Source organism: Streptomyces sp. cg35 (assembly GCF_050410835.1).
GTDB lineage: Bacteria > Actinomycetota > Actinomycetes > Streptomycetales > Streptomycetaceae > Streptomyces.
In genome coordinates this window covers 4,027,485-4,481,157 of the sequence record NZ_CP191268.1, presented here as the reverse complement: position 1 = coordinate 4,481,157, position 453,673 = coordinate 4,027,485, and the positions used below count along the sequence as shown (strand labels likewise).

The 453,673-nt window shown below is 71.9% G+C and carries 403 protein-coding genes, 4 tRNA genes, 4 pseudogenes and 1 riboswitch (2 of these 412 only partly in view); of the genes and pseudogenes, 236 read left to right on the top strand and 175 right to left on the bottom strand.

What is annotated here, in order from left to right; all coding sequences use genetic code 11:
• The 5 genes from ACQUQD_RS20295 to ACQUQD_RS20275 all read right to left on the bottom strand — a co-directional run.
• A protein-coding gene (locus ACQUQD_RS20295; RefSeq protein ID WP_428953544.1) for a peptidoglycan D,D-transpeptidase FtsI family protein crosses the window boundary here: on the bottom strand, positions 1-58 show its 5' portion. It extends 1,403 nt beyond the left edge of the window; the window shows 58 of its 1,461 coding nt (coding positions 1-58); the start codon lies at positions 56-58; its stop codon lies beyond the left edge, outside the window.
• Entirely contained in the window at positions 55-1,482 is a 1,428-nt protein-coding gene (locus tag ACQUQD_RS20290; RefSeq protein ID WP_428953543.1) for an FtsW/RodA/SpoVE family cell cycle protein, read from the bottom strand. The genes ACQUQD_RS20295 and ACQUQD_RS20290 overlap by 4 nt, the downstream gene beginning before the upstream one ends.
• Positions 1,483-1,507: 25 nt before the next feature.
• Positions 1,508-3,058 carry a Stp1/IreP family PP2C-type Ser/Thr phosphatase gene (locus tag ACQUQD_RS20285; RefSeq protein ID WP_428953542.1) on the bottom strand — a complete coding sequence of 517 codons (1,551 nt, stop codon included), beginning with the start codon at positions 3,056-3,058 and terminating at the stop codon, positions 1,508-1,510.
• Positions 3,059-3,181: 123 nt separating this feature from the next.
• Entirely contained in the window at positions 3,182-3,703 is a 522-nt protein-coding gene (locus tag ACQUQD_RS20280; RefSeq protein ID WP_428953541.1) for an FHA domain-containing protein FhaB/FipA, read from the bottom strand.
• A gap of 10 nt (positions 3,704-3,713) precedes the next feature.
• A complete protein-coding gene (locus ACQUQD_RS20275) occupies positions 3,714-4,556 on the bottom strand; it encodes an FhaA domain-containing protein (RefSeq protein ID WP_428953540.1) in 843 nt (280 codons plus the stop codon).
• Between the two features lie 393 nt (positions 4,557-4,949).
• Between ACQUQD_RS20275 and ACQUQD_RS20270 the strand changes: the two genes are divergently transcribed.
• A tRNA-Leu gene (locus tag ACQUQD_RS20270) sits at positions 4,950-5,033 on the top strand.
• 141 nt (positions 5,034-5,174) lie between these two features.
• On the opposite strand, the gene ACQUQD_RS20265 is transcribed toward ACQUQD_RS20270, so the two are convergent.
• Complete coding sequence (locus tag ACQUQD_RS20265) at positions 5,175-5,828, bottom strand: FMN-dependent NADH-azoreductase (RefSeq protein ID WP_428953539.1); 654 nt, start codon at positions 5,826-5,828, stop codon at positions 5,175-5,177.
• A gap of 196 nt (positions 5,829-6,024) precedes the next feature.
• Here ACQUQD_RS20265 and ACQUQD_RS20260 point away from each other — a divergent pair, with 196 nt between their 5' ends.
• The 4 genes from ACQUQD_RS20260 (at position 6,025) to ACQUQD_RS20245 (ending at position 9,336) form a co-directional block, all read left to right on the top strand.
• Positions 6,025-6,345 (top strand): winged helix-turn-helix transcriptional regulator, encoded by a 321-nt coding sequence (locus tag ACQUQD_RS20260; protein WP_428957607.1) that lies wholly within the window; start codon positions 6,025-6,027, stop codon positions 6,343-6,345.
• A 186-nt stretch (positions 6,346-6,531) separates the two neighbouring features.
• The gene (locus ACQUQD_RS20255; protein ID WP_428953538.1) at positions 6,532-7,992 is read left to right on the top strand and encodes a DUF2252 domain-containing protein; all 1,461 of its coding nucleotides are present in this window, start codon (positions 6,532-6,534) and stop codon (positions 7,990-7,992) included.
• A gap of 53 nt (positions 7,993-8,045) precedes the next feature.
• Positions 8,046-8,873, top strand: a complete 828-nt coding sequence (locus ACQUQD_RS20250; RefSeq protein ID WP_428953537.1) for a hypothetical protein — start codon at positions 8,046-8,048, stop codon at positions 8,871-8,873.
• Positions 8,874-8,988: 115 nt separating this feature from the next.
• The gene (locus tag ACQUQD_RS20245; protein WP_428953536.1) at positions 8,989-9,336 is read left to right on the top strand and encodes a rhodanese-like domain-containing protein; all 348 of its coding nucleotides are present in this window, start codon (positions 8,989-8,991) and stop codon (positions 9,334-9,336) included.
• Positions 9,337-9,502: 166 nt separating this feature from the next.
• Here the strand turns inward: ACQUQD_RS20245 and ACQUQD_RS20240 are convergent, their stop codons facing one another.
• The 6 genes from ACQUQD_RS20240 to paaA all read right to left on the bottom strand — a co-directional run bounded on the left by ACQUQD_RS20240 (position 9,503) and on the right by paaA (position 14,555).
• Entirely contained in the window at positions 9,503-10,657 is a 1,155-nt protein-coding gene (locus tag ACQUQD_RS20240) for an acyl-CoA dehydrogenase family protein (RefSeq protein ID WP_428953535.1), read from the bottom strand.
• Positions 10,658-10,821: 164 nt separating this feature from the next.
• Positions 10,822-11,940, bottom strand: a complete 1,119-nt coding sequence (gene paaE / locus ACQUQD_RS20235; protein ID WP_428953534.1) for a 1,2-phenylacetyl-CoA epoxidase subunit PaaE — start codon at positions 11,938-11,940, stop codon at positions 10,822-10,824.
• Entirely contained in the window at positions 11,940-12,497 is a 558-nt protein-coding gene (gene paaD, locus ACQUQD_RS20230; protein ID WP_428953533.1) for a 1,2-phenylacetyl-CoA epoxidase subunit PaaD, read from the bottom strand. Before paaD ends, paaE begins: the two co-directional genes overlap by 1 nt.
• Positions 12,491-13,246, bottom strand: coding sequence for a 1,2-phenylacetyl-CoA epoxidase subunit PaaC (gene paaC / locus ACQUQD_RS20225; protein ID WP_428953532.1), 756 nt, complete (start codon positions 13,244-13,246; stop codon positions 12,491-12,493). Before paaC ends, paaD begins: the two co-directional genes overlap by 7 nt.
• Complete coding sequence (gene paaB / locus ACQUQD_RS20220; RefSeq protein ID WP_428953531.1) at positions 13,243-13,560, bottom strand: 1,2-phenylacetyl-CoA epoxidase subunit PaaB; 318 nt, start codon at positions 13,558-13,560, stop codon at positions 13,243-13,245. The genes paaC and paaB overlap by 4 nt, the downstream gene beginning before the upstream one ends.
• A complete protein-coding gene (paaA, locus tag ACQUQD_RS20215) occupies positions 13,557-14,555 on the bottom strand; it encodes a 1,2-phenylacetyl-CoA epoxidase subunit PaaA (protein ID WP_428953530.1) in 999 nt (332 codons plus the stop codon). The genes paaB and paaA overlap by 4 nt, the downstream gene beginning before the upstream one ends.
• Before the next feature lie 287 nt (positions 14,556-14,842).
• Here paaA and ACQUQD_RS20210 point away from each other — a divergent pair, with 287 nt between their 5' ends.
• Genes ACQUQD_RS20210 through ACQUQD_RS20200 form a run of 3 tightly spaced genes read left to right on the top strand, consistent with a single transcriptional unit; the run spans position 14,843 to position 17,713 of the window.
• The gene (locus ACQUQD_RS20210; RefSeq protein ID WP_428953529.1) at positions 14,843-15,664 is read left to right on the top strand and encodes a DUF5819 family protein; all 822 of its coding nucleotides are present in this window, start codon (positions 14,843-14,845) and stop codon (positions 15,662-15,664) included.
• Positions 15,661-16,902, top strand: coding sequence for an HTTM domain-containing protein (locus ACQUQD_RS20205; RefSeq protein ID WP_428953528.1), 1,242 nt, complete (start codon positions 15,661-15,663; stop codon positions 16,900-16,902). The genes ACQUQD_RS20210 and ACQUQD_RS20205 overlap by 4 nt, the downstream gene beginning before the upstream one ends.
• A gap of 10 nt (positions 16,903-16,912) precedes the next feature.
• On the top strand, positions 16,913-17,713 hold the full coding sequence (locus ACQUQD_RS20200; protein ID WP_428953527.1) for a TrmH family RNA methyltransferase: 801 nt from the start codon (positions 16,913-16,915) through the stop codon (positions 17,711-17,713).
• A 9-nt stretch (positions 17,714-17,722) separates the two neighbouring features.
• On the opposite strand, the gene paaN is transcribed toward ACQUQD_RS20200, so the two are convergent.
• Positions 17,723-19,420, bottom strand: a complete 1,698-nt coding sequence (gene paaN, locus ACQUQD_RS20195; protein WP_428953526.1) for a phenylacetic acid degradation protein PaaN — start codon at positions 19,418-19,420, stop codon at positions 17,723-17,725.
• Positions 19,421-19,648: 228 nt separating this feature from the next.
• Between paaN and ACQUQD_RS20190 the strand changes: the two genes are divergently transcribed.
• Positions 19,649-21,157: a 3-hydroxyacyl-CoA dehydrogenase gene (locus ACQUQD_RS20190; RefSeq protein ID WP_428953525.1), complete on the top strand. Its 1,509-nt coding sequence runs from the start codon at positions 19,649-19,651 to the stop codon at positions 21,155-21,157.
• Positions 21,154-21,762, top strand: coding sequence for a TetR/AcrR family transcriptional regulator (locus ACQUQD_RS20185; RefSeq protein WP_428953524.1), 609 nt, complete (start codon positions 21,154-21,156; stop codon positions 21,760-21,762). The genes ACQUQD_RS20190 and ACQUQD_RS20185 overlap by 4 nt, the downstream gene beginning before the upstream one ends.
• Before the next feature lie 59 nt (positions 21,763-21,821).
• Here the strand turns inward: ACQUQD_RS20185 and ACQUQD_RS20180 are convergent, their stop codons facing one another.
• Entirely contained in the window at positions 21,822-22,334 is a 513-nt protein-coding gene (locus ACQUQD_RS20180; protein ID WP_428953523.1) for an Lrp/AsnC family transcriptional regulator, read from the bottom strand.
• 174 nt (positions 22,335-22,508) lie between these two features.
• Between ACQUQD_RS20180 and pdhA (ACQUQD_RS20175) the strand changes: the two genes are divergently transcribed.
• The 7 genes from pdhA (ACQUQD_RS20175) to ACQUQD_RS20145 all read left to right on the top strand — a co-directional run bounded on the left by pdhA (ACQUQD_RS20175) (position 22,509) and on the right by ACQUQD_RS20145 (position 31,299).
• Positions 22,509-23,672: a pyruvate dehydrogenase (acetyl-transferring) E1 component subunit alpha gene (gene pdhA / locus ACQUQD_RS20175; protein ID WP_428953522.1), complete on the top strand. Its 1,164-nt coding sequence runs from the start codon at positions 22,509-22,511 to the stop codon at positions 23,670-23,672.
• Complete coding sequence (locus tag ACQUQD_RS20170) at positions 23,669-24,679, top strand: alpha-ketoacid dehydrogenase subunit beta (protein ID WP_428953521.1); 1,011 nt, start codon at positions 23,669-23,671, stop codon at positions 24,677-24,679. Before pdhA (ACQUQD_RS20175) ends, ACQUQD_RS20170 begins: the two co-directional genes overlap by 4 nt.
• Before the next feature lie 14 nt (positions 24,680-24,693).
• Positions 24,694-26,283, top strand: a complete 1,590-nt coding sequence (locus ACQUQD_RS20165) for a dihydrolipoamide acetyltransferase family protein (protein WP_428953520.1) — start codon at positions 24,694-24,696, stop codon at positions 26,281-26,283.
• A 168-nt stretch (positions 26,284-26,451) separates the two neighbouring features.
• Entirely contained in the window at positions 26,452-27,396 is a 945-nt protein-coding gene (locus ACQUQD_RS20160; protein WP_428953519.1) for an NTP transferase domain-containing protein, read from the top strand.
• The gene (locus ACQUQD_RS20155; RefSeq protein ID WP_428953518.1) at positions 27,393-29,165 is read left to right on the top strand and encodes a molybdopterin molybdotransferase MoeA; all 1,773 of its coding nucleotides are present in this window, start codon (positions 27,393-27,395) and stop codon (positions 29,163-29,165) included. The genes ACQUQD_RS20160 and ACQUQD_RS20155 overlap by 4 nt, the downstream gene beginning before the upstream one ends.
• Positions 29,162-30,259, top strand: coding sequence for a potassium channel family protein (locus ACQUQD_RS20150; protein WP_428953517.1), 1,098 nt, complete (start codon positions 29,162-29,164; stop codon positions 30,257-30,259). Before ACQUQD_RS20155 ends, ACQUQD_RS20150 begins: the two co-directional genes overlap by 4 nt.
• A 59-nt stretch (positions 30,260-30,318) precedes the next feature.
• Positions 30,319-31,299, top strand: coding sequence for an NAD(P)H-quinone oxidoreductase (locus tag ACQUQD_RS20145; protein WP_428953516.1), 981 nt, complete (start codon positions 30,319-30,321; stop codon positions 31,297-31,299).
• 3 nt (positions 31,300-31,302) lie between these two features.
• On the opposite strand, the gene ACQUQD_RS20140 is transcribed toward ACQUQD_RS20145, so the two are convergent.
• The gene (locus ACQUQD_RS20140; RefSeq protein ID WP_428953515.1) at positions 31,303-31,686 is read right to left on the bottom strand and encodes a hypothetical protein; all 384 of its coding nucleotides are present in this window, start codon (positions 31,684-31,686) and stop codon (positions 31,303-31,305) included.
• A 164-nt stretch (positions 31,687-31,850) separates the two neighbouring features.
• On the opposite strand from ACQUQD_RS20140, the gene ACQUQD_RS20135 reads away from it, so the two are divergent.
• Positions 31,851-32,390: a bacterial proteasome activator family protein gene (locus tag ACQUQD_RS20135; protein ID WP_428953514.1), complete on the top strand. Its 540-nt coding sequence runs from the start codon at positions 31,851-31,853 to the stop codon at positions 32,388-32,390.
• Positions 32,391-32,467: 77 nt separating this feature from the next.
• Here ACQUQD_RS20135 and ACQUQD_RS20130 read toward each other — a convergent pair whose 3' ends face one another.
• Positions 32,468-34,117 carry a protein kinase domain-containing protein gene (locus ACQUQD_RS20130; protein ID WP_428953513.1) on the bottom strand — a complete coding sequence of 550 codons (1,650 nt, stop codon included), beginning with the start codon at positions 34,115-34,117 and terminating at the stop codon, positions 32,468-32,470.
• Between the two features lie 348 nt (positions 34,118-34,465).
• On the opposite strand from ACQUQD_RS20130, the gene ACQUQD_RS20125 reads away from it, so the two are divergent.
• The gene (locus ACQUQD_RS20125; RefSeq protein WP_428953512.1) at positions 34,466-36,040 is read left to right on the top strand and encodes a protein kinase domain-containing protein; all 1,575 of its coding nucleotides are present in this window, start codon (positions 34,466-34,468) and stop codon (positions 36,038-36,040) included.
• 12 nt (positions 36,041-36,052) lie between these two features.
• On the opposite strand, the gene ACQUQD_RS20120 is transcribed toward ACQUQD_RS20125, so the two are convergent.
• Both ACQUQD_RS20120 and ACQUQD_RS20115 read right to left on the bottom strand, forming a co-directional pair.
• Complete coding sequence (locus ACQUQD_RS20120) at positions 36,053-36,517, bottom strand: pyridoxamine 5'-phosphate oxidase family protein (protein ID WP_428953511.1); 465 nt, start codon at positions 36,515-36,517, stop codon at positions 36,053-36,055.
• Between the two features lie 98 nt (positions 36,518-36,615).
• Positions 36,616-37,278 carry a response regulator gene (locus ACQUQD_RS20115; protein ID WP_428953510.1) on the bottom strand — a complete coding sequence of 221 codons (663 nt, stop codon included), beginning with the start codon at positions 37,276-37,278 and terminating at the stop codon, positions 36,616-36,618.
• A 388-nt stretch (positions 37,279-37,666) separates the two neighbouring features.
• Here ACQUQD_RS20115 and pdhA (ACQUQD_RS20110) point away from each other — a divergent pair, with 388 nt between their 5' ends.
• Genes pdhA (ACQUQD_RS20110) through ACQUQD_RS20100 form a run of 3 tightly spaced genes read left to right on the top strand, consistent with a single transcriptional unit; the run spans position 37,667 to position 41,216 of the window.
• Entirely contained in the window at positions 37,667-38,869 is a 1,203-nt protein-coding gene (pdhA, locus tag ACQUQD_RS20110) for a pyruvate dehydrogenase (acetyl-transferring) E1 component subunit alpha (RefSeq protein WP_428953509.1), read from the top strand.
• Between the two features lie 5 nt (positions 38,870-38,874).
• Complete coding sequence (locus ACQUQD_RS20105) at positions 38,875-39,855, top strand: alpha-ketoacid dehydrogenase subunit beta (protein ID WP_428953508.1); 981 nt, start codon at positions 38,875-38,877, stop codon at positions 39,853-39,855.
• A 14-nt stretch (positions 39,856-39,869) separates the two neighbouring features.
• Positions 39,870-41,216 (top strand): dihydrolipoamide acetyltransferase family protein, encoded by a 1,347-nt coding sequence (locus ACQUQD_RS20100; protein ID WP_428953507.1) that lies wholly within the window; start codon positions 39,870-39,872, stop codon positions 41,214-41,216.
• A 93-nt stretch (positions 41,217-41,309) separates the two neighbouring features.
• Here ACQUQD_RS20100 and ACQUQD_RS20095 read toward each other — a convergent pair whose 3' ends face one another.
• Complete coding sequence (locus ACQUQD_RS20095) at positions 41,310-42,167, bottom strand: D-alanyl-D-alanine carboxypeptidase family protein (protein WP_428957606.1); 858 nt, start codon at positions 42,165-42,167, stop codon at positions 41,310-41,312.
• A 201-nt stretch (positions 42,168-42,368) separates the two neighbouring features.
• Here ACQUQD_RS20095 and ACQUQD_RS20090 point away from each other — a divergent pair, with 201 nt between their 5' ends.
• Together ACQUQD_RS20090 and ACQUQD_RS20085 are read left to right on the top strand one after the other, a co-directional pair.
• On the top strand, positions 42,369-43,025 hold the full coding sequence (locus ACQUQD_RS20090; RefSeq protein WP_428953506.1) for a GntR family transcriptional regulator: 657 nt from the start codon (positions 42,369-42,371) through the stop codon (positions 43,023-43,025).
• On the top strand, positions 43,022-44,350 hold the full coding sequence (locus ACQUQD_RS20085) for an MFS transporter (protein WP_428953505.1): 1,329 nt from the start codon (positions 43,022-43,024) through the stop codon (positions 44,348-44,350). Before ACQUQD_RS20090 ends, ACQUQD_RS20085 begins: the two co-directional genes overlap by 4 nt.
• A gap of 316 nt (positions 44,351-44,666) precedes the next feature.
• On the opposite strand, the gene ACQUQD_RS20080 is transcribed toward ACQUQD_RS20085, so the two are convergent.
• The gene (locus ACQUQD_RS20080) at positions 44,667-45,491 is read right to left on the bottom strand and encodes a maleylpyruvate isomerase family mycothiol-dependent enzyme (protein ID WP_428953504.1); all 825 of its coding nucleotides are present in this window, start codon (positions 45,489-45,491) and stop codon (positions 44,667-44,669) included.
• Between the two features lie 168 nt (positions 45,492-45,659).
• On the opposite strand from ACQUQD_RS20080, the gene ACQUQD_RS20075 reads away from it, so the two are divergent.
• Positions 45,660-46,460: a carbon-nitrogen family hydrolase gene (locus ACQUQD_RS20075; RefSeq protein ID WP_428953503.1), complete on the top strand. Its 801-nt coding sequence runs from the start codon at positions 45,660-45,662 to the stop codon at positions 46,458-46,460.
• 48 nt (positions 46,461-46,508) lie between these two features.
• Here ACQUQD_RS20075 and ACQUQD_RS20070 read toward each other — a convergent pair whose 3' ends face one another.
• Positions 46,509-47,006, bottom strand: a complete 498-nt coding sequence (locus ACQUQD_RS20070) for an LURP-one-related/scramblase family protein (protein ID WP_428953502.1) — start codon at positions 47,004-47,006, stop codon at positions 46,509-46,511.
• 143 nt (positions 47,007-47,149) lie between these two features.
• Here ACQUQD_RS20070 and ACQUQD_RS20065 point away from each other — a divergent pair, with 143 nt between their 5' ends.
• The 3 genes from ACQUQD_RS20065 (at position 47,150) to ACQUQD_RS20055 (ending at position 51,071) form a co-directional block, all read left to right on the top strand.
• Positions 47,150-48,097, top strand: coding sequence for an SGNH/GDSL hydrolase family protein (locus tag ACQUQD_RS20065; RefSeq protein ID WP_428953501.1), 948 nt, complete (start codon positions 47,150-47,152; stop codon positions 48,095-48,097).
• Positions 48,098-48,184: 87 nt separating this feature from the next.
• Entirely contained in the window at positions 48,185-49,696 is a 1,512-nt protein-coding gene (locus tag ACQUQD_RS20060; RefSeq protein WP_428953500.1) for an FG-GAP-like repeat-containing protein, read from the top strand.
• Between the two features lie 73 nt (positions 49,697-49,769).
• On the top strand, positions 49,770-51,071 hold the full coding sequence (locus tag ACQUQD_RS20055) for a hypothetical protein (protein ID WP_428953499.1): 1,302 nt from the start codon (positions 49,770-49,772) through the stop codon (positions 51,069-51,071).
• Here ACQUQD_RS20055 and ACQUQD_RS20050 read toward each other — a convergent pair.
• Complete coding sequence (locus tag ACQUQD_RS20050; RefSeq protein WP_428953498.1) at positions 50,986-51,870, bottom strand: YhjD/YihY/BrkB family envelope integrity protein; 885 nt, start codon at positions 51,868-51,870, stop codon at positions 50,986-50,988. The genes ACQUQD_RS20055 and ACQUQD_RS20050 overlap by 86 nt on opposite strands.
• A gap of 91 nt (positions 51,871-51,961) precedes the next feature.
• Complete coding sequence (locus ACQUQD_RS20045; RefSeq protein WP_428953497.1) at positions 51,962-52,975, bottom strand: helix-turn-helix domain-containing protein; 1,014 nt, start codon at positions 52,973-52,975, stop codon at positions 51,962-51,964.
• A gap of 51 nt (positions 52,976-53,026) precedes the next feature.
• Here ACQUQD_RS20045 and ACQUQD_RS20040 point away from each other — a divergent pair, with 51 nt between their 5' ends.
• Positions 53,027-53,416, top strand: coding sequence for a cupin domain-containing protein (locus tag ACQUQD_RS20040; RefSeq protein WP_428953496.1), 390 nt, complete (start codon positions 53,027-53,029; stop codon positions 53,414-53,416).
• A gap of 3 nt (positions 53,417-53,419) precedes the next feature.
• A complete protein-coding gene (locus ACQUQD_RS20035; RefSeq protein WP_428953495.1) occupies positions 53,420-55,237 on the top strand; it encodes an NHL domain-containing thioredoxin family protein in 1,818 nt (605 codons plus the stop codon).
• A 17-nt stretch (positions 55,238-55,254) separates the two neighbouring features.
• On the opposite strand, the gene ACQUQD_RS20030 is transcribed toward ACQUQD_RS20035, so the two are convergent.
• From ACQUQD_RS20030 to ACQUQD_RS20005, 6 genes are all read right to left on the bottom strand, one after another.
• Entirely contained in the window at positions 55,255-55,950 is a 696-nt protein-coding gene (locus ACQUQD_RS20030) for a DUF4232 domain-containing protein (protein ID WP_428953494.1), read from the bottom strand.
• Positions 55,951-56,045: 95 nt separating this feature from the next.
• On the bottom strand, positions 56,046-58,760 hold the full coding sequence (locus ACQUQD_RS20025) for a BTAD domain-containing putative transcriptional regulator (RefSeq protein ID WP_428953493.1): 2,715 nt from the start codon (positions 58,758-58,760) through the stop codon (positions 56,046-56,048).
• A 110-nt stretch (positions 58,761-58,870) separates the two neighbouring features.
• Positions 58,871-59,092 carry a DUF6458 family protein gene (locus ACQUQD_RS20020; protein WP_428953492.1) on the bottom strand — a complete coding sequence of 74 codons (222 nt, stop codon included), beginning with the start codon at positions 59,090-59,092 and terminating at the stop codon, positions 58,871-58,873.
• A 99-nt stretch (positions 59,093-59,191) separates the two neighbouring features.
• A complete protein-coding gene (locus ACQUQD_RS20015; protein WP_428953491.1) occupies positions 59,192-60,499 on the bottom strand; it encodes a M18 family aminopeptidase in 1,308 nt (435 codons plus the stop codon).
• A 225-nt stretch (positions 60,500-60,724) separates the two neighbouring features.
• Positions 60,725-62,563 (bottom strand): acyl-CoA dehydrogenase, encoded by a 1,839-nt coding sequence (locus ACQUQD_RS20010; RefSeq protein WP_428953490.1) that lies wholly within the window; start codon positions 62,561-62,563, stop codon positions 60,725-60,727.
• Positions 62,564-62,761: 198 nt separating this feature from the next.
• Positions 62,762-63,559 carry an alpha/beta fold hydrolase gene (locus tag ACQUQD_RS20005; RefSeq protein WP_428953489.1) on the bottom strand — a complete coding sequence of 266 codons (798 nt, stop codon included), beginning with the start codon at positions 63,557-63,559 and terminating at the stop codon, positions 62,762-62,764.
• Positions 63,560-63,716: 157 nt separating this feature from the next.
• On the opposite strand from ACQUQD_RS20005, the gene ACQUQD_RS20000 reads away from it, so the two are divergent.
• From ACQUQD_RS20000 to ACQUQD_RS19990, 3 genes are all read left to right on the top strand, one after another.
• Positions 63,717-64,184, top strand: coding sequence for an SseB family protein (locus ACQUQD_RS20000; RefSeq protein WP_428953488.1), 468 nt, complete (start codon positions 63,717-63,719; stop codon positions 64,182-64,184).
• A gap of 128 nt (positions 64,185-64,312) precedes the next feature.
• The gene (locus ACQUQD_RS19995) at positions 64,313-65,278 is read left to right on the top strand and encodes a pirin family protein (protein WP_428953487.1); all 966 of its coding nucleotides are present in this window, start codon (positions 64,313-64,315) and stop codon (positions 65,276-65,278) included.
• A gap of 176 nt (positions 65,279-65,454) precedes the next feature.
• Positions 65,455-66,543: an AI-2E family transporter gene (locus ACQUQD_RS19990; RefSeq protein ID WP_428953486.1), complete on the top strand. Its 1,089-nt coding sequence runs from the start codon at positions 65,455-65,457 to the stop codon at positions 66,541-66,543.
• On the opposite strand, the gene ACQUQD_RS19985 is transcribed toward ACQUQD_RS19990, so the two are convergent.
• Complete coding sequence (locus ACQUQD_RS19985; RefSeq protein ID WP_428953485.1) at positions 66,483-68,666, bottom strand: ATP-binding SpoIIE family protein phosphatase; 2,184 nt, start codon at positions 68,664-68,666, stop codon at positions 66,483-66,485. The two genes, ACQUQD_RS19990 and ACQUQD_RS19985, sit on opposite strands and share 61 nt — an antisense overlap.
• Before the next feature lie 136 nt (positions 68,667-68,802).
• Between ACQUQD_RS19985 and aspS the strand changes: the two genes are divergently transcribed.
• Positions 68,803-70,569, top strand: a complete 1,767-nt coding sequence (gene aspS, locus ACQUQD_RS19980; RefSeq protein WP_428953484.1) for an aspartate--tRNA ligase — start codon at positions 68,803-68,805, stop codon at positions 70,567-70,569.
• A 161-nt stretch (positions 70,570-70,730) separates the two neighbouring features.
• Positions 70,731-71,324, top strand: a complete 594-nt coding sequence (locus ACQUQD_RS19975) for a Uma2 family endonuclease (RefSeq protein WP_428953483.1) — start codon at positions 70,731-70,733, stop codon at positions 71,322-71,324.
• A gap of 61 nt (positions 71,325-71,385) precedes the next feature.
• Here the strand turns inward: ACQUQD_RS19975 and metG are convergent, their stop codons facing one another.
• Positions 71,386-73,110, bottom strand: coding sequence for a methionine--tRNA ligase (metG, locus tag ACQUQD_RS19970; protein ID WP_428953482.1), 1,725 nt, complete (start codon positions 73,108-73,110; stop codon positions 71,386-71,388).
• A gap of 141 nt (positions 73,111-73,251) precedes the next feature.
• On the bottom strand, positions 73,252-75,039 hold the full coding sequence (locus ACQUQD_RS19965) for a VWA domain-containing protein (RefSeq protein ID WP_428953481.1): 1,788 nt from the start codon (positions 75,037-75,039) through the stop codon (positions 73,252-73,254).
• A 236-nt stretch (positions 75,040-75,275) separates the two neighbouring features.
• Between ACQUQD_RS19965 and ACQUQD_RS19960 the strand changes: the two genes are divergently transcribed.
• Positions 75,276-77,378, top strand: coding sequence for a PhoX family protein (locus ACQUQD_RS19960; protein WP_428953480.1), 2,103 nt, complete (start codon positions 75,276-75,278; stop codon positions 77,376-77,378).
• Positions 77,379-77,456: 78 nt separating this feature from the next.
• Here ACQUQD_RS19960 and ACQUQD_RS19955 read toward each other — a convergent pair whose 3' ends face one another.
• A complete protein-coding gene (locus tag ACQUQD_RS19955) occupies positions 77,457-78,911 on the bottom strand; it encodes a hypothetical protein (RefSeq protein ID WP_428953479.1) in 1,455 nt (484 codons plus the stop codon).
• Between the two features lie 187 nt (positions 78,912-79,098).
• Positions 79,099-80,085, bottom strand: coding sequence for a LysR family transcriptional regulator (locus ACQUQD_RS19950; RefSeq protein ID WP_428953478.1), 987 nt, complete (start codon positions 80,083-80,085; stop codon positions 79,099-79,101).
• A 160-nt stretch (positions 80,086-80,245) separates the two neighbouring features.
• Between ACQUQD_RS19950 and snpA the strand changes: the two genes are divergently transcribed.
• Positions 80,246-80,908 carry a snapalysin gene (gene snpA, locus ACQUQD_RS19945; RefSeq protein ID WP_428957605.1) on the top strand — a complete coding sequence of 221 codons (663 nt, stop codon included), beginning with the start codon at positions 80,246-80,248 and terminating at the stop codon, positions 80,906-80,908.
• Between the two features lie 133 nt (positions 80,909-81,041).
• On the opposite strand, the gene ACQUQD_RS19940 is transcribed toward snpA, so the two are convergent.
• The 6 genes from ACQUQD_RS19940 to ACQUQD_RS19915 form a co-directional block, all read right to left on the bottom strand.
• Positions 81,042-83,018, bottom strand: a complete 1,977-nt coding sequence (locus ACQUQD_RS19940) for an FUSC family protein (RefSeq protein ID WP_428953477.1) — start codon at positions 83,016-83,018, stop codon at positions 81,042-81,044.
• Between the two features lie 94 nt (positions 83,019-83,112).
• Positions 83,113-84,132 (bottom strand): endonuclease/exonuclease/phosphatase family protein, encoded by a 1,020-nt coding sequence (locus ACQUQD_RS19935; protein ID WP_428957604.1) that lies wholly within the window; start codon positions 84,130-84,132, stop codon positions 83,113-83,115.
• A 103-nt stretch (positions 84,133-84,235) separates the two neighbouring features.
• Positions 84,236-84,751, bottom strand: coding sequence for a DUF7144 family membrane protein (locus ACQUQD_RS19930; protein WP_428953476.1), 516 nt, complete (start codon positions 84,749-84,751; stop codon positions 84,236-84,238).
• A 16-nt stretch (positions 84,752-84,767) separates the two neighbouring features.
• Positions 84,768-85,712: a hypothetical protein gene (locus ACQUQD_RS19925; RefSeq protein WP_428953475.1), complete on the bottom strand. Its 945-nt coding sequence runs from the start codon at positions 85,710-85,712 to the stop codon at positions 84,768-84,770.
• Between the two features lie 78 nt (positions 85,713-85,790).
• Entirely contained in the window at positions 85,791-86,639 is an 849-nt protein-coding gene (locus ACQUQD_RS19920) for an ABC transporter permease (RefSeq protein ID WP_428953474.1), read from the bottom strand.
• Positions 86,636-87,649 (bottom strand): ATP-binding cassette domain-containing protein, encoded by a 1,014-nt coding sequence (locus tag ACQUQD_RS19915; RefSeq protein WP_428953473.1) that lies wholly within the window; start codon positions 87,647-87,649, stop codon positions 86,636-86,638. The genes ACQUQD_RS19920 and ACQUQD_RS19915 overlap by 4 nt, the downstream gene beginning before the upstream one ends.
• Positions 87,650-87,781: 132 nt before the next feature.
• On the opposite strand from ACQUQD_RS19915, the gene ACQUQD_RS19910 reads away from it, so the two are divergent.
• Positions 87,782-88,219 carry an SH3 domain-containing protein gene (locus ACQUQD_RS19910; protein ID WP_428953472.1) on the top strand — a complete coding sequence of 146 codons (438 nt, stop codon included), beginning with the start codon at positions 87,782-87,784 and terminating at the stop codon, positions 88,217-88,219.
• Between the two features lie 101 nt (positions 88,220-88,320).
• Complete coding sequence (locus ACQUQD_RS19905; protein ID WP_428953471.1) at positions 88,321-88,761, top strand: hypothetical protein; 441 nt, start codon at positions 88,321-88,323, stop codon at positions 88,759-88,761.
• On the opposite strand, the gene ACQUQD_RS19900 is transcribed toward ACQUQD_RS19905, so the two are convergent.
• From ACQUQD_RS19900 to ACQUQD_RS19880, 5 genes are all read right to left on the bottom strand, one after another.
• Entirely contained in the window at positions 88,751-89,992 is a 1,242-nt protein-coding gene (locus ACQUQD_RS19900) for a PP2C family protein-serine/threonine phosphatase (protein WP_428953470.1), read from the bottom strand. The genes ACQUQD_RS19905 and ACQUQD_RS19900 overlap by 11 nt on opposite strands.
• A gap of 90 nt (positions 89,993-90,082) precedes the next feature.
• Entirely contained in the window at positions 90,083-91,480 is a 1,398-nt protein-coding gene (locus ACQUQD_RS19895; RefSeq protein ID WP_428953469.1) for an IclR family transcriptional regulator domain-containing protein, read from the bottom strand.
• A gap of 17 nt (positions 91,481-91,497) precedes the next feature.
• On the bottom strand, positions 91,498-92,310 hold the full coding sequence (locus ACQUQD_RS19890) for a ParB/RepB/Spo0J family partition protein (RefSeq protein WP_428953468.1): 813 nt from the start codon (positions 92,308-92,310) through the stop codon (positions 91,498-91,500).
• Positions 92,310-93,083, bottom strand: a complete 774-nt coding sequence (locus ACQUQD_RS19885) for a ParA family protein (protein WP_428953467.1) — start codon at positions 93,081-93,083, stop codon at positions 92,310-92,312. The genes ACQUQD_RS19890 and ACQUQD_RS19885 overlap by 1 nt, the downstream gene beginning before the upstream one ends.
• Positions 93,084-93,168: 85 nt before the next feature.
• On the bottom strand, positions 93,169-94,215 hold the full coding sequence (locus tag ACQUQD_RS19880) for an Lrp/AsnC family transcriptional regulator (RefSeq protein ID WP_428953466.1): 1,047 nt from the start codon (positions 94,213-94,215) through the stop codon (positions 93,169-93,171).
• Between the two features lie 162 nt (positions 94,216-94,377).
• Here ACQUQD_RS19880 and ACQUQD_RS19875 point away from each other — a divergent pair, with 162 nt between their 5' ends.
• Positions 94,378-96,318: a hypothetical protein gene (locus ACQUQD_RS19875; RefSeq protein WP_428953465.1), complete on the top strand. Its 1,941-nt coding sequence runs from the start codon at positions 94,378-94,380 to the stop codon at positions 96,316-96,318.
• A gap of 181 nt (positions 96,319-96,499) precedes the next feature.
• On the opposite strand, the gene ACQUQD_RS19870 is transcribed toward ACQUQD_RS19875, so the two are convergent.
• A complete protein-coding gene (locus ACQUQD_RS19870; RefSeq protein WP_428953464.1) occupies positions 96,500-97,306 on the bottom strand; it encodes a DUF4389 domain-containing protein in 807 nt (268 codons plus the stop codon).
• 69 nt (positions 97,307-97,375) lie between these two features.
• On the bottom strand, positions 97,376-98,599 hold the full coding sequence (locus tag ACQUQD_RS19865) for an MFS transporter (RefSeq protein ID WP_428953463.1): 1,224 nt from the start codon (positions 98,597-98,599) through the stop codon (positions 97,376-97,378).
• An 83-nt stretch (positions 98,600-98,682) separates the two neighbouring features.
• Between ACQUQD_RS19865 and ACQUQD_RS19860 the strand changes: the two genes are divergently transcribed.
• From ACQUQD_RS19860 to ACQUQD_RS19850, 3 genes are all read left to right on the top strand, one after another.
• Positions 98,683-99,612 (top strand): LysR family transcriptional regulator, encoded by a 930-nt coding sequence (locus tag ACQUQD_RS19860; protein ID WP_428953462.1) that lies wholly within the window; start codon positions 98,683-98,685, stop codon positions 99,610-99,612.
• Between the two features lie 103 nt (positions 99,613-99,715).
• Positions 99,716-100,678, top strand: a complete 963-nt coding sequence (locus ACQUQD_RS19855; RefSeq protein ID WP_428953461.1) for a S8 family peptidase — start codon at positions 99,716-99,718, stop codon at positions 100,676-100,678.
• A gap of 131 nt (positions 100,679-100,809) precedes the next feature.
• Positions 100,810-101,250, top strand: a complete 441-nt coding sequence (locus ACQUQD_RS19850) for a hypothetical protein (protein WP_428953460.1) — start codon at positions 100,810-100,812, stop codon at positions 101,248-101,250.
• Positions 101,251-101,277: 27 nt separating this feature from the next.
• Here ACQUQD_RS19850 and ACQUQD_RS19845 read toward each other — a convergent pair whose 3' ends face one another.
• Together ACQUQD_RS19845 and ACQUQD_RS19840 are read right to left on the bottom strand one after the other, a co-directional pair.
• The gene (locus ACQUQD_RS19845) at positions 101,278-103,128 is read right to left on the bottom strand and encodes a DUF6049 family protein (protein WP_428953459.1); all 1,851 of its coding nucleotides are present in this window, start codon (positions 103,126-103,128) and stop codon (positions 101,278-101,280) included.
• Positions 103,129-103,224: 96 nt separating this feature from the next.
• Positions 103,225-103,635, bottom strand: coding sequence for a bleomycin resistance protein (locus ACQUQD_RS19840; RefSeq protein WP_428953458.1), 411 nt, complete (start codon positions 103,633-103,635; stop codon positions 103,225-103,227).
• Between the two features lie 96 nt (positions 103,636-103,731).
• On the opposite strand from ACQUQD_RS19840, the gene cbiE reads away from it, so the two are divergent.
• Together cbiE and cobM are read left to right on the top strand one after the other, a co-directional pair.
• The gene (cbiE, locus tag ACQUQD_RS19835) at positions 103,732-104,991 is read left to right on the top strand and encodes a precorrin-6y C5,15-methyltransferase (decarboxylating) subunit CbiE (protein ID WP_428953457.1); all 1,260 of its coding nucleotides are present in this window, start codon (positions 103,732-103,734) and stop codon (positions 104,989-104,991) included.
• The gene (gene cobM, locus ACQUQD_RS19830; RefSeq protein ID WP_428953456.1) at positions 104,988-105,737 is read left to right on the top strand and encodes a precorrin-4 C(11)-methyltransferase; all 750 of its coding nucleotides are present in this window, start codon (positions 104,988-104,990) and stop codon (positions 105,735-105,737) included. Before cbiE ends, cobM begins: the two co-directional genes overlap by 4 nt.
• A gap of 31 nt (positions 105,738-105,768) precedes the next feature.
• Here the strand turns inward: cobM and ACQUQD_RS19825 are convergent, their stop codons facing one another.
• Positions 105,769-106,908, bottom strand: coding sequence for a cobalt-precorrin-5B (C(1))-methyltransferase (locus ACQUQD_RS19825; RefSeq protein ID WP_428953455.1), 1,140 nt, complete (start codon positions 106,906-106,908; stop codon positions 105,769-105,771).
• Positions 106,909-106,919: 11 nt separating this feature from the next.
• Between ACQUQD_RS19825 and ACQUQD_RS19820 the strand changes: the two genes are divergently transcribed.
• Complete coding sequence (locus tag ACQUQD_RS19820) at positions 106,920-107,663, top strand: cobalt-precorrin-6A reductase (RefSeq protein WP_428953454.1); 744 nt, start codon at positions 106,920-106,922, stop codon at positions 107,661-107,663.
• Positions 107,664-107,666: 3 nt separating this feature from the next.
• On the opposite strand, the gene ACQUQD_RS19815 is transcribed toward ACQUQD_RS19820, so the two are convergent.
• Genes ACQUQD_RS19815 through ACQUQD_RS19805 form a run of 3 tightly spaced genes read right to left on the bottom strand, consistent with a single transcriptional unit; the run spans position 107,667 to position 111,077 of the window.
• The gene (locus ACQUQD_RS19815; RefSeq protein WP_428953453.1) at positions 107,667-109,181 is read right to left on the bottom strand and encodes a precorrin-2 C(20)-methyltransferase; all 1,515 of its coding nucleotides are present in this window, start codon (positions 109,179-109,181) and stop codon (positions 107,667-107,669) included.
• Positions 109,178-109,819 carry a precorrin-8X methylmutase gene (locus ACQUQD_RS19810; protein ID WP_428953452.1) on the bottom strand — a complete coding sequence of 214 codons (642 nt, stop codon included), beginning with the start codon at positions 109,817-109,819 and terminating at the stop codon, positions 109,178-109,180. The genes ACQUQD_RS19815 and ACQUQD_RS19810 overlap by 4 nt, the downstream gene beginning before the upstream one ends.
• A 13-nt stretch (positions 109,820-109,832) precedes the next feature.
• On the bottom strand, positions 109,833-111,077 hold the full coding sequence (locus tag ACQUQD_RS19805; protein ID WP_428953451.1) for a cobalamin biosynthesis protein CobG: 1,245 nt from the start codon (positions 111,075-111,077) through the stop codon (positions 109,833-109,835).
• A gap of 99 nt (positions 111,078-111,176) precedes the next feature.
• Positions 111,177-111,267, top strand: a riboswitch (cobalamin riboswitch).
• Between the two features lie 53 nt (positions 111,268-111,320).
• Between ACQUQD_RS19805 and cobN the strand changes: the two genes are divergently transcribed.
• The 3 genes from cobN to ACQUQD_RS19790 all read left to right on the top strand — a co-directional run bounded on the left by cobN (position 111,321) and on the right by ACQUQD_RS19790 (position 117,866).
• Positions 111,321-114,944, top strand: coding sequence for a cobaltochelatase subunit CobN (gene cobN, locus ACQUQD_RS19800; RefSeq protein ID WP_428953450.1), 3,624 nt, complete (start codon positions 111,321-111,323; stop codon positions 114,942-114,944).
• 221 nt (positions 114,945-115,165) lie between these two features.
• Positions 115,166-117,148 (top strand): WD40 repeat domain-containing protein, encoded by a 1,983-nt coding sequence (locus ACQUQD_RS19795; protein WP_428953448.1) that lies wholly within the window; start codon positions 115,166-115,168, stop codon positions 117,146-117,148.
• 127 nt (positions 117,149-117,275) lie between these two features.
• The gene (locus ACQUQD_RS19790) at positions 117,276-117,866 is read left to right on the top strand and encodes a Uma2 family endonuclease (RefSeq protein ID WP_428953447.1); all 591 of its coding nucleotides are present in this window, start codon (positions 117,276-117,278) and stop codon (positions 117,864-117,866) included.
• Positions 117,867-117,881: 15 nt separating this feature from the next.
• Here ACQUQD_RS19790 and ACQUQD_RS19785 read toward each other — a convergent pair whose 3' ends face one another.
• Complete coding sequence (locus ACQUQD_RS19785) at positions 117,882-120,368, bottom strand: polysaccharide lyase family 8 super-sandwich domain-containing protein (RefSeq protein WP_428953446.1); 2,487 nt, start codon at positions 120,366-120,368, stop codon at positions 117,882-117,884.
• A gap of 202 nt (positions 120,369-120,570) precedes the next feature.
• Here ACQUQD_RS19785 and ACQUQD_RS19780 point away from each other — a divergent pair, with 202 nt between their 5' ends.
• Both ACQUQD_RS19780 and ACQUQD_RS19775 read left to right on the top strand, forming a co-directional pair.
• Complete coding sequence (locus ACQUQD_RS19780) at positions 120,571-121,698, top strand: ThiF family adenylyltransferase (protein WP_428953445.1); 1,128 nt, start codon at positions 120,571-120,573, stop codon at positions 121,696-121,698.
• A complete protein-coding gene (locus ACQUQD_RS19775; RefSeq protein WP_428953444.1) occupies positions 121,695-122,300 on the top strand; it encodes a GNAT family N-acetyltransferase in 606 nt (201 codons plus the stop codon). The genes ACQUQD_RS19780 and ACQUQD_RS19775 overlap by 4 nt, the downstream gene beginning before the upstream one ends.
• Before the next feature lie 53 nt (positions 122,301-122,353).
• Here the strand turns inward: ACQUQD_RS19775 and ACQUQD_RS19770 are convergent, their stop codons facing one another.
• Both ACQUQD_RS19770 and ACQUQD_RS19765 read right to left on the bottom strand, forming a co-directional pair.
• Positions 122,354-123,925 (bottom strand): PTS ascorbate transporter subunit IIC, encoded by a 1,572-nt coding sequence (locus ACQUQD_RS19770; RefSeq protein WP_428953443.1) that lies wholly within the window; start codon positions 123,923-123,925, stop codon positions 122,354-122,356.
• Between the two features lie 33 nt (positions 123,926-123,958).
• Complete coding sequence (locus tag ACQUQD_RS19765; protein ID WP_428953442.1) at positions 123,959-124,783, bottom strand: PTS sugar transporter subunit IIA; 825 nt, start codon at positions 124,781-124,783, stop codon at positions 123,959-123,961.
• 195 nt (positions 124,784-124,978) lie between these two features.
• On the opposite strand from ACQUQD_RS19765, the gene ACQUQD_RS19760 reads away from it, so the two are divergent.
• Positions 124,979-126,079 carry a PP2C family protein-serine/threonine phosphatase gene (locus ACQUQD_RS19760; RefSeq protein ID WP_428953441.1) on the top strand — a complete coding sequence of 367 codons (1,101 nt, stop codon included), beginning with the start codon at positions 124,979-124,981 and terminating at the stop codon, positions 126,077-126,079.
• A 21-nt stretch (positions 126,080-126,100) separates the two neighbouring features.
• Here the strand turns inward: ACQUQD_RS19760 and ACQUQD_RS19755 are convergent, their stop codons facing one another.
• The 5 genes from ACQUQD_RS19755 to ACQUQD_RS19735 form a co-directional block, all read right to left on the bottom strand.
• Positions 126,101-126,604, bottom strand: coding sequence for a DUF6069 family protein (locus ACQUQD_RS19755; protein WP_428953440.1), 504 nt, complete (start codon positions 126,602-126,604; stop codon positions 126,101-126,103).
• An 89-nt stretch (positions 126,605-126,693) separates the two neighbouring features.
• Positions 126,694-127,104, bottom strand: coding sequence for an SHOCT domain-containing protein (locus ACQUQD_RS19750; protein ID WP_428957603.1), 411 nt, complete (start codon positions 127,102-127,104; stop codon positions 126,694-126,696).
• 173 nt (positions 127,105-127,277) lie between these two features.
• Positions 127,278-128,939, bottom strand: a complete 1,662-nt coding sequence (locus ACQUQD_RS19745; protein WP_428953439.1) for an acyl-CoA dehydrogenase family protein — start codon at positions 128,937-128,939, stop codon at positions 127,278-127,280.
• Positions 128,940-128,967: 28 nt separating this feature from the next.
• Positions 128,968-129,576: a TetR/AcrR family transcriptional regulator gene (locus tag ACQUQD_RS19740; protein WP_428953438.1), complete on the bottom strand. Its 609-nt coding sequence runs from the start codon at positions 129,574-129,576 to the stop codon at positions 128,968-128,970.
• Positions 129,577-129,677: 101 nt separating this feature from the next.
• The gene (locus ACQUQD_RS19735; RefSeq protein WP_428953437.1) at positions 129,678-130,154 is read right to left on the bottom strand and encodes an ArsI/CadI family heavy metal resistance metalloenzyme; all 477 of its coding nucleotides are present in this window, start codon (positions 130,152-130,154) and stop codon (positions 129,678-129,680) included.
• A gap of 78 nt (positions 130,155-130,232) precedes the next feature.
• Here ACQUQD_RS19735 and ACQUQD_RS19730 point away from each other — a divergent pair, with 78 nt between their 5' ends.
• The 8 genes from ACQUQD_RS19730 (at position 130,233) to ACQUQD_RS19695 (ending at position 139,917) form a co-directional block, all read left to right on the top strand.
• A complete protein-coding gene (locus ACQUQD_RS19730) occupies positions 130,233-130,622 on the top strand; it encodes an ArsR/SmtB family transcription factor (RefSeq protein ID WP_428953436.1) in 390 nt (129 codons plus the stop codon).
• Entirely contained in the window at positions 130,619-131,716 is a 1,098-nt protein-coding gene (gene arsB, locus ACQUQD_RS19725) for an ACR3 family arsenite efflux transporter (RefSeq protein ID WP_428953435.1), read from the top strand. The genes ACQUQD_RS19730 and arsB overlap by 4 nt, the downstream gene beginning before the upstream one ends.
• Positions 131,709-132,125: an arsenate reductase ArsC gene (locus tag ACQUQD_RS19720; RefSeq protein WP_428953434.1), complete on the top strand. Its 417-nt coding sequence runs from the start codon at positions 131,709-131,711 to the stop codon at positions 132,123-132,125. The genes arsB and ACQUQD_RS19720 overlap by 8 nt, the downstream gene beginning before the upstream one ends.
• 68 nt (positions 132,126-132,193) lie before the next feature.
• Entirely contained in the window at positions 132,194-132,871 is a 678-nt protein-coding gene (locus tag ACQUQD_RS19715; RefSeq protein WP_428953433.1) for a hypothetical protein, read from the top strand.
• 515 nt (positions 132,872-133,386) lie between these two features.
• The gene (locus ACQUQD_RS19710; RefSeq protein WP_428953432.1) at positions 133,387-138,459 is read left to right on the top strand and encodes a DUF5979 domain-containing protein; all 5,073 of its coding nucleotides are present in this window, start codon (positions 133,387-133,389) and stop codon (positions 138,457-138,459) included.
• Between the two features lie 293 nt (positions 138,460-138,752).
• Entirely contained in the window at positions 138,753-138,890 is a 138-nt protein-coding gene (locus ACQUQD_RS19705) for a hypothetical protein (RefSeq protein ID WP_428953431.1), read from the top strand.
• Between the two features lie 17 nt (positions 138,891-138,907).
• On the top strand, positions 138,908-139,015 hold the full coding sequence (locus tag ACQUQD_RS19700; protein WP_428953429.1) for a hypothetical protein: 108 nt from the start codon (positions 138,908-138,910) through the stop codon (positions 139,013-139,015).
• Positions 139,016-139,056: 41 nt separating this feature from the next.
• Entirely contained in the window at positions 139,057-139,917 is an 861-nt protein-coding gene (locus tag ACQUQD_RS19695) for an MFS transporter (RefSeq protein WP_428953428.1), read from the top strand.
• Between the two features lie 156 nt (positions 139,918-140,073).
• On the opposite strand, the gene ACQUQD_RS19690 is transcribed toward ACQUQD_RS19695, so the two are convergent.
• The 5 genes from ACQUQD_RS19690 to ACQUQD_RS19670 form a co-directional block, all read right to left on the bottom strand.
• Positions 140,074-140,520, bottom strand: a complete 447-nt coding sequence (locus ACQUQD_RS19690; RefSeq protein ID WP_428953427.1) for a hypothetical protein — start codon at positions 140,518-140,520, stop codon at positions 140,074-140,076.
• Positions 140,521-140,905: 385 nt separating this feature from the next.
• A complete protein-coding gene (locus ACQUQD_RS19685) occupies positions 140,906-141,190 on the bottom strand; it encodes a hypothetical protein (protein WP_428953426.1) in 285 nt (94 codons plus the stop codon).
• A gap of 193 nt (positions 141,191-141,383) precedes the next feature.
• Entirely contained in the window at positions 141,384-141,854 is a 471-nt protein-coding gene (locus tag ACQUQD_RS19680) for a hypothetical protein (protein ID WP_428953425.1), read from the bottom strand.
• 433 nt (positions 141,855-142,287) lie between these two features.
• Positions 142,288-142,554: a hypothetical protein gene (locus tag ACQUQD_RS19675; RefSeq protein ID WP_428953424.1), complete on the bottom strand. Its 267-nt coding sequence runs from the start codon at positions 142,552-142,554 to the stop codon at positions 142,288-142,290.
• A gap of 288 nt (positions 142,555-142,842) precedes the next feature.
• Positions 142,843-142,916 (bottom strand) — tRNA-Gly (locus ACQUQD_RS19670).
• Positions 142,917-143,428: 512 nt separating this feature from the next.
• Here ACQUQD_RS19670 and dcd point away from each other — a divergent pair.
• Both dcd and ACQUQD_RS19660 read left to right on the top strand, forming a co-directional pair.
• Complete coding sequence (gene dcd, locus ACQUQD_RS19665; RefSeq protein ID WP_428953423.1) at positions 143,429-144,004, top strand: dCTP deaminase; 576 nt, start codon at positions 143,429-143,431, stop codon at positions 144,002-144,004.
• An 11-nt stretch (positions 144,005-144,015) separates the two neighbouring features.
• A complete protein-coding gene (locus ACQUQD_RS19660) occupies positions 144,016-144,513 on the top strand; it encodes a phosphoribosyltransferase (RefSeq protein ID WP_428953422.1) in 498 nt (165 codons plus the stop codon).
• A 73-nt stretch (positions 144,514-144,586) separates the two neighbouring features.
• Here ACQUQD_RS19660 and ACQUQD_RS19655 read toward each other — a convergent pair whose 3' ends face one another.
• The 8 genes from ACQUQD_RS19655 to ACQUQD_RS19620 form a co-directional block, all read right to left on the bottom strand.
• A complete protein-coding gene (locus tag ACQUQD_RS19655) occupies positions 144,587-145,411 on the bottom strand; it encodes a Yip1 family protein (protein ID WP_428953421.1) in 825 nt (274 codons plus the stop codon).
• 117 nt (positions 145,412-145,528) lie between these two features.
• On the bottom strand, positions 145,529-147,004 hold the full coding sequence (locus tag ACQUQD_RS19650; RefSeq protein ID WP_428953420.1) for an FG-GAP repeat domain-containing protein: 1,476 nt from the start codon (positions 147,002-147,004) through the stop codon (positions 145,529-145,531).
• 46 nt (positions 147,005-147,050) lie between these two features.
• Entirely contained in the window at positions 147,051-148,415 is a 1,365-nt protein-coding gene (locus tag ACQUQD_RS19645) for an FG-GAP and VCBS repeat-containing protein (protein WP_428953419.1), read from the bottom strand.
• An 82-nt stretch (positions 148,416-148,497) separates the two neighbouring features.
• Entirely contained in the window at positions 148,498-150,012 is a 1,515-nt protein-coding gene (locus ACQUQD_RS19640) for an FG-GAP and VCBS repeat-containing protein (protein WP_428953418.1), read from the bottom strand.
• Positions 150,013-150,250: 238 nt separating this feature from the next.
• Complete coding sequence (locus tag ACQUQD_RS19635; RefSeq protein WP_428953417.1) at positions 150,251-151,543, bottom strand: FG-GAP repeat domain-containing protein; 1,293 nt, start codon at positions 151,541-151,543, stop codon at positions 150,251-150,253.
• 114 nt (positions 151,544-151,657) lie between these two features.
• Positions 151,658-153,052, bottom strand: coding sequence for an FG-GAP repeat protein (locus ACQUQD_RS19630; RefSeq protein ID WP_428953416.1), 1,395 nt, complete (start codon positions 153,050-153,052; stop codon positions 151,658-151,660).
• Between the two features lie 185 nt (positions 153,053-153,237).
• Complete coding sequence (locus tag ACQUQD_RS19625) at positions 153,238-154,761, bottom strand: esterase (RefSeq protein WP_428953415.1); 1,524 nt, start codon at positions 154,759-154,761, stop codon at positions 153,238-153,240.
• A gap of 186 nt (positions 154,762-154,947) precedes the next feature.
• The gene (locus ACQUQD_RS19620) at positions 154,948-157,230 is read right to left on the bottom strand and encodes a (Fe-S)-binding protein (protein WP_428953414.1); all 2,283 of its coding nucleotides are present in this window, start codon (positions 157,228-157,230) and stop codon (positions 154,948-154,950) included.
• A 302-nt stretch (positions 157,231-157,532) separates the two neighbouring features.
• Between ACQUQD_RS19620 and ACQUQD_RS19615 the strand changes: the two genes are divergently transcribed.
• From ACQUQD_RS19615 to ACQUQD_RS19590, 6 genes are read left to right on the top strand one after another with little or no spacing between them, the layout of a single operon-like run.
• Entirely contained in the window at positions 157,533-158,567 is a 1,035-nt protein-coding gene (locus tag ACQUQD_RS19615; protein ID WP_428953413.1) for an NAD-dependent epimerase/dehydratase family protein, read from the top strand.
• Positions 158,568-158,569: 2 nt separating this feature from the next.
• Entirely contained in the window at positions 158,570-159,616 is a 1,047-nt protein-coding gene (locus ACQUQD_RS19610; RefSeq protein WP_428953412.1) for an MraY family glycosyltransferase, read from the top strand.
• 60 nt (positions 159,617-159,676) lie between these two features.
• Positions 159,677-160,093 (top strand): hypothetical protein, encoded by a 417-nt coding sequence (locus ACQUQD_RS19605; protein ID WP_428953411.1) that lies wholly within the window; start codon positions 159,677-159,679, stop codon positions 160,091-160,093.
• Positions 160,090-161,229, top strand: coding sequence for a glycosyltransferase family 4 protein (locus ACQUQD_RS19600; RefSeq protein WP_428953410.1), 1,140 nt, complete (start codon positions 160,090-160,092; stop codon positions 161,227-161,229). The genes ACQUQD_RS19605 and ACQUQD_RS19600 overlap by 4 nt, the downstream gene beginning before the upstream one ends.
• Positions 161,226-161,885 carry a glycosyltransferase gene (locus tag ACQUQD_RS19595; RefSeq protein ID WP_428953409.1) on the top strand — a complete coding sequence of 220 codons (660 nt, stop codon included), beginning with the start codon at positions 161,226-161,228 and terminating at the stop codon, positions 161,883-161,885. The genes ACQUQD_RS19600 and ACQUQD_RS19595 overlap by 4 nt, the downstream gene beginning before the upstream one ends.
• Entirely contained in the window at positions 161,872-162,915 is a 1,044-nt protein-coding gene (locus ACQUQD_RS19590) for an LCP family protein (RefSeq protein ID WP_428953408.1), read from the top strand. Before ACQUQD_RS19595 ends, ACQUQD_RS19590 begins: the two co-directional genes overlap by 14 nt.
• A 16-nt stretch (positions 162,916-162,931) precedes the next feature.
• On the opposite strand, the gene ACQUQD_RS19585 is transcribed toward ACQUQD_RS19590, so the two are convergent.
• Positions 162,932-163,756, bottom strand: coding sequence for a glycosyltransferase family 2 protein (locus ACQUQD_RS19585; protein ID WP_428957602.1), 825 nt, complete (start codon positions 163,754-163,756; stop codon positions 162,932-162,934).
• 329 nt (positions 163,757-164,085) lie between these two features.
• Between ACQUQD_RS19585 and dnaK the strand changes: the two genes are divergently transcribed.
• The 4 genes from dnaK to ACQUQD_RS19565 are packed head-to-tail and all read left to right on the top strand — an operon-like array spanning position 164,086 to position 168,340.
• Positions 164,086-165,951 (top strand): molecular chaperone DnaK, encoded by a 1,866-nt coding sequence (dnaK, locus tag ACQUQD_RS19580; RefSeq protein WP_428953407.1) that lies wholly within the window; start codon positions 164,086-164,088, stop codon positions 165,949-165,951.
• Positions 165,951-166,637: a nucleotide exchange factor GrpE gene (gene grpE, locus ACQUQD_RS19575; RefSeq protein WP_428953406.1), complete on the top strand. Its 687-nt coding sequence runs from the start codon at positions 165,951-165,953 to the stop codon at positions 166,635-166,637. The genes dnaK and grpE overlap by 1 nt, the downstream gene beginning before the upstream one ends.
• Before the next feature lie 48 nt (positions 166,638-166,685).
• Complete coding sequence (gene dnaJ / locus ACQUQD_RS19570) at positions 166,686-167,882, top strand: molecular chaperone DnaJ (RefSeq protein ID WP_428953405.1); 1,197 nt, start codon at positions 166,686-166,688, stop codon at positions 167,880-167,882.
• A 5-nt stretch (positions 167,883-167,887) separates the two neighbouring features.
• Complete coding sequence (locus tag ACQUQD_RS19565; protein WP_428953404.1) at positions 167,888-168,340, top strand: heat shock protein transcriptional repressor HspR; 453 nt, start codon at positions 167,888-167,890, stop codon at positions 168,338-168,340.
• A gap of 85 nt (positions 168,341-168,425) precedes the next feature.
• On the opposite strand, the gene ACQUQD_RS19560 is transcribed toward ACQUQD_RS19565, so the two are convergent.
• Positions 168,426-170,372: a PA14 domain-containing protein gene (locus tag ACQUQD_RS19560; RefSeq protein ID WP_428953403.1), complete on the bottom strand. Its 1,947-nt coding sequence runs from the start codon at positions 170,370-170,372 to the stop codon at positions 168,426-168,428.
• 134 nt (positions 170,373-170,506) lie between these two features.
• Positions 170,507-171,286: an NAD(P)H-dependent oxidoreductase gene (locus tag ACQUQD_RS19555; RefSeq protein WP_428953402.1), complete on the bottom strand. Its 780-nt coding sequence runs from the start codon at positions 171,284-171,286 to the stop codon at positions 170,507-170,509.
• 152 nt (positions 171,287-171,438) lie between these two features.
• On the opposite strand from ACQUQD_RS19555, the gene ACQUQD_RS19550 reads away from it, so the two are divergent.
• Positions 171,439-172,287 carry a helix-turn-helix transcriptional regulator gene (locus ACQUQD_RS19550; protein ID WP_428953401.1) on the top strand — a complete coding sequence of 283 codons (849 nt, stop codon included), beginning with the start codon at positions 171,439-171,441 and terminating at the stop codon, positions 172,285-172,287.
• A gap of 33 nt (positions 172,288-172,320) precedes the next feature.
• Positions 172,321-172,839 carry a GNAT family N-acetyltransferase gene (locus ACQUQD_RS19545; RefSeq protein WP_428953400.1) on the top strand — a complete coding sequence of 173 codons (519 nt, stop codon included), beginning with the start codon at positions 172,321-172,323 and terminating at the stop codon, positions 172,837-172,839.
• Here the strand turns inward: ACQUQD_RS19545 and ACQUQD_RS19540 are convergent.
• Complete coding sequence (locus ACQUQD_RS19540; protein ID WP_428953399.1) at positions 172,806-173,033, bottom strand: DUF397 domain-containing protein; 228 nt, start codon at positions 173,031-173,033, stop codon at positions 172,806-172,808. The genes ACQUQD_RS19545 and ACQUQD_RS19540 overlap by 34 nt on opposite strands.
• Entirely contained in the window at positions 173,030-173,878 is an 849-nt protein-coding gene (locus tag ACQUQD_RS19535) for a helix-turn-helix domain-containing protein (RefSeq protein WP_428953398.1), read from the bottom strand. The genes ACQUQD_RS19540 and ACQUQD_RS19535 overlap by 4 nt, the downstream gene beginning before the upstream one ends.
• 167 nt (positions 173,879-174,045) lie before the next feature.
• Between ACQUQD_RS19535 and ACQUQD_RS19530 the strand changes: the two genes are divergently transcribed.
• The 4 genes from ACQUQD_RS19530 (at position 174,046) to ACQUQD_RS19515 (ending at position 177,533) form a co-directional block, all read left to right on the top strand.
• On the top strand, positions 174,046-174,591 hold the full coding sequence (locus ACQUQD_RS19530; RefSeq protein WP_428953397.1) for an ATP-binding protein: 546 nt from the start codon (positions 174,046-174,048) through the stop codon (positions 174,589-174,591).
• 161 nt (positions 174,592-174,752) lie between these two features.
• Positions 174,753-175,553, top strand: a complete 801-nt coding sequence (locus tag ACQUQD_RS19525) for a helix-turn-helix domain-containing protein (protein WP_428953396.1) — start codon at positions 174,753-174,755, stop codon at positions 175,551-175,553.
• A gap of 295 nt (positions 175,554-175,848) precedes the next feature.
• Positions 175,849-176,229: a nuclear transport factor 2 family protein gene (locus ACQUQD_RS19520; RefSeq protein ID WP_428953395.1), complete on the top strand. Its 381-nt coding sequence runs from the start codon at positions 175,849-175,851 to the stop codon at positions 176,227-176,229.
• A 182-nt stretch (positions 176,230-176,411) separates the two neighbouring features.
• Positions 176,412-177,533, top strand: a complete 1,122-nt coding sequence (locus ACQUQD_RS19515; protein ID WP_428953394.1) for a substrate-binding domain-containing protein — start codon at positions 176,412-176,414, stop codon at positions 177,531-177,533.
• A 272-nt stretch (positions 177,534-177,805) separates the two neighbouring features.
• Here ACQUQD_RS19515 and ACQUQD_RS19510 read toward each other — a convergent pair whose 3' ends face one another.
• Both ACQUQD_RS19510 and ACQUQD_RS19505 read right to left on the bottom strand, forming a co-directional pair.
• A complete protein-coding gene (locus ACQUQD_RS19510) occupies positions 177,806-178,780 on the bottom strand; it encodes a LuxR C-terminal-related transcriptional regulator (RefSeq protein WP_428957601.1) in 975 nt (324 codons plus the stop codon).
• A gap of 48 nt (positions 178,781-178,828) precedes the next feature.
• Positions 178,829-179,812 carry a helix-turn-helix transcriptional regulator gene (locus ACQUQD_RS19505; protein WP_428953393.1) on the bottom strand — a complete coding sequence of 328 codons (984 nt, stop codon included), beginning with the start codon at positions 179,810-179,812 and terminating at the stop codon, positions 178,829-178,831.
• A gap of 131 nt (positions 179,813-179,943) precedes the next feature.
• On the opposite strand from ACQUQD_RS19505, the gene ACQUQD_RS19500 reads away from it, so the two are divergent.
• Positions 179,944-180,333, top strand: coding sequence for a hypothetical protein (locus tag ACQUQD_RS19500; RefSeq protein WP_428953392.1), 390 nt, complete (start codon positions 179,944-179,946; stop codon positions 180,331-180,333).
• Complete coding sequence (locus ACQUQD_RS19495) at positions 180,330-180,674, top strand: hypothetical protein (RefSeq protein ID WP_428953391.1); 345 nt, start codon at positions 180,330-180,332, stop codon at positions 180,672-180,674. The genes ACQUQD_RS19500 and ACQUQD_RS19495 overlap by 4 nt, the downstream gene beginning before the upstream one ends.
• 134 nt (positions 180,675-180,808) lie before the next feature.
• Here ACQUQD_RS19495 and ACQUQD_RS19490 read toward each other — a convergent pair whose 3' ends face one another.
• A complete protein-coding gene (locus tag ACQUQD_RS19490; RefSeq protein WP_428953390.1) occupies positions 180,809-181,228 on the bottom strand; it encodes a PPOX class F420-dependent oxidoreductase in 420 nt (139 codons plus the stop codon).
• A 103-nt stretch (positions 181,229-181,331) separates the two neighbouring features.
• On the opposite strand from ACQUQD_RS19490, the gene clpB reads away from it, so the two are divergent.
• Both clpB and ACQUQD_RS19480 read left to right on the top strand, forming a co-directional pair.
• Positions 181,332-183,929 carry an ATP-dependent chaperone ClpB gene (clpB, locus tag ACQUQD_RS19485; protein WP_428953389.1) on the top strand — a complete coding sequence of 866 codons (2,598 nt, stop codon included), beginning with the start codon at positions 181,332-181,334 and terminating at the stop codon, positions 183,927-183,929.
• Positions 183,930-184,043: 114 nt separating this feature from the next.
• Complete coding sequence (locus tag ACQUQD_RS19480) at positions 184,044-184,580, top strand: YbjN domain-containing protein (RefSeq protein WP_428953388.1); 537 nt, start codon at positions 184,044-184,046, stop codon at positions 184,578-184,580.
• Between the two features lie 22 nt (positions 184,581-184,602).
• On the opposite strand, the gene ACQUQD_RS19475 is transcribed toward ACQUQD_RS19480, so the two are convergent.
• Both ACQUQD_RS19475 and ACQUQD_RS19470 read right to left on the bottom strand, forming a co-directional pair.
• Positions 184,603-185,793 carry a hypothetical protein gene (locus ACQUQD_RS19475; protein ID WP_428953387.1) on the bottom strand — a complete coding sequence of 397 codons (1,191 nt, stop codon included), beginning with the start codon at positions 185,791-185,793 and terminating at the stop codon, positions 184,603-184,605.
• Positions 185,794-185,863: 70 nt separating this feature from the next.
• Positions 185,864-187,057 carry a pyridoxal phosphate-dependent aminotransferase gene (locus ACQUQD_RS19470; RefSeq protein ID WP_428953386.1) on the bottom strand — a complete coding sequence of 398 codons (1,194 nt, stop codon included), beginning with the start codon at positions 187,055-187,057 and terminating at the stop codon, positions 185,864-185,866.
• Between the two features lie 333 nt (positions 187,058-187,390).
• On the opposite strand from ACQUQD_RS19470, the gene ACQUQD_RS19465 reads away from it, so the two are divergent.
• The 13 genes from ACQUQD_RS19465 (at position 187,391) to ACQUQD_RS19405 (ending at position 199,389) form a co-directional block, all read left to right on the top strand.
• Positions 187,391-188,125 (top strand): ANTAR domain-containing protein, encoded by a 735-nt coding sequence (locus ACQUQD_RS19465; protein ID WP_428953385.1) that lies wholly within the window; start codon positions 187,391-187,393, stop codon positions 188,123-188,125.
• Between the two features lie 65 nt (positions 188,126-188,190).
• The gene (locus tag ACQUQD_RS19460; protein WP_428953384.1) at positions 188,191-188,901 is read left to right on the top strand and encodes a GAF and ANTAR domain-containing protein; all 711 of its coding nucleotides are present in this window, start codon (positions 188,191-188,193) and stop codon (positions 188,899-188,901) included.
• 187 nt (positions 188,902-189,088) lie between these two features.
• Positions 189,089-189,400, top strand: a complete 312-nt coding sequence (locus ACQUQD_RS19455) for a hypothetical protein (RefSeq protein WP_428953383.1) — start codon at positions 189,089-189,091, stop codon at positions 189,398-189,400.
• A 335-nt stretch (positions 189,401-189,735) separates the two neighbouring features.
• Entirely contained in the window at positions 189,736-190,260 is a 525-nt protein-coding gene (locus ACQUQD_RS19450) for a DUF2617 family protein (protein WP_428953382.1), read from the top strand.
• 98 nt (positions 190,261-190,358) lie between these two features.
• Positions 190,359-191,891 carry a polyamine aminopropyltransferase gene (locus ACQUQD_RS19445; RefSeq protein WP_428953381.1) on the top strand — a complete coding sequence of 511 codons (1,533 nt, stop codon included), beginning with the start codon at positions 190,359-190,361 and terminating at the stop codon, positions 191,889-191,891.
• A gap of 178 nt (positions 191,892-192,069) precedes the next feature.
• Entirely contained in the window at positions 192,070-192,894 is an 825-nt protein-coding gene (locus ACQUQD_RS19440) for an SRPBCC family protein (RefSeq protein WP_428953380.1), read from the top strand.
• A 35-nt stretch (positions 192,895-192,929) separates the two neighbouring features.
• Positions 192,930-193,718, top strand: a complete 789-nt coding sequence (locus tag ACQUQD_RS19435) for an aldose 1-epimerase (protein ID WP_428953379.1) — start codon at positions 192,930-192,932, stop codon at positions 193,716-193,718.
• Between the two features lie 24 nt (positions 193,719-193,742).
• On the top strand, positions 193,743-194,297 hold the full coding sequence (pyrE, locus tag ACQUQD_RS19430; RefSeq protein ID WP_428953378.1) for an orotate phosphoribosyltransferase: 555 nt from the start codon (positions 193,743-193,745) through the stop codon (positions 194,295-194,297).
• Positions 194,298-194,486: 189 nt separating this feature from the next.
• Positions 194,487-195,518, top strand: coding sequence for a class II fructose-bisphosphate aldolase (fbaA, locus tag ACQUQD_RS19425; RefSeq protein ID WP_428953377.1), 1,032 nt, complete (start codon positions 194,487-194,489; stop codon positions 195,516-195,518).
• A gap of 72 nt (positions 195,519-195,590) precedes the next feature.
• On the top strand, positions 195,591-196,757 hold the full coding sequence (locus ACQUQD_RS19420; RefSeq protein ID WP_428953376.1) for a MalY/PatB family protein: 1,167 nt from the start codon (positions 195,591-195,593) through the stop codon (positions 196,755-196,757).
• 46 nt (positions 196,758-196,803) lie between these two features.
• Positions 196,804-197,217 carry a DUF3151 domain-containing protein gene (locus ACQUQD_RS19415; RefSeq protein WP_428953375.1) on the top strand — a complete coding sequence of 138 codons (414 nt, stop codon included), beginning with the start codon at positions 196,804-196,806 and terminating at the stop codon, positions 197,215-197,217.
• Between the two features lie 146 nt (positions 197,218-197,363).
• A complete protein-coding gene (locus ACQUQD_RS19410) occupies positions 197,364-198,188 on the top strand; it encodes a tryptophan 2,3-dioxygenase family protein (protein ID WP_428953374.1) in 825 nt (274 codons plus the stop codon).
• A complete protein-coding gene (locus ACQUQD_RS19405) occupies positions 198,181-199,389 on the top strand; it encodes a kynureninase (protein ID WP_428953373.1) in 1,209 nt (402 codons plus the stop codon). Before ACQUQD_RS19410 ends, ACQUQD_RS19405 begins: the two co-directional genes overlap by 8 nt.
• A 6-nt stretch (positions 199,390-199,395) precedes the next feature.
• On the opposite strand, the gene ACQUQD_RS19400 is transcribed toward ACQUQD_RS19405, so the two are convergent.
• A complete protein-coding gene (locus tag ACQUQD_RS19400; protein WP_428953372.1) occupies positions 199,396-200,004 on the bottom strand; it encodes a TetR/AcrR family transcriptional regulator in 609 nt (202 codons plus the stop codon).
• 171 nt (positions 200,005-200,175) lie between these two features.
• Here ACQUQD_RS19400 and ACQUQD_RS19395 point away from each other — a divergent pair, with 171 nt between their 5' ends.
• From ACQUQD_RS19395 to ACQUQD_RS19360, 8 genes are all read left to right on the top strand, one after another.
• On the top strand, positions 200,176-201,051 hold the full coding sequence (locus ACQUQD_RS19395; RefSeq protein WP_428953371.1) for an alpha/beta hydrolase: 876 nt from the start codon (positions 200,176-200,178) through the stop codon (positions 201,049-201,051).
• A gap of 173 nt (positions 201,052-201,224) precedes the next feature.
• Positions 201,225-202,199 carry an alpha/beta hydrolase gene (locus tag ACQUQD_RS19390; protein ID WP_428953370.1) on the top strand — a complete coding sequence of 325 codons (975 nt, stop codon included), beginning with the start codon at positions 201,225-201,227 and terminating at the stop codon, positions 202,197-202,199.
• Positions 202,192-203,535 carry an acyltransferase family protein gene (locus ACQUQD_RS19385; RefSeq protein ID WP_428953369.1) on the top strand — a complete coding sequence of 448 codons (1,344 nt, stop codon included), beginning with the start codon at positions 202,192-202,194 and terminating at the stop codon, positions 203,533-203,535. Before ACQUQD_RS19390 ends, ACQUQD_RS19385 begins: the two co-directional genes overlap by 8 nt.
• Before the next feature lie 47 nt (positions 203,536-203,582).
• Positions 203,583-204,920, top strand: a complete 1,338-nt coding sequence (locus ACQUQD_RS19380; protein ID WP_428953368.1) for a sensor histidine kinase — start codon at positions 203,583-203,585, stop codon at positions 204,918-204,920.
• Positions 204,920-205,609, top strand: a complete 690-nt coding sequence (locus ACQUQD_RS19375; protein WP_428953367.1) for a response regulator — start codon at positions 204,920-204,922, stop codon at positions 205,607-205,609. The genes ACQUQD_RS19380 and ACQUQD_RS19375 overlap by 1 nt, the downstream gene beginning before the upstream one ends.
• Before the next feature lie 86 nt (positions 205,610-205,695).
• Positions 205,696-207,012 (top strand): sensor histidine kinase, encoded by a 1,317-nt coding sequence (locus ACQUQD_RS19370; protein ID WP_428953366.1) that lies wholly within the window; start codon positions 205,696-205,698, stop codon positions 207,010-207,012.
• Positions 207,009-207,674 carry a response regulator gene (locus tag ACQUQD_RS19365; protein ID WP_428953365.1) on the top strand — a complete coding sequence of 222 codons (666 nt, stop codon included), beginning with the start codon at positions 207,009-207,011 and terminating at the stop codon, positions 207,672-207,674. The genes ACQUQD_RS19370 and ACQUQD_RS19365 overlap by 4 nt, the downstream gene beginning before the upstream one ends.
• Before the next feature lie 19 nt (positions 207,675-207,693).
• Entirely contained in the window at positions 207,694-208,905 is a 1,212-nt protein-coding gene (locus tag ACQUQD_RS19360; RefSeq protein WP_428953364.1) for a cytochrome P450, read from the top strand.
• Here the strand turns inward: ACQUQD_RS19360 and ACQUQD_RS19355 are convergent.
• The 3 genes from ACQUQD_RS19355 to ACQUQD_RS19345 form a co-directional block, all read right to left on the bottom strand.
• The gene (locus tag ACQUQD_RS19355; RefSeq protein ID WP_428953363.1) at positions 208,868-209,116 is read right to left on the bottom strand and encodes a hypothetical protein; all 249 of its coding nucleotides are present in this window, start codon (positions 209,114-209,116) and stop codon (positions 208,868-208,870) included. The genes ACQUQD_RS19360 and ACQUQD_RS19355 overlap by 38 nt on opposite strands.
• A gap of 67 nt (positions 209,117-209,183) precedes the next feature.
• Positions 209,184-210,803, bottom strand: a complete 1,620-nt coding sequence (locus ACQUQD_RS19350; RefSeq protein ID WP_428953362.1) for an ABC transporter permease — start codon at positions 210,801-210,803, stop codon at positions 209,184-209,186.
• Positions 210,800-211,723, bottom strand: a complete 924-nt coding sequence (locus tag ACQUQD_RS19345) for an ATP-binding cassette domain-containing protein (protein WP_428953361.1) — start codon at positions 211,721-211,723, stop codon at positions 210,800-210,802. Before ACQUQD_RS19345 ends, ACQUQD_RS19350 begins: the two co-directional genes overlap by 4 nt.
• 91 nt (positions 211,724-211,814) lie before the next feature.
• Here ACQUQD_RS19345 and ACQUQD_RS19340 point away from each other — a divergent pair, with 91 nt between their 5' ends.
• Entirely contained in the window at positions 211,815-212,291 is a 477-nt protein-coding gene (locus ACQUQD_RS19340) for a GbsR/MarR family transcriptional regulator (protein WP_428953360.1), read from the top strand.
• Positions 212,292-212,489: 198 nt separating this feature from the next.
• Positions 212,490-212,909, top strand: coding sequence for a MarR family winged helix-turn-helix transcriptional regulator (locus ACQUQD_RS19335; protein WP_428957600.1), 420 nt, complete (start codon positions 212,490-212,492; stop codon positions 212,907-212,909).
• Between the two features lie 44 nt (positions 212,910-212,953).
• On the opposite strand, the gene ACQUQD_RS19330 is transcribed toward ACQUQD_RS19335, so the two are convergent.
• Positions 212,954-213,793: a diacylglycerol kinase gene (locus ACQUQD_RS19330; RefSeq protein WP_428953359.1), complete on the bottom strand. Its 840-nt coding sequence runs from the start codon at positions 213,791-213,793 to the stop codon at positions 212,954-212,956.
• Between the two features lie 172 nt (positions 213,794-213,965).
• On the opposite strand from ACQUQD_RS19330, the gene ACQUQD_RS19325 reads away from it, so the two are divergent.
• Positions 213,966-215,249 carry an adenylosuccinate synthase gene (locus ACQUQD_RS19325; RefSeq protein ID WP_428953358.1) on the top strand — a complete coding sequence of 428 codons (1,284 nt, stop codon included), beginning with the start codon at positions 213,966-213,968 and terminating at the stop codon, positions 215,247-215,249.
• A 91-nt stretch (positions 215,250-215,340) separates the two neighbouring features.
• On the opposite strand, the gene ACQUQD_RS19320 is transcribed toward ACQUQD_RS19325, so the two are convergent.
• Positions 215,341-217,209: a serine/threonine-protein kinase gene (locus ACQUQD_RS19320; RefSeq protein ID WP_428953357.1), complete on the bottom strand. Its 1,869-nt coding sequence runs from the start codon at positions 217,207-217,209 to the stop codon at positions 215,341-215,343.
• Positions 217,210-217,403: 194 nt separating this feature from the next.
• On the opposite strand from ACQUQD_RS19320, the gene ACQUQD_RS19315 reads away from it, so the two are divergent.
• Both ACQUQD_RS19315 and ACQUQD_RS19310 read left to right on the top strand, forming a co-directional pair.
• Positions 217,404-217,955, top strand: coding sequence for a DUF4956 domain-containing protein (locus ACQUQD_RS19315; RefSeq protein ID WP_428953356.1), 552 nt, complete (start codon positions 217,404-217,406; stop codon positions 217,953-217,955).
• Positions 217,952-218,749 carry a polyphosphate polymerase domain-containing protein gene (locus tag ACQUQD_RS19310; RefSeq protein WP_428953355.1) on the top strand — a complete coding sequence of 266 codons (798 nt, stop codon included), beginning with the start codon at positions 217,952-217,954 and terminating at the stop codon, positions 218,747-218,749. The genes ACQUQD_RS19315 and ACQUQD_RS19310 overlap by 4 nt, the downstream gene beginning before the upstream one ends.
• A gap of 125 nt (positions 218,750-218,874) precedes the next feature.
• On the opposite strand, the gene ACQUQD_RS19305 is transcribed toward ACQUQD_RS19310, so the two are convergent.
• Positions 218,875-219,024 carry a hypothetical protein gene (locus ACQUQD_RS19305; protein WP_428953354.1) on the bottom strand — a complete coding sequence of 50 codons (150 nt, stop codon included), beginning with the start codon at positions 219,022-219,024 and terminating at the stop codon, positions 218,875-218,877.
• Between the two features lie 328 nt (positions 219,025-219,352).
• Here ACQUQD_RS19305 and ACQUQD_RS19300 point away from each other — a divergent pair, with 328 nt between their 5' ends.
• Positions 219,353-220,708 (top strand): aspartate aminotransferase family protein, encoded by a 1,356-nt coding sequence (locus ACQUQD_RS19300; protein WP_428953353.1) that lies wholly within the window; start codon positions 219,353-219,355, stop codon positions 220,706-220,708.
• A 55-nt stretch (positions 220,709-220,763) separates the two neighbouring features.
• Here the strand turns inward: ACQUQD_RS19300 and ACQUQD_RS19295 are convergent, their stop codons facing one another.
• The 3 genes from ACQUQD_RS19295 to ACQUQD_RS19285 form a co-directional block, all read right to left on the bottom strand.
• On the bottom strand, positions 220,764-221,414 hold the full coding sequence (locus tag ACQUQD_RS19295; RefSeq protein WP_428953352.1) for a hypothetical protein: 651 nt from the start codon (positions 221,412-221,414) through the stop codon (positions 220,764-220,766).
• 98 nt (positions 221,415-221,512) lie between these two features.
• On the bottom strand, positions 221,513-222,205 hold the full coding sequence (locus ACQUQD_RS19290) for a GntR family transcriptional regulator (RefSeq protein ID WP_428953351.1): 693 nt from the start codon (positions 222,203-222,205) through the stop codon (positions 221,513-221,515).
• A 97-nt stretch (positions 222,206-222,302) separates the two neighbouring features.
• Positions 222,303-223,058, bottom strand: a complete 756-nt coding sequence (locus tag ACQUQD_RS19285; RefSeq protein ID WP_428953350.1) for an SLATT domain-containing protein — start codon at positions 223,056-223,058, stop codon at positions 222,303-222,305.
• 278 nt (positions 223,059-223,336) lie between these two features.
• Between ACQUQD_RS19285 and ACQUQD_RS19280 the strand changes: the two genes are divergently transcribed.
• The 7 genes from ACQUQD_RS19280 to ACQUQD_RS19250 all read left to right on the top strand — a co-directional run bounded on the left by ACQUQD_RS19280 (position 223,337) and on the right by ACQUQD_RS19250 (position 229,756).
• Positions 223,337-223,681, top strand: a complete 345-nt coding sequence (locus tag ACQUQD_RS19280) for a YbaB/EbfC family nucleoid-associated protein (protein ID WP_428953349.1) — start codon at positions 223,337-223,339, stop codon at positions 223,679-223,681.
• A gap of 61 nt (positions 223,682-223,742) precedes the next feature.
• Positions 223,743-224,342: a recombination mediator RecR gene (gene recR / locus ACQUQD_RS19275; protein ID WP_428953348.1), complete on the top strand. Its 600-nt coding sequence runs from the start codon at positions 223,743-223,745 to the stop codon at positions 224,340-224,342.
• Positions 224,335-225,000 carry a DUF5063 domain-containing protein gene (locus ACQUQD_RS19270; protein ID WP_428953347.1) on the top strand — a complete coding sequence of 222 codons (666 nt, stop codon included), beginning with the start codon at positions 224,335-224,337 and terminating at the stop codon, positions 224,998-225,000. Before recR ends, ACQUQD_RS19270 begins: the two co-directional genes overlap by 8 nt.
• Positions 225,001-225,232: 232 nt before the next feature.
• Positions 225,233-226,507, top strand: coding sequence for an aspartate kinase (locus tag ACQUQD_RS19265; RefSeq protein WP_428953346.1), 1,275 nt, complete (start codon positions 225,233-225,235; stop codon positions 226,505-226,507).
• Complete coding sequence (locus ACQUQD_RS19260) at positions 226,507-227,586, top strand: aspartate-semialdehyde dehydrogenase (protein WP_428953345.1); 1,080 nt, start codon at positions 226,507-226,509, stop codon at positions 227,584-227,586. Before ACQUQD_RS19265 ends, ACQUQD_RS19260 begins: the two co-directional genes overlap by 1 nt.
• A 371-nt stretch (positions 227,587-227,957) precedes the next feature.
• Entirely contained in the window at positions 227,958-228,635 is a 678-nt protein-coding gene (locus tag ACQUQD_RS19255) for a SigE family RNA polymerase sigma factor (protein ID WP_428953344.1), read from the top strand.
• Entirely contained in the window at positions 228,632-229,756 is a 1,125-nt protein-coding gene (locus tag ACQUQD_RS19250) for a hypothetical protein (protein ID WP_428953343.1), read from the top strand. Before ACQUQD_RS19255 ends, ACQUQD_RS19250 begins: the two co-directional genes overlap by 4 nt.
• 6 nt (positions 229,757-229,762) lie before the next feature.
• Here ACQUQD_RS19250 and ACQUQD_RS19245 read toward each other — a convergent pair whose 3' ends face one another.
• From ACQUQD_RS19245 to ACQUQD_RS19235, 3 genes are all read right to left on the bottom strand, one after another.
• Positions 229,763-230,533, bottom strand: a complete 771-nt coding sequence (locus tag ACQUQD_RS19245) for an SURF1 family protein (protein ID WP_428953342.1) — start codon at positions 230,531-230,533, stop codon at positions 229,763-229,765.
• 59 nt (positions 230,534-230,592) lie between these two features.
• A complete protein-coding gene (locus ACQUQD_RS19240) occupies positions 230,593-232,407 on the bottom strand; it encodes a prolyl oligopeptidase family serine peptidase (RefSeq protein WP_428953341.1) in 1,815 nt (604 codons plus the stop codon).
• Between the two features lie 452 nt (positions 232,408-232,859).
• Positions 232,860-234,230: a tetratricopeptide repeat protein gene (locus tag ACQUQD_RS19235; protein WP_428953340.1), complete on the bottom strand. Its 1,371-nt coding sequence runs from the start codon at positions 234,228-234,230 to the stop codon at positions 232,860-232,862.
• Between the two features lie 153 nt (positions 234,231-234,383).
• Between ACQUQD_RS19235 and ACQUQD_RS19230 the strand changes: the two genes are divergently transcribed.
• A complete protein-coding gene (locus tag ACQUQD_RS19230; protein ID WP_428953339.1) occupies positions 234,384-235,706 on the top strand; it encodes a M64 family metallopeptidase in 1,323 nt (440 codons plus the stop codon).
• 138 nt (positions 235,707-235,844) lie between these two features.
• Entirely contained in the window at positions 235,845-237,944 is a 2,100-nt protein-coding gene (locus tag ACQUQD_RS19225) for an MMPL family transporter (RefSeq protein WP_428953338.1), read from the top strand.
• Positions 237,945-238,266: 322 nt separating this feature from the next.
• Here the strand turns inward: ACQUQD_RS19225 and ACQUQD_RS19220 are convergent, their stop codons facing one another.
• Entirely contained in the window at positions 238,267-238,572 is a 306-nt protein-coding gene (locus ACQUQD_RS19220; RefSeq protein WP_428953337.1) for a hypothetical protein, read from the bottom strand.
• The gene (ctaD, locus tag ACQUQD_RS19215; RefSeq protein WP_428953336.1) at positions 238,569-240,194 is read right to left on the bottom strand and encodes an aa3-type cytochrome oxidase subunit I; all 1,626 of its coding nucleotides are present in this window, start codon (positions 240,192-240,194) and stop codon (positions 238,569-238,571) included. Before ctaD ends, ACQUQD_RS19220 begins: the two co-directional genes overlap by 4 nt.
• Before the next feature lie 106 nt (positions 240,195-240,300).
• Here ctaD and ACQUQD_RS19210 point away from each other — a divergent pair, with 106 nt between their 5' ends.
• Positions 240,301-240,855: an RNA polymerase sigma factor gene (locus tag ACQUQD_RS19210; protein ID WP_428953335.1), complete on the top strand. Its 555-nt coding sequence runs from the start codon at positions 240,301-240,303 to the stop codon at positions 240,853-240,855.
• The gene (locus ACQUQD_RS19205; RefSeq protein ID WP_428953334.1) at positions 240,848-241,756 is read left to right on the top strand and encodes a CU044_5270 family protein; all 909 of its coding nucleotides are present in this window, start codon (positions 240,848-240,850) and stop codon (positions 241,754-241,756) included. Before ACQUQD_RS19210 ends, ACQUQD_RS19205 begins: the two co-directional genes overlap by 8 nt.
• A 7-nt stretch (positions 241,757-241,763) precedes the next feature.
• Here ACQUQD_RS19205 and ACQUQD_RS19200 read toward each other — a convergent pair whose 3' ends face one another.
• From ACQUQD_RS19200 to ACQUQD_RS19185, 4 genes are all read right to left on the bottom strand, one after another.
• Positions 241,764-242,564 (bottom strand): SDR family oxidoreductase, encoded by an 801-nt coding sequence (locus ACQUQD_RS19200; protein WP_428953333.1) that lies wholly within the window; start codon positions 242,562-242,564, stop codon positions 241,764-241,766.
• Positions 242,561-244,225: an FAD-binding dehydrogenase gene (locus ACQUQD_RS19195; RefSeq protein WP_428953332.1), complete on the bottom strand. Its 1,665-nt coding sequence runs from the start codon at positions 244,223-244,225 to the stop codon at positions 242,561-242,563. Before ACQUQD_RS19195 ends, ACQUQD_RS19200 begins: the two co-directional genes overlap by 4 nt.
• Positions 244,222-244,830, bottom strand: a complete 609-nt coding sequence (locus ACQUQD_RS19190; RefSeq protein WP_428953331.1) for a TetR/AcrR family transcriptional regulator — start codon at positions 244,828-244,830, stop codon at positions 244,222-244,224. Before ACQUQD_RS19190 ends, ACQUQD_RS19195 begins: the two co-directional genes overlap by 4 nt.
• A gap of 91 nt (positions 244,831-244,921) precedes the next feature.
• Positions 244,922-245,503 (bottom strand): TMEM165/GDT1 family protein, encoded by a 582-nt coding sequence (locus ACQUQD_RS19185; RefSeq protein ID WP_428953330.1) that lies wholly within the window; start codon positions 245,501-245,503, stop codon positions 244,922-244,924.
• A 371-nt stretch (positions 245,504-245,874) separates the two neighbouring features.
• On the opposite strand from ACQUQD_RS19185, the gene ACQUQD_RS19180 reads away from it, so the two are divergent.
• The 3 genes from ACQUQD_RS19180 (at position 245,875) to ACQUQD_RS19170 (ending at position 248,555) form a co-directional block, all read left to right on the top strand.
• Positions 245,875-246,678, top strand: coding sequence for a thioesterase family protein (locus tag ACQUQD_RS19180; protein WP_428953329.1), 804 nt, complete (start codon positions 245,875-245,877; stop codon positions 246,676-246,678).
• 151 nt (positions 246,679-246,829) lie between these two features.
• Positions 246,830-247,525 carry a hypothetical protein gene (locus ACQUQD_RS19175; RefSeq protein WP_428953328.1) on the top strand — a complete coding sequence of 232 codons (696 nt, stop codon included), beginning with the start codon at positions 246,830-246,832 and terminating at the stop codon, positions 247,523-247,525.
• 397 nt (positions 247,526-247,922) lie between these two features.
• Complete coding sequence (locus ACQUQD_RS19170; protein ID WP_428953327.1) at positions 247,923-248,555, top strand: C1 family peptidase; 633 nt, start codon at positions 247,923-247,925, stop codon at positions 248,553-248,555.
• 453 nt (positions 248,556-249,008) lie between these two features.
• Here the strand turns inward: ACQUQD_RS19170 and ACQUQD_RS19165 are convergent, their stop codons facing one another.
• Together ACQUQD_RS19165 and ACQUQD_RS19160 are read right to left on the bottom strand one after the other, a co-directional pair.
• Positions 249,009-249,431 (bottom strand): tetratricopeptide repeat protein, encoded by a 423-nt coding sequence (locus ACQUQD_RS19165; RefSeq protein ID WP_428953326.1) that lies wholly within the window; start codon positions 249,429-249,431, stop codon positions 249,009-249,011.
• 21 nt (positions 249,432-249,452) lie between these two features.
• Positions 249,453-250,018 (bottom strand): annotated as a pseudogene (locus tag ACQUQD_RS19160) (YdcF family protein).
• An 84-nt stretch (positions 250,019-250,102) separates the two neighbouring features.
• On the opposite strand from ACQUQD_RS19160, the pseudogene ACQUQD_RS19155 reads away from it, so the two are divergent.
• The 3 genes and pseudogenes from ACQUQD_RS19155 to ACQUQD_RS19145 form a co-directional block, all read left to right on the top strand.
• Positions 250,103-250,360, top strand: a pseudogene (locus tag ACQUQD_RS19155) (site-specific integrase); the annotation flags it as partial.
• 619 nt (positions 250,361-250,979) lie between these two features.
• Complete coding sequence (locus ACQUQD_RS19150; protein ID WP_428953325.1) at positions 250,980-252,161, top strand: hypothetical protein; 1,182 nt, start codon at positions 250,980-250,982, stop codon at positions 252,159-252,161.
• A 32-nt stretch (positions 252,162-252,193) separates the two neighbouring features.
• Complete coding sequence (locus tag ACQUQD_RS19145) at positions 252,194-253,198, top strand: hypothetical protein (protein ID WP_428953324.1); 1,005 nt, start codon at positions 252,194-252,196, stop codon at positions 253,196-253,198.
• Positions 253,199-253,316: 118 nt separating this feature from the next.
• Here ACQUQD_RS19145 and ACQUQD_RS19140 read toward each other — a convergent pair whose 3' ends face one another.
• The 3 genes from ACQUQD_RS19140 to ACQUQD_RS19130 form a co-directional block, all read right to left on the bottom strand.
• Positions 253,317-254,186: an SUMF1/EgtB/PvdO family nonheme iron enzyme gene (locus tag ACQUQD_RS19140; RefSeq protein ID WP_428953323.1), complete on the bottom strand. Its 870-nt coding sequence runs from the start codon at positions 254,184-254,186 to the stop codon at positions 253,317-253,319.
• A 120-nt stretch (positions 254,187-254,306) separates the two neighbouring features.
• The gene (locus tag ACQUQD_RS19135; protein ID WP_428953322.1) at positions 254,307-255,092 is read right to left on the bottom strand and encodes an aminotransferase class IV family protein; all 786 of its coding nucleotides are present in this window, start codon (positions 255,090-255,092) and stop codon (positions 254,307-254,309) included.
• 153 nt (positions 255,093-255,245) lie between these two features.
• Positions 255,246-255,629: a GntR family transcriptional regulator gene (locus tag ACQUQD_RS19130; RefSeq protein WP_428953321.1), complete on the bottom strand. Its 384-nt coding sequence runs from the start codon at positions 255,627-255,629 to the stop codon at positions 255,246-255,248.
• A 566-nt stretch (positions 255,630-256,195) separates the two neighbouring features.
• On the opposite strand from ACQUQD_RS19130, the gene ACQUQD_RS19125 reads away from it, so the two are divergent.
• The 18 genes from ACQUQD_RS19125 to ACQUQD_RS19040 all read left to right on the top strand — a co-directional run bounded on the left by ACQUQD_RS19125 (position 256,196) and on the right by ACQUQD_RS19040 (position 269,680).
• Entirely contained in the window at positions 256,196-256,462 is a 267-nt protein-coding gene (locus ACQUQD_RS19125; RefSeq protein WP_428953320.1) for a DUF6284 family protein, read from the top strand.
• Positions 256,459-256,992, top strand: a complete 534-nt coding sequence (locus ACQUQD_RS19120; RefSeq protein WP_428953319.1) for a hypothetical protein — start codon at positions 256,459-256,461, stop codon at positions 256,990-256,992. The genes ACQUQD_RS19125 and ACQUQD_RS19120 overlap by 4 nt, the downstream gene beginning before the upstream one ends.
• Entirely contained in the window at positions 256,989-257,990 is a 1,002-nt protein-coding gene (locus tag ACQUQD_RS19115) for a DUF2637 domain-containing protein (RefSeq protein ID WP_428953318.1), read from the top strand. The genes ACQUQD_RS19120 and ACQUQD_RS19115 overlap by 4 nt, the downstream gene beginning before the upstream one ends.
• Positions 257,990-258,382, top strand: a complete 393-nt coding sequence (locus ACQUQD_RS19110; protein ID WP_428953317.1) for an RRQRL motif-containing zinc-binding protein — start codon at positions 257,990-257,992, stop codon at positions 258,380-258,382. Before ACQUQD_RS19115 ends, ACQUQD_RS19110 begins: the two co-directional genes overlap by 1 nt.
• A 27-nt stretch (positions 258,383-258,409) precedes the next feature.
• The gene (locus ACQUQD_RS19105) at positions 258,410-258,724 is read left to right on the top strand and encodes a hypothetical protein (RefSeq protein WP_428953316.1); all 315 of its coding nucleotides are present in this window, start codon (positions 258,410-258,412) and stop codon (positions 258,722-258,724) included.
• A gap of 93 nt (positions 258,725-258,817) precedes the next feature.
• Complete coding sequence (locus ACQUQD_RS19100; protein WP_428953315.1) at positions 258,818-260,443, top strand: hypothetical protein; 1,626 nt, start codon at positions 258,818-258,820, stop codon at positions 260,441-260,443.
• A gap of 1 nt (position 260,444) precedes the next feature.
• A complete protein-coding gene (locus ACQUQD_RS19095) occupies positions 260,445-262,559 on the top strand; it encodes a hypothetical protein (RefSeq protein ID WP_428953314.1) in 2,115 nt (704 codons plus the stop codon).
• Between the two features lie 213 nt (positions 262,560-262,772).
• A complete protein-coding gene (locus tag ACQUQD_RS19090) occupies positions 262,773-262,964 on the top strand; it encodes a hypothetical protein (protein WP_428953313.1) in 192 nt (63 codons plus the stop codon).
• A 17-nt stretch (positions 262,965-262,981) separates the two neighbouring features.
• Positions 262,982-263,488: a hypothetical protein gene (locus ACQUQD_RS19085; RefSeq protein ID WP_428953312.1), complete on the top strand. Its 507-nt coding sequence runs from the start codon at positions 262,982-262,984 to the stop codon at positions 263,486-263,488.
• Between the two features lie 14 nt (positions 263,489-263,502).
• Positions 263,503-263,892, top strand: coding sequence for a hypothetical protein (locus ACQUQD_RS19080; RefSeq protein WP_428953311.1), 390 nt, complete (start codon positions 263,503-263,505; stop codon positions 263,890-263,892).
• A gap of 9 nt (positions 263,893-263,901) precedes the next feature.
• A complete protein-coding gene (locus ACQUQD_RS19075; RefSeq protein WP_428953310.1) occupies positions 263,902-264,183 on the top strand; it encodes a hypothetical protein in 282 nt (93 codons plus the stop codon).
• 21 nt (positions 264,184-264,204) lie between these two features.
• Positions 264,205-264,657: a single-stranded DNA-binding protein gene (gene ssb, locus ACQUQD_RS19070; RefSeq protein ID WP_428953309.1), complete on the top strand. Its 453-nt coding sequence runs from the start codon at positions 264,205-264,207 to the stop codon at positions 264,655-264,657.
• 88 nt (positions 264,658-264,745) lie between these two features.
• Positions 264,746-265,480, top strand: a complete 735-nt coding sequence (locus ACQUQD_RS19065) for a DNA methylase (RefSeq protein WP_428953308.1) — start codon at positions 264,746-264,748, stop codon at positions 265,478-265,480.
• Positions 265,477-266,382: a bifunctional DNA primase/polymerase gene (locus ACQUQD_RS19060; protein ID WP_428953307.1), complete on the top strand. Its 906-nt coding sequence runs from the start codon at positions 265,477-265,479 to the stop codon at positions 266,380-266,382. The genes ACQUQD_RS19065 and ACQUQD_RS19060 overlap by 4 nt, the downstream gene beginning before the upstream one ends.
• The gene (locus ACQUQD_RS19055; protein WP_428953306.1) at positions 266,379-266,744 is read left to right on the top strand and encodes a hypothetical protein; all 366 of its coding nucleotides are present in this window, start codon (positions 266,379-266,381) and stop codon (positions 266,742-266,744) included. Before ACQUQD_RS19060 ends, ACQUQD_RS19055 begins: the two co-directional genes overlap by 4 nt.
• Positions 266,741-268,009, top strand: coding sequence for a DUF3631 domain-containing protein (locus ACQUQD_RS19050; protein WP_428953305.1), 1,269 nt, complete (start codon positions 266,741-266,743; stop codon positions 268,007-268,009). The genes ACQUQD_RS19055 and ACQUQD_RS19050 overlap by 4 nt, the downstream gene beginning before the upstream one ends.
• Positions 268,010-268,178: 169 nt before the next feature.
• Positions 268,179-268,388 carry a helix-turn-helix domain-containing protein gene (locus ACQUQD_RS19045; RefSeq protein WP_428953304.1) on the top strand — a complete coding sequence of 70 codons (210 nt, stop codon included), beginning with the start codon at positions 268,179-268,181 and terminating at the stop codon, positions 268,386-268,388.
• Positions 268,389-268,468: 80 nt separating this feature from the next.
• Positions 268,469-269,680 (top strand): site-specific integrase, encoded by a 1,212-nt coding sequence (locus tag ACQUQD_RS19040; protein WP_428953303.1) that lies wholly within the window; start codon positions 268,469-268,471, stop codon positions 269,678-269,680.
• A gap of 83 nt (positions 269,681-269,763) precedes the next feature.
• Here the strand turns inward: ACQUQD_RS19040 and ACQUQD_RS19035 are convergent.
• The 3 genes from ACQUQD_RS19035 to ACQUQD_RS19025 form a co-directional block, all read right to left on the bottom strand.
• Positions 269,764-269,837: transfer RNA gene (locus tag ACQUQD_RS19035), tRNA-Pro, on the bottom strand.
• A 48-nt stretch (positions 269,838-269,885) separates the two neighbouring features.
• A complete protein-coding gene (locus ACQUQD_RS19030; RefSeq protein WP_428953302.1) occupies positions 269,886-270,626 on the bottom strand; it encodes a Pr6Pr family membrane protein in 741 nt (246 codons plus the stop codon).
• 45 nt (positions 270,627-270,671) lie between these two features.
• Positions 270,672-271,643, bottom strand: coding sequence for a metallophosphoesterase (locus tag ACQUQD_RS19025; RefSeq protein ID WP_428953301.1), 972 nt, complete (start codon positions 271,641-271,643; stop codon positions 270,672-270,674).
• A 77-nt stretch (positions 271,644-271,720) separates the two neighbouring features.
• On the opposite strand from ACQUQD_RS19025, the gene ACQUQD_RS19020 reads away from it, so the two are divergent.
• Complete coding sequence (locus ACQUQD_RS19020; protein ID WP_404220116.1) at positions 271,721-272,185, top strand: GatB/YqeY domain-containing protein; 465 nt, start codon at positions 271,721-271,723, stop codon at positions 272,183-272,185.
• Positions 272,186-272,263: 78 nt separating this feature from the next.
• Here ACQUQD_RS19020 and ACQUQD_RS19015 read toward each other — a convergent pair whose 3' ends face one another.
• On the bottom strand, positions 272,264-274,519 hold the full coding sequence (locus ACQUQD_RS19015) for a transglycosylase domain-containing protein (RefSeq protein ID WP_428953300.1): 2,256 nt from the start codon (positions 274,517-274,519) through the stop codon (positions 272,264-272,266).
• Between the two features lie 440 nt (positions 274,520-274,959).
• Here ACQUQD_RS19015 and ACQUQD_RS19010 point away from each other — a divergent pair, with 440 nt between their 5' ends.
• Entirely contained in the window at positions 274,960-275,304 is a 345-nt protein-coding gene (locus ACQUQD_RS19010; RefSeq protein ID WP_365564675.1) for a WhiB family transcriptional regulator, read from the top strand.
• Between the two features lie 39 nt (positions 275,305-275,343).
• Here the strand turns inward: ACQUQD_RS19010 and ACQUQD_RS19005 are convergent, their stop codons facing one another.
• Both ACQUQD_RS19005 and ACQUQD_RS19000 read right to left on the bottom strand, forming a co-directional pair.
• A complete protein-coding gene (locus tag ACQUQD_RS19005) occupies positions 275,344-276,615 on the bottom strand; it encodes an ArsA family ATPase (protein WP_428953299.1) in 1,272 nt (423 codons plus the stop codon).
• 12 nt (positions 276,616-276,627) lie between these two features.
• A complete protein-coding gene (locus ACQUQD_RS19000) occupies positions 276,628-277,587 on the bottom strand; it encodes an ArsA family ATPase (protein WP_428953298.1) in 960 nt (319 codons plus the stop codon).
• Positions 277,588-277,672: 85 nt separating this feature from the next.
• Between ACQUQD_RS19000 and ACQUQD_RS18995 the strand changes: the two genes are divergently transcribed.
• The 4 genes from ACQUQD_RS18995 (at position 277,673) to ACQUQD_RS18980 (ending at position 280,090) form a co-directional block, all read left to right on the top strand.
• Positions 277,673-277,837 (top strand): DUF4177 domain-containing protein, encoded by a 165-nt coding sequence (locus tag ACQUQD_RS18995; protein ID WP_073494871.1) that lies wholly within the window; start codon positions 277,673-277,675, stop codon positions 277,835-277,837.
• Positions 277,834-278,304: a RidA family protein gene (locus ACQUQD_RS18990; protein ID WP_428953297.1), complete on the top strand. Its 471-nt coding sequence runs from the start codon at positions 277,834-277,836 to the stop codon at positions 278,302-278,304. The genes ACQUQD_RS18995 and ACQUQD_RS18990 overlap by 4 nt, the downstream gene beginning before the upstream one ends.
• A gap of 83 nt (positions 278,305-278,387) precedes the next feature.
• A complete protein-coding gene (locus ACQUQD_RS18985; protein WP_428953296.1) occupies positions 278,388-279,260 on the top strand; it encodes an NUDIX hydrolase in 873 nt (290 codons plus the stop codon).
• A complete protein-coding gene (locus ACQUQD_RS18980) occupies positions 279,260-280,090 on the top strand; it encodes an MBL fold metallo-hydrolase (RefSeq protein ID WP_428953295.1) in 831 nt (276 codons plus the stop codon). The genes ACQUQD_RS18985 and ACQUQD_RS18980 overlap by 1 nt, the downstream gene beginning before the upstream one ends.
• Positions 280,091-280,103: 13 nt before the next feature.
• Here the strand turns inward: ACQUQD_RS18980 and ACQUQD_RS18975 are convergent, their stop codons facing one another.
• The 3 genes from ACQUQD_RS18975 to ACQUQD_RS18965 form a co-directional block, all read right to left on the bottom strand.
• On the bottom strand, positions 280,104-281,003 hold the full coding sequence (locus ACQUQD_RS18975; RefSeq protein WP_428953294.1) for a sigma-70 family RNA polymerase sigma factor: 900 nt from the start codon (positions 281,001-281,003) through the stop codon (positions 280,104-280,106).
• A gap of 37 nt (positions 281,004-281,040) precedes the next feature.
• Entirely contained in the window at positions 281,041-281,847 is an 807-nt protein-coding gene (locus tag ACQUQD_RS18970) for a nucleotidyltransferase domain-containing protein (RefSeq protein WP_428953293.1), read from the bottom strand.
• A gap of 111 nt (positions 281,848-281,958) precedes the next feature.
• Entirely contained in the window at positions 281,959-282,633 is a 675-nt protein-coding gene (locus tag ACQUQD_RS18965) for a Crp/Fnr family transcriptional regulator (protein ID WP_016642758.1), read from the bottom strand.
• 357 nt (positions 282,634-282,990) lie between these two features.
• Between ACQUQD_RS18965 and nth the strand changes: the two genes are divergently transcribed.
• The 3 genes from nth (at position 282,991) to ACQUQD_RS18950 (ending at position 285,955) form a co-directional block, all read left to right on the top strand.
• Positions 282,991-283,812 carry an endonuclease III gene (nth, locus tag ACQUQD_RS18960; protein WP_428953292.1) on the top strand — a complete coding sequence of 274 codons (822 nt, stop codon included), beginning with the start codon at positions 282,991-282,993 and terminating at the stop codon, positions 283,810-283,812.
• 73 nt (positions 283,813-283,885) lie between these two features.
• Positions 283,886-284,662 (top strand): NUDIX hydrolase, encoded by a 777-nt coding sequence (locus ACQUQD_RS18955; RefSeq protein WP_428953291.1) that lies wholly within the window; start codon positions 283,886-283,888, stop codon positions 284,660-284,662.
• A gap of 93 nt (positions 284,663-284,755) precedes the next feature.
• The gene (locus ACQUQD_RS18950; protein ID WP_428953290.1) at positions 284,756-285,955 is read left to right on the top strand and encodes a MarP family serine protease; all 1,200 of its coding nucleotides are present in this window, start codon (positions 284,756-284,758) and stop codon (positions 285,953-285,955) included.
• 25 nt (positions 285,956-285,980) lie between these two features.
• Here the strand turns inward: ACQUQD_RS18950 and ACQUQD_RS18945 are convergent, their stop codons facing one another.
• The 6 genes from ACQUQD_RS18945 to ACQUQD_RS18920 form a co-directional block, all read right to left on the bottom strand.
• The gene (locus ACQUQD_RS18945; protein WP_428953289.1) at positions 285,981-286,166 is read right to left on the bottom strand and encodes a hypothetical protein; all 186 of its coding nucleotides are present in this window, start codon (positions 286,164-286,166) and stop codon (positions 285,981-285,983) included.
• A gap of 256 nt (positions 286,167-286,422) precedes the next feature.
• Positions 286,423-287,364 carry an alpha/beta fold hydrolase gene (locus ACQUQD_RS18940; RefSeq protein WP_428953288.1) on the bottom strand — a complete coding sequence of 314 codons (942 nt, stop codon included), beginning with the start codon at positions 287,362-287,364 and terminating at the stop codon, positions 286,423-286,425.
• On the bottom strand, positions 287,361-287,870 hold the full coding sequence (locus tag ACQUQD_RS18935; RefSeq protein ID WP_428953287.1) for a phage holin family protein: 510 nt from the start codon (positions 287,868-287,870) through the stop codon (positions 287,361-287,363). The genes ACQUQD_RS18940 and ACQUQD_RS18935 overlap by 4 nt, the downstream gene beginning before the upstream one ends.
• A gap of 64 nt (positions 287,871-287,934) precedes the next feature.
• Entirely contained in the window at positions 287,935-289,335 is a 1,401-nt protein-coding gene (gene nhaA, locus ACQUQD_RS18930) for a Na+/H+ antiporter NhaA (protein WP_428953286.1), read from the bottom strand.
• A 199-nt stretch (positions 289,336-289,534) separates the two neighbouring features.
• Complete coding sequence (gene acs, locus ACQUQD_RS18925; protein WP_428953285.1) at positions 289,535-291,493, bottom strand: acetate--CoA ligase; 1,959 nt, start codon at positions 291,491-291,493, stop codon at positions 289,535-289,537.
• A 183-nt stretch (positions 291,494-291,676) separates the two neighbouring features.
• Positions 291,677-294,064 (bottom strand): bifunctional SulP family inorganic anion transporter/carbonic anhydrase, encoded by a 2,388-nt coding sequence (locus ACQUQD_RS18920; RefSeq protein WP_428953284.1) that lies wholly within the window; start codon positions 294,062-294,064, stop codon positions 291,677-291,679.
• Between the two features lie 334 nt (positions 294,065-294,398).
• Between ACQUQD_RS18920 and ACQUQD_RS18915 the strand changes: the two genes are divergently transcribed.
• Positions 294,399-295,688 (top strand): hypothetical protein, encoded by a 1,290-nt coding sequence (locus ACQUQD_RS18915; RefSeq protein WP_428953283.1) that lies wholly within the window; start codon positions 294,399-294,401, stop codon positions 295,686-295,688.
• Between the two features lie 6 nt (positions 295,689-295,694).
• Here ACQUQD_RS18915 and ACQUQD_RS18910 read toward each other — a convergent pair whose 3' ends face one another.
• A complete protein-coding gene (locus ACQUQD_RS18910) occupies positions 295,695-296,675 on the bottom strand; it encodes an ATP-binding protein (RefSeq protein WP_428953282.1) in 981 nt (326 codons plus the stop codon).
• Between the two features lie 101 nt (positions 296,676-296,776).
• On the opposite strand from ACQUQD_RS18910, the gene ACQUQD_RS18905 reads away from it, so the two are divergent.
• Positions 296,777-297,601 (top strand): oxidoreductase, encoded by an 825-nt coding sequence (locus tag ACQUQD_RS18905; protein WP_428953281.1) that lies wholly within the window; start codon positions 296,777-296,779, stop codon positions 297,599-297,601.
• Positions 297,602-297,963: 362 nt separating this feature from the next.
• Here ACQUQD_RS18905 and ACQUQD_RS18900 read toward each other — a convergent pair whose 3' ends face one another.
• Positions 297,964-298,815 carry an HAD family hydrolase gene (locus tag ACQUQD_RS18900; RefSeq protein WP_428953280.1) on the bottom strand — a complete coding sequence of 284 codons (852 nt, stop codon included), beginning with the start codon at positions 298,813-298,815 and terminating at the stop codon, positions 297,964-297,966.
• 563 nt (positions 298,816-299,378) lie between these two features.
• Between ACQUQD_RS18900 and ssd the strand changes: the two genes are divergently transcribed.
• The 7 genes and pseudogenes from ssd (at position 299,379) to ACQUQD_RS18865 (ending at position 305,046) form a co-directional block, all read left to right on the top strand.
• Positions 299,379-300,488 (top strand): septum site-determining protein Ssd, encoded by a 1,110-nt coding sequence (gene ssd / locus ACQUQD_RS18895; RefSeq protein ID WP_428953279.1) that lies wholly within the window; start codon positions 299,379-299,381, stop codon positions 300,486-300,488.
• Between the two features lie 175 nt (positions 300,489-300,663).
• Positions 300,664-301,803, top strand: a complete 1,140-nt coding sequence (locus tag ACQUQD_RS18890; RefSeq protein WP_428957599.1) for a TadA family conjugal transfer-associated ATPase — start codon at positions 300,664-300,666, stop codon at positions 301,801-301,803.
• 41 nt (positions 301,804-301,844) lie between these two features.
• The gene (locus tag ACQUQD_RS18885; protein ID WP_428957598.1) at positions 301,845-302,669 is read left to right on the top strand and encodes a type II secretion system F family protein; all 825 of its coding nucleotides are present in this window, start codon (positions 301,845-301,847) and stop codon (positions 302,667-302,669) included.
• 184 nt (positions 302,670-302,853) lie between these two features.
• Positions 302,854-303,641: pseudogene (locus tag ACQUQD_RS18880) on the top strand (type II secretion system F family protein).
• A 205-nt stretch (positions 303,642-303,846) separates the two neighbouring features.
• Positions 303,847-304,083, top strand: a complete 237-nt coding sequence (locus ACQUQD_RS18875; RefSeq protein WP_428953278.1) for a DUF4244 domain-containing protein — start codon at positions 303,847-303,849, stop codon at positions 304,081-304,083.
• Positions 304,070-304,444 carry a TadE family type IV pilus minor pilin gene (locus ACQUQD_RS18870; protein ID WP_428953277.1) on the top strand — a complete coding sequence of 125 codons (375 nt, stop codon included), beginning with the start codon at positions 304,070-304,072 and terminating at the stop codon, positions 304,442-304,444. Before ACQUQD_RS18875 ends, ACQUQD_RS18870 begins: the two co-directional genes overlap by 14 nt.
• Complete coding sequence (locus ACQUQD_RS18865) at positions 304,441-305,046, top strand: Rv3654c family TadE-like protein (protein WP_428953276.1); 606 nt, start codon at positions 304,441-304,443, stop codon at positions 305,044-305,046. Before ACQUQD_RS18870 ends, ACQUQD_RS18865 begins: the two co-directional genes overlap by 4 nt.
• A 159-nt stretch (positions 305,047-305,205) precedes the next feature.
• On the opposite strand, the gene ACQUQD_RS18860 is transcribed toward ACQUQD_RS18865, so the two are convergent.
• On the bottom strand, positions 305,206-307,728 hold the full coding sequence (locus ACQUQD_RS18860; protein WP_428953275.1) for a DEAD/DEAH box helicase: 2,523 nt from the start codon (positions 307,726-307,728) through the stop codon (positions 305,206-305,208).
• Positions 307,729-307,810: 82 nt separating this feature from the next.
• Between ACQUQD_RS18860 and bldG the strand changes: the two genes are divergently transcribed.
• From bldG to ACQUQD_RS18830, 6 genes are all read left to right on the top strand, one after another.
• A complete protein-coding gene (gene bldG / locus ACQUQD_RS18855) occupies positions 307,811-308,152 on the top strand; it encodes an anti-sigma factor antagonist BldG (RefSeq protein ID WP_003975386.1) in 342 nt (113 codons plus the stop codon).
• A 101-nt stretch (positions 308,153-308,253) separates the two neighbouring features.
• The gene (locus ACQUQD_RS18850) at positions 308,254-308,688 is read left to right on the top strand and encodes an ATP-binding protein (RefSeq protein ID WP_428953274.1); all 435 of its coding nucleotides are present in this window, start codon (positions 308,254-308,256) and stop codon (positions 308,686-308,688) included.
• Positions 308,689-309,019: 331 nt separating this feature from the next.
• Positions 309,020-311,437 (top strand): sodium-translocating pyrophosphatase, encoded by a 2,418-nt coding sequence (locus ACQUQD_RS18845; protein WP_428953273.1) that lies wholly within the window; start codon positions 309,020-309,022, stop codon positions 311,435-311,437.
• A 232-nt stretch (positions 311,438-311,669) separates the two neighbouring features.
• Complete coding sequence (locus ACQUQD_RS18840; protein WP_428953272.1) at positions 311,670-312,251, top strand: small secreted protein; 582 nt, start codon at positions 311,670-311,672, stop codon at positions 312,249-312,251.
• A gap of 108 nt (positions 312,252-312,359) precedes the next feature.
• Positions 312,360-313,883 carry a DUF7059 domain-containing protein gene (locus ACQUQD_RS18835; protein ID WP_428953271.1) on the top strand — a complete coding sequence of 508 codons (1,524 nt, stop codon included), beginning with the start codon at positions 312,360-312,362 and terminating at the stop codon, positions 313,881-313,883.
• Positions 313,884-313,991: 108 nt separating this feature from the next.
• Entirely contained in the window at positions 313,992-314,189 is a 198-nt protein-coding gene (locus tag ACQUQD_RS18830; RefSeq protein WP_428953270.1) for a hypothetical protein, read from the top strand.
• A gap of 106 nt (positions 314,190-314,295) precedes the next feature.
• On the opposite strand, the gene ACQUQD_RS18825 is transcribed toward ACQUQD_RS18830, so the two are convergent.
• The 3 genes from ACQUQD_RS18825 to ACQUQD_RS18815 form a co-directional block, all read right to left on the bottom strand.
• Positions 314,296-314,580 (bottom strand): TM2 domain-containing protein, encoded by a 285-nt coding sequence (locus ACQUQD_RS18825; protein WP_428953269.1) that lies wholly within the window; start codon positions 314,578-314,580, stop codon positions 314,296-314,298.
• A 198-nt stretch (positions 314,581-314,778) separates the two neighbouring features.
• Entirely contained in the window at positions 314,779-315,174 is a 396-nt protein-coding gene (locus ACQUQD_RS18820; protein WP_428953268.1) for a DUF2752 domain-containing protein, read from the bottom strand.
• 2 nt (positions 315,175-315,176) lie between these two features.
• Positions 315,177-315,653 carry a TM2 domain-containing protein gene (locus ACQUQD_RS18815; RefSeq protein WP_428953267.1) on the bottom strand — a complete coding sequence of 159 codons (477 nt, stop codon included), beginning with the start codon at positions 315,651-315,653 and terminating at the stop codon, positions 315,177-315,179.
• A 374-nt stretch (positions 315,654-316,027) separates the two neighbouring features.
• Here ACQUQD_RS18815 and topA point away from each other — a divergent pair, with 374 nt between their 5' ends.
• Both topA and tmk read left to right on the top strand, forming a co-directional pair.
• On the top strand, positions 316,028-318,853 hold the full coding sequence (gene topA, locus ACQUQD_RS18810) for a type I DNA topoisomerase (protein ID WP_428953266.1): 2,826 nt from the start codon (positions 316,028-316,030) through the stop codon (positions 318,851-318,853).
• Between the two features lie 134 nt (positions 318,854-318,987).
• The gene (tmk, locus tag ACQUQD_RS18805) at positions 318,988-322,125 is read left to right on the top strand and encodes a dTMP kinase (protein WP_428953265.1); all 3,138 of its coding nucleotides are present in this window, start codon (positions 318,988-318,990) and stop codon (positions 322,123-322,125) included.
• A gap of 20 nt (positions 322,126-322,145) precedes the next feature.
• On the opposite strand, the gene ACQUQD_RS18800 is transcribed toward tmk, so the two are convergent.
• Entirely contained in the window at positions 322,146-322,604 is a 459-nt protein-coding gene (locus ACQUQD_RS18800) for an N-acetyltransferase family protein (RefSeq protein ID WP_428953264.1), read from the bottom strand.
• 81 nt (positions 322,605-322,685) lie between these two features.
• Between ACQUQD_RS18800 and ACQUQD_RS18795 the strand changes: the two genes are divergently transcribed.
• The 4 genes from ACQUQD_RS18795 (at position 322,686) to ACQUQD_RS18780 (ending at position 327,178) form a co-directional block, all read left to right on the top strand.
• Positions 322,686-323,891: a DNA polymerase III subunit delta' gene (locus ACQUQD_RS18795; RefSeq protein ID WP_428953263.1), complete on the top strand. Its 1,206-nt coding sequence runs from the start codon at positions 322,686-322,688 to the stop codon at positions 323,889-323,891.
• Between the two features lie 106 nt (positions 323,892-323,997).
• Positions 323,998-325,575, top strand: a complete 1,578-nt coding sequence (locus tag ACQUQD_RS18790; protein ID WP_428953262.1) for an alpha/beta hydrolase — start codon at positions 323,998-324,000, stop codon at positions 325,573-325,575.
• Between the two features lie 124 nt (positions 325,576-325,699).
• Positions 325,700-325,773, top strand: a tRNA-Thr gene (locus ACQUQD_RS18785).
• Between the two features lie 109 nt (positions 325,774-325,882).
• The gene (locus tag ACQUQD_RS18780; RefSeq protein ID WP_428953261.1) at positions 325,883-327,178 is read left to right on the top strand and encodes a DUF1015 family protein; all 1,296 of its coding nucleotides are present in this window, start codon (positions 325,883-325,885) and stop codon (positions 327,176-327,178) included.
• 53 nt (positions 327,179-327,231) lie between these two features.
• Here ACQUQD_RS18780 and ACQUQD_RS18775 read toward each other — a convergent pair whose 3' ends face one another.
• From ACQUQD_RS18775 to ACQUQD_RS18755, 5 genes are all read right to left on the bottom strand, one after another.
• Positions 327,232-328,995: a fatty acyl-AMP ligase gene (locus ACQUQD_RS18775; protein WP_428953260.1), complete on the bottom strand. Its 1,764-nt coding sequence runs from the start codon at positions 328,993-328,995 to the stop codon at positions 327,232-327,234.
• 47 nt (positions 328,996-329,042) lie between these two features.
• A complete protein-coding gene (locus tag ACQUQD_RS18770; RefSeq protein WP_428953259.1) occupies positions 329,043-330,431 on the bottom strand; it encodes a condensation domain-containing protein in 1,389 nt (462 codons plus the stop codon).
• Complete coding sequence (locus ACQUQD_RS18765) at positions 330,431-330,727, bottom strand: acyl carrier protein (protein WP_428953258.1); 297 nt, start codon at positions 330,725-330,727, stop codon at positions 330,431-330,433. Before ACQUQD_RS18765 ends, ACQUQD_RS18770 begins: the two co-directional genes overlap by 1 nt.
• Before the next feature lie 94 nt (positions 330,728-330,821).
• A complete protein-coding gene (locus ACQUQD_RS18760; protein WP_428953257.1) occupies positions 330,822-332,537 on the bottom strand; it encodes an acyl-CoA dehydrogenase in 1,716 nt (571 codons plus the stop codon).
• Complete coding sequence (locus ACQUQD_RS18755; RefSeq protein ID WP_428953256.1) at positions 332,534-334,369, bottom strand: acyl-CoA dehydrogenase family protein; 1,836 nt, start codon at positions 334,367-334,369, stop codon at positions 332,534-332,536. The genes ACQUQD_RS18760 and ACQUQD_RS18755 overlap by 4 nt, the downstream gene beginning before the upstream one ends.
• 197 nt (positions 334,370-334,566) lie before the next feature.
• Here ACQUQD_RS18755 and sbnA point away from each other — a divergent pair, with 197 nt between their 5' ends.
• The 10 genes from sbnA to ACQUQD_RS18705 all read left to right on the top strand — a co-directional run bounded on the left by sbnA (position 334,567) and on the right by ACQUQD_RS18705 (position 358,184).
• On the top strand, positions 334,567-335,550 hold the full coding sequence (gene sbnA / locus ACQUQD_RS18750) for a 2,3-diaminopropionate biosynthesis protein SbnA (RefSeq protein WP_428953255.1): 984 nt from the start codon (positions 334,567-334,569) through the stop codon (positions 335,548-335,550).
• A gap of 8 nt (positions 335,551-335,558) precedes the next feature.
• Positions 335,559-336,548: a 2,3-diaminopropionate biosynthesis protein SbnB gene (gene sbnB / locus ACQUQD_RS18745; protein ID WP_428953254.1), complete on the top strand. Its 990-nt coding sequence runs from the start codon at positions 335,559-335,561 to the stop codon at positions 336,546-336,548.
• 46 nt (positions 336,549-336,594) lie between these two features.
• Entirely contained in the window at positions 336,595-336,807 is a 213-nt protein-coding gene (locus ACQUQD_RS18740) for an MbtH family protein (RefSeq protein WP_428953253.1), read from the top strand.
• Positions 336,808-336,873: 66 nt separating this feature from the next.
• A complete protein-coding gene (locus ACQUQD_RS18735) occupies positions 336,874-342,093 on the top strand; it encodes an amino acid adenylation domain-containing protein (RefSeq protein WP_428953252.1) in 5,220 nt (1,739 codons plus the stop codon).
• Positions 342,090-353,030, top strand: a complete 10,941-nt coding sequence (locus ACQUQD_RS18730; RefSeq protein ID WP_428953251.1) for an amino acid adenylation domain-containing protein — start codon at positions 342,090-342,092, stop codon at positions 353,028-353,030. Before ACQUQD_RS18735 ends, ACQUQD_RS18730 begins: the two co-directional genes overlap by 4 nt.
• Positions 353,027-354,067 (top strand): ornithine carbamoyltransferase, encoded by a 1,041-nt coding sequence (locus tag ACQUQD_RS18725; protein ID WP_428953250.1) that lies wholly within the window; start codon positions 353,027-353,029, stop codon positions 354,065-354,067. The genes ACQUQD_RS18730 and ACQUQD_RS18725 overlap by 4 nt, the downstream gene beginning before the upstream one ends.
• Positions 354,064-355,455, top strand: coding sequence for an MFS transporter (locus ACQUQD_RS18720; RefSeq protein WP_428953249.1), 1,392 nt, complete (start codon positions 354,064-354,066; stop codon positions 355,453-355,455). The genes ACQUQD_RS18725 and ACQUQD_RS18720 overlap by 4 nt, the downstream gene beginning before the upstream one ends.
• On the top strand, positions 355,452-356,393 hold the full coding sequence (locus ACQUQD_RS18715; protein ID WP_428953248.1) for a TauD/TfdA family dioxygenase: 942 nt from the start codon (positions 355,452-355,454) through the stop codon (positions 356,391-356,393). Before ACQUQD_RS18720 ends, ACQUQD_RS18715 begins: the two co-directional genes overlap by 4 nt.
• A 6-nt stretch (positions 356,394-356,399) precedes the next feature.
• Positions 356,400-357,182, top strand: coding sequence for a 4'-phosphopantetheinyl transferase family protein (locus ACQUQD_RS18710; RefSeq protein ID WP_428953247.1), 783 nt, complete (start codon positions 356,400-356,402; stop codon positions 357,180-357,182).
• A gap of 9 nt (positions 357,183-357,191) precedes the next feature.
• Positions 357,192-358,184: a TauD/TfdA family dioxygenase gene (locus ACQUQD_RS18705; RefSeq protein ID WP_428953246.1), complete on the top strand. Its 993-nt coding sequence runs from the start codon at positions 357,192-357,194 to the stop codon at positions 358,182-358,184.
• A gap of 79 nt (positions 358,185-358,263) precedes the next feature.
• On the opposite strand, the gene ACQUQD_RS18700 is transcribed toward ACQUQD_RS18705, so the two are convergent.
• The 3 genes from ACQUQD_RS18700 to ACQUQD_RS18690 all read right to left on the bottom strand — a co-directional run bounded on the left by ACQUQD_RS18700 (position 358,264) and on the right by ACQUQD_RS18690 (position 362,268).
• The gene (locus ACQUQD_RS18700) at positions 358,264-358,911 is read right to left on the bottom strand and encodes a class I SAM-dependent methyltransferase (RefSeq protein WP_428953245.1); all 648 of its coding nucleotides are present in this window, start codon (positions 358,909-358,911) and stop codon (positions 358,264-358,266) included.
• A gap of 100 nt (positions 358,912-359,011) precedes the next feature.
• A complete protein-coding gene (locus tag ACQUQD_RS18695) occupies positions 359,012-361,513 on the bottom strand; it encodes an FtsX-like permease family protein (RefSeq protein WP_428953244.1) in 2,502 nt (833 codons plus the stop codon).
• A complete protein-coding gene (locus ACQUQD_RS18690) occupies positions 361,507-362,268 on the bottom strand; it encodes an ABC transporter ATP-binding protein (RefSeq protein ID WP_428953243.1) in 762 nt (253 codons plus the stop codon). The genes ACQUQD_RS18695 and ACQUQD_RS18690 overlap by 7 nt, the downstream gene beginning before the upstream one ends.
• Positions 362,269-362,519: 251 nt before the next feature.
• Between ACQUQD_RS18690 and ACQUQD_RS18685 the strand changes: the two genes are divergently transcribed.
• Positions 362,520-363,272, top strand: coding sequence for a thioesterase II family protein (locus ACQUQD_RS18685; protein WP_428953242.1), 753 nt, complete (start codon positions 362,520-362,522; stop codon positions 363,270-363,272).
• Here ACQUQD_RS18685 and ACQUQD_RS18680 read toward each other — a convergent pair.
• Positions 363,256-363,894 carry a DedA family protein gene (locus ACQUQD_RS18680; protein ID WP_428953241.1) on the bottom strand — a complete coding sequence of 213 codons (639 nt, stop codon included), beginning with the start codon at positions 363,892-363,894 and terminating at the stop codon, positions 363,256-363,258. The genes ACQUQD_RS18685 and ACQUQD_RS18680 overlap by 17 nt on opposite strands.
• A gap of 194 nt (positions 363,895-364,088) precedes the next feature.
• On the opposite strand from ACQUQD_RS18680, the gene ACQUQD_RS18675 reads away from it, so the two are divergent.
• Positions 364,089-365,360: a sensor histidine kinase gene (locus tag ACQUQD_RS18675; protein ID WP_428953240.1), complete on the top strand. Its 1,272-nt coding sequence runs from the start codon at positions 364,089-364,091 to the stop codon at positions 365,358-365,360.
• 11 nt (positions 365,361-365,371) lie between these two features.
• Entirely contained in the window at positions 365,372-366,016 is a 645-nt protein-coding gene (locus tag ACQUQD_RS18670) for a LuxR C-terminal-related transcriptional regulator (RefSeq protein WP_428953239.1), read from the top strand.
• Positions 366,017-366,037: 21 nt separating this feature from the next.
• Here the strand turns inward: ACQUQD_RS18670 and ACQUQD_RS18665 are convergent, their stop codons facing one another.
• Positions 366,038-367,030, bottom strand: coding sequence for a LuxR C-terminal-related transcriptional regulator (locus ACQUQD_RS18665; RefSeq protein WP_428953238.1), 993 nt, complete (start codon positions 367,028-367,030; stop codon positions 366,038-366,040).
• A 167-nt stretch (positions 367,031-367,197) separates the two neighbouring features.
• Between ACQUQD_RS18665 and ACQUQD_RS18660 the strand changes: the two genes are divergently transcribed.
• Entirely contained in the window at positions 367,198-367,407 is a 210-nt protein-coding gene (locus ACQUQD_RS18660) for a hypothetical protein (protein ID WP_428953237.1), read from the top strand.
• Between the two features lie 7 nt (positions 367,408-367,414).
• Here ACQUQD_RS18660 and ACQUQD_RS18655 read toward each other — a convergent pair whose 3' ends face one another.
• Complete coding sequence (locus ACQUQD_RS18655) at positions 367,415-370,516, bottom strand: AfsR/SARP family transcriptional regulator (protein WP_428953236.1); 3,102 nt, start codon at positions 370,514-370,516, stop codon at positions 367,415-367,417.
• 299 nt (positions 370,517-370,815) lie between these two features.
• On the opposite strand from ACQUQD_RS18655, the gene ACQUQD_RS18650 reads away from it, so the two are divergent.
• Both ACQUQD_RS18650 and ACQUQD_RS18645 read left to right on the top strand, forming a co-directional pair.
• Positions 370,816-371,328 (top strand): SigE family RNA polymerase sigma factor, encoded by a 513-nt coding sequence (locus ACQUQD_RS18650; RefSeq protein ID WP_428953235.1) that lies wholly within the window; start codon positions 370,816-370,818, stop codon positions 371,326-371,328.
• Positions 371,329-371,359: 31 nt separating this feature from the next.
• A complete protein-coding gene (locus ACQUQD_RS18645; protein ID WP_428953234.1) occupies positions 371,360-372,643 on the top strand; it encodes a hypothetical protein in 1,284 nt (427 codons plus the stop codon).
• 31 nt (positions 372,644-372,674) lie between these two features.
• Here the strand turns inward: ACQUQD_RS18645 and ACQUQD_RS18640 are convergent, their stop codons facing one another.
• On the bottom strand, positions 372,675-374,363 hold the full coding sequence (locus ACQUQD_RS18640) for a bifunctional 3'-5' exonuclease/DNA polymerase (RefSeq protein ID WP_428953233.1): 1,689 nt from the start codon (positions 374,361-374,363) through the stop codon (positions 372,675-372,677).
• Between the two features lie 208 nt (positions 374,364-374,571).
• Between ACQUQD_RS18640 and bla the strand changes: the two genes are divergently transcribed.
• Positions 374,572-375,453, top strand: coding sequence for a class A beta-lactamase (gene bla / locus ACQUQD_RS18635; protein WP_428953232.1), 882 nt, complete (start codon positions 374,572-374,574; stop codon positions 375,451-375,453).
• Here the strand turns inward: bla and ACQUQD_RS18630 are convergent.
• Positions 375,411-376,259, bottom strand: coding sequence for an NAD(P)H-binding protein (locus ACQUQD_RS18630; protein WP_428953231.1), 849 nt, complete (start codon positions 376,257-376,259; stop codon positions 375,411-375,413). The two genes, bla and ACQUQD_RS18630, sit on opposite strands and share 43 nt — an antisense overlap.
• A gap of 82 nt (positions 376,260-376,341) precedes the next feature.
• Here ACQUQD_RS18630 and ACQUQD_RS18625 point away from each other — a divergent pair, with 82 nt between their 5' ends.
• The 4 genes from ACQUQD_RS18625 to ACQUQD_RS18610 all read left to right on the top strand — a co-directional run bounded on the left by ACQUQD_RS18625 (position 376,342) and on the right by ACQUQD_RS18610 (position 380,471).
• Positions 376,342-376,740, top strand: a complete 399-nt coding sequence (locus ACQUQD_RS18625; RefSeq protein WP_428953230.1) for a winged helix-turn-helix transcriptional regulator — start codon at positions 376,342-376,344, stop codon at positions 376,738-376,740.
• Positions 376,730-377,830, top strand: coding sequence for a DUF2786 domain-containing protein (locus ACQUQD_RS18620; RefSeq protein WP_428953229.1), 1,101 nt, complete (start codon positions 376,730-376,732; stop codon positions 377,828-377,830). Before ACQUQD_RS18625 ends, ACQUQD_RS18620 begins: the two co-directional genes overlap by 11 nt.
• A 63-nt stretch (positions 377,831-377,893) precedes the next feature.
• Positions 377,894-378,241, top strand: coding sequence for an ArsR/SmtB family transcription factor (locus ACQUQD_RS18615; protein ID WP_428953228.1), 348 nt, complete (start codon positions 377,894-377,896; stop codon positions 378,239-378,241).
• Between the two features lie 34 nt (positions 378,242-378,275).
• Positions 378,276-380,471, top strand: a complete 2,196-nt coding sequence (locus tag ACQUQD_RS18610; protein WP_428953227.1) for an FUSC family protein — start codon at positions 378,276-378,278, stop codon at positions 380,469-380,471.
• A gap of 19 nt (positions 380,472-380,490) precedes the next feature.
• On the opposite strand, the gene ACQUQD_RS18605 is transcribed toward ACQUQD_RS18610, so the two are convergent.
• Positions 380,491-381,024, bottom strand: a complete 534-nt coding sequence (locus ACQUQD_RS18605; RefSeq protein WP_428953226.1) for a hypothetical protein — start codon at positions 381,022-381,024, stop codon at positions 380,491-380,493.
• A gap of 175 nt (positions 381,025-381,199) precedes the next feature.
• Between ACQUQD_RS18605 and rpmG the strand changes: the two genes are divergently transcribed.
• Genes rpmG through ACQUQD_RS18590 form a run of 3 tightly spaced genes read left to right on the top strand, consistent with a single transcriptional unit; the run spans position 381,200 to position 382,791 of the window.
• Complete coding sequence (gene rpmG, locus ACQUQD_RS18600; protein WP_428953225.1) at positions 381,200-381,364, top strand: 50S ribosomal protein L33; 165 nt, start codon at positions 381,200-381,202, stop codon at positions 381,362-381,364.
• 3 nt (positions 381,365-381,367) lie between these two features.
• Positions 381,368-381,646 carry a type B 50S ribosomal protein L31 gene (locus tag ACQUQD_RS18595; protein WP_428953224.1) on the top strand — a complete coding sequence of 93 codons (279 nt, stop codon included), beginning with the start codon at positions 381,368-381,370 and terminating at the stop codon, positions 381,644-381,646.
• A complete protein-coding gene (locus ACQUQD_RS18590) occupies positions 381,643-382,791 on the top strand; it encodes a CobW family GTP-binding protein (protein WP_428953223.1) in 1,149 nt (382 codons plus the stop codon). The genes ACQUQD_RS18595 and ACQUQD_RS18590 overlap by 4 nt, the downstream gene beginning before the upstream one ends.
• Before the next feature lie 22 nt (positions 382,792-382,813).
• Here the strand turns inward: ACQUQD_RS18590 and ACQUQD_RS18585 are convergent, their stop codons facing one another.
• Positions 382,814-384,298 (bottom strand): aldehyde dehydrogenase family protein, encoded by a 1,485-nt coding sequence (locus tag ACQUQD_RS18585; RefSeq protein WP_428953222.1) that lies wholly within the window; start codon positions 384,296-384,298, stop codon positions 382,814-382,816.
• A 99-nt stretch (positions 384,299-384,397) separates the two neighbouring features.
• A complete protein-coding gene (locus ACQUQD_RS18580; RefSeq protein WP_428953221.1) occupies positions 384,398-385,264 on the bottom strand; it encodes a helix-turn-helix domain-containing protein in 867 nt (288 codons plus the stop codon).
• Positions 385,265-385,520: 256 nt separating this feature from the next.
• Between ACQUQD_RS18580 and ACQUQD_RS18575 the strand changes: the two genes are divergently transcribed.
• The gene (locus tag ACQUQD_RS18575; protein ID WP_428953220.1) at positions 385,521-386,003 is read left to right on the top strand and encodes an ATP-binding protein; all 483 of its coding nucleotides are present in this window, start codon (positions 385,521-385,523) and stop codon (positions 386,001-386,003) included.
• A 74-nt stretch (positions 386,004-386,077) separates the two neighbouring features.
• Here the strand turns inward: ACQUQD_RS18575 and ACQUQD_RS18570 are convergent, their stop codons facing one another.
• Complete coding sequence (locus ACQUQD_RS18570; RefSeq protein ID WP_428953219.1) at positions 386,078-386,320, bottom strand: DUF397 domain-containing protein; 243 nt, start codon at positions 386,318-386,320, stop codon at positions 386,078-386,080.
• 374 nt (positions 386,321-386,694) lie between these two features.
• On the opposite strand from ACQUQD_RS18570, the gene ACQUQD_RS18565 reads away from it, so the two are divergent.
• The 4 genes from ACQUQD_RS18565 to ACQUQD_RS18550 all read left to right on the top strand — a co-directional run bounded on the left by ACQUQD_RS18565 (position 386,695) and on the right by ACQUQD_RS18550 (position 389,689).
• On the top strand, positions 386,695-387,231 hold the full coding sequence (locus tag ACQUQD_RS18565) for a DinB family protein (protein ID WP_428953218.1): 537 nt from the start codon (positions 386,695-386,697) through the stop codon (positions 387,229-387,231).
• A 17-nt stretch (positions 387,232-387,248) separates the two neighbouring features.
• Positions 387,249-387,890 carry a PadR family transcriptional regulator gene (locus ACQUQD_RS18560; RefSeq protein WP_428953217.1) on the top strand — a complete coding sequence of 214 codons (642 nt, stop codon included), beginning with the start codon at positions 387,249-387,251 and terminating at the stop codon, positions 387,888-387,890.
• Between the two features lie 93 nt (positions 387,891-387,983).
• The gene (locus ACQUQD_RS18555) at positions 387,984-388,925 is read left to right on the top strand and encodes an ATP-binding cassette domain-containing protein (RefSeq protein ID WP_428953216.1); all 942 of its coding nucleotides are present in this window, start codon (positions 387,984-387,986) and stop codon (positions 388,923-388,925) included.
• On the top strand, positions 388,922-389,689 hold the full coding sequence (locus ACQUQD_RS18550) for an ABC transporter permease (protein WP_428953215.1): 768 nt from the start codon (positions 388,922-388,924) through the stop codon (positions 389,687-389,689). Before ACQUQD_RS18555 ends, ACQUQD_RS18550 begins: the two co-directional genes overlap by 4 nt.
• A 230-nt stretch (positions 389,690-389,919) precedes the next feature.
• Here the strand turns inward: ACQUQD_RS18550 and ACQUQD_RS18545 are convergent, their stop codons facing one another.
• Both ACQUQD_RS18545 and ACQUQD_RS18540 read right to left on the bottom strand, forming a co-directional pair.
• Positions 389,920-391,338: a glutamate decarboxylase gene (locus tag ACQUQD_RS18545; RefSeq protein ID WP_428953214.1), complete on the bottom strand. Its 1,419-nt coding sequence runs from the start codon at positions 391,336-391,338 to the stop codon at positions 389,920-389,922.
• A gap of 40 nt (positions 391,339-391,378) precedes the next feature.
• Positions 391,379-392,683, bottom strand: coding sequence for an ion channel protein (locus tag ACQUQD_RS18540; RefSeq protein WP_428953213.1), 1,305 nt, complete (start codon positions 392,681-392,683; stop codon positions 391,379-391,381).
• A 135-nt stretch (positions 392,684-392,818) separates the two neighbouring features.
• Here ACQUQD_RS18540 and ACQUQD_RS18535 point away from each other — a divergent pair, with 135 nt between their 5' ends.
• Positions 392,819-393,583, top strand: coding sequence for a MerR family transcriptional regulator (locus ACQUQD_RS18535; protein ID WP_428953212.1), 765 nt, complete (start codon positions 392,819-392,821; stop codon positions 393,581-393,583).
• 1 nt (position 393,584) lies between these two features.
• Here ACQUQD_RS18535 and ACQUQD_RS18530 read toward each other — a convergent pair whose 3' ends face one another.
• The gene (locus ACQUQD_RS18530; RefSeq protein WP_428953211.1) at positions 393,585-393,959 is read right to left on the bottom strand and encodes a YbjQ family protein; all 375 of its coding nucleotides are present in this window, start codon (positions 393,957-393,959) and stop codon (positions 393,585-393,587) included.
• A 142-nt stretch (positions 393,960-394,101) separates the two neighbouring features.
• Between ACQUQD_RS18530 and ACQUQD_RS18525 the strand changes: the two are divergent.
• Positions 394,102-394,776, top strand: a pseudogene (locus tag ACQUQD_RS18525) (DedA family protein); the annotation flags it as partial.
• Positions 394,777-395,003: 227 nt separating this feature from the next.
• On the opposite strand, the gene ACQUQD_RS18520 reads toward ACQUQD_RS18525, so the two are convergent.
• Both ACQUQD_RS18520 and ACQUQD_RS18515 read right to left on the bottom strand, forming a co-directional pair.
• Positions 395,004-396,674, bottom strand: a complete 1,671-nt coding sequence (locus tag ACQUQD_RS18520) for a threonine/serine ThrE exporter family protein (RefSeq protein WP_428953210.1) — start codon at positions 396,672-396,674, stop codon at positions 395,004-395,006.
• A gap of 158 nt (positions 396,675-396,832) precedes the next feature.
• Positions 396,833-397,324 (bottom strand): inorganic diphosphatase, encoded by a 492-nt coding sequence (locus ACQUQD_RS18515; protein WP_111662754.1) that lies wholly within the window; start codon positions 397,322-397,324, stop codon positions 396,833-396,835.
• Positions 397,325-397,410: 86 nt separating this feature from the next.
• Here ACQUQD_RS18515 and dacB point away from each other — a divergent pair, with 86 nt between their 5' ends.
• The 6 genes from dacB (at position 397,411) to folE (ending at position 404,880) form a co-directional block, all read left to right on the top strand.
• Entirely contained in the window at positions 397,411-398,904 is a 1,494-nt protein-coding gene (gene dacB, locus ACQUQD_RS18510; protein WP_428953209.1) for a D-alanyl-D-alanine carboxypeptidase/D-alanyl-D-alanine endopeptidase, read from the top strand.
• Between the two features lie 97 nt (positions 398,905-399,001).
• Positions 399,002-400,138: a zinc-dependent metalloprotease gene (locus ACQUQD_RS18505; RefSeq protein ID WP_428953208.1), complete on the top strand. Its 1,137-nt coding sequence runs from the start codon at positions 399,002-399,004 to the stop codon at positions 400,136-400,138.
• A 200-nt stretch (positions 400,139-400,338) separates the two neighbouring features.
• Positions 400,339-401,349 (top strand): tRNA lysidine(34) synthetase TilS, encoded by a 1,011-nt coding sequence (tilS, locus tag ACQUQD_RS18500; RefSeq protein WP_428953207.1) that lies wholly within the window; start codon positions 400,339-400,341, stop codon positions 401,347-401,349.
• Between the two features lie 44 nt (positions 401,350-401,393).
• Complete coding sequence (gene hpt / locus ACQUQD_RS18495; protein ID WP_428957597.1) at positions 401,394-401,954, top strand: hypoxanthine phosphoribosyltransferase; 561 nt, start codon at positions 401,394-401,396, stop codon at positions 401,952-401,954.
• 205 nt (positions 401,955-402,159) lie between these two features.
• Positions 402,160-404,175 carry an ATP-dependent zinc metalloprotease FtsH gene (gene ftsH / locus ACQUQD_RS18490; RefSeq protein ID WP_428957596.1) on the top strand — a complete coding sequence of 672 codons (2,016 nt, stop codon included), beginning with the start codon at positions 402,160-402,162 and terminating at the stop codon, positions 404,173-404,175.
• Between the two features lie 99 nt (positions 404,176-404,274).
• On the top strand, positions 404,275-404,880 hold the full coding sequence (folE, locus tag ACQUQD_RS18485; protein WP_428953206.1) for a GTP cyclohydrolase I FolE: 606 nt from the start codon (positions 404,275-404,277) through the stop codon (positions 404,878-404,880).
• 121 nt (positions 404,881-405,001) lie between these two features.
• On the opposite strand, the gene ACQUQD_RS18480 is transcribed toward folE, so the two are convergent.
• The 6 genes from ACQUQD_RS18480 to ACQUQD_RS18455 all read right to left on the bottom strand — a co-directional run bounded on the left by ACQUQD_RS18480 (position 405,002) and on the right by ACQUQD_RS18455 (position 409,997).
• The gene (locus ACQUQD_RS18480) at positions 405,002-405,484 is read right to left on the bottom strand and encodes a DUF3180 domain-containing protein (protein WP_428953205.1); all 483 of its coding nucleotides are present in this window, start codon (positions 405,482-405,484) and stop codon (positions 405,002-405,004) included.
• Between the two features lie 55 nt (positions 405,485-405,539).
• Positions 405,540-406,139, bottom strand: coding sequence for a 2-amino-4-hydroxy-6-hydroxymethyldihydropteridine diphosphokinase (gene folK / locus ACQUQD_RS18475; RefSeq protein WP_428953204.1), 600 nt, complete (start codon positions 406,137-406,139; stop codon positions 405,540-405,542).
• Positions 406,136-406,495, bottom strand: a complete 360-nt coding sequence (gene folB / locus ACQUQD_RS18470) for a dihydroneopterin aldolase (protein ID WP_428953203.1) — start codon at positions 406,493-406,495, stop codon at positions 406,136-406,138. Before folB ends, folK begins: the two co-directional genes overlap by 4 nt.
• A 214-nt stretch (positions 406,496-406,709) precedes the next feature.
• A complete protein-coding gene (locus tag ACQUQD_RS18465) occupies positions 406,710-407,231 on the bottom strand; it encodes a nuclear transport factor 2 family protein (protein WP_428953202.1) in 522 nt (173 codons plus the stop codon).
• Positions 407,228-408,091 carry a dihydropteroate synthase gene (gene folP / locus ACQUQD_RS18460; RefSeq protein ID WP_428953201.1) on the bottom strand — a complete coding sequence of 288 codons (864 nt, stop codon included), beginning with the start codon at positions 408,089-408,091 and terminating at the stop codon, positions 407,228-407,230. The genes ACQUQD_RS18465 and folP overlap by 4 nt, the downstream gene beginning before the upstream one ends.
• Positions 408,092-408,230: 139 nt before the next feature.
• Positions 408,231-409,997 carry a phosphatidylglycerol lysyltransferase domain-containing protein gene (locus tag ACQUQD_RS18455; protein ID WP_428953200.1) on the bottom strand — a complete coding sequence of 589 codons (1,767 nt, stop codon included), beginning with the start codon at positions 409,995-409,997 and terminating at the stop codon, positions 408,231-408,233.
• Positions 409,998-410,253: 256 nt separating this feature from the next.
• Between ACQUQD_RS18455 and ACQUQD_RS18450 the strand changes: the two genes are divergently transcribed.
• Entirely contained in the window at positions 410,254-411,372 is a 1,119-nt protein-coding gene (locus tag ACQUQD_RS18450; protein ID WP_428953199.1) for an alpha/beta hydrolase, read from the top strand.
• A gap of 66 nt (positions 411,373-411,438) precedes the next feature.
• Here ACQUQD_RS18450 and ACQUQD_RS18445 read toward each other — a convergent pair whose 3' ends face one another.
• Positions 411,439-412,602, bottom strand: coding sequence for an ABC transporter ATP-binding protein (locus tag ACQUQD_RS18445; protein ID WP_428953198.1), 1,164 nt, complete (start codon positions 412,600-412,602; stop codon positions 411,439-411,441).
• A 195-nt stretch (positions 412,603-412,797) separates the two neighbouring features.
• Between ACQUQD_RS18445 and ACQUQD_RS18440 the strand changes: the two genes are divergently transcribed.
• The 4 genes from ACQUQD_RS18440 to ACQUQD_RS18425 all read left to right on the top strand — a co-directional run bounded on the left by ACQUQD_RS18440 (position 412,798) and on the right by ACQUQD_RS18425 (position 416,337).
• Positions 412,798-413,535, top strand: a complete 738-nt coding sequence (locus tag ACQUQD_RS18440) for an ABC transporter permease (RefSeq protein ID WP_428953197.1) — start codon at positions 412,798-412,800, stop codon at positions 413,533-413,535.
• The gene (locus tag ACQUQD_RS18435; protein WP_428953196.1) at positions 413,532-414,200 is read left to right on the top strand and encodes an ABC transporter permease; all 669 of its coding nucleotides are present in this window, start codon (positions 413,532-413,534) and stop codon (positions 414,198-414,200) included. Before ACQUQD_RS18440 ends, ACQUQD_RS18435 begins: the two co-directional genes overlap by 4 nt.
• Positions 414,201-414,345: 145 nt before the next feature.
• Positions 414,346-415,314, top strand: a complete 969-nt coding sequence (locus ACQUQD_RS18430) for an ABC transporter substrate-binding protein (RefSeq protein WP_428953195.1) — start codon at positions 414,346-414,348, stop codon at positions 415,312-415,314.
• A gap of 165 nt (positions 415,315-415,479) precedes the next feature.
• Complete coding sequence (locus ACQUQD_RS18425) at positions 415,480-416,337, top strand: hypothetical protein (RefSeq protein ID WP_428953194.1); 858 nt, start codon at positions 415,480-415,482, stop codon at positions 416,335-416,337.
• 147 nt (positions 416,338-416,484) lie between these two features.
• Here the strand turns inward: ACQUQD_RS18425 and ACQUQD_RS18420 are convergent, their stop codons facing one another.
• Positions 416,485-417,837 (bottom strand): PH domain-containing protein, encoded by a 1,353-nt coding sequence (locus ACQUQD_RS18420; protein WP_428953193.1) that lies wholly within the window; start codon positions 417,835-417,837, stop codon positions 416,485-416,487.
• On the bottom strand, positions 417,834-418,358 hold the full coding sequence (locus tag ACQUQD_RS18415) for a PH domain-containing protein (protein ID WP_428953192.1): 525 nt from the start codon (positions 418,356-418,358) through the stop codon (positions 417,834-417,836). The genes ACQUQD_RS18420 and ACQUQD_RS18415 overlap by 4 nt, the downstream gene beginning before the upstream one ends.
• A 31-nt stretch (positions 418,359-418,389) precedes the next feature.
• Between ACQUQD_RS18415 and ACQUQD_RS18410 the strand changes: the two genes are divergently transcribed.
• A complete protein-coding gene (locus ACQUQD_RS18410) occupies positions 418,390-419,541 on the top strand; it encodes an NADH-quinone oxidoreductase subunit D (protein WP_428953191.1) in 1,152 nt (383 codons plus the stop codon).
• Here ACQUQD_RS18410 and ACQUQD_RS18405 read toward each other — a convergent pair.
• Positions 419,506-420,531 (bottom strand): SAM-dependent methyltransferase, encoded by a 1,026-nt coding sequence (locus ACQUQD_RS18405; protein ID WP_428953190.1) that lies wholly within the window; start codon positions 420,529-420,531, stop codon positions 419,506-419,508. The genes ACQUQD_RS18410 and ACQUQD_RS18405 overlap by 36 nt on opposite strands.
• Before the next feature lie 118 nt (positions 420,532-420,649).
• On the opposite strand from ACQUQD_RS18405, the gene ACQUQD_RS18400 reads away from it, so the two are divergent.
• Entirely contained in the window at positions 420,650-421,852 is a 1,203-nt protein-coding gene (locus ACQUQD_RS18400) for a sensor histidine kinase (RefSeq protein WP_428953189.1), read from the top strand.
• Between the two features lie 55 nt (positions 421,853-421,907).
• A complete protein-coding gene (locus tag ACQUQD_RS18395) occupies positions 421,908-422,579 on the top strand; it encodes a response regulator transcription factor (RefSeq protein WP_428953188.1) in 672 nt (223 codons plus the stop codon).
• Between the two features lie 14 nt (positions 422,580-422,593).
• On the opposite strand, the gene ACQUQD_RS18390 is transcribed toward ACQUQD_RS18395, so the two are convergent.
• Complete coding sequence (locus ACQUQD_RS18390) at positions 422,594-423,700, bottom strand: DUF5937 family protein (RefSeq protein ID WP_428953187.1); 1,107 nt, start codon at positions 423,698-423,700, stop codon at positions 422,594-422,596.
• A 172-nt stretch (positions 423,701-423,872) separates the two neighbouring features.
• On the opposite strand from ACQUQD_RS18390, the gene ACQUQD_RS18385 reads away from it, so the two are divergent.
• Positions 423,873-424,094, top strand: a complete 222-nt coding sequence (locus ACQUQD_RS18385; RefSeq protein ID WP_428953186.1) for a hypothetical protein — start codon at positions 423,873-423,875, stop codon at positions 424,092-424,094.
• 7 nt (positions 424,095-424,101) lie between these two features.
• Here the strand turns inward: ACQUQD_RS18385 and ACQUQD_RS18380 are convergent, their stop codons facing one another.
• A complete protein-coding gene (locus ACQUQD_RS18380) occupies positions 424,102-425,262 on the bottom strand; it encodes a threonine aldolase family protein (protein ID WP_428953185.1) in 1,161 nt (386 codons plus the stop codon).
• 134 nt (positions 425,263-425,396) lie between these two features.
• On the opposite strand from ACQUQD_RS18380, the gene ACQUQD_RS18375 reads away from it, so the two are divergent.
• From ACQUQD_RS18375 to ACQUQD_RS18330, 10 genes are all read left to right on the top strand, one after another.
• Entirely contained in the window at positions 425,397-426,332 is a 936-nt protein-coding gene (locus ACQUQD_RS18375) for a Rossmann-like and DUF2520 domain-containing protein (protein ID WP_428953184.1), read from the top strand.
• Positions 426,329-427,315 (top strand): pantoate--beta-alanine ligase, encoded by a 987-nt coding sequence (gene panC, locus ACQUQD_RS18370; RefSeq protein ID WP_428953183.1) that lies wholly within the window; start codon positions 426,329-426,331, stop codon positions 427,313-427,315. The genes ACQUQD_RS18375 and panC overlap by 4 nt, the downstream gene beginning before the upstream one ends.
• A complete protein-coding gene (locus ACQUQD_RS18365; protein WP_428953182.1) occupies positions 427,312-429,045 on the top strand; it encodes an L-aspartate oxidase in 1,734 nt (577 codons plus the stop codon). Before panC ends, ACQUQD_RS18365 begins: the two co-directional genes overlap by 4 nt.
• Positions 429,042-430,037, top strand: a complete 996-nt coding sequence (gene nadC, locus ACQUQD_RS18360) for a carboxylating nicotinate-nucleotide diphosphorylase (protein ID WP_428953181.1) — start codon at positions 429,042-429,044, stop codon at positions 430,035-430,037. The genes ACQUQD_RS18365 and nadC overlap by 4 nt, the downstream gene beginning before the upstream one ends.
• A 10-nt stretch (positions 430,038-430,047) precedes the next feature.
• On the top strand, positions 430,048-430,845 hold the full coding sequence (locus ACQUQD_RS18355; protein ID WP_428953180.1) for a type III pantothenate kinase: 798 nt from the start codon (positions 430,048-430,050) through the stop codon (positions 430,843-430,845).
• 97 nt (positions 430,846-430,942) lie between these two features.
• A complete protein-coding gene (locus tag ACQUQD_RS18350) occupies positions 430,943-431,539 on the top strand; it encodes a hypothetical protein (RefSeq protein WP_428953179.1) in 597 nt (198 codons plus the stop codon).
• 13 nt (positions 431,540-431,552) lie between these two features.
• Positions 431,553-431,741: a hypothetical protein gene (locus ACQUQD_RS18345; RefSeq protein ID WP_428953178.1), complete on the top strand. Its 189-nt coding sequence runs from the start codon at positions 431,553-431,555 to the stop codon at positions 431,739-431,741.
• A gap of 74 nt (positions 431,742-431,815) precedes the next feature.
• Positions 431,816-432,340 carry a BlaI/MecI/CopY family transcriptional regulator gene (locus tag ACQUQD_RS18340; RefSeq protein WP_428953177.1) on the top strand — a complete coding sequence of 175 codons (525 nt, stop codon included), beginning with the start codon at positions 431,816-431,818 and terminating at the stop codon, positions 432,338-432,340.
• Between the two features lie 9 nt (positions 432,341-432,349).
• Complete coding sequence (locus ACQUQD_RS18335; RefSeq protein ID WP_428953176.1) at positions 432,350-432,910, top strand: amino-acid N-acetyltransferase; 561 nt, start codon at positions 432,350-432,352, stop codon at positions 432,908-432,910.
• 253 nt (positions 432,911-433,163) lie between these two features.
• Entirely contained in the window at positions 433,164-433,499 is a 336-nt protein-coding gene (locus ACQUQD_RS18330) for a histone-like nucleoid-structuring protein Lsr2 (RefSeq protein WP_428953175.1), read from the top strand.
• Here ACQUQD_RS18330 and ACQUQD_RS18325 read toward each other — a convergent pair.
• On the bottom strand, positions 433,478-434,098 hold the full coding sequence (locus ACQUQD_RS18325; protein ID WP_428953174.1) for an SCO3374 family protein: 621 nt from the start codon (positions 434,096-434,098) through the stop codon (positions 433,478-433,480). The genes ACQUQD_RS18330 and ACQUQD_RS18325 overlap by 22 nt on opposite strands.
• A 431-nt stretch (positions 434,099-434,529) precedes the next feature.
• Between ACQUQD_RS18325 and ACQUQD_RS18320 the strand changes: the two genes are divergently transcribed.
• Complete coding sequence (locus tag ACQUQD_RS18320; RefSeq protein ID WP_428953173.1) at positions 434,530-437,058, top strand: ATP-dependent Clp protease ATP-binding subunit; 2,529 nt, start codon at positions 434,530-434,532, stop codon at positions 437,056-437,058.
• A gap of 88 nt (positions 437,059-437,146) precedes the next feature.
• Here ACQUQD_RS18320 and ACQUQD_RS18315 read toward each other — a convergent pair whose 3' ends face one another.
• Positions 437,147-440,170 carry an NACHT domain-containing protein gene (locus tag ACQUQD_RS18315; RefSeq protein WP_428953172.1) on the bottom strand — a complete coding sequence of 1,008 codons (3,024 nt, stop codon included), beginning with the start codon at positions 440,168-440,170 and terminating at the stop codon, positions 437,147-437,149.
• A gap of 483 nt (positions 440,171-440,653) precedes the next feature.
• On the opposite strand from ACQUQD_RS18315, the gene ACQUQD_RS18310 reads away from it, so the two are divergent.
• Positions 440,654-441,310, top strand: a complete 657-nt coding sequence (locus ACQUQD_RS18310) for a M23 family metallopeptidase (RefSeq protein ID WP_428953171.1) — start codon at positions 440,654-440,656, stop codon at positions 441,308-441,310.
• Between the two features lie 10 nt (positions 441,311-441,320).
• On the opposite strand, the gene ACQUQD_RS18305 is transcribed toward ACQUQD_RS18310, so the two are convergent.
• Positions 441,321-441,902: a TetR/AcrR family transcriptional regulator gene (locus ACQUQD_RS18305; RefSeq protein WP_428953170.1), complete on the bottom strand. Its 582-nt coding sequence runs from the start codon at positions 441,900-441,902 to the stop codon at positions 441,321-441,323.
• Positions 441,903-442,053: 151 nt separating this feature from the next.
• Here ACQUQD_RS18305 and ACQUQD_RS18300 point away from each other — a divergent pair, with 151 nt between their 5' ends.
• A complete protein-coding gene (locus tag ACQUQD_RS18300) occupies positions 442,054-443,658 on the top strand; it encodes an MDR family MFS transporter (protein ID WP_428953169.1) in 1,605 nt (534 codons plus the stop codon).
• Between the two features lie 127 nt (positions 443,659-443,785).
• Here the strand turns inward: ACQUQD_RS18300 and ACQUQD_RS18295 are convergent, their stop codons facing one another.
• Positions 443,786-444,961 (bottom strand): low temperature requirement protein A, encoded by a 1,176-nt coding sequence (locus ACQUQD_RS18295; RefSeq protein ID WP_428953168.1) that lies wholly within the window; start codon positions 444,959-444,961, stop codon positions 443,786-443,788.
• Positions 444,962-444,991: 30 nt separating this feature from the next.
• Positions 444,992-445,765: an SDR family oxidoreductase gene (locus ACQUQD_RS18290; RefSeq protein ID WP_428953167.1), complete on the bottom strand. Its 774-nt coding sequence runs from the start codon at positions 445,763-445,765 to the stop codon at positions 444,992-444,994.
• Between the two features lie 166 nt (positions 445,766-445,931).
• On the opposite strand from ACQUQD_RS18290, the gene ACQUQD_RS18285 reads away from it, so the two are divergent.
• Entirely contained in the window at positions 445,932-446,513 is a 582-nt protein-coding gene (locus ACQUQD_RS18285; protein ID WP_428953166.1) for a TetR/AcrR family transcriptional regulator, read from the top strand.
• 30 nt (positions 446,514-446,543) lie between these two features.
• Here ACQUQD_RS18285 and cseC read toward each other — a convergent pair whose 3' ends face one another.
• The 5 genes from cseC to ACQUQD_RS18260 form a co-directional block, all read right to left on the bottom strand.
• On the bottom strand, positions 446,544-448,043 hold the full coding sequence (gene cseC, locus ACQUQD_RS18280) for a two-component system sensor histidine kinase CseC (RefSeq protein ID WP_428953165.1): 1,500 nt from the start codon (positions 448,041-448,043) through the stop codon (positions 446,544-446,546).
• Positions 448,044-448,065: 22 nt separating this feature from the next.
• A complete protein-coding gene (cseB, locus tag ACQUQD_RS18275; protein WP_428957595.1) occupies positions 448,066-448,794 on the bottom strand; it encodes a two-component system response regulator CseB in 729 nt (242 codons plus the stop codon).
• Positions 448,795-448,836: 42 nt separating this feature from the next.
• On the bottom strand, positions 448,837-449,520 hold the full coding sequence (locus tag ACQUQD_RS18270) for a hypothetical protein (RefSeq protein WP_428953164.1): 684 nt from the start codon (positions 449,518-449,520) through the stop codon (positions 448,837-448,839).
• Entirely contained in the window at positions 449,508-450,059 is a 552-nt protein-coding gene (locus ACQUQD_RS18265; protein ID WP_428953163.1) for a SigE family RNA polymerase sigma factor, read from the bottom strand. Before ACQUQD_RS18265 ends, ACQUQD_RS18270 begins: the two co-directional genes overlap by 13 nt.
• A gap of 177 nt (positions 450,060-450,236) precedes the next feature.
• Positions 450,237-451,148: an A/G-specific adenine glycosylase gene (locus tag ACQUQD_RS18260; RefSeq protein ID WP_428953162.1), complete on the bottom strand. Its 912-nt coding sequence runs from the start codon at positions 451,146-451,148 to the stop codon at positions 450,237-450,239.
• Between the two features lie 139 nt (positions 451,149-451,287).
• Here ACQUQD_RS18260 and ACQUQD_RS18255 point away from each other — a divergent pair, with 139 nt between their 5' ends.
• Positions 451,288-452,865: a sensor histidine kinase gene (locus tag ACQUQD_RS18255; protein WP_428953161.1), complete on the top strand. Its 1,578-nt coding sequence runs from the start codon at positions 451,288-451,290 to the stop codon at positions 452,863-452,865.
• A complete protein-coding gene (locus tag ACQUQD_RS18250; protein ID WP_428953160.1) occupies positions 452,853-453,533 on the top strand; it encodes a response regulator in 681 nt (226 codons plus the stop codon). Before ACQUQD_RS18255 ends, ACQUQD_RS18250 begins: the two co-directional genes overlap by 13 nt.
• Before the next feature lie 114 nt (positions 453,534-453,647).
• On the opposite strand, the gene ACQUQD_RS18245 is transcribed toward ACQUQD_RS18250, so the two are convergent.
• A protein-coding gene (locus ACQUQD_RS18245; protein ID WP_428953159.1) for a phosphatase PAP2 family protein crosses the window boundary here: on the bottom strand, positions 453,648-453,673 show its end. Its footprint extends 640 nt past the window's final position; only the last 26 of its 666 coding nucleotides appear in the window; its start codon lies beyond the right edge, outside the window; the stop codon is at positions 453,648-453,650.

Below are 453,673 nucleotides of genomic sequence, written 5' to 3'. Positions count from 1 at the left end.
GCAGGGTCAGGATCAGCAGCCCGCAGAAGATCGCGATTCGGCGCAGGGGCTTGTTCACGGGCGGACCACCTGGGTCATCTCGGCGTCGGGGCTGGGCGTGGGGCTGGGCGCGGGCCGGCGCGCGGTGTCGCTGATCCGGATCAGGATGCCGATCAGCGCCCAGTTGGCGATGACGGAGGAACCGCCGTACGCGAGGAACGGCATGGTCATACCGGTCAGCGGGATGAGCCCCATGACACCGCCCGAGACGACGAAGACCTGCAGCGCGAAGGCGCCGGACAGGCCGACGGCGAGCAGCTTGCCGAACGGGTCGCGGGCGGCGAGGGCGGTGCGCACACCGCGCTCCACGATCAGCGCGTAGATCAGCAGCAGCGCCATCAGACCGGCCAGGCCCAGCTCCTCGCCGAACGTGGCGAGGATGAAGTCGGAGTTGGCGGCGAACCGGATCAGGTCGGAGTGGCCCTGGCCGAGACCGGTGCCGAGCGTGCCGCCGGAACCGAACGCCCACAGCGCCTGCATGGCCTGCTCGGAGTGGCCCGCGACGCCCTGCCGGCTGAGCAGGTACTCCTTCATCGGGTCGAGCCAGGCGTCGACGCGCTGCTGGATGTGCGGCTCGAAGCTCGCCACACCGACGGCGCCGACCGCGGACATCAGCAGACCGAAGACGATCCAGCTGGTCCGCTCGGTGGCGACGTACAGCATGATGACGAACATTCCGAAGAACAGCAGCGACGTACCGAGGTCGGTCTCGAAGACCAGGATGAGGATCGAGATCGCCCAGACGACGAGGATCGGCCCGAGGTCGCGGCCGCGCGGCAGGTACAGGCCCATGAAGCGGCGGCTGGCCAGGGCGAGCGCGTCACGCTTGACCATCAGGTAGCCGGCGAAGAAGACCGCGAGGACGATCTTCGCGAACTCACCGGGCTGGATGGAGAAGGAACCGACGTGGATCCAGATCTTGGCGCCGTAGAGGTTCACGCCGAGGCCCGGCACCAGCGGCAGCAGCAGCAGGACGATCGCGCCGAGCATCGAGATGTACGTGTAGCGCTGCAGGACGCGGTGGTCCTTGAGGAAGATCAGGACGGCGATGAACAGCGCGATGCCGATCGCCGTGTACATCAGCTGCTTGGGCGCGGCACTGCCCGCCTGGCCGATCGACTGCAGCAGCTTCGACTGGTCGAGCCGCCAGATGACGACCAGGCCCAGCCCGTTGAGCAGCGTGGCCAGCGGCAGCAGCAGCGGGTCCGCGTACGCCGCGAACTTCCGTACGACGATGTGGGCGACGCCGGCCAGCAGGCCGAGGCCGAGGCCGTAGCCGAGGATTCCGGCCGGCAGCTCGCCGTCGATGGCCAGGCCCACATTGGCGTAGGCGAACACGGGGATGACCACGGCGAACGCGAGCAGCGCCAGCTCGGTGTTGCGCCTGCTGGGCGCGCCGATGGCGCCGATGGTCGACGTATGGGTCGTGGAACTACTACTCATGGCGTGCTGAGGCCCCCAACGGCTTCTACTGCTGTGCGCACGCCTTGGCCAGCTGCTGCTCTTCCTCGGAGAGAGTGGGGCCAGGAGTGGGCGTGGGTGACGGTGACTTCGCCTTGCCGGACGGCGAGTTCGACGGGTTCGGTGTGGGCGTCTCCGCGCGGTACGACGTCTTCGTCGCGGTGCCGCCGGTGGTCGTGCCGCCGGCTTCGCCCTCGCCGGTCTTCGCGTTCTTCTCGTTCTCGGCCTTCTGCCGCTCGGCCTGCTTCTCGCATGCGGAGGCCTGCGCGGACAGCTCGTCGATCTTGTCCTGGGCGGCCGCCAGATCACCTTCGGCGATGGTCGCCTCGACCTGCTTCTGCTGGTACGGAGGCAGGTACTTGAGCTCGATCTCCGGGTGGTCCTTCTCGACCTTGGACAGGCTCACCCAGGCGAGATCCTGGTTGATGCCACGGTAGAGCGCCACGTTCTCGTTGTTCGTGCCGACGAAGTACTGGGTCTGCGTCCAGCGGTAGCCGCCGTACAGACCGCCGCCGATGACGGCGAGCGCCAGCACGATGTAGACCGATCTCTTGAACCACTTGCGGCCGCGGCGCGGCTTGACGAAGTCCTCGTCCGAGTACGCGCCGAAGCTCCCCTCGGGTGCGTAGCTCTCGGTGTCGCCGCTGCCGGGCGGGCCGAACTCGCCGCCGCCGCCACCGCCGTTGCCCTGTCCCGGCACCGGCCGGCCGAGGCTGGAGGCGCGGCCCGCGGGGGTCTCCATGGCGCCGCCGTCGTGCAGCTGGTGCTGGTTCTCGGCGACCGCGCCGACGATGACCGGGGCGTCGGAGATCTGACCGGCGAGGGTGTCCCCGCTGTCGATGTCCAGGACGTCCGCGACGATCACCGTCACGTTGTCGGGGCCGCCGCCGCGCAGCGCCAGCTGGATCAGGTCCTGGACCGTCTCCTGCGGGCCCTGGTAGCTGGCGAGGGTCTCCTCCATCGTCTGGTGCGAGACGACGCCGGACAGACCGTCGGAGCAGATCAGGTACCGGTCGCCGGCCCGGACCTCACGGATGGAGAGGTCGGGCTCGACGTGGTCACCGCTGCCGAGCGCGCGCATCAGGAGCGAGCGCTGCGGGTGCGTGGTGGCCTCTTCCTCGGTGATGCGGCCCTCGTCGACGAGGCGCTGCACCCAGGTGTGGTCCTGCGTGATCTGCGTCAGCACCCCGTCGCGCAGCAGGTACGCGCGGGAGTCGCCGACGTGCACGAGGCCGAGGCGCTGACCGGTCCACAGGAGGGCGGTGAGGGTGGTCCCCATGCCTTCGAGCTGGGGGTCCTCCTCGACCATCATGCGGAGCTGGTCGTTGGCCCGCTGCACGGCGGTGCCCAGGGAGGTCAGGATGTCCGAGCCCGGCACGTCGTCGTCGAGCGCGACGATGGTGGAGATCACCTCGGACGAGGCCACCTCACCCGCGGCCTGGCCCCCCATGCCGTCGGCGATCGCGAGCAGCCGGGGACCGGCGTAGCCGGAGTCCTCGTTGCCCTCGCGGATCATGCCTTTGTGCGATCCGGCGGCGAAACGCAGTGACAGACTCATGCGCACCTCGCCCGTCGGCTCCGGGTACATCCGCACGGTGCCCACCCTCCGGTCGGGAGCGCGCCGGTGTCCTGGTGGTGGACTGCCGCGTCGGCTCGCTCGCTCCGCTCGCTCATTGTCGTACTACTTCCGCAGCTCGATGACGGTCTTGCCGATGCGGATCGGTGCCCCCAGCGGGACCGGCGTCGGGGTCGTGAGGCGGGTCCGGTCGAGGTACGTGCCGTTGGTCGACCCGAGATCCTCGACGATCCACTGACCGTCCCGGTCCGGATAGATCCTGGCGTGCCGGCTGGACGCGTAGTCGTCGTCCAGCACGATCGTGCTGTCGTGCGCGCGGCCGAGCGTGATCGTCTGCCCCTGCAGCGCCACGGTGGTGCCTGTGAGGGTCCCCTCGGAGACGACCAGCTTGGAGGGGGCGCCACGGCGCTGCCGGCCGCCGCCCTGCTGCTGGCGCTGGGGCGGCGGCGTGGCGGCCGCCGCCTGCCGTGCGGTCTGCTGCGGGCGCGCGTTCTCGCGGCGCGCGCCGCGCTGCGTGACGCGCGTTCCGAACAGGTCGCTACGGATGACCTGGACGGCCACGATCACGAACAGCCACAGAACGGCCAGGAAACCCAGCCGCATGACCGTCAGGGTCAGCTCTGACATTGCCCCCGCTTCACCCTTCGGCTTGCCGATAAACGATGGTGGTTTGGCCCACGACGATCCGCGAGCCGTCGCGGAGCGTAGCGCGGGTGGTGTGCTGCCCGTCCACCACGATGCCGTTGGTGGATCCGAGATCCTGGATCGTCGAGGGCGTTCCGGTCCGGATCTCGCAGTGCCGGCGCGAGACGCCGGGGTCGTCAATCCGTACGTCCGCCTCGGTCGACCGGCCCAGCACGAGGGTCGGCCGGGAGATCTGGTGGCGGGTGCCGTTGATCTCGATCCAGTGACGGACGCGGGCGCCGGGCATCGGCCCTGCGCCGGGACGCTGCGCCGACGCCGCCGGGCCCTGCGCCGGAGCCGGGCGGCCGGGCGGCGCGGACGGCATCGGCGGGGCTGCCGCGGGCTGCTGCGGGTAGCCGTAGCCACCCGGCGCCTGGTTCGGCCGGGCCGAAGTGGGCCGCTCGGGCTGGGCCTGGCTGGAGGACGACGCGAGGGTGCGGCTGCGTACGCGGTACAGACCCGTGTCCAGGTCCTCCGCCTTCTCCAGGTGGACCTTGATGGGGCCCATGAAGGTGTAGCGCTGCTGCTTCGCGTAGTCGCGCACCATGCCGGACAGCTCGTCGCCGAGCTGGCCCGAGTAGGGGCTCAGGCGCTCGTGGTCCGGCGCGCTCAGCTCCACGATGAAGTCATTGGGGACGACGGTCCGCTCGCGGTTCCAGATCGTCGCGTTGTTGTCGCACTCGCGCTGCAGCGCGCCCGCGATCTCGACGGGCTGCACCTCGGACTTGAAGACCTTGGCGAAGGTGCCGTTGACCAGACCCTCGAGCCGTTGCTCGAACTTCTTCAGGACTCCCATGGGGCACCTCCTCCTTCGTAGCCGCCCTGCTTGCCGTTGTAGCCGTGCTCGCTCGTGCTGCCTTCTTGGTACTGCTTACTGATCGTATCCACGCGTCGGGAAATCGGCTGGTTCCCCCTGTCCGCCCGGTCGATGAGTGTCGACGCTCACAGCCCCTCTTATGAGGGATCGTAGAGGTGGCCTCAGGACAGTGTCCCGTACGCGGCTGTGGAGTGGTCGGGGTCCGGCCGAGCCGGGCGGAAGTGGCCGGGGTCCGCCGAGGTCCGCCGTGTCAGGTGCCCGCCAGGGCCTCGTGGAAACGGATGTGAATCCACCCTCCGCAGCGTGCTAATCTTCTGGATGTCGGAAGGCGCCCGGCCCGAAAGGGCGAAGGAGCCGGAGGACACACCCAATGCGCGGGTGGCGGAATAGGCAGACGCGCTGGATTCAGGTTCCAGTGCCCGCAAGGGCGTGGGGGTTCAACTCCCCCCTCGCGCACAGCTGAAAGCCCGTAGGTCTTCGGACCTGCGGGGCTTTTGCGTTGCCCGGACCCTGCCGACCCGTCGTGGGCGGGCGGCCGGACCACGAGCAGGGCGCCGCGGCCGGATGGTCCGCGACGCCCTGTGGGTTATGTCACCTTCACGCGGTGAAGCGCGCGGCGACCTCCTTGCCCTTCGTCTGGGCGGACTCCAGAGCCTTCGCGTGGGAGGCCTCGTAGAGCGGGACCAGCTCGGACATGGCCGGGTTGGTCGGGGCCATGGTCAGCTCCGGGACGATGAAGTCGAGGTCCAGGCCGAGGGTGTCGCGCAGGACGGCCTCCAGGTAGTTCTGCACGTACTCCATGCCCTCGCGCGGGGTGCCCGGCGCGTAGGAGCCGCCGCGGCTCGCGACGACCGTGACCGGGGTGCCCTGGGCGGACGGGGCCTCCACGCCGGCGGTGCGGCCGAACAGGATCACGTTGTCCAGCCAGGCCTTCAGCGTCGACGGGATCGCGAAGTTGTACATGGGGGCGCCTATCAGGACGGCGTCCGCCTGCTCCAGCTCCTCGATGAGCTGCACGCGCGTGGCGAAGGCGGCGGCCTGCTCGGGCGCGTGCGTGGCCGGATCGGTGAAGCCGGCGAGGTGGGTGTCGGCGGTGATGTGGGGCACCGGCTCCGCGCTGAGATCGCGGTAGACGACCGTGCCCTCGGGGTGCTGCTCCTGCCAGGCCTTGCGGAACGCGTCCGTGACGGTGCGCGAGGAGGAGGCGGGGCCGGAGAAGACGGAGGAGTCGAGGTGCAGCAGCGTGGCCATGGTGGTTCTCCCGAGGGGGGTCCGGGTGTAATTGAGTACGCAACTAGTAATAGCACAGGGACTTACTTTTCTTCACCCCCGTACGAGAACGCAGTACTCTGGAGCCATGGCGGGCAACGGGGAAGACACGAACGGGACGGGCGCGGGCGCCGATGTCACCCACGACCCTCAGGCGTGCACCAGGGTCGACATCGGGATGACGCGCGTCTTCGGGCTGCTGGGCAAGCGCTGGACCGGGCTGATCGTGGCCGTCCTGATGCCGGGGCCGGTGCACTTCGCGGACCTGCGCCGGGCCATCCCCGGGATCAGCGAACGCATGCTCTCCGACCGGCTCACCGAGCTGGGCGCGGCCGGGCTCGTCGTGCGCCAGGTCGACGAAGGGCCGCCGCTGCGTGTCTCGTACCGGCTCACGACGGCGGGTGCGGCGTTGCAGCCCTCGCTGGCGGAGCTCGGGACCTGGGCCGAGAAGTACCTGGGGGCCGAGGGCGGGACGTGTCCGGAGGAGTTCCGGACGTGAGCGGGGACAGGGCGGTCCCGCTGGTCGCCGGGTGCCTTGCGCCGGGGCCTGTGGGTGTGGGGGTTGTGCACAGGCGGCGGGTTTTCCACAGGCTCTGACGGGGTTTTCCGCGCGGCGGTACGGTCGTGACCGATCACGGAGATGTGGGCGTACGCGGTCCCGTACGGGACGGGGGAGGCGGTCGGCATGGACGGTTTCGACGATGCGGTGGTGACGGTGCCGCGGCAGGGCGGGGTCCGGGCGGCGCGGCGGTTGCCGGGGGTGGCCGGGTTCGCCGGACGGGCCGGTTCCGGGGCCGACGGCGCGCGGATGTCGCCGAAGGCGGCCGGCAAGGCGCTGCGGCAGCGGGTGCCGAGGGCCTCGCACGCCGACATCCGCCCTGGGACGGACCGGCCGGACGCGGTACGGGCCGTCGAGGAGTCCAACACCGGCCGGCTTCCCGAACTGACCGCGATACGTGTCGGGCGCATGGCCGCGACCCCCTTCGCCTTCCTGCGCGGATCCGCGGGCCTGATGGCGCACGACCTGGTCAGCACACCGCTGACCGGTATCGGCGCCCAGATCTGCGGCGACGCCCACGCCGCCAACTTCGGGCTGTACGGCGACGCCCGCGGCGGCCTCGTCATCGACCTGAACGACTTCGACGAGACCGTGCACGGGCCCTGGGAGTGGGACGTGAAGCGGCTCGCCGCCTCGCTCGTGCTCGCCGGGCGGGAGGCTGGGGCCGACGAGGACACCTGCCGGGAGGCGGCGCACGACGCGGCCGGGGCCTATCGGCGCACCATGCGGCTGCTGGCCAAGCTGCCCGCGCTCGACGCGTGGAACGCGATAGCGGACGAGGAGCTCGTCTCGCACACCGACGCCCACGACCTGCTCGGCACCCTGGAGCGGGTCTCCGAGAAGGCGCGGCACAACACCAGCGGGCGGTTCGCCGCCAGGTCCACGGAGGCCGTGGCGGACGGCGGGCGGCGGTTCGTGGACGCGCCGCCGGTGCTGCGCGGGGTACCCGACGGGGAGGCCGCTGCCGTCGCCGCGTCGCTGGGCGCCTATCTGGAGACCTTGTCGCCGGACCGGCTGCCGCTGCTCGGGCGGTACGCGATCCACGACGTGGCGTTCCGCGTCGTCGGCACCGGCAGCGTGGGCACGCGGTCGTACGTGGTGCTGCTGCTCGACCACCGGGGCGAGCCGCTCGTGCTGCAGGTGAAGGAGGCGCGGCCGTCCGTGCTCCTGCCGCATCTGTCCGCCGCCGGGTTCGAGCCGCCCGCCGTCGAGCACGAGGGGCGGCGCGTGGTGCTCGGGCAGAAGCGGATGCAGGTGGTCAGCGACATCCTGCTCGGCTGGACCACGGTCGACGGACGGCCCTTCCAGGTGCGGCAGTTCAGGAATCGCAAGGGCAGCGTCGACCCGGCCGCGCTCGCCGCCGACCAGGTCGACGACTACGCGCGGATGACGGGCGCGCTGCTCGCCCGCGCCCACGCGCACAGCGCCGACCCGCGGGTGATCGCCGGGTACTGCGGCAAGAACGAGGAGCTGGACGAGGCCGTGGCGTCCTTCGCGGTGGCGTACGCGGACCGGACCGAGGCGGATCACGGGGAGCTGGTGCGGGCTGTGCGGGAGGGCAGGGTCGCGGCCGAGGCGGGCGTGTGAGCCGGCGCTCGGGGCCGCCGGTGGGGGCGGAGCGCGTGCCCTAGGCTGGACGGGTGACGACCCCGGAGACCGATGTGGCAGACCAGCCGGAGGAGCAGCCTCGGGAGCGGCCCGAGGAGCGCCTCGAGCGGGCCGTGCGCGCTGCCGAGCAGGCGCTGATCGAGTTCGAGATCGCGGTGGAGACGTTCCGGGTCGAGGTGGAGAACTTCTCGCGGCTCCACCACCAGAAGCTCGGGCCGATGTACACGCGGCTCGACGAGCTGGAGGCGCTGATCGCGGAGGCGACGGCGTCGCGGACCGGTGATCCGGAGGACCGGCGCAAGGCCGACGAGGCACGGGCGCGGGTGATGCCGATGCCGGGCGTCGAGGAGCTGTTCCACGGCTGGATGGACGGGGACGGGCTGTTCCCGGAGGCCGCCGCGATGCTGACCGAGCAGTCGGTGCGGCCGCCGCAGCGGGTGCGGCCCAGCGACGAGGCCCGCAAGCTCTACCGCGAGCTGGTCCGCAAGGCCCACCCGGATCTGGCCCAGGACGAGGGGGAGCGGGGCCGCCGTGACGAGTTCATCGCGCGGGTGAACGCGGCGTACGGGCGCGGCGACGAGGCCCTGCTGCGTGAGCTGGCCGAGGAGTGGGCGGCGGGTCCTGTGCCGCCCGAGCGGCAGCCGACGGCGAGCGACGAGCTGTACGCGCGTCTGGAGTGGCTCGCGCAGCGCAAGGAACTGCTGACGGCGGTGGCGCAGGAGCTGGAGGAGAGCGCGATCGGCTCGATGCTGCGGATGGCGCCGGAGGACCCGGACGGCCTGCTCGACGAGATCGCCGAGCAGCTGCTCGCGCAGGTCGCCGAGCGGGAGGCCGAACTGGAGCGCCTGACCGCGTCGTGACCCGCGTCCTGACCGGGCCCGGGCGAGCCCTTTTCGCGTGCTGACCGTGCCTGACCGCGGGCCGGTCGTCGACGGGCCGCCGGGGTGCGGCGTGCGGTCGGGTAGCGTCGGGGGCATGGTTTTCGGTTCTGGTGTGCCCACGGTCGGTGTCGACGAGCTCAAGGCGGACGACTTCCTCCTCGACGTCCGTGAGGACGACGAGTGGCAGGCGGGTCACGCCGCGGGTGCGCTGCACATCCCGATGAGCGAATTCGTCGCCCGCTACGGCGAGTTGACCGAGGCGGCGCCGCAGGACGGCCGGGTCAACGTGCTCTGCCGGGTCGGCGGGCGCTCCGCACAGGTGACGCAGTACCTCGTCCAGCAGGGCGTCGACGCGGTCAACGTCGACGGCGGTATGCAGGCGTGGGAAGCGGCCGGCCGTCCCGTCGTGGACGACAACGGGCAGCCGGGCGCCGTGCTCTGATCCGCCTACCGCCTCCTGAACCGTCCGGCCCGTCCGGCCGTCCGATGCGCCTGGCCCGTCCGATGCGCCTGGCCCGTCTGGTCCGCCTGAACCGTCTGTGACGTCCGATCCATCTGTGACGTCCGATTCGGCCGGGCCGTCCGGGCCGTTAGGGCCGTTCTTGCGGTCAGGCCAGCGGGTGGGCCGCCAGGAGGTCGCCGAGTATCTCCTCGTGGGCGGCGGCCGGGCCGAGCGAGAGCTCCAGGTGCTTGGCCCAGGCGTGATAGCGGTGCAGCGGATAGTCCGTGTCCGCGCCGAACCCGCCGTGCAGGTGCTGGGCGGTCTGCACGATGCGCCGGACGCCGTCGGATGCCCAGGTCTTGGCGACCGCCACGTCACCGGCGACCGGTAGCCCGCCGGTCGCGCCGCTGCTCAGCCGCCAGGCGGCCTGCCAGAGGGTGGCCTCCATCGCGCGCAGGTCGATGTAGCGGTCGGCGGCCTGCACGGCGACCGCCTGGAACGTGGCGATCGGATACCCGAACTGCTCGCGCTTGCTCGCGTAGTCACCGGTCATCTTCAGGACGCCCTCGCCGAGGCCCAGCGCGAGTGCGCAGGTGCCGGTGGCGAGCAGATCGTGCAGCAGGGGCCAGGCCGTGGGGTCCTCGACGAGGTCGCGCGGTGCGAGGCGGACGCCGTCCAGGCGGATCTCGGCCAGGCGCTCGCCGGTCGTCGAGATCTGCTCGGCGAAGGTGCGGCCCGTCAGCTCCGTGTCCGGTCCCGGCAACAGCGCGAGCACGGTGGTGCCCTCGGGGGTGTGGGCGGGCACGAGGACCCGGTCCGCGTTCAGCGCCCAGGGGATCGCTGTCTGGACGCCGTCCAGGACCCAGCCACCGCCGGCCGCGTCGGGCTCGCGCCGCGCGCTGACCGCGAGGTCGGCGGGGTCGTGTCCGGTGCGGCCGGCCGAGGCGGCGGTCAGGACGAGCTCGCCGCGCCCCGCGCGGGGCAGGATCTCCTGCCTCAACTCCTCGCTGCCACAGGCCTGTACGGTCGCGACGGCCGCGCTGTGCTCGAGCAGGGGAACCCGGGCCAGGACTTTCGCCGACTCGCGCAGCACGAGGCACAGCGCGATGGCGTCCAGGCCCGCGCCGCCGTGCTCCGGCGCGATCAGCAGGCTCAGCAGATCGGCGTCGGCGGCCTTGGCCCACAGGGCGCGGTCGAAGTCGTCGGCCACGGCTCCGGAGGTGAGCGCCGGGCTGGGCACACCGTCGGGGGCGACCGGTGCGAACACCGCCCGTGCCGCCTCGACGGCCGCCTGCTGCTCCTCGGAGAAGGTGAAGTCCACCGGGCTGTCCTCCCGTTCCTTCTGAGCCTGTTCCGGACGGCTCCGGGCCCTTGTCGGGGGTCCGGGCACGGCACCGGGATCTGACGGGCCGTCAAGATAGAACAGGTTCTACGAGAAGGGAACAGGCCCGGTGCCGACGCCGGGCGCGCGGCCGGTCGGTGCTCTCAGCGGTCGAAGTCCAACTCCACCTTCTCCGTGGACGGATGGGACTGACAGGCCAGGACGTACCCGGCCTCGGTCTCCTCCGGCTCCAGCGCGAAGTTCCGGTCCATCCGTACGGAGCCCGAGACGAGGAACGCACGGCAGGTACCGCACACGCCGCCCTTGCAGGCGTAGGGCGCGTCCGGCCGGTTGCGCAGCACCGTCTCCAGGAGGGACTCGCCGTCCCCGACCGGCCAGGTGCCCGAGCGGCCGTCGAGCTGCGCGGTGACCGTGCTGTGCGTGGGAGCCGCCGCAGCCGCGGTGCGGTCCGGAGCCGGTCCGTCATCCACGTGGAAGATCTCCTCGTGGATGCGCTCGCGCCGGACGCCCAGACCGCGCAGGGCCCGCTCGGCGCCCTGCACCAGCCCGTACGGCCCGCACAGGAACCACCCCGCGACCGCGTCCACCGGCAGCAGTGCGGGCAGCAGCGCCGCGAGCCGCTCCTGGTCGAGCCGGCCCGAGGCGAGACCCGCCTGCTGTTCCTCCCGGGAGAGGACGGTGACCAGCTGGAACCGGTCGGCGTAGCGGTCCTTCAGGTCGGCGACCTCCTCCAGGAACATCGTCGAGGCCGTGGTGCGGTCGCTGCGGATCAGGCAGAACCGGGCCTCGGGCGTGCGCTCCAGCAAGGACGTGACGATGGACAGGACCGGGGTGATGCCGCTGCCGCCGACCACCGCGGCGTAGTGCCCGGGCGCCGGGTCGAGGGTGAAGCGCCCGGCCGGGGTCATCACCTCCAGCTCGTCGCCGACGGCGATCTCCTTGTGCGCGTACGTCGAGAAGGCGCCGCCGTCGACGAGGCGCACCCCGACCCGCAGCGTGCGCGGAGCCTCGTCGGCCGGGGCCGCGGAGCAGATCGAGTACGTGCGGCGGATCTCCGTGCCGTCCGCGGTGCGGCGCAGGGCGAGGTGCTGGCCCGGCGCGTGACGGTACGCCTCGCGCAGCGGCGCGGGCACCGCGAAGGTGAGGGCCACGGAGTCGTCGGTGAGCCGGTCGACGGCCGTGACGCGCAGCCGGTGGAAGCGGGCTCTCGCCGTCGCGGGGGCGATCCCGCGTGCCGTCCCCGTGGCCTCTTCCCGAGCCATCACAACTCCTTGAAGTGGTCGAAGGGTTCACGGCAGGACAGGCAGCGGCGCAGTGCCTTGCAGGCGGTGGAGGAGAAGCGGCTGAGCAGTTCGGTGTCGGGCGAACCGCAGTGCGGGCAGGTCAGCGCGTCCGTGGCCGCCCGGGACGGGCCGGCGGTGTGCCGGGTCGGGCCGAGGGCGACGGTGACCGGACCGGCGGGCGCGCGCGTGCTCCTGGGGGGCGCTATGCCGAACTCCCGCAGCTTGCGGCGGCCTTCGGGGGTGATGTCGTCCGTCGACCAGGCGGGCGCGAGCACGGTGCGGACGGTGACCTCGGGGATGCCCTGCTCGTGCAGGACGCGCTCGATGTCGCTCGCCATGGCCTCGATCGCGGGGCATCCGGTGTACGTGGGACTCAGCTCGACCTCGACCCGGCCGGGGCCCCGCGTGTGCACGGCGCGCAGTACGCCCAGCTCCTCCAGGCTCAGCACGGGCAGCTCGGGGTCGGGCACGGAGCCGGCCAGCCTGCGCAGCTCGGCCTCGAGGGGCGTCTCCCGGTCGTGGGCGAGGGTCACCATGACGCCCCCGGGTGGCTGCGGTGCAGGTGCTGCATCTCGGCGAGCATCCGGCCGAACGGCTCGGTGTGCAGGCCCTGGCGCCCGGCCCCGGCGCGCCAGGCTCCGGTCTGCGGGCCGTCGGGGACGGTCAGCGTGGCCTGTCGCAGGGTGGTGGTCACCGTCGCCGTCCAGCCGGCCTGCAGTTCCTCCTGGTCGAGGTCCAGGCCGGGGACGGGCTGGAACATCTCGCCGGTGAAGCGCCACAGCGCGTCGACCGCGCGCTGCATGCGGGTGTGGCTCTCCTCGGTGCCGTCACCGAGGCGCAGCGTCCACTGCAGGGCGTGGTCCTGGTGGTAGGCGACCTCTTTGACGGCCTTGGCGGCGAGGGGTGCGAACTCGGTCTCGCCGTCGGCCAGTTGTGCGTAGAGGAGGTGCTGGTAGGCGGAGAAGTAGAGCTGGCGGACGATGGTGTGGGCGAAGTCGCCGTTCGGCTGCTCGACCAGCTGGAGATTGCGGAAGGCGCGCTCCTCGCGCAGATACGCCAGCTCGTCCTCGTCGCCGACCGTGCCCAGCAGGACGCGGGCCTGGCCGAGGAGGTCGAGGGCGATGTTCGCCAGGGCGACCTCTTCCTCCAGGACCGGGGCGTGCCCCGCCCACTCCCCCAGGCGGTGCGAGAGCACCAGGGCGTCGTCGCCGAGGGCGAGGGCCGCGGCCGCGGTGTCGGGGGAGGTGCGGGGCGCCTCGTCCGGCCGGTTCAGGGACTGCGTCACAGGTGCTTCACTCCTTCCGGGATCTCGTAGAACGTCGGGTGCCGGTACGGCTTGTCGGCGGCCGGCTCGAAGAACGGGTCCTTCTCGTCCGGGGACGAGGCGGTGATCGCCGCGGACGGGACGACCCACAGGGAGACGCCTTCACCGCGGCGGGTGTACAGATCCCGTGCGTTGCGCAGGGCCAGCTCCGCGTCCGGGGCGTGCAGGCTGCCGGCGTGCGTGTGGGACAGGCCGCGGCGGGAGCGCACGAAGACCTCCCACAGGGGCCAGTCCGGGACGCCGCCGGGCGTCTTCGGGGTCGGGGTCTCGCTCATGCCGCCCTGCCTTCCGGGGTCGCTGCCGTGGCGTGCTTGGCCGCGTGGGCCGCGGCGGCCTCGCGCACCCAGGCGCCCTCGTCGTGGGCGCGCCTGCGCTGGGTGATGCGCTGTTCGTTGCACGGGCCGTTGCCCTTGAGGACCTCGCGGAACTCCGCCCAGTCGATCGGGCCGAAGTCGTGCTGTCCCCGCTCCTCGTTCCACGTCAGCTCCGGGTCGGGGAGCGTCAGGCCGAGGGAGGCGGCCTGGGGGACGCAGATGTCGACGAAGCGCTGGCGCAGTTCGTCGTTCGAGTGGCGCTTGATCTTCCATTCCATGGACTGCGCCGAGTGCGCCGACTCGTCGTCCGGCGGGCCGAACATCATCAGGGACGGCCACCACCAGCGGTCCACCGCGTCCTGCGCCATCGCGTGCTGGGCCTCGGTGCCCCGGCTGAGCGCGAGCAGCAGCTCGTACCCCTGGCGCTGGTGGAAGGACTCCTCCTTGCAGACACGGACCATCGCGCGGGCGTAGGGGCCGTACGAGCAGCGGCACAGCGGCACCTGGTTCGTGATCGCCGCGCCGTCCACCAGCCAGCCGATCGCTCCCACGTCGGCCCAGGTCAGCGTCGGGTAGTTGAAGATCGAGGAGTACTTCTGGCGGCCGCTGTGCAGCTTGTCGAGCAGCTCGTCGCGGCCCGCGCCGAGGGTCTCCGCCGCGCTGTACAGGTACAGCCCGTGCCCCGCCTCGTCCTGCACCTTCGCCATCAGGATCGCCTTGCGGCGCAGGGAGGGCGCGCGCGTGATCCAGTTGGCCTCCGGCTGCATGCCGATGATCTCGGAGTGGGCGTGCTGGGCGATCTGGCGCACCAGCGTCGCCCGATAGGCGTCGGGCATCCAGTCGCGGGGCTCGATGCGCTCGTCCGCCGCCACGGCGGCGTCGAACGCGGCCTGGAAGGCGGCGGTGCGGTCCGCGTCCGTCCCGGCTGCCTGGTGGTGCGGGGCTGCTGTCGCCATTCCCGGTCCCCCTCGACCTTGGGTGCCCGATCCCGGCCGGGCCTTTCACATCTCCCGACCGATCGTTCGGTTCGTCGGATTCAATGGTGGGACGTGGCGCCGTAGGGTGTCAACCCTGAGCCGCCGAGCCTGTGGATAACCTCGGGCAGCTGTGCTGAGCGGCCGCTCCCCAGTACGGTTCCGGTGCGTCGCATCCGCCGGGCGGCACGCCGCGGAATCGGTTCGCCGCCGGGCGGCCGGACGGGACGGGCCAGGGGAACGACAGGAACGGGGAACGGGGAGCACCGATGGAGACGGAAGCAGGCGCCGCGGACGAGGGCGCCCGGCGCGCGCCGCAGGAGGCGACTCCCGCACCGCCGGACCCGTCGGACGCCCCGCCGTCCGACTCGGCCGAGCCGCCGTCCGCCCCGGCCGGACCCGGACCCCAGGGCATCGCGGCGCTCTCCCCCCGCTACCAGGTGGCCGCCGGGCTGGCCCTCGCGGGCGTCGCCGTCGTCGCCTGCGTGCACGTCCTCATGGTGTTCCTGCACGTCGCGCCGCCGAACACGGTGTCCAAGCAGCACAGCACCGTCATCAACGCCTGGGTCTACCCGGAGTTCGAGCAGAACTGGAAACTGTTCGCCCCGAACCCGCTCCAGCAGAACATCGCGGTCCAGGCCCGGGCCGAGATCCGCACGTCCGGCGGCGAGCTGCGCACCAGCCGCTGGTACGACCTGTCCGCGCAGGACGGCGCCGCCATCGACGGGAACCCGGTGCCCAGCCACACCCAGCAGAACGAACTGCGCCGCGCCTGGGACATCTACGTGTCCACGCACGACGCCCGGAACCGGCCGAACGGTCTGCGCGGGACGCTGTCCGAGCGGTACCTGCGCCGCGTCCTCGTCCTGCGCCTCGACCGGCTCGACGTGGCCGGCAAGGGGGACGTCGTCGAGCGCGTCCAGGTCCGCTCGCAGTCGACCGCGATCGCGTCCCCGAAATGGAGTGCCGAGAAGGTGAGCCAGAAGCCGGTCTACCGGCAGGTGCCCTGGTGGACGGTGACGTCACGGGACGTGTCGCTCGGCAGTGACGCGCACGTACGGGTGCAGTCCGCGACGGGCGGTGCCCGATGAGCCGGATCGAGGAACAGCCGGACCGCTTCGAGAAGAAGGTCGGCGCCGGCCTCCAGCGGATCACCGCGTCCGCGCTCGGCCGCTACCAGAGCGCCGTCATCCGCATCGGGTTCTCCCTGACGTGGCTGCTGTTTCTGCTGCGCGAGTTCCCGCACCGGCAGGAGCTCTACGGGCCGGACGGGCCCTGGAGCTGGGGCATGGCGCAGGAGCTCATCGCGGACAACCACGCCTTCAGCGCGCTGATGTGGTCCGACGGCCAGGCATGGTTCGAGCTCGTCTACGCGGTGGCCGTGCTGGCGTCCGTCCTGCTGATGCTGGGCTGGCACACCCGCGCCACGTCGGTGCTCTTCATGATCGGCGTGCTGTCGCTGCAGAACCGCAGCATTTTTGTGGGCGACGGCGGCGACAACGTCCTCCACCTGATGTCGATCTACCTGATCTTCACCCGCTGCGGACAGGTGTGGTCGCTGGACGCGCGACGCCGGGCACGCGCGCGTGCCCGGCAGAACTCCTCGCAGGGGCCGGCGCCCGAGGACCGGGGCGGGATCGTCCTGTGGTGGGTCGTGGGCCTCGCGCTCTCGGCGGTCACGTTCACCGGCGACGCGAGCGGCGGATGGCTGCTCCTCTTCTGGGGGCTGTGGGCCGCCCAGGGAGTGTGGTGGTACGTCGACCGCCGTGCCGAGCCGGGTGATTCGCGGCTGCTGTGCGACATCGTCGGCAACGTCGTGCACAACGCCGCCCTGCTGGTGATCATGATCGAGGCGTGCCTGATCTACGCGACCGCGGGCTGGTACAAGATCCAGGGCAGCCGCTGGCAGGACGGCACCGCGGTCTACTACCCGCTGCACCTGGACTACTTCTCGCCGTGGCCCTTCCTGGGCGATCTGCTGACCGCGTTCGGGCCGATGGTGATGCTCGTGACGTACGTGACGGTCGCCGTACAGGTCGCCTTCCCGTTCACGGTCTTCAACCGGCGCATGAAGAACGTCCTGTTGATGTTCATGATCCTCGAGCACGCGGTCATCGCCGTCGTGCTGGGACTGCCGTTCTTCTCGCTCGCGATGATCGCCGCCGACGCGGTGTTCCTGCCGACGTCGTTCCTGCGGCGCCTCGGTGGCTGGGCGGCACGCGCGCGTGGCCGCGTCCTCGCGGGTTCGCGCGAGGCGGAGGTGCCCGGTCCGCGCTCGGCGCAGGACGTCGAACCGGTCGCGGCGCAGACGCCCACGGCGCGCACGTAGGCTTCCTGCCATGAGCGGGACGAGCACGGACAGCGGCGCCGACAGCAGGCCGGACGAGGGCCCTGAGGGCGCCGTGCGCGCCTGGCGGCGCCAGGCCGACGCGGCGGTGCTGCTCGACGGGTTCCACGCCCTCAAGCACGCCGTGCGCTTCGGCGCCGACATCCCCGTCGCGCTCGCCGTGGACCGGGCGGCCGCGCTCGAACTGGCCGCCGACCTCGCCCCCGACGTCGTACGGGACCTGGACGCGCTCCTCGTGGAGGTCGACCAGGACGTGCTGCGGGCGCTCGTGCCGCGGCTGCACCCCACCGGCGTCGCCGCCCTCGCGGGACGTCCCGACCGCGCCGGCAACCGCGCCGCCCTCGCGCGCACCGGGCGCACCGCACCCGTCGTCGTCCTCGACAACCCGCGCAATCTCGGCAACGCGGGCGCCGTCATCCGCCTCGCCGCCGGATACGGCGCCACCGGCGTCGTCACGACGGGCGACCTCGACCCCTGGCACCCCACCGTCGTACGGGGCGGGGCCGGGCTGCACTTCGCGACCGCCGTGGAGCGGCTCGGCGTCGACGAGCTGCCCCAGGGGCCGCTGTACGCGCTCGATCCCGAGGGCGCCGACATCCGCGGCCTGAAGCTGCCCGACGACGCGCTGCTCGCCTTCGGGTCCGAGCGCAGCGGCCTGTCGCCCGAACTGCGTGCGCGCGCCGACCAGTTGGTGTCGCTGCCGATGCGGCCCCAGGTCTCCAGCTACAACCTGGCCACCAGCGTCGGCATGACGCTCTTCCACTGGAGCGCGCACAGCACGAACGCGCCGTAGTGCCGGGCCTCAGACGGCTTCCCGGCGCACCTCCACCACCCGGAAGCGGTTCGCCACGAAGGCGCCGTCGCACAGCGCCGCGTTGGCGGCGGGGTTGCCGCCCGAGCCGTGGAAGTCGGAGAACGCCGCCGTCTGGTTCACGTACACCCCGCCCGTGAGGTTGAGCGAGAGCTGGGCGCACTCCTCCAGGCAGACCTCCTCGACGGCCCCGGCGACCTCGTCGGAGGTGGTGTACGCGCCCACCGTCATCGCGCCCTTCTCGCGCACCGTGCGGCGCAGCAGGTCCACCGCGTCCTGCGCGGAGTCGACGGCGACGGCGAAGGAGACCGGGCCGAAGCACTCGCTCATGTAGGCGGCCTCGGCGTCCGGCTTGGTGCCGTCCAGCTTCACGATCACCGGGGTGCGCACCACGGCGTCCGGGAACTCCGGGTTGCTGATCTCCCTTGAGGCCAGGGCGACTTCACCGAGGCCGGCGGCCGCTTCCAGGCGGGCCTTCACGTCCGGGTTCACCAGGGCGCCCAGCAGCCCGTTCGCCCGGGCGTCGTCGCCGAGCAGGCCGCCGACCGACCGGGCGAGGTCCGCGACGACCTCGTCGTACGACTTGGGTCCTTCGTCGGTGGTGATGCCCTCGCGCGGCACCAGAAGGTTCTGCGGGGTCGTGCACATCTGGCCGCTGTACAGGGACAGCGAGAACGCCAGGTTGGCCAGCATGCCCTTGTAGTTGTCGGTTCCGTCGATCACGACGGTGTTCACGCCGGCCTTCTCCGTGTAGACCTGCGCCTGCCGGGCGTGGGCCTCCAGCCAGTCGCCGAAGGCGGTCGACCCCGTGTAGTCGATGATCCTGATCTCGGGGCGCACGGCCAGGGTCTTGGCGATGCCCTCGCCGTCCCGCTCGGCCGCGAGCGCCACCAGGTCGGGGGCGAAGCCCGCCTCGGCGAGGACCTCGCGGGCCACCTGCACCGTGAGCGCGAGCGGCAGCACCGCGCGCGGGTGGGGCTTCACCAGGACCGGGTTGCCCGTGGCCAGGGAGGCGAACAGGCCCGGATATCCGTTCCACGTCGGGAACGTGTTGCACCCGATCAGCAGCGCGATGCCGCGGGCGACCGGGGTGAACTCCTTGTCCAGGACCAGGGGATCGCGCTTGCCCTGGGGCTTGGACCACTGCGCGGCGTCCGGTGTGCGCACCTGCTCCGCGTACGCGTACGCCACCGCTTCGAGGCCGCGGTCCTGCGCGTGCGGGCCGCCCGCCTGGAACGCCATCATGAAGGCCTGGCCGCTGGTGTGCATGACCGCGTGCGCGAACTCGTGCGTGCGCGCGCTGATCCGGGCCAGGATCTCCAGGCACACCGCCGCGCGCACCTCGGCGCCCGCGTCGCGCCACGCGCGCATGCCCGCGCGCATCGCCGGCAGCAGCGCCTCGATGTCGGCGTGCGGATAGGTGATCCCCAACTCGATCCCGTACGGCGACACTTCACCGCCCACGAAATCGTCCGTGCCCGCCTGGCCGAGGTCGAGCCGGGTGCCGAGCAGCGCGTCGAAGGCGGCCTTGCCCTCGGCGAGGCTCAGGCTCCCGTTCTCCCCGTAGGCCTTGGGGTGCTCGGGGTGCGGGGACCAGTACGCGCGCGTGCGGATCGCTTCCAGCGCCTGGTCGAGGGTCGGCCGGTGCTTGGCGATCAGGTCGTGCGCGGTGGGTTCGGCGGCGGCCATGGCGGACCAACTCCTCCTGGGCTGCGGCTCCTCGTCGAGCCGGCGAGCCGGTCGGGACTGGACGGGACGGGTCGGGACGGGACAGGTCGGGACTGGGCAGGGACGAACAGTCAGAGTTAGAGTAACCGAACGATCGGTCGGGACAAGAGGGTGCGTGGAACCTGTGGAAAACCGACCCAATGGGCCCCGGGGCCCTGCCGCGCGGCCAAATGCGGAAGGATCGCGCGCATGACAGCACATGACCGCCTCGTGGGCGTGGTCGGCACCGGCACCATGGGCCAGGGCATCGCCCAGGTCGCGCTGGTCGCGGGGCACCCCGTCCGGCTCTACGACGCCGTGCCCGGGCGCGCGAAGACGGCCGCGGAGTCGATCGCCGCGCGGCTCGACCGGCTCGTCGAGAAGGGTCGGATGAGCCCGGACGAGCGCGCGGCCGCCGGTGCCCGTCTCGCGCCCGCGCAGGCGCTCGACGAGCTGGCGGACGCGGCCCTGGTCGTCGAGGCCGTTCTGGAGCAACTGGACGTCAAGCAGCAGCTGTTGCGCGAGCTGGAGGACATCGTCGCCGACGACTGTCTGCTCGCCACGAACACCTCGTCCCTGTCCGTGACGGCGATCGGCGGGGCGCTGCGGCTCCCCGGCCGCTTCGTGGGCCTGCACTTCTTCAACCCCGCGCCGCTGCTGCCCCTGGTGGAGGTCGTCTCCGGCTCCGCCACCGACGTCACCGCGGCCACGCGCGCGTACGAGACCGCCCGTGCCTGGGGCAAGACCCCGGTGGCCTGCGCCGACACCCCCGGCTTCCTGGTCAACCGCATCGCGCGGCCCTTCTACGCGGAGGCGTTCGCCGTCTACGAGGACCAGGGCGCCGACCCGGCCACCATCGACGCCGTGCTGCGCGAGAGCGGCGGCTTCAGGATGGGCGCCTTCGAACTGACCGACCTCATCGGCCAGGACGTCAACGAGGCCGTGACGCGCTCCGTGTGGGAGGGCTTCTTCCAGGACGTGAAGTTCCGGCCCTCGCTGGCCCAGCGCCGCCTGGTCGAGGCGGGGCACATCGGCCGCAAGGCGGGCCAGGGCTGGTACGCGTACGGGGAGGGCGAGGAGCGCCCCGAACCGCACACGGCCGCACCCGCCGACCGGCCCGCCCATGTGGTCGCGGAAGGCGATCTCGGCCCCGCGCGCGAGCTGCTCGCCCTCATCAGGGAGGCGGGCATCGAGGTGCGCGAGGAGGACGAGGACAACGGCACCCGCCTGGTGCTGCCCAGCGGCGGCCAGCTCGCCCTCGCGGACGGGCAGACGTCCGCCGAGTACCGGGACGTCGTCTACTTCGACCTCGCGCTCGACTACCGCAGCGCCACCCGCATCGCGCTCGCCACCGCCCAGGACGCGAACCAGCGCACCCTGAACGAGGCCGTCGGCCTCTTCCAGGCGCTCGGCAAGGACGTCAGCGTCATCGGCGACGTGCCGGGCATGATCGTCGCCCGTACGGTGGCCCGCATCATCGACCTGGCCCACGACGCCGTCGCCAAGGGCGTCGCCACCGAGGGGGACATCGACACCGCGATGCGCCTCGGGGTCAACTACCCCCTGGGGCCCATCGAATGGAGCCGCAGGCTCGGCAAGAACTGGGCGTACGCCCTCCTCGACGACCTGCATCTGCGCGACCCCTCGGGCCGCTACGCGCCGTCCCTGGCGCTCTACCGCCATTCGTACGCCCCCGAGAAGCGGGAGGGCTCCGCATGACCACCGCACGCCGTGACACCGCCGCACGACGCGACACCTACACCCCCGACACGCTGCTCGCGGTCGCGGTCACCGTCTTCAACGAGCGCGGCTACGACGGCACCTCCATGGAGCACCTCTCCAAGGCGGCCGGCATCTCCAAGTCGTCGATCTACCACCATGTGACGGGCAAGGAGGAACTGCTGCGCCGTGCCGTCAGCCGTGCGCTCGACGGCCTCTTCGGGATCCTGGAGGAGGAACCCGCGCGCGTGGGACGTGCGGTGGAGCGCCTGGAGTACGTCACCCGGCGCATGGTCGAGGTGCTGACCGGCGAACTTCCCTATGTGACGCTCCTGTTGCGGGTGCGGGGGAACACCGATACCGAGCGCTGGGCCATGGAGCGGCGCAGGGAGTTCGACCACCAGGTCGCCGAGCTCCTGAAAGCGGCCGCCGCCGACGGGGACGTACGCGGCGACATACCGGTGCGTCTCGCCACCCGGCTCGTCTTCGGGATGATCAACTCCGTCGTGGAGTGGTACCGGCCCGACGGGGGCGGCCTGCGCGACCGCGAAGTGGCCGACGCGGTCGTCGAGCTGGTCTTCGGAGGGCTGCGCAAGGAGGGCTGAGCGCCCCCGCGGGCCCTGCCCCGATGCCTGGACGTGTGGACGCCCGGACGCCCGGACGTCTACGGATTGTCCGGTCCCAGGTCCTCCTCCTCGAAGACCAGCAGTGTTCTGGTGCTGAGCACTTCGGGGATGGCCTGGAGCTTGGTGAGGACCAGCTCGCGCAGCGCTCTGTTGTCCTGGGTGTGCACCAGGATCAGGACGTCGAAATCGCCGCTGACCAGCGCGATGTGCGAGGCCTCCGGCATGCGCCGCAGCTGGTCGCGGACCGTGCGCCAGGAGTTCTGGACGATCTTCAGCGTGATGTACGCGGACGCGCCCTGCCCGGCCCGCTCGTGGTTGACGCGGGCCCCGAAACCGCGGATCACGCCGTCCTCGATGAGGCGGTTGATGCGGGCGTAGGCGTTCGCCCGTGACACATGGACGCGCTCGGCCACGGAGCGTATCGACGCCCGGCCGTCCTTCTGCAGCATCTGCAGGATGTCGCGGTCGATGGCGTCCAGCGGGCGGGCGGCGGGGTCGGGGCCGCCGGAATCGCGTCCGCCGGAGCCGTCGGCCATTTGTTCAGATGCCATGTCCCCCCGCCTCCCTACCATGGACGTACTGCATTCATCTCAGGCTGTGGAGAACCGATTGTCCACAGCCTGGAGGTGCCTGTAGCCAAAATGTGCCGACGACCGAACAATCGGTAGGTGAGGCGCATCACACCCGACGCGCCCTCGAAGCCGCTCCCACGAGGAGGTGTCGTCATGACGGTCACCGAGCAGCGGGACGCCCGCCGGGCCGGCGCACCCACGCCGCCGCCCGCCTGGCAGCCCCGGACGGACCCCGCGCCGCTGCTGCCCGACGCGCAGCCGTACCGGGTCCTGGGCACCGACGCCGCCGCGCGGGCCGACGCCGGGCTGCTGCGCCGCCTGTACGCCGAGGTGGTGCGCGGCCGCCGGTACAACGCGCAGGCGACCGCCCTGACCAAGCAGGGCCGTCTCGCCGTCTACCCCTCCACGACCGGCCAGGAGGCCGCCGAGGTGGCCGCGGCGCTCGTGCTCCAGGAGCGCGACTGGCTCTTCCCCAGCTACCGCGACACCCTCGCCGCCGTCGCCCGCGGCCTCGACCCCGTCCAGGCCCTGACCCTGCTGCGCGGCGACTGGCACACCGGGTACGACCCGCGCGAGCACCGCATCGCGCCCCTGTGCACGCCGCTCGCGACCCAGCTGCCGCACGCCGTGGGCCTCGCGCACGCCGCCCGCATCAAGGGCGACGACGTGGTGGCGCTCGCCATGGTCGGCGACGGCGGCACCAGCGAGGGCGACTTCCACGAGGCGCTGAACTTCGCGGCCGTGTGGCAGGCGCCGGTCGTCTTCCTCGTCCAGAACAACGGCTTCGCCATCTCCGTGCCGCTGGCCAAGCAGACCGCGGCGCCGTCCCTGGCCCACAAGGCCGTCGGGTACGGGATGCCGGGCCGCCTGGTCGACGGGAACGACGCGGTGGCGGTGCACGAGGTCCTCTCCGACGCCGTGACCCGCGCGCGTGGGGGTGGTGGTCCGACGCTGGTCGAGGCCATCACGTACCGGATGGACGCGCACACGAACGCCGACGACGCGACCCGCTACCGCAGTGACGCCGAGGTCGAGGCGTGGCGCGCGCACGACCCGGTCCTGCTCCTGGAGCGGGAGCTCACCGGGCGGGGCCTGATCGACGAGGCCGGTGTCCGGGCGGTGCGCGAGGACGCCGAGAAGATGGCGGCCGCGCTGCGCGAGCGCATGAACCAGGACCCGGCGCTCGACCCGATGGACCTGTTCACCGACGTGTACGCCGAGCGGACCCCGCAACTGCACGAACAAGCCGAGCAGTTGCGCGCCGAGCTCGATGCCGAGGCGGAGGCCGAAGGCTTCCCGGAAGGGGGCCGGGCATGACCACCGTCGCCGACCGGCGGGCCGCGAAGCCCGCCACCATGGCGCAGGCCCTCGGGCGAGCGCTGCGGGACTCCATGGCCGAGGACCCGACCGTGCACGTCATGGGCGAGGACGTGGGCACGCTCGGCGGTGTCTTCCGCATCACCGACGGGCTCGCCAAGGAGTTCGGCGAGGACCGCTGCACGGACACGCCGCTCGCGGAGGCCGGCATTCTCGGCACCGCCGTCGGCATGGCGATGTACGGGCTGCGGCCGGTCGTGGAGATGCAGTTCGACGCGTTCGCCTACCCCGCCTTCGAGCAGCTGATCTCGCACGTCGCACGGATGCGCAACCGCACGCGCGGTGCCGTGCCCATGCCCATCACCGTGCGCGTGCCCTACGGCGGCGGCATCGGCGGCGTCGAGCACCACAGCGACTCCTCCGAGGCGTACTACATGGCGACGCCGGGCCTGACCGTCGTCACGCCCGCCACCGTCGCGGACGCGTACGGGCTGCTGCGGCAGTCGATCGCCTCCGACGACCCGGTGGTGTTCCTGGAGCCCAAGCGGCTGTACTGGGCGAAGGATTCCTGGAACCCCGAGCAGCCGGCGCACGTTGAGCCCATAGGTACGGCAGTGGTGCGCCGCCCCGGGACCAGTGCCACGCTCATCACGTACGGACCGTCCGTGCCCGTCTGCCTGGAGGCGGCCGAGGCGGCCCGCGCGGAGGGCTGGGACCTCGAAGTGGTCGATCTGCGCTCGCTGGTGCCGTTCGACGACGCGACGGTCGCCGCGTCCGTGCGCCGCACCGGGCGCGCGGTCGTCGTGCACGAGTCGGGCGGCTTCAGCGGCCCGGGCGGGGAGATCGCCGCGCGCGTGACCGAGCGGTGCTTCCATCATCTGGAGGCGCCGGTGCTGCGGGTGGCCGGGTTCGACATTCCGTACCCGCCGCCGATGCTGGAGAGGCACCATCTCCCGGGTGTGGACCGGGTGCTGGACGCGGTCGCACGGCTCCAGTGGGACCAGTGAGGGGAGCGGGGCTGATGGCGCAGGTTCTGGAGTTCAAGCTGCCCGACCTCGGGGAGGGGCTCACCGAGGCGGAGATCGTGCGGTGGCTGGTGTCGGTCGGTGACGTGGTCGCCGTCGACCAGCCGGTCGTCGAGGTGGAGACCGCCAAGGCGATGGTCGAGGTGCCGTGTCCCTACGGTGGTGTGGTCACGGCCCGCTTCGGAGACGAGGGGTCGGAACTGCCGGTCGGCGCGCCCCTGTTGACCGTGGCGGTCGGGGCCACGGAGCCCCCGGCGGACGGCGCCGCGCCCAAGGAGTCCGGCACTGGGTCCGACACGGGGTCAGGCACGAGGTCCGACACGGGGGCAGGCACGGAGTCCGGCACGAAGCCCGTCACCGAGTCCGAGGGCTCGGGGAACGTGCTGGTGGGATACGGGACCGCGGCCCCGCCGGCTCGGCGCAGGCGCGTACGGACCGGCTCCGCCGGGGATTTTGGTGGCGCCGGGCAGGTGTCGCCCGCGCGTCCCGCACCTGTGGGTTCGGCGTCGACCGGCGCGCCGTCCCCGGCCTCGTCGCGCACGCAGCCGTCACCCCCAGCCTCGTCGCGCACGCAGCCGTCACCCGCGGACCGGTCCTCCCTGCGCCCCTCACCGTCCCGCCCGTCCCCCGCGCGTCCGGCGCCCGCGGCACCCGAGCCGGTGCGCCCCGACGGGCCCGTCGCCGTCATCTCCCCGCTCGTGCGCAAGCTGGCCCGTGAATCCGGTCTCGACCTGCGGGAGTTGACCGGGTCGGGCCCCGACGGGCTCATCCTGCGCTCGGACGTGGAGCGTGCCATGGAGGCCCGTGCCGAAGCGTCCGCCGCGACGGCCCTGCCCCCGGCCCCCGTCGCAGCCGCCCCGGCCGCGGCCCCCGCCTCCGCGCCGCAGGGGCACCGGACCCCTCTGCGCGGTATCCGCGGCGCCGTCGCCGACAAGCTCTCCCGCAGCCGTCGCGAGATTCCCGACGCGACCTGCTGGGTGGACGCCGACGCCACGGAACTCATGCACGCGCGCGTGGCGATGAATTCCGCCACCGGTCCGTCCGCCGGGCCGAAGATCTCCGTCCTGGCGCTGCTCGCCCGCATCTGCACGGCGGCCCTCGCCCGCTACCCGGAGCTCAACGCCACGGTGGACATGGAGCGCCGCGAGATCGTGCGGTTCGACGAGGTGCACCTGGGCTTCGCCGCGCAGACCGAGCGCGGCCTCGTCGTGCCGGTCGTCCGCGACGCCCACGCGCGCGGGGCCGAGTCGCTCAGCGCCGAGTTCGCGCGGCTCACCGAGGCGGCACGGACCGGCACGCTGACGCCCGGGGAACTCACGGGCGGCACCTTCACGTTGAACAACTACGGGGTGTTCGGGGTCGACGGATCCACGCCGATCATCAATCACCCCGAGGCGGCCATGCTCGGCGTCGGCCGGATCACTCCCAAGCCCTGGGTGCACGACGGGGAGCTGGCGGTCCGTCAGGTGGTCCAGCTGTCGCTCACCTTCGACCACCGGGTGTGCGACGGCGGCACGGCGGGCGGCTTCCTGCGTTACGTCGCGGACTGCGTGGAGCGGCCGGCGGTGCTGTTGCGCACGCTCTGACCGGCCACAGGGCGGGCCTTGACCGGCCACGGGGCGGGCCCGATCGTGCCACAGGGCGCGCCCTGACAGGCCGTCGCGTCGTCGTGCACGCTCTGCTCACAGGATCCGCCACCCCCGGCCCCGCGCCGCGGGGGTGGCAATGATCGCCCCTGCGCCCATACTCGGGGGATGACCGAAGCCCCCGGGCCCCACCCCGCCGACCCCGCGCGCGACGACCCGGTGCACGGCGACGCGTACGACGCCGTCGTCCTCGCCGGAGGCGCCGCGCGGCGGCTCGGCGGTGCGGACAAGCCCGGGGTGCGGATCGGTGGCCGCGCGCTGCTCGACCGGGTGCTCACGGCCTGTGCCGGGGCCCGCGCCACCGTCGTGGTCGCCGGCCCGCGCCCGACCGCGCGCCCGGTCTCCTGGGCGCGCGAGGAGCCGCCGGGCGGCGGACCGCTCGCCGCGCTGGACGCGGGAGTCGGGGCCCTCAGCCCGGGAGCGGAGAGCGTCGTCGTGCTCTCCGCCGATCTGCCGTTCCTGGGGGAGCGCACCGTCCACCTGCTGCGCGACGCGCTCGCCGCGCGGGACACCGACGGCGTGCTGCTCACGGACGCCGACGGACGCGACCAGCCGCTCGTCGCCATGTACCGGGCGGCCGCCCTGCGCCGGGTCCTGGCCGCCCTGCGCACCGAGCACGGGGCGCTCACCGGTCTGCCGCTGCGGCTGCTGGTCCGGAATCTGGAGCTCGCCCGCATCACCGACCCCGTCGCGTCCTTCGACTGCGACACCTGGGACGACATCGCCGCCGCCCGGTCACGTATCAGGGAGCATGGTCACGTGTTGGATGAATGGATCTCCGCAGCCAAGGACGAACTGGGCCTCGACCTGGACGTCGACACCGGCGTCCTGCTCGACCTCGCCCGCGACGCCGCGCACGGGGTCGCCCGCCCCGCGGCACCCCTGACGACGTTCCTCGTCGGCTACGCGGCGGCGCAGGCGGGCGGCGGCCCCGAAGCGGTCGCCGCCGCCGCCGCGAAGGCCGCCGCGCTGGCCGACAGGTGGGCGCAGGAGGCCGAGTCCGCGACGAAGCCGGGTGACGCCGCGCCGGACGCGGGACGAGACGCGCAATGAGCGGGCCCGACGGGCGGGCGGCCCCGGCCGACTCCATGGACGGCGACGTCGACGAGGCGCTCGCCCTGGCCAACGACAACCGGGGCGGCCCCCCGGCCGGCCGCGGCGGCGCCCCCGCCCCCGCCCCCGGCACGCAGCAGACCCCCGCGTCCCGGCCCGCGGCCCCGGCTGCTGAGCACCACCGGGCGACGGCCTGGCCCGAGGCCCGGCGCATCGCGCACGAGGCCGGCCGCCGCGCCGCGCGGCACCGGGCCCGCGGCGGCGAGGGCCCCGCGCCCGCCACGGATGCGCAACTTCCGTTTCCCGAAGGCCTGCTGACCGGTGTGACGCAGCCCGCCCCGCCGCCCGGCGGCGCCGCCCGCGTCCCGCTGGACCGGGCTCTCGGCCTCGTCCTCGCCGCGCCCCTGACCGCCCTGACCGACCTGCCCTCCTTCGACACGTCCGCGATGGACGGCTGGGTCGTGGCCGGACCGGGCCCCTGGGACGTACGGGACGAGGGGATCCTCGCGGGGCACGCGCTGTCCGCCCCGCTGGCCGACGGCGAGGCCGCGACGATCGCGACCGGCGCGCGCGTCCCCGCCGACGCCACCGCCGTGATCCGCAGTGAGCACGGGCACCTCGACGACAAGGGCCGCCTGCACCCGCTGCGCGACGTCGCGCACGGCCAGGACATCCGGCCGCGCGGTCAGGAGTGCCGCAGCGGCGACCTGCTGCTGCCCGCGGGCGGCCTGGTCACCCCGGCCGTCCTCGGTCTCGCGGCCGCCGCCGGCTACGACGAGCTGGTCGTCGTGCCCAGGCCGCGGGCCGAAGTGCTCGTCCTGGGCGACGAGTTGCTGACCTCGGGCCTTCCCCGCGACGGCCTCATCCGCGACGCGCTCGGCCCGATGCTGCCGCACTGGTTGCGCGCGCTGGGCGTCGAGGTGACCGCCGTACGCAGGATCGGTGACGACGCGAAGGCGCTGCTCAAGGCCGTCCGCGCGTCGAAGGCCGACCTCGTCGTGACCACCGGCGGCACCGCGTCGGGCCCCGTCGACCACGTCCATCCCACGCTGCGCGCCCTCGACGCCGAGCTGCTCGTGGACGGGGTCAAGGTGCGTCCCGGCCACCCGATGCTGCTCGCCCGTCTCCACGACGGACAGCACCTCGTCGGGCTGCCCGGCAATCCGCTGGCCGCCGTCTCCGGGCTGCTCACGCTCGCCGAGCCGCTGCTGCGGGCGCTCTCGGGCCGGGCCGGGGACGAGGAGCCGTACGGCGCCCCCCTGCACAGCCCCGTGCACGGCCACCCGCACGACACCCGGCTCGTCCCCGTCGTGCTGCGCGAGGACAGCGGCAGCGGGCACGACTGGGCGGTGCCGCTGCACTACAACGGCCCGGCCATGCTGCGCGGGATCGCCGCCGCCGACGGGCTCGCGGTCGTGCCGCCCGGTGGCGCCCGGGAGGGGCAGGAGGTCGAGATCCTCGATCTGCCCTGGTCCTGGGGCCCGGCGACCGGCGGATCGCTCGGCGTCCTCAACTCTCCGGCGAAGGCGGCGGGAAGCGCAGCCAGGAACCCCACCGCCGGCCAGGCACCCCCGGACCGCACGGCTCAGGACCCGCACGACACCATGGGGCACACGACGCAGCACGACGCGACGCAGCACGACATGACACAGAACGGCGTGGCGCATCACGGCACGACGCAGAACGACACGACGCGGAACGTCATGGCACAGAACCTCATGCGCAACGCACCGGGCAACTCCCCGGGCGACGAAGGGTGTTTCACGTGAAACTGGCCGGCCATGACGCCATGGCGCGCCACGCGGACGAGAAGACGACGACCTACCGGGTGAAGCTGCCCCGGCAGATCGTCGAGCGTCCGCTGCGCCAGGTCGCCCGCCGGGTCCTGATGGCCCTCGCCGTGCTCGTCGTGACCGCGCTCCTCGTGTGGTTCGACCGGGCCGGCTACAACGACAACTCCGACGGCAGCGTCGATCTCCTCGACGCCTTCTACTACGCGACCGTCACCCTCTCCACCACGGGATACGGCGACATCACGCCGGTCAGCGACGGGGCGCGGCTCACCAATATCTTCGTCATCACGCCGCTGCGTGTGCTCTTCCTGATCATCCTGGTCGGCACCACGCTCGAAGTCCTCACCGAACGGACCCGGGAGGAATGGCGCCTGAACCGCTGGAGGTCCAACTTGCGTGACCACACTGTCGTCATCGGCTTCGGGACCAAGGGCCGTAGCGCGGTGGAGACCGTCTGCGCGACCGGTCTGAAGCCCGAGCAGGTCGTGGTGGTCGACCCCAGCAACAAGGTCATCGAGGCGGCCAACAGCCTCGGCTACGCGGGCGTGATGGGCGACGCGACCCGTAGCGACGTCCTCTCGCGCGCCGAGGTGCAGCGCGCCCGCAAGATCATCATCGCCACCCAGCGGGACGACACGGCGGTCCTGGTGACGCTCACCGCACGGCAGTTGAACCGCAGCGCGAAGATCGTGGCCGCGGTGCGCGAGGAGGAGAACGCGCCGCTGCTGCGGCAGTCCGGCGCCGACGCCGTGATCACCAGCGCCAGCGCGGCGGGCCGCCTGCTCGGCCTGTCGGTGCTCAGCCCGCACGCGGGCATGGTGATGGAGGACCTCATCCAGAAGGGCAGCGGCCTCGACCTGGTCGAGCGGCCGGTGATAAAGGCCGAGGTCGGCCTGAAGCCGAAGGAGACGGAGGACCTGGTCGTCAGCGTCGTGCGCGGACACCGGGTGCTCGGCTACGACGACCGGGCCATCGGCACGCTCCAGCTGACGGACCGGCTCATCACCATCGTGCGGGTCACGTCGACGACGCGGGTCGCCCCGGACTCGAAGCCGCTGCCGATGGACTGAGCCCGCGGCCGGTGATCCGCACCCTGGTCCGCCGGGGCCGGCGGAGTAGCCTCGCGGCCATGTATGCGATCACGATCCCGGAACCCGGTGGACCCGAGGCGCTCGTCTGGACGGAGGTCCCCGACCCCGTACCCGGCGAGGGCGAGGTCCTGGTCGAGGTGGTCTCCAGCGCCGTCAACCGTGCCGATCTGCTCCAGCGCCAGGGCTTCTACAGCCCGCCGCCCGGCAGCTCCCCCTACCCCGGCCTGGAGTGCGCGGGCCGGATCGTCGAGCTGGGCCCCGGTGTGGCCGGCTGGTCCGTGGGCGACGAGGTGTGCGCGCTGCTCGTCGGCGGCGGGTACGCCGAGAAGGTGGCCGTCCCGGCCGGGCAGCTGCTGCCGGTCCCGCAGGGCATCGACCTGGCCCGGGCCGCCGCGCTGCCCGAGGTGACCTGCACCGTCTGGTCGAACGTCTTCATGATCGCCCATCTGCGTCCGGGCGAGACGTTCCTCGTGCACGGCGGCTCCAGCGGCATCGGCACCATGGCGATCCAGCTCGCGAAGGCCGTCGGCGCCAAGGTCGCCGTCACCGCGGGCACCAAGGAGAAGCTCGACTTCTGCGCCGAGCTGGGCGCGGACATCCTGATCAACTACCGCGAGCAGGACTTCGTCGAGGAGATCAGGTCGGCCACGGACGGGGCCGGCGCCGACGTCATCCTCGACAACATGGGCGCCAAGTACCTGAACCGCAACGTCGACGCCCTCGCCACGAACGGCCGCCTGGCCATCATCGGCATGCAGGGCGGCATCAAGGGCGAGCTGAACATCGCCACGCTGCTCGGCAAGCGCGGCGCCATCACCGCCACCACGCTGCGGGCCCGCCCGCTCGCGGAGAAGGCGGCGGTCGTCGCCGCGGTGCGCGAGCACGTGTGGCCGCTGATCGAGGGCGGGCACGTGCGGCCGATCGTGGACCAGGAGCTGCCGATGAGCGACGCCGCGCAGGGGCACCGGGTCCTGGAGGAGAGCGGCCACATCGGCAAGGTGCTGCTCACCCGTCCGTAGGAGTCAGCGGCGCAGCCGCAGCGCCAGGAAGCCGATGCCGAGCCCGGTCAGCAGCAGCCCCGCCCCCAGCGGCAGCACGTTCACGAAGGTCACCGTCCCGCGCGCGATCACGGTCTGCCGCGCGGTGGGGGGCCGCTCGGGGCGCGGCGGCGGAGCCGTGGAGGCGGACGGCTCGGCCTGCGGGGGCGGCAGGGGCGCCTCGCTGAAGGTCGGGACGGGCAGCGGCCGTCCCGGCGGTGTCCGGCCCACGCCCGCCCGGCTGCCGGCGAGCGAGCCGTGCGGCGAGGGCTCGGCGGCGTACCCCGGCGGGGCCGGGGCGAGCAGGACGAGCAGCACGAGCGGGAGCACGCTCACCAGAAGCCCGGCCGCCCACCGAAGCCGTCGCATGCCCGTCCCCTTCCCGCTGCTTCCGCTTCCACCCGATGCCTGCGATAAGCCTCACATAGGCCAATAAAACGGGCACGCCGGATTTCGGGCCCGCCAACACGGTGGATCAGCCCGCAACGGGGGCACCACCGAGGTGTGACAGCCCGGTACGAGAGAATGGCGGCATGGAGATGCCGAGGAACGAACGGTCGCCGGAGAACCCGCAGATCTTGGTCGTGGGCCAGGACGGAATGGCCCTGGGCGGCGGAGACGACGAATCCCGCGAGGTCCCGGTGACGGAGATGGTGGAACAGCCCGCCAAGGTGATGCGTATCGGCAGCATGATCAAGCAGCTGCTGGAAGAAGTGCGCGTGGCGCCCCTGGACGAGGCGAGCCGGCAGCGGCTCAAGGAGATCCACGCCAGCTCGGTCAAGGAGCTCGAGGACGGGCTCGCGCCCGAACTCGTCGAGGAACTGGAGCGGCTCTCCCTGCCCTTCACGGACGACGCGACGCCGACCGACGCCGAACTGCGCATCGCGCAGGCCCAGTTGGTGGGCTGGCTGGAGGGGCTCTTCCACGGGATCCAGACGACGCTGTTCGCCCAGCAGATGGCGGCGCGCGCCCAGCTGGAGCAGATGCGCCGCGCGCTGCCGCCGGGCGTCGGCGGCGGCGAGGACGAGGAGGACCCGCGGACCGTCGGCCGCTCGGGCGGCCCGTACCTGTAGGGACGGACGCACGAAAAGGGCCCGGCCCGCGCGAGCAGCGCGGGCCGGGCCCTTCTCGTGCGTGGCGGCGGGGCCGGTCAGCTGGCCGGATTGCCCGTGGACACCTGGAGCTGGATCTTCACGTTGTCCGGGTCGATCTCGGTGCCCGCGGCGGGACTCTGGTTCATCACCGAGCCCTCGCCGTACGTGTTCTCGTCGACGGAGACCTCCGTGGCGATCCACCCGGCGGCCCGGAAGCAGGCCTTCACCGAGTTGATGTTCTTCAGGTAGAAGTCCGGGACCTTGATCTTCTCCTCGTCGTCGGAGCCCTGGTACGGCTCCGTGCACTGGTCCGTCTCGATGGTCTTCGTCAGGTCGGGGCCCTTGTGCCCGGCGACCGCGGAGGTGGACGGCTTGTCCGTGCCGCCGCCCTTGTCATCGCCCTTGCCGTTCAGCGTCAGGGCCGTGACCAGGCCGCCGATGGCGACGAGCGCGACGACGATCGAGCCGATGATCACCGCCTTGTTGCGGTTGCCGCCGCCCGAGCCCTGCACGCTCGTGGTCTGCGGGGACAGGTTGTACGGCGGCGGGGTCTGCTGGGCCTGCTGTGCGTACGGGGACGCGGGCGGCGGCGTCTGGTAGCCGCCCTGCATGTTCTGCTGCGGGTAGCCGTATCCGGCCTGCGACTGCGGGGCCGGGGTCCCGTACGGGTTCGGCGGGGGAGTCGGCTGGTACGGCGTCTGGACCGGGCCCGGCGCCGGCGCCCCGCTCTGGTCGATCGGCGGGAAGACGGCGGAGCCCACGCCCGCGCCGCTCGACGTCTGCGCACCCGGCACGATGCTCGGCGCGACGGAGGCCGAACCGGCGAGCGACTGGGCCACCCGCAGGCACTCGTCGCGCATCGACTCCGCGCTCGGGAAGCGCTCGTTCGGGTTCTTCTTCAGCGCGCGGGCGACGAGTGCGTCGACGGCCGGCGGCAGCGAGCGGTTGATCGAGGACGGAGCCACCGGCTCCTCCTGGACGTGCGCATACGCTATGGCCAGCGGTGAGTCCGCTTCGAACGGCAGCCGCCCGGTGACCAGTTGGAAGAGCATGATGCCGACCGAGTAGAGGTCGGAGCGGGCGTCCACGCCGCGGCCGAGCGCCTGCTCGGGCGACAGGTACTGCGGGGTGCCGACGACCATGCCGGTCTGCGTCATCGACGTGACGCCGGACTGCATGGCGCGGGCGATGCCGAAGTCCATGACCTTGACGACGTTCCGCTTCGTCATCATCACGTTGCCCGGCTTGATGTCACGGTGCACCAGGCCCATCTCGTGGCTGATCTCCAGCGCCGCGAGCACATCGGCCGTGATCTTCAGGGCCTTGTCGACCGGCATGGCGCCGTGGGTCCGCACGTCCTCGTCGAGCACGGAGCCGAGCGGCTGGCCCTCCACGTACTCCATGACGATGTACGGGGTGATGGTCCCGTCGAGCTCGTCCTCACCGGAGTCGAAGACCGAGACGATGTTCGTGTGCGTGAGCTTGGCCACCGACATCGCCTCGCGCTGGAACCGCTGGCGGAAGGCGTCTTCCCGCCCGAGTTCCGTGTGCAAAGTCTTGATGGCGACGGCGCGGTCCAGCCGGGTGTCGTGCGCGAGGTGCACGGAGGCCATGCCGCCCTGACCGAGCAGGTCGCGCAGTTGATACCGTCCGCCCGCCACGGCACGTCCCGCGTACCGGCCCCCGGCGCCGCCGTCTTGGCTCATCTTCTACGTCCCCCATAGCGCCCCGCGTCGGCGCGGCCGGTGATCGAATTCAGCTATTCCCGGCCAAGTCTGCCCGAGGGCACCCGGACGTCAAGTTCGATGCCCGATCCGTGACCGTACGGGCAAGAAGCGTCGCGCAAGCGTTACAGGAAACGGTCATGAACCCGGTGCAGAAATTGCGCGCACGATTTGCAAGGCGTGCACGGCAACGGGTTTGATGTCCGGTCCATCTCGGAACGGAGCCGCCTCGGAAGCCTGTAGCGTGGCCCGACGGAGACCGTAATTCACAACCGCGCGTACTCCGATGCAGGAATCCGGCAGCACGGACAGAAACGACGGCGAGGACTGATGGCACAGCAGCAGCGCGCTCAGGGCCCGTCCGACCCCGAGGCGACTGGCGGCGGTATGTCAGATGCGCCGGAGATGTGGGGTAACGGCGGGCTCGTCGGAGACGGCCGGTACCGGCTGACGCACAGACTCGGCCGGGGCGGCATGGCCGAGGTGTTCGCGGCCGAGGACGTACGTCTCGGGCGCACCGTCGCCGTCAAGCTGCTCCGCTCCGACCTCGCAGAGGACCCGGTCTCCAAGGCCCGCTTCACACGCGAGGCACAGTCGGTCGCCGGCCTGAACCACCACGCGGTCGTCGCGGTCTACGACTCGGGCGAGGACTACGTGAACGGCTCCACCGTTCCGTACATCGTCATGGAGCTCGTCGAGGGCCGCACCATCCGCGACCTCCTCATCAACGCCGAGGCGCCGGGCCCCGAGCAGGCCCTGATCATCGTCTCCGGCGTCCTGGAAGCGCTCGCGTACTCGCACCAGCACGGCATCGTGCACCGTGACATCAAGCCCGCGAACGTCATCATCACCAACACCGGCGCGGTGAAGGTGATGGACTTCGGCATCGCCCGCGCCCTGCACGGCGCGCAGTCCACGATGACGCAGACCGGCATGGTCATGGGCACACCCCAGTACCTGTCGCCGGAGCAGGCCCTCGGCAAGGCCGTCGACCACCGCTCCGACCTGTACGCGACCGGCTGCCTGCTCTACGAACTCCTCGCGCTGCGGCCCCCGTTCACCGGTGAGACGCCGCTGTCCGTCGTGTACCAGCACGTCCAGGACGTTCCGGTGCCGCCGTCCGAGGTCTCGGACGCGACGCCGCCGGAGCTGGACGGCCTCGTCATGCGCTCGCTCGCCAAGGACCCGGACGACCGGTTCCAGACGGCCGAGGAGATGCGCGGCCTCGTCCAGTACGGCCTGCAGATGCTGTACGAGCAGGGCGGCCACACCGGCACGTGGAACACCGGCCCCGTCGACATGCACGAGGGCGGCAGCACCCCGGCGATGGGCATGGCCGGCACCACGGCGCTGCCGCACCCCGGGGACCACGGCACGGCCGCGCAGCCGATGCTGCGCCCGCCGGGCGGCGACGACGGCGGCTTCGACGGCCACGGCAACCGCGGCGGCGGCCGCGGCAAGATGTGGGTCTTCGCCGTGCTCGCGGTCATCGCGATCGCGGCGGGCGTCGCCCTGGCCCTCAACCTGAGCGACAACGGCGGCGGTGGCGGGGGCGGCACGAAGAAGTCGCCGTCCGCCAGCCAGTCCGAGAAGACGGACGAGCCGAGCGAGTCGTCGGAAGACACCGCGACCGAGGGCGAGACGCAGGATCCGGGCGAGGGCACGGGCGGGCAGAGCCAGTACACCCCGTCGTACACGCCCAGCACGGGCAACGAGACGCCGTCGCAGTCGGCGACGGACGAGCCCACGGACGACCCGACGGACGAGCCCACGGACGACCCGACGGACGAGCCGACCGACGACCCGACGGACGAGCCCACCGGGGACCCGACGGGCCCGACGGGGAGCCCCGTCGGCGGCAACACCGGTCAGCCCGCCACCGACGGCGGAGCCAACGGCGGCTGAGCCGGACAGGCCCTAGCCGCGCCGCACCCGGTCCCGCGGCGCCCGCTGCGCCGATCCGCCCCGCAGTTCGTGCACGGTCACGAACTGCGGGTCCACACGCAGGTACACCGGGTCGAAGAGCTCGTCGTCCGCGAAATGCGGGGTGGGCCCGAAAAGTTCCAGTTCGGCGGTGGTCGGCTCGACCTGCTCGCAGGTGCCGACGCACTGCACCGACCACTGGCCGTCGTCCCCGGTGGTGGGCCCGGCGGCCGGGTTGCCCAGGTTGTCCGCCCCGTACGCGACCACGCTGCCGACGCAGGCCAGGTGGTAGCCGTAGCCACGGTGCAGACGCAGCAGGAGCCGTCCGTTCGCCACGACGTGGCGGGCGGAGGCGAGGAAGGGCAGAGCGCGCATGCTCGTCGCGACCCGGCCGTAGTTCACACGGGCGAGCAGCTCGAAGCCGCGCTCTTGGTCCTGCGGCTGCATCTCGGAGGGCATGTCACCACTCTCCGATGCCGACAGGGTGCCGGGAAAGGGGATCCCGCCCCCAGCACGGGGGACGTAGGTCCCGTGTCGGCGGGCACCCGGGTGAACCGTCAGTGCTGCTTCTCGGCCTGCATGCGCGCCACGTAGGCGGCTGCCTGCGAGCGGCGCTCCATGCCGAGCTTGGACAGCAGGCTGGAGACATAGTTCTTGATCGTCTTCTCGGCGAGATGGAGGCGCTCGCCGATCACGCGGTTGGTCAGGCCCTCGCCGATCAGGTCGAGGATCTTGCGCTCCTGCTCGGTCAGGCCGGAGAGCCGGTCGTCCTCCTTGCTGCGGCCGCCGTCGCGCAGCCGCTCCAGGACCCGGGCGGTGGCCACGGGGTCCAGCAGCGACTTGCCCGCGGCCACGTCCCGTACGGCCGTGAGCAGCTCATTGCCGCGGATCGCCTTCAGTACATAGCCGGAGGCGCCGGCCATGATCGCGTCGAAGAGCGCCTCGTCGTCCGCGAACGAGGTCAGCATGAGGCACTTGATCGACTCGTCCTGGGAGCGGATCTCGCGGCAGACCTCGACGCCGCTGCCGTCCGGCAGGCGCACGTCGAGCACGGCGACATCGGGCCTGGTCGCGGGGATGCGGACCAGGGCGTCGGCCGCCGTACCGGCCTCGCCGACCACCTCGATGTCGTCCTCCATCGAGAGCAGCTCGTGGACCCCGCGGCGCACCACTTCATGGTCGTCGAGGAGAAATACCGTAATTTTTCCGTCTTCGCGCACGGATTCAGTCTCACACACCGGCTCTTCCCGCGCCCTAGGTGACCGGGATAACGTGCCGGTGTTCCGGCCCCCTGCCAGGCTGTGACCAGTGATCAGTCGCACGGCTGTGACCTGCGGCGCTCCGTCCTTCGTGCGACTACTAGGAAATCCAATCAACGAACTACTTGGAAATCCAAGCAAAATCGCAGGTCAGATGGGGTTTCGCAGATGTGTGACCCACTGGGTAACGTGCTGGGTGAAGGGTGCTTGCCGGAGCACAGGTTTTCGTTCTTTCTAGTCACGCCTGAACCCGGCTCCCCCGCACCCACCCCGTGCGTGGACGGGTCAGGCGAGCCGAGCCGACTGGCCATCCGGCAATCCCGGGGGCCGGACCGACGGAGGAGCACACGTGACCGTAGACAGTGCTGACAGCACTGCCGCCGCGCAGAAGGCACAGTCGCCGCGCAAGCGGGCCGCCACGAAGAAGTCTGCGAAGAAGTCCCCCGGCAGGCCCGCCGCGGCCGGCCGGCCCGAGCTGGTGCAGCTGCTGACGCCCGAGGGCAAGCGGGTCAGGTCCAAGGAGACCGCGGTCTACGACGCCTACGTCGACGCGATCACCGACGACGAGCTGCGCGGCCTGTACCGCGACATGGTCCTCACCCGCCGCTTCGACGCCGAGGCCACCGCCCTGCAGCGCCAGGGCGAGCTGGGCCTGTGGGCGTCGCTGCTCGGCCAGGAGGCGGCCCAGATCGGCTCCGGGCGGGCCACCCGCGAGGACGACTACGTCTTCCCGACCTACCGCGAGCACGGCGTCGCCTGGTGCCGCGGGGTCGACCCGACGAATCTGCTCGGCATGTTCCGCGGTGTGAACCACGGCGGCTGGGACCCGAACAGCAACAACTTCCACCTGTACACGATCGTCATCGGCTCGCAGACGCTGCACGCCACCGGTTACGCGATGGGCGTGGCCAAGGACGGCGCGGACAGCGCGGTGATCGCGTACTTCGGTGACGGTGCCTCCAGCCAGGGCGACGTCCTGGAGTCCTTCAACTTCGGGGCGGTCTACAACGCCCCGGTGGTGTTCTTCTGCCAGAACAACCAGTGGGCGATCTCCGAGCCCACCGAGCGCCAGATGCGGGTGCCGCTGTACCAGCGTGCGCAGGGCTTCGGCTTCCCGGGCGTGCGGGTGGACGGCAACGACGTGCTCGCCTGCCTCGCCGTGACCCGGTGGGCGCTGGACCGGGCGCGCAGTGGCGAGGGCCCGACCCTGGTCGAGGCGTTCACGTACCGGATGGGCGCCCACACCACCTCCGACGACCCGTCGAAGTACCGGGCCGACGAGGAGCGTGTCGCCTGGGAGGCGAAGGACCCGATCCTGCGCCTGCGCACGTACCTGGAGTCGCAGACCGACACCGGCGAGGCGTTCTTCGCGGAGCTCGACGCGGAGAGCGAGGCGCTCGGCAAGCGGGTGCGCGAGGTCGTGCGGGCCATGCCGGACCCGGGACACCTGGCGATCTTCGAGAACGTGTACGCGGACGGGCATGCGCTCGTCGACGAGGAGCGCGCGCAGTTCGTCGCCTACCAGGCGTCGTTCGCGGACGGGGAGGTCTGACGGTCATGGCGGTACAGAAGCTTCCGATCGCCAAGGCGATCAACGAGTCGTTGCGCACCGCGCTGGACAACGACCCGAAGGTCCTCGTCATGGGCGAGGACGTCGGCAAGCTCGGCGGCGTCTTCCGGGTCACCGACGGGCTGCAGAAGGACTTCGGCGAGGACCGGGTCGTCGACACCCCGCTCGCCGAGTCCGGCATCGTCGGCACCGCGATCGGCCTGGCGCTGCGCGGTTACCGGCCGGTCGTGGAGATCCAGTTCGACGGGTTCGTCTTCCCCGCGTACGACCAGATCGTCACGCAGCTCGCGAAGATGCACGCCCGTGCGCTGGGCAAGGTCAAGACGCCGGTCGTCATCCGGATCCCGTACGGCGGCGGCATCGGCGCGGTCGAGCACCACTCGGAGTCGCCGGAGGCGCTGTTCGCGCACGTGCCGGGTCTGAAGGTGGTCTCCCCGTCGAACTCCTCGGACGCGTACTGGATGCTCCAGCAGGCCATCCAGAGCGACGACCCGGTGATCTTCTTCGAGCCGAAGCGGCGCTACTGGGACAAGGGCGAGGTCGACACCGAGGCCGTCCCCGGCGACCTGCACAAGGCCGTCGTGGCGCGTGAGGGCACCGACCTGACGCTCGTCGCGTACGGGCCGATGGTGAAGGTCTGCCTGGAGGCGGCCGCGGCCGCGCAGGAGGAGGGCAAGTCGCTGGAGGTACTCGACCTGCGCTCGATCTCGCCGATCGACTTCGACGCGGTGCAGCGGTCGGTGGAGAAGACCCGGCACCTGGTCGTCGCGCACGAGGCCCCGGTCTTCCTCGGCTCCGGCGCGGAGATCGCGGCGCGGATCACCGAGCGGTGCTTCTACCACCTGGAGGCGCCCGTGCTGCGGGTCGGCGGCTATCACGCGCCGTATCCGCCGGCGCGTCTGGAAGAGGAGTACCTGCCGGGCCTGGACCGGGTGCTCGACGCCGTCGACCGCTCGCTGGCGTACTGAGAGGGCTGGGAGTCATGGCGCGCGAATTCAAGATGCCCGACGTGGGCGAGGGCCTGACCGAGGCCGAGATCCTCAAGTGGTACGTGCAGCCCGGCGACGCCGTCGAGGACGGGCAGGTCGTGTGCGAGGTGGAGACGGCGAAGGCGGCCGTCGAGCTGCCGATCCCGTACGACGGTGTGGTCAAGGAGCTGCTGTTCCCCGAGGGCACGACCGTCGACGTCGGCCAGGTGATCATCTCGGTGGAGGTGGCGGGGGACGCGCCCGCGCCCGAGCCGGAGCCCGTGGCCGAGGCCGCACCCGAGGCCGCACCCGAGACCGAGGCCGCCGAGCCGCAGGGGCGTCAGCCGGTGCTCGTCGGCTACGGCGTCGCCGAGTCGTCGACCAAGCGGCGGGCCCGCAAGGGCGCCGACACCCCGGCCAACGGCACGGCCGCGCCCGCGGTGGAGCGTCCGCTGGCCAAGCCGCCGGTGCGCAAGCTCGCCAAGGACCTCGGGGTCGACCTCGCCACCGTGATCCCGTCGAGCCCCGACGGGATCATCACGCGTGAGGACGTGCACGCGGCGGTGGCGCCCGCGCCGGCCCCCGAGGTCCCGGCACAGGCCCCGGCGCCGGTGCCCGCGGCCCCCGCGCCGGTGGCGGCCGCGGCGTCGTACGACGGCGTCCGCGAGACCCGGATCCCGGTGAAGGGCGTCCGCAAGGCGACGGCCCAGGCGATGATCGGCTCGGCGTTCACGGCGCCGCACGTCACCGAGTTCGTGACGGTCGACGTGACGCGGACGATGAAGCTCGTCGAGGAGCTCAAGGCCGACAAGGACATGCAGGGGCTGCGGGTCAATCCGCTGCTGCTCATCTCCAAGGCGCTGCTCGTCGCGATCAAGCGCAATCCGGAGATCAGCGCGTCCTGGGACGAAGCCAACCAGGAGATCGTCCAGAAGCACTACGTGAACCTGGGCATCGCCGCGGCCACGCCCCGCGGGCTGATCGTGCCGAACATCAAGGACGCGCACGCCAAGACGCTGCCCGAACTGGCGTCCGCGCTGGGCGAGTTGGTGTCCACGGCGCGCGAGGGCAGAACGTCCCCGGCCGCGATGCAGGGCGGCACGGTCACCATTACGAACGTCGGCGTCTTCGGCGTCGACACCGGTACGCCCATCCTGAACCCGGGTGAGTCGGCGATCCTCGCCGTCGGGGCCATCAAGCTCCAGCCCTGGGTCCACAAGGGCAAGGTGAAGCCGCGTCAGGTGACGACGCTGGCCCTGTCCTTCGACCACCGCCTGGTGGACGGGGAGCTGGGCTCCAAGGTGCTGGCGGACGTGGCGGCGGTGCTGGAGCGGCCGAAGCGGCTCATCACCTGGAGCTGATCGTCTCGTGGCCGACTGCGCGGCCGGCCGTGGCCGGCCGCGCAGCTCTCCGCGCCTCTGAGGGGGCGCCCCGTTCCGGGCGCCCCCCGAAGGTCACTTCTTGAAGCCGTAGTCCATGAGCTTCTTGGCGTCCGACGTGCGGGCGCTGACCGACGTCGACTTCAGGACCGTGCCGATGACGGTCTTGCCGCTGCGGGTCGCCGCGAAGACCAGGCAGTAGCCGGCCTCGGGGCCGGAGCCGGTCTTCACGCCGATGGCGCCGGAGTACGAGCCCAGCAGGGTGTTGGTGTTGGACCACGACATGTAGCGGTAGCCGCCGGACTTCGTCGTGACCTTCTGCTTCGTGGACTTCGTCTTCACGACCGAACGGAACGTGGAGTTCTTCATCGCCGACGACGCGATCTTGGTGAGGTCGCGCGGCGTCGAGTAGTTCTTGCCCTTGCCGATGCCGTCGAACGAGTCGAAGTGGGTGTTCTTCAGACCCAGGGACGTGGCGGCCTTGTTCATCTTGCCGATGAAGGACTTCACGCGGGCGTCGCGGGTCGAGCCCGAGCCGAACTTGTCCGCGAGCGCGTACGCGGCGTCGCAGCCCGACGGCAGCATCAGGCCGTACAGGAGCTGGCGGACGGTCACCTTGTCGCCGACGATCAGGCGGGCCGACGAGGCGTTGTTCTTGACGATGTAGTCGCTGTACGCCTTCTGGATCGTGACCTTCGAATCCAGGTTGAGGTTCGACTGGGCCAGCACCACCTTGGCGGTCATGATCTTGGTGGTGGATCCGGTGGATCTGCGGGTGTCCGCGGCTTTGGTGAACAGGCTCGTGCCGGTGCCGTTGTTCATCACATAGCCGCCGGCGGCGGCGATCGTGGGCTTGGCCGGCGCCGTGGCGGCCTGTGCGGAGGTGGTCAGGGCTCCGCTGGTGAGCACGGTTCCCGCGACGAGAACGGCGATGCCCGTTATGCGCTTATTCAAGTTGAACGCTCCAAGTGCCCCTAATGCGCCGCCCTTTGGGCGGGACGCGCACTACTGAGACACCTGAAACGGGCGGGGGGTTGCACGGTGGTGGCGCAAAAGTTGCGCACAGGTGGCAGCGCGCGTCCCGCATGGTGGACGCGGTCCGGCTTGCGTACGTGTTGTATCTATGATGTGCGCATGCCCGCGACCGTCACCGAAAAACGTCCTCCCGCCGCCGACCGTGTCTACGACCATGTGAAGCGCGGTGTGCTCGAACGCCGCTACGAGGGTGGGACGTTGCTCACCGAGGGCGAACTCGCCGAGGCCGTCGGGGTGTCCCGCACCCCGGTGCGCGAGGCGCTGCTCAAGCTGGAGGTCGAGGGGCTGCTGCGGCTCTACCCGAAGAAGGGCGCCCTGGTGCTGCCCGTCTCGGCGCAGGAGATCGCGGACGTCGTGGAGACCCGGCTGCTCGTCGAGGAGCACGCGGTGCGCAAGGCCGTCCCGGCGCAGCCGCGCCTCCTGGAGCGCCTGGAGGAACTGCTGGACCAGCAGCGCACCCAGGCCGCCGCCGGACTGTTCGTGGAGGCCGCCGCCACCGACCGCTGCTTCCACGCGGAGATCGTCCGCAGCGGCGGCAACGAGATCCTGTCCCGCCTCTACGACCAGCTGCGCGACCGGCAGTTGAGGATGGGCGTCGCCGTGATGCACTCCCACCCGGACCGCATCGCCAAGACCCTCGCCGAGCACGGCGAGCTCCTCGACGCGCTGCGCGCCGGGGACGAGACGGCCGCCGTCGCCGTCGTGCGGCGGCACGTGGGCTGGTTCCAGAACCTGGCGCGGGGTGACGTGCGATGAGCTCCGTGTCCTCCGGTGCCTCCGGGTCCGGTGCGATGTCTCTGCCCGGCGATCCGCCCGGCGGCCGTCGGGCGATCGCCGTGTGGGGCATCGGCGTCTCCGTCTACTTCGTCGCCGTCATCTTCCGTACGTCGCTGGGTGTGGCGGGGCTCGACGCCGTCGAGCGGTTCCACATCAACGCGTCCGCGCTGTCGACGTTCTCGATCCTCCAGCTGCTCGTGTACGCGGGCATGCAGATACCCGTCGGCCTGATGGTCGACCGGCTCGGCACGAAGAAGGTGCTGACGTTCGGCGTGGTCCTGTTCACCGTCGGACAGCTGGGCTTCGCGTTCTCGTCGTCGTACGGGATGGCGCTGGTCTCGCGCGCGCTGCTCGGCTGCGGTGACGCCATGACCTTCATCAGCGTGCTGCGGCTGGGCACCCGCTGGTTCCCGGCGCGGCGCGGGCCGCTGGTCGCGCAGCTCGCCGGGCTCGTCGGCATGGCGGGCAACCTCATCTCGACGCTGGTCATCGCGCGGCTGCTGCACGGGATCGGCTGGGAGGCCGCGTTCGCCGGCAGCGCGCTCGCGGGCGTCGTCGTCCTCGTCCTGATGCTGCTGTTCCTGAAGGACCACCCCGAGGGGTTCGAGCCGGCGCCGATGCCCGCCACGCACAAGGGTGCCGCCTATGTGCGCGGGCAGATCGCGGCGGCCTGGCGGGAGCCGGGGACGCGGCTCGGGCTGTGGGTGCACTTCACGACGCAGTTCCCGGCGATGGTGTTCCTGCTGCTGTGGGGGCTGCCGTTCCTCGTCGACGCGCAGGGCCTGTCGCGGGGGACCGCGGGTGAACTGCTGACCCTCGTGGTGCTGGCCAACATGGTGGTGGGCCTGGTGTACGGGCAGATCGTGGCCCGGCACCACGCGGCGCGGCTGCCGTTGGCGCTCGGCACGGTCGGGGTGACGGCCCTGCTGTGGGCGGCGCCGATCGTCTGGCCGGGGCGGGCGCCGATGTGGCTGCTCGTGGTGATGTGCGTGGTGCTCGGGGCGTGCGGGCCCGCGTCGATGATCGGGTTCGACTTCGCGCGGCCGGCGAATCCGCCGGAGCGGCAGGGGACCGGGTCGGGGATCGTGAACATGGGCGGGTTCGTCGCCTCGATGACGACGCTGCTGGCGGTGGGGGTGCTGCTCGATGCGACCGGGGACGACTACCGGGTGGCGTTCTCGGCGGTGTTCGTGCTGCAGGCGCTCGGGGTGAGTCAGATTCTGCGGTTGCGGAAGCGGGCGGCTCGGGCCGAGCGGGAGCGGCTGGTCGCTTCCCGGGTCACTTCCGTGCACGTGCCTGCTTGAGCCGTGCCGGGGTGGCCGCCTCTCTTGGTGCGCGTCCGGTGCCGGGGCGGCTTTGCCGGGCTGGGGTGGCTGCCCCTCTTTGATGCGTGCTCGGCGCCGGCGCTGCCTTGCCGGGTTCTGGTGACCGCCCCTCGTGATGCCTGACCGGCGCTGGGGGGCCGCCTTGCCCACCCTGCCGCCCCAGGCGGCAGATTGCCCAAGGCGGGGGCGGCGGTGGGGCGGGCTGGTTTGCCTGCGGCAGATTGCCGCGAGGCGGCGGTGGGTTTGCTGGGCGGCGGGGTGCCCGAGGCGGCGGCGGGGCGGGTGCTGGGAGGGGTTACGGGGTGATGGCGAGGGCCGCGATGATGGTCGTGGCCAGGTCGGTGTCGCCCTCCGTCTTGACGCGGTCCGCCGCCGATTCCGGGGTGATGCGGCCGCAGGACAGACGTACGTACGTCTCCCAGTCCATGGCCAGCGTCGCCGCCGGGCCGAGGGAGGGCGAGCCGTCGATCGTGCCCTTGCCGTCCGCGTCGACGCGGACCGTGCGCAGGAACTCGACGGGGCCGTGCACATCGATGACGACCGCCGAGTTCGCGGGAGCGCCCGCGTCCTTCGCGACGATCTTGGGCAGGGCCGCGAGCAGCAGGTCGCGTGTGACGAGGGCGCCCGGGGAGTCGAGGTTGCCCGGCCTGCCGAGGGACCAGCGCAGGTCCTGCTCGTGCACCCAGATGTCGAACGCCCGCCTGCGCATGGCGAATTCGAGGGTCTCCTCGACGGCGCGCGGGCCGCGCACCATGGTCGACGGCTCGCGGCTCTCGTTCCGCAGCTGACGCGAGCGCCGGATGATCGTGTACTCCAGCTCGGAGACCATCTCCGGCGCCGTGTGGTGGCGGCGGACGTCGACCTGGATCTCCTGGTAGCGCTGCGCCTCGGTCTGGACGTGGTAAAGGTCGCGCGGCAGCGTGTGGATGGGACGCGGGTCGCCGAGCATCTCGCAGTCCTGGCCGATGACATGGCTGACGATGTCGCGTACGGACCAGCCGGGGCAGGGCGTCGCGCGGTTCCACTCACCCTCCACGAGCGGCGTGACCAGCTCGGATATCGCTTCCACGGAGTGGGTCCAGGCGTCGGCGTAGGACTGAAGGCTGGGGTGGAGACTCACGGAAGGGGACCCCTCGAGCGGTTGTACGCGGGCGTTTAAGTAGACGGCGGGCGCGGGCGGTGGGTGTCTTGGGACGCTAAGTTACGCTGCCCGTAGGCACCCCGGCAGTGCTTTCGTGTGACGATCGTAGGCCCGTGTTGACGGCTCGAATGCCAGGACGGTGGTAGTGTGCGCGCCTCCCTCATCCAGATCGCTGTAAACGAGGACGAATCGGTCAACACGCGGCGTGAGCGCGTCAGTTCACTGGTACGTGATCAAGCCGGTTCCGCCGATCTCGTCGTGCTGCCCGAGCTGTGGACGACCGGCGCTTTCGCGTACGAACTGTTCGCCGACGAGGCCGAGCCGCTGGAGGGTCCGACCTTCGAGGCGATGGCCAAGGCGGCGAGCGACGCGGGTGTGTGGCTGCACGCCGGGTCGATCCCCGAGCGGGACCCGGACGGCCCCCTCTGCAACACCTCGCTCCTCTTCTCCCCCGACGGCGAACTCGCCGCCGCCTACCGCAAGATCCACCGCTTCGGCTTCGACAAGGGCGAGGCCGTGCTGATGAGCGCGGGCGAGGAACTGGTGACGCTGCGGCTGCCGGAGACGGTGCTCGGCGTCAGCACCTGCTACGACCTGCGCTTCCCCGAGCTGTACCGGGGCCTCGTCGACCGGGGCGCCGAGACCCTGGTCGTCTCGGCCGGCTGGCCCGAGCGGCGCCGCTCCCACTGGACGCTGCTCGCGCAGGCCCGGGCCGTGGAGAACCAGGCGTACGTGCTGGCCTGCGCGACCGCCGGGACGCACGCCGGAGTGCCGCAGGCGGGGCACAGCATCGTGGTCGACCCGTGGGGCGAGGTGCTCGCCGAGGCGGGGTCCGGGGAAGAGGTACTGCGGGTGGAGTTCGACCCGGCGAGGGTCGCCGCCACCCGGGAGCAGTTCCCGGCGCTGAAGGACCGGATGCTGGGAGTGGACGCACCGCCCCGGCGCTGAGCTGCCGGGGCGGTCACCAAGGGGCCTCGGGTCCGAGGCCCGCAGGGCCTAGTCCACGACCCCCCGTTCCTTCTCCGCGAGATGGATGACGCAGACCGCGACGGCGATCAGCAGGGCCGGATCGGCGTCCTCGCGGACCACGTTCACGCCGTACGTCTCGCGCACGCGCAGCCAGCGGCGGGAGATCTCGGCGAGGAGTTCGCCGTCGTACTCGACGGCGAACTCGCGGTCCAGGATCTTTCCGCTGACGTCCAGTTCGGTGCCGTCGACCAGCTCCACGCGGTAGTGGTTGCGCAGCAGCGACAGGCGCTTGCGCTTGATCTTGGCGAGCTGCTCGTCGCCGCGCTCGATCACCATCGTGTCGCGCAGCGCGAACATCTTCTCGTGGATGTCGATGAGGACGCGGCCGTCGGGCCCCTTCAGCTCGAAGGTGTCCCGCAGCCGCATCGCCTTGCCGTCGACGAGGAACGCCTTGTGGCCGTTCTCGTCCTCGATCCAGTAGTCCTCGCCCACGGCGAAGAGTCGTTCTCGAACTTCGTAGCGCATACGTCGAAGAGTGCCCCCGAGCCGCCGGGCGGACCCTCCTTCGCTCCAGCCGGGTGAAAACGGCCCGAAGTCGGTGCGCACACGTCCTGCCGGGTGAGTGGATGCGGTGAACCGTCACACACCGTGCCCGGAGGTCACATCCCGTGAAGCCACGCCGACTGCTCGCCGCAGCCCTCGCGGCCCTGCCCCTGCTGCTCGCCCACCCCGCGACCGCCGCGCCCCGCGACCCCGTCCCGCGCTACCACGAGTACGTCGCGCTCGGCGACTCGTGGAGCGCCGACGTCACCCCGGTCGGCATCCGCACCGACCAGGCACCCAGCGGCTGCGCCCAGTCGGCGTGGAACTATCCGCGCCAGGTCGCCGCCGCCCTGAAGGTGCGGGCCTTCAAGGACGCCACGTGCGGCGCCGCGACCTCGGACCACCTGCGGGCCGCGCAGGACGTGACGTACGTGCCCGGTCTGCTCGACGGGGTCAACCAGCCGCAGCTCGACCGGGTCTCGAAGACCACCGACCTGGTCACCTTCGGCTTCGGCGGCAACGACATCGGCCTCGCGAGCGCCGCCCTCGGCTGCTTCAGTCTGCTGCCGGACCTCACGCCGCTGTCCGGCCCGAAGCTGCCCGCGCCGCTCGGCGGGAACTGCCGGTCCGGCTGGGTGGGCCCCGACGGGCGCGATCTGATGACGCGGCGGATCGAGGACGCCGAGCCGAAGCTCGTCCGCGCCGTCGAGGCCGTGCGGGCGGCCGCCGCCCCGGGCGCGACCGTGCTCGTCGTCGACTACCTCGCGGGAGTCCCCGTCGACCGCGGCTGCTACCCCTACGTCCAGGCGCACGACGGCGACCTCATGTGGCTCGGCGCGAAGCTCAAGGAGCTGAACGCGATGCTGGAGCGGGCCGCCGCGCGGGCGGGCGCCCGCTTCGTCGACACCTACCGCGGCAGCGTCGGACACGACGTGTGCCAGGCGCCGGGAACCAAATGGGTCGAGGGCTTCGTGCCGCTGACCACCGACCCGCCGGGCCTCGCCGTGCCGCTGCACCCGAACCGGCTCGGCGCCGACCACCAGGCACGGAGCGTCCTCAACACGCTTGAGTGACAAGAGAGTTCAGTGATACGTGCAACCATCACTGATATGTGGGTGTCCTAAGAGGTGGACGTGACCTTACGACCGAAGGAACACCCCATGTCTCGCGCACGAAGCTCCGCCGCCCGCAGGAGCCGTCTCACCGCACCTCTGATCGCCGCGGCCCTGGTCGCCGCCGGCGCCACCGCCGTCTCGCTCGCCCCCGCGCAGGCGCAGGCCGCGACCAAGGGCAAGGCCGACGCGGCCGACGACTTCAACGGGGACGGTTACGCCGACCTCGTCGCCGGAGCGGCCGGGGGAACCGTCTCCGGCGCGTCGCAGGCCGGCTACGTCGCCGTCACGTACGGCTCGCCGACCGGCCTGAGCGCGACGAACAAGAAGCTCATCAGCCGCTCGACCAGCGGCGTGCCCGGCTCGGCCGCCGCCAAGGAGGGCTTCGGCACCTACGTCACCAAGGGGGACCTCGACGGTGACGGCTACAGCGACCTCGTCATAGGCAGCGCCAAGGCGACGACGGGCGCCGTCATCCTGTGGGGCTCGCCCTCCGGACTGACCGGCGGCACGAACATCGCCACGTACGGGAAGTCGCCCCAGATCGGCGACTTCGACGGCGACGGCAAGGCCGACCTGGCGCTGCTCGCCGCGATGGGCAGCTACGGCGACGACCCCGAGCACGAGGGCGCCGCCCTGTGGAAGGGACCGGTCTCCCGGGCCGGCGCCCCGGCCCAGAAGCTGAACTTCATGGACAAGTCCGAGTGGTGGGGCTACGGCCAGGACGGCGCGACCTGCGTCGACGACCAGTCCGGCTGCGTCGACGGCCCCGACTCGACCACCGGCCCCGTGGTGTTCAAGGCGGTCGGCGACCTCAACGGCGACGGCCGCGACGACCTCGCCCTGCGCTCCTACAACGGCGACGGCATGTGGAACAACACCGTCCTGTACGGCAGTGCCTCGGGCTTCAAGCGCGGCTGGGCCCCGGAGACCCAGGGCGAGCTGGCCACCGGTGACGTGAACGGCGACGGCATCGACGACCTGGTCGTCGGCTCCGACCCCGAGGACTCCGACATCGGCGACACGATGCAGAAGGTCACCCTCGCGTTCGGCACGAAGGACGGCCTGAAGGGCGACCGCACCCAGGAGTTCGACCAGAGCCTGCCCGGCTTCTACGGCGCGCAGGAGGACGGCGACCACCTCGGCTCCTGCGTCTCCGTCGCCGACGTCACGGGCGACGGCAAGGCCGAGGTCGCGCTCGGCATCTCGGGCGAGGACTTCAGCGGCACGACCGACGCCGGATCGTTCGCGCTGCTGCACGGCACCGACTCCGGGGTCACCGGGACCGGCTCGCAGGTCCTCAACCAGAACTCGGCGGACGTGCCCGGCGTCGCCGAGTCCGGTGACCTGTTCGGCTCCGGCTGCCGGCTGCTCGACGTGAACGGCGACGGTCACCGCGACCTGGCCGTCTCCGCCACCGGGGAGAACGCGTCCGAGGGCGCCGTGTGGGCCTTCCCCGGCACCGGGACCGGCATCACCGCGACCGGCTCGACCGCCTTCAACCCGACCGACCTGGCCGCCCCGGTCACCAAGGCGCTGCTGGGCAACCCGCTCCGCTAGCGCCCGACCGGGTTGCGACCCGTATGCAGTAACCCGGCGCGCAGTCCGGCCCGTGCGACCGTCTCCTAGGGGCATGACCAGGGACGACGAACTGGCCGCACTGCGCGCCCGGGTGGGCGAACTGGAGGCGGCCGCCGCGCGGCCGCCACGGCACCGCACCCGCAGCACGTTCGCCGTCGTCCTCATCGTGCTCGCCGCGCTCCTCACCCCGCTGAGCGCCGTCGCCGTATGGGCGGACGCACAGGTCAGGGACACCGACCGGTACGTCGCCACGATGGCGCCGCTCGCCTCCGACCCGGACGTGCAGGACGCCGTCGCGAACCGGGTCACCACCGCGGTCATGGACCGCATCGACGTCCAGGACCTGCTGACCGGCGTCGCCCCCGACGACCGGCCCCGCCTGGAGAAGGCGCTCGGCGCGGCCAGCGGCCCCATCAACAGCGGCCTCACCTCGTTCGTGCACGCCGCCGCCCAGCGGTTCGTGACGAGCCCCGCCTTCGCCACCGTCTGGAAACAGGCCAACCGGACCGCGCACGCGGCCGTCGACAAGGCGCTCACCGGCGACGGCGGCGGCACCGTCAAGGTCGAGGACGGCATGGTCACCCTCGACCTCGCGCCGGTCGTCGACAAGGTCAAAGAGGCGCTCGTCGACGACGGACTCACCGTCGCCGCGAAGATCCCCGAAGTGCACACCGACATCACGCTCATGCAGTCCACGGGCGCCCTCGCCAAGGCGAAGAAGGGCCTGCGCCTGCTCCAGCTGCTGTCCTGGGTGCTGCCGCTGCTCGTCGTGCTGCTCGTCGTCGGCGGGGTACTGCTCGCCACCCGCCGGCGCCGCGCCCTGGTCACCGCGGCCCTCGCGGTCGCCGCCGGAGCGCTGGTGCTCGGCCTCGCGCTGTGGCTCGGCCGCGCCTTCTACCTCGACGCACTGCCCCCGGCCGTCGACCGCGCCGCGGCCGGCTCCGTCTACGACGCCCTCGTCCGCTTCCTGCGCACCGGCGTACGCGTCGTCGCCGTCCTCGGCGTGGTCGTCGCCCTCGCGGCCTGGACCGGCGGCCCCGGCCGCTGGGCGAGCGCGGTGCGCGGCGCGTGGACCGGGGGCATCGGCTCGGTGCGCGAGGCCACCGGAGCGGGCACCTTCGGGCCCGTCGGCCCCTGGGTGCACCGGATGCGTACGTGGCTGAACTGGACGGTCGCCGCGGTCGCCGCGGCCGTGCTGCTCGCCTGGGACTACCCGACGGGCGCCGTCGTCGCCTGGATCGCGGTGTGCGCGGTGTGCGCGCTCGCCGTCATCGAGTTCCTGGACGCCCCGGCGCTGCCGGATCCGGCGCCGGAGTCCGCAGCCGACGGGCCACCGGCCGCTCGTGCGCGATGACGTACCCGGCGGCGATCCCCGCACACACGACCGTGAAGAGCACGATCAGCCACGACAGCGCGGTGAACACCATTCCCAGCGGCCCGAACTGGGCCAGCGACCGGTCCAGCGTGCGCGGGATGTAGACCCGGGACGCCACGCTCAGACCGACCACGCCGACAGCGGTGAGCAGCGCGCCCGGCAGCAGCGGCAGCCACCGCACCCGCCCGCCGAGCAGCAGGTGCTGGGTCCACCACCACAGCGCCGTGCAGGTGAGCAGCCACAACGGCAGCCCCAGCCACAGGCCGGTGCCGAACCCGTCGCGCAGCAGCCCCTGGGCGACCAGCGCCACCAGCCACCCGGCGAGCCAGGCGAGCCAGCGCCAGGCGACCAGCGAGAACTGGGCGGGCGGCAGATGCCAGGCCCGCTCGCACATCCGCTGCAACGCGCGGCTGCACGCCGTCGCCGAGACCAGCAGGACCAGGACGCCGACGACGCCGGTGGCGTTGCGGGTGGCCGCGTCCCCGGCCGCGTACACCTGTCTGACCTGGTCCAGGGACGCGCCGTCCAGGCCGAGCGTGCCGCGCAGCGAGGACAGGATCTGGTCGCGCACGGCGGAGGGGGCGAACGCGGCCGCGACGAACACCACCGGCAGCGCCGTCAGGAACGTCTGGGCGGCGAGCCGCGTCGCCGAGTCGAGCAGGTTCACGGCGACGATCTGCCGGGTCATCCGCGGGACGAACGGCATGTGCTCCTGTACGGCCCGGGCCCGGTCGGTGGCCCAGCGCGTCGCCCGGGCCAGAGTGCTGGTCTCGCTCATGGCGGCAACCCAAGCGCATCCGCCGCCCCGCCCGGCGGCGACCGGGCGGTGCGGTGGCCCGTACGGGGAGACCGGCGCGGCACGGCACGCTTTACGGCGTAATCACCGGCGGCTCGGCCGCGCGGGCCCCGAACCTCGCGCGGTACGCCGAAGGGCTCAGCCCCGTCGCCCGCTTCAGGTGCGCCCGCAGATTCGCCCCGCTGCCCAGACCGCTGAGCTCCGCCACCACGTCGAGCCGGGCCTCACCGCGCTCGATGAGCCGGCAGGCCAGCGCGATCCGCTCGCCCAGCAGCCACGCCAGCGGCGTCGTGCCCAGCTCGGCACGGAAGCGGCGGTGCAGCGTGGCCGGGCTGACGGCGGCGCGGGCGGCCAGATCGGACACCGCGATCGGCTCGTCGAGGCGCTCCTGCGCCCAGGCCAGGAGCGGCGCCAGCGAGGCGTCCGGCACGTCCGGCACGGGCCGCTCCACGAACTGCCTCTGCCCGCCGTCGCGATGGGCCGCGAAGACCAGACGCCGCGCGACGGAGCCCGCGACCTCGGCGCCGTGGTCCCGGCGGACCAGATGCAGGCTCAGATCGAGGGCGGCGGCGCTGCCCGCCGCGGTCAGCACATCGCCCTCGTCCACGAACAGCACGTCCGGTTCCAGCAGCACCTGCGGGTGCAGCGCCCGGAACTCCTCCGCCCAGCGCCAGTGCGTGGTGGCGCGCCGCCCGTCCAGCAGCCCGGCCTCGGCGAGCGCGAACGCCCCGGTGCAGAAGCCGGCGATCCGCGCCCCGCGCGCATGGCTCCGCCGGATCGCGGCGAGCACGGGTTCGGCCCGCGGCACGACGTTGTCCGGGCGCCCCGGCACGATCAGGGTGTCGGCGCTGTCGGCCGCGTCGAGCCCCGCGGCCGTGCCCAGCGTGAAGAAGCCGTGGTTCATCCGGATCTCTGGCACCGGGGCGCACAGCGTCAGCTCGTACAGCGGCGCGGCCCGGCCCAGCTCGGGCCGCGGCAGCCCGAACACCTCGGTGGCGACCCCCACCTCGAAGGGGTTCACGCCCTCGTCGACGAGGACGACGACGCGGTGCACCGGCTGCTGCGCTTGCGAGGATCCTTGCGGCATACGCGATTCCTAGCACTCGTACGGCGCGGCGGGCGCCCCGAGGATGACGGCATGGAACCCGTCGCGCTCACCGAGGCCCTGGCCACCTTCGACGCCGTGTGGAGCCCCCGCATCGTCACCACCGTCAACGACTACGACGTCCGCCTCGCCAAGGCGGAGGGCGAGCACGTGTGGCACGTCCACGAGGACACCGACGAGTTCTTCCTCGTCGTCACCGGCGAGCTGACGATCGCCCTGCGCGAGAAGGACGGCGAACGCGACGTGGTCCTGCCCCCAGGCTCCGTCCTCACGGTCCCCCGCGGCACCTGGCACAAGCCGTTCGCGGCCCCCGGCACCGCGATCCTCCTCCTGGAACCGGCCGGCACGCCCACGACGGGCGACGCCCACGACCCCGTACCGGACCACGTGGACTCGACGACCGGGCACGCGTGGCACCCTTGAATCATGAACGACTCCGCGCCCGCCCCAGCCCGCCGTGCCCGTGTCCGCGCCCCCGAACTGGTCGGGAAGGGCGGCTGGCTGAACACAGGCGGCAAGGAGTACACCCTCGCCGACCTGCGAGGACGCATCGTCATCCTCGACTTCTGGACCTTTTGCTGCATCAATTGCCTGCACGTCCTCGACGAGCTGCGCGAGCTGGAGGAGCAGCACCGGGACACCGTCGTGATCATCGGGGTGCACTCGCCGAAGTTCGTGCACGAGGCCGAGCACGCGGCGGTCGTCGATGCCGTCGAGCGGTACGGGGTGGAGCACCCGGTGCTCGACGACCCCGAGCTCGCGACGTGGAAGCAGTACGCGGTGCGGGCCTGGCCGACGCTCGTCGTGATCGACCCCGAGGGGTACGTCGTCGCGCAGCACGCCGGTGAGGGCCACGCGCACGCGATCGCGAAGCTGGTCGAGGAGCTGGAGGCCGAGCACGAGGCGAAGGGCACGCTGCATCGCGGCGAGGGTCCCTACGTCGCGCCCGAGCCGGTCGCCACCGATCTGCGGTTCCCCGGCAAGGCGCTGCTGCTGCCGTCCGGGAACTTCCTGGTCAGCGACACCACCCGGCATCAGCTCGTGGAGCTGGCGGCCGACGGGGAGAGCGTCGTGCGGCGGATCGGTGACGGGGAGCGCGGCTTCGGCCCGGACTCCTTCAACGAGCCGCAGGGCCTCGCGCTGCTCGACGAGCGCACCGTCGTCGTCGCCGACACCGTGAACCACGCGCTGCGCGCCGTGGACCTGGCGAGCGGCGCGGTCACCACGCTCGCGGGCACCGGCCGGCAGTGGTGGCAGGGCACGCCGACCAGCGGACCGGCCCGGGAGATCGACCTGTCGTCGCCGTGGGACGTGGCCGTCTTCGGCGGCAAGGTGTGGATCGCGATGGCCGGTGTGCACCAGCTGTGGACGTACGACCCCGAGGCGGGGACCGTCGAGGTCGCGGCCGGGACGACCAACGAGGGCCTGGTCGACGGGCCCGGCGCCGAAGCCTGGTTCGCGCAGCCCTCCGGGCTCGCCGCCACCGAGGACCGGCTGTGGGTCGCCGACTCGGAGACCAGCGCGCTGCGGTACGTCGACCTGGACGGGCACGTTCACACGGCCGTCGGCACCGGCCTGTTCGACTTCGGGCACCGGGACGGCGACGCCGGACAGGCGCTGTTCCAGCACCCGTTGGGTGTCACGGCCCTGCCGGACGGCTCGGTCGCGGTCTCGGACACGTACAACCACGCGCTGCGCCGCTTCGACCCGGCGACCGGCCAGGTGACCACCCTCGCCACCGATCTGCGGGAGCCGAGCGACGCCGTGCTGGCAGGCGGCTCCGGTGACATCGTCGTCGTCGAGTCCGCCCGGCACCGGCTGACGCGGCTGCGGCTGCCCGAGGAGGCCGTGCGCGTCGAGTCCGTCGCCCACCGCACGCAGCGCGCCGCCACCGAAGTGGCGGGCGGCAAGCTGCAGTTGGACGTCATCTTCCAGGCGCCGGCCGGGCAGAAGCTCGACACCCGCTACGGCCCCTCGACCCGGCTGCTGGTCTCCGCGACGCCGCCCGAGCTGCTCGCGGCCGGTGACGGCGCGGGCACCGACCTGGCCCGTGAGCTGGTCCTGAACCCGGATGTCACCGAGGGCGTCCTGCACGTCTCCGCGATGGCGGCCTCGTGCGACGACGACCCGGCCAACGAGTACCCGGCCTGCCATGTGCACCAGCAGGACTGGGGTGTCCCGGTCCGGGTCGCCGAGGGCGGGGCGGACCGGCTGCCGCTGGTGCTGGCCGGCCTGGACGGCTGACCGGGCCCGAGGGCCCGTCAGTTCGCGTACGGCATCCGGGTGTTCCAGGAGAGCACCTCGATGCCGTCGGCGCGCTTGCCCGCGTACTCGACCTCGCCGGGCGTCTTCAGCGTGACGAAGGCGCCGGAGGCGTCGGCGTCGTTCCGCACCAGGGACAGCCGGACCGACGTGAAGTAGTCGTCCTCGGCCTTGGTCTCCTGGTAGACGGGGAGCGCGGAGTAGACCGTGCCGCCGGCCGGGACGAGCAGGGGCTGCGCGGGCCGTACGTCGTCCTTGGCCACGGGGACGTCACCGTTGGCGTCGCCCGGGGTGACGACCGGGAACTTCTGCACGGTGCAGGCGCCGCCGGACGTGTTGACCGCGGTGATCAGCAGGTGGTCGCCCTGCTGCTCCGGGTTCTTGCGCTTGAGCGTGTAGGCGAGCGAGGTCACCGCGCACTCCGGCGCCGCCTTCGCGGCGGTCCCGCCCGCGGCGCCCTTGCCGGTGGAACTGCTCTTGGCGGCGTCCGCCTTGGACGCGCCGCCCGCCTGCTGCGTACCCGTGGACTTCTCGGCGGCCGAGCCGGTGTCCGCGCCGGCGCTCGTGTTCGTGGTCGCCGCGGCGCCCTCGTCCTTGGTCCCCGTGGCGTCGCCGCCGGAGCAGGCGGTCATCGTCAGGCCGAGGACCACGGCGGCGGTGGCGAGGACGGTCGTGCGGGTGATGGTGCGGGTCATGGTGGTGCTCCCCCGGTTCGGTGCGCCCGCCAGGTCCGGCGGGCCGCTGTGAGTCCTACGGTGCCCGCCGCGGTCGCCGTCCGGTCGCCCTCGCGTTAGCGCGCCGTCGCCGTTTGGCTGTCGGCCCGCTCCAGCTGCGCTTTCGCCTGCCGCGCGCCCTCCTCGAAACCCCGCCGCAGCGCGTCCTCGTGGGCCCGGCGCAGACAGCCGCGGGCCTCCTCGGCGCGGCCGAGGGCGAGCAGTGCGGCGCCGCGCGAGACCCGCAGCAGGATCTGGCGCAGCGGGGCGAGACCTTCCGTGGCGGCGCCGGGCAGCGACAGCCCCCGTTCCGTGCAGACGAGCACGGCCGGGTGGTCGTCGAGGGCGAGCAGCCGACGGGCCCGGTGTTCCAGGGCGAGCAGTTCGGTCAGTACGTCGCCGGCGGCGCGGGCCAGTTCGGCGGCGCGGGTCAGATGGGCGAGGGCCTCGGGGCCCGGCGCCCCGGCCCGGTCGAGGGCGGCGGCGAGGTTGACCAGGGCGGTGGCCTCGCTGGACGGGTCGCCCGCGCGGGCGGCGAGCGCCGGGGCGCGCTCCAGATGGTCCAGGGCCTGCGCGAGCCGCCCCTCCTCGGTGAGGACCCAGCCGTACAGGGCGCGCACCCGCGCCTCCGCGTCCGGGTCGCCGAGCCGTACGGCCGCGGCCAGGCCCTGGGCGAGCAGCGGCAGCCAGTCGTCGCGTACGTATCCGACGATGGACGGCCACTGCAGCACGACGAGCCGCCAGGCCCGGTCGTCGAGGCCCGCGGCGAGGGCGGCGCCGGCGGCGGCCGCGAGGTTCTCGCGCTGCGCCGCGAACCAGCCGAGCGCGCTCGCCCGGTCGGGCAGTGGTGGTCCGCCCAGGTCGGCGCGGGCGTCCGGCGGCGGTGCGCAGCAGGGCCGGTCGTCGGGTTCGGCGACGGCGGCGGCGCGCAGCGCGGTGCGGACGTAATGGTCGAGGAGGCGGACGAGGGGCTCGTCGGCGGGTTCGGCGGGTCCGGCCGGTTCGGGGCCGGTGTCACCGCGGGCGGGGCCGCGCGCGTACAGGCGGACCAGGTCGTGCATCCCGTACCGGCCGGGTGTCCGCTCGGTGACGAGGTGGGCGGCCGCGAGGCGGTCCAGGGCCGTGGCGGCGTCGGCGGGCGGTGTCGCGGTGAGGGCGGCGGCCGCGTACCGGTCGAGGTCGGGGCCGGGGAGGGTGCCGAGCCGGCCGAAGAGCTGTCGGGCGTCGGCGGGCAGGGCGCGCAGGGTGAGCCGGAGCGCGGCGGCGACTCCGGTGTCGTCGATGTCGAGGAGCGCCAGCCGGCGCTGTTCGTCGGCCAGTTCGCCGGCGAGGTCGCTCAGTGGCCGGTCCGGCCGGGCGTTGATGCGGGCGGCCACGACGCGCAGCGCCAGCGGGAGGCCCGCGCAGAGCTCGGCGAGCCGGGCCGCGGCGGCCGGTTCGGCGGCGAGCCGGTCCTCGGCGCCGGTGGCGGCGAGCAGCGCGGCCGACGCGGGGCCGTCGAGGACGCCGACCTCGACGGTCCGGGCGAGTTCGCTGACCGCGAGACCGTCCAGGCGCAGCCGTGAGGTGACCAGGGCGACGCTGCCGGGGCCGGCCGGGAGCAGCGGGCGGACCTGGGCGGCGGTGCGGGCGTTGTCGAGGACGACGAGGGGGCGGCGGTGTTCCGTCCGGGTCCGGTACGCGGCGGCCAACGCGCCTTGTGTGTCGGGCAGTTCGCGGCCCGGGACGCCGAGCGCGATCAGGAACTCGCGGAGCACGTCGGCGGTCTCGGGGCCGGTGTCGGCGGGGTCGTCGCCGAAGCCGCGCAGATCGGCGAAGAGGACTCCGTCGTAGTGCTCGCGCGCGGTGTGCGCCCAGTGCAGGGCCGCCGCGGTCTTGCCGACGCCGGCGGGCCCGGTGATGACGACGACGGCGTGCTCGCGGTGGGCGGCTTCGTCGATCGCGGCCAGCTCCATGTCGCGTCCGACGAACCCGCGCGGCGGCCGCGGCAGCAGGTCGGGGCCGGCCGCCTGCGGGGGCGTGGGGTCCGGCGCGGGCGCGGGCGGCGGGGCGCCGTCCCCGGCGAGGATCTCCGCGTACGCGGCGCGCAGTGCGGCCCCGGGGTCGACGCCCAGCTCGTCGGCGAGGAGCGTGCGGGTGCGGTGGTACTGGTCGATGGCGTCGGACTGGCGGCCCGCGCGGTACAGGGCCCGCATCAGGGCCGCGGCCAGCGACTCCCGCATGGGATGGGCGACGGCCTCCGCGTGCAGCAGCGACGCGGCCCGCGCGTGGTCGCCGAACTCCCCGTAGGTGCGGGCCAGTTGTTCGACCGCCGAGATCCGCGCCTCCTCCAGGCCGTCCGCCGCGACCCGCAGCGGACCGCCCGTGGCGACGCCGACGAGCGCGGGCCCGTGCCACAGCGCGAGCGCCTCCCGCAGCAGGGCCGCCGCGTCGTCGGGGGTGCGCTGGTCGCGGGCGAGCCGGACGAGTTCCTCGAAGCGGTGCGCGTCGAGCAGCGACTCGGGCATCTCCAGGACGTACGCGTCGCCGCGGGTCACGAGCCGGACGCCCCACTCGTCGGCGCCGCCCTGCGCGAGCAGCGCCCGCAGCCGCGACACATGGCCCTGCGCCACGGTCCTGGCCCGGGCCGGCGGGCCTTCCGGCCACAGCGCGTCGATCAGCTGGTCCAGGGGCACCGCCGTGTTGGGCCGCAGCAGCAGCGCCGCGAGGAGGCTGCGCCGCTTGGCGGGACCGAGGGGGAGCTCCCCGCTCTCCGTGGCCACGGCGACCGCGCCGAGCAGCCGGAACTCCACGACAGTGCTCCCCCCCATATGCCCCGAGAACGCGATGCGCTCAGGGTACGTGGAGGGAGCTACCGGCAAGTACGGGCCAGGGGCCGTGGCTCCTGGCCCGACCGGCGGACCTACAGGCGACGGTCCCGCTCGTCGACCACGGTCGTCTGGTTCGGCGGCACGACCATGCGCCTGCGCCGCCCGATGCTGCGGAACGCGAAGACACCGATCAGCCCGACGATCATCAGGATCCAGCCGACGACGTCGAGGTTGACCCCCTTCATGTGCCAGTCGGTCGCGAAGGTGAGGATCGCCCCGACGGCGACCAGGATGATGCAACCTCCCAAGCTCATGAGGTCTGCCTCCCCATCAGTTGTGTGACGCGCGAGTACGAGTACGAGAGCCCCGGGTACCCGGGGCTCTCGACGTCACACAGGGGCAGGGCCCGGGATTCAGCCCTCCAGGAACGCGGTGAGCGCGTTCGCCAGCAGGAACGGGTCGTCCGCGCCGCACAGTTCACGGGCGCTGTGCATGGACAGGATCGCCGCGCCGATGTCGACGGTCTTGATGCCGTGCCGGGCCGCGGTGATCGGGCCGATGGTCGTCCCGCAGGGCATCGCGTTGTTCGACACGAACGACTGGAACGGCACGCCCGCCTTCTCGCACGCCGCCGCGAACACGGCCCGGCCCGCGCCGTCCGTCGCGTAGCGGTTGTTGACGTTGACCTTGAGGATCGGGCCGCCGTTGGCCCGCGGGTGGTGCGTGGGGTCGTGGCGCTCGGAGTAGTTCGGGTGCACGGCGTGCCCGGTGTCCGAGGACAGGCACACGGTCCCGGCGAAGGCCCGGGCCCGGTCCTCGTACGAGCCGCCGCGCGCGAACACCGAACGCTCCAGGACGCTCCCGAGCAGCGGCCCGTCCGCGCCGGTGTCGGACTGCGACCCGTTCTCCTCGTGGTCGAAGGCGGCGAGCACCGGGATGTACGGGAGGCCTCCCTCCTCGTCGCGTCTGCTGACCTCGGCGAGCGCGGCCGTGCAGGCGTGCACGGACAGCAGGTTGTCCATCCGCGGGCCGGCCACGAGCTCCTTGTCACGGCCCAGGTAGGCCGGCGGCTCGACGGAGTACGTCATCAGGTCCCAGCCGGTGATCGAGCGGCGCTCGAGGCCGTACTCGTCCTCGACGAAGGCCAGCAGGTCGCCCTCGTGCACATCGCCGCCCAGGCCCCAGATCGGCTGCATGTGCCGCTGCTTGTCCAGCTTCAGGCCGTCCGCGGTGACGGAGCGGTCCAGGTGGATGGCGAGCTGCGGCACGCGCAGCAGGGGCCGGTCGATGTCGATGAGCCGGTCGCTGCCGTCGCGCAGCGAGATCCGTCCGGCCAGGCCCAGGTCCCGGTCGAGCCAGGAGTTGAGCAGCGGGCCGCCGTAGATCTCCACGGCGACCTGGCGCCAGCCGTTGCTGCCCATGTCGGGCTGCGGCTTCACGCGCAGGTTCGGGGAGTCGGTGTGCGCGCCGACGATGCGGAACGGGGTGTGCGGGTGCGCTCCGCGCGGCACGTACCAGGCGATGACGGCGCCGCCGCGCGTCACGAACTTCCCCCCGCTGGTGCCGTCCCAGGCGTCGGTCTCCGCGACCTGCTTGAACCCCGCCTCCTCGAGCCGCGCCGCCACGGTCGCCACGGCGTGGTACGGCGTCGGGCTCGCCGCCAGGAAGGTCATCAGGTCGTCGGTGTGCCCACGATCGAAGGGGCCGGAGGGAGTGCGCATGCGGCCAGAGTAGTGCGGCTTCCAAGGGGCCTGCCTGCGGCGGCCCGGCGCCTGATCGTCCGCCGTCTCCCGTCTCGTCGGCGGGTGCCGGCCGGTGGGGGCGAGAAGCCCCGCCGGGGCGCGGCCGCCGACGAAGCAGTCACCCGGCGGACGCGCACGCGCCAAGAGGCCCGTCGCCCCCGAGCGGGGACGACGGGCCTCGGGCACGATCCGGCTCGGCGGAGCCTAGAACGCCGCCTCGTCCAGCTCCATCACGTCCAGCCCCGACTCGCTCGTGGCCTGGGCGAGCTTGCGCGCACCGATGACACCCGGCAGGACATTCGCCGCGAAGAACTTCGCCGCCGCGATCTTGCCCTGGTAGAACGCCACGTCCTTGCCGGCCGCACCCGCGGCGAGCTTCTCCGCGGCGACGGCAGCGCCCTTGAGGAGCAGGTAGCCGACGACCACGTCACCGGACGCCATGAGCAGGCGCGTGGTGTTCAGGCCCACCTTGTAGATGGCCTTGACGTCCTGCTCCGTGGCGGCCAGGTCCGTCAGCATGACGCCGACGATGGCCTCCAGCTCGACGGCCGCCTTGGCGAGGGCGTCGCGGGCCGCGCCCAGCTCCTCGCCGCCGGTCTCGACCGCGAGGAACTTCTTGATCTCCTCGGCCAGACCGTTCAGCGCGGCGCCCTGGTTGCGGACGATCTTCCGGAAGAAGAAGTCCTGGCCCTGGATCGCCGTGGTGCCCTCGTAGAGCGTGTCGATCTTGGAGTCGCGGATGTACTGCTCGATCGGGTACTCCTGCAGGAAGCCGGAGCCGCCGAAGGTCTGCAGCGACTGCGCCAGCTGCTCGTAGCCCTTCTCCGAGCCGTAGCCCTTCACGATCGGGAGCAGCAGGTCGTTCAGCGCGTGCTCGGCCGAGGCGTCCTCGCCCGCGGCCTCCTTGACCTGGATCGCGTCCTGCACGGAGGCGGTGTAGAGCACCAGGGTGCGCATGCCCTCCGCGTACGCCTTCTGCGTGAGCAGCGAGCGGCGTACGTCCGGGTGGTGCGTGATGGTGACCTTGGGCGCCGTCTTGTCCATGAACTTGGCCAGGTCGGGACCCTGGACGCGCTCCTTGGCGTACTCCAGCGCGTTCAGGTACCCGGTGGACAGCGTGGAGATCGCCTTCGTGCCGACCATCATGCGGGCGAACTCGATGATGCGGAACATCTGGCGGATGCCGTCGTGCTTGTCGCCGATCAGCCAGCCCTTGGCGGGGTGCTGGTCGCCGAACGTCATCTCGCAGGTGTTGGACGCCTTGAGGCCCATCTTGTGCTCGACGTTGGTCGCGTACACGCCGTTGCGCTCGCCCAGCTCGCCGGTCTCCCAGTCGAACTCGAACTTCGGCACGAGGAAGAGCGAGAGGCCCTTGGTGCCGGGGCCGTGGCCCTCGGGGCGGGCCAGCACGTAGTGGAGGATGTTCTCCGACATGTCGTGCTCACCGGACGTGATGAACCGCTTCACGCCCTCGATGTGCCACGAGCCGTCGTCCTGCTGGACGGCCTTGGTGCGGCCGGCGCCCACGTCCGAACCGGCGTCCGGCTCGGTCAGCACCATCGTCGAGCCCCACTGCTTCTCGACGGCGATCTCGGCGGCCTTCTTCTGCTGCTCGTTGCCCTCCTCGAAGAGGATGCCGGCGAAGGCCGGGCCCGAGGAGTACATCCAGACCGCCGGGTTGGCGCCCAGGATCAGCTCGGCGTGGGCCCAGATCAGGGAGCGCGGCGCGGTGGTGCCGCCGATCTCCTCGGGCAGGCCCAGGCGCCAGTACTCGGCGTCCATGAAGGCCTTGTAGGACTTCTTGAAGGACTCCGGGACCGGCGCCGTGTTGGTCTCCGGGTCGAAGACCGGCGGGTTGCGGTCGGCGTCGGCGAAGGACTCGGCCAGATCGTTCTCGGAGAGGCGGGCGACCTCTTCGAGGATGCTCTTGGCGGTGTCGACATCCATGTCCCCGAACGGGCCCGTGCCGTACAGCTTGTCGCGGTCGAGCACCTCGAAGAGGTTGAACTCGATGTCGCGGAGATTCGACTTGTAGTGCCCCATGGCGACGGCTCCGTAAAGGCTTGGGAGGTAGACCCGCTGCGGGGGCCCTTTCGTGTCGGGCTCCGGGATCGTCCTCGTACGCGTACCAACTAGTAGCTAACAGGATGCTACCCGTCGGTAATAAGAATCAACCCCCAGTGGGCCAAGTGTGACGAAGGCACCCCCGCACCGCCCCCGCCGCTCTGCCCGAGGCTCCTCTCACGCCCCCGCGTCGCGCAAGAACCCCGTCAGCAACTTCCCCCATTCCTGCGGCCGTTCGGCGAACGGGAGGTGCCCCGTGGCGATCTCCGCCAGCCGGGAGCCGGGGATCGACGAGGCCAGCTCCCGGTGCAGGGCCGGGGGCACCAGGCGGTCGCCCGTCGTCGTGATCACCAGGGTCGGGGCCGTGATCCGGGCCAGGTCGGCGCGTACGTCCACCCGGGTGACCAGGTCCACGTGGTCCGCGGTGCCGGGCGGGACCGACGTGCCCACCTCCTTCAGGAGGGCCGCCAGCTGTCCGTCATCCAGGGAGCGCAGTGCCTCCTCGCTCAGGGCGCGCGGCACCACGAAGCGGGCCAGCGGTTCCGGGGCGCCGGACACGGCGAGGGCGTGCCACAGCTCGGCGCCGAGCCGCAGGTCGTGGTCGGGCCGGGCGAAGGCGGCGGTGAGCAGCAGGGCGGTCACCCGCTCGGGATGCCGGGCCGCGACGCGCACCGCCACCGCTCCGCCCAGCGAGTACCCGGACACGGCGAAGCGGTCGAGGCCCTCGGCGTCGGCCGCGGCCACCAGCTGGTCGGCCAGGTCGTCCAGCCGGAGCGGGGACGCGGAGCGCGGCGTCGCGCCCGTGCCCGGGTAGTCGACGCCGACCACCGTGTGCGCGGCGCTCAGCATCTCCAGGACCGGGCCGTAGTTCGCCTCCACCGAGCCGCCCGCGCCGTGCGCCACGAGCAGGCCGGGGCCCGACCCCCGCACCGTGCGCGCGTACGGGGCCGCTGCGTCGATCGCCTCGCCTGACATGGCCGTCCTCCCCCTGGAGCGCGCGAAACCCTCGCGCCCCATTTATGTATCGATGACTACAGAAAGACCGTAGCAGCCCCCGCCCTCATTTCTCTACTGTCCATTACAGAAATAATCCGGGCCCGCCGCCGCCCCGGCCCTCGGTACTCTTGCGCCCATGTACGGATACGAGCAGCACGCCGGAGGGGCCGCTGCCGGGCAGCAGTACGCGCCGCCGCAGCAGGGCGGGTACGGGCAGCAGGCGCCGCCGCTGTACCCGGAGCCGTCGCCGCCCTCGCTCCCCGACGCGGTCCGCGCGTTCACCACCGGCTCGATGTCCGCCGAGGACTTCCAGCAGATCTTCGCGTCGTCGAAGGTCTACTGCCCGCGCGGCGACAACCCGGGCTTCCTCGCCCTGCACAACACCCAGCAGCCGGTGATCCCCATGTTCACCACGCTCAAGGAGCTGCGCCGGTACGCGGGCAAGGAGTCCAAGTACTTCGTGATCACCGGCGCCGAGGTGATCGACCTGCTGCCCACCGGGTACGGCTTCGTCCTCGACATGGAGGGCGAGCACCGGATGGTCTTCGACGCGAAGGCGGTCGAGCAGATGGTCGACTTCGCGATGCGCCGCATGTACGGCTGACACCCCGATCGACGACGGCGCGAAGGACGCCCGGAGGGAATTCCCTCCGGGCGTTCGTCGTTCCAGGTGGCAGAAAGTTCTACGTTCAACTAAAGTCGAGGCACGAGGACGCCAAGGAGGTCCCCAAAATGCCCGCTGTGACCGTCGAGAACCCGCTGACCCTGCCCCGTGTGGCCGCGCCGGCGGACGCCGTGGCCCGCCCGGTGCTGGCCGTGACGACCGCGCCCAGCGGATTCGAAGGGGAGGGCTTCCCGGTACGCCGCGCGTTCGCCGGGATCAACTACAAGTACCTCGACCCGTTCATCATGATGGACCAGATGGGCGAGGTGGAGTACGCCCCCGGAGAGCCCAAGGGCACGCCCTGGCACCCACACCGCGGCTTCGAGACCGTGACGTACATCATCGACGGCACCTTCATCCACCAGGACTCGCACGGCGGTGGCGGCACCATCACCAACGGCGACACCCAGTGGATGACGGCGGGTTCCGGCCTGCTGCACATCGAGGCGCCGCCGGAGTCGCTCGTCATGTCCGGCGGCCTCTTCCACGGCCTGCAGCTGTGGGTGAACCTGCCGGCGAAGGACAAGATGCAGGACCCGCGCTACCAGGACATCCGCGGCGGCCAGGTCAAGCTGCTCACCACCGAGGACGGCGGCGCGCTGCTCCGCGTCATCGCCGGTGAGTTCGACGGCCACGAGGGCCCCGGCATCACGCACACGCCGATCACGATGGTGCACGCCACCGTCCGCCCCGGCGCCGAGGCGACCCTGCCCTGGCGCGAGGACTACAACGGTCTCGTGTACGTGCTCGCCGGCCGCGGCACCGTGGGCGCCGACCGGCGTCCGGTCCACATGGGCCAGACCGCGGTCTTCGGCGCGGGCTCGTCCCTGACGGTGCGGGCCGACGAGTCGCAGGACTCGAACACCCCGGACCTCGAAGTGGTCATCCTGGGCGGTCAGCCGATCCGTGAGCCCATGGCGCACTACGGCCCGTTCGTGATGAACACCAAGGCCGAACTCCAGCAGGCCTTCGACGACTTCCAGGCCGGCCGCCTGGGCGTCATCCCCTCCGCCGAGCGTCTGCCGCACACGTAAGCCCACGTGAGCACAGCGCTCCCCGAACGTGACGGCCCGCCGACTCTGCACCCGGCGGGCCGTCACCTGTATGCGGTCCCTCGTCCGTCCGGCCGCCCCTCCTTTGCATGACGCCTCGTCACCCGGCCGGACCGGTCCGGCGGGTGGGGGCGGCCCGGCCATGATCGGCTGGGCGGGTGCAGACCCGTCAGCAGCTCCTTCCCGAACCCGCCCGCCGCATCGGTGCCTGGTGCGCGGTGGCGCTGCTCGTCACCGGTGTCGCCGCGGTCGGCATCTGGCTGTGCACCGAGCTCAAGACCGCCGTGGTCCCGGTGCTGCTCGCCCTGCTCGGCACCGCGCTGCTGCGCCCCGTCTACCTCGCCCTGCGCCGCGCCAAGGTGCAGCAGTCGCTCGCGTCGGGCCTGACCTGCGCGCTGATCCTGATCGTCGTCGGCGGCGCCGGGTACATCGTCGTCGCGGCCCTGATCGATACCGGCGACCAGATCCTGGCCTCCCTGAAACAGGCCGCCAAGGACCTCTCCGAACGGTTCGGCACCGGCGCGCTCGACCTCGACCACCTCGCCGACAACGCCCAGGAACTGCTCAAGAAGTACGGCGGCGACGCGGCGTCCGGCGTGATCAGCGGGCTCAGCGTGGCCGGTGAGATCGTCGCCATGGCGGTCCTCGCGCTGCTGCTGTGCTTCTTCTTCCTGCGGGACGCCGGACGCTTCCGCCAGGCCCTGCGGCAGGCGGCTCCCGGCCCCGCGGGCGAGACCCTGGAGGCCATCGCGCGCCGGGCCTTCGCCGCGATCTCCGGCTTCATGCGCGGCACCACCCTGATCGCCCTCATCGACGCGACCTGCATCGGCGTCGGACTGCTCATCCTGCGGGTGCCCGGCGCGGTGGGACTCGCCGCGCTCGTCTTCGTCGGCGCCTACATCCCCTACCTCGGGGCCTTCATCTCCGGCGCGGTCGCCGTGCTCGTCGCCCTCGCCGACCGGGGGTTCATCATCGCCGTCTGGGCACTGGGCGTGGTCCTCGCGGTGCAGGTGCTCGAAGGGCACGTGCTCCAGCCGATGATCCAGTCGCGCACCGTGCAGATGCACCCGGCGGTGGTGCTGCTCGCCATCACGGCGGGAGCCTCCGTCGCCGGGATCCTCGGCATGCTGCTCGCGGTGCCGCTGACGGCCGCCGCGTTCGGCATCATCAACGAACTGCGCGGCCGCTACGGGGCCGGGTCCGCCGTTTCACGTGAAACGGCGTCGGGCTCGGCCGACGGCTCGTAGAACTCGAACCAGATGCTCTTGCCCTCGCCCTGAGGATCGACGCCCCACCGCTCGGCGAGCAGCTCCATCAGCACCAGACCCCGCCCGGACGAGGCGAGTTCACCGGGCCGGCGCCTGTGCGGCAGATCGTCCGAGGCGTCCGCCACCTCGACCCGCATCCGGCGCGGTCCCTCGCCGCCGCTGGCGACCTCGGCGACCATCAGGGCGTCGCCGTCGGTGTGCACCAGGACGTTCGTGACCATCTCCGAGATGAGCAGCACCGCCGAGTCGACCTGGTCCTCGTCCGCCCAGTCGTGCAGCAGCTCCCGCAGCTGCTGACGGGCGGCCGCGATCCGCTCCGGCTCGGCCTGGGCGATCGTCATCGCCGTGCGGCGGGCGGTGGTGGGTCCGGTCGACAGCGTCGTGCGCCGCAGCAGCAGCAGCGCTATGTCGTCCTCGCGGCGGTCGGCCAGCGGGCCGGTGGTGTAGTGCGAGGAGGGGCCGTGCACCGTCTGGACGAGGGCGTCGGCCAGCTCCTCCAGCTCCTTCGCGGCGTCCGACTCCAGCGTCGTGCGCACCCGCGACCAGCCGGTGTCGAGATCGTGCCCGCCCGTCTCGATCAGACCGTCCGTGCACAGCAGCAGTGTCTCGCCGGGCTCCAGGACGAGCCGGGTCGTGGGGTAGTCGGCGTCCGGGTCGACACCGAGCGGCAGCCCGCCGGCCGTGGGCCGGGTCATGACCGTGCCGTCGGCCATGCGTATCGCCGGGTCGGGATGCCCGGCGCGGGCGATCTCCAGCACCCCGGTCGCCGGGTCGGCCTCCACGTACAGGCAGGTCGCGAAGCGCGGATCGTCCGTGCTTCCTTCGGCCCCGCCGGTCGCGCCGGTCCCCCCGTGGACGGTGTCGCCGATGCCGTGCAGGAAGCGCGAGGCGCGGGACAGGACGGCGTCGGGACGGTGCCCCTCCGACGCGTAGGCGCGCAGGGCGATACGGAGCTGCCCCATCAGGCCCGCCGCGCGCACGTCGTGGCCCTGGACGTCGCCGATGACCAGGGCGATGTGGCCGTTGGGCAGCGGGATCATGTCGTACCAGTCGCCGCCGACCTGGAGGCCGCCGCCGGTCGGCACATAGCGGGCCGCGATGCTCATGCCGGGGATCTCGGGGCCGAGATTCGGCAGCATCGACTGCTGCAGGCCGTCCGTCAGCTCCCGCTCGGACTCGGTGACCACGGCCCGCGACAGCGCCTGCGCCAGCATCCGCGCCACCGTCGTCAGGACCGAGCGCTCGTCGGGCGTGAAGGACACCGGGTAGGCGAAGCCCGCCATCCACGCGCCGATCGTGCGGCCCGCGACGATGAGCGGCAGGAACGCCCACGACTGGCGCTTGAACCGGGCCGCCAGCGGCCAGGCCGCCGGATAGCGGGTGCGGTACTCGTCCGGTGACGACAGATAGACCGCGCGCCCGTTGCGTACGACCTCGGCCGCCGGATAGTCCGTGGCCAGGTCCATGTCCGTGAAGGGACCCTCGGCGCCCGCCTGCTGGCCGTGGTGGCCGATGACGTTGAGCCGGTCGCCCGCGACGCCGAACACCGCGAGGCCCTCCGGCGAGAACCCCGGCATCGACAGGCCCGCCGCGACCCGCAGCACCTCCTCCGTCGAACCGGCCTCCGCCAGCGCCCGGCCCGCGTCCAGCAGGAACGCCTCGCGCGAGCGCCGCCAGTCGCCGGTGACCGGCGAGCGGGAGGCGGCGCCCGGCGACGGCTCGCTGACCTCCTGGAGCGTGCCGATCAGCTCGAACGAGTCCGGGGAGTCACCGTGGACCACCGGCTTGGAGCGGCTGCGCACCGTACGGATGACCCGGCCCTGCTCGTCCATGATCCGCAGCCGGGCCTCGGCGAGGGTGCCCTCCGCGACGGCGAGCTGCACGATGCCGTCTATCTCGTTCCAGTCGACCGGGTGGAAACGGGCCCTGACCCCGGACTCCGTCAGCGTCAGCTGCTCCCCGGGCGGCACGGACAGCCCGAGGAGCCGGGCGGCCTCGGTGTCGAAGGTGACGAGGCCCGCCCGGTTGTCCCACCGCCACAGTCCGGTCGCGAGAGCGGCGAGGACGTCCTCCACCGGAGGGAGGGGCTCACCAGTGCGCATGGCCCCACTCTAAGAAGAGGTGATCGTGGACGGCCACCTCGACTGTTCGGAAAGCGATCTTGAGGCGGCCGGTACCCTTGGGGAGATCCGGGTTGTCTCCCCGGGAACCCCGAACGCAAAGGCTGGATGAACGACGATGCATCGGTACAGGTCCCACACCTGCGGCGAGCTCCGCGCCTCTGACGTCGACACCGACGTCCGGCTGAGCGGCTGGCTGCACAATCGCCGAGACCTGGGCGGCATCCTCTTCATCGATCTGCGCGACCACTACGGCATCACGCAGCTCGTCGCCCGTCCCGGTACCAAGGCCGCCGAGGTCCTCGACAAGCTGACGAAGGAGACGGTCGTCCGCGTCGACGGCAAGGTCGTCTCCCGCGGCGCGGACAACGTCAACCCGGAGCTGCCCACCGGCGAGATCGAGATCGAGGCCGCCGAGGTCGAGGTGCTCGGCGCCGCCCAGCAGCTGCCGTTCCAGATCAACCAGGACGACGGGGTCGGCGAGGAGCGCCGCCTGGAGTACCGCTTCCTGGACCTGCGCCGCGAGCGCATGCACAAGAACATCATGCTGCGCAGCGCCGTGATCGCCTCGATCCGCTCGAAGATGGTCGCCCTCGGCTTCAACGAGATGGCGACGCCGATCCTCACCGCGACCTCCCCCGAGGGCGCCCGTGACTTCGTCGTCCCGTCCCGCCTGAACCCGGGCAAGTTCTACGCGCTGCCGCAGGCCCCGCAGCAGTTCAAGCAGCTGCTGATGATCTCCGGCTTCGACCGCTACTTCCAGATCGCGCCGTGCTTCCGCGACGAGGACGCGCGCGCGGACCGCTCGCCGGGCGAGTTCTACCAGCTCGACGTCGAGATGAGCTTCGTCGAGCAGGAAGACGTCTTCCAGCCGATCGAGAAGCTCATGACGGAGCTGTTCACGGAGTTCGGCGGCGGCCGCGAGGTCACCAGCCCGTTCCCGCGCATCCCGTTCCGCGAGTCGATGCTCAAGTACGGCAACGACAAGCCGGACCTGCGCGCCCAGCTGGAGCTCGTCGACATCACCGACGTGTTCGAGGGCTCGGAGTTCAAGGCGTTCGCCGGCAAGCACGTGCGTGCGCTGCCGGTGCCGGACACCGCGTCGCAGTCCCGCAAGTTCTTCGACGGCCTGGGCGACTACGCGGTCGAGCAGGGCGCGAAGGGCCTGGCCTGGATCCGCGTCGGCGAGGACGGCACGTTCGCGGGCCCGATCGCCAAGTTCCTCACCGAGGAGAACGTCAAGGTCCTCACCGAGCGCCTCGGCCTGAAGGCCGGGCACGCCGTGTTCTTCGGCGCCGGCGAGTTCGACGAGGTCTCCAAGATCATGGGCGCCGTCCGTGTCGAGGCCGCCAAGCGCGCCGGGCACTTCGAAGAGGGCGTCTTCCGCTTCTGCTGGATCGTCGACTTCCCGATGTACGAGAAGGACGAGGAGACCGGCAAGATCGACTTCTCCCACAACCCGTTCTCCATGCCGCAGGGCGGTATGCAGGACCTGGAGGAGAAGGACCCGCTGGACATCCTGGCCTGGCAGTACGACATCGTCTGCAACGGCATCGAGCTGTCCTCCGGCGCGATCCGGAACCACGAGCCCGACATCATGCTCAAGGCCTTCGAGATCGCCGGCTACGACCGCGACACCGTCGAGCACGAGTTCGCGGGCATGCTCCGCGCGTTCCGCTTCGGCGCCCCGCCGCACGGCGGGATCGCCCCGGGCGTCGACCGTATCGTCATGCTCCTCGCCGACGAGCCGAACATCCGGGAGACCATCGGCTTCCCGCTGAACGGCAACGCGCAGGACCTGATGATGGGCGCGCCCACCGAGCTGGACGAGTCGCGCCTGCGCGAGCTCAACATCCAGCTGCGCAAGCCGGTGGAGAAGAAGTAACCCTGCACCTGGAAGGGCCCGGAACCGCTCGTGGTTCCGGGCCCTTCGCCGTACCGGCGGCTGTGCGGGGTCACTTTCCGTGATCGACCTGTCATTGTCGGAGGGGGCACTTAATGTGAAGACAGCACCTGATCCGCGATGACGTAGGTGGGGAGGCCGTCATGAGTCTCGTAGAGGAGCGGTCCGCCGTGGTCCTTGACCAGGACGAGTTCGAGCAGCTGGCGCGCGATGCCATACGGACGAATGAGTCACTGCGCCTGGAGTTCATCGACGGAAAGCTGGGGGCCAAGGCCGTGCCGGACGGCGATCACGACACGATCATCGAGTGGCTGACACGGCTGTGCATGCAGGCCGACCCGGGGCGCTGGCTCTACCCGGAACGGGGGCTGCGAGTGGAGACGTATCGGAAGGGCAATGCCCGGCCCGACGGCACTCTCGCTCCGAGCGGCACCTTCGCGGGCCAGGGCGAGTGGGCCAGCGCGGACGGGGTCGTCATGGTCGTCGAGGTCACGTCCAACGACCGTGACACCACCAATCAGCGCGACCGTGTCGAGAAGCCTCGTGCCTATGCCGAGACCGGCATCCCGGTCTACCTGCTGATCGACCGGGAAACCGGCGAGGTGAAGGTGCACTCCCAGCCCGACGGAGTCCGCTACGAGCAGGTGGTGACGGTGCCGTTCGGTAAGTCGGTCACCCTGCCCGATCCGGTCGGCATCGAGCTCGATACGGCGCCGCTGAAGGACTGGGCGAGCTGAGCGACGGCACGTGGAAGGCCCCGGAACCGCGATCGGTTCCGGGGCCTTCCACGTCAGGGCGTCAGGAGGCCGGCTCGCCGCCGAAGCGCTCCTTGTAGGACTCCAGGTCTTCGTCGGTGATCTTGGCGAAGAGGACCGGGGGGACGGTGAACGCGGTGCCCGCGGGGACCTTCGTCAGGGACTTCGCCTCGTCGGCCGTCACCCACGTCGCGGTGTCGTCCGTGAGGGTGAACGCGGCGCGCATGGCGGCGGCGGACGCCGGGATGAACGGCTCGGAGACCACCGAGTAGAGGTGGATCAGGTTCATCGCCGTCCGCAGGGTCAGCGCGGCGCCGTCCTTGTCCGTCTTGATCTCCAGCCAGGGGGCCTTCTCCTCCAGGTAGGAGTTGCCCGCGGACCACAGGGCGCGCAGCGCGGCCGCGGCCTTGCGGAACTGGAGGGCCTCCATCTGCTCCTCGTACTCGGCGAGGAGGCGGGAGATCTCGGCGCCCAGGTTCGCCTCCGCCTCGCCGGGCTCGCCGCCCGCCGGGACGTCGTCGCCGAAGCGCTTGCGGGAGAAGGACAGGACGCGGTTCACGAAGTTGCCGAGGGTGTCGGCCAGGTCCTTGTTCACCGTCGCCGTGAAGTGCTCCCACGTGAACGACGAGTCGTCCGACTCCGGGGCGTTGGCGATGAGGAAGTAGCGCCAGTAGTCGGCCGGCAGGATCGCGAGCGCCTGGTCGGTGAAGACACCGCGCTTCTGCGACGTGGAGAACTTGCCGCCGTAGTACGTCAGCCAGTTGAAGGCCTTGAGATAGTCGACCTTCTTCCACGGCTCACGGACGCCCATCTCCGTCGCCGGGAACATGACGGAGTGGAACGGCACGTTGTCCTTCGCCATGAACTCCGTGTACCGGACGTCGGCGGCGCCCTCGGGCTCGTACCACCACGACTTCCAGTCGCGGTTCGCCGGGTCCTGGTCGGCCCACTCCTTCGTCGACCCGATGTACTCGATCGGGGCGTCGAACCAGACGTAGAAGACCTTGCCCTCGGCGGCCAGCTCCGGCCAGGTGTCGGCCGGGACCGGGACGCCCCAGTCCAGGTCGCGGGTGATCGCCCGGTCGTTCAGGCCCTCGGTCAGCCACTTGCGGGCGATGGACGAGGACAGCTGCGGCCACTCGTCGGCGACCTCGTCGATCCAGGTCTCGACCTCGCCCTGGAGCTTCGACTGGAGCAGGAAGAGGTGCTTGGTCTCGCGGATCTCCAGCTCCGTGGAGCCGGAGATCGCGGAGCGCGGGTCGATCAGGTCGGTCGGGTCCAGGACACGGGTGCAGTTCTCGCACTGGTCGCCGCGGGCCTTGTCGTAGCCGCAGTGCGGGCAGGTGCCCTCGACGTAGCGGTCCGGCAGGAAGCGGCCGTCGGCGGGCGAGTACACCTGGCGGATGGCCCGCTCCTCGATGAACCCGTTCTCGTTCAGCTTCCGGGCGAAGTGCTGGGTCAGCTCCGCGTTCTGCTCCGACGAGCTGCGGCCGAAGTGGTCGAAGGCCAGCTGGAAGCCGTCGTAGACCGCCTTCTGCGCGTCGTGCGCCTGCGCGCAGAACTCGGCGACCGGGAGGCCCTGCTCCTTCGCGGCCAGCTCGGCCGGGGTGCCGTGCTCGTCCGTGGCGCAGATGTACAGCACGTCGTGGCCGCGCTGGCGCAGGTAGCGGGCGTAGACGTCGGCCGGGAGCATGGACCCCACCATGTTGCCCAGGTGCTTGATCCCGTTGATGTACGGAAGGGCGCTGGTGATGAGGTGTCGAGCCATCGGGGGCTGCTCCCAAGTCGAGACGAGGCGTTGCGCGGAGTGACGAATTTCGTCCGCGGAATCTAGAAATCGTATCCGACATGGGGTGGCCGCCCGCGCGGTGTTTACTGCGCGGACGGCCGGGATGGGACGGGACGCCGGTTACGGGCGCCAGGCCGCCAGTACGCCGTCGTACAGCTCGGCGTCGGTCAGCTCGCGCGGGGCCGGGCCCGCGTGGAAGAAGGCGGCGTTGTCCGCCTTCAGCTTGCGCAGGTAGTCGAAGCCCTTGGCGTCGTGCTCGCCGAACGCGACGAACTGGAAGAACAGGGGCAGGTGCGCGGCCGCGGCCAGCGCCTCGTTCGCCGGGCGCTGGACGTCCGGCGGGCCGTCCGTCTGGAAGACGACCAGCGCCGGGGCGGCCGGGTCGTCGCTCTTCTCGTGCTGCGCCACGACCTCCTCGATGGCGCGGTGGTAGCTGGTGCGGCCCATCCGGCCGGCCGCCGCGTGCCACTCGTCGACCTTGTTCTCGTACGCGTCCAGGGCGAGGTCGCCGGTGGCGTCGATGTCGGTCGAGAAGAACACCGTGTGGACGGTCGGGGTCCCGCGCTCGTCGAGGTGGGCGGCGAGGGCGAGGGTCTGCTCGGCCAGGGCGCTCACCGAGCCGTCCTTGAAGTACGGGCGCATGGACCCGGAGCGGTCGACCACGAGGTACACCGTGGCGCGGGCCCCGGTGAGCCCCTGCTTCTTCAGGGCGGTCCCGGCGGCCTTGTACGCGGCGGTGAGGCCCGGGGCGCGGGTCTTCACCTTGGCGGCGGTGTGAGCGGGGCGCGCCGCGGGTTTGGCCGGTTCTTCGCCGGTGGGGCTGTCTTCGGTGCGGGGGGTCGTGGCGGGGGTCTTGTCGGCGCCCTTGTCCTCGGTGCCCGGGGTTGTGGTTTCGCCGGCGCTGTCGTCGGCGGCCCTGTCCTCGGTGCTCGGGGTGGTGGTGCTGGCTGCGACGGGGTCGGCGGCCTTGTCCTCGGTGTCCGGGGTGGTGGTGCTGGCTGCGACGGGGGTGCCGCCCTCGTCCTCGGTGCCCGGCGCCGGGGGCTGTGCCCACCCGTCCCGCCCAGCGGGACGATTGCCCACAGCGGGGGCTGCCTCGTCCGCGACGGGCTCCGCCGGAGCCGGGGCTTCCGCCTTCGCCGGGCTCTTGGCCTTGGCCGCCTTCGCCCGAGCCTTGGGCTTCGCCGGGCTGTCCGCCTGCGCCTCCGCCTCGGCCGGAGCCTCAGCCTCGGCCTTCGCCGGGGTCTCCGCCTTCGCCGGGGCCTCGACCTCAGCCGGGGCCTCGACCTCGGCCGGAATCCCCGCCGCCGGGGTCTCCGCCTCAGCCGGGGCCTCGACCTCAGCCGGAGCTGCGGTGTCGGTCGGCGCATCGACCGTCACCGGGGTTTCTACCTCGGCCGGAGCTTCCTTTGCCACCGGGGCATCGACCTCAGCCGGGGTCTCTACCTTGGCCGGAGCCTCCGCCGCCGGGGTCTCCGCCTCGGCCGGAGTCTCTACCTTGGCCGGAACCTCCGCCGCCGGAGCCGCGACCTCGGCCGGAACCTCCTCCGTCACCGGAGCCTCGACCTCAGCCGGAACCTCCTCCGCCGCCGGAGCCGCGACCTCGGCCGGAACCTCCTCCGTCACCGGAGCCTCGACCTCGGCCGGAGTCTTCTCCGGGGCGGGGGCCACTCGTTCCGTGCCGAGTGGCTGGGCCGGCTTCGGTACCGCGACGTTGTCGAAGGCCGCGGACACCAGGTCGTCGGCCGCCCCCGTCGACGGTCCGGGCACCTTCGGCTTCTCCGTGGACGCGGCCGGCTCCGGCGACGGTGCCGGCAGCGTGACCTCCGGTTCCGCCACGGCGGCGGACTCCGTGTCCCTCTTCCGGGACCGCCCGAACGCGTTCCGCAGCAGATCCAGAATGCCCATGTGCGCAACCTTCCGCATGAGTTGGTCCCCAAAGTCCCTGGAACCCCTGGCCAGGGCGGACACGTAAGGTTAGCCGCCACGGACCGTGATCTTGGGAAGGGTCGGTCCGATCGGCCGAGCGCGCAACTGCCGCCCTCCCCGGACAGGTTCACTCCCCGTTCACGCGCCGTCCCCCCGCACGCACCCGCACCCCCCTAGCGTCGCGCCCGACACGAATCGCAAAGGGGAGGAAAAGCGTGCGCAAAATGCTGCCGCTGGTCACGGTCAACGGGGGTCACGCCGGGGGGCGTTCGGCACTGACATGCCGGTTCCGGTGCGGTGACGCCTGTTTCCAGGAGGTGCCCAACACCAGCGACAACGAGTACGTCGGCGACGTGATCGCCGGCGCGCTCAGCCGCCGTTCGATGCTGCGCACCGCCGCCGTGGTGACCGTCGCGGCCGCCGCCGGTTCGGCCGTCGTCGGGACGGGCGCGCCGAGCGCCCGGGCCGCCACCGGTGGCGCCGCCGCCCCGGCCTCGTACGAGAGAGGTGAACGCGGGGCGCGCGGGCTGCGGTTCGCGCCGGTCGCGCCGAACACCGCCGACACGGTCACCGTTCCGCGCGGGCACGCCCAGAACGTCGTCATCCGCTGGGGCGAGCCGATCCTGCGCGGGGCGCCCGCCTTCGACCCGGAGAAGCAGAGCGGCCGGGCGCAGGCCGGGCAGTTCGGGTACAACAACGACTTCCTGAGCCTGCTGCCGCTGCGCGGGGAGCGCGGGCGCCAGGTCCTCGTCGCCAATCACGAGTACACGGACGAGGTGTTGATGTTCCGGGGGTACGACCCCGCGAACCCCACCCGTGAGCAGGTCGAGGTGGCCTGGGCCGCGCACGGGCTGTCCGTCGTCGTGGTCGAGGAGAGCCGCAGGAGCGGTGCCCTGAACGCCGTCTCCCGGCACCGCCTCAACCGCCGTCTCACCGCGACCAGCCCGTTCCGTCTGTCCGGGCCGGTCGCGGGCAGCGCGCTCGTCCGTACGAAGGCGGACCCGCGCGGCACCACCGTCCTCGGCACGCTCAACAACTGCTCGGGCGGCACCACCCCATGGGGCACCACGCTGCACGGCGAGGAGAACTTCAACCAGTACTTCGCGAACGCCCAGGACGTGACCGACCCGACCGTCGCCGCCCGCCTCAAGCGGTACGGCGTCGGCGGCGGCGCCTCCGAGCGGAAGTGGGAGCGGTTCGACGAGCGCTTCGACCTGACCCAGGAGCCGAACGAGGTCAACCGGTTCGGCTGGGTCGTCGAGCTCGACCCGTACGACCCGGACTCGACGCCCCGTAAGCGCACCGCCCTCGGCCGCTTCAAGCACGAGGCCGCGCAGCCGCGGCTGACCGCCGACGGCCGGCCCGTCGTGTACATGGGGGACGACGAGCGCTTCGACTACTTCTACAAGTTCGTGAGCAGCAAGCGTGTCGCCAAGGGCGGCTCGCGGGCCGCGCACGAGCACAACCTCACCCTTCTCGACGAGGGCACGCTGTACGTCGCCAAGCTGACCGGGAACTCCCCGGCGGGCGAGATCGACGGCTCCGGGAAGCTGCCCTCCGACGGGGAGTTCGACGGCGGCGGTACGTGGATCCCGCTGGCCACCGCCTACGCGCACGGCCGCGCCGTGTCGCACGTCGAGGGCATGAGCGCCGACGAGGTGTACCTCTTCACGCGGTTCGCCGGTGACAAGGTGGGCGCCACCAAGATGGACCGGCCCGAGGACATCGAGCCGTCGCCGCGCACCGGCAAGGTGTACGTCGCGCTCACCAACAACACGGACCGCGGCAAGGCGGGCAAGGCCGGCGCGGACGAGGCCAACCCGCGCAACCTCAACAAGCACGGGCAGATCCTGGAGCTGACCGAGCACCGCGACCGGGCCGAGGCGACGTCCTTCGGCTGGTCGCTGTTCCTCGTGGCCGGTGACCCGGAGGACCCGGCCACGTACTTCGCGGGCTTCCCGAAGGACCGGGTCAGCCCCATCTCCTGCCCGGACAACGTGGCCTTCGACCCGCACGGCAACCTGTGGATCTCGACGGACGGCAACCAACTCGGTTCGCACGACGGCCTGTTCGGGGTCGCCACCCGTGGTGAGCGGCGCGGTGAGCTGAAGCAGTTCCTGACCATGCCGACCGGGGCCGAGACCTGTGGTCCGCTGGTGCAGGACCGGCGTGTGATCGTCGCCGTGCAGCACCCGGGCGAGGTCGACGGCGCCTCCGTGGAGAAGCCCGCGAGCGCCTGGCCGGACGGGCCGGGCCGGATCGTGCGGCCCGCGGTGGTGTCCGTGTGGCGTGAGGACGGCCGCGACATCGGCGTCTGATTCCCGGCAGATACGGAAAAGGCTGTCGGGGCGTCCCCCGAGGGCGCCCCGACAGCCTTTCCGTACGGTCTCGTTACGTCAGTTGTTGTGCTTGCGGCGGTAGACGGTGAAGCCCAGGCCGGCCGCGCCGAGCGCCGCCGCACCGGCGCCCGCGGCGATCAGCGGGGTCTGGTCGGAGCCGGAGGTGTGCGCCGCGACGTTCTCCGCGCCCGCCTTCACGCCGCCCTGCGGGAGCGTGCGGTCGCCGCCCGTGTGCGGGACGACCGGGGCGGTCTTCTTGTCCTGCTGCCCGTGCTGCCCGTGCTGGTTGTGCTTGCCGGAGCCGTCGAGCCACGAGGTGACCGTGCCGTTCGACTTCAGGGCGACGTGCAGACCGTTGTGCTGCCCGTACGCCGTCCTGTCCTTGGCGTCGAGGGTGTCGAGCTTCTTGCCGTGGGCGTAGATGTCGGCCTGGTAGTGGCACGGGTCCAGCTTGTAGACCTTGGCGACCGAGACCCCGTCGGCCAGCTCGACCGTCTTCACGTAGTGCCGCTTGGCGTCCGGCACCGGCTTCGGGTGGCCGTCGGTCCAGGACTTCAGCGTGCCGTCCGGGTCGAGGACGATGTGCAGGCCGTTGTTCATGGCCTTCGCCGTCTTGCCGTTCGCGTCGACCGTGCCGAGCTTGGTGCTGCCGTCGTAGATGTCGGCCTGGTAGTGGTGGGCGCCCAGCTTGTAGATCTTCGCCGTGGAGCCGTCGGCCAGCTTGACCGTCTTCACGTACACGCGCTTGTGGTCGGGCTTCGGCTTGGGCGCCGGGGCCTTCTTCGACGTGATGGTGCCGTCGGCGGACAGCGTGAACGTGCGGTTGCCGATCTTGGTGCTGGCGTCGTCGATGTACGCCTTGAGGTGGCCCTTGACCGTGCCGTTCTGCGAGATCTCGGCCCTGGCGGACCGCGCCGAGGCGTTGACGTCGACCTTCGCGGACCAGCCGTCGCCCAGGTTCGTGGTGCCCTTCGACTCCCAGCCGCCCGGGACCGGCGGGTCGGTCTTGTCGCCGCTGCCGTCCTGGTCGGCGGTGAGCTGGCCGCTCGGGGTGAGCTGGAAGACGTAGCCGCCGGTGGTGGTCTTCGCGGCGGAGCCGTTCGCCTTGAGGGTGGTGACGAGGGCGCCGCCCTTGAATATGTCGGCCTCGGCGCCGTTGCTGCCGACCGTGTAGACCTTGGCGGAGAAGCCCTCGGCCAGGTCCACCGAGTTGATCAGCTTCCGGGCGTTCTGGTCCTGGTCCTGGTCCTGGCCCTGGTCGGGGTCCTGCTTGCCCTGGTTCTGGTCCGTGGTGTCCGTGGTCCCCTGGTCCTGGCCCTGGTTGCCCTGGTCGTCCGTGCCGTCCGTGCCGTCCGTGCCGTTCTGGGTGCCGTTCTGGTCCTGGTCGCCGGCGGTGACCGGCTGGGGCGCGGGCGTGGTGTCCGCGAAGGCGGCCGTGGCCGGGACGGCCAGGGCGGCGATGGCGCCTGTGGTGATCGTGGCGGTGCGGAAGGTACGTCGGGTGGCGCGCATGGTGCTTCCCTCGAGGATCGGTCCGGCCTGACGGCCAGTGGTCGTACAGAAGATTTGTCCGTTTCTGCGCCCCTTTGCGGTGGCGACGGATATGAAGTTAGAGCCGCCGTGTGTGCGTGGCCCGTACGTCGTGTAACAGCCGTGCCCACAGCCGGTCGCACTCCTGTAAATGGGTCAAAACCCCAGGTCAGGCCGGGTCCTGGACCTTCGTCCCGAATGTTGAGGGGCCTAGGTCGGTGCCCTGCAGGGAGAGCCGCTCCTGGTAGGCGGGGGCCTGGCGCGCCGCCTCTCCGTACGCGGCGCGCAGATCCGGCAGCACCGCGTCGAGCAGCGCCTCGGTGCGGGCCGCCAGCAGCAGCCGGACGCCCACGGGGTCGCCGTGCAGCGGCCGGATCGCCATGTCGGCGCGGGAGCGGGAGGTGGGCTGGCACAGGGCGACGACCTCGCCGGTCGCGACGAGGGACGCCGCGGTGAGGTAGTCGCCGTGCAGGACGCGCGGGTCGATGCCCGCGGAGCGCAGGGCGCGCAGCAGCCCGTCCCACTCGCCGTCCACGGTCGGGTCGACCATCCACCGGTCGCCGGCCAGGTCGGTGAGCCGGACGACGCTGCGCCGGGCCGCGGGATGGTCCGTGGCGAGCGAGACGAACTGCGGTTCGCGTTCCACGAGGACCCGGCAGACCAGGCCCGGCGGCATCCGCAGCGGGCTGCCCTCGACCTCGTGCACGAACGCCACGTCGAGCCCGCCCTCCGCGACCTGCCGCAGCAGCGCGTGCGCGGAGACGTCCACGCGCAGGGTCGGTTCCGTGCCGAGGGCGGCGGTGCTGGTCCGCAGCCGGCGCAGCCAGCCCGGCAGGGCGCGGCTCGCGGTGGACCCGATGCGCAGCCGGCCGGGGCCCTCGCCCGTGGTGGCGGCGGTCGCGCGGGTCTCCTCGACCAGGGTGCGCAGCCCGTCGACCAGCGGGCGGGCGCGGGTGAGCAGGACGCGGCCGAGCGGGGTGGGGCGGCAGCCGGTGCGCTCGCGGGTGAACAGCCGGCCGCCGAGGAAGTCCTCGATGCGGCGCAGTTGGGTGCTCAACGCGGGCTGGGTCATGCCGAGCCGGCGGGCCGCCTTGTGCAGGCTGCCGGTGTCCTCGATCGCGCACAGGGCGCGCAGGTGCCGCACGTCCAGCTCCATGGGCGTCGAGGGTAAGCCGGTCGCGTGGGTCGCACCAGTACGCCTCACGGGTTCCGTCCGGACCCGGTGGTGCCCCAACGCCCGGGTGATAACCCGGAGTTATCGCCAAGTGCCATCATTCCCAGGCGCCCCTCAGGCCCCCACAATCTCTTGCATGACCATGACACCACCCCCCACAGTCATTCGTCTCCTCGCGTGCGCGTTCGGCGCGGGGCTCACCGTCACGGCGCTCGCGGCCGGCCCGGCCACCGCGCAGACGCAGCCGCAGGCGGCGGCACAGGCCCACTACACGGGCTCCGCGGAGGAGGCCGCGGCCAACAAGGCGTTCTTCGAGGCAGTCGTGAAGTCCGTCGCCGAGAAGCGGGCGGCGAACCCCGCCGCCGCCCAGGTCACCGTCACGTACGACGCTTCTGGAGCCCCCACGTTCCAGCAGCAGATAGCGAACAGCGCGTCGATCTGGAACTCGTCGGTGTCGAACGTGAAGCTCCAGGCGTCGTCCGGCGGCGGCGACTTCTCGTACCGCGAGGGCAACGACGCCCGCGGTTCGTACGCGTCGACGGACGGCCACGGCAGCGGCTACATCTTCCTCGACTACGCGCAGAACCAGCAGTACGACTCCACGCGCGTGACCACGCACGAGACCGGGCACGTGCTCGGCCTGCCGGACCACTACGAGGGTCCGTGCAGCGAGCTGATGTCGGGCGGCGGCCCCGGCCCGTCCTGCACCAACGCGTACCCGGACGCCAATGAGAAGTCCCGGGTCAACTCGCTCTGGGCCAACGGGTTCGCCAAGGCGCTCCAGAAGGCGGGGGCGCTCCGCTAGGGGGCGGGTTCCGGATCACCGGGTTCCGATGGAGGTGCGTGGCCGGCCGCGGCTGTCGTCGTGGCCGGCCACGCCCCGCGGCGGAGCCGCTGATCGACACAGCCCCGCGCCCCTGAGGCGCGCGCGACCCCGCTCACGCCGCAGCCGGCACGTCGCCCGACGGTCCTTCCCGGACTCCGATCGCACGGGCGGCGGCCACCTCCTGGCGGACGTGTTCCAGGACGCCGTCCTGGGGCCCGGGCGGGCCGAAATCCGCCCGGACCTCCTCCAGCACCTCGGAGTCCCGCAATCCCTCGGCCAGCTCCCTCAGCTGACCGAGCACCTGGGTCACCTCCGCCGCAGAAGGCGGAGCCGCACCATGCCGTACCCGGACCCGCGCCGCGGTCGTCGCGTCCACGATGCGCTCGACCGCGACGACGAGGGGCCACCACGCCGCCGCCCGCCTCCCCGTGGGCGGCGGCTCGGTGAGCGCCCGCTGGAACTCCGCGCGGATCACCGACAGGTCCCGGTACAGGCGGCGCCGCATCCGCGCCCGTTCCGCCGGATCGGCCTCGCCGGCGGCGCCGAACGCGCACTCCACGTACGCCGCCGTGTCCGCGACGGCGTCGGCGAGCCGGTCGCCGATCCGGGTGTGCCAGCTCTCCGGCCACAGCAGATAGCCCGCGACGAGCGCGATCGCGCAGCCCATCAGGCTGTCCAGGAGCCGCGGCCACAGCAGCGCGGTGCCCTGGTGGTTGAGGATGTCGGACAGCAGCAGGATCACCGGGGTGATGGCCGCGGTCTGGAACGCGTAGCCGCGCGGGGTGAGCGCCGGGATGAGCGGCGCGAGCAGCATCATCACCGGCACGTCCCACCAGCCGAGCGGTACCTCGGCGAGCACGGCCGCCGCCACGACGAGCCCCGCCGCCGTGCCGAGCGCGCGCAGCACCGCCCGCGAGAACACCGAACCGAAGTCCGGCTTCATGACGAACGTGATGGTCAGCGCCACCCAGTACGAGCGCGGGACGGGCACGAGCGAGACCAGTGCCTGCGCGATGCCGATGCACAGGGCGAGCCGCAGGCCGTAGCGCCAGGAGGCGCCGGACAGCAGGACGGTGCGGGCGCCGCGGCGGGCCCGCACCCGCAGCGCGGCCGGGCGGCCGAGCCGGTCGTCGACGTTCGTGAACTCGCTGTCCCCGGTGCGTGCCGCGACCTCGGCGGCGTGCCGCACCGCGTGGTCGACGGCGCGCGAGGCCGGCCCGTCGGGTTCGGGCAGGGCGGGCGGCACCGCGTCCAGGGGGCGGCCCGAGGCGATGGCGTCGGCGAGGGCGCGGACGGCGTCGGGCACCTGCGGCGGCAGCGGAACCCCGCACTGGTGGGCGGCGGGCGCGGCCTCCACGACGGGTGTCACGGCGTTCAACTGGGCGACGAGCCGCACCAGTTCGGGATTGCGGCCGTGGGTGCGGGCCCGCCGGGCGAGGACGAGGTCGTAGGCCTGGTTGAGCGACTGGGTGACGGCGAGGCGGGTCTCGGCGTACGTGAGGGGGTCCTGGCCCGCGGCTTCGAGGAGGTGGGCGACGCCGCGGTACGTCGCCGCGACCGCGGCCCGCTCGGGCACCCCGCCCCGCAACGGCCAGGCGAGCAGCGCGAGGAGCAGGACCAGCGCGCCGCCGCTGGTCATCAGCAGCGGTGCCAGCCACCAGTCGCCCGGCATCGGCAGGCCCGCGCCCACCACGCAGTTGAGCAGGAGCAGCAGCCCGGAGACCGAGGCGACCGCGCCGATCGTCGAGATCATCCCGGAGACCAGGGCGACGGCCGTGACGGCGGCGACCGCGAGCCAGCCGTGCCCGTACACCAGCGATCCGATCGTCACGCCGACCGCGCCGAACAGCTGGGGTACGGCGATGTTGAAGATGCGCATGCGGTACGCGTCCGCGGTGTCGCCGATGACGCCGGAGAGGGCGCCCATCGAGGCGAGGGCGCCGTACGCGGGTTGGTCCGTGACCAGGCCGATCGCCAGGGGGGCCGCCATGGCGATCGCGGCGCGGGTGGCTGCCGCCCAGGGGACGGGGGCTCGTTGGGGCCGGAGTGTTCTGACCAGCCAGTCGGGGGGCGTCAGGCGGGGCGGCATATGGCCAGTATGCGATCTTCTGTTGCTGTCACGGGGCTCCGCCCCGGACCCCGCTCCTCAATCGCCGGAGGGGCTTGATTTGGGGCTCCGCTCCTCAATCGTCGGAGGGGCTTGGAGCGTGCAGTGTCAGATCCACCAACAACGCCCTGTGATCCGTGTCCGCCAGTTTCAGGAAGCGGGAGTCCTCCGCCGAGAACTCGGCGCTCACCAGCACATGGTCGATCTGCGTGCCGAGCGCGCCGGGGGCCGACGACGGCCAGCTGGGGGTGCGGGCGTGGCCGGTCAGGCGGGCCGCGTCGCGCAGCCGGCCCGCGTCGAGGATGTGCCGGAACGCGGCGTGGTCCTGCGTCGCGTTGAAGTCCCCGGCCAGGATCGTCGCGTCCCCCGCGCCGTTGGCCGCGACGTCCCGCAGCCGGCCCAGTTCGCGCTGCCACAGCCCGACCTGACCCGGCAACGGCGGCATGGGATGCGCGAGTTGGAGCCGTACCGCGTGCCCCCGTACGTCGGCGGTCGCGCCCGGCATGCCCATCGTCCCGGGCACCGTCGGCGCCGCCTTCAGCGGGAAGGCGCTGAGCACGAGGGAGCCTTCCGAGCCGCCGGCGCGCACCGCCTGCCGGTACGGGTACGCGGTCTCCAGGGAGTTGCGTTCCAGCGTGTCCTGGCAGCTGTAGTCGCATTCCTCGACGAAGACGATGTCCGGCTCGTGCCGGGTGATCGTGTCGATCAGCGCGTCGGTGCCGCGCCCGAACTGCACGTTCGAGGACAGCACGCGGATCCCGGAGACCGGCGGGCCGTCGGCCTCCGCGTCCGCCCCGTACGGCTCCAGGTACCAGGCGAGGGCGCCGAGCGCGACGACGCCCCACAGCATCCCGGTGCGCCAGCGCGCGAGGAGCGCGAGCAGCAGCGCGGCGACGGTGGGGGCGATCAGCCACGGCAGGAAGGCGAGCAGCTGGGTCACGGGGGTGATGCCGTCGCTGTCCGCGGCACGGCAGCCAGCCACCGCGCTCACCCCGGCCAGCAGCAGTCCGGCCGCCCACGCCCCGGCTCTGTTCACCCGGCGGCGCCCGCCGTCCCCGGTCCCGGACCGCAGGTCGCCGGACGCCGCGTCGGTCATCTGCCGCTGGTCCAAGGCCGGGCCTTCCGTAGGGAGTTCTGCTGGATCCTCCCGGAAAGACGGGACGGCGGGCCAGACGGTTGTCGGGCCCGCCGGACTGCCGTCAGGCGGTCTTGGACCGGGCGGCGCGGTCCGGTTCGGTGGCGAGGGCCCAGATGACGAAGACGCCGATGCCGATGGAGATCACCGACCACACGGGCGCGTACGGCAGGAACATGAAGTACTCGACGATGTAGAGCGCGGCCAGGCCGATGCCCGCGCCGCGCGCCCACTCCGAGCCCTTGAGGATGCCCCAGCCGGTGAGCGCCACGAGGATGCCGAGGATCAGGTGGATCCAGCCCCACGTGGTCAGGTTGAAGGAGTAGACGTAGTCGCCGACCCGGCCGTACACGTCGTCCTTGGCGATGCCCGCGATGCCGTTGAGGATCCCGAGGACGCCGCTGACCAGCATCAGGACGCCGGCGAAGACGGAGCCGCCGGTGGCCCAGCCGTTGCCGGGGCCGTCGCCGCGGGTGGGGTCGGGGGTGCGGGCCCGGTGCTGCGCGGACCAGGCGCCCGGGTCGGGGCCCGGCTCCGCTCCGGGGTTCGGGGGCGTTCCGGGGGGTGTCGTCTCGCTCATGGTGGGGCCTCCTCAGTCACGGGAATGCTCGCCCCGGCGCGGACTCGCGGCACTCGGTGTAGGGCCGGACGGGTGACTGCTGCGGGGCGGAGCCCCCGGCCGTGCGGCGCGCGGCCCGCGCGGACCGGCCGGGCCCGAACCGGCCCGTCAGCCACGCCCCCAGCGCCACCGCCGCGCCCACGCCCACGATCACCCAGGACGCCGTCCGCATCGACGACGTCAGCGCGTCGTACACCGCGCCCGCCGCCGCCTTGTCCGCGTCGCTGTCGAGGTCGCCGAGGGTGAGGGAGCGGGCGATCGTCTGGGCGACGAGGAGGGCGGCCGCGCCGAGGGCCGCGCCGAGCGCGGTGGCGGTCAGGGCGCGGCGGCGGTGGACGGCCAGGAGCAGGCCCGCGACGGCGAACACGAGGGCGGCCAGGGGCAGCCACAGCCCCGCGATCTGGAGCATGTGGAACACCGTGCGCAGCTGGTCGAGGTCACCGGCCGACAGGATGGTGATCTCGCTGTGGGTGACGGGGATCTGGTCCGCGAACGGCACGCCGTCGTCCTGGAGCTGCCGTTTGACCTGCTCGCCGACCGGGGCCAGGTCCAGGGTGACGGGGCCGGTGCTGCCGTCGTCGAGGGACTGCTGCACGGCGTCGTGGGCGGCCCGGTTGGCGGTGTCCCAGGCCTTGCGGAACGCGGCGGTGTCGGTGAACGAGACGACCGCGTCGTGCAGGTACCGCTCGACCGTGGACTGCAGCGGGCCCACGCTGATGTTCTTCATGATCCCGGTGGTCACCGCGTCCGCGACCGCGTTCTGCACGTCCGGGTCGCCGGCCAGCGGCGCCATCGCGGACACGTAGCGGTCGCTGTCGCCGATCTCGTACTTCGCCCAGGTGGACAGCGTGCCCAGCGGGACCAGGAGACAGGCGAGGACCAGCAGGACGGTGGCGACGACGGTGCGGGCTTTTCGGGTCACCGTCCCAGGCAAGGCCCCGGCCGCGTACCGCGCGACCGGGGTACCTGCATACGGCCTACGGAAGCCCCGAGGGACGGGTCACTTCCGGTTGTACAGCCGCATCGTGACCGGCCCGAACACGGCGACGAGCAGTGCCGCCCAGCCGAGCGACCACAGCACCTCCGCCGTCGGCCAGTCGCCCGCCATCAGGCCGCGCACGGCGGACGCCACGTGCGTGACGGGGTTGTTGTTGACGAAGGCCTGCAGCCAGCCCGGCATCGTCTCCGGCTCGACGAAGATGTCGCTGAGGAACGTCAGCGGGAAGATCACCATCATGCTGACGCCCATCACCGACTTCTCGGTGCGCAGCAGCAGCCCGAACATCGTCCAGATCCACGAGAACGCGAACGAGAAGACGAGGAGCAGCGCCACGCCCGCGAGGACGCCCGGCACGCCGCCGTCCGGCCGGAAGCCCATGATGAGGCCGACCACGAGCATCACGACGGACGCGATCGTGTAGCGCAGGGCGTCGCCCAGCAGATAGCCGACCATGACCGCCGGGCGCCAGATCGGCAGCGTACGGAAGCGGTCGAAGACGCCCTTCTCGATGTCGGTGTTGACCGAGACGCCCGTGTACATCGTGATCATGACGACGGACATCACGAGGATGCCGGGCAGCAGGTACTGGATGTACTGGGTCGGGGAGCCGGCCAGCGCGCCCCCGAACAGGTACGTGTACATCAGCACCAGCATGATCGGGAACGCCGTGACGTCGAAGAGCTGCTCCGGCACGTGCTTGATCTTCAGGATCGCCCGCCAGCCGAAGGTGAGCGCCGCCGACACGGCGCCGGGCCGGGGCGGCCGCTGCGTGGCGACGAGCAGCGCGGCGAGCGAGTCGGCGCTGACCGGGGCGAGTTCCTGGGCGTCGGTGCCGGTGACGGTGGTCATGCCGTCGCCTCCTCGGTGGTCGCTGTCTGGACCGGCTGGTCGGTGAGGGCCAGGAACACCTCGTCGAGGCTGGGCTGGCCCAGGGAGAAGTTGTCGACGGTGATCCCGGCGGCGGTCAGCTCGGCGAGCGCGCGCGAGGCCTGTTCGGCGGCGCCGAGATCGCTGTCGGAGACCCGGGCGGTGAGCGCGACGGGGTCGGGCTCCAGCTGCACCTGCGCGTCGAGCACGAGGCTCAACAGCCGCTCCGCCTCCGGGCGTTGGTGCGCCTCGCGCAGGCGTACGTGCACGGCGCCCGCGCCGACCGACGCCTTCAGCTCGCCCTTGGTGCCCTCGGCGATGACGCGGCCCTTGTCGATGACGGCGATCCGCGCCGCCAACTGGTCGGCCTCGTCCAGGTACTGGGTGGTGAGCAGCACGGTCGTGCCCTGGGCGACGACCGCGCGGACGATCTCCCACACCTGGTTGCGGCTGCGCGGGTCAAGGCCGGTGGTCGGCTCGTCGAGGAAGAGCAGGTCCGGGGTGTTGAGGATGGACGCGGCGATGTCGATGCGCCGCCGCATGCCGCCCGAGTAGTTCTTCACCTGGCGGCCCGCGGCCTCCAACAGGCCGAAGGCATCCAGGAGTTGCTCGGACCGCTGGGCGGCCGCCTTCCTGGCGTGCCCGGTCAGCCGGGCCAGCAGGACGAGGTTCTCGTGGCCCGTCAGGTCCTCGTCCACGGACGCGTACTGCCCGGTGAGGCTGACGCGGGCGCGGACCGCGTCGGCCTCGCGCACCACGTCGTGCCCGAACACGTGTGCCTCGCCCGCGTCGGGCCGCAGCAGCGTGGCGAGCATCTTGACGGTGGTGGTCTTGCCCGCGCCGTTCGGCCCGAGCACGCCGTAGACCGTGCCGGCCGGGACGGTCAGGTCGACGCCGTCGACGGCCCGGTTCTCACCGAACGTCTTGACGAGGCCCGCGGTCTCGATGGCGGGTCCTGCGGTGCTCGTGGCGTTGGTCGCCGTGGTGCCCATGTCGGGTGCCCCTCTCGGTCACGTCACAGAGGAAGACCGGAGGAACGGCGGCAACTCATCGGCGGAGCGCTTCTCCGGTGGAGCACTCGTCCGAACGGGTGTTTCCTGGACGGGGGAGCTAGGAGGCCGATCATGCGCCGCACCACTCCGGCCCTCACCGCTGCCGCCCTGCTGACGGGCGGCGTCCTGGCGGTGACCGCAGCCGCTCCGGCCAGTGCGAACAACGGCGGCGGGGACGTCGTCTGGGGGACGGTCGTCTCCCGATCCGACCTGAATCTGCGATCCGGTCCCAGCACGTCGGACGCGGTCGTCTACCGGCTCGCGCCGGGCAGCCAGGACCGTATCGAGTGTGCGACCCACGGGTCGTCCGTGCACGGCACCTCGGTCTGGTACTGGTTCACCGGCGCCCACGGCTGGGCCAGCGCCGCCTACGTCGACACCGGCGGCCGGGGCGTGCCGAGCTGCTCGACGCCCTGCCCGCCCGACGACGGGCAGCACCAGGGCGGCAACAGCCCGAGCGGATTCTGGTTCCGCTCGGACTACCGCGTGGAGTTCGGCGTCACGTACTGAGCGGCCGGGCCCGCCCCCGCCGCGTTGCGCGACGCCCCCCGAGCGCCGTCAATGGAAGACGGGAAGGGGGGCGCTGGGGGACACCCGGAAAGGAGCCCGTCATGGCTCACGCGGCACCCGCACCCACCCGCTCCGCACCCGGCGGCCGTCCCGCCACCCCGTCCGTGACGACCGTCGCGAAGGTCCTGCCGGTGGTCGTCGGCGCGCTCTACGGGTTCTGGGCGGCGAACATCGCGCGCTTCGGCCAGGAGGTCAGCGGCGGCAACATCGCCCTCGGGTTCGTCTCGGGCATCCTCGTCGCGGTCCTCTGGTTCGCCATCCACCGGTGGTGCACCCAGCAGGGCAGCCGCCACATCGGCCTGCGCGCGCTGGTCTGGGGCGCGTTCGCCGGCATCGCCATCGGCTTCCTGCACAGCCTGTCGAACCCGACCGTCCTGTGGTCGGTGATCCTCGGCGTGTTCGTCGCGGGCGGGACGTTCGTGAGCGTCTACTACCGCTACTACTCGTCCAGCGAGTACGCCCCGGAGCACGTCACGGCCTGACCCCGGCCCGCGCCGCGAGCCGCGGCTCGTACAGGGCGGCGTCGGCCTGGGTGACGTACGGCGCGACGCTCGTCGCGGTCCGCCGGATCACGGTGATCGCCGCGTCGTCGTGGGGCGCCCCGTGCCGGTGCCGGTGCAGGTCCTGCGCGAGGAGCCGCAGCAGCTCGCCGGGCGGCCGCTCGGCGGTCGCCGCCGACACCAGGCGCGGCAGCCGCTCCCGTACGGGATAGAAGACGCCGCCCTCGTCCCGGCACTCGGTGACACCGTCGGTGAACAGCACGAGCGTGTCGCCGGGCCGCAACGGCAGCCGCACCGGCGCCGGCGGCCCGGCGCCGAGCGCGCCCATGCCCAGCGGCAGCCCGGGACGGACGTCCGGGGTGTGCACGCGGCCGTCGGCGGAGACCACCAGGGGCGGCTCGTGCCCGAAGTTGACGATGTCGACGGCTTCCTCGTCCGGCGGGAAGTGCAGCAGCAGGGCCGTCGAGAACGCGTCCGGGTGCTCGCTGTCGTGGATGCTGCGGGCCCACGCGTTGTAGCGCTGCATGGCCGTCTCCAGGCGGCCGGCCACCTCGCCCACGCAGGCCTCGTGGTAGCCGGCCTCGCGGAACGCGCCGAGCAGCGCCGCCGACGCGGACACCGCGGGCAGCCCCTTGCCGCTGACGTCGCCGAGGACGGCGCGGATGCCGTGCGGGGAGGGCTGGAAGTCGTACCAGTCGCCGCCGAGCCGGGCCGCGCGGGCGGCCGGCTGGTAGAAGTCGGCGATGTGCAGCGGGCCGACCCGGTCGGGCAGGGTCCGCATCACCGCGCGCTGGGTGGCCTCGGCGACGTCCGTGACGGCCTGCAGCCGGGCCAGCTGTTCCTCCTTGCGGCGCGCGATGAGCACGCCGAGCAGCCCGCCGGTGCCGATCATCAGCGGCCCGAGCACGGCCAGACCGCCGGAGGGCACGGGGGAGAGCGACTGCAGCGTCATGTAGACGACCAGGAGCACTCCGGTGACGACGGCCGTCGCCATGACCGGCGCGAGGAGCGCCACGGCGATGGGCACCAGACCGAACAGGGCGCGCGCCCTGAGGTCGGCCGGCGTGGCCAGGTCCAGGGTGACGACAGCGGTGATCATGGCCGTGACCAGCAGCACCACGGCACGCCAGCCGCCCGTGGGGCGCACGGCACTGGGCCGGTCCTCATGGGCGGTGGGGGGCTGGTAGTAGCTGCTGGAGCTGCGGAAGGGCATGTCACATAAAGAGTGCGGGGGCGTTCAGCGGACCGAGTAGGGCCGAAGGTCCGTACGCCCCGTGAGATCCGCGTCTCACCGGCCCGCCCCTCAATGGGCCGGCACTGTCACGAACCGTGAGGTCACGTGCAGGTCGGCGGCGATCGCGGCGCCGGTTGCCCGCAGCGCCCCGGTCCACTCCGCGGTGTCCCCGCGCCCCTGGTGGGCGGTGACGTCGAGCGCCGAGACGACCCGCCCGGCCCGGTCCCGCACCGGCACCGCCACGGACCGCAGTCCGTCCTCGGGCCCGTCCACGACGGCGTCCTCGGCCCCGTCGCGCAGCACCCGCCCGGCGGCGGTGACGTCCGCGGGCAGCCGCGAGCCGACGCCGATGTCGACGCTCATCACCCGGCGCGGGGCGACCCGCGCCGTGCACCGCACCCGGTCCCCGTCGGCCACGGACAGCCCCACGGACTCCCCGACCCGCTCCGACAGCGCGGCCAGATGGGGAGCGGCGATCCGCGGCAGCGTCGTACGGGACAAGGGGGCACACCCCAGCCCGAGCACGCGGGGCGTCAGCCGGTACGTGCGGCCGTCCCGCGCGACATGACCCAGGTGCTCGTACGTGAGGAGAGCCCGCCGAGCGGTGGCCCGCGCCAGCCCGGCCCGCTCGGCGATCTCGCTCAGGGACATCGCGGGACGAGAGGAATCGAAGACGGTGAGCACACTCAGCCCCCGAGCAAGGGAGACAACGGGCGCATCACCGAACCCGCCGGTTCCAGCCCCTCCGGCGTTCGAGGAGCGGGGTCCGGGGCGGAGCCCCGAGGCCTGAGGGAGAGCGGCCAGCACCTGTTCCATCTCAGCGACACACGCCGACAGCCGCCCGCGCACAGCGTCCCGCAACGAGTCCACCCCGTGCCGGCTCGTATGGCTCACCACACTCACCGCACAGACGACACCCCCGCCCGCCCCCCGCACCGGCACGGCCACCGCGATCAACCCGGGCTCGACCAACTGATCGTCCACCGCCAGCGGCACCCCGTCACGGAAGACCAGCCCGGGCGCGGAGCGATCGCCCGGCAGGGAGTCACCCACCCGGAAGCTGATGGACAGTGCCCGCCGCCGCAGCACCTGGTGCACGAAGCGGATGTCGGGGCCGTCGGGGACGGCGAGGGAGACGGACTCGTCGAGGTCGTCGGCGAGCCGGTCGGCGAGCGGCCCGAGCAGTTCGGGCACCCGCAGCGCGTCCAGGCAGGCGTTGGCGACGGCCATGAGGGGCGGCGCCAGCGACGCGTCCCGCCCGTCGAGGCGTACGTGGCCGAGGTGGGCCAGCGTCGCGCAGATCCGGTCGACCGTGGCGCGGGCGAGGCCGCTGGTCCGGGCGAGTTCGGCGAGGGCGAGGGTGCCGTCCGCGTCCGTGAGGCGCCGCAGGACGTCGAGGCCGCGGATCAGCGGGGTGACGGCCTCGGCGGGCGGCTGGGTCACGGACGGGGACGGCACGGGAAGCACGGGGCAACCGTAGACGCTCAGCGGCTCAGGAGTTCCAGGACCCGGTCGAGCGCGGAGGGGGCGAGATGGCGGCGCAGCGCCTCGACGACCTCGTCCGGGGTGGCCCGGCTGTCGATCCTGATTACGCCGTAATCGCGGCCGCGCTTCTCCTTGCGGGCCGGGGGCACGGCCGCGGCGGGCAGTTCCCCGTACTGGCCGGGCAGCTGCTGGTCCTCCCGGGGCAGTCGGGCGATGCGCCGGGCGTCCTCGACGGAGACGCGGCCGTCGGCGAGGGCCTCCTGGAGGTCCTCGCGCAGCTTCATCAGGGACAGCCGCTGCGAGACGAAGCCCTGGGTCTTGCCGATGCGGGCGGCGACCTGGCGCTGCGAGTAGCCGTACGTGGTGATCAGGCCCTGGATGGCCTGGGCCTGCTCCAGCTCGGTGAGGTCGTCGCGCTGGACGTTCTCGATGAGCGCGTCCTCGTCGGAGCGGGTGGCGTCGTCGCGGACCAGGACGGGCACCTCGTCGAGGCCCGCCATCTTCGCCGCGGCGAGCCGCCGGTGGCCGTGCAGCACGACGTACGGGGCCGTGCCGACGGCCTCCTTGTGGTGCGGGTGGGCGGTGACGAACACGGCGGCCGGGACCACGCCGAGGGCCTGGAGCACGCCGCGCTCGCGGACCGTCTCGGCGAGGCCGTCCAGGTCGCGCAGTTCGTGGCGCGGGTTGTCCGGGTTCTCGGCGAGGTCGCCGACCGAGACGGTCAGCGGCTTGGTGTCGGGCCGTTTCCGCGCGACGGGCGCCTTGTCCGCGTCCGCGGTCAGCAGGGAGGACAGATCGGTGCGGCGCCCCATCAGCTGGTCACCTTCTTCTTCGTGCGGGACTTCGTGCTCTTCCTGCGCGCGGGCTTCGGGATCGCGGCGAGCCCCACTTCCAGGGCGAGCCGGAAGAAGTCCTCGCGGGCCTGGAGGGCGACGCGGTTGGCGCCGTACTGGGTGACGACGAGGCCGTCGGCGCTGGCCCGGGTGTGCAGCTTGTAGTGGCGTACGACGGTGCGGGCCAGCGGCCAGCCCTGGCCCTCGACGAAGGCGCGGGTCTGCTCCAGGTCGGCCTTGCCGTCGCGCGGGTCCCAGTTGTTGATGACGACGCGGAACGGCAGGCCGCGCGGCTTCACGACCTTCTCGACCGTGCGCTGCGTCGGCTGGAAGCCGAGCGGCTCGGGCTCGATGGGGACGATGACGTCGGTGGCGTTGGACAGCACGGCGCGCAGCGCGTCGGCGGCGGCGCCCTTGCCGAGGGGGTCGGCGCCGTCGTCCTCGGCGAGGTCGAGCCAGCCCGGGGTGTCGACGAAGACGTGCTGCGCGGACGGGATGCGGGACAGCGCGGCGAGGCCCGCGAGGTCGTCGTGGGCCTGGACGAAGTCGAAGGGCAGGCCCTCGCCGACGCGCTCGGACCACCACACGGCGGAGCCCTGCGGGTCGATGGAGACGGCGACGACCGGCGGGCGTTCGCCGTCGTGCTGGTTGCCCGCGCCGAGGACGTCGGCGGTGACGGCGGCGAGGTTCACGGCGAGCGTGGACTTTCCCACGCCGCCTTTCTGATTGAGGATCACGTGTACGTGGGCCACGAATGCTCCCTCAACGGTGTGTTCGGGGCGGATGTTCGTGGTCACTGTGGCAGCGCGGCGCCCGTGGGGCCGGGTGTACACGCCGTTACGCGGTGCCGTTGATGTCCCAGATGTCCGGCGGGACGAAGTGTTCGCGCAGGCCTTCGGGGGAGAGGGTGTGCGCGCCGATCTTGTGGACGCGCAGCGACAGGACGGTGTCCGCGATCCGCAGGCCGGGCGCGATCCGGGTCACTTTCTCGGCGTACTCGTGGAGTTGCTCGACGCGGCGCAGCCAGCCGCACACGAAGAGGTTGTGCGGGCCGGTCACGGCGGTCACGGTCCGGGTCTCGCGCATCCGGGCCGCCGCGGTCGCCACCGACGCGATCAGGTCCGGCGGTACGTCGGCCCGGATCTGGTACCAGACCGGCCGTCCCGAGACGCGCGGCGCCGACTCGGTCAGGGCCAGCAGCTCCCCGGCCGACTCCATGCGGGCGAGGCGTCTGCGCACGGTCGACTCGCTGGCGCCGCACCGCTTGGCCAGGGCCGCGACGCCGAGCCGGCCGTCCTCGGCGAGGGCGAGCAGCAGCCGCTGGTCGGCGGTGTCGGGCGGTGCGAGGGGTCGCGGGACGCGGTCCACGCGCGGGTTCAACTCCCTTACTCTGCGCTGCTGTCGGGGTGTGAGCTGGCCCAACGGCGGCTGGGTGGCGGCCCGGTACACCGACGTGATGATGTGGGTGCGGGTGGCCCGCACGCCGGGCAGGCGGTGGACGCGCCCGGTGAGGTAGCGGTCGAGGGCGGTGAGGTCGGCGCACGCCACGTAGAGGACGAGGTCGGCGTCCCCGGTGACGTGCTGCACGGTCAGCGTGACCGGGTCGGCGGCCAGCCGGGCCGCGGTGTCCGGGATGCTGCCCACCGCGCACTCGACCTGGATCCACGCGCTGCACGCCGCCGGGCTGCCCGCGGCCAGCGCCCCGGGCAGCACCCCCGACCAGGCGTGCCCGTCCCGGGTCAGCCGGGACCAGCGCCGGGCGAGGGTGTCGGCGGAGGGACCGAGCGCGCCGGAGAGCTGGGCCCAACTGGCGCGCGGGGCCAGCTGAAGTGCATGGATCAGGGCGAGATCGGCCTCGGAAACGGCGGATTCCCGTGTGCGCACCGGCTCTCCTCGGTGGTTGTCCCGGTAACCCCCGGGCGGAGCGTCGAGCGGCGCGAACATGGGCCTGGGGCATATGCATTCAATCGGGCGTCCTTGCCCAAGACCATTAAGCCTGCCCCGAATCCGGAATGCCGGGGGAACGGTGACATGAGGTGTGACAGCGTGGGCGATGTGACGATGCGGAATCTCGTCGGGCGGAGCCGCGCACTCGCCGCGCTGCTCACCGCCCTGGCGACGGCCCGTCTGGTGTCCCTGACCGGGCTGCCCGGCGTGGGCCGCACCCGGCTCGCCCGCGAGGCCGCCGCGCAGCTGACGTGCGAGGTGGTGTGGGAGTCCGGCCGCGGGTACGAGCCCGACCTGCTCGACGGGGTCGCCGCGCGGCTGCGGCACCGGCTCGGCGGGCGGCGGGGGGCGCTGCTCGTGCTCGACGACTGGGAGCGGTTCGGCGGCGCCGGGACGGCGTTCGTGGCGGGGCTGCTCCAGGACCTGCCGGGCCTGACCGTGCTGGTCGTCGCCGACCGCCCGCGCCATCTGCGCGGCGAGTGCGTCGTCGCGCTGCCGCCGCTGCCGGTGCCGCCCGTGGGCTGCGCCGGCCCGGAGGCGGCCCGGTACGCGGCGGTGGAACTGGTCGCCGCGGCGCTCGGCGACGACGTGGTGGCCGAGCACCCCGGGGCGGTCGCGGAGCTGTGCCGCAGGTTCGGCGGGGTGCCGGGCCCGCTGCTCGCGGCGGCGCGGGCCTGGGCGGCGGACGGGCGGACCGGCGACCCCCACGCCCTGCCCGTGGACGAGGCCGAGGTGACCGCGGCCCTGCGGGCGTACGAGAACTGTTCCCGGGTCGAGCGGCTGCTGTGGCGGCGGCTCGCCGTCTTCGAGGGGAGCTTCGGGCGGGACGCCGTACGGGAGGTGTGCGGGTCGGGTTCGCTGCCCGCCACGGAGGTGCTCGGGCTGCTCGACCGGCTCGCGCCGCAGCTCCTGGTCCGCGACGGCCCCGACCGCTACCGCCTGTTACCGCCCCAACGAGCGGTGGGTGCACGGGAGTTGGACGTCCTGGGTGAGCGCTGGGCCGCGGTCCTGCATCACCGCCGGTGGGCCGCCGGGGTCGCCGCGCAGGCCGCCGAGTGGTGGAGCGCCGGCCGCCAGGACGAGGCGCGGGCCCTCGCGCTGCGCGAACTCCCCGATCTGCGCACCGCGATGGACCCGGCCACGGCACCCCTCTCCCCGCACGTCGAGTCGGGCACGGCGCTGGAAGTGGTGCTCGGCCTGTGGTTCCTGTGGACCGCGTGCGGCCGCACCGCGGAGGGCCGCGACCGGCTGCGGCACGCCCTGGCCCTGCACCGGGACGCCCCGCCGGGCCGCGCGCTCTGGCTGGCCGCCTGGCTCGAACTCGACCTGGGCGCGCCCGAGGCCGCCGACCCGCTGCTCGCCACGGCGTGGGCGGCGGCGGTACGCGAGGGCGACGACCACTGCCTCGGGCTGCTCGCGCATCTGCGCGGCGCGGTCGCGCTGCGGCAGGGCCGGGCGGACGCGGCCGCCGCCGAGTTCCGCGAGGCCATCGAACTCCTCGGCGACGTACCCGACTTCGGCCCAGGACCCGCGCTGTGCCGGGCGTCCCTGGCCCTGGCGCTGGTCCGCACCGACCCCGAGGCGGCCCTGGAGACGGCACTGCCGGGCCGGTCCGTGCCGGGGCGGATGCGGGACGGCTGGGCGGAGGCGTGGCTGCGGTACGCCCGGGCGGAGGTGCTGCGCTGGGAGGGGGACGTGGAGGCCGCGCGGTATCTGGTGGTGTCGGCGCTGCGGACGCATCTGGCGTACGGGAGTGTGGTCGGGGCGGTGTGTGCCGGGATGCTCCTGGCGGACGTGGTGGCGGTCGGGGGCGACGGGGTTCTGGCGGCGCGATTGCTGGGGGCGGTCGATGGGCTGGGCCCGGTCTCCGGTTCTGGCTCCGGTTCTGGCTCTGGTTCTGGCTCTGGTTCCGCGTATCTGGATCCTGTGCGGCGTCGGTGCGAAGGGGCGGTGGCGGGGCTCGTGTCGGGGCGGCGGTGGGTGGCCGCGTACGAGGAGGGCGGGCGGTTGGGGCTGGCGCATCTTGTGAGGGTGCTTTGAGGTGACGCTTGCGGGTGCGGCCCGGTGGGGCTTCTCGCGCAGTTCCACGCGCCCCTGGAGCATGCGGCTTCGCCGCTGCTCCCTCGATGAGATGCCGCACGAAGTGCGTGCGTCTCAGGGGCGCGGGGAACTGCGCGACCAGCCACGACGGAACGCGCACCCGGCGACGCGCACGACAGCCCTACGGCGCCTGGCCGGAGCCGGACCCGACCCCCGCCTCCGCCGGAGCAGGGTCGTAGCGGACCGCGTTGCCGGCCCACCCCAACAGCCCGAGCACCAGGAACGCTCCCACCAGCACCTTCCCGGTCCCGCCCACGAACAGCGGCCGGGTCGCGGAAGCCCCCCGCACCGTCCCGATCACCGAGTCCGCCGACCCCTGGTCCCCGAACAACCGCTTCGGATACGCGGACGTCAACAGCAGCACATACGCCGACACCCGCATCCGGAACCGCAGCACCGCCGCCGTCGCCTCGAACAACGGCTGCGGCATCCGCCCGAGGACGAGCACGACCAGCCACGACAGGAACGACACGGCCCACCAGCCCGCCGTCACGAGCCCGCCCACCACCGCCGCGGGCAGTACGAGCAGCAGCCGGAACAGCACGGCGAGCCGGTTCAGCGCCGAGGAGTGGAGCCGCAGCTGCACCGGATAGCCCGACGGCCCGCCGAACTCGAAGGGCGGGTACCGGCCGGTCAGGAGCATCGCCGCGGCCGAGAGCCGGGTCTCGTAGCCGAGATAGCCCGCGAGCCACCGCTCCAGCGGGTCCGGGACCCGGCCGAGCAGCAGCGCCCCGCACCACGCCGCCACCGCGACGAAGAACGTGAGGAAGGACAGCACGGCCAGCACGATGGCGTGCGGCACGAGCAGCAGCAGGCGCAGCAGCACCGTGAAGCGGTTCTGCCGGCCGGGCGGCGGGATGTCGAGTTCAGGGAGGGTCTCGGCGCCGGGGACCAAGGGAACGGCGCCGTAGCGGGGGGAGGCGGCCATGCCGCAACTCTGCCCAGCGTCGCAGGTCACGGCATCCGCTGGCGGCCGTTCAGGTGGCCTCCGACGCGTTCAAGCGGGGCGCGGCGCGGCGGACTTCGTCACCCGGGGCAGCAGGAACGGCGTACCCAGCAACAGCACACCCGCGGCGGCCAGCGCCTCGCGCGTGCCGATCGCCGCCGCGAGGCCGCCCCACGCCAGGGTCAGCGTCGCGGTCACCGTGCTGCCGGTGATGGTCCAGGCGGACAGGACGCGGGCCACCCGGTCCGACTCGGTGCGCTGGAGGCGTTCCTTCGCCATGACCGGGTTGAAGACGCCGCAGCACGTGATGAGGCCGAGCTCGACCAGCATCACCACGACCAGCCCGCCGAACCCCGGTCCCGTGAACGCCAGCCCGACCGGCCAGCACGCCCGCGCCACCCCGCTGACCCGCAGCACGCGCGCCGCCCCGTACCGCTTCACCAGGCGGGGCGCGAGCCGCGATCCGACGAGCCCGCCGAGGCACGGCACGCTGAACGCGAGGCTGTACTGCCATACGGGGAAGCCGAGTTCACGGAGCATGAGGACGGCCATCAGCGGGGCGCCGACCATGATCAGGGCGTTCACCAGGGCCGTGTTCAGGAACAGCCCGCGCAGATCCGGATGCCGCCACACGTACCGCCAGCCCTCCACCACGTCCGCCCGGCCGAACCGCTTCCCGCCGCCCCCGGAGGGGACCGGCTCGGGGGTGCGGATCGCGTGGACGCCGAGCGCGGACAGGACGTAGCTCAGCGCGTCGCCGACGACCGTGGTCAGCGGCCCGAACGCCCCGATCGCGGCGCCGCCGAGCGGCGGCCCGAGCGCCGTGGCCGTCCACATCGTCGTCTCGAACCGGGCGCTCGCCACCAGCAGCCCGTCGGCCGGGACCAGCGCCTTGAGGTGCGCGCCGCTCGCCGCCCGGAAGACGATGTCGGCCGTCGCGACGACCACCGAGACCAGCACCAGCTGCGTGAAGCCGAGGACGTCCAGGACGTACGCGAGCGGCAGCGTGAGCAGCGCCGCGCACCGCACCAGGTCCGCCCCGATCATCGCGGGGCGCTTGCGGCGGAACTCCACCCACGGGCCGAGCGGCACCGCGAGCAGCGCCCCGGCCGCGAGCCCGGCCGCCGCCAGGAACGACACCTGGGCGGTGCCGCTGTGCAGGACGAGCACCGCGATCAGCGAGAACGCGTCGAGGGCCAGCCAGCTGCCCGCCGTGCTCACCGCGAACGCCGCCCACAGCCACCCGAAGTCCCGGCCGAGCCTCATCTCCGTCATGACCTGCGATCCAAGCGGTGCGGGCGGTGTCCGATCAAACAACCGGACGCCCCCCGTCGTACAACCCGTGGTTGTATGGCGAGGTGGATCTCGAAGCCGTACGCACGTTTGTCGCCGTCGCCGACGAGGGCCAGTTCCAGGTCGCCGCGGAGGAACTCGGCATCAGCCAGCAGGCCGTCTCCAAGCGTGTCGCCGCGCTGGAGCGGGAGCTGGGCGTGCGGCTGTTCACGCGGGTGCCCCGCGGGGCCCGGCTCACCCTGGACGGCCAGGCGTTCCTGCCGCACGCCAAGGCCGTGCTGCGGGCCCTGGACAAGGCGGCCGCGTCGGTACGGCCGGGGCGCAGGCCGCTGCGCGTCGACGTGATGGGCACCCGCGCCATGACCGCCGGGCTCATCCAGGACTTCCACCGGGCCCACCCCGGCCTGCCGCTCGACGTGGTGGCCCTCGGCGCCGCCGGGAAGGCCGTGCTCGCCGCCGTCCGCGACGGGAGCATCGACGCCGGGTTCTGGGCGTGCCGCGTCCCCGCGGACCGGCTGCCGCCCGGGGTGCGCAGCACGCGCGTCGCGGACGAGCCGCTGGTGCTCGTGACCGGCCCCGGCCATCCGCTCGCGGACGCGGACGCCGTGACCCCGGCCGATCTCGTCGGGCACCGGATCTGGATGCCGAGTCTCACCGAGGGGACCGAATGGGCCGCGTACTACGCGGAGTTCGCGGAGGAGTTCGGGCTCGACATCGACGCGGCCGGGCCCAACTTCGGGACGGATCACTTGTTGCAGGCTGTGGCGGACTCGGCGGACGTCGCCACGTTCATGGGGCCGCGGACCCCGCTCGCGTATCCGGCCGGGCTGGATCTTCGCACCATTCCTGTGCGGGATCCGATGCCGGTGTATCCGCACTCCCTGGTGTGGCGGGACGACAATGCGCATCCTGGGCTGGAGGCGCTGCTCCGTCATCTCGCGGCCGGTTATCAGGGCCTCGGCCCGGACGAGCGGTGGCTGCCCGCCTGGGCCTGAGGCCACGGGGCTCCGCTCCTCAACCGCCGGAGGGGCTGGATTCGGGCCCTCGTACGGCCGCCGCCCACATGCGTGACACCCGAACCGCGCGCACGCTCGAATCATGCGTACCCGGACTCCTCTCGCCTACTGCCTCGCAGCCGTGCTCCTGCTCGCCGCCACCGCTTGCGGGGGCGACGACAGCAAGCCCGATCCGAAACGCGGCGACCAATGGGCGCTCGACGCGTTGAAGCTGCCGGACGCCTGGAAGACGTCCCAGGGTGACGACACGGTCATCGCCGTCGTCGACTCCGGCGCCGACCTCGACCATCCGGATCTGAAGGGCCGCCTGGCCGACGGGTACGACTTCGTCGACAACGACGACGAGCCGAAGGACATGAACGGCCACGGCACGCACGTGTCCGGCATCGCCGCCGCCCACACCGACAACGGCATCGGCATCGCGGGCGGCGCCCCCGGCGCCAAGATCATGCCCGTGCGGGTGCTCGGCGCGGACGGCTCCGGCTCCAACGCGAACATCACCAAGGGCATCGTGTGGGCGGCCGACCACGGCGCCGACGTCATCAACCTCTCCCTCGGCGAAGGCCCGTTGATGTCGAACCTGCTCCAGGGCGGCATCCTCAACCAGGCCATCGAGCACGCCCACGACAAGGGCGCCGTCGTGGTCGCCGCGGCCGGCAACGACGGCAAGGCCACCCAGCCGTACAAGGTCGACACCCCGGTGCTCGTCGTCGGCGCCGCCGACCAGAACGGCAAGCCCGCCGACTTCTCCAACTTCGGCGCGGAGCAGGGCGTTTCGGCCCCCGGCGTCGACATCCTCTCCACCCTCCCCACGTACCGGACGAAGGAGAGCCTGAAGAACACCTCGGGCTACGGGGACCTGTCCGGTACGTCGATGGCCTCGCCCTACGTCGCCGCGGTCGCCGCCCTGCTGCACCAACAGGGCCTGGAACCGGACGACATCATCGCCACGATCCGCGACACCGCGAGCAACCCGGACAAGCTCGCCAAGCTGGGCCTCGGCATCGTCGACGCGCAGGCCGCCGTCAAGAAGAAGGGCTCGTAGGGGCCGCGTCGGGCGCGGTGACATTTGTACCGGCAGGGTCGGGACGCCTCGCTCTGCCGGGCGGGGGTGCCTCTCCGCGAAGCTCAGTGGTGTCGGAAACGGAGCACGGACACCACCGGGGGACGGACATCATGGGCGCGGACAAGGTGACGGCGGAGCAGGCGCGGCAGGTCGTGCGGGGCACGGACTTCAAGGGGCTGCCCGCCTGGTACTTCCCGATCATGGGCTGCCTCGCCGGAGTCTTCGACGTCGCCCGCGCCTACCCGGCCGTCTACTGGGTCGTCCCGATCGTGCTGACCGCCAACCTCGCCCTGACCCTGACCGTGCTGCGCACCCGGATGCGGCTGATGAAGGCCCTGTGGAAGAACAAGCGCACCCGCTTCCTCGCCCTCGGCCTGGTCGGCGTCCGCTTCGCGGTGCGGGCCGGACTCGGGGCCCTCGGCCTCGCGCTCGGCGCGGCCACCGGCAGCCTGGCCGTCGGCATCCTGATGGCCGCGCTCGGCACGGCGATGGCCTGGGGCGACCAGTGGGTGATCCTGCGGACGCTGCGCCGCACCACCGCGGCCGCCTGAGGCCTCCCTGTGAGGTCCGTTCCGCGTCTACTCCGCCGGGGGCTGCTGCCCCCGGCGCCTGCGTACCTGGTGCATGCGGAACGCCGCCGCCAGCACGATCAGGCCGACCCCCGCCGCGACCACGGCGATCGCGCCCGTCGACACCGACGTGACGTCGACGTCGAACGTCATCGGGTCGCCCCACGGCTTCCCGTCGGCCGTCGTGTAGAGCTGCGCGGTGAGCCGCGCCCGGCCGTTGGCCCGCGCGGTGACGCCGATGGGGGAGGTGTGGTTCGCGGATCCCGCGGCCTCCACGGACAGCTTCGGGTCGTTGACCTTCAACCGCTCCGCGTCACTGGAGGAGATCCGCAGTTCGAGTCCGGACACCGGCTGCTGCAGCCCGTTGTCGAGCGTCACCGGGATCGTCGCGTCGCCGGAGGTGACGGTGACGGTGGTCTTCGGGACGAGGCGCAGCGAAGCCACCGACGTCGACAGGAAACCGGACGTGCGCTGCTGGAAGGCCTGCTGCGCGTCGTCGTCCGCCGCACGCCAGGCCGTCGACAGGGCCCGGGCCATGGCCGCGTGCACCGACGCCGTGGTCGCCTTCGGATCGGCGAGCACCTTCGCCAGGGTGGCCAGACCGTCCAAGTCGCTTGCCACATCGGTCAGTTGGGCCGCGGTGAGTTCGCTGCCGCGCACCTTCGAGGGGTACGAGGCGCTGTCCGCCGCCCGGCCCTTCACCGGGTCGTTGTCGGCGGTGCGGATGCCCTCCAGGTCCAGCCAGCCCTCGTCGGTGCCGGAGTCGAGGGCCGCGCCGAGCGTGTTCGCCGCCGTGCCGGACAGATCGCGGGGCGGTACGAGGACGGGGCGGTCGTTCGCCTTGAGGAGCGCGGCGACGCGGGTGACCGCCGCCGGGTCGGGCGCGTCGGGGCCGTCCTCGAAGTCGCCGCTCGCGGACGCCGAGGGGCTCGGCGTGGCGGACGCCGTACCCGACGGGGACGCAGCGGCGGAGGGGGACACGGAGGCCGACGGGGACGGGGAGGCGTCCGGGTCCGGGTCCTTGATGCGGGACAGCGCCGACGTGAGATCCGTGTCGTAGGGCAGCGCCGTGACCTGGCCCGCGTCGTCGGCGTCGTCTGTGTCGTCGGCGTCGGCGTCGGCGTCGGCGTCGGTGCCGAGCGTCACCGGGTCCGGGCCCGCCGGGGTCAGGCCCTCCCCGGAGGCGAGCACCCGGGTCACCCCCACCTTCGTCCCCAGCCGGGTGACCGAGGTGTCCAGCGCGCCGTCCGCCGGCCAGCCGAGGCCGGGCCGGGTGCCGGTGCCGAGGATCCGGTCGACCCGCTCCTTCGCGTCGTCCGCGAGCCCCGCCACGACCTCCGTCAGATCGTCGGTGTCGGTGCCCGGGTGGTGCGCCAGCGAGGCCAGGTCCGCGTCCGCGTACGGCAGCAGCCACACGTCGCGCCCCTTCACCGCGTCCTTGAGCGCGGCCAGCCAGGACCGCGCGGCGCTCTGCCCGGTGCCCGGCGTGCTGTTCTGCGGATTGCTGGAGCCGTCGCTGCCCGCGACGCGGTAGCCGTTCGCCATCGCCTGCGCGGCGAGCACCAGGTCCGGGTCGAGGACCCAGCTGACCTCGCGTTCCCTGCCCGCGTCGACGACCTCCCGCAGCCGCCCGCCCGCCGCGAACAGCTCGGCCAGCGCGTCGTCGTCGAACACCGCCTTCGCGTCCGGACCCGAGCCGAGCGCCGCCGCCGTCATGTGCGGGGTCGCCATGACCGGCCAGACGACCGCCGCGTGCACGGGGGCGTCGTCCGCCGCCCGCGCCTGCGTGCCCGGCAGGGCCGACGCCCCGAGCACCACGGCGGACACGACCCAGGCCCGCGCCGCCCCGTATCTCGTCATGTCGTCCCGTACCTCCCGCTCGCGGTCACCCGCCCCTGAGGTAACACCGTGGAGGTGGCCGCTCCGGGGACCGCGCCGCCGGGCGGCGCGTCGGCGTCAGCCCTCCGTCGCCTCCAGCACGGCGCCGATCCTGAGCAGATTCCCGTCGGCGTCGACGAGCGCGAACTCCCGCATCCCGTACACCGTGTCGTCGGGCTCCACGAGGCGCGGCGTCGCGTACGGGTCCTCGCTCACACCCGTGCCCCGCCACTCCTCGTGCAGCGCGTCCACGACGTGCGCGCCGCCGTCGAGCCGCAGGTACACGGCGTGCGCGGTGCTCAGCGGGTCGGTGTCGGGGGCGTGGAAGAAATGCAGTTCGGCCTCGTCGCGGACGAGGATCAGATAGCCGTCGTCGGGGTAGTGGGCGTCGGCGGTGAAGCCGAGAGCCGCGTAGAAGGCGATCGTCGACGGCAGGTCGCGGCTCGGCATGATCGGGGCGAGGCGGCCGGTGAGAACGGTGCGGGACATCGGCGCTCCAGGGGCGTCGGAGGGGGAGCCGATGTCGCCCGATAGAGTGCGGCTCCCGTAACTTCACGTAACCCTCCCGAGCATGACGCACCACGTATGAGGTACCAGGCAGTGACTCCCGTGACTCCCGCCCCACCCGTCGTGACCGTTGTCGGGATCGGGGCCGACGGGTGGCCCGGACTGCCGGACACCTCCCGCGCCGCGCTGCGCGACGCCGAGGCCGTCGTCGGCGGCCCGCGCCAGCTCGCGCTGCTGCCCGCCGAGTGCGCCGGGGAGCGGATCCCCTGGCCGTCACCGCTGCGGCCCGCCGTGCCCGGCCTGCTCGACCGGTACGCCGGACGCCGCCTCGCCGTCCTGGCCAGCGGGGACCCGATGTTCTACGGGATCGGCCGGACGCTGACCGAGATCGCGGGCGCCGCCGCGGTACGGGTCCTGCCGCACCCCTCCTCCGTCTCCCACGCCTGCGCCCGGCTCGGCTGGCCCGTCGAGGAGACCGAGGTCGTCACCCTGGTCGGCCGTCCCGCGGACCGGCTCGCCGCCGTGCTGCACGACGGGCGCCGGGTGCTGGTCCTGTCGGCGGGGGCAAACACCCCGGCCGAGGTGGCGGCGCTGCTGACGGACCGCGGGTTCGGGCCCAGCCGGCTGACGGTCCTGGAACAGCTCGGCGCCGGCGCCGAGACCGCGTACTCCGGCACGGCGGCCGGCTGGGACCACGCGCCCGGCGACCCGCTGAACGTGATCGCCGTCGAGTGCCGCCGCGCCCCGGACGCGCTCCGCCTGGGCGCGGCGCCGGGCCTGCCGGATGCCGCGTACGAGCACGACGGGCAGCTCACCAAGCGGCACGTGCGCGCCGCGACGCTCGCCGCGCTCGCGCCCGCCCCCGGCGAACTGCTGTGGGACGTGGGCGGCGGCTCCGGCTCCATCGGCGTCGAGTGGCTGCGCACGCATCCGTCGTGCCGGGCGTACGCCGTCGAGCGCGACCCCGCGCGGGCCGAGCGGATCGGGCGGAACGCGGCCCGTCTCGGCGTACCGCAGCTCCGGGTCGTGACGGGACCGGCACCGGACGCGCTGGCCCAACTCCCCGCCCCGGACGCGGTGTTCATCGGCGGCGGGCTGACCGTGCCCGGCCTGCTGGAGGCGTGCTGGGCGGCGCTGCCGCCCGGCGGCCGCCTGGTGGCGAACACGGTGACGCTGGAATCGGAAGCACTGCTCGCCGACCGGTACCGGCGGCACGGCGGTGAGCTGGTGAAACTGTCCGTCGCGCACGCCGTGCCGGTCGGCGGCTTCACCGGGTGGCGGCAGGCGATGCCGGTCACGCAATGGTCGGTAACGAAAGCAGGGGCTGAGGAACGATGACCGTCTACTTCATCGGGGCGGGCCCGGGCGCCGCCGACCTGATCACGCTGCGCGGCGCGCGCACCCTCGCGGCATGCGGGGTGTGCCTGTACGCGGGCTCCCTCGTGCCCCGCGAACTCCTCGCAGAGTGCCCGCCGGACGCGCGGCTCGTCGACACGGCGAACCTCGATCTCGACGCCATCGAGGCGGAGTTCGCCGCCGCGCACGAGGCCGGGCAGGACGTGGCCCGGCTGCACTCCGGCGACCCGTCCGTCTTCAGCGCGGTCGCGGAACAGATGCGGCGCCTCGACGCCCGCGGCATCCCGTACGAAGTGGTGCCCGGTGTCCCGGCGTTCGCGGCGGCGGCCGCGGCGCTGAAGCGGGAGCTGACGGTGCCGACCGTCGGACAGACCGTCATCCTGACCCGCATCGCGCAGCAGGCCACGCCGATGCCGGCCGGCGAGGACCTGGCCACGCTCGGGGCTAGCGGGGCGCTGCTCGTCCTGCACCTGGGCGCGCGCTACGTCGACCGGATCGTCTCGGAGCTGCTCCCGCACTACGGCGCGGACTGTCCCGCGGCGGTCGTGGCGTATGCGAGTCGGCCGGACGAGCTGGTGCTGCGCGGGACGCTCGGGGACATCGCCGATCAGGTGAAGTCGGCGGGGGTGTTGCGGACGGCGGTGATTCTGGTGGGGCGGACGCTGGGGGCTTCGCAGTTCCGGGACAGTCATCTGTACTCGGTGGAGCGCGACCGGCACGTCTGCTGAGCCCACGGGGCGCTGCCCCGCGCCCCGCTCCTCAAGCGCCGGAGGGGCTTGACCGGGCTGATCTGCCCACTACCGTTCCGGCCCGGTCGATGCAGATGACGTCGACCGTCACCGGGGCCCCGCGGAGCACGAGCAGGGACTGGTCCCTGGCCTCCGTGGCGACCAGGTCGCCGAGGGGGACGTTCGCCGCCGCGCACAGCTGGAGCGCGGCCAGGCCAGTGTTGGCGGCGGCGACCTCGGCCGCGAGGTCCGGGCCCGCGCCGCCCTTCACGGCCAGCTCCGCGAGGAACCCCTTGTCCACCTGGGAACGCCCGGAGTGCAGGTCGAGATGGCCCGCCGCCAGCTTCGACAGCTTCGCGAAGCCGCCGCAGATCGTCAGCCGGTCCACCGGGTGGCGCCGGATGTACTTCAGGACGGCCCCCGCGAAGTCGCCCATGTCCAGCAACGCGTCCTCGGGCAGCGCGTATTCGCGTACGACCGTCTTCTCCGAGGTGGACCCCGTGCACCCGGCGACATGGGTCCGGCCCGCCGCCCGCGCCACGTCCACGCCGCGCCGGATCGAGTCGATCCACGCCGAGCACGAGTACGGCACGACGATGCCCGTGGTGCCGAGGACGGAGAGGCCGCCGAGGATGCCGAGGCGCGGGTTCCAGGTGGAGCGGGCGATCTCCTCGCCGTGGTCGATGGAGACGGTGACCTCCACGTCGCCGTGGCCCCCGCACGCGGCCGCCACCCGCGCCACGTGCTCCCGGATCATCTGCCGCGGCACCGGATTGATCGCGGGCTCCCCGACGTCGAGCGGCAGCCCGGGCCGGGTGACGGTGCCGACGCCGGGCCCGGCCCGGAAGACGACCCCGGACCCCGCGGGCAGCAGCCGCACGGTCGCGCGGACGAGGGCGCCGTGCGTGACGTCGGGGTCGTCACCGGCGTCCTTCACCACCCCGGCCGTCGCGGACGACGCCGTCAGCTCCTCGGCGGCCAGCGCGAACGCCGGGGTCTGCCCCTTCGGCAGCGTGATGGTGACCGGGTCGGGAAACTCCCCGCTCAGCAGCGCGGTGTACGCGGCGGTGGTCGCGGCGGTCGCACAGGCCCCGGTCGTCCAGCCGGGCCGCAGACCCGTGTGCTTGAGTTGGGCTCCGCGCCCGCCCTTCGCCTCAGCCGATTCGTCCATGGAGTTCCCCGATGCATGTACTCGTCCTCGGCGGAACGACCGAGGCCCGGCGGCTGGCCGAGACCCTGCACGCGCGGCCGCGGCTGCGCGTGACCAGCTCCCTCGCGGGCCGGGTCGCCGCGCCGCGGCTGCCGCCCGGCGAGGTGCGGATCGGCGGGTTCGGCGGGGTGGCGGGCATGACGGAGTGGCTGCGCGCGCACGCGGTCGACGCGGTCATCGACGCCACCCATCCGTTCGCCGGGACGATCAGTTTCCACGCGGCCGAGGCGGCCGCCACCGCCCATGTTCCCCTGCTGGCGCTGCGCCGGCCCGGCTGGGTCCCGGGCGAGGGCGACGACTGGCGGGAGGCCGGCTCGCTGGCCGAGGCGGCCGAGGCCGTACGGGGAGCGGGCCGACGGGTCTTCCTCACCACGGGCCGGATGGGTCTCGCGGCGTTCGCCCACATCGACGACGCCCACTTCCTCGTCCGCTCCGTCGACGCCCCCGAACCGCCGTGTCCCCCGCACATGGACGTCCTCCTCGACCGGGGCCCGTTCACCCTCGACGGGGAACGCGAGGTCCTCGCCCGGCACCGCATCGACGTCCTGGTCACCAAGGACAGCGGCGGCGCGGCGACCGCCCCCAAGCTGACGGCGGCCCGGGAGGCGGGCATCCCGGTGATCGTCGTGCGCCGCCCTCCGGTGCCGCAGGGCGTGGCGGTGGCGGCGACGGCGGAGGCGGCGGCCGAGTGGGCCGCCGCCCTCAGCGGGACGTGACCCTCACGCCTCCGGATACCGCCGCGGCGTCCACGCCACCGTCCGCCCGTCGCCCCGCGCCACGGCCTGCGTCTGGGACGAGCCCACGATGAGCAGGGTGCGCATGTCGACCTCGGACGGTTCCAGGTCGGTCAGGCGGACCACCCGCACCGACTCCTCGGGGCCGCCGACATCGCGGGCGACGATCACCGGGGTGTCGGGCAGGCGCAGTTCGAGCAGCAGCTCGCGGGCCTTGCCGACCTGCCAGGTGCGGCTGCGTGAACCGGGGTTGTACAGCGCCAGCACCAGATCGGCGGCCGCCGCCGTGCGCAGCCGCTCCGCGATGACCTCCCACGGCTTGAGCCGGTCGGACAGGGAGAGCGTCGCGTAGTCGTGGCCCAGGGGCGCCCCTGCCTTCGCCGCCGCCGCGTTGGCGGCGGTCACGCCCGGCAGGACGCGTACGGGCACGTCGGCGTAGGCGTCCTGCGAGGCCACTTCGAGGACGGCCGTGGCCATCGCGAAGACGCCCGGGTCGCCGCCCGACACCACGGCCACGCGCCGCCCGCGCCGGGCCAGGTCGAGGGCGAACTCGGCGCGCTCGGACTCCACCTTGTTGTCCGAGCCGTGCCGCCGCTGTCCGGGGCGGACCGGGACCCGGTCGAGGTAGGTGGTGTAGCCGACGAGGTCGTCCGCGTTGGCCAGCGCGCCGCGCGACTCGGGTGTCAGCCACGGCGCCCCGGCGGGACCGGTGCCGACGACGACGACCTCGCCGTGGTCGGGCGCCTCGGCCGGTTCGGCGTCGATGCGCGAGGGCAGCACCGCGACGGAGAAGTACGGGACGGACTCCGGGTCGATGTCGGTGAGCCGGCCGGTCCGCTCCCCCTTCATGAAGGCGCGCTCCACATACCTGGCGTCGTCCAGCCGGCCCGAACTCTCCAGCGCCGTACGGACCTTGGTGAACGTCCGGCCCAGCTTCATGACCACCGCCGAGTCGGCCGCGGCGATCCGCGCGGTCAGCTCGTCCTCGGGGAGCGTCCCCGGGATGATCGTCAGCGTCTCCTTGTCCTCGCACAAGGGCTCCCCGAGCCGGGCGGCCGCCGCGCTGACGGAGGTGACACCGGGGATGACCGTCGTGTCGTACCGGTCGGCGAGCCGCTTGTGCATGTGCTGGTAGGAGCCGTAGAACAGCGGGTCGCCCTCCGCGAGCACGGCGACGGTGCGGCCCGCGTCGAGGTGTGCGGCGAGCGTGGCGGCGGCTTCGGCGTAGAAGTCGTCGAGCGCGCCGCGGTAGCCGCCGGGATGGTCGGTGGTCTCCACCGTGAGCGGGTACATCAGCCGCTCCTCGATCTGGTCCTCGCGGATGTGCTCCGCGGCGATCGAGCGGGCGATGGACCGGCCGTGCCGGGCGCAGTGGTACGCGATGACGTCGGCCCCGGCGATGGCGCGGACGGCGGCGACGGTCATCAGCTCCGGGTCGCCGGGCCCGAGCCCGACCCCGTACAACCTGCCCGTGCGCGCGGGGGATTCGGTGCTGCTCATGCCTGGATCTCCACCTCGGTCGCGATGGCGTTGATCGCGGCGGCCGTGATGGCGCTGCCGCCACGGCGCCCGCGGACGATCAGGTACTCCAGCCCGAGCTCGTTCGCGGCCAGCGCGTCCTTGGACTCCGCGGCGCCGACGAACCCGACGGGGATGCCGAGGACGGCGGCCGGCCGGGGCGCGCCCTTCCCGATCATCTCGAGGAGGTGGAAGAGGGCGGTCGGGGCGTTGCCGACGGCGACGACGGCACCGTCCAGCCGGTCCCGCCACAGCTCCAGCGCGGCGGCGCTCCGCGTGGTCCCCAACTCCGCTGCGAGAGAGGGGACTTCGGGATCGTTCAGGGTGCAGATGACCTCGTTGTCGGCGGGCAGCCGCTTGCGGGTGACCCCGCTGGCGACCATCCGCGCGTCGCAGAGGATCGGCGCGCCCGCCCGCAGGGCGGCCCGGGCCTTCGCCACGACGCCGGACGAGTAGCCGATGTCCTGTACGAGATCCACCTGACCGCAGGCGTGGATCATGCGGACCGCCGCCTGGGCGACGTCGGCGGGCAGCGCCGCGAGTCCGTCCGCGGCCTCCGCTCGGATGGTGGCAAAGGACTCGCGGTAGATCGCCGCGCCGTCCTTCTCGTAGTCATACACGGGTTCGGCTCTCTCAAGTGGGTTGGGAGGTAGGGGGGTTGGTGATGTCGTACGTGCCGTCGGGGCGGGCCACGACGTCCACGTACGGTCCGGCCGGGTGCCCGCAGCGGCGCTCGCAGCCGGACCAGTAGGTGGGCAGGTGCGGGTGGCGCGCGGTGGCGTCGGCCCGTACGTCGGTGTGGGCCTTGGCGCATCCGGGCCGTCCGATGCAGGCGCCGGTCCTGGCCCAGGGTGAGTCGGGGTCGGTGACGAGCCCGGTCCGGTCCAGCTCTCCGGTGGGGGCGGGGCCGGCCCCGGGCACGACGATGCTCCGCCAGGGGGTCAGCCGTATTTCCTGGGCCGGGAGTTGTCCGGCCAGGTCGGTGAGGGCGGTCCATTGGCGCGGGGTGATGGTGCCGAAGGGGGCGATCACAGTGAGCGCGGCCGATCCAGCCCCTCCGTCCCATCCAGCCCCTTCGGCGTTTGAGGAGCGGGGTCCGGGGCGGAGCCCCGAGTCGTTCGCGGGTGCGCCGCCGTCGTGACGGAAGGGGCTTGCCTCGATGCCCGCAGAAGACAGACGGTCACCTGTCAGCACGGCCAACTCAGTTACAGGCAAGCCGAGTTCACGAACTCGCCACACCCGACGGCCCGTCACCTCGCGCGCGGCCGCCACGAAGACCTCCGCCGCGACAACCGCCCCCCGAGCCGCATCCGCGTACGGCACCAGGAACTCCGCCCCGCCGACGGAGAGCACCGCACCCCCACCGCTCACCCCTCGGACGAGCACGTCGGGCCCGAGCCCGGCGACATCCCCGCGCCCGTCGTCGAGCGCGAAGAGGAACCGCCCGGACAGCTCCGGAGTGACGGAACTCGCACACAGCGCCTCGTCGAGAGCGGTCAGCCAGGGGCGTACGTCGACGAATCCGGCCCCGTCGAGCCCCGACATCGGCGACGCCACCACGTTGCGGACCCGTTCGTGCGCGGCCGACGGCAACAGCCCGGCCGCCGCGAGGATCTCCGCCAACTCCCCGCCGCACCCGTCCCGCAGGCCGCGCAGCTGCACGTTCCCCCGCGAGGTGAGATGCAGTGCCCCGTCCCCGAGCCGGGCGGCCGCGTCGGCCAGCGCGCGCGCCTGCGGGACGCCGAGCACCCCGCCGGGAATGCGGACCCGTGCCAGGAACCCGTCGTCCGCCGCGTGCAGCCGCAGCGCGCCCGGGCAGGCGTCACCGCGGGACGAACCGGACGTACCGGTGCCGACGGATATGTGGGAGGCGGGCATGCCGGGGAGCATACCCATCGGCCTGTGACGGGCATCCCGTACCAGCTCACGCCCCGGACCCGTACGATGAACGGCGGCGGGCCGAACCGGTCCGCCACATCGCCAGCGACGGCGACAGGGGAGGAAGCCCGGTGCGATTCCGGCGCGGTCCCGCCACTGTGAGCCCCCACGTGGGGTGAGCCAGGAACTCCCGCCGTCCGTACTACCCGGGGCGCGGACACCCCGAGGAAGGCCAGTCGACGCATGCCCCAGCAGCAGCTCCTGCTCCTGTCGACATCCGACACCGACCTGCTCAGCGCCCGCGCGGCGAACGCCGCGAACGCCCCGGTCGGCTACCGCTTCGCGAACCCCTCCCGCCTTCCGCTCGACGATCTCGACGCCCTCCTCGACGGCGTCGGCCTCGTCGTCGTCCGCCTCCTCGGCGGGGTGCGCGCCTGGCAGGACGGCATCGACCGGCTCACCGCGGCCGGGCTCCCGATGGTCGTGCTCACCGGTGAACAGGCGCCGGACGCCCAGCTGATGGCGGCCTCCACGGTGCCGGTCGGCATCGCGGCCGAGGCCCACAAGTACCTGGCGCACGGCGGCCCGGCCAACCTCGACCAGCTGGCCCGCTTCCTGTCCGACACGGTGCTGCTCACCGGCCACGGCTTCGAGCCCCCGGCGGCCGCGCCGACCTGGGGCCCGCTGGAGCGCACCCCGGGCACGTCCGACGGCCCGACGGTCGCCGTGCTGTACTACCGCGCCCACCACATGAGCGGGAACACGGCCTTCGTGCACACCCTGTGCGACGCGATCGAGCGCGCCGGGGCCCGCCCGCTCCCGCTGTACGTGGCGTCGCTGCGCGCCCCCGAGCCGGAGCTGGTCGACGCCCTGCGCGGCGCCGGCGCCATCGTCACGACCGTCCTCGCGGCGGGCGGCACCCGTCCCGCCGAGGCGAGCGCGGGCGGCGACGACGAGTCGTGGGACGCGGGCGCGCTCACCCGGCTCGACGTGCCGATCCTCCAGGCCCTGTGCCTGACCTCGTCCCGCGCGGACTGGGAGGAGAACGACGAGGGCGTCTCGCCGCTGGACGCCGCCACCCAGATCGCGGTGCCCGAGTTCGACGGGCGCCTCATCACCGTCCCGTTCTCCTTCAAGGAGATCGACGAGGACGGGCTCCCGGCGTACGTCGCCGACGCCGAGCGCGCCGCCCGCGTCGCCGGGATCGCCGTGCGGCACGCCCGCCTCAAGGAGATCCCCGCGGCGGACAAGAAGCTGGCGCTCGTCCTGTCCGCGTACCCGACGAAGCACTCCCGCATCGGCAACGCGGTGGGCCTGGACACCCCGGCCTCCGCGATCGTGCTGCTCAAGCGGCTGCTCGACGAGGGCTACGACTTCGGGGACCCGGCCGGGATCCCGGGCCTGGCCTCCGGTGACGGTGACGAACTGATCCGCGCGCTCATCGACGCGGGCGGCCACGACCAGGAGTGGCTCACCGAGGAGCAGCTCGCCAAGAACCCGGTGCGCATCCCGGCCGCCGACTACAAGCGCTGGTACGCGACGCTGCCGCAGGAGCTGCGCGAGCAGGTCGAGCGGCACTGGGGCCCGCCGCCCGGCGAGATGTTCCTCGACCGCTCCCGCAACCCCGAGGGCGACATCGTGCTCGCGGCGCTGCGCCGCGGCAATCTGCTGATCCTCATCCAGCCGCCGCGCGGCTTCGGCGAGAACCCGATCGCGATCTACCACGACCCCGATCTCCCGCCGTCCCACCACTACTTGGCGGCCTACCGCTGGATCGCGGCCTCGGCCGACGACGGCGGCTTCGGCGCCGACGCGATGATCCACCTCGGCAAGCACGGCAACCTGGAGTGGCTGCCGGGGAAGAACGCGGGCCTGTCCGCGGCCTGTGCGCCCGACGCAGCCCTCGGCGACCTGCCGCTCGTCTACCCGTTCCTCGTGAACGACCCGGGCGAGGGCACCCAGGCCAAGCGCCGCGTGCACGCCACGCTCATCGACCACCTCGTCCCGCCGATGGCCCGCGCCGACTCCTACGGCGACATCGCGCGCCTGGAGCAACTCCTCGACGAGTACGCGCAGATCAGCGCGATGGACCCGGCGAAGCTCCCGGCGATCCGCGCCCAGATCTGGACCCTGATCCAGGCCGCGAAGCTCGACCACGACCTGGGCCTGGAGGACCGCCCGGACGACGACGGTTTCGACGACTTCCTGCTGCACGTCGACGGCTGGCTCTGCGAGGTCAAGGACGCCCAGATCCGCGACGGCCTGCACGTCCTCGGCCAGGCGCCGGCCGGCGCCGACCGCGTCAATCTCGTCCTCGCCATCCTGCGCGCCCGCCAGATCTGGGGCGGCAACCAGGCCCTGCCGGGCCTGCGCGAAGCCCTCGGTCTCGACGAGTCGAAGGCGACCCGGACCGACGCCGACGCGGCCGAGGAGGCGGCCCGCGCCCTGATCGAGGCGATGGAGGCGGCCGGCTGGAACCCGGACGCGCTGCCCGCCGACGTCTCCGAGCAGGTCCGCGCCATCCTCGACTTCGCCGCCCGCGAGGTCGTGCCGCGCCTCGACGCCACCACGGACGAACTCGACCACGCCGTAAGGGCGCTGGAGGGCCGCTTCGTCCCGGCGGGCCCGTCGGGCTCCCCCCTGCGCGGCCTCGTCAACGTCCTGCCGACCGGCCGCAACTTCTACTCGGTCGACCCGAAGGCCGTTCCCAGCCGGCTGGCCTGGGAGACCGGCCAGGCATTGGCGGAGTCGCTGCTGGACCGCTACAAGCAGGACAACGACGGGCAGTACCCGACCTCCGTCGGCCTCTCCCTGTGGGGCACGAGCGCCATGCGCACCGCGGGCGACGACGTGGCCGAGGCCTTCGCGCTGCTCGGCATCCGCCCGGTCTGGGACGACGCCTCGCGGCGCGTGACGGGCCTGGAGCCGGTCCCGTACGAGGAGTTGGGCCGCCCGCGCATCGACGTGACGCTGCGCATCTCGGGCTTCTTCCGCGACGCGTTCCCGCACACGATCGGCCTGCTGGACGACGCGGTGCGCCTCGCGGCGTCCCTCGACGAGCCGGACGAGCACAACCACGTCCGCGCCCACGCGCAGGCCGACCTCGCCGAGCACGGTGACGAACGCCGCGCCACCACCCGCATCTTCGGCTCCCGCCCCGGCACGTACGGCGCGGGCCTGCTCCAGCTGATCGACTCCAAGGACTGGCGCACGGACGCGGACCTCGCCGAGGTCTACACGGTGTGGGGCGGTTACGCGTACGGCCGCGGCCTCGACGGGAAGGCGGCCCGCGGCGAGATGGAGACGGCGTACAAGCGGATCGCGGTCGCGGCGAAGAACACGGACACCCGCGAGCACGACATCGCCGACTCCGACGACTACTTCCAGTACCACGGCGGCATGGTGGCCACGGTCCGCGCGCTGCGCGGCACCGCGCCCGAGGCGTACATCGGTGACTCGACGCGCCCCGAGACGGTCCGCACCCGCACCCTCGTCGAGGAGACCTCCCGCGTCTTCCGGGCCCGCGTCGTGAACCCCAAGTGGATCGAGGCGATGCGCCGCCACGGCTACAAGGGCGCCTTCGAACTCGCCGCGACCGTGGACTACTTGTTCGGCTACGACGCCACGACCGGCGTCATCGCCGACTGGATGTACGACAAGCTCACGGAGACGTACGTCCTCGACGAGACGAACCGCCAGTTCCTCTCCGAGGCCAACCCGTGGGCCCTGCACGGCATCGCCGAGCGTCTCCTGGAGGCCGAGTCCCGCGGCATGTGGGAGAAGCCGGACCCGCAGGTCCTGGAGGCGCTGCGCCAGGTGTACCTGGAGACCGAGGGCGACCTGGAGTCCGACGGGGCCGACGAGTAGCCGAAAGGTTGTACGGGGCCCGCGCGAAAGATGTCACAGCCGTCGCACGGCGAATATCCCTACCCGCGGGCCTCCTGGGTGACTTACGATGCAGCCGTCTTCGAGCCTGCGTTGACCAGTGGCTTCTCCGGTGGGGGGTACCTCCGGCGCCCGGACGTCCGTGAGCTCTCACAGCAGTACCGGCCGCACGTCCGCCGGTTCACCCAGGGGGTTCCACTCTCGTGCGCAGACGCGCTCTGTCCACCGCGACCGCCCTCGCGGTCCTCGCCGGTTCGGCCGCGCTCAGCGTGGCCGTGTCCGGCACCGCCGTCGCCGACTCGGCGAAGGCGCTCGGCGTCAAGACCGTCGCCGACATCGCCGTCGACGGCGTCCACCAGCGGGTCTACCTGTCCGCGCCGCAGGACGACGCCGTCGTCGTCACCGACTACTCCGGCACCGAGGTCAAGCGGATCACCGGCCTCGACGGCGTGCAGGGCCTCGCCCTGTCCGCCGACTCCGGGCGGCTGTACGCGGCCCTGCAGAACACCGACAAGATCGCCGCGATCGACACGGCCGACACCACCAAGGTCACCTCCTACGACCTGGGCGGCGCCGACGCCCCGACGGATCTCGCGGTGGCCGGTTCCACCGTGTGGTTCAGCTACGGCGCGTCCGCCGAGGGCTCCATCGGCTCCCTCGACCCCACGCAGGAGACTCCCGCGGTCTCGCTCGGCCAGTCCGGGCGGACCTTCTACGGGGCACCGGTCCTCGCCGTGTCCCAGGACGGTACCGAGCTCGCGGCCGGCGAGCAGGCCAGCAGCGGCGGCGTCGTCGCGGTCTACGACCTGAACGGCGGGACCGCCACCCAGCGCGTCGCCAAGGGCCTGGACGGCTCCTTCTACGACCAGCTCGCCTTCTCGCCCGACGGCAGCCAGCTGGTCACGGCCAGCGGCTCCCCGTACGAGCACCCGGCGTACGCGACGACCGACCTGAGCAAGGTGCACACCTACCCGTCGGGGGACTACGGCGCCGGTGTCGCCATCTCCCCCTCCGGCACGGTCGCCGCGGGCACCAGCTCCTGGTACCAGGACGACCTGCACCTCTACCGGCAGGGCGGCACCGAGGCGATCCGTACCTACGAGTTCGGCAACACCTCCACCACCAGCGGCGGCGACACCCTGATCGACGGGGTGCTGGCCTGGTCGCCCGACGGCTCGACGCTGTTCGCGGTCTCCGACAACTACAACGGGAACATCCGCTTCCACTCCTACACGGACCCGGACCGGACCGTTCCCACCCTGACGGTGAACGCCCCGTCCACCGCGACCCGCGCCACGTCCCTCACGGTCACCGGCAAGATCGGCTCGGCGGTCCCGTTCGGCGGCCCGGTTCAGCTGGCGGTCACCAAGACGGACCTCGACAACCCGTCCGGCAAGGCCCTCAAGACGGTCACCACCGCGGCCGACGGCACGTACTCCTTCACCGACACCCCGTCCGTCGGCGGCAAGGTCACCTACAAGGTCTCCTACGCGGGCGACGCGGACCACGCCGCCGTCAGCAGGTCCGACACGGTCGAGGTCTCCCGCAGCAGCACCGCGCTGACCCTCAACAAGAACAAGAGCGTCTACGAGTACGGTTCCGACGTCACGTTCACCGCCCACCTGGGCACGACGTACAAGAACCGCAAGGTGGAGATCTACGCCAACCCGTACGGCAGCGACAAGCCGAACAAGCTGGTGAAGTCCGGCACGGTCAACTCCAGCGGCAATCTCTCCGTCACGCTCGACCTGACCCGCGACGTCACGCTCTCCGCGGTCTTCGCGGGTGACGCCCGCTACCAGCCCAAGACGGTCACCAACACCGTCTACACGCGGGCCCGCGCCTCGGTCACCCTCTCGAACCACTACAAGACCGGGACCATCGGCTCGCACAAGTACTCCTACTTCCACAAGAAGTCGACGGTGTACGCGACGGCGTCGATGAACTACTACACGGGCCGCAAATTCCGCCTCGACCTCCAGGTCTACAGCGGTGGCGCCTGGCACTCCGGCGGCAGCGAGTACATCAAGCTCGGCAGCGCCGGCACGACCAAGGTGAACATGGGAGCGGTCGGCAGCGCGGGCTACAAGTTCCGCGTCCGCGCCGTCTACGTCAACGGGTCCTCCGGCGACAACGTCAACACGGGCAAGTACAGCAGCTGGAAGTACCTGTACTCGACGAACTGAACCTCCAGGGCCCGGGCCGCGCGGCGGCCCGGGCCCGCTGACACGTCCGGGCGGCGTGATCACGGATGCCGGGCTGCCGTGACGCCTACCCTGAGAGGGTCGCGCTGAGCGAAGGAGGAGGTCTGTCATGGCAGCTCTGCCGGTCCCGGAGCACTCGCCCGTGAGCTCCGGGCGTCTCGACGCCCGGGACATCGAGGAGGCCTTCACTCAGGTCAGCGCGGCCACCCCCAAGGGGTGGCGCGTGGAGTTGATCGAAGGGGAGATCCACGTGACGCCTCCGGCCAATGGCGAGCATGAGGAGTACGTGTCGGAGGTCAGCGGCCAGGTTCGTGATCACACCAAGGCCCATGGGCGCTACACCGGCATCGGCCTCAACGTGCCCGGCGCATCCCAGACCGGCCACGTGATCCCCGACCTCGTCGTCGCCCCCAAGGGCACCTTCGACAACAAGGAGGAGTGGCACGATGCGTCGGCCGTCCTGATGGTCGTCGAGGTCACTTCGGACTCCACCGTGGGGAACGACCGTGTCAAGAAGATCCGTGGCTACGCCCGTGCCGCCATCCCCGTCTACCTCCTGATCGACCGAGAAGCCGGACAGGTCACCGTCTGCACGGCCCCCGAGGGCGACGACTACACGACCAAGGCCTCGTACAAGACGGGCCTGGCCGTCCCCCTGCCCGAGCCCCTCGGCTTCGACCTGGACACCGCCGAGTTCTGAAGCCCGGTCGCCTTCCTACCGCAGCGTCGCCGTGAGGCTCCGCCCGTAGGCGTGCCGCGTGTGCACGTCGAGGCGCGTGCCGCCCGGTACCCGGGTCACCCGGACCGCGTCGTCGCCGGAGATCTTCCGCAGGGCACGGCCGGGCAGGACGAGGGTCACCGTGTCCCGCTCGGTCGTCGGGTCGGACACCGCGACCGTCACGTCCCCGTGCCGCCGGACCAGGACGGACGCCGGGCCCTCGACGGACAGGCCCGCCGTGTGATGGCGGCCGGACGTGAAGGTGTTCGCGGCGGTCAGGCCGAGGCCGCTGTGGTGAACGGCCTGCAGGCGAGGGGAGTTGGCGAGGACCCGGGCCCCGCGGTGCCCGCGCACCGCCGGCTCCGTCGCGTTCGGCAGCAGCGCGTACGCGAACGACGCGGCCGGTGATCCGGCGGGCTGCTCCACCGCCAGCGAGAAGACCTGCTTCGTCACCGCCGTGTCCGGGTTCGAGGTGCGCACGACCCGGCGGCTGCGCGTCACCGTGTCGAGCCGTGCCTTCGGCCGCGGCCCGTCCAGCAGGACGTACCCGACCGACGCGGCCCGTGTCGCGTTCTCCCACCGCACCCAGGTGCGTCCCTCGGTCACGGCGACCCGGTCGTCCGCCGCCGCGATCCGCGCGTCCAGCGTCGTCGTCACCGCCCGGCCGCCGCCCGGCGCGTCCCCGACCCCGGCGGCGAGCACCACGACCTCGTCGTCCAGCAGGAACCAGGACTTCGTGGCCCGCGCGCTCCGGTACGCCACGAAGTCCTCCGGCAGGACGCCCGCCCGCTTGTCGCGCCACGGCACGTCGTCGGAGAGCACCCATCCCACCGCGCCGTACGCGCCGAGCACGGCGCCGCCCGAGTACGCCTGGGTCGCCGTCGGGAAGTACACGTACGTGTTCTGGGACTCGCTCGACGCCGTGAAGTCCAGCGGGTGGTCCGGGTTGTCGTAGAACAGCTTGCCGTCGTACGACTCCGGTACCGTGCGCCGCTGTTCGACCGGTGCCGTGACGCCCGCGAGGCCGTACGGCGAGACCGTCGTGAAGTAGTCGACGCCGAACGCCTGCGTCTGGTCCTGGCCGGACAGATACAGGTGGTGCGCGCCGTCGCCCTGGAACCAGGGCAGCAGGTTCTCGCCGCTCATGTACTCGTACTTGCTGATCCGCCGTGAGCTGCGGGCCAGCGCGAAGGCGTAGCCGGGGCGGCGGTGCACGGTCCGGTCCATGGCGTTGAAGGCGACCGAGCGGGCCGGCGGGTTGAGGTCGGCGGCGGGGACCGAGGGGTCGGCGAGGACGTCGGTGTAACGGACGATGCTCAGCGGCGACACGAAGGCCGTCGGGTCGAGGGCGGCGCGGGACGTGGACCGGATGTGCTTCACATAGCTCTTGAGCGCGGTCGCGGTGTCCCCGGTCGCGAGCGAGGAGAGGTCGACGACGGCCTCGACGACGGTGGCGGCGTCGGCGTACCCGGTGCCGGTGCGGGACACCGCCCGGCCCTTGACCGCCTCCATCATCCAGCCCTCGAAGATCAGCGGCGCGAACCCGTCCCGCACCCACCCGTGCACGGTCGGCACCAGCTCCCCGCCGTGCGCGAACCCGGTCCCGTCGAGGATCTTCAGCGTCTGCACGACCCGGCTCAGCAGGCCCTTCCCGTACGAGCCGGTGTACGCGACCGAGGAGTGCTGGATGAACGACCCGTCGGCGTAGTGGCCGTCCGTCACCCCGTGGTCCAGGTGGTACGGGTCGATCGTCGCGAAGACGGTGAGCTGGTCGGTGAGCGCCTTGCGGATGCGGGCCTCGTCGGCGGTCAGGGCGCCCTGGAGGATGCGGTTGGTGGTGATGTCGGCGAGGTTGGCGCCGGTGTGGAAGCGGGAGTCGAGGTCGACGTCGCCGTCCTTGCCGTTGCGCAGGTAGGCGTCCATGGAGGCGATGTAGGTGCGTATCAGGTCGGCGGGGGCGCGGTCCGCGAGCAGGATCAGCGTTCTGCCGACGTGCTGGGATATGCCTATCTCCCAGGTGAACCAGTTGCCGTAGTAGCCCGCGGACTGGTCGCCGTAGTAGTGGTCGTGCAGCCAGGCGAGCTTGTCGAGGACCCGGTCCTGGGTCGCCGAACTCCCGTACAGGTCGGGGGAGATGCCGGGGGTGCGGGTGGCCAGGGCTATGTCGTACAGCCGTTGGTAGCTGGTGTTGAGGTTCGGGTCGCTGGTGCCGAGGGGGACTCCGGCGAACAGTTCGCCGTCGCCGGTCGCCGCGTCGAGTGCCGCCAGGTTCGTGCGGGCCGTCCGCTCGATCGCGGCGAGCTTGGCGGCGACCTCCGGGCGGGCGTTGGACTCCTCGTCGCCCGCGAGCATCGCGACGGTGTTGGCGGCCAACCGCGCGACGCCGTCGGCCACTTCGGCGGCGCCCGCCCATCCGGTGGGCACGGCGGCCAGGACCCCGGCCGCGGACAGCGCGGCGAGCAGGCGTCTCCGGGTGATCTCCATCGGGTCTTCTCCGTCCACGTGGTGTCACCGGGTCGGCTGGGCCTCGGCGGCGGGAGTCAAGCAGACGGCCAGGGCGGCGACAAGAGCGGGGACCCGCGGGGCGGCGCGCGGGCCGCGTCATGAATCCGCTCATTAATTCGCCCGTTCGCACTCAGCCCGACAAGGGCTTTCCATGATCAAAGTGCTGCTACCTTCCCGCATCGTGATCATTTCTGATATTTCCACGCAGAGGGACACCTTCCGGCCCGTCCTCCTGCGCCTGACCGAGGCCGACGACCGGGCGGCATTCGACGCGCTCGCCGCCTCGGGCGCCGTGCGGGAGACGCACGACCGCATCGACGAGCAGCTCGCCGAACTCGTGCGCTGCCTGCACCCCGCCGATGTCTTCACGGAAGCCGAACTCGACTTCGTCATCGACGAGTTGTGCGGGGGTGTCGAGCGGCGCCGCTACGGCACCTGGGCCTGGTACCCCTGGTCGGGCCGGCTCGTCCACGTCCTGCCGGAGCCCCAGTTCCGCCGGGTGCGCACCGACCGCAACCGCGACAAGATCACCACTGCCGAGCAGCAGCGTCTGCTCGGCCGCCGGATCGGCGTGATCGGCCTGTCCGTGGGCAACAGCGCCGCTCTGACCTGCGCCATGGAGGGCGTAGGAGGATCGTTCCGCCTGGCGGACTTCGACGCGCTGGGGCTGAGCAATCTCAACCGGCTGCGGGCCGGTGTCCACGACCTGGGCCTGCCCAAGACCGTGCTGTGCGCCCGGCAGATGTACGAGACCGACCCCTATCTCGACATCGAGCTGTGGCACGAGGGCATCACCGAGGACACGGTCGACGCCTTCTTCGGGACGCCCGACCGCCCCCTCGACCTGCTGGTCGAGGAGTGCGACACCCCCTGGGTGAAGGTCGCCGCCCGCGAGCACGCCCGCGCCCGCCGCGTCCCCGTCCTGATGGACGCCAACGACCGCGGCCTGCTGGACGTCGAGCGCTTCGACCAGGAGCCCGGCCGTCCCCTCTTCCACGGCCTGGCCGGTGACGTCACCGCGCGCGACATCCGCGCCCTCGACCCGGCGGGCACCCTCGCCTTCCTGCTGCAGGTCTGCGACGAGAGCCGGCTGAGCCCGGCGATGACCGACGCCCTCGGCCGGATCGGCCGCACCCTGTGCAGCTGGCCGCAGCTGGCCAGCGGCGTGATGCTCGGCGGCGCCCTGGTCACCGACGCCGCCCGCCGCATCCTGCTGGACCGGCCGGTGCCCTCGGGCCGCTACTACGTCGACCTCGAAGCCCTGATCAGTGCCGATCACACCCTCGACCCAGTCGGAGCCGCCCTGTGACCCACCTGCCCGAACTGCACGGCGAACACCTCTGGCTGCGCGAAATGCGCGCCACCGACCTCGCCCCCTTCGAACGCATCCACACCCACCGCGTCCTGACCCGCTACCTCGGCATCGACCGCATGGACGCCCGTCAGGCCCAGGACGCCTTCGCCCAGTGCCTGGCCCAGCCGTTCACCCACCCGCGGCGCAAGCACACCCTGGCCGTGTGCGCGCCCGGCGAGGAGACGATGGTCGGCACCATGGGCCTGCTCGTCGAGGAGTACGGGCGCAACGCCATGCTCACGAGCCTCGTCCTGCTGCCCGATGCCCCGGTGCGCGGCCACGGGCACGAGGCGGGCCGGCTGCTCATGGCCTATGCCTTCGGCCGGCTCGGCCTGCACCGCGTCTGGGCCGGCCACCGCACCGACCACGGCCGGATGCGGGAGGTGATGCTCGCGGCGGGCCTGCGCCCCGAGGCCACACTGCGCGAGCTGTTCCACACCCAGGGAGCCTGGCACGACGTCACCACGTACGCGGCCGTCGCCCACGAGTGGATCCCGCAGGCCGGTCCGGCCGAGCGGGCCATCCTGGACGGCGACGACGCACTGCTGATGGCCTGAGACGGCCCGAGGCCCGCGCGTGGCACGGGCCTCGGAGCTCGGTTCGCGGCGTCTCAGTCCTCGGGCGGCGGGGGCACCGGCGCCCCCGCGGGCGGCGGGATCTTCGCGTACGTACGGGAGACCGGGGTCTCGCCGGGCGCGGCCTCGTCGTGCTGCTCGGGCCGGTCCTCCGGCGGCAGCAGCGCGGCCCGCGCCGCCCCCGGGTCCCAGCCGGTCTCCACGACCCGCTTCTGCCACACGACGGCCGCGCCCAGGATGACCGCGCCGACCAGCAGCATCAGGATCACCCCGGCGATCTCACCGGCCTTGGCGACATTGCCGAGGATCAGGCCGAGCCAGCCGAAGTCCGCGTCGCCGAAGGTGGTGTTGGCCGTGCCGAAGGACCCCAGGACGCCCAGCAGGAACGCGGGCAGGAAGGTGATCAGCACGCCGTTGAGGAAGGCGCCGATCGCGGCGCCCCGGCGGCCGCCCGTCGCGTTGCCGAAGACGCCGGCCGCGCCGCCCGTGAAGAAGTGCGGGACGAGCCCGGGCAGGACGAGGGCCGTGCCGAACGCCGGGTTGAAGACCCCGGCCAGCAGCCCGAGGCTCACCAGGCCGCCGACGAACGAGCAGATGAAGCCGACGAGCACCGCGTTCTGCGCGTACGGGAAGACGATCGGCGCGTCCAGCGCGGGGATCGCGCCCGGCACGACCTTCTGCGCGATGCCCTGGAAGGCGGGCACCAGTTCACCCAGGATGGTCCGCACGCCGAAGAGGATCACGGCGACCGCGATACCGAACTGCAGACCCTGGTTGAGCGATGCCATCAGGTAGTTGCCCACGCCCGTGGACCCGGCGCCGCCGTCCGTGGCGAACGCCTTGAACGCCTCGGTCTTCCCCGCCTTCGCGAGGAACACGATGGCCATGATCATGTAGATGAGGACCATCGACAGGGCGGTGGCGACCATCGAGTCGCGCAGGAAACGCAGCCCCTCCGGCAGGTTCATCTCCTCGGTCGAGCGGCTCTTCTTGCCGACGACCTGGCCCGTGGCGCCCGACACGATGTACCCGGCGGTCCCGAAGTGGCCCACGGCGACGGTGTTGTTGCCGGTCACGCGTTTGGTCCAGGGGTGCGCGAAGGCGGGCATCGCGACGAGCATGATGCCGAGGAGGACGGCACCGGCCACGACCACGACCCAGGACGCCTGACCCGCGGTGGCCATCACCATGGTCAGCAGCGTGGCCATGAACAGCATGTGATGCCCGGTCAGGAACACGTACGACAGCGGTGTGAAGCGGGCCAGCAGCAGACTGATCAGGAAGCCGAGGATCATCAGCCACGCCACGCGCGAGCCGTACTCGGCCTGCGCGATGCCGACGATCGCCTCGTTGGTGGGGATCACGCCGTGCGAACCGGTCGCGCCGGTGATCATCGTGCCCAGCGGGGCGAGGGAGTTGGTGACCAGCGTCGCGCCCGCCCCGATCAGCAGGAAGCCGAGCGTGGCCTTGATGGCGCCGCCGATGACCTGGCCGGCGGACTTCTTCAGGGCGATGAGGCCGACGGCGGTGATGATGCCGATGAGGTAGGCGGGGACGCTGAGGATCTCGTTGACGACGAACTTCGCGATGTCGACGAGGACGTTCATGGGGACTCCAGGAGCGGGTGGGAGAAGGGGAGGTCAGACGTCGTAGAGGTCGCGCAGCGCGGAGTCGACCTCCTTGGTGCTGGTGAAGTCCTCGATCACCCGCACCGGGACCCCCACGTCCCCGAGGGTCCGGGCGATCTCCCGCGACGTCATGATGGCCACGGCCTCGGACGCCTTGCCCTTCGCGGAGATGGTGTCGGTCGCCTCGGTGGTGATGTACCGGCCCCATTTCCACCGGTCGAGCACCTTGTCCAGCGTCGACTTGAGGAACAGGCTCGTGCCGACGCCGTTGCCGCACACGGTCAGGATCTTGTGCATCCCGTGCCCGGAGGAAGCCTTGCCCTGGGCGGCCGGGGCCGCCGGAGCCGCCGCCTCGCCCCCGGTCTGCCCGGTCTGTCCGGTCTCCCTGGTTCCCCCGGCGAGGATCTCCCGCACCGCCTCCGGCGTCGGCGCCCGGTCCAGGCGTGCGGACGTGCCGCTGTCGGCGAGCAGCCGGGCCAGGGCGCCCATGGCCTGCGTATGGGCGCCGGAGTCGGTCGCCGCGAGGGCGACGACCAGGTGGACCGGGTCGTTCGTCTCGTGCCCGAAGTTCACCGGGGTCGCCAGGCGCACCCAGGACATGCCCGTGCGGTGCACCGCGGGGGAGGGCCGGGCGTGTGCGAAGGCGAAGCCCGGCGCGATGACGATGTAGGGCCCGTTCTCCTCGACGTTGCGGGCCATCTCCTCGGTGTACGCGTCCGTGCTCACCCCGGTCGCCACCAGAAGATCACCGGCCGCCCGGACCGCGCCGCGCCAGTCGGGGGCCGCCACGTCGAGCCGGATGGCCTCGACCGGAATCAGGTCACTCAGTTCACTCATGCGAGCAGTCGCCCCCGTCGTCCCGCGCCGTGTCCCGGCGACACGCGGCGGCGTGACACTTTCGTTATGGACCGTCGGACCGGCCGTAGGGGTGAACTCCCCGGAACCGGGCCGCCGGTGGGCCACCGGGCGGGCACGGCCGTGCTGCGATGGTCGGCCGACAGGCGGCTCAGCGCGGAAAGGACGCCCGAGAGCGTGACCAGGAGCGGAAGCGAGCACGGCGGTCCGGCACGCGGAGGGGTCCCGCCGCTGCTGCGGTGGCTGCCGTGGGCGGTGCTGGTCATCGCCCTGGCCCTGGAGCTGGTGACACCCTCGGCGGTGCGCGCGACGCCGCTCTTCGCGCTGGCCTGTGTGTCGGCGGGCGCGTTCCTGTCGCTGCGGTCCACGCTGGCGGTGTCGGTGACCGCCCTCCTCCTGGAGCTGCTGATCACCGGGCTGCTCGGCACCGAGCGCCAGATCCACGAGTACGTCGACGCGCTGAACGTGCTGCTCGCCGGCGTGGTCGGTGTCGTCGCCAACCGGCTGCGCTACCGCTACGGCAGCCGGCTCGCCGCGGCCCGCGAGGTCGCCGAGGCCGCCCAGCTGGCGGTGCTTCCGGCCCCGCCCGCCGACCTCGCCGGGACCCGGGTCGCCGTCGACTACCGCACGGCGCAGAGCGAGACCCGGATCGGCGGCGACTTCTACGCGGCGCTCGCCACGCCGTGGGGCGTGCGGTTCGTCGCCGGGGACGTACGGGGCAAGGGGCTCGGGGCGGTGGGCCTCGTGGCGATCCTGCTGGGGGCGTTCCGGGAGGCGGCCGTGCGGGTGCCGGGCCTCGACGAGGTGGCGCGGCGGATGGACGAGGCCGCGGTGCGCGAGGCCGAGCGGCGCGGCGGCGAGGAGCTGTGGGAGGGCTTCGCGACGGCGGTGCTGGCCGAACTGCCCCGCACGGCGCCGGGCACCCTGCGGCTGCTGAGCCGCGGTCACCCGGCCCCGTACCTGTTCGCCGCCGACGGGTCGGTACGTGAACTGCCCGCCGCGCGGCCGGGGCTGCCGCTCGGCCTGGGGCTGCCCGGGGCGCCGGGGCCGGTCGCCGAGGAGTTCGCCCTGCCGCCGGGCGCCCTCGTCCTGCTGGTCACCGACGGGGTGACCGAGGCGCGCGACGGCGACGGCACGTTCTTCGACCCGGCCCGCCATCTCACCGGCGCCGCTCCGGCCGATCCGGCGGCCCTGCTCCGGACGGTGCTGGCCGCCGTGGCGGAGTGGACGGACGGCGACCGGGACGACGACATGGCGCTGCTGGCCTTCGCCCCGTGACCGGTGCGGCGGGCCGCGGCCTCAGCGCCGCACGGCTCCCCGGGCGACCGACGACAGCAGCGAGCCGATCGCGATCCCGATGACCAGGTAGACGGCCGCGGTGCCGAGCTTCGCGTCCAGCGGCAGCCCCGTGGTGAAGGGCAGCAGCACCATGACGGCCGTGGCCAGCGCGATGATCCAGGAGAAGAAGCGCTCCGGACGCGGGGTCGCCGCGATGAGCAGGTGCAGCAGGGCCGTCGCCGCGAGCGCCGCGAGCGCGGCACCGCCCGCGAGGGCGGCGGTCGAGGCGTCGCCCATCGCCCCGTCGCCCTCGGGCGCGAACACGGCGACGCCGAGGACACCGCGGACCAGCAGCAGCGCGACCACCGCGGTGAGCGCGGCCACCACGGCGGTCATCAGTCCGCCCGCCCACAGCTTGCCCGCGTCGAGGCGGGGCGCCGGGGGCGGGGCGGTGGGTTGTGCGGGAATCGGTGGTCCGCCGTACGAGGTGTTCTGCCGTCCGTACGGGCTGTTCGAGGGGTCCACGCGGTTCCGCTCCTCTCAGCGTGTGCGACGGCGCGTGCACCGGTCGCCCGCGCCGTCGAATTCCGGTGCCGGAATGTGCTGTGCGCCGGTCAGGCGAGCAGCTTGGTCTTCGCCTTGCCGAATTCCTCGTCGGTGAGCGCACCGGATCGGTGCAGTTCGGCCAGCTTGGCGAGTTCGTCGGTCCCGCTCGTCCCGGAACTCGTCCCGCCGTTGGTCTCCGCCGCGGTTTTCCGGATGTAGTCCTTGAAGGCCGTTTCCCGTTCCTGCGCCTGTTTCACATCGCGTTTGCCCATGCCGCGTCCCCGCACGATGACGTAGACGAGGACGCCGATGTACGGCAGGACGATGCAGAAAATCAGCCAGCCGGCCTTGCCCCAGCCGTTCAGCTCCTCATCACGGAAAACGTCCATGACGACGCGGAACAGCAGGAACAGCCACACGATCCACAGGAAGAAGTACAGCATGGTGAGAAAGAGGTCGAGCAGTGGATAGTCGTCCATGGATTCCTCTTTCCGGTCGAAGCGGGCGATGGTGCCGAGAAGTATCCCGCTTCCTTTCGGCTCGCGCATTTCGAGAGGAACCCAGAGGAGCCCAGGGGGCGACAGGGCCGAATTGGTCCCATCGTGTTTTCTGGTGACCGTTCTCCGGTGGCCGGTGCGGGCCCGCCGACCCGTCAGGCGGGCAGCCGTTCGAGCAGCGCCGCGAGGTCGGTGCCGGGCGGCAGCGTCCCGAAGGCGAGCCCCTGGTCGCCGGCGAGCCGCGACGCGCAGAACGTGTCGGCGACGGCGGCCGGCGCGTGCCGCACGAGCAGCGAGCCCTGCAGCACCAGCGCCGCGCGCTCGATCACCCGGCGGGCGCGCAGCGGGGCGTCCTCGGTGAGGACCAGCTGATCGCTCAACTCCCGCCAGGCAGCGTCCAGTCGGCGGTCGGCCCCGGCGGCCGCCTCGATCTCCGTACGGAAGGCGTCGAGGGACTCCGGCTCGCGGGCCAGGGCGCGCAGCATGTCGAGGGCGTTGACGTTGCCGGAGCCCTCCCAGATGCCGTTGAGCGGGGCCTCCCGGTACAGCCGCGGCATGCCTGACGCCTCGTCATAACCGTTGCCGCCGAGGCATTCCAGGGTTTCGGCGACGAAGGCGGGCTGCCGCTTGCACACCCAGTACTTGGCGACGGCGGTGGCGAGGCGCAGGAACGCGCGCTCCCGGCCGTCGCCGCGCTGCGCCCGGTCGGCGGCGCCGGCCAGCCGCAGCCCGAGGGTGGTCGCGGCCTCGGACTCCAGGGCCAGATCGCCGAGCACATTGCGCATCAGCGGCTGGTCGATGAGCTTCGCGCCGAACACCGAGCGGTGCCGGGTGTGGTGCGCGGCCTGCGCGAGCGCCTCGCGGAGGTGCCCGGCGGAGCCGAGCACACAGTCCAGGCGGGTCATCGTCACCATGTCGATGATGGTGCGCACGCCCTTGCCCTCGGCGCCGACCAGCCAGGCCACGGTGTCGTCGAACTCGGGCTCGCTGGACGCGTTGGAGCGGTTGCCGAGCTTGTCCTTGAGCCGCTGGATGCGGAAGGTGTTGCGGCTGCCGTCGGGCAGTACGCGCGGCACGAGGAAGCAGGACAGCCCGCCCGGGGCCTGCGCCAGCACGAGGAACAGGTCGTTCATCGGGGCGCTGGTGAACCACTTGTGCCCGCGCAACCGCCAGGTCCCGTCGGCCTGTTCGACGGCCGCGGTGGTGTTGGCGCGTACGTCGGTGCCGCCCTGCTTCTCCGTCATGCCCATCCCGGCGAGCAGCCCGCGCTTGCCCGCCGGGGCGCGCAGCCCCGGGTCGTAGACCGTGCCGGTGAGCAGCGGCTCGTACACCTTGGCCAGGTCGGGGGCGTGCCGCAGCGCGGGGACGACGGCGTACGTCATGGAGACCGGGCACATGTGGCCCTGCTCCATCATGGTCGCCACCATGAAGGTCGCGGCGCGCGCCACATGCGCCCCCGGCCGCTCGTCGGCCCAGGCCGTACCGGCCGCGCCGGCCCCGACGGTGGCGGTCATCAGCGCGTGGTACGCGGGATGGAAGTCGACCTCGTCGACACGGTTGCCGTACCGGTCGTGGGTCCGCAGTTCGGGTTCGTGCCGGTTGGCCTGGTCCGCCCAGGTGCGCGCCTCCTCGCTGCCGACGAGACGCCCGAAGCGGTGCAGGTCGTCGAGGTGCCACGCGGCGCCCTCCCGGCGCACCCCTTCGATCAGCACCGGGTCGTCGGCGGCGTCGTGTCCGGTCAACGGCGGTGCCTGGTTGGTCACTTCGTGCGTGACGGAGCTGGGGCGGCTGCTCGGCGTGCTCGTGCTGGTGGTCACGGTGCCTCCTCCTCGGGAGCGGATCGGGTCAGACGGCCGGGGCGCCCGCGCAGCGCAGTGCCGCCGCGGTCAGCTCGGCGAGGAGCTCGCCGTTGGTGCTGCCGTCGGCGGCGCCCAGCGGGTCGACGAGGACCTCGCCGACCGCGCCGGTGAGCGCGGCCGCGGTGATCTCGGCGTTCTGCGGCGGCAGTTGTCCCGCCGCCCGGCCCTCGCGCACCACCTCGGCGAACAGCGCGCGGTAGCGGCGGCGGAAGTCGATGCGCTCGGCGCCGACCGCGGGTTCGGCGGGAGCGGCGAGCAGGGCGTGGGCCAGGCCCCGGTTCTCCAGGGCGCGGCGGGCGAACACCTCGACGCCCCGGGCCAGCCGCTCGACGGGGTCACCGGGCCCGCGCAGCACCTCGCCGAGCACGTCCACCTCGTGCCCGGCCGCGCGCCGGAACACCTCCACGGCGAGCGCGGCCTTGGAGGGGAAGTGCTGGTAGACGGAGCCGGCCGCGATCCCCGCCGAGTCCGCGACGGCGGTCACGGACGCCTGCGCCCACCCCACTTCGGCGACGACCGCGGTGGCGCAGGCGATCAGGTGCTCCCGCGCGGCTTCGAGACGGCGGATCTCGGCGGGGGTCTTGCGGTAGGCCATGCAAGGAGTGAACCAGCATTCAGATGTTCACGCCAGGGCCGGACGTCATCCGCCGCCGGTGCGGGAGGCCGCACCGGCGAGGGTCGCCGTGCCGTCCTTGTTCAGCCGCAGCCGCATGAGGCGGCGGCCGGGTCCGCCGCGCCGTCCCGGGTCTGCGTGCCGCAACACCCGTCGCCGGCGGTGCCGGCCTCGGCGCTCTTGCCGAGGGTGTCGGCGTCGGCCTTGACCACGTACACCTCCCACGGCTCCCGGCCGGGGCCGTGGACCCAGACCTTGTCCTGGAGGGCGTAGCAGCAGGAGGTGTCGCTCTCCTCGAACGTCGCCAGGCCGGCGTCCTTGAGGCGGCCGGTGGCCGCGGCGACCTGGTCGGCGGACTCGACCTCGACGCCGAGGTGGTCGAGGCGGGTCTCCTGCCCCGGCTCGCCCTCGATGAGGACGAGCTTGAGCGGCGGTTCGGCGATCGCGAAGTTGGCGTACCCCTCGCGCCGCTTGGCCGGTTCGGTGCCGAACAGCTTCGCGTAGAAGGTGATCGACGCCTCCAGGTCGCTGACACGCAGGGCGAGCTGAGCGCGGGACATGGCGAACTCCCATCGGCTTGCATTGATGTCTGTCGAATCAGCATTGCGCTCTGTATCGAAGGATGTCAACATAGACGCATGTCGAAGCAAGAGCTGGTGGTGTGGGGGCAGGCCGACGAGGCCGACGCGTGCTGCCCGGGGTTGCTGACCGCCCCGCTGGACGAGGACCAAGCCGTCGAGCTGGCGAAAGTCTTCAAGGCCCTGGGTGATCCGGTGCGTCTGCGCCTGCTGTCGATGATCGCTTCACGGGCGGGCGGGGAGGTCTGCGTCTGCGATCTGACTCCGGCGTTCGACCTGTCGCAGCCGACCATCTCGCACCACCTCAAGCTGCTGCGGCAGGCCGGGCTGATCGACTGCGAGCGGCGCGGTACGTGGGTCTACTACTGGCTGCTGCCGGAGATGACCGACCGCCTCGCGGGCATCCTGACCCGCCCCGACCGCGCGGCCACGGCGGCCGCCACGTCATGAGCGCCGACGCACCCGGGAAGAGCCCGGCCGGCCGGCTGTCGTTCCTCGACCGCTACCTGGCCGTGTGGATCCTCGCCGCGATGGCCGTGGGACTCGGCCTGGGCCGGCTGATCCCCGGGCTCGGGAGCGCGCTGGCCACGGTGACCGTGAGCGGGGTGTCCCTGCCGATCGCGCTGGGTCTGCTCGTGATGATGTACCCGGTGCTGGCCAAGGTCCGGTACGACCGGCTCGACGCCGTGACCCGCGACCGGCGCCTGCTGCTGCCCTCGCTGCTGCTCAACTGGATCGTCGGCCCGGCCCTGATGTTCACCCTGGCCTGGATCTTCCTGCCGGACCTGCCCGAGTACCGCACCGGCCTGATCATCGTCGGCCTCGCGCGCTGCATCGCCATGGTCATCATCTGGAACGACCTGGCCTGCGGGCACCGTGAGGCGGCCGCCGTGCTGGTCGCGCTCAACTCCCTGTTCCAGGTGCTCGCGTTCTCCGCGCTCGGCTGGTTCTACCTCCAGGTCCTGCCGGGGTGGCTCGGCCTGGACCGGACCCGACTCGACGTGTCCGTAGGGGAGATCACCCGCAGCGTCCTCGTCTTCCTCGGCATCCCGCTCGTGGCCGGCTACCTCACCCGCCGCATCGGCGAGAGGGCCAAGGGGCGTGCCTGGTACGAGGCGAGGCTGATCCCGCGCATCGGCCCGTTCGCCCTGTACGGGCTGCTGTTCACCATCGTCGTCCTCTTCGCCCTCCAGGGCGACGCCCTCACCTCACGGCCCCTCGACGTGGCCCGTATCGCACTGCCCCTGCTCGTCTACTTCGTGCTCATGTGGGCCGGATCCATGCTGCTGGGCAGGGCGGTCGGCCTCGACCACCCGCGCGCCACCACGCTCGCGTTCACGGCCGCGGGCAACAACTTCGAGCTCGCCATCGCCGTCGCGATCGCCACCTTCGGTGCCTCCTCCGGCCAGGCGCTCGCCGGTGTCGTCGGCCCGCTCATCGAAGTGCCCGTACTGATCGGCCTCGTCCACGTCGCCCTGTACGCGCGCCGCTACTTCACCGCCCCCACCGCTGTCGCACCGCAGGAAGAGCCCACCCGTGCCTGACACCCCGCCCCGGCCGTCCGTGCTGTTCGTCTGCGTCCACAACGCCGGGCGCTCCCAGATGGCCGCCGCCTTTCTCACCCACCTCGCCGGCGACCGCGTACAGGTCCGCTCGGCGGGCTCCGCCCCGGCCGACACGGTCAACCCGGCCGTGGTCGAAGCGCTCGCCGAAGTCGGCATCGACATCGCGGCCGAGGTCCCCAAGATCCTCACCGCACAAGCCGTCCAGGCCTCCGACGTTGTCATCACCATGGGCTGCGGCGACACCTGTCCCGTCTTCCCCGGCAAGCGCTACCTCGACTGGCAGCTCCCCGACCCCGCGGGCCAGGGCGTCGACGCCGTCCGCCCCATCCGCGACGAGATCGAACGACGGGTCAGGGCGCTCATCGGGGAGCTCGCCCCGGAGGGCTGATCGCAGCGGACAGCACAAAGGACCGGGCAGACGACCCGGGCTGTGTCAAAGGCGGCCATACTGCCGACATGGGCATGGACCCGTGGGACGGACGGCACGCCGCACACGACGGCGCACAGGCCGAGGACAGGCGCGGGCAGGATGCCGATCGGCAGCAACGGATGGCCGACGAGCGGGACCGCACCGCTGACGCCCGCGAGGCCATCGCCGATGAGCGGGAAGCCATCGCCGATCGACGCGAAGCCTCCGCGGATCAGCGGGAAGCCACGGTGAGCGCGTGGCAGGACCAACTCGTCGCCTGGCAGCGGCGGCTGGACTCACGGCGTCGCGCGGCAGGAGATCCGACCCCCGGCGTGCGGGAGCGCTCGTACGAACTGATCGTCCGGTCCCGGGGCCTGCTCGCGGCCAGTCAGGAGCGCCTGGACCGCGTCCAGGCGGCACTGCTCCGCGCGGATGCGACCGACCTGCGGGAACAGGACGCCATCGACCGGGAGACGGATGCCTCCCTCACGCGGATGACCGCGCAGGAGGTGGCGTCACCGCGGAGCCTGGAGACCCTGGCGGACCGGTTCCGGGAGCAGGCCACCGCAGCGGCCGAGGCACTGGCCACAGCCGAGGACGCCCTGGCCGACCGGCACGAACGACATCACCGGGCCCAGCAGGCCGCCGAACACCGCCACCGTGCCGAGCGGGCACGCACCGCGGCCGCCACCCTGCGTGCCCGCCCCGGGCCACGCGAGGGCTAGGGCCGCGCAGCTGCATGGGCAGGTCGGCGGTCCCGGTGAAGTCCTGTGCGCGGGCCGGTGCGGAGCAGTCCGGCAGCGAAAGGGCCCGGCCCTGACCGACGAGAGCGTTGATCGCGACCACGAAGTCGAACACCGCCGGCAGGGCGAAGATGCTCCCCACCATGATCCATCCACCGTCTCGGGGACGACCGCCATGTCGATGCGGAACTGAACGGGTATGCGCCGGTCGTCGGGGCCGAACTGCCACAGGGAACGCCCCTTCGTCCCGGCCGGCCCGATGGTGGCGAACGCAGGGGTACGCCCTCCGGGCCGGACGAGCAGGACGGCTTCGCCGCCCCCTCGACGGGGCGTGGCAGCAGCATGCCCGGACTGTGGCCCCGCGCGTCCGGGCCGCTCGTCCGGACGGCCCAACTATGTGACAGATCATCATTTAAGGTGCGCGCCAATCCACTTAGGCGGACCTTGTGGACGTACGGTCGCCGGAAGATTCCATGACATAGGTGGAGGACCGGCACATGCCCAGACATCGGCACGCCCTGACGCGATGGCCCCTGGGCATCGCGACCGTGCTGAGCCTGTTGTTCGGCTCGCAGGCGGCGGCCGTCCCGCTGGCCCCCGCGGCGGACGACCCCAAGAGCGCCGTCGGCATCACCAAGACCAATGATGCCGACGGCCCCCTGGAGCCGGGCGATTCCTTCACCTACACGATCAACGGTCAGTGCTCCGGCCTCACGGTCGACTGCGTCGACTTCACCGTCACCGACACGCTCCCGGCGGGGCTGGAGGTGACGAGCCTTCCGCAGTCCACCACCACGCGGGACGTCACGTACGACGAGGCGACCCGGCAACTGACCGTCGTCTACAAGCAGCCCCTGCAGAACCCGGCGGGCAAGACCGGCCTGCGGGCCGGGCAGGCGGGCGCCGTCGAGATCGGGATGCGGCTGCCGGCCGACACCCAGGCGGCGGACGGCTCCACCATCACCAACACCGCCGAGGTCTCCGCGGACAACGCGGACCCGAAGGACTCCAGCACGGACGTCACCGTCTCCATCCCGCGCGTGGTCAAGCCGGTGGCCACCAAGACGTGGGAGGACGGTTCGGCGGTCGCGGGCAGCGCAGAGGCGTCCACGATCACGCTGGGCGTGCGCAACAACTCCTCGTCGTCCGCCGAGGTCACCGAGCTGTCGGTGTCCGACACGACCGCGGACACCTTCGAGTACTTCGACTTCACTTCGGCCACGGTGACCGCGTTCCCCAAGGGCGCCGACCAGGCCCACCTGGTGGTCACCACCGCGGACGGCACCCAGCACACCGGCGCCACCATCACCGCCCCTGGCGAACTTCCGCTGCCGGCCGGTGTCGACCCGGGCGACGTGGTCGGCTTCGAGGTCGTCTTCACCAACAGCAACGGCGACCCGCTCCCGTACGACGAAACCGGCGGCACCGTCGAGGTCGCCATGAAGCTGCGCGACACCAAGCGCTCCGACGGCTCCCCGCTGAAGCCCACCGACAAGATCACCGTCGACAACTGCGCGACCCCGGCCGTCGAGGAGACCACCGAGGGCGACGTCAAGGGTGACCCGGTCTGCGCCCCCTACGACATCCTGCCGGACATCCTGGTGCTCCAGCCGACCAAGCGGTTCTACCCGGACACCAACGGCGACTTCGGCCAGGACACCGGCGAGCACGCGGTGCTCGGCGAGAACTCACCGGTCAGCACCGAGGTCGACGTGAAGAACGCGTCGCCGTTCCCGGTGAAGTCGATCACCATCACGGAGCCGTCGGCGGACACCACCAGCGAGTTCGACAAGCTCGACGTCGACAAGGTCCGCCTGCGCTTCCCCGACGGGGCCACCGAGGCGAAGCTGACGGTCACCTGCGCAGACGGGTCCACCGAGGAAGAGACCTACACGCAGAACGCGACCTACGAGGTGCCCGAAACCTGCCGGCAGGTCACCAAGGTCGAGGTCACGTACACGGGGGTGGACGACGACGGCAACCCGACCATCAAGGAGGGCGCCACCGCCGGTCTCGACCTGCACGGCACCCTGACCGACGACGTCACCGCGGAGGACCTGCCCTTGGGCACCAGCCCGGGCGTCGACAACTGCGCCGCCTACACGGGCGACGCGGGCCGCACCGACGGCAGTGGCACCGCCTCCGGCGACGCCTGCAAGACGCTGCCGATCGAGGAGCCGAACACCTCGGGCAGCGGAACGAAGGACTCCTCGCAGAACGACATCCCGGCCGACCAGCCGATCACGATGAACCTGAAGGTCACCAACAACGGCAACAAGCCGCTGGTCTCCCCGGTCGTCACCGACCCCACGGCGAACCCGGACGGCTCGCCGTCGACGACGAACAACCCGTTCGACGTCGTCCAGATCGACTCCGTCACCGTCAGCCCGTCGGACGCGCCGGTCGAGCTGGAGCTGTGGGACCCGACGGCCGGCGGCGGAAGCGGCGCCTGGGTGCCCTACGACGCGAACGACGCCGACCTGCTCGAGCGCGCGAAGGGTGTGCGCGGCAGCTACCAGGGCGAGATGGCGCCACAGAGCGAGTTCACCCTCACCATCGTCGCCGAGCGGCGTCCGGGTGTTCCCGACGGCACCACCCTGCAGAACTGCTACTCGATCGACGCGGGCGGCGACTACACGCCCGGTGCCCCGGTCTGCGGTCCCTCCATGGACACCGCGCCCGCCTCCGACTCGGCGTCGCTGAACAAGTCGATCAGCCCGGGCACGCTGCCCGAGTACGTGCCGGGCCTGCCGCGCCAGCACGCCGACATGACCCTCACTGTCGCCAACACCGGCAACATGTCCGCCAAGTACCTGCAGATGACCGACCGCGACGAGGACTTCTTCGACGCCGTCGACCTCGTCTCCATCAAGTCCGACCAGATGCCGGCCGGCGCCGACCGCGTACAGATCGACGCCTACGTGAACGGCGCCTGGGTCAACGGCACCCCCGCCTCCTCGGCCGCCCTCCCGGCCGGGGTGAACGCGGGCGACGTCACGGGCATCCGCGCCACCTACTCCTCCACCAGCACCAACAACGACGGCTATGTCATCAAGCCCGAGTGCGCGGGCCAGAGCTGCTCCGGCATTCTCGTCCTCGACATCAGCCCCCGCGAAAAGCTGCGCTCCACCGGCAAGCCGGTCCCCAGCCACCTGGAGGACACGGTCAGCGGGTCGTTCCTCACCAAGCTGGAGGCCGAGGACAGCCCCAAGGCCATCGACCCGGTCGACGCCACGCTCAACCTGGTCAAGGGCGACCCGGTCATCGACGTCAGCAAGACCCCCGACACCGTCCTGGCCCCCGGCGAGGACGCCCCGTTCTACCTGAAGGTCACCAACACGGGCACCGCGAACGTGCCGGACCTGGTCGTCAAGGACGCGCTGCCGCAGGGCATCGCCTTCGTCGACACGTTCCAGGGCGACGACGGACAGCCGTACAAGATCATCGACGCGAAGGTGCCCGACGGCACCCCGGCCGTCCCCACCCCGGCCTTCACCAAGACCAACACCGGCGACCGGGTCTCCGGCCTCACCTGGGACTTCTCCGAGGACGACGACGGCAAGGCGTGGAACTTCGCCCCCGGCGCCACCTTCACCATCGAGATCCACGTCAGGCTGGAGGCCGGGATCGACGCCGGTGACGTCGTCACCAACACCATGGGCGCCACCTCCTCCGACCCCGACCTCGCCTGCGACGGCACGTCGCAGACCGACGGTGACTTCGGCTCCGGCCTCTACTGCGTGGCCGACGCCACCCTGACCGCGAAGTCCGGCGCCGCGTTCCAGGCCCGCAAGTGGGTCTCCGGCAACGACAGCCTCGGCTGGTACAACACCTCGACCGGCAGGACGGTCCCGGTCGGCGACGACTCCTGCCTGTCCACGACCGACTCGACCGGCCGCCGCTACACGGCCAACCCGTGCATCGCGCTCGTCAACCCCGGCGACCAGTACCACTACCTGATGCGCATCCAGAACGCCGGCACCGAATCCGGCACGGCCCTGCGCATCGTCGACCGCTTCCCCGTCCAGGGCGACAAGGGCGTCCTCCTCGACCAGGACCGCGGCACCGCCTGGGACGAGCGCCCCACCCTCGCCTCCCGCCCGCAGCTCGACGGGCCCGGCACGATGACCACCACGTACGAGAACGACGAGCCCCTGTGCACCGACGACCTCGACATGGGCGGTGCCGGCTCCAGCGCCGACCGATGCCCGTCGGACACCTGGGACGACGCGTACGGCCCGCGGGCCCGGGGAGCGGAGATGCAGCTCACCTTCGCCCCGGCGCTCGCCCCGGGCGGCACCGTGAACATCACCTACGCGATGGACACCCCGCTCGACGTCACCAAGAACGGCGACCCGACCATCGCCTGGAACTCCTACGCCCACAACGAGACCACCGACCGCGCAGGATCCCCGCGCGTCCTGCAGGCCAACGAGCCGATCCAGGTCGGTGTCGCCCTCGCCTACGGCGACCTGAAGCTGGTCAAGCGCCTCGGCGCCCACCCCTCGCAGCTGGACGGGCCGCTCAAGAAGGTCCCGTTCCCGTTCCACGTCACCTGCGTCATCCACCCCCAGGGCGGCCGCGACCGCACCGTGATCGACAAGGACTACCGGGTCTCCGTCGACAAGCCCGTCACCATCGAGGGCATCCCCGCCGGAGCGGAGTGCGAGGTCTGGGAGACCTCGGCGCGCGGCGGACAGGCGAACCACACCGCCGACAACCCGGTGCAGGTCACCATCAAGCCCGGCATCGGAAAGACGTCCGTCCAAACGGCAGCGGTCACCAACACCTACGAGTTCGGCGCCCTGCAGCTGATCAAGTCGGTCGACGGCGACGCCGCAGACTACGCGGACGGCCGCACCTTCACGGTCGACGTCTCCTGCGCTCTGCCGAACGCGGCCGGGAACGCCAGTGACCTCGTGCTCCACAAGACGTACGAGGTGAGCGCCGAGGAGCCCGTCACCATCAAGCCTCTCCCGGTCAACTCCCGCTGCTGGGCCGAGGAAGTGGACACCGGTGGAGCCGCCGAAGCGGTCGTCGACCACGGCTCGGCCGACAACCCGGTGATCATCACGGCAGACGGCGACGCGGCCGTCACGGTCACCAACACCTTCCCCGCCGGACAGATCACCGTCACCAAGCACGTCGTGAACGGCAGCGCCGGACCGTACGCGTTCGAGCTGTCCTGCACCACCGGCCAGGGCGACGTCCCGCTCGCCCCGGGCGACCGGTCCTTCGAGCTGAGCGACGGCGAGAGCCGCACGGTCAGCGTGCCGCAGGGAGCCGAGTGCACCGTCGAGGAGACGGATGTGCCGGGCGGCGACACCGTCACCTACACCGCGTCCGACGGCGGTGACGACGGGCAGGTCGTCGTCGATGACAAGGCGGCGGTCGACGTCACCAACACCTTCGACACGACTCCGGACACGCCTGGCCACCACGACCACGGCAAGGACCACCTGGCCGACACCGGGTCGTGGGACTGGACGGTGATCGGCGCCCTGATCTCGGCACTGGCCCTGGCGGCCGGATTCGCGGTCCGCAGGTTCTCCCGCAAGCGCGTCGCCTGAGTCGTTCCGCACCGAACACGTCGAGGCCCCGGGCAAGTCCATCGCCCGGGGCCTCGACGTATGCCAATCGAGAAACCAGCGTCGAAGCCCGGCAGAAACCGCCCTTGAGGGCCTTCCAGGAGCGTCCTGGAGCGGTGCGGGGCCGTGGCCGGGGTGACCTGCCTGCCCCCCTTCCTCGCGCCCTCACCGTGCCCAACCACTGCCTGGACCATCCCTTTTCGCACCCGCTGAGCTGCGATTACGGCGGTAGTTTTCGTTGCGTTCCCACCCCCCCTTTTCACCTGGAGTGCGCCTTGCCCAGTCCTGCCCAGAACACGACGGACACCGAGCACTCCACGCCCGGGCCGGCCGCCCGCACCAAGCTGCTGATCTTCCTTGTCCTGGCCGGGCTGACGGCACTGCCCTCGCTGTCGTCGTACAGCTCACCCTGACGTCATGCCTGGTCGGCATGGCCCTGGGCCAGCTCGTCGTCGGCCCGCTCAGCGACCGGCTCGGCCGCCGACGCCCCCTGCTCACCGGCATGACGCTCTACACCCTCGCCTCCATCGCCTGCTGATCGGCCTGCGCTTCGTCCAGGGCGCCGCCGGGGCCGCGGGCGTGGTCATCGCGCGTGCCGTCGTACGCGATCTGTACGAGGGAGTGGAGATCGCCAAGGTCTTCTCGTCCCTGATGCTGATCTCCGGCGTCGCACCCGTCATCGCCCCGCTCTTCGGCGCCCAGCTCCTGCACGTCACCGACTGGCGCGGCGTCTTTGTCGCGCTGGCCGTGCTCGGCCTGCTCCTGGTGCTGCTCGTCGTACGCAGCCTGCCCGAATCCCTGGAACCCGCCGCACGCCGCCGCCGTGGCGTGGGGCTCGGCGAGATGGGCAAGCTCCTGCGGGACCGGATCTTCGTCGGCTGTCTGATCGCCGCGAGCGGAGCGTTCGCGGCGTTCTTCGCCTACCTCGCCGCCTCGCCCTTCGTCCTCCAGGACCTCTACGGCGCGTCCCCGCAGACCTACGCCCTGCTGTTCGGCCTCAACGCCGTCGGCATGGTCGGCGTCGGCCAGCTCAACGGCCGTCTCCTGGTGGGCAAGTTCCCCGTCCACGCCATCGTGACCGCCGGACTGGCGTTGCTCACCCTCGCCGGCGTGGCCCTGCTCGCCCTCGCCACCGGCCGCCTCGGCACCCCGGGCCTCGCGCCGGTCTGCGTGGTGCTGTTCGTCCTGGTCTCCAGCCTCGGCCTGCTCATCGGCAACGCCAACGCCCTTGCGATGAACCGCACCAAGCACGCGGCCGGCGCCGCCTCCGCACTCCTCGGCGCCTCGTCGTTCCTCATCGGCGCACTCGTCTCGCCCCTCGCCGGCATCTCCGCCGGCGCGACGCCCATGGCCCTCATCCAGACGATCGCCGCAGCTGCCGCACTGACCGGCTTCACCGTCCTGACCCGCGGCCGTCCGGCCGGTGCCGACAGCGAGTGATGCTCAGCAGTACGCCTGCCGGCAGTTGTGCGCCGGACTGCAAAGCAGGCTGGTTGCCCGCAGTTCCCCGTGGTTGCCGTGCCGGATCGGCGACCCCGAAAGGGCGGAGCCGCATCACCGACGGTGCGGCTCCGCCCCCGAGGTCAGCGCTGACAGTCACTTCAACGTGACGCAGGCCTTCGTGGTGTAGCCCTTGAACTGCCCGCAGAACTTGGTTCCCTTGGGGAAACTCAGGCCACTGCTGTGAAAGCGCTCGCCCCACTGGGCTTCGTACCAGTGATCGTTGTCCTGCGAGCCGTATGGAGCCTTCCGCCAGGACTTGCCGACGTGAGCCGAACCACCCGGCTTCTTGTACAGCCAGCGGCCGTACTTGGTGCCGATGTGCCTGGACACGTTCTTGTCGATGGCGATCATGCTGATGGCCCGCTTGGTGGTGCCCGCCCTGGGCTGGTAGGTCACGATGATGGCGTAGTTGCCGTTGTGTGCGACTACCTGCTTCTCGGGCGCCGCCTGCGCGGTGGGTGCACTCAGGAGTGCGATGGCGGTGCTGGTGGCAAAGACGCCCGCAGCGATGCCGGCGCGCGTTCGCTTGACTGGTTGCATGGTGATGTCACCCCGTGGTGAAGCATTCGATCTTGGTCAGGGTGCATGCTACGTGCGCCTTCGGCGCAGGACCTTGGGCCAACGCCGAACCGTCGCAGCACCTGAACCGGCTGGTCACATGCGGAAGATCCAGCGTCTTGGGGCAGGTCGCGGGCCGCGAACGTTCACCCGCCATGTGGCACCCGCCGATATCGCCGCCGGGCCCTTGCAAGGGATCAGGCGCAGATAGGGCGTCTTGCCCGGCCGCCGTGACCACTGCACGGACGCCTGAGGCCGGCCGGAGCCACCGTCGTCCGCTGCCGTTGATGTCAGCGATGGATGTCAGACGACGAGCCTGGACTCGGCTAGGGGCGCCGGTAGGTTCCCGGTCTGTTCTGGGAGGCACTCAGAGGCCGCGTAGTGCCTCGTACAGGTCGCCGTAGGCTTCCCAACAGTCGACGCTGCCGTCGTCGTACAGGCTGCCCATGTACCAGTCGTCGTCATCGACAGGCCTCACGAGACACAGGCTGTGGAACCCGAGAACGATCTCTGGGCGTGGCATCCCGTGGGCCCCATCGACGCTGACCCACTTCACCGGCCGATCGGGGCCCAGGGCGACAGCCGCCCGGTCCCCTGAGACATCGCGGATCTGCTGAAGAGTCCATCCCTGGGGCAGTCGGGCGTCGGCCATCCACGGATGATCTCACCCTGTGGCACGGAAACCGGATGATCAAGCAGTTGGCACGGATGGGGCACGCGGCGACTGAGCGAGAGCGCACAGCAAAAAGGCCCGGGTCGATGACCTGGGCCTTGTACAGCCGGTGCCAGCCGAAGCTTTGTCCTTCCTCGGGTGGGCTGAGGCCGATCGGCCCGGCAGGCGACCTCTAGGCCTGCTCCACCAGTTCCATCGCGATGGGCGCGGCGGACTCGATCTCGATCGTGGCCGCTTCGTCCTCCTGCAGGGCGTCAGAGGAAGCGTCGACGGGGAGTACGACCAGCCTCGTGTGCGGTCGAGGAAGCCGACCCAGGTCCAAGGGCGGATCGTGGCGCCGGATGTCGACGACACGAACGAGCGTCTCGGGAATGCTGACGCTGCACGAGTCCCCACGGTTCAGGTATTGAGGGCTCGGCTCGGTGCGAAACAGCGTGTACGACCACTCCCACGAGCCAGGGTCGACAGGGAAGGCCACTTGGCCGTTCCATCGGAACCGGGAGTCCGGATCGATCTTCTCCCAGGGCCACTCCACAGAGATGTAGGAGCCCCGAACATCGGCAACTCGCGCGCTCGCCGGCGAGCAACTCACTCTCAGTACATCGCCTACCCGGTAGACCGGTCGACCGACTTCGCGCTTCACCCGCTGTTCCTCACATGTCTGATCCGTATCCGAAGGCTACGGCTGGTTGTTGCCTTCTTCTTGCCCTGGGTCTTGTCGGGGATCTCAGAGGCCTGCGTTGTTGCAGCTCTGGGGGTTGGACGCGGTCGTCTGAGTGGTCGTCATTGGTCGTTGTCGGCCTCCGTTGAGCGACCTCGGACGGCCCCGAGACGGCCCAGACAACGACCCGCTGACCTACGAGCTGATGGGTAGCTCCCGCGCTCGCTGGCGTGCCTGGGCCCGTAGTTCCTTCAAGCGGATGTGGAACGCGTTGTGGCGGTTCGTCGACTGGCACATGTCCACCGAGTGTGGCCACTTCCCGAAAGCCGCCGCTGCCCGCTCGTGACCGTGATTCCCTGTGAGTTCCTGGTCTATCGGGCACGGGTGGGGCACGACCGCAGGCAGGCTCGCGGGCTCAGCACTTCTTCTTCAGCACGTTGTAGAAGTCGTCGGCGAACTCGTCTTCCGACTCCTGCGATGCGTATGACGGGATCTTGATCGGGTGCTGCGGGTCGTGCGCGCGGTATGCCTCGCAGTACTCGGTGCGCTCATCCTTGGTGCTCTTGTACCAGGCGCCTTCCCCGGCCGATCTGGTCGGACGCAGTTCAGGCTTCTCCTGCGCGCAGGCCGTAAGCAGAGTGGCTGACAGGATCGCCACGGTGAGCATGGGCGCGCGCTTCATGATGCCTCCGCAGGATTGAGACCATGATTTTGGGGGCTTGGCCTACGAGGCGGTTTGCTGGTTGAGGCTTCGTGCCCGGTGCACCCCTCAGCCGCCCGTGCGGCCGTCGGACTCCCCGAAGAGCGACAGCGTGAGGTCGCCGACGGGCTCGACGCGATGGTGCGCGCTCGGCGTGCGAAGGACCACAAGGGCACGCCCGAACAGAGCTAGTGGTGCGGCTGTGGTGCGCGCCCCGCCCACGGTCCGGGCAACAAAGAACCCCCGGGTCGATGACCTGGGGGTTTCACATGGAGCGGGTGACGAGAATCGAACTCGCACTCTCAGCTTGGGAAGCTGATGTTCTACCACTAAACTACACCCGCGTAGTACGGCCGCTGAAGCGGCTTTGTACTGGCGGTCACTCTACCTCATGCCGGGTCCCGGGCGCTTGCGCCTCGGGGCCCGGCTGCGTTGTGACGCATGGATGTGACTGCGGGTGAAGGGAGTTGAGGCGTACGGTGGGGGAACCGCCAGAGGGTTGTCCACGGTCGGAGTGCCGCCTGGATCGGCGTCCCTTTCGTCCCGTAATGTGACCCCTCGTCGTCGGTCAGGAAACTGGCCCAATGGCTCGTGGGGAAGGGACTCCGGGACTTTGATGGACTCGATGGAACGCACCGTCGTCCGTTGTGCCGAAGGGCACGTGTTCAGCACCGCTTCGTTCCCGATGCAGCAGGCCGACCGTCTCGGTCCCGGCCGGCTCATCCGGTGTCCGCGCTGTGCTCGACTGCGGCATGCCGTTCCGGTGGGACCTGGCAAGCGGTAACAGGACGGAGCAGGTGAAGCGCGCGGCCCCGCCGATTTAGGCGGGCCCGCGCGCTCTGCGTATCCTCGCTACGTGCTTCTCTCAGACAAGGACATCCGGGCCGAGATCGACGCCGGACGGGTACGGATCGATCCCTACGACGAATCCATGGTGCAGCCGTCCAGCATCGACGTACGCCTCGACCGCTACTTCCGGGTGTTCGAGAACCACAAGTACCCGCACATCGACCCGAGTGTGGAGCAGGCCGACCTGACCCGGCTCGTGGAGCCGGAGGGCGACGAGCCGTTCATCCTCCACCCCGGTGAGTTCGTGCTCGCGTCGACGTACGAGGTCATCACCCTCCCCGAGGACATCGCCTCGCGCCTGGAGGGCAAGAGCTCGCTGGGCCGTCTCGGTCTCGTCACGCACTCCACGGCCGGATTCATCGACCCCGGCTTCAGTGGCCACGTGACGCTGGAGCTGTCGAACCTCGCGACGCTCCCCATCAAGCTCTGGCCCGGGATGAAGATCGGGCAGCTGTGCCTGTTCCGGCTGTCGTCGCCCGCCGAGTTCCCGTACGGGAGCGAACGGTACGGTTCGCGTTACCAGGGACAGCGGGGGCCGACGGCCTCCCGTTCCTTCCTCAATTTCCATCGGACCCAGGTGTGAGCAGCAGCGACATGAGTGACGTGCGCGAGAACCTTACGTACGAGAAGTTCGGCGTCGCCGTGCGCGAGCTCGCCCAGACGATCGCCGACGACGGGTACGAGCCCGACATCGTGCTGAGCATCGCGCGGGGAGGGGTGTTCGTCGCCGGCGGCCTCGCGTACGCCCTCGACTGCAAGAACATCCACCTGGTGAACGTCGAGTTCTACACGGGGGTGGGGACGACGCTGGAGATGCCGGTCATGCTCGCGCCGGTCCCCAACGCCATCGACTTCAGCGACAAGAAGGTGCTCATCACCGACGACGTCGCCGACACCGGCAAGACGCTGAAGCTGGTGCACGACTTCTGCCTCGACACGGTGGCCGAGGTGCGGTCCGCCGTCGTCTATGAGAAGTCGCACTCGCTGGTGAAGTGCGAGTACGTGTGGAAGCGGACCGACGACTGGATCAACTTCCCGTGGAGTGTCGAGGAGCCCGTCGTGAAGCGTGACGGACAGGTGCTCGACGCCTGAGCGGACGCGCTGCCCGTACGGAAGGGGCCCGGCACCGAGACGGTGCCGGGCCCCTTCCGCGTACGGGTGCGTACTAGAACGTGCCGAGCTTGATGATCGACAGCAGGGCGATCAGCTGGATCGCGGACGCCGCGAGGGCCTTCGGCCAGGGCAGGTCGTGGGACTTGGAGACCATGGTCGTGAGCAGTGCGCCCGCGGCCAGCCAGGTCGCCCAGCCGAGGAGCTGTACGAAGCCCTCGTCGCCGCCGAGGAACATGCCGACGATCAGGCGCGGGGTGTCCGTGAGGGACGCGATCAGCATGGACAGGCCGACCGTGGGCTGCCAGGCGCCGTCGCCGCCGAGCTGGCGGGCCAGGGTGTGGGTGACCACGCCGAGGATGAAGAAACTGATGGTGACCGCGACGCCGGTGGTGAGGACGTAGGGGATCGCCGACGAGAGCGTGGCGTTGATCACGTCCTCGCGGGCGCCGTCGAAACCGAAGATCGCCAGCAGTCCGTAGAGGAACGTCACGATGAGGGCCGGGGCCCACATCGCGTAGTCGCGCATCTGGAGGTACGTCGGGGCGGGGCGCAGGACGACCCCGCTGAGCAGCTGCTTCCAGTGCAGGCGGGGGCCGACGGGGCCTGCCGCGGCGGAGCCCGCCTGGTAGGTGGCGCCCTGGGTGTACGGGTCCTCGTTCACCGAGAACGCCTGGGTGTGGCCCGGGTTGTTCGCCGCGTACGGGTCGTAGCCGCCCTGCGGGTGCCGCGGCGTGCCGGGGTCGCCGAAGTACTCCGGCTCACCGTGCCCGTTGTTGCTCTGGGGCCACTGCTGCTGGCCCCCGCCTCCGTAGTACTGCGGTTGCCCCTGCGGCGCTTCGCGGTTGTCCCGGCCGCGTCCGTTCCTGAATCCAGCCACGTGTCGAACGTACCTGGTTTCGGGGGGAGGGATGCCGGGCCCGGGGATCCGGGCCCGGCATTGCGGCTGAGCTGTGACATCCCCTAAGGGGCGCCCCGAGGGGATGCCACGGGTGCGTTACGGGGCCAGGATCCCGCCGTACGCGAGCGGGTCGGACGACGCCGGGAGCGTGAGCGTGCGCGGGGAGAAGGCCGTGACGGGGGAGTCGTCCCCGCCGGGCAGCAGCCAGGCGGCGCCCAGCGACGCGTTCTCGCCGGGGGAGCCCGCGACCAGGTCGGCGGTGCCGTCGTGGTCGTAGTCGGCGGCGGTCAGCGCGGCCGCGAAACGGTCGCCCGCCTCCGCGACGCCCGGGACGCCCGACGTGTCCTGCTGGACGCCGACGCCCACGGCCCGGCCGGACGCGTCGAGGACGCCGGCCGGGCTGCCGCGCAGCACCGTGAACGCGCCTGCCTTCGCCTTGCTGCCGATCGCCTCGCCGGGGGCGCCGACGATCAGGTCGTCGCGGCCGTCGCCGTCCAGGTCGGCGACGGCCAGGGCGTCACCGAAACCGTCGCCGGACTCGGCGACGCCGGGCACGCCCGGGGTGTCCTGGTTGAGGGTCTGCTTGCGGTAGCCGAAGGAGCCGCCGGGGCCCGCGCCGTATCGGATGTGGACGCCGCCGCCCTTGGTCAGTTCCTCGGGGCCGCACGGGTCGTCGATGTTCTCGTCGGCGATCTCGCGGCAGTCGCCGAGCGCGAGGTCGTCGTGGCCGTCGCCGTCGAAGTCGCCGACGGCCAGGGCGTTCGCGGCGCCGTTGTCGTTGGCCCAGAACAGCAGCATGCTCTTCTCGTCGGTGTTCCAGCCGTAGAGGAGGACGTGCGACTGGAAGTACGGCTGGCCCTGCTGGTAGTGGGCGACGGCGAGGTCGGTGCGGCCGTCGGAGTCGAAGTCGCCGGTGGCCAGGAGCGGGGCGCGGCCGCCCATGTGGTCGCCGGCGAACGTGGTCGTGGACAGGCGCGGATCGGTGGTGCCGCCGCCCTTGTAGAGCTGGACCTTGTCGGTGGCGCCGATCGCCAGGTCGTTCTTTCCGTCGCCGTCGAAGTCGCCCGCGGCGAGCGACAGCCCGTACTTCACCCCCGTGTTGATGCCGTCGGCGAGCGGGCGGCCGGTGCCGAAGCCGCCCTTGGCGCCGTGCACGATGGTGACGGTGCCGCCGTCGCGGACTTCGCCGTCCTCGCCGGGGACGCCGACGACCAGGTCGGTGACGCCGTCGCCGTCGATGTCGGCGGCGGTCACGGAGGCCCCGAACCGGTCGCCCGCCTCGGGGACGCCCGGGACGCGGGCACTGTCCTGGCTGATCCGGACCGAGCCGTGGGAGCCGACGCCCTTGGGTCCGCCCCAGACGACGTTCACGTACCCGGCACCGGCCTTGCCGGAGACCGTCGCCGAGGGCAGGCCGACGGCGAGATCGGGGTAGCCGTCGGCGTTGAAGTCGGCGGTGGGGGCGGCGGGTTCGGGCGTGGCGGCGAGGGCGGGGGTGGCGGCGAGCGCCGTCGCCGCGAGGGCCGTCGCGGTGGCGAGGGCCAGCGGGACGGTGCGGTGGAGTCGTGACATGGGAGCTCCAGCTCGTCTGGGGGAGAGGGGTGTCGGGTGCCGGTGGTTACTGGAGGAAGGCGCTGACGGGAAGCTGGTTGAACTCCGTGACGCCCGCCGTGGTGATCCCGGTCGTCGCGCCGGGCAGCCGCAGCGAGTCGTAGCCGCCGGAGACGAAGAGATCGGCCTTCTTGTCCCCGTCCGTGTCGCGCAGGCGCACGTCGCCGCCGAAGCTGTCCCACTCCTCCAACGCGCCCGGCACGCCGGGGCTGTTGCGGGCGAACCACTGGGAGCCGGTACCGGACAGGCCGCTCGCGCGCCCCTTGAAGAGGTGGACGCCGCCCGCGGTCTTCTTGCCGTCGATCGCCTCGTTGGGGACGCCGACGGCGAGGTCCGCGTAGCCGTCGCCGTTGACGTCGCCGGCCGAGACGACGGTGCCGAAGCTGTCGTAGTCCTCCGGTGTACCGGCGACGCCGCTCGACGCCTGGGTGATGCGGGTGTCACCGGCGGGTCCTGACGAGGAGCCGTACCAGACGGTGAGGCGGCCCTTGTGCTTCGAGTACATCTCGGTGCCGATGGCGATGTCGCCGTAGCCGTCCTTGTCGAAGTCGGCGATGACGCCGTCGCCGCCGCGTTCACTGCTGCCGCCGTTGCCGGACTGCGACTCCAGGCGCAGGGTCTTGCCGGAGGTCAGTGAAGAGCTGCCGCCCGTGATGAACCAGGCGTCCGATGCGATGTACGACGGGGTGACCACGTCGCCGATGATGGTGAGGTCGGTCTTGGAGTCGCCGTTGACCTTGCCCGCGATCAGGGCCGTCGCGTAGAACGACGACGTCTTGTCGAGCTTGGTGACCGCGCCGGTGCGGCCGGAGCGGGTGAACGGGCCGCGGTAGACGTACGTGACGGCGCCGTTGACGACGGCCAGGTCCTGCTTGCCGTCGCCGTTGAAGTCGCCGGTCGCCAGGTCCTTGCCCATGGCGTTCCACGAGTCGGGGTTCTTGTTCGCCAGGGTCGTGCCGGTCTTCAGGCCCGATGCCGAGCCCCACAGGATCGTCACCGCGCCCTGGCCGACGCCGTGCGAGCCCTTCTCGTGGGTCGCCGACACGGCCAGGTCGCCGTATCCGTCGCCGTCGAAGTCGGCGGCGGCCCGCACCTCGCCGAACATGTCGTCGGCCTCGTCGGCGCCGGGCACTCCGGCGCTCGCCTGGCTGATGCGCCGGGTCGTGGTGCCGGGGCCGTCCGCCGTGCCCAGCACGACGGCGACGCTGCCGCCGCCGTTGCCGCTGTAGCCGGCGTAGGCGTAGTCGCGGTACCCGTCGCCGTTGAAGTCGTCGGCGTACTTGGCGGGGGCGGCCGTCGCGGGGCCGGCCGGGAGTGCCAGGGCGCCGGATGCGGTCAGGGCCGCGGCGAGGAGGAGGACGCGCTTGCGCATGGGTGACTCCGTGTCTGGGGAACGCCCGGTCCGGTGCTCCGCCGAGCACCGGACCGGGCGGTGAACTGCACTGAGATACGCGTCAGTTGGCGGCGTTCGCGCCGAACTGCGGGTAACCGTCCGTGCTCACGCCGGCCGCCGTCGTGGAGATGCCGCGCGAGCCGGTCGTGGTGATCTTCGTGCCGTCGGACGGCAGGTAGGTCAGCGCGCCGTTGCCGTCGTTCTCGCCGAGGGCGCCGACGGTGAGGTCGGACTTGCCGTCCTTGTTGACGTCGGTGAGCTTGACCTCGCTGCCGAAGTAGTCGTACGCCTCGTCGTCGCCGGGGACGCCGGGCGTGGACTGGGCGAGGAACTGGGTGCCGGAGGTGGTGTTGATGCCGTCCGGGGAGCCGTAGAGGACCGTGACGGAACCGGTGTTGACCACGGACGGGCTGCCGAGGTTCTCGCCGGAGGCGCCCGCGACCAGGTCCTGGTAGCCGTCGCCGTTGATGTCGCCGAGGGAGACCTCACCGCCGAACCAGTCGCCGCGCTCGGAGGAGCCGGGGACGTTGCCGGTGTTCTGGTCGACGTCGACGGACCCGGTGGGGCCGGAGGGCGAGCCGTACAGGATGTGGACCTGGCCGCCGGTGACGGACTCGGGCACCGAGGGCTCCGAGGAGCCGGACTTTGCCGGGTCCCAGTCCTGGCCGGTGACGATGTCGCCGAAGCCGTCGCCGTTGATGTCCCCGATGCCGGTGATGACACCGCGCTTGAGCTGCTTGGCGCCGCTCGTGGTCAGGCCGGAGGCGGAGCCGGGGAGGTAGTAGTTGGTGTTCCAGCCGTACCCGCCGTCGTTCTCGTAGCCGTCGACGACGAGGTCGGTCTTCTTGTCGCCGTTGACGTCACCGGCGGTGAGGATGAGCGGGCCCGCGTCGCCGCCGCTCATGATGTTCGGCTTGACGGTGTAACGGCCGCCTGCGGTACCGGACTTGGAGATGCCGCGCTTGAAGACGTAGATGGTGCTGGAGGACGAGCCGACGGCCAGGTCCTCGGTGCCGTCACCGTCGAAGTCGCCGGCGGCGAGGGCCTTGCCCCAGCGGTCGTGGGAGGAGGCGGCCGGGTCGGCGATCGTGGTGCCGCCGGACAGGCCGGACGTCGAGCCCCACAGGATGGCGACGGTGCCGCCGTTGGTGTCGGTGCCGACCTTCTCGTGCTCGGCGGCGACGGCCAGGTCGTCGAAGCCGTCGTGGTTGAAGTCGCCGTAGGCGGTGTTCCAGCCGAACGAGTCGCCCGTCTCCGCGCTGCCCGGGACGCCGGTGGTGTTCTGGCTGATGGTGGTGCGCTTGGTGGAGGTGATGCCGCTGGCCGAGCCGTACAGGGCGACGACCTGGCCGGCCTGCTTGTGTCCGGCGACCGTGGCGTAGCCGGCGGCGAACGCGACGTCGCCGAAACCGTCGCCGTTGAAGTCCGCCTCGTGGTGCTGGACGGAGTCGGCGGCCCCGGCCGTGCCCGCGGACACGGCGAGCAGGCCGCCGGTCAGCGCGGCGGCCACCGCCGTCGCCGTGGCGAGGCGAAGGCGGGTCGGGGACGGAGCGGGGATGCGTCTGTGCTTGGGCATGGGCTGAGCTCCTGCGGCAGGAAGGGGATGTCTGGCGGACATCCCGCGTCGATGAGATGCCGGACCGCGGGTGTTTGCCGGGAGTTGTCCCGGACATGACCCGCCGTTCGGCGAACAGGAGACTCGTCGGGGGGTGCAAGGGTTGTACGGAAACTTCAGGGAAATCGGGGGCTGATGGGGCGGGCGGGCGATAGATGCCGGTAGTTCCGGAAAGACCCGTACCCGCCCCCCGGAGGGCCTAGGGGGCGAAATCGACCGTGGAGAAGGTGAGGCGCGGCTTGTCGGCGAGGAGGGCGGAGGTCCGTGCGCCCGGCAGCACCACGACGGTGTCCTTGCCCGCCGCCGAGTCGCTGGTGCGCTGGAGCACCACGTCGTCCCGCCCGTCCCCGTCGAAGTCCGCGACCGCCACGACCCGGCCCGCGCCCGGTGTGCCCGGCACGACGTGGGAGCCGGAGCGGACCAGGTGCGCGGTCGTGCCGCCCGAGACGACCAGGTCGGTGCGGCCGTCCCCGTCGAGGTCACCCGCGTCGAGCGTGGTGCCGGACACCTTGAGGGCGGCGCCCGCGCCCACCTTCGGCCCCGCCGCGGTCAGGACGGCCGCGCTCTTCGCCGGGGCGGCGCCGAACCGGCCGAACGCCACGTCCGTACCCGCCGGGTAGGCCGCGCCGGGCGCGCCCGGACCCTTCGGGCCGCCGAGGACGACGGCCGAGCGGGCGGTGCCGTTGTGGGCGCGGACCAGGACGTCGTCGGCGCCGTCGCCGTTCAGGTCGGCGGCCGGGCCCGCCGGAACGTTTCCGGCGGCCTGCGCGAGGCGGGCCGTGCCGCGGGGCGCGCCCGCGCGGGTGAACGGGCCGGGCAGGAAGGTGAGGCGGCCGTCGCTCGCGTGCACCACGAGGTCGTCCTTGCCGTCGCCGTCGAAGTCGCCGCAGACCGGCTGGTCCGGCCAGTCGTTGCCGAAACGTGCCTGCGCCGGGATGCGCAGCTTTACGCCCTTGCCGGAGATGCCGGTGGGCGAGCCGAAGAGGATCTGCAGCGGCACGGGCGGCTGGCCCTGGCCGTCGTAGGGCGGGTCCGTCGACACGACGAGGTCGGCGAACCCGTCGCGGTCGAGGTCGCAGCTCGCCTCGGAGCTGAACGCCGCCGGCGTCTGCCCCTTCGTCTGCGCCGCGTACTTCGCGGGCGACAGCACCTGCCGGGTCGCCGGGTCGAGCCCGTGCCCCTTGCGCCCGTACACGATCCCGATCCCCGCGTCGTCGCCGAGCCCGTCGTGGGCCAGATCGTCGAGTACGAGGTCGGGGGCGCCGTCACCGTTGAAGTCGGACGCCACCTTGCTGCCGGTGCCGCGCGGGACGGGACGGTCCGCCCGCGCGTCCTTGCCGGTCAGGGCCACGGGGCTGTGCGAGGCGGAGCCCGCGGCGGGCTCCGTGCCGCCGCAGCCGGTGAGTGCGGCCGTGAGCAGTACGGCACCGCTCAGCCCCGCCACGCCCTTGCGCAGAGCCGTGCCCCGTCCGCAACTTTCTCTGCCTGCCATCAGCAACGACCCCGTCCACCTCATGAGTTCACAACCTGCACATGATGGCGCCCGCGGGGCGTGGCGTTAAGGGGCACGAGATGCCACGTTCGTCACGCCCCGCGCGCCGGGGCGTCAGCGCAGGGTCGTGCCGAACGCGATGCCCGCGCCGGGCAGACCGACGTCGGCGCCGTTGAACGAGGTGATCCTCGCCGTCGTCACGAACGGGTCGGCGCCGCGCAGCACCCACACCGCGCCCGCGTCCATCGTCGTGCGGATGTCCTCACCGGACGCGGCGATCTCCAGGTCGGCGCGCTTGTCGCCGTTGATGTCCTTGAAGGCGAGGGTGGAGCCGAACGCGTCGCCGGGCTCCGGGGCGCCGGTGACGCCGGGGGTGGCCTGGTGGTAGGCGCGGCCGCCGCTCTCCACGTAGCCCTTGCGGCCGTCGAGGACGGTGACCGAGCCGGTGCCCCTGACGCCGTCGACCGTCTCGCCGGGGGCGCCGATCGCGATGTCGGCGCAGCCGTCGTCGTTCATGTCGCCGACGGCCACGGACGCCCCGAACCGGTCCTCGGGCTCGGTGACCCCGGGCACGTCCTCGCTGTTCTGGGTGACCTTGCCCATGCCCTCCATCTCGTCGGTGAAGACGGCGCCGCCGCCGTAGATGACCCAGACCGAGTTGTCCTCGGGCTGCCCGGTGACCAGGTCGGGGATGCCGTCGCAGTTCACGTCGCCGGTGGCGGCGGCGCCGGTGGTGGAGCCCAGGAAGCTCCCGTCGAGCCGGCCCGAGTGGTAGCCGATGTCGCCGGGCCCGCCGTCCACCCAGCCCGTGTACGCCGAGCCGTCGGCGTTCTTGCCGTACAGGACGTACGTGTACGTCTCGCCGACACCGGCGCCGTGGATCTGGAGCGCGGTCTCGCCCTCCAGGGTCACGCCCTCGGGGATGAAGTCGACCTCCGGCGCGTACGCCGACGCGGGGGTGCCGTCGCCGTACCACCACCAGTTCTTGGCGCTGACGACGGACAGCTGCTCCCAGTCGTCGCCGTCGAGGTCGACGAAGACCGCGCCCTCGCCGAAGCGTTCGTCGTCCGCCGTCGGCGCGTGGTAGACCTGCGCGCCCTTGGTGAAGGGCTTGGTGCCGCCCCAGACGACGGTGACGGAGCCGCTCGCCCAGTCGGCGACCTGTTCGCCGGGAGCGCCGATGATGAGGTCGGTGTAGCCGTCGTGGTTCACGTCGCCACTGGTGACGTTCTCGCCGAACTCGTCCTCGGGCTCGGTGGCGCCGGGGACGCCGGGGGTGGCCTGGGTGATGGTCACGGACCGGGCGGGTCCCACGCCGGAGGCCGAACCGAACGTCACCGTCACGGAGTTGGTCTTCGGGGTGCCGATCGCCAGGTCCCGGTAGCCGTCGCCGTTGTAGTCGTCCTTGAGGGCGGTCGCGGCGGAGGCGGTCCCCGCCAGGGGGAGGGTGAGGCCGCCCGCGGTGAGGGCGGCCACCCCGGCGGCGACGGCCAGTTTCCGGATACGCACGGTCAACTCCGTTGGGGTGAGGGGATGCTGTGCTCTGTGTTCACCGGTGTGACGGCTGGGGTTCGGTGAATGGTTGTACGGGGTGGGCGGCGGATTCTGTTGTCGGGTGCGGGTGGGTGGGGCTTCTCGCCCGACCAGCCCCCACCGGCCCGCACCCGAGAACGACGCACCGCCCCCAACGGCCCCTAGTCGTCCACCGCCGCCCCGAACCGCGCATCCTGGGCCGGAGCGGCCAGCGACCCCGCTCCGTAGGTCCAGGAACCCGACGCCGTGATCCCGCCGGAGCCCGCCGAGAAGACCCAGACCACGCCGTCGTTCGTGTTCTCGCCCGGCGCCGCCGCGAGCAGCCCGAAGCGGCCGTCGTCGTTCGGGTCGGTGAAGGACACCTGGGCGCCGAACTTGTCGCCCTTCTCGGCGGCGCCGGGCACGTCCGCCGAGTCCTGGTTGACGTCCCGTGCGCCGCTCGCCGTCAGGCCGTCGGCGGAGCCCCGCAGGACCCAGACCGCGCCCGCGTCGGCGACGGTGCCGATGTCCTCGCCGGGCGCGCCGACGGCGACGTCGGCGAACCCGTCGCCGTTCGTGTCGCCGACCGACAGGTCCCCGCCCCAGCGGTCGCCCCGCTCGTGGGCGCCCGGTACCCCGGGGCTGTCCTGCGTCCACCGGTCGGCCTCACCGGCGGGGCCCGCGTCCGAGCCGTAGTACACGCCGATCATGCCTCCGGCGACGGACTCGCCGCCCTCGTCGGGGCCCTGCGGCTCGCCGGTGACCAGGTCGTCCTTGCCGTCGCCGTCGATGTCCCCGGAGGCGACGACCGGGCCGCCGCGCAGCGCGAGCACGGGCAGCGGGTCGGCGTCGGAGGCGGTGCCCGGCAGGACGTAGGACCAGCCGTGGCCGCTGTCGTCGTCCACGGAGATGCCGGAGACGACGAGGTCGGCGAAGCCGTTGGCGTCGTAGTCGCCGGTGCTCAGGTTCGTCGGCCGGATGCCCGGCGGCTCCTCGGCCGCGGAGCGGGCCTTGGGCGCCTTGTGCGCGAAGTCGGTTCGGGAGTGCCGCACGAGGTTCTTGCCCGAACCGCCCGTGGCGCTCTTCGCGGCGGGCGCCGCCTCGTACCGGAAGATCGCGAGGCCCACCGAGTCGAGGACGGCGAGCAGGTCGCCGTCGCCGGTGTCGGTGAAGCGGGCCGCGGCGAGCGCGGAGCCGAAGCGGCCGCCCTTGGCGGGCTCGTCGGCCTCCAGGCCCGTACTGGCGCTGCCGGTCAGGCCCTTGGGCGTGCCCCACAGGACGACGCCGCCGCCGGAGTCGGCGAGGGTGCCGAGGTCCTCGCCGGGGGAGCCGACGATCGCGTCGTCGTAGCCGTCGCCGTCGAGGTCGCCGGTGGCGACGGCCTGGCCGAACGCGTCGCCGGCCTCGGCGGCCCCGGGCACTCCGGTGGTGTTCTGGCTGATGACGGCGGAGCGGGACGTGCCCATGCCGCTCGCGCCGCCGTACTGGACGGTGACGAGACCGGCCCCGGCGCGGCCGCCGACGGTGGCCCCGGGGGCGCCGACGAGGACGTCGTCGTAGCCGTCGCCGTTGAAGTCGGTGTTGCGGTCGTTCGCCCGGGTGCCGCCGGGACTGCCCGCGTACGCGGACGGGGCGGCGGCGATGCAGGTACCGGCGAGGAGGAGGAATGAGGCCGCGGCGACGGCGGCCGTACGGTTCTTGCGCACGAGCGGCTCCTGAAGCGAAGGAAGGCCGGGCAGCGCGGGGGTATGGCCGGAAAGGGCCCGTTCCTTGTCCGACGCCCCGTTCGACACGGGATCAGGCGCAAGGGTTGTACGGGACGGGACAAGCGAAAGGGCACCCCGTCGGAACGGGGTGCCCTCAGTGACGTACGAACTCGCCTATGAAAGAGGCTACTTCACGGGCTCGGGCTCCGGCGCGTCCTCGGTCTCCGTCTCGCCCGCCGGGTCGGCGGGCGTCTTCACGGAGTCGAGCAGCAGCTGGGCCACGTCGACGACCTGGACGGACTCCTTGGCCTTGCCGTCGTTCTTCTTGCCGTTGACCGAGTCGGTCAGCATGACGAGGCAGAACGGGCAGGCGGTGGAGACGATGTCGGGGTTCAGCGACAGGGCTTCATCAACGCGCTCGTTGTTGATGCGCTTGCCGATCCGCTCCTCCATCCACATCCGCGCGCCGCCGGCGCCGCAGCAGAAGCCGCGCTCCTTGTGGCGGTGCATCTCCTCGTTGCGCAGGCCCGGGACCTTGCCGATGATCTCGCGCGGCGGCGAGTAGATCTTGTTGTGGCGGCCCAGGTAGCACGGGTCGTGGTACGTGATGATGCCCTCGACCGGGGTGACCGGGACGAGCTTGCCCTCGTCCACCAGGTGCTGCAGCAGCTGCGTGTGGTGGATGACCTCGTAGTCGCCGCCGATCTGCGGGTACTCGTTGCCGATCGTGTTGAGGCAGTGCGGGCAGGTGGCGACGATCTTCTTGGCCGTCTTCGGCTTCTTCGACTCGTCGGTGACCTTGCCGTCGTCGTCGTACTCCTCGCCGAACGCCATGTTCAGCGCCATGACGTTCTCCTGGCCGAGCTGCTGGAACAGCGGCTCGTTGCCGAGGCGGCGGGCGGAGTCACCGGTGCACTTCTCGTCGCCGCCCATGATCGCGAACTTGACGCCCGCGATGTGGAGCAGCTCCGCGAAGGCCTTGGTGGTCTTCTTGGCGCGGTCTTCGAGTGCGCCCGCGCAGCCGACCCAGTAGAGGTACTCGACCTCGGTGAGGTCCTCGATGTCCTTGCCGACGACCGGCACCTCGAAGTCGAGCTCCTTGAGCCACTCCAGGCGCTGCTTCTTCGCCAGGCCCCAGGGGTTGCCCTTCTTCTCCAGGTTCTTGAGCATCGTGCCCGCCTCGGACGGGAACGCGGACTCGATCATCACCTGGTAGCGGCGCATGTCGACGATGTGGTCGATGTGCTCGATGTCGACCGGGCACTGCTCGACGCAGGCGCCGCAGGTGGTGCAGGACCACAGGACGTCCGGGTCGATGACGCCGTTCTCCTCGGCGGTGCCGATCAGCGGGCGCTCGGCCTCCGCGAGGGCGGCGGCGGGCACGTCCTTGAGCTGCTCCTCGGTCGCCTTCTCCTCGCCCTCCATGGACTTGCCGCCACCGGCGAGCAGGTAGGGCGCCTTGGCGTGCGCGTGGTCGCGCAGCGACATGATCAGCAGCTTCGGGGAGAGCGGCTTGCCGGTGTTCCAGGCGGGGCACTGCGACTGGCAGCGGCCGCACTCGGTGCAGGTGGAGAAGTCGAGCAGGCCCTTCCAGGAGAAGTGCTCGATCTGGGAGACGCCGTAGACGTCGTCCTCGCCCGGGTCCTCGAAGTCGATCGGCTCGCCCTTGGAGGTCATCGGCAGCAGCTCGCCGAGCGAGGTCTCGCCCTTGGCATTGCGCTTGAACCAGATGTTCGGGAAGGCGAGGAAGCGGTGCCAGGCGACACCCATGTCGGTCTTCAGGGCGACCGTGATCATCCAGATGAAGGAGGTCGCGATCTTCAGGCCGGCGAAGAAGTAGGTGAGGTTCTGGAGCGTGGAGACGTCCAGGCCCTCCAGCGCGTTCACCACCGGGTACGAGATGAAGAACGAGGACTCGTAGCCGTCCACGTGGTGCTGGGCGCCTTCGAGGGCGTGCAGCATGAAGATGCAGACGCCGACGATGAGGATGACGGCCTCGACGAAGTACGCCTGGCCGAAGTTGGAGCCGGCGAAGCGGGACTTGCGGCCCGGCTTGTTCGGCTTGCTCAGCTGGCGGATGACGATCAGGACGAGGATGCCGAGGACCGTCATCGTGCCGATGAACTCGACGAAGACGTTGTACGGCGCCCACTCGCCGATGACCGGCAGCAGCCAGTCGGCCTGGAAGAGCTGGCCGATGGCGTTGACGATCGTCAGCAGCAGCGAGAAGAAGCCCACCGCCACGAACCAGTGCGCGACACCGACGACGCCCCAGCGGTTCATCCGGGTGTGGCCGAGGAACTCCCTGGCCACGGTGACGGTGCGCTGGACGGGCTCGTCGGTGCGGGTGCCCGCCGGCACGTTCTGGCCGAGCCGCATGAAGTTGTAGATCTGCAGGACGGCGCGCGCGAACAGGGCCACGCCGACCACGATCAGAACCAGCGACACGATGATCGCGGCGAGTTGCATTTGGGGGCTCCTCGGGCCTGCGAGGTGGTCTCGTCGTTGACGTACGAGTGATTACTAAGCGGTAACTTATGCAGTCCGTCTGAGACTACCCACTTACGCGGTCGCAATGTAGTCGGCCCGGTGGTGATCTGCGTCGCTGAGGCAACCCTCAGATCACGGTGTCACACCGTTCGCCGCGCGCGCCAAAGCAGATCGTGTTATTCGCCCCATATTTGGACATAACGGAATACCTTATGTAGGGCTCCGGACGGGCGTGCCCCACCGGTGTCACCCCGATACCGCAACTCACCGAGGGGCCCACGATGACCACATCCCTGACGTACCTGGTCACCGGCGGCGCAGGCTTCATCGGCTCGCACCTGACCGACGCGCTGCTCGCCCAGGGCCACACCGTCGTCGTCCTCGACGACCTGTCCACCGGTGACCGCGGCAACCTCGCCGCCGCCTGGCCCGACCCGAGGCTGCGCTTCGTCCGCGGCTCGGTCCTCGACGCGCGGCTCGTCGACGAGCTGACCGCCCGCTGCGACGCGGTGGTCCACCTGGCCGCGGCCGTCGGCGTCCGCCGCGTCGTCGAGCAGCCGCTCCGCTCCTTCGCCACGAACGTGCGCGGCACCGAGCACGTCATCGAGGCCGCCCACCGGCACGGCCGCAGGCTGCTGCTCGCCTCGACCGCCGAGATCTACGGCAAGAACAGCGCGGGCCCCGTCGCCGAGACCGCCGACCGGATCCTCGGCCAGACCACCGTCGCCCGCTGGTCGTACGCCACCGCCAAGGCCGTCGACGAGATCCTCGCGCTCGGCCACCACCGCGAGCACGGCCTGCCGGTGACCGTCGCCCGCCTCTTCAACACCGTCGGGCCGCGCCAGTCGGCCGCGAACGGCATGGTCCTGCCGCGCCTCGCCGCGCAGGCCGTCGCCGGTCAGCCGCTCACCGTGTACGGCGACGGCACCCAGCGGCGCTGCTTCACCTACGTCACCGACGTCGTCGACGCGCTGCTGCGCCTGCTCGCCCACCCGGGGGCCGACGGCGAGGTCTTCAACGTCGGCAGCGCCGAGGAGACCACCATCGCCGACCTGGCGGGCCTCCTCGTCGAACGCTCCGGCTCCGCCTCGCCGCTCCGCTTCGTCCCGTACGAGGAGGTGTACGCCGACGGCCACGGCTTCGAGGACGCGGCGCGGCGCGTCCCCGACACCCGCAAGCTCCGCGAGCTGACCGGCTGGACACCCCGGGCGGACCTCCTGGACATCGTCGACGCGGCGCTGCTCGACGCGGGCGGCGGGACGCCGGGGCCCGTGACCGCGCCGTCCGCCTCGCCCGCCGTCCCGGCCCGGGTCTGACCGTGCTGTACGGGATCGCCGCCGCGGCGACCGCGCTGCTGCTCGCCGCCGCCCTGACCACCGCGCTGCGGGCGCTGGCGCCGCGCACCCCCCTCGGCGCCGCCCGGCCCGGCGGGCGGCGGGCGGCGCGGAACCGGAACGCGTCGCGCCTCGGCGGCGTCGCCGTGGCCGGGGCCACCGGCCTCGTCGCGGGGACGGGGGCCGCCACCGGACTCGTCCCGCTGGGCTCCACCACGGGCACCCTGCTGCTCGCCGCGGGCGCCGTCGCCCTGCTCGGCCTGCTCGACGACCTGCGGCCGATGGGGGCGCGGGCCCGGATCATCGTGGAGGCCGGGGCGGCCAGCGTGGTGGTGCACGGCACCCACCTCGGCTTCCTGACCGGCGCGCTCGCGGTGCTGTGGATCGTCTTCGTGACGAACGCCTTCAGCCTGCTGGACCACTCCGACGGCGCGATGGGCGTGGTGGGCGTCGTCACCGCGCTCGGCCTGTGCGCGTGCGCCGGGGCGGAGGGCCTCGGCCCGCTCGCCGTCGTCCTCGGCCTGCTCGCCGCCTCGCTCACCGGGTTCCTGATGCACAACTGGCATCCGGCCCGCGTCACCCCGGGCGGCTGCGGCTCCCTGTTCACCGGGTTCCTGGTGGCCTGTGCGGCCCTGCTGGTGAACGCCGGGCACGAGGCGCCCGAGGCACCGGCCGCGCTGTTCGCGCTGACCGTGGTCGTCACCGCCGACATCGTGCTGGTGGTGGTCTCCCGGCGGCGGGCCGGACGCGGGGTGCTGCGCGAGGGCACGGACCACATCGCGCACCGGTTGCGCCGGCTCGGGCTCACCGCGCCCGGGGCGGCGGTGGTGCTCGGCGCGGCCGCCGCGCTCGGCACGACCACGGGGGTGCTGCTGCACCGCGGGGCCGTCGGGGCCTCGCTGGTGTGGTGGCTGGGCGGGGCGGCGCTGGTGGCGGTGGTGCTGCTGCTGCGGGTGCCGGTCTACGGGGGCCGCAGACGGGTGCGCAGGGCCGAGGCCGAGCGGGTCGACCTGTTGAGGGCCGACGCCTGAGGCACACCCCGCCTGGCGCGGGGGGCCTTCCCGTCCACGTACACGCAAGGGAGCAGACGCATGATGACCTTTGGCCGGATGCGGGAGCTGGTACGGCAGCTCGCCCAGTGGGAGATCGACCTGGTGCTCGACTCCGGCGGGCAGGACGGCGGCTTCGGGCGGGCGCTGCGGCGCTGCGGCTACCGGGGGCGGATCGTCTCCTTCGAGCCGTTCGGCGGGCCCCGGGCCGGGGTGCGCCGGGCCGCCGCCCGTGACCTGGACTGGCGCGTGCTGCCGTACGCGCTCGGCGACCGGGACGGCACGTGGATGCGCCGCCTCGACGGGGTCTGGGAGGACGTCGTGGCGCCCGGGGAGCGGGTGCTGCTGCAGGTGGACCAGGAGCCGGAACTTCCCCAGGTGCTCGCCGGAGCAGGGGAGTTCGGCGGTGATCTGACCCTCGTGCGGTGCGGTGTCGCGCGTGAGGCGGCGTTCGCATGAAAGTCGCGCTCGTCCACAGCTTCTACGGCGCCGCCGGACCCGGCGGCGAGAACGAGGCCGTCCTCGACCAGGCCGCCGCCCTCGGCCGCGCGGGCCACGAGGTGCGCCTCGTCGCCGCCCGCACCGACCACCTGCAGAACGCGCCCTGGTACGCGGCCCGTTGCGCCGTCACCGTCGCCACCGGGCACGGCCGCAGCCCGCTGTCCGCGCTGCGTGCCTTCGCGCCGGACGTGGTGCACGTCCACAACCTGTTCCCCAACTTCGGCCGCTCCTGGGCCGCCGAGTGGACGGGACCGCTGGTGGCGACCCTGCACAACTACCGTCCGCTGTGCGCGGCCGCGGTCCTGTACCGGGACGGCGCCCCGTGCACCCGGTGTCTCGACGGCGACCGGTGGGCCGGCGTGCGGCACGGCTGCTACCGGGGGTCACGCCTTGCCACGCTGCCGCTCGCGTGGGCCCAGCGGGGCGGGGTGCGCGAGGACCCGCTGCTGCGGCGCGCCGATCGCGCGGTCGTGCTGTCGGAGCCGAGCCGGGACACGTACGCGCGGGCCGGGATGCCGGCCGAGCGGCTGGCGCTCGTCCCCAACTTCGTCCCCCTGGCGGACGGTTCGGCGACCACGGCCGAGGACGCCTGGGTGTTCGCCGGACGGCTCACCCCCGACGAGGGCATCCTCGACCTGCTGCGCCGCTGGCCCGCGGGACGGCGCCTGGACGTCATCGGCGCGGGACCGCTGGAGCGCGCCTGCCGCGCGGCCGCGCCGCCGTCCGTGCGGTTCCTCGGCGCGGTCGGGCGCGACGCGCTGCGCACCGCGCTGCCCGGGTACCGCGGACTCGTCCTGCCCGGCCGCCGGCCCGAGGGCGTGCCGCGCGTCTACGCGGAGGCGCTGGCCGCCGGGGTGCCCGTGCTGGCCTTCGAGGGGACGTCCCTGCCGCACGTCGTGCGCGCCGAGGGGACCGGCACCGTCACCGCCCGGGACGCCTCGCTGCCCGCCGCCCTGGGCGCCGCCGAACGGATCTTCCCCACGCTGCGCGAGCACTGCCGGGCGGTCCACGACAAGCGGTACGGGGAGACGGCGTGGGTCGAGCGGACCGAGCAGCTCTACACCGCCCTGACCCGGTCCGCGGAGCGCGCGTGACGCAGCGGACCCGTGCCGCCGTCGCCGACGGCTTCCCCGGCCCCCGCCGCGTCCGTGCCCTGGCGGCGGCCCGCGACCGGGTCACCGAGGGCGAGGTGCGGCGGCTGCGGGCGTGGCACGGGCTCACCCCCGGGCTCACCGGCCTGTACCTCGGCGGCCTCGACGCCGGACGCACCCCGTTCCTGCTCGCCGCGGCCGACGCGCTCGCCGCCCGGCTGCCCGGGTTCCGGCTGCTCGTCGCCGGGGACGGTCCGCGGCGCGCGTCGGTCGAGCGGCACGGGCCACCGGTCGCGTACGCCGGCGACGTGGGGGAGCGGCGGGCGGCGCTGCTCGGCGCGGCGGCCGAGGTGATGCTGGTGCCGGGAGCCGTCGGCCCGCACGCCGTCGACTCGTTCGCCCTGCGCACGCCCCTGGTCACCACACCGTGGCCGTGCGCGGAAGCCGAGCTGGGCTATCTGGACGACGGCCGCAACGCCGTCGTCGCCCCCGACGAGCCGGGCGCCTACGCGGCCGCCGTGGCCGAACTCCTCACCCGGCCGCGCCGGTTGGCGTGCCTGCGTCGGGCCTGCCGGGCGGACGCGCAGCGGTACACGGTCGAGGGGACGGCCGCGCGGACCGCCCGCGGCGTGGAAGGGCTCCTGCATGGCACTACGTGATCTGCGTCTTCTGCGCACAAGACTGTTCGCCCGCCGCCGGGTGCGCTGGAGCGCCCTGGGTGCCGGGGTGCTCCTGCTGACCCTCGTGTGCGCGGGCGGTCTCGCGTACGCAGTGCTGAACGGCAACATCCGCACCGACTGGGCGACCGACCGGGCCCTCGACGCGGACCACGGCAAACGCCCGGTGGCGCTGCGTCCGGGCGCGCAGAACATCCTGGTCATGGGCTCGGACATCGAGAACACCAAGGACAGCCAGCGTTCCGACACGACGATGCTGCTGCACCTGTCGGCGGACCGGAAGCGGGCCGCGCTGGTGAGCGTGCCGCGCGATCTGATGGTGGACATCCCGGCCTGCCGGCTGCCCGACGGGGAGCGCAGCGAGCCCGAGTACGCGCAGTTCAACTGGGCCTTCGAGCGGGGCGGCGCGGCCTGCGCGATCCGCACCTTCGAGGATCTGTCGGGGGTCCGCGTCGACCACCACGTGGTCCTGGACTTCACCGGGTTCAAGAAGGTCGTGAACGCGCTCGGCGGCGTCGACGTGAAGGTGCCCGAGCGGATGAAGGTGCCGCACGGCGACGTCGTCCTCGACGAGGGCGAGCAGCATCTCAACGGCGCCGAGGCCCTCGTCTTCGTCCGCGGCCGCACCGGCGTCGGCGACGGCAGCGACCTGCAACGCATCGAGCGGCAGAAGGAGTTCGTGCGCGATCTGCTCGCCCAGGTCCGCGAGGCGGGGCTGCTCGACCACACGACGCGGCTCTACCCGGTCCTCGACGCGGTGACCTCCTCGCTCACCGCGGACAAGGACCTCGACTCGCTGAGCGAGCTGTACGGCCTCGCGGAGGCGGCCGGGAAGGTGCCCGAGGACCGCACCGCCATCGTCACGGTCCCGAGCGTGGAGCACCCCGACTACTGGGGGCGCTACATGCCGGTCGAGGACCAGGCGGCGGAGCTGTTCGAGGCGCTGCGGCGCGACGAGGAACTGCCGAAGCACCTCTACAACGCGTACGACCCGGACAACGACGAGCTGTGACGGCCCCGCGGGCCGGTCACCGCGTGCCGCGGCCGGCCGCGAGCGCCCGCACCACCGTCACCACGTACGGCGCCACCATCAGCACCGGCGCCCGCACCCCCGTGTGCCGCCAGCAGTACACCCACCACTGCCACACCGGGAACTCCCGCTGCGAGACCCGCCGCCGCAGCGCCTCGCGCACCCCGATGCCGGGTTCGCGGGACGCCCGCGGCGCCGGGCCGGCCGGGCGGTCGCCGACGTGGCGCGGGGCGACGTAGGCGGCGACGCCCGCGCGGCGGGCCCGGAAGCCGTGGTCGTGGTCGCCCAGGCCGTTCCGGAAGACCTTGTCGATGTCGCCGACCCGTTCGCGCACGGCCCAGGGCAGCAGGACCACGTCGCCGTCGTACGTGTCGCAGGGCTCGGGGCCGCCGGACGGTTCGACCAGGTCGAGGGTGTGGCCGTGCCGGCGGCGGCCGGAGCAGGTGGTGACGCCGTCGTGGCGGACGGCGCCCACGATCACCGCCTCGTCGTCGAACTCCCTTGAGGTGTCCAGGAGTTGGGCGAGGGCGTCCGGGGCGAGCCGGACGTCGTCGTGGAGCCACAGCTGGTGCGTCGGCTCGGGGCTGCCGGCCGCGCGGCTGTTGCGGCTGGCCAGGCGCATGCCCTGGCCCCAGAGGACATCGGGGCCGGCCACCGCGACCTGGGCGCCGGGGTGTGCGCGGCGCACCGCCCGGACGGTGCCGTCCGTCGAGCCGGCGTCGACGAGGTGGACCCGTACCCGGGTGCCGGGCGGCAGGCCGCGCTGGGCCGCGAGCGCGTCGAGGGCGGCGAGCGTGGCGGCGCGGCGGTCGTGGCTGGTCATCAGGACGGCTACCCGGGGCGGCTCCACCTGGGCTCCTCACATCGCGCGTACCGGACATCGGGCGCACAAGTCTTCAGCCCCGGGGTCGGGAATCCGGCGAGCGACATAGGGTCCTGCCCGCCTCCCGGGGCCTCGGATGCCGTCTTTTGTGCCGCGTCCGGAGCGCTGGCGCATCTGCGAAAGGCCAGGTCAGGCGGGTTTCCCCGGGAAGGCTGCCCATAAGCGCAGGATAAAAGTTGAGCGTGTGGGACTCAGGTCTGTTGACGGCGAGGGGGCCGGTGTTGCAGTCTTGAGTCAGTTCCACTCAAGTATTAGCTGGAGGAATTGAAATGGCACGTGCGGTCGGCATCGACCTGGGCACGACTAACTCCGTCGTCAGCGTTCTGGAGGGCGGTGAGCCCACCGTCATCACCAACGCAGAGGGCGCCAGGACCACGCCGTCCGTCGTCGCCTTCGCCAAGAACGGCGAGGTGCTCGTCGGCGAGGTCGCCAAGCGCCAGGCGGTCACGAACGTGGACCGGACCATCCGTTCCGTCAAGCGCCACATGGGCACTGACTGGAAGGTCAACCTGGATGGCAAGGACTTCAACCCGCAGCAGATGAGCGCCTTCATCCTGCAGAAGCTGAAGCGCGACGCGGAGTCCTACCTGGGCGAGAAGGTGACCGACGCGGTCATCACCGTCCCGGCGTACTTCAACGACTCGGAGCGTCAGGCGACGAAGGAGGCCGGCGAGATCGCGGGCCTGAACGTCCTGCGTATCGTCAACGAGCCGACGGCCGCCGCCCTGGCGTACGGCCTCGACAAGGACGACCAGACGATCCTCGTCTTCGACCTCGGTGGCGGCACCTTCGACGTCTCGCTGCTGGAGATCGGCGACGGCGTCGTCGAGGTGAAGGCCACCAACGGTGACAACCACCTCGGTGGTGACGACTGGGACCAGCGCGTCGTCGACTACCTGGTCAAGCAGTTCAACAACGGTCACGGCGTGGACCTCGCCAAGGACAAGATGGCGCTCCAGCGTCTGCGCGAGGCGGCCGAGAAGGCCAAGATCGAGCTCTCGTCCTCGACCGAGACCACGATCAATCTGCCCTACATCACGGCGTCCGCCGAGGGCCCGCTGCACCTGGACGAGAAGCTCACGCGCGCCCAGTTCCAGCAGCTCACGTCCGACCTGCTGGAGCGCTGCAAGACGCCGTTCCACAACGTCATCAAGGACGCGGGCATCCAGCTCTCCGAGATCGACCACGTCGTTCTCGTCGGTGGCTCGACCCGTATGCCGGCCGTCGCCGACCTGGTCAAGGAACTGACCGGCGGCAACGAGGCCAACAAGGGCGTGAACCCGGACGAGGTCGTCGCCATCGGCGCCGCCCTGCAGGCCGGTGTCCTCAAGGGCGAGGTCAAGGACGTCCTGCTCCTCGACGTCACCCCGCTGTCGCTTGGTATCGAGACCAAGGGCGGCATCATGACGAAGCTCATCGAGCGCAACACGACCATCCCGACCAAGCGGTCGGAGATCTTCACGACGGCCGAGGACAACCAGCCGTCGGTGCAGATCCAGGTCTACCAGGGCGAGCGCGAGATCGCGGCGTACAACAAGAAGCTCGGGATGTTCGAGCTGACCGGTCTGCCGCCGGCCCCGCGCGGTGTCCCGCAGATCGAGGTCGCCTTCGACATCGACGCCAACGGCATCATGCACGTGACCGCGAAGGACCTCGGCACGGGCAAGGAGCAGAAGATGACCGTCACCGGTGGCTCCTCGCTGCCGAAGGACGAGGTCAACCGGATGCGCGAAGAGGCCGAGAAGTACGCGGAGGAGGACCACGCCCGCCGCGAGGCCGCCGAGTCGCGCAACCAGGGCGAGCAGCTCGTCTACCAGACGGAGAAGTTCCTCGCCGACAACGCGGACAAGGTCCCGGGCGATGTGAAGACCGAGGTCGAGGAGGCCGTCGGCGAGCTGAAGGAGAAGCTCAAGGGCGACGACTCGGCCGAGATCCGCACCGCCACCGAGAAGGTCGCCGCCGTCTCGCAGAAGCTGGGCCAGGCCATGTACGCCGACGCCCAGGCCGCGGGTGCGGCCGGCGCCGAGGGTGCCGGTCCGGACGCCGACGCGCCGAACATGTCCAAGGACGACGACGTCGTCGACGCCGAGATCGTGGACGACGAGAAGCCCGACGCGAAGGGCGGCGCCGCCTGATGACAGAGGAGACCCCGGGTCTCGGCGACGCCGAGCAGCCCGACGTCCCCTCCGGCGCCACCCCTGATGACGCGGCGCCGAAGGCCGCCGAGCCCTCCACGCAGGAGGGCCCGGCGGCCCCGGCCGGGGACGCAACGAAGGCATCCGCGCAGGATGTGGGCCTGACCGCCCAGCTGGACCAGGTGCGCACCGCGCTCGGCGAGCGCACCGCGGACCTCCAGCGGCTGCAGGCCGAGTACCAGAACTACCGTCGTCGGGTGGAGCGGGACCGCGTCACGGTCAAGGAGATCGCGGTCGCGAACCTCCTGTCCGAGCTGCTCCCGGTCCTCGACGACATCGGCCGCGCCCGTGAGCACGGCGAGCTCGTCGGCGGCTTCAAGTCCGTGGGCGACTCGCTCGAGACGGTCGTGGCGAAGCTGGGCCTGCAGCAGTTCGGCAAGGAGGGCGAGCCCTTCGACCCGACGGTCCACGAGGCCCTGATGCACTCGTACGCGCCGGACGTCACCGAGACGACCTGCGTGGCGATCCTGCAGCCGGGCTACCGGATCGGCGAGCGCACCATCCGCCCCGCGCGGGTGGCCGTGGCCGAGCCGCAGCCGGGCGCCCAGGCGAAGGCCGACGGCGCCGGCGAGTCCGCCGAGTCCTCGGCGGACGAGAAGGAGAGCGGTGGCCCGGACGAGGGCTGACGTCATCCGCGTGACAACCGATGTGAGTGAGGAGGGACGTCGAGGCCGATGAGTACCAAGGACTTCATCGAGAAGGACTACTACAAGGTCCTCGGCGTCCCCAAGGACGCCACCGACGCCGAGATCAAGAAGGCGTACCGCAAGCTCGCCCGTGAGAACCACCCCGACGCCAACAAGGGCAACCCCAAGGCGGAGGAGCGCTTCAAGGAGATCTCCGAGGCGAACGACGTCCTCGGTGACCCCAAGAAGCGCAAGGAGTACGACGAGGCGCGGGCCCTGTTCGGCAACGGCGGGTTCCGTCCGGGACCCGGCGGCGCCGGCGGCGGCTCGTTCAACTTCGACCTGGGCGATCTCTTCGGAGGCGGCGCCCAGGGCCAGGGCCAGAGCGGCTCCGGCGGGTTCGGCGGCGGCATCGGCGACGTCTTCGGCGGCCTGTTCAACCGGGGCGGCGCGGGCGCGGGCACCCGTACCCAGCCGCGCCGCGGCCAGGACATCGAGTCCGAGGTGACGCTCAGCTTCACCGAGGCGGTGGACGGGGCCACGGTCCCGCTGCGGATGTCCTCCCAGGCCCCCTGCAAGGCGTGCTCCGGCACCGGCGACAAGAACGGCACGCCGCGCGTGTGCCCGACCTGCGTCGGCACCGGGCAGGTCTCGCGGGGCGGCGGAGGCGGCTTCTCCCTCACCGACCCCTGTGTGGACTGCAAGGGCCGCGGCCTCATCGCCGAGACCCCCTGTGAGGTCTGCAAGGGCTCGGGCCGCGCCAAGTCGTCGCGCACGATGCAGGTCAGGATCCCCGCCGGGGTCTCCGACAGCCAGCGCATCCGGCTGCGCGGCAAGGGCGCACCCGGTGAGCGGGGCGGCCCCGCGGGCGACCTGTACGTCGTCGTCCACGTCGACGCCCACCCGGTCTTCGGCCGCAAGGGCGACAACCTCACGGTGACCGTGCCCGTCACGTTCACCGAGGCGACGCTCGGCGGCGAGGTCAAGGTGCCCACGCTCGGCGGCCCCGCCGTCACCCTGAAGCTGCCCCCGGGCACGCCGAACGGGCGGACGATGCGGGCCCGCGGCAAGGGCGCGGTCCGCAAGGACGGCACGCGGGGAGACCTGCTGGTGACGGTCGAGGTGGCCGTCCCCAAGGAGCAGGACCTGACCGACGAGGCCCGTTCGGCCCTCGAGTCGTTCCGCAAGGCGACTGAGGACACCGATGTGCGGGCAGAACTGTTCCAGGCCGCGAAGGGAGCTTGAGCGAGATGGACGGCCGGCGTCGCACCAACCCGTACGAACTCACCGAAGAGACTCCGGTGTACGTCATTTCGGTGGCGGCCCAGCTCTCCGGCCTCCATCCGCAGACCCTGCGCCAGTACGACCGCCTCGGCCTGGTCTCGCCCGACCGCACGGCCGGGCGCGGCCGCCGCTACTCGGCCCGCGACATCGAACTGCTGCGCACCGTCCAGCAGTTGTCGCAGGACGAGGGCATCAACCTGGCCGGCATCAAGCGCATCATCGAGCTGGAGAACCAGGTCGCGGCGCTCCAGTCCCGCGTGGCCGAACTCTCGGCCGCCGTGGAGGGAGCCGCCGCCGCCATGCAGCAACGTGAGGCGGCGGTGCATGCCTCGTACCGCCGCGACCTGGTGCCGTACCAGGAGGCCCACCAGACCAGCGCGCTGGTGGTGTGGCGGCCCAAGCGGTCGCCGGAGGCGTAGCGCGCCGCCCAGAACAGGCGAGAACAGGTGAGAGGGGCCCGGAGGTGAGAACCTCCGGGCCCCTCTCGCGTGCGTGAGGTGCCGGTCAGCCGACCTTGAAAGTGACGCTCGCGGGCCATCCGTAGCGGCCGTAGGCGTCACTGACCTCGACCTGCACGGTGTAGGTGCCGGTGGATGACGGACGCCACGTCAGTTTTCCCTCGGTGGTGGTCCGCACGAATCCGTCGGGGCCGCCCACCAGCCACCGGTATCCACCGGCCACGTGCCCGGGCTGCACCGCGGGTGTCGCCGTGATCGTGACGTCCTGCCCGTAGCCGTGGCCCGCGCAGTCGTTGGCGGTGCACTCCGTGAAGGGAGCGGAGAGGGAGAGCGTCGGGACCGCTGGTGCGTCCGGCGTGGCCGGGGTGCGGCGGTTCACGGTGGCCGTGGGTGACGGGACCGATTCGAGGCCGTCGCGGTCGACCGTGGTCACGTAGTACCAGGATGTGCCCGTCGGGGCTGCCGTGTCGTCGAAGACCTGGGCGGTGGCCTTCGCGGACAGCCGGGTCCAGGCGCCGTTCGGGTCCGTGCGCCGGTACACGCGGTAGCCGTCGTAGTTGTCGGCGTAAGGCCAGGACAGGCGGGTGAGTCCGTCCCACGGGGTCGCGGTCGGGGTCTCGGGCGCGGCCGACGCGGATGCCTTCGGGCGGGTGGCCGACGCGGACGCCGAGACCTGCGAGATGTTCCCGGCCCCGTCCACCGCGTACACCCGGTACTCCGTGGCGACACCGACGAGTGCGGAGGCGTCCAGGTACGAGGTGCCGGACACGATGCGCGGACCCGACGGGTCGGGCCCCTCCGGCGTCGACACCCACACCTCGTAGTGCGCAGTGTCGGCCGAACTGGCCTCCCAGCGGACGTTGTTGCCCGCCGTCGATGCCTCCGCGGTGACGCCCTGGACCTGGCCGGGCGCGGTCTCGTCGGGAACGCCGGTGTCGGCGGTGGCGGACGGCCCGGAGACGTTGCCCGCGGCGTCGCGCGCCACGACCCGGTAGTACCAGCGGCGGGTGGTGCCGAACGAGGGCGTGTCGCGGTAGGACGCGTCGGTCAGCCACGCGGACACGGCGGTGTACGTGCCGTCCGCGGTGGCCGAGCGCAGCACCTGGTAGGACGCGGCGCCGTCGACGGCCTGCCACGTCACCGCGACGCTGCTCTCGGCCCGGGTGACTTTCAGGCCGCCGGGAGCGCCAGGTGCGACCTTGTCGACGGTGGTCACGGCCAGCTCGGCGGTGGCGTCGGAGCGGTTGGCGGCCTTGTCGACGGCGCGGACGCGGTAGAAGTACCGGCCGCCGTCGGCGGGCGGGGTGTCGGTGTACGTGGTGGCGGTGATGTCGCCGCTGATGTTGTCCCAGGTGGTGGAGGAAGCGGCGCGCCGGTACACGCGGTACCCGGCGAGATCCATCTCCACGTTCTTCGCCCAGCTCACCGTCGTCTTGCGGGTGCTGGTGCTGTACGAGGCCTTCGCGTCGGCGGGGACGAGCGGCACGGTCTTGTCGTACGTGGCCGAAGTGCGGGGCGTGTAGGTGTACTTGACCTTGGCGGTGCCGGTCCAGTTGACGTAGTCGACGCGCAGGGTGTGCTTGCCCTTGGGCACGGTCAGGTTCACGGTCCTCGTGCGGGACGAGCCGGTGTTGGACCACAGGTCGATCTTGCGGGTGCTGTCCAAGTAGACGCGGATGCCGTCGTAGCCGGAGGCGGTGAAGGCGAAGGGGCCGCCGGAGCCGAAGTCGCGGGTGACGGACCAGCGCACGCCGAAGTTGTTCGTGGGCAGCCCGGAGGCGGGCGCGCCCGTGCCCCAGTTCTGGTCGATCGTGGAGTCGCAGTCGGTCTTCTTCGGCGTACCGGAGAACGAGGTGTTCGCGTAGAAGCTGCGCTGGAAGACGTTCGTCGAGCAGGAGGTCGCCGCGTGGGCTGCCGGCGCGACGGCCGTGGCGGTCAGGGCGGTGCCTGCGGCGAGGGTCGCGGTGGTGGCCGCGGACAGGAGTCGGCGCATGGGTGGGGCGGGCCTCTCGGTGCCGTGATCAGCGAACGGTGCGCGTCGACCGGATCGGTGATCGGTGATCGCTCCCGTGTGGGAGCGAGAAGGAGACACCCGAGAGGCCGCAATGGTTGCCCGGTCGACGGAGATCAGCCGCGCACGTGCAGTCCGAAGCCCGTGCGGCCCGTGGGCTCCAGGCCCTCCTTCAGGTGCAGCGAGGGGATCTCGTAGTCGCCGAAGTTCTGTCGCCGGAAGGGGATCGGTTCGGTCGACTCCAGGGTGAGCAGGCGCTGCTCCCAGGCCTTGGCGGCGTCCGGGTACTCCTCGGCGGTCATCCGGTCGGTGCCGTACAGCACGAACGGCGGCAGCACCTCGATGCCCGGGTAGTAGAGGATGCCGTGCTGGATCGGGAACAGCAGGTCGTCGATGGGGCCGTTGATGCCGCGCGCGGAGTAGTGCGACTCGGGGCCGCCGGTGGTCACCGACAGCAGGGCCCGCTTGCCGGCGAGGGTGCCTTCGCCGAAGCGCTCGCCGTACTTGGTGTCGCTGTGCTCGCCGACGCCGTACGCGAAGTGGAAGGTGAACACCCGGTCCACCCAGCCCTTGAGGATCGCGGGCATCGAGTACCACCACAGCGGGAACTGGAAGATGACCGTGTCCGCCCACAGCAGCTTCTCCTGCTCGGCGCGGACGTCCGGGGTGAGCGTCCCGGCGTCGAAGGCCCGGCCCGAGTCCCGGGCGACCTTCAGCGGTGTCGAGGCGTCGGGGCCGAAGTCCTCGGCGTCCACGGCCGCCTTCCAGTTCATGGCGTACAGGTCGCTCACCCGCACCTCGTGACCGGCGGCCTCCAGCGTGGACACCGCCAGGTCCTTCAGCGAGCTGTTGAGCGACGTGGGCTCCGGGTGGGCGTGGACGATCAGCGTCTTCACTGGGGGCTCCCTCGGATCGGGCTTCGGATCGGATGCCCTGATCCTGCGCGCCGCGGCGCCCGGCGTTCAGGGGCGCCGTTTCCGTCGGACGGGACTTCCTGGTATCGGCAGGGCCACCCTCACGGGCGCCCGCCGCGGCCATACTTGGGCGCATGGACGACCTTGCGAGCTTCCTGCGGACCCGGCGTTCCCGGGTCGACCCGGCGTCCGTCGGCATCCCCACCGACAGCCGCCGCCGCGTCGAGGGACTGCGCCGCGAAGAGGTCGCGCACCTGTCCGGGGTGAGCGTCGACTACTACGTACGCCTGGAGCAGGGCCGCGCGACCCAGCCCTCCGAGCAGGTCCTCGACGCGCTCGCCCGCGTCCTCGGCCTCGACGAGACCGAACGCGGGCACCTGCACCGGCTCGCCCGGCAGCCCCGCCGCCGGGCGAAGGCGCCGGGCGGGCGGGTCCGCCCGGAGCTGCTGCGCGTCCTCGACCTGGTCACCGACGCACCCGCGCTGATCATGGACCACCGCCTGGACGTGCTCGCCGGCAACCGTCTCGTCCAGCTCCTCTACGGGCGTCCGCTGCCGGGTCTGAACACGGCCCGGCACATCTTCCTGGAGGAGGCCGAGCGCGGCCTCTACGCGGACTGGGAGAGCTGCACCCTCGACGTGGTCGGGCACCTGCGCCTGGCCGCCGGCAAGTACCCCGACGATCCCCGCCTCGCCTCGCTCATCGGCGAGCTGGCGATGGGCAGCGAGCGCTTCCGCCGGCTGTGGGCCCGCGCGGACGTGCGTGCCCGCACCCATGGCCGCAAGGCGTACCGGCACCCGCTGGTCGGACTCCTCGAACTGCACCAGGAGAACTTCGCGCTGCCCGACGCGTCCGGCATGGAACTGCTGGTGCTGTCCGCGGCCCCCGGCAGCCCCGCCGAGGACGGGCTGCGCCTGCTGGCGAGCCTGGGCGCGGACAGCGGTGACGCGGCCGCCCCCGCGAAGGCCCAGGCCCGCGAGTAACCCGATGACGCCCTCGTGGCGCAGGATGGGTACATGACCGAGATCCACACCCCCCGCCTGCTCCTGCGCCGCTGGTCGCCCGACGACGACCTGGCGCCCCTCGCCGAGATCCAGGCCGACCCCGCCGTGATGCAGCACATCGGCGACGGCGCCCCGCGCTCCCTCGACGAGACCGCCGAGGACATCGAGCGCTGGGAGGAGGAGTGGGACGACGAGGGCTTCGGCGTCTTCGCCGTCGAGCTGCTCGGCTCCGGCGAGCTGGCGGGCGCGGTCGGCCTGTACGTGCCGGACGCCCCGGCGCCGGTCGCCGGGCACATCGGTATCCAGTGGCGGCTCGGGCGCCAGTTCTGGGGCCAGGGGTACGCGTCCGAGGCCGCGCACGCCTCCCTGGAGTTCGCCCTCCAGGACCGGGGCATCGACCGCGTCGTCGCCGCCATCGCCGACGGCGACACGTCCTCGCCGAAGGTCCTGGGCAAGCTGGGCCTGACACCGACCGGCGAGGCGGATGGCCTCCGGCTCTACGCGATCGACCTGACCGAGTTCCAGGGCTGACCCGCGAGGAACCCGACCCAGGTCGCGCCGCTCACGGTGAGGTGGGGGCGGTGGGGGTTCTTCGAGTCGCGGATGTGGGTGGTGCCGGGGGTGTGGGCGATCTCGACGCAGTCCCCTTCGCTGCCGTTGCTGCTGTAGCTGCTCTTCCGCCAGTGCAGTTCGGCGCCATCTCCGGCGGAGACCTTGCGGTTCATGTTTCTCCCAGCAGTTGCTCGGTGAAGGCCCGCGACTCTCTCGGGGTGAGGGCCTGGGCCCGGATCATGCCATAGCGCAGTTCGAGGACCCGGAGCTGTTTCGGGTCGTCGATCGGTCGCCCCGCAGCGACGCCCGGCGAGCGCCCCACAGCAGTACCGTCCCCGAACCTCAGCATCGTGATGCTTCCGTCCACCCCGGCGTGCTCTTCCCTGTCGATCGGCATGACCTGAAGCGACACGTTGCGCAACTGCCCGATTTCCAGCAGGCGTTCGAGCTGGCCGCGCAACACCATTCTGCCTCCGAGCGGGCGCCGCAGCGTGACTTCCTCCAGTACGAAACTGAACGCGGGAGCAGGTTCCCGCGCGAACACCGACTGCCGTGCCAGCCGCGCCGCCGTCACGCGATCCACTTCGCCCGGCGTGTACGCGGGCTGCCGCATCTCGAACAGTGCGCGCATGTACCCCTCGGTCTGCAACAGACCGTGGATGTCATGAGCGCCGTACCACTGGACGTCGATGGCCCTGGCCTCCATCCGTGCCAGATCCCGCACCTTCTTCGGGTACCGGACCTCCGCCACATCAGACTTCATCGCCTTGATGAGCCCGCCTGCCTCCAGTGCTTCGTCCGCCTTGTCGAGGAACTCCGGTCGAGGAATCCGCTTTCCCGCCTCGACCTTGTAGATCAGGCCCTCCCCGTAGCCCATTGCCTCCCCGAGCTCCGGCACGCGCAGGCCCATGGCCTCCCGCCGGGCCTTCAACTGCCGCCCCACCATGGAAATTACGGCCGCACCCTGTTCGTCGTCGGGGTCGACCTCCCAGCCGTCACCCTCCGTCGCCTCGGTCATCCGCGCGCACCTCCAGCCCGTCCCGCTCCCCGGCCACGTACCGTCAACGTCCGTACCCCCATGGCACTCTGGACAGCCTGTACAGCTCTGGACAAACGCTGGACAGTCGCCGTACGTGACGGGCATGTCGCTGGTGAGCGTACGAGGGCCCGGCCACGCTGAGTGACGTGAACCCAGAAATCGTCGAACTCCCGCGCACCGGCCGCCACTTCAATGTGCAGCTGTCACCCACGCCCCGCGGAGCCCGCCTCGCCCGCCTCCTCGCTGTCGAGCAGCTCCGTACCTGGGGCCTGCCCCTCGACCCCGACGCGGCAGCGCACGTCGTCGCCGAACTCGCCGCGAACGCGGTCACGCACGGCCGGCTGCCCGGCCGCGACTTCCGGCTCAGCCTCTACGTCACCGGGGGAGCCCTGCGGATCGAGGTGGCCGACGCGCGGGGCGACCGCGTGCCCGAGGCCCGACTTCCGCCGCCCACGGCCGAGTCAGGGCGCGGGCTCGTGCTCGTAGCGGCACTCACCGACCGCTGGGGCGTCACGGACGGGCCCGCTCCCCGTAAGACCGTGTGGGCCGAACTCGACCTCGTGCGGCGACCGCGACCGGCGCCCGGAAACCCGTACGCCGGTGACGTGGACGACAACCTCAAAGGAACGGTCGAGGGGGAAAGAAACCAGGCCAAGCCCCACCCCACCTCCCGCCGCCACACGGACGGGTGAAGGGTGCCAACTCAGCTTGCGCACGGGCCCTTTGCGCCCTCTACGCTCACGACCGGCAGCAACAGCGCCACGTCCACCACAACCACAGACATGCGACGGCCCCCGCCGGGACGGCAATCCCGATGCGAGGGCCTGACCACCGAGGAAGCAGACCCTTCCTGATGGATACCCAGCACCCTAGCGCGGCCTCACACGCCCCGGGCGGCATCGTCCACGACAATGCCCGCCATCACACCCGTTTCACGGTCATCGGCAACCACCTCGCCCAGCACCGTGACCTCTCGGGCCTCGCGATCGGCCTCGCCGTCCACATCCAGTCGCTCCCGGCCGGGGCCCGCGCCGACGTCCGCACGCTCGCCGCGCGTTTCCCGGAGGGCACCACCCGGATCGCGGCCGCCCTGCGCGAACTGGAGACCCACGGCTACCTGCGGCGCGAGCGGCACCGCACCCCCGACGGGCGGGTCCGTACCCGTACGGTCTCCTGCAATCGGCCGGGCGCGACACCCGAGGCCCCGGCGAGGCACCGACCGCCCCCGCCGAAGAAGAAGCCCCGGCCCCTCACGGTCCCCCACCCGGAACACACCCCGGGCCCCGCTCTCCTCAAGGCGGCCACCGAAGTCCTCGCCGGCCTGCACCGCGCCGACGCCCGCCTCACCCTCTCCACCCGCGACGCCGAACGCCTCGCACCCGGCGTGGCCGCCTGGCTGGAACGGGACCTGACCCCGTCGGCCGTCCGCCGCGCCCTGGTCCGTGACCTGCCGCAGGACCGCCCCGTCCACCGTCCGGCGGCGTTCATCGCGCACCGCCTGACAGCCCAACTCCCGCCCAGAACACCCGCGTTCGGCGCAGCCGCCGCACCCCCACCCGTCCGGCATCCCCTCCACAACTGCGACGTCTGCGACCACGCCTACCGGGGCCCGGAACCGGGTTGCTGCCCGGGCTGCCGTCCCGCGCCACGATGACCGCTCTCACCGCTGACCGCCGGGCGGAGCGGTCACGCGATCTCTCCTCTCCGGTGCTGCTCCGCGGAGCCGGGTGGGAAAGGGAAGCCCCGGAGCGCGGGTGATCAGTGTGGTGCCGGGGTCTGCGGAGGTAAAGATGTGCGCCCCGGGCCCGTCCGGGAGGCCCTTACCTGTGACGTAATCGACCGGCCCCGGCCCGCCCGGCACTCTGAGGTCACCGGAACCCGGGCGGCGCACTCCGCTCGGGCTCCGGCTCCCACGACCTGCCGAGACACCCTTCAGGAGGGCTGGAGCCATGACCGGAACCGACATCCACGAGAACGCCGTCGCCCGCTACTTCGAGGCATGGAACGCGCGCACCCCCGAGGAGCGGACCAAGGCCGTCGCCGCCGCCTGGACCGAGGACGGCACGTACACCGACCCGCTCGCCGACGTCGCCGGGCACGACGGGATCGCGGCCGTCATCGGCGCCGCGCACGAGCAGTTCCCCGGCTTCTCCTTCCGGCCGCTCGGCGCGGTCGACGGGCATCACGGGATCGCCCGGTTCGGCTGGGAGCTGGTGTCGGAGGCGGACGGGACGGCGCCCGTCGCCGGGTCCGACGTGATCGAGCTGGCCGACGACGGGCGGATCCGGGCCGTGCACGGCTTCCTCGACCGGGTGCCCGCCGGAGCCTGACACCAAGGGTGTTACCGCCGGGTACAGATGTCCGGTATTCGCCGTATCTGGCTTCATGTGGGGAAGTAACGGATGCGGTTTCGTTGCGGTGTTGCTTCACCTCTTGACGCTGCTTGGGAGGCCGAGTTGGCTTCGAGCCACCTCGGCCGCACCGTCGCGGCCACGTCAGGGAGGTATCCGTAATGAACACGCGAATGCGATGCGCGGCGTGGGCCGGCGCCGCATCCGTCATGGTGGTCTCGCTCACGGCCTGTGGTGGTCTGCTGCCCGGCGGGGACAGCGACAGCAGCGCGCCGGTGCGCAAGGGCAACGATGTCAAGATCGGTCTGCTCCTGCCGGAGAAGGAGACCGCACGCTACGAGAAGTTCGACTACCCCATCATCAAGAGACAGGTGGAGAAACTCACCAGCGGTCAGGGGCAGGTGGTCTACGCCAACGCCGGGGAGGACGCCGACCTGCAGAACCGGCAGGTGGCGGAGATGATCGCCAAGAAGGTGGACACGCTGATCGTCGACGCCGTCGACGCGAAGGTGATCGCCTCCTCGGTGCAGAAGGCCAAGGACGCGGGCATCCACGTCATCGCCTACGACCGGCTCGCCCAGGGCCCGGTGGACGCGTACGTGGGCTTCGACAACGGGCTCGTCGGCCAGACCCAGGGCAAGGAGCTCGTCCAGGCCCTCGGCGACAAGGCCACCAAGAGCAGCAAGATCGTCATGATCAACGGCTCGCCGACCGACCCGAACGCGGCCGACTTCAAGGAGAGCGCCCGCGCGGAGCTGACGGAGGCGGTGACCGTCGCCAAGTCGTACGACACGGTCGCCTGGAAGCCCCAGAACGCCGAGGCCAACATGGCGCGGGCCATCGCGGACATCGGCGCCGCCAACATCGCGGGCGTGTACTCGGCGAACGACGGCATGGCCGGCGGGGTGGTCGAGGCGCTGAAGAAGGCCGGGCTCACGAAGATGCCGCCGATCACCGGCCAGGACGCCGAACTCGCCGCCGTGCAGCGCATTCTGACCGGCGAGCAGTACATGAGCGTCTACAAGCCCTACCCGGAGGAGGCCGCGACGGCCGCCGAGATGGCGGTGCGGGTCGCGCAGGGCCGCAACATCGAGTTCGAGGCCCTCGCGATGGACACCGTCGACAGCCCGACGAACAAGCAGATCCGCACGGCGAGCATCAGCGTCGTCGCGCTCAAGCGCGACAACATCAAGCAGACCGTGCTGAAGGACAAGATCTTCAAGCTGTCGCAGATCTGCACGCCGAAGTACGAGGCGGCGTGCGCGGATGCCGGTCTGAAGTAGGAGCAGAACAAGGAGCAGCGGAGCGGGGCGGTGCCGCGCCGCCGGTGTGCCGCTCGATGACGTCCCGTGCGCGGGACGGAGGTCGAGGCCGGCCGAGCGGCGCCGCTCCGGTGCGCGTAGGAGGCCCTGCGTGTGCAGTCGCACATTGTTGAGGCGCGGTGTGAAGCGGTCGTCCGGGTGGGCACCGGGACGCGGGGAGCCGGGTCGGCGGGTGTGACGACTGGCTGAGAACATGCCTCTTCGCGCGCGGCGGCCAGGGGTGCGGGCCGCGGTCAGTGATCTCCCACGTGGAGCCCGGACTGGCCTATGAGAAAGCCGAGTTGGGCGCGGCTCGCGCTGCCGAGGGTGGCGGCGAGCTTGGCGATGTGGACGCGGACGGTGCGGATGTTCATGCCGAGGCGCTCGGCGATGACGGCATCGGTGTGGCCCTCGATGAGCAGCTTCGCGATGGTGCGCTGGCGGGCCGAGACCCCGTTCGACGTCGGCTCCTCGTCGGCCGCCTGCGGGAACATCGGCGTGCCCAGCCGCCACAGCCGCTCGAACGTGGTGGCCAGATAGGCGATCAGTGCCGGGTGCCGGATCTCCAGGGCGACGGTGCGGTCCGGGTTGGCCGGGATGAAGGCCACGGTGCGGTCCAGCATGACGAGGCGCTCGGTGACCTCGTCGAGGGTGCGGACCTGGACGTCGCCGTGCAACTGCTCGTAGTGCGCGATGATCGACGGGTAGTGGCGGGACGGGTGCTGGTACAGGGTCCGCATGCTGCAGCCGCGGGCCAGCAGCTCCTGTTCCCGGGGGAGCGCGGAGGCGAGCAGCTCGGGCGGTCTCTGCCCGCCGGGCTGGATGGTCAGCAGTTCCTTGGAGGAGACGGCCATGGCCGCCCCGATCGCGTCGTTGATCCGCTGGAACCCGAGCAGCACCTCGATCATCGGGGTGCTCGGGATCGAGGCACGCTGCGCGGCGAGGTCGATCAGCGGGGCGAACGTCTCCGCCAGCAGGGCTTCCTTGCGGCGCTGTTGCGCGATGCCGTCCTCGACGGCCTTCAGCAGGTCGGGCAGGACGACCGCCGGCGGCACCGGGCGCAGCCACTGCGGGTCGTCGGTGTCCCGGCGCAGCAGCCCGAACGACTCGAGGCAGGGGACCGGTTCGGCCTCCTCGCGATGTACACGCCCCTCGCGCAGGGTCCTGGCGTACAGACTCGATCCGGCCTCGCAGAGCTCTTCGGGTCCGTGCTGGTGGGCGTCTGGGATCACGTGTGGACTCTCTTCGACCGACTGTGGGGGTTCCTGGCAGGCGCGTCAGTTCTCCCGTTCGAGAATTCCTGACCTGGCTATCAGATAGCCGAGCTGAGCGCGGCTCCCGCTGCCGAGGGCGGCGGCCAGTTTGGCGATATGCGCTCGACACGTACGGACGTTCATGCCCAGGCGGCGCGCGATCGCCTCGTCGACGTGGCCCTCGATGAGGAGCTTTGCGATGGAACGCTGGACGCCGGTGATGCCGTCGGTCGGCGGGGCGTAGGGGGTCTCGTCGAGCAGCGGCACCGCCCTTTGCCAGAGCTGCTCGAAGACGTTCGCCAGGTACTCGACGAGGCCGGCGTGGCGCAACTCCAGTGCGGCGTGGCGGTCTTCGCGGGCGGGAATGAACGCCACGGAGCGATCGATGATGATCAGCCGCTCGATGAGTTCCTCCAGCGTGCGTATCTCGACGTTGCCCTGGGCCAGCGCCTCCGCGTAGGCGAGCGTGCCGTGGCTGTGCCGCGCGGTGTGCTGGTAGAGCGTGCGCATGGTGATGCCGCGGTCGGTTATCTCCTTCCCCATCTGCAGCGCTTTGGTGAGAGTGTGCTCGTCACGGCCGCCGCCGGGCTGCACCGTGAGCATCTCGGACGCGCAGTCCGCGAGAGCGGTTTCTATGGCGTTGTTGATCCGCTCTTTGCCCTCCAGGACCGTGATGGTGTGCATGGTGGGTTGCGCCTGCGCACTGATGGCCAAGAATGGCTCGAAGGTGTCGGTGAGTTCGACCGCGAGGATCCTCCGTTCCTGGATCTCGCGTTCGAGCGGGTGAAGACGCTGTGAGAGTGCGGCGGAGGGCGCCACCGGGCGGAGCCAGGCGGGATCTTCTGGATCAGGATGCAGGAGCGCGAGGTCCAGGAGGCAGGGGGCCGAGGTCACTTCGGTGCGCGCGATGCGTCCTGAGCGCAGAGCGGCGGCGTACAACTGCTTGCCTGCGTCGCACAGCTCGGTCGTGGCGTGTGGATGTGCCCGGTTTGAGCTTATTGATGGCATTGCTCCACCCCCCAGGGTCCTGAACGTGCAGGAACATGATGCATCGACCCTGTGGTGTTTGCGTGGCCGAATGAGCCATCGTCATGGAGAGCCGGGGGAGAGAAGCCATGGAAGTGAGGACAAAACCCACTATGCGTAAGGGAATACTTGGCGTAGCACTTGCTGGCGCCTTCTCCGCCGGGTTGGTCTTCGGTGCGGTCGGTCCGGCGGATGCGATCTGGAACTCCGCGCCGACGGTTCAGGCGGCGCCCGGCGATGCGATCTGGAACTCGGCGCCGGCGGCCGCGGTGGCCCAGAAGGACCCGGTCTGGAACGCGAAGCCCGCGGACGCGATCTGGAACTCCGCGCCGGCGGCCTCGGCGGCGCAGCAGGACCCGGTCTGGGACTTCGCCCCTGTGGTGCAGAAGGACCCGGTCTGGAACGCGAAGCCCGCGGACGCGATCTGGAACTCCGCACCGCTGAACTCGGCGGCGCAGCAGGACCCCGTCTGGAACTCCGCACCGACGGACGCCGCCGCATGATCACTCCGCCCGACGACAGGACCCTGCGCCGCGAGATGGCGATCGCCTACCGGTCCGGCTGGCACACGATCGACCTCGTGACGGCGATTCCGAACCCGGGTGACTCCCTCATGGTCACCCTCTTCGGAGAGCCGATCATCGTGGTGCGGGACGACGAGGACGACGTCAAGGCGTACCGGTGTCTGCGTCGCCCCCGCGGCGCACCGCAGCCGGTGCGGACCGTCGTCCGGTACGGAATGATCTTCGTCAACCTCGACCAGCGTGATCACCAGCTGGTCGGGGACGCGGGGCCCGGGGCCTCGCACACCGGCTCTACCTCTGCCACCCCCCGCAGTGCCTGACGCGATTCCCCCGTCGTAACAGATCGCGCAGGTGCTTCCCCCCGCAGCGGCGTCACCGTGGACCTGAACACGGTGGCGCCGCTGCAGTTTTGTGCGCGGTTCGCGCCGCCGGGCCGGAGCCTCGCGCAGGGCTCTCAGTCGTCGAAGACGGCGTTGCCCGTGCCCCGGTCCACCGCGATCTCGATGACGACGCGCTCCGGGTTCGGGCGCGGGGCGCGGCTGTAGCGCTCGGCGTACCGGCGCTCGGCGTCCGCGACCGAGTCCGGGTCCGTGCGGACGGTCGCCGTGCCCTCCAGGGTCGCCCAGCGCCGGCCGTCGACCTGGCAGACCGCGACCCGCGCCGGTTCCCGCCCCGCCAGGACGTGGGCGACCTTCCGCGTGGTCCCGCTCGTGATGACGCGGGCCACCCGCTGCTCCGCGTCGTAGGTCACGCCGACCGGGACGACGTGCGGCGTGCCGTCCGGGCGCAGGGTCGTCAGCGTGCACAGATGCCGCTCCCGCCAGAAGCTGAGGAAGGCGGTGCCGGGGGCGTCCAGGTCGATCTTTTTGGCCATGACCGGGAATCTATCCTCCCTACCTTGAGTGGAATAGACTCAACTTTGTGTACGTTGGACAGGTCAGATCTGACCGTGGCGTGACGCAGAAGGAGACAGGTACGTGGACGCCGAGCTGACGAACCGGAGCCGTGACGCGATCAACGCGGCCAGCAGTCGGGCCGTGTCCGGGGGGCACCCGGATCTGACCCCGGCGCATCTCCTGCTCGCCCTGCTGGAGGGGCAGGACAACGAGAACATCACCGACCTGCTGGCCGCCGTCGACGCCGACCAGGCGCAGGTGCGGGCCGGGGCCGAGCGGGTGCTCGCCGGGCTGCCGAGCGTGACCGGGTCGACCGTCGCGCCGCCGCAGCCCAGCCGCGAGATGCTCGCCGTCCTCGCCGACGCCGGCGCCCGCGCCAAGGACCTGGGCGACGACTACCTCTCCACCGAGCACCTGCTGATCGGCATCGCCGCCAAGGGCGGAGCGGCCGGCGAGGTGCTGACCGCGAACGGGGCCGGTGCGAAGAAGCTGGCCGAGGCATTCACCAAGAGCAGGGGAGGGCGCCGGGTGACCACACCCGACCCCGAGGGTTCGTACAAGGCCCTGGAGAAGTTCGGTACCGATTTCACCGCCGCCGCCCGCGAGGGCCGGCTCGACCCCGTCATCGGACGCGATCAGGAGATCCGCCGGGTCGTGCAGGTGCTGTCGCGGCGCACGAAGAACAACCCCGTGCTCATCGGTGAGCCCGGCGTCGGCAAGACCGCCGTCGTCGAGGGCCTCGCCCAGCGCATCGTGAAGGGCGACGTGCCGGAGTCCCTGAAGGACAAGCGGCTCGTCTCGCTCGACCTCGGCGCCATGGTCGCGGGCGCGAAGTACCGCGGCGAGTTCGAGGAGCGGCTCAAGACCGTCCTCTCCGAGATCAAGGAGAGCGACGGGCAGGTCATCACGTTCATCGACGAGCTGCACACCGTCGTCGGCGCGGGCGCCGGCGGCGACTCCGCCATGGACGCGGGGAACATGCTCAAGCCCATGCTCGCCCGCGGTGAGCTGCGCATGGTCGGCGCGACGACCCTCGACGAGTACCGCGAGCGCATCGAGAAGGACCCCGCTCTGGAGCGCCGCTTCCAGCAGGTGCTGGTCGCCGAGCCGAGCGTCGAGGACTCCATCGCCATCCTGCGCGGCCTCAAGGGACGCTACGAGGCCCACCACAAGGTCCAGATCGCCGACAGCGCGCTCGTCGCCGCCGCCACCCTCTCCGACCGGTACATCACCTCCCGCTTCCTCCCCGACAAGGCCATCGACCTCGTCGACGAGGCCGCGTCCCGGCTGCGCATGGAGATCGACTCGTCCCCCGTCGAGATCGACGAACTCCAGCGCGCCGTCGACCGGTTGAAGATGGAGGAGCTGGCCATCGGCAAGGAGACCGACCCGGCCAGCCGGCAGCGCCTGGAGAAGCTGCGCCGCGACCTCGCCGACAAGGAGGAGGAGCTGCGCGGTCTCACCGCCCGCTGGGAGAAGGAGAAGCAGTCCCTCAACCGCGTCGGTGAACTGAAGGAGAAGCTCGACGAGCTGCGCGGGCAGGCCGAGCGCGCCCAGCGCGACGGCGACTTCGACACCGCCAGCAAGCTGCTCTACGGCGAGATCCCCACCCTGGAGCGGGACTTGGAGGAAGCCTCCGCCGCCGAGGAGGAGGTCGCCAGGGACACCATGGTGAAGGAGGAGGTCGGGCCCGACGACATCGCCGACGTCGTCGCGTCGTGGACCGGCATCCCCGCCGGGCGCCTCCTGGAGGGCGAGACGCAGAAGCTGCTGCGCATGGAGGACGAGCTCGGCAAGCGCCTCATCGGACAGAGCGAGGCCGTGCGCGCCGTGTCGGACGCCGTCCGGCGCACCCGCGCCGGGATCGCCGACCCCGACCGGCCGACCGGATCGTTCCTCTTCCTCGGCCCGACCGGCGTCGGCAAGACCGAGCTCGCCAAGGCCCTCGCCGACTTCCTCTTCGACGACGAGCGGGCCATGATCCGCATCGACATGAGCGAGTACGGCGAGAAGCACAGCGTCGCGCGGCTCGTCGGCGCCCCGCCCGGCTACGTCGGGTACGAGGAGGGCGGCCAGCTCACCGAGGCGGTGCGCCGCAGGCCGTACTCGGTCGTGCTGCTCGACGAGGTCGAGAAGGCGCACCCGGAGGTCTTCGACGTCCTGCTCCAGGTGCTCGACGACGGACGGCTCACCGACGGCCAGGGCCGCACGGTCGACTTCCGCAACACCATCCTGATCCTGACCTCGAACCTGGGCTCGCAGTTCCTCGTCGACCCGCTCACCGGCGAGGACGAGAAGCGGCAGCAGGTGCTCGACGTCGTACGGGCCTCGTTCAAGCCGGAGTTCCTCAACCGCCTCGACGACCTGGTGGTCTTCTCCGCCCTGGACAAGGACGAGCTGCGGCGCATCGCGGGCCTGCAGATCGACCGGCTGGCCAAGCGCCTCGCCGAGCGGCGCCTCACGCTCGACGTCAGCGACGCCGCCCTCACCTGGCTCGCCGAGGAGGGCAACGATCCGGCCTACGGAGCGCGCCCGCTGCGCCGCCTGGTGCAGACGGCCATCGGCGACCGGCTCGCCAGGGAGATCCTGTCGGGCGAGGTCAAGGACGGGGACACGGTCCGCGTCGACGCCTTCGGCGACGGCCTCCTGGTCGGCCCCGCCACCGGCAAGACGCTGTAGCGACCGTCCGCAGTCGGCGAACGGCCAAAACCCGGCGGACAGGCCTTCCGGGCTTGCCCCCCGGGGGGCCCCGTGGGAGAGGATGGGCCCCAGCCATACGAAGGGACCAAGCACGTGAGCATCGACCCGTCCTCGATTCCGAACTTCGGGGGACAGCCCGAACCGCAGCAGGGGGCGGGACCGGCAGGCCCCGTCATCCCCGACCAGGATCTCGTCAAGCAGCTCCTGGAGCAGATGGAGCTCAAGTACGTCCTCGACGACGAGGGCGACCTCGCCGCGCCGTGGGAAGAGTTCCGTACGTACTTCATGTTCCGCGGCGAGGGCGACCAGCAGGTCTTCTCGGTGCGGACGTTCTACGACCGGCCGCACACGATCGAGGTGAAGCCGCAGCTCCTGGAGTCCATCGACGACTGGAACCGGCGCACCCTGTGGCCCAAGGTCTACAGCCACACCCACGACGACGGCACGGTCCGCCTCATCGGCGAGGCCCAGATGCTGATCGGCACCGGTGTCTCCCTGGAGCACTTCGTGTCGTCGACCGTCAGCTGGGTGCGCGCCGCGATCGAGTTCGACCGCTGGCTCGTGGAGCAGCTCGGCCTGGAGTCCGAGGTCGACTCCGCCGAGAAGCCGCAGGACGACGGCGAGGAGTGACCTTCCGGTCGACCCCCTCCAGCTACAGGGGCGTGTGGGCGTAGACGATCAGATACGTCCCGTACGTCACCGAGAGCCCGGCCAGTACGCCCACCACCAGGAGGGCGTGCGCAGGCCGGGCTCTCGCCGTTCTGGCCAGGGCACAGGCCAGCGGCAGCAGCAGCGGGAACGCGGGCAGCAGGAAGCGCGGCTTGGACTCGAAGAAGCCGGAGCCGCCGACGGCGACGAGGAGCAGGACGCCGCTGTACACGAGCAGCGGCAGCGGGGCGCGGTCCAGGAGCAGCAGGGCGAACAGCAGCACCCCCACCGCCACGATCACCAGCGTCATCGCGAACACGAACCGGTCCCCGTCCAGCAGCATCCGCTTCGCGAACCGGGCCGAACCGGCCCCGAAGTCGAACGTCGAGCCCCAGCCGCGCTGCACCGCGAAGTACCCGCCGAGCGGATCGCCCTTCCGGAGCCCGACCCACAGCACGTACGCGGCCCAGCCGGCCGGCGCGAGCAGCGCGCCCGTCCACAGCCTGTGGGGAACCCGGCCGCGCCGCCGCACCATCTCGTACCCGGCGGTGACCAGGACCGCCGCGGCGACCGCGGAACCGTTCGGCCGGGACAGGCCGGCGAGCGCGGCCAGCGAACCCGCCCACAGCCAGCGCCCGCGCAGCACCGCGTACAGCGACCACGCGGCCAGCGCCGTGAGGACCGGCTCGGTGTAGGCCATGGACAGCACGACCGAGTGCGGCAGCAGGCCCCACAGGACGACGAGCAGGGTGGCCACCGTGCGGCCGTGCAGGAGGGTGCCGATCCGGTAGACGCCGAGGGCGGCGGCGAGCGTCGCGGCCCACGCGATCAGCAGGGCGCAGGTCCCGGCGCCGAGCGGGAGCGCCCCGTGCAGGGCCCGGATCAGCGCCGGGTACAGCGGGAAGAACGCCAGGTCGCTGTGGACGACGCCGGGCTCGAAGTACAGGGTGCGGACGCCGTAGCCGTGCGCGGCGATGCCGAGGTACCACTCGGAGTCCCAGGACCGGCCGAGCAGGGTGAGGGGCCGCTGGTCGCTCAGCCGGGCCGCGGCGGCGACGGCGAGCATGCCGGTGAGCCGGGCGGCGGCGAACAGGCCGAGGGCGCGGGCCGCGCCGGACGGGCGCAGGCGCGGCAGGGCCCGGGATCCGGCGGTGGCTGAGGGGGTGTCAAGAACGGCGGTGCTCTGCTCGGTCACATCCGAACCCTGCGATGCCCGTGCCGCGCCCGCGATTCGGGCGCGGCCAGACGGGGGCGGCCGCGGGGCCTCAGAGCTGCTTGAGCCGTCCGACGGCGTCCGCCAGTACGTCGTCCCGCTTGCAGAACGCGAACCGGACGAACGGGGCGCCGGCCTCCCGGTCGTCGTAGAACACCGCGTTCGGGATCGCGACGACGCCGCACCGCTCGGGCAGCGCCCGGCAGAACGCGAAGCCGTCGTCGAAGCCCAGCGGCCGGATGTCGGTCGTGACGAAGTACGTGCCCTGCGGCCGGAAGACGCCGAACCCGGCGTCCGCCAGGCCCGCCGCGAGCAGATCCCGCTTGGCCGTCATACCGGCCCGGAAGTCCGCGAAGTAGGAGTCGGGCAGGGCGAGGGCCTCGGCGACCGCGTACTGGAACGGGCCGGACGAGACATAGGTGAGGAACTGCTTCGCCGAGCGCACCGCCGTGACCAGCTCCGGTGCCGCCGTCACCCAGCCGACCTTCCAGCCGGTGAACGAGAACGTCTTGCCCGCGGAGCCGATCGTCACCGTCCGCTCGCGCATCCCGGGCAGCGTCGCGAGCGGCACGTGCTCGGCGTCGTCGAAGGTCAGGTGCTCGTAGACCTCGTCGGTGACGACGAGCAGATCCCGCTCGACGGCCAGCTCGGCGACGGCGGCCAGCTCGGCGCGGGTCAGCACGGTGCCGGTCGGGTTGTGCGGGGTGTTGATCAGCAGCAGCCGGGTGCGGGGCGTGATCGCGGCGCGCAGCTCGTCCAGGTCGAGGCGGAACGAGCCGTCGTGCGGCCGCAGCGTCACGGGGACGCGGGTGCCGCCCGCCAGCGCGATCGAGGCCGCGTACGAGTCGTAGTACGGCTCGAACGCGACGACCTCGTCACCGGGCTCGACCAGCGCGAGCAGCGAGGCGGCGATGGCCTCGGTCGCGCCCGCCGTCACCAGGACCTCACGGTCGGGGTCGAGCGCGATGCCGTAGCGGCGCTCCTGGTGCGCGGCGATCGCGGTGCGCAGTTCGGGGACGCCCGGGCCCGGCGGGTACTGGTTGCCGCGCCCGTCGCGCAGCGCCCGCACCGCCGCCTCGCGCACCTGCTCGGGGCCGTCGGTGTCGGGGAAGCCCTGGCCGAGGTTGATGGCGCCGGTCGAGACGGCCAGCGCGGACATCTCCGCGAAGATCGTCGTCCCGAACTCGGCGAGCCGGCGGTTGAGGAGCGGGCGCGGGCTGGCAGGCGTGGCGGTCATGGCCGCCATCCTGCGCCGAACCCCTGGAGTTCCTCAACTTGCCGAGGGAGGCGCCGCTCGCTCATGAGTCCGGCTCGTGAAGCACTCCTCCGATGCCCTGCCGGGGTATAGCGTGGAGGTGAACCGTGAGGGCATGCGGACCGGGCGGATCCGGTTGAAGTGGCGCCCTTGGACGGGCAGACCCGGGACAAGAGGCGAATACGCGTAATCCCTGTCAGCGGGCACGTCATGGCTCTTCTACGGAGCCGCCTCTCTCTCGCTGCCGGACGGGTCGTGCCCGGTCCCTGTCGCTGTCGCTGTCGCTGTCGCGGAAGCGGGAGACCGCTGATCGGCAGGAACGCCATGCCTACCAACGACCTCAACCTGTACGTCGCCCGGGCTGTTCTCGACCTCGCTCACCGTCCCGAAGGCTTCGATCCGCTCGAATTGCTGCACGATCTGACCGCGCAGGCGGTCGCTCTGCTGCCGGTGCGCTGCGCCGGAATCACGGTCCGGAACGAGCAGGGCCAGGTCGTCTACGTCACTGCCTCCGACATGACGTGCGCCGGCCTGGAGGAGGACCAGATCGAGCTGGACGAAGGGCCGTGCCTGGACAGTGTCAGGACCGAGCAGTCCCTGCCGCTGACCCTGCTGACCAGCCCGTGGGCCGCGGAACGCTGGCCCCGGTTCACTTTCCGCGCCCGCCGCGTGGGTATCAGGGCCGTCGCCGCGGTGAGGCTGCCTCTGCCGCACATGACCTTCGGAGCACTCAACCTGATGATGGCGGGACCGCCTTACGTCACCAGCCGGGACCTCGAACTGGCCGACGTCCTGGCGAAGGCCGCTGCTGTGGCCCTGACGCACCAGCGGCTGCTGGCCGGCCGGGACGAGGTCGTCGCCCAGTTGCAGACCGCGCTGGACAGCCGCTTGGTGATCGAGCAGGCCAAGGGGGTGCTTTCGGCCACCCTGAACGTCAGCGTGGACGAGGCGTTCACCCGGCTGCGGGCCCACGCCCGCGCCCGGGGGCAGAAGCTCACCGTGCTGTCGACCCGGATCGCCCTGGGCGACATTCCCCATGACCTCGTCCCGGCCCCGTGAGCCCGGTCCCACGCCGGGCACGCTGGTTTCCTTCCTGCTGCGTGCGGTCCGGAAGGGAACACGTGATGTCTCGTGATGAGTCGGCAGACCTCGTCTCACGACTGCGTCGGGCCGCGCGCGACAGCCAGAACCTGTCCGCAGTGCCTGCGGCCACCGCTGCCCGCCTGCTGCACCTGGATGCCCTGACCTTGAGCTTCATCTCTTCCGGCGGCCAGTTGGAACTGCTCTGGGCCGATCCCGCCGACCCCATGGGGCCCGTTCTCGAAGACCTCCAGTACACCCTCGGCGAAGGCCCCACCCTGGATGCCGTTCGCACCCGCCGCACCGTCACCGAAGTCGACCTGTCCGCCACCGCCCGCTGGCCCCTCTTCACGCCCGCCGCCTGCCGCACCCCGGCACGCGCCGTCATCGCCACCCCGCTGCTCCTGGGTGTCATCGCCGCGGGCGCGCTGACCGGCTACCAGACCACCCCGGGCCCCTTCCCAACGGAACAGCAACGCAACATGGCCCGCTTCGCCCAAGTGGCCCTGGACCTCCTGCTGAGCACCCCGCCCGCAGCCATGACCACCGAAACCGGCCTGCAGGCCAACGGCCTTGAGCTGCACCGCGTCGAGCTCCACCAAGCCGCCGGCGTCCTCACCGTCCACCTGGGGCTGCCCATCGAGGACGCTCTGCTCCGCCTCCGAGGACACGCCTACCGGCACGGCCGGCCCGTGCTCGACGTGGCGCGCGACATCCTCGCGGGCCGCATCGAGCTCGAACCGGACCGCCCTTAGACGGCCCGCTCGGCCACCATGGCCCCTGGTTCCGCCTCCGCGGCAGGCCAGGGGCTTTCGCGTACCCGGAAACCTCTGGAGTTCCTCAACTCTGCTTTGACCGCGTACGGGCACGGGCATCCCCCTCACACGCCCCGCTCGGGGCGCCCCTCGGGGGATTCGGGGGAACGAGAAAGGAGGACCGGTGATGGAAGCAGTCGTCATCGTGGTCTTCGTGGCAGTGGTCGTCGCCATCGTCGTCGGAACGGCCCGGGCGGGCGGCAGCGGCCGCTCGTCGCGTACATCTCTCAAGAAGCGTTCCAGCGGTTCGCGCAGCAGCGGCAGCTGGTGGGCCGGCGGCGGCGGGGCCGTCGGCGGTTCCTCGTGTTCTTCCGGTTCGTCCGGCCATCACGGCGGGCACCACTCGTCGTGCGGCGGCGGATCCTCGTGCGGCGGCGGCAGCTCCTGCGGCGGCGGCTCGTCGTGCGGCGGCGGGGGAGGGTGCGGCGGCGGCAGCTGACGCCGGACCCGGGGCGTGCGGCCCGCGCGGAGACGACTGACACGGGGCAGTCGGTCCGCGTGGGCCGCACGCACGTTCCCCTTGACACCCGGCCGGTGGTGCATCGGTCACGAAAGATGACCGCGACAGTTGAACAGTTGAGCTGTGCAGCCCTCGGGGGGATGGAAACCCTCCGAAGTTGGGTAAAAACGCTGTGACGCCGCCACCGCTCATGATTCCCTCTTAACCGTCAACTCAGCCCTCGTACTACGTTCTCAACGCGTTCTCGTGGGCACGAGCCGGTCCCTATGACGTAGCCGGCCCCATCTCCCCCTGCGTGCCAGCGGAGCCGACCCATGCTCACGACCCTGAACACCGCCTACACCGACACGAGTGCGGCCGATCTGGCCTGGGCCCTGGGCCGCGAGCCGCTTCCCGCGCTCGCCTCCCTCGACCTCGAACTTGCCGGTGCGAAGCTTCAGTTGAGGCTCCTCGGCGCCTCCCACCAGGTACTTCTCGAGGAGGAGCAGGGCAGCTGTTCCGAGACCGTCGCCTGTATCCCCGGCAGCAGCACCCCGCTGCCGCTCGGCGTCGCCAAGCGGGTCGGCGACTGGGAGTACGAATTCGCCGCCCGAGTCGAACATTTGACGGCTGGTCAGTTCGCCGGACGGGCCCAGGAGCTGCTGGCCCTGGTCGCCGACCACCCGAACGGGCTGGCGGGCGTCTTCCCCGGCAGCCCGCACGCCTTCACGGCGATGCTCGCCCAGCGCCACGAGGGCCAGGTGCAGTGGCGCACCTGGCACGCCTATCCGCAGGACGGTCAACTCGTCGCCACCCGCAGCCGGGTGGGAGTACGGATGCCGCTCGCCGCCGCACTGTAGTTCTCACCGAGGGCGGGGCGGGGAGTATGCGTGCCACGCGCCGGTTCCACACGTGTGGGTGACCGGGTGGAGTCGGACGGTGACGTAGCGTTCCAGGCGTGATCGAACCGCACGTGCCCGCCCCGCCCGCGGGCCCCGGACTGTCCCGGTCCCGCAGCGGGCCGGGCCGGGCCCCGCTCCCCGTGAAGCCGGGCACCGGCCGGTTCCTCGTGCTGGCCTGCGTCTTCGTCTGCGCGGCCTGCGGACTCGTCTACGAGCTCGAACTGGTCGCGCTGGCCTCGTACCTGATGGGCGACTCGGTCACCCAGGCCTCCGTCGTGCTGTCCGTCATGGTCTTCGCGATGGGCCTCGGCTCGCTCGCCGCCAAGCGCCTGCGGCTGCGCGCCGCCGCCGGGTTCGGCCTGGTCGAGGCCGCGCTCGCGCTCGTCGGCGGCTGCAGCGCGATGGCGCTGTACGCCGTGTTCGCGTGGACCGGCGGCTGGGGCGGGGCCTGGAGCGACGGCCCGCGCTGGCTGCTGGTCGCCTTCTCCCTCGGGATCGGGGTGCTGATCGGCGCCGAGGTGCCCCTGCTGATGGTGCTCATCCAGCGGATCAGACGGCAGGACCCGGGCGGCGCCGTCGCCGACCTGTTCGCGGCGGACTACGTCGGCGCGCTGGTGGGCGGCCTCGCCTTCCCGTTCCTGCTGCTGCCGATGCTCGGCCAGCTCACCGGCGCCCTGCTGACCGGCGCGGTCAACGCGGTGGCCGGGGGCGCCCTCGTGCTCGGCCTGTTCCGGCGGGACCTGAGCACCCGGGGCCGCTGGCTGCTGCTCGTCGCCAACGTCACGGTGCTCGGCCTGCTCGCCGCCGCCTGGGTCCTCGTCGACGACTTCGAGCGGGCCGCGCGGCAGGCCATGTTCGGCGCGCACATCCGGGTCGCCGAGCGGACCGGGGAGCAGGAGGTCGTGCTGGCCGGGGGCGAGCACGGCCCCGTCGACCTGTACCTCGACGGGCAGCTGCGGGTCAGCGGCCGCGACGAGGCCCGCTACCACGCGGCGCTCGTCGACCCCGCGATGCGCGGCGCGCCGCACGCCCGGGTCCTCGTGCTCGGCGGCGGGGACGGGCTCGCCGTGCGCGAGGTGCTGCGCCACCCCGGGGTGCGCCGGGTGGACGTCGTCGACACCGACCCCGGGGTCGTACGCCTCGCCCGCACCGATCCGCGGCTCACCTCCCTGAACGGGCGGGCGCTGAACGATCCGCGGGTGCGCGTGACCACGGGGGACGTCTTCAGCCGGCTGCGCGCGGTGCGCCGGGCCGTCCCCTACGACGTGGTCGTCTGCGATCTGCCCGACCCCGGCCGCACGGACAGTACGAAGCTGTACTCGCAGGAGTTCTACGGGCTGGTGGGGCGGGTGCTCGGCCCTCGCGGGCGGGTCGTGGTGCACGGCGGGGCGGTGTCGGGGCGGTTCTGGACGGTCGAGTCGACGGTTCGCTCCGCGGGGTTGCGGGTGGTGGCCTATCGGGGGGCCGGGGATGCGGGGTTCGTTCTCGGCGGGTGGGAGACGCCGGCCGGGGTGTCAGGTGTGCGGGTGATCCGGCCGGGCCGGGGGTACGCCCCGTCGACGCTGGTGCATCCGCGGTACGGGAGCTAGACGCCGTGGGGGTGTCGTGTGCGTCGCCGGGTGCGGCCCGGTGGGGCTTCTCGCGCAGTTCCCCGCGCCCCTGAGGGAACGGCGCGACCAGCCCCCACCGGCCGGAACCCGCAGCGATCCGTACCCGCAACGGCGAAGAGGACCCCCGTTCCCGACGGAGTCGCTAGGCTCGGGTGGCATGGAGCATGAGGTGTTCGTTCCGGTTCCGGCGGAGTCCCTACGGGCGGTGCTCTGCGATCCCCTCCGCGTGGCCCGGGCGCTGCCCGGGTTCCAGCGTGACGCCTCCGGCGAGGGAGGCCGCCTGAAGGTACGGATCGGCGGGCACGCCATCACGTACCGCGGCACCGTCCGCGTCACGGAGGCGTCCGACGGCTCGTTCGCCGTGACCGGCGACGCCACCGAGGCCCGTGGCACGGGCGGCGTGAAGTTCGCGCTGAGCGCCCGCGTCGCCGCGTCCGGCGGCGGCTGCGCCCTGGTCTTCACCGGCACCGCCTCCGGCGACGGCCGCGTCGCCGAACTCCCGCAGGACGCCGTGGAATCGGCGGCCCACCGACTGCTGAACCGTTTCGCGGGGAACCTCGGCGCGGCGGTCCAGGAGCCCGGCTCCGAGGAACCGGACGAGGAACCGCGGGACGACACGGACACCCCCGCGGAGCAGCACGTGTCCGTCCACGAGACCGAGGTGCCGCCGTCCTCCCTGGCCCCCGGGGCCGACGCCGGCGTGATCGACGGCATCGAGGAGATGGCCGACCTCGACGGCATCGAGGTCGCGGAGAGCACCGGCGACCTCCCGGCCGAGCCCGCCGCCGCCCACGCCCGCCGCACGATGATCGGCCGCAGCGCCGAGGAGGTCGACCACGCGCCGCCGCGCGGCCGGTACGCCCCGGTGCCCGCGCCGGAGGGCGTCACCGCGAGCGCCACGCTGCGCTGGGCCGCGCCCGCCGCCGCCCTCGCGGTCGCCTCGGCGATCGTCGTCGGCCGGGCCCTGCGCAGGCGCCGGTAGCGCGGCCGGGAGGCCCGGGTCATAGGGTCGGCGTCGTGACGACAAAGGAAACGACGCTGACCGCGGGCGACGCGGAAGTGACCGTGGCGCCGGGCAACGGCTGCCGGGTGAGCAGTCTGAGGATCGCCGGCACCGAACTGCTGCGGCAGGGCGAGCGCTACGGCTGCTTCCCGATGGTGCCGTGGTGCGGGCGCATCAGGGACGGCCGCTTCCGGGACGGCACGCACGTCCACCAGATGCCGCTGAACTCCCCGCCGCACGCCATCCACGGCTTCGCCCGCGACGCCGAGTGGACCACCGCGCGCGTCAGCGACACCGAGGCCGTGTTCACGTACGACCTCGCCGAGCCCTGGCCGTACACCGGCCGGGTCACGCAGCTGGTCGCCCTCACCGAGGACTCGCTGACCCTGACCCTGGGCATCGAGACGTACGGCGACTCGTTCCCCGCGCAGGCCGGCTGGCACCCCTGGTTCAACCGGCAGCTGGGCGACTCCCAGGTGGAGATCGCCTTCGACGCCGCCTGGCAGGAGCAGCGCGGCGAGGACCATCTGCCCACCGGCAAGCGCATCGACGTACAGCCCCAGCCGTGGGACGACTGCTTCGGCATGCCCGACGGCGTCGACGTCACGCTGACCTGGCCCGGCGAGCTGGAGGTGAACGTGAAGAGCCGCGAGCAGTGGGTCGTCGTCTACGACGAGCAGGAGGCGGCGGTGTGCGTCGAACCGCAGACCGGCCCGCCGAACGGGCTGAACACCGCGCCCCGCCTGGTCACCCCGGTCGAGCCGCTGGAGGCGAGCACCACATGGACCTGGCGGCGGCCGTAAAACCGGGCCTTTAAGCTCGTAGGCATGACGACGAACGACGTGCGCGACGCGCTGCTCCAGCAGATCAAGGACAAGGCCGTGGTGCACGGCAAGGTGACGCTCTCCTCCGGTCTGGAGGCCGACTACTACGTCGACCTGCGCCGCGTCACCCTCGACGGCGAGGCCGCCCCGCTCGTCGGCCAGGTGCTGCTCGACCTGACCGCCGACCTGGACTTCGACGCGGTGGGCGGCCTGACCATGGGCGCCGACCCCGTCGCCGGCGCGATGCTGCACGCCTCCGCCGCCCGCGGCGAGCGGCTGGACGCGTTCGTCGTCCGCAAGGCCGCCAAGGCGCACGGCATGCAGCGCCGGGTCGAGGGTCCGGACATCAAGGGCCGTCGGGTGCTCGTCGTCGAGGACACGTCCACGACCGGCGGCTCCCCGCTGGAGGCCGTCCAGGCGGTGCGCGAGGCGGGCGCCGAGGTCGTCGGCGTCGCCACCATCGTGGACCGGGCCACCGGCGCCGCCGAGAAGATCACCGAGGGCGCCGGGGTCCCGTACCTCTTCGCGTTCTCGAAGGACGAGCTCGGCCTCGACTGAGGCCGGACCTCGGGCCAGGTCCTATGACCCGCCATGTCAGGCCTTCCCCGGACTGGAGCATTCGCGCAAGTCTGGAAGGATGGGGGCGACGATGATGTCACCCCATGGTGCTTGGTGAGGGTCGGACCACCGGTCGAGACACCTGAACAACCCAAACCCGCAATCGCGCGCTTCACGAGGAGTCGGCAGATGGCCATCGCAACCCCGGATCAGTACAACGAGATGCTCGACCGGGCCAAGGCGGGGAAGTTCGCCTACCCGGCCATCAACGTCTCGTCGACGCAGACCCTGAACGCCGCGCTGCAGGGCTTCGCGGAGGCCGAGTCCGACGGCATCATCCAGATCTCGACCGGTGGCGCCGAGTACCTGTCGGGCCAGGGCGTGAAGGACATGGTGCCGGGCGCCGTCGCCCTCGCCGAGTTCGCGCACGTCGTCGCCGAGCGCTACCCGAACAAGATCGCGCTGCACACCGACCACTGCCCCAAGGGCAAGCTGGACGGCTACGTGCGCCCGCTGCTCGACATCTCCGCGGCCCGCGTGGCCGAGGGCAAGAACCCGCTGTTCCAGTCGCACATGTGGGACGGCTCGGCCGAGACCCTCGCCGACAACCTGGACATCGCCCAGGAGCTGCTCGCCAAGGCCAAGGCCGCGCACATCATCCTGGAGATCGAGATCACCCCGACCGGCGGTGAGGAGGACGGCGTCTCGCACGAGATCAACGACAACCTCTACACCACGGTCGACGACGCGGTGCGCACCGTCGAGGCCCTCGGCCTGGGCGAGAAGGGCCGCTACCTGCTGGCCGCCTCGTTCGGCAACGTGCACGGCGTGTACAAGCCGGGCAACGTCGTGCTCCGCCCCGACCTGCTCGCCGAGCTGAACGCGGGCATCGCCGAGAAGTACGGCAAGCCGGCCGGCTCCAAGCCGTTCGACTTCGTCTTCCACGGCGGCTCGGGCTCCACCCTGGAGGAGATCCGCACCGCGCTGGAGAACGGCGTCGTGAAGATGAACCTCGACACCGACACCCAGTACGCCTTCACCCGCCCGATCGCGGGCCACATGTTCGAGAACTACGACGGCGTCCTGAAGGTCGACGGCGAGGTCGGCAACAAGAAGACGTACGACCCGCGCGTGTGGGGCAAGAAGGCCGAGACGGGCATGACCGCCCGCATCGTCGAGGCCTGCGAGAGCCTGCGTTCGACGGGTACGCGCATCAAGTAACCCGTATCAGCCCGTGTGCGGGCCCGGCGTTCCTTCGGGGTGCCGGGCCCGTGCCATGCCCGGAGGTATGCAGTGACGCCGACGTACGACTTCGACACCCCCGTCGACCGGCACGGCACCTGGTGCGTGCAGTGGGACGGCATCACGGACCGCTTCCCGGTGCCGGACCTGCTGCCGTTCACCATCTCCGACATGGACTTCGCGTGCGCGCCCGAGGTGCTCGGCGCCCTCGGCACCCGGCTCGCGCACGGCGTGTTCGGCTACACGGACTGGCAGAACGAGGACTTCCGCGGAGCGATACGCGACTGGTTCCGCACCCGGTACGCCACCGAGGTCGACGTCGACCGGCTGGTGTACGCGCCGTCCGTCCTCAACCAGGTCTCCCAGCTGCTGCGCATGTGGACCGGACCGGGCGACGGCGTCGTCCTGCACGCGCCGACCTACGACGGCTTCCGCAAGGCGGTCACCGGCCTCGGGCGCGAGATGCGCACCGTCGGGGTCGACGACTGGGCCGGTCTGGAACGGGAGCTGGCCCGCCCGGACAGCCGCGTCCTGATCCTCTGCTCGCCGCACAACCCGACCGGGCGCGTGTGGACGGACACCGAGCTGCGGCGCCTCGCGGACCTCGCGCGGACCCACGACGTGGCGGTGATCAGCGACGAGATACACGCCGACCTGACCCACGACGGACACCTGCACCTGCCGTGGACGCGGTACGCCGACGGGCTGCGCTGGGCGCTGGTCACCTCGGCCACGAAGTCCTTCAACTTCCCCGCGCTCAGCGGAAGTTACGGGTTCATCGGGGACCCGGACGACCACGCCGAGTTCGTCCGCCGGATGAACACCGGCGAGGGCCTCGCCTCCCCGGCCGTGCTCTCGCTCACGGCCCACGTCGCCGCGTACCGCGAGGGCGGCGCGTGGCTGGATGCCCTGCGCGCGTACACGTACGGCAATCTGCGGCTGCTGGAGGAGCGGCTCGACGCGGCCTTCCCCGAGCTGAAGTGGCGTGTCCCGCAGGCCGGATATCTGGCCTGGATCGATCTGCGCCCGCTCGGCGTCACGGCGGACGAGGAACTGCAGCGCATCCTCGTCGAGCAGGAGAAAGTCGCCGTCATGCCGGGCGGCACGTACGGCGCTCCCGGTTTCGTGCGGCTGAATCTCGGCTGTCCGCGCGCCAAGGCGGAGGCCGGGATCGACGCGGTGGTGCGGGCCGTGCGGACGCTCACCGCAGGTGACTGATTGGCGCCGTGGAGCGCAGCCACCCGGATGGCGCAGACTGGAACCCATGAGCCTTCACGAGAACCTCCTCGGGGGACCGCCCCCGACCCACCTGCCCGACGACCCGGAGCCGCGCGAGCTGCTCGCGAACGGCACGGCCCCCGCCGATGTCGCCGCGAAGTACCCGACCTCCTCGCTCGCCTGGGCGCAGCTCGCCGACGCCGCGTACGAGCGGGGCAGCGTCGTCGAGTCGTACGCGTACGCCCGCACCGGGTACCACCGGGGCCTGGACGCCCTGCGCCGCAGCGGCTGGAAGGGCCACGGGCCCGTGCCGTGGGAGCACGAGCCGAACCGCGGCTTCCTGCGCGCCCTGCACGCCCTGGCCCGGGCCGCCGGAGCCATCGGCGAGCAGGAGGAGTACGAGCGCTGCTCGCAGTTCCTGAAGGACTCCTCGCCGGCCGCCGCGCAGACGCTCGGCTAGTCGCCCGCACCCGTGAGGCCCGCCTGTGATCAGGCGGGCCTTGCCGTTTCGGGGGACGATTGTGAAGGATGCGAGGCGGGGACCGGGGCCCCGTGCCGGTAACGGCAGGGCGGACCGCTACCCGGAGTACGCAACAGGAGACAGCGATGTCCCACGACGCGGAAGCAACACCGCATCTCGACTTCGCGGGCACCACGCCTTACGAGGACTACGTCCAGGCCGATGTCCTCACCCACCTTCAGCACCTGCGCTCGGACGATCCCGGCGAGATGGTCTTCCTGGTGACGACCCAGGTGATGGAGCTGTGGTTCACCGTCATCGTCCACGAGTGGGAGACCGCGGCCCGGGCTCTCGCCGACGACGACGTGCCGGCCGCGGTGGCCGCGCTCAAGCGGTCCGTGCGCGAGCTGGACGCGCTGAACGCCTCGTGGCGTCCGCTGGCGCAGCTCACCCCGGCCCAGTTCAACTCCTACCGGTCGGCCCTCGGCGAGGGCTCCGGATTCCAGTCGGCGATGTACCGGCGCATGGAGTTCCTGCTCGGCGAGAAGTCCGCGTCGATGCTGGTGCCGCACCGCGGCGCGCCCCGTGTCCACGCCGAGCTGGAGAAGGCGCTGCACGAGCCCAGCCTGTACGACGAGGTGCTGCGGCTCCTCGCGCGGCGCGGCCACCACGTGCCGCGCGCCGTCCTCGACCGGGACGTGTCGCAGCGCTACGAGCCCTCGCCGGAGGTGGAGGCCGCCTGGACGGCCCTGTACGCCGGGGACGAGAGCGCCGAGCTGGCCCGGCTCGGCGAGGCGCTGACGGACGTGGCCGAGCTGGTGTGGCGCTGGCGCAACGACCACCTGGTGGCCACGCGGCGCGCCATGGGCGCCAAGACCGGTACCGGCGGCTCCGCCGGGGTGGCGTGGCTGGAGAAGCGCGCGCAGAAGAACGTGTTCCCCGAGCTGTGGACGGCGAGGTCCCATGTCTGACGCTTCTGACCTGTCCGAGCGGGCGCGGAAGCTCGACGCCGACGATCAACTGGCTGATGTGCGAGGCGACTTCGTCCTGGACGACGTGGTCTACCTGGACGGGAACTCGCTGGGCGCGCTGCCCGCGAACGTCCCCGGACGGCTCGACGACGTGGTGCGGCGCGAGTGGGGCCGGCTGCGCATCCGCTCCTGGACCGAGTCCGGCTGGTGGACGGCGCCCGAGCGGATCGGTGACCTGATCGCCCCGCTGGTCGGCGCGGCGCCCGGCCGGATCGTGGTCGGCGACTCCACCAGCGTCAACGTGTTCAAGGCGCTGGTCGGCGCGGTGCGGCTGGCGGGGGGACCCGAGGCGGGCCGGGACGAGATCCTCGTCGACGCCGCGACGTTCCCGACGGACGGGTACATCGCCGCGTCCGCCGCGCGGCTGACCGGCTGCTCGGTGCGGGCCGTCGCCCCGGACGAGGTGCCGGGCGCGCTGAACTCCCGTACGGCGGCGGTGCTGTTGAACCACGTCGACTACCGCTCCGGCCGGCTGCACGACCTGCCGGGTCTGACGGCGGCGGTCCGCGCGGCGGGCGCCGTCGGCGTCTGGGACCTGTGCCACAGCGCGGGCGCGCTGCCGGTCGGCCTCGACGAGCACGGGGTGGACCTCGCGGTCGGCTGCACGTACAAGTTCCTGAACGGGGGCCCGGGTTCGCCCGCGTACCTGTACGTGCGCGGTGAGCACCAGGACGCCTTCGACTCCCCGCTGCCGGGCTGGAACTCGCACGCCGAGCCGTTCGGGATGCGCCCCGCGTACGAGCCCGCCGACGGGGCGGTGCGCGGCCGGGTCGGGACGCCGGACATCCTGTCGATGCTGGCCCTGGAAGCGGCGCTCGCGGTGTGGTCGCGGCCGGACGTCTCCGTCGCGGCGGTCCGCGCCAAGTCCCTCGCCCTGACGGACTTCTTCCTGGAGTGCGTCGCGGCGTACGTGCCCGAGGGGCGGGTCGAGGTCGTCACCCCGGCCGCGCACGCGGAGCGGGGCAGCCAGGTGGCGCTGCGCTGCGCGGACGCCGGTGCGGTGATGGAGCGGCTGATCGCGGCCGGTGTCGTCGGCGACTTCCGGGCGCCCGACGTGCTGCGGTTCGGCTTCACACCGCTCTACCTGGGGTTCGCCGAGGTGGAGCGGGCGGCGCGGGTCCTCGCGGACACGCTCGGCTGACCGGTCTCAGCTGACGTAGGCGCCCGCCGCGACCGCCGCGAGCGCGGCCTCCACGGCCCGGGCCGCGTCCGCCTCGGTGGGCGCGGCCCCGGTCGTCAGCAGGCGGTAGTAGAGCGGCGCCGAGACGGCGCGGACGACCTCCGGGGCGTCCGTGCCGGCCGGAGCCTCGCCCCGGGCGACGGCCTCCTCGACGGCCGGCGCCCACTCGGCGACCCGCACCTCGTAGAACCGGCGCAGCGCCTCGGCCGTGCGCGCGTCGCAGGTCGCCGCCGCGATCACCGCGCGGAACAGCGGGCCCTGGCGCGCGTCCGCCAGCGTCCGGCGCACCAACTGCGCGTTGGCCGTCAGGTCGCCGCGCAGCGAGCCGGTCGCCGAGCGGGGCAGCGACTCCTGCGCCATCTGCGCGAGGAGATCGGCGACCAGGCCGGTGGGCGAGCCCCAGCGCCGGTACACCGTGGTCTTGCCGACGTCCGCGCGGCGCGCGACATCCGCCAGGTCGAGGCGGTCGAAGCCCTGCTCGGCCAGCACGTCGCCCGCGGCGTCGAGCACCGCGGCGCGGACACGGGCCGTACGGCCGCCGGGACGGAGCGTGCCGGGTTCGGGTTCGCTGGTCATGACAGCCAGGGTAACGGCACGGCAGGACCGTTTATTCGGTCACTGTACGTGTCGGCGCACGTCATCGGCCTGGTAGCGTCCGCTTACCTGCTGATCCCTGCTGATTCCCCGCTGGTTCACCGATTCACCATGGGGTCGCGCAATTCCATTGCGACGTCGAGAGGTTGGAGCATGCCGGACGAAGCCGCCGCGCGCGACGAGGCGGAGGAGGCGTCGGCCTTCTCGCACCCCGCTGTCCCGCCGGACGTCACCGTCGCGTACGGCGATCACCCGGATCAGGTCGTCGACTTCTACGCGCCCCGGGACGGTTCGACCGCGGCTCCGCTGGTCGTGGTTCTGCACGGCGGCGCGTGGCGGGCGCCGTACGACCGGGAGCATCTGAGCCCGTTCGCCGGCTTCCTCGCCCGGCGCGGCTTCGCCGTCGCCAACGTCGAGTACCGGCGCGGCAGTTCCCTGCCGCACCAGGGCGCCGACGGGCCGGTCGCCGGGCGCTGGCCGGAGACCTTCGACGACGTGGCGGCCGCGCTCGACGCGCTGCCCGCCCTGGTCGCGGAGCATCTGCCGACGGCGGACGCGCGGCGCACCGTGGTCACCGGGCACTCGGCGGGCGGCCACCTCGCGCTGTGGGCCGCGGCCCGGCACGTGCTGCCCGCGGACGCGCCCTGGTACACCCCGGCCGCGCCCGCGCTGCGCGGCGTCGTGGCGCTGGCCCCCATCGCGGACCTCGCCCTCGCGCAGGAGCTCGGCGTGTGCGGCGGGGCGAGCGCCCAGCTCCTCGGCGGCGAAGGGGAGTCGTTCGACACGCGGCGGCCGTGGGCCGATCCGGCGGAGCTGCTGCCCACCGGCATCGCGACGACGCTCGTCCAGGGGCGTACCGACACGACGGTGCCCTTCGCCGTCGCCGAGGCGTACGCCGACGCGGCGGCCAAGGCCGGCGAGGTCGTCGGCGTCACGTTCCTGGAGGAGGTCGGCCACTTCCCGCTGATCGACCCGGCGGCGGACGCGTGCGCGGTGGTGGCGGAGGAGATCGCCCAACTCGCCTGGTGAGAGCCCGCTTTCGCACCCCCGTCGTCCGCCCGGAGGCGGTCGCACCCCCTACCCGGGGATGAGGGAGTGATACCGGGGAGCTACGCGCGCAGTTGGCTCCGTGGTGTGATGCCGACTACGCCCTGTGATCAATAACTTCCTTTCCAGAGAAGACAACTGGAAGGGAGCGGCTCATGGGGATCCGGTCGGGAAGGGTGCGTCGCGCGCTGCTCGCGGCGCTGGTGACGGGCGCGGTCGTCGTGCCGGTCTCCGCTGCCGCGCACCCCGCGGTGCCCGCCCCCGCGCCCGCGCACCTGGGCCCGGTAACGGCGGCGACGCTGGGCACGGCGTACCGGAAGAACCGGGCGACGGCCGCGCGGGCCGCCGAGACGGCGGCGGCGCACGGTGACCGCCACCGGGCCCGCGCGCTGCGCGGCATGGCGTCCACGGGGCGGGAGTTCCTGACGTTCGACGCCCGGGGCGCGGGCCGGGCCGCCGAGGTCTTCGGCGATCTAACGCACGCGGACCGGATCGCCGTCCTCGTTCCCGGCTCCGACACCTCGATCGACACCTACGACCGGTTCCGCGCGGGCGCCCGCGCGCTGCACGACCGGCTCGGCGACCGCGCCGCCGTCGTGGCCTGGCTCGGGTACGAGACGCCGGGCACGGTCAGCGCGGCCGTCGCGACGACGGGCCGCGCCGAGGACGCCGCGCCCGAACTGGTGCGTTTCATAGGCAAGTTGCGGGACATCGCGCCCGGCTCGACGGTGTCGCTGCTGTGCCACTCCTACGGGTCCGTGGTGTGCGGGCGCGCGGCGCCCCGGTTCCGCGGCGCCGCGCGCGTCTGCGACCTGGTGCTGATCGGCAGCCCGGGCACCGGCGCGGACAGCGCGGCCGGGCTCGGCACCCCGGCCACCGTCTGGGCGGGCCGCGGCGGCGACGACTGGATCGCCGACGTGCCGCATGTGCGCACCGACCTGTTCGGCCTGTTCGACAGCGCGCTCGGCTTCGGCGCCGACCCGGTCTCCCGCTCGTTCGGCGCGCACGTCTTCGCCGCGGGCGACGGCGGACACAGCGACTACTTCAGACCCGGCTCCCCTTCCCTCGCCAACCTCGCCCGGATCGCCCTGGGCCGGTACGCCGACGTCACGGAGGTCTCCCATGGCTGAACTCACCCTCCCCGTCCGGGCCCTGGCCCGCCGGATCGACGCGGCGACCCCGGCCCACCGGGACCGCGCGGTCGACGCGCTGCGCGCCCTCGCGATCTGCGGCGTCGTCCTCGGCCACTGGTTCGTCACGGCGCTCGTGCCCCGCGGCGACGGCACCCTGCGCACCGCGAGCCCGCTCCAGCACCTGCCCTGGCTCGCCCCGATCTCCTGGCTCTTCCAGACGCTCGCCGTCTTCTTCCTGGTGGGCGGCCATGTCGCGACGAAGAGTTACGCGTCGGCGCGGGAGCGCGGTGACACGTACGGGCAGTGGCTGCGGGCCCGGCTCGGCCGCCTGTTCCGGCCGGTCGCGGCGGTGCTGGGCCTGTGGACGGTGGCGGCGGGCGGCATGCTCCTCGGCGGGGTCCCCCTCCCCACCCTCCACACCCTGGGGAAACTGGCGCTGTCCCCGATGTGGTTCCTGCTGGTCTTCGCGGGCCTGACAGCGGCGACCCCGCTGGTGGCCCGGCTCAACCCGCTGTGGCCGGTCGCCGTCGTCCTGCACGTCGACCTCATACGGTTCGGGCTCGGCGGCCCCGCCTGGCTCGGCTGGGTCAACGTGGCGGCGGGCTGGCTCGTGCCGTACACGCTCGGCGCGGCCTGGACGCGGGGCGAGGTGACCCGGCGCTCGGGCTGGGTGCTGCTGCTCGGCGGCGCGGCGGCGACGGCCGGCCTGGTCCTCTTCGCCGGGTACCCGGCGTCGATGGTCGGCGTGCCCGGCGCGGCGGTCTCGAACCTCAACCCGCCCACGCTCGCCGCGGTCGCCTTCGGCCTCGCCCAGTGCGGCCTGGCCCTGCTGCTGCTCGATCCGCTGCGGCGCTGGATGCGGCGGCCCGCGGCCTGGGCGGCGGTGGCCCTGGCCAATCTCTCCGCGATGACGATCTTCCTCTGGCACCAGACAGCGCTGATGGCGGTCACCTCGACGGGCCTCCTGGCCGGCCGCCTGCCCGGCCTGCACACCAGCCCCGACTCGCCGACCTGGGTCGCGGCGCGGGCAGCTTGGTTGCCGGTGTTCGCGCTCGGCCTCGCGGTGTGCTGCGCGGCGTTCCGGGTGTACGAGGGTGCCGGGTCGCGGTCTCGTGGGCGGGCGCGGCCCGGCGGGGCTTCTCGCGCAGTTCCCCGCGCCCCTGAGATGCGCACTTCGTGCGCCGTCTCATCGGGGAAGGCGCGGCGAAGCCGCATGCCTTCAGGGGCGCGGGGAACTGCGCGACCAGCCACGACGTATGCCGCACTCGGCAACGAAACGGTCTTCGCCACGGCGAGCAGCCGGATCCCGACGACGACGGCGGCCGGCCGATGAGGCGGAAGCGGCCGCACAAGATCACGGCCGCGCCTAGGCTGGGCGCCGTGAGCGACGGGGAGGACTTCGGTGCCGCGCTGCGCACCCTCGCGCGGCGGCTGCGCCGCGACCTGTGGACCCTCGCCCCGACGCCGCTCCCGCCCCTGCCCCGACCGCGATGGCTGCGCTGGGCCCCCCACCTGCTGGTTTTCTGGATCGCACTCGGCGCGACGCTGTCGAACATCGACCAGATCGGCGTCCGCTACAACCGGGGCATCGCGTTCGGCGTGCTCTTCGCGCTGGTGCAGGGCGCGGCGATGGTGCTCGCGCTGTGGCGGCCGGTCCCCGCGTTCTGGTTGTCGCTGCTCGACATGGTGGTCGTCGCCCAGCTCACCAAGCCGTGGCTGGCCACATCGGCCGCCGACCCCGACACACCGTGGCCCTGGGCGGGCCCCTCGCTCGTCGCGCACGCCACGGTGCTGCTGCTCCTGGCGCTGCGCGTGCCGACCCGGGCCGTCGTCGTCGCGGCCGGCCTGAGCGTGGCGGCAGGACCGCTGATGCAGCGCACGGTCTCGGGCGTCGCCGCCTACTCCTCGACGACCGCGAGCGCGGCGACCGCGTTCGTGGTCGTCGCCGTCCTCGGCATGATGGTGCGCGGCCTCAGCGAGACCCGCACCCGGCTCGTCGCCCAGGAGGAGATCACCGCGGAGGAGCGGGCCCGGCGCACGGTCCTGGAGGAGCGCAGCCGCATCGCCCGCGAACTGCACGACGTGGTCGCCCACCACATGTCCGTCATCTCCATCCAGGCGCAGGTCGCCCCGCACCTGGTCAAGGACCCGCCGGACGAGCTGAAGGAGAACCTGGAGGGGATCAGGCGCAGCGCCCTGGAGGCGCTCACCGAACTGCGCCGCGTCCTCGGCGTGCTGCGCGCCGACCCGGCCGAGGACCCCGCCGACGAGACGGACCCGGGCACCGCCGCCGCGCCGCAGCTGCCGCAGCCCACCCTCGACCGCCTCGACACCCTCGTCGCGGGCACCCGCGCCGCCGGGCTCACCGTCACCACCCTGGAGACCGGCGAGCGGCGGGCCCTGCCGCCCGGCGTCGAGCTGTCGGCGTACCGGATCGTGCAGGAGGCGCTGAGCAACGCCCTGCGGCACGCCCCCGGGGCGACGGTCGAGGTCGGCATCGACCACGGCCCTGACGGCGTGCGGGTCCGCGTCACGAACACGGCGCCGCAGGGCCCGGTGCCGGACTCGCCGGGCGCGGGCCACGGCCTGCTCGGCATGCGGGAGCGGGCCGCGATGCTGGGCGGCACGCTGCAGGCAGGACCGGTCCCGGAGACCGGCGGCTATGAGATCCGCGCCTTTCTCCCCGCTCTCCCCGCTCCCCCCGAAGGAGGCAGTTGATGGTGACCGCGCCGATCAGAGTCCTGATCGCCGACGACCAGATGATGGTCCGCCAGGGCTTCACGGTCCTGCTGAACACCCAGCCGGACATCGAGGTCGTCGGGCAGGCGGTCGACGGCCTCGACGCCCTCGCCAAGATCGCCGAGCTGGCCCCCGACGTGGTCCTGATGGACATCCGCATGCCGGAGCTGAGCGGCATCGAGGCGACGCGACGGGTCACGGCGTCCGACGCGACCGTGCGGGTCCTCGTCCTGACCACCTTCGACCTCGACGAGTACGTGTACGAGGCGCTGCGCGCGGGCGCCTCCGGGTTCCTCCTCAAGGACGCCTCCGCGGACCAGCTGGCCGACGCGGTAAGGGTGGTGGCGTCCGGCGAGGCGCTCCTCGCGCCCACGGTGACGCGCCGCCTGATCGCCGAGTACGCGCGCCTGACGGACGGCCCGGGCGGCGCGGGCGCGGGCCCGACGGGACCGAAGCCGGCCGAGCTGACCGACCGCGAGACGGAGGTCCTCGTCCTGATCGCGCAGGGCCGGTCGAACGCGGAGATCGCCGGGAAGCTGGTGGTCGCCGAGCAGACCGTGAAGACGCATGTGGGGCGGATCCTGGTGAAGCTGGGGCTGCGCGACCGCACGCAGGCGGCGGTGTTCGCGTACGAGTCGGGGCTCGTGCGGCCCGGGGCGGCGCCGTAGCGGGGGCGAGTAGTACTCAGGTCGGACCCCTGGAACCCGTCTCCCTGGGGACGACCCGGCCGGTCCGGGGGCCGTACGGTCGTGCCATGAGCGAGACGACCACCACCACGGCTCCCCGGGAACGCAGCCCCGAGTTCAGCCTCTTGCAGACGATGCTGCGGGGACTGCGCGCGGATCTGTTCCGGGACGTGCTGGCGTACCGCCCGCTGCCGAAGTCGTCCACGGACAGGCCGCTGGCCCAGCTGTTCCCGGCCCGGATGCGCAGGGAACTGGACATCCTGCCGCACCTCGGTGTGCTGGGTCTGGCCCTGGTCACCATGGTCGTCGGCGCGGGGGCCCTCAACGACGAGTTCCTCTCCCCGATATCCGGGCTGACAGCGGCGGCGCCCGTCGCGCTCACCCTGATCCGGCCGATCCTCGCCTGGTGGCTCTCGCTCGCGGCCGCCCCGCTTCTTGTCATGGCGAGCTCCGCCGAACTCTCCCCGTGGACGGTCGGCAGCATCGTGGGGCACACCGCCGTGATGGCGGTCGTCGCCGCCCGCACCCGGCCGCGTACGGCGGCGTGGATGTGGGTCATCAGCGGGGTGTACGCGCTCTTCGCCGGTGAGGTCTTCGGCGGCTGGTACGGCAGCGACGCCTTCCCGATGGCAGTGTTCTCCGGCGTCGTCCTCGCCCTCGTCTGCATGGTCCAGGTCAGCAGCAGCGCGAAGCGCCAGGTCGCCGAGGAGCGCACCGTCACCGCCGTCGAACGTGACAAGCGCACCCTCCTGGAGGAGCGCACCACCATCGCCCGCGAGCTGCACGACGTCGTCGCCCACCACATGTCGGTCGTGGCGATCCAGGCGGAGGCGGCGCCCTACCGCGTCGAGAACCCGCCGCCCGAGCTGGAGCAGGCGTTCGTCACGATCCGGGAGAACGCGGTGGCGGCGCTCACCGAACTGCGCCGCGTCCTCGGCGTCGTACGCGCGGAGGACTACGAGGCGCCGGACGCCCCGCAGCCCACGCTCGCCGACCTCGACAGGCTCCTGGAGAACGTGCGGGACGCGGGCCTGACCGTCAGCAAGACCGTCACCGGCGCGGTCCGTGAACTGCCGTCCGGCGTCGAGCTGTCGGCGTACCGGATCGTGCAGGAGGCGCTCAGCAACACGCTGCGCCACGCGCCCGGCGCCGAGGCCGCGGTCGAGGTGTCGTACGTACTCGGCGGGCTCGGCCTGCGCATCGTCAACGGCCGGCCCGACAGCCTGGCCAAGACCAGCCCCGGCTCCGGCCACGGCATCACCGGCATGCGCGAGCGCGTCTCCATGCTCAGCGGCGAGATGACGGCGGGCGAGACGGCCGACGGCGGCTACGAGGTCGCGGTGTTCCTCCCGGTGGCCGCGTCCCGCACGGAGGACGACGCATGATCAGGGTGCTGATCGCCGACGACCAGATGATGGTGCGCGAGGGCTTCTCGGTCCTGCTGAACGCGATGCCGGACTTCGAGGTCGTCGGCGAGGCGGTCAACGGGGTCGAGGCGGTCGCCAAGGTCCGCGAGCTCCGCCCCGACGTGGTCCTCATGGACATCCGCATGCCGGAGCTGAACGGCATCGAGGCGACCCGCGAGATCGTGGCGGCCGACGAGGGCGCGAAGGTCCTCGTGCTGACCACGTTCGACCTCGACGAGTACGTGTACCAGGCGCTGCGCGCGGGCGCGTCCGGCTTCCTCCTCAAGGACGCCTCGGCCCGCCAACTCGCCGACGGCGTACGGGTGGTGGCGAGCGGGGAGGCGCTGCTCGCGCCGTCGGTCACCCGCCGTCTGATCACCGAGTTCTCGAAGCTGTCCGAGACGCCGAAGCTGCCCGCGGTGCAGAACCCGGACGCGTACGGGGAGCTGACCGACCGCGAGACGGAGGTGCTGGTGCTGATCGCGCAGGGCCTGTCGAACGCGGAGATCGCCGAGCGGCTCGTCGTCGCCGAGTCGACGATCAAGACGCATGTCAGCCGCGTCCTGGTGAAGCTGGGCCTGCGCGACCGCACCCAGGCGGCCGTCTTCGCGTACGAGGCACGTCTGGTCACACCGGGCTGACCGGCACTAACGTCCCTCCATGGACGCCACCGCCCCGTTCGACCCCTGGTCCCCGGCCTTCGTCGCCGACCCGTACCCCGCGTACGCGGCGCTGCGCGCGGCCGGCCGGGTCCACTGGTTCGAGCCCACCCGCCAGTACCTGATCCCGCACCACGCCGACGTCTCGGCGCTGCTGCGCGACCGCCGCCTCGGCCGCACCTATCAACACCGGTACACGCACGAGGACTTCGGCCGCACGGCGCCGCCGCCCGAGCACGAGCCGTTCCACACCCTCAACGACCACGGCATGCTCGACCTGGAGCCGCCGGACCACACGCGCATCCGGCGCCTCGTCTCGAAGGCGTTCACGCCGCGCACGGTCGAGCAACTGGTGCCGTACGTCGAGAAGCTGGCCGGTGAGCTGGTGGCCGGCCTGGTCGCGGACGGCGGCGGCGACCTGCTCACCGACGTCGCCGAGCCGCTCCCGGTCGCGGTCATCGCCGAGATGCTGGGCATCCCCGAGTCCGACCGGCCGCTGCTGCGCCCCTGGTCGGCGGCGATCTGCGGCATGTACGAGCTGAACCCGCCGGAGGAGACGGCCCGCGCCGCGGTCCGCGCCTCGGCCGAATTCACCGAGTATCTACGCGAGTTGATACGGGTCCGGCGCACGGCACCCGGAGACGACCTGATCTCGGGCCTCATCGCCGCCCACGACGAGGGCGACCGCCTCACCGAGCAGGAGATGATCTCGACCTGCGTCCTGCTGCTCAACGCCGGTCACGAGGCCACGGTCAACTCCACGGTGAACGGCTGGTGGGCCCTGTTCCGCCACCCCGGCCAGCTGGCGGCCCTGCGCGCCGACCACGCGCTCGTCCCCGGCGCCGTCGAGGAGCTGATGCGCTACGACACCCCGCTCCAGCTCTTCGAACGCTGGGTCCTGGACGACATCGACGTCGCGGGCGTCGGCATCCCCCGCGGCTCCGAGGTGGCCCTCCTCTTCGGCGCGGCCAACCACGACCCGGCGGTCTTCCCCGACCCGGCGCGCCTCGACCTGACCCGCACCGACAACCCCCACATCTCCTTCAGCGCGGGCATCCACTACTGCATCGGCGCGCCCCTGGCCCGGATCGAACTGGGCGCTTCCATGCGGGCGTTGCTGACCCAGGCCCCGACCCTGCGGCTCGCGGCCGAGCCGCGCCGGAGGCCGAACTTCGTCATCCGCGGTCTGGAGGGCCTGCCCGTCGAGCTGTGAGCAGCCGGTGGACAAGGGCCCACACCAGCACCCCGGCGGCGGCTCCGCCGCCCACACAGAGCGGCAGCTCGACGAAGAGCACCCGCCACCGCGGCCCCTGCTCGAACGGATGGAACCGCCCCTGCGCGTACGCGGCCCACGCCGCGAGCCCGGCGCCGGACCCGGCGATCGCGGTGAGGCAGCCGGCCGCCGCCTGTGTTCGTTGCCCCATGCCGGACACAGACGCGCGACGCCCCGCCGGGGTTCCGGCCGGGGCGTCGCGGTGCCGTGCGGCGCCCTCAGGCGGAGAGGTCCCGCCGCCGCAGCCCCACCAGCCCGACCCCCACGAGCGCGGCCGCCAGCGCCGTCAGCACCAGCACCGGACCCCAGGCCATCTCACCGCCCGGCAGCTTCGGCAGATGCCCGAAGGGGGAGAGGTCCAGCACCGCCCGGGGCACCTTCAGCGCCGGGCCGATCCAGCCGAGCAGCAGCGCCGCGCCCGCCACGCCCCACGCGGCCGGTGCCGCCCGGGGCACCAGGCCGTACAGGAGCACCGCCGCGCCGCCGAGCGTCCACACCGCCGGGAGCTGGACGAGGCAGGCGCCCACGAGGGACCCGGCGTCCTGCCCGTGGCCCAGCGCCAGGCCGAGGCCGCCGAGCAGCATGATCAGCGCGGCGCCCGCGAAGCCGATCGCCAGGTGGCCCGCGGCCCAGCCGAGCCGCCCGACCGCGTTCGCGAGCACCGGCTCCGCCCGCTGCGAGGTCTCCTCGCCGTGCAGCCGCAGCACGGACTGGACGACGTACAGCGCCGCGACCATGCCCAGCATGCCGGCCATCGTGGCGAGGAAGGCGTCGGTGATGCCGGACTGTCCGCCCATCCGCTCGATGATGTCGACGGTCTTCTGGTTGTCGCCGACCAGGTCGGCCGCCCCGTCGGCCATCCCGCCGAAGACGGCACCGGCCGCGAGGAACCCGGCCGACCAGCCGATCACGCTGCCCCGCTGCAGCCGCCGGGCAAGCGCGCCGGCCGTGCCGAGCCGCCCGTGCGCGGGGCCCGGCCGGCTCGGCAGGAAGCTCATCCCGATGTCGCGCCGCCCGGTCAGAGCGAACGCCCCGGCGCCCTGGAGCGCGACCGCCGCGACGAACAGCAGCAGCACCCACCACCGTTCGTCGGCGAACGACCGGACGTTCTCGACCCAGCCGACCGGCGAGAGCCAGGTCAGCGGCGACGAGGCGCCGCCGGTCCCCGCGTCACCGGCCGCCCGCAGCACGAACGCGGCCCCGAGCAGCGCCGCAGTCACGCCCCGCGCGAGCCGCGCGCTCTCGGTGAACTGCGCGACGATCGCCGCCATCGAGGCGAACACCATGCCCGCCCCGCCGATCGCGGCCCCGAAGGCGAGCGCCCCCGCTCCGCCCTGCGCGGCGAGACCGCCCGCGAGCAGCAGCGCCAGCACGCCGTTGGCCACCAGTGCCGTGAGCAGCGCGGCGGCCAGGGGCGCGCGCCGCCCCACCATCGCCGACGACACCAGCTCCTGCCGCCCGCTCTCCTCCTCGTCGCGGGTGTGCCGGACGACGACGAGCAGGCTCATCACGGCGGCGAGCACCGCCGCGAACGTCCCGATGCGCCAGGCGGTCAGCGCGCCCAGCGAGTCGGCGAAGACGGGCCCGTACAGGGCGCGCATCGAGCCGTTGGTGTTCATGGTGCGCACGACGTCGGCGCGCTCGGCGGCCGTGCCGTACACGCTCTTCAGCGAGTTCGGCATGGACAGCACCATCATCGCGACGATCGCGACCCAGACCGGGATCAGCACCCGGTCGCGGCGCAGCGCCAGCCGCAGCAGGGCTCCGGTGCCCGCGAGTCGACGGGGGCCGGCGGTCCGCGGGGCGTACCGCGTGCCGGGCGCGAGGGCGGCGGTCATCGCGACACCGCCTCCTTCTCGGGGAGCCGTACGTCGTCCTGGTAGTGCCGCAGGAACAGCTCCTCCAGGGTCGGCGGGGTGCTGGTCAGCGACCGCACGCCCGACGCGGTCAGCGACCGCAGCACCGCGTCCAGCTTGTCGGTGTCGACCTGGAGGCGGACCCGCGTGCCCCGGACGTCGAGATCGTGGACGCCCGGCAGCCGGTCCAGCCCCTGTGGCGCGCCCGCGAGTTCGGCGCTCACGCTGGTCCGGGTCAGGTGGCGCAGCTGGGCCAGCGAACCGCTCTCGACGGTCCGCCCCTTGCGGATGATGCTGACGCGGTCGGACAGCTCCTCCACCTCGCTGAGGATGTGCGAGGACAGCAGCACCGTCTGGCCGCGCTCCCGGGCGGCCTCCTCGACGTACGACTGGAAGACCTCCTCCATCAGCGGGTCGAGCCCGGAGGTGGGCTCGTCCAGGATGAGCAGGTCGACGCCGGACGCGGCGAAGGCGGCGACGAGGGCGACCTTCTGCCGGTTGCCCTTGGAGTAGGTGCGGCCCTTCTTGGTCGGGTCGAGTTCGAAGCGTTCGACGAGCTCCGCCCTGCGGGCCTTGTCGAGGCCGCCGCGCAGCCGCCCGTACAGGTCGATGACCTCGCCGCCGCTGAGGTTGCGCCACAGCGTGACGTCGCCGGGGACGTACGCGACCTTGCGGTGCAGTTCGACGGTGTCGGCCCAGGGGTCGAGGCCCAGCATCTGCACGGCGCCGGAGTCGGCGCGCAGCAGCCCGAGCAGCACCCGCAGGGTGGTGGACTTCCCCGCGCCGTTCGGCCCGAGGAAGCCGTGCACCTCACCGCTCTCGACGTCCAGGTCGAGGCCGTCCAGCGCACGCGTCCTGCCGAACGACTTGTGCAGTCCGGAGACCGTGATTGCCTTCGTCATGTTTTTGAACGTACGCTGATTTCACAAAGTTGTGAAGTTAAGGAAGTGTATAAACTCGGGGGCACGGAACGCAGGGGAGATGATGCAGGGCATGAGCAGCAAGGACGACACACGGGCGCGCTTCGTCGAACGGTTCGCGGGCCAGCTCGTCGAGGCCGGCCTGCCCCGGATGCCCGCACGGGTCTTCGCCGCGCTGCTCTCCTCCGAGGCGGGCGCGCTCACCGCGGCCGAGCTGGGGGAGCGGCTCCAGGTCAGCCCCGCGGCGGTGTCCGGCGCGGTGCGCTATCTGACGCAGGTGCACATGGTCACCCGCGAGCGGGAGCCCGGCACGCGGCGGGACCTGTTCCGGGTGCACGGGAACCAGTGGTACGAGGCGCTCGCCAGCCGGGACAGCGTCATGAAGCGCTGGGTCGACTCGCTGACGGAGGGCGTCGACAGTCTCGGCGCGGACACCCCGGCGGGCAGGCGCCTCGGCGAGACGCTGGCCTTCTTCGAGTTCGTCCAGACCGAGCTGGGCGGGCTCATGGAGCGCTGGCGGGAGCACCGCAAGACGCTCGGCCTGGACTGAGGTCCCCTTCGCCGTACCTCAGGGCCGCGGCGGCCACCGCGACCCCGCACCGTACAGCGCATGTGCATGATGCACATGATGTGTATGGTGCATACCTCTCGTGATATACCTGCTGGGCAGGCGGTACGAGAAAGGCGGGCGGGCGACGTGGGCGAGGCGGCCAAGGACAGGACCACGCGGCAGGTCGAGTTCGAGACGATGCTGCTGAGCCGGCACGGCTATCTCTTCGGCTCGCGCGCCAGATCCGACCGCTGGCACCTCGACCGCAGCGCGTACATCCTGCTCAGCCGCATCCAGATGGACGGCCCGATGTCGATCGGCCAGCTCAGCGACGCGTTCGGCCTGGACACCTCGACGCTCAACCGGCAGACCGCGGCGATGATGCGGGCCGGCCTGGTCGAGCGGATCCCGGACCCGGAAGGCGGCATCGCCCGCAAGTTCCGCATCACCGAAGAGGGCCTCAAGAACCTGGACGGCGACCGCGGGCTCAACGTCGACGTGATCGGCGGACTCATGGAGGAGTGGAGCGCGGACGAGATCGCCGACTTCGCCACGAGCCTGGAGCGGCTGAACCGCGCGATCGAGCGCCTCGAAGGGCGCCCCTGGCCCCGGCCCTGACGCCCCCACACCCCGCGGCCAGGCCGGGACAGGGGGCCGGCGCCTCACGGAAGCGCCAGCCCCCACGCCCCCGCCCGCACGGTCCAGGTCCGGCTGCGCACCGGCCCGCCGATCGCCACCGCGTCCGCCCGGTAGCGGAAATCCGGCCCGGACACGGTGACCGTGCGGGCCGCCACGCACAGCGGCGCCGCGTCCGCCGCCTGCCGCACCTCGATCCGCGCGAGGCCCGTCCCCGTGGCGGGCCCCACCGAGACGCCCTCCACCGGCTGGTCCAGGTCGATCAGGGTCACCCCGTCCGCCTCGATCCGCAGCCGCGCCGGCGGCCCGGCCTCCGGCGCCGCGGGACGCACCGGCCGCGCCGCGAGGGTGCGCACCAGCGAGCGGCACGTCCGCAGCCACGGCCGGGCGGCGCCCGCCGTCACCGGTTCCACGGCCGGCGGGATCCGCAGGTCCCCGAGGACCACCCCGTCGCTGTCGTCCACCAGCAGATCGAGCCGCCGCTCCGCCCCGTCCAGCGCGGCCCGCGCCGCGGCCACCGTTCCCGTCGGCACCCCGAGCGACCGGGCGAGCGACACCGCGCCGCCCACCGGGACCATCGAGAGGACCGCGCCGGACAGCTCGCGCTCCCGGTGCAGCAGGGACACCGCGCGCAGCAGCGCCCGGTCGTCACCGACCACGACGGGCCGCCGCGCACCCCGTCTGGCCAGCGCTTTCGCGAATTCCTCGGGTCCTTCCGGCAGGCACACCTTGGCGGTCGAGCCCGCGCACAACACGTCCTTGGCGATGCGGACGGACTCCCCGTCCGCGCGTCGGGCGAGGGGGTCCACGAGCACCAGAACCTGCCGCGACAGCCCCTCGTCCGCACGGTCAGATGGATGGTCCAAAGCCGCCACCTCGGCCTTGCCTCGCTTCCTCGGGTAGCATCTTTGTGCAAGAGCCCCTTGCGCTATTGCGCCAGGGGCTTCGTCTATTCCGGGGCACCCCAAGGCTTACGCATTCATCAGTGGCTGCGGCCCCTGACCTTGGACATGCCCCGCCCGGAAGGGGTGTACGCCTGTGCCCGCACTTGTGCTGCTCGGTGCTCAGTGGGGTGACGAAGGCAAGGGAAAGGCCACCGACCTGCTCGGTGGATCCGTGGACTACGTAGTGCGCTACCAGGGCGGCAACAACGCCGGCCACACGGTCGTCGTGGGCGACCAGAAGTACGCGCTGCACCTCCTCCCTTCCGGGATCCTCTCGCCGGAGTGCACGCCGGTCATCGGAAACGGTGTCGTCGTCGACCCGTCGGTCCTGCTCTCCGAGCTGAGCGGTCTGAACGAGCGCGGCGTCGACACGTCCAAGCTCCTGCTCAGCGGCAACGCGCACATCATCACGCCGTACAACGTGACCGTCGACAAGGTGACGGAACGCTTCCTCGGCAAGCGCAAGATCGGCACCACCGGCCGCGGCATCGGCCCGACGTACGCGGACAAGATCAACCGCGTCGGCATCCGCGTCCAGGACCTCTACGACGAGTCGATCCTCACCCAGAAGGTCGAGGCGGCCCTCGAGGTCAAGAACCAGCTGCTCACCAAGCTCTACAACCGCCGCGCCATCGAGGCCCAGCAGGTCGTCGAGGAGCTGCTCGGCTACGCCGACAAGATCAAGGGCTACGTCGCCGACACCACCCTGATCCTCAACAACGCGCTCGACGAGGACAAGGTCGTCCTGTTCGAGGGCGGCCAGGGCACGCTGCTCGACATCGACCACGGCACGTACCCCTTCGTGACCTCGTCGAACCCGACCGCGGGCGGCGCCTGCACGGGCACCGGCGTCGGCCCGACGAAGATCAGCCGGGTCATCGGCATCCTCAAGGCGTACACGACGCGCGTCGGCGCCGGTCCGTTCCCGACCGAGCTGTTCGACCAGGACGGCGAGGACCTGCGGCGCATCGGCGGCGAGCGCGGTGTGACCACCGGCCGTGACCGCCGCTGCGGCTGGTTCGACGCGGTCATCGCCCGCTACGCGACCCGCGTGAACGGCCTGACGGACTTCTTCCTCACGAAGCTGGACGTCCTGACGGGCTGGGAGCAGATCCCGGTCTGCGTGGCCTACGAGATCGACGGCAAGCGCGTCGAGGAGCTCCCGTACTCGCAGTCGGACTTCCACCACGCGAAGCCGATCTACGAGACGCTGCCGGGCTGGTCGGAGGACATCACGAAGGCCAAGACCTTCGCGGACCTCCCGAAGAACGCGCAGGCGTACGTGAAGGCGCTGGAGGAGATGTCCGGCGCCCCCATCTCGGCGATCGGCGTCGGCCCCGGCCGCACCGAGACGATCGAGGTCAACTCGTTCCTGTAGGGAGCGGGTCAGGCAGCCGAGGGCCCCGGTCCGCCGCACGGCGGGCCGGGGCCCTCGCCGTGTCCACCGCGACCTGACGTGTCCGGCGGTCTCACTCCGACTTGTCGAACGTCAGGGTCTGCTCCTTGCCGGTGGAGTCGATCATGACCCGTCGCAGCTGTCCCGAGGGCAGGACGGTGATGGTGCTCGGCTCGCCGGGCCGGCAGGCGTCCCGCGGTTCGGCGACCACCGGGTCCGTGCCGCCGACGCGCAGCGTGGAGCCCGTGACGGACGTCAGCTCGCCCTGGAACACGCAGTGGTAGGAGTCCCCGTTGTTCTGCGTGCCGTCGGCCGTCATGGACAGGACCGTGTCGCCCGGCTCGCCCTGCTGGATGACGATGCGGCGCGGATGGTGCCCGAGGGAGTTGTCGATCGCGCCCGTCCACGTGCCCAGGAACTTCTCCGGGACCTTCCCGGCGGCCGACTGCGGGGTCCGCTCCGGCTCGGTGGACGGCGGGGACGTGGACGCCGGGGAAGACGGGCCCGACGGGTCCGACGGGGAGGGGCCCGTGGCGGACGGGGATCCCTTGCCGTCCCGTGCCGTCGTGCCCGGCGTGCCGTCGTCCTTCATCAGGGCGTACACCGAACCGCCCGCGCCGATCGCCACTATCAGGGCGACCGCTATCAGCGCCGCCGTGGAGCGGCCGCGGCGCACAGGCTCCTGGTGCGGGGCGACGAGGGGCCCGACGCCGGGGCCGTAGGGCGGGGTCTGGCCCCAGCTCCCCTGCGGATAACCGTAGGAGGGCGGCTGCGGTGCGGCCTGGGGCAGTGGCTGCGGTGCGGCCGGGGGCAGCGGCTGGGGCGGGTAGCCGTACGCCGGGCCGGGGGGAGGGGCCGGGGCCGGGTTCGGCGCGGGCGCCGGGGGCCCCTGGCCGACCACCGCCGTCGGCAGATGGTCCAGCTGGGCCGCGCCCGGCTCGCCCGGGGGCGGCGGCGTGTCCCCCTCGGGGCTCTTCGGCGGGGCGGGCGGCAGCGCGGGCGGCCCCTGCTCCGGGTCCTCCGAGTCGAGCAACTGCACCGCGTGACGGCCCAGTTGGGCGACGAGCGCGCCCGGCAGCCAGGGGTCGCGGGTCCGCCCGCCGTCGCCCAGGGTGTCCTCGGCGCCGGTGCGCTCCAGGATCTCGTCGAGCGAGGGACGCTCGGCGGGCGCCTTGCGCAGACAGTCCCGGACGAGGTCCTGCAGGCCCTCCGGAAGGGCGGTCAGGTCCGGCTCCTCCTGGGCGATGCGGAACATCAGGGCGTGCACTCCGCTGTTGGCCGTGCCGAAGGGCAGCGCGCCCGTCGCCGCGTACGCCAGCACGGAGCCCAGGCAGAACACGTCGCACGCCGGGGTGACCCGGTCCCCGCGCACCTGCTCGGGCGCCATGAACCCGGGCGAGCCGACCAGCGCGCCGGTGCGGGTGAGACCGCCGTCGGTGACGGTCTCCAGGGCGCGCGCGATGCCGAAGTCGATGACGCGCGGCCCGTCGATGGTGACCAGCACGTTCGACGGCTTCAGGTCGCGGTGGATCAGCCCCGCCTCGTGGATGTCCTTGACCGCGTGCGCGAGGCCGGCCGCGAGGATGCGTACGGAACGCTCCGGCAGTGCGCCGTGGTCGTGCGAGACGACCTGCTGGAGGGACGGGCCCGCGACGTATCCCGTCGCCACCCAGGGGATGTCCGCCTCCGTGTCCGCGTCGAGCACGGGCGCCGTCCACGCGCCGCCGACCCGCCGCGCGGCCTGCACCTCCTGCCGGAAGCGGACTCTGAACTCCTCCTGCTCCGCGAGCTCCTGACGGACCAGCTTCACCGCCACGGTCCTGCCGCGCTCCGAACGCGCCAGGTACACCTGCCCCATACCGCCCGCGCCGAGCCGGCCCAGCAGCCGGTACGCGCCGATGCGCTGGGGATCCCCCGATCCCAGCGACTCGAGTCGCTCCATGTCGCGCCACCCTCCCCCGTACGTGTGCAACAAACCGAGAATAGTGCGGGCGAAGGACACAGAGACCAGGAGCGGCTTCTACGGTTCCGTAACGGCCGCGGGCGGGACGCGGGCGGCTCGCGCATGTGTTCCACGAAGGGGTGTCGACCCGCGCCGGGGGAGCCGTCAACCCGCGGTTCCCTGGCGTCCGTTCCATGGAAAGCACCCACTCCGTCGGCCAACTCGCCGCGCATCTGGGCCTCGACCTGCTCGCCGTGGCCCTGCTGACCTTCGGGATCTTCTCCCCGCGCCATCGCGGACGGGACCTCGTACCGGCCTATCTCGCCCTGAACGTCGCCCTGTTCGCGGTCGTCGCCGCGCTCGGCGAGGCCGGCGGCGGGAGCGGACTCGCCCTGGGATTCGGCCTGTTCGGCGTGCTGTCGATCGTGCGGCTGCGCTCGGACGCGCTGCGCCACCAGGAAGTCGCCTACTACGTCGTCACGCTGGTGCTCGGGCTGCTGTGCGGGCTGCGCGCGCTCGGCCTCGACGCCGTCCATGCCGACGAGGACGCGCTGCGGGCGGAGCTGGCCCGCCGCCTCGGACGGCCGTACGCCTGGACCGTGCGGGAGATCGACTACGTACGCGACCTGATGGTGTTGGAAGTTCACTTCCGGCAAACGGAAGTTCGGGAACAATGGGCCGCGCCCGTACGTCCCTCTCGTAGTACGACGAAGACCGCTGCCCCCTCTTCCCAGGAGACCGTGTGACCCCCGCCGTACGCGCCATCGGGCGCGCCGCACTGGCCGCCCGGCCGCTCTCGCTCGACGAACTCAACAGCAGGGCCGAGCTGTTGGCACGCCAGGACCGCAGCTATCTCGTACCGGTCGAGATCTTCGCGGACTTCGCCGCGCTGCTCACCGATCCCCGGCGGGCGGGCGGCCCGTTCCGGGCGCTGTCGCTGGGCGGGCGCCGCTGGTTCGCGTACCGCTCCACGTACTACGACACCGCTGACCTGCGCACCTACCACGACCACCGGCAGGGGCGGCGGCTCCGGTACAAGATCCGTGAGCGGCTCTACCAGGACTCCGGGGAGCGGCAGTTCGAGATCAAGCTGAAGAACGGCCGCGGCGAGACGGTCAAGCACCGCCACCGCCTCACCGGCGAGGAGCAGGTCCTCGACCCGGCCGGGCGCGGCTTCCTGGCCGGGGTGCTGGGCGGCGCGTACGGAGTGACGGCGCCGCAGGACCTGCGGCCCTCGCTCGTCACCGACTACCAGCGCGCCACGTTCGTCGCCGACGGGCAGCGGGTGACCTGCGACGCGGGGCTCGTCGTACGGGACGTCTCCGACGGGCGGACGGTCCGGGCGGACAGCGGGCTCGTGCTGGTGGAGACGAAGACGCGGGGGCAGCTGACCGAGGCGGATCGGGTGCTTCACCGGTTCGGGGTGCGGGCGGCCGAGTTCACCAAGTATTGCGGAGGGTTCGCCGCGTTGCGGCCCGAACTGGGGGTGAACCGGTGGGCCCGGGCGGTGAGGCTGGCGTTTCCCGGGGGTGCGTCCTAGATCGGGTGGCGGTGGGCTTCGTGGGCGGGTGCGGGCCGGTGGGGCTTCTCGCGCAGTTCCCCGCGCCCCTCAGGGGCGCGGGGAACTGCGCGACCAGCCACGACGAAAGCCGCACCCGGCAACGGTCACCCGTGGGGCAGACGGGTCGGCCAGCGCAGGGGCACCACCGCCCCCGGTCCGCCGTCCGCGAAGGACACCTCGCCGCCCGACTCCTCCGCCGTGCGCCGCACGATCGACAGGCCGAGGCCGGTGGAACCGGCGCCGGAAGCCGACACCAGGTACACGCTGCCGTCCGCCCGGGCTCCTCGAAGCGCGCCGAGGCCAGCGCCCGGTGCACGGCCGCGTCGTCCAGGGCCCGGCCGTGCGCACCGGCCCCGGAATCCGCGTCCGCACCCGCCGGCTGCCACGCCCCCAGACCCCCGGCGACCGTGCCGACGGCCACCCATGCCGCGGTCGCGGCCACGCTGCGCCATCTCATGGCGTCACCCTGCCGGACACTTCCCTGACGCCACGCCAAGAGCCGACAGACTGTCGCGTTCGCCCGCGTCCCACAGACAGGACGCCGATGGTGTGCGGGTGCACCGCGCATTTACCCTCGGCCCCATGACCCCTCAGCCGAATCCCCAGGTCGGCGCCGCCGTCAAGGCCGCGGACCGCAAGCACGTGTTCCACTCCTGGTCCGCACAGGAGCTCATCGATCCGCTCGCCGTCGCCGGTGCCGAAGGCTCGTACTTCTGGGACTACGACGGCAACCGCTACCTCGACTTCACCTCCGGGCTCGTCTACACGAACATCGGGTACCAGCACCCGAAGGTCGTCGCCGCGATCCAGGAGCAGGCCGCGACGATGACGACGTTCGCGCCCGCCTTCGCCATCGAGTCGCGCTCCGAGGCCGCACGCCTCATCGCCGAGCGCACCCCCGGCGACCTCGACAAGATCTTCTTCACCAACGGCGGCGCCGACGCTGTCGAGCACGCCCTGCGGATGGCCCGCCTGCACACGGGCCGCCCGAAGGTCCTCTCCGCGTACCGCTCGTACCACGGCGGCACCCAGCAGGCCATCAACGTCACCGGTGACCCGCGCCGCTGGGCCAGCGACACCGGCACCGCCGGCGTCGTCCGCTTCTGGGCGCCCTTCCTCTACCGCTCCCGCTTCTACGCGGAGACGGAGGAGCAGGAGTGCGCGCGCGCCCTGGAGCACCTGGAGTCGACGATCCAGTTCGAGGGCCCCTCGACGATCGCCGCGATCATCCTGGAGACCGTCCCGGGCACGGCGGGCATCATGCTGCCGCCGGCGGGCTACCTGGCCGGCGTCCGCGAGCTCTGCGACACGTACGGCATCGTCTTCGTCCTGGACGAGGTCATGGCGGGCTTCGGCCGCACCGGCGAGTGGTTCGCCGCCGACCTGTACGACGTCACGCCGGACCTGATGACCTTCGCGAAGGGCGTGAACTCCGGCTACGTGCCGCTGGGCGGTGTCGCGATCTCCGGCGCGATCGCCGAGACGTTCGCCAAGCGCCCCTACCCCGGCGGCCTCACCTACTCCGGGCACCCGCTGGCCTGCGCCGCCGCCGTCGCCACCATCAACGTGATGGAGGAGGAGGGCATCGTCGCGCACGCGGCGAAGCTGGGCGCGGAGATCATCGAGCCGGGCCTGCGGGACCTCGCCGAGCGGCACCCGTCGGTGGGCGAGGTGCGCGGCGTCGGCATGTTCTGGGCGCTCGACCTCGTCCGGGACAAGGAGACGCGGGAGCCGCTGGTGCCGTACAACGCGGCGGGCGCGGACAACGCCCCGATGGCCGCGTTCGGCGCCGCCGCCAAGAAGAACGGCCTGTGGCCCTTCATCAACATGAACCGCACGCACGTCGTGCCCCCGCTGAACATCACGGAGGCGGAGGCCAAGGAGGGCCTGGCGGCCCTGGACGCGGCGCTCGCCGCCGCGGACGAGCACGTGGCGTAGGTCCCTGCCGGGTGAGGGGGACCCGGGGCCGCACCTCCGCCCCCCTCACTCCGGATCAGCTGAAGATGATCATCGAGCCCTGGGCCAGGCTGCGCGTCGCCGCCTGGTGCAGGCCCAGCCAGACATGGCGCTCGCGGGCGAACGGGCTGTCGTCCGGCGGGACGGGCGCGGCCGGCTCCTCCAGGGCCGTGGGAGCCGCGGGCGGGGCCGGCGGCCCGGGCGGGTTCGCCGGGTCTATCCCGATCGACGGCGCCACGTACTCCAGCTCGCGCAGCAGGGCGTGGGACGAGCCCAACGGGCCGCCGCCCTCAAGGAGTTCGTCGTTCGACAGGGGTGCCGGGAAGTCCACGGGGACGTACGCGCCCGCGTGGTCGTAGTGCCACACCAGATGCGAACTCTGCGCCGTCGACTCGAACATCTCCAGCAACTGCTCGTAGTCACCGCCCAGTTCGTCCACCGGCGTGACGGCGAGCCCGCACATCTGCAGCAGATACGCCCGGCGCAGGAAGTGCAGGGCGTCGTAGTCGAACCCCGCGACCGGCGCCACGTCGCCGGACAGGCCCGGCATGTACGCGTAGACCGGCACCGGTGGCAGGCCTGCCTCGTGCAAGGCCTTGTCGTAGACCGCGAGTTCCTCTGCGAAGGGATTGTCGGGGCTGTGGCACAGCACGTCGACGAGCGGGACGAGCCACAGGTCACAGGCCAAGGGGGCTCCTTAGGACTCCGGTTGAGCGGCGTGTTCTCGGCGTACGCCAGAGTAGTGTGCGCCGGCCCGCCGCAGCCCTGTCTTGCAGGGACCGGGCCTCAGGCGGTCCGCTCGCCCGCGAGGTGCTCGATCAGTCCGAGGGAGTCCTGGTTGTACGCGGCGATGATCGCCTGCGCGGCCGGGGCGTCCCGGCGGGTCAGCGCGTCCACCAGGTCGCAGTGGCCGGACCACAGGCGGCCCCGGAGATCGCCGGCCCGGCGCAGGTGCGGGACCGCGCACATCCAGGACTGGACGCGCAGCCGGTGGAAGAAGTCCGAGAGGTACGGGTTGCCGAAGAGGGCGGACAGCTCGCGCCAGAACCGCAGGTCGTAACCGATCAGGACGTTCAGGTCACCGGCCCCGGCGGCGCGGGCCGCCTCCTCGCCCCGGCGCCGCACGCCGTCCAGGGTGCCGGGGGCGCGCGGGCTCTGCGGGGGGTTCTCGGCGAGGCCGCGGAAGATGCCGTCGGCGACCAGGCTGCGGGCCTCGATCATGGCGCGGTAGTCCGTGAGGGAGTACTCGTGGACGCGGAATCCGCGGTGCTGGGCCGAGTCGAGCAGGCCCTGCGCGGTGAGGTCGACCAGCGCCTCGCGCACCGGGGTGGCCGACACCCCGTACCCCTCGGCGATCTCCTTGACCGTGAACTCCTGGCCGGGGCTCAGGCGGCCCGCCAGGATCTCGTCGCGCAACGCGTCCGCGATCTGCTGGCGCAGGGTGCTGCGGGTGACGGCGGGGCCGTCGAAGGCGGGCACGGGCGGGGTCCCCCGGTTCGGCTGGCGGTGGGTACTGCTCGAACGACAGGCCACCCTACGCGCTCGCCCCCGGTGGCCGGCCCCTGGAGGCACGCGCTCAGCGCGGCTCCGGAGGGCGCTGCCTCGGCATGTTCGGGCGGGCTCCCGGCGGCAGCGGGAAGCGGCCCTGGGGCTGCTCCGCCGGACGGGCCGCGCCCGGGACCGCGGACTGCATGACCAGCGGCGCGGGACCGGACCGGAACTCCACCATCCAGTCCGCGGTCTCGGCCCGCACCAGCTCCGTCACGTCCTCGGTGAAGCGCCGCAGCACGGACAGGCACCGCTCGGCGGCCTCGCTGGCCGTGCCCTCGGTCGGCCCGAGCACCTCGCGGACGCTCTCCGAGGCCCAGTCGAACTGCAGCACCTGCAACCGCCGCTGTACGGCCTGCGCCGTGGCGACGTCCCTTATCCAGCCGGACGTCAGCCCGAAGTACCGGTCGCACCCGGCACAGGCCACCGCGAGCAGCAGCGCGACGTACCCCCAGATCGCGGCCCCGCCCGCCGCCCCCGTCAGATCGAGCAGCGGCAGCACGCCCCCGGCGACCGCCCCGAGGGCCGCACCGCCGCGCAGCGCCCGGGCGCCCCGCCGCTTCCACACCCGGTCGGCGAGGTACCAGGAGGCGGTCCGCAGGGCCCCGTCCTCGACCCACCGGTACAGCTCGTCGAGCCGGTCGGCGGGCTCGCCCCAGTCGCCGAGCGGGAACGCCCGCCCCAGCAGATCGCCCGCGCGCCCGCCGTCGCCGTCCGAGGTGCCCCGGCCCTCGCCCTGCCCCTCCTGGGGCGGTCCTTCGGGCTGCATCTCCGGCTGACTCACCCGGAACTCCCTCGACTGGTGACGGCTGGGGCTGAATGTGCAGCATCTTCCTACCGCCCAATGGGTGGCCAAGGTCCCGTTATCGCGGGTTTTCCGCTCAGAAGTGGGCCTTCATCAGGTATAGGAAAGCAGCCCATCTCACTCGAAAGAGTGCAGTGCGACGTGCCGGGGCGGTCGACACCCGGACCACGTAGGCTCGTTTCGGGGGTTACGACCCCCGGACGGACCCCCAGACGAACCCCCAGACGAACCGCGACGAACCGGAACAGGAGCTGATCGTGATCCCCGGTGGTGGCCAGCCCAACATGCAGCAGCTGCTCCAGCAGGCCCAGAAGATGCAGCAGGACCTCGCGCAGGCTCAGGAGGAGCTGGCCCGGACCGAGGTCGAGGGCCAGGCCGGCGGCGGCCTCGTCAAGGCGACGGTGACCGGCTCCGGCGAGCTGCGCGGCCTCGTCATCGACCCGAAGGCGGTCGACCCGGAGGACACCGAGACCCTCGCCGACCTGGTGGTCGCGGCGGTCGCGGCGGCCAACGAGAACGCGCAGGCGCTGCAGCAGCAGAAGCTCGGCCCGCTCGCCCAGGGCCTCGGCGGCGGCAGCGGCATCCCGGGCCTCCCCTTCTAGCCCCGGCGCCAACTACCGTACGTACCAGCAGCAGAGCGGAACTCAGGAAGGCGATCGAGCCGTGTACGAAGGCGTGGTCCAGGACCTCATCGACGAGTTGGGCAGGCTGCCCGGCGTCGGTCCCAAGAGCGCGCAGCGGATCGCCTTCCACATCCTGCAGGCGGAGCCCACGGACGTACGGCGGCTCGCGCAGGCCCTGATGGAGGTCAAGGCGAAGGTCCGCTTCTGCGCGACGTGCGGCAACGTGGCGCAGGAGGAGCTGTGCAACATCTGCCGCGACCCGCGCCGCGACCCGAGCGTCATCTGCGTGGTCGAGGAGCCCAAGGACGTCGTCGCGATCGAGCGCACCCGTGAGTTCCGCGGGAAGTACCACGTGCTCGGCGGCGCCATCAGCCCGATCGAGGGGGTGGGCCCCGACGATCTGCGGATAAGGGAGCTCCTCGCCCGCCTCGCGGACGGGGCGGTCACCGAGCTCATCCTCGCCACCGACCCGAACCTGGAGGGCGAGGCCACGGCGACGTACCTCGCCCGCATGATCAAGCCCATGGGCCTGAAGGTCACCCGCCTGGCCAGCGGCCTCCCCGTCGGGGGCGACCTGGAGTACGCGGACGAGGTCACCCTCGGCCGCGCCTTCGAGGGGAGACGACTCCTAGATGTCTGACGCCACGCTGCACGCCACCGCTCAGGACCCGAACGACTTCGCGGTCCAGATCTCCGACCAGATCGAGTCCTTCATCGTCGCGGTCGCCGAGATCGCCAAGGGCGACGAGCCGGACTCGGCCGTCCCGTTCCTGCTGCTCGAGGTCTCCCAGCTGCTCCTCGCCGGCGGCCGGCTCGGCGCGCACGAGGACATCGTCCCGGACGAGCGCTACGAGCCCGACCTGGGCCCGGAGCAGGACGTCGACGAGCTGCGCGAGCGGCTCGCGGTGATGCTCGACCCCGTCGACGTCTACTCCGAGGTCTTCGACCCGTACGAGCCGCGCAAGGCGCCGGTGGCCGCCCGGATCTCGGACGACCTGGCCGACGTCGTCACCGACCTGCGCCACGGCATGGCCCACTACCGCGCGGGCCGTGTCACCGAGGCGCTGTGGTGGTGGCAGTTCTCGTACTTCTCCAACTGGGGGTCCACCGCGTCGGCGACGCTGCGCGCCCTGCAGTCCCTGGTGGCGCACGTGCGGCTGAACCAGCCGCTGGACGACCTGGACGGCCTGGACACCGACGAGGACCTCTCGGCCGGTGAGGACGCCCTCGCGGAGGAGGCCGGCAAGGTCATGGCCGAGGAGATCGCCGGGCCGCTGGGGCTCCGGCCGGTCAAGTAGCACCGGCCGGGACATGTGACCCGCCCCACTATTCCGCTTGCGCCCGGCAGAGCCTGGGCATGCGCTTGATCGGGCGGCCGGAACCCCCCAACGAAACCCCGGTGATCACGTCGTGAGCGGGACATCTCACGATGCGATATGGCCGGGGCGGATTTCGGCCGCTCGTTAAACTGAGCCGACCGCAGTACGCGTACGTACATGCGGTGACAGACGGACTGAGCGAGGAGCGCACGTGGGCCTTGTCGTGCAGAAGTACGGAGGCTCCTCCGTAGCCGATGCCGAGGGCATCAAGCGGGTCGCCAAGCGCATCGTGGACGCCAAGAAGAACGGCAACCAGGTGGTTGTCGTGGTGTCCGCGATGGGCGACACGACGGATGAGTTGATCGATCTCGCCGAGCAGGTATCTCCGATCCCTGCCGGACGAGAGTTCGACATGCTGCTGACCGCCGGAGAGCGGATCTCCATGGCCCTGCTGGCCATGGCGATCAAAAACCTGGGCCACGAGGCCCAGTCGTTCACGGGCAGCCAGGCCGGCGTCATCACCGACTCGGTCCACAACAAAGCCCGGATCATCGACGTCACGCCGGGGCGCATCCGGACCTCCATCGAAGAGGGCAACATCGCCATCGTCGCGGGGTTCCAGGGCGTCAGCCAGGAGGGCAAGAACATCACGACCCTGGGTCGTGGCGGTTCTGACACCACCGCCGTGGCCCTGGCCGCCGCGCTCGACGCCGAGGTCTGCGAGATCTACACGGACGTCGACGGCGTGTTCACCGCCGACCCGCGCGTCGTGAAGAAGGCGCGGAAGATCGACTGGATCTCCTTCGAGGACATGCTGGAGCTGGCCAGCTCCGGGTCCAAGGTGCTGCTCCACCGCTGCGTGGAGTACGCCCGCCGCTACAACATCCCGATCCATGTGCGGTCCAGCTTCAGCGGACTGAAGGGCACCTGGGTCAGCAACGAGCCGAAGCAAGGGGACAAGCCCGTGGAGCAGGCGATCATCTCCGGTGTCGCGCACGACACCTCCGAGGCGAAGATCACCGTGGTCGGTGTCCCGGACAAGCCGGGCGAGGCCGCGAAGATCTTCCGGGCCGTCGCCGACGCCCAGATCAACCTCGACATGATCGTGCAGAACGTGTCGGCCGCGTCGACCGGTCTGACCGACATCTCCTTCACGCTCCCCAAGACCGAGGGCCGCAAGGCCATCGACGCCCTGGAGAAGCAGAAGGCCAACGTCGGCTTCGACTCCCTGCGCTACGACGACCAGATCGCCAAGATCTCGCTCGTGGGCGCCGGTATGAAGACGAACCCGGGTGTCACGGCCGGGTTCTTCGAGGCGCTCACCGACGCGGGCGTCAACATCGAGCTGATCTCCACCTCCGAGATCCGCATCTCGGTCGTCACGCGGGCCGACGACGTGAACGAGGCCGTGCGCGCCGTGCACTCCGCCTTCGGTCTCGACTCGGACTCCGACGAGGCCGTGGTCTACGGAGGCACCGGCCGCTGATGGACCGGCCTGCTGGGGCACCTGTGCGGCGTCCGACGCTCGCGGTCGTGGGAGCGACCGGGAGCGTCGGCGCCGTTCTGCTGCAGATCCTGTCGCAGCACGCGGACATCTGGGGGGAGATCCGGCTCGTCGCCTCGGCGCGCTCGGCGGGGCGCAAGCTCGGCCTGCGCGGCGAGGAGGTCGAGGTCGTCGCCCTGGAGGAGTCCGTCTTCGACGGGGTCGACGTCGCCATGTTCGACGTGCCCGACGACGTGGCCGCCCAGTGGGCGCCGATCGCGGCCGCCAAGGGCGTCGTCGTCGTGGACAACTCGGCCGCCTTCCGGCTGGACCCGGACGTGCCGCTCGTCGTCCCCGAGGTCAATCCGCACGCCGCGCGCGTGCGGCCGCGCGGCATCGTCGCCAATCCCAACTGCACGACGATGTCGATGATCGTCGCCATCGGCGCGCTGCACGCCGAGTTCGGGCTGCGCGAGCTGGTGGTGTCGAGCTACCAGGCGGTGAGCGGCGCGGGCCGCGCCGGCGTCGAGACGCTGCGGGCGCAGCTGGACCTCGTCGCCGGTACGGAGCTGGGGACCAGCCCGGGCGATGTGCGCCGGGCCGTCGGCGAGGAGACCGGGCCGTTCCCGGAGCCGGTCGCGCTGAACGTCGTGCCGTGGGCCGGGTCGCTGCGCGAGGACGGCTGGTCCTCGGAGGAGATGAAGGTGCGGGACGAGTCCCGCAAGATCCTCGGGCTGCCCGATCTGAAGGTGGCCGTCACGTGCGTGCGCGTACCGGTCGTCACCACGCACTCCCTCACCGTCCACGCCCGCTTCCAGAGCGAGGTCACCGTGGACAAGGCGCGCGAGATCCTCGCGACCGCGCCCGGTGTCGTGCTCTTCGACAATCCGGCCGCCGGTGAGTTCCCCACGCCCGCCGACGCGGTGGGCACCGATCCGACGTGGGTGGGCCGGGTGCGGCGCTCCCTCGACGACCCGACCGGGCTCGAACTCTTCGTCTGCGGGGACAATCTGCGCAAAGGTGCCGCTCTGAACACCGCGCAGATCGCGGAGTTGATCGCCACGGAGTTCGCCGGCGCGTGAACCGCGCGTGATCTGCGCCTCTCCTGATGTCCGCCTTACGGTCAGCCCCTTCCCATATGCGGATTGACTCGTAGGATCTGTGTAAGTTCTGTGGAGGCCAGTGGTCCACACCACGTGGCCGGACCGCATGAACCAGGGCCTCTGATCGTTCAAAGATTCCCTCCCCGTCCTGCAACCGCATGCAGGGCGGGGAGCGTCTTTGCGGTCGCCTTCAGGGGGCGACCGAACGCACAGGGCAATTGGGGCATAGGGGAAGAGTAGGTACGCATGTCGGCATTTGACGGTTCGTCATCGGTGGGGATGACGAGATCTGTCGCAAATGACTCGCCGGAGGCGTACAACCCTGACGGGGGGAAGCGTGTCCAACAGGCGTGGCAGAGGTACTCGACTTCACAGCGGTACAGGCGAGGGGCGCGGCCCTTCGCCCACCCCTCGCACCCCTTGGGACCCGGCGTCCCCGCGGGGGCGCGGCCGGCGGCATGCCGGTGATCGCCCCCATGCCCGCAGCGCGGCCGGCGCAGCTTCCGGCTCAGGGCGTTGACGACGTGACGGCGGCAGGCACCACGGTCGACCACCTCACCGAGACGTACCGCGCCCACTACCGCTCCCTGCTGGGACTCGCGGCGCTCCTGCTCGACGACACGGCCTCCTGCGAGGACGTCGTCCAGGAGGCGTTCATCCGGGTCCACTCCGCGCGCAAACGCGTCCGTGACCCGGAGAAGACGCTGGCGTACCTGCGCCAGACCGTCGTCAACCTGTCGCGTTCGACGCTGCGCCGCCGCATCCTCGGGCTGAAGCTCCTCACCAAGCCGATGCCCGACATGGCGAGCGCCGAGGAGGGCGCGTACGACCTCCTGGAGCGCGACGCCCTGAAGGCCGCGCTGCGCGGGCTGCAGCGGCGCCAGCGCGAGGTCCTCGTCCTGCGGTACTTCGCGGACATGACCGAGGCGCAGGTCGCCGAGGCGCTCGGCATATCCCTCGGGTCGGTGAAGGCGTACGGTTCACGCGGTATCGCGGCCCTGCGCGTCGCCATGGAGGCGCCGGCATGAGCCCCGGGAGCCACGAGCCGGACGAGCGGTTCACGAAGCACGAGCACGACGAGCACGACGAGCACGCTGGGAACGCAACTGTGAACGACGGACCCAGTCGTCCGGCCGATGCGGCGGCCGACGACGAGCTGGAACTGCGGCGGATGATGCGGCAGGCCGTGGCCGACATCTCCGTCTCGGACGAGGCCCTGGACCATCTGCGCCGCGCGGTGCCCGCCCGGCGGGCCCGGAAGCGGCAGGCCGTCGTCGGCGCCGTCGCCGCCGGGGTGTTCGTCGCGATGGCGGTGCCCGCGGTGCTGCACGTGGCGAACTCGGGTTCCGCCGGCGACCGGCCGTCCATCGCCGGCCACAGCGAGGCCACGCACGGCGGTGTGGAGGGCGGGCGGACCGCCGGCACCGACGGCCGGGACACCGACGGCTCGCCCTCCCACTCCAAGGACAAGGACAAGGGCGCCGGCAAGGACAAGGACAAGGGCGGCAAGGGGAAGGACACCGGCGGCGGCGCCACCGGCGGCCCCGGCCCCGCGTCCACGGCCGCCGCCAGCTCCCCGGTCTGCGACGCGAACGATCTCTCCGACGCGGTGGCGAGTGTCGGCCAGCCCGACGCCGGCGGCACGGTCTACGGCACGTTCCGCGTCTCGAACGGATCGGACGCCAACTGCACGGTCGACAGCCCCGGCAGCGTGGTCACCGTCGCCGAGGGCGCGGCCGACCCCGCCAGGGTGAGCGTCGTCGACCACACCGCGGGCGACCGGGCGACCGGGCTGCCCGACCCGGCGACCGAGCCCAGCCAGCTGATCCTGGAGCCCGGGATGGCGTACGAGGTGCGCTTCGCCTGGGTGCCGTCCGGGAGCTGCCCGGCGACGGGCGGCGGCACCGGTGGCACCGGCGGCGGCGAGTCGCCCGCGCCGACGCCCTCCGGGGACAGCACGGGTTCGGCCGGGGAGACGGCCGCGTCGACCGGTTCGGGCCTCACGGCGCAGTTCGGCGGCGAGGACACGGCCGACGGCAGCGTGGTGGTCTCGCACACGGCGGAGCCGGGAGCGCCGAGCGCCGCCGCGACCATTCCGGACGCGTGCGCGGGCACCGTGTACCGCACGGGCGTGCTGCCCGCGTCGTAGCCCGCGTCAGGCCGTTTCCTCGGTGAGGCCCAGTTCCGCGTCGCGGAGCGCTTCCGCCTCCCGGCGGACCAGCCGGAACCACATGAACAGGACGAAGCCCGCGAAGACGAACCACTCGCCGGTGTAGCCGAGGTTCTGGAACGCCTTCAGGTCGAGGCCGCTGCCCTCCGCGGTGGTGGCCGGGACCGCCGTCATCCGCCCGTCCGCCGTGTCGAGCGTGATCCAGGCGTCGTACACGTCGTACGACACCAGGTTCACCAGGGACGCCGCGCTGATCATGCCGACCTGGCCCGAGGGCAGGCCGCCCGCCGCGGTCACCCCGTTCGATCCCACGGACTCCGAGGCCTGCAGCGCTCCGGTCACCGTGACGTCGCCCTTCGGCGGCGCCGGCGCCTTCGCGGCCGACGCCGTACCGGGCAGCCAGCCGCGGACCACGGGGAGCGCCTTGCCGGAGCCGTCGACCTTCAGCAGCGTCACGACGTAGAAGCCGCTGCGCCCGTCGAGGTCGCGGTCGGGCACCAGGAGCTGCCGGTCGTAGTGCCCGGTCGCCGTGGTCAGCCTGCCGGAGGTCTTCTTGTCCACGGGCAGCAGCGAGGCGAGCGGCGCGGCGGCCGCCTTCTCGTTGGCCGCCGTCTGCTCGGAGGCGGAGCGGTGGTCCTGCACCCGGTCCTCGAAGCGGCTGAGCTGCCACGAGCCCATGAACACGCAGAGCGGGACAGCCAGCAGGACGAAGATGTTGATCCCCCACCACCTGGGGGTCAGCAGGAACCGGTACACACCTCCCACGGTACGGGTCCGATATAAGGACCCGTCCCGCGGCCCCCGTCCGGCGGCGGTCAGCCCGGCAAGTGGCGCGTCACGAAGTCCAGTTCGAGACCGACCTGCTTGATGCGCTCCTCGACGACGAGCGAGCCGTGCCCCGCGTCGTACCGGTACACCTCGTGCACCGCCTCGCGGGCCGTGAGCCGGTCCACGTAGTTGTCGATCTGGCGGATGGGGCAGCGCGGGTCGTTGACCCCCGCCGAGATGAAGACCGGGGCCTTCACGTCGTCCACGTACGTCAGCGGCGAGGACGCCGTGAAGCGGTCGGGGACCTCGTCCGGGGAGCCGCCGAAGAGCGTGCGGTCCAGGGCCTTGAGGGCCTCCATCTCGTCCTCGTACGCCGCCACGTAGTCCGCGACCGGGACCGCCGCCAGGCCCACCGCCCACGCGCCGGGCTGGGTGCCGAGGCCGAGGAGGGTGAGGTAGCCGCCCCAGGAGCCGCCCGCGAGGACCAGGCGCTCGGGGTCGGCGAGGCCGGAGGCGACCGCCCAGGCGCGGACGGCCGCGATGTCCTCCAGCTCGATCAGGCCGACGCGGTGCTTGAGGGCGTCGGTCCACTCCCGGCCGTAGCCCGTCGACCCCCGGTAGTTGACCCGGACCACCGCGTATCCGTGGTCGACCCAGGCCGCCGGGCCCGCCGCGAACGCGTCCGAGTCGTGCCAGGTGGGGCCGCCGTGGATCTCGAAGACCGTGGGCAGCGGGCCGGTGGCGCCGGCCGGCTTCTGCACGAGGGCGTGGATGCGGCCGCCCGGGCCCTCCACCCACGCGTCCTCGACGGGGACCGACGCCGGTGCCTTCATGCCGGGCGGGTCGAGCACCACACCGCCCGCGGTGGAGCGGACGACCGGCGGCTGCTCGGCCGACGACCACAGGTACTCGACGCTGCCGTCCGGGCGGGCCGAGGCCCCCGACACCGAGCCGACCGGGGTCTCCACCTCGGTCAGCGCGCCGGTCGCGAACGTGTAGCGCCACAGGTCGGCGCGGGCCTCGAATTCATGGGCGATGAGCAGCGCCGAGCCGTCCGGGTACCACTCCGCCGACACGTCGCCCGGCAGGTCCAGGGCCAGGTCGGTCTGCTCGCCGGAGACCACGTCCCACACCATCGGCTCCCAGCGGCCGCGCCGCTGGTGCCCGACCAGGAGGCGGGTGTCGCCTTCGACGGGGGCGAAGCCGAGGACCTCCAGGCCCAGCTCCTCCTCGCCGCCCCTGGTGTCGTCCAGCTCGGCGACCGTCGAGCCGTCCAGCCGGACCACGCGCAGCGCCGAGTGCATCGCGTCGCCGTGCTCGGTGTGCTCGATCGCGATGAGCGTCCCGTCGTGGCTGAGGTCGCCGACCCCGGCCGACTCGCGGTGCCGGTAGATCTCCACGGGGGCCTCGGAGCCGGGGCGCACGACATGGATGGTCGTGCCGTCCTCGTCGGTGGAGCGGCCGACGACCGCCGTGTGCCCGTCGCGGCCGATCGCGAGGCCCGCCGGGTAGGAGGGGGCGAGGCCGGGGACGGCCTCGGTGTCGGCGCCGCCGGTGAACGGCTGGCGCAGCCACACGCCGAACTCGTCCCCGTCCTTGTCGCTGAACCACCAGATCCACGCGCCGTCGGGGGAGAGCACGCCGTCCGTCGTCCCGTTCGCCCGGTCCGTCGCCTGGCGCTGCTCGCCCGTGGCCCGGTCCCATGCGTACAGCTCGTAGGTCCCCGTCGCGTTCGACACGAACAGGGAGCGGTCCGGGGCGTCCTCCGCCCAGTCGGGCAGCGACACCCGCGGCGCGCGGAACCGCTTCTCCCAGTCCGGCAGGGCGGACACGGACGGCTCGGACGGCATGCTCTCAGTCATGGCCCCATAGTGCCCGCCCGCACCACCGGTCCGCTGCCAGGGTCCCCAGCCTGTGGACAACCCGGTGCGGCGAGGTGTCGCCCGTACCGGTCGGATCAGTCAGGAGGACGGCGAATCCGTGGAGGCAGTGTCCCGGACGCCGGTTCGCGACGGCAGGGTCAGGGCCGACGCGACGCGGGATGGGAAAGATCGGCGTGACCCGGCCTAGGGGTCGTGCCTCCGGGGGGAGAGGCCGGGTCCGCCACGCAGGTGCTCCCGCTGAGCGTGCCTGCCGTCCGTCGGCGGGCCGGGTCGAGGAGGGGGAATGAACTGCACCGACGCGGTTCATCCGTACGACCCGGTGTGCGACGACGTGTGGGGAATGTACGCCCGCCCGGCCCGGTCCGGAATACCTCGCGCATATATCTACGCTTTTCTCCGTCAGGTCTCGAGCGCCGCACGACCCACCGCGGTCACACGGGCGGGCGGGCCGGCGCCGGGCCCAGGGTCGTCGTACCGGGGGCCGCCCGGTGGCCGAGGCCCGTGCGGTACGTGTCGAGGGCCGCCTCGATGCGGCCCGTGCGGCGGTACAGATCGCCCAGCAGACGGCACAGATCCGCCAGGTCGCCCGCCGCGCCGGCCCGTTCGAGCAGGCTGAGGGCGTTCACGTAGTGCTCCTCCGCCTCCTCCGTGGTGCCCGACTCCTGCGCGATCAGACCGAGCAGCCGGTGCGCGCCCGCCGCGTGCACGGCGCCCCGCTCCGGGCTCAGCTCGCCGAGCAGCGAGCGCAGCAGCCGCGCCGCCTCCTGGGGACGGCCGAGCCGGCGCAGCACATCGGCCAGTTCGACCTCGACCTGCTGGGTGTAGAGCGCGGCCCGCTTGGCGGAGAGCATGTCCCGGGCCGTCCGCAGCTCGGTCTCCGCCTCGGCGAGCCGGCCCGCCTGGGCGTGGACGTAGCCGCGCATCCAGTGGCAGTGCGCCAACTCGGTGCGGATCTGCAGCTGTTGATAGAGCTCGGCCGCCTTCGCGAGGGAGGCGTCGGCCTCCGTCACCTTGCCCTCGGCCAGCAGCGTACGGGCCACCGAGCGGTGCATCTGGGCGACGAGCGCCGGGTCGCCGACGCGCGGGGCGAGCGCCAGCGCCAGTTCGGCGGCCTGCGCGGCGCGCGCGTGCGCGCCCATGTCCATGTACGGGGCGATGGACGCGGTGTAGAGCAGGACGAGCGCGTCCGGGTCGTGCAGGCCGCCGGTGTTGAGGTCGTCGAGGGCGGACTCCAGCAGGTAGCAGGCGTACCGCAGGGAGCCGGAGAGGTAGTGGGCGACGGCGCGGGCGCGGATCACCGGCGCGCGCTGGGGCAGCGGTGCCCCCGACCGGGTCAGCAGTTCGTCGGCCGCGTCGAAGTGGCCCCGGGCCAGGGTCAGTTCGCCCGTCTCCAGGGCGCATTCGCCGAGCCCCAGTTCGGCGGCGGCGCTCTCCGCGTCGAGCCCGTGCCGGGACGCCTCCGCGCTCAGCTCGCGGTACAGCACGGCCGCCTCGCTCGCCGCGCCGGTCGCCAGTGCCCGCTGGGCCTCGGTGAGCCGCAGCCTCAAGTCCGTGGCCAGATAGGCCGGTCGGCCCGTGGCCAGTTCCTCGTACGTGACGCCCAGGCGCTCCGCGATGTGCCGCAGCGCCGCCTCGGAAGGGCGGACGCGGCCCGCTTCGAGGGTGGAGATGTACGCGGGCGTGTAGGCGGGCTCGGCCACCTGCCGCTGAGTGAGGCCGCGTTCGGTGCGCAGCCGCAGGACACGGCGTCCGACGTGCTCCGTCGGTTCGTCGGGTGCTTCGTCCGGTGGTTCGTCCGGCATGACGCGGTGCGCCGCCTCTCACATGCGTACAGGGGGTCACATGAGTCTCACCTCTTGCCGCGCCTCCCGCCAACCCCCTAGGTTGTGCGATCAGTTAAGCCAAGTTAATTCGGCTTAACCGACAACTTATCGCCGACTTGCTGCGAGGTCCCCGTGCGCGTCCGCACACCTTTGGTCACCGCGATAGCCGCGGGCTCCCTCGCGATCGCGGCGCTCGGCGCCGCGGGCACGACGTCCCACGCGGCCGCCGGCGACGGGAGCGGGACACGGACCGTCGAGTACTTCCCGGACGCCCACGGCGAGGGCCGGCACGCGCAAGTCGCCACGGCCGTGCCGGACCGGATCACGCGGGAGAAGAGCGCGCCCGCGAAGACGGCCGCCGCCACCACGGTCACCCCGCTGCAGCGGACCGGCCCCTCCGAGGGACGCCTGGACCTCGTCGTCATCGGCGACGGCTACACGGCCGACCAGCAGGACGACTTCACGGCGGACGCCCGGTCCAAGCTGGACGCGATCTTCGCGATCGAGCCGTACAAGAGCTACCAGGGCCTGTTCAACTTCTGGCTCGTGGACGCCGTGTCGAACGACTCCGGCGTCTCCGGCGACCCGACGCGGGACGTCGTCAAGGACACCGCCGTCAGCAGCTACTTCTTCTGCGCCGACACCGAGCGGCTGCTCTGCGTCGACGAGAAGAAGGTCGACACGTACGCCCAGCAGGCCCCGGACTCCGACATCGTCTTCGTCGTCTCGAACTCCACCAAGTACGGCGGCGCCGGATACAGCGGACTGACCTCGACGGCCGGGCACACGGGCATCGCCACCATGTCGTCCGACCACGACAGCTCGTACCTCATAGGCGCCCACGAACTCGGCCACTCCATAGGCCTGTTGGCGGACGAGTACCAGTACGGGGGCTACGGCACCTACCCCGGCCCCGAGCCGGCCGAGCCCAACACCACGAAGCAGACCGTCGACGGCATGCGCGACACGCAGGCCAAGTGGTACCGCTGGCTCGGCCAGGACGACCCGTCGGGCGGCACCGTCGGCGCGTACGAGGGCGGCGGCTACTACGAGTACGGGATCTACCGCCCCACCCAGAACTCGATCATGCGGGCCCTGGACACCGACGTCTTCAACCTCCCCGGCCGGGAGGCGATGATCGCCGGCTTCTACCGCGACGCCGACCTGCTCACCGCCCGCACCTCCACGGCCCGCACCCTGAGCGCCTCCAGCACGCTCCGCGTCGACCTGGCCCCGCTGCCGCAGGGTCTCTCCGACGTGCGCGTGAACTGGTACGTGGACGGGGCCGAGGTCCGTCGGGCCGAGGGCCTGAAGACGCTGAAGGCGAGCTCCCTGGGGCTGCGCAAGGGCACGCACAAGGTGACCGCGAAGGCCGTCGACCGCACGGCGGCGCTGCGCGACCCGGCCGCGCGGAAGGCGGCGACGAACAGCGTGAGCTGGACCGTCTCGCGCTAGGACCCGATCCGCCGGACCCTCACCAGCATCCGTCGCCCCGGTCACCGCCGCATGTCGAGCCGCTCCCGAGTGGCAGGTGCGCGGGGCCCGGGTGAGGCTGACGGGGTGACCCGGGGGCGGTGACGGGAGGCGTGAGCGATGTTCGCAGCACTCGGTCGGTTCGTGGTGCGCAGGCCCTGGTGGGTCATCCTCGGCTGGGTCGTCGTGGCGGCGGCCGTCATCTCGCTCGCGCCGAAGCTGACGTCCAGCTCGGACGAGGCGAGCTTCCTGCCCGACACCTACGAGTCGATCAAGGCCTCCGACATCCAGGAGTCGAAGTTCCCGCAGCAGCAGAACGTCGGCGCCGTCATCGTCTTCCAGCGGTCCGACGGCGAGCGGCTGAGGACCGCCGACTCGGCGGAAGTCGTCCGCATATCTCGGCAGTTGGCCGCCAAGGACATTCCCGAGGTCGAGGCCGTCGTGCCCGGCAAGCCGTCGCCCAACAGCCTGGTGCAGACGTCGATGGTCGCGATGCCGAAGCTGACCGACCCCACCGACACCTCCCAGCAGGACGCCGTCAAGACGCTCCGCACCGACCTCCAACAGGAGCTGAAGGGGACGGACTTGAAGGCGGGCGTGACCGGCTCCGCCGCGACCGCGCTCGACGAGTCGGAGGCGTCCGAGCGGGCGGGCCTGCTCGTCGGCGTCGGCACGATCGTCATCATCATCGTGCTGCTCCTGATCATCTTCCGCAGCCCGATCATCGCGCTGCTCCCGGTCGTCCTGATCGGGCTGATCTCGCCCCTGGCCACCGGCCTGATCGCCTCCGCCAACAAGGCGTTCGACATGAAGGCGGACTCCTCGATCCAGGAGCTGCTCACCGTCGTCCTGTTCGGTGTCGGCACGGACTACATCCTGTTCCTGCTCTTCCGCTACCGAGAGGCGCTCCGGGCCGGGGAGGACCCGAAGGCCGGCATGGTGCACGCCGTGGAACGGGTCGGCGAGGCCATCACCTCGGCGGCCGGCGCCGTCATCGTCGCCTTCGCGGCGCTCGCCCTGTCCACCCTCGGCATGCTCAAGTCGATGGGCCCGGCCCTCGCCATCGCCGTGTTCGTGACGCTGTGCGCGGGCCTGACCCTGGTCCCGGCCGTGGTCTCACTGCTCGGCACCAAGGTCTTCTGGCCCTCGAAGTCCTGGCAGCGGGAACCGCAGGGCACCGGCTTCGCCAAGCTGGGCGCGTCGATCGCCCGCCGCCCGGCCGTCTGGGCCGTCGCCTCGGCGCTCGTCATGGCGGTCCTGGCGCTCGGCGCCCTCGGCTACAAGGCCAACTTCGACCTGGCGACGTCGTCGCTGCCCAAGACCAAGGAGTCCATGGTCGCTCTCCAGGACCTGGAGAAGGGCTTCCCCGCGGGCACCACGGACCCCACCAGCGTGTATCTGACGTCCATGTCGGACGTGCCGCTGACGGCGGCCCAGGCGGCGGAGTTCCGCCGGTCGCTGTCCGAGGTCGACGGCGTCGGCACGGTCGGCGCGGCCGCGCTCAGCAAGGACGGCACGGCGGCCGCGTACAGCGTGGTCCTCGACGACCCGCCCGCCTCCGAGGCGGCGATGGCCACCGTGAAGGACGACCTGCGCCCGGCGGCCCACGCGGACGCCCCGGACGGTACGCAGGCCAAGGTCGGCGGCATCACGGCCGTCTACGTCGACATCAACAAGGCCGTGGACCGCGACTACTCGGTGGTGTTCCCCGTCGCGGCGCTCTGCATCATGGTCATCCTGGGCCTGCTGCTGCGCAGCCTGGTGGCGCCCTGGTACCTGATGGTGTCGGTGGCGCTCGGCTTCGGCGCGACGCTGGGCGCGACGTCCTTCCTGTTCACGAAGATCGGCAGCCAGCCCGGCCTGATGTTCATGCTGCCCGTGATCATGTACTTGTTCGTGGTCGCGCTCGGCACCGACTACAACATCCTGATGGTGTCCCGGCTGCGCGAGGAGGCCCGTGCGGGCCGCGCCCCGCACGACGCGGCGGGCACGGCGGTACGGCACTCGGGGCCGACGATCGCCTCCGCCGGTGTGATCCTCGCGGGCACGTTCGCGACGCTCATGCTGGCCGGCAACTCGACGCTCTCCCAGATGGGTTTCGCCCTGTCCTTCGGCATCGTGATCGCGGCGTTCGTGATGGCGATGGTCTTCACGCCCGCGCTGACGGCCCTGATCGGCCACGCGGCGTGGTGGCCGGGCCACGGCGACCGCCGCAAGTAGAACGCCGGGTCCCGCCGTCCCGTCTGCCGGGTCCCGTTCGCGGGCGGGTGCGGGCCCGGTGGGGCTTCTCGCGCAGTTCCCCGCGCCCCTGGAGGACTGCGGCTTCGCCGCGCCTCCATCGGCAGATGCGCACTTCGTGCAGCATCTCCTCCTGAGATGGCGCACGCAGTGCGCATCTCAGGGGCGCGGGGAACTGCGCGAGCAACCACGACGGGACCCGCACCCGCGCGCACTCCCCGTAGAGCTCACGGCGAGTGCGCCGGCGGCCGCGCCGCGGGGGCGCGACCGGCCACCACGAAAGCCGCGCCGTCCCCCGAAACCGTCACCCCCCGACAACCAGCACCCCGCACATCACCACGACCCCCACCACAAGCGCGGCCCCGACAAACCGGCGCCGCAACACCTGGTACCGCCCCTCGTACTCCGCCCGCAGCTCCCGCGCCCGTTCCGCACTCCGCCGCCACAACTCCCGTTGCTCACCCAAGTAGGCCTCCAGGTAAGCCCGTTGGACATCAGCCGCCTGCGACTCCGTCAGCCACGGCATCCGCTCGACGAACCGCCGGGCGGCCGACCGCCCCTCCGAACGGGCCGCCTCCACCATCAGATAGCCCTCGATCTCCCGGATCACCGCCCCGCCTCCACCAGCTCCGGCGCGGCAGCGCCCCCGTGGCGGAGGTCGAACGCCGGCGACTCCGAGCGGATCCGCGGCAGCGCCACGAAGTTGTGCCGCGGCGGCGGGCAGGACGTCGCCCACTCCAGCGAACGCCCGTACCCCCAGGGATCGTCGACCTCGACCGGCTCCCCGTACTGCGCCGTGCGCCACACGTTGTAGAGGAACGGCAGGAACGACATCCCCAGCACGAACGAGAAGATCGTCGAGACCGTGTTGAGCCCGGTCAGCCCCTCCACCGCCAGATAGTCCGGCACCCGGCGCAGCATGCCCTCCGCCCCCAGCCAGTGCTGCACCAGGAACGTCCCGTGGAAGCCGATGAACAGCGTCCAGAACGTGATCTTCCCGAGCCGCTCGTCCAGCATCCTCCCGGTGAACTTCGGCCACCAGAAGTGGAATCCGGAGAACATCGCGAACACCACCGTCCCGAAGATCACGTAGTGGAAGTGGGCCACCACGAAGTACGTCTCGCCCACGTGGAAGTCCAGCGGCGGCGCCGCCAGCACCACCCCGGTCAGCCCGCCGAAGGCGAACGTGATCAGGAACCCGACCGCGTAGAGCATCGGTGTCTCGAACGACAGCGAGCCCTGCCACATCGTGCCGATCCAGTTGAAGAACTTCACGCCCGTCGGCACCGCGATCAGGAACGTCATGAACGAGAAGAAGGGCAGCAGCACCCCGCCCGTCACGTACATGTGGTGCGCCCACACCGTCACCGAGAGCCCCGCGATCGCGATCGTCGCGCCGATCAGGCCCGAGTACCCGAACATGGGCTTGCGGCTGAACACCGGGATCACCTCCGAGACGATCCCGAAGAACGGCAGCGCGATGATGTAGACCTCCGGATGCCCGAAGAACCAGAACAGGTGCTGCCACAGCAGCGCCCCGCCGTTCGCCGCGTCGAAGACGTGCGACCCGAACTTCCGGTCGGCCTCCAGGGCGAACAGCGCGGCCGCGAGGACCGGGAAGGCCAGCAGCACCAGGACGCCCGTGAGCAGCACGTTCCACGTGAAGATCGGCATCCGGAACATGGTCATGCCGGGCGCCCGCAGGCACACGATCGTCGTGATGAAGTTGACCGAGCCGAGGATCGTCCCGAACCCGGAGAACGCGAGCCCCATGATCCACATGTCGGCTCCCACGCCCGGCGAGTGCACCGCGCCGGACAGCGGCGCGTACGCGAACCACCCGAAGTCCGCGGCCCCCTGCGGCGTGAGGAACCCGCCGATCGCGATCAGCGACCCCAGCAGGTACAGCCAGTACGCGAACATGTTCAGCCGCGGGAAGGCCACATCGGGCGCCCCGATCTGCAACGGCATGATCCAGTTCGCGAACCCGGCGAACAGCGGCGTCGCGAACATCAGCAGCATGATCGTGCCGTGCATCGTGAACGCCTGGTTGAACTGCTCGTTGGACATGATCTGCGTACCGGGCCTCGCCAGCTCCGCCCGCATGAACAGCGCCAGCAGCCCGCCCAGGCAGAAGAACGCGAACGCCGTGACCAGATAGAGCGTGCCGATCGTCTTGTGGTCGGTGGTGGTCAGCCACGTCACCGACTTCGGATACCTCAGGGACTTCATGCCCGGTACGTGTCCGGACACGGCCCGCGCCTCACCGCCCCGGCCCGCCGCAAAGATCACACCCCGCACCTGTGAGGATCGGGGCCGTGCCGGACACCTACGCAGCATGAGTACGACGGACGACGCCTTCGCGGCGGCCTACCGCGCGCACTACTGGGCGGTCAGCCGCTTCGTGGCGCGCCGCCTCGACCCGGGCTGCGCCCACGAGGTCGAGGAGGTGGTCGCCGACGTCTTCTCCATAGCCTGGCGGCGCCGCGCGGAACTCCCGCCCGAGACGCCGCTGCCCTGGCTGTACGCCGTCGCCCGCAACTGCCTCGCCAACACCGTCCGGGGCCTCGGCCGCAGACGCCGCCTCCTCGACCGCATCGGCCACCACGAGAGCGCCCACCGCAGGCAGGTCGTGCCCGGCCCCGACGCCGACCGGCCCGGCGCCTGGGTGCACGAGGCGCTGGCCCGGCTGAACCCCGCCGACCAGGAGGCGCTGCGCCTGACCACCTGGGAGGAGCTGACGCTCGACGAACTGGCCGTCGCCCTGGAGTGCGGCAAGAACGCGGCGGCGATGCGGCTGCACCGCGCCAGGCGCCGGCTGCGCGCCGAGATCGACCGGATGAACATGACCGTTTCCGCAGGGACGACCGCAGGAGACCGCGACCGTGACTGACCCCCTCGACCCGCACGGCCCCCCGGCCGGTTCCGACGAGCTGGCCCTGCTGCGCGCGGCGAACCCGGTCCCCGCCGACGACCCGCGCTACGCCGACACCCGCCCCCTGCACCACCAGGCCGAACGCGCCCTCAACCAGCTCCTGCACGGCACCCGCTCCCGGCGCGCCCGCCGCACCCTGGTGCTGCGCGCCGAGGCCGCCGTGTGCGCGGTCGCCGCGCTGCTCGTGCTGGGCCTGTCCTACGTCGCCGCGCCCGCGGCGACCGCCGCCCCGGCCCCGCTGGACCCGGGCTCCACCGCCGCGGCGGTGCCGCTCGGCACGCTCGCCGACCGTGCGCTGCGGGCCGCGGCCGACGGTCGGCCGGAGCCGCGCCCGGGCACGCACGTCAGGACCTGGACGCTGGGCGCGCACGGCGAGCGGCCCGAGGAACGCGTCGTGCGCCGGCGGCCCGACGGCAGCCGCACCGAGCGCGTCACCCGGGCCGGCACACCGCTGCCCACCCGCACGTTCCCGCCGAGCCGGAGCGACGCGCCGCCCCGGTCGCGGCCGCCGGGCGACACCGCGGGACTGCGCCGCTACCTGACCGCGCTGCACCACGGCGACACCCGCAAAGCGCCCCAACTGATGGTCGCCGCAAGCGAGTTGCTGGACAACTGGACGCCCGGCGCCCGGCAGACCGCCGCGCTGGTCCGGCTCTTCGCCGCCGCCGACGGCCTGCGCCCGGCGGGCCCGGTCACCGACCGGCTGGGCCGCTCCGGACAGGCCTACGTCACCGTGGACGCGGCCACCGCCGTGTGCCGGATGCTGATCCTGGACCCGGCGGACGGCACCGTCCTCGGCATGGACGTGACGTCCGCGGACTCCGGTGAGCTGCTGTCCTACCGTGCGTGGCAGCGGTGACCGGGGGTCACGTCAGGCCGTGCCGCCGCGCCACCAGCCGCTCGCTCGCGCCGCGCGGCAGCAGCCGCCGCAGCGCGAACGCCACGGGCGCGTTGCTGCCGACGGCGTACAGCGGCCGCGGCCGGGGCGCCTCGATCGCCGTGAGGATCTTCGCGGCCACCTTCTCGGCCGAGATCCCCTTGGCCTCATTGGCGTTGAGGGCGGCGAGCATGGTGTCGTACGCGGCCCGGAACGGCGAGCCGGCGGCCACGTACTGCGTGCGCCGCTCGCTGATCCCGGTGGCGATGGCCCCCGGCTCGACGGTCGTGACGCCGACGCCGTACGGGCTGTACTCGCGCCGGGCCGCACTCGCGAAGCCCTTGATCGCGGCCTTCGAGGCGCAGTACGAGGAGCGGTAGGCGAGCGGGAAGCTGGCCAGCATCGAGCCGACCATCACCACCCGGCCGCGCCGCCGCTCCCGCATCCCCGGCAGCACCAGCTGGCTCAGCCGCACGGCCCCGAACACGTTCAGCTGGAACAGCCGGCGGACCGCCTCCATGGGCAGCTCCTCGAACGGGCCGCTCTGCGACTCGCCCGCGTTGTTGACGAGCACGTCGACCTCACCGGCCGCGGCGGCGCACGCCTCGACGCTCGACTCGTCGGCGAGGTCGAGAGCCAGGTAAGTGACCCCGGGAATCGGGGAGTTGACCTTCTCCGGGTTCCGGCTCGTGCCGTACACCTGATAGCCGCGCCGGACCAGCGCCGCCGCGACGGCCGCGCCGATCCCCGACGACGCGCCCGTCACCAGCGCCGTGCCACGGGCGCTCACACCAGGCTCCTGGCGAGCGCGCGCCCGGCGGCCCGGCCGGAGAAGATGCAGCCGCCGAGGAAGGTGCCCTCCAGCGCGTTGTAGCCGTGCACGCCGCCGCCGCCGAACCCGGCGACCTCACCGGCCGCGTACAGCCCGTCGAAGAGGGACCCGTCGGGCCGTACGACCTGCGAGTCGAGCGTCGTCTCCAGGCCGCCGAGCGTCTTGCGGGTCAGCACGTGCAGCCGGACGGCGATCAGCGGTCCCTGCGCCGGGTCGAGGAGGCGGTGCGGCTTGGCGACGCGGGTGATGCGGTCCGGCCAGTACGCGCGGGCGTTGCGCACGGCCATCAGCTGGAGGTCCTTGGAGTAGCCGTGCTCCGCCTCCCGGTCACGGGCCACGATCTCCCGCTCCACCTGCTCGTACTCCACGGGCGTCTCGGGCGTCAGCTCGTTCATCCCGGCGACGAGATCCTTCAGGCTCCGCCGTACGACGAAGTCCTCACCGCGGTCCAGGAACGCCTGGATCGGTCCGGGAGCGCCCTTCTTCACCCGCTGCAGCACCAGCTTCAGGTCCTTGCCGGTGATGTCGGGGTTCTGCTCGGACCCGGAGAGCGCGAACTCCTTCTCCACGATGGCCCGCGTCAGGACGAACCACGTGTGGTCGTGGCCGGTGGCGGTGATGTGCTTCAGCGTGGCGAGCGTGTCGTGGCCGGGGAAGAGGGGAGCGGGCAGCCGCTTGCCGGTCGCGTCCAGCCACAGCGACGACGGACCCGGGATGATCCGGATGCCGTGCCCCGGCCAGATCGGGTCCCAGTTCTTCAGCCCCTCCGTGTAGTGCCACATCCGGTCGCGGTTCACGAGGGAGGCGCCCGCGCCCTCGCTGATCTCCAGCATGCGCCCGTCGACGTACGCGGGAACGCCCGTCACCATCGACTCCGGCGCCTGCCCCATGCGATCAACAGGCCAGTTCTTCCGCACCAGTTCGTGGTTGCCGCCGATGCCGCCCGAGGTGACGACGACGGCCTGCGCGCGCAGCTCGAAGTCGCCGGTGGTCTCCCGGGAGGAGGCGACGCCGCGGGCCTCGGCGGAGGGCTCCAGCAGGGCGCCCCGCACGCCGACGGCGGCCCCGTCCTCCACGATCAACTCGTCCACGCGGTGGCGGTACTTGAAGGTGACGAGGCCGCGCGAGGCGGCTTCGAGGACGGGCTCCCGGAACACCCGCACGACCTCGGGACCCGTCCCCCACGTGATGTGGAAGCGGGGCACGGAGTTCCCGTGCCCGGTCGCGGTGCCCGCGCCGCGCTCGGCCCACCCGACGTTCGGCGTGACCTTCAGCCCGAGCCCGTACAGATAGTCGCGCTTCTCACCCGCCGCGAACCCCACGTACGCCTCCGCCCACTTACGGGGCCAGCGGTCCTCGCGCTCCCGGTCGAAACCGGCCGAGCCCAGCCAGTCGGCGAGCGCGAGGTCGTAGGAGTCCTTGATGCCCATCCGGCGCTGCTCGGGGCTGTCGACGAGGAACAGACCGCCGAGCGACCAGAACGCCTGGCCGCCGAGATTGGCCTCGTTCTCCTGGTCGACGAGCACCACGCGCTTGCCCGCACGGGTCAGTTCATAGGTGGCGACGAGCCCGGCGAGCCCGGCCCCCACGACGATGACATCGGCACTGGTGTCGCTCATGCGCTCTCCATGGGTGTGCTGTAGGCGTCGAGTACGTTCAGGAACAGGGCCTCGCGGCGGGCCCGGACGGCCGCGTCGTGCGGCTGCAGCAGGACCTGCACGGCGGTCCCGTCGTGCACGGCGACGAGTGCCTCACCGAGGGCGCTCTCGTCGGTCACCCGCCGGCCGAGCTGCGCCAGGGCGGTCACCAGGACCGGCAGGATCGCGTCCCGGATCGCTTCCTCGCGGGCCGCCATCACCCGGCGCAGCCCCGGATTGCGCAGCGCGTGCGCGGTGAACTCGGCGGTGATCCGGTACCAGGCGTCGTCCACCGGCGCCGCGGCGATCGCGGCCCGCACGGCGGAGGCGGGATCGGCCGGGTCGAGCTCGGCCAGGGCGCGGCGCACATCGTCGAGCATCCGCGCCGACCGCTCCTCCCACAAGGCGAGAAACAGCTCGTCCAGGGAGGAGAAGTTCGAGTAGAAGGCGCCGCGGGTGAATCCGGCCCGCTCGCAGACCTGCTCGACGGTGGAGCGCCCGAAGCCCACCTCGGCGAACACCTCGAGCGCGGCGTCGAGCAGCCGCTGCCGGGTGCGCGCACGCCTCTTGGTGACGGTGCCGGGCATCCTCGCCTCCTCCATCGGATACAGGAACGTATTCGATACGTTCCTGTATCCACAAGGGCCGGGACGGCGCCGGACACCGGGCCGGGCCGGATCAGACGAAGATCTCCACCAGCGTCCACACGGCGAGCAGCAGCATGCACGCGCCGCCCACCCGCTGCACGGTCTTCAGCGGCACCCGCTTGGCGATGAACCGCCCGGCGATGAGCGCGAGCCCGGAGACCGACATCAGGGCGGCCGCGGACCCGATGGCCGTGGACCACGTCCCGTTGGTCGCGGCGAGGTTGGCCGTGGTGATCTGCGTCAGGTCGCCCCACTCGCTGATGAAGACGGCCATGAACGCGGTGCCGAACACGGGCCAGAACCCGGTCACGGTCTTGCCGCCGGCCTCGTCGCCCTCGTCGTCGTCCCCGCCGCGCAGCAGCATGAAGGCGCCGAAGGCGAACAGCAGGGCGGAGACGACCTTCACGATCCAGTCCGGCAGCAGGCCGAGCAGGGATCCGGCGCCGACGGCGATGGCCACGTGCACGATGAAGGCGGTCGAGGTCCCGAACCAGACGTACAGGGGCTTCATCCGGGTGCCCATCGCCAGCGAGGCGAACATGGTCTTGTCCGGAAGCTCGGCGAGGAAGATCAGCCCGAAGGCGGTGAGGATCGCCAGGGGGTCGAGATGCATCAGCGGTGCTTTCTGTACGGGCCGGGTTCTCGCAACCCACCCGCTGCACGGAGAGGACCACTCGACCCGGCAGCGGAGACACGTGTGCGCCACGTGTCCGTCGTTCTGCCTGGTCGAAGGTCTCGCCCACCCGGTCCGGTCACGGTCCGAGCCCGGCCACCGGGAACCCGGGGGTTCCAGTGTGTCGACGACCGGTTCGCGGGGCTACTCCCCTTCGCTTGCACGTCAAGGGTACACGCCGACGGTCCGGAGCGTCGGTGACGGAACACTGTGCGGCAGATCACCGTGGCCGGCCGTGCGGCCCCTCCTACGATGTGTGACCGTTACACCTTTCATGGCGCCTGGCCGCCCGACCCGAGGAGACGGATCCCGTGACCACCGGTACCGGCGCGCGCGAGGGCTACTACGAGCGGACGGGCCCGAACCGCTACAAGCCCACGGCCCACGCGGGCGGCGCGTGGCACGCCGACGAGCAGCACTTCAGCCCGCTGGCGGGGCTCGTCGCCCACGAGGTCGAGCGGCATCTCGCCGAGCGCCCCGGGAACCTCGCTCTCTCGCGGATCAGCTACGACATCCTCGGCCGCCTCGCCCTCGACGAGTGCGAGATCACCGTCGAGACGGTCCGGCCCGGCCGGACCATCGAACTCCTCGAGGCCGTCGTGGTCATCGGCGGCCGCCCGGTCGTGCGGGCCCGCGCCTGGCTGATGTCGGTCCAGGACACCTCAACGGTGGCGGACAGCCCCGTCGAGCCGCTCCCCGCGCCCGAGGAGCTCGTCCCCTGGGCGATGGACGAGGCCTGGGGCGGCGGCTACATCGCCTCGATCGACCTGCGCCGGGTGCCCCCGACCCGCAAGGGCCGCACGACGGCCTGGGTGTCCGCGCGCGTCGACCTGGTCGCGGGCGAGCCGAGCGGCCCGCTCGCCTCGTACCTCGCGCTCGTGGACACGGCGAACGGCATCGCCGTGCAGCAGGACCCGGCCGCGTGGATGTTCCCGAACCTCGACCTCACGATCCACCTGCACCGGCAGCCGCGGGGCCCGTGGACCGGCCTGGACACCACCGTCACCTTCGGCCCGACCGGGCAGGGGCTCACCAGCAGCGTCCTGCACGACACCGACGGCCCCGTCGGCCGCGCCGAGCAGATCCTCACCGTCCGCCCGCTGCAAGGGAGTTGACCCGCCCCCGCCCGGTCCCGGGGATCCCCCGGTCCGGACGGGTTCTTGATGGCTTCTTCATAGGTTCTTCAAAAGGCGCCTCGTACGGTCGTCGCGGTCCGGACACAGCGGGTCCGGACCCTGACGACGGCGACGTGAGGAGCTCGTGGGGATGAGTGCGCGGCGGTGGTTCGGGGGACGGCTCCTGGTCGGGGCGGCGGCCGTGGCGGTGATGACGGTGACCGGGTGCGGTGGCGGCGACGACAAGAGCGGCGAGGTCGCCTCCGCCGGGGGCGGCCGCACGAGCGCCGACCCGTCGAAGCAGGCGTCGAGCGAGCTGTCCGAGTACGTGGAGGGGCAGCGCAAGTGGGTCGAGTGCCTGCGGGACGCCGGGTTCGACGCGCCCGCCCCGGACGCCGAGGGCTCCGTCGACCTCGGGGACGCGTCCAAGTGGAAGAAGGACCCGACGGCCCTGAAGGCGCAGGACAAGTGCGCGGACCAGGTGCCGCCGGTGCCGGACAGCGTGGAGAAGGGCCAGCAGCCCGACCTCTCCGAGGCGGAGATCGCCAAGAACCAGAAGTACGCCACGTGCATGCAGGAGAACGGCGCCCCCGACTTCCCCGACACCGACGAGACCGGACACTTCCGCGACGTCACCTGGGACTCCACCTCGGCCGGCGGCAAGCGGGCCGCCCGTGAGTGCGCCTCCATCATCGGGATCCCCGCCGACGCACGACCGGTCAGACGATCGCGCCCAGGCTCCGGAGCTGCGAAAACCCAGGCCGTCAAGTTCCCTGACAAGGCCCAGGGCGAGAAGATCGATCTTGACTCTTCCGCTAGGACCCCGCAGAAGCCGCCAACTCAGTGACTCGATGGTCGAGTCTTCGAGAAGATCAACCTATCGTGCCGATTCCGACGTGAAGCCGCGGCGAGAGCAGGATCCTCCCCCCAGTGTGACAAGTGCCTGAGCCGCTGCCCGTTCGCCTTCATCGTCACCGGACCCACGACCGGGCCGGGCGACTTCCTGTAGTCAGACGGACTGCGCGCCGGTGCGCAGTCGTGTCGTACCACCTGCCAGCGGGGTGACGTTATGTCCCTCTTGAGGTCGAAATATCCACGTCAGGGCAGAGTGAAGGGCGTACCCGCCGGGCCGCCTCATAGCCGGACACACAGGCCTTCGGCGACGCCGCCAATGCAGGCCCCGTCAGTCCGCGGGCCTCCGGGACAGGGAGTGTTGTATGCCCAACCGCTCGAAGATCAGCGCCGTGAGCACCATCGCAGCCGCTCTGTTCATGACGGCCGCCATGCCGTCCCACGCCGCTGACGCGCCCGACTCCTTGGACTGGAGAAGCAAGGGCGCCGTCACCCCGGTCAAGGACATGCAGCACTGCCCGGATCACGGGGAAGCCTCGCGAACTGACGCGCTCGAAGGAGCCTGGGCGATCCAGGGGAATCCCCTCACGACGTTCCAGCCCCGTCCCGTCGAAGACCCCGACGCGCGATGGGAGTGTGATCTCATCGTTGAGGAAATCTCTCCCACCCCGTTTCCGCGTGAGCGGATCGAGGGCTGGAACTCAGTGGGGGCGGGCGAACGAGCCTTGCGTGATGCTGTCGCGGAGCACGGGCCGACCGTCGCCTACGTCGATGGCAGCGGGTACGAGTACCAGCTCTACTCGGAGGGTCTGTTCGCAGGGCACTGCGGCACCGCGAACAACGTGGCTGTCACGGTGGTCGGTTACGGCACCACAGCCCAGGGACAGAAGTACTGGATCGTCAAGAGCACTTGGGGCGAGAGCTGGGGGGAGGGCGGGTACATGCGAATCATCCGCGGCGAGAACAAGTGCGGCATCGAGGAGGGGTACGAGACGACGTACCCCACTCTCAAGTCCAGCCGCTGACCTCATGGACGGCCTCCACATGAACCGCAAGACAGAAGGCGCCTTGCCTTGCTGCATGTGTCCCCGTGTCCCCGTGTCCCATGTCGTGTCTCGTTCCGTGTTCTCGTTCGTTAGTTTGTGAAAACTGCAGGTCAGGGACACCGTGGCTCACTCGCCCCACCCACCACTCACCCCAGCTCCCATCCCGTCCGCCACGATGTGCCCGCGGCCGGGAACGGCGCCCCCTCCCACCCGGTGCCGGCCGATCCCCCGCCGGAGGCAAGAGCGGCGCCCCGAGCGGAGCCGGGTGCTTGATGAGGTAGAGAAAGTTGTAACAGCTCTCCAGCTACGGGCAGTTGGATCTGGTACCGGACCGGGCGGTGAGGGTGCGTCCGTCATGGGCTCGGATGCGGGGCGCCATGTCGTCGGTCGAGGTACCTGCGATGCGAACGCTGAAGGCTTCAGTCATCCGCCTCATGGGCTCGGGCTCGATGACGCCTCAAAGGCAGCGAGGATCTCCTGGGCATACTGGTCCCGTGGGGCGATCTCTTCGACCGTTTCGCGTGCGCGCTCAGTTCGGCCTGTCTCGCAGAGCAACCGGACGAGCCTGTAGAGGGCGTCGCGGTCGCCGGTCTCCGCGCGCTCGTGGAGTACCGATGCCAACCCGCGATCGCGAAGCGCTCGGTTCAGCCGCCGACGGGCGTGGATGTCCATGTGGGCCAGGTCCGTGAGCTCTGCGAGTCGTCCGGCGTGGACGAGTAGGTCCATGTGCCACAGGTGGTTGCCGTGTTTGGTGTAGTCGGTGGAGTAGCACTCGGCGTGGGCGCTCACCAGGGGGATGGCGGTGTCCCAGTCGCCTGACTGCTCGGCTGCCTGTGCCTGCTCGAACCATCTCACCGGAGGAGTATCGCCCAGCCCTCAGACCGAAGTCTTGCCGGTGGTGAGGAGTTGGCTGGTGAAGCCCTCGCGGCAGAGTCGCTCGTACGCCTCGAGCACATCGTCGGGTACGGACTGGCTGATCATGAAGCCCTGGTCCGGATAGATCAGCAAGTGCTGAAGCGCACCGACAAGCACGTCGATGACGAGGCGGGCGTCCCCTTCGTACGGCTTGCTGATCAGAAGCACGGAGGACACGTCCACTCCGGCCTCCTCGAGCACGGCCTTGGAAAGACGGATGTTCTCACCGGTGTTACGGGCATTGGGCTCGACGAGAACCGCCGACCTGGGAACGCCGAGTTCAAGTGCCCGCTCGCGACAGTGGACCGCTTCACCTCGCGGCATGCGGTCCTTTGTCGTAGGGCTGGTGGCCTCGTGAAAACAAGCAGTGGAGCCATGCCGCGCTGGTAGATGTCTACTGCCGTGTCGGCCACACCCAAGTCGTGACTGCCCGAGCCGATAGTGACCGAGCAGGGCCGCAGGGTGTGGCCCATCTGGTGGGAGACCCACAGGCGTCGTGCGTCGGTCCATGCCTGCGTCGAGATCATTCCTGCCCCTTCGCCCTTCGCTGAGTCCGGGACCTAGAAGTCGTACTCCCAGGCGAAGCGCGAAGCCGCGTGTACACCGATGGCCTCAACCGCTCGGTCAAGCGGGCCACGGCGCGGGACAAGGTGAAGCGCAACGTCGTCGCCCTGCTGACCGGGGCTCGGACCGAGGAACTGCGCGCGCTGACCTGGGACCACGTCTTCCTCAGCGGGAGGCCGGAAGCCAATCCGCCGCAGCCTCCGCACATTGCCGTGTGGCGGTCGGTCCGGCGTGGAGGGGACACCAAGACGCGGAAGTGCCGGCGCACGCTCGCCCTGCCGGCACGTTGCGTAGAGGTCCTGTGGGCTTCCGGCCCGTGATCCAGACCGGCGCGATGGTCATGGACGGCATCTTCAAGCGGGATCTGGAGCCGTAGTCACGCAGAGAGGCACGCACGCAGAAACAGGTGAGGCGCCTACCGAATCCGGTAGGCGCCTCACCTGCTGTTTTGGCTGTCGGGGTGGCGGGATTTGAACCCACGACCTCTTCGTCCCGAACGCGATCACGATGGTATTTGACCTGGTGAGGGCACTACTGGACGCGTGTGGGCATCGCGAGTTCCGTCCATAGGCGTCCAGGGAAGTGCACGGCAGACTGCGGCGGTTGGCCCCCGGTTTGGCCCCCTGCTAGGACTCGGCAAGCGAGCTTCCCAGCAGGGTGTCAGGCACAGGCTTGGAATGAGCGGTAAGAGTACGCGTGATCCCGCAGCCCTCCGGCGCCGGCGTGGCGTCCCGGCCGGCCAGCCTGTGCAGGTTCGGCCTGCCTGGAACGAAGCCCTAGCAGCGGGCACGTCTGCACTTAAACCCGCATGCGACACCTTCAACATATTGAGCAGGTCGCCCTCGGACGTCTACACTTGCTGGACTGCTACCTGTAGAATTAAATTTCTGGTCTATTGATCAAGGTTGGACGATTGGGGGACGCGTGAGAATCTCAAAGAATGCATTGCTTCCCCAGTTCGAACGACAGACTGATTATTTCGACTACTTTTCCGGTAGTGAAGTTCCAGACGTTCAGCAACTTCAAGACAAGCGCTTGAAGGCTGGACTACAGAAGACCTACCTGTTGGAAACTGTCGACGGTGGCAATGCAGGGGGCGGGCCATCGATAGCGGAAATTTTCCAGCGTAGCGAAATCCGCATCGATGAGCTTTCCGGTGATGACGGAGCGTACGCCCTCTTTGCGCCATCAGGGGAGCGCGTGGCAGTCCTGGAGGAAATTGGCTCCAGGTATCTCGCTTTGTACACGCTGTTGCCATCAGTGGAATCAGACAAGCTCGTCAAGGATGCTGTAGCAGCTAATCCCTTCCTCGATCACCTGTGGCTTTCATCGCAGAGTTTCCTTACGCTCTGGACGCAAGTCCTCCGAGATAACAATAGTAAGCGATACGGGAAAATCACCTTTGAGCACGAGTCGATTTATGAGACTCATGAGGGTGAAGAGGACTACTTCCAGGATGAGCGCAGGACGTCACGTTTTACGATGGTGGACAAGCTGGAAGTGATTTCCCAGAAGATGGATCCACTTTCCCAGGAGTACGCTCCACTAGCGTCAATCACGCAGCTTAGAATTCCTGCTCAGGGGCGCGGGGGCCACGATCTCTATTACGACGGCAAGTTGACCAATCGAAGCAGTTCATTCTTGGATCACCGTGCCACTGTTCGTGGAGTTGTGGATCTGTACCGCGCGCTAACTAAGCGCGTCGAAGAGCAGCTATGGGTTACTGCCTCCGGACCTCATGGGATCGCTGACGGGAACTTTGGATCTATCGCTGAGATCGTATTCAGTAAGAGCCTTCCGGAAGACCTGTTTAAGCGCTGGGTGATTAGCCTGTTTAATAATAGGCGAAATCGCTTCAGGATTACAGGCTATCCAACTTGGCTCAGTGACAGGAAAGTTCACGCAAATGCGATAGATCAGCATTTGTGGCAGCCTCTAGTGCTTGAGATGACGCCAGAGCGGGTTATTGCTGTTTTGCCTCACGGTACATGCGGTAATTCGATCAACCGACTCGTATCGAATATTCAGCGCTTCGTTGACCCTAAGGTTACAGCGTACATCGGCGATCAAGAGTACGGGGCTTTGATTCAAGGGGTGGCGGTCTAAGCCCAGGGGGGGAATTGCTTACTCGTGACCCGGTGTTCCAGGTCAACAGTTGCTTGTGGCTGGTTGCAAAGTCGACGCCGGCTAAAGGCGGTGACCGGCCATTCTTTGACGCCGGATACAGGCTGCGCTCTCTGGGCGCAAAGCTTGCTTTCAGCGTTGAAGTGCGCACGCAACTCGCGCAGCGAGGGTGGGGGCCTAATCCTCCAGAGCCTGACTTGCTGTTCCATCACCTCGCTTCCGGCGACCATCTAGTTCTGGAATGCAAGGCCTCTAGTTTCAGTAAAGATTCTAGCACTGCTGGCCAAGCCCGTAAGCTTCTGGTTTCTTGTGCAGACTCCACTACAGCTGTCGGAATAGACGGTCAAGCCGTGGTGGTCTACGTACTGCCAAGCGACGACGTCCCACTCCAGTCGGCAACGCTGGAGGAGTTGACTGGCGAGCTGGCGGCAGATGGCTTTCTGACCGCAGTCTACGGAGTGCTCGGGCTGAAGATTGACGATGAAGGCTTGTGGGCCGAGCTGCGAATTAGTCAAAATCCATCGCCGCATTTGGCGAGCCTTGAGGACAGCTTCTTGATAGTTGCTGGGGATCGCAAGGAAGCCCGTCCTTTGTATCTGATTCCTTACGACCCAACTGCGGCTGACAATCAATCCCGAGAGGAAAGAGAGTACTGTCACCGCATACTGCTTGAACGGTGCTACTCGGCCGCAGTTCAGGCAATTGGAACCGCAGATGTTCCAGAATGTGTGGTTATCAAAGCTGACGATCTCTTCCGTAAGGCAACATACGGAGTTTCGGATAAGTGGCATGCTAAGGAGCTCGGTCCACTCAAGAGCAAGATAGTTCATGGCATGGCGACTCTGCTGAACAAGAAGGAGTTGCAGGGAAGAGTGACTGTGAACAACAACCAGGTTGAACTGTTGCTGCGGGATGAGGAAGACAGGGATGCGGCAATCACTAGATTGCTGAAAGCCAACACGGTGCAGCTTGCCCTGAAGGCGTCCAGCGGGCAGACAGATATCGATCACATCGACTGACCTGTTAAAGAGTGCCTCATTGCGAGAATGTAGAGACTCGGACGCGACCTTCGAGGGGGCTACGTCTGAGTCTCTGGTATTGAAGGGCCAAAAGGTCAGGCGGATAGACCCCTAATCGTTACCTCTTATCGAGGCTCATCTGCTCGGGTGAAGCCACGCAGCGGAAACCTGTGTCGTCGTCGTGCATCGTGTCGTTGGCATCGTTCGCGATGGATGGAACCCCTCGGAACAGCGGGCTTGTAAAGGCACTGCCGCGAAGTTCGTACCTGCCTGGAGTGGTCGGTGATGCCAACCACTCCCAGACGTTGCCCACCATGTCGTAGACGCCGTAGGGCGAAACGCCGCTGTGGTACCGAGAAACGGACGTGGTGCGTTCGACGCCGGTCTCTCGGACGTTGCACTTGGCAGCCGTCTTCTGGTCACCCCACGGGAAGACACGGCCGGCAGTTCCGCGGGCCGCCTTCTCCCACTGCTCCGCAGTCGGTAGCGCCTTCCCAGCCCATGCCGCGTACGCGTTCGCGTCTTTCCAGGTCACGTGCACCACAGGGTGGTCGTACAGCTCGCGAGAGCATCGGCCGTTCTCCCAGTGATGCGGCACGGGATGACGGGTGGCAGCGCAGAACCGCGCATAGTCCGCGTTGGTCGTCGGGAAGGTGTCGATGTGGAACTCATCGACCCAGACCGGGTAGTTCTCCTCGCCTGATAGGAAGATTCCTTCCGGGACGTGCGCCATGATCTTGCCGTCACCGGGATGCTTCACGTACTCGCCGCTGAGCGGTTGGTCTTCGTCAGGCTCGATGATGGCCTGAGTGGGGATGTCGTCGGCCGCGAGGATGCCAACGAAGCGCCCTTGAGCGTCCTGGTCGGCTTTGGCGAGCAGGGTGTCTAGGGCTGCTTGGTTCACCATGCGCAGGGTGGCTTGCTCGCCGTCGCTCTCCCATCGGGAGACGATTCGATCGGAGACCCCGAGTTTCTCGGAGAACTCCATGAGGCTCATGCGTACGGCTTCGCGCAGTGCCTTAACTTCACGTCCGGTCCATTTCGTAACGAGTGGCATGGGCTACCTCTGTCGTGAATCGCCGCCCCTGTGAGGGGCGGCGGTACGCGCCTACAGGCTGTCGCCGGGGATCGCGGCGTAGCCCTCGCGCAGTGCGTCGAGGACGGGGTGGTTCTCCGGGAACTGCACGTCGTCGAGCGCGGTCACGGACCGGACGCCGATCGTCGTGTTGGTGGCGAATGCGGCAGCCATGTTCGGGACGTCGGCAAGCCGCACGGGAGCCGTGATCTGCTTGGGAGCGTCGAGGCCCTGAAGAAGAAGCATCGTCGTGCCGGGAAGGACAGGGGCGGCCGGCCAAATGACCGTCCCCTCCTGGTCGACGAATCCGAGGTTCCACGTGCCGCCCTCGGAGACGCAGCCGTCCGGTTCGACGAAGAACGCGTCGTCGAATCCGGCGAGTTGGGCCTCCCGGCGGACCCGGAGCTGCGAGTGAAGGCCGATGTGCTTCACCGCGGCACTGTCACGAGTGAAGGCGAAGGATTTGGCCGTGAGCGGGGGAGGAGTCAGCGCGCCCGCCGGTCGCAGGTTCACGAGAACGTGAGGGTCCTTGGCTTCGCTGGGACGTCCCATGTCGATGGCAGGGTCAAAGACCGTGACGCGGAGACCCGCGACACCGGTGACGCCCTCGGCTGCTTTGCGGATGTAGTTCTGCGTCTGCTCACGGTCCAACTCGACACCGAAGACGAGTTGGCAGTCACGTACGAGCCTGTCGAGGTGAAGCGACAGGCCCCGGATGGTGCCGTCCTCCATGCGCATTGACGTGAAGTGCCCGTAGTTCGTGAGGGCGAGGCTCTGGAGTTCGTCGAGGGTGACGGGTTTTCCGTTCAGTTCAGCCATACGGCCAGTCTGGCAGCCACTGACGCTCCGCCAACACCCGTTCCGCGAGCCAAAGTTCGGATTAGTTCGGTGCAGGGGCGGCGGGAGTACGTACTCACGGAGCGCTCGCCGGGACACGCTAAGAGCATGATGACGAACGCACCGCGAGAGACGCTAAGCGTCGGGCTCCCCCTCGGTGGGACCCACGACCGCTTCAAGCTGCTTCACGCGCTCGACAAGGCCGGCGAGTTCGGTCGAGACGCGCGCGACCTCGGCTTGCAGCTCGGTCAAACGCTGCGCGGCCTCACGGGGCGCCTGCTCGCCGGGGGCGGGGTCGCGGACGTAGGTACCGCTCCCCGTGCGGCCTTCGACCAAGCCCTCCTCCTGGAGCTGCGCGTACGCGTTCTGCACGGTCATCAGGGCTACGCCAAGCTTCTGGGCGTAGGCCCGAGCGCCAGGGAGGCGATCGCCGGGACCGAACGTCCCCGCGGCGATCTCACCTCTGACCCTGGCTGCGATTTCGCGGGCGTTGAGCTTCCTCTTCGGCTGTGAATCCACCCCGAAAGCGTACTTGACCTAGGTCGTTTGCGATCGGGTCGCGCAAGCACTTGACGCCCCAAATCGACCTAGGTAGCTTTCTCCGTGTCGGCAAGTGACCTAGGTTGCTTGCTGAGACTGGTTTGACCTGCATAAACGCATAGGGCGGGGACGCTGCAATCCCGCTAAAGGCCAGGGGACAGGGCTTCGGCCCGACTGGCGAGGTGGCCCGGTGACCGCGAGCAACGGCCGGAGGGTGGGGACCCAAGTCCCCCTTGCAGTGCGTTTTCCCTGTTCCGCGATTTGAAGGAGTGGCAGTGACGAAAGCGATGGGCGCGGCCGTGATTGACCGGCACGGCGGCGCCGCTTCATCCCCGGTCCGCGAGCGCGATTGAGCGCCGCGGCCAACCGGTCACCGTCCAACTGTCTCGCGGCGGCTAGCGCCGCGCCGGTTGCCTCCGCTGCTCGTCTCGTACGAGCAGCGCCGAGGGGAGCCGGATTCCCCGACTTCAACGGCGTGCGGCCCCGGTGTTCGAGCACCGGGGCCGCTGTTTGGGCCGTTGCCTACTGCTAGGGAGACACGACCCATGAACTACATCGTGACTGTTCAGGACGCTGTTACCGCGTTCGAGCCGTGGATGGAGCCCACGGATGCGGAGCTGGACGCGATCGAGCGGGAGGCGCCGCTGATCGACGCCGAACTTGAGTTGCTGGACGTGCAGATCGCCCTTCTGGACCGGACGGCAGCGCCGCTGGACGTGCGCCGCCGGCGACGGGCCGCGAACAAGGTGCTCGCCGCTCGCGTCGAGGTCGCCAACCGGCTCGGCGAGGTTCGAGAGGGTGACGCCGCATGATCCGCATCGTCACCACGTCCCGCATCGCGCAGCTTGAGGCCGATGCCCACACGGCGCACGTGTTCGCATGGGAGACCACCGCGCAGGCGAACGAGGCGTTCGGCCAGCACGTGCGGGAGCTGCACGCCGTGACCGACCGCGCCGAGCGGGCCGAGTCGGCCACGTCCGAGGTGGGCGTACTCCTGGCGCGCGCTGTGGAGGAGCTGGCCGCGGCGCAGGAAGAACTCCTCCTCAAGGACATCGAGATCCGACGCCTGCGGGAAGAGGCGGAGCGCCGGCCGATCGAGGGGGAGTCGCTCACGGTGCTGCTCCACTACGGCCAGCCGCACACGATCTACGCCTCCCGCGAAGACGCGCACGCCGACACGGCGGTGCACGGCTACCCGGCCGATCACGTCTGGTCGCCGCGCGGTGAACGCTCGCCGTACGCGTGCCAGTGGTCGTGTGAGGCGTTCACGTACAGCGCCGCCTCGAACGGGTTCCGCCGCGTCTACCGGGCGGTCGCGGAGCCGATGGGGGGTGCGGCGTGAACAGTGTTCAGACGCGTTCAGCCGAGCGCGCCCTGTCCGGCGGCACGTGGTCGATCGTGTGCGGGGCGATGCTCTACTCGATCCTCACCGTGACACCGTTGATGGCCGATCACACGGCCCCCCAGTGGGCATGGACGGCCCCCATCCTGCCGCTGGTGGTGGACGCCGCGGTCGTCATCGTGGTCAAGCTCGATGACGTGCTCGCCCGGCTCGGCGGGAACGGTGGTCGCTGGCCGCTGGCCCTGCGGTGGATGACCGGGCTGATGACGCTGGCCCTGAACACCGCGGACTCCGCGCTGAGGAAAGACCTGGTCGGCGTGGCTGTCCACTCGGTGGCACCGCTACTGCTGATCGTCACTGCGGAGACCAGTCTGGCCTACCGGCGCGCGCTCGCCGCCGCGCAGACGGCTCTGGCGGCCGAGGCGAAGGCCGAGCGCGAGCGGGCCGAGCGGAAGGCCGAGGAGCGCGCGGAGCGGGCCCGTGCCGCGGCCCGCGAGGAGCGCGAGCACGCCGCCAAGTTGGCGCGTGAACAACGCGACCATGAAGCCTGGTTGGTCCGTGAACAGGCTGAGCGCGAGGAGCGCCGGGCGCGCGAGGAGCGCGAGGCGAAGGAGCGGGCGCAGGCGGCCGAGCGGGAGATCCGTGAACGCCGTGAACGCGAGCGTGAACAGCGTGAACACGAGCGCGCTGAGCTTGAACGCCAGGCCCGCGAGCGCGCCGAAGCGGACGCCCGCGAGCGGGCCGCGGCCGAGGAGCGTGAACGCCGTGAACGCGGTGAGCGCTTGACCCGTGAACGCGCCGCGCTGCTCGATCGCGGGCCGGCCGAGGCGAAGCTGGGCGAGGACGACGCGCGCCGCACGGTGGCCGCGGCGTTCGAGACGGGCCTGTCCGTGCGCCAGGCCGCGGAGCTGTGCGGCTGGTCGGTCGGCTGGGTCTCCTCCCGCTACGCCGAGCTGCGCGGCCCGGACGCTGGCGGTCTCGCGATTGCGAGCGCCTGATGCCGACCGCCTACAGCAAGTGCTACGACCCCACGGGGCGCCGCTACGGGATACCGACCTACCCGTGGAAGTACGCCCCGGACGGGCTCGCCACCCGCCGCCAGCTCCGCGCGAAGGGGCTGCGGCCGGGCGGTCAGCCGGTCTGCGCGCAGCTCATGCTGCGCCACCGCGGCCGCAGGTCCGGCGCGATGGTCGCCTACCTCTACCGGATCGACCTCGCGAAACCGGTCCGGCCGATGACCTCGCGCAAGTGGGGCGCGCTCGCGCTCGCGATGCACGCCCGCTGCACCTGCCCGGTGTGCGGCGTGACCTACAGCTACTGCCTGCCGACCTCGCTCGGCATGTGCCTGCTGTGCCACGACGCCACCGCCAACGAACAGCGCGCCGCCTAACATCCGCCGCCTGAACTGGGAGTTCGCATGGCCCGCAACCCGTCCCGTCATCGCCTGACGGACGTGCTCATCATCGGCTTCTCGCTCGCGGTCGGTGCCTCGATCGGCGTGCAGCTCTACTGGCAGCACGTGACGTGGGGGCTGATCGTCCCGTGTGTGCTCGCGGCCGCGTCGTCGTCGCTGTGGCTGCTGTCGAAGGTGGCCGAAGCCTTCGAGTCCACGGTGCACCGCTGCACGGCCCCTGGCTGCACCTTCCGCGTCCGCGTGCAGAACGTAGACGCCGCGGAGAACCGCCGTTGGCAGGAAGTCGCTGCCGCGCACCCCACCCACGACCACTCCTGAACAGCGCATCCCCACAGGCCGCAGTGCCCCAACGCCACTCTCTGACCAGCGCGTTGGGGCACTGCTTCTCACTCCGGAAGGAGTGCACTCAGCATGACCGACATCAGTACGGAAGCGGTAGTGGCCCCCGCCACCACCGACACCCCGTCCACCCCGGCCCCTGCACAGGCTGTGGACAGGATCGACGAGAAGACCCCGCAGGTTGAGGACGCGCCGGGCGGTTGGCCGGTCGCCCCGCTGGCCCTCACGGGCGCCAACGCGACCGTGTCCACGATCGCCGCTGCCGGGCTCGCCGGCGGGCCGATCGCCGCGGCGGTCGCCGCTACCGGCATGGCCGTGCTGGGCACGGTCGCTTCCTACTGCAGCCACAACCCGCGCCCGAAGCAGGCTGCCCGCCGGGCTGCGGCCCGTACCGCGGCCCGCCAGAACGCCGCCCGCAACCGCTCCGGCGCCCTCAACACCGCCGGGCGCACGTACGGTTCGGGCGGGAAGGGTGCAGTCGGCGGCGGGGGCAAGGTGCCCGGCCAGAAGCACCGCAAGACCGGCACCGGCGCCGGTACGGGCAAGTCGGGGTCGGGCAAGCACCGCTCTCCGGGCGCTGTGAGCAAGTCCGCCGGTGCCAAGTCCAACCGCAGCGGAGGGCTTGCTGCGAAGGCGGGGCAGGTCAAGGCGCTGAGGAAGGTGAACAAGCAGGCAGGCGCCTCGCGAGCACAGAAGCGTCAGCAGACGACCGGCGCCCGCCGGGCGGTCGCCGACGCCCGCCGCAACACCCCCAAGCCCACCCGGACGAACAAGCCGAACAAGCCGCAGACCGGGGCCGGAAAGAAGGGCGTGTCGGCGACGCGGGCGCGCTCGGGTGGTCTGGCCGGGCGGATGCTCGGCGGCGCCGCGCGCAAGGCCCGCACAGCGCGGGATGCGGCGATCGCCAAGCAGCGTGCCCGCCGGGATGCCGCCGCCGCCCGCAAGGTGGCCGGCGGCCGCTCCACCGTCCGTAAAGCGCCCGCCCGGCAGGCCGCACGGAAGGCCCTGCGCCGCTCCGCGGCCCGCTTCCACGGGCGGCGCGCGCTGGCGGCCCTGCTCGCGCTTCCCCTCGGTCTGCTCGGGCTGCTCACCAGCCCACTGGGCCGGAAGCTGGGGCTTCCCTGGCTCGTGCACCCCGGGCGGCGCCTGTACCGGCGCCTGACCGCCGTGGCGCGTGAGCAGCGCGGCGAGCGCGACGCCGAGATCCGCGCACAGCAGGCCGCCGCCGAGGACGCCGCCGACCAACAGGCCGCCGAGGACAGCACCAACGAGATCAGCGACCAGATCGAGCGGCCCGCGGGGCCGGTCGCGAACAGCACCGACAGCACCACACCCACGAGTGAGGGAGAGATCGTGTCTGGTTTCAAGTTCGAGGAGTACGCGGCCGAGATGGAGCAGGCCGCCCAGTCCTACGACCCCGAGGACGCCATGGAGATCCTCGCCATGGTCGAGTCCCTGCCTGCCGCCCTGACCAGCGTGGCGAACGTGATGAAGATCCTCGCCGAGCGCGCCGACTCCGAGTTCCCGCTGGAGAAGGAGGTCGCGGACGGCTTCAACGACATCTTCGGCGCCCTCAACAGCGCGGTCGCGGTCGCCGAGGACATGGGCCCGCTGTTCCGTCAGGCCCACGAGCACGACATCGCCCGCCACGAGGACCCCCGCAACGGCCCGGAAGCCGAGAAGGGCTGGAACGTCTGACATGAGTGCCACCACTGCCGCGAACAAGCGCAAGCAGGCGGACAGTGGCCCGGTGCTGGACTGGAGCGCCGGTCACGGACCCGTGACCGGCCCCCTGTCCGCAACCACCGGCGCCCTCGCCATCGCCACCACCGGCGCCGCCACCGGCATGCCCCCCATGTGGGCCATGGCCGTGGGCGGCGCCGGCGCCCTCGGTCACACCGTGGCCGGACTCAAGGTCCGCAACGCCGGCCGCACCCTCGCCTTCAAGGCCGCCTCCTGGCTGGTCGGCGCCGGATGGACCACCTGGGCCATGGCGTCCGGCCCCCTGTCGTGGGCCGCCCTCGGCTCCCTCGCCACCATCGGCGTGGGGATGGGCGCCGGCGCCCGCTCCGTCGCCCTGTACGAGGAAGCCCGCGAGGAAGAGGCGCTCGCGTCCGAACGGCGGCTCGTGGCGCAGGAGTTGAGCGCCGAGCGCCGTGCGATCGCTGCGGAGTGGGTGGAACGGATCGCCCGGATCTGCACCATCACCGTGAAGGTCAAGGGTGTGCAGATGTGGGAGACCGGCAACGGCTACACCCTCGACATCGAACCCCAGGGCGGCACCACTTACGACCGGATCGCGCAGCACTCCGCGGCCCTGTCCGCCGACGCCAAGCTGCCGCACGGCTGCACCGCCGCCGTAGGCCCCGGCGTCCACCAGGGCCGGGCGATCGTGGACGTCACCACCCGCAACGTCCTCTCCGAAGCCCGCGCCTACCCCGAGGACTACAGCCCGCTGTCCGTCCTGTCCGGCATCCCTTGGGGGTTCCGCACGAACGGCGATGACGTGCTGGCCTACCTGCGCGAGCAGTGCGCCCTCGTCGTCGGGCCGACCGGCTCCGGCAAGACCAACATGCTGCACACGATCCTCGCCGGGTTCGCCCGCTCCGAAGACGTCCTGACCTGGGTCATTGACCTCAACGCCGGATCGGCCGGCCTGCCCTGGGTCCGCCCTGCACTCGGCGGCGAGCTCAAGCAGGGCGACGGCACCCCGGTGCGGCCCGGCGTGGACTGGCTCGCCGGAACGTATGAGGAGGCGTTGAAGCTGCTCGATGCGGCGATCGCGATCGGTCTGGCCCGCAAGCGGGGCTATCAGGACCTGATGGCCAAGCACGACACCGACCTGCTCCCGGTCAGCGCGAAGATTCCCCAGATCATGCTCGTCATCGACGAGGGCGCCGAGATCCTGGTGTCCACCGACCGGCAGATGAAGGAACTCGCCAAGCGCATCTACGAGTTCATCCGAATGCACCGCTCCATGGGCGGGCGGACCGTCATCACCGCCCTCGGCGCCACCGGCAGCGTGCTCGGCAACCTCCTCATCCGCCGCGAAGCGAAAGTCCGCGTCGCCCTCACCGGCGGCGAGACCGAGGGCATGGACCTGTCGAAGATGTTCCCGGGCCGCCGCGGGCTGCGCGTGGACCAAGCCCCGTTCAAGGGCGCCGGGTTCATGGGCACCCCTGAGTCACCGGGGGCGCTGTTCAAGGCGTGGCGGATCAAGCCGTCCCAGATCCGCGACATCACCGTCGCCACCTCCGACCGACACCCGCGCCTGGACGACGTGTCCGCCAAGGCCGCCGGGCCCGACTACGCGCGGCGCTGGGACGCCGAGCGCACCGCATGGATGCGCGACCTCACCCCCGAGACACCTGGCACCGAAGAGGCAGCCGACCGGTCGGCGGGCGGGTTGAACCTGTCCGCGTACCGTGCGGAGCGCACTCGGGAGGCGGGCGGCGAGGACGAACTACTGCGGAAGTTCCGCGAAGAGATCGACGCACAGTTCGCCACCGCCCCCGACCCCGACGCCCCGCCCCGCGCGTCGGGACTGAACCTCTCGGCGCTGCGGGGTGAGGTCGAGCAGGACAGTCCCGCGCAGCGGGCCGCGCTCGCCGCGCTGCTCGCCGCCGGCCGCGAGGGCACCGGAGCCTCCGCGATCGCCCGCGCGCTCGCCGAGCCGTTCGGCACGACCCGGCAGACCGTCGTCGGCTGGCTCAAGACATGGGCCGAGGACGGCACCGCGGTACGGGTCGGGGAGGGCACCAAGGCCCGCTACGTCCACCGCGACCACGCCCCCAACCCGCCCGCGAGCGAGTAGCGCTTGTCGCTTGTCGCCCGCCCCGCACCAACACCCCGCAGGGGGTTGTCGTGAGGGTCGAAAACGGGCTCTGGCCTGCAAGGCGACAAGCGACAAGACAAGCAAGGCGACAAGACAAGCGACAAGCCGCACGACAAGACAGACGACAAGCCATCGGCGGGCAGAACCCCGGACTCGGGTACTGCCCGCCGGCCGTTCCCGGGAGGCCCGTTCGTGATCGTGACCCTGTCCGCCGTGTTCCTCTTCGGGCTCCTGACGGTCGTGCTCCTGCACGGCCGCTACGTCGGCCCGCTCACCGCGATCGCGGTGTTCCTCTTCGGCTTCTTCGTCGCCGACACCGGCGCTGCCCACCTCGTACGCGACGTCCTCACCGCGGTTGCCGACGCCGCCCGCAACCTCTCCTAACCCGCCCGGAGGCCCTCATGACCGACTACGAGCAGACCGCGCCGAAGTGGTCGCCGCGGATGAGCGACGCCGAAGCCAACGCCGAAGCCCGCCGCATCATCGACGACATCTACCGCCCCGCCCACCCGGTGCGCCAGATGCCCACTTCCTTCCGCGACGACACCCCGCCGCCCACCATCGGCGACGCCGAGCCCGTCCACCAGGACGATCGCCGGATCGTGCCCGCATGGGCCGCCGGAACCGCGGTCGCCTCCCTCGGCATCGGCGCCGGCACCACCGGCGTCGGCTGCGGCATCTGGCTCGTCCTGAAGGGATTCGCCTCCATGACCGTCACCGGCGTCGTCTGCATGGGCGTGCTCTTCTCCGGCGCCGCATTCTTCGCGCTGTCCATCGGCGCCGCCTTCTCCCGCGCCCGCCGCTCCGTCTCCAAGCACGTCTACACCGGGCCCGTCACCAAGAACACCCACGTGACCACCCACACCCGCGGGGCTTTCTCCCGCTCCTCCAACACCTTCCACGGCTGAACAAGGAGGCCCACGTGACCACCACCGACCCTGTGCAGCTCGTACGGGACGCTGCGGAATCGGTCCGCGTCTTCAATCACCGCACCTTCCCGGGCGGTGACCGGCCCGGCCTGGTCTCCGCCCCCGAGGCGTACCGCGTCCTCGGCGCGCTCACCACGCTCATCGAGCGCCTCCCGCAGTCCTTCGAGCAGATCGAGCAGGCCCTCAACGCGCATCACCGGCGCGGTCACGTCAGCGCCGACCACGGCACGCCCGCGCAGCACATCGCGGCTGCGGGGGCCGCGCTCACGCAGGCCGAGGACCATGCCCGCGATCTGGCCGCCGCGCTCAATCGCGCCTGGTCGGCCACGAACCCGCTCGGGCACACCGGACCGCTCCGCAACCACACCGCCGACGACGCGTAGGAGGCCCGCATGCTTCGTCTGCGGATCGAGCGCACCACGTGGCCGCGGCCGGCGCTCGTCATGACCGACACGCCCCGTACCAACTGCCCCGACTGTCAGGGCGCGGGCGGGCACAACCGCGACTACGGCGACCACAGCGGCGAGTACGCGGGCACCGACTGGGACCCGTGCCCCTGCTGGGACGAGACGCGTCGCTGGATCGTGCTCCCCCTGCCCCGCCGCCCTCGGCGCCCCTCGGGCCCCGACGCGGACCCGTGGGCGCCGAACAGCAGCAACGAACCGCCCTTCTAACCCACCGACCAGGGAGATTTCATGTCGTTCGGAGAGACCCCGATCACCGTGATCGGCAACCTGACCGCCGACCCCGAGTTGAAGTTCACCGAGGGCGGCTCCGCGCTCGCCAAGTTCACCATTGCTGCGACCCCGCGTGTCTTCGACCGCGAGTCGAACCAGTGGAAGGACGGGCAGGCCACGTTCTTCCGCTGCGCTGCCTGGCGTCAACTCGCCGAGCACGCCGCGGACTCGCTGACCAAGGGCGCCCGCGTCGTCGCGCACGGCCGGATCCGGCAGCACGACTGGAAGACCGACCAGGGCGAGAACCGCTCGATGCTCGTCATGGAGGTCGACGAGATCGGCGCGAGCGTCCGGTTCACCACCGTGACCATCAACGCCAAACGGCCCGCGCAGAACGCCCCCGCCGACAACAGCGCGTGGAACACCGACGCGTCGGGCGGCAAGCCGGAGAGCGACGAACCCCCGTTCTAGCTGCGCCAAGGGCGGCCCCCTCGTCTCGCCAAAGTCGCGGGGCCGCCCTTGCCAGCCAGTACCCAACCAGGAACTGGAGACCTTCAGCATGACTCAACCTGCCCGCATTCCGCGAGCACGCACCTGGGAGCGCTCGCTCCGGGTGCTGGATGCCTACGGCTGCATCGGGGGCGCCGCTCGCGGCTACCAGATGCTCGGCTGGCACGTGACCGGGGTCGACATCGCCCCGCAGCCGGACTACTGCGGTGACGTCTTCCACCAGGGCGACGCCATCGACTTCATCCACGCCCACGGCGCTGAGTTCGACTTCATCCACGCCTCCCCGCCCTGCCAGGGAGAGGGCGCCCCCACCAAGGGCACCAACGCCGCCCGGAACCGGGCGATCGGCCGCACGCACCCGCGCCTCATCGCCCCCACACGCGCCGCCCTGGAGGCGACCGGACGCCCGTACGTGATGGAGAACGTGGCCGGCTCCGAGGTCCGCAAGGACATCCGGCTGTGCGGCGAACAGTTCGGGCTCGGCGTGCTCATGCACCGCTACTTCGAACTCGGCGGCTGGACCACAGCTCAACCCCAGCACCCTGCCCACCGGGGACGAGTGCGCGGATGGCGACACGGTCGCTTCTACGACGGACCGTACGTGGCCGCGTACGGCAAGGGCGGCGGCAAGGCCACCGTGGAGGAGATCCGCGCGGCCAAGGGCATCGACTGGTCGACCGACCACTTCCGTCTGCGCGAGGCACTCCCGCCCGCGTACACGCAGTGGATCGGCCGCGCCTTCCTCACCGACTGGCTCACCGTGGGACTGGGGGCGGTGGCATGACCAGCCTCGCCCTGCTCGCCGCCGCCTTGGAACCCGTCTCCCGCGGCTGGCATGTGTTCCCGCTGCGTCCTGGCGACAAGCGGCCCGCCGGCCACGCCGAACGGCTCTGCCCCGGCACCGGCCGCTGCGCCGGCGGGCACCTCAAGCCCGAGCAGCGTGCCACCCTTGACCGGGACTTGGTCGTGTCGGCGTGGACGACGCAGCCGTACAACATCGGGGTCGCGACCGGCCCGTCCGGGCTGCTCGTCGTCGACCTCGACCTGCCCAAGAGCGAAGAGCAAGAAGGAGCGCCTGACGGCGCCACTTCGTTGCAAGCGCTCTGCGAGCGCGCCCGACAGACGCTCCCGTCCACCTACCAGGTGCGGACCCCGAGCGGGGGCCGCCACCTGTACTTCACCCAACCCGCCGGGATGCGGCTGCACTCGACTGCGGGCCGGTTGGGGCCCCGGATCGACACCCGCGGTTGGGGTGGCTACGTCGTCGCCCCCGGTAGCACCACACCCCGCGGCGCCTACACCGTCACCAACGATCGGCCCCCGGCCGCACTGCCGGACTGGCTGTGCGACACGCTGACCGCCCGGCCGCGCCCCCAGAGCGCCGAGTACGCCATGGCGAACTCCATGAAGTGCCGCAGCGGGTACTCCGCGGCCGCACTGCGCGCCGAGGTACGCAACGTGGCCACCGCCCCCGACGGCACCCGCAACGCCGTTCTGCTGCGGGCCGCGCGGGCGTTGGGGCGGCTGGTCGCATCCGGCGACCTCCCCCGCGAGGAGGTCGAGGAGGCTCTTAGTAGGGCGGTGGCGGGCAACGCGACCGAGCCGCAGCGCTACTACGACGACGTGATTGCCCGTGGGCTGGACTGGTCGATCGCCCACAACCCGCAGCGGAGGACGGCCGCATGACCCCTCCCGATCCCTCTAAGAGCCATCAGACCACCGCGATCGGCGCCCACGTCGCCGACAAGGCGCAGGACACGGCATCGGCTTTGCGGCCGAAGGGCGACGCCGAAGGCGTCCTTTCATCTCTTCCCTTCACCGTCCTCGCCGAGCAGGAAGCCAGCACGTCGCCCGGATACGCGCCGGTTGCGTGGCTGACCATCCGCACCCCGTTCCGCCGGCCCCCGACCGCGACGTCGACCTGCGCCTGCGGACGCGATCTCAGCGCCCGCGGCCAGGCCGACGTGCTCGCGCTCATCGCCGGTCACGAGTACCACCGCACCGTGTGCCCACGGCTCACCCACACCGAAGGGAGGAACGCCGCATGACCAGCAACAATCCCCCCACCGAGGCGCCGATCGATGGCGCCGCGCTGCTCGACGAGGTCGAAGCGTTCCACCGGCGCTTCAACATCTTCCCCACCGAACATGCCTACGTCGCAGTGACCTTGTGGGACGCGCACGCGCACCTCATGGACGCGCTCGACGGCACCGCCCGCCTCGCCTTCCTCTCCCCGGAACCCGGGTCGGGCAAGTCCCGCGCCCTGGAGATCGTGGAAACCCTCACCCCGCGCGCAGCGACCACTGTCAACGCGTCCGCGAACGCGCTGTTCCGGCTGGTCGCGGCCGACGGGGGAACGCCGACGATCCTCTTCGACGAGATCGACACCGTCTTCGGGCCCAAGGCCGGCGGGAACGAGGAGGTCCGTGGGTTCCTCAACTCCGGCTACCGGCGCGGCGCCAAGTCCCTGCGCTGCGTCGGCGACGGCTCGAACCAGAGCACCGAATGGTTCTCCTCATTCTGCGCGGTCGCCATGGCCGGACTCGGCTCGCTCCCCGACACGATCCTGACCCGCTCGGTCATCATCCGGATGCGAAAGAAGGCACCCAACGAGAAGTGCGAGCCCTACCGGCGCCGCGTCCACGAGAAGCAAGGCCACGCCCTGCGTGACCGGCTCGCCGACTGGACCGCCACCATTCACGACCGCGTCGCCGAAGCGTGGCCGGAGATGCCCGAGGGCGTCACCGACCGGCCGGCCGACGTGTGGGAACCGCTCCTCGCGGTCGCCGACGCGGCCGGCGGTGAGTGGCCCGAGCGGGCCCGCGCCGCGTGCATCGCACTCATCAAGGCCGCGTCCGAGGGCAACGAAGCCTCCCAGGGCGTACGGCTGCTGACCGACCTGCGCGACAAGGTGTTCTGCGGCGCCGACCGGATGCCGACCGCCGCGATCCTCGAAGTGCTCCTACAGCTCGACGACGCCCCGTGGGCCGACATGAGCGACGACGGGCAGTCCAGCAAGCCCCTCACGGCGCGCGCTCTGTCCAAGCTCCTGAGCCAGTACGTACGCCCCGACAACAGCCCGATCCGGCCCCGCGGGATCCGGGTCGGAAGCGGCACCCCGAAGGGCTACTACGCGGAAGACCTCAGCGACGCCTGGGCCCGCTACTGCCCCCCTGCCCCCGGAGAATCCGCAACAGCCGACACATCCGCAACATCGCAGGTCACAGGGGGCGAATCTGTGGCGGAAGGCCGTTCCGAGAGCCGCCACATGTTCGCGGAAACCGACACGCGCCCCCTGCGCAGCGTCGGCTGACCAGCCCACCTGTCGTAGATCCGCCGCGCGACCGCGCGGCGGATCTATCCGCAACAGAAACGGCATCCGCCACAAACGCAAGTCGCTGACCAGCAATGTTGCGGCGTGGCGGATGTTGCGGATTCCCAGGAAGGCCCCGGGCACCACCCCTGTCGTGGAGGCACTCACCATGAGCACCGTTGCTGAACCTGTCGAGCAGATGCTTTACCGGCCGGAAGAGGCCGCCATCGTCCTCCGGATCGGTCGTTCGATGGTTTACGAGGAGATGCGTCTGGGACGGCTTCAGACCGTTCGCATCGGCCGCCGCCGGCTCGTGCCGCCGGAGTACATCGCTCAGTACGTCGAACTCCTCAAGCGCGAAGCGCAAACCGCCGCCTGACTAACCGCCACCACCACCATTCCGCGGGCCGTGCCTTCCGAGGTGCGGCCCGCGCTCTTGCCCCGAAAGGCGAACCAAAAATGACAGACCCCGACCTTCCGAAGCGTGCCCGCAGAGCAGGGCACGGAGAGGACACGATCTATTGGGATGCGGCGAAGAACCGCTACGTCGGTGCGGTGTCTCTCGGGTACGCCCCGAACGGCAAGCGCCGACGCCCCAAGGTCTACGGAAAGACCAAGACCGAGGTGCGCCAGAAGATCCGTGACCTCAAGAAGGAAGTGCAGTCGGGCGTGAAGGCGCCGGCCAACTACACCGTGACCGACGCGGTGAACGACTGGCTCGAACGCGGACTTAAGGGGCGCGACGAGAAGGGCACCATCGGCAAGAACCGGTCGATGGCGAACAAGCACTTGATCCCGCTCATCGGCAAGGCCAAGTTGAAGGACCTCAGCGCGGACGACGTTGATGACTGGCTGGACGACCGCGCCGACCATCTCGCGACCCGCAGTCTCCGCGACCTGCTCGCCGTCCTGCGCCGCTCCATCGCCCACGCTCAGCGCAGGGACAAGGCAGCGCGGAATGTGGCCCTGCTCGTCACGGCGCCAGAAGGGAGGCCCGGACGCCCGAGCAAGGCCCTGAACCTGGAGCAGGCGCAGGCCGTGCTTCTCGCCGCTCGTCCGTCGCGGCTGTACGCCTATCTCGTGCTTTCGCTCCTGAGCGGCGTACGCACCGAAGAGGCGCGCCCCCTTACCTGGGATCACGTCTACCTGGAGACCGCGGACGGGGTTCCGCCCCACGTCGCCGTATGGCGCTCTGTGCGCAAGCACGGCGAGACCAAGACCAGGAAGAGCCGCCGCACCATCGCCCTGCCCAAGCAGGTGGTCGACGTACTCGAAGAGCACATGCAATGGCAGAAGAAGGAACGCGCTTCCAAAGGGAAGGAGTGGACGACGACGGGCCGCGTCTTCACGACCCGGACCGGTGAACCGCTCGACGCGGCGAACGTCCGGCGCGACTTCAAGGCCATCGTGAAGAAGGCGGGGCTTGCGCCGGAGTGGACGCCGCGGGAGCTGCGGCACAGCTTCGTCTCGCTGCTCTCGGATCACGGCATCCCGTTGGAGCGCATTGCTCAGCTCGTCGGGCACACCAGTCAGGCGACGACGGAGGCGGTCTACCGGAAGCAGCTCCGCCCGGTCATCACACAGGGGGCGGAAGCCATGGACGAGATCTTTGCTCAGCGAGAGCCGGGGGCCCCGGTCGATGAGGGAGGGGAGACCCTACCCGAGGGCTGATCCAAATCCTTTGGCCCCCTGTTTGGCCCCCCGAGCATGACAGAGGGCCTATCGCGATCACGCGATAGGCCCTCTGACCAGCGTCGGGGTGGCGGGATTTGAACCCACGACCTCTTCGTCCCGAACGAAGCGCGCTGCCAAGCTGCGCTACACCCCGATGTCGTTGCTCCGCTTCCCGCAGTCCTGCAGGTCGCGGCGACATCGATTACTTTAGCGGACCGGCGGCCTGAGACGAAATCCGGTTTTCGGGGCCGCGCATCCAGGGCCTGATCCGGTCGATCGCGACGAGGGCCAGGGCCAGGACGTAGAAGGCCAGGCCGAAGATCACGGCGTTGCCGAGGACACCGAGGTAGCCGTGGTCGTCGACGTCCAGGAACGGGTACGGGTAGCGGGCCGGCGTGCCCGGCGTCATGATCGCGCCACGGGCCAGGGCGAAGGCGAAGTAGGCCAGGGGATAGGCCAGCCAGATCGCGGCGTGGCGCGGACGCAGGGTGCCGGGGCGGGTGAGCAGGAGCCAGTCCAGGACGGCGCCGATGGGCGTGACCGTGTGCAGGAGCTGGTTGGAGAGCTGACGGGCCCCGGTCATCACGTGGTCCGGGTCGTCCGTCATGGAGAAACCGCTGGAGTCGTTGGCCAGGATGACGTGGTAGACGAGGCCGGTGATGCAGATGAAGAGCAGGACGCCGCCCGTGACCAGGGGAGGCAGGGGCGGGCGGGCGCTCCAGGCGCGCAGCGCGGAGAGGGCGAGAACGATCGCGACCAGGATGTTGGACTGGATCGTGAAGTAGCTCAGGACGCGCAGGGCGCTGTCGCTGATCGACAGGTCGATGACGATGCCCGTCGCCGCCGCCAGCGCCACCAGGGCACGGAAGACGGCGGCCACGGGACGGCGGTGCTGCGGAACGACTGCCTCCGCCGGTACGGAGGCGGCACTCGGCGTGATCATCCACCCACGGTAGGGCCCGCCTCGCGGTGGGGCGAGCGAGGGGAGCTACCGGGCCGGCGCCGCCGGGGTCAGGGTCAGGAGCGAGGCCTCCGGCGGGCAGGCGAAGCGGACCGGGGTGTAACGGTTGGTGCCGCAGCCGGCCGAGACGTGGAGGTAGGAGGTGTTGCCCTCGGCCTCGTGCGTCGACAGGCCCTTCACGCGGTCCGTGTCCAGGTCGCAGTTGGTGACGAGGGCGCCGTAGAAGGGGATGCAGAGCTGGCCGCCGTGGGTGTGCCCGGCGAGGATCAGCGGATAGCCGTCGGCGGTGAAGGCGTCGAGGGAGCGCAGGTACGGGGCGTGCACGACGCCGAGCGAGAAGTCGGGCCCGGACAGCGGTCCGCCCGCCACCTCCGCGTACCGGTCGCGCTTGATGTGCGGGTCGTCCAGGCCGGTCAGGCCGATCTCGACGCCGGCGACCTTCAGCACGCCCCGGGTGTTCGTGAGGTTCAGCCAGCCCGCCTCGTCGAAGCCGTCGCGCAGGCCCTGCCACGGGTTGTGGATCGCGCCGACGACGGGCGGGTTGCCGTTCAGCCCGTGCGCGCCCCGGACCTTCTCGGCCAAGTAGCGGGCGGGGTTACGGGGCTTGGGCCCGTAGTAGTCGTTCGAGCCGAAGACGTACGCGCCCGGGAACTCCATCAGTGGGCCGAGCGCGTCCAGGACCTCCGGCACGCCCTCGGGGTCCGAGAGGTTGTCGCCCGTGTTGATGACGAAGTCGGGGCGCAGGCCGGCCAGCGAGCGCAGCCAGCGCTGCTTCTTGCGCTGCCCGCCGACCATGTGGATGTCGGAGACCTGGAGGATGCGCAGCGGGCGCATGCCCTGCGGCAGGACCGGGACCGTCACCCGGCGAAGACGGAAGGAACGGGCCTCGAAGCCCGCCGCGTAGGCCACTCCGGCGGCGCCCACCGCCGCGATACCGGCCGTCACTTTCAGGGAGGTCTTCAGCGACGTCTTCAGGGGGGCTTCGTATTGCGCGCGCATGAGGCCCATCGTGTCAGACCGGCCGGGCCCCGGAAATCGGCGGGCGCCGCCGCCCTCGCACCTGCGACAATCGAGGCATGACCACGCTCAAGTCGAAGCTGCAGGACGACCTCAACGCCGCGATCAAGGAGCGCGATGAGCTGCGCTCCTCGACGCTCCGGCTGACCCTCTCCGCGATCACGAACCAGGAGGTCGCGGGCAAGGAGAAGCGCGAGCTCTCCGACGACGAGGTGCAGAAGGTGATCGCCAAGGAGGCGAAGAAGCGCCGCGAGGCGGCCGACGCGTTCGAGAAGGGCGGCCGTGCCGAGTCCGCCGCCCGCGAGCTGGCGGAGGGCGAGATCCTCGCCGTGTACCTGCCGCAGCCGCTGAGCGACGCCGAGTTGGAGCAGATCGTCGCCCAGGCGGTCGAGGAGGCCAAGGCGGCCGGGGCCGAGGGCCCGCGCGCCATGGGCCAGGTCATGAAGATCGCGAACCCGAAGATCGCGGGCCGCGCCGAGGGTGGCCGCGTCGCCGCGACGGTGAAGCGCCTGCTGGCCGGCTGACCGCGGAGCGGACCATGTGAGAGGGGCGCCCCCACCTGGTGGGGGCGCCCCTCTCACATGCCGGGCCGGTGGCGGGGCTCAGCGGCCCCAGCCGCCGCCGTTCCCGTTGCCGCCGTTCCCGTTGTTCCCGCCGAGCAGGTCCGGCGGGATGGAGATGCCGGGCAGCGGACCGTCGTCGCCGTTGCCGCCGTCGTCCCCGGGCTTGCCGTCGTCGCGGCCCTTGTCCCGGCCCTTGTCCCGGTCCTTGTCCTTGTTCTTGTCCGGGTCCGGGATGTCGACGAGGTTGAAGCCCGGCGCGGGCTTGCCGGACAGGGCGCCGGTCATGGCGCTCCGCCAGATCGGGCCGGGCGTGTCGGCACCGTAGACCTTGTCGTGGAACCGGCCGCCGATCGGGATGTTCACCATCTCGACGTTCTGCTGCGGGCTGCCGACCCAGACGGCACCGGACAGGTTCGGCGTGTAGCCGACGAACCAGGCGTTCTTGCGCAGGTCCGTGGTACCCGTCTTACCGGCGTTGGCCCGGTCCTGGAGACCGGCCGTCTTGCCGGTACCGGAGTCGGTCACGCCGCTGAGCAGCGTGTTGATCTTGTCCGCGGTCTCCGTCGACATGGCGCGCGAGCACTTCGTCTTCGGCACGCCGAGCGACTTGCCGTCGGCGGTGCGGATCGACTCGATGGCGATCGGCGTGCAGTACGTGCCCTCGTTGGCGAACGCGGCGTAGGCGGAGGCCATCGTCAGCGGCGACAGACCCGTCGAGCCGAGGGTCATCGACGACGGCACCTCGGGCACCTTCGTGCCGTTGCCCTGGACCACGCCGAGCTTGTCGGTCATCTGGACGACCGGGCACATGCCGGTGTCGGCGAGCATCTGCACGAAGTACGTGTTGATGGACTTCTCCATCGCCTCCTTGAGGCGATAGGGGCCGACCTCCGACTCGTTCTCGTTCTCCACCGTGTAGCCGCCGTCGTTCACCCACGGCTTGCCGCTGCACGTCTGGACCTGCTTCGGGTACGGCATGTCGTACGGCGCCGGGTACTGCTGCGTCGCCGGCTTGCCGCTCTCCAGGGCCGCCGACGCCAGGAACGGCTTGAACGTCGAACCCGTCGGGAAGCCGTAGTTGGAGCCGCCGTAGGCCGCGTCGACCGAGTAGTTGTACTCCGTCTCGTTCTTGCTGTAGCCGTACGGCTTCGACTGGCCCATGCCGAGGATCTTGCCGGTGCCGGGCTCGACGAGCGTGACCGCCGTCGCGACCTTGTCCGACTTGTAGACGTTCTCCTGGATGGAGGCCTGCACCGAGTCCTGCGACTGCGGGTCGAGCGTGGTCTTCACCGTCAGGCCGCCGCGGTTCCACACCTTGGCGCGGTCTTCCTTCGTCTTGCCGAAGACCGGGTCGCTGAGGAAGACCCGCCGGACGTAGTCGCAGAAGAACGCCGAGCCCTTGACCGCCGTGATGCAGCCGTTCTGCGGCTTGCTGACCTTGAGACCGAGCGGCGTCTCCTTCGCCTTCTCGGCCTCGGCCCGCGAGATGTCGTGCACCTCGGCCATGCGCTGGAGCACCACGTTGCGCCGCTTCTTCGCCTCGGCCTCGTCGTTGACGGGGTCGTAGCGGCTCGGCGACTGCACGATGCCGGCGAGCAGCGCGGACTCCTGCACGTTCAGGTCCTTGGCGTGCTTGGAGAAGTAGCGCTGGGCGGCGGCCTCGACGCCGTACGCCTGCTGGCCGAAGTACGTGATGTTCAGGTAGTTGGCGAGGATCTTCTTCTTGCCCAGCTCGTCCTCGACCTGGATCGCGTACTTGAGCTCGCGGACCTTGCGGCCGATCGTCTGCTGGGTGGCCTGCGCGACCTTGGTCGGGTCGTCGCCGGCCTCCTCGATGAAGACGTTCTTCACGTACTGCTGCGTGAGCGTGGAGGCGCCCTGGGAGACGCCGCCGTCGCGCGCGTTGGCGTTGATGGCGCGCAGGATGCCCTTCGCGTCGACGGCCCCGTGCTCGTAGAAGCGCGAGTCCTCGATGGCGACGAGCGCCTTCTGCATGTACGGGGAGATCTCGTCGAGCGGGACCACGGTGCGGTCGCGCGAGTAGACGGTCGCGAGCTTGCCGCCCTGGTTGTCCAGGATCGTGGTGCGCTGACTCAGCGGCGGTGTCTTCAAGTTGGCCGGAATCTCGTCGAAGCCCTCGACGGATCCCTTGGCCGCGAGGCCGAGCGCGCCCGCGGCGGGCAGCGCGATTCCGGCGAGGACGGCTCCGGCGAGCACGCTGACACCGAGGAACTTGGCGGCCTGCTGAGCCGGCGACAGTCCGCCGCCGCTCCCGGCCGAGCGCTTCTTTCCCATGCAGGGCAGCCTACGTTCTGATTCTCCGGACAGCCGTATATGCCTTGGCCTAAGCTGCACTCAACTGTCACAGCAGTGCGGTCTCGTATCAAGACGTGGGACGAACCCGAATCGTTCCCGACGTCCCTTGTAGTCATTCCCGTCCTCTCCTGCGGGGCTTCCGCAGAGGGGCTGGAGAGCGCCCGAAACCGCCTCGTGTGTCACTCGGTGTCCGTTGTGACGCAAGTGAACTGTCCTGGTTTGCCGGGGTTATTACGCATGTCCCTCGGTCACTCCGTCGGGTGATCTGCCGCTTACGCATAGTCCGTTCGGACCATTCAAGATTGGGCCCGAAGGGGGTGTTGCGCTGTGCCCACCTTCCGTAACGTCCTCAACTGGCGGCGGTGAATATGCCGCTGCCGCCGTGGGGGAGCCTCGATTCGGGAGAGGACGGCGCCGGTATGGGCTGGGTAGTCGACTGGAGTGCGCAGGCCGCCTGCCGCACTACCGATCCGGATGAACTGTTCGTTCAAGGAGCAGCGCAGAACCGGGCGAAGGCGGTGTGCACGGGATGCCCCGTGCGGACCGAGTGCCTCGCCGATGCGCTGGACAACCGCGTCGAGTTCGGCGTGTGGGGTGGCATGACGGAGCGGGAGCGCCGCGCACTGCTGCGCAGGCGTCCGACCGTCACTTCATGGCGCCATCTCCTCGAGACGGCGCGGACGGAGTACGAGCGTGGCGCGGGCCTGCTGCCCGCGGAACTCGAGGACGACGAGACGTACGAGAGGTACGCGGCCGTCGGCTAGCGCCGGACGGCACGCGTCACTCGCCGATCCACGTACGGCTCACGCAGCTCCGGCCGGAGTGCCACCGGCCGCGAGCCGTTCTCCGATGTCCCTGAGGCCTGCCAGGTCGTGCACGTCACCGGGCAGCGCCGCGACCTCGGTCACGGCGACCTCGGGGTGCAGCGCGGTGAAGCGGTCTCGGGTGCGCTGTTCGCGGGCGACCACGTGCATGCGCTCGGCGTGCAGCCGCAGCAGTCCTGCGGTCAGTTGCTGTGCGGTGTGCTCGGACGGTGTCTCCGCTGCGGCGGGGGAGCCGGACGCGGGAGCGGCCTCGGGAGTGGTACGCAGCTGTTCCTTCCCGTCCGCCTGATCCACAATGCCGCGCTCGTCAAGATTTTCTGCGGCGGCCAGCGCGCGCTCGGCGGACAGCCGGTCGGCGCCGCTGCCGTGCACCCGGTTGAGCACCAGACCGGCGAGCGGCATCCGCTCGGCGGCCAGCCGTTCCACGAAGTACGCGGCCTCGCGCAGCGCGTCCCGCTCCGGCGCGGCGACCACGAGGAACGCGGTGCCGGGTGCCTGGAGAAGCTTGTACGTGGCGTCGGCGCGGGTGCGGAAGCCGCCGAACATGGTGTCCATCGCGGCGACGAACGTCTGCACGTCGCGCAGGAGTTGACCGCCGAGCAGCTTGCCGAGCGCGCCGGTCATCATCGACATCCCGACGTTCAGGAACTTCATGCCCGCGCGCCCGCCGACCTTCGCCGGCGCCATCAGGACCCGGATCAGTTTCCCGTCGAGGAAGGAGCCGAGGCGCTTGGGGGCGTCCAGGAAGTCGAGCGCGGAGCGCGAGGGGGGAGTGTCGACCACGATCAGGTCCCACTCGTCGCGGGAGCGCAGCTGCCCCAGCTTCTCCATCGCCATGTACTCCTGCGTGCCCGCGAAGCCCGCCGAGAGCGACTGGTAGAAGGGGTTGGAGAGGATCGCCTTCGCGCGCTCCCCGTCCGCGTGCGCCTCGACGATCTCGTCGAAGGTGCGCTTCATGTCGAGCATCATCGCGTGCAGCTCGCCGCCCTCGGCCGCTCCGGTGGAGGCGATGCCCTTCACCCGCCGCGGAGTGTTGTCGAGCGAGTCGATGCCCATGGACTGGGCGAGGCGGCGGGCAGGGTCGATGGTGAGCACGACGACCTTGCGCCCGCGCTCGGCGGCGCGCAGCCCGAGGGCCGCGGCGGTCGTGGTCTTGCCGACGCCGCCACTGCCGCAGCACACCACGATGCGGGTGTCCGGGTCGTCGAGCAGCGGGTCGATGTCGAGCGTGCCCTCAGGATCCAGCGTCATCGAAGCGGTCCCCTAAATCCCTTGCTGTCGCAGTTCCTCGGCGAGCCGGTACAGGCCCGCGAGGTCCAACCCCTCGGTGAGCAGCGGCAGTTCGTGCAGCGGCAGCCCCGCCTCGGCGAGCAGCTCGCGCTGCGCCCGCTCCAGGGCGTACCGCTCCGCGTACTCCTCGGCCTGCGCGAGCAGCGGTCCCACGAGCTTCTTCGCGCCGCCGAGCCCGGCCGCCGTCAGCGCCTCGGTGACCGCGGGGCGCACCGACGTGTCGCGGCTCAGTGCCAGGGCGGGTTCCCCGAGGAGCGCGGGCCGCACCATGTTCACCATGATCCGTCCCACCGGAAGCTGGGCGGCGCGCAGCTCGGCGACCCCGTCGAGGGTCTCCTGCACCGGCATCTCCTCCAGCAGGGTCACCAGGTGCACCGCGGTCTCGCGGGACTTGAGGACCCGCATGACGGCCTGTGCCTGGTTGTGTATCGGGCCGATCTTGGCGAGCCCGGCGACCTCGTCGTTCACGTTGAGGAAGCGCGTGATGCGGCCCGTCGGGGGCGCGTCCATCACCACGTAGTCGTACGTGTAGACGCCCTGCTTGTCCTTGCGGCGCACCGCCTCGCACGCCTTGCCCGTCAGGAGTACGTCCCTGAGGCCCGGCGCGATGGTGGTGGCGAAGTCGATCGCGCCCAGTTTCTTCAGGGCGCGGCCCGCGCCGCCCAGCTTGTAGAACATCTGGAGGTAGTCGAGCAGCGCCAGCTCGGGGTCGATGGCGAGCGCGTACACCTCCCCGCCGCCGGGTGCGACGGCGATCTTCCGCTCCTCGTACGGGAGCGCTTCCGTCTCGAAGAGCTGCGCGATGCCTTGGCGCCCCTCCACCTCCACTAGGAGCGTGCGCTTTCCCTCGGTCGCGAGGGCGAGCGCGAGTGCGGCGGCGACCGTGGTCTTTCCGGTACCGCCCTTGCCGCTGACGACCTGGAGCCTGCTCACGTATTCGAGCCTAACCAGTGAGTGCCCCGATCACGCAGCAGCCTCCGGAACGTCCCACCCCGATACGGCGGCTACAGTCGGCCCCATGGCTAAGAAGTGGGAATACGCGACCGTGCCGCTCCTCGTGCACGCGACGAAGCAGATCCTCGACACCTGGGGCGAGGACGGCTGGGAGCTGGTGCAGGTCGTACCGGGGCCGAACAACCCCGAGCAGCTGGTGGCGTACCTGAAGCGCGAGAAGCAGGCATGAGCGGGAACGTCGAGGCGCGGCTGGCCGAGCTCGGTCTGACGCTGCCGCCCGTCGTCCCGCCGGTGGCGGCGTACCAGCCGGCCGTGCAGTCCGGCGTGTACGTGTACACGGCCGGGCAGCTGCCCATGGTCGACGGCAAGCTGCCGCTGACCGGCAAGGTCGGCGACGAGGTCACCGCGGAGCAGGCCAAGGAGCTGGCCCGCACCTGCGCGCTGAACGCGCTGGCCGCGGTCAAGTCCGTCGCCGGTGACCTGGACCGGATCGCGCGCGTCGTGAAGGTCGTCGGGTTCGTCGCCTCCGCCACCGACTTCACCGGGCAGCCCGGCGTCATCAACGGCGCGAGCGAGCTGCTCGGCGAGGTCCTCGGCGACAAGGGCGTGCACGCCCGCAGCGCCGTCGGCGTCGCGGTCCTGCCGCTGGACGCGCCGGTCGAGGTCGAGTTCCAGGTGGAGCTCACCGAGGCGTGAGGCCGTGAACGGCCCGACAAGGCCGTGTTTCCGGTGACGGGTGGGCCCTCGAACATCCGCCCGTCACCGGATAGCCTCCGGCCATGGCAAACGGGCAGTGGTATCCCCCCGAGTGGCCGGACCGCATCCGCGCCCTCGCCGCCGGCACCCTGGTGCCCGCGACGCCCCGGCGCGCCGCGACCGTGATGCTCCTCAAGGACGCCGACGGCGTCGAGGTGCACATGCTGCGGCGGCGCGCGTCCATGGCCTTCGCCGCCGGCGCGTACGCGTATCCCGGCGGTGGCGTCGACCCCCGTGACGACGACCGGCAGGTCCGCTGGGCCGGGCCGTCGCGCCAGGAGTGGGCCGCGCGCCTCGGCGTACCCGACGAGGACGCGCAGGCCATCGTCTGCGCGGCGGTGCGCGAGACCTTCGAGGAGGCGGGCGTGCTGCTCGCCGGGCCCACCCCGGACACCGTGGTCGACGACACGACGGGCGCCGACTGGGCCGCCGACCGGCAGGCGCTGATCGCCCGGGACCTGTCGTTCGCCGAGTTCCTGGACCGGCGCGGCCTCGTGCTCCGCTCCGATCTGCTCGGCGCCTGGGCGCGCTGGATCACCCCCGAGTTCGAACCGCGCCGCTACGACACCTGGTTCTTCGTGGCCGCGCTCCCCGCGGGGCAGCGCACCAGCGACGACTCCACGGAGGCCGACCGCACCGTGTGGATCCGCCCGGAGCGGGCCACGGCGGCGTACGACCAGGGCGAGTTGTCGATGATGCCGCCCACGATCGCGACGCTGCGGACCCTCACGGCGTACGACTCGGTGGACGGCGCGCTGGCCGGTTCGGCGGCGTGCGACCTCACCCCCGTGCTGGCCCGGGCACGCCTGGAGGACGGTGAGCTGGTGCTGTCCTGGCCCGGCCACGACGAGTTCACCAAACACATCCCGACCGCTCCGAGCAGGGGGAACAGCTGATGACCGAGGCCGCCGCCCTGCCCGGGCAGCCGCGCGGCGGGGTGCTGTCCGGCCCCGCCACCGCCCGCGCCGTCAACGTGCTGGCGCCCAACGCGTCCGCGATGACCCTCGACGGCACCAACACCTGGATCGTCGCCGAGCCCGACAGCGACCTCGCCGTCGTCATCGACCCGGGCCCGCTGGACGACGCCCATCTGACGCAGGTCATCGCCACCGCCGAGAAGGCGGGCAAGCGGATCGCCCTCACGCTCCTCACGCACGGGCACCCCGACCATGCCGAGGGCGCGGGCCGGTTCGCCGAGCTGACCGGCACGAAGGTGCGGGCGCTCGACCCGGCGCTGCGGCTCGGCGACGAGGGGCTCGCGGCCGGTGACGTCGTCACGACCGGCGGTCTGGAGCTGCGGGTCGTCCCGACGCCCGGCCACACCGCCGACTCCCTGTGCTTCCATCTCCCCGCCGATCAGGCCGTGTTGACCGGCGACACGATCCTCGGGCGCGGCACCACCGTGGTCGCCCACCCGGACGGCCGCCTCGGCGACTACCTCGACTCGCTGCGCCGCCTCAGGTCCCTGACCGTCGACGACGGGGTGCACACGGTGCTGCCCGGCCACGGCCCGGTCCTGGAGGACGCCCAGGGCGCGGTCGAGTTCTACCTCGCGCACCGCGCCCACCGTCTCGCCCAGGTCGAGACCGCCGTCGAGAACGGCTACGCGTCGGCGCCCGACGTCGTCACGCACGTGTACGCCGACGTGGACCGCTCCCTGTGGCCGGCCGCCGAGCTGTCCGTCCGGGCCCAGCTCGACTACCTGCGCGAACACGGCCTGATCTAGGGCCGGACCGCCCCTAGGAGTCCGCCCCGGGCCAGGTGACGCCCATGGCGGCCAGCCGCGGCGGGTCGGCGATGATGTCGACGCCGATGACCAGGCCGTCCCGGAAGGTGAGGGCGAGCACCGTGACGACCTGGCCGCGCGGCACCTGCACGATGCCCATCCCGTCGCCCACGAACGCCGGGTACGCGGTCGGCACCAGCTGCCCGAACATCGTCGCCTGACCGGCCACCTCCAGGGCGCCGCGGACCAGCTTGGACGCCGTGCCGGGCCCCGCGTCCACCCGCAGCAGCACCTCGGGGTCGAGGAGCGCGAGCAGCGCCTCGAAGTCCCCGGCGCGGGTCGCGGCGAGCCAGGCGTCGACCACCTCGCGCTGCCGGGCCAGATCGGTCGCGGGCGGCACGGTGGCGCCCTGCACCCGGCGCCGGGCCCGGCTCGCCAGCTGCCGGGTCGCCGCCGGGGTCCGCTCGACGACCGGCGCGAGCTCCTCGAAGGGGACCGCGAACATGTCGTGCAGCACGAACGCCAGCCGCTCCGCGGGCGCCAGCGTGTCCAGCACGACGAGCAGCGCCAGGCCCACGGAGTCCGCGAGTTCGGCCTCCTGACCGGGGTCGGCCGGCCGGATCACCAGATCGGGAACACGGGTCTCGGCCGTGCCCGCGTCGAGGGGGTCCTCCCGGCGTGCCGCGCGCGTACGCAGCATGTCCAGGCAGATCCGCCCGACGACGGTGGTCAGCCAGCCGCTCAGGTTCCGTACGTCGTCGCTGTCCGCGCGCTGCAGCCGCAGCCAGCTCTCCTGCACGGCGTCCTCCGCCTCGGTGAGCGAACCGAGCATGCGGTACGCCACGGACCGCAGCCGGCCGCGCTCCGCCTCGAAGCGGGTGGCCAGCTCGGACTCGGACCGGGACTGTGTCATGCCGGGTTCCCCTCCAGGGACGTCGCGTTGGGTGGTCTCAGGGCCGGGGCGTCTTGATGCCGTGCACGCGCGCGTACTCGTCCGCCAGCCACGGCCCGATCTCGTCCGTGTACGTGTGCAGCGCGTCGAAGTCCCCTGTCGGCGCGTACGCCGCCGAGGCCGCGGCACGCATCGGGCCGGCCCACCGCGCGTAGTACGTCCCGAACACCTCGGCCATCTCGTGCAGATCGCTGGTCCAGCCGTTCCAGCGGGGCATGACGAGCGTGAAGCCGGTCCGCACGAGGTGCCGAGAGACGCGCCGCTCCAGGCGGGGGAGCTCCTCGGGACCGGCCGCGGCGATCTGCTCGCGCCAGCGCGGCAGGAACAGCGCGAGGTCGCCGTTGGTCTCACGGGCGAGCAGGGACGTGGGCCGGTAGCGCGGCAGATACTCGGCCAGGTCCTCGCCGAGCAGCGGAGTGCACAGGCAGGCGAGAAACCAGCCCAGGTCGTACCTCTCCAGCTCGCTCAGCAGCGTGGCCCGGCCGGCCAGCAGGGTGCCCGCGCCGTCGATCTGCGCGAACTCCTTGTCCAGCGCCTCGTCGAGCGTGCGCGCGTCGGCCCGGTCGGCCTCGCTCGGCCCGTCGCGCAGGACGAGCAGCAGGTCGAGGTCGGAGCGGCCCGGCCGGGCGGTGCCGCGCGGCACCGAGCCGTACAGGTACGCGCTCGTCATGCGTGCCCCGAAGACGTCGAGCAGCCGGTCGCGGGCGGCGGCCACGACGGGGCGGAACGGTGCCGCGACGCGGGCCAGGGAGCCTTCGCGCGCGATGTATCCCTGGGGGTCGAGCCCACGGGTGGGATTGGCCATGGGGTAACTGTGCAGGGAAGGAGGGCGCGGGGCACCGTATTTCCTGACCTGTACGCGGACGGGTCCCGCCACGAGGTGTGGCGGGACCCGTCTACGCGGCGGTGGGAGACCTCAGCGCGAACGCTTGGCCAGGCGCTCCACGTCCAGCAGGATCACGGCGCGCGCCTCCAGACGGAGCCAGCCGCGGCCCGCGAAGTCGGCCAGCGCCTTGTTCACGGTCTCGCGGGAGGCGCCGACCAGCTGGGCCAGCTCCTCCTGCGTGAGGTCGTGCACGACGTGGATGCCCTCCTCGGACTGCACGCCGAACCGGCGCGACAGGTCGAGCAGCGCGCGGGCCACGCGGCCCGGCACGTCGGAGAAGACCAGGTCGGACATCTGGTCGTTGGTCTTGCGCAGGCGCCGGGCGACGGCGCGCAGCAGGGCGGCGGCCACCTCCGGTCGCGCGTTCAGCCAGGGCTGGAGGTCGCCGTGGCCGAGGCCGAGCAGCTTCACCTCGGTCAGCGCGCTGGCGGTCGCGGTCCGCGGACCGGGGTCGAAGAGCGACAGCTCTCCGATGAGCTCACCGGGGCCGAGCACGGCCAGCATGTTCTCCCGGCCGTCGGGGGAGGTGCGGTGGAGCTTCACCTTGCCCTCGGTGACCACGTAGAGGCGGTCGCCGGGGTCGCCCTCGTGGAACAGGGCATCGCCGCGTGCGAGGGTCACCTCACTCATGGAGGCGCGGAGCTCCGCGGCCTGCTCGTCATCGAGCGCCGCGAAGAGCGGGGCGCGCCGCAGAACGTCGTCCACGAGTCTCTCTCCTATGTCGCCTGCACTGTGGGGGACGGATGATTCCCGCCGCCCATTTTGCCGGACGGTCCAAACAGTGTGATCAGTCACTCAGGCACAAGTCTGCCGCACCTGCGTCACAACCCGAGGGGGAGGGGCCCATTCGGGGGCCGATCCAGTGGCTCCAGGGCGGATGTCGGTGCCGGGCTTTAGGCTGGCCGGGTGTCCAAAAAGCCGGTGACAGCGCAGGCGGAGGGGGCTGGGACGGTGGCGGCCGACCGCAATTCCGCTGTGGGCGAACAGGGGTGGACCGACGCCCGCTCCACCGGGCCGACCCCGCCCGAGACCGTGTCCGTACTGGGAAAGGCCGCCTAGCTCATGCCCGCGAAGAAGCCCGCCGTGAAGACCGGCTCCGCCAAGCCCGAGAGCCGCACCGCGCTCGTCCGCCGGGCCCGGAAGATCAACCGTGAGCTCGCGGAGACGTATCCGTACGCGCACCCCGAGCTGGACTTCGAGAACCCGTTCCAGCTGGTCGTCGCCACGGTCATGTCGGCCCAGACGACCGACCTGCGGGTGAACCAGACGACTCCGGCGCTGTTCGCCAAGTACCCCACGCCCGAGGACCTCGCCGCGGCCGACCCGGAAGAGGTCGAGGAGCTGATCCGGCCGACCGGGTTCTTCCGCGCCAAGACGAAGTCGATCATGGGCCTGGCCAAGGCGCTGAGCGAGGACTTCGGCGGCGAGGTGCCCGGCCGACTGGAGGACCTGGTCAAGCTGCCCGGCGTGGGCCGCAAGACGGCGTTCGTCGTGCTGGGCAATGCGTTCGGGCGGCCGGGCATCACCGTCGACACCCACTTCGGCCGGCTCGTGCGCCGCTGGAAGTGGACCGAGGAGACCGACCCCGACAAGGTCGAGAAGGCGATCGGCGAGCTGTTCCCGAAGAGCGAGTGGACGATGCTCAGCCACCACGTGATCTTCCACGGCCGCCGTATCTGCCACTCCCGCAAGCCGGCCTGCGGTGCCTGCCCGATCGCCCCGCTCTGCCCGGCGTACGGCGAGGGCGAGACGGACCCGGAGAAGGCGAAGAAGCTGCTCAAGTACGAGAAGGGCGGCTTCCCGGGCCAGCGCCTCAAGCCCCCGCAGTCGTACCTGGACGCGGGCGGTCTCCCGGCCCCGCCGCTGGGTGGCACGACCGGGTGACGTTCCCGGATGACGGAACGAATCGGGGGCGGCCGGGCGTTGGGCGAATCACGACAGGTACGGGGGCGGCGAGATGAAGCACGTGAGCGAGATCGACGGGATCGACGGGATCGACGGACCGGGCGCGGCCGGTGACCTTCAGGGCACCGGTGACGCGGCCCGCGGTGCCGCCCCGCACGTCCCTGACGTCACGCTGCGCACGGAGGGCCTGCCCGACTGGCTCGACCCCGTCGCCCACGCGGCGCGCACCGTCCGCGGCGAACAGCTCAGCCGCTTCCTGCCCCCGAAGGACGGCGCGGGCAGACAGTCCGCGGTCCTGATCCTGTTCGGCGAGGGCGAGCGCGGCCCCGAGCTGCTCCTCATGGAGCGTTCGGGCTCCCTCAGATCGCACGCGGGCCAGCCGGCCTTCCCGGGCGGTGCCCTCGACGCGGAGGACGGCGACCCGCGCACCGAGGGCCCGTTGCGCGCCGCCCTGCGCGAGGCCTGGGAGGAGACGGGCCTGGACCCGAGGGGCGTTCAGCTCTTCGGCGTGCTGCCGCAGCTCTACATCCCGGTGAGCGGCTTCGTGGTGACCCCGGTGCTCGGCTGGTGGCGGGTGCCGACGCCGGTCGCCGCGGTCGACCCGGCGGAGACGGCCCGCGTCTTCACGGTCCCCGTGGCGGATCTCACGGACCCGGAGAACCGGGCGACGACCGTCCACCCCAGCGGCCACAAAGGACCCGCGTTCCTCGTGGAATCCGCGCTGGTGTGGGGCTTCACGGCCGGCGTCATCGACCGGATCCTGCACTACGCGGGATGGGAGCGCCCCTGGGACCGGGCGAAGACGGTCCCACTCGACTGGCGCGCATGACAGGGTGGCCCCCGTGCCGTGGCGTCCCGGAGACCGACCCCGTGACCCCGGCCGGGAAGTGGAGATCCGCGATGCGAGGCGAGGCCTGAATCGGTGAACGTGCTGGACATCCTGCTGCTCGCAGCCGCCGTCTGGTTTGCGATCGTGGGCTACCGCCAGGGCTTCGTCGTCGGCGTCCTGTCGGTGATCGGCTTCCTGGGCGGCGGCCTCGTCGCGGTCTACACGCTGCCCGTCATCTGGGGAGCGGCCACCAGTGACGCGGAGGTGACGACGACCGCCACGGTCGTCGCCGTGGTCGTCGTGATCGTCTGCGCCTCGGTGGGCCAGGCCTTCACCACCCACCTGGGCAACAAGCTGCGGCGGTACATCACCTGGTCCCCGGCCCGCGCGCTCGACGCGACGGGCGGCGCCCTGGTCAACGTCGCGGCGATGCTCCTGGTCGCCTGGCTGATAGGTTCCGCCCTCGCCGGTACGACGCTGCCCACGCTCGGCAAGGAAGTCCGCAGCTCCAAGGTGCTGCTGGGGGTATCACGGGCGCTGCCCACCCAGGCCGACACCTGGTTCGCCGACTTCTCCTCCACGCTCGCGCAGAACGGTTTCCCCCAGGTCTTCAGCCCGTTCGCGAACGAGCCGATCACCGAGGTCCAGCCACCCGACCCGGCCCTGGCGAACAGCCGGACCGCGCTGACCGCCAAGCGGTCGATCGTCAAGGTCGTGGGCCAGGCGCCCAGCTGCGGCAAGGTCCTGGAGGGCACCGGCTTCGTCTTCTCCGACCGCCGCGTGATGACGAACGCGCATGTGGTCGGCGGCGTCGACGAGCCCACCGTGCAGATCGGCGGCGAGGGCATCAAGTACGACGCGAAGGTCGTGCTCTACGACTGGAAGCGCGACATCGCGGTCCTGGACGTGCCGACGCTGAAGGCGCCCCCGCTCCAGTTCACGACGACGGACGCGCAGCGCGGCGGCAGCGCGATCGTCGCGGGCTTCCCGGAGAACGGCGCGTACGACGTGCGACCCGCGCGCGTCCGCGGCCGCATCACGGCCAACGGCCCGGACATCTACCACCGCGGCACCGTCCGGCGCGATGTCTACTCGCTCTTCGCGACGGTCCGTCAGGGCAACTCCGGCGGACCGCTCCTGACCCCCGACGGCCGGGTCTACGGCGTGGTCTTCGCCAAGTCCCTGGACGACGCGCAGACGGGCTACGCGCTGTCCGGGGACGAGATCCACACCGACATCACCCAGGGCCGCACGGCGGTCCAGCAGGTGGACACGGACGCCTGCGCCCTGTGAGAGGTCCGGGTGGACCGGGAATGTGTCAGCCGCGCCCGCTGTGGCGCAGCCGGGCGGACATCCACCGGGCCCTACGGCGCAGGATGCGCGGGATCCCCAGCCGGGGATCGTGCGCCGCGTACCCTTCCGGCGCTCCCCTCTGGAGAGAGCCCAGCGTCATCGCTGGGCGGCGATTGCGTGCTGCGTCACTGTAGTCGTGCGTCCAGCCCATACACCGACGTGTGCCCGGGCCTCATGGTCGGTAATCGCCCCCACGGCCCCCAAATTGGCTTATGCGCCAGGCATTTGGCTGTTCGTAGGACAGACGTTCGCGCCCGGATACCGGGCGCTCACCGGTCGGGCTCGGGGTCCTTCAGCCAGCTCACCAGTTCCTTGGAGAACGCGACCGGGTCCTCCTCATGCGGGCTGTGCCTTCCCGGGGGACAACCCCCGGACCCCCGGCCGGGACCGGCGCTGGTCGTTGGTGCCTACCGGTCGGGCTCGGGGTCCTTCAGCCAGCTCACCAGTTCCTTGGAGAACGCGACCGGGTCCTCCTCATGCGGGAAGTGGCCGAGGCCGTCGAACAGGCGCCAGCGGTAGGGCGCTTCGACGTACTCGCCGGAGCCCGCGGCGCTGCGGGTGCGCATCACCGGGTCCAGCGAGCCGTGCAGATGCAGCGTGGGCACCCGGACCGGCCGCTTCATCCGCCGGTTGAACTGGATGCCGTCAGGGCGGGCCATCGACCGCACCATCCACCGGTACGGCTCGATCGAGCAGTGCGCGGTCGACGGGATGGACATGGCGCGCTGATACGTCTGCGCGGTCTCGTCGTCGGGCTGGTGCGGCCCCGACCAGTCCCGGACCAGGCGGCCGACCAACGCCGCGTCGTCCGCGACCAGCTGACGCTCCGGCAGCCACGGCCGCTGGAAGCCCCAGATGTACGATCCGGCGGCGGTCTGCTTGACGTCCGAGAGCATGGCCGAGCGCCAGCGCCGCGGGTGCGGCATCGACGACACCGCGAGCCGGCGCACCAGCTTGGGCCGCATCACGGCCGCGGTCCAGGCGAGATAGCCGCCGAGGTCGTGCCCCACGAGCGCCGCGTCCGGCTCGCCGAGCGAGCGCACCACACCGGTGATGTCGAGCGCGAGGTTCGCCGGGTCGTAGCCGCGCGGCGTCCGGTCGCTGCCGCCCACGCCCCGCAGGTCCATGGCCACGGCCCGGAAACCGGCGTCGGCGAGCGCGACGAGCTGATGCCGCCAGCTCCACCAGAACTGCGGGAAACCGTGCAGCAGCAGCACGAGCGGCCCGTCGCCCATCTCCGCGATGTGGAAGCGCGCGCCGTTGGCCGCGACGTCCCGGTGGGTCCAGGGACCGTCCAGACGTACGACAGAGGAGGGCGGCTGGGCCGAAGGAGTGGCGGGGTCCGTCATGAAGACGAGCGTGCCACAGCCTCGATGGCCTCGGGGACACGGTCGGCGGGCGTCACCTGACGGGGGTGCGGCTTGGCGTTCTGCAGTACGCCCGCCGTCTCCTTGACCGACGCGGCGACCTTCTGCGGGCCCTTGCCCTTCTTGGCCTTCTTGGCGAAGGCGATGCCGATCAGCCCGAGCAGGACCGCGAGGAACAGGCTCGCAGCGAAGGAGAGCAGGAAGCACCAGGCGAGGTTCCAGCCGCCGTTGCCGTTGTGCCCGCCCGTCCAGGTGTTGATGCCGTACGCGAGCGCGAAGCTCAGCATCGGCAGCGAGAAGATCAGTACCAGCAGCGCGGCCGAGAAGGCGCCGCCGCTCACCACGCCCTTCTTCACGTCCTGCTTGAGCTGCGCCTTCGCGAGGGCGATCTCGTCGTGCACCAGTGCGGACATCTCGGTCGTCGCCGAGGCGAACAGCTGGCCGACGCTGCGTTCGGAGCCGACCGGGCTGCCGTCGGGTGCGCTCATCGCGTACTCCCTGTTTTCCTGTAGAAGCTTGTGGATGCTCCGGATGTGCGGACTTGCTGTCAGATCATGCCGGACGCTCGTCCCCGCCGCCTGCCCCGCCCGTCACTTCGGCAAGCCTTCGATGCTCCGCGGCCTTCTTCTCGTAGATCTCGGCCATCCGCAGGTGGTACTCCGGCTTGTCCTTCTCGTAGATGTCGGGGATGCCGTCGAGGTCCTCGTCACGCTCCTCCTCTTCCCACAGGGCGCGGTACTTGGAGTTCCGGATCTTCAGCAGTACGCCGCTGATCACGGCCGCGAGCAGCGAGCCGATGAGGACGGCGGCCTTGACCTCGTCGGTGAGCACCGGGTCGTCGGTGAAGGCCAGTTCGTCGATCAGCAGCGAGACGGTGAAACCGATGCCGGCGAGGGAGGCGACCGCGAACACGTCCGGCCAGGCCAACTCGTCCGAAAGCGACGCCTTGGTGAAGCGGGCCGTCAGCCAGGTACCGCCGAAGATGCCGACGGCCTTGCCGACGACGAGGCCGAGCAGTACACCGAGCGTCTCGGGCTTGGTGAAGACATCCCCCAGCGCCCCGCCCGACACGACCACACCCGCGCTGAACAGGGCGAACAGCGGCACCGCGAACCCGGCCGACAGCGGCCGCACCAGGTGCTCGATGTGCTCGCCGGGGGACTGCTCCTCGCCCTCCCGGCGGGTGCAGCGCAGCATCAGGCCCATGGCGACACCGGCGATGGTGGCGTGGATGCCGCTGTTGTACATCAGGCCCCAGATGACGAGCGCGAGCGGCACGTAGACGTACCAGCCGCGTACGCCCTTGCGCATCAGCAGCCAGAAGACGGCGAGGCCGACGACGGCGCCGCCGAGCGCGGCGAAGTTCAGGTCGCTGGTGAAGAAGACCGCGATGATCAGGATCGCGAAGAGGTCGTCGACGACGGCGAGGGTCAGCAGGAAGGCGCGCAGGGCGCTCGGCAGCGACGTACCGATGACGGCGAGGACGGCCAGCGCGAACGCGATGTCGGTCGCGGTCGGCACGGCCCAGCCGTCCATCGAGCCGCCCCCGACCACGTTGACCAGGGTGTACACGAGGGCGGGCACGGCCATGCCGCAGAGGGCGGCGACGACCGGGAGCGCGGCGGCCTTCGGGTCGCGCAGATCACCGGCGACGAGTTCGCGCTTGAGTTCGATGCCCGCGACGAAGAAGAAGATCGCGAGGAGGCCGTCGGCGGCCCAGTGCTGGAGGGAGAGATCGAGGCCGAGCGCGCCGGGCCCGATGTGGATGTCGCGGACGGTCTCGTAACTGTGGCTGATCGCCGGGACATTGGCCCAGATGACGGCCGCGACGGCGGCGACGAGCAGCAGGACACCGCCGACGGTCTCGGCCCGCAGGGCGTCGGCCACGAAGTTCCGCTCGGGCAGGGACAGCCGGCCGAGTGCCTTGCGGTCGTTCTTCTGGGGCGCGCTCACGTGTGAGACCTCCGGTCAGGTACGGCTGATTGCTCGCCGACCAGACTTCCCGGCACACCCTGTGGACTTCCTGTCGCGTTCTTGACGCGCCCTTCACCCTACCGGGTGTACGCATGGCGTACCTGGTGATCATCACCATACGCACGAAACGGGCACCCGGCGCGCTCGCCGGGTGCCCGTTCGCCGTGCTGGGGCGGGATCAGTCCTCGCTGGGCGCCGCCGGCAGCTTCGTCTGGATCAGGTCCATCACGGAGGAGTCGGCGAGCGTGGTGACGTCACCGACCGCCCGGTTCTCCGCGACGTCGCGCAGCAGACGGCGCATGATCTTGCCGGAGCGCGTCTTGGGCAGCTCGGCGACGGGCAGGACCCGCTTGGGCTTGGCGATCGGGCCGAGGGTGGCACCCACGTGGTTGCGCAGGTCGGCCACCAGGTTCTCGTCGTCCGCGTTCGCGCTGCCGCGCAGGATCACGAAGGCGACGATCGCCTGACCGGTCGTCTCGTCGGCGGCGCCGACCACGGCGGCCTCGGCGACGGCCGGGTGCGAGACCAGCGCGGACTCGACCTCGGTGGTCGAGATGTTGTGCCCGGAGACGAGCATGACGTCGTCGACCCGGCCGAGGAGCCAGATGTCGCCGTCCTCGTCCTTCTTGGCACCGTCACCGGCGAAGTACTTGCCCTCGAAGCGCGACCAGTAGGTGTCGATGAACCGCTGGTCGTCGCCCCAGATGGTGCGCAGCATGGAGGGCCACGGCTCGGTGAGGACCAGGTAGCCACCGCCGCCGTTCGGCACCTCGTTGGCCTCGTCGTCGACGACGGTCGCGGCGATGCCGGGCAGCGGGCGCTGGGCCGAGCCCGGCTTGGTCTCGGTGACGCCCGGCAGCGGCGAGATCATGATCGCGCCGGTCTCGGTCTGCCACCAGGTGTCGACGATGGGGCACGTGTCGCCGCCGATGTTCTTCCGGTACCAGACCCACGCCTCGGGGTTGATCGGCTCACCGACCGACCCGAGCACGCGCAGGCTGGACAGGTCGAACTTCGCGGGGATGTCGTCGCCCCACTTCATGAACGTACGGATCGCGGTGGGCGCCGTGTAGAGGATCGTGACGCCGTACTTCTGCACGATCTCCCAGAACCGGCCCTGGTGCGGGGTGTCCGGGGTGCCCTCGTAGATGACCTGCGTCGCACCGTTCGAGAGCGGACCGTACGTGATGTACGAGTGCCCGGTGACCCAGCCGATGTCGGCCGTGCACCAGTACACGTCGGTCTCCGGCTTGAGGTCGAAGACGGCGTGGTGCGTGTAGCTGGCCTGCGTCAGGTAGCCGCCGGAGGTGTGCAGGATGCCCTTCGGCTTACCCGTCGTGCCCGACGTGTAGAGGATGAAGAGCGGCTGCTCGGCGTCGAAGGCCTGCGGGGTGTGCTCGGCCGACTGGCGGCCGACGACGTCGTGCCACCAGACGTCGCGGCCCTCGGTCCAGGCGACGTCCTGCTTCGTGCGCTGCACGACGAGCACCTTGTCGACGCCCTCGACGCGGGTCAGCGCGTCGTCGACGGCCGGCTTGAGGGCCGACGGCTTGCCGCGGCGGTAGCCGCCGTCGGAGGTGATGACGACCTTGGCGTCGGCGTCCTCGATGCGCTTGGCGATGGCGTCGGCCGAGAAGCCGCCGAAGACCACCGAGTGCGCGGCACCGATGCGGGCGCAGGCCAGCATCGAGATGACCGCCTCGGGGATCATCGGCAGGTAGACGGCGACGCGGTCGCCCTGCTGGACGCCCAGTTCGGTCAGCGCGTTGGCGGCTCGGCTGACCTCGTCCTTGAGCTCGGCGTAGGTGATGGCCCGGCTGTCGCCCGGCTCGCCCTCGAAGTGGATCGCGACCCGGTCGCCGTTCCCGGCCTCCACGTGCCGGTCGACGCAGTTGTACGCGACGTTGAGCTTGCCGTCCTTGAACCACTTGGCGAACGGCGGGTTCGACCAGTCCAGTGTCTCGGTCGGCTCGGTCGCCCAGGTCAGGCGGCGGGCCTGCTCGGCCCAGAAACCGAGCCGGTCAGCCTTGGCCTGCTCGTACGCCTCGGCCGTGACGTTGGCGCTCGCCGCCAGGTCAGCCGGCGGCGCGAAGCGTCGCTCCTCCTTAAGAAGGTTGGCCAGGCTTTCGTTGCTCACGACATCTCCCTTGCGCTGCTTTGCGGGGGCGACCGTTGTGTCCCAGGCCACAGCTCATCAGACGCCGACCCCTGGTGACAAGGGGGGTCGGCGAATTGGTTTAGACCTGTAGACGGCTCCCGGCCGGACCGGCCGGGAGCCGTACGTTCTCATCCCGTTCCACGTGCGGGGGAAAGGGACGGTTCAGGCGCGCGCGGCGCCGCTGACGCTGCTGTCGTCGAAGGTCGTGGCCGCGACCTGACCGAAGACGGGATCGGCCTCCTCCAGCAGATAGGCCTGGGCCTCACCGACGTGGAAGTACATCCCGTGCAGCTCGAGCGCGCCCCGCTCCAGGGCCCTGGCCACCGACTCGTGCGCCCGCAGGTGCTCCAGCTGCTGGACGACATTGGTCAGACAGAGCTGCTCCACCGTGTCGGCGGGGGCCCGCCCGGCGAGCCGTGCCCACGGCAGCTCCTTGTCCGCCAGCCGCTCCAGGCTCGGATTGCCGTGCCGCAGCCACCGCTTGAGGGGGGTGAGCGCGCCGCCGGTGGGCGGGCTGCTCAACAGCGCCTGCATGGCACCGCATCCGGAGTGCCCGCATACGGTGATCGACTGGACCTCCAGCACGTCCACGGCGTACTCGATGGCGGCCGCGACCGAGTCGTCCCCGCTCTCGGCGCCGGGCAGGGGCACGAGATTGCCCACGTTCCGTACGACGAAGAGGTCGCCAGGACCGCTCGACGTGATCATCGACGTGACGAGCCGCGAGTCGGCGCAGGTCAGGAACAACTGCGTGGGCTTCTGCCCCTCGCGCGCCAGCCGCGCCAGCTCACCGCGGACCAGCGGAGCCGTGTCGCGCTGGAACGCGCTGATCCCACTGGCCAGTTGATGCCCGCCACGCCGCGGCGCGGCGGTCTCGGTCCTGGTCTCGGCCGCGGTCTCGGGCGCCGCGGTGTGCGGCCGGTCGCAGTGGTGGTTGCGCCACGGCGTCCAGGGCCGGCAGCACGTGTGCGCCGTGCTCGCGGGCTCGGCGATCCGGGCCCCGGAGCGGCCGGTCAACTCCACTTTTCCCCCTTGGGTCGTATGCGACTTCTGCCAGCCCTGCAGCGCTTCGAACGCGGCATGGTCCATGAAGGAGCCGTCCAACTCGACGACCGCGTCGGCCCCTTGGGGGACCTGGTGCAGGAAGCGGCTCAGGCGTGGCACGGCGAGAAACGTCAACTGCCCTCTGACCCGCACATGGTGGACACCGTGCGGGTCCTCCTCGTGCGTGATGCGGGTGCGGGCGAGGCGGTGCAGCGCGACGCCGACGGCGACCGCGACGCCGAGCCCGACGCCCTGCAGGACGCCGAAGACGACGACGCCGAGGGTCGTCACGACGTACACCAGGACCTCGCGGTGGCGGGTCACCGAGCGGATGTGGTTCAGCGACACCATCTGGATGCCGACCGCCATCACCAGGGCGGCGAGCGCGGCGAGCGGGATCAGCTCCAGGACGGGGACCAGGAGGAGCGTTGCGGCTACTACCCAAACGCCGTGCAGCATCGCGGAGTTCCCGCTGACCGCACCCGCGTTGATGTTCGCCGTGGTGCGCACCGCGACGCCCGCGACGGGCAGCCCGCCGAGCGATCCGGAGACGATGTTCGAGGCGCCTTGGGACAGCAGCTCGCGGTCCAGGTTCGAGCGGCGCATCCTGGGCGGCAGATCGGGCCGGCCGGCGGCCAGCTTGTCCGCGGCGACGGCCCCGAGCAGCGACTGCACGCTGCACACCAGGGTGGTCGTCAGGACGGCGGCGGCGATTCCGAGCACCGGCCCGTCCGGAAGTCCGGCCAGCGCGTGGCTGCTCCAGGACGGCAGGTCGACCTCGGGCAGCGTCAGGCCGAACAGCGCAGTGACCGCGGTCGCGGAGGTCACCGCGATGAGCGCCGCGGGCACCTTGCGCGTGACGCGGCCGACGCGTCCCGGGACACGGGGCCAGGCGAAGAGCACGGTGAGGGTGAGGGCGCTCACGGCGAGCGCGGCCGGCTGCACGTTCGCCAACTGGGCCGGCAGCGCGGCCAAGTTGTCGAGCACGGCGCTCTCGGGGGTGCCGCCGAGGACGATGTGCAGCTGGGCCACGGCGATGGTGATGCCGATGCCGGCGAGCATGCCGTGCACGACGGCGGGGCTGACGGCGAGCGCCGTGCGGGCCACCCGCAGGCAGCCGAGCCCGAGCTGGGCGATCCCGGCCATCACGGTGATCGCGCAGGTGGTCCGCCAGCCGTAGCGCTGGATCAGCTCGGCGGTGACCACGGTCAGGCCGGCGGCCGGGCCGCTGACCTGGAGTGGGGCGCCGCCCAGCAGGCCGGCGACGAGTCCGCCGACGGCGGCGGCGACGAGCCCCGATTCCAGGGGCGCGCCGGTCGCCAGGGCGATGCCCAGGGACAGGGGGAGCGCGATCAGGAAGACCGCGATGGACGCCGACAGATCGGCGCCGGCGATACGGAAGCGGCGGCCGGGCCCCGGCGGGGGGCTGTGGGCCTTTCGGGCGGCGGCTGTCGGCTCGTCCGTCCGGTCGGAGTCACTGGTGCGAGTGGGTACGCAGGCTGACATGTTTCCCGTCTCCTCCGGGGTGCAGCGCGGTCGCGGAATGTGGGGGACCCCTCGTGGTGGGCGGGGTCGATCGCGGCCGTGGTTCACGGCGTGCAGCGGCGGGATGAAAGCAACGCTCGGTAAACGGATCGTAATGCAGAGTAAAGGTTGTGGACGGATTAAACGGGCAAATGGGGTAATACTTCACTCCTGAGAGTGAATAAGAATCCTGGTCGGCTTGTCGTACAAATTCCGTGCGGACCTCGTGCGACGTTGACGGCGCCGCTCGCGCAAAGCGGGCATTTCTCGCATTCGCCGTCTTGCAGGTCGACTCAAGGAAGTAGGTGGGCGGAAGATGGCCGCCACCCAGCGGATCGCCACCCTGAGGATCACCGCGGCCATCGCCGCCGCCGCGGCGTGCGCCGCGGTCCTCGTCGGCTGCGCGAACAGTGACACCGGCGCCGCGCCCAAGCAGGGCGCCCCCGGTCCGAAGAAGGCCGCGCCCGCCGCCCCCGGCAGCGTGGTCCGGCTGATCGGCGACGGCTCGACCGCCTACACCGGTCAGCAGCCGCACCTGCCGAGAGCCGAGCGGCTCAGACCGGGCCAGAAGCCCCCGCAGTTCGTGGTCTTCTCCTGGGACGGCGCCGGCGAGGACAGCCAGAGGCTCTTCTCGCACTTCCGCAAGGTCGCCAAGGCGAACAACGCGACCATGACGTACTTCCTCAGCGGCGTCTACATGCTCCCCGAGGGCAAGAAGGACCTGTACCACGCGCCGCAGCACTCGCCCGGCCGCTCCGACATCGGCTTCAACGACGCCAAGGGAATCAAGGACACCGTCGACCAGCTGCGCGGTGCCTGGCTCGAGGGCAACGAGATCGGCACCCACTTCAACGGCCACTTCTGCGGCAGCGGCGGTGGCGTCGGCCAGTGGTCGGTGGCCGAGTGGAAGAGCGAGATCCAGCAGGCCAAGTCCTTCGTGAAGGCGTGGAAGACCAATACGGGCCTGAAGAAGGCGGCCCCGCTGCCCTTCGACTACGACAAGGAACTCGTCGGCGCCCGCACCCCCTGCCTGGAAGGGCAGAAGAACTTCATGCGCGCGGCCTCCGAGATGGGCTTCCGCTACGACACCAGCGGTGTCAACAACCAGCTGTGGCCCAAGAAGAAGAACGGCCTGTGGGACCTGTCCATGCAGCTCGTCCCCTTCCGCGGGCACTCCTACGAGCAGCTCACCATGGACTACAACTTCATGGTCAACCAGTCGGGCACCACGACCCAGGGCGACCCCGACAAGCGCGAGTACTGGGGCGACCAGATGCGCGACAGCCTGGTCGCGGGCTTCGACCGCGCCTACAAGGGCAACCGCGCCCCGCTGATCATCGGCAACCACTTCGAATCCTGGAACGGCGGCGTCTACATGCGTGCCGTCGAGGAGACGGTCCACACGGTCTGCAACAAGCCCGAGGTCCGCTGTGTCTCCTTCCGGCAGCTCGCCGACTGGCTCGACGCGCAGGACCCGAAGACCCTGGCCAAGCTCACGAAGCTCGACGTCGGGCAGGCGCCCCGGCAGGGCTGGGCGTCCTTCCTCACCGGCAAGCCGGCCCCGGCCCCCAAGGGGGTACCGGGCGCACCGGCCACCAAGTCGTGAGCGTCGTCAGGCAGTTGTGGTGACACTCTCCTGAAGGACGTAGTCGGGGTCGATCTGAGCAGCCAGGTCGGCCCCGGTCCGCTCGTTGCCCCAGCTCTGGGCGTTGCGCAGATGGAAGTGGACCATCTGGCGCGTGTAGCGCTCCCAGTCGCGGGTCCCGTACGTCGCGTCGGCGGCTGCCTGGAGTGCCTGCAGGGCGCCCCGGTTCGCCTCCTCCAGGAGCTCGAAGCGCGGCGGGCGCCCCTTCTCCATGGCACGCACCCAGTCCGAGTGCCCGACGGTGACGAGCAGGTCGTCGCCGACCTCGGCGCGCAGGAAGTCGAGGTCGTCCTCGCCCTGCACCTTGTTCCCCACGACCTTCAGGTCGATCCCGAAGTCCCGGGCGTACTCCTTGTACTGGCGATAGACCGAGACCCCCTTCCGCGTCGGCTCGGCGACGAGGAACGTCATGTCGAAGCGGGTGAACATGCCCGAGGCGAAGGAGTCGGAGCCCGCGGTCATGTCGACCACCACGTACTCGTCACGGCCGTCGACCAGGTGGTTCAGGCACAGCTCCACCGCTCCGGTCTTGGAGTGGTAGCAGGAGACACCGAGGTCGGCCTCGGTGAAGGGGCCGGTGACCATCAAACGGACGGTGCCGCCGTCGAGTTCCACCGGACGCGCGCAGGCGTCGTACACCGGGTTGTTCTCCCGGACGCGCAGCAGCCGCGAGCCCTCCCCGGGCGGCGTCGTCTTGATCATCGTGTCGGCGGAGGCGATCCGCTGGTTCGAGCCGCGCAGATAGTCCTTGATGAGCGGCAGCCGGGCGCCCATGGCGGGCAGCTCCGCGGCGACGTCCTCGTCGAGCCCCAGCGCGGCTCCGAGGTGCTGGTTGATGTCGGCGTCGACGGCGACGACCGGGGATCCGGTGGTGGCGAGGTGACGGATGAAGAGCGAGGACAGCGTGGTCTTGCCGCTGCCGCCCTTCCCCACGAAAGCGATCTTCATGTTCACGTAGCGTAGCGGCGCGATCGCTTTCCGTGTCCCACTCGCGTGAAGAAGACCACTCCATCGTGGGGCGGGGGCCCAGGGCCCGTAGGGTCGTACTCATGAGTACGACAGCCGATCCTCTTGCCACGCTCGGAACGCTCCCCGGCGTGAGCGATTCCGTGGACTCCGTGCGCAAGGCTGTGGACCGGGTCTACGGGCACCGGGTCATGCGGCGCCGCAGCAACGAGGTCACCTCCGAGGCGGCCCTGCGCGGCGCTCGGGGCAGCGCGGCGCTGTCCGGCGCCGACTGGGCGCTCGAAGAGGTGCGCAGGCGTACCGACTTCAGCGGCGGGGACGGCGACGACGAGGCGCGCACGGTCGGCGCCTCCTTGCGGCTGACCGCCGAGGCCGGTCAACTCCTGTCCATCTGGCGGCAGTCGCCCCTGCGCGTGCTGGCCCGGCTGCATCTGGTCGCGGCCGCCGACCAGGGGGACGCGGTCGGCCGCCCGCGCACGCCGGGCGAGCCGGTCGACGAGCCGCTCATCGAGCTGCCGCTGCCGGACGCGGACGAGGTGGCGGGCCGGCTCGAAGGACTCTCGCAGCTGGTCATCGCGGGGAGCGCGGCGCCCGCCCTGGTGAGCGCCGCCGTGGTGCACGGCGAGCTGCTCGCGCTGCGGCCCTTCGGCTCGCACAACGGCCTGGTCGCCCGGGCGGCCGAGCGCATCGTCCTGGTGGGCAGCGGCCTCGACCCGAAGTCGATCTGCCCCGCCGAGGTGGGGCACGCGGAGCAGGGGCGCGCGGCGTACGCGGCCGCGCTCGAAGGCTATGTCTCCGGCACGCCGGAGGGGATGGCGGCCTGGATCGCCCACTGCGGCAGGTCCGTCGAGCTGGGCGTCAGGGAGTCGACCGCGGTGTGCGAGGCGCTGCAGCGCGGCGCCGCGTAAAGCACCCGCGTCTCGGAACAGTCCCCGAACAGGGGTGCGGCGGTACGAGTCCTCGTACCGCCGCTGGCATGACTCGCCGGGTTACCAAGCGTCCTCGATATGTTGCCCATCAGGTCGGGACGTTGCCCGTCACCTGGTGCGGCTGGCCCGTAATCGACGGGTCGACGTCGCGTGGGTGCCCGGTGTTCATGCTTCGGTCCGTGGGGCCTGGTTTGCGTGTGAAGGTGATCCTCTCGGATGTCCTTGGTCTCGCGGGCCGTTGACTCCTTTGTACTCCTCCCCTGGGAGAAGCGGAAGCCCTGGCTGCACTTCTTTACTTTTAGGTTCAAACAGGGGCGAATCGGGCGCCGTTTTCCGAGATCTCAGCGCGAGGCGGCCAGTGACCGGCGCCGGCTGGCGTACCAGACGAGGCCCGCGGTGGCGGCCGCGGCGCCGACCGCGGCCGCCGCGACCAGGGCCGGACGCGACGGGGCGGAGAGGTTCGGCAGCCGCTGCTTGAGCCGGACCGGCTTGTGGAAGTCCAGAATCGGCCACTCGCGCGCGAGCGCCTCGCGACGCAGCGCCCGGTCCGGATTGACCGCGTGGGGATGGCCCACGGCGCTCAGCATCGGCACGTCCGTCGCCGAGTCGCTGTACGCGTAGCACCGCGCCAGGTCGTACCCCTCGGTCCGCGCGAGCTCCTCGATGGCCTCCGCCTTCGTCGGCCCGTACGCGTAGTACTCCACCTCGCCCGTGAAGCAGCCGTCGTCCCCGACGACCATGCGGGTGGCCACGACCCGGTCCGCCCCGAGCAGCTCGCCGATCGGCTCGACGACCTCGGCACCCGACGTGGAGACGATGACGACGTCCCGCCCGGCGGTGTGGTGTTCCTCGATGAGGGACGCCGCCTCGTCGTAGATGATCGGGTCGATCAGGTCGTGCAGCGTCTCGGCGACGATCTCCTTCACCTGCTGCACGTTCCAGCCGCGGCACAGCGCCGAGAGGTACTCGCGCATGCGCTCCATCTGGTCATGATCGGCACCGCCGGCGAGGAAGACGAACTGCGCGTACGCGGTGCGCAGCACGGCCCGCCGGTTGATCAGCCCGCCTTGGTAGAACGACTTGCTGAAGGTGAGCGTGCTCGACTTTGCGATGACCGTCTTGTCCAGGTCAAAGAACGCGGCTGTGCGGGGCATGGAGTGGGTCAAGGAGTGGTTTTCCACGATGGTGAGCATAGGCGCCCACCATTCGGCGTAAGCTGGGGCGCGTGGGTTTGCCTGAGAAGGCTCTCGGGTACACCATGGAAGTCACGGATCGTTCGCGACCGTGCTAACCCGGTCTGGCTCCTCCCCCCCCGAGTCGGACCGTGGGGACGACCCCCGCTCTCCCCCCCGGCGGGGGTCGTCGCATGTCCGGACCCGTTTTCGGGTCCTTTTTTCTTGCCCCTTCGCCGGTGATTCCCGTGCTGCGAACGGGAGTTGACCCACACCCCGTCGTCACGGTGTGTGACCGTCAGGATGCTCTGCGGAGGTTCCGACGTGCCTTCGTGGCGTCACCGGTATGGGTGACGGAGATATTCACAAGCGTTCTCGCGTCCACAGTTATTGACCAAGATCCACACGATTTCCGGGATCGCTGCACGGTGATTCCGCACGCGAAGTTCGGACCGGCGTTCATGGCCGGTTCGTTATGGCCGGGCCGCGAGCGGCGGCCGGTATTCGGGGCTCCGGCGCCGGGGCTTCGCGGCGGACCGGATCGCCCGCGGGTGCGGGCGAGTGCAAAGAGAGGGGGCCGGATCGTGACGGAAGTCATCGCGGGTGACGCGCGGGGCGTGCGGCGCGCGCCGCTGATCGTGACGGAGGACGTGGAACTGCTGGACGATCTGCTGCGGTTGTGCGCCGCGGCGGGCGTGCGGCCCGAGGTCGGGCACGGGGTGCCCGAGGCCAGAGGCGGCTGGGAGGCGGCGCCGCTCGTGCTGGTCGGGGACGATGCCGCGGGCCGGCTGCGCGGGGTGGCCCGACGGCGGGGCGTCGTGCTGGTCGGGCGTGACCAGGACGACTCCGGGGTGTGGAAGCGGGCCGTGGAGATCGGTGCCGACCATGTGCTGATGCTGCCGGACGGCGAGCAGTGGCTGATGGACCGGATCGCCGACGTCGCCGAGGGCGTGGGCCGCCCCGCGCTCACCGTCGGGGTGATCGGCGGCCGGGGCGGAGCAGGCGCCTCGACGCTGGCGTGCGCACTGGCGGTGGCGTCCGCGCGGGCCGGGCACCGCACGCTCCTGGTGGACGCTGACCCGCTCGGCGGCGGGCTCGACGTGCTGCTCGGCGGTGAGGCGGTGGACGGCCTGCGCTGGCCCGCGTTCGCGCAGTCGCGGGGGCGGGTCGGCAGCACCGCCCTGGAGGAGTCGCTGCCCCGGCTGCACGATCTGCGGCTGCTCAGCTGGGACCGCGGTGAGCTGGCCGCGGTGCCGCCGGAGGCCGTGCGGGCGGTGCTCGCGGCGGGCCGGCGCCGGGGTGGGGTCATGGTGGTGGACCTGCCGCGCCGGGTCGACGCCGGCTCGGTGGAGGCGCTGGCCCAGCTCGACCTGGGGCTGCTCGTGGTGCCACCGGAACTGCGGGCCGTCGCGGCGGCCCGGCGGATGGCCGGGGCGGTGGGGATGGTGCTGCGCGATCTGCGCGTGGTGACGGCGCCGACGCGTGGTGCTGCCGCCCTCGACGGGGACGAGGTGGCGCGGCTGCTCGGGCTGCCACTGGCGGGTGAAGTGCCGCTCGATGGCCGGGTGTTGGCCGGGTCGGGACCGGGCTCGGGGACTGGAGCGGGGCTGGGTGTGGGGGGTCCGTTGGGGCGGTTCTGCGCTGAGTTGTGGGGGCGGATGTCGGTGGGGTCGGGGGATGGGGGCGGCCTGTGAGCGGGGGGCGTGAGGTGGCTCAGATGACTGAGACGACTGAGACGACTGAGACGGCTGGGGCGGCTGGGGTGCCTGAAGCGGTCGAAGTGGTGGGCGGGATGCAGGTGGGCGGGATGCAGGTGGCGTGTGGGGTGGATGCGGGAGGTTGCCCGTGAGTGCGGTGGTCGGGGCGCGGATGCTCGACGGCGTACGCCAGTGGCTCGCGGAGAACGGGGCGGAGGCGACCCCCGCGCGGGTGGCCGAGGCGCTGCGGGCCCAGGGCCGGATTCTGGGGGACGCCGAAGTGCTGGGCGCGGCGGGGCAGTTGCGGTCGGAGCTGGTGGGAGCCGGGCCGCTCGAGTCGTTGCTCGCGGATGCTTCGGTGACGGACGTCCTGGTGTCGGCGCCGGATCAGGTGTGGGTCGACCGGGGCGGCGGACTGGAGTTGACCGGAGTCACCTTCGAAAGTGCGTCCGCCGTACGGAGGCTGGCGCAGCGGCTCGCGGCCGTGGTGGGGCGGCGCCTCGACGACGCCCGGCCCTGGGTGGACGCGAGGCTGCCCGACGGGACCCGGCTGCACGCGGTGCTGCCGCCGATCGCGGTGGGCTGCACCTGTCTCGCGCTGCGGGTCGTACGGCCCCGCGCCTTCACGTTGGAGGAACTGGTGGCGGCGGGGACCGTGCCGCCGGGTGGCGACCGTGTGCTGCGGGCACTGCTCGACGCGCGGCTGTCCTACCTGATCAGCGGCGGGACGGGCAGCGGCAAGACGACGCTGCTGAGCGCGCTCCTCGGCCTGGTCGGGCCGCGGGAGCGGATCGTGCTGGCCGAGGACTCCGCCGAGCTGCGGCCGGACCATCCCCACGTGGTGCGGCTGGAGGCCCGGCCCGCAAATCAGGAGGGCGCCGGGGCCGTGGGCCTGGAGGACCTGGTGCGGCAGGCGCTCAGGATGCGCCCCGACCGGCTCGTGGTCGGTGAGGTGCGCGGCGCCGAGGTCGTGTCCCTGCTGGCCGCGCTCAACACGGGTCACGAAGGCGGTTGCGGGACCGTGCACGCCAACGCGGCGAGTGATGTCCCGGTGCGCCTGGAGGCGCTGGGGACGGCGGCCGGGCTCGATCGTGCGGCGCTGCACAGCCAGTTGGCGGCCGCGGTGTCCGTGGTGCTGCATCTCGTACGGGACCGGAGTGGGCTGCGGCGGCTCGCGCAGGTGCATGTGCTGGAGCGGGACGCGGCGGGGTGGGTGCGGGCGGTGTCGGCGCTGGAGTGGGGCGAGCGAGGGTTCGTGCCGGGGCAGGGGTGGGCGCGGCTCGGGGAGCTGTTGGGGGTGCGGTTGCCGTGAGGAACTGGGCGGTGTCGGGAGCGGTCATCGGGGTGCTGGGAATGGTGGCGGTGCTGTGGGCCGCCGGGATGCGGGACGCGGAGGTGCGACGGGCCCGCGCGGTGCTGGGCGTCGGGCCGGGCGAGGGCGCGGTGTCGGGGTGGCGGTGCGTCGTCGAGCGCTGGTGGAGGTGGGGCAAGAGGCGGCCCGAATGGGGGTGCGTGGCCGGCGGGCTGGTGATCGGTCTCCTCGGGGCGTCGGTGGTGCCGCTCGTGATCGGGGCCTGCGCCGTGCCGGGTGCGGCGCGGGTGCGGCGGGCTCGGGAGGCGCGGGGCGATCGGGAGCGACGCGGGGACGCGGTCATCGGGCTGTGCGGGCTGATGGCGGGTGAGGTGCGCGCCGGGCGGCAGCCGGGGGAGGCGCTGGCTGTCGCGGTACGGGAGTCGGCGGCACTGTCCGGCGCGGGGAGCGCGGCCGTGGTGGCCGCCGCGCGGTTCGGCGGGGACGTGTCCGGCGCGCTGCGGGAGGCGGCGCGGGAGCCGGGTGCCGAGGGGTTGCACGGGCTCGCGGCGTGCTGGCGGGTGGCCGTCGACCGAGGGGCCGGGCTCGCGGCCGGACTTGAGCGGCTCTCGGGTGCGTTGCGGGCGGAGCGGGACCAACGAGCCGACCTGAAAGCCCAGTTGGCTGGCCCTTGGTCGACCGCGGTGATGCTCGCCGGGCTGCCGGTGCTCGGGCTGCTGCTCGGTTCGGCGATGGGGGCACAGCCGCTGCGGGTGCTGCTGCATACGGGGGCCGGGGTGGGGTGCCTTGTGGTGGGCGGGGTGCTGGAGGCGGTGGGGATGTGGTGGGCCGTGCGGGTTGTGCGAGGGGCGGAGGTGGGGGGTTAGCGGGTTCGTGGTGGGTGCGGGGTGCGGGGTGCGGGGTGCCGGGTGCCGGGGTGTGGCGTGGTGTCGGGCTCTGCGGATGAGGACTGCAGGTCGGAGCCCGGAGCCCGGAGCCCGGAGTGCGGAGCTTGAGGTGTGAGGTCAGGCCGCATCGCTTGCGGATCGAGGGTTGAGGGAGTGAGAGGCGATGGATGTTGTCCACAGGCTGGGGGCAGTGCTGTGTGTTGCGGCGCTGGTGGCGTGGCTGCTGCTGGAGGTCGGGGCGCGGCGGCGGCAGCGGGCGGTGCGGCGGAGGGTGAGGTGCGTACTGGCGGCCGTCGCGGAGCGGCCGGTGCGACGGCCGTGGAAGGTGCCCCCGGTTGCGCGGCGTTGGGGGCCGGTGGCCGGGGCGGTGAGCGCCGTTATGTGCTCATCGGCGGCGTGGCCGGGCTGGTGGTCGGGATGCTCGCGGGGGCAGGCGTATGGCGATGGCGGCGGGGTGAGGAGGGGCGGGCGAGAGCAGCGGCACTGGCGGGTGCGGGTGCGCGCGCTGAGGCTGAGCGGCAACTTCCCCTGGTGGCCGATCTGTTGGCGGCCTGTATTGCGGCCGGTGCGGAGCCGGTGGAGGCCGCGCGGGCGGTGGGGGAGTCGGTGGGCGGGCCGGTCGGACGGGCGTTGGCGAAGGGTGCCGCGCAGCTGCGACTCGGTGGTGAACCGGCGCTCGCATGGAGGGAGTTGGCGGCGATTCCGGGAGCCGGTGCGTTGGTCCGGCTCCTGGAGCGGGCGGGGGAGTCCGGGGCGCCGGCCGCGGCACCCGTGGCGCAGTTCGCCGCGGAGTGCAGAGCCGAGCGCGGGCGCCGGGCGACGGCCGTGGCACGTCGGGCGGCGGTGGTCATCACGGCCCCGGTGGGGCTGTGTTTCCTGCCCGCGTTCCTCGTGATCGGGGTGCTGCCCGTGGTGATCGGCCTCGCGGACGGAGTGCTGGGCGGCCGGTGAAGGGAGGCGCAGGTGTGGCCCGACCGTACGGGCGATGAGCGAACGGCAGAGATTCTCACGCAGCAGTGGTTCTCGAGCAGCCGTGGTTCCCAAGCAGCAGTGGTTCTCACGCAGCAGTGGTTCTCAAGTAGCGGTGTTTCTCGAGCCGTAGTGGTTCTCAAGTAGCCGTGATTCTCGAACGGCATGGATTCTCCAGGGGGTTGTGATGGAAGGAACGCGCAAGGTGTGGACGTGCGGGCGGCTGCGGCAGGGAGTGCTGCGCTGGGCCCGGGTGGTGCGGTCGTCGGCACGCAGGGACGACGGGATGGTCAGCGCCGAGTACGCCGTGGGGCTGATCGCGGCGGTGGGTTTCGCCGGGCTGCTGTACCAGGTGGTGACGAGCGATGCGGTGCAGTCGGCGTTGCAGTCCCTGGTGGCGAAGGCGCTCAATGGGTCGTTCTGAGGCGCTCCGCGATCGACGTCGGGACCGGGGATTCGTGACGGCGGAGGCGGCCGTGGTGCTGCCGGTGCTGGTGGCGTTCACGATGGCGCTGGTCTGGGCGGTACTGGCGGCGTCCGCGCAGATCCGGTGCGTGGACGCGGCGCGGGCCGGGGCGCGGGCCGTGGCCCGGCAGGAGCCGCGGGGAGCGGCGGTCGCCGCCGCGCGTGAGGCCGCGCCGTCCGGTGCGCGGGTCGAGGTGAGCCGGGAGGGCGGCCTGGTCCGGGTGACGGTGCGGGCGCGGTCGACGGGACCGGGGCCGCTCGCCGTCGAGTTGAGCGCGCAGGCCGTGGCGGCGGCGGAGGAGACGGTGGGGGAGGCATGAGGAGACGGTGGAGGAACGGGCCGCGCGGGGTGCGGCGATCCGGCCGGGCGGGTTCGGATCGAGGGTCCGCGACGGTGTGGGTGGTGATGGCGCTGGCCGCGATCGGGGCGCTCTTCGGTGGTGCGCTGGCCGTGGGGCGGGCGGTCGAGGCACGGCACCGGGCGGGCGGCGCGGCCGATCTCGCGGCGCTCGCGGCGGCCGATCACTGGATGGAAGGGAAAGCGGACGCGTGCGCTCTGGCCGGCCGGGTGGCCAGGGCTCAGGGAGCGAGAGTCGTGCGGTGCGCGGTGTACGGGGAGGTGTCCGACGTGACCGCGGCCGCGGGATCCGGGGCGTTCACCGCCCGGGTCAGGGCTCGGGCGGGGCCTGCGGGCCCGGTCGCGCCAGGACCGGCAGCGGCGGCCGGAGCGGTACGGATCGTGCCGTGGTCGTCTCAGGTGATGACGGGTGCCGGGCCTGTCGTGCCCGGTCGCGCTTCCCGCGCGGATACGCGGATATTCCGAGGGCCGGACTCGCACAAGACGCCCGAAGACCAGGACGGGCCCAAAGGCCCGAACCGGCCTGGGGATCCGGACGGGCCTGGAGATCCGGACGGGTTGTAGAGCCGGATGGGTCTGTAGATCCGGACGGCCTTGAAGGCCCGTACGGCGCTTGAGGGTTGGGCGAGACGTGGCCCGACGAACGGGCGGTGCCCCCGAAGTGAGTCCTGTGGAGACGCCCTGCCCCGCCCCGGTCGGAGCCGCACGGCCCCGCCCATGGACTCAGCCGCTGACCGGCGCCGTCCCCGCCGCGTCCGACCCCGCGCTGCCCGGCCCCGTCCCCGTACTGCCCGCGTCCGCACCCGCCCCCTTCAGCAGTACCGACAGAAGCCGTACCGCTCCGCGCTTGTGCAGGGGGTCGTTGCCGTTGCCGCACTTGGGGGACTGGATGCAGGACGGGCAGCCGGCCTCGCACTCGCAGGAGGCGATGGCCGCGCGGGTCGCGGTGAGCCATTCCTGGGCGGTGTGGAAGGCGCGTTCGGCGAAGCCCGCCCCGCCGGGGTGGCCGTCGTAGACGAAGACCGTGGGGAGCAGCGTGTCCGGGTGGAGGGGGACCGAGACGCCGCCGATGTCCCAGCGGTCGCACGTGGCGAAGAGGGGGAGCATGCCGATGGAAGCGTGTTCGGCGGCGTGCAGGGCGCCGCCGAGGATCTCCGGGTTGATGCGGGCGGCGTCGAGTTGGTCCTCGGTGACCGTCCACCACACGGCGCGGGTGCGCAGCGTACGAGGAGGGAGGTCGAGTTTCGTCTCGCCGAGGACCTCGCCGGTGATGAGACGGCGGCGGAGATAGCCGACGACCTGGTTGGTGACCTCGACCGAGCCGTAGCACAACCGGCCCTCGCCCCAGGGGACTTCGATGTCGGTTTCCAGGATGGAGATGGCTGTCGTGTCGCGGGCGGTGGTGGAGTACGTGGGGTTGGCCGGTTCGACCAGGGCGACGTCGTCGTCGAGGTCGAGGTGCTTGACCACGTAGGTGCGGCCCTGGTGGAGATGGACCGCGCCGTCGTGGACCGTCGTGTGCGCGGAGGCGGCGTCGACGGTGCCGAGCAGCCGGCCCGTGGCGGCCTCGACGATCTGGACGGGGCTGCCGCCCTCGCCGCGGATGTCGGCCAGGTCGGCGGCGGACTCGCGGCGCGTCCAGTGCCAGGCCCTGGTGCGGCGGCGCAGCAGTTTCGCCGCTTCCAGCTGGGGGAGCAGCTCGCTCGTCGCCGGGCCGAACAGTTCCATGTCGGCTTCGGTGAGGGGGAGTTCGGCCGCGGCCGCGCACAGGTGCGGGGCCAGGACGTACGGGTTGTCCGGGTCGAGGACCGTCGACTCGACCGGCTGGTCGAAGAGGGCCTCGGGGTGGTGGACCAGGAACGTGTCCAGGGGGTCGTCGCGGGCGACGAGGATGGCGAGGGCGCCCTGGCCCGAGCGGCCCGCACGGCCCGCCTGCTGCCACAGGGAGGCGCGGGTGCCCGGGTAGCCGGCGATGACGACGGCGTCCAGGCCCGAGACGTCGATGCCGAGTTCGAGGGCGGTGGTGGCGGCGAGGCCGAGGAGTTCGCCGGAGTGCAGGGCGGCTTCGAGGGCGCGGCGTTCCTCCGACAGGTAGCCGCCCCGGTAGGCGGCGACACGGCGGGCCAGCGAGCGGTCGATCTCGGACAGGCGTTCCTGGGCGATCACCGAGATCAGCTCGGCGCCCCGGCGGGACCGTACGAAGGCGACCGAGCGGACGCCCTGCACCGTCAGGTCGGTGAGCAGGTCCGCGGTCTCGGCGGTGGCGGTGCGGCGGACCGGGGCGCCCTTCTCGCCCTGCATCTCGGTGAGAGGAGGCTCCCAGAGGGCGAAGACCAGTTCGCCGCGGGGCGAGGCGTCGTCGGCGACCTCGACGACGGGCAGGCCGGTCAGCCGGCGGGCGGCGACGGCCGGCTCGGCCGCCGTGGCCGAGGCGAGGAGGAAGACCGGGTCGGAGCCGTAGCGGGCGCAGAGGCGGCGCAGGCGGCGCAGGACCTGGGCGACGTGCGAGCCGAAGACGCCGCGATAGGTGTGGCACTCGTCGATGACGACGTACTTGAGCGCCTTGAGGAAGGAGGACCAGCGCGGGTGGGAGGGCAATATCCCGCGGTGCAGCATGTCGGGGTTGGTGAGGACGTAGTTGCCGTACTGGCGTACCCACTCGCGTTCCTCGAACGGAGTGTCGCCGTCGTAGACCGCGGGGCGGATCGCCGGGCCCAGAGGTTGTGAAAGTTCCTTCACCGATCGGCACTGGTCGGCGGCGAGCGCCTTCGTCGGGGCGAGGTACAGGGCCGTCGCGCCGCGTCCGTTGGGTGCCTCGGAGCCGTCGAGCAGCTTCGACAGGACCGGGGCCAGATAGGCGAGGGACTTGCCGGAGGCCGTCCCGGTGGCGACGATCACCGACTCGCCGTCCAGGGCGTGCTCCGCCGCGCGTGCCTGGTGGGCCCAGGGGTGTTCGATTCCCGCGTTCTGTACAGCGGCGATGACCTCGGATCGGATCCGGTCCGGCCAGACGGCATGACGTCCCGGACGAGGGGGCAAGTGCTCCGTATGAGTGATGCGCGCAGCCCTGCTCGGACCCGCGGTGAGCCGCTCCAGGACCACCCCGGGAGAGGGGCGCGAGGCGGCGGGTGCCGGGGGTCGATCGGATCGGTGATTCTTGGCCATCGGCACCGAGTGTGTCACTGGCGTGACGGACAATGCTCCCAAGGCGTCGTGCACGCCTGCCGGTAAGTGATTGAATGCCATCGCGGCTGGCGAACCGTCCCGGGGGATCAAGCCGAGGTATCCCCGAGGGGCGACCGCTCGATAGCAAGGTGCTGGAGGATCCGTGGACCTGTCCCTGTCGACCCGTACCGTCGGCGATCGTACGGTCGTCGAGGTCGGTGGCGAAATTGATGTGTATACCGCGCCCAAGCTGCGCGAGCAGCTGGTCGAGCTGGTGAATGACGGCAGTTTCCACCTTGTCGTCGACATGGAGGGCGTGGACTTCCTCGACTCCACCGGGCTCGGCGTGCTGGTCGGCGGTCTCAAGCGTGTGCGCGCCCATGAGGGCTCGCTGCGCCTGGTCTGCAACCAGGAGCGCATTCTCAAGATCTTCAGGATCACGGGTCTGACCAAGGTGTTCCCGATCCACACCTCGGTCGAGGAAGCCGTCGCGGCGACCGACTGATCAGTTTGATCAGGCCGATCCGGTAGATCAGGTTGATGGCGGGGATCGGGCCGTGGCCGGCCCGGTCCCCGAGAGCACGCCCGTATGTCCGAGGGGGATGCATGGCCACCGTCGAACTCCGCTTCAGCCCTCTGCCCGAGCACGTCAGGACGGCCCGCCTCGTGGCGGCCGCCGTGGCGCGCAGGGCGGGCGTGGACGAGGCCGTGCTCGACGAGGTCCGGCTCGCCGTCGGTGAGGCGTGCAGCCGCGCCGTGGGGCTGCACCAGAGCAGTGGCATCCCCGCGCCGGTGCGGGTGGCGCTGATCGAGGAGGAGAAGAAGTTCTCCATCGAGGTCGGCGACGAGGCGCCGCGCACCGTGGCCGCCCCCGAGGTGCCCGGTGCCCGTGGTGCCGCCGACGATCTGGAGGCGGAGGGCGAGGACGAGATGGGTCTCGCCGTCATCAGCGGCCTCGTGGACGATGTCGAGGTCACCGCCGACGCGTCGGGCGGACTCATCCGCATGAGCTGGCCCGCGGCGCCCGTGACGCTGCCGTAGGGACCGGGCCGCTCCCCGGAGCGCGCCATTGTTCTCTGTCGTGATCTTTGTTTCGATCTTTGTCGAGGCCTTGTTCGCCACCCATGGTGAACAGGGCCTTTTCTGTGTTCCCCGTTGATTTCCCGCTCGTGGATTCCTAGATCGGCGATCATCGATAATGCCTCAAGGGCGTTATTGATTTTCCTTCCGGTCGGGCCCGACTGGTGTTCGTCGATCATTTGCCGGGTAGCAGAAGAGGAACAATTCCGTTTACCGCGCACTGTTTTGATCAGGTCCCGCTCCCTACAATCCGTCCACATCTTGAGCTCAGCCCAAGCGTCAAGGAGGACGAATGGCGGAGCCTTCTGCCCCCGCTCACCTCGCAGCCGCAGTTCTGACGGACGACAACCGGCTGATCGTGATCGTCATCGCCGTCGTCGCGCTCGCGGCGCTCGCCGTCGCCGGAGTCCTGGTGCGCCAGGTGCTCGCCGCCGGTGAGGGCACGGATTCCATGAAGAAGATCGCGGCCGCGGTCCAGGAAGGCGCGAAAGCCTATCTGGGCCGACAGTTGCGGACCCTCGGCGTATTCGCCGTCGTGGTGTTCTTCCTGCTCATGCTGCTTCCCGCGGACGACTGGAATCAGCGGGCCGGACGTTCGATCTTCTTCTTGATCGGCGCCCTGTTCTCGGCGGTCACCGGCTATATCGGAATGTGGCTCGCGGTGCGCAGTAATGTGCGGGTCGCCGCCGCGGCCCGGGAAGCCACACCGGCGGAAGGTGAGCCGGAAAAGGATCTCACCGCCGTCTCGCACAAAGCCATGAAGATCGCTTTCCGTACGGGCGGCGTCGTCGGCATGTTCACGGTGGGCCTCGGCCTGCTCGGCGCCTCCTGTGTCGTGCTCGTCTACGCGGCCGACGCGCCCAAGGTCCTGGAGGGTTTCGGGCTCGGGGCCGCGCTGATCGCCATGTTCATGCGGGTCGGCGGCGGCATCTTCACCAAGGCCGCCGACGTCGGCGCCGACCTGGTCGGCAAGGTCGAGCAGGGCATTCCGGAGGACGATCCGCGCAATGCCGCGACCATCGCCGACAACGTGGGCGACAACGTCGGAGACTGCGCCGGAATGGCCGCCGACCTCTTCGAGTCCTACGCCGTCACGCTCGTCGCCGCGCTGATCCTCGGCAAGGCCGCCTTCGGCGACGCCGGTCTCGCCTTCCCGCTGATCGTGCCCGCGATCGGCGTCGTCACGGCGATGATCGGCATCTTCGCCGTCGCGCCACGCCGGTCCGACCGCTCCGGCATGAGCGCCATCAACCGCGGCTTCTTCATCTCCGCGCTGATCTCGCTCGCCCTCGTGGCCCTGGCCGTCTTCACGTACCTGCCAGGGAAGTACGCCGACCTGGACGGGGTCACCGACGCGGCGATCCGCGCCAAGGACGGCGACCCGCGGATCCTCGCGGTCGTCGCCGTGGCCATCGGCATCGTGCTCGCCGCGCTGATCCAGCAGCTCACCGGCTACTTCACCGAGACGACCCGGCGCCCGGTCAAGGACATCGGCCGGACGTCGCTGACCGGACCCGCGACCGTCGTGCTCGCCGGCATCTCCATCGGGCTCGAATCGGCCGTGTACACGGCGGTGCTGATCGGGCTCGGCGTGTACGGGGCGTTCCTGCTCGGCGGTACGTCGATCATGCTCGCGCTGTTCGCGGTCGCGCTGGCCGGCACCGGCCTGCTCACCACCGTCGGCGTCATCGTCGCCATGGACACCTTCGGTCCGGTCTCCGACAACGCGCAGGGCATCGCCGAGATGTCCGGTGACGTGCAGGGGTCGGGCGCGCAGGTGCTCACCGACCTGGACGCCGTGGGCAACACGACGAAGGCCATCACCAAAGGCATCGCCATCGCCACCGCCGTGCTCGCCGCCTCGGCGCTGTTCGGTTCGTACCGGGACGCGATCCTCACCGCGGCCCGGGACGTCGGCGAGAAGGTCGGCGACGGCGGGCCGATGAACCTGGTGATGGACATCTCGCAGCCCAACAACCTGGTCGGGCTCATCGTCGGCGCCGCGGTCGTGTTCCTCTTCTCCGGACTCGCCATCAACGCCGTGTCGCGGTCCGCGGGTTCGGTGGTCTACGAGGTGCGCCGGCAGTTCCGCGAGCGTCCCGGGATCATGGACTACACGGAGGAGCCCGAGTACGGACGGGTCGTCGACATCTGCACGAAGGACGCGCTCAGGGAGCTGGCCACGCCCGGCCTGCTCGCCGTCATGGCGCCGATCGCGGTCGGCTTCACGCTCGGGGTGGGTGCGCTCGGCGCGTACCTGGCGGGCGCCATCGGCACCGGGACGCTGATGGCGGTCTTCCTCGCCAACTCCGGTGGCGCGTGGGACAACGCGAAGAAACTCGTCGAGGACGGGCACCACGGCGGCAAGGGCAGCGAGGCCCATGCGGCCACCGTGATCGGTGACACGATCGGGGACCCGTTCAAGGACACCGCGGGGCCCGCCATCAACCCGCTGCTGAAGGTGATGAACCTCGTCGCGCTGCTCATCGCGCCCGCGGTGGTCAAGTTCAGCTACGGGGACGACGCGAGCGTGCCCGTGCGCATCGTGGTGGCCGTCGTCGCGCTCGCCGTGATCGTCGGGGCGGTGTACGTGTCGAAGCGGCGCGGCATCGCGGTCGGCGACGACGAGGGTGACGGCGGTGACGGCGAGCAGAACCCGGGGCGGGTGCCGAGGCCGGCGGACCCGGCCGTGGAGCCGTCCCGGACGTAGGGCGGATCAACAGGCGGGCGGACAGCGGCTCTTGATGCCCTGTCCGCCCGCTGCGGTGCCGGCTCCCGTGTCACCTGCGGCTTCCGAACCTGCGCGGGATTCGTGCGTACTTCTTCCGTGAGCCTTCTCTCCCTTGGTGCAAATGGCTGCTAAAGGTCAATAAAGCGGTCTTATGGGACGCCCGAGGTGCGATTGTCGTGTGCTCGGCGTGTAAGTTCCGGGGCCGAGAGCCATGGAAGGGACCGATCCGGTGAACAAGAAGCTTGCAGCCGCACTGTCCGGCGGTGCGGTACTGGTACTGGCCTTGTCGGGCTGCAGCGACGACAGCGACGCGAAGCTGAACTCCTGGGCCAAGGAGGTCTGCGACGCGGTCCAGCCGCAGGCGAAGAAGATCGAGTCGGCCAACGCCGCGATCCAGAAGGAGACGTCGGACAACAGCGCGCCGGCCGATGTCCAGAAGACGGACTCGAAGGCGTTCCAGGACATGTCCGACGCGTACAAGGCGATCGGTGACGCCGTCGACAAGGCGGGGGCCCCGCCGGTCGACGACGGCAAGACGAAGCAGCAGGACGCGGTCCAGGAGCTGGACAAGATCTCGACGTCGTACGCGGGCCTGAAGAAGCAGGTCGACAAGCTGGACACCGACGACCAGGCGAAGTTCGCCGAGGGCCTCAAGGGGATCGCGGGCGAGCTCGACAAGTTGAGCCAGAGCGGCAGCGACGCCCTGAAGAACCTGGAGGAGGGCGACGTGGGCAAGGCGATGGCCAAGCAGGAGAGCTGCAAGAGCGCTTCCGCTTCGCCGTCGGCCTCCTAGGTCCGGCCTCTTCGTCAGCGCCCCCGGTGCCGCGGTCCGTCCGCCGCGCCGGGGGCGCCGTCGTTCACCCGCACCCCCTGCGGGGCGCGTCGGCGTCACAATGGAGGCGTGAGTTCTTCCGTTTCCGCCGCCCTGCCCGCCGCCGACCGACCCGACGTCGCCGCCTCGCTGCGCGCCGCCCTGCTCGCCGCCGAGTTCACCGCCGACGGCCTCCTCGAACTGCTCGGGGCGCCCGCCTACGCGGCGCTCGCGCGCAGCGAGACCGTGCCCGCCCTGCGCGCCACCCGGGAGGACTCCTCCCTGGCGACGCTCGTCCGGCTCTTCCTGCTGCAGCGGCCCGTGCCGCGGGAGCGCGTCGCCGGGGTGCTGCCCCTCGACGCGTGCCTGGAGAGCGGGTGGCTGCGGGCGAGCGGCGACGAGGTGGCCGCGACCGTCGACGTACGCCCGTACGGCGGACCCGACGGCGAGGACTGGTTCATCGTGTCCGACCTGGGCTGCGCGGTCGGCGGCGCCGGCGGCATCGGCAGCCACGAGGAGGGCGTCGTGCTCGGCGTCGGCGGGGCGTCCACCACGCTCGCCGGAATCACCGTCCGTACGCCCGTCGCAGCCGCCCTCGACCTCGGCACCGGTTCCGGGATCCAGGCGCTGCACGCGGCGCAGCACGCCACCCGGGTCACCGCGACCGACCTCAACTCCCGCGCCCTGCACATCACCGCGCTCACCCTCGCCCTGTCCGGGGTGCGCGGCTCCGATCTGCGCGAGGGGTCCCTGTACGAGCCCGTGGGCGACGCGACGTACGACCTGATCGTGTCGAACCCGCCCTTCGTCATCTCGCCCGGCGCGCGCCTCACCTACCGCGACGGCGGGATGGGCGGGGACGATCTGTGCCGCACGCTCGTTCAAGGGGCGGGGGAGCGCCTGAACGACGGGGGGTACGCGCAGTTCCTGGCCAACTGGCAGCACGTGGAGGGGGAGGAGTGGACCGAGCGGCTGCGCTCGTGGGTGCCGCGCGGCTGCGACGCCTGGATCGTGCAGCGCGAGGTGCAGGACATCACCCAGTACGCCGAGCTGTGGCTGCGCGACGCCGGTGACCACCGCACGGACCCGGCCGAGTACGCGGCCCGGTACGACGCGTGGCTCGACGAGTTCGAGGCGCGGAAGGTGAAGGCCGTCGGGTTCGGGTGGATCACGCTCCGCAAGTCCTCCGGCGCGTCCCCCTCGATCGTCGTCGAGGAGTGGCCGCACCCCGTCGAGCAGCCGCTCGGCGACGTGGTGCGGGCGCACTTCGAGCGGGTCGACTGGCTGCGCACGCACGACGACGCGGCCCTGCTGGAGTCCTCGTTCCGGCTCGCCGGTGAGGTCGTGCAGGAGCAGGTCGGGCTGCCGGGCGCCGAGGACCCCGAGCACGTCGTGCTGCGGCAGGGGCGCGGGATGCGGCGGGCGACGAAGGTGGACACGGTCGGCGCCGGGTTCGCGGGCGTCTGCGACGGGACGCTGAGCGCCGGACGGATCCTGGACGCCATCGCCCAACTCGTCGGCGAGGAGCCGGTGCTGCTGCGCGACCGCACCCCGGCGCAGATCCGCACCCTGGTCGAGCAGGGCTTCCTGGAGCCGGTCGGGGACGCCGGATAGCCGCTCTTCGCCGTGCGCTGTCCCGGAGTTCACCCGGGGTTCCCCCGCCCGTGCGAGCGTCACCGGCCTGGGCGGCGCGAGCCGCCCCGACGTCGGGGAGGCAAGGCGATGGAGAGTGCACCTGCGGTCTTCGCGGGCACGGTGTTCGCGCTGTTCGGCGCGGGACTCGTGGTGTGGACGGGGGCGCGCGCGGCGCACCGTGAACCGGTGGCGTACGGCGCTCGCCCGGTGGCGTCGGCGGTGGTCGCCGGGGCCGTCGGCGTGGGCTGCCTGGCGCTCGCGGCATGGTGTTTCGGCCAGGTGTGACGCGGGTTCAGGAACCGCGGCGCGTACGGCGACGCCCGCCTCCGGAAGGGTCCGGGGCGGGCGTCGGCGCGTACGGGAACGTACGCGGGCGTGCGACGACGGGGCGTCAGCGCAGGGGGCGGCCCTGGGCGTCCGTACGGTCGTTGCTCGTGAGGAACAGGATGCCGTCGATGAAGCCCCACAGACCGCCGGCGCCGCAGGTCAGCACGGAGACGACGAGCTGCCAGACACCGATCTTGGTGTCGCCCACGTAGAAGCGCCCGACGCCGAACGAGCCGAGGAAGATGCCGAGCAGGCCGGCGACCAGCTTCTGCTTGTCGGAGTACGGGCGGCCCTGCGGGTCGACGCCGAACGGGGCCTCGGGAGTGGCGCCGGGGAAGGGCTGGGACATGGGAGTTGCTCCTAGGGACGTGAAAGCGGGCACGGCGAAGCCGGGCCTGTGAGCGGATGATCCGAGAGTGACGCACCGGTGGGGACACGGCGTTGGCCTCGGGAGTCCGAAGCGTAGAGGGGGACAGCGGGGTGTCAGGGCGTCGGGGCACCGATCGTGGCGAGTTCGTGACCTTGCGCGTACGGCGGTGACGGGCGATCAGAACACGTTGCGCAGCACGGTCCAGAGCGCGGCGACGGTGAGCAGGACGAGCTGGGTGCGGGTGCTCGGCACCGGCACCCACCGGCGCCCGCGCAGCCCCGACCAGAGCCAACGCCCCAGCAGGAAGAGGACGAACGGGGTGACCACGAGCAGCAGCGCGTTGTCGTGCCAGGCCGTGCCGAACCGGCCGTGCAGCACGTCGTACACCATGCGGGTGCCGCCGCAGCCGGGGCAGAGCAGCCCGGTCAGCGCGCGGAACGGGCAGCCGGGCAGCCAGTGTCCGGGCTCGTGCGGATTCGTGTCGTAGAGGTACGCGGCTGCGGCGGCCCCGGCGACGAGCACCGCGAGGGGTGCCGTGGCCGGGGCGCGCAGGACGGCGCGGGCGGAGGTCACGACTACGAGCGCAGGATGCGGCCCTGCGCGTCGGTCGTGTTGCTGCCGGCGAGCATGACGATGCCGTCGATGAAGCCCCACAGACCGCCGATGCCGCAGGTCAGGACGCCGACCAGGAGCTGGCCGACGGCGAGCCCGGTGTGGCCGGTGTAGAAGCGGCCGACGCCGAACGTGCCCAGGAAGATGTTGAGCAGACCGGCCGTCATCTTCGACTTGTCGGAGTACGGGCGGCCGTAGGGGTCGTACCCGTAGGGCGCCGCCGGGTCGTAGGCGACGGGCATGCCGGGCTGGGGCGGGTAGCCGCCGCCGGCCGGGGCGGAGCCGGGGTACGGGTAGCCGTAGCCGGGCTGGCCGCCCTGCGGGGGCTGGCCCGGAGCCGCGCCGTATCCGGGCTGCGAGCCCTGCTGCGGGTAGCCGTACGGGTTCGCGCCCGGCTGCTCCTGCGGGGGCTGCTGGCCGTAGGGGTTGCTGTCGGACATCGGGATGCTCCTGGGTCGGGATGCCGGTGGGGACGAGCCGGAGGCTTCCCTTGGGCTCCCCCAGCCATCCGCCATCTTGTCAGGAGCAGATAAGGGAGTGGAGCGAGGGAGCGCGACAGCAGCGCAATAGGGACGTCCGTGACAGGAATGTGGCACTGGATGGCACACACAGTGATCTTGTGGGTACCCGGAGGTGAAGCGTCCGCTCCCCGGTCCGGGGGCAGGATCACGAGGAGTCGGGTTACCGTTCCGAGTGGCTGCTGCGTGCTTTTCCCGTTTGACACACCGGCGGGAGGTACCGTCACACTCCGCAGTGCCATTGCCGTACTACCGACCAGAACGGCCCCAACCGCCGACCGGAGAGAAGAGCGAAGTTGTCCCCGACCAGCGAGACCGCACAGGGCGGCCGTCGACTCGTGATCGTCGAGTCGCCCGCCAAGGCGAAGACGATCAAGGGCTATCTCGGCCCTGGGTACGTCGTCGAAGCGAGCGTCGGGCACATTCGCGACCTCCCCAACGGCGCCGCCGAGGTGCCCGACAAGTACACGGGTGAGGTGCGCCGCCTCGGCGTCGACGTCGAGAACGACTTCGAGCCGATCTATGTCGTCAATGCCGACAAGAAGTCCCAGGTCAAGAAGCTCAAGGACCTGCTGAAGGACTCCGACGAACTCTTCCTCGCCACCGATGAGGACCGCGAGGGCGAAGCCATCGCGTGGCACCTCCTGGAGGTCCTGAAGCCCAAGGTTCCCGTCCACCGGATGGTCTTCCACGAGATCACCAAGGACGCGATCCGCTCCGCCGTGGCCAACCCGCGCGAGCTCAACAAGCGCATGGTCGACGCCCAGGAGACCCGCCGCATCCTCGACCGTCTCTACGGCTACGAGGTCTCGCCGGTCCTGTGGAAGAAGGTCATGCCGCGCCTGTCGGCGGGCCGTGTCCAGTCGGTGGCCACCCGCCTCGTCGTCGAGCGGGAGCGCGAGCGCATCGCCTTCCGCACCGCCGAGTACTGGGACCTGACCGGCACCTTCGCGACCGGCCGGGCCGGCGACTCCTCCGACCCGTCGTCCCTGGTCGCGCGGCTCAGCGCGGTCGACGGCAAGCGCATCGCGCAGGGCCGCGACTTCGACTCGCTCGGCCAGATCAAGGGCGGCAACTCGGCGAACACCCTCCACCTGGACGAGGCGAACGCGCGAGCGCTCGCCGCCGCCCTGGAGAACACGTCGTTCGCCGTCCGCTCCGTCGAGTCCAAGCCGTACCGCCGCTCGCCGTACGCCCCCTTCCGTACGACGACCATGCAGCAGGAGGCCTCGCGCAAGCTGGGCTTCGGCGCCAAGGCGACCATGCAGGTGGCCCAGAAGCTGTACGAGAACGGCTTCATCACCTATATGCGTACGGACTCCACGACCCTGTCGGACACGGCGGTCTCGGCCGCTCGTGCCCAGGTCACGCAGTTGTACGGGTCGGACTACCTGCCGGACAAGCCGCGCACCTACGCGGGCAAGGTCAAGAACGCGCAGGAGGCGCACGAGGCGATCCGCCCCTCGGGCGACCGCTTCCGCACGCCCGCCGAGACCGGTCTGACCGGTGACCAGTTCAAGCTCTACGAGCTGATCTGGAAGCGCACCGTCGCCTCCCAGATGAAGGACGCGGTCGGCAACAGCGTCACGGTCAAGATCGGCGGCACGTCCTCCGACGGCCGCGACGCCGAGTTCAGCGCGTCCGGCAAGACCATCACCTTCCACGGCTTCCTCAAGGCCTACGTCGAGGGCGCCGACGACCCGAACGCGGAGCTGGACGACCGCGAGCGCCGGCTGCCGCAGGTCGCCGAGGGCGACCCGCTGTCCGCCGAGGAGATCTCGGTCGACGGCCACTCGACCAAGCCGCCGGCCCGCTACACCGAGGCCTCGCTGGTCAAGGAGCTGGAAGAGCGCGAGATCGGCCGCCCGTCGACGTACGCGTCGATCATCGGCACGATCCTCGACCGCGGCTACGTCTTCAAGAAGGGGACGGCCCTGGTGCCCTCCTTCTTGTCGTTCGCCGTGGTCAACCTGCTGGAGAAGCACTTCGGGCGGCTCGTCGACTACGACTTCACCGCCAAGATGGAGGACGACCTCGACCGCATCGCGCGGGGCGAGGCCCAGTCCGTGCCGTGGCTGAAGCGCTTCTACTTCGGCGAAGGCTCCGGCGACGCCAGCGCGGCCGACGCGGGCAACGGCGACGGTGACCACCTCGGCGGCCTGAAGGAACTCGTGACCGACCTGGGCGCGATCGACGCCCGCGAGGTCTCGTCCTTCCCCGTCGGCAACGACATCGTGCTGCGCGTCGGGCGCTACGGCCCCTACGTCGAGCGCGGCGAGCGCGACTCCGAGAACCACCAGCGCGCGGACGTCCCCGAGGACCTCGCCCCCGACGAGCTCTCGGTCGAGTACGCGGAGGAGCTGCTCGCCAAGCCGAGCGGCGACTTCGAGCTGGGCACGGACCCGACGAGCGGCCACCAGATCATCGCCAAGGACGGGCGCTACGGCCCGTACGTCACCGAGGTGCTCCCCGAGGGCACCCCGAAGACCGGCAAGAACGCCGTGAAGCCGCGCACCGCCTCGCTCTTCAAGACCATGTCGCTCGACACGGTGACGCTGGACGACGCCCTGAAGCTGATGTCGCTGCCGCGCGTGGTGGGCGCCGACGCCGAGGGCGTCGAGATCACCGCGCAGAACGGGCGGTACGGGCCGTACCTGAAGAAGGGCACGGACTCGCGCTCCCTGCAGGCCGAGGAGCAGCTCTTCACCATCACGCTGGAAGAGGCGCTGGAGATCTACTCCCAGCCCAAGCAGCGCGGGCGTGCGGCCGCCAAGCCGCCGCTGAAGGAGCTCGGCCAGGACCCGGTCAGCGAGAAGCCGGTCGTCGTGAAGGACGGCCGTTTCGGCCCGTACGTCACCGACGGCGAGACGAACGCCACCCTGCGGTCCGGCGACTCCGTGGAAGAGATCACACCGGAGCGCGGCTTCGAACTGCTCGCGGAGAAGCGGGCCAAGGGCCCCGCCAAGAAGAAGACCGCGAAGAAGGCACCGGCCAAGAAGACCGCCGCCAAGAAGACCGCGGCCAAGACGACCACGGCCAAGAAGACGGCGGCGAAGAAGACCACCGCCAAGAAGACGACCGCCAAGAAGGCACCGGCGAAGAAGGCCGCTCCGGCCGAGTAGGAGCCGTGCGGCACGGGCCGGACATGTGAGGGTCGGACTTATCCGGACGGACGCCTCCGGGGATCGCTCCCCGGGGGCGTTTGTTTGTTCGGGCGGCCCCTCGTGGTGTCGGTGGCGCCCGATAGGCTGGACGAATGACCCGTGCCGAGCAGCCAACGGCCCCCCACACGGCCACAGACGACGCCCTGGTAGCGGACTCCCGAGAGCGCGCCGTGCGCGCGCTCCTGCGCGTACCGCAGTTGAAGCGGCTGTGGTCAGCACAGCTCGTCGGCGGGGTCGGTGATGTTCTCGGGCTGCTTGTGCTCGTGGTGCTCGCCCTGCAGGCGGCCATCTCCGAGGGTTCGTTCGGCGGTGGGTACCGGGGCGTGGCCTTCGCCGTCGCCGCGGTGTTCGGCGCCCGGATCCTGTCGACGCTGCTGTTCGGCGCCGTCCTGCTCGGACCGCTGACCGCGCTGACCGCCCCGGGCGGCCCCCTCGACCGGCGCTGGACCATGGTCGGCGCCGACGGGCTGCGCGCCGCGCTGCTGATCGTCGCCCCCCTCTGGATCGACTGGACTCCGGACAACGCGCTGGCGCTGGTTCTCGTGACCGCGTTCGTCGTCGGCGTCGCCGAGCGGTTCTGGACCGTCGCCAAGGAGAGCGCGGCGCCGTCCCTGCTGCCCGCGCCGCCGCTGGAGGGCGCGTCCGTACGGCCGCTGCCCGACCACATGGACGCCCTGCGGCGCCTCTCGCTGCGGACCGGCTTCGTCGCCGTACCGCTGGCCGCCGCCGCACTCGTGATCGTGACGCTCGTCCAGAACCTGATCGCCGCGGGCGTCGACTGGTTCGCGCTGCACCAGGTGGCGCTGTCGTCGTACGTGAGCGCGGGACTGTTCGCCGCGTCGCTGTCCGTCGTCTTCTTCCTCGAACTGCCCGGCACGCAGACCCCGCGCGCGCGGTCGCCGCTCGAAGGCCTGCGCCGCCCGAAGACCGGCAGCGGCATCGACAAGGGACGCACCGGCGCGATCCCGCTGCTCGTGCTCGCCTGCGCCGCCGTCGCCGGAGCGATCTCGGCCGCCGTCGCCGTGTCCGTGCTGCACGCCAAGGACCTGAGCGGCGGCCCGGTCACCTTCGGGCTGCTCGTCCTCGGCCTGAGCGGCGGCACCGTCGTCGGCATCCGCACCGCGCCGACCGTCCTTCCGTCGCTGTCCCGGCGCCGGCTGCTCGCGCTCGCCATCGCCCTGACCGGCCTGGCCCTGCTCGCCGCCGGCCTCGTCCCGGACGTCACCAGCGTGATCCTGCTCGTCGCGGTCGCCGGAGTCGCCGCGGGCATCGCCGCCAACACCGGGCACGCGCTCCTGGACCAGGAGACCGAGGAGTACCGGCGGGCCCGCACCACCGAGCACCTGCAGGCCGTCGTCCGCGTCAGCGTCGCGCTGGCCGTGCTGGCCGCGCCGCTACTGGCCGCGCTCATCGGGCCGCACCGCCTGGAGAACGGCAAGTTCGTGTTCGCCCACGGCGGCGCCGCGTTCACCCTGATGCTGGTCGGCGCGCTGCTGCTGCCCGTCGCCGCGCTGGTCCTCGCCAAGGCCGACGACCGCAGCGGCGTACCGCTGCGCCACGACCTGAAGGACGCCCTGCTCGGCGGGAACGACCCGGCGCAGGCCCCCGCCGCGACCGGCTTCTTCATCGCCCTGGAGGGCGGCGACGGCGCCGGCAAGTCGACGCAGGCGGAAGCCCTCGCCGAGTGGATCCGCGGCAAGGGCCACGAGGTCGTCGTCACCCGCGAGCCGGGCGCCACCCCCGTCGGCAAGCGGCTGCGCTCCATCCTGCTGGACGTGTCGAGCGCCGGGCTCTCGCACCGTGCCGAGGCCCTGCTCTACGCCGCCGACCGCGCCGAGCACGTCGACACCGTCGTACGGCCCGCCCTGGAGCGCGGCGCCGTCGTCATCTCCGACCGCTACATCGACTCGTCCGTCGCCTACCAGGGCGCCGGCCGCGACCTGTCGCCCGTCGAGGTCGCCCGCATCAACCGCTGGGCCACCAGCGGCCTCGTCCCGCACCTGACGGTGCTGCTCGACGTGGACCCGGAGGCCGCCCGCGAGCGGTTCACCGAGGCGCCGGACCGGCTGGAGTCGGAGCCGCTGGAGTTCCACAACCGGGTGCGCTCCGGCTTCCTGACGCTGGCCGCGGGCGACCCCGGCCGCTACCTGGTCGTCGACGCCGGACAGGAGCCGGAGGCCGTCACCACCGTCGTCCGGCACCGGCTCGACCTCCTCCTGCCGCTCTCCGAAGCCGAGATCAAGGCACAGGAGGAGGCCCGCAAGGCCGCCGAGGAAGAGGCGCGGCGCAAGGCCGAGGAAGAGGCCGCGCGCAAGGCCGAGGAGGAGCGCATCGAGCGCGAGCGGCAGGAGCAGCTCGCCAAGCTCCGTGCCGAGGAGGAGGAGCGTCAGCGCCGCGAGCTGGAGGAGGCGCAGCGCATCGAGGCCGAGCGCCAGGCCGAGGAGGCCCGGCAGCGCGCCGAGGAGGCACGCAAGAAGGCCGAGGCGGAGCAGGCCCGGCTCCTCGCCGAGGAGCAGGCCCGCGCCGTCGAGGAGGAGCGCCGCCGCAAGCAGGCCGAGGAGGAGGCACGCCTGCGCGCCGAGGCCGAGGAGCGGCGCCTGGAGAAGCAGCGCAAGGCCGAGGAGGCGCTGCTGCGCGCCGAAGAGGCCCGGCGGCTCGCGGCCCAGGCCGCCCAGGCGGCGCAGACCAGCGCGACGGCGGCCACCCGGTCGACCGGGACCGCGGCTCGCCGCAAGCCCGCCGAGCCCGCCGCGCCTGTCGAGTCCGCCGCGCCTTCCGTGCCGGACAACGAGACGACGGTCCCGACGCCGATCGTGCGGCCCGAGCCGACCCAGGCCGAGGAGACCGCGGTGCTGCCGCCGGTGCGGGACGCCGAGGAGACCGCGGTGCTGCCGCCGGTGCGGGACGCCGAGGAGACGACGCAGCTGCCGCGTCCGCCGGCCGGTGCCGCGGACGAGACGGCCGTGCTTCCCCAGGTGTCCGACCGGACCGAGGACCGGGTGCCGCCCGGGTACTTCCGCGACGAGCGGCCCGCGCGGCCGGAACAGCCGGAGAGCGAGGCCGCCCGTACGGCGGAGCTGCCGCAGGTCGACGAGGAGGGCCGGCCGCGGCGTCGCCCCCGCCCGGACTGGGCGGAGGAGACGCCGCTGGACGACCTGCCGTCACTGGCCGACGAACTGCTGGGCGGACAGAACGAGGACGACGACCGGGGCGGACGGCGCCGCCGGTAACCGCGGCGCGGGGGTGGGGCTCAGACCAGCCTGAGCTCCACCCAGTCCACCGTGTCCCCGTCCAGCCGGTACCGGTCGACCTCCTGGGTGAACCCGGCGCGTTCCGCGAAGCGCAGCCCCGCCGTGTTCGAGGCCAGCACCACCGTCTCGACGGCCTCGGCGCCCAGGGCGCGGGCCTTGCCGAGCCCACGCTCGTACAGCGCCCGGCCGAACCCCCGGCCCCGGTGGTCCGGCAGCACCCGCGAGATCACCGCGGCGACTCCGTCCCGCGGGGTGCGCACGGTCGAGCAGCCGACGAGGACGTCCCCGGCGTACGCGACCTCCAGGACGTTGCGCCCGGCGCGCTCGCGGACGTCGTCCAAGGAGAGGTACGCGGAGGCGACCGGCACGATCGTGTTGTGCACGTACTGCCAGTCGGCGACCAGCGCGCTGTCGGCGGCGTCGGCGGCGGTCAGGGTCTCGACACGGAGATCAGTCATGGGCGTAGCCAACCCCGGTCCGGGCGGGGTTGTCAGTGGTTCCCGGCACAATGGCCTGAGCTCGAGGAAGGCGGTAACCGCATGACCGTATGGGACGACCTGGTCGGTCAGGAGCGCGTGGTCGCGGAGCTGGACGCGGCCGCGCGGGACGCGGACGCCCTGGTGACCTCCGCGGGGGCCGGCACGCCGCCGCCCGCGACGTCGAAGATGACGCACGCCTGGCTGTTCACCGGGCCGCCGGGCGCGGGCCGGGTCACGGCGGCCCGCGCGTTCGCCGCGGCACTGCAGTGCGTGTCGCCGGACCGGGCGCTCGGCGGCGCCCCCGGCTGCGGATTCTGCGACGGCTGCCACACCGCCCTGCTCGGCACGCACGCCGACGTCACGACCGTCGCCGCCGTCGGCACGCAGATCCTCGCCGAGGACATGCGCGACACCGTCCGCAAGTCGTACACGTCACCGGCGACCGGCCGGTGGCAGGTGATCCTCGTGGAGGACGCCGAGCGGCTCAACGAGAAGTCGGCCAACGCCGTGCTGAAGGCCGTGGAGGAGCCCGCCCCGCGCACCGTGTGGCTGCTGTGCGCGCCCTCGGTGGACGACGCGCTGCCCACCATCCGCTCCCGCTGCCGGCTGCTGACGCTGAGCACCCCCGCCGTGGACGCCGTCGCCGACATGCTCGTACGACGCGACGGCGTCGAGCCCGCCGCCGCCGCGACCGCCGCCCGCGCCACGCAGGGCCACATCGACCGGGCCCGGCGCCTGGCCACCGACCCGCGCGCCCGGGAGCGCCGGGCCGCCGTACTGAAGGTGCCGCTGCGCGTCGAGGACGTCGGCGGCTGCCTCAAGGCGGCGCAGGAGCTGGTCGACGCGGCGACGGAGGACTCCAAGCAGCTCGCCGAGGAGGTCGACACCAAGGAGACCGAGGAGCTGAAGGCGGCACTCGGCGCGCAGAGCGGCGGCCGGATGCCGCGCGGCACGGCCGGGGTCATGAAGGATCTCGAGGACAAGCAGAAGCGGCGCCGGACGCGTTCGCAGCGCGACAGCCTCGACCTGGCGCTCACCGAACTGACGGGCGTGTACCGCGATGTGCTGGCGCTGCAGCTCGGCTCGCGGGTGGCCCTCGCCAACATCGAGATCCAGGACTCGCTGGAGCGGCTGGCCCGGGGCACGTCACCGGAGTCGACCCTGCGGCGTATCGAGGCGATCGGCCGGTGCCGCGAGGCCCTCGACCGCAATGTCGCTCCGCTGCTGGCGGTCGAGGCGATGACGATGGCGCTGCGGGCGGGATAGATCCGGCTTCCGGGCTCTGGCCGCGGGGCGCCGCCGCCGGGCGGGGCTGTCACGCGAGGGACCGACAGAAAGTGACCATGTGCGCGCGGAGCGTTACGCTCGCCGGATGTACTCCAGGCGCCACCCCTCCACCGCCCGCCGCCGGACCGTCCTTCTCGCCGCCGCCACCGGACTGCTGCTGACCGGCATCTCCGCCTGTTCGCCGGGGAGTTCGGGCACCGCGGACGCCTCGCTCGCCGCGCTGCCCAGTTCCGACCAGACCAGGCTCAGCGCCTACTACGACCAGAGCCCGAAGTGGCGTGAGTGCGGCGCCCCCGGCTTCGAGTGCGCCACCCTCAAGGCGCCGCTCGACTATGACAAGCCGTCCGCCGGCGACATCGACCTCGCCGTCTCCCGCAAGAAGGCCACGGGCAAGGGCAAGCACCTCGGCTCGCTCCTGGTCAACCCGGGCGGCCCCGGCGGCTCCGCGATCGGCTACCTCCAGGCGTACGCGGGCATCGGCTACCCGCAGAAGGTCCGCGCCGGCTACGACATGGTCGCCGTCGACCCGCGCGGCGTCGCCCGCAGCGCGCCCGTCACCTGCCTCGACGGCAAGCAGATGGACGCCTACACGCAGACCGACGTCACCCCCGACGACACCGGCGAGCAGAAGCAACTCGGCGCCGCGTTCCAGAAGTTCGCGACCGGCTGCGAGACGCACGACAAGACGTCGAAGCGGGTCCTGCCGCACGTCTCCACCGTCGAGGCGGCCCGCGACATGGACCTCGTGCGCGCGGCCCTCGGCGACGAGAAGCTGAACTACGTCGGCGCCTCCTACGGCACGTTCCTCGGCGCGACGTACGCGGGCCTGTTCCCCGAGCGGGTGGGCCGGCTCGTCCTCGACGGGGCGATGGACCCGTCGCTGTCCGCGCAGGAACTGAACCGGCAGCAGACCGCCGGGTTCGAGACGGCGTTCCGGTCCTTCGCGAAGGACTGCGTCGGCCGCTCCGACTGCCCGCTCGGCACCGGCACCCCGGACGAGGCGGGCACCCGCCTCAAGGACTTCTTCACCACCCTCGACCGCACGCCCCTCGGCACCGGCGACCCCGACGGCCGCAAGCTCGGCGAGGCGCTCGCCACCACCGGCGTGATCGCCGCGATGTACGACGAGGGGGCCTGGCCGCAACTGCGCGAGGCGCTCACCGCCGCGATGAAGAAGAAGGACGGCGCGGGCCTGCTCGCCCTCTCCGACAGCTACTACGAGCGCGACCCCGACGGCACGTACTCGAACCTGATGTTCGCCAACGCCGCCGTGAACTGCCTCGACCAGCCGCCGGCGTTCACCTCGTCGAAGGAGGTCGAGGACGCGCTGCCCTCCTTCGAGAAGGCGTCCCCGGTCTTCGGCGCGGGCCTCGCGTGGTCCTCACTGAACTGCGCCCACTGGCCGGTGCGGCCGACCGGCGAACCGCACCGCATCACCGCCGACGGCGCCGCCCCCATCGTCGTGGTCGGCACCACCCGCGACCCGGCCACCCCCTACCCGTGGGCCCAGGCCCTCGCCGGCCAGCTCTCCTCCGGCCGCCTGCTCACCTACGACGGTGACGGCCACACGGCGTACGGCCGCGGCAGCGACTGCATCGACGGGGCGATCGACACCTACCTGCTCACCGGCACCCCGCCCGCGGACGGAAAGCGCTGTTCGTAGCGGTGAGCCCCTGGTCAGCCCCGGTCGGCCCCGCTCTTCCCCGGTCAAAAAGGGTGGGCGGAGCACCCCCGGGGAGCGTGTAGGATTGGCGACGTTGCTGACGCACTCCGGTGCGCGCGGCGGCGCCGCCTTAGCTCAGATGGCCAGAGCAACGCACTCGTAATGCGTAGGTCTCGGGTTCGAATCCCGAAGGCGGCTCTTCTTGAAACCCCAGGTCAAGCAGGACTGACCTGGGGTTTCTGCGTGATGCGGAGCGCGCCTCAGTGCCTGAAATCGAGGTGAAAGAGCGGCTTTCTACGCTGCGGCCATGAATTTCACGGCTCCTGTGCCGGCCCCCGTCCGGGGCGGACTTCAGCTTCATCCGTTTCGTGGGCTGCGCTATGTACCGGAGCGGGCCGGCAGTGTCGGAGCGCTCGCCGCGGTCACCGCCGACGGGGTGGCGGACACGGAGCCGGGCGATCCGTTCCACATCGTGCGGCTGATCCTGCCGCGCGGGCGGACCCCCGCCGACCGCACCGCGCACGTCGTGCGCACCCTGGCCGACTGGCTGTCACAGGGGGTCATCGCCGCCGATCCCGAGCCCGCGCTGTACGTGTGCGAGCAGCGCGGCGCCGGCTTCGTGCAGTGCGGGATCGTCGGTGCGCTGCGGCTGCCGCGGCACGGGGAGGACGTGGTGCTGCCGCACGAGGACGTGTTCGAGCACGTCGTCGAGGACCGGGCCGGTGTGCTGCGGGCCACTGCCGCCCAGTTGGAGCCGATGCTGCTCGCCTACCAGGGGGACGACGGACCGTACGGGGCGGGCGGTGTCATCGAGCGCACCGTGCGGCGGCCCGCGCTCGTCACCGCCGTGATGGAGGACGGGGTGCGGCACCGGCTCTGGGCGGTGACGGATCCGGTGGAGCTGGCGCGGATCGACGCCGATCTCGGCCGGCGGCAGGCGATGATCGTGGACGGGCACCACCGGTGGGCCACGTATCTGCGGCTGCGGGACGAGGCGGGCGACAGCAGCGGGCGGGAGCCCGGGGGCTGGGACTTCGGGCTGGCGCTGCTCGTGGACACCCGGCGCTATCCGTTCCGGGTGCGGGCCATCCACCGGGTGCTGCGGCGGCTGCCGGTGGCACGGGCGCTGGCCGCCGTCGAGGGCGCGTTCCGGGTCCGGGAGGTGCGGGGCGAACTGCCGTCCGCGCTGGATGCGTTGGCCGGCGCTGCCCGGGAGGGCGGGAACGCGCTGCTGCTGACCGGGGCCGGACCCCGCGTGTTCCATCTGCTGGACCGGCCCGATCCCGCGCTGCTCGCGCGGACCGTGCCAACTGACCGGCCGGCTGCCTGGCGGGAGCTGGACGCCACCGTGCTGCACACCACGCTGCTCGACCACGTGTGGGAGGTGCCCGACGAGCCCGACGAGATCGCCTACGTCCATGACGCGCGGGCCGCGGTCGCGCAGGCGCACCGGGAGGGCGGCACGGCCGTGCTGATGCGGCCGGTCGGCGAGCGGACCGTCCGGGAGCTGGCCGGGGTCGGCGTGCGGATGCCGCGCAAGTCGACGTCCTTCGGTCCCAAGCCCGCCACCGGACTCGTCATGCGCAGCCTCGACCTGTCCTGAGCGCGGTGCGCCGGAACACGAGGGGCGCCTCGTCGTGAGGCGCCCCTCGCGCGTCACGCGGCCTGCGCACCGTCCAGGTGGCGGCTCACGAGCCCGCCGTCCAGGAACTGGGCGCGCATCGCCGCCCGCTGGATCTTGCCGCTGGTGGTGCGCAGCACCGCGCCGCGCCTGACCAGCGCCACGGCCGCGGGCCTGACACTGAAGTCACGGGCGATGCCGCCCTTGATCCGGGCGGCCAGGCGGGGGAGTTCGTCGGCGCCGACCGAGCCGCGCACCTCGTGCACGACCACGAGCTGCTCCTCCGTACCGCCGTCACCGGTGGCGACCGGGACGGCGAACGCGGCGCCGAACAGGCCCACCAGCTCCGGGTGCTGCCGGCGCAGCCCGTGCTCCACGTCCTGCGGATAGATGTTGCGGCCGCGCAGGATCAGCACCTCCTTGATGCGGCCGGTGACGTAGATCTCGCCGTCGTGCAGGGTGCCCAGGTCGCCGGTCCGCACGTAGCCGGCGTCCCCGTCCAGCGTGCTGACGCCGAACGTCTCGCGGGTGGCGTCCGCACGGCCCCAGTAGCCCTGCGCGACGCTGGACCCGCGCAGCCAGATCTCGCCGATCCGGCCGTGCGGCAGCGCCTCGCGGGTGGCCGGGTCGACGATCCGTACGGCGTACTCCTGGGCCGTGCCGCAGCTGACCACGTCGCGGCCGGGCCGGCCCTCGCCCACCGGGTGGAACTCGTGCCGCTCCAGACGGGACTCGTCGATGCGGGTGACGGCGAGCTCGCGCGGTCCGGTGCCCGAGATGAACACGGTCGCCTCGGCCATGCCGTAGCAGGGCGCCATGGTGTCGCTGCGGAACCCGGCCGGCGCGAAGCGCTTGGCGAACGCGGCGAGGGTGGAGGCCTGGACCGGCTCCGAGCCGTTGGCCGCGTACCGCCAGTGGGACAGGTCGAGTTCGGCGAGCTGCTCGTCCGTGATCTGCCGGGCGCACAGCTCGTAGGCGAAGTTGGGGGCGGCGGACCAGTTGATCCGGTACTTGTCGATCATCCGCAGCCACCAGTGCGGCCGCTTCAGGAAGGTCGTCGGGCTCATCAGGACGCACGAGCCGCCGAGCAGCAGCGGCGGCAGCAGGATCGCGAGCAGCCCCATGTCGTGGTACTGCGGGATCCATGAGCCGAACCGGGTGGTGCGGTCCAGGCCGAACGCGGTACTGAGCGCCGCCGAGTTGTGCAGCAGGTTGCCGTGATCGACCATGACGCCCTTGGGGTCCGAGGTGGATCCCGAGGTGTACTGGAGCAGGGCCAGCGTGTCCTGGTCGACGGCGGGCACCCGCCAGGCCTCGGCGTGCGCGTCGGTGAAGTCGGGGCCGTCGGTGACGGCGCAGACGATCTCGCGGCCCGGGTCGGAGGTCGCCCAGTCCAGGACGCTCGCGGCGACGGCCTCGCTGGTGAGGACGGCGGCGACGGTCGCGTTCTCGACGATGGAGTCCACCCGGCGGCGCTGGTGGCTGTACTGGCCGGGCAGCGAGGACGGGACGGCGACCATGCCCGCGTAGAGGCAGCCGACGAACGCGGCCGCGAACTGCAGGCTCTCCGGGTACAGGAGCAGCACCCGGTCACCGGGCGCGTACCGCTCCTGGAGCCAGCCCGCTATCCTGCGGGCCTCGTGGTCGAGTCTGGCGTACGACCATGTCTCGTCGCCGTCGGGCGAGTTGGGGTCCCGTACGAAGATCACCGCCGGGTCGTCCGGGGTGACATGGGCGTTCGTGCGGATGCGGGCCGTGGCGCTGCGGGCCTGCAGGAGCGTGTGGTCGTCCTTGAGCATGGGGTCCCCAGAGGTAGGCGGGAAGCGGGTGTGGGTGGCGGGCGCGGTCACCAGTCGGATGCCTGGCCCAGCGCCAGCAGGTCGTCCAGGTCGTCGGCCCGGACCAGTGCCGCGGTGGCCACCGGGGCGTCCGGATCGTCGACGGCCGCGGTGAGCAACTGCACGTAGGAATCGAGAAGCCGGCGGATGGTCGACTCGTCGAACAGGTCGGTGGCATAGCGGAACACTGCGGTCAGCGCGGACTCGCTCTGCCGCATCTCCACGTTGATGTCGAACTGGCCCTCCAGCTGCGGTACGTCGATGAGCGCGACGCGCAGACCGGCGTACTCGGTGTCCGTGCCCAGGGCCGCCGCCTCGGTGACCCGCATCAGGAGCGGCTCCAGGCGGCCGGGGGCGACCATCGTGAACACCATCCGCACGGGCGGGTTCCGACCGTTGTAGGGTTCCTCGCCGGCGAGCAGGGCGTACGGGTAGCCGATGTGCTTCATGGCCCGCATCACCTGGCGCTGCGCCGTGTTCGCGGCCTGCCCGAAGGTCGTCGTGTCGGTGAAGTGGGCGGGCAGCACCAGGGTGTTGACGAGGTAGCCGACGACCTCGCGCATGCCGGGGCCGCTGCGGGTGGTCGTCGGGCAGCCGATGAGGAAGTCCCGCTGACCGCTGTAGCGGTGCACCAGGGACTGGAAGACGCCGAGCGTCAGGGCGAACGGGGTGACGCCCGCCCGCCTGGCCGCCTCGCGCAGGCGCGGCAGCAGCTCGTCGGGGAGCCGGGCCTCGCAGGTGGCGCCGTTGAAGACGGCCGGCGGGCGCGGGGCGCGCGGCCGGTCGGAGGGGAGTTCGGCGGCGGAGGCGTCCGCGCAGAACTCCTCCCAGAACGCGACCAGCTGGTCCCGGCGGGTGCCGCCGAGGAGCTCCTGCTCGCCCCGCACGTAGGCGTCGTAGCCGCGGGCCAGGGGCGGCGGTGCGGTGTCCGTCGCGTAGGCGTCGAGCAGGTCCTGGAGCAGCAGCCACTGGGAGGTGGCGTCGGTGACGATGTGGTGGGTGGAGACGACGATCACGTGGTCGTCGGGGGCGATGCGCAGCAGCAGCGCCCGGCAGGTGCCCTCGTCGGTCAGGTCGAAGGGGGTGTCGCCGAACTCCTTGACGTACTTCTCCAGTCGGCTGTTCCCGGTGACGCCCGGAACCTCCCGGACCTGGAGCTGCACCAGGTCCGGGAGGCCGATCACCCGCTGCGGGCCCGCGGCGGTCTCGGTGAAGGTGGAGCGCAGCACGTCGTGCCGTTCCACCACCGCGCGCAGCGCGCGCCGCAGCCGTGCCTCGTCCAGGCCGCCGCGCACCCGCAGGGCGGCCTGGACGTTGTAGGCGGGGCTGTCGGGCGCCATCCGGTACAGGAACCAGAGCGCTTCCTGCCCGATGGAGAGGGCTCGGTCCTGGGCCATCACCGAGCGGCGAGTTCGGAGTGGATGTGCGCGGTGAGCGCGTCGATCGTGGGGTGGTCCCAGGCGAGCGTGGCCTCGACGAGGATGCCGAACTCGTCCTCCACGTCACCGCAGAGCGTGAGGGCGTACACGGAGTCGAGGCCTATCTCGACGAGCAGGTCGTCCGTGGCGATGTCCTGCGGCTTGACGTCGAGGAAGTAGGCGACGCGCTCGATCAGCCAGGTACGGACGGTCTCGACGGTCGCGGTGTCGGTCGTGGCGGTGCCGGTGGTGGTGTCGGTGCCGGAGGTGGCCATGAGGAGGCTCCTGGTGATGTGAAGGGTGTGGAAATTGGTGGGGTAGGGCTTCTGGTCCGGATACGGATACGGGTCGGGGTACGCGGGGGCGCGGTCAGGCCCGCGCCAGCCGCGAACGGTCGAGGTCGTAGCCCGCACGCTGTTCCTCCCTCGCGGTCAGTTCGGCGAACAGCCGGTGTTCCACCGCGTCGGGCAGGGCGCCCACGTCGTGGCCCAGGCGCGCGGCGATCCGGGCGAGGGCGCCGGTCAGCCAGGCGTCGTCGCGCAGGAACGCGTCGACGCTGTGCTGGTTGTGCCGCCATACGCCGATGCACGCGGCGGCCATCGACAGATGCGCGTACCGGTCGGCCAGCGCGAAGCCGGAGCGGCCCGCGACCACCGAGTGCTCGCTCGGCGGCAGGGCCCGGCAGCGCCGGCCGAGGTCGGCGAGGTCGTCCGCGAGCAGCGCGGTGATCCGGGCGGCGGCCGGGGGCAGCGCCGCGACGGCGGCGGGGCTGTGGAGCAGGGCGGTGAGCTGGTCGGCGCCGCGTGAGGTGAGTTCGAGGGCCTGGTAGTCGATGTCGTCGAGCGGCGCGGACAGGTCGAAGAGCGCGGCCGGCGGCAGCTCGGCCGTGCCCCAGCTGGCGGCGGCGAGCCGGGGCAGCTGGGGCAGCGTCGTGGCCTGGCAGACGGCGGCGTTGGCGTGCGCGAAGGTGATGGCGGGCAGATCGCGGAAGAACTTCTGGAAGATGCCGTAACGGCCGTCGCGCCAGTACGAGTTCGCGCCGAGCAGGGTGCCCAGGGTGTGCGACGTCCTGTGCAGGACCTTGGGCACCACGTACTTGTTGACCGCGGTGACGACGCTGGTCTGGCCGGGCAGGACGTGCAGGGCGCGGCACGCCACGGTCGACATGCAGTCGGCCGCGAGCAGGTCCAGGAAGGCGCCGACCAGGGTGGCCCTGGCGTGCGGCAGGTCGGCGACCCGGCGGCCGTACAGGGCACGGTCGAGGGCGAAGCGGGTCACCGTGCGCAGCTGGGTGTCGGCGGTGCCGACCATCATGCCGGGGAGCACGGCGCGGGTGGTCTGGAAGGCGCGCAGGACGGTCTCCATCGCGCTGCCGACCGGACCGACGGGCGCGTCGGCGGGGACGGCGAGGTCGGTGAAGTCGGCGCCGCCGATGAGACATCCGCGCAGTCCGACCGTGGGAAAGCGGTAGTCCCTGCGGAGCTGGTCGGCGGGGGCGTCCGTGAGGTCCACCCACAGGTGGGAGTGGCTGCGGTTGCCGGGGCCCGCGCCGGTGCGGGCGAGCAGCACCACGGCGTCGGCCCGGCCCAGGTTGTTGACGATCTGCTTGCGGCCGTTGACCAGGTACCGGCTGCCGTCGGCGGTCAAGGTGGCGGTGAGGTCGGTGCGGGTGAAGTCGTTGCCGTGGGGCAGTTCGTTGTAGCCCGCCGCGGTCTTGCCGCCGGCCAGCAGGATCTGCGCCATCCGCTTCTGCTGGACGTCGCTGCCCGCCGTCCACATGGCGGAGCCGGAGATGTAGTTGGTGAAGCCGTAGCCGAGGGCCAGGGTGGGGTCGCGGCGGGAGACCGTACGCATCATGCGCATCAGGCGGTCGATCCGGCCGAGACGTCCGCCGTGCCGCCGGGGCACGTACTCCGCGTTGAACCCGTAGGCGTCCAGGGCGGCTTCACCGGCCGGCAGGATCTCGGCGCGCTCGTCGGCGGCGAGGACGGCGGCGTACCCCAGCGGGTTGTCCGGGTCGTGGGCGTCGCCGAGCGCTCTTTCCAGGACGTCGGGGCCGCCGGGAACGGCGTTCTGCTCGGTCATGACGCCTCCTGGGCGGGGGAGCCGGCGGGCCCGGTCGCGGTGCCGGTCTCCGACTCGGCGAGCGGGAAGGGCAGCAGGGAGAACATCTCGCCGCTCTCGTACTGGTCGACGAGCAGCGGCATCAGCCGGTCGAGCACCGCGGAGCCGTCGGTGCCGTCCTCGGGCAGCGTGCCGGACGTCAGCCGCTCGGCGAGGCGGCTGAGGCAGGCCTCCAGCCACAGGCCGTCCCGCCACAGGCCGGCGGTCGCGGTGGTGCCGGCGGTGACGGTGTTCCGGTTGCGCAGCCACACCTGGACGCAGGCCGCCGCGGCGGAACACAGGGTGTAGCGGTGCGCCAGGTCGAAGGCCGCGGCGGGCACCTCGCGCGGGCTCGGCCGGTGGGCGGCCATCTGCTCGTGCGTGGTGTCGCTGATCCGCAGGAGGTGCTCGGCGACGGCCAGGAGGCTCTCGGGGGCCTCGCCCGCGGCCGTGAGCTCCCGCAGTTCCACCAGGCTCCGGGGCAGGGACGCCGCGACGCTGTTGCCGGTGCGCGAGGTCAGCACCAGCCGGGCCGGGTCGAAGGCCGGTATGTCCGCGTCGAGCGCGGCCGCGGCGGCCAGGCCCTCGGTGTCGGTGCGTCCGGCCCGGTAGCCGCGGGCGAGGGCGGCGAACTGGTTGATCAGGGCGTTCAGGTTGACCAGCGTGTTGCCGTCGAAGATGCCGACGATCCGGTGGTCGCGCTCCAGCTTGGGAAAGAGGCCGTGCGCGAACTCCTCGCTGAGGAAGGAGCGGGCGCCGAGGAACTGGCCCATCGCGGAGATCAGTTCGTCCGCGGTGGTCGGCACCAGGTACTTCACCGCGGCCGACGAGACGCTCATCTCCTCGGTGAGGGTGTGCACACCCCGCGAGGCGACCAGGGTGACGGCCTCCATGGCGAGCAGATCGGCGTAGGCCTCGGTGAGGGCGCGGTGCGCCTGCGGCAGATCGATCAGCCGCTTGCCGTACAGCCGGTGCTCCAGGCCGAATTCGGTGGCGATGCGCAGCGCCCGGTCGCCGGCGCCGAGCGAGAGCGCCGCGCAGATCGTGCGGGTGATCTGCAGGCTGCGCAGGACGGTCTCGATGCCCTCGCCCTCCTCGCCGATCAGCGCGGAGGCGGGCACGACGGCGCCGTCGAAGGCGATGCCGCTGATGTCGGCGCCGCGGATGCCGTGCGTCCTCGCCGCCGGAAGACAGGTGTAACTGCCCTCTTCCAGCTGGGACTTGTCGGCGAGGAGCAGGCTGTAGCCGCGGGTGCCGCCCGCCGGGGAGGTCCTGGCGAGGACGCAGACCAGGTCGCTGCGGGTGGCGTTGTTGATGAGCCACTTCTCGCCGTCGAGCCGGTACCCGCCGTCCACGGGGGTCGCGGTCAGCTCGCCGGAGAGCAGATCACTGCCATGAGCCCGCTCGGTCAGGCCCCAGGAGACGACGGCACCGGACGCGACCCGCGCCCCCAACTCCGCCGCCTGGTCGGCCGATCCGCCCACCCAGGTGCTCACCGCGCCCAGATACGTCTTGGTGTGCGCGATCGCCACGGTCAGATCGCGCCGGGCCACCACCCGCACCAGCTGGAGCAGATCCTCATAGCTGTGCAGGGCGCCGCCGTGCCGGGCGGGGACGTAGTGCGCGGGCAGGTCCAGCGCGTCGAGCCTGCGCACCGCTTCCGCGGGGAACGCCTCCGCGGCGTCGAGTTCGCGCAGCCGGGCCGCGAAGAACGGCAGGTCCCTGCGGGCGGGATGGCCCAGGGCCCGGTCGAAGCCGCCGGCCCGGTCGTACGGCGCGTACCGCCGCGGGGGTGCGAGTTGAGGTTCCGTCACGACTCCACCTGAATCTGAGAATGCGAGCACTCCGGGATTTCTGAATGGCCCCAGTCTTGGTCACCGGACAGAGCGCTGTCGCAGGATCTCGGTGTCAGGATGCTGCGGCTGCATCTGCCTGCCAGCGCTGAACCCGTTACCTCCTCCAAAGGCGAACTAGTGTCTCCACTGCACGCCTAACAGGTGGAAGGGAATCCATGCCGAAAACATTTGATTCGGGGATTCTGGGGACGATCGGCAAGACGCCTCTGGTGAAACTGGAGAGAGTGTTCCCCGGGGAGCACTCACAATTCTTTGCCAAGATCGAGCGGTTCAACCCAGGTGGCAGCATCAAGGACCGAAGCGGCCTCAACATGCTTCTCGAGGCGCTGCGCACCGGCAAGATAACGCCGGGGCGTTCGGTGGTCGTGGAATCGAGCTCAGGAAATCTGGCGGTCGGCCTCGCGCAGATCTGCCGGTACTTCGATCTGCGGTTCATCTGTGTGGTCGACGCCAAGACCACGGAGCAGAACCTGGCCATCATGCGGGCCTACGGGGCCGAGGTCGAGGTGGTCGACAAGCGGGATCCGGCGACCGGCGAGTTCCTGCCGGTGCGGCTGCGCAGGGTGCGCGAGCTCGTGGCGAGCATCCCGCACGCGTACTCGCCCGACCAGTACGCGAACCTGTCCAATCCGCAGGCGCACGAGCGGACGATGCGGGAGATCGTGGAGGCGCTCGACGGGCGGCTCGACTACCTCTTCTGCTCGGTCAGCACCTTCGGCACGCTGCGCGGCTGCGCGGACCACCTCCGCAAGGAGGGGCTGCGCACCAAGGTCGTGGCGGTCGACGCGCAGGGCAGCGCCATCTTCGGCCAGCTGCCCACCCGGCGGCTCATCCCCGGCCACGGCGCCTCCGTCGTGCCGGCCCTGATGGACCCGTCCGCGGCCGACGAGGTGGTGCATGTCTCCGACCTCGACTGTGTGGTGGCCTGCCGCCGCCTGGTGGCCCGCGAGGCGATCCTGGCCGGCGGTTCGTCCGGGGCGACACTCGCCGCGGCGGAGCGGATGCTGCCGCGCATTCCGGCCGGTTCGGTCAGCGCGCTGATATTCCCCGACGGCGGCGACCGCTATCTCAACACCGTCTATTCCGACGACTGGGTGCACGAACACTTCGGTGAAGTGTCGCATCTGTGGAAGGACTGAAACGCCCGATGCTCGTACTGCGCAAGGCAGACGTAGAGAAGATGCTCAGCGGAAGGGAGAAGGAACACATAGAACTGGTCAGGCAGACCTATGCACTGCACGACCGGGGCGCCACCGCCGTTCCGCACTCCATCTTCCTGCGCTTTCCCGACCAGCCCGCGAACCGCATCATCGGACTCCCGTCCTATCGCGGCGGCGAGAGCCCGGCCGCGGGACTCAAGTGGATTTCCTCGTTCCCCGCGAACATTCACTCCGGAATCCCGCGCGCCAGTGCCGTGATGGTGCTCAATTCGCTGCGCACCGGACACCCCGAGGCGCTGCTCGAAGCGTCTTTGATCTCGGCCGCGCGGACCGCGGCCAGCGCGGCCCTCGCCGCCGACATGCTCACCGAGGGGCGCCGTCCGAAGGGCGTCTCCCTCATCGGCTGCGGCGTCATCAACCTGGAGATCCTGCGCTATCTGAAGGCCGCGATCGACACGCTCGGCGAGGTGACGGTCCACGACACCTCGCGGGCCCGTGCCGAGGAGTTCGCCCGCGCCTGCAAGGAGATCCTGCCGGACGCCACGATCCAGCTCGCCGACAGCCTCGACGACGCCCTGGCCGCCCAGCGGCTCGTCTCGTTCGCCACGAACGCGGGCGAGCCGCACGCGGACCTCACGGCCGCCGAGCCCGGCACCGTGGTCCTGCACATCTCGCTGCGGGACATCGACCCGCTCTCCATCAACGGCGCGCACAACATCGTCGACGACGCGGACCACGTGTGCCGCGAGCGCACGTCGCTGCACCTGACCGAGCAGATCACCGGCGGCCGCGCCTTCATCGACGCGTCGATCGGCCAGCTCATCAACGGCACGGTCGCGTTCACGCCCGACCCGGACAAGGTCACCGTCTACTCGCCGTTCGGCCTCGGCGTCCTCGACCTGGCCCTCGCCGTCGACGTGCAGGCCGGCGCCCGCGAGCTCGGCATCGGCGTGGAGGTCACGGACTTCCTGTCCTGACCCGGCCCCCTTCCGTCATCCCTTCCGTACGTCTCCGAGGAGAACCATGTCCAGCCAGTCCGCCACCCCCGCCCAGCGCGTCGTCCTGAACGCCGAGGAGCAGTACTCGATCTGGCCCGCCGACCGTGAACTGCCCGCGGGGTGGACCGCCGAGGGCACCGAGGGCACCCGCGAGGAGTGCCTGGCCCGCATCAACGAGGTGTGGACCGACATGCGTCCGCTGAGCCTGCGCCGCCGCATGGAGGGCGCCGCTGCCTGAACCCCCGTCGCCTGAACGGCATGTCCACGCACCGTCCAGTACGTCAGGTCATTGAAGGAGCACCTGTTGAACGCCGCACAGTTGCCGGGGGAACCCCTGAGCGGAACTGTCCCGCCCACCCTGCCCGCGCTCTTCACCGCGCAGGCGGACCGCACGCCCGACGCGGCTGCCGTTCTGGACGGCCCACGCACGCTGACCTACCGGGACCTGGCCCGCGCCGCCGAGCGCACGGCGCGCTTCCTGCGCTCGCAGGGCGTGGGCCCGGGTTCCCTGGTCGGGGTGTGCCTGCCCCGGGGCGCCGAGCTGATCGCCGCCCTCCTCGGGGTGTGGCAGGCGGGGGCGGCCTATCTGCCGCTCGACGTCGGCCACCCGCACGAACGTCTCAGATCCCTGATCACCCAGGCCGGTGCCGACCTCGTGGTCACCACCGGCGCGCTGCGCGGGCCGCTCGGGGAGGACGGCCCGCGCGCGGTGACCACCGAGGAACTGTCCGCCGCCGACGAAGGGGCCGAGGCCGGCCCGGCCGACACGGTCACGGTCGACCCGTCCTCGCTCGCGTACACCATCTTCACGTCCGGCTCCACGGGGGCGCCCAAGGGCGTCCAGATCACCCACGAGGGCATCGCGGGCCGTATCGCCTGGGCCGTGCGCGCACAGCGCATCGCCGCCGGTGACCGGGTCCTGTTCAAGACGTCCGTCGGCTTCGACGCGGCGGGCTGGGAGATCTTCGCGCCGCTGGTCAGCGGGGCGAGCGTCGTCATCGCGCCGGACGGCACCGAGAAGGACGCCGCCGCCCTGCTGACGGCCGTCGCCGCCGGCGGTGTCACCGTCCTCCAGGTGGTGCCGTCCGTACTGCGCCTCCTGGTCGAGGAACCGTCGTGGGAGGGCTGCGGCGCGCTGCGCCTGCTCTGCTCGGCGGGCGAGCCGCTGCACGCCGAACTGGTCCAGCGGGTGCGGGCGTTGACCGGCCTTGCCGTGGAGGTCTGGAACACGTACGGCCCCACCGAGTGCTCGATCGACGTCACCGCCCATCGTGCCGACCCGGCGCAGACGGCGGGCCCCGTGCCGATCGGCCGGCCGCTGACCGGGATGCGGGTGCTCGTCCTCGCCGCGGATGGCAGCCTCGCGCCCAAGGGCGTCACCGGCGAGCTGTACGCGGGCGGCGCGGGCGTCGCCCGGGGCTACGCGGGCCGCCCCGACCTCACGGCGGAGCGCTTCGTGCCCGACCCCTACGGTCCGCCCGGCGCCCGCCTGTACCGCACCGGCGACCTGGTCCGCTGGAACGCGGCCGGCCTCCTGGAGTACCAGGGCCGCGCCGACGGACAGCTCAAGGTCAACGGCGTGCGCATCGAGCCCGGCGAGATCGAGGCCCAGCTCACCTCCCACCCCGAGGTCATCGGCGCGGCCGTCGTCGCGTTCCGCCCGGACGGCGAAGAGCACCGCATCGGCGCCGCGGTCACCACGCGCGGCGAGCTGACCCCGAGCGACCTGCGCAGGTTCCTGCGCACCCGGCTGCCCGACAGCCATGTCCCGTCCCTGTTCCGCACGTTCGACGAGCTGCCGCTGACGCCGAACGGCAAGATCGACCGCAAGGCCCTGGCCGCCGCCCTGGAGGAGGGCGACGACCTCACCGGACAGGGCGCCTACGTCGCCCCGCGCAACGCCGCCGAGGAGAAGGTCGCCGAGGTGTGGGCGACCCTGCTCGGCCGCGAGAAGATCAGCGCCACCGACGACTTCTTCGCCCTGGGCGGCACCTCCCTCCAGCTCACCCGGCTCGCGGCCCGGCTGCGCGCCACCGGTGTCACCCTGTCGATGCGCGGCCTGTTCAGCGCCACCACGGTGGCGGCGCAGGCCGAGCTGCTGGGCGCGCAGGACGGCGACAGCGCCCCGATCCCGGCGGTCGACCGCGCGGGCCGGCTGCCGCTGTCGTCGGGGCAGCGCAGGCTGTGGTTCCTGGACCGGATGAACCCCGGCAGCCGCGAGTGGGTCGCCCCGCTGATCCTGCGGCTGCCCGCCGCGACCACGCCGGACGAGCTCGGGTCCGCGCTGACCGCGCTCGGCGGCCGCCACGAGGCACTGCGCACCCGGTACGCCGACGAGGGCGGCGAACCGCGCCAGGTGATCGGTGCCGCGCACCCGGTGGAACTCCGGGTCGTCGACACCGGGCGCGAGCAGCTCGCCGAGCGCTTCGAGGAGCAGTTCGCGCGGGGCTTCGACCTGGCCACCGGGCCGCTGTGGCGGGCCCTGCTCGCCCGGATCCCCGGCGAGGACCACGTCCTGCTCGTCACCCTGCACCACATCGCCTGCGACGGCTGGTCCACGGTCGTCCTGGAGCGCGAGCTGCAGGAGCTGTGCGCCGCCGCCCGCGAGGGCCGCGAGCCCCAACTCCCGCCCGTCGCGGTGCAGTACGCGGATTACGCGGCCTGGCAGGCGGGGCGCCAGACCGAGGAGTTCGTCGCGGGCGAGCTGGCCCACTGGAGCGCCGCCCTCGACGGCATCGCCCCGCTGGACCTGCCCGCCGACCGTCCCCGGCCCGCCGAGCGCGACCCGCGCGGCGCGGTCGTGCCGGTCCGCGTCGAGCCGGAACTCGCCGCCGCGGTCGAGGAGTTGAGCCGCCGCAACGCCGCCACCCCGTTCATGACCCTGCTCACCGCGTTCGCGACGGTCCTGGCGCGCCAGACCGGGCGCTGGGACGTGCCCGTCGGCACGCCGGTCGCGGGCCGCACCCGTCAGGAGCTGTCCGGCACGGTCGGCTTCTTCCTCAACTCCCTCGTCGTGCGCTGCGGTCTGGGCGCCGAGCTGAGCTTCGAGGAGGCGCTGGGCCGGGTGCGGGCCGCGGCGACCGCCGCCTTCGCCCACCAGGAACTGCCCTTCGACCGCCTGGTCGACGAGGTGCAGCCGGAGCGCGACCTGTCGCGCACCCCGCTGTACCAGGTCGCCTTCGACATGCACAGCGAGGGCGTCACCAGCATCGCCACCGACGCCGCGGACCTGCGCGCCTTCGCCGAGGCGTGGACGGTCGCCAAGACGGACCTGTCGGTCTTCATCGGGCGCTCGGCGGACGGCTCCCTGGAGGGCGTCCTCGAGTACGCGGTCTCGCTCTTCGACGAGGCGACCGTGGTGCGGGTGCGGGAGCAGTTCATCCGCCTCCTCGAGGAGGTCACCGTCGACCCGTCGGCGCGCCTGGCCGAGGTGCCGCTGCTGTCCGACGCGGAACAGCGCCTGATCCGTACGGAGTGGAACGCGAGCGCCGCCGACTTCGGTGACGCGACCGTGTGCGCCCGCTTCGAGGAGCAGGCCGCCCGGACACCGGAGGCGCCCGCGATCGGCTTCGCCGGTGACGTCGTCACGTACGCCCAGCTGGACGCCCGCGCCAACCAGATCGCCCATCACCTGCGTGCCTCGGGCGTGGGCCCCGGTGCCGTCGTCGGCGTCCTCCTCGACCGCGGCCCGAACCTGGTCGCGAGCCTCCTCGGTGTCTGGAAGGCGGGCGCGGCGTACGTGCCGATCGATCCGTCGTACCCGGCCGAGCGCATCGCCTCCATGCTGGACAGTGCGGGCGCGGCCACGGCCCTCACGCACTCCGCCTACGCCGACCGCTTCGGTGACGGCGTCGACCTGGTCCTGGTGGACCTGCACGGGTCCGCGATCGATGCCCGGCCGCGGACCGCGCTGCCGCGCACGGACGACGGCGACGCCCTGGCGTACGTCATCTTCACGTCGGGCTCGACGGGCCGGCCGAAGGGCGTCGCGGTGACACATCGCGGCCTGGCCAACCATGTCGCCTGGGCCGCCCGGGACCTGGCCTCCCGTGGCACCCGCGGCGCGCCGCTGTTCTCGTCGGTCGCCTTCGACCTGGTCGTCCCCAACCTGTGGGCGCCGCTCGTCACGGGACAGCGGGTGCACACCATCGCGCAGGACACCGACACCGCCGACCTGGCGCGGGAGCTGGTGGCCGCCGGCCCGTTCAGCTTCATCAAACTGACGCCCGGACACCTGGAAGTACTGGCGGCCCGGCTGACCGCCGACGAGGCCGCGCACCTCGCGCCGGTGCTGGTGGTCGCGGGCGAGGCCCTCACCCGTACGACGGTCGAGCGGTGGCGGGCACTGGCCCCGGACACCGATCTCGTCAACGAGTACGGGCCGACCGAGGCCTCCGTCGGCACCTGTGTCTTCCCCGTGCCGTCCGGCGAGTCCGGTGAGGTCATGCCGATCGGGCGGCCGCTGCCGAACATGACCATGTACGTCCTCGACGCCCGGCTCGCGCTCGCGCCCATCGGCGTGCCGGGCGAGCTGTACGTCGGCGGCACGGGTGTGGCGCGCGGGTACGCGGGTCGCCCCGACCTGACGGCCGAGCGTTTCGTGCCCGACCCGTACGGGCCCGCGGGCGCGCGCCTGTATCGCACCGGCGACCTCGCCCGTACCCGCCCCGACGGCGCCGTGGAGTTCCTCGGCCGCCTCGACGACCAGGTGAAGATCCGTGGCTATCGCATCGAACCCGGCGAGATCCAGACCGTCGTCGCCGAGCACCCGGCGGTTCGTGAAGCGGTCGTGGTGGCGCGTCAAACGCCGGCTGGCGACCAGCAGCTCGTCGCCTACTACGTCCCGCGCGAGGACGCGGACGTGACCCCGGCCGAGGACCTCACCGCGCACTGCGCCGCCCGGCTGCCCCCCTACATGCACCCCGACCACTACGTCCCGCTGGCCGAGATCCCCCTCAACGCCAACGGCAAGACCGACAGGCGCGCCCTGCCCTCGCCGGACGCCTCCGACGCGGCGGCCCCGGCCGGCCGGATCGCCCCGCGCACACCCACCGAGGAGCGCATCGCGGAGATCTGGACCGAGCTTCTCTCGGTCGAGCCCGGCGTGACGGACAGCTTCTTCCACTCCGGTGGCAACTCGATCCTCGCCATCCGCCTGATCTCGCGCATCCAGGAGGAGTTCGACATCGACTTCACGGTGCGCGCCGTGTTCGAGGGCCCGACGGTCGCCCAGCTCGCCGTCGCCGTGGAGGACGCCGTCCGCGCGGAGATCGAAGCGGGCCTCGACGAGGAGGAACTGCCCGTGCCCTCGGGCCCGGAGGACCTCGACGACCCGTCGGAATCCGAGGACCCGTCCGGCCTGGCCGATCCCTCCGACCCCGAGGACCTGGTGGATCCCGATGATCCGTCCGGGTTCTCCGGACGGCCCGCCGGTCTCGACGAGCCGTCCGGCCTCGCCGCCCCGTCCGCCCTGCCCAGCCAAGCGATCAACGGCCTCGCGCCGGTGAAGGAGTTCACAGCATGAGCACCGGTGCCACCACGCCCCCGGGCACGGACACGGACGCCGCGCGCGACAAGCTCGTCGAGCAGCGGCTCGCCGGGCGACGCCGCGGGCGCAGAACAGGGATACCCAAGGCGGACCGGACCGCTCCGCTGCGCCTGTCGTACGGGCAGGAGCAGATGTGGTTCCTCAACCGCCTCGACCCCGACAGCACCCAGTACCTCGTCCCGCTCCTCGTCCGGCTGACCGGGCCCCTGGACGCCACCGCCCTGGCCGGCGCCTGGCAGCGGCTCACCGACCGGCACGAGATCCTGCGCACCCGCTACGCCCTGCACGGCGAGGAGCCGGTGCAGATCGTCTCCGCCCGCGAGCGGGTCACCCTGCCCGTCGAGGACCTCACGCCACTGCCCCGTGGCCGGCGCGAGGAGCGCGTCCGGGCGATCGTCACCGACGAGCTGTTCGTACCGTTCGACCTGGAGCGCGACCTGCCGGTGCGGGCCCGCCTCGTCCGGCTCGACGACGAGGAGCACGTGCTCGCCGTCGTCTTCCATCACATCGCCTGCGACGCCTGGTCCACCGAGGTCGTCGGCCGCGAACTCAGCGCCCTGTACACCGCCCTCGCCCGCGGCGAGGAGCCCGACCTGCCCGAGGTCGCCGTCCAGTACGCCGACTTCGCGGCCTGGCAGCGCGCCGAGATGTCCGGCGCCACCCTGGAGCGGCACCTCGACCACTGGAAGGGCGAGCTCGCGGGTCTCACCCCGATCGAGCTGCCCACGGACCGGCCGCGCAAGAGTGTCCGGGACGCCACGGGTGACACGGTCGCCTTCTCCGTACCCGCCGAACTCGCCGACCGTCTGGCCACGTTCGCCCGGGAGCGGGCCGCCACTCCGTTCATGGTCGTGCTCGCCGCGTTCCAGAGCCTGCTGGCCCGCCACACCGGCTCCGCCGATGTCACCGTGGGCACCGTGGTGTCCGGCCGCGGCCGCCCCGAGCTGCAGGGCATGCTCGGCTACGGCATCAACACCCTGGCGCTGCGCGGCAGATGGGACAGCGGCACCTCCTTCGGGGAGCTCGTCGCCGCCACCAAGGACACCGTCCTCGGTGCCTTCGACCACCAGGGCGTGCCGTTCGCCCGGCTGATCGACGCCGTGCAGCCCGAGCGCGACCTGTCCCGCAACCCCCTCTTCGACGTCGCCCTGACCATGCACGGCGAGCGGACCGGCTCCTTCGCCCTCCCGGGCGTCGTCGCCGAGCCGTTCCACGCCGAGGGCAACGCCGCCAAGTACGACCTCGACCTCCAGCTGCGCCAGGACGCCGACGGCACCCTGCACGGCCACCTGGAGTACGCCGTCGAGCTGTTCGACCGCTCCACCGCCGAGCGGCTGACCGGACACCTGGTCCGGCTGCTCGACGCGGCGACCGCCGACCCGGACGCCGACCTCGACCGGCTCTCCTTCCTCGGCGCGGACGAGGTCCGGCTGCTCACCCAGGGCGCGGCCGTCACCGGCGAGGTGACACGGACCGTGCACCGGGCCTTCGAGGAGCAGGCGGCCCGCACCCCGGACGCCGTCGCCGTGCACGTCGCCGGCGAGGAACTCACGTACGCCGAGCTCAACGAGCGCGCCAACCGCGTCGCCCACCACCTCATCGGCCTCGGCGTCGGCCAGGAGACCCTGGTCGGCGTCTGCCTGGAGCGCGGCACCGACCTGATGCCGGCCCTGCTCGGCGTGCTCAAGGCGGGCGGCGCCTATCTGCCGCTCGACCCCTCGCAGCCCGCCGACCGCATCGGCTACATGCTCGACGACGCCGGCGCCCCGGTCGTGGTGACCGAGCGCGCCCACGCGGAGCTGCTGTCCGGCCTGCACGACGGGCCGCTCCTCGTCCTCGACACGGCGGAGGGCCGCGCCGCCCTCGCCGCCGAGCCGGCCGGTGACCCGGCCGCGCGCACCGACGCCGACAGCCTGATCTACGTCATCTACACCTCGGGCTCCACGGGCCGCCCCAAGGGGGTCGGCCTCACCCACGCCAATGTGCACCGCCTGTTCACGGTCACCGCACGGCAGACGGAGTTCCGCACCGACGACGTGTGGACGCTGTTCCACTCCTACGCCTTCGACTTCTCCGTGTGGGAGATGTGGGGCGCGCTGCTGCACGGCGGCCGCCTCGTCGTCGTGCCGAAGGAGGTGTCGCGCGACCCGTCCGCCTTCCTCGACCTGCTGGTCGAGCAGCGGGTGACCGTGCTCAACCAGACGCCGTCCGCGTTCCGCGCCCTGGTCACCGCCGCCCGCGAGGGCGACCCGCGCGTCGACGCACTGGCCCTGCGCACCGTGGTGTTCGGCGGCGAGAAGCTGGAGGTCGCCGATCTGCGGCCGTGGGCCGCCCGGCTGGGCCTGAGCGCCCCGACGCTCGTCAACATGTACGGCATCACGGAGACCACCGTGCACGTCACGTACTACGTCCTCGACGAGGACGACCTGGCGCAGGGTTCCGTCAGCCCCGTCGGCGTGCCCCTCGACGACCTCGCCGTCCGCATCCTCGACGCGCACGGCAACCTGGCGCCGATCGGGGTGCCCGGCGAGATCCACGTCGCGGGCCGCGGGGTCGCCCGCGGCTATCTGGGCCGCCCCGCGCTGACCGCCGAACGGTTCGTGCCGGACGAGTTCGGTGCGCCGGGCGACCGCCTCTACCGCAGCGGCGACGTCGCGCGGCGCCTGGCCGACGGCAGCCTGGAGTTCCTCGGCCGCAACGACGCCCAGGTCAAGATCCGCGGCTTCCGTATCGAGCTCGGCGAGATCAACGCCGCGCTCACCGGGCAGGACGGCGTGCGCGACGCCGTCGTCCTGGTCAGGGAGGACACCCCGGGCGACAAGCAGCTCGTCGCCTACGTGGTCCCCGCCGACGGCGCCGCCGCCGCGGACACCGCCGGCCTGCGCGCCGCGCTCGCCCGCGACCTGCCCGAGTACATGATCCCGGCGACGTTCGTCACCCTCGGCGCGCTCCCGCTGACCGTCAACGGCAAGCTCGACACCAAGGCCCTGCCCGCGCCCGCCGCGCGCGTCGCCGGAGCCGAGTACACCGCACCGCGCACCGATCTGGAGCAGCGCACCGCCGCGATCTGGGGCGAGGTCCTCGGTGTCGCCGAGGTCGGCGTCCACGACAGCTTCTTCGACCTCGGCGGGCATTCGCTGCGCGCCATCAACCTGGCGGGCCGGCTGCGGGAGGCCGGGCTCGACGTCAGCGTCCGCGACCTGTTCGAGCACCGCACCGTGGCCCTGCTGTGCGAGCAGCTCGCCGACCGGGCGCCGGTCACCGCGACGCACGGCGTGCGCCCCTTCGCGCTCGTCACCGACGAGGACCGGGCCCGGCTGCCCGAGGGCCTCGCCGACGCCTACCCCATGTCGCAGGTCCAGCTCGGCATGGTCGTCGAGATGCTCAGCGACAGCGCCCGCCACCCGTACCACAACGTCACCTCCTTCCGGATCCCCGACAGCCGCTCCTTCGACGTCGAGGCGCTGCGCGCGTCGGTCGCCTCGGCCGTCGCCCGGCACGAGGTACTGCGCACCTCCTTCGACCTCAACTCCTATGCCGTACCGATGCAGTTGGTGCACGAGAACGTCGAACTGCCGGTGCAGGCACGCGATCTGCGCGGCCTGGACGACGAGGCGGTGCGGGACGCGCTGCGCGCCTTCACCGAGGAGGAGCGCTCGCGGCTGATCCCGCTGGACAGCGCACCCCAGCTGCGTCTGTACGGCACCGCCTGCGACGACGGCAGCTGGTGGCTGACGATCACCGAGTGCCACGCGATCCTCGACGGCTGGAGCCACCACTCCCTCCTGATGGAGATCGTCGAGGGCTACCACCGGGCCCGCGACGGGCAGCCGGTGGACGCCCCGGCCGCGCCCGCCGTGCGGTTCGCGGACTTCATCGCCGCCGAGGTCGCCTCGCGCGAGACCGGCGACGACCGCGCCTACTGGACCGGCATCATCGAGGGCCATGCGCCGTTCGCGCTCCCCGAGGCCTGGGCCGGCGACGGCGTCGCGGGCGCCCCGCACCGCGTCAAGGTCCCCTTCCACGACCTGGAGGACGGGCTCCGCGCCCTGGCGTCCACGGCCGGGGTGTCCCTCAAGAGCGTCCTGCACGCCGCCCACCTGAAGGTGCTGAGCACGGTCACCGGCGACGAGCGCTTCTTCACCGGCCTGGTGTGCAACGCCCGTCCCGAGGCCCTCGGCGCCGACGGCCTGTACGGCATGCACCTCAACACGCTGCCGTTCGCCTTCGACGGCGCCCCGGACACCTGGCGCGACCTCGTGCGACAGGTCTTCGAGCGCGAGGTCGAGCTGTGGCCGCACCGCGGCTACCCGATGCCCGACATCCAGCGGGAGGCCGAATCCGGCGCGGCCGGTCAGCGTCTGGTCTCCGTGCGCTTCAGCTACCACGACTTCGACCAGGTCGACCGCGCACAGGTCGACTACCTGGCGAGCATCGACGACAGCCCCACCGAGTTCCCGCTCGGCGTCTCGGCCCGCCTGGGCCACCTCTTCCTGACGGGCGGCCGCAAGCACGTCTCCGCGCAGGCGCTGGAGCGCCTCGCGGGCACGCTGCGCGAGGTCCTCGTGGCGATGGCCACGGACCCGGACGGCGACGCCCGGGCCTCGTACCTCCCGGACGCGACACGGAAGGTGCTCCGTCAGCAGGGCACGGGCGAGAGCGCCGACTTCGGTGACGCGACCGCGTGCGCCCGCTTCGAGGAGCAGGCCGCCCGCACACCGGACGCGCCCGCCGTGTCACTCGGCTCGACGACATGGACGTACGCGGAACTCGACGCCCGCGCCAACCGGATCGCCCATCACCTGCGTGCCTCGGGCGTGGGCCCCGGTGCCGTCACCGGTGTGCTCCTCGACCGCGGCCCGGACCTGGTCGCGAGCCTGCTGGGCGTGTGGAAGGCGGGCGCGGCGTACGTGCCGATCGATCCGTCGTACCCGGCCGAGCGCATCGCCTCCATGCTGGACAGCGCGGGCGCGGCCACGGCCCTCACGCACTCCGCCTACACCGACCGCTTCGGCGACGGCATCGGCGTACTGGCCCTGGACCGGGACGAGTCGGCGGTCGCCACCCGCCCCGCGACGCGCATCGAGCGCACGGACGACACCGACACCCTCGCCTATGTCATCTTCACGTCGGGCTCGACGGGCCGGCCGAAGGGCGTCGCGGTGACACATCGCGGCCTGGCCAACCATGTCGCCTGGGCCGCCCGGGACCTGGCCTCCCGTGGCACGACCGGCGCGCCGCTGTTCTCGTCGGTCGCCTTCGACCTGGTCGTCCCCAACCTGTGGGCGCCGCTCGTCACGGGACAGCGGGTGCACACCATCGCGCAGGACACCGACACCGCCGACCTGGCGCGGGAGCTGGTGGCCGCCGGCCCGTTCAGCTTCATCAAGCTGACGCCGGGGCACGTCGACGTGCTTGCCTCGCAGCTGACACCGGAGGAGGCCGCCGCGCTCGCGCCGGTGCTGGTGATCGCCGGTGAGGCCCTCACCCGTACGACCGTGGAGCGGTGGCGGGCGCTGGCCCCGGACACCGATCTCGTCAACGAGTACGGGCCGACCGAGGCCTCCGTCGGCACCTGTGTCTTCCCCGTGCCGTCCGGCGAGTCCGGCGAGGTCATGCCGATCGGGCGGCCGCTGCCGAACATGACCATGTACGTCCTGGACGCGCGGCTCGACCAGGTCGCGGTGGGTGTACCGGGTGAGCTGTACGTCGGCGGCACCGGTGTGGCGCGCGGGTACGCGGGCCGCCCCGACCTGACGGCCGAGCGTTTCGTGCCCGACCCGTACGGGCCCGCGGGCGCGCGCCTGTATCGCACCGGCGACCTCGCCCGTACCCGCCCCGACGGCGCCGTGGAGTTCCTCGGCCGCCTCGACGACCAGGTGAAGATCCGTGGCTATCGCATCGAACCCGGCGAGATCCAGACCGTCGTCGCCGAGCACCCGGCGGTGCGCGAGGCGGTCGTCGTCCCGCACGAGACGACGACCGGCGACATCCAGCTCGTCGCGTACTACGTCCCGTCCGGCGCGGACACGTCCGTGGCGGAGCTCGCCGAGCACACGGCCGCCCGGCTGCCCGACTACATGATCCCGGCGACCTACATCGCCCTCGACGAGATCCCCCTCAACGCCAACGGCAAGACCGACAGGCGCGCCCTGCCCTCGCCGGACGACACCGACCTCGCGAGCGGTACGCCCCACGTCGCGCCCCGCACCATCACCGAGGCACAGGTCGCCGCGATCTGGGCGCAGGTCCTCGGCCTGGAGCGGGTCGGCGTCCTGGACGGCTTCTTCGACCTGGGCGGGCACTCCATCCGCGCGGTCGCCCTGGTGGGCGCCCTGCGCGCGGCCGGGTTCGACGTCGGCGTGCGGGAGGTCTTCGAGTACCGCACGGTCGCCGAGCTGAGCGAGTTCCTCACCGGGCGCCCGGCGCCGGCCGAGACCGCCCCGCCGGTCGAGCCGTTCGCGCTGCTCGCCGACGAGGACCGCGCGCGCCTGCCCGAGGGCGTCGTGGACGCGTACCCGATGTCGCAGGTCCAGCTCGGGATGCTCGTGGAGATGCTGGCCGACGACGAGAAGCGGGTCTATCTCAACGTCGCGTCGTTCCGCATCACCGACGGCACCCCGTTCGACGCGGACGCCCTGCGCGGCGCCCTCGACGTGGTCACCGGGCGGCACGAGATGCTGCGCACCTCCTTCGACCTGGACGCCTTCACCGCGCCGCTCCAGATCGTCCACCCGACGGCCCGGATCCCGCTGGCGGTCGAGGACCTGCGCCGGCTGTCCGACGGTGCCCGCGAACTGCGCGTGCGGGACATCATGGGCGAGGAGCGGACCCGGGGTCTCGACCTCGCGGCCGCGCCCCTGCTGCGCATGACCGCACAGGTGGAGGCCGACGACTCCTGGCGCCTCGTCGTCACCGTCTCCCACGCCATCACCGAGGGCTGGAGCCACCGTGCCCTCCTGATGGAACTCCTCGACGTCTACCGCGCCCTGCGCGAGGGCCGCGCCCCGGCGCCCGTCGAGGCACCGCCCGTGCGCTACGCCGACTTCATCGCGGCCGAACTGGCCTCCCTGGACTCGGCGGACGACCGGCAGTACTGGCAGGACGTCATCGGCCGGTACGCACCGTTCGCCCTGCCCGCCGGCTGGGCCGGCGACACCGCGGAGCCGGCCGAGAAGTACCGGCTCGCCGTGCCCGTGCACGACCTGGAGCCGCGGCTGCGCGCCCTCGCCACCCAGGCGCAGGTGTCGTTCAAGAGCGTGCTGCTCGCCGCGCACCTGAAGGTGATGAGCACCCTCACCGAGGAGGACGGCTTCTTCAGCGGCCTGGTGTGCAGCGCCCGCCCCGAGTCACCCGGCGCGGAACGCGTCTACGGCATGTACCTCAACACCCTGCCGTTCGCCTTCGACCGCACCGCGGGCACCTGGACGGACCTGGTGCGCCAGGTCTTCGCCCGCGAGGCCGAGGTCTGGGACCGCCGGCGCTTCCCGATGCCCGTCATCCAGCGGGACGCGGGCACCGGACGCCTGCTCCGGGTCCGGTTCAGCTACCAGGACTTCGACCACGTCGACGACAAGCTCGTCGACGCCGGGGCCAGCGGCGGCGAGGGCGGCACCGAGTTCGCGCTCGCGGTCTCCGCCGTCTCCGGGCACCTGCTGCTGACCACCCACACCCACGCCCTGGCCCGCGCGCAGGGCGAGCGTCTGACCGCCCTGTACCGGCAGGTCCTGGAGTCCATGGCCGCAGACCCGCGGGGCAGCGCCCAGGACACCCACCTGCCCGCAGCGGAACAGGAGTGGCTGCTCGCCCAGAACGACACCGCCCGGGACTTCCCGGACCTCACCGTCCTGCAGCGCTTCGAGGAACGGGCCGCCCGCACTCCCGACGCCCCCGCCGTACGGCACGGCGACGCCACCGTCTCGTACGCCGAACTCGACGCCAGGGCCACGCGGTTCGCGTACCGGCTGCGCGCGGCGGGCGTCGGCGCCGAGTCCACGGTCGGCGTGCTGCTCGACCGCGGCCCGGACCTGCTCGCCACCCTGCTCGCGGTGTGGAAGGCGGGCGGCGCCTATGTGCCGATCGACCCGTCGTACCCGGCCGAGCGCATCGCCGCCATGTGCGACAGCGCGGCCGCCACGCTCGCCGTGACGCAGGAGGACCGCGCGGACCGCTTCCCCGGCACCGTGCCGGTCCTGGACGTCGCCGAACTCGCCGACAACAGAGGCGAGTTCGGGGCCGTGGCCCGCGTCGACGACCCGGAGCGGCTCGCCTACGTCATCTTCACCTCCGGCTCCACCGGGCGGCCCAAGGGCGTCCAGGTCCCGCACCGGGGCCTCGCCAACCATGTGGCCTGGGCGGCGGACGAGCTCGCCGCGCGGGGCACGGGCGGCGCGCCGCTGTTCTCCTCGGTCGCCTTCGACCTGGTCGTCCCCAACCTGTGGGGACCGCTCGTCACCGGTCAGACCGTGCACATCGTGGCGCAGGACACGCTGCCCGCCGACCTGCCGGCCGCGCTGCTCGACGGCGGCCCGTACAGCTTCATCAAGCTGACCCCGGGCCACCTCGACATCCTCACCGAGCAGCTCACCACCGAGCAGGTCGACCGGCTGAGCCGGGTCTACGTCGTCGCGGGCGAGGCCCTGCCGGGCAGCACCGCGAACCGCTCGCTCGAAGTGCTCGGCTCCGGCCGCATGATCAACGAGTACGGCCCGACCGAGGCGTCCGTCGGCTCGACCGTCCATCCCGTCACGGACCACGTCGCCCTCGACGTCGTCCCCATCGGGCGGGCGCTGCCGAACATGACGACGTACGTCCTCGACGCGGCGATGCGGCCGGTGCCGGCCGGCGTCCTCGGCGAGCTGTACGTCGGCGGCACGGGTGTGGCGCGCGGGTACGCGGGTCGCCCCGACCTGACGGCCGAGCGTTTCGTGCCCGACCCGTACGGGCCCGCGGGCGCGCGGCTCTACCGCACCGGCGACCGGGTACGGCTGCTCGCGGACGGGAACATCGAGTTCCTCGGCCGCCTCGACGACCAGGTGAAGATCCGCGGCTACCGCGTCGAACTCGGCGAGGTGCAGGCCGTGCTGGCGGCCCACCCGGCCGTCCGGGACGCGGTCGTCGCGGTCCACGAGCCGACCCCCGGCGACAAGCGCCTCGTCGCCCACCTCGTGCCCGCCGAAGGACAGCGGCTCCCGGACGCCTCGGCCCTCGCCGACGACTGTGCCGCGCTGCTTCCCGAGTACATGGTGCCCTCGGCGTTCGTCACCCTGGAGGCCATCCCGCTCAACGCCAACGGCAAGGTCGACCGCAAGGCCCTCGCCGCCCCCGACCGCTCGGCGATGCGCTCCGGCCGCGACTTCGTGGCGCCGCGCACCGACACGGAGCGGATGCTCGCCAAGATCTGGTCCGAGGTGCTCGGTGTCGACGAGATCGGCGTGCACGACGAGTTCTTCGAGCTGGGCGGACACTCGATCCTGATGATCCAGGTGCTCGCGGCGGCCCGCCGCGAGGGCCTCGCGGTCTCGGTGTGGCGGATGTACCAGCACGGCACGCTCGTCGACCTCGCCGCGGCGATCGACGAAGACGTTGCTGCCGCCGCCGCCGCTGCCGCCGCCGAGAAGGCCGCCGAGGCCGCCGCCGCGGCGCCCGCACAGGTCGAGGTCCCGGCCGAACTGCTCGCCTCGCTCCTCGAGCGGGCCGCGGGCGGCGACGCCGGACGCCTCGCCGACGGGCCGCTCGCGCAGGTCGCGGCGCTGCTCGGGAAGGAGACCAGGACCCAGGAGACGGTTGCCCTCGACGACCTGGAGTCCCTCATGGCCGAGCACCAGGTGCCCGGCGTGAGCCTGGCCCTGCTCGGCGCCGACGGATCGGTGCGCACCCACGCGGCCGGCGTCCTGTCGGTGGACGGCGAGCAGCCGGTCACCCCGGACACCCTGTTCCAGGTCGGCTCGATCAGCAAGCACGTCACGGCGTTCGCGACGCTGCGGCTCGTGGCCGAAGGACGTATCGCCCTGGACGACCCCATCGACACGCACCTGACGTCCTGGCACCTCGACGAGCTCGACTCCGCGCCCGGCGCGGTGACGCTCCGGCATCTGCTCGGGCACACCGCCGGCCTCGCCCGGCACCGCAGCGTCGGCTTCGCGCCGGGCGGCGAAGTGCCCACGCTGAGGGACCTGCTGGAGGGGACCGGGGCCGTCTCGACGCCGCGGGTGCGGCGTCAGCTGGTGCCCGGCTCCACGTTCCGCAAGTCCAGCACCCACTACTGGGTCCTCCAGCAGCTCCTCGAGGACGTCACCGGTGAGGCGTTCCAGGACCTCGCGCACCGCCTGGTCCTCGCGCCGCTGGGCATGACCGGCAGCAGCTTCGACCAGACCTTCCCGCGGACGGCCGGACGGCCGGTGGCGCTCGGCCACCACGTCAAGGGCGTCGCCATGGAAGGGGGCTGGCGCGAGCGCGCCCACCTCGCCGCCGCCGGACTGTGGACGACGGCCGGGGACATCGCGAAGCTCGCCCGGCAGGTGCGGGCCTCGCTCCTGGGCCACGACGGAGCCCTGCTGCCCCGCGCCGTCGCCCAGGAACTCCTCGCCACCCACCCGGGCAGCTTCTACGGGCTCGGCACCATCGTCGACGACTCCGGCAGCGACGCCGAGTTCGGGCACGGCGGCGAACCCGCCGGGTACTGGAACCTGTCGCTCTCCCACCTGGGCAGCGGTGTCGGCCTGGTCGCCCTCACCAACTCCGACAGCGGAAAGGGCGTCGTCAAGCATCTGACCGCCCGCCTCGGCAGGGCCGAAGAGGCATTCGGCAAGGGCGAGTTGATGGCCGAGTGGGCGGCCGCGGGCACCGGTTCCGCCGCCCCCGCCGACCACCCGCTGCTCAGCCCCGTCGTCACCGACGAGGAGCGCGTATGACCGCATCCGGCAGCCAGACACGCCACCCGCGACCGGCCACCCCCACCCAGGAGGACCCTGTGCACCACCCCCGCACACGCCACCTCATCTCCATCGACGACCTCACCGACGACGACCTGCGCACCCTCGTGGCCGACGGCGTCGCCTTCAACCAGGCGGCCCAGGCGGCCGGGCGGACCGGGGCGGACCGCGCGGCCGGGCCTCTCCAGGACCAGGTCGTCGGGATCTACTTCAGCAAGACGTCCACCCGTACCCGTACCGCCTTCTCCAGCGGCGCCCTGCGCCTGGGCGCCTCACTGATCACCTACGGTCCGGGCGACCTCCAGCTCAACACCGGCGAGACCAGCGAGGACACCGGCGCCGTGCTCTCCCGGATGCTCGACGTCCTCGTCGCCCGTACCGCGGGCGACGAGGCGGAGATGCGGGCCTGGGCGAGCCAGCGGCGGATGTCCGTGGTCAACGCGATGAGCGCCGGCGAACACCCCACGCAGGCCCTCACCGACCTCACCACCCTGAGCCTGCGCTTCGGCCGCCTGGAAGGGCTGCGCGTCCTGTACGTGGGGGAGGGCAACAACTCGGCGTCCGCGCTCGCCCTCGCCCTCAGCCGCTTCCCCGGCACCGAGCTGGAACTGCGCACCCCGCCCGGCTACGGGCTCGACCCGGCCTACCTGGCCCGCGCCCGGGCGCACGCCGCCCGCAGCGGGGCGAGCGTGCGCGAACGGCACGACATGGAGGACCTGCCCGGCGGCTTCGACGCGATCTACACCACGCGCTGGCAGACCACGGGCACCACGAAGGCCGAACCCCACTGGCGCGACGTGTTCGCGCCGTTCCAGGTCGGCGCGCGGCTGTGGGAGGCGAGCCCCAAGGCGGTGTTCCTGCACGACCTGCCCGCGCACCGCGGCGACGAGGTCACCGCCGAGGTGCTCGACGGGCCGCACAGCATCGCCTTCGACCAGGCCGAGAACAAGATGCACAGTGCGATGGCGGTCCTGAAGTGGTGCCGAGCGGGCGGCCCGGCCGCACCGGGAGAGTGAGCGTCACCGACGACCGGACGGCCCCCGCCGACGCGCACGCGAAGGGGGCCGGCCCGGTCCCGCTGCGGCGCAACCGCGACTTCCTGATGCTGTGGTCCGGCGCCGGGCTCACCCTGCTCGGCTCCCGCGCCACCTCCGTCGCCTACCCGCTGCTGCTGATCTGGTCCACCGGATCGGCGGCAGCGGGGGCGGTGGCCGGATTCGCCGCCCAGCTCCCGCAATTGATCGTGCAGTTGCCCGCGGGAGCGCTCGTCGACCGGTGGAACCGGCGGCTGACGATGCTCGTGTGCAGCGCGGGCTGCGTCCTCTCCACGGCGAGCGTGGTGGCGGCGGTCGCGGCAGGCCACGTCCACCTCGCCCACCTGGCCGCGGCCTCCTTCGTCGAGGGCTCCCTGATGGTCTGCTACCGGCTCGCCGAACGGGCCTGCGTCCGGCACGTCGTCCCGGCCGCGCAGCTGACCGCCGCGCTCTCCGGGAACGAGGCACGGGGGCGGGCCGCGGGCCTGATCGGGCAACCGCTCGGCAGCGCCGCGTTCGCCGCGGCGCGGTGGTCGCCGTTCCTGCTCGGGAGCGTCGCGCACGTGCTGTCGCTGCTCGCCGTCCTGCTGATCAGAAAGCCGTTCAGCAGCAGGCCGGCGGCGGCCCGGCGCAGGCTCGGCCCGGAGATCGCCGAAGGGCTGCGCTGGCTGTGGCGGCGGCGTTTCCTGCGCAGGATCACGCTGCTGATCTCCGGCAGCAACGTCGTCTTCCAGGCGCTCGCGCTGCTGCCCGCCTTCGTCCTGTACGAGGACGGGCTCTCCCCCGCGACGGTCGGGGTGATCGCGGCGATCAGCGGGGCGGGCGGCGCCGTCGGCGCCCTGTGCGGCGGCTGGGGCATGCGCCGGATCGGCCTGGTCGGACTGATCCGCGGGGCGCTCCTGGTGTGGGCGCTGCTCGTGCCCGCACTGGCCCTGACCCGGTCGCCGCTGCTCCTCGGGGCGCTGCTCGCCGGGATGAGCCTGGTGGGCGGCGCCGTCAACGTGGCCGGCGGCGTCCACCAGGTGCGCACCACCCCCGACGCCCTCCAGGGGCGCGTCAACAGCGCGCTCCAGCTGGCCGGTTCGGGCGCCAACGCGCTGGGCGCCCTCGCCGGGGGAGTGCTCCTCGACTCCCTGGGGGCGGGCCGCACCGCCGTCCTCCTGGGCGCGGCGATGGGCGCCCTGGCGCTCGTCGCCGTGGCCTCCGCGCTCCCCCGGCTCCTCGCGGCCGAGGAACTGCGGACCCGCCAGGACCAGGACCCGGCACACGACGCACACGACGCACACGACGCACACGACCAAGAAACAGCCCAAGCAGAAGCACAAGCAGAAGCACAAGCAGAAGACCGAGAAGGAGAACGCACTCCATGAACGCGACCCCCAGCTGGACCCCCCTGGTCATCACCCCGCAGAGCGCCGGGGTCGAGGCCTCGGCCGCAGGGCTGCTCAAGGTGATCGGGGACACCGCCACCATCGACGACCAGCTCGTCAAGGAGAAGGCGCTGATCTTCCGCGGCTTCGGCGTCACCCAGGAGGAACTCGACCCGGTCATGGACGAGTTGCTGCCCAACCGCCTCGCCTACGTCCACGGCAACTCGCCGCGCACCAAGGTCGGCAAGAACGTCTACACCTCGACGGAGTACCCGCAGGAGTTCACCATCTCGATGCACAACGAGATGTCGTACGCCCACGCGTGGCCGGCCCGGCTGCTCTTCTTCTGCCAGAAGGCCGCCGAGACCGGTGGCGCCACCCCGGTCACGGACTCCGCGCTCTGGTTCCGGTCCCTGGACCCGGAGGTCAGGGAGGCGTTCAAGGACGGCGTCTGCTACCAGCAGAACCTCCACGACGGCTACGGCCTCGGCAAGAGCTGGCAGGACACCTTCGAGACCACCGACCGCGCCGAGGTCGAGGCCTTCCTCGGCACCACCGGCGCCCAGTGGGAGTGGAAGCCGGACGGTTCGCTGCGCGTGCGCCAGATACGGCCCGCGACCGCCCAGCACCCGGTGACCGGCGCCGAGGTGTGGTTCAACCAGTCCGACCAGTGGCACCCGGCGGGCCTCGGCGACGACACCGCCGCCGCCCTCGCCCAGATCCTGCCGCCGGAGGAACTGCCGCAGTCCGTCACGTTCGCCGACGGCACGCCCATCCCCGACGCGTACGTCCTCCAGATCCGCGACCGCGGCCTGGACGCCGCTGTCGACTGCGACTGGCGCACCGGCGATCTGATGCTCATCGACAACATGCTGGTCTCGCACGGCCGCCGGCCCTTCACCGGGACCCGCCGCGTGCTCGTCGCGATGTCCGACTGAGGCCCGGTGAGTACCGCTGAGCGCGAATACCGCGCCCTGTGCGACAGCGGCGGTGTCCACCTCTGGCAGGGCGCCACGCACGCCCCGCCGTCCGCGGCCGAGCTGCGACTGCTCTCCGCGGCCGAGCGCGAGGTGATGCGCCGCAGGTCACGCCTCGACGGCCTGCGCTACGCGGGCGCCCACATCGCCGTACGCCGGGTGCTCGCCCGGTATCTGGGGGTGGCGCCCGCGGGCATCCGGTTCGGCACGACGCCCTGCCCGTGGTGCGCGGACCCGCGGCACGGCAGGCCGGTCGTCCGAGCGCCGGACACGGAACTGGAGTTCAACCTGTCCCACGCGGGCCCGCACTGGGCCCTCGCGGTGACCTGCGCGGGGCAGGTCGGGGTCGACGTGGAGGACGGCCGGTCGGGCAGCCCGGCCGGCGCCGCGTCGCTCGTCCTGTCCCCGTCCGAACTCGACCATCTGGACAGCCTGCCGGACGACGGGGCCCGCGAGGCCGCCTTCCTGCGGTGCTGGACCCGCAAGGAGGCGGTTGTGAAGGCGATCGGCGTCGGTATCACCGGGGACCTCAAGTCCCTCGAGGTCCATCCCGAGGACCCGGGCCCGCTCGTCGTCTCCTGCGCGGACGGCGCCGGCGGCGACTGGCTCGTCCAGGACGTGCCGAGCCGCGCGGACCTGTTCGTGGCGCTCGCCAGGCCCGCCGCCAGTACGGGCCCCGTCGTCCTGCGCGCCCAGGGCACCCCGCTCTCCCACTCCGTCCTCGAACCCTTCGCCTCCTCCAGGAGCTGATGACCCACCATGACCGTCACCACCCAGGCGAGCTCGCCGTCTACCGCCGCAACAGCCCGGGGCATCGACCTGCCGGGCCACCTGCCCAAGGTCTTCCTCGCGCCGGACCCCGACGCCGAGATCGGCGCGTACATCGCACAGCACCGGGCGGGCATCCGCGCCGCCCTCACCGAACGCGGCGCGGTCCTGCTGCGCGGCTTCGCCGTCGACGGCGTCGACGGCTTCAACGGCTCGGTGCACGCCCTGTCGGGCACACCGCCGCTCACGTACGCGGAACGCTCATCGCCGCGCAGCACCATCAAGGGGCAGGTGTACACCTCGACCGACTACCCGGCGGACGAGGAGATCTTCCTGCACAACGAGAACTCGTACCAGTCGGTCTGGCCGCAGACCCTGTACTTCTTCTGCATCGAGCCCGCCCACACGCTCGGCGCCACCCCGCTCGCCGACATCCGCGCGGTCCACGCGGCCATCGACCCCGAGGTGCGCGAGGAGTTCACCCGGCGCCGCTGGCGCGTGGTGCGCAACTTCCACGAGGACTTCGGCGTTCCGTGGCAGCAGGCGTTCAACACCGACGACAAGGAGCGGGTCGCCGCGTACTGCGCGAGCAAGGGCATCGACGTGGAATGGACCGCGGGCGGGCTGCGCACCACGGCGGTGCGCGACGCGGTGCACCGCCACCCGGTGACGGGGGAGACGGTGTGGTTCAACCACATCACGTTCTTCCACGTCAGCACGGTCGCCCCCGATGTGCGCGACGGCCTCCTGGAGATCTTCGCGCCCGAGGACCTGCCCACCAACTCCTACTACGGCGACGGGGCGCCGATCCCGGACGACGTCGTCGCCCATCTGCGCCAGTGCTACCGGGACGCCAGCACCCGCTTCGACTGGGAGCGGCACGACGTCCTGGTCGTCGACAACATGCTGGCCGCGCACGCCCGTGAGCCGTTCACCGGGCCGCGGAAGATCGCGGTCGCGATGGCGGAGCCGTCCGACGGCTGACGCCGCGGGCCGGCCCCGAAACGGATCCGCCGCCGTACCGGACAGGTACGGCGGCGGACTCATGCGCGCTCCGGGGGATTCAGGCGCGCATGACCGTGCTTGCCGCGGCGCACGAACTGTCGCGTGCGGCAGGCAGGTTGAGGGCGGCGGACGCCTTGCGGGGGCGCGGCCGCCGGGTGTGGTAGACGAAGGCCGGCGGCACGTTGCCCCACACCGTGCGCCCCGGCACCACCTCTTCGAAGGACGAGCCGAGCATCCGCCGGAACCGCCGGGCGGAGGCCAGGCGCGTCGCGTGCACATAGCCGAACGTCGTGAACGCCCCCTGCGGAGCCAGGGCCTGCCGCACCGAGTCGAGCGTCGTCCGCTGCACCGGCCGGGGCAGGGTGGCCCAGGGCAGACCGCTGATGACGACGTCCGCCGGGCCGAGCCCGCACTCCTCGAGCAGCCGGGGCAGCGCGGACGCCTCGGCGTTCAGGACCCGCACCCGCGGATAGCGTGCGGCGAGCGACGCGGCGAGCCGGGGATTGATCTCCACGGCCAGATGGTGGCCGCGGCCGCCCAGGAGCTCCTGGATGACCGCCGTGAACGCGCCGGTGCCAGGCCCGAGTTCGACGACCACCGGGTCGCCGGACTCGGGCACGGGAACCGCCACCTCGGTGGCGAGCCGGCGCGAGCTGGGGGCCACGGCGCCGACCTGAAGGGGAGAGCGCAGGAATTCTCTGAACATCGACCCGGCCGCACCGGTCTCACTCGTCAACGTTTACTGCCTCTCGGGCTCGTAGGGATCGGTACGTGTCCACGACGGCTTCTTCGGCGCGGTCCGCCGGTTACTCCCGCATGCCCGCCAGCTCCACCGGCCGGGTCCGCAGCGCGAACGACGCGGGCAGGGCCGCCGCGAGGACCGCGAGGACCGCGCTGGCACCGATCACCGCGCCGACCGTCGGCCAGGGCACGACGACCCCGGACCACACGTCGAGCAGCCCGAGGGCGCCCCAGACGCCGAGCAGGTTCACCGCCGAGACCGCCGCGCCGAGCACCGCGCCGACCACGACGACCATCACCGACTCCACCGCGACCAGCCGCAGCACCTGGGCCTTCGTCGCGCCGGTCAGGCGCAGCGCCGCGAGATCGCGGACCCGGTCGGTGGTCGCCATCACCAGCGTGTTGGCGAGGGCGATGCCCGTGTAGACCAGGGCGATGGCCAGGATCATCAGCAGGCCGAGCCGGGTGGACTCGCTGGAGCGCGGGTAGTGCGTGTCCACCCACCGGCCCGCGGTGCGCACCTCGACGCCGCTCGCCTCGCCGGCCGCGCGCAGCCGCTGGGCGACGGCCGCCCGGTCGGCGTCGCCGGTGACCTTGATGTCGACGCGGTCGATGCCGGCGGCCGACGCGTTGTGGTCGGTGAGGTAGACGCCGTTGCTGCCGGTGCCGACCGCGAGGACGGCGGCGATCCGCAGGCTCACCTTGCGGCCGTCGCCCAGCCAGACGGGGACCTGTTGGCCGACGCGGGTGGTCAGCCACTCCTCGTTGACGACGATGCTGTGATCGTCCAGATCGCTCAACCTGCCCGCCACCACGGGCAGTTCCGAGACAGCCGCCAGGTCCTCGGGGTCGGCGACCGCGCGGGCCTCCGAGCGGACCAGGGCGGTGCCCTCCTCCAGGACGGTCACCCCGGTCGAGCGGGACGTGCTGACCGTGACACCCGGCACGGCGCGGGCCGCCCGGACGAACCGGTCGGGCAGCGCCCGGCCCGCGTCGCCCGCCGACGCCACGAAGTCGGCCCGGGTCTGGGTACGGGCCTCGGCGGCCTTGGCCTCGTTGATCGTGGCCGTCGTGCCCATCAGGGAGCAGGCCAGCGCCACGGTGATGATGACCGGCGCGGCCACGGCCGCCGTCCGGCGCACCCCGGCCGCCGCGTTCTCCCGCGCCAGCATGCCCACGGCGCCCGGCAGCCGGGCGGGCAGCCAGGTGAGCAGCCGGGTCAGCGGACGCACCAGGACCGGCGCGAACAGCGCGAACGCCACGATGAGGAGCATCGGCTGCGTGATGTACGTCTTGCGCTTCAGCACGTCGCCCGGGTTCTCCACCAGCGCCATGACCAGCAGCCCGAGGCCGGTGAGCAGCACGGCCGCGGCCACCAGACGGCGGCTCCACGGCATGGTGCCGCTGTCGACGGCGGACTCCCGCAGCGCCGCCGTGGGGCCGGTACGGCCGGCCCGGAAGGACGCCACGACCACCCCGCACAAGGCCACGAACAGCCCGGTCCAGAAGGCGACATGGAGCGGCCAGGTCTGCTCCCCGATCCGGAACCAGGCCGGAGCGATGCCCTGCCCCGACATCCACGCGGCGAGCCGCGGCGCGCCCCACCGGCCGAGCAGGCAGCCCGCACCCGACGCGAGCACCCCGATCACCAGGGCCTCCGCGTACACCATGCGCCGCACCTGACCGGGCGTCGCGCCCGCCATCCGCAGCAGGCCGAACTCGCGCCTGCGCTGCGCCACCGCGAAGGTGAACGTCGAGGCCACCACGAACACCGAGACGAACGCGGTGATGCCGGCCGCGGTGCCGAGCAGCGCGTTCACCGAGACCAGGGCCTCCTTGTCACGGTCCGGGTCCGGGTCCGCGCGGCGCCGGTCGTCGCCGGTCAGCACGGACATGCCCGAGCCGGGGCCGACGGCCGCACGGACCGCGGCCGGATCGGCGTCCACCGTGACGCGGTCGATCCGCGGCGAGACGCGGGCGGCCTCGGCGGCGGTGAAGAACACCGCCGACTCGAATCCGGCGCCCGGCACCGTGCCGACCACCGTGCGGGTGCCGGTGCCCGCGGGCGTGCCCACCTCGATCCGGTCGCCGGTACGCACCTGCGCGCCGGGCCCGGTCGTGACGACGACCTCGCCGGGCGCTGAGGGGGCGCGTCCGGAGGAGAGCCGGTAGGGCGTGGCGGCGGCGATCGTCCACGGGTGGCCCACGGGCGCGCCCGCGTCCTCGCCGAGGCGCGCACCGCCGGACACCGAGACCGGGAACGTACGGTCCTCGGCGGTGGCGCCCACCGCGGCGAGGCGCTCCGCCAGCTTCTCCGGGACGGCCCGCGGGTCGGTCAGCGTCGACGCACGGACACCGATCGGTGTGTCGACCTTCAGCTGGTCCGAGGCCTGCACCACCACCTTCGCCTCGGCGAACCGCTCGGTGCCGCGCTCCGGCGCGTCGAACGTCGCCGCGAGCGCCAGACCCGTGGTGGCGATGAGCCCCACGCCGAGCGCGAGCGCCAGGAACGAGCCGACGAAGGTGACCCAGCGGGTGCGCATGCCGCGCAGCGCGAGACTCAGCACGACGCCACCGCCGCGGCCTTCGACGGGACGGCGGCGCTCAGGGCCGTCATCCGCTCGGCGACCTGCTCCGCCGACGGCGCGTACAGCTCGTCGCGGACCCGGCCGTCGGCGAGGAACAGCACCCGGTCCGCGTAGGACGCGGCGACCGGATCGTGCGTCACCATGATGACCGTCTGGCCGCGGTCGACCATGGCGCGCAGCAGCGTCAGGACCTCCCGGCTCGTGGTGGAGTCCAGGGCGCCGGTCGGCTCGTCACCGAACAGCACCTCGGGCCGGGTGACCAGGGCGCGGGCCAGCGCCACCCGCTGCTGCTGACCGCCCGACATCTCGCTGGGCCGGTGTCCGGCCCGCTCGCGCAGCCCCACCTGTTCCAGAACCTCGAGGACCTCGGCCCGCCTCGGGCGGCGGCCCGCGAGCCGCAGCGGCAGCCCGACGTTCTGCTCCGCGGTCAGCGCGGGCAGCAGGTTGAAGGCCTGGAAGACGAAGCCGATGCGCTGCCGGCGCAGCAGGGTCAGCTTCTTCTCGCTCAGCCGGGTCAGATCGGTCTCGTCGAGGAACACCTGCCCCCCGGTCGGCCGGTCCAGCCCCGCCGTGCACTGCAACAGGGTCGACTTGCCGGAGCCCGACGGCCCCATGACGGCGGTGAAGGTGCCCCGGGGAATGTCGAGGCTGACCTGGTCGAGGGCGGTGACCGCGTTCTCACCGGTCCCGTAGGACCGGGTCACCGTGCGGAGCCGGACGGCTGCTTGATTCATGGTGTCCACTCAATCGGGCCCGCCCGACGGTCACATCGGAGCGGGACGGAGTCTTCGGGGTGGAGGTAGCTCCACCCTCCTGTGCACGATGGCTGCACCCGGCACGAAAAGTGCAGGCCGTCGGGGTGCAGGAACCTGCAGCGGCAGCGTCCTGCCCGCGCGCGCCCCGCCATCGGGCCCGGAACCGGCGGATCATGACGGGGACGGGGCCCGAGCGGGGCCGTGCCACGACAGCGTGAGGGTGGGTTCGCATGGGCGTCGCAGGTGCCGGGATCAGGAGCCGGTGGTTCCGCCGCTATCCGACGGCGGACGGGGCGGTCCGGCTGCGGCTGATCGGCTTCCCGCACGCGGGCGGCACGGCGACCCTGTTCCACGGCTGGGCGGCGCGCCTGCCGCGCGGCGTCGAACTGCTCGCCACCCAGTACCCCGGCCGCCAGGAACGGCTGGCCGAACCGTGCGCCGAGAACATGGCGGAGCTCGCCGACCGGATCACCGACGCGCTCCAGCCCGAACTCGGCGTTCCTCTCGCCCTGTTCGGGCACAGCCTCGGCTCCGCCGTCGCCTACGAAGTGGCACGCCGGCTCGACGAGCGGCACGGCGTCGTCCCGGAGCTGGTCGTCGTCTCCGGACGCGGCGCACCCCACACCGAACGCGATGGCACGCTCCATCTCCTCGACGACGACCGCCTCGTCGCCTCCGCCCGCGGCCTCGGCGACCTGGGCTCGGCCGTCTACGACGACCCCGACCTGCGCCCGCTCCTGCTGCCCTCGCTGCGCGGCGACTTCCGCCTCATCGAGTCCTACCGGCCCACCGACCCGGCGCCGCTGCGCGCACCGCTCACGGCGGTCGGCGGCGTGAGCGACCCCGGCTGTTCCCTGGCCGACCTGCTGTCCTGGCAGCCGCTCACCACGTCCACGTACGAGCACCAGGTCTTTCCCGGCGACCACTTCTACCTCGTGCCGCGCGAGGACGAACTCCTCACGTACCTCAACGGGCGGTGGTGAGTTCGGCGGCGGCCTGGGCGTTTCTCGTCTTCCGGTACGAGAGCAGCATCGGCAGGGAGCTGGTGAGCAGCAGCGCCGCGGACGCCCCGGCGAGTACACCGGAGCCGCCCCACTTCTGCCAGGAACCGCCCGCGATCAGCCCGACCGCCACACAACTGGGCGCCCACAGCAGGCTGCCGAGCAGGGACAGGCCCAGATAGCGGGCCCACGGGACGCCGGCGGCGCCGCACATCACGGGCACCAGGGTGCGCAGCGCCGCGTTGAACCGGCCGAGCAGCACCGCCCGCGCGCTGTACGTGCCCACGGTGTGCAGCGCCGTGCGGTAGCTGCGCGAACCGGTCACCCGGGCCGGCAGGTTCGCGGCGAGCCGTGGCCCCCAGCGCCGCCCCACCAGATGACCGACCACATTGCCCGCGAGCGCGCCGAGCACCGCCATCGCGATCGCCGCGGGCACCGGAAGACTGCCGTGGTGCGCGAGCACGCCGCTCGCCATCAGCGCGGTCTGTGAAGGGAGCAGCATGCCGAGCAGCGGCAGCGCGGGCTCCGCCATGGGAAGCAGGAAGACGATCAGCAGCGTCAGCCACGCGGGCACAGCCGCCAACTGTTCCTGGATCCAGGCCATTTCGGTCCCCTCGCCGAGCCACGGCCCCGCCGGGCGGGGCCGGACGCACCCGGTGCGTCCGGTCTCAAGAAGACCGCGCGCCGCCCGTCCGGCACATCGCAGCTGGGATCACTCCTGGCGGGCAGCCAGGGCCCACCCCGATGGTGGACCTAGCTGGGTGGTCCGGCCCCGGAAGGTCTCATAACGTGCGGCCCATGCCTTCCCCGACGATCTGGACCCGGCTGCATCTGCGCCGCTACGTGCTCAGCGGCTGGCCCTGGCGCGCGGCGCTGTATCTGCTCAGCAGCGTGCCGCTGGGCGCCGCGACCCTGCTCACCCTGGTGCTGCTCGCCGTGGCGGGCGGCGTGCTGACCGTGGTCGTCGTCGGACTTCCGCTGCTGCTCGTGCTCGTCCTCACCGGTGTGCCGCTCGCCTCGCTGGAGCGCCGACGGCTGCGCCTGATCGACACCGAGCCGATCGCCGACCCGCACCGCGACCCCGGCCGCACCGGTCTCACCGCATGGCTGCGCACCCGGCTGCAGGAGCGCAGCACCTGGCGCGAGCTGGGTTACGCGGTGCTCTTCGGCTTCCTGCTGTGGCCCCTCGAAGCACTCGTCGTGGGCTCCGTGCTCACCGTGTGCGGCGGGCTGCTCGCGACGCCGGTGATGCTCGCGTTCGACGGCGAGGAGGCGCGGGTCCTCAAGATGTGGATCGTGGACAGCTGGCCGGGGGCGCTCGGCGCGGCCCTGGCCGGGGCGCTGCTGCTGCCCGTGTTCGCCTACCCGCTGGGCGCGATCGCCGCGGGCCGGGCCGCCCTCACCCGCTTCCTGCTGTCCTCGCCCACCGGTGAACTGACAACCCGCATCAAGGAGTTGGGCCGTTCGCGGATCCGCCTCGTGGACGCGTTCGAGGCCGAGCGGCGCCGGATCGAGCGCGATCTGCACGACGGCGCGCAGCAGCGGCTCGTCGCCCTGTCCATGACGCTGGGCCTCGCCCGGCTCGACGCGCCGGACGGGCCGCTGGGCGGCCTGCTCGCCACGGCGCAGGACGAGGCGGCCACCGCCCTCGTCGAGATCAGGGAACTCATCCGCGGCATCCACCCCCAGGTCCTCACCGACCGCGGTCTCGTGGCGGCCGTCGAGGATCTCGCGGACCGCTCGGCGGTCCCCGTCGACGTCGACTTCGACCTGCCCGGGCGCCCCCCGGAAGCCATCGAGACAGCCGTCTACTTCGCGGTCAGCGAGGCCCTCGCCAACGTCGCCAAGCACAGCGGCGCGAGCCGCGCCCAGGTGCGCGGCCGGCTGACGAAGGGGCAGCTGGTCGTGGAGGTCGAGGACGACGGCCACGGCGGCGCGGACACCGCGCAGGGCACGGGACTGCTGGGTGTCGCCGATCGTGTCTCGGTCCTCGACGGGCGGCTGCTAGTGTCCAGTCCGCCCGGCGGCCCCACCGTGTTCCGCCTTCAAGTCCCCTGCTCAAACCCCTGATTGAGGAACTGATGCTGCGCATCGTGCTGGCCGAGGACAGCGTGCTGCTGCGCGAGGGCCTGGTCGGCCTCATGGAGCGCTTCGGCCACCAGGTGGTCGCCGCCGTCGGCACCGCGGACGAGCTCACCGAGGCCGTCACCGCACACCGGCCCGACATCGTGGTGACCGATGTGCGGATGCCGCCCGGCTTCTCCGACGAGGGCCTGCGCGCCGCCATCGCGCTGCGCCGGGCCCGGCCGGGGCTGCCCGTCCTGGTGCTCAGTCAGTACGTGCAGCGCACGTACGCCGAGGACCTGCTGGACTCCTGCGACGGCACCGGCGTCGGCTATCTCCTCAAGGAACGCATCGGCCACGTCGAGGAGTTCATCGACGGGGTGCACCGGGTCGCCGAGGGCGGCACCGTCGTCGACCCCGAGGTGGTGCGGCAGCTGATCAGACACCGCCGCGACCCGATGTCCCGGCTGACCGCACGGGAACAGGAGGTGCTCGCGCTGATGGCGGAGGGCAAGTCCAACGCGTCGATCGCCGCGGCCATGGTCGTGAGCGAGGGCACCGTCAGCAAGCACTTCGGCTCCATCCTCACCAAGCTCGACCTGTCGCTCGACGACACGACCAACCGCCGGGTGCTCGCGGTCCTCGCGTATCTGCGGGGCTGACACGTCCTTCCCGGACCGGCCCTAGGCCGTCAGCCAGCCGCGCTGCGCCGCCAGCGCGCCCAGCTGGAAGCGGCTGCGGGCACCGAGCTTGGCCATCAGTTCGGCGGTGATCCGCCGGCTCGTGCGCACGGAGACGCCGAGCTTCCGGGCGATCACCTCGTCGGTGAGCCCGCCGGCCAGCAGCCCGAGCACGGCGCCCTCCTCGTCGCTCAGCTCCCGCGCCCGGCCCGGCGCCCGCTCCTGGCCGAAGCGTGACGCCTGGCTCCACACCTGCTCGAACAACGCGCGCAGCGCGGCCACCGGACCGGGACTGGACAGCAGGAACGCCCCCCGGTCGGGCTGGTCCGGGTCGAGCGGCACCAGGGCCTTGTTCCGGTCCCAGATCAGCATCCTGAGCGGCAGGTGCGGCGCCGTCCTGACCTGACCGCCCTGCTCGCTCAGCCACTGGGCGTACTCGGTGGTCGGGCGGTCGTTGCGGATGCTGTGCGCGTAGACGCACCGCACGTGCACGGACCGCTCCAGGAGCATCCGGTCGAGGGGCCGTGCCGCGTGCAGCCGGTCGGCGGGCTGGGCGCCGCCGGGCAGCAGCGCCTGTGCCTCCTCGCGGCACTCCTGGCTCACCTTCTCGATGCAGGCCTGGATCGCGTCCGGGCCACTGGCGAGCTGCACCGAGTCGATTTCCCCCGTGACGGCGCCCCGCCGATATTCCGAAATGAGTTTTTCGGCGGCCAGTTTGCTTTCGGAGAGCGACAGCTGGAGCTTGAGCAATTCCCTTTCCTGGGACTGGACGAGCGATCTGAGACCGAGTTCCGGATCCACCGCGCGGGTGCCGTCCCGATGTTCCTGCGAGGTCTGCACGAGGGCGAGCCCGGCGAGCTCGTCGAGCGCTCCCGCCGCCCTGTCGAGCGGCCATCCGAGCTGCTCGGCCATCTGCTGCGGGCTCGCCCCAGGCCGCTTCAGCAGAGCACGGTAGGCGCGTTCCGCATCCACCCCGACGCCAATCTCCTTGAGCACGCTCTTCCCCCTCCTGCTCGACATCGGAGCAGACCCTAGCCGGAGGGTATGTCGGCTCATTTTCTCCGGCCGCGGGCGCGAGAAATCGAGGAGAAATTGGCGCAACAATTTGCTGGGGTACGGTTTGGCCCAGCTGAAGAGATCAGCTACGGAGGGGGTTTCAGAACATGCAGAAGAAGACGGGTCTCGTCGTTTCGGTGCTCGGTGCGGTCGCGGTGAACATCGCGCTCCTCGGAGGTACGGCCGGTGCCGACGACCTGCCCTGGACGGGTCCCGCCCCGGAGGCCGGCGTCGCGGGTGTGACGTCCTTCGTGAGCGACACGGTGACCACCCTGGGCGAGGGAGACGACGACAACGACCTGCCCTGGACCAAGTAGTCCGGGATCACCGGGTGGCCAGGAGCTGTTCCAGGGGGACCGGCCGCCCGTCGGCGACGCCGCCGGCCACGTCGATGAGCCGGGCGGCGCGCTCCTGCCACGAGGGCGCGGCCAGCAGGGTGAAGGCCTGATGGGCCCGCCGTAGCCGGTCCACCGCCGCGGCGTCGCCCCGCAGGGCTTCGGAGCAGGCCCGGTCGGTCTCGATCCGGGCCTGCAGGAACCGGTCCCCGACGCTCTCGGCGGCGGTGAACGCCTCGCCGAGGGTGGCGTCGGCCGCGCCGAACTGCCCCTGCCGCCACTGGGCCTCGCCCAGGGCGCGCAGGGCGTACGCCTCCCCGAGCCGGTCGCCCTGCGCACGGGTGAGCTCGATGACCTCGTGGCAGGTCGCGACCACATCGCGCAGATCGCCGATGCGCAGATACGCCTCGGCGAGCCGGTAGATGTTCTGCGCCCGGCTGCGCATCGACCCGGCCTCGGCGCCGGCCGTGATGGCCTCCCGGGTCAGCGCGATCCCGATCTCGTTGTTGCCGCGCTCCAGCTCGATCTGCGCCAGCAGGCCCAGCGCGTGGGAGCCGCTGACCAGGTCGTCGGTCTGCCGGAACCGGTCGAGCGCGGCACGGCAGCGCTCGGCCGCGCCGTCGAGGTCGCCCCGGAACCGGGCACACAGGGCGAGGTTGCGCAGCACGACGGCCCGCTCGTGCGGGTCGTCGGCCTGGTCGAGCAGCTCCATCGCCGAGGTCAGCAGGCCTTCCGCGTCCTGGTAGCGGCGCTGGTAGATGGCGAGCGAGCCGAGCGAGCGCAGCATGACCGTGGCGCCGAAGGCGTCGTCGGCGAGCCGGGCGCACTCCAGGGCGCTCTGCGCGGCCTGCTGCCAGTCCTCCAGGTAGTTGCGCATCTCGAAGAGCGGCACGGTGCGTGCGGTCAGCTCCCAGGCGTGGCCGGCGTCGCCGCGCCGCGTCGCCGCGTCCACCATGCCGAGGATGGCGTCGCGTTCCGACTCGAACCACTCCAGGGGGTCGGCGAGCAGCTCCGCCACCGCGTCCGCCGGCAGCTCGCGGGCGAGTAGCCCCCGATGGCCCGGCAGATGGCCCGCCCCGTACAGCTGCTGGTGTGCGTTGTCGGCGAGCGTGAGCAGAGTCCCGTAGGTGCGCTCCAGGGCGTCCGCGCGCGCGTCGTCGGGATCCTCCTCGTGCGAGCGCTCCCAGGCGAAGAGCCGCAGCAGTTCGTGGAAGCGGAACCGGGCGGGCAGGTCCGCGCGGGTCATGGAGACCTCCAACAGCTGTGCGTCCACGAGCTGTTCGAGCAGGTCCTCGGCCTCCGTCAGGTCCGCGTCCAGGACGGCGGCGCCCGCCCAGGAGGCGAAGCCCGCCACCGGGAGCAGCGCGAGCCGCCGGAAGAGCCGGGCCGCCTCGGGCGACAACTCCCGGTAGCTGAGCCAGAATCCGGCGCGGACGCCGCCCTCGGGGGAACTCAGCACGTCGAGCCGCCCCGCCCGGTCCTCCAGCCGCGTGGCGAGCCGGCGCAGCGACCGGTAGGGCCGCGGGGTGAGGCGGCCCGCGGCGATGCGCAGGGCCAGCGGCAGATGTCCGCACAGCTCCGCGAGCCGCGCCGCGGCGTCCGGCTCCGCGGCGACCCGTTCGCGGCCGATCACGGTGGCGAGCATCCGGTCGGCCTCGTCCGTCGTCATCACGTTCAGGTGGATCTGAACGGCTCCGTAGTCGCTGACCAGTTCGTCCAGCGGGTCCCGGCTGGTGATGAGCACCAGGCACTGGCCGCGCCCCGGCAGCAGCGGCTGGATCTGCGTGAACGAGCGCACGTCGTCCAGGATGATGAGCAGCTTCCTGTCGTTCAGCAGGGAGCGGTACAGGGCGGCGCGCTCCTGGAGCCCGGCGGGGATCTGCGCGCTGGACACGCCGAGCCCGCGCAGCGCCTGGTCGAGGACGGACATGGACGACAGCGGCCGGTTCGACTCGTGGTAACCGTGTACGTCGATGAAGAGCTGCCCGTCGGGAAAGCGGTCGGCGATCCGGTTGGCCCAGTGCACGGTCAGCGCGCTCTTGCCGATGCCGCTCACCCCGGTGACGACGGCCACGGCGAGCGAGGACCCGTCGGAACTGCGGTGCAACAGCGTGTCGAGCGCCTCGATCTCCGGTTCGCGTCCGGTGAACGTGGACAGCGCGAGCGGCAGTTGGGCCGGCGCACCGGGTCCGGTGCCGGGCTCGGGCTGCGGCGCGGCGGCGGCGGGTGCCGGGACGGCGACGGGGGCGGGCGCGGGAACGGGCTCGGGGACCGGCGCGGGTTCAGGGGCGGCGGCCCGGGCCGGTCGCGGATGTTCGGCGAACCCCTCGGGGCCGTCGCCGCCCTGCAGGATCCGGCGGTGCATCTCCTGGAGTACGGGCCCCGGTTCGATGCCCAGTTCGTCCACCAGGGCCCGTCGGCCCTCGCGGTAGACCTGCAGTGCCTCGGCGCGCCGCCCGGCCATGTGATGGGCCTGCATGAGGTGGGCCCGGGCCTGCTCGCGCAGCGGGTGCTCCTTCACCAGGGCCGCGAGCTGCGGACCGACCTTCTGGTGGTGGCCGAGGCCCAGTTGGAGGGCCGCGTACTCCTCGCTCACATCGAGGCGGAACTCGGCCAGCTGACCGGAGATGTCATCGATGTGCGTGCCGGCGAGTCCGTCGAGCGCGGGTCCCCGCCACAGGGCGAGAGCGTGCTCGAACAACGCGGTCGCCTCCGCGGCCTGTTCACTGTGTGCCGCCACCATTCGGGCCCGCGCCACCGACTGGTTCAGATCCTTCAGGTCGATATAGCAGTGCGCGGAGTGGAGTATGTAGCCGGGGTGGCTGGTTTCGATCAAAGCGTCCGGCGCGGACGCCTCTCGGAAGATTCTTCGCAGAGACGTAATACAGATAGCGATTTGGTTGCGCGCGGTGGCGGGCGGATCCCCCTGCCACACCGCCTCCGTGAGGCTGTCCACCGAGACGACCCGGTCGCAGGAGAGCAGCAAGGTGGCCAGAACCGCACGCTGACGTGCGCTGCTGATCCGGATCGGACGGCCGGCGGCGGCCGCCTCAAGTGGTCCGAGCAGCTTGAAGGACACCACGTCGCTCACAGCGAATTCACTTCCCCGTCGGCCGTGCGACGCCTTCCCACCCCGTTGTCCCCAACCCGGCCGGTTCACCTCGTTGTCTGCGGCTGAGGCGACTTTCCAGATTGTGAAAATGAAAGCATCGCACCCCCAATGATCATCAAGTCGGATGCAAAGTCAACCGTGTATCGAACAGTGGTGACGGGATGCCGCTGCCGCGAAGTCGCACGATTGACAATTCGATTATTGCGCACCTGTGAAACATTCTGCCGGGGTCGGCGCATCTATCAGGTGTAGGTGAGGCGAAGGGGAGGACGCCGGGGATGAGACGGTCGCTTGAGAGCGGGTTCCGTGAGTTCGCCGAGGCGCGCACGGGTCAGCTGTTCCGGTCCGCGTGCCTGCTGACCAGCGGTGACACCCATCTGGCCGAGGACATGGTGCAGGAGACGCTGGGGCGGATGTACGTCGTGTGGGGCCGCTCCACCGTGCGGCTCGGCAATCCGGCGGCGTACGCGCAGACCGTGCTCGTGCGGGCGTACCTCGGGCACCAGCGCCGCCGCTCGGCGGCCGAACGGCCCTCGGACGACCTTCCGGAGCCGGTGGCGTCCGGGCCGGGTGATCCGTCCCTGCGGCTGACGCTCCTCGACGCGCTGCGCCAACTGCCCCCGAAGGACCGGGCGGTCGTCGTGCTGCGCTACTGGGAGGACCGGTCGATCGAGGAGACCGCCGACGTGCTGCACCTCAGCTCGGCCGCCGTACGCACCCGCAGCACCCGGGCCCTGGCCCGGCTGCGCGAGCAGCTCGGCGGCACCGTGGGCGAATTCGCCGCCCACTGACCATACGTACAAGCAGAGGGGAGTGGTCGGGGTGTCCGGAGCGGACGACGGCCGGGACGGTTTCGAGGACGTTCTCTCGGGGGCGCTGCGGCGCACCGGGGAGGGATTCGCCGCCGACGGGCGGACGCTGGTCGACGGCGGCGTGCTGCGCGGCCGTCGCCGGCTGCGGCGCCGGCGGACCGGCGCGGTGACCGGGAGTGTGGCGGCGCTGGCCGTCGTGGGGCTCGGGGCGTCGTACGCCGCCGGGGCCTTCGACGCCGTCGCGCAGAGCGGAGTCGCGGCGCGGCCGTCCGCCGCGTCGTCGGCCGCCGCGCCGGACGCGAAGAAGAAGGGGGCGCACGGCGACGGCCCGCAGTTGAGCGCGGACAAGGTGGTCGCGATCCTCGAAGGGCTGCTGCCCGAGGGGAAGGTGAGCGGCCGGGACGGGCGGGGGACCGCCGACCGGTCCGGGCCGCTCGCGCACCTCGTGTACGACGACGGGCACGGCAAGGGCGCCATCGGGGTCAGCGTCGGCGTGGCCGACCCGGACGGGGGTGCCGTGCAGCAGCAACTGGAGTGCCCCGACAAGCGGTTCGTGGCGCACGACTCGTGCACGAACGAGACGCTGTCCGACGGCTCGCGGCTGCTGCTGATGCGCGGCTACGAGTACCCGGACAAGCGGGTCGACACCAAGCTGTGGCGTGCCTACCTCGTGACTCCGCAGGGGTACACCGTCGACGCCGGCGAGTGGAACGCGGCCGCCGAGAAGGACGCCCCGGTGTCCCGGTCCGAACCGCCCTTGAGCATCGGGCAGTTGAAGACCCTGGTCACGTCCTCGAAGTGGCGGCCCGTGATGCGCGCGCTCGGCGAGGCGCCGTCCGAGCCGCTCGCGCAGCCGCCCGCGCAGGGCACCGACAAGGCGGCGATGCTGAAGAAGCTCAAGGCGCTGCTGCCGCACCGGGTGCGGGTCACCGCCGAGGGCGGGCAGGGGGACGGCTACGCGTACGTGGTCGTCGACGACGGCAAGGGCGAGACGCTCGTCCAGATCAATGTGCAGTCCGGCATGGACGATGTGCGGGGCGACCTGTTCGGGTCCGACGCCGAGACGCTGCCCGACGGCACGCAGGTGGCGACGCACCAGGGGGCCGGCGACGACAAGGGCGGTACGGGGATCGTGATGTGGACCGCCGACGCGATGGACACGGACGGGTTCCGGGTCGTGGTCTCCGCGTTCAACTCCGGTTCGCAGTCCACCGCCGCGACCCGGCCCGAACCGGCGCTGACCATGGCCGAGTTGAAGCGGCTCGTCCTGTCGGAGACATGGCACCAGCAGTAGTCGCCCCGCGGTTCCCGCTCACGGCGTCAGGTCACTTGGCGTCGGCGTAGCACTCCACCACCGCCACTGTGAACGGGAACCGCACCGGCGTCTGCCCGAACGTCAGCCGCCCCGCCAGCTCCGAGGCCCGGCGGATCGCCTCGGTCACCCGGGACGCCTCCGCCTCGGGGCAGTGCACGATCACCTCGTCGTGCTGGAAGAACACCAGCTCCGCCGCGAGCCCGGCGAGCTCCTGCCGCAGCGCGGCCAGCAACAGCAGGGCCCAGTCGGCGGCGCTGCCCTGCACCACGAAGTTGCGGGTGAAGCGGCCCCGGGCGCGTGAGTTCGACGACGCGTAGCCGTACGCCGGCTCGGCGCCGGAGGACGCCTGTCCGGGATCGTCCTGCGGGAGACCGGCCTCCTCGGCGTCGGCCGCGCCCACGGCCGGCGGGCACGTGCGCCCCAGCCAGGTGCGCACCAGGCGGCCCTCCTCACCGGCGCGGGCCGCCTCGTCGACGTAGGCGACCGCTGTCGGGAAGCGGCGGCGCAGCAGCGCGAGGTTCTTCAGGCCGTCGCCGGACGTCTGCCCGTATATGGCGCCGAGGACCGCGATCTTGGCCTGGCCGCGGTCGCCGGAGAAGGCGCGGTCCGAGACCGACTGGTACAGGTCGCCGTCCTGGCCGGCGACCTCCATGAACGCCGGGTCGCGGGAGATCGCGGCCAGCACCCGCGGCTCCATCTGCGCCGCGTCGGCGACGACCAGACGCCAGCCCGGATCGGCGACGACCGCGCGGCGGATGACCTTCGGGATCTGCAGGGCCCCGCCGCCGTTCGTCGTCCAGCGGCCCGAGACCGTGCCGCCCGGCAGGTACTCGGGTCTGAACCGGCCCTCCCGCACCCAGTCCTGCAGCCACGACCAGCCGTGCGCGGTGTAGATCCGGTACAGCTTCTTGTACTCGATCAGCGGCCGTACCGCGGGGTGGTCGAGGGACTCGATCTCCCAGCGCCGGGTGGATGTGATCTTGAAACCCGCCTGCGCGAACGCCTTCACCACGTCCGCGGGCAGCTCGGGACGCACGCGCCGGCCGAACGCCGCGGACACCTCGTCCGCCAGCTCCGCGAGGCGGCGCGGCTCGCCACCGCCCGCGTACCGCTCACCGAGCAGCTCGTGGAGCAGGGCCCGGTGCACATCGGCCCGCCACGGCAGCCCGGCCGCGTGCATCTCGGCGGCCACCAGCATGCCCGCGGACTCCGACGCGGTGAGCAGCCGCATCCGGTCCGGCAGGCCCGTCGCCGCGTGTCTGCGCTGCTGGTCCGCGTACACCTCGACGAGATCGTCCAGCGGTACGTCCACGGGCGGGCGCGGCTCGAACAGGGACGACTGGGAGCCGGGCTCGGCGACCCGGGCCGGCGGATCGGGCGGCACCGGCGCGTTCCGCAGCCGGGCCAGGGCTGCCGCGGCGGAGCGGGGTTCGCCGTGCCGGCCCTCGTGAGCCAGCAGCAGATTCTCGGCGGCCTCGATGTCGTAGCACCGCTCGACCCGCACTCCGGCGGCGAGCAGCCGCGGGTACACCGCGTGCGTGTCCCGCCACACCCACCGGGCCACGCCGGTCCGGCTCCGCACGCTCTCGACCAGGTCGGGCTCACGGGTGACCGGCCCGGCGGGCAGCCCGTCCGGGCCCAGCGGCACCAGGTCGGCGCCGCCGTGCTCGGTGAGGGCGAGGGCCCAGCGTTCGGTCACACGGCCGAGTGTCACATCCGGCACTGACATTTCCTTGTGGCCAACATTCCGGCCAAGTCGGCGGTGTCGCCGCGTGCGGGCCCGCGCCGCTGTTTCACTCGGCGGGACACGTACGAGACGGCACTCGACACGTACGAGACCGCACGCGTCACGGACGAGACCGCACGCGTCACGTACGAGACGGCAACGGAAGAGGACGGGAACCACCTTGCGCATCAGCCGCCGCGCCCTGCTGACCACCGGCACCGCCCTGGGGGTGACCACCCTGCTGGCACCCGGGACCGCCCGCGCCGCCGACGGGACCGGCCGCCGCCTGGCCGCCCTGGAACGCGAGCACGGCGCCCGCCTGGGCGTGTTCGCGCGGAACCTGCGCACCGGAGCCGTGGTCACCCACCGCGCCGACGAGCGCTTCCCCCTCTGCTCCACCTTCAAGACGCTCGCCGTCGCCGCGGTGCTGCGCGACCTCGACCACGACGGCACGTTCCTTGCCCGCCGCGTCCACTACACGCAGGCCGACATCGACCGGGCCGGCGGCGCCCCCGTCACCGGCCGCCCCGAGAACCTCGCGCACGGCATGACCGTCGCCGAACTGTGCGGCGCGGCCGTCTCCTACAGCGACAACACCGCCGCCAACCTCCTCCTGCGCGACCTCGGCGGCCCCACCGCCGTCACCCGCTTCGCCCGCTCGGCCGGGGACCGGGTGACCCGGCTCGACCGCTGGGAGCCCGAGCTGAACTCGGCCGAGCCGGGACGGACCACGGACACCACCACACCGCGCGCCATCGGGACCACGTACGCCCGGCTCGTCCTCGGCCGGGCCCTGGACCCCGCCGACCGGGACCGGCTGACGGACTGGCTGCTCGCCAACACCACCAGCGGCAAGCGGTTCCGCGCCGGGCTGCCCGACGACTGGGTCCTCGCCGACAAGACCGGCACGGGTGAGTACGGCACGGCGAACGACGTCGGCATCGCCTGGGACCCGTCCGGCGCGCCCGTCGTCCTGTCCGTGCTCACCACCAAGCCCGCGCAGGACGCCACGCCCGACGATCAACTGGTGGCGAGGGCGGCCGAGTTGATCGCCTCGGTGTAGGCCTCGGCCGCCGGGCGCGGGGCCCGGCCGAGCAGCTCGCGGAGCGTGCCGCGGTCCGCCGCCGCGATGCCCGAACCGTCCAGGAAGCCCGCCGCGATCGCCGAGTACGTCCCGACGAGCATCGGCACCTGGAACGGGAGCGCGCCGGACGCCGCGATCCGCTCCCGCGCCCCGGCCAGCGTGCCCGGCGCGTACGCGGCGCCCGCGGCCCGCGCCAGCTCGGCGCCGCCCAGCGGGGTCTCGCCCACCAGCTCGTGGACGCGGGACGCGTGCCGCGCCGGGTCCAGGGCCACCCGCACCGCCGCCTCCGCCAGATCGTCCCGGGCCACCGCGGCGAGCCGCCCCGCGCCGAGCGGCGCCGTGATCACGCCGTCCGGGCCCGGCGCGGCGAGGAAGGCGAGCAGTTCGGCGTAGAGCCCGTTGCGCAGGACCGTCCAGGCGGGCAGGGACGACTCCCGCAGCCGGCGCTCCGTCCAGCGGTGGGCCAGGGCGTACGGGAGGTGGTCGCCGTCGCCCGACAGGCTCGTGTAGACGACGTGCCGCACGCCGGCCCGCTCGGCCGCCGTGACCGCCGCCCCGTGCCGCGCGACGACCTCGTCGTCCTCGCCGTAGCCCGCCGAGATCAGGAGCAGCGTGTCCACTCCGGCGAAGCCCTCCGTGAGCGTGCCGGGCACGTCGAAGTCGATGCGGCGCCGCCCGGTCCCGGTCCCCGGCTCGCGGGTGCCGAGCAGGACGCCGGGGCGGCCCGCGAGCCGCCCCGCGATCAGTGTGCCCAGCTCGCCGGAAGCGCCTGTGACCAGCAGCATGGAAGGTCCCCCTCATGAGATGCGTTGTGCGTGCTGAGACCATCGTCGGGGCGTGGGAGCAGGCCCGTAAGGAGGCACTTTGATGTCAGTGGGGCACACCGGGGTAACCACTCCCGAGCCGGTCGTCACCTGCGACGACCACGACGACTGCGGGATCCGCGACGTCCTGGACCGGCTCGGCGACAAGTGGTCCGTGCTGGTCGTCGTCGAACTCGCCGCGGGCGTACGGCGGTTCCGCGAGCTGCAGCGCGCGGTGACCGGCATCTCGCAGCGCATGCTGACCCTGACCGTGCGCCGCCTGGAGCGGGACGGGCTGGTGACGCGCACGGTGCACCCGACGATCCCGCCGCAGGTCGAGTACGAGCTGACCGGGCTGGGCCACAGCCTCACCCACCTCATCAAGGGCCTCGCCGACTGGTCCCGGGAACACAAGCCCGACATCGCCGCCGCCCGCGCCGCCTGGGACGCGCATGAGCACTAGCACCGTCGAGCGGGCCTTCGCCGCCGCGCTGTACGCCGCCGACCACGACCTGGACACCGGCGCGTCCCTGCTCGCGGCCGACCCGTCCGCCGACGCCGAACTCGCCCGGCGCGGCGCTGAGTTCGTGCGCCGCGCGTGGGAGCGCGGCTGGCAGCCCGCCGACGTGGTCCGGATGGTCGTGCGCGAACTGTCCGCGGGGCACGCGGGGCTCGCCGCCCGGCTGATCCGCGCGGAGACCGGGCGGTACGCGACGCTGCCGCCGCGCTGGCCGGCCCAGCTCGCCGAACTCCCCGAAGGCGAGCCCCGCCAGGACCGCTTCTCGTACGCCACGACCGTCCTGGAGCTGTACCGGCTGCTGCTGCGGCTGCCCGCGATCGAACCGGCCGGCCCGGTGCCGGGGGAGTCCGTGACGGTGCCCGTCGCGGGCGAGCCGCGCGCCCTGGCCCGGATCCGCGCGCTGCTCGCGAAGGCGGAGGCCACCGGCTATCCGCCGGAGGCCGAGGCGCTGTCCGCCAAGGCCCAGGAGCTGATGGCCCGGCACTCGGTCGACGAGGCGCTGCTCGCGGCCCGTACGCACGCGAAGGACGCGCCCGCCGCGTGCCGGATCGGCGTCGACGCCCCCTACGAGACGGCCAAGGCCGTGCTCCTGGACGCGGTGGCCGGCGCGAACCGCTGCCGTGCCGTGTGGAACAGCGCGTTCGGCTTCTCGACGGTCGTCGGCTTCGAGCCGGACCTGGAGGCGGTCGAGGTCCTCCACACGTCCCTGCTGGTGCAGGCCTTCGCGGCGATGACCCGGGCCGAGGCGGAGCAGCGGGCCGCGGGCCGCAAGCGCACGAAGACGTTCCGCCAGTCGTTCCTGGCCGCGTACGCCCACCGGATCGGCGACCGGCTGGCAATGGTCGCCGATCAAGTGGCCGGCGAGCAAGGTGAGTTGCTGCCGGTCCTGGCCGCGCGCGATGTCGCTGTCGCGGGGCGGGCGCAGGAGATGTTCCCGGAGACGGTGACGACTCGGATGAGAGGGGTCACCGATGCGGCGGGGTGGGACCAGGGGGTGGCGGCGGCGGAGCGGGCCCGTGTCGGGGAGCCGTGAGCCGATCCACCCGCGAGGGATAGGCTGTTCGTTGCTCAGCGAACAGTCGATGAGGAGGCCGACATGACGACGCGGGTGACACAGGCGACGAGTCACCGCCCGGCGCCGGTGCACACCGACCCGGCCGACGTGCCCCTGGAGGCCGCGCTGCTCGCGCTCGCCGACCCGGTCCGCCGCACGCTCGTACGCGAACTGGCGGGCGCCGCCGACTGGGAGCGCGCGTGCGGCACCTTCGACGTGCCGGTCACCAAAGCGACGCTGAGCAGGCACTTCTCCGTGCTGCGCGAGTCGGGTCTGCTGGAGCAGCGGGACGCGGGGCCCAAGCGGTTCAACCGGCTGCGGCGCGCCGAGTTCGAGGAGCGGTTTCCCGGTCTGCTGGACCTGGTCCTCCGGGGCGACACGGAAGACTGACCGTATTGACGAGGAATGACCGTATTCTTACGGAGTGAGCTGGTTCCGGGCGCTGAAGGACACCACCCGCTCGGGCCTGACCGTCGAGCGGAAACGCCTGGAACCCCTGATCGCCCTGCGCGGCGCCGCCGGGCTCGCGATCGTCGTCGCCGTCAGCCTCACGCTGTTCGGGCCCGCGGTGGCGGCCGGCTCGGCGTTCGGCGCGTTCCAGGCGGCGATCGCCACGTTCCAGCGCAGCTGGCGGCCCCGCCCGGAACTGGCGCTGGCCTCCGGCGCGAGCCTCGGCATCTCCACCTTCCTCGGCTACCTCACCGGCTCCCACCTGGTGCTCTTCCTGCCGCTCCTCGCGGTCTGGACGTTCCTGGCGGGCCTGTCCTGGGCCGCGGGCCCGACCATCGGCATCATCGCCTCGTCGAACGTCGCGATGATGCTGGTCACCATCACCCTGCCGACGACGATCGGCGAGGCGGCCGGACACGCGGCGATGATGGTCTTCGGCGGCCTGGTCCAGGCGACCCTGGTGATCCTCTTCCCCGTACGCCGCTGGGGAGCGCACCGCGACGCCCTCGCCGACGCGCTCGCCGCCGAGGCCGACTACGCCCGCCGCCTGCGCCACGACCCGGTCGCCGAGTTCGACCCGGCCCCGCTCATGCTGGCCCGCAACGCGGCCGCGCTCACCCCGCGCCAGGCCCGCACCCGCCCCGCCCAGCTGCACGGCACCCGTGGCCTCGCCGAGCGCATCCGGCCGGTCCTCGCCTCGCTCGCCGACCCGGCGGTCGGCGTCCCCGCCGAGGGCCCCGAGCGCGACCGGGTCCGTGAGCTGCTGGCCGCCGCCGGTTCCATCCTGGACGCGGCGGCCCGCGCCATCCGCCACGGCACCCCGGTCGACCTCCCCTCGGGCGCGATCGCGGCCTTCCGCACCCCGGACACCGGGGCGATCCTCTCGGGCCCGGCGCAACGCGCCGCGACCCGGCTGGGCTCACTCCTGCGGGACGTGGTGGAGACGGCGGGCGGGGTCCCGGAGCGGGAGCCGGCGCCCTGGAAGCGGGTGACCACCGGCGCCGGACTGCGGGACCGGCTCTCCCCGTCCCGGCGGGGCCCGGACCGGCCGGCGCCCCCGGACCGGCCCGCCCGGCCGCTGAGCCGCCCCACCCTGCTCCAGCTGGTCCCCGTCGCCGTACGGGCCATCCGGCGGGAGGCCCGGCCCGGTTCACCGATCCTGCGGCACGCCACCCGCGTGTCCACGGTCGCCGTCGCCGGCTACCTCATCGGCAACGCCCTCCCCTTCGGCCACGGCTACTGGGCCCCCATGTCGGCCGTCATGGTCATGCGCCCCGACTTCTCGCAGACGTACTCCCGCGCGGTCGCCCGCTTCGGCGGCACCCTCGTCGGCGTCGCCCTGGCCACCGCCGTCGTCCAGCTCGCCCACCCCGGCACGGGGCTGTCCGCCACCCTGGCCGTCCTGTGCGCGGGCCTGATGTACCTGCTCATGCGCACCGGCCAGCTCGCGGCCCAGGCCTGCGTCGCCGCGTACGTCGTCTTCCTGCTCGGCATGGGCGGCCAGACCTGGGACCAGACCGTCCCCGAGCGCGTCGTGCTCACCCTCGTCGGCGGCCTCCTCGCGATGCTGGCGTACGCCCTCTACCCGGCCTGGGAGACCCCCCGGCTGCGCACCCGCCTCGCCGACTGGCTCGTCGCGCTCGGCGCGTACGCGGCCGTCGTCGTCGACCACTACGCCCACCCGGCCGGCAAGGCCTGCCCGGACGTCCGCGAGGCGCTGCTCAAGGCCCGGGACGCGCACATCGCCTGGCAGGACGCCGCGGCCCGGGCCAGGACCGAACCCGTACGCCACCGGGGCCTGTCCAACGCCGCCGCCGACGACGCCGCGCACGCCCTGCACCACCTGGGCCGCGTCGCGATGCTGATGGAGGCGCACCTCCCGGAGCGCGACGCCACCCCCGTCCCGGCCGCGGCCGCCCTCGCCGACGCGCTGCGCGCCGCGACCCGCGACGGCGCCCGGGCCATCCGCGAACGCCGCGTCCCCGGCTGGAAACCGGTCCGCGAGGCCCTCGACGCCTGGGACGGCGAGGGCGTCCCGGACCGCGTCGTCCGGCGCGGCGCGGGCATGCTCGTGGAGACCCTGGAGGAACTCTCCGACGCCCTCGACACCGTCGCACCGCCGATGACGCTGAAGCCCGCGGAGAAACCGGACGGGCCACAGCACCCCTAGCGCGTGCGCAGAGCCGTCCTCAGTTCGTCGGCAGCCCGCTCGGCAGGCCCGTCGGCAGCCCCGTGGGCAGCTTCCCGTCCGCCGACTTCGTGAACGTGTCCGTCGTCCCGGCCTTCCAGGACACCTTCATCGTCTTGCCGTCGTTGGACTCGATCGCCCCCGTGGTGCGGTCGGTGTTCCCGTCCGCGCACTTCAGGTCGAGCGTCGGCTTGCCCGCGGCGGTCACGGTCCCGCTGCACAGATGACCGTCGCCCGAGCTCAGCGACGCCTGCTCGCCGCCGATGACGAGAACGACGGCCTGCCCGCCGGTGGTGGCGCTCCAGATGCCCTCGGCGTCCTTCGCGGACCCGGCCGAACCGGACGACCCGCCGTCGGGCGCCGCCGAGGACGACGAGCCGCCGTCCGACGCCTTGTCCTTGCCGGCCGTGCCGTCCGTGCCGTCCTTGGCGTCGTCACTGCTGCAGCCGCCGACGGCCAGCACCGCCACGACGGCCGCGGCCCCCGCCACGATCCGCACGTTCCTGCCGTTCCCGCTGCCGTTCCTGATGCGCACAACATCCCCCTACGTCACTGCTGTTGTCCTGAATCGCCGCTGCAAGTTACCAGCCGTCACACGGGCGGTTCGTCCGACCGGGGCAGGAAGTACCCGGACAGGGGAGTGACGCATCTCTCAGCGGGAGCGGCTCACTCCTTATTGAAAACGGTAGCCATTTTCATATAATGGCGGCATGGCTCGCAACGAACTCCGTCCAGTGATCAGGCTCAGGTCCACCGCGGGGACCGGCTACACGTACGTGACCCGCAAGAACCGCCGCAACGACCCCGACCGCGTGACCCTGCGCAAGTACGACCCCGTCGCCGGCCGTCACGTCGACTTCCGAGAGGAGCGCTGACCCATGAACAACGCCATCCACCCCGCCTACGGACCGGTCGTGTTCCGCGACCGCGCCGCGGACCACGCCTTCCTCACCCGCTCCACCATGACGAGCGAGCGGACGATCGAGTGGGAGGACGGGAACACGTACCCCGTCGTCGACATCGAGATCTCGAACGTCAGCCACCCCTTCTACACCGGCAACCAGCGGGTCCTGGACACCGCCGGCCGGGTGGAGCGCTTCGAGCGCCGCTACGGGAAGCAGTCCGGGGACGAGCCCGGGAAGACGTCCGGCCGGTGAGCCGGCTCCCCGTCGTGATCGTCGGCGGCCTGCACGCGGATGCGCGGCGGGCCGCCGTCGACGAGCTGCTCACCGCCGTCCCCGGCAGTGCGGCCCTCCATCACGACCTCTCCACCGCCGCGCGGGGCACGGTCCTGCGCACCCTGCGCGACGCCGCCGGCACCCTCGCCACCGACGAGGTGCCGCTCGCCGGCGACTGCGCGTGCTGCACGCTGCGCGAGGACCTCGTCCCGGAACTGCGGCGCCTCGCCGACGACGGCCGCACCACGCTCGCCGTCGTCGACCTCTGGGACTCCGTCGAGCCGAGGGCGACCGCCGAGGCCGTCGCGGCGCACGGCCCGGACCTGCCGGTCATGACCGTCGTCACGGCCGTCGACCCGGCGCTGCTCCTGCCCTTCCTCGGCAACGGCGACGACCTCGCGGACACCGGACTCGCCGTGGCCGGCACCGACCGGCGCACCGTGGCCGACACCTGGGCCCGCCAGCTGGAGTACGCCCCCGTGCTCGCGGTCGCCGACTCCCCGGAGGCCGACGACGCGGACCGCGCGCTGCTCGCCCAGCTGCACCCCACCGCCCACCAAGTCGTCCTCGGCAGCGGCACGTTGGCGGCGGCCGCGCTCACCGGGACCTTCGACACCGAGGCCGCCGCGGCCGCCCAGCACCCGGCCTGCGCCCTGCTGCCCACCGACGCGGACGAGGCCGGGATCGGCACGCTGGTGTGGCACGCGCGCCGCCCGTTCCACCCCGAGCGCCTCTACGCGGCCCTGGAGGACCTCACCGTCGCGGCCGCCCGCAGCCGGGGCCGCTTCTGGCTCGCCGACCGCCCGGACACGCTGCTGCACTGGGACGCGGCCGGCGGCGCCCTGTGCGTGGAGAGCGCCGGCCCCTGGCTCGCCTCGCTGCCCGACGCGGCCTGGGACCTGGTCCCGCCGGTCCGCCGCGCGGCCGCCGCGCTCGACTGGCACCCCGAGCACGGCGACTGCTGCCAGCACCTGGTCTTCACCTCGCCGGGCCTGGACCGCGACGGCCTCGAACTGCTGCTGTGCTCCTGCCTGTTGACGGACGCCGAGTACGCCTCCGGCCGCGCCGCCTGGCAGCGGCTGAAGACGACGCCCGCCTTCGACACGTTCCTGGGCGCGGCCTAGGACCCGGCCCGCCGGACAGGTCCTAGAACGGGAACCGGCTCCGGCCGTGCTGCACCGAGATCCACTTCTGCGTGGTGAAGGACTCCACGGTCGCGTCGCCGTTGAGGCGGCCGAGCCCGGACCGCTTCTCGCCGCCGAAGGCGACGAGCGGCTCGTCGTGCACGGTGCCGTCGTTGACGTGGATCATGCCCGTGTCGATCTGCTGGGCGAACGCCACGCCCCGCTCGATGTCGCCGGTGTGCACGGCCCCGCTCAGCCCGTACGGGGTGTCGTTGGCGATCCGCACCGCCTCCTCGTCGCCGTCGAACGGGATGAGGAGCGCCACCGGGCCGAAGATCTCCTGGCGCAGCACCGGTGAGTCGGCGGGCAGCCCGGTCAGTACCACCGGCTCCACCAGGTTCCCGTCCACGGTGCCGCGCAGCAGCGCCGTCGCGCCCTCCGCGAGCGCCTGCTCGACGACGCCCGAGACCGCTTCCGCCTGCGTGGAGTTGATGACCGGGCCGATGACCGTCTCCGGGTCGCGCGGGTCGCCCGACTTGAGCGTCGCCACCTTCGCGACGAACTTCTGCGTGAACTCCTTCTCGACCTTGCGGTCCACGAGGATCCGGTTCGCGGCCATGCAGACCTGGCCCTGGTGGACGAACCGGCTGAAGACCGCCGCGTCCACGGCGTAGTCGATGTCGGCGTCGTCGAGCACGGTCAGCGCGCTGTTGCCGCCGAGTTCGAGCACCGCGTGCTTGAACTGCGAGGCGCACACCGTCGCGACGTGCTGGCCGACCTTGTCGGAGCCGGTGAAGGAGATGACCTTCGGCACGGGGTGCGTCAGCAGCGCGTCGCCGATCTCCGCGATGTCGGTGATGACCACGTTCAGCAGGCCGGCCGGCAGCCCCGCGTCCTCGAAGATCTTCGCGACCAGCGAGCCGCCGACGATCGGCGTGTTCTGGTGCGGCTTCAGCACGACGCCGTTGCCCAGCGCCAGGGCCGGGGCGACGGACTTGAGGGACAGCAGGAACGGGAAGTTGAACGGCGAGATCACGCCCACCACACCCACCGGCACCCGGTACAGGCGGTTCTCCTTGCCGTCCACGGGGGAGGGGATGACCCGGCCCTGCGGACGCAGCGCCAGCTGGATCGACTCGCGCAGGAACTCCTTGGCGAGGTGCAGCTCGAAGCCCGCCTTGGTGCGCGTGCCGCCGAGCTCGTCGATGATCGCCTCGGCTATCGCGTCCTCGCGCTCCTCTATCAGCCGCAGCGCCCGCTCGAAGACGAGGCGCCGCGTGTACGCGTTCGTCCTCGCCCAGTCCTTCTGCGCCCGCTCGGCGGCCCGGTACGCCTCGTCGATCTCCTCGACCGAGGCGACGGTGATGGAGGCGAGCTTGTCACCGCTGTACGGATTGAAGTCGATGATGTCCCACGACCCGCGCCCGGGGCGCCACGACCCGTCGATGTACTGCCGGTCCAGTTCCGAGAAGTAGACCTGTGAGGACTGTGACGACTGTGACGTCATGGGGAAATCCCTTGCTGCAGCGCCGGACACCTGATGTGACGTCATGGTACGGGCGGTACCTGTCAGCTGCCGTAAGGGATCGTTCAACTGCCTTTGTATTTAAGCGAATTCGCTCAGAATGCGACGCAGCAGCGTCCGGCTCTCCTCCGGGGAGGGGCATTCGTCCTGAAGCTGGGCCATCGCCTTCTCGTACTGGGCGACGTCCTCGCGCTTGTCCAGGTACAGGGCGCTGGTGAGCTGTTCCAGGAACACGACGTCCGAGAGGTCGGACTCCGGGAAGGTGAGGATCGTGAACGTGCCGGACTCGCCGGAGTGCCAGCCGTGGCTGAACGGCATGATCTGCAGCGTCAGTTGGGGCAGCTCGGACACCGTGACGAGATGCTCCAGCTGTCCGCGCATCACCTCCGGGCCCCCGTGCACCCGGCGCAGCGCGGCCTCGTCCAGGACGATCCGGATGTCCGGCGCACGCTCCGCGACCAGCAGCTTCTGCCGCTCCAGGCGCAGCGCCACGCGGCGGTCGATGTCCTCCCGGGCCGCGCCCCGCATGCCGCGCGCGACGACCGCGTGGGCGTACGCCTCGGTCTGCAACAGGCCGTGCACGAACTGCGCTTCGTACCCGCGGATCAGCGACGCGGCGCCTTCGAGGCCGATGTACGTCTGGAACCAGCCGGGCAGCACGTCGGAGTAACTGTGCCACCAGCCGGCGACGTTGGCCTCTTTCACGAGGGACAGCAGCGCCCCGCGCTCGGCCTCGTCGGTCACCCCGTACAGGGTCAGCAGGTCCTCGACGTCTCTCGCCTTGAAGCTCACCCGTCCCAACTCCAAGCGGCTGATCTTCGATTCGGAGGCGCGGATCGAGTAGCCGGCGGCCTCTCTCGTGATGCCGCGCGATTCCCTCAGGCGCCTCAGTTGTGAGCCCAGCAGAATGCGCCGCACCACCGAGCCGCTCGACTCCCCAGCGGTCACGTCTCTTCCTCCCCATCCGTTCAGGGGCCGAAGTCTGCCACTAAAACGCTCCGGCCCGTACTCGTTCGGTTACAGAAACGGAAAGATCACGAAAGACCTCCGCAAGAAGTCGTAGGAAGAAATGAGCAAGAAGCGGTGCGGGAACGTCCAAGTCGGGCGCGTGCACGTGCATCTGCCCTTGCATCCGGTGTACGCATTCGGAACGATGGTCGTCACCACCGCTCGCTACGTACTGCGAATCTGGGGAGTGCCTCGCATGGGGACGAACGGATCGACCATGCTCGAGCCATTACGGCAGGGCCTTCCCCCTCTCGACCCCTCGGCCGTCTCCAGCGCCGCCTCGTGCGCCCTGCCCGCCCGGTACGAAGCGGTGCGCAGCGCACGGGACTTCACGCGCAGGACACTCGCCGACTGGGACGTCCCCGAGCGCTTCGACGACATCTGTCTGGTGGTCTCGGAACTGGTCACGAACGCGCTGCGGCACGCACTGCCCGCGGGCACCCCGCACGACCAGGACCCGCCCGTGCGGCTGCACTTGATGCGCTGGGCGTCGCGGGTGGTGTGCGCGGTGCGCGACCCGAGCGACGAGAGTCCGGTGGCCCGGGAGACGGAGGACGACTTCGCGGCGGAGTCCGGGCGCGGCCTGTTCCTCGTCGACTCGTTCAGTGACAGCTGGGGCTGGCATCCGCTGGCCGGCGCGCTGGGCGGGAAGGTGGTCTGGGCCCTGTTCAGACTCTGAATACAGGCCCGTCCCGCCGTACGGACGGGTAGGCGGCGGCAGGTCCGGAATCTACGCGCGTCGGAGTCCTGTCGTCACGCGCCGGCTATCAGATGGTCGAACTCGCCGTCCTTCACGCCGAGCAGCATGGCCTCTATCTCGGCGGGCGTGTAGACGAGCGCGGGCCCGTCCGGGAAATTCGAGTTGCGCACGGCCACCGCGCCGCCGGGCAGTTTGGCGAACTCCACGCAGGATCCTTGCGAGTTGCTGTGCCTGCTCTTCTGCCAGACCACTCCGTGCAGGTCCGCGGCCGCCATGCCGTTGTACACGTGATGCACGGTTCGCTCCCCGGTGGTGCTGTAGCTGTGAACTGACCCGGTGACAGGTGAGAAAGCGGAGATCAACTGCCGCAACTGTCCAGGAGCATAGCTTCGTTCATCTGGCCATGCATGGGCAGATGCACGTGCACGCGGGGTGTTCCCCTGGTTACAGCCCCGCTGTCATCTGCCCCGACGGTCGCATGCCATGCAAACGCCGCGTCCGCCCGTGGCCTTCCCGGCCATCGCCGGTAGGACGCCCCGCATCGAACATCGAGGAATTTTCCTCCGCGGACGAGATCCGAAGCGGTCAGCATCTGGCCTATATCCCCCGTACCTTCATCTGTGTCGGAACGCGACGTACCGGCACATTACGGAGACGAGAGGTGGCCGCCATGGTCATGCACGTGAACCCCGAGGCCCGCGGCGACGAGCGCGGGGCGCTGCTCGCCTTCATCGCCGAGCAGCGCGGCGGCATTCGCCGGGCCCTGCTCGGCCTGAGCGAGGAGCAGGCCACGTCCCGGCCGAGCTCCAGCGAGCTGTCCCTCGCGGGGCTGCTCAAGCACGTGGCCGAGGTCGAGCAGGGCTGGATCGCCCGGGCCCAGCAGATCGCGCCGGACACCGAGCGTGACGCCACGACCTGGGGCGACAGCTTCCGCCTCGTCGGTGACGAGTCGGTGAAGGAGGTCCTGGACTACTACGAGGACGTGGCCCGCCGCACCGAGGAGTTCTTCCACGCGGCGCCGAGCCTGGACGACACGTTCCCGCTGCCGGACCAGCCCTGGTTCCACGGCTGTCCCGCGGTCTCGCTGCGCTGGCTCGGGCTGCACCTGATCCGCGAGACGGCCCGGCACGCGGGTCACGCCGACATCATCCGCGAGTCCCTGGACGGCAAGACGGCCTTCGAGCTGGTGGCGCTGGCGCAGAACTGAGGTCCTACGCTGGGCGCATGTCAGCGATCCGCCTCCTGGTCCTCGGGGCCGTACGCCAGCACGGCCGCGCACACGGCTACCAAGTGCGCAACGACCTGGAGTACTGGGGCGCCCACGAGTGGTCGAACGCCAAGCCCGGTTCGATCTACCACGCCCTCAAGCAGATGGCGAAGCAGGGACTGCTGGTCGCGCACGAGATCGCCCCGTCGACGGCCGGCGGCCCGCCGCGCACCGAGTACGAGATCACGGAGCAGGGCACCGAGGAGTACCTCGCCCTGCTCCGTGAGTCCCTGACCGCGTACGACCAGCGCCCCGACATCCTCACCGCGGCGCTCGGCTTCATGGTGGACCTGCCGCGCGGGGAGGCCGTCGCCCTGCTCGAGGAGCGGGTGCGCCGGATCGAGGAGTGGCGCGGCTCCGTCACCGGCTACTACACACCCGAGGGCGGCCCCGGACAGCTCGGCCACATCGGCGAGATCATGAACTACTGGGTGTACTCGGCCGACACCGGCGCCGCGTGGACCCGGGGCCTGATCGGCCGCATCGAGGGCGGCGCCTACACCTTCGCGGGCGAGGGCGAGCCGTTCGTGGGGGTGCTCGCGGAGGGACAGGAGAACCCGTACGCGACGGGGGAGCGGCTGCCGGAGGACGACCGCTAATCAAGTTTGACGAATCGCATCGGCGGCGTTACTTTTGCTTCCTAGTCAAGTTTGACTAGGAAGTGTCAGGGGTGCCGGGAGCGAAGGAGTCGGATGACGGACGCGATCGTGACCGAGGGTGTACGCAAGCGGTACGGCGACAAGGCGGCGCTCGACGGTCTCGACCTGACGGTCGGCCGGGGCACCGTGCACGGCGTGCTCGGGCCGAACGGCGCGGGCAAGACCACCGCCGTGCGGATCATGACGACCCTGCTGCGCTGGGACGAGGGCCGCGTCGAGGTCGCGGGCCACGACGTGCGGCGCAGCCCCGACGCGGTGCGCCGCCGGATCGGCCTGCTCGGCCAGCACGCGGCGCTGGACGAGGAGCTGAGCGGGCGGCAGAACCTGGAGATGTTCGGCCGCCTCCACCATCTGGGCGCGCGGCGGGCCGGGGCCAGGGCCGACGAGCTGCTGGCCCGCTTCGGCCTCGAGGACACCGGCCGCAAGGCGGTCACGGCGTACAGCGGGGGCATGCGGCGCCGCCTCGACCTCGCGGCGTCGCTGATCACCGAGCCCGAGGTCCTCTTCCTCGACGAGCCCACGACGGGCCTCGACCCGCGCGGCCGCGCCGAGGTCTGGGACGCGGTGCGCTCGCTGGTCGGCGGCGGTACGACGGTGCTGCTCACCACGCAGTACCTGGAGGAGGCGGACCAGCTCGCCGACCGGATCTCGGTGGTCGACCGGGGGCGGGTCGTCGCGGCCGGCACCCCGGACGACCTGAAGGCGCGGCTCGGCGGCGACCGGATCGACGTCGTGGTCCGGGACGCCGGTCACCTGCCGCTCGTGGCGGGCCTGCTGCCGCCCGGAGCGACGGCCGACGCGGACCGGCGCCTGGTCAGTGCCCCGGTGACCGACCGGATGGCCGCGCTCGCCGACGTCGTACAGGCCCTGCGGGCGGCGGGGATCGACGTGGAGGACGTGGCGCTGCGGCGCCCCACGCTGGACGAGGTGTTCCTGCACCTCACGGACCGGACGACGGCGGGGGTGGCTGCATGAGCACGTCGTGGGGCTGGGCGGCCGGCGACTCCTGGACGATGACCCGGCGCGAACTCGCGCACTGGGCACGGCAGCCGGTGCGGATCGTCGTCGGCCTCGTCTTCCCCGTGATGCTGCTGGTGATGTTCGGCTACCTCATCGGCGGCGGCAAGGGCGTCGAGGGCGATTACGTGGACTTCCTGGTCCCCGGGATGCTCGCGCTGACCATGGCGTTCGGCCTGGAGTCGACGATGCTGGCCGTCACCCAGGACCTCAACAAGGGCGTGATCGACCGGTTCCGGTCCATGCCGATGGTCGACGGGGCGGTCCTGGTGGGCCGTTCGGTCGCCGACATGCTCCAGTCGGCGGCGGCCCTCGCGGTCATGGCGGGGGTCGGGTACGCGCTGGGCTGGCGGGCGCACGGGTCCCTCGGCGCGCTCGCCGGCGCCTTCGGACTGCTGTTGCTGCTGCGGTTCGCGATGCTGTGGATCGGTATCTGGCTGGCGATGGTGGCCGGCAAGCCGGAACTGGTGCAGGCCGTGCAGATCCTGGTGTGGCCGGTCGGGTTCCTCTCCAACGCGTTCACGGTGCCGGCGACCATGCCGGACTGGCTCGGCGCAGTGGTGGAGTGGAACCCGATGTCGGCGACGGCGTCCTCGGTCCGCCATCTCTTCGGCAACCCCGGCGGCGCGGACGAGGTGTGGCTCGCGGTGGTGTGGCCGGTCGGACTCCTCGCGGTGTTCTTCCCGCTGGCGGTACGGAGGTTCGCGGCACTCAGCAGGTAGACGCGTCCCGTCCGCCGGGTCCGGCTTCGTCGGCGGGTGCGGGTCGCGTTGTGCCCGGTCGCGCGACCAGGCCCCGCTCACCCGCACCCGGCAATGAGCCAGCAGCCCTACGGCGAGCTGCGCCTAGGGACTGTCCGGCGGATCGTGTCGCGGGCGCGGGGTCTGGCACGCCGACCTGCGGCACAGAAGAGCACGGGCCCCCGGACGCGACCTGACCCGCCGGACAGGCCCTAGTGATGGAACCCGGTGGCCGCCTCCCGGTCGCTCGTGAAGGGGTGCGGCTGGCTGCGCAGTTCCGGCAGCAGGCGGTTCAGGTCCTCGATCAGGAGCTGTGCCAGATCCGCCGAGAACCCGTTGCGGCACACCACCCGGAGCACCGCAAGATCCTCCCGGTGCGCCGGGAACGTGTACGCCGGGACGAGCCAGCCCCGCTCCCGCAGCCGCCGCGACACGTCGAACACGTCGTACGTCGTCACCTCCGGCGCCGTCGTGAACGCGAAGACCGGCAGATCGTCGCCCCGCGTGATGAGCTGGAAGTCGCCCAGCGCCTCGATGCGTTCGGCCAGGCCCCGGGCCACGTCGCGGGTCGCCTGCTGGACCGCGCGGTAGCCCTCGCGGCCCAGGCGCAGGAACGAGTAGTACTGCGCGACCACTTGGGCGCCGGGCCGCGAGAAGTTCAGCGCGAAGGTCGGCATGTCGCCGCCCAGGTAGTTGACCCGGAAGACGAGCTCCTCGGGCAGCGCCTCCGTGTCGCGCCACAGCGCCCAGCCGACCCCCGGGTACACCAGCCCGTACTTGTGCCCCGAGGTGTTGATGGACGCGACCCGCGGGAGCCGGAAGTCCCACACCAGGTCCGGGTCGAGGAACGGCGCCACCATCGCGCCCGACGCCCCGTCCACGTGCACGGGGATGTCGAGCCCCGTGCGCTCCTGGAGGGCGTCGAGCGCCGCGCACAGCTCGGCGATCGGCTCGTACGACCCGTCGAAGGTGGAGCCGAGGATCCCGACGACGCCGATCGTGTTCTCGTCGCACAGCTCGGCGGCGGCCGCCGGGTCGAGGTGGAAGCGGTCGCCCTCCATCGGCACCTGCCGCGCCTCCACCTCCCAGAAGTTGCAGAACTTCTCCCAGCAGACCTGCACGTTCACGCCCATGACGAGATTGGGCCGGGCCTCGCGCGAGGGGTAGCGGTCCGCGTTCTTCTGCGCCCAGCGCCGCTTGAGCGCCATCCCGGCGAGCATGCACGCCTCGCTGGACCCGGTCGTCGAACAGCCCACGGCGGCCGACGGGTCCGGTGCGTTCCACAGGTCGGCGAGCATCGCCACGCAGCGCCGCTCCAGCTCGGCGGTCCGCGGGTACTCGTCCTTGTCGATCATGTTCTTGTCCCGGCACTCACCCATGAGGACACCGGCCTGCGGCTCCATCCACGTGGTGACGAAGGTGGCCAGGTTCAGGCGCGCGTTGCCGTCCAGCATCAGCTCGTCGTGCACGAGCTGGTACGCCGTCATCGGCGCGAGCGGCTTGTCCGGCAGCCGGTGCTTGGGCGGCGCGTCCGCCATGCCGGCCGTCGGATCGGCCTCGGCGTAGAAGGGGTTGACGGCGAGGGTGTGCTCGCCGGGTTTCTCCGAAGGACTCTGATGCAGCGGCGACATGTCCGTGACTCCTTTGTCCGCTCCGAGAGTTCGTGAGGGCTCAGCGCAACGAGGCGCCGTCTTCCGACAGTTGCATCTGCGGCCGTCCGGTCACCAGGAGCCAAGCGGGCAATGACGCGATGCACATGAGGGCGATGATCGCGGGCGAGGCGACGAGCACGGCGGCCGTGAAGAGGCTGACCCAGCCCGACCGGGTGACGGCGAGCAGGACGCCCAGGACCCCCGCCGCGACGCCCACCGAGGCGTTCACGCCCGGCACCAGCGCGTGCGCGCACAGGCCGAACGCGGCGCCGACGAACACCGCCGGGAAGATCCGCCCGCCGCGGAACCCGCACGACGCCGCGATCAGCAGCGCCGCCAGCTTCACCACGGTCAGCACGGCGAACTCGCCCGCCGACCGGCCGTCCGGGTCCGCGGCGATCTCCTTGACCTCCTCCAGGCCCTTGAACAGCGTCAGATGGCCGCCCAGGGCGCCGAGCAGGCCGAGCACCAGCCCGCCGAGCGGCAGGATCAGCATCGGGTGGCCCAGGCGGCGGAAAGCGCCGTGCACGTACGGGAAGGCGTACACGGCGGCCATGGTGAGCGCGGCCGCCGCGCACGCGACCACGATCGCGGACAGCAGATCCGCCCAGCCCGGGTGATCGAACGGCGCGAGCCCCAGATCGAAGGAGGGGGAGGCGACCAGCGTGGTGGTCAGCGCGCCCGCCGAGGCGGCCAGCAGCGGCCCGAAGAGGTTGTCCCACAGCGAGCCCTTCAGCGGCATCGGCCGCCCCGCCAGCGCCTCGGAGACGAGCAGCGCGGCGGCGACGGGCGTGCCGAACAGGGCGCCGATGGTCGCGGCCGAGGCCAGGTTCGGCCACAGCGCGCCGGGCGACCTCGGCAGGAGCTTGCGGCCCAGCCAGAACGTCAGGCCCACGTTCACGGCGATGATCGGGTTCTCCGGACCGAGGCTCGGCCCGCCGGCCAGCATCAGGGCGGCGGCCAGCGCCAGCCCCGGCAGGACGTACGGCGGCAGCGGCTCCTCGCCGCCGAGCCCCATCGTCGCCGGGTCGGGGCCCGCGTGCCCCGGCACCTGCCAGATCACCAGGCCCACCAGGACGCCCGTCAGGGTGAGCATGACGATGATCCACAGGGACGAGTAGCGGCCGATCCCGAGCGCGTCGGGCAGATTCCCCCACAGCACGTCCTGCAGCCGCTCGGCGATCCAGCTGAGGGCGAGGAACAGCAGACTGCACGCGACCCCCACGACGAGCGCGGGCACGACCAGGGGCAGCAGGGCGCGAGCGGAAACAGCGGGGGGAGCTGCGGGGGCGGGCGGCGACGCCGCGGCGGCTTCATTGCTCACGTCGTCACCCTAAGCGGACATGCGCGGCATAACACCCGGAAGGGTCCTCGCCGTCCCGGCTTGCACCTCACGTGACGTGAGGGCCCAAGCTGATGCCCGTACGGCACGGAACGCACGCATCAGGAGGCGCGGCGGATGAGCTACGCGGTGGGCCAGGTGGCCGGATTCGCCGGCGTCACGGTGCGCACCCTGCACCACTACGACGAGATCGGGCTGCTCGTCCCGAGCGAGCGCAGCCACGCGGGCCACCGCCGCTACAACGAGGCCGACCTGGACCGGCTCCAGCAGATCCTCTTCTACCGGGAGCTCGGCTTCCCGCTGGACGAGGTCCAGACCCTGCTCGACGACCCGGCGACCGACCCGCGCGCCCACCTGCGGCGCCAGCACGACGTCCTGATCGCCCGCATCGAGAAGCTGCAGAAGATGGCCGACGCCGTCGAACACGCCATGGAGGCACAGAAGATGGGAATCCAGCTCACCCCCGAGGAGCGGTTCGAGGTCTTCGGGGACAAGGACCCCGAGCAGTACGCCGAGGAGGCCGAGCGGCGCTGGGGCGGCACCGCGTCGTACGCCGAGTCCCAGCGGCGGGCCGCGCGCTACACGAAGGCCGACTGGAAGCGCCTGCAGGCCGAGGTCGACGACTGGAGCGCGCGCTACGCCGCCCTCGTCGCGGCCGGCGAGCCCGCGACCGGCGAGCGGGCCATGGACCTCGCGGAGGAACACCGCCTGCACATCGACCGCTGGTTCTACGACCTCGCCTACGAGATGCACGTCTGTCTCGGCGACATGTATGTGGCCGACGAGCGCTTCAAGGCGTTCTACGACTCCCTGGGCGAGGGCGTCGCCGAACACCTGCGGGACGCGATCCACGCGAACGCGGCCCGCCACCAGGAGACGTGACTCACACCATCGGCTCCTGGGCGATGACGACGGCCGTCCCGTACGCGCACACCTCCGCGGCCCCGTCCAGCGCCTCGGTCACGTCGAAGCGGAACATGAGCACGGCGTTGGCGCCCCGCGCCCGCGCCTGCTCGACCAGCCGCTCCATGGCCTGATTGCGCGTCTCGACGAGCGTCTTGGTCAGGCCCTTCAGCTCGCCGCCGATCATCGACTTCAGACCGGCGCCGATCTGACTGCCGAGGTGACGCGAGCGCACGGTGAGGCCGAAGACCTCGCCGATGACCTGCTGGACCCGGTACCCGGGGACGTCGTTCGTGGTGACGACGAGCACATCCGCCTGCGGATTCTGGCCGCCGCCGAAGTCTTCGATACCCATACCGACAGGTTTGCCACAGATACGGCACAGTGCATCCTGAGAGGGCCACTGGAACCTGGCACGGACAACCGGCGTTGATAACTTTGCACCGCCATTGCTTTGCCACGCCTCTGTTTCTCAAGCCCCTCAGGAGCCCGGACCCGTGATGACGCTTGCTCTCGGACCAAGCTGGCTGGACCCGGACTACCTGCTGAACACGTTCGGCATCTGGGGCCTGCTCCTGATCGTCTTCGCCGAGTCCGGCCTGCTGATCGGCTTCTTCCTGCCGGGCGACTCCCTGCTCTTCACCTGCGGCCTGCTGATCACCTCGAAGCAGCTGGACTTCCCGCTGTGGGGCGCGATCGGCCTGATCTGCCTCGCCGCGATCCTCGGTGACCAGGCGGGCTACATGTTCGGCAAGAAGGTCGGTCCTTCGCTGTTCCGGCGCCCGGACTCCAAGCTGTTCAAGCAGGAGAACGTGCAGAAGGCGCACGAGTTCTTCGAGAAGCACGGCCCGAAGTCCCTGATCCTGGCCCGCTTCGTGCCGATCGTCCGCACGTTCACGCCGATCATCGCGGGCGTCTCCGGCATGAAGTACCGCTCGTTCATCACGTTCAACGTGATCGGCGGCGTCCTGTGGGGCGCGGGCGTGACGCTGCTCGGCTCCTGGCTGGGCAACATCGAGTTCGTCCACAAGAACATCGAGATGATCCTGATCCTGATCGTCCTGATCTCGGTGGTGCCGATCGTGATCGAGTTCCTGCGGGCCCGGAGCAAGTCCAAGAAGGCCGAGGCGGCGGAGCCGGGGGCGGTGCCGTCCGGCCAGGCGCCGGCGCAGCGCGGGCGGCACGCCAAGCGGTAGCGCTCCGCTCGGTGCGGGGTCGGTCGGTTCGGGTCGGTTCGGGTCGGTTCGGGTCGGTTCGTGTGCGTCGCCCGGTGCGGGGTGCGTCGTGGCTGGTCACGCAGTTCCCCGCGCCCCTCAGGGGTGCGGGGAACTGCGCGAGAAGACCCACCGGACCCTCACTCGGCGACGCGACAGCTACCCGGCAGACGAGAACTCCGGACCTAGAAGCCTCGCGTCCGCTTGGCCGCTCGGCGGTTCGAGGCCCCGGGGGAGCGGATGAACAGGCGGGCCATCTCGCCCCCCAGGTTCACCCCGATCGCGATGGCCATGGCGAGCGCCGCCGCCGTCGACAGCGACACCAGCCCCCGGACCACGTCGTTCTGGGCGATCGCCAGCAGCCCGAAGTACGTCGCGGAACCCGGTAGCAGCGGCCCGATCGCGGCCGTGACGTACGGCAGCGCCGAGGCGAACCGGTACCGCGAGAACAGCTGCCCGAACAGGCCGACGAGCCCGGCCGCCGCCGCGGTCGACGCCACCGGTGAGATCCCGCCCGTGTAGTGCATCGCCCCGTAGACGACCCAGGCGACACCGCCGTTCAGCGTCACGGCGAGGACCGTCGACCGCTCCTGCTGCAACAGCACGGCGAACGCCAGGGACAGCCCCATCGACGCGGCGATCTGCCACAGCCGCACGGGCTGCTCGATGACCTGCAGCCCGCCCTCGGGATTGAGGCTCGCGTGCAGCTGGACGCCCACGTACAGCATGATCAGCACGCCGATGACGATGCCCACGAAGAAGTACATGACTTCCAGCAGGCGGGCCGCCGCCGTGATGTAGAAACCGGTCAGACCGTCCTGCACTCCGGCCACGAGGGCCCGCCCCGGCAGCAGCGCGAACAGTCCACCGGTGATCACCGCGGACGCCCGCACGTCCACGTAGTCGTGCGCCAGGGTCAGCAGGATGCCGATCGCGGCGGGCGGCATCGCGGCCACCGTGAACTGGTAGAACTCCGGGAACCCGCGCCCCGCGCACAGCCACGCGAACCGGTCACCCAGCATCGCGCCGATCGCCGCCGCGATGAACACGATGACGTCACCGCCGACCAGGATCGAGGCGGACCCGGCGAGCAGCCCGCTCGCCGCGGTGAGGGCCCAGCCGGGGTAGGGGTGCCGGTTGCGTCGGATCTCCGCGAGCCGCCGGTACGCCTCCTCGAGGGTGACCTCGCCCTCCTCGTCGCTGATGTCGTCCACCAGGGCGAACACGGCGGCGAGCCGCGTGTAGTCCGTCCCGCGCCGCCGCACCGTGCGCGAGGCCGTCACCGGGTCGTCCACGAGGGACGGCTGGAAGGTGATCGAGAGCAGCGTGAACGTCACCGTCGGCTCGCACCGGTCGAGCCCGAAGGACCGGCACACGGCGAACATCGCCGCCTCCACGTCCTCGGCGCCCTCACCGCCGGCCAGCAGCAGCTCCCCGATACGCAGCGTCAGGTCGAGCACGCGCGGCACGGCGGGCCCGGCGTCGTCCTGCTTCTGCGGGAGTTCGGGCGCGGGCCGCTCGGCGACCGGCATCCGCAGCATCGTGCGCATCCGGTCCTGCCACGGCGCCTCCTTGGTCAGTCTGACCATGGGGATACCGTGCGCGGGCGTGAACGCGGCCGGCGACTGCCGGGAGCTGTAGGTCTTCGGCGGCGTGAACGCGGAGCCCTCCGCGTCGGCCGCCTCGGACGCCTGCACGCTCAGCCCTTCGGGGAGCGCGAACTCCGACGTGGTCGACGACTCCTCGTCCACCACCGGAGGCGGCGACACCACCCCGATGGGCTGCGTGAACGCACTGCGGGCCTCGTCGGACTGCGGCTTGCGGTCCTCCGGGGCCTCCGACTCCCGCTCCGTCACGTCTGTGGCACCTCTGTGCTTCCTCGCCCTTCGCTCGACCGGGTGGGCGTCCGCCTCGTATGCGTCTGCCTCCCGTACGCCTCAGTATGCGCACGAATACGCGAACGGGCCGCACGACCCCGGCAGGGAGCGTGCGGCCCGTTCATGAACGCTCGGGGTCAGTGACCGCCCTGGTCCTGAGCGCGCTTGTAGGAACGCTCGATCTCGGCCTCGGCCTCGGTGCGGCCCACCCAGTCGGCGCCCTCGACGGACTTGCCGGGCTCCAGGTCCTTGTAGACCTCGAAGAAGTGCTGGATCTCCAGGCGGTCGAACTCGGAGACGTGGTGGATGTCGCGCAGGTGCTCCATCCGCGGGTCCGTCGCCGGGACGCACAGCAGCTTGTCGTCGCCGCCGGCCTCGTCCGTCATACGGAACATGCCGATGGCGCGGCACTTGATGAGGCAGCCCGGGAAGGTCGGCTCGTCCAGGATGACCAGCGCGTCCAGCGGGTCGCCGTCCTCGCCGAGAGTGTTCTCGACGAAGCCGTAGTCCGTCGGGTAGGCGGTCGACGTGAACAGACGACGGTCGAGACGGATGCGCCCGGTCTCGTGGTCGACCTCGTACTTGTTCCGCGATCCCTTCGGAATCTCGATCGTGACGTCGAACTCCACCGGTGGCTCCTCCATGATCAACACATACGACTGGTGATTAAGTGTCCCTCACGCAGGTGTGTGATCGCGAAAGGGGCTGGTCCGCGGTGCCGGAGCTGAAGGCTTCGCAGCTCTTGACGAGCGCGGCGAAGACCGCTGCCACGTCGGCTGCGAAGGCCAAGACCAAGCACGTCACGGTAGGTGCGACGGCGGTGGGTCTCGTCCTCGCGGCTGTCGTGGTGGCCACGGCCGGTCCCTGGGACGCTTCGGGTCAGCGTAAGGCCGAGGCGGACCGGGCGGCTTCCCAGGAGGCCGGGGGTGGCGCAGATCACGGGCGTACGCCCGCCGGGGCGCCGTCCGCGGCGCCCAGCGCCCCCGCCGTCCTCGCGGCCCCCGGGGCGTCCGTCCCGGGCCCGACGAAGCACGCCCTCGCCGACGTCCTGGACCCGCTCCTGAAGGACCCGGCGCTGGGCCCCCGCCGCACGGCCGCGGTCGTCGACGCCGTCACCGGAAAGAGGCTGTACGGAAAGTCCGCGGGTGACGCGCTCATCCCGGCGTCCACCATCAAGCTGGCCACGGCGGTCGCGGCCCTCACGGCGGCGGGCCCCGAGCACCGCATCGCCACCCGCACGGCCCTGGAGAAGGACGCGAAGGAACTCGTCCTCATCGGCGGCGGCGACCCGACCCTGACGGCCCGCGAGAAGAACCCCTACGGCGCCGCCAGCCTGCGCACCCTCGCCGACGAGACGGCGGCCGCCCTCAAGAAGAGCGACACCACCGAGGTCACGCTCTCCTACGACGCCTCGCTGTACTCCGGGCCGTCCACCCACCCCATCGGCCCCAACGAGAACCTCGCCCAGGTCACCGCCCTGATGGCCGACGAGGGCCGCACCGACGACTCCACCAGCGGACCGGCGCCGCGCGCCGCGGACCCGGCGGCGTCGGCGGCGCAGAAGTTCGCGGACCTGCTGCGCGAGCGCGGCATCCGGACCAAGGGCGGCGAGCCCGGCCCGAGCAAGGCCTCCGGACAGGCCGAGGACGTCGCGAAGGTCGAGTCCCCGCCGCTGTCCGCCCTCGTCGAGCGGATGCTGACGCACAGTGACAACGACATCGCCGAGGCGCTCGCCCGGCAGACCGCCGTCGCCGCCGACGAGAGCCATGACTTCGACGGCGCCGGCCGGGCCGTCAAGAAGGAACTGCACAAGCTCGGACTCCCGCTCTCCGGCGCCCACTTCTCCGACGGCAGCGGCCTCGACCGCACCGACAAGGTCTCCGCGGACCTGCTCACCGGACTGCTCGCCAAGGCCGCCGAGCCCGACAGCACCGCACTGCGCTCCGTCCTCACCGGCCTGCCCGTCGCCGGCTTCACCGGCACCCTCAGCAACCGCTACGGCGACCCGGCCGACGCCTCGGGCACCGGCCTCGTCCGCGCCAAGACCGGCACCCTCACCGGTGTGAACACCCTCGCGGGCACGGTCGTCGACGCCGACGGGCGGCTCCTCGTCTTCGCGTTCATGACGCAGGGCGCGCCCGGCCCCCAGTCGGCCCAGGCCGGCCTGGACCGCCTCGCCTCGTCCGTCGCCAACTGCGGCTGCCGCTGAGCCCCACCGTCCCCCAGGGGACAGCCGGGGCCGAAGTGGGGGTCCGGTCCGGGTCCAACCCCCTCCGCGCAGGGAGGGGGTCACGTACCGTTGACGCATGACGAGCATCGGTGGTGTGGAGATGGTCGACTGGAACCTCGCGGTGGCGACCGCGACCCGACTCGTACGACCCGGCCCAGAGGTCAGCCGCGACGAGGCACGCGCCGTCGTCTCGGAGCTGCGCCGGCACGCCAAGGCCTCCGAGGAGCACGTGCGCGCCTACACGCGCATGGCCACGGAGGACGTGCACGACACCCCGATCCTCGTCGTGGACCGGCCCGGCTGGGTGAAGGCCAACGTCGCGGGCTTCCGGGAGATCCTCAAGCCCCTGCTCGACAAGATGCAGGAGCGCCGGTCGGGACCCGGCGGCGCCGTGCTCGGCGCGGTCGGCGGCAAGGTCACGGGCGTCGAGCTCGGCATGCTGCTCTCGTTCCTGTCCTCCCGGGTCCTCGGCCAGTACGAGACCTTCGCCCCCGCCACTCGCGACCTCCCGGCCGCCCCCGACGGCGGCGGCCGCCTCCTCCTCGTCGCGCCGAACATCGTGCACGTGGAGCGCGAACTCGACGTGGACCCGCACGACTTCAGGCTCTGGGTCTGCCTGCACGAGGAGACGCACCGCACCCAGTTCACCGCCGTGCCCTGGCTGCGGGACCACCTGGAGGGCGAAATCCAGTCGTTTCTCGGCGAGACCGAGGTCGACCCGACGACCTTCCTGGAGCGGATCAGAGAGGCCGCCCAGTCCCTCGCCGGCGGCCGTCCCGAGGGCGAGGAGGACGACGGCGGACGGTCCCTCGTGGAGCTCGTCCAGTCCCCGGCCCAGCGCGAGATCCTGGCCCGCCTCACCGCCGTCATGTCCCTGCTCGAAGGGCATGCGGACTACGTGATGGACGGCGTCGGCCCCGCGGTCGTACCGACGGTGGGGGAGATCCGCGAGAAGTTCCAGCAGCGCCGCCAGAAGGGCGCCTCCCGGCTCGACATGGCCCTGCGCAAGCTGCTCGGCCTCGACGCCAAGCTGCGCCAGTACCGCGACGGAGAGCGCTTCGTGCGCGCGGTCGTCGAGGAGGTCGGTATGGACGGCTTCAACCGGATCTGGACATCGCCCAACACGCTCCCGACCAAGGCGGAGATCGCCAAACCGGCGGACTGGGTCGCGAGGGTGCACAACAAGACAGGCGGCGCTCACGACGCCCCGTAAGCCACGCCCAAAATTGCTCAGGATCACCCATCCGAGGGACCGTAGGCCGTGGGCAGGCGTGCAATGCTCAGGGAATGGCTCGGCTCTGTCACCATCGACACACTCTGCGTGACCGAATTCACTGGATCACCGTTGAGCGACTGAGCCGTTTCAATTTCTGGCGCCCACCCCCCTAGACAACGGAATGAAGGGAACCGGACATGGGTCCCCATCCTGCGGTCGCGGCGATACGCCTGGCGGTCCGCCGCGTCCTCCACGACATCCTCAGCGCACATCCCCACGAGCCTCCCTCCGGTGAGCAGCCACTCGTGCTGGTCGCCTGCTCGGGCGGCGCCGACTCCATGGCGCTCGCCTCGGCCCTCGCCTTCGAAGCCCCCAAACTCGGCATCCGCGCCGGTGGCATCACCGTCGACCACGGTCTGCAGCCCGGCTCCGTGACCCGCGCCGAGGATGTCGTCCTGCGCCTGACCGCCCTCGGCATGACCCCCGTCGAGTCCGTCGCCGTCCAGGTCGGCCGCGACGGAGGCCCCGAGGCCGCCGCCCGCGACGCCCGCTACGCCGCCCTCGACGCCGCAGCGGAGCGCCACGGCGCCGCCGCCGTCCTGCTCGGCCACACCCGCGACGACCAAGCCGAAACCGTCCTGCTCGGCCTCGCCCGCGGCTCCGGCATCCGCTCCCTGTCCGGAATGGCCGCGGTCTCGGGGGCCGGCGGCCGTTACCGCCGCCCCTTCCTCCAGCTCGACCGGCAGACGGCCCGCAAGGCCTGCCTCGTGCAGCACCTGCCCGTCTGGGACGACCCGCACAACACCGATCCGGCCTATACGCGATCACGGCTGCGCCACGAGGGCCTGCCCGCCCTGGAGAAGGCGCTCGGCAAGGGCGTCGTCGAGGCCCTCGCCCGTACGGCCCAGTTGTCCCGCGACGACGCCGACGCGCTGGACACCTGGGCCAGGGAGGCCGCCGACTCCGTGCGGGACGCGGCCGGTCTCCTCGAATGCGCCAAGCTCTACGCGCTGCCGCCCGCCGTCCGCCGCCGCATCCTGCGCAAGGCGGCCATCGAGGCCGGCGCCCCCGCCGGAGCGCTCTTCGCCCGCCACATCGAAGAGGTCGACCGCCTGATCACCGGATGGCGCGGCCAGGGGGAGATCAATCTCCCGGGCAAAGTCGTCGCCCAGCGGCAGGGTGGCAGACTGGTCATCCGGCAAGGCTGAGTTCGCGGCTCACGTCGCGGCGGCCGGTGGGACGACCGAAAGTGATGCGGGTGGACGCGAAAGACATGGGCACCGACCTCAAGTCGGTGCTCATCACCAAGGAAGAGATCGACGCGAAGCTGGCCGAGCTGGCCGCGAAGGTCGACGCGGAGTACGCGGGCAAGGACCTGCTGATCGTCGGGGTGCTCAAGGGCGCCGTGATGGTCATGGCGGACCTGGCGCGTGCCCTGTCCACCCCCGTCACGATGGACTGGATGGCCGTGTCCTCGTACGGCGCGGGCACCCAGTCGTCCGGCGTCGTGCGGATCCTCAAGGACCTCGACACCGACATCAAGGGCAAGCACGTCCTGATCGTCGAGGACATCATCGACTCCGGTCTGACGCTGTCCTGGCTGCTGACCAACCTGGGTTCGCGCGAGCCCGCCTCCCTCGAGGTGTGCACGCTGCTGCGCAAGCCCGAGGCGGCCAAGGTCGACATCGACGTGAAGTGGGTCGGCTTCGACATCCCGAACGAGTTCGTGGTCGGGTACGGCCTGGACTACGCGGAGAAGTACCGCAACCTGCCGTTCGTCGGCACGCTCGCGCCGCACGTCTACGGCGGCTGAGTACGCGTCAGCCCCGCTCCGGCGGCCGGGAACCCTTGCGGGGTTCCCGCCGTTGGAGCATGCGAAGGCGCGTTTGTCGGTCGTCCCCTGCGGCGTCGGGTGACAATGCTGGGGTACCGTCCGAAGAACAGTTCTTCAAACAGCTTCAAACAGCCTTATCAAACTCACTATGGCAGGAGGGACGGGGCGGCACCGCTCCGTATGGATGGACGTGAAGCGATACTTCCGTGGGCCGGTCATGTGGATCGTGCTGGCCGTCCTTGCCGTGGTCGTGTTGATGCAGGTCGTCGGTTCGTCCGGCGGCTACAAGACGGTGGACACCGGCCAGGTCATTCAGGCCATTCACGACAACAAGGTGCAGTCGGCCAAGCTGACCACCGGCGATGAAAACACCATCAAGGTCGAGCTGAAGGACGGCCAGAAGGTCGAGGGCTCGGACAAGATCCAGGCCAGCTACATCGGCGACCAGGGCGTCGAGGTGGCCAAGGACCTGCAGGCCAGGTTCGAGGACAAGCAGATCACCGACGGGTACACCGTTTCCCCGTCGAAGCAGAACCCCTTCGTGGGCATCCTGCTGTCCCTGCTGCCCTTCGTCCTCATCGTGGTCGTCTTCCTGTTCCTGATGAATCAGATGCAGGGCGGCGGCTCCCGAGTGATGAACTTCGGGAAGTCCAAGGCCAAGCTCATCACCAAGGACACCCCGAAGACGACGTTCGCCGACGTGGCGGGCTCGGACGAGGCCGTCGAGGAACTCCACGAGATCAAGGAGTTCCTGCAGGAGCCGGCCAAGTTCCAGGCCGTCGGCGCCAAGATCCCCAAGGGCGTGCTGCTGTACGGCCCGCCCGGTACCGGTAAGACGCTGCTCGCGCGCGCCGTCGCCGGTGAGGCCGGGGTGCCGTTCTACTCGATCTCCGGTTCCGACTTCGTCGAGATGTTCGTCGGTGTCGGTGCCTCCCGTGTCCGTGACCTCTTCGAGCAGGCCAAGGCGAACGCTCCGGCGATCGTCTTCGTCGACGAGATCGACGCGGTCGGCCGTCACCGCGGCGCCGGCCTCGGCGGCGGTCACGACGAGCGCGAGCAGACGCTGAACCAGCTGCTCGTCGAGATGGACGGCTTCGACGTGAAGGGCGGCGTCATCCTGATCGCCGCCACGAACCGGCCCGACATCCTCGACCCGGCGCTGCTGCGTCCCGGCCGCTTCGACCGCCAGATCGCGGTCGACCGCCCGGACATGCAGGGCCGTCTGGAGATCCTCAAGGTTCACCAGAAGGGCAAGCCCGTCGCACCCGACGTCGACCTGTCGGCCGTCGCGCGCCGCACCCCGGGCTTCACGGGTGCCGATCTGTCGAACGTGCTGAACGAGGCCGCGCTGCTCACGGCCCGCTCGGACAAGAAGCTGATCGACAACGTGATGCTCGACGAGGCGATCGACCGTGTGGTCGCGGGCCCGCAGAAGCGGACCCGGATCATGTCGGACAAGGAGAAGAAGATCACCGCGTACCACGAGGGCGGTCACGCCCTGGTCGCGGCGGCTTCGCCGAACTCCGACCCGGTCCACAAGATCACGATCCTCTCCCGAGGCCGTGCTCTGGGCTACACGATGGTGCTGCCGGACGAGGACAAGTACTCGACCACGCGCAACGAGATGCTCGACCAGCTCGCCTACATGCTGGGCGGCCGCGCGGCCGAGGAGCTCGTCTTCCACGACCCGACGACCGGCGCCGCCAACGACATCGAGAAGGCCACCGGTACGGCCCGCGCGATGGTCACGCAGTACGGCATGACCGAGCGGCTCGGCGCGATCAAGTTCGGCGGTGACAACACCGAGCCCTTCCTGGGCCGCGAGATGGGTCACCAGCGCGACTACTCGGAAGAGGTCGCCGCGCTCGTCGACGAAGAGGTCAAGAAGCTCATCGAGACCGCGCACAACGAGGCCTGGGAGATCCTCGTCGAGAACCGCGACGTTCTCGACAACCTGGTCCTCGCGCTGCTCGAGAAGGAGACGCTGAACAAGGAGCAGATCGCCGAGATCTTCGCTCCGATCGTGAAGCGTCCGGCCCGCCCCGCGTGGACCGGCTCCTCCCGCCGCACCCCCTCGACCCGCCCGCCGGTGCTCTCCCCCAAGGAGCTGTCGCTGACGAACGGGGCGAACGGATCGGCGCCCGCCATCGAGACCACCACCCCGGTGGACACGGTGAAGGAAGAGCGTCCCGAGAGCTGACTCAGGGCCCGGAATGCATGCCGCGTCCCCCACGCTTTACGGTGTGGGGGACGCGGCTTTTTGCGCTGCCGCGCCGGTTCATACGAGAAGAGGCACCAGATGACCGACCCGGTGACGCTGGACGGCGAGGGCCCGATCGGCGAGTTCGACGAGAAGCGGGCCGAGAACGCTGTGCGCGAGTTGCTCATCGCGGTCGGTGAGGACCCGGACCGTGAGGGTCTGCTGGAGACCCCGGCGCGCGTCGCTCGCGCGTACAAGGAGATCTTCGCCGGTCTGTGGCAGAAGCCCGAGGACGTCCTGACGACGACGTTCGACCTGGGCCACGACGAGATGGTCCTGGTGAAGGACATCGAGGTCCAGTCGAGCTGTGAGCACCATCTGGTGCCGTTCGTGGGTGTCGCGCACGTCGGCTACATACCGTCGACCGACGGCAAGATCACGGGGCTGTCGAAGCTGGCCCGCCTCGTCGACGTCTACGCCCGCCGCCCGCAGGTCCAGGAGCGGCTGACGACGCAGATCGCGGACTCCCTGATGGAGATCCTGGAGCCGCGCGGCGTCATCGTCGTCGTGGAGTGCGAGCACATGTGCATGACGATGCGCGGGGTACGGAAGCCCGGCGCCAAGACCATCACGTCGGCGGTCCGCGGTCAGCTGCGGGATCCGGCCACTCGGGCCGAGGCGATGAGCCTGATCATCGGGCGCTGAGCGGAACCAGCCCCGCCGGCGCTTGAGGAGCGGGGGTCCGGGGCCGCAGCCCCGTCTCGCTCGCCGTCTCGGCGCCGCCGGGGCTGCTCACGCCGTCAGCCGCGCCCCTTCAGGGCGCGGCTCACGCAGTCGGCGCCGCGCTCTCCGTGTCGTCGTCCTCCGGCAGCCTGCACACCCGCTCCAGGAAGAGCGCGGCCGCTATCACCGCGATGCCGGCGAGGACCGAGAAGCCGGCGTAGATCGCCTGGTCGCGGCGGGACGGGATGTCGAGGGACTCCAGCAGGAACGCCCCGGCTCCGCCGTACATCCCCGCCACCAGCGCCGCGACCAGCGCGCTGGCCTGTCCGAAGACGAGCGCCCGGGCGGCCATCATCGGGTCGACGCCCTTCGCCTCCGGCCGGCGCTCGCGCTGGGCGCGCAGCCGGGAGCGGATGGACAGGGCCGTCGCGAGCAGTACGACGGCGATCACCGCCAGCACGATGGGTGCCGCGAGCGGGACCCGTGGCAGTGTGCCGAGCGAGTCCCACAGCCGGGCGCCGGCCCAGGACAGGACCCCGGCGACCACGAAGAGGCCGGCCAGAGTCCTGATGCGCAGTTGCTTCATCCCCGTTGGTCGCCCCTCACGTGTGTCCTCGGCCCTGCCCGCTAGACCTTAACGATTACTCGGGCAGCCGGAGTTCCAGGTCGGCGCGCGGCGCCACCCCGTCGCGGGTCACGACGCCGAGCAGCTGGGCGACGGCGCCGCGGCCGGGCAGCTGGGCCTCCGGCTCCACGTCGTGCCAGGGCGCCAGCACGAACGCCCGCTCGTGGGCCCGCGGGTGCGGCAGCGTCAGCGTCGGGTCGTCCGAGACCACATCGGCGTACGCGACGATGTCGACGTCGATGGTGCGCGGTCCCCAGCGCTCGTCGCGCACGCGGTGGAAGGCCTCCTCGACCGCGTGGGCGCGCTCCAGGAGCGAGACGGGCGGGAGCGTCGTCTTCAGGACCACGACCGCGTTGAAGTAGGACGGCTGCGAGCCCGGCTCGACGCCCCAGGGCTCCGTCTCGTACACGGGGGAGACGGCTTTGACGCGGACGCCGGGGGTGTCCTCCAGGGCGTCGACGGCGCCCTGGAGGGTCTCCAGGCGGTTGCCCAGGTTCGAGCCGAGGGAGAGCACGGCCCGCTTCGGGTTGGAGAGCGTGGTGTCGGCGGCATCCACCTGCTCCACCACGGAGGTTGGAACCGGCTGGACGGTCGGGTCGCTGTGAGTCATGTTCATACTCGGCTCCGGGTGATGGTGACGGTCACGTCGTCGAAGGGCACGGTGATCGGTGCGTCCGGCTTGTGGACGCAGACCTCGACCTCCTGGACCCCTTCGTGCTTCAGGCAGGTCTGGGCGATGCGCTCGGAGAGCGTCTCGATGAGGTCGACGGGCTCGCCCTCCACGACGGCCACGACCTCCTCCGCCACGATGCCGTAGTGCACGGTCTTCGCCAGGTCGTCGTCGGCCGCCGCCGCCCGGGTGTCCAGTCCGAGCACCAGGTCCACGATGAAGGTCTGGCCCTCCTCGCGCTCCTTCGGGAAGACGCCATGGTGCCCGCGGGCCTTGAGGCCGCGCAGCGCGACACGATCCACGCGAATCACTCCTGCAGTCGTCGGTAGAGGCCGGTCCTGTCGATGTGCGGTCGACACGACGGCCTTCGATCGAATCTACCTGCGAGCACTGACATCGCTCGCCCGCGGGGGCTATGGACAAAGGCGGCCCCCGGCTGGTAGCCGCCCATACCCCGGCGTGCGGGAAACCAACCTCGCGCCGGGATTTCGGGCCCCTCCGGGGGCGCTTACCCACTCAGCCGGGTGACCCGTCGTCCTCCGCGTTGTCGGCGGTGTCGGATTCGTCATCCGCGTCCGCGAGCACCGGCGAGGCGTGGTGCGACCACAGCTTCCAGCCGTCGCGGGTGCGCCGGAACAGATTCGTCGCGACGACGCGCTGGCCGACGAGCGGGCCGAGCTCGTCGCCCTCCTCGGGGGCGGGGCCGCCGCTGAGGATGTTCTCCGTGCAGGTCACCAGCGCGGTGTCGGCGACGACGCTGATGTGCACATCGGTGAGGAAGAACTGGATGTACTCGGTGTTCGCCATGATCAGCGCGTAGCTGCGCAGCACCTCGCCGCGTCCGGTGAGCACCGGCCAGCCGGGGTGGACGCAGCTGATGGAGGTGTCCTCGGCGTCGTCCGGGTCGGCGTCCTCGGCGTACGCGACGTCCTCGGGGGCCAGCCACAGGGACGTCAGCTCCTCGAAGTCGCCGCGCTCCATGGCCTCGTAGTAGGCGCGGTTGGCGTCGTCGACGGCCTGGGTGTCGGTCCCGGTCACAGGGCTCCCTCGACGGCGCGGGCCACCCGGACCGCGTCGGCGGTGGCCCGCACCTCGTGGACGCGGACCGCCCAGGCGCCGGTGTGCGCGGCGATCGCCGAGACGGCGGCGGTGGCGGCGTCGCGCTCGCGCGCGGGCGGCGGGGCGCCCTCCTCGCCGGCCAGTACGTGGCCGAGGAACCGCTTGCGGGAGGCCGCGACCAGGACCGGGTGACCCAGCGCGCGGAGCCGGTCGAGGTGGGCGAGGAGGGCGAGGTCGTGGTCGGCCTCCTTGGAGAAGCCGAGGCCCGGGTCGACGACGATGTGGTCGGGAGCGATGCCGCCCTCGATGATCGCCTCCACGCGCGCGTGCAGCTCGTTCACGACTTCGGAGACGACGTCCTTGTAGGTGCCCCGTACGGTGGCGCCCTCCAGGAAGCCGCGCCAGTGCATCACCACGAAGGGCGCGCCCGCCGCGGCCACGGTCGGGATCATCGCCGGGTCGGCGAGGCCGCCGCTGACGTCGTTGACCAGGGCCGCGCCCGCCGCGAGGGACTGTTCGGCGACGCAGGCGCGCATCGTGTCGACCGAGACCGTGACGCCTTCGGCGGCGAGTCCGCGGACGACGGGGATGACGCGCTTGAGCTCCTCGTCCTCGTCGACGCGGGTGGCGCCGGGGCGGGTGGACTCGCCGCCGACGTCCACGAGGTCGGCGCCCTGGGCGACCAGGTCCAGGCCGTGCTTGATCGCGGCGGTGGTGTCGAACCAGCGGCCCCCGTCCGAGAAGGAGTCGGGCGTCACATTGACGACTCCCATGACCGCGCAGCGGTCCCAGACGGGGAGGTGGGCTACGTGGCCGCGGTGGACCTGCGACGTGCTCATGTCTTCCAGCCTAGAGCCGGAAACGGGGTGCCTGCGCCGTGCGGGCGGCTTCCGGCTCGGGCGGTGGCCCCGCGTCACCGGCCGCGGGTTCGTCGTGGTCGCTCACGCGGTTCCCCGCGCCCCTGAGTGACGCCTTCGCTCAGGCGGCCCGTACCTCGCGCTCCTGATGGTCGTGGGCGCACGGCCGCGGCTCCGGGGTCCGGCGGCGCAGCGGCCGCGGCAGCCGCAGGTGCACGAAGCCCTCCGCCTGCATGGCCGCCCAGCCGATCCTCGGCAGGTCCTTCGGGGAGCGGTAGACGACGAAGCGGGGGTCCCAGCGGGGCCGGAACTTGGCGTTGAACTTGTAGAGCGACTCGATCTGGAACCAGCGGGAGAGGAAGACGAGCAGCCCCCGCCAGGCGCGCAGGACCGGGCCGGCACCGATCTTCTCGCCGCGGGCGAGCGCCGAGCGGAACATCGCGAAGTTGAGCGAGACGTGGGTGATGCCCAGTTTCGGGGCGGCCTGGAGGGCGGCCACGATGAGCAGCTCGTTCATCCCGGGGTCGGCCGTGCGGTCGCGGCGCATCAGGTCGAGGGAGACGCCGTCGGTGCCCCAGGGGACGAAGTGGAGGACCGCTTTGAGGTCTCCGTAGGGGCCGGATCCGTGCGCGTCGCTCTTGTGGGCCGTCGCGATCAGACAGGAGCCGTCCGTCTCGTCACCGATGCGGCCGAGCGCCATGGAGAAGCCGCGCTCGGTGTCGGTGCCGCGCCAGTCCTCGGCGGCGCGGCGGACGCGGTCCAGTTCGGCGGGGGCGAGGTCACGGATGCGCCGGACCCGTGTCTCGTAGCCATTGCGCTCGATCCTTTTGACCATCTGGCGCACGTTGCGCATCGCCCGCCCGGTCAGGGAGAAATCCGCGACGTCCACCACCGCCTCGTCACCCAGCTCGAGAGCGTCCAGGCCGGTCTCGCGGGTCCACACCTCGCCGCCCGTCTCGGAGCAGCCCATGACGGCCGGGGTCCAGGAGTGGGCCCGTGCCTCGTCCATGAAGCGCTCGATGGCGCCGGGCCATGCCTCCACGTCGCCCACGGGGTCGCCGCTGGCGAGCATCACGCCGGAGACGACGCGGTAGCAGACGGCCGCCTTGCCGCTGGGGGAGAACACCACCCCCTTGTCGCGGCGGAGCGCGAAGTGCCCCAGGGAGTCGCGGGCGCCGTGCTTGTCCAGCAGGGCGCGCAGTTTCGTCTCGTCGTCCTCGGTCAGACGCGCGGCCGGGTGCTCGGGGCGGAACGCGAGGTACATCGTGGTGAGGGCCGTGACCATGCCGAGCGCGCCGAGCGAGACGGCGACCGTGTGCGAGGTGCGGCCCGCGTAGTCGAGGGGTCCGTCGATGCCGAACAGGCCGTACAGGACGTGCTCCAGACGGTCGGCCAGGCTGGGGTCGCCGACGAGCCGGCGCGGGTGGGCGCTGACGACGGCGAGGCCGAGCAGGATCGAACCGGCGCCCATGAGGACGAAGTTGGCGAGGGCGCGCCAGCGGCTGCGCGGGTCGGGCAGCGCGGCGAACTGGTCGCGGTGCCGGGTGAGCAGCCACAGGAGCAGCAGCGGGATCACGACGCCCGCGAACGAGTGCCGGTACGCGAACTGCGCGCAGGCCCCGAACGGCAGCAGGACGACGGCCGCCCGCCAGGCCCGCCGCTTGCGGCGCCGCAGGCCGTGCGCGAGCAGGAGCAGCAGGACGCCGCTGCTGAGCGCGAGGGCGGCGGCGAACGGGCCGAGCGTGCCCGGCAGCACCTCGGCGAGGGTGTGCATCCGGCTGTGCCGGAAACGGGGGAAGACGCCGGCCGCGATGTCCAGGAGCCCGACCAGGATGCAGGCTCTGGCGATCAGGGCCGGCACTGCCTCCGGACGGGGGCCACGCACCATGCGCCTCACCCGGCCCGGAACCCCTCGCGAGCTTTCCGCATCTATCCTGACGAACATCGCATTCCCGTAGTTCTGCGAGAAACGTGAACGCGGTGCCAAATCCGGCATCCCGCGACTTGCGACCTCTAGGACGAGGGGAGGGGGAGCCGGGTTCACTCCCAGCCGGAAAATCACCGCAAAGGGTGCGGCAAGGGTGGGGAAAGCCGTCCTCGGCGTCCGCACGGGCGGCCGTCAACTCGTAGGCAGGAAACGTCCCATGGGTCTCACGAGCCACACAGCGCTGGGTCTCGCGGTGCTGCTCGCCGTGGTCCTGTTCTTCGGCACCGTGCTGCTCTGGCCGCGTCTGGCGAATCGTTCCTGGCGGTCCGTCACCGGACGTGTGGGCCTGCTCCTCGGCACTCAGGTGGCGATCTTCGCGGCGGTCGGGCTCGCCGCCAACCAGGCGTTCGGCTTCTACGCGACCTGGGCCGACCTCTTCGGACAGGAGCAGGGGCAGGGGGTGGTGAGCGACCACGACGTGGCCGCGCGCGGCGGACCGGTGCAGGTCCGCTCCAGCCAGGACATGGCGGTGTCCGGCGGAACGCGGCCGAGCGTCGGCGGTCAGCTGCAGAAGGTCGACCTCGTCGGCCGGGTGTCGCACATCGCCGCCCCCGCGTACGTCTACCTGCCGCCGGAGTACTTCCAGCCGCGGTACGCCCACCGCACGTTCCCCGCGTCCGTCGTCCTGACCGGCTACCCCGGGACCGCCCGGGCGCTCGTCAAAGGCCTGCACTATCCGCAGACCGCCCAGGCGCTGGCGAAGGCGGGCAGGATGCCGCCGATGATCCTGGTGATGCTGCGGCCGACCGTGGCGCCGCCGCGCGACACCGAATGCGTGGACGTGCCCGGCGGACCGCAGACGGAGACGTTCTTCGCCAAGGACCTGCCCGACGAGGTGGCGGCCCACTACAGGGTGGGCAGGAAGCCCGGCGGCTGGGGCATCGTCGGTGACTCCACAGGCGGGTACTGCGCCTTGAAGGTGGCCATGCACCACCCCGACGTCTACGGAGCGGGCGCCGGCCTGTCCGCGTACTACAAGGCGCCCCTCGACCCGACGACGGGCGATCTCTTCCACGGGAGCGTGCCGTTGCGGAACCGGGCGGACCTCATGTGGTCCCTGGACCACCTGCCGCCGCCCGCGACGTCCCTCCTGGTGACCAGCAGCAAGCACGGCGAGAGCAACTACAAGGACACGCTCCGGTTCATCGACAAGGTGAAGTCGCCCACGCGCGTGTCGTCGATCGTCCTCGACAGCGGTGGGCACAACTTCAACACGTGGCGCCGGGAGATCCCGGCGACGCTGGAATGGCTGGGCCGGCGCATCGGCGACAAGTAGGCGCCCAGGTGAGCGACGTACGCGGACGCCTACTCCTTAGGCACCTACTCCTTAGGCACCGACTGCTTACTTGAGGAGTGGCTCCACCGTCTCCAGTTCGACCTCCGCGCGCGGGATGTCCCGCGCGTCCGCGGCCGTGGAGCGGCGCAGCGCCTCGTGCAGCCTGGCCGGCGTCAGGACCCCCAGGAAGCGGCCCTCGGAGCGCTCGTCGATCACCGCGATCCACCCCGCGTCGTGCTGGAGCATCGTGGCGAACGCCTGCTTGAGGGAGGCGCCGACCGGCAGCCAGGCCTCCATGCGGCGGGCGTGGTCGCGGACGGTGTCGCCCTTCGCGCCGCCCGCGCGCGCGTGCTCGGCGGAGATCCAGCCGTGCAGGTTGTTGTCGTGGTCCAGGACGACGGCCCAGCGGGCGTCGAGGTCCGTCGGCAGCGGGTCGTCGAGGTGCACGACGGGCGGCTGCTCCAGATCGCCCTCCTCGATGGGTGTCACGGACAGACGCTTCAGGCCCCGGTCGGCGCCGACGAAATCGGCCACGTAGTCGGTGGCGGGGGCGCCCAGGACGGCGGAGGGGGTGTCGAACTGCTCGATGCGGCCCTGCCCGTAGACGGCGATCCGGTCACCGAGGCGGACGGCCTCCTCGATGTCGTGCGTGACGAACAGGACGGTCTTGCCGAGCGTCTGCTGCAGGCGCAGGAACTCGGTCTGGAGGTGGTCGCGCACCACCGGGTCGACCGCGCCGAACGGCTCGTCCATCAGCAGCACCGGCGGATCCGCCGCCAACGCCCGGGCCACCCCGACCCGTTGCCGCTGTCCGCCCGAGAGCTGGTCGGGGTAGCGGTCGCCGAACGTCTTCGGGTCCAGGCCGACGAGGTCGAGCAGCTCGGCCGCCCGCTCGCGGGCCGTGGCGCGCTTGACGCCGAGCAGGTGCGGCACGGTCGCCGTGTTGTCCAGCACGGTCTTGTGCGGGAACAGGCCGACCTGCTGGATGACGTATCCGATCCGCCGCCGCAGCTGGACCGGATCGATGGCCGATATGTCGTCGCCGTCGAGGAATATCCGGCCCGCGGTGGGTTCGATGAGCCGGTTCACCATTTTCATCGTCGTGGTCTTGCCGCAGCCCGACGGGCCGACGAGCGTGACCAGTTCGCCCTCGTTCACCTCGAATGACAGGTCGTCGACGGCAGTGGTGCCGTCCGCGTACTGCTTGCTGACGTGCTCGAACCGGATCATGAGACCCCATTCTGCCGGGACAGGGCCGGGTTGGGGACGGCCGGGCAAGGCAGTCATGTGAAGGGAATGTTGCGGGGAGGGGGCGGGTCTCGGCCATTGTCAGTGGTGGCCGCTAGGGTCGTCGGCAGTCGGAACGTGCGTGCGCAGGTACGGACGACTGACATACGTTCGGGGAATCGGGGGAGGCGGGGCGGGGTGAGCGAGCAGAACTGCCTGGTGGCCAATGACTGGGTGTGCGGGGAGTATCTGCGCACCCGCAGCCAGGAATTGGTGGACGCGACCGTCCAGCATGTGGGGATCACGGTGTCCTCGGTGGCGATCGGCGTCCTGATCGCCTTCCCGCTCGCGCTGCTCGCGCGGCGCAAGCGGGCATTCGCGGGACCGGTGCTCGGTCTGACGACCGTGTTCTACTCGATTCCCTCGCTGGCGATGTTCTCGCTGCTGCTGCCCCTTTTCGGGCTCTCGATCTCCTTGGTGGTCACCGGGCTCGTCCTGTATTCGCTGACGATTCTCGTGCGCAACATATTGGCGGGACTGCAGTCCGTGCCCGAGGAGGCCAGAGAGGCCGCGCGCGGCATGGGATACGGGCCGGTGCGGCTGCTGTGGGAGGTCGAACTGCCACTGGCGCTGCCGGCGTTGCTGGCCGGCGTGCGCATCGCCACGGTCTCCACGGTGGCGCTGACGACGGTCGGCGCGATCGTCGACTACGGCGGCCTCGGCACGCTGATCCTCGACGGCCTCGACAGTGACTTCAAGGCCCAGGTCCTCACCGCCTCGGTGCTGTGCGTGGTGCTCGCGATCCTCGCCGACCTGCTGCTGCTCGGCGTGCAGCGCCGGCTCACGCCGTGGACGCGGGTGGCGGCCGCGAAGCCGTCGCGCAGGTCCCGCGTCCGCGCGGACGCGACCCCCGCAGAGCCGGAGAAGGTGGCATGAACGCGATATCGGGGGCCTACGACTGGCTGACCACGGGGACCAACTGGCAGGGCGAGAAGGGGGTCTGGCACCGTCTCGCCGAGCACCTGTACTTCAGCGGTGTCGCGCTCGGCATCGCCTGCCTCATCGCGCTGCCGCTCGCCCTGTGGCTCGGGCACATCGGCAAGGGCGGCGCCCTCGCGATCAATGTGTCGAACGTGGGGCGCGCGGTGCCGACGCTGGCCGTCCTCGTGCTGCTGACCCTCACCCCGCTCGGCCGGCACGGAGACATACCGACGCTCATCGCGCTGGTGCTGTTCGCGGTGCCGCCACTGCTGACGAACGCGTACGTGGGCATGCGCGAGGTCGACCGCTCGGTGGTGGAGGCCGCGCGCGGCATGGGCATGAGCGGCCGCCAGGTGTTCGCCCGGGTCGAACTGCCGCTGGCGTACCCGCTGGTGATGACCGGCCTGCGGTCGGCCGCGGTACAGGTGATCGCGACGGCGACGCTGGCCGCGATGGCGGGCGAGGGCGGGCTCGGACGGATCATCACGGCCGGGTTCAACCTTCAGGACACACCGCAGGTGGTGGCGGGCGCCCTGCTCGTCGCCGCGCTCGCGCTGCTCGTGGAGGGCGTGTTCGTGGCGGTGGGGCGGGTGCTCGACCCCATGCGGGGGCGGGCGTGACGACAGCGCGGGTGTGACGACGGGGCGGGCGTGACGACGGATTCCGGGCCCTTTCGCGGGTAGCGGTTCTGTTCTTTGGTTTTGTTCTTGGGTTCGGTTCTTGTCCCTGGATTCCGGCAGTGCGATCAGTGCAACTAGGAGAGCGATGAACAGCAGAGCGCGTCGAATGGCCCTGGCGGCCGTGGCCGTGGGAGCACTGACCGCGGGACTCACCGCGTGCGGTGGCGACAGCCTCGAGGGCAAGGACGATTCGGGCAGTTCGGGCGGCGGTGGCAAGAAGGGCAAGGTCGTCGTCGGCGCCGCGAGTTTCACCGAGGCCAAGGTGCTCGGTGAGCTGTACCGGCAGATATTGGACGACGCCGGGTACGACGCGTCGGTCAAGACGGTCGAGAACCGTGAGATCTACGAGCCGCAGCTCGCCAAGGGCGCCATCGACGTGGTGCCCGAATACGCGGCGACGCTCGCCGAATTCCTCAACCTGAAGAAGAACGGCGCCGACGCGAAGCCCGTCGCGTCCAGCGATGTCGAGGCCACGGTCACCGCTCTGCGGGAACTCGCCGAGCCGGAGGGCCTGAAGGTCCTGGACGCCGGCGGCGCAGTCGACCAGAACGCGTTCGCGGTGAGCGAGTCCTTCGCCAAGAAGCACAACCTCAAGACGCTTTCCGATCTCGGCAAGTCGGGCGAGAAGGTCAAGATCGCGGCCGGTGACGAATGCGAGGAGCGGCCGTTCTGCGCCCCGGGCCTCAAGAAGACGTACGGGATCGACGTCACCGGAATCGACCCCAAGGGCGTCGGCACCACGCAGTCCAAGCAGGCCGTGAAGAACGGTACGGATCAGCTGGTCCTGACGACCACGACCGACGCGACGCTGAAGAACTTCGGTCTCGTCCTGCTGGAGGACGACAAGAAGCTCCAGAACGCGGACAACATCATTCCGGTTGTGAACGCGAAGGACGCCGGCGACAAGGGGATTGCCGACGTTCTCGGGAAGCTGACGAAGACGCTCACGACGGACGATCTGGTCGAGTTGAACCGCAAGGTCGACGCCGAGCGCCAGAAGGAAGCGGACGTCGCGAAGGACTATCTGGAGTCCAAGGGCCTGATCGGTAAGTGATCTTGGCTGAGGTCCGGTGAAGGGAGTGGGGAAGCGAGCGCGGAAGAGGGGCGGAGGAGTAAATGAGCCTCTTCTGGCGTGAGTTCGGTGGTTTCTGTGCCGCCTGTGCCCGTATTTTGCCGGGCGGGGCTTCGCGATTCGCCTACGCGCGGTAAGTTTCTGGCCATGCCACGTGGACGTCACCGCCATTCCCCACCCCTGCACCGCCTGCTGCCGCCCTCGGTGATCGCCGGTGTGCCGCTCGTCTGCGCGGGCGGCGTCTGGCTGTCCGACGATCCGCTCGTGCTGCGCGGCGTCACCGCCGCCGCGGCCGCCGCGGCCGTGATCGGCGCCGTCGTGATGCGCCGCTGGGACCGGCTCGCGGGCAAGCAGGTCGCCGAGCTGACCCGGGGCGCCGCGAGCGAGCGCTGGCGGCACGAGGAGGCCGTGGCGGAGCTGGAGGGCGACCTCGACGAGTCGCGGGAGCTGCGCACCAGGCTGGAGAGCAAGCTGCGCGCGAAGCGCTCCGAGCTGGCGGCGCTGCGCAACGAGCACGCGGCGCTGCTGCGCCGGTACGCGACCGCGGAGACGGAGCGGGCCACCGCCCTGGAGGGCCGCCGTCAGCTCGCGATAGAGGCTGCCGCCCCGCCCAGGGCGCTGCCGCCGGCGCCGGCCCGGCCGGGCCCCGGAGGCGGGGCCACACCTGCTCTGTACCTGCGGGCGAACGCGGCGCTCGACCGGCTCGCGCGGCCGGAGCGGCCCGTCGCCGAGGAGGCCGATTCCCAGGGGAAGTCCCACGCGGCGTCCGGCCACTTCACCGTGCCGGTCGCCGCGGCCGTGGTGCCCGCGGCGCCCGCGCGGAAGATCCCCGAGGGCGGGTTCGACTTCTTCGGGACGAGCGGCGCCGCCGTGGGCCAGGACGAGGATCTGGCCGATGTCGTGGGCGAGGAGGCACTCGCCGAGCAGGAGGTCATCGACCTGACCGCTCATGACGAGACCGAGCAGATCGATGTGGCCGGCCTGAGGTCCGCGCTCCAGGCCTGAGGCCGGCGGTTCAGGCCTGAGATTCGTGAGCTGCTCGCCCCGGGCCCGCGCTGCCGGCCTGAGGTCATGGGCCGTGTGAGGCCATCGGTCGTGCGAGAGGGCGCCCCGCTTCGGCAGGGCGCCCTCTCGTCGTCCGCTCGCGCCTCCTTACGGCGCTTTGCTCATCCAGCGGTCCGGCCGCGCGTCCCTGCGCCCCGTCCGCGACCGGTCGGCCTGCGCCCGCAGCAGCTCCGACGCCTCCTGGACGTCCCTGAGCCGGGCCGTCACCGTCTTGTTGGCGCCGGTGTCGAGGTGCAGATCGGCGACCCGCCAGTACCGCTCCCAGGGGCCCTGGGCGAGGCGCACGCTCTGCACCTTGGCGTGCGGGACCAAGGAGAGATGGCGCCGCAGGAGGCCCTGGCGCGCGGCGAACACCGTCTCCGTGACGGCGACTCCGTAGCCCCGCCACCACAGCGGTACGCACCAGTGGCCCCGGCGGGGCGACGGCGCGAAGTCGGCCGGCTTGGGCACCGCGACGCCCGGCAGGATCCGCGCGATGACGTCCTCGGCGTGCGCGCGGGGAGCCACCGGGACCAGCACGGAGTTCGCGGAGCCCGCGACGTGCAGCTCGACGCGGACCCAGCCGCGGCGCCGCCACAGCAGCGGTTCGACGATGCGCACGGTCTGCACGCGGCCCGGCGGCACCGTCTCGTGCACCCGGTCGAGCAGCCCGTGGTCGATGCGCAGCCCGTCCGGGGACTCGCCGACCGTCCAGTCGTACTCCTTGATGAACCGGCCCGCGCTGTTGGTGAACGCCCCGCCGACCAGCGGCACCCCGACCGCGATCACTGTCCACAGGTTGTGGGTGGCGAACCACAGGAAGGCCGGGACGACGACCGCGGCCAGCAGCATCGCCCAGGGCGCGCCCGTCAGCATCAGGGCCACCGCCAGCATGCGCGGCGGCGTGTGCAGGATCTGCTGCGCCGGGGCCTCGCCCACCTCGTGCGCCGACTCGGGCGCGAACCCGGCCGCGCGGGCCAGAAGCTCGGCACGGAGGTCGCGTGCTTCCTTCTCGCCCAGGTAGGAGAGCTCGTCCTTCTTGTCGGCGCCCACTACGTCGAGTTTCAGCTTGGCCACGCCTACGAAGCGGGCCAGGAGCGGCTGGGTGACGTCGACGGCCTGAAGGCGGTCGAGCCGGATGTGGGCGGTGCGGCGGAACAACAGGCCCGTACGGATGCGCAGTTCGGTGTCCGTCACCGCGAAGTGCGTGAACCACCAGGTGAGGAAGCCGTACAGGGCGGCGGTCGGGACCAGCACGGCCAGGCCGATCGCCAGGGTCGTCGCGGTGAGGTGGGCCAGCTGGCGCTGCGCCTGATCCATGTCGTGGACGGCCCAGCCGAGCAGGACGGCGATCGGCGCCCAGGCCCGGCGCAGCGGCGTGACGGGGTGCAGACGCCGCTCTCGCACGGTGTCGGCGGGCGGCCCGGCCGCGATGTCCTCGGGGACGCGGGAGGCCGTCACAGGCCCGCCGATCGGGCCTCGCCGAGCTCGGTGAGGCGGTCGCGCAGCCGCTCGGCCTCGGCCGGGGCCAGGCCAGGGATCGTCGCGTCGGTGGCGGCGGCCGCGGTGTGCAGCTGCAGGCTGGCCAGGCCGAACTTCCGCTCCAGGGGACCCGAGGTCACCTCGACCAGCTGCATCCGCCCGTACGGCACGATCGTTTCCTCACGCCACAGGACACCGCGGCTGATGAGCAGGTCGTCGGCCCGCTCCGCGTACCGCCACGAGCGCCAGTTGCGGCCCAGCATCGGCCAGCCCCACGCGAGCACGGCCAGCGGCAGCAGCGCGAGGGCCGCCCACGCCGGGCCCGCGAAGAGCCACAGGAGCACCCCGACCGCCGCCGCCAGCGGCACCAGCCAGAGCACCAGCAGCAGGCGGCGCAGGTTCAGCAGGCCCGGCGGCAGCCCCGTCCAGACCGGCTCGGCCTCGGACCGCGCCTCGGCGCCGTCCGCGGGCCCTGTGGCCCCCGTAGTCCCCGTTTCCATACGACCACCCTACGTAGGAGAGACTGTGCGCATGACGCCCACGACTCAGGCCACGGTCGGCATCGGTGGTGCCGCGGAGAGCACCGACATGGTGCTCAACATCGGTCCGCAGCACCCCTCCACCCATGGAGTGCTGCGCCTGCGTCTCGTACTGGACGGCGAGCGGATCCAGCATGCCGAGCCGGTCATCGGCTACATGCACCGCGGCGCGGAGAAGCTCTTCGAAGCGCGCGACTACCGGCAGATCGTGATGCTCGCCAACCGTCACGACTGGCTGTCCGCCTTCTCGAACGAGCTGGGGGTCGTGCTCGCCGTCGAGCGGATGCTCGGCATGGAGGTCCCGGAGCGCGCCGTCTGGCTGCGGACCCTGCTCGCCGAGCTCAACCGTGTGCTGAACCATCTGATGTTTCTGGGTTCGTACCCGCTCGAACTGGGCGGAATCACTCCGGTCTTCCACGCCTTCCGTGAGCGCGAGGAACTCCAGAACGTCATGGAGGAGGTCTCCGGCGGGCGCATGCACTACATGTTCAACCGCGTCGGCGGCCTCAAGGAGGACCTGCCGCTCGGCTGGACGGGACGCGCGCGTGCCGCCGTCGCGGACGTGCGCTCCCGCATGGACGTCTACGACCGCCTGGTCCTCGGCAACGAGATCTTCCGGGGCCGCACGCGCGGTGTCGGTGTCCTGTCGGCCGAGGCCGCGCACGCCTACGGGGTCAGCGGTCCGATCGCCCGTGCCTCCGGCGTCGACTTCGACCTGCGGCGCGACGAGCCGTACCTCGCCTACGGGGAGCTGCAGGACACCCTGAAGGTCGTCACGCGGCAAGAAGGCGACTGCCTGGCGCGCTTCGAGTGCCTTCTGGAGCAGTCCCACATCGCGCTCGACCTCGCCGACGCCTGCCTGGACCGGCTCGCCGAGCTGCCGCCAGGACCGGTCAACCAGCGCCTCCCGAAGGTCCTCAAGGCGCCCGAGGGCCACACGTACGCGTGGACGGAGAACCCGCTCGGCATCAACGGCTACTACCTCGTCAGCAAGGGCGAGAAGACGCCGTACCGGCTCAAGCTGCGCTCCGCGTCGTACAACAACATCCAGGCACTGACCGAGCTGCTTCCGGGGACTCTGGTCGCCGACATGGTGGCGATCCTCGGGTCACTGTTCTTCGTGGTCGGCGACATCGACAAGTAGGGCCCCCTCGGGCAGGCCCACCGGCTCCATGAGCCAGCCGAAGTCGCCGAGCCCGCCGCGGGCCGTCAGCTCCGCGGCCTCTCCCGCCCGCGTGAGCGCCCGGACGTACGCGGCCGGATCCTGGGACGCGAGCGCGAGCGGCGGGCGCCCCGCGCCGACGCCCAGGGCGCGCAGGGCGGCACGCTGCGGGACGACGCGGGCCCCGGAGGTCACCGCGCAGGCGTCCAGGGCCACATGGGCCGTGATGTCGCGGGAGCCGTCGGGCACGGGCGGGGTCTCGCGGCCGTCCCGGAAACCCGTGAGCGTGCCGAAGGGCGGGCGCGTCCCGCGCGTGTGGGCGTAGTCGACGGCCACCGCGAGGCCGCGCTCCACGGTGCGCACGGCCGCCGCCCACGCCTCGTCGCGGGGCAGCCCCACCTCGGCGCGCAGGCCCTGCTCGGCGGGCAGCGGCCACCAGGCGTCCAGCCAGCGGCGCAGCCGGTCGTCGAGCGGCGCCGCGTCCAGGCTCTCCTCGCCGTCCGCCCGGACGAGCACCAGCCGGGCCGTGCCGTCCGCGTCGGTCTCGACGACGTCCAGGGGCACGTTGTCGAGCCACTCGTTCGCGAAGAGGAGGCCGTGGATCCCGGCCGGCGGCTCGGACCGCCACTCGATCCGGTGATCGAGATCCGCGGGGCGGTCGGCCTTCTCCACCGCGAGGGCACGCACGCGTGCCGCCACGTCCTGCGGCAGCACCTGGAGGACGCCGGAAACCAGCTCGCCGCGCCCCGCCGCCATGTCGACGAACGCCAGCTCGGCCGGTTCACCGAGCGCCGCGTCGACCCGGCACAGCAGCTCGGCCACGGCCTCCGCGAACAGCGCCGACGCGTGCACCGACGTACGGAAGTGTCCGGCCGGTCCCTCGGGCCTGCGATAGAAGCCGTCGGGGCCGTACAATGCCTCTTCCGTGGCCTTGCGCCACCCGCTTCCCGCGCCCTGTTGTACGTTCCTCACGACCGAAGGCTATGCGCAGGGGGCGCATGCGCCTCCACCTTGGGGAGTACGCGCGCCGGGCGCGGATCGGTCCTCCGGTTGACCCCCGCACGCCGAAGCCTTACCTACTCTGGGTTACGTGCAGCGCCTCTACGACTTCCTCCGCAGACACCCGACATGGGTCGACGGCTTCTGGGCCGTGATCCTGTTCGGGATCACGGTCGTGAGCGCCGTCAGTCTGAACGGGCCGACGCTGTACGGGAACATCGCGGCGGGGATCGCGTTCGCCGCCGTGCTGAGCGTGGTCGTCGCGCTGCGCCGCCGGATGCCCGAGCGGATGCTCGTGCTCACGATCGCCGCCGGCCTGGGCCAGCTGGTCTTCGACGCGCAGGTCAACCCGTCGGACTTCGCCATGCTGGTGATCGTCTACACGGTCGCCGCGACCGGTGCCCGCTGGGCGTCCCGGCTCGCCCTGGCCGTGGGCCTGTGCGCGGCGCCGCTGGCGGAGGTGCGCTGGCCCTCGGAGCAGGGCAGCGGTCTCGGGCACATCGCGGTCACCGTCTTCCAGATGGTGCCCTTCGCCCTCGCCTGGGTCCTCGGTGACTCGCTGCGCACGCGCCGCGCCTATCTGGCACAGCTGGAGGAGCGCGCCGCCCGCCTGGAGCGAGAGCGCGAGGCCCAGTCGAAGGTGGCGGTCGCGGCCGAACGGGCGCGCATCGCCCGCGAGTTGCACGACGTCGTCGCGCACAACGTGTCGGTGATGGTCGTCCAGGCCGACGGCGCCGCCTACGTCCTCGACCAGGCGCCCGACCAGGCGAAGAAGGCCCTGGAGACCATCTCCGGCACCGGCCGGCAGGCGCTCGCCGAGATGCGCCGGCTGCTCGGCGTGCTGCGCACCGGCGAGCACGAGGAGGGCGGCGAGTACGTGCCGCAGCCCGACGTCGACCAGATCGAGGACCTCGTCGAGCAGGTGCGCACCGCGGGCCTGCCGGTCGACTTCAAGGTGGAGGGCACCCCGCGCCCGCTGCCCAGCGGCGTCGAGCTGACCGCGTACCGCATCGTGCAGGAGGCCCTCACCAACACCCGCAAGCACGGCGGTCCGAACGCGGGAGCGAGCGTGCGCCTCGTCTACTTCGACGACGGCCTCGGCCTGCTCGTCGAGGACGACGGGAAGGGCGCCCCGCACGAGCTGTACGAGGACGGCGGCGCGGACGGCCGGGGGCACGGCCTGATCGGGATGCGGGAGCGCATCGGTATGGTCGGCGGCACGCTGGACGCGGGCCCGCGCCCCGGCGGTGGCTTCCGTATCAGCGCCCTGCTGCCTTTGAAGCCCGCTCACTGACACGTACCAGCAACTCAGCCCGCACAAGTCGCCACGAGATGTGAGGACCCGCCCGATGTCGATCAAGGTCATGCTCGTCGACGACCAGGTGCTGCTGCGCACCGGCTTCCGGATGGTGCTCGCCGCGCAGCCGGACATGGAGGTCGTCGCCGAGGCGGGCGACGGCGTCGAGGCCATCGAGGTGCTGCGCGCGACGCAGGTGGACGTCGTCCTCATGGACGTCCGCATGCCTAAGCTGGACGGGGTCGAGACGACGCGGCGGATCTGCGCGGACCCGAACCCGCCGAAGGTGCTGATCCTGACGACGTTCGACCTCGACGAGTACGCGTTCTCCGGGCTGAAGGCGGGCGCCTCCGGCTTCATGCTCAAGGACGTGCCGCCCGGCGAGCTGCTCACCGCGATCCGCTCCGTGCACAGCGGCGACGCGGTGGTCGCGCCGTCGACGACGCGGCGGCTGCTCGACCGGTTCGCGCCGATGCTGCCCAGCGGCGCCAAGGAACCGCAGCACAAGCAGCTGGAGCGGCTCACCGAGCGGGAGCGCGAGGTGATGGTCCTGGTCGCCCAGGGCCTGTCGAACGGCGAGATCGCGGCCCGCCTGGTGCTGTCCGAGGCCACCGTGAAGACGCACGTCGGCCGCATCCTCACCAAGCTGGACCTGCGCGACCGCGTCCAGGTCGTCGTCCTCGCCTACGAGACGGGGCTCGTCCGCGCCGGCGGCCACGGCTGAGCCCTCCGGGTGCGCTAACGCAGCACGCCCTCGATGAAGTCGCCGCCGAGCCGCGACACCACGCTCAGGTCCAACTGGTGCTGTACGTAACGGCCCTGGCGCCGCGTCGTGATCAGCCCCGCCTTCTTCAGCACCGACAGGTGCCGGGATATCTCCGGCGCCGACATCCCGTGCGCGTCGGCCAGCTCGCCGGTCGTGTACGAGCCCCGCGCGAGGTGGCGGCACAGCCGCATCCGGACCGGGTGGGCCAGCGCCGACATGCGCAGCGTCAGCTGCTCGACGGACGGCGGCGCCGCGAGCCCCGGCGAGGAGACGGGGTACATGATCACCGGCTGCCACTCGACCCGGTGCAGCACCCACAGATGCGGCCAGCCGAGGCTGGTCGGCGTCAGGACGAGGTCGCCGTCCCCCGTGGCCGTGTGCCCGTCGGAGATCTTGTCGACGGTGATGCTGCGGCCCGGCCCGTCGAGCGAGACGGCCGGCGAGGTCGCCGCGAGGGCCTCACCGAGGCCCTTGCGGCGCAGCAGCTCCGTCTTGTGCCGCGCGTCGGCCGCCAACTGGTGCTGCACACGCGACCACACGTCGGAGAAGAACGCCTCGTCGCAGTCCCGCATCAGCTCGCGGAACCAGGCCCTGATGGCGGGCGGGTCGTCCAGCAGGCGCTTGGTGAACCGCACTTGATGGGTCCCGCGCGCGGCCGCCAGGTCGAGCGCGCGCTCCCGGGCGCGCGGGTCACCGAGCCGGTTCGCGAGCCGGCTCGCATAGGTGGACTGGCAGGTGAACTCCAGGGCCGCGTCCACGAACTGCTCGTCGGACAGCTTGTCGAGCAGGTCGAGCTCCTCGGTGAGCGTGGCGCCGGGGCGGGTGCGCCGCCCGGGGATCCCGGCCGACGGCGTGAAGATGTCCGAGAACGTCGTCCGCCACAGGAAGTCCGCCTCGCACAGCCGGTCCGCCAGGCACGCGTCCAGGCGCGCGGACACACTCGTCGTCCACCCCTGGAGCCCCGGGTGGTGCGCGGGCTCGGCCAGCGCGTGCAGCGCCATGCCGAGCTCGGCCAGGGGCGAGGGCACGACGCCGATGCGCTCGGGCGTCAGGCCCGTGATGTCGATGCTCACGCTCATGCCTCCATGGTGCACGCCGCCACCGACAGCCGGATCGTCGATTGACGGGAGCCGTCAATCGACGTGACCGGCGCGCGGCGCGGGGCGCACTCTCATGGTCGTAGGCCTCGAAGCACAGCAAATGAGCTGATTCCGGGGCGAAGCATGACAATCAAGGGGAGAGGTGTTCGCCATGAACGTCCACCAGCAGTACGCCCTCGACGTGTACCGCGCGGCCCGGCGCGGCGAGCAGCCCGGACCGGTGCCCGGCCTGCACGACCTGGACGCCGTCCGTGAGCTGCGCGACTACCGCCAGTTCCGGGCGGTCCTGGCCGGCCGCCCGGCCCGCGGCCGCATCCGCACGGCCCTGGCCCGCCGCTTCTCCGCCCACCGCGGGCACGCCGCGGGGTGCTGAGCGGCGGCTACGGCCGGCCAGGCAGACGCCGTACGAAGTCCGCGACGGCCGCGCGGACGTCGTCGGCGCTCCACTCCAGGCCGGGACCCGCGACCGTCACCTCGGTGACCGAGAGCCCCGGCACCCTGTCCGACGGCCACCAGCGGCCGAAGAGCAGCGTCCGCGTCTCCTCCGCCTGCGCGACCGCCGCCTCCTGGAGCGCGTCGGCGTCGTGCGGCAGCCAGACCCGGAACTCGTGCGTGTGCGGCACCTCCGGGTGGATCCGCACCCACGGAACCCCGGCCTGCGCGAAGCCCTCCCGCATCGCCCGCGCGACCACGCGCGCGTGCCGCACGTACTCCGGCAGCCTCGGCAGCTCCCGCTCCAGGCCGGCCAGCGCGGCGAGCACCTGCGGGAACTGCGTGAAGACCTGCCCCCCGTAGCGGTGCCGCCAGGCCCTGGCCTCGTCGACGAACGACCGCGGGCCCGCGAGCGCCGCTCCGCTGAGCCCGCCGAGCGTCTTGTAGAACGACACGTAGACGCTGTCCGCGAGCTCCGCGATCTCGTCCAGGGGGCGCCCGAAGTGCTCCGTGCACTCCCACAGGCGGGCCCCGTCGAAGTGCACGACGGCGTCACGCGCGCGTGCCGCCTCGCAGACCTCCTCCAGCTCCTCCCAAGTGGGCAGCACGAAACCGGCGTCCCTGAGCGGCAGTTCGAGCATCAGCGTGCCGAAGGGCTCGCCCAGGGCGTGCACCTCGTCGGCGGTGATCTGGCGCGGCTCGCCCGTGGGGTGCACCGTGCGCAGGCCCGTCACCTGGGCCAGAGCGTCGCGCTCGTGCACCTCGGGGTGGCTCAGCGGGTGCAGGGCCACGGCCGGGTTCCCGGTGCGCCCCGCCCAGCAGCGCAGCGCCACCTGCTGCGCCATCGTGCCGGTCGGGAAGAACGCCGCCGCCTCCTTGCCGAGCAGCCCGGCGACCTTCGCCTCCAGGTCGGCGACGACCCCGTTGCCGTAGAAGTCGAGGTCGCCGTCCAGGTCGGTCACCGTCCCGGCGGCCTGCGTGAGCTGCGCGAGCCGTTCACCCAGCGTCGCCTCGTTCGGCCGCCGCGCCAGCCTGCGCTCCGCGCCCCGCCAGGCCGCGAGCCGCCGCGCGGCCTGCTTCTCTTCCTCGGTCCCGTCCGTGTCGCTCATCCATGGATCATGTCGCACGCGCGTGCGCTTGCCCACAGCCTGTGGACGGCCGAGGCCCGCCCGCCCAGATAGCGTTAACATGACGAGAAATCGTCCGGTACCCCGAGCGGACTGGAACGGAAGGCCGTCGCCCCGTGTCACTTCCCTCCCCGAACCCCCGATCCGAGCCCACCGATCCCAAGGACCGCCCCGCCCGCCTCACCGTGGGCGTCGTCGGCGCGGGACGGGTGGGTCCCGTGCTCGCCGCGTCCCTGCAACTGGCCGGGCACCGCCCCGTCGCCGTCTCCGGAGTCTCCGACGCCTCCGTGCGCCGGGCCGCCACTTTGCTCCCCGACGTCCCCCTGGTGACGCCCGCCGAGGTCCTCGCGCGGGCCGACCTGGTGCTGCTCACGGTCCCCGACGACGTGCTGCCGAGCCTCGTCGAGGGCTTCGTCGAGACCGGCTCGATCCGCCCGGGGCAGCTGCTCGTGCACACCTCCGGCCGGTTCGGCACCAAGGTCCTCGACCCGGCTCTGCGCGCGGGCGCCCTGCCGCTCGCGCTGCACCCCGCGATGACGTTCACCGGCACCGCCGTCGACGTCCAGCGGCTGGCCGGCTGCTCGTTCGGCGTGACCGCGCCCGAGGAGCTGCGCCTCGCCGCCGAGGCCCTGGTCATCGAGATGGGCGGCGAGCCCGAGTGGATCGCCGAGGAGAACCGGGCGCTCTACCACGCGGCCCTCGCCCTCGGCGCGAACCACCTGGTCACGCTGGTCGCGGAGGCCATGGAGCTGCTCCGCGACGCGGGCGTCTCCGCCCCCGACCGGATGCTCGGCCCGCTGCTCGGCGCGGCCCTCGACAACGCGCTCAGGTCCGGCGACGCGGCCCTCACCGGACCGGTCGCGCGCGGCGACGCCGGCACGGTCGCCGCGCACGTCTCGGAGCTGCGCAAGCACGCCCCGGGGACCGTCGCCGGATACCTCGCGATGGCGCGCGCGACCGCCGACCGCGCCCTCGCCCACGGCCTGCTGAAGCCGGAGCTCGCCGAGGACCTGCTCGGCGTCCTCGCGACCGGTGCGGAGGAGACGCGATGAGCACGGCCGTGCTGCATGAAGGCGAGGAACTGCGGGCACGCACGCGTACCGGGCAGCGGGTCGTCGTCATGACGATGGGCGCCCTGCACGAGGGCCACGCCACCTTGATCCGTACGGCACGCGAACGCGCGGGCGCCGACGGCGAAGTGGTCGTCACCGTCTTCGTGAACCCGCTGCAGTTCGGCGCGGGCGAGGACCTCGACCGCTACCCGCGCACCCTCGACGCCGACGTCAAGATCGCCGAACAGGCGGGCGCCGACGCCGTGTTCGCGCCCTCCGCCGACGAGGTCTATCCGGGCGGACAGCCCCAGGTCCGCATCACCGCCGGACCGATGGGCGAGCGCCTCGAAGGAGCCTCGCGCCCCGGCCACTTCGACGGCATGCTCACCGTCGTCGCCAAGCTGCTGCACCTCACGCGCGCCGACGTCGCCCTGTTCGGGCAGAAGGACGCCCAGCAGCTCGCCCTGATCCGCCGCATGGTGCGCGACCTGAACTTCGACGTGGAGATCGTCGCCGTGCCCACGGTCCGCGAGGACGACGGCCTCGCCCTGTCCTCCCGCAACCGCTACCTGTCGCCGGAGGAGCGCCGCAGCGCGCTCGTCCTGTCCCGCGCCCTGTTCGCCGGCCGCGACCGGCACGCCGCGCAGGAGGCCCTTCGCGCGCGTGCCGCACAGAACCCGGCCACGCGCGCGCGGGCCCAGGCACTGGGCGCGCTCGGCGAGGCCCGCGCCGCCGCCGACGCGCACGCCGTCGCCTTCCCGGGCGGCCCCGCGGCCGTCCTCGCCGCGGCCCGCCAGGTCCTGGACGGCGCCGCGCGTCTCCAGCCCCCCGTCGCGCTCGACTACCTGGCCCTGATCGACCCGGCCGACCTCACCGACGTACGCGACGGCTTCGAGGGCGAGGCCGTCCTCGCCGTCGCCGCGCGCGTGGGCACGACCCGGCTGATCGACAACCTGCCCCTGACCTTCGGAGCCCGCCAGTGAACTCCACCGGTATACGCCTGCACGCACCTGCCCCCGGCTGGTCGATCGAGGCCGATGTCGTGGTCGTCGGCTCCGGCGTCGCGGGCCTGACCGCCGCGCTGCGCTGCGCGGCCACGGGCCTGACCACGGTCGTCGTCACCAAGGCCCGCCTCGACGACGGCTCCACGCGCTGGGCCCAGGGCGGCATCGCGGCCGCGCTCGGCGAGGGCGACACCCCCGCACAGCACCTGGACGACACCCTGGTCGCGGGCGTGGGCCTGTGCGACGAGGACGCCGTGCGCACCCTCGTCACCGAGGGCCCCGACGCCGTACGCCGCCTCATCGCGACCGGCGCCCGCTTCGACGAGACCGCCGACGGCGCCCTCGACCTCACCCGCGAGGGCGGCCACCACCGCCGCCGCATCGCGCACGCGGGCGGCGACGCGTCCGGCGCGGAGATCTCCCGGGCGCTCGTCGAGGCGGTGCGCTCGGCCACGGACGGCGACGGCCGCCCGGCGGGCCTGCGCACGATCGAGAACGCCCTGGTCCTGGACCTGCTCACGGACGAGGACGGCCGCACGGCCGGCGTCTCGCTGCACGTCATGGGGGAGGGCCAGCACGACGGCGTCGGCGCGGTCCTCGCCCCCGCCGTGGTCCTCGCGACCGGCGGCATGGGCCAGGTCTTCTCGGCGACCACGAACCCGCACGTGTCCACCGGCGACGGCGTGGCCCTCGCCCTGCGCGCGGGCGCCGAGGTCAGCGACCTGGAGTTCGTCCAGTTCCACCCGACCGTGCTCTTCCTGGGCGCGGATGCCGAGGGCCAGCAGCCGCTCGTCTCCGAAGCCGTGCGCGGCGAAGGTGCCCACCTCGTGGACGCGGACGGCGTGCGCTTCATGGTGGGGCAGCACGAACTCGCCGAGCTGGCCCCGCGCGACATCGTGGCCAAGGGCATCACGCGCCGCATGCAGGAGCGCGGCACCGAGCACATGTACCTCGACGCACGGCACTTCGGCGCCGACATGTGGGAGCACCGCTTCCCCACGATCCTCGCCGCCTGCCGCGCCCACGGCATGGACCCGATCACCGAGCCGATCCCGGTCGCCCCGGCCGCGCACTACGCCTCCGGCGGCGTCCGCACCGACCTGCACGGCCGCACCACGGTGCCGGGCCTGTACGCGTGCGGAGAGGTCGCCTGCACGGGCGTCCACGGCGCGAACCGCCTCGCCTCCAACTCCCTCCTGGAGGGGCTGGTCTACGCGGAGCGCATCGCGGACGACATCAAGAAGCAGCACGCCGAGAACCACCTGCACGCGCGCGTACCGGCACCGGTCCCGCACCCGCAGACCCCGACCCACCCCCTCCTGCCCGCCGAGGCCCGCTTCGCCATCCAGCGCGCGATGACGGCCGGGGCCGGCGTCCTGCGCTCCGCCGACTCCCTCGCCGAGGCCGCCGCCCAGCTCGGCCGCATCCACGCGGAGGCCGCCGACGCCCTCGCGGAGAACGGCAAGACGGCCGTCCCCGGAGTCGACACCTGGGAGGCCACGAATCTGCTGTGCGTGGCCCGCGCCCTGGTCGCCGCCGCCCGCCGCCGCGAGGAGACCCGCGGCTGCCACTGGCGCGAGGACCACGCCGACCGCGACGACACGAACTGGCGCCGCCACATCGTCGTACGCCTGAATCCCGACCGGACTCTGGCCACGCACACCACACAGACCGCAGACTTCCCGGCAACGACCCTTCAGGAGCAGTGACCGACGTGAGCGCCACCCCCGACCTCCCCCTGGCACACGCCGACAGCGGCGGCTGCGGCGACAACTGCGGCTGCGCGCAGGCGTCTTCCGAGGACGCCATGGAGTGCGGCCTCGACCCGTCGCTCGCCCAGCTCCTGCTCGACGCGGGCCTGCACCCGGTCGAGATCGAGGACATCGCCCACATGGCGATCGCCGAGGACCTCGACGGCGGCGTCGACGTGACGACCGTCGCCACGATCCCCGAAGAGGCCGTCGCCACCGCGGACTTCACCGCCCGCGAGGACGGCGTCGTGGCGGGCCTGCGCGTCGCCGAGGCGGTCATCTCCGTAGTGGCCAGCGACGAGTTCGAGGTCGAGCGGCACGCCGAGGACGGCGACCGTGTGACGGCCGGGCAGAAGCTGCTGTCCGTCACCACCCGCACCCAGGACCTGCTCACCGCCGAGCGCAGCGCGCTCAACCTGCTGTGCCGTCTCTCCGGTATCGCGACCGCCACGCGCGCGTGGGCGGACGCCCTGGACGGCACCAAGGCCAAGGTCCGCGACACCCGCAAGACCACGCCGGGCCTGCGCTCCCTGGAGAAGTACGCGGTCCGCGCGGGCGGCGGCGTCAACCACCGCATGTCCCTGTCGGACGCGGCCCTGGTCAAGGACAACCACGTGGTCGCGGCCGGCGGCGTCGCCCAGGCCTTCCAGGCCGTCCGGGACCGCTTCCCCGGCCTGCCGATCGAGGTCGAGGTCGACACCCTGCACCAGCTGCGCGAGGTCCTCGACGCCGGCGCCGACCTGATCCTGCTCGACAACTTCACGCCGAGCGAGACCGAGGAGGCCGTGGCCCTCACCGCCGGCCGCGCGCTCCTGGAGTCCTCCGGCCGCCTGACGCTGGAGAACGCGGCGGCGTACGCGAAGACCGGCGTCGACTTCCTCGCCGTGGGCGCCCTGACCCACTCCTCGCCGATCCTGGACATCGGCCTCGACCTGCGCGAAGCGGAGTGACGCGGACGCCATGCTCCTGACCATCGACGTAGGCAACACCCACACCGTCCTCGGCCTGTTCGACGGCGAGGAGATCATCGAGCACTGGCGCATCTCCACGGACGCCCGCCGCACGGCCGACGAGCTGGCCGTCCTGCTCCAGGGCCTGATGGGCATGCACCCGCTGCTCGGCGACGAGCTCGGCGACGGCATCGACGGCATCGCCATCTGCTCGACCGTCCCCTCGGTCCTGCACGAACTGCGCGAGGTCACCCGCCGCTACTACGGCGACGTCCCCGCCGTCCTGGTCGAACCCGGCATCAAGACCGGCGTCCCGATCCTCATGGACAACCCCAAGGAGGTCGGCGCCGACCGCATCATCAACGCGGTCGCGGCCGTCGAGCTCTACGGAGGCCCCGCGATCGTCGTGGACTTCGGTACGGCGACGACCTTCGACGCGGTCTCCGCGCGCGGCGAGTACGCGGGCGGCGTGATCGCCCCCGGCATCGAGATCTCCGTCGAGGCGCTCGGCGTGCGCGGCGCGCAGCTGCGCAAGATCGAGCTGGCCCGGCCGCGCAGCGTCATCGGCAAGAACACGGTCGAGGCCATGCAGTCGGGCATCGTCTACGGCTTCGCGGGCCAGGTCGACGGGGTCGTGAACCGGATGGCCAAGGAACTGGCGACCGACCCGGAGGACGTCACCGTCATCGCGACGGGCGGGCTGGCGCCCATGGTGCTGGGTGAGGCCTCGGTCATCGACGAGCACGAGCCGTGGCTGACCCTGATCGGACTCAGGCTGGTGTACGAGCGGAATGTCTCGCGCCTTTGAGCGCGCGCGTAAGTACGCGAGTAAGCAGGCGAGCGAGGGCGCGCCGGTAATTGCCGGTTAAGCGGATTTTGTCCGTAATGGTGCGTATTGTCGGTCCATGCCCACGCCCTACGGAAACCGCGGCGGCATGGCGTTCGGTGCAGAAGAGCTGCGTGTGCTCCGACGCGCCCTCGCCCTCGCCCTCCACCCCAGCCCTGCCTCGGACAAGGACGTCGGGGACTGCCTCCGACTCGCGGAGTCGGTCGACGAGGCCGTGCAGGAGAGCGCCCGTATGCGGGCCTTCCTGCTCGCCGATCTCGACCGGTACCGGGCCGCCCTGCCCGGCTCCGTCACCGGCTATCTGAGCCTCCTCGAGGACGCCCTGGCGGCGGGCCACCAGCCCGGCGTCGACGACCTCGCGGCGCTGCGCGCACTGCGCGGCAACCCCACCGCGGCGGCCCTGCTCGACCGCTGCCGCGCCCTGGCCGAACAGGGCGTGCGGGACCGGCTGGAAGCGCGCCACCGCCGCCGCGTCCCGGCCTCCCGTACGCATCTGCTCGCGCTGCCCGGCGGCCTGGCCGGCGCCGACCAGCAGCCCGCGAAGCCCCGGCCGGGCGACGCGCCGAAGCCCGTGCCCACCCCGGCCGAGGTCTTCCCGCCCAAACGCAGGCCGGCGCAGCCACCGGCCCCGTCGCAGCGGTTGGCGGCGGGCTAGCTACTCTGGGGGCATGGACTACGTCTCCGCGCTCGTGCCCCCGGTAGTGATGGCCGTGTTCTTCATCGGTCTGATCGTGACGATCGTGAAGTCGCAGGGCGGCGACAAGAAGGCCAAGGAGGACGCGGCCGTCGACGCCGCCCTCGCGCGCGCCGAGGCCGCCCAGCAGAACGGCGGCGTGCGGCACGAGGCCGGCGCCTGAGCGCACCGCGGCAGGCGCGACCGGGATCACGACCGGGATCAGGGGCACCCACGGGGTGCCCCTTTTGTCATTGATTGAAGCCGTTCGCCACGTCCGGCGTTGAATTACGGACTTCTCCCACTATTGTGCTGCTCGTGCCGCGCCCCTTGGGAGAACTCGAAGACGCAGTGATGACGCGGGTGTGGAAGTGGAACCGCCCGGCGACGGTGAGGGAAGTCCTGGAGGACCTCCAGCAGGAACGGTCCATCGCCTACACGACGGTGATGACCGTATTGGACAATCTCCATCAGAAGGGCTGGGTGCGCCGCGAGGCGGAAGGCCGGGCCTATCGATATGAGGCCGTCTCCACTCGGGCCGCCTACTCGGCCGCACTGATGAACGAGGCGTGGGCGCAGAGCGACAACCCGGCCGCCGCCCTCGTCGCCTTCTTCGGCATGATGTCGCCCCAGCAGCGCGAGGCGCTCAGGGACGCGATGCGGATCGTTCAGCCGGAAGTGCCCGCCGATGTGCCCGCCGAAGTACCCGCCGAAGTGCCGTCCGAAGTACCGGCCGAAGTGCCGCCGGGACCCGAGGAAGCGGACGAGGGGCCCGGGCGATAGCGTCCGTTCATGCCAGCAGAGCTCCCCGAAGTCTCCACACGCTCCGAATCGACCGCAAAAGCGGTCACCGTCCGCCGGGCCAGGACCGCCGATGTACCGGCGGTACGTCGACTGCTCGACGCGTACAGCCGACAGGGGATCCTGCTCGACAAAGCCACGGTGACGCTTTACGAGGACATCCAGGAGTTCTGGGTGGCGGAACGCGACGACAACGCGGAGGTCGTCGGCTGCGGTGCTCTGCACATCATGTGGGAAGACCTGGCGGAAGTCCGCACTCTCGCGGTGAATCCACAGGTCAAGGGCTCGGGCGTCGGCCACAAGGTGCTGGAGAAGCTGCTGCAGACCGCGCGCTGGATCGGGGTTCGCCGGGTTTTCTGTCTCACCTTCGAAGTCGAGTTCTTCATGAAGCACGGCTTCGTGGAGATCGGCGAGACGCCCGTCGATACCGTTGACACCGATGTCTACAGCGAGCTGCTGCGTTCCTATGACGAGGGCGTCGCGGAGTTCCTCGGTCTCGAACGAGTGAAACCGAACACCTTGGGCAACAGCCGGATGCTTCTGCATCTGTGATCGACCCGGACGGTATTCCGGCAACGCTCCCCGAGCGGGGTTCCCTATGTCCGAAACGCGCATGTTTTCGGCCGGGCCGGGCAGCGTACAACTCCGGGATCTCTCCCTGATCTCAGCCAGGGGTTTGTGTTTTCCCGGCAAAAGCGGTTTGCTTTCCGACGTACTGCAGTACTGCATATAACAAGGGGACGGCGAAACAGCGGCCGCGGTCGCAGGGGGGCCGGCCCTTCAGATATCGATGAAAGGAAATCCGGTGGCACAGAAGGTTCAGGTCCTTCTTGTCGATGACCTCGACGGTGGCGAGGCGGACGAGACCGTGACGTTCGCGCTCGACGGCAAGACCTACGAGATCGACCTCACCACCGCCAATGCGGACAAGCTCCGTGGCCTCCTCGACCCGTACGTCAAGGGTGGCCGTCGCACCGGTGGCCGTGCCGCGGGTGGCCGGGGCAAGGCGCGCGCCGCGTCCGGCGGTAACCAGGACACCGCGCAGATCCGCGCCTGGGCGAAGGAGAACGGCCACGACGTGAACGACCGCGGCCGTGTTCCCCAGGCGATCCGTGAGGCCTACGAGAAGGCCAACGGCTGATCTTTCGGCACGGCCGATGCGCGGCGCAGCCGGGCCCGGTGGCACTGTGTCGCCGCCGTGTCCACGAGTCGTACGAGATCGGGGGCGCCCCCACCGCCCCCCACGACCGACCAGGTCGAGACGGCCGTCAGGGTCGTCAGAGCCGGAAGTACTTCTTCCACCTCGCGCCCGGGCTCGGGGGGCCGCACCCATACCGCGGCCTCCTGCGAGCCGGTCCACCCCGGAGGTGTCGGCGCGTCGATGAACCCGTCCGCGCCGACCGCGACGAGGTCCAGGGGCAGCGCCCCCCACTCCAGCCAGTCGAGCAGCCCCGGCAGTTCGTCCGCGCTGCCCGCGGCGACCAGCAGCTGCATCGTCTCCCCCCGCACGGCCACCGGTGACCGGGGGTCGCATCTGCCCAGCATCGCGAAACCGGCGTCGGCCGGCAGCTCCAGGACGTCGAACCGCAGCCCCGTGCGCAGCCGGACGCCCTCGGGGCCGGCCGTCACGGCCCAGCCGAGCTCGTCCTCGTACCACTGCTGGACCGGGTCGGATCCGGCCGCGTCGAGCGGACGACGCGGCGTGGGGACGGTGCCGGAGGCGGAAAGGGGGGCGACCATGCCAGGAGCAACCGCCGCGAGCGCTTCAGGGTTACGCAGTGTGGCACTGTGTAAGCGCAGAGTGTCCGGATTGGGGGCGTACGGGGGTGTTCGGCGGTGCAAGGGTGTTCGCCCGTAGCGGAGGGAACCGGCGCGCGCCGCATGGAGTGTCAGTCCGTGCGGGTAAGACATCCCTAGTGGGAGGGGCGACACGTGGTCGCCGGGCATCTCGCGTTCGCCATCGGCGTAGTGATGGTGGGGGTATCTGCCTGGCCTGCGGGAACATCGTCTCGCACCATCGGGTTGGAGCAGTTGTCGGCGTTCGGGGGCAGGAGGCCATGAACGGGTGTCGGCAGTTGGAATGAGCGGTCCCCGCTTGCGGGACTAAGCTGCGGAAGGACAGGGAGGGGACCGACCCCTTACTGCCTGACCGCTCTGAGGAGCGATTAACGATGTTCGAGAGGTTCACCGACCGCGCGCGGCGGGTTGTCGTCCTGGCTCAGGAAGAAGCCCGGATGCTCAACCACAACTACATCGGCACCGAGCACATCCTCCTGGGCTTGATCCACGAGGGCGAGGGTGTCGCCGCTAAGGCCCTGGAGAGCCTCGGGATTTCGCTCGAGGCGGTCCGCCAGCAGGTGGAGGAGATCATCGGTCAGGGCCAGCAGGCCCCGTCCGGCCACATCCCCTTCACCCCCCGTGCCAAGAAGGTCCTGGAGCTGTCGCTCCGCGAGGCCCTTCAGCTGGGCCACAACTACATCGGCACGGAGCACATCCTGCTCGGCCTGATCCGTGAGGGCGAGGGCGTCGCCGCCCAGGTCCTGGTCAAGCTGGGCGCAGACCTCAACCGGGTGCGGCAGCAGGTCATCCAGCTGCTCTCCGGCTACCAGGGCAAGGAGACCGCCACCGCCGGCGGTCCTGCCGAGGGCACGCCCTCCACGTCCCTGGTGCTCGACCAGTTCGGCCGCAACCTGACGCAGGCCGCTCGTGAGTCCAAGCTCGACCCGGTCATCGGGCGCGAGAAGGAGATCGAGCGCGTCATGCAGGTGCTGTCGCGCCGCACCAAGAACAACCCGGTCCTGATCGGTGAGCCCGGCGTCGGCAAGACCGCCGTCGTCGAGGGCCTCGCCCAGGCCATCGTCAAGGGCGAGGTGCCCGAGACCCTCAAGGACAAGCACCTCTACACCCTCGACCTCGGCGCGCTGGTCGCCGGTTCCCGCTACCGCGGTGACTTCGAGGAGCGCCTGAAGAAGGTCCTCAAGGAGATCCGCACCCGCGGCGACATCATCCTGTTCATCGACGAGCTGCACACGCTCGTGGGTGCGGGTGCCGCCGAGGGCGCCATCGACGCGGCTTCCATCCTGAAGCCGATGCTGGCCCGCGGTGAGCTCCAGACCATCGGTGCCACCACGCTCGACGAGTACCGCAAGCACCTGGAGAAGGACGCGGCTCTCGAGCGCCGCTTCCAGCCGATCCAGGTCGCGGAGCCGTCGCTGCCGCACACCATCGAGATCCTCAAGGGTCTCCGTGACCGGTACGAGGCCCACCACCGCGTCTCGATCACGGACGAGGCCCTCGTCCAGGCCGCGACCCTGGCCGACCGGTACATCTCGGACCGCTTCCTGCCGGACAAGGCGATCGACCTGATCGACGAGGCCGGTTCCCGGATGCGCATCCGCCGGATGACCGCGCCGCCGGACCTCCGCGAGTTCGACGAGAAGATCGCGGGCGTGCGCCGCGACAAGGAGTCGGCCATCGACTCCCAGGACTTCGAGAAGGCGGCGTCTCTCCGCGACAAGGAGAAGCAGCTGCTGGCGGCGAAGGCCAAGCGCGAGAAGGAGTGGAAGGCCGGCGACATGGACGTCGTCGCCGAGGTCGACGGCGAGCTGATCGCCGAGGTCCTCGCGACCGCCACCGGCATCCCGGTCTTCAAGCTGACCGAGGAGGAGTCCTCGCGTCTGCTGCGCATGGAGGACGAGCTCCACAAGCGGGTCATCGGCCAGAAGGACGCCGTCAAGGCGCTCTCGAAGGCGATCCGTCGTACGCGTGCGGGCCTCAAGGACCCGAAGCGTCCGGGTGGTTCGTTCATCTTCGCCGGTCCGTCCGGTGTCGGTAAGACCGAGCTGTCCAAGGCGCTCGCCGAGTTCCTCTTCGGTGACGAGGACGCGCTGATCTCCCTCGACATGTCGGAGTTCAGCGAGAAGCACACGGTCTCGCGTCTCTTCGGTTCGCCCCCCGGTTACGTGGGCTACGAAGAGGGCGGCCAGCTGACCGAGAAGGTGCGCCGCAAGCCGTTCTCCGTCGTCCTCTTCGACGAGGTGGAGAAGGCCCACCCGGACATCTTCAACTCGCTGCTGCAGATCCTGGAGGACGGTCGCCTGACCGACTCCCAGGGCCGCGTCGTGGACTTCAAGAACACGGTCATCATCATGACGACCAACCTTGGAACCCGTGACATCTCGAAGGGCTTCAACCTGGGCTTCGCGGCCACGGGTGACACGAAGACCAACTACGAGCGCATGAAGAACAAGGTGTCGGACGAGCTCAAGCAGCACTTCCGTCCCGAGTTCCTCAACCGTGTGGACGACGTCGTCGTCTTCCCGCAGCTGACCCAGGAAGACATCCTCGCGATCGTCGACCTGATGATCGGCAAGGTGGACGAGCGCCTCAAGGACCGCGACATGGGCATCGAGCTCTCGCAGTCCGCGAAGGAGCTGCTGTCGAAGAAGGGTTACGACCCGGTTCTCGGCGCGCGGCCGCTGCGTCGCACGATCCAGCGCGAGGTCGAGGACACGCTCTCCGAGAAGATCCTCTTCGGCGAGCTGCGTCCGGGCCACATCGTGGTCGTCGACACGGAGGGCGAGGGCGAGAACAAGACCTTCACCTTCCGCGGCGAGGAGAAGTCGGCACTGCCCGACGTCCCGCCGATCGAGGACGCGGCCGCGGGTGGATCCGGGCCGAATCTGAGCAAGGAGGCGTAACCCCTTCGGGGTGAGCCTGATACGGGTGGGCCCGGACCGTTCTTCGTGAACGGTCCGGGCCCACCCGTTTGTGTCGCCCGTCGGCCCCTCAGCGGGTGTGGACGGTGACGTCGGCGTGCGGGAAGAGCCCGGTGTACCCGGCGGGGTCCTGGGTGGCCTGCCGGCCCGGATGGATCTCGACGGTGCGTACGGCCGGGAAGAGCGGCGCGTGGGCGGCGAACTGGTCCGGGCCGCCGGGCAGGTGCAGGCTCAGGGCTGTCACCCGGGGGAGTTCGGGCAGCGGTGCGGGCGGGAGGATCTCGCCAGCCAGGAAGAGCTCGGTGAGCGCCGGGTGCGCGGCGATCCGGTGCCAGTCGTCCGGCGCCAGCGGGCCCAGGCGGGCGCTCAGGCTGAGGAACTCCAGCCCGGACAGGGCGTCGAGGCCCCGCAGCCCGGTCGTGGCCACGGCACCCCGGGTGAGGTAGAGGCGCCGCAGGCCGCCGTGCACGGGCAGGCTGTCGGCCAGGGAGGCGCCGGGCAGCGCCTGGCCCACCGTGAGGGAGCGCAGCCCGCTCAGGGAAGCGAGCACCCGCAGGTCCGTCGACGGATCGAGGCCGGAGACACCGACGTGGTCCAGGTCCAGGCCGGTGAGCGGCGCCAGGTCCGCGACGCCGGGGCACCGGTCCAGGGAGAACGTGCGCAGCGCCGGAAGATCGCGCACCGGACCCAGCCCGTCCACCTCCGGGTTGTCGATCAGCGTGAGCGACGTGAGGACCTCGGGGTCCGTGCCGGTGCGGACGTCCTCGAACGAGAACGGGCCGTGCAGGTCGATCCGCCGCCACGGCGCCGTGCGCCGCGCCGCCTCCCACTGGTCCCGGCCGGTCACGGTCAGGTCCAGCCGGTCCCGGTCCAGGTGGGCCAGCACCTCGTCGGCGTACTCCTGCGCGTCGAACCGGTGCCATGTCCCGACCAGTTGCCGCCGTACGTCCAGCGACGGGTGCTCCCGGTATTTCTTCAGGACGGGCAGGGCGCCCTCCCGGCCGAGGAGCGACGCCGTGATCACCACGCAGTGCGCCTCGGCGTCCGTCAGGCCCGCGGGGCCGGGCAGGAGCTCCAGGACCAGCGGGCCCGCGAGCGCCAGCCGCTCGGCCGCGTTCCGGCCCCGCGGCGGGATCAGGTCCCGGGCCCGGTCCCGCACCTCCTCGACCACCTCCTGGTCGACCGACGACGCGTCCTGGAGGCAGGCCAGCGCGAGCAGCGTCAGCCGGGGGACATCCGCGGCCAGCAGGCCGCGCAGCAGGCGGGAGCGTTCGCGGGTGCGGGCGTGGGCGACGGCCATGCGCAGCACGTCCTCCCACTGGGGGTCGTCGGCGTGGCCCAGCAGGACGTCGAGGTGGCCCTCCTCGACCGCGTACCGGGCGGCGAGGTGGTCGAGGAAGGTGCGGTGCGCGAAGCCGATCACCTCGGGCGCGGGGCTGCGCAGCACTCCGCTGCGCAGCAGCAGATGGCGCAGGATCGCCGGTGCGTCGCCCTGGGCGGCCGCGGCGGGGACGGAGGGGAGGGCGCGTCCAAGGAGGGAGAGGGCGGTCTCCTCGTCCATCTCGGTGCGGCCCGCGAGGACGAGGGCGTAGGCGAGGCGCTGGAGCAGTTCGGTCCGGTCGTCGGTCTCCAGGGTGACGCCGTCGAGCCCGTCCATGCCGCGCTGCCGGTCCCGCTCGGTGAGGATCATCTGGAGCGCGGCGTCGTACAGGGCCTTGCGGCGTGGCGGCAGATAGCCGCGGCGGGCGCGGTGCAGGGCGCAGATCAGGCCGCACATCAGCGGGTTGGTGGCGAGCCGGGACAGGTCGGGCTTGGTGCGCAGCGCGTCCAGGAGCGGCTCCTCGTGCTCGGGGGCGCGGGCCGCCGCGTGCCAGCGGCGGACGAAGGCGGTGACGCGGGGGCGGTCCATCGGCGCGAGGGCGAGTTCGCCGAAGCCGTCGACAGCCAGCCAGCCGGTGCGCACGGCGGTGGGGCGGGCGGTGAGCAGCCAGCGGTTGCCGGGAAAGGCGTGGACCAGGGCGAGGAGCCAGTCGCGTACCCGGGCACGGTCGGCGGAGGGGACCTCGTCGATGCCGTCGACCATGACGAGGGCGCGGCCGTCGGCCAGGACGCGCTCGGCCCAGCCGTCGGGCGGGGTGTGCGGGCAGTCGGAGGCGGCGGACAGGAACTCGGCCGGTGCGGGCAGCCGGGGCAGCCGGACGAGGGTGCGCAGCGGCAGGACGTAGGGGACGTGGCCCTCGGAGGTGACGGCCAGCCACTGGACGAGGGTGGTCTTGCCGGAGCCCGCCTCGCCGCGCAGCAGGACCCGGTCGTGCCGGGCGAGGGCGTCCTCGGCGTCGAGCCGTGACGGGGCGGCCGGGGAGCCGTCGGGCAGCGGGTCGGTGTCCGCGGTGTCGGCGATCTCCAGGCTGAGGTAGGCGACGTCCAGGGGCCAGGTCTCGTCGCCGGCGTGCGGGTCGAGGCCGAAGATGGTCAGCCGGCCGTGGCGTCCGGCGAGATAGGAGCGGTAGCGCGCCTCGAAGTCGGCGTCCGCCGACCCCGCCGGGGGCAGCCGTCTGATCAGTTCGTCGGTCCTGGCGAGCAGGTCGGCCTGTCCGCGGCTCTGTTCCACGAGGGTGCGGGCCACGAAGGTCGACCGCTGGGTGAAGAAGTGCAGGATGTGCAGGCACGCCCACTCGGTGAGCGAGTCGAGGAAGTAGGCCGCGTCCGCGGACAGGCCGGGGGCCGGGGCCGCGCGGCGCAGGGTGCGGGCCAGTTCGTGGTGGCCGAGCCGGACGGCCTGGACGTCGTCCATGCCCAGGTCGCCCAGGGAGCGCAGGGTCCGGGTGAGGGCGTGGACCACGGCCTCGCGCTCGTCGTACGGGAACGGGGCCTCGCCGGGGCCCTCCACGGCGCCGGCCACCAGTTTCCCGGCCAGCCGCGCGAGGTCCTGGTCGGTCAGGGTGCGCTTCTCGCCCCGGAAGGAGACGAGGGCGGACAGCCGCACGGGCCGGTCGGTGAGGCCCGCGCCGGGGCCCTCCTGAACCAGCAGTTTCTTGAGTGCCGGGACGAGCACGCTCGATGCCAGACGGGTGCCGAGGACTGCGGGATCCATGGCCCGGGAGCGTAGCCCCGATCACACTCGCCGGGGGTTGGATCTTGCCGCCCGGTGACATGCCGCACAGGCGATTTGTCCGGTACTAGGCGAAATAGTGGAGCAACGGGGTCGCGGGACGACTGTTACGCGGTTGATGGGTTCTGGCGTTTTGTCCGTTTTGGGAATGAGGCGGGGTTCGCGGCCCGGAACGGCTTGGGGTCGGGGGTGCGAAGTGGGCCTAAACCTTGGATCGGCGGATAAATCCGGCAATCTGCGATCCGTTGATCCGAGGTGTCAAGGGGACTTCCGGCCCGAGGAACGGTACGAGGCCGGGTAGTAGAAGGGCTGTTTGGGCCGGGGTGGGGGCGGGGGTTACCAAGGGATGGCCGACCCGGTGACACGAGGACGTGTGCCGGGTCCCTTCTTGCCCGCCGGTGCCGCTCATGTCCCGGAGGGCGAACAGGACCCCCCGACGTCCCCCAGCCCGAAGAGGTCTCCCGCATGTCGAAGCGCACCAAGTCCCTGTCGTCCGGTACGTCGATCCTCCGCAAGCGTGCCGCCGTCGTGGCCGCCGGATTCGGAGTGTCCGCGGTGCTGGGCACCGGGGCCGCGTTCGCCGCCGACACCGCTCAGGCGGGCGCGCTGCCCGGCGTCGCCGCCGCGTCCCTGGACGCCCAGGCCACCGCCCAGGCGAAGGCCGCCTCGTCCGCCAAGCAGGCCGCCGCCAAGAAGGCCGCCTCCTGGATCGACCCGGTCGCCAAGTACACGCTCTCCGCGGGCTACGCCCAGGGCGGCAGCATGTGGTCCACCGGCAAGCACTCCGGCCAGGACTACGCCGTGGCGATCGGCACCAACGTCATGGCCGTGCACGGCGGCACGGTCGTCAAGACCGGCCCGAACGGCGCCGGCGACGGCCCCGCGTACGGCAACGCCATCGTGATCAAGCACGCCAACGGCACGTACTCGCAGTACGCGCACCTGTCCCGGATCGACGTCCGCGTCGGCCAGAACGTGTCCACGGGCCAGCACATCGCGCTGTCCGGCAACACCGGCAACTCCAGCGGCCCGCACCTGCACTTCGAGATCCGTACGACGCCGAACTACGGCTCGGCCGTGAACCCGGTCGCGTTCCTGAACTCGAAGGGCGTGCGCGTCTGACGCAGCCCGCTCAGCCCTTGTGGGCCTGGGTGATCAGATCGGTGGCGACCTCGAGGATGGCCTTGCGCTTCTCCTCGGGGTCGCCTTCGACGTCCCTGAGCACGAACATCCCCGCGTGCATGGAGAACAGCGCGCTGAAGCAGCGGACCCGCTCGGTGAGGGTGACCTCCTCGGGCAGCAGGTCGTCCAGCAGGGCCGTCATCCGGTCCTTGAAGTTCTCGCCGATGCTCAGCTCGCGCATCGTGGCCTGGTTCTCCTGCATGAACCGGAAGAGCGGGGCCGCGCCGGCCAGGGCGAGGCTGTAGCGCCGCAGGATCTCGTGCTTCGTCTCCAGGGTGGGCGGCTGTTCCTTCGCCCAGGCGATCAGGTCGTCGATCGGCGTCATCAGGTCGGTGAAGAGGCTGACGACGATGTCTTCCTTGGTCTTGAAGTGGTAGTAGAGCGCCGCCTTCGTGACGCCCAGCCGCTCGGAGATCTCCCGGAGCGAGGTCTTCTCGTACCCCTGCTCGGCGATGAGTTCCAGGGCAACGTCCTGAATGCGCTGGCGGGTGTTCCCGCGGCGCTGCTGTGGCTTGCTGCTGCCCGTGACCATCGCGTGCCCCTCGTGCTCCTCGAGTTCTCTTGGGAGAAAACTTACTTGACGCCCGGCTAGTTCGGGTTCTACCTTCCCCAGTGTAAGCAACTAGCCGGGCGACAAGTAAGTCCCGGAATCTCTGAATCGGCTTCTGGGGGAGTTGAGGGTCATGGCGCAAGCAGCGATACAGGACAAAGAGCAGGTGAAACAGCCGCGCAGCGTACGCGTCGTGCTGATGGCGCTGATGATCGCCATGCTGCTCGCCATGCTCGACAACATGATCGTGGGCACCGCGATGCCGACGATCGTCGGCGACCTCGGCGGCATCGAGCACCTGTCGTGGGTGGTCACCGCCTACACGCTCGCGACCGCCGCCTCCACTCCCTTGTGGGGCAAGGTCGGCGACATGTACGGCAGGAAGGGCGCCTTCCTGACCTCCATCGTGATCTTCCTGGTCGGCTCCGTGCTCAGCGGCATGGCCCAGAACATGGACCAGCTGATCGCCTTCCGGGCCGTCCAGGGCCTCGGCGCCGGTGGTCTGATGGTCGGCGTCATGGCGATCATCGGTGACCTGATCCCGCCCCGGGAGCGCGGCAAGTACCAGGGCATGATGGCCGGCGTCATGGCGCTCGCGATGATCGGCGGACCGCTGGTCGGCGGCGCCATCACCGACCACCTCGGCTGGCGCTGGACCTTCTACATCAACCTGCCGATCGGCGCCGTCGCGCTGGTCATGATCACCGCGGTGCTGCACCTGCCGAAGAAGCGCTCCTCGGGCAAGATCGACTACCTGGGCGCGGCGCTCCTCACCGTCGGCATCACCTCGATCGTGCTCGTCACGACGTGGGGCGGGTCCGAGTACGCCTGGGGCTCCGCCGTGATCATGGAGCTCATCGGGATCGGTGTCGCCGCCCTCGTCGGGTTCGTGTTCTCGCAGACCAAGGCGGCCGAACCGATCGTGCCGCTGCACATCTTCCGCAGTGGCAACTTCACGCTGATGTCCCTGATCGGGTTCATCACCGGCTTCGTGATGTTCGGCGCGGTGCTCTTCCTCCCGCTGTACCAGCAGTCCGTGCAGGGCGCGTCCGCGACCAACTCCGGTCTGCTGCTGCTCCCGATGCTGCTGTCGATGATGGCCGTCTCGCTGGTCGCCGGCCGGGTCACCACGAACACCGGCAAGTACAAGGTCTTCCCGATCGTCGGCAGCGTGCTGATGGTGACCGGTCTGTTCCTGCTGGCCCAGATGGACACCGAGACCTCGCGCTTCATGTCCGGCGTCTTCATGGCCGTGCTCGGTGCCGGTATGGGCTGCCTGATGCAGATCACGATGCTGGTCGCGCAGAACAGCGTCGAGATGAAGGACATGGGCGTCGCGTCCTCGTCCACGACCCTGTTCCGCACGCTCGGCTCGTCGTTCGGTGTCGCCATCATGGGCGCGCTGTTCAACCACAAGGTGCAGGACGTCATGGCCGCGAAGGCCGGAGCGCTCGGCGGAAAGATCACCGAGCAGTCGGCGCAGCTGGACGCGGCGAGCCTGGCGAAGCTGCCGGAGCCGGTCCAGGAGGCCTACAAGGTCGCGGTCTCCTCCGGTACGCACAACGCGTTCCTGCTGGGGTCGATCGTGGCGATCGGCGCGCTGATCGCGGCGCTGTTCGTGAAGGAGGTCGCGCTGCGCGGAGCCGGTCCGCAGAAGCCGGCCGACGACAAGCCGGTCGAGGGCGGTGCGGCCGGGGACGCCGCACGGAGCGGTGTGACGGTGCCGGACACCGTCTGAGCGGACCGCTCCCTCAGCCACCCTCGGCTTTTGCGGCCCCGGCGCTTCGGCGCCGGGGCCGTTCCCTTCGCCCGTACGGATCGGCTGTGCGCTCCGTGCCCGTACGGGTTCGTGCTGACGATCCCTGTCAGGGGACGAGGCGGCGCCGGTGTCCCGGCGCCTCCGCCACGACCGAGGCCGCGAGGAGCGCCGCCGGGGCAGCCAACGTCGCCGCCACCGGCAGCCGGCCGACCGCGGGCAGCAGGCAGAGGGTGGCCGCCGCCGTCACGAACCGGATCAGGACCACTGGTTCCCGCAGACCGGTGAAGGAGGCCCTGACCAGGGCCGTCGAGGTGAGGAACACGGCCGTACCACCCAGGACGCAGGCGGCCAGCGCCGTGTTCAGGTGGGACGTCGTGGTGGCCACGGCCGCGCCGACCGCACCGCCCGTGACGGCCAGGGCGAGTTGGATGGGCAGGTGCCCGAAGACGTAGACGTGCATGTGGCGGCCGCCGGAGGCCACTGCGTCGTGGGCGCCCGGGCGGGTGCTCGACGCGCTGAAGTACGACCACCACAGCCCGGCGGCGAGCGCGAACGCGGCGGCGCCGGTGAGTGCCGCGGCCGGGGCCGTCTCCGCGGTGACCAGGCCGTTGGTGAAGCCGAGCACGGTCTCGCCGAGGACGATGATCGTGAACAGGCCGAACCGCTCCCGCAGATGCTCCGCGTCGCTCGGGCTGTCGGCGAGCCGCCGCCCGGCGAGCAGCGGCAGGGCCAGTTCCGCCGTCATGGCGACGCCCCAGGCGACGTAGCGGGCCGGGCCGTCGAGGGCGAAGGTGGCGGCCAGCCAGATCGCCGCCGTGACCGCCGAACCCGTCAGGTACGACGCCGCGATGCGGCGCAGCCGCGGCTCGTGGCGCAGGTCCCGGAGGTAGAGCGCGGCGACGCCCGCGCGGGCGCACAGGTAGGAGACGACGAAGCCGGCGTCGGCGCCCCGGTCGTGGCCGACGCCGCCGAGGTGGACCGCCATCCCGGTCACCGCGGCGAGGCCCGCCGTGGTGAGCAGCCGCTGGACGGTCAGGTCGCGGTCCGCGCGGTTGGCGCGGACCGCGTACAGGACCCAGGTCCACCACAGCGGGACGAACAGGGCAGCCGCGGCGGCGATCGAGGCCGCGTGCGGATGGCCGCCGATGCGGTGGGTGGCCTGGCCGACCGCGGCCACGAACACCAGGTCGCCGAAGAGCTCGAACCAGGTGGCGCGGCGCGGTAACTCGCCTGCGAGAACGGGCTGTTGGGGAGTCTCTAGGGTGGGACGGGATACGGTCATGGGCGCGAGATTAGCCCGGGTGTTCGTCGCTCAGCGGCCCGTTGCGAGGTTCGCCCCGCCGGTGCAGTCCAGGACCGTGCCGGTGATGAATCCGTTCGTGGCAAGGGCGTTGATGGCCGCCGCCACCTCCCCGGCGGTACCGACGCGGCCCACGGGGGTCGTCGCCGCGAGCCCCGCGAACAGCTCCTTGCGCTGCTCGGCCGGTACGCGGTCCCACCACGGGGTGTCGATGACACCGGGGGAGACGGCGTTGATCCGGCGTGGGGCGAGCTCGACGGCGAGCGGGGGGACCATCGACTCGAGCGCGCCGTTGATCGCGGCCAGGCCCGAGGTGCCGGGGAAGGCGGCGCGGGCCGACGCGGCCGTGACGAAGGTGACCGAGGCGTGCTCGGTGAGATGATCCAACGCCGCCTGCAGGACGCGCAGTTGGGGCCAGAACTTGGCGTCGAAGCCATGGGCGAGATCGGCCAGGTCCAGGCCGGCGAAGGGGCCGCTGCCCGCCGCACCGCTGATCGCGATGACCAGGTGGTCGATCGGGGCGGAGGCGGCGAAGAAGGCGTCGATGTCCGCCTGATCGGTGGCGTCCATGCGGTACGTGGAGGTCTTGCCGCCGATCCGGGCGGCCGCCTCGTCGAGCTTGGTCCGGTCGCGTCCGGTGATCGTCACCTCGGCGCCGCCCCGGGCGAACAGTGCGGCCGTGGCCTCGCCGATGCCGGAGCTGCCGCCCATGACGACGGCGTGGACGGGGGAGTCGGCGGAGCTGCTGGAGTCGATGGGGGTGCTGGAGGGTGTTGCAGAAGTCATGGTGACCCTGTCCTCGTGTTCCCGTGCCTCTTGAGTTATTGACGAGACTGTCGGTCTCGGTAAAGTAAGTGTTGCCGAGACTGGCGGTCTCGTCAAGTGGGTGCAGCAAGATACGGAGAGGTTGAGAAGACAGGTGCAGGGACGGAAGCAGGGAGAGGTGATGGCGATGAGCGTCGAACGGGCCCACACCGGGCGTCGCCGCAACGAGGAGGCGCGACGGGCCGTGCTCGACGCGGCGCTGCGGCTGCTCGCGGACGCGGACGGCGCACCGGTCGGCGTGGACGCCATCGCGCGGGAGGCCGGGGTCGGCAAGCAGACGCTCTATCGGTGGTGGCCCTCGAAGGGCGCTGTCCTGCTCGACGCGCTGACCGACCGCGCCGAGCAGGATGTGCCGGCGCCGGCCGCCGGGTCGTTGCGCGAGGAGCTGCGGGCGGTGGTCGCCGCCACGTTCGAGGGCGCGCTGTCGACGCCCGTCGGCCCGGCCCTGCGCACGCTGGCGCGAGAGGCCGCCCGCGACCCCCATCTCGCCGATCTGATGCGGGAGTTCACCCAGGCACGCCGAGCCGTGCTGCGCGAGGTACTCGCCCGCGGGCAGGAGCGCGGCGAGCTCGCCGCCGGCCGCGACCTCGACCTGATGGTGGATCAGGTCTACGGGGTCTTCTGGTACCGGTTCCTGCTCGGACACGCCCCGTTGGGCGAACGGGAGGCGACTGAACTCGCCGACTCCCTCGTACGGCAGGGGAGTTGACGAGCGTACGGCAGGAGAGGCGAGCCGGTATCACTTCCCGCCGTCGGGCAGCCGCAGCATCGGGAAGCTGCCGGTGCTCGTCGGCGCGTGCTCGGGCAGCCACAGTACGGCCACCGCGCCCTCCGCCGGGGTGCCGTGCTCGGTGCCCGGCGGGCGTACGTTGCGGAACGTGAGCCGGGCGCCCAGGACCTGCGCCTGGCCCGCCGCGATCGTCAGGCCGAGGCCGTGGCCGTGGCCCGCGCGATCGGCGGCGCCGGTGCGGAAGCGGCTCGGACCGTCCTCCAGAAGCTCCTCGGGGAAGCCGGGGCCGTGGTCGCGGACCCGGATGACGCGGCCCTCGACGCTGACCTCGATGGGGGGCCGGGCGTGCTTGGACGCGTTGGCCAGGAGGTTGATCAGGATGCGCTCCAGGCGGCGCGGGTCCGTGGTCACCTCGGACTCGTGGATGACGTGGACGGAGACGCCGTCGGCGGCACGGGCCGCCATCCGGCGCTCCACGAACTCGCCCAGCATGATGTCCTGCAGCTCGGCCCGCTCGGCCGCGCTGTCGAGACGGGCCACCTCCAGCACGTCCTCGACGAGCGTGCGCATGGCCTGCGCGCGGTCCTTCACCAGCTCGCTGGGCCGGCCGTCGGGCAGCAGCTCGGCCGCCGTGAGCAGACCGGTGACCGGGGTGCGCAGCTCGTGCGCGATGTCCGCGGTGACCCGGCGCTCGGCCTCGAGCCGCTGCTTGAGCGCGTCGGCCATCGCGTCGACGGCCCGCGCCAGGTCGTCGGTCTCGTCGCGCACGACACCGCCGATGGCGTCGCGGACGCGGACCTCGGTGCGGCCCTGGGCGACCTCGCGGGCCGCGCCGGCCGCCTTGCGCAGCCGGCGCGAGAGCTGACCGCCGATGAGCACGCCGAGCGCGCTGCCGCCGAAGACCACCGAGATCGCGCCGATGATCAGGGCCTGGTCGAGGTCCTTCATGACCGTGGCGCTGCGGTCGGTGAACCGGGTGTGCACCGAGAGCAGGTCACCGTTGCTCAGCGGCACCGCGGCCCAGATGTCGGGCACGCCGTTGGACGGCTCGGAGACGAAGGTGGCGCGGCGGCCGGACAGCGCCTTGACGCGCAGCTCACGCGGCATGTCCGGATCGTTGACCTTGAAACCGACGGGCAGATTCCCGCCGCGTGCCTCGTACTGCCGCTGCACGAACTGGATCCGCTCGTCCTGGACGTCGCGCGCGTTGTCCAGCATCGAGACACGGGCCGCGTTGTGCACCACGAGACTGAGCGCGACGGCCACGAGCGCGCCGACCAGCGCGATGGCCACGCTGATCTTCCACCGCACCCCGGTGCGCAGGCTGCGCCGCAGGCGCCGCGGCAGCAGGGTGCGCAGCGTGACGCGCGAGCGCGGGGCGGCCGCCGCCGGGCCGGGGGTGCCGGTCGCGCGGGGCTCGCCGAGCGCCGAGGCCGGGCCCGGCGCACCGGCCCGGCCGCTGGAGCCGACCGGCTCGCGTGGGTGCGGGGTGTCCGCCGTCCCCCTCATATCCGCTTCCCCATCAGCCCGATCAGGCCTTCAGTTTGTAGCCGAAGCCGCGGACCGTCTCGATGCGGTCCTGGCCGATCTTCGTACGCAGTCGCTGGACGTGGACGTCGACGACGCGGGTGTCGCCGCCCCAGCCGTAGTCCCAGACGCGCTCCAGGAGCTTGTCACGGGACAGGACGGTGCCGGGCGCCGAGGAGAACTCCAGGAGCAGCCGCATCTCGGTCGGCGTCAGCGCCACCGGGGCGCCGTCCTTCCTGACCTCCATGCCCTCCGTGTCGATCTCCAGGTCGCCGAAGTGCAGGACGCCCGCGTCCGCGCCGACCGGCTCGTCCGCCGCTCCGGAACCCGCCGCCGACGGGCCGCCCGCGTGCCCGAAGCGGCGCAGCACGGCCCGGATCCGGGCCACCAGCACGGCCCCGTCGAACGGCTTGGTCACATAGTCGTCGGCCCCGGCCTCCAGGCCGAGCACGACGTCGATGGAGTCCGCGCGCGCGGACAGCATGATCACCGGGACCGTCGACTCGTCGCGGATGCGCCGGCACAGCGAGACCCCGTCGAGCCCCGGGACCATGACGTCGAGCAGCGCGATGTCCGGCCGGTCCGCGCGGAACGCCTCCAGGCCCGCGAGCCCGTCGGGCATCGCGGTGACCACGAAGCCGTCGCGCTCCAGGGCGAGCTGGGTGGCCTCGCGGATGACGTCGTCGTCCTCGACGAACAGCACGTGGGTCTGCTCACCCTTGCGCTCGCCCATGGCGCCCATGCGGTCTCCCATCCGTTCTTCTCGTGCTCTGGCTCAGCCGTCGTCCGTGGGGGCGGGGGACTCCCCGTCCACGGCGTGGCTGTAGTCGTTGTGCGTGCGGCTCTCCTGGACGAAGCGGCCCCCGCTCCAGCGGTAGGTCAGGATCTCCTCGCCCGACGGAGAGGCGACCGAGTCACCCTTCTCGTACACCTGCTTGGTGACCACCAGATCACCCCGGTCTATCTCCGCGTAGACCGGGGGTTCCTCGGCCTGGAAGACATTCTGGTACTTTCCGTCCTCGTCGCGATACACATACGTCCCGATGCCGACGGCGTCACCGCAGGTCATGACATTGACCACGACATCGCTCGACGCTCCGCCGGTCAGGTTGCCGTAGCTCACGTCGACCGGGTACTCGTTCGCCACGCACGGCTTCAGATCACGCTTGATCTCCGTGCTGACCTTGGGATCGGCCTTCACCAGACGCACCGCGTTCACGGTCTTCGGGGACGTGGACGGTCTCGGCGCAGGGGACGCGGTGGCGGCCGACTCGGTGGAGCCGACCGGGTCCGTCCGGGCGGGACCCTCGTCGCGGGCACCCGTACCGCCGGCCGAGCAGGCGGCGAGCGAACCGGCACAAAGGGCGATGGCGGCGAGCCCGGCGACCGCCGAACTCCCCGCCTTCAGGACCTGCGCGGTCCTGCGGATCCGAGAGGCACGTATGCCTAGGCCGCGCAACGCTCCCGCTCCTCACGTTCGAGCGCGCGAGCGACGAGTTCGTCGCGGTCCCGGCTCTCCAGCTCCTCACGGAGCCGGGCGAGGGCCCGGTGCAGCGTGCTCTTCACGGTTCCGGCCGACATTCCGAGGGCGGCGGCCGTCTCCTCTGTGGACATCTGCTCCCAGTGTCGCAGCACCACGACACTGCGCTGCTTCGGAGCCAGCACCTTCATGACGTCCATCAGCAGTGCGCGGTCGGCGTGCTGCTCGGTCGAGTCGTCCACGACGGACTCCGGCAGCTGCTCGGTCGGCACTTCCTCCAGCTTGCGGGCCCGCCACCACTCGGTGCGGGTGTTGATCATGACGCGGCGCAGATACGCGTCCGCGAGCCGCTTGTCCGCTATGCCGTCCCACCGGCCGTACGTCCGCACCAGCGCGGTCTGCAGCAGGTCCTGGGCGTCGACCGGGTCCGGCACCAGGCGCCGGGCGCTGCGCAGCAGAGCGTCCTGCCGCGTCCTGACGTACTCCTCGAACTCGAGCACCTCGCCGCCGTGCGCCATGATCAACCGCCTCCCGCTTCCTGCCGGTTCCCCGTTCGCCCGCACCGGTCAGGTGCGGTTACGTGGAAGAAGCTACGGAGGGGTTGTCACGGCGTTGTCCGTTCCAGCCTGCGAGGAACGCACGGCTGTCCGTCGGTTGTGTAACGAACCTAAGGACCGCCTGAAAGAGCGACCCGGTCAGCCGACCGGAAGCCGGTACAGACCGCCCGCCAGCGGCTCCACCAGCCCGTCGTCGACCAGACCGTCCAGCGCACGGGCCCGCTGCACCGGCTCGTCCCACACCCGGTCCAGCGCCGCCTGCGGCACCGGGGTCACCGCCTCGCGCAGCACCGCCAGCAGCTTGCCGCGCACCTGCCGGTCCGTCCCCGCGTACGTCTGCCCGCGCCGCGGCGGCCCGTCGTGCGCGGGCTTCCCGGCCAGCCGCCACGCGCACTGCGCGGCGATCGGGCACCGGTGGCACTCCTCGTTCTTCGCCGTGCACACGAGCGCGCCCAACTCCATCGACGCGGCCGCCCACTTGGCGGCGACCTCGTCCTCGTCGGGGAGCAGCGCGCGGGCCAGCTTGCGCTCGGCCGCGGTGGTGGCGTTCGGCGGGTACTGCACACCGGTCACGACCCGGGCGAAGACGCGTCGCACGTTCGTGTCGAGCACGGCGTGACGTTGCCCGTACGCGAACGAGGCGACCGCGGCCGCCGTGTACTCGCCGATGCCGGGCAGCGCGAGCAGCTGCGCGTGGTTCGTCGGTACGTCGCCGCCGTGCCGCTCCGTTATGGCGACGGCCGCGCCGTGCAGCCGCAGGGCGCGCCGCGGATAGCCGAGCCGGCCCCAGGCGCGGACGGCCTCGCCCGGCGCGTCCGCGGCGAGGTCGGCGGGCCGGGGCCAGCGCGCCAGCCACTGCTCGTACACGGGCAGCACCCGGCTCACCGGCGTCTGCTGGAGCATGAACTCGCTGACCATCACGCCCCACGGGCCCGCGTCGGGGCGCCGCCAGGGCAGGTCTCGGGCGTGGTCGGCGAACCAGTCGATGACGGGGTCGTGAAGATCGGAGCGACCGGGGACGTTCTCGGGGGTCTTCGTGAGCGCAGTCATGGCACTGCCGATCCTGCCACGTCGGACACCCGTGCCGCGCAGACGCTCCGCTCGGGCGGGCGGGCCCGGCGCGTCCCCGCCCGCACCCCTGACGATCGGCAGGGGCGCCGGGACCCCCGCCGCTTGTACCGTCGACGAGGTGACCCCCCGTCGCCGCTCCGCCCTCGCGGACCTGTCGCTCTGGGCGGCGCTGGCCCTGCCGGTCCTCGCCGTCGAGCACCTGCACCTGCACGAGCCCGCCGCCGCCTGGCAGCAGCTCGCCGGACTCGCCGTGCTCGGCGCGGCGACCGCACTGCACCGCCGGCTGCCCGCCACCGCGTTCGTCGTCGCGGCCGCCCCGGGCCTCGCCGTCGCGTCGTCCCTGTTCACCCTCTCCTACGGGCCCGCCCTCGCCGCCTTCGCCTACCTCATGGGCCTGCGCTCCCGCGCCGCCCGCCCCTCCCTGCTCGCCTTCGCCGCGCTCGCCGCCGTCGGCACCGCCGAGATCGCGATCCGCCAGGTCGACCCGGCCGCGGAGTGGCTCGTGCTCATGGGCACCCTCCTGTTCGGCGCGGTCTTCCCCTGGCTCATCGGCCGCTACTGGCGCCAGAGCCGCGAGCTGACCGCCGCCGGCTGGGCCAGGGCCGGGCAGCTGGAGCGCGAGCACCGCATCGTCGCCGACCGCGCCCGGCTGCGCGAACGGGCCCGCATCGCCCAGGACATGCACGACTCCCTCGGCCACGAGCTCAGCCTCATCGCCGTGCGCGCGGGCGCCCTCCAGGTCGCCCCCGGCCTCGCCGACGCGCACCGCACGGCCGCCGCCGAACTGCGCGCCGCCGCCTCCGACGCCACCGACCGGCTGCACGGCATCATCGGCCTGCTGCGCGAGGAGGACGACGAGCCGGCCCCGCTCGCCCCGGCCGGCGAGAGCGTCGCGGAACTGGTGGAACGGGCCGCCGAATCGGGCCTCCCCGTCCGCCTCGTGGGAGCACCGGCCCCCGACGACCGCACCGCCTACCGCGTCGTCCAGGAAGCCCTGACGAACGCGGCGAAGCACGCGCCCGGCGCCCCCGTCACCGTGGAGGCGCACCGGCGGGCCGACGCGACCACGCTCACCGTCACCAACGGCCGCCCCCGGCACACGCCCCCGCCCCCGCCGGGCAGCGGCACCGGCCTGATCGGACTGCGCGCCCGGATCACCGCGCTCGGCGGCACCTTCGACGCGAGCCCGCACGAGGGCGGCTTCCGGGTCACGGCCCTCCTGCCCGCCCCCGGCACCGCGCCCGCCCGCCCCGCCCGCGACGAGGGGCCCATCGACTTCGCGTACGCGCGGCGCAGCGCGCGCCGCCGGGTGGGCCTGGCGTTCGCCGCGGCCGCGGTCGCGGGAACCGTCCTGATCGGCGGGGCGTTCACCTGGTACGCGTACACGAAGACGCACGCCGTCCTCACCCCGCAGGCGTACGCGCAGCTGCGCACCGGCACGCCCTTCGCCGAGGCCGCCGCCCGGCTGCCCGACCGCACGATCAGCGACCCGCCGGTCGAGCGCGCGCCCACACCGCCGCCCGCGCACACGGACTGCCGCTACTACCGCGCCAGCGGCGAACTCTTCGTACCCGTCGAGCACTTCAGGCTCTGCTTCGGAGACGACCCGGCGCACACCCTCGTCGACAAGGCGGTGATCCCCAAGGCGGGCACCGCCGACCAGATGGTGGAAGAGGAGCACGAATGGGCCCGCTGACCGAACCGGCGCCGCGCCGCATCAGGGTGCTGCTCGCCGACGACGAGGCGATGATCCGGGCCGGCGTCGGCGCGATCCTCGCGGCGGGCGGCGACTTCGAGATCGTCGCCGAGGCCGCCGACGGCCGTGAGGCGCTCGCCCTCGCCCGGGCGCACCGCCCGGACGTGGCGCTGCTCGACATCCGCATGCCGCGCCTGGACGGCCTGGCCGCGGCCGAGGAGATCACGGCGACGGTGCCCGGCACGGCGGTGGCGATGCTGACGACGTTCTCCGAGGACGCCTACGTCGCGCGGGCGCTCGGCGGCGGCGCGACTGGCTTCCTGCTCAAGTCCGGCGACCCGCACGAACTGATGGCGGGTGTACGGGCGGTGGCGGACGGCGCCGCGTTCCTGTCGCCCAAGGTGGCCCGGCACGTCATCGACGGCCTCGGCGGCGGCCGGCTCTCGCGCGAGGCCTCGGCCCGGCAGCGCGTGGCGACGCTCACGCCGCGCGAGCGCGAGGTCCTCGGCCTGGTCGGCGCGGGGCTGTCGAACCCGGAGATCGCCGGGCGCCTGCACCTCGTGGAAGGCACGGTGAAGGCGTACGTCAGCGCGGTCCTCGACCGGCTGGAGGTCAAGAACCGCGTACAGGCCGCGATCGTGGCGTACGAGGCGGGACTGCTGACGTAGCGACAGTTCCGCCGGGCCCGGCGGAACGTGAGGGGGCGTCAGAAGGGCCTGTCAGAAAGGGAGGTCAGAAAGGGAGGTCAGAAAGGGAGGTCGGAAGCGGTTGCCGGAAACGGTTCAGCGCCGGTGCGCGCCTCCGCGCG

Excerpts from the sequence above, each read along its gene's own strand:
- ACQUQD_RS20290 (WP_428953543.1), bottom strand. The coding sequence starts at position 1,482 with ATGAGTAGTAGTTCCACGACCCATACGTCGACCATCGGCGCCATCGGC.
- ACQUQD_RS20285 (WP_428953542.1), bottom strand. The coding sequence starts at position 3,058 with ATGAGTCTGTCACTGCGTTTCGCCGCCGGATCGCACAAAGGCATGATC.
- ACQUQD_RS20280 (WP_428953541.1), bottom strand. The coding sequence starts at position 3,703 with ATGTCAGAGCTGACCCTGACGGTCATGCGGCTGGGTTTCCTGGCCGTT.
- ACQUQD_RS20275 (WP_428953540.1), bottom strand. The coding sequence starts at position 4,556 with ATGGGAGTCCTGAAGAAGTTCGAGCAACGGCTCGAGGGTCTGGTCAAC.
- ACQUQD_RS20265 (WP_428953539.1), bottom strand. The coding sequence starts at position 5,828 with ATGGCCACGCTGCTGCACCTCGACTCCTCCGTCTTCTCCGGCCCCGCC.
- ACQUQD_RS20260 (WP_428957607.1), top strand. The coding sequence starts at position 6,025 with ATGACGCGCGTCTTCGGGCTGCTGGGCAAGCGCTGGACCGGGCTGATC.
- ACQUQD_RS20255 (WP_428953538.1), top strand. The coding sequence starts at position 6,532 with ATGGACGGTTTCGACGATGCGGTGGTGACGGTGCCGCGGCAGGGCGGG.
- ACQUQD_RS20245 (WP_428953536.1), top strand. The coding sequence starts at position 8,989 with ATGGTTTTCGGTTCTGGTGTGCCCACGGTCGGTGTCGACGAGCTCAAG.
- paaE (WP_428953534.1), bottom strand. The coding sequence starts at position 11,940 with ATGGCTCGGGAAGAGGCCACGGGGACGGCACGCGGGATCGCCCCCGCG.
- paaD (WP_428953533.1), bottom strand. The coding sequence starts at position 12,497 with ATGGTGACCCTCGCCCACGACCGGGAGACGCCCCTCGAGGCCGAGCTG.
- paaB (WP_428953531.1), bottom strand. The coding sequence starts at position 13,560 with ATGAGCGAGACCCCGACCCCGAAGACGCCCGGCGGCGTCCCGGACTGG.
- paaA (WP_428953530.1), bottom strand. The coding sequence starts at position 14,555 with ATGGCGACAGCAGCCCCGCACCACCAGGCAGCCGGGACGGACGCGGAC.
- ACQUQD_RS20210 (WP_428953529.1), top strand. The coding sequence starts at position 14,843 with ATGGAGACGGAAGCAGGCGCCGCGGACGAGGGCGCCCGGCGCGCGCCG.
- ACQUQD_RS20205 (WP_428953528.1), top strand. The coding sequence starts at position 15,661 with ATGAGCCGGATCGAGGAACAGCCGGACCGCTTCGAGAAGAAGGTCGGC.
- ACQUQD_RS20200 (WP_428953527.1), top strand. The coding sequence starts at position 16,913 with ATGAGCGGGACGAGCACGGACAGCGGCGCCGACAGCAGGCCGGACGAG.
- paaN (WP_428953526.1), bottom strand. The coding sequence starts at position 19,420 with ATGGCCGCCGCCGAACCCACCGCGCACGACCTGATCGCCAAGCACCGG.
- ACQUQD_RS20190 (WP_428953525.1), top strand. The coding sequence starts at position 19,649 with ATGACAGCACATGACCGCCTCGTGGGCGTGGTCGGCACCGGCACCATG.
- ACQUQD_RS20185 (WP_428953524.1), top strand. The coding sequence starts at position 21,154 with ATGACCACCGCACGCCGTGACACCGCCGCACGACGCGACACCTACACC.
- ACQUQD_RS20180 (WP_428953523.1), bottom strand. The coding sequence starts at position 22,334 with ATGGCATCTGAACAAATGGCCGACGGCTCCGGCGGACGCGATTCCGGC.
- pdhA (WP_428953522.1), top strand. The coding sequence starts at position 22,509 with ATGACGGTCACCGAGCAGCGGGACGCCCGCCGGGCCGGCGCACCCACG.
- ACQUQD_RS20170 (WP_428953521.1), top strand. The coding sequence starts at position 23,669 with ATGACCACCGTCGCCGACCGGCGGGCCGCGAAGCCCGCCACCATGGCG.
- ACQUQD_RS20165 (WP_428953520.1), top strand. The coding sequence starts at position 24,694 with ATGGCGCAGGTTCTGGAGTTCAAGCTGCCCGACCTCGGGGAGGGGCTC.
- ACQUQD_RS20160 (WP_428953519.1), top strand. The coding sequence starts at position 26,452 with ATGACCGAAGCCCCCGGGCCCCACCCCGCCGACCCCGCGCGCGACGAC.
- ACQUQD_RS20155 (WP_428953518.1), top strand. The coding sequence starts at position 27,393 with ATGAGCGGGCCCGACGGGCGGGCGGCCCCGGCCGACTCCATGGACGGC.
- ACQUQD_RS20145 (WP_428953516.1), top strand. The coding sequence starts at position 30,319 with ATGTATGCGATCACGATCCCGGAACCCGGTGGACCCGAGGCGCTCGTC.
- ACQUQD_RS20140 (WP_428953515.1), bottom strand. The coding sequence starts at position 31,686 with ATGCGACGGCTTCGGTGGGCGGCCGGGCTTCTGGTGAGCGTGCTCCCG.
- ACQUQD_RS20135 (WP_428953514.1), top strand. The coding sequence starts at position 31,851 with ATGGAGATGCCGAGGAACGAACGGTCGCCGGAGAACCCGCAGATCTTG.
- ACQUQD_RS20130 (WP_428953513.1), bottom strand. The coding sequence starts at position 34,117 with ATGAGCCAAGACGGCGGCGCCGGGGGCCGGTACGCGGGACGTGCCGTG.
- ACQUQD_RS20125 (WP_428953512.1), top strand. The coding sequence starts at position 34,466 with ATGGCACAGCAGCAGCGCGCTCAGGGCCCGTCCGACCCCGAGGCGACT.
- ACQUQD_RS20120 (WP_428953511.1), bottom strand. The coding sequence starts at position 36,517 with ATGCCCTCCGAGATGCAGCCGCAGGACCAAGAGCGCGGCTTCGAGCTG.
- ACQUQD_RS20105 (WP_428953508.1), top strand. The coding sequence starts at position 38,875 with ATGGCGGTACAGAAGCTTCCGATCGCCAAGGCGATCAACGAGTCGTTG.
- ACQUQD_RS20100 (WP_428953507.1), top strand. The coding sequence starts at position 39,870 with ATGGCGCGCGAATTCAAGATGCCCGACGTGGGCGAGGGCCTGACCGAG.
- ACQUQD_RS20090 (WP_428953506.1), top strand. The coding sequence starts at position 42,369 with ATGCCCGCGACCGTCACCGAAAAACGTCCTCCCGCCGCCGACCGTGTC.
- ACQUQD_RS20085 (WP_428953505.1), top strand. The coding sequence starts at position 43,022 with ATGAGCTCCGTGTCCTCCGGTGCCTCCGGGTCCGGTGCGATGTCTCTG.
- ACQUQD_RS20070 (WP_428953502.1), bottom strand. The coding sequence starts at position 47,006 with ATGCGCTACGAAGTTCGAGAACGACTCTTCGCCGTGGGCGAGGACTAC.
- ACQUQD_RS20060 (WP_428953500.1), top strand. The coding sequence starts at position 48,185 with ATGTCTCGCGCACGAAGCTCCGCCGCCCGCAGGAGCCGTCTCACCGCA.
- ACQUQD_RS20055 (WP_428953499.1), top strand. The coding sequence starts at position 49,770 with ATGACCAGGGACGACGAACTGGCCGCACTGCGCGCCCGGGTGGGCGAA.
- ACQUQD_RS20050 (WP_428953498.1), bottom strand. The coding sequence starts at position 51,870 with ATGAGCGAGACCAGCACTCTGGCCCGGGCGACGCGCTGGGCCACCGAC.
- ACQUQD_RS20045 (WP_428953497.1), bottom strand. The coding sequence starts at position 52,975 with ATGCCGCAAGGATCCTCGCAAGCGCAGCAGCCGGTGCACCGCGTCGTC.
- ACQUQD_RS20040 (WP_428953496.1), top strand. The coding sequence starts at position 53,027 with ATGGAACCCGTCGCGCTCACCGAGGCCCTGGCCACCTTCGACGCCGTG.
- ACQUQD_RS20035 (WP_428953495.1), top strand. The coding sequence starts at position 53,420 with ATGAACGACTCCGCGCCCGCCCCAGCCCGCCGTGCCCGTGTCCGCGCC.
- ACQUQD_RS20030 (WP_428953494.1), bottom strand. The coding sequence starts at position 55,950 with ATGACCCGCACCATCACCCGCACGACCGTCCTCGCCACCGCCGCCGTG.
- ACQUQD_RS20020 (WP_428953492.1), bottom strand. The coding sequence starts at position 59,092 with ATGAGCTTGGGAGGTTGCATCATCCTGGTCGCCGTCGGGGCGATCCTC.
- ACQUQD_RS20015 (WP_428953491.1), bottom strand. The coding sequence starts at position 60,499 with ATGCGCACTCCCTCCGGCCCCTTCGATCGTGGGCACACCGACGACCTG.
- ACQUQD_RS20010 (WP_428953490.1), bottom strand. The coding sequence starts at position 62,563 with ATGGGGCACTACAAGTCGAATCTCCGCGACATCGAGTTCAACCTCTTC.
- ACQUQD_RS20005 (WP_428953489.1), bottom strand. The coding sequence starts at position 63,559 with ATGTCAGGCGAGGCGATCGACGCAGCGGCCCCGTACGCGCGCACGGTG.
- ACQUQD_RS20000 (WP_428953488.1), top strand. The coding sequence starts at position 63,717 with ATGTACGGATACGAGCAGCACGCCGGAGGGGCCGCTGCCGGGCAGCAG.
- ACQUQD_RS19995 (WP_428953487.1), top strand. The coding sequence starts at position 64,313 with ATGCCCGCTGTGACCGTCGAGAACCCGCTGACCCTGCCCCGTGTGGCC.
- ACQUQD_RS19985 (WP_428953485.1), bottom strand. The coding sequence starts at position 68,666 with ATGCGCACTGGTGAGCCCCTCCCTCCGGTGGAGGACGTCCTCGCCGCT.
- aspS (WP_428953484.1), top strand. The coding sequence starts at position 68,803 with ATGCATCGGTACAGGTCCCACACCTGCGGCGAGCTCCGCGCCTCTGAC.
- ACQUQD_RS19975 (WP_428953483.1), top strand. The coding sequence starts at position 70,731 with ATGAGTCTCGTAGAGGAGCGGTCCGCCGTGGTCCTTGACCAGGACGAG.
- metG (WP_428953482.1), bottom strand. The coding sequence starts at position 73,110 with ATGGCTCGACACCTCATCACCAGCGCCCTTCCGTACATCAACGGGATC.
- ACQUQD_RS19965 (WP_428953481.1), bottom strand. The coding sequence starts at position 75,039 with ATGGGCATTCTGGATCTGCTGCGGAACGCGTTCGGGCGGTCCCGGAAG.
- ACQUQD_RS19955 (WP_428953479.1), bottom strand. The coding sequence starts at position 78,911 with ATGCGCGCCACCCGACGTACCTTCCGCACCGCCACGATCACCACAGGC.
- ACQUQD_RS19950 (WP_428953478.1), bottom strand. The coding sequence starts at position 80,085 with ATGGAGCTGGACGTGCGGCACCTGCGCGCCCTGTGCGCGATCGAGGAC.
- snpA (WP_428957605.1), top strand. The coding sequence starts at position 80,246 with ATGACACCACCCCCCACAGTCATTCGTCTCCTCGCGTGCGCGTTCGGC.
- ACQUQD_RS19940 (WP_428953477.1), bottom strand. The coding sequence starts at position 83,018 with ATGCCGCCCCGCCTGACGCCCCCCGACTGGCTGGTCAGAACACTCCGG.
- ACQUQD_RS19935 (WP_428957604.1), bottom strand. The coding sequence starts at position 84,132 with ATGACCGACGCGGCGTCCGGCGACCTGCGGTCCGGGACCGGGGACGGC.
- ACQUQD_RS19930 (WP_428953476.1), bottom strand. The coding sequence starts at position 84,751 with ATGAGCGAGACGACACCCCCCGGAACGCCCCCGAACCCCGGAGCGGAG.
- ACQUQD_RS19920 (WP_428953474.1), bottom strand. The coding sequence starts at position 86,639 with ATGACCACCGTCACCGGCACCGACGCCCAGGAACTCGCCCCGGTCAGC.
- ACQUQD_RS19915 (WP_428953473.1), bottom strand. The coding sequence starts at position 87,649 with ATGGGCACCACGGCGACCAACGCCACGAGCACCGCAGGACCCGCCATC.
- ACQUQD_RS19910 (WP_428953472.1), top strand. The coding sequence starts at position 87,782 with ATGCGCCGCACCACTCCGGCCCTCACCGCTGCCGCCCTGCTGACGGGC.
- ACQUQD_RS19905 (WP_428953471.1), top strand. The coding sequence starts at position 88,321 with ATGGCTCACGCGGCACCCGCACCCACCCGCTCCGCACCCGGCGGCCGT.
- ACQUQD_RS19900 (WP_428953470.1), bottom strand. The coding sequence starts at position 89,992 with ATGCCCTTCCGCAGCTCCAGCAGCTACTACCAGCCCCCCACCGCCCAT.
- ACQUQD_RS19890 (WP_428953468.1), bottom strand. The coding sequence starts at position 92,310 with ATGGGGCGCCGCACCGATCTGTCCTCCCTGCTGACCGCGGACGCGGAC.
- ACQUQD_RS19870 (WP_428953464.1), bottom strand. The coding sequence starts at position 97,306 with ATGGCCGCCTCCCCCCGCTACGGCGCCGTTCCCTTGGTCCCCGGCGCC.
- ACQUQD_RS19865 (WP_428953463.1), bottom strand. The coding sequence starts at position 98,599 with ATGACGGAGATGAGGCTCGGCCGGGACTTCGGGTGGCTGTGGGCGGCG.
- ACQUQD_RS19855 (WP_428953461.1), top strand. The coding sequence starts at position 99,716 with ATGCGTACCCGGACTCCTCTCGCCTACTGCCTCGCAGCCGTGCTCCTG.
- ACQUQD_RS19850 (WP_428953460.1), top strand. The coding sequence starts at position 100,810 with ATGGGCGCGGACAAGGTGACGGCGGAGCAGGCGCGGCAGGTCGTGCGG.
- ACQUQD_RS19845 (WP_428953459.1), bottom strand. The coding sequence starts at position 103,128 with ATGACGAGATACGGGGCGGCGCGGGCCTGGGTCGTGTCCGCCGTGGTG.
- ACQUQD_RS19840 (WP_428953458.1), bottom strand. The coding sequence starts at position 103,635 with ATGTCCCGCACCGTTCTCACCGGCCGCCTCGCCCCGATCATGCCGAGC.
- cbiE (WP_428953457.1), top strand. The coding sequence starts at position 103,732 with ATGAGGTACCAGGCAGTGACTCCCGTGACTCCCGCCCCACCCGTCGTG.
- cobM (WP_428953456.1), top strand. The coding sequence starts at position 104,988 with ATGACCGTCTACTTCATCGGGGCGGGCCCGGGCGCCGCCGACCTGATC.
- ACQUQD_RS19825 (WP_428953455.1), bottom strand. The coding sequence starts at position 106,908 with ATGGACGAATCGGCTGAGGCGAAGGGCGGGCGCGGAGCCCAACTCAAG.
- ACQUQD_RS19820 (WP_428953454.1), top strand. The coding sequence starts at position 106,920 with ATGCATGTACTCGTCCTCGGCGGAACGACCGAGGCCCGGCGGCTGGCC.
- ACQUQD_RS19815 (WP_428953453.1), bottom strand. The coding sequence starts at position 109,181 with ATGAGCAGCACCGAATCCCCCGCGCGCACGGGCAGGTTGTACGGGGTC.
- ACQUQD_RS19805 (WP_428953451.1), bottom strand. The coding sequence starts at position 111,077 with ATGCCCGCCTCCCACATATCCGTCGGCACCGGTACGTCCGGTTCGTCC.
- cobN (WP_428953450.1), top strand. The coding sequence starts at position 111,321 with ATGCCCCAGCAGCAGCTCCTGCTCCTGTCGACATCCGACACCGACCTG.
- ACQUQD_RS19790 (WP_428953447.1), top strand. The coding sequence starts at position 117,276 with ATGGCAGCTCTGCCGGTCCCGGAGCACTCGCCCGTGAGCTCCGGGCGT.
- ACQUQD_RS19785 (WP_428953446.1), bottom strand. The coding sequence starts at position 120,368 with ATGGAGATCACCCGGAGACGCCTGCTCGCCGCGCTGTCCGCGGCCGGG.
- ACQUQD_RS19770 (WP_428953443.1), bottom strand. The coding sequence starts at position 123,925 with ATGAACGTCCTCGTCGACATCGCGAAGTTCGTCGTCAACGAGATCCTC.
- ACQUQD_RS19765 (WP_428953442.1), bottom strand. The coding sequence starts at position 124,783 with ATGAGTGAACTGAGTGACCTGATTCCGGTCGAGGCCATCCGGCTCGAC.
- ACQUQD_RS19750 (WP_428957603.1), bottom strand. The coding sequence starts at position 127,104 with ATGGACGACTATCCACTGCTCGACCTCTTTCTCACCATGCTGTACTTC.
- ACQUQD_RS19740 (WP_428953438.1), bottom strand. The coding sequence starts at position 129,576 with ATGGCCTACCGCAAGACCCCCGCCGAGATCCGCCGTCTCGAAGCCGCG.
- ACQUQD_RS19735 (WP_428953437.1), bottom strand. The coding sequence starts at position 130,154 with ATGTCCCGCGCTCAGCTCGCCCTGCGTGTCAGCGACCTGGAGGCGTCG.
- ACQUQD_RS19730 (WP_428953436.1), top strand. The coding sequence starts at position 130,233 with ATGTCGAAGCAAGAGCTGGTGGTGTGGGGGCAGGCCGACGAGGCCGAC.
- arsB (WP_428953435.1), top strand. The coding sequence starts at position 130,619 with ATGAGCGCCGACGCACCCGGGAAGAGCCCGGCCGGCCGGCTGTCGTTC.
- ACQUQD_RS19715 (WP_428953433.1), top strand. The coding sequence starts at position 132,194 with ATGGGCATGGACCCGTGGGACGGACGGCACGCCGCACACGACGGCGCA.
- ACQUQD_RS19710 (WP_428953432.1), top strand. The coding sequence starts at position 133,387 with ATGCCCAGACATCGGCACGCCCTGACGCGATGGCCCCTGGGCATCGCG.
- ACQUQD_RS19700 (WP_428953429.1), top strand. The coding sequence starts at position 138,908 with ATGGCCCTGGGCCAGCTCGTCGTCGGCCCGCTCAGCGACCGGCTCGGC.
- ACQUQD_RS19690 (WP_428953427.1), bottom strand. The coding sequence starts at position 140,520 with ATGCAACCAGTCAAGCGAACGCGCGCCGGCATCGCTGCGGGCGTCTTT.
- ACQUQD_RS19685 (WP_428953426.1), bottom strand. The coding sequence starts at position 141,190 with ATGGCCGACGCCCGACTGCCCCAGGGATGGACTCTTCAGCAGATCCGC.
- ACQUQD_RS19675 (WP_428953424.1), bottom strand. The coding sequence starts at position 142,554 with ATGAAGCGCGCGCCCATGCTCACCGTGGCGATCCTGTCAGCCACTCTG.
- ACQUQD_RS19660 (WP_428953422.1), top strand. The coding sequence starts at position 144,016 with ATGAGTGACGTGCGCGAGAACCTTACGTACGAGAAGTTCGGCGTCGCC.
- ACQUQD_RS19650 (WP_428953420.1), bottom strand. The coding sequence starts at position 147,004 with ATGTCACGACTCCACCGCACCGTCCCGCTGGCCCTCGCCACCGCGACG.
- ACQUQD_RS19645 (WP_428953419.1), bottom strand. The coding sequence starts at position 148,415 with ATGCGCAAGCGCGTCCTCCTCCTCGCCGCGGCCCTGACCGCATCCGGC.
- ACQUQD_RS19640 (WP_428953418.1), bottom strand. The coding sequence starts at position 150,012 with ATGCCCAAGCACAGACGCATCCCCGCTCCGTCCCCGACCCGCCTTCGC.
- ACQUQD_RS19635 (WP_428953417.1), bottom strand. The coding sequence starts at position 151,543 with ATGGCAGGCAGAGAAAGTTGCGGACGGGGCACGGCTCTGCGCAAGGGC.
- ACQUQD_RS19620 (WP_428953414.1), bottom strand. The coding sequence starts at position 157,230 with ATGCAACTCGCCGCGATCATCGTGTCGCTGGTTCTGATCGTGGTCGGC.
- ACQUQD_RS19615 (WP_428953413.1), top strand. The coding sequence starts at position 157,533 with ATGACCACATCCCTGACGTACCTGGTCACCGGCGGCGCAGGCTTCATC.
- ACQUQD_RS19605 (WP_428953411.1), top strand. The coding sequence starts at position 159,677 with ATGATGACCTTTGGCCGGATGCGGGAGCTGGTACGGCAGCTCGCCCAG.
- ACQUQD_RS19600 (WP_428953410.1), top strand. The coding sequence starts at position 160,090 with ATGAAAGTCGCGCTCGTCCACAGCTTCTACGGCGCCGCCGGACCCGGC.
- ACQUQD_RS19590 (WP_428953408.1), top strand. The coding sequence starts at position 161,872 with ATGGCACTACGTGATCTGCGTCTTCTGCGCACAAGACTGTTCGCCCGC.
- ACQUQD_RS19585 (WP_428957602.1), bottom strand. The coding sequence starts at position 163,756 with ATGACCAGCCACGACCGCCGCGCCGCCACGCTCGCCGCCCTCGACGCG.
- dnaK (WP_428953407.1), top strand. The coding sequence starts at position 164,086 with ATGGCACGTGCGGTCGGCATCGACCTGGGCACGACTAACTCCGTCGTC.
- grpE (WP_428953406.1), top strand. The coding sequence starts at position 165,951 with ATGACAGAGGAGACCCCGGGTCTCGGCGACGCCGAGCAGCCCGACGTC.
- dnaJ (WP_428953405.1), top strand. The coding sequence starts at position 166,686 with ATGAGTACCAAGGACTTCATCGAGAAGGACTACTACAAGGTCCTCGGC.
- ACQUQD_RS19565 (WP_428953404.1), top strand. The coding sequence starts at position 167,888 with ATGGACGGCCGGCGTCGCACCAACCCGTACGAACTCACCGAAGAGACT.
- ACQUQD_RS19560 (WP_428953403.1), bottom strand. The coding sequence starts at position 170,372 with ATGCGCCGACTCCTGTCCGCGGCCACCACCGCGACCCTCGCCGCAGGC.
- ACQUQD_RS19550 (WP_428953401.1), top strand. The coding sequence starts at position 171,439 with ATGGACGACCTTGCGAGCTTCCTGCGGACCCGGCGTTCCCGGGTCGAC.
- ACQUQD_RS19545 (WP_428953400.1), top strand. The coding sequence starts at position 172,321 with ATGACCGAGATCCACACCCCCCGCCTGCTCCTGCGCCGCTGGTCGCCC.
- ACQUQD_RS19540 (WP_428953399.1), bottom strand. The coding sequence starts at position 173,033 with ATGAACCGCAAGGTCTCCGCCGGAGATGGCGCCGAACTGCACTGGCGG.
- ACQUQD_RS19535 (WP_428953398.1), bottom strand. The coding sequence starts at position 173,878 with ATGACCGAGGCGACGGAGGGTGACGGCTGGGAGGTCGACCCCGACGAC.
- ACQUQD_RS19525 (WP_428953396.1), top strand. The coding sequence starts at position 174,753 with ATGGATACCCAGCACCCTAGCGCGGCCTCACACGCCCCGGGCGGCATC.
- ACQUQD_RS19520 (WP_428953395.1), top strand. The coding sequence starts at position 175,849 with ATGACCGGAACCGACATCCACGAGAACGCCGTCGCCCGCTACTTCGAG.
- ACQUQD_RS19515 (WP_428953394.1), top strand. The coding sequence starts at position 176,412 with ATGAACACGCGAATGCGATGCGCGGCGTGGGCCGGCGCCGCATCCGTC.
- ACQUQD_RS19505 (WP_428953393.1), bottom strand. The coding sequence starts at position 179,812 with ATGCCATCAATAAGCTCAAACCGGGCACATCCACACGCCACGACCGAG.
- ACQUQD_RS19500 (WP_428953392.1), top strand. The coding sequence starts at position 179,944 with ATGCGTAAGGGAATACTTGGCGTAGCACTTGCTGGCGCCTTCTCCGCC.
- ACQUQD_RS19495 (WP_428953391.1), top strand. The coding sequence starts at position 180,330 with ATGATCACTCCGCCCGACGACAGGACCCTGCGCCGCGAGATGGCGATC.
- ACQUQD_RS19490 (WP_428953390.1), bottom strand. The coding sequence starts at position 181,228 with ATGGCCAAAAAGATCGACCTGGACGCCCCCGGCACCGCCTTCCTCAGC.
- ACQUQD_RS19470 (WP_428953386.1), bottom strand. The coding sequence starts at position 187,057 with ATGGCGGCCATGACCGCCACGCCTGCCAGCCCGCGCCCGCTCCTCAAC.
- ACQUQD_RS19465 (WP_428953385.1), top strand. The coding sequence starts at position 187,391 with ATGCCTACCAACGACCTCAACCTGTACGTCGCCCGGGCTGTTCTCGAC.
- ACQUQD_RS19460 (WP_428953384.1), top strand. The coding sequence starts at position 188,191 with ATGTCTCGTGATGAGTCGGCAGACCTCGTCTCACGACTGCGTCGGGCC.
- ACQUQD_RS19455 (WP_428953383.1), top strand. The coding sequence starts at position 189,089 with ATGGAAGCAGTCGTCATCGTGGTCTTCGTGGCAGTGGTCGTCGCCATC.
- ACQUQD_RS19450 (WP_428953382.1), top strand. The coding sequence starts at position 189,736 with ATGCTCACGACCCTGAACACCGCCTACACCGACACGAGTGCGGCCGAT.
- ACQUQD_RS19440 (WP_428953380.1), top strand. The coding sequence starts at position 192,070 with ATGGAGCATGAGGTGTTCGTTCCGGTTCCGGCGGAGTCCCTACGGGCG.
- pyrE (WP_428953378.1), top strand. The coding sequence starts at position 193,743 with ATGACGACGAACGACGTGCGCGACGCGCTGCTCCAGCAGATCAAGGAC.
- fbaA (WP_428953377.1), top strand. The coding sequence starts at position 194,487 with ATGGCCATCGCAACCCCGGATCAGTACAACGAGATGCTCGACCGGGCC.
- ACQUQD_RS19415 (WP_428953375.1), top strand. The coding sequence starts at position 196,804 with ATGAGCCTTCACGAGAACCTCCTCGGGGGACCGCCCCCGACCCACCTG.
- ACQUQD_RS19410 (WP_428953374.1), top strand. The coding sequence starts at position 197,364 with ATGTCCCACGACGCGGAAGCAACACCGCATCTCGACTTCGCGGGCACC.
- ACQUQD_RS19405 (WP_428953373.1), top strand. The coding sequence starts at position 198,181 with ATGTCTGACGCTTCTGACCTGTCCGAGCGGGCGCGGAAGCTCGACGCC.
- ACQUQD_RS19400 (WP_428953372.1), bottom strand. The coding sequence starts at position 200,004 with ATGACCAGCGAACCCGAACCCGGCACGCTCCGTCCCGGCGGCCGTACG.
- ACQUQD_RS19395 (WP_428953371.1), top strand. The coding sequence starts at position 200,176 with ATGCCGGACGAAGCCGCCGCGCGCGACGAGGCGGAGGAGGCGTCGGCC.
- ACQUQD_RS19390 (WP_428953370.1), top strand. The coding sequence starts at position 201,225 with ATGGGGATCCGGTCGGGAAGGGTGCGTCGCGCGCTGCTCGCGGCGCTG.
- ACQUQD_RS19385 (WP_428953369.1), top strand. The coding sequence starts at position 202,192 with ATGGCTGAACTCACCCTCCCCGTCCGGGCCCTGGCCCGCCGGATCGAC.
- ACQUQD_RS19375 (WP_428953367.1), top strand. The coding sequence starts at position 204,920 with ATGGTGACCGCGCCGATCAGAGTCCTGATCGCCGACGACCAGATGATG.
- ACQUQD_RS19370 (WP_428953366.1), top strand. The coding sequence starts at position 205,696 with ATGAGCGAGACGACCACCACCACGGCTCCCCGGGAACGCAGCCCCGAG.
- ACQUQD_RS19365 (WP_428953365.1), top strand. The coding sequence starts at position 207,009 with ATGATCAGGGTGCTGATCGCCGACGACCAGATGATGGTGCGCGAGGGC.
- ACQUQD_RS19360 (WP_428953364.1), top strand. The coding sequence starts at position 207,694 with ATGGACGCCACCGCCCCGTTCGACCCCTGGTCCCCGGCCTTCGTCGCC.
- ACQUQD_RS19355 (WP_428953363.1), bottom strand. The coding sequence starts at position 209,116 with ATGGGGCAACGAACACAGGCGGCGGCCGGCTGCCTCACCGCGATCGCC.
- ACQUQD_RS19350 (WP_428953362.1), bottom strand. The coding sequence starts at position 210,803 with ATGACCGCCGCCCTCGCGCCCGGCACGCGGTACGCCCCGCGGACCGCC.
- ACQUQD_RS19345 (WP_428953361.1), bottom strand. The coding sequence starts at position 211,723 with ATGACGAAGGCAATCACGGTCTCCGGACTGCACAAGTCGTTCGGCAGG.
- ACQUQD_RS19340 (WP_428953360.1), top strand. The coding sequence starts at position 211,815 with ATGAGCAGCAAGGACGACACACGGGCGCGCTTCGTCGAACGGTTCGCG.
- ACQUQD_RS19335 (WP_428957600.1), top strand. The coding sequence starts at position 212,490 with ATGCTGCTGAGCCGGCACGGCTATCTCTTCGGCTCGCGCGCCAGATCC.
- ACQUQD_RS19320 (WP_428953357.1), bottom strand. The coding sequence starts at position 217,209 with ATGGAGCGACTCGAGTCGCTGGGATCGGGGGATCCCCAGCGCATCGGC.
- ACQUQD_RS19315 (WP_428953356.1), top strand. The coding sequence starts at position 217,404 with ATGGAAAGCACCCACTCCGTCGGCCAACTCGCCGCGCATCTGGGCCTC.
- ACQUQD_RS19300 (WP_428953353.1), top strand. The coding sequence starts at position 219,353 with ATGACCCCTCAGCCGAATCCCCAGGTCGGCGCCGCCGTCAAGGCCGCG.
- ACQUQD_RS19270 (WP_428953347.1), top strand. The coding sequence starts at position 224,335 with ATGTCTGACGCCACGCTGCACGCCACCGCTCAGGACCCGAACGACTTC.
- ACQUQD_RS19260 (WP_428953345.1), top strand. The coding sequence starts at position 226,507 with ATGGACCGGCCTGCTGGGGCACCTGTGCGGCGTCCGACGCTCGCGGTC.
- ACQUQD_RS19250 (WP_428953343.1), top strand. The coding sequence starts at position 228,632 with ATGAGCCCCGGGAGCCACGAGCCGGACGAGCGGTTCACGAAGCACGAG.
- ACQUQD_RS19240 (WP_428953341.1), bottom strand. The coding sequence starts at position 232,407 with ATGACTGAGAGCATGCCGTCCGAGCCGTCCGTGTCCGCCCTGCCGGAC.
- ACQUQD_RS19235 (WP_428953340.1), bottom strand. The coding sequence starts at position 234,230 with ATGCCGGACGAACCACCGGACGAAGCACCCGACGAACCGACGGAGCAC.
- ACQUQD_RS19225 (WP_428953338.1), top strand. The coding sequence starts at position 235,845 with ATGTTCGCAGCACTCGGTCGGTTCGTGGTGCGCAGGCCCTGGTGGGTC.
- ctaD (WP_428953336.1), bottom strand. The coding sequence starts at position 240,194 with ATGAAGTCCCTGAGGTATCCGAAGTCGGTGACGTGGCTGACCACCACC.
- ACQUQD_RS19210 (WP_428953335.1), top strand. The coding sequence starts at position 240,301 with ATGAGTACGACGGACGACGCCTTCGCGGCGGCCTACCGCGCGCACTAC.
- ACQUQD_RS19195 (WP_428953332.1), bottom strand. The coding sequence starts at position 244,225 with ATGAGCGACACCAGTGCCGATGTCATCGTCGTGGGGGCCGGGCTCGCC.
- ACQUQD_RS19190 (WP_428953331.1), bottom strand. The coding sequence starts at position 244,830 with ATGCCCGGCACCGTCACCAAGAGGCGTGCGCGCACCCGGCAGCGGCTG.
- ACQUQD_RS19185 (WP_428953330.1), bottom strand. The coding sequence starts at position 245,503 with ATGCATCTCGACCCCCTGGCGATCCTCACCGCCTTCGGGCTGATCTTC.
- ACQUQD_RS19175 (WP_428953328.1), top strand. The coding sequence starts at position 246,830 with ATGAGTGCGCGGCGGTGGTTCGGGGGACGGCTCCTGGTCGGGGCGGCG.
- ACQUQD_RS19140 (WP_428953323.1), bottom strand. The coding sequence starts at position 254,186 with ATGGAGTTCTCCGAGAAACTCGGGGTCTCCGATCGAATCGTCTCCCGA.
- ACQUQD_RS19135 (WP_428953322.1), bottom strand. The coding sequence starts at position 255,092 with ATGGCTGAACTGAACGGAAAACCCGTCACCCTCGACGAACTCCAGAGC.
- ACQUQD_RS19125 (WP_428953320.1), top strand. The coding sequence starts at position 256,196 with ATGAACTACATCGTGACTGTTCAGGACGCTGTTACCGCGTTCGAGCCG.
- ACQUQD_RS19120 (WP_428953319.1), top strand. The coding sequence starts at position 256,459 with ATGATCCGCATCGTCACCACGTCCCGCATCGCGCAGCTTGAGGCCGAT.
- ACQUQD_RS19110 (WP_428953317.1), top strand. The coding sequence starts at position 257,990 with ATGCCGACCGCCTACAGCAAGTGCTACGACCCCACGGGGCGCCGCTAC.
- ACQUQD_RS19105 (WP_428953316.1), top strand. The coding sequence starts at position 258,410 with ATGGCCCGCAACCCGTCCCGTCATCGCCTGACGGACGTGCTCATCATC.
- ACQUQD_RS19100 (WP_428953315.1), top strand. The coding sequence starts at position 258,818 with ATGACCGACATCAGTACGGAAGCGGTAGTGGCCCCCGCCACCACCGAC.
- ACQUQD_RS19095 (WP_428953314.1), top strand. The coding sequence starts at position 260,445 with ATGAGTGCCACCACTGCCGCGAACAAGCGCAAGCAGGCGGACAGTGGC.
- ACQUQD_RS19085 (WP_428953312.1), top strand. The coding sequence starts at position 262,982 with ATGACCGACTACGAGCAGACCGCGCCGAAGTGGTCGCCGCGGATGAGC.
- ACQUQD_RS19075 (WP_428953310.1), top strand. The coding sequence starts at position 263,902 with ATGCTTCGTCTGCGGATCGAGCGCACCACGTGGCCGCGGCCGGCGCTC.
- ssb (WP_428953309.1), top strand. The coding sequence starts at position 264,205 with ATGTCGTTCGGAGAGACCCCGATCACCGTGATCGGCAACCTGACCGCC.
- ACQUQD_RS19065 (WP_428953308.1), top strand. The coding sequence starts at position 264,746 with ATGACTCAACCTGCCCGCATTCCGCGAGCACGCACCTGGGAGCGCTCG.
- ACQUQD_RS19060 (WP_428953307.1), top strand. The coding sequence starts at position 265,477 with ATGACCAGCCTCGCCCTGCTCGCCGCCGCCTTGGAACCCGTCTCCCGC.
- ACQUQD_RS19055 (WP_428953306.1), top strand. The coding sequence starts at position 266,379 with ATGACCCCTCCCGATCCCTCTAAGAGCCATCAGACCACCGCGATCGGC.
- ACQUQD_RS19050 (WP_428953305.1), top strand. The coding sequence starts at position 266,741 with ATGACCAGCAACAATCCCCCCACCGAGGCGCCGATCGATGGCGCCGCG.
- ACQUQD_RS19045 (WP_428953304.1), top strand. The coding sequence starts at position 268,179 with ATGAGCACCGTTGCTGAACCTGTCGAGCAGATGCTTTACCGGCCGGAA.
- ACQUQD_RS19040 (WP_428953303.1), top strand. The coding sequence starts at position 268,469 with ATGACAGACCCCGACCTTCCGAAGCGTGCCCGCAGAGCAGGGCACGGA.
- ACQUQD_RS19030 (WP_428953302.1), bottom strand. The coding sequence starts at position 270,626 with ATGATCACGCCGAGTGCCGCCTCCGTACCGGCGGAGGCAGTCGTTCCG.
- ACQUQD_RS19025 (WP_428953301.1), bottom strand. The coding sequence starts at position 271,643 with ATGCGCGCGCAATACGAAGCCCCCCTGAAGACGTCGCTGAAGACCTCC.
- ACQUQD_RS19020 (WP_404220116.1), top strand. The coding sequence starts at position 271,721 with ATGACCACGCTCAAGTCGAAGCTGCAGGACGACCTCAACGCCGCGATC.
- ACQUQD_RS19015 (WP_428953300.1), bottom strand. The coding sequence starts at position 274,519 with ATGGGAAAGAAGCGCTCGGCCGGGAGCGGCGGCGGACTGTCGCCGGCT.
- ACQUQD_RS19010 (WP_365564675.1), top strand. The coding sequence starts at position 274,960 with ATGGGCTGGGTAGTCGACTGGAGTGCGCAGGCCGCCTGCCGCACTACC.
- ACQUQD_RS19005 (WP_428953299.1), bottom strand. The coding sequence starts at position 276,615 with ATGACGCTGGATCCTGAGGGCACGCTCGACATCGACCCGCTGCTCGAC.
- ACQUQD_RS18995 (WP_073494871.1), top strand. The coding sequence starts at position 277,673 with ATGGCTAAGAAGTGGGAATACGCGACCGTGCCGCTCCTCGTGCACGCG.
- ACQUQD_RS18990 (WP_428953297.1), top strand. The coding sequence starts at position 277,834 with ATGAGCGGGAACGTCGAGGCGCGGCTGGCCGAGCTCGGTCTGACGCTG.
- ACQUQD_RS18985 (WP_428953296.1), top strand. The coding sequence starts at position 278,388 with ATGGCAAACGGGCAGTGGTATCCCCCCGAGTGGCCGGACCGCATCCGC.
- ACQUQD_RS18980 (WP_428953295.1), top strand. The coding sequence starts at position 279,260 with ATGACCGAGGCCGCCGCCCTGCCCGGGCAGCCGCGCGGCGGGGTGCTG.
- ACQUQD_RS18975 (WP_428953294.1), bottom strand. The coding sequence starts at position 281,003 with ATGACACAGTCCCGGTCCGAGTCCGAGCTGGCCACCCGCTTCGAGGCG.
- ACQUQD_RS18970 (WP_428953293.1), bottom strand. The coding sequence starts at position 281,847 with ATGGCCAATCCCACCCGTGGGCTCGACCCCCAGGGATACATCGCGCGC.
- nth (WP_428953292.1), top strand. The coding sequence starts at position 282,991 with ATGCCCGCGAAGAAGCCCGCCGTGAAGACCGGCTCCGCCAAGCCCGAG.
- ACQUQD_RS18955 (WP_428953291.1), top strand. The coding sequence starts at position 283,886 with ATGAAGCACGTGAGCGAGATCGACGGGATCGACGGGATCGACGGACCG.
- ACQUQD_RS18945 (WP_428953289.1), bottom strand. The coding sequence starts at position 286,166 with ATGGGCTGGACGCACGACTACAGTGACGCAGCACGCAATCGCCGCCCA.
- ACQUQD_RS18940 (WP_428953288.1), bottom strand. The coding sequence starts at position 287,364 with ATGACGGACCCCGCCACTCCTTCGGCCCAGCCGCCCTCCTCTGTCGTA.
- ACQUQD_RS18935 (WP_428953287.1), bottom strand. The coding sequence starts at position 287,870 with ATGAGCGCACCCGACGGCAGCCCGGTCGGCTCCGAACGCAGCGTCGGC.
- ACQUQD_RS18920 (WP_428953284.1), bottom strand. The coding sequence starts at position 294,064 with ATGTCAGCCTGCGTACCCACTCGCACCAGTGACTCCGACCGGACGGAC.
- ACQUQD_RS18915 (WP_428953283.1), top strand. The coding sequence starts at position 294,399 with ATGGCCGCCACCCAGCGGATCGCCACCCTGAGGATCACCGCGGCCATC.
- ACQUQD_RS18910 (WP_428953282.1), bottom strand. The coding sequence starts at position 296,675 with ATGAAGATCGCTTTCGTGGGGAAGGGCGGCAGCGGCAAGACCACGCTG.
- ACQUQD_RS18905 (WP_428953281.1), top strand. The coding sequence starts at position 296,777 with ATGAGTACGACAGCCGATCCTCTTGCCACGCTCGGAACGCTCCCCGGC.
- ACQUQD_RS18900 (WP_428953280.1), bottom strand. The coding sequence starts at position 298,815 with ATGCTCACCATCGTGGAAAACCACTCCTTGACCCACTCCATGCCCCGC.
- ACQUQD_RS18890 (WP_428957599.1), top strand. The coding sequence starts at position 300,664 with ATGCTCGACGGCGTACGCCAGTGGCTCGCGGAGAACGGGGCGGAGGCG.
- ACQUQD_RS18885 (WP_428957598.1), top strand. The coding sequence starts at position 301,845 with ATGGTGGCGGTGCTGTGGGCCGCCGGGATGCGGGACGCGGAGGTGCGA.
- ACQUQD_RS18875 (WP_428953278.1), top strand. The coding sequence starts at position 303,847 with ATGGAAGGAACGCGCAAGGTGTGGACGTGCGGGCGGCTGCGGCAGGGA.
- ACQUQD_RS18870 (WP_428953277.1), top strand. The coding sequence starts at position 304,070 with ATGGGTCGTTCTGAGGCGCTCCGCGATCGACGTCGGGACCGGGGATTC.
- ACQUQD_RS18865 (WP_428953276.1), top strand. The coding sequence starts at position 304,441 with ATGAGGAGACGGTGGAGGAACGGGCCGCGCGGGGTGCGGCGATCCGGC.
- ACQUQD_RS18860 (WP_428953275.1), bottom strand. The coding sequence starts at position 307,728 with ATGGCATTCAATCACTTACCGGCAGGCGTGCACGACGCCTTGGGAGCA.
- ACQUQD_RS18850 (WP_428953274.1), top strand. The coding sequence starts at position 308,254 with ATGGCCACCGTCGAACTCCGCTTCAGCCCTCTGCCCGAGCACGTCAGG.
- ACQUQD_RS18845 (WP_428953273.1), top strand. The coding sequence starts at position 309,020 with ATGGCGGAGCCTTCTGCCCCCGCTCACCTCGCAGCCGCAGTTCTGACG.
- ACQUQD_RS18840 (WP_428953272.1), top strand. The coding sequence starts at position 311,670 with ATGGAAGGGACCGATCCGGTGAACAAGAAGCTTGCAGCCGCACTGTCC.
- ACQUQD_RS18830 (WP_428953270.1), top strand. The coding sequence starts at position 313,992 with ATGGAGAGTGCACCTGCGGTCTTCGCGGGCACGGTGTTCGCGCTGTTC.
- ACQUQD_RS18825 (WP_428953269.1), bottom strand. The coding sequence starts at position 314,580 with ATGTCCCAGCCCTTCCCCGGCGCCACTCCCGAGGCCCCGTTCGGCGTC.
- ACQUQD_RS18815 (WP_428953267.1), bottom strand. The coding sequence starts at position 315,653 with ATGTCCGACAGCAACCCCTACGGCCAGCAGCCCCCGCAGGAGCAGCCG.
- tmk (WP_428953265.1), top strand. The coding sequence starts at position 318,988 with ATGACCCGTGCCGAGCAGCCAACGGCCCCCCACACGGCCACAGACGAC.
- ACQUQD_RS18800 (WP_428953264.1), bottom strand. The coding sequence starts at position 322,604 with ATGACTGATCTCCGTGTCGAGACCCTGACCGCCGCCGACGCCGCCGAC.
- ACQUQD_RS18795 (WP_428953263.1), top strand. The coding sequence starts at position 322,686 with ATGACCGTATGGGACGACCTGGTCGGTCAGGAGCGCGTGGTCGCGGAG.
- ACQUQD_RS18790 (WP_428953262.1), top strand. The coding sequence starts at position 323,998 with ATGTACTCCAGGCGCCACCCCTCCACCGCCCGCCGCCGGACCGTCCTT.
- ACQUQD_RS18780 (WP_428953261.1), top strand. The coding sequence starts at position 325,883 with ATGAATTTCACGGCTCCTGTGCCGGCCCCCGTCCGGGGCGGACTTCAG.
- ACQUQD_RS18775 (WP_428953260.1), bottom strand. The coding sequence starts at position 328,995 with ATGCTCAAGGACGACCACACGCTCCTGCAGGCCCGCAGCGCCACGGCC.
- ACQUQD_RS18770 (WP_428953259.1), bottom strand. The coding sequence starts at position 330,431 with ATGGCCCAGGACCGAGCCCTCTCCATCGGGCAGGAAGCGCTCTGGTTC.
- ACQUQD_RS18765 (WP_428953258.1), bottom strand. The coding sequence starts at position 330,727 with ATGGCCACCTCCGGCACCGACACCACCACCGGCACCGCCACGACCGAC.
- ACQUQD_RS18760 (WP_428953257.1), bottom strand. The coding sequence starts at position 332,537 with ATGACCGAGCAGAACGCCGTTCCCGGCGGCCCCGACGTCCTGGAAAGA.
- sbnA (WP_428953255.1), top strand. The coding sequence starts at position 334,567 with ATGCCGAAAACATTTGATTCGGGGATTCTGGGGACGATCGGCAAGACG.
- sbnB (WP_428953254.1), top strand. The coding sequence starts at position 335,559 with ATGCTCGTACTGCGCAAGGCAGACGTAGAGAAGATGCTCAGCGGAAGG.
- ACQUQD_RS18740 (WP_428953253.1), top strand. The coding sequence starts at position 336,595 with ATGTCCAGCCAGTCCGCCACCCCCGCCCAGCGCGTCGTCCTGAACGCC.
- ACQUQD_RS18730 (WP_428953251.1), top strand. The coding sequence starts at position 342,090 with ATGAGCACCGGTGCCACCACGCCCCCGGGCACGGACACGGACGCCGCG.
- ACQUQD_RS18725 (WP_428953250.1), top strand. The coding sequence starts at position 353,027 with ATGACCGCATCCGGCAGCCAGACACGCCACCCGCGACCGGCCACCCCC.
- ACQUQD_RS18715 (WP_428953248.1), top strand. The coding sequence starts at position 355,452 with ATGAACGCGACCCCCAGCTGGACCCCCCTGGTCATCACCCCGCAGAGC.
- ACQUQD_RS18705 (WP_428953246.1), top strand. The coding sequence starts at position 357,192 with ATGACCGTCACCACCCAGGCGAGCTCGCCGTCTACCGCCGCAACAGCC.
- ACQUQD_RS18700 (WP_428953245.1), bottom strand. The coding sequence starts at position 358,911 with ATGTTCAGAGAATTCCTGCGCTCTCCCCTTCAGGTCGGCGCCGTGGCC.
- ACQUQD_RS18690 (WP_428953243.1), bottom strand. The coding sequence starts at position 362,268 with ATGAATCAAGCAGCCGTCCGGCTCCGCACGGTGACCCGGTCCTACGGG.
- ACQUQD_RS18685 (WP_428953242.1), top strand. The coding sequence starts at position 362,520 with ATGGGCGTCGCAGGTGCCGGGATCAGGAGCCGGTGGTTCCGCCGCTAT.
- ACQUQD_RS18680 (WP_428953241.1), bottom strand. The coding sequence starts at position 363,894 with ATGGCCTGGATCCAGGAACAGTTGGCGGCTGTGCCCGCGTGGCTGACG.
- ACQUQD_RS18675 (WP_428953240.1), top strand. The coding sequence starts at position 364,089 with ATGCCTTCCCCGACGATCTGGACCCGGCTGCATCTGCGCCGCTACGTG.
- ACQUQD_RS18670 (WP_428953239.1), top strand. The coding sequence starts at position 365,372 with ATGCTGCGCATCGTGCTGGCCGAGGACAGCGTGCTGCTGCGCGAGGGC.
- ACQUQD_RS18660 (WP_428953237.1), top strand. The coding sequence starts at position 367,198 with ATGCAGAAGAAGACGGGTCTCGTCGTTTCGGTGCTCGGTGCGGTCGCG.
- ACQUQD_RS18650 (WP_428953235.1), top strand. The coding sequence starts at position 370,816 with ATGAGACGGTCGCTTGAGAGCGGGTTCCGTGAGTTCGCCGAGGCGCGC.
- ACQUQD_RS18630 (WP_428953231.1), bottom strand. The coding sequence starts at position 376,259 with ATGCTGCTGGTCACAGGCGCTTCCGGCGAGCTGGGCACACTGATCGCG.
- ACQUQD_RS18625 (WP_428953230.1), top strand. The coding sequence starts at position 376,342 with ATGTCAGTGGGGCACACCGGGGTAACCACTCCCGAGCCGGTCGTCACC.
- ACQUQD_RS18620 (WP_428953229.1), top strand. The coding sequence starts at position 376,730 with ATGAGCACTAGCACCGTCGAGCGGGCCTTCGCCGCCGCGCTGTACGCC.
- ACQUQD_RS18615 (WP_428953228.1), top strand. The coding sequence starts at position 377,894 with ATGACGACGCGGGTGACACAGGCGACGAGTCACCGCCCGGCGCCGGTG.
- rpmG (WP_428953225.1), top strand. The coding sequence starts at position 381,200 with ATGGCTCGCAACGAACTCCGTCCAGTGATCAGGCTCAGGTCCACCGCG.
- ACQUQD_RS18595 (WP_428953224.1), top strand. The coding sequence starts at position 381,368 with ATGAACAACGCCATCCACCCCGCCTACGGACCGGTCGTGTTCCGCGAC.
- ACQUQD_RS18585 (WP_428953222.1), bottom strand. The coding sequence starts at position 384,298 with ATGACGTCACAGTCGTCACAGTCCTCACAGGTCTACTTCTCGGAACTG.
- ACQUQD_RS18575 (WP_428953220.1), top strand. The coding sequence starts at position 385,521 with ATGGGGACGAACGGATCGACCATGCTCGAGCCATTACGGCAGGGCCTT.
- ACQUQD_RS18565 (WP_428953218.1), top strand. The coding sequence starts at position 386,695 with ATGGTCATGCACGTGAACCCCGAGGCCCGCGGCGACGAGCGCGGGGCG.
- ACQUQD_RS18560 (WP_428953217.1), top strand. The coding sequence starts at position 387,249 with ATGTCAGCGATCCGCCTCCTGGTCCTCGGGGCCGTACGCCAGCACGGC.
- ACQUQD_RS18555 (WP_428953216.1), top strand. The coding sequence starts at position 387,984 with ATGACGGACGCGATCGTGACCGAGGGTGTACGCAAGCGGTACGGCGAC.
- ACQUQD_RS18550 (WP_428953215.1), top strand. The coding sequence starts at position 388,922 with ATGAGCACGTCGTGGGGCTGGGCGGCCGGCGACTCCTGGACGATGACC.
- ACQUQD_RS18545 (WP_428953214.1), bottom strand. The coding sequence starts at position 391,338 with ATGTCGCCGCTGCATCAGAGTCCTTCGGAGAAACCCGGCGAGCACACC.
- ACQUQD_RS18535 (WP_428953212.1), top strand. The coding sequence starts at position 392,819 with ATGAGCTACGCGGTGGGCCAGGTGGCCGGATTCGCCGGCGTCACGGTG.
- ACQUQD_RS18530 (WP_428953211.1), bottom strand. The coding sequence starts at position 393,959 with ATGGGTATCGAAGACTTCGGCGGCGGCCAGAATCCGCAGGCGGATGTG.
- ACQUQD_RS18505 (WP_428953208.1), top strand. The coding sequence starts at position 399,002 with ATGACGAGCATCGGTGGTGTGGAGATGGTCGACTGGAACCTCGCGGTG.
- tilS (WP_428953207.1), top strand. The coding sequence starts at position 400,339 with ATGGGTCCCCATCCTGCGGTCGCGGCGATACGCCTGGCGGTCCGCCGC.
- hpt (WP_428957597.1), top strand. The coding sequence starts at position 401,394 with ATGCGGGTGGACGCGAAAGACATGGGCACCGACCTCAAGTCGGTGCTC.
- ftsH (WP_428957596.1), top strand. The coding sequence starts at position 402,160 with ATGGACGTGAAGCGATACTTCCGTGGGCCGGTCATGTGGATCGTGCTG.
- folE (WP_428953206.1), top strand. The coding sequence starts at position 404,275 with ATGACCGACCCGGTGACGCTGGACGGCGAGGGCCCGATCGGCGAGTTC.
- ACQUQD_RS18480 (WP_428953205.1), bottom strand. The coding sequence starts at position 405,484 with ATGAAGCAACTGCGCATCAGGACTCTGGCCGGCCTCTTCGTGGTCGCC.
- folK (WP_428953204.1), bottom strand. The coding sequence starts at position 406,139 with ATGAACATGACTCACAGCGACCCGACCGTCCAGCCGGTTCCAACCTCC.
- folP (WP_428953201.1), bottom strand. The coding sequence starts at position 408,091 with ATGAGCACGTCGCAGGTCCACCGCGGCCACGTAGCCCACCTCCCCGTC.
- ACQUQD_RS18455 (WP_428953200.1), bottom strand. The coding sequence starts at position 409,997 with ATGGTGCGTGGCCCCCGTCCGGAGGCAGTGCCGGCCCTGATCGCCAGA.
- ACQUQD_RS18450 (WP_428953199.1), top strand. The coding sequence starts at position 410,254 with ATGGGTCTCACGAGCCACACAGCGCTGGGTCTCGCGGTGCTGCTCGCC.
- ACQUQD_RS18445 (WP_428953198.1), bottom strand. The coding sequence starts at position 412,602 with ATGATCCGGTTCGAGCACGTCAGCAAGCAGTACGCGGACGGCACCACT.
- ACQUQD_RS18435 (WP_428953196.1), top strand. The coding sequence starts at position 413,532 with ATGAACGCGATATCGGGGGCCTACGACTGGCTGACCACGGGGACCAAC.
- ACQUQD_RS18430 (WP_428953195.1), top strand. The coding sequence starts at position 414,346 with ATGAACAGCAGAGCGCGTCGAATGGCCCTGGCGGCCGTGGCCGTGGGA.
- ACQUQD_RS18425 (WP_428953194.1), top strand. The coding sequence starts at position 415,480 with ATGCCACGTGGACGTCACCGCCATTCCCCACCCCTGCACCGCCTGCTG.
- ACQUQD_RS18415 (WP_428953192.1), bottom strand. The coding sequence starts at position 418,358 with ATGGAAACGGGGACTACGGGGGCCACAGGGCCCGCGGACGGCGCCGAG.
- ACQUQD_RS18410 (WP_428953191.1), top strand. The coding sequence starts at position 418,390 with ATGACGCCCACGACTCAGGCCACGGTCGGCATCGGTGGTGCCGCGGAG.
- ACQUQD_RS18395 (WP_428953188.1), top strand. The coding sequence starts at position 421,908 with ATGTCGATCAAGGTCATGCTCGTCGACGACCAGGTGCTGCTGCGCACC.
- ACQUQD_RS18390 (WP_428953187.1), bottom strand. The coding sequence starts at position 423,700 with ATGAGCGTGAGCATCGACATCACGGGCCTGACGCCCGAGCGCATCGGC.
- ACQUQD_RS18385 (WP_428953186.1), top strand. The coding sequence starts at position 423,873 with ATGAACGTCCACCAGCAGTACGCCCTCGACGTGTACCGCGCGGCCCGG.
- ACQUQD_RS18380 (WP_428953185.1), bottom strand. The coding sequence starts at position 425,262 with ATGAGCGACACGGACGGGACCGAGGAAGAGAAGCAGGCCGCGCGGCGG.
- panC (WP_428953183.1), top strand. The coding sequence starts at position 426,329 with ATGAGCACGGCCGTGCTGCATGAAGGCGAGGAACTGCGGGCACGCACG.
- ACQUQD_RS18355 (WP_428953180.1), top strand. The coding sequence starts at position 430,048 with ATGCTCCTGACCATCGACGTAGGCAACACCCACACCGTCCTCGGCCTG.
- ACQUQD_RS18350 (WP_428953179.1), top strand. The coding sequence starts at position 430,943 with ATGCCCACGCCCTACGGAAACCGCGGCGGCATGGCGTTCGGTGCAGAA.
- ACQUQD_RS18345 (WP_428953178.1), top strand. The coding sequence starts at position 431,553 with ATGGACTACGTCTCCGCGCTCGTGCCCCCGGTAGTGATGGCCGTGTTC.
- ACQUQD_RS18335 (WP_428953176.1), top strand. The coding sequence starts at position 432,350 with ATGCCAGCAGAGCTCCCCGAAGTCTCCACACGCTCCGAATCGACCGCA.
- ACQUQD_RS18325 (WP_428953174.1), bottom strand. The coding sequence starts at position 434,098 with ATGGTCGCCCCCCTTTCCGCCTCCGGCACCGTCCCCACGCCGCGTCGT.
- ACQUQD_RS18320 (WP_428953173.1), top strand. The coding sequence starts at position 434,530 with ATGTTCGAGAGGTTCACCGACCGCGCGCGGCGGGTTGTCGTCCTGGCT.
- ACQUQD_RS18315 (WP_428953172.1), bottom strand. The coding sequence starts at position 440,170 with ATGGATCCCGCAGTCCTCGGCACCCGTCTGGCATCGAGCGTGCTCGTC.
- ACQUQD_RS18310 (WP_428953171.1), top strand. The coding sequence starts at position 440,654 with ATGTCGAAGCGCACCAAGTCCCTGTCGTCCGGTACGTCGATCCTCCGC.
- ACQUQD_RS18305 (WP_428953170.1), bottom strand. The coding sequence starts at position 441,902 with ATGGTCACGGGCAGCAGCAAGCCACAGCAGCGCCGCGGGAACACCCGC.
- ACQUQD_RS18300 (WP_428953169.1), top strand. The coding sequence starts at position 442,054 with ATGGCGCAAGCAGCGATACAGGACAAAGAGCAGGTGAAACAGCCGCGC.
- ACQUQD_RS18295 (WP_428953168.1), bottom strand. The coding sequence starts at position 444,961 with ATGACCGTATCCCGTCCCACCCTAGAGACTCCCCAACAGCCCGTTCTC.
- ACQUQD_RS18290 (WP_428953167.1), bottom strand. The coding sequence starts at position 445,765 with ATGACTTCTGCAACACCCTCCAGCACCCCCATCGACTCCAGCAGCTCC.
- ACQUQD_RS18285 (WP_428953166.1), top strand. The coding sequence starts at position 445,932 with ATGAGCGTCGAACGGGCCCACACCGGGCGTCGCCGCAACGAGGAGGCG.
- cseC (WP_428953165.1), bottom strand. The coding sequence starts at position 448,043 with ATGAGGGGGACGGCGGACACCCCGCACCCACGCGAGCCGGTCGGCTCC.
- cseB (WP_428957595.1), bottom strand. The coding sequence starts at position 448,794 with ATGGGCGAGCGCAAGGGTGAGCAGACCCACGTGCTGTTCGTCGAGGAC.
- ACQUQD_RS18265 (WP_428953163.1), bottom strand. The coding sequence starts at position 450,059 with ATGGCGCACGGCGGCGAGGTGCTCGAGTTCGAGGAGTACGTCAGGACG.
- ACQUQD_RS18260 (WP_428953162.1), bottom strand. The coding sequence starts at position 451,148 with ATGACTGCGCTCACGAAGACCCCCGAGAACGTCCCCGGTCGCTCCGAT.
- ACQUQD_RS18250 (WP_428953160.1), top strand. The coding sequence starts at position 452,853 with ATGGGCCCGCTGACCGAACCGGCGCCGCGCCGCATCAGGGTGCTGCTC.